At 45.9% G+C, this 461,373-nt stretch carries 412 protein-coding genes, 14 tRNA genes, 1 rRNA gene, 14 pseudogenes, 2 riboswitches and 1 other annotated feature (1 of these 444 cut by a window edge); of the genes and pseudogenes, 285 read left to right on the forward strand and 156 right to left on the reverse strand.

Annotated elements, in window-relative coordinates; all coding sequences use genetic code 11:
• From rrf to MHB72_RS00980, 3 genes are all read left to right on the forward strand, one after another.
• Window positions 1-5 (forward strand): 5S ribosomal RNA (rrf, locus tag MHB72_RS00970); it begins 111 nt to the left of the window's first position.
• A 43-nt stretch (window positions 6-48) separates the two neighbouring features.
• A tRNA-Asn gene (locus MHB72_RS00975) sits at window positions 49-123 on the forward strand.
• A 2-nt stretch (window positions 124-125) separates the two neighbouring features.
• Window positions 126-198: transfer RNA gene (locus MHB72_RS00980), tRNA-Thr, on the forward strand.
• Window positions 199-632: 434 nt separating this feature from the next.
• Here the strand turns inward: MHB72_RS00980 and MHB72_RS00985 are convergent.
• On the reverse strand, window positions 633-1,802 hold the full coding sequence (locus tag MHB72_RS00985; protein ID WP_023857673.1) for a serine hydrolase domain-containing protein: 1,170 nt from the start codon (window positions 1,800-1,802) through the stop codon (window positions 633-635).
• Window positions 1,803-1,977: 175 nt separating this feature from the next.
• On the opposite strand from MHB72_RS00985, the gene MHB72_RS00990 reads away from it, so the two are divergent.
• The 3 genes from MHB72_RS00990 (at window position 1,978) to MHB72_RS01000 (ending at window position 3,740) form a co-directional block, all read left to right on the forward strand.
• On the forward strand, window positions 1,978-2,199 hold the full coding sequence (locus tag MHB72_RS00990; RefSeq protein WP_020449908.1) for a hypothetical protein: 222 nt from the start codon (window positions 1,978-1,980) through the stop codon (window positions 2,197-2,199).
• A gap of 151 nt (window positions 2,200-2,350) precedes the next feature.
• Entirely contained in the window at window positions 2,351-3,292 is a 942-nt protein-coding gene (locus MHB72_RS00995) for a bile acid:sodium symporter family protein (protein ID WP_095292699.1), read from the forward strand.
• A gap of 34 nt (window positions 3,293-3,326) precedes the next feature.
• The gene (locus MHB72_RS01000) at window positions 3,327-3,740 is read left to right on the forward strand and encodes a DUF5391 family protein (protein ID WP_026580420.1); all 414 of its coding nucleotides are present in this window, start codon (window positions 3,327-3,329) and stop codon (window positions 3,738-3,740) included.
• A 29-nt stretch (window positions 3,741-3,769) separates the two neighbouring features.
• Here the strand turns inward: MHB72_RS01000 and MHB72_RS01005 are convergent, their stop codons facing one another.
• From MHB72_RS01005 to MHB72_RS01040, 8 genes are all read right to left on the reverse strand, one after another.
• Window positions 3,770-4,639, reverse strand: coding sequence for a PhzF family phenazine biosynthesis protein (locus MHB72_RS01005; RefSeq protein WP_216922159.1), 870 nt, complete (start codon window positions 4,637-4,639; stop codon window positions 3,770-3,772).
• A 118-nt stretch (window positions 4,640-4,757) separates the two neighbouring features.
• The gene (locus MHB72_RS01010) at window positions 4,758-5,987 is read right to left on the reverse strand and encodes an exo-beta-N-acetylmuramidase NamZ family protein (protein WP_035337463.1); all 1,230 of its coding nucleotides are present in this window, start codon (window positions 5,985-5,987) and stop codon (window positions 4,758-4,760) included.
• Entirely contained in the window at window positions 5,984-7,918 is a 1,935-nt protein-coding gene (locus MHB72_RS01015) for a glycoside hydrolase family 3 protein (protein ID WP_216922162.1), read from the reverse strand. The genes MHB72_RS01010 and MHB72_RS01015 overlap by 4 nt, the downstream gene beginning before the upstream one ends.
• A gap of 14 nt (window positions 7,919-7,932) precedes the next feature.
• A complete protein-coding gene (pbp4b, locus tag MHB72_RS01020; RefSeq protein ID WP_101561684.1) occupies window positions 7,933-9,282 on the reverse strand; it encodes a penicillin binding protein PBP4B in 1,350 nt (449 codons plus the stop codon).
• Between the two features lie 66 nt (window positions 9,283-9,348).
• Entirely contained in the window at window positions 9,349-10,716 is a 1,368-nt protein-coding gene (locus tag MHB72_RS01025) for a PTS transporter subunit EIIC (protein WP_216922164.1), read from the reverse strand.
• Between the two features lies 1 nt (window position 10,717).
• On the reverse strand, window positions 10,718-11,590 hold the full coding sequence (locus tag MHB72_RS01030; protein ID WP_149169585.1) for a MurR/RpiR family transcriptional regulator: 873 nt from the start codon (window positions 11,588-11,590) through the stop codon (window positions 10,718-10,720).
• Window positions 11,591-11,608: 18 nt separating this feature from the next.
• Entirely contained in the window at window positions 11,609-12,526 is a 918-nt protein-coding gene (murQ, locus tag MHB72_RS01035; RefSeq protein WP_216922166.1) for an N-acetylmuramic acid 6-phosphate etherase, read from the reverse strand.
• A gap of 174 nt (window positions 12,527-12,700) precedes the next feature.
• The gene (locus MHB72_RS01040) at window positions 12,701-13,153 is read right to left on the reverse strand and encodes a DUF523 domain-containing protein (RefSeq protein ID WP_023857681.1); all 453 of its coding nucleotides are present in this window, start codon (window positions 13,151-13,153) and stop codon (window positions 12,701-12,703) included.
• Between the two features lie 184 nt (window positions 13,154-13,337).
• On the opposite strand from MHB72_RS01040, the gene MHB72_RS01045 reads away from it, so the two are divergent.
• The 13 genes from MHB72_RS01045 to MHB72_RS01105 all read left to right on the forward strand — a co-directional run bounded on the left by MHB72_RS01045 (window position 13,338) and on the right by MHB72_RS01105 (window position 22,757).
• Window positions 13,338-13,412: transfer RNA gene (locus MHB72_RS01045), tRNA-Glu, on the forward strand.
• A 103-nt stretch (window positions 13,413-13,515) separates the two neighbouring features.
• Window positions 13,516-13,591: transfer RNA gene (locus MHB72_RS01050), tRNA-Val, on the forward strand.
• A gap of 59 nt (window positions 13,592-13,650) precedes the next feature.
• Window positions 13,651-13,723 (forward strand) — tRNA-Thr (locus MHB72_RS01055).
• An 8-nt stretch (window positions 13,724-13,731) separates the two neighbouring features.
• A tRNA-Tyr gene (locus MHB72_RS01060) sits at window positions 13,732-13,816 on the forward strand.
• 4 nt (window positions 13,817-13,820) lie between these two features.
• Window positions 13,821-13,892 (forward strand) — tRNA-Gln (locus MHB72_RS01065).
• 125 nt (window positions 13,893-14,017) lie between these two features.
• A complete protein-coding gene (gene rocF, locus MHB72_RS01070; RefSeq protein ID WP_025810878.1) occupies window positions 14,018-14,932 on the forward strand; it encodes an arginase in 915 nt (304 codons plus the stop codon).
• A 224-nt stretch (window positions 14,933-15,156) separates the two neighbouring features.
• Window positions 15,157-15,720, forward strand: a complete 564-nt coding sequence (sigW, locus tag MHB72_RS01075; RefSeq protein WP_003178438.1) for an RNA polymerase sigma factor SigW — start codon at window positions 15,157-15,159, stop codon at window positions 15,718-15,720.
• A 13-nt stretch (window positions 15,721-15,733) separates the two neighbouring features.
• Entirely contained in the window at window positions 15,734-16,354 is a 621-nt protein-coding gene (rsiW, locus tag MHB72_RS01080; protein WP_216921767.1) for an anti-sigma-W factor RsiW, read from the forward strand.
• A gap of 165 nt (window positions 16,355-16,519) precedes the next feature.
• Window positions 16,520-17,341 (forward strand): diadenylate cyclase CdaA, encoded by an 822-nt coding sequence (gene cdaA / locus MHB72_RS01085; protein ID WP_003178443.1) that lies wholly within the window; start codon window positions 16,520-16,522, stop codon window positions 17,339-17,341.
• Window positions 17,334-18,650, forward strand: coding sequence for a CdaR family protein (locus tag MHB72_RS01090; protein ID WP_216921761.1), 1,317 nt, complete (start codon window positions 17,334-17,336; stop codon window positions 18,648-18,650). The genes cdaA and MHB72_RS01090 overlap by 8 nt, the downstream gene beginning before the upstream one ends.
• Before the next feature lie 20 nt (window positions 18,651-18,670).
• Window positions 18,671-20,017, forward strand: a complete 1,347-nt coding sequence (glmM, locus tag MHB72_RS01095) for a phosphoglucosamine mutase (RefSeq protein ID WP_023857685.1) — start codon at window positions 18,671-18,673, stop codon at window positions 20,015-20,017.
• A gap of 441 nt (window positions 20,018-20,458) precedes the next feature.
• Window positions 20,459-22,261, forward strand: a complete 1,803-nt coding sequence (gene glmS, locus MHB72_RS01100) for a glutamine--fructose-6-phosphate transaminase (isomerizing) (protein WP_023857686.1) — start codon at window positions 20,459-20,461, stop codon at window positions 22,259-22,261.
• A gap of 175 nt (window positions 22,262-22,436) precedes the next feature.
• Window positions 22,437-22,757: a hypothetical protein gene (locus tag MHB72_RS01105; protein WP_216921758.1), complete on the forward strand. Its 321-nt coding sequence runs from the start codon at window positions 22,437-22,439 to the stop codon at window positions 22,755-22,757.
• 130 nt (window positions 22,758-22,887) lie between these two features.
• Here MHB72_RS01105 and MHB72_RS01110 read toward each other — a convergent pair whose 3' ends face one another.
• Genes MHB72_RS01110 through MHB72_RS01120 form a run of 3 tightly spaced genes read right to left on the reverse strand, consistent with a single transcriptional unit; the run spans window position 22,888 to window position 24,735 of the window.
• Window positions 22,888-23,496, reverse strand: a complete 609-nt coding sequence (locus MHB72_RS01110) for an ABC-2 transporter permease (protein ID WP_216921754.1) — start codon at window positions 23,494-23,496, stop codon at window positions 22,888-22,890.
• Window positions 23,477-24,358: an ABC transporter ATP-binding protein gene (locus tag MHB72_RS01115; RefSeq protein ID WP_216921751.1), complete on the reverse strand. Its 882-nt coding sequence runs from the start codon at window positions 24,356-24,358 to the stop codon at window positions 23,477-23,479. Before MHB72_RS01115 ends, MHB72_RS01110 begins: the two co-directional genes overlap by 20 nt.
• Window positions 24,358-24,735 carry a GntR family transcriptional regulator gene (locus MHB72_RS01120; protein ID WP_216921748.1) on the reverse strand — a complete coding sequence of 126 codons (378 nt, stop codon included), beginning with the start codon at window positions 24,733-24,735 and terminating at the stop codon, window positions 24,358-24,360. The genes MHB72_RS01115 and MHB72_RS01120 overlap by 1 nt, the downstream gene beginning before the upstream one ends.
• A gap of 159 nt (window positions 24,736-24,894) precedes the next feature.
• Between MHB72_RS01120 and MHB72_RS01125 the strand changes: the two genes are divergently transcribed.
• From MHB72_RS01125 to MHB72_RS01145, 5 genes are all read left to right on the forward strand, one after another.
• Window positions 24,895-25,251 carry a DUF4870 domain-containing protein gene (locus MHB72_RS01125; protein WP_216921745.1) on the forward strand — a complete coding sequence of 119 codons (357 nt, stop codon included), beginning with the start codon at window positions 24,895-24,897 and terminating at the stop codon, window positions 25,249-25,251.
• The gene (locus tag MHB72_RS01130; RefSeq protein WP_023857692.1) at window positions 25,241-25,975 is read left to right on the forward strand and encodes a MerR family transcriptional regulator; all 735 of its coding nucleotides are present in this window, start codon (window positions 25,241-25,243) and stop codon (window positions 25,973-25,975) included. The genes MHB72_RS01125 and MHB72_RS01130 overlap by 11 nt, the downstream gene beginning before the upstream one ends.
• Before the next feature lie 90 nt (window positions 25,976-26,065).
• Window positions 26,066-26,560, forward strand: coding sequence for a small multi-drug export protein (locus MHB72_RS01135; RefSeq protein ID WP_023857693.1), 495 nt, complete (start codon window positions 26,066-26,068; stop codon window positions 26,558-26,560).
• 411 nt (window positions 26,561-26,971) lie between these two features.
• Window positions 26,972-27,274: an ArsR/SmtB family transcription factor gene (locus tag MHB72_RS01140; RefSeq protein ID WP_041817139.1), complete on the forward strand. Its 303-nt coding sequence runs from the start codon at window positions 26,972-26,974 to the stop codon at window positions 27,272-27,274.
• 141 nt (window positions 27,275-27,415) lie between these two features.
• Window positions 27,416-28,597 (forward strand): MFS transporter, encoded by a 1,182-nt coding sequence (locus tag MHB72_RS01145; RefSeq protein ID WP_216921742.1) that lies wholly within the window; start codon window positions 27,416-27,418, stop codon window positions 28,595-28,597.
• A 138-nt stretch (window positions 28,598-28,735) separates the two neighbouring features.
• Here MHB72_RS01145 and MHB72_RS01150 read toward each other — a convergent pair whose 3' ends face one another.
• Window positions 28,736-29,260 carry a DinB family protein gene (locus MHB72_RS01150; protein WP_216921739.1) on the reverse strand — a complete coding sequence of 175 codons (525 nt, stop codon included), beginning with the start codon at window positions 29,258-29,260 and terminating at the stop codon, window positions 28,736-28,738.
• Between the two features lie 25 nt (window positions 29,261-29,285).
• Entirely contained in the window at window positions 29,286-31,022 is a 1,737-nt protein-coding gene (locus MHB72_RS01155; protein WP_216921736.1) for an ABC transporter ATP-binding protein, read from the reverse strand.
• 195 nt (window positions 31,023-31,217) lie between these two features.
• Between MHB72_RS01155 and MHB72_RS01160 the strand changes: the two genes are divergently transcribed.
• The 10 genes from MHB72_RS01160 to MHB72_RS01205 all read left to right on the forward strand — a co-directional run bounded on the left by MHB72_RS01160 (window position 31,218) and on the right by MHB72_RS01205 (window position 43,657).
• Window positions 31,218-31,862 carry a DsbA family oxidoreductase gene (locus MHB72_RS01160; protein ID WP_216921733.1) on the forward strand — a complete coding sequence of 215 codons (645 nt, stop codon included), beginning with the start codon at window positions 31,218-31,220 and terminating at the stop codon, window positions 31,860-31,862.
• Between the two features lie 297 nt (window positions 31,863-32,159).
• The gene (locus MHB72_RS01165) at window positions 32,160-32,333 is read left to right on the forward strand and encodes a class II lanthipeptide, LchA2/BrtA2 family (RefSeq protein WP_154495770.1); all 174 of its coding nucleotides are present in this window, start codon (window positions 32,160-32,162) and stop codon (window positions 32,331-32,333) included.
• Window positions 32,334-32,427: 94 nt separating this feature from the next.
• Window positions 32,428-35,505, forward strand: coding sequence for a type 2 lanthipeptide synthetase LanM family protein (locus MHB72_RS01170; protein ID WP_216921729.1), 3,078 nt, complete (start codon window positions 32,428-32,430; stop codon window positions 35,503-35,505).
• Window positions 35,502-37,658: a peptidase domain-containing ABC transporter gene (locus MHB72_RS01175; RefSeq protein ID WP_254122280.1), complete on the forward strand. Its 2,157-nt coding sequence runs from the start codon at window positions 35,502-35,504 to the stop codon at window positions 37,656-37,658. Before MHB72_RS01170 ends, MHB72_RS01175 begins: the two co-directional genes overlap by 4 nt.
• Before the next feature lie 4 nt (window positions 37,659-37,662).
• Window positions 37,663-38,802 carry an erythromycin esterase family protein gene (locus tag MHB72_RS01180; RefSeq protein ID WP_216921727.1) on the forward strand — a complete coding sequence of 380 codons (1,140 nt, stop codon included), beginning with the start codon at window positions 37,663-37,665 and terminating at the stop codon, window positions 38,800-38,802.
• A gap of 196 nt (window positions 38,803-38,998) precedes the next feature.
• The gene (locus MHB72_RS01185) at window positions 38,999-39,136 is read left to right on the forward strand and encodes a hypothetical protein (RefSeq protein ID WP_179289535.1); all 138 of its coding nucleotides are present in this window, start codon (window positions 38,999-39,001) and stop codon (window positions 39,134-39,136) included.
• Between the two features lie 234 nt (window positions 39,137-39,370).
• On the forward strand, window positions 39,371-40,240 hold the full coding sequence (locus MHB72_RS01190) for an aminoglycoside 6-adenylyltransferase (RefSeq protein ID WP_216921724.1): 870 nt from the start codon (window positions 39,371-39,373) through the stop codon (window positions 40,238-40,240).
• Window positions 40,241-40,303: 63 nt separating this feature from the next.
• Window positions 40,304-41,251, forward strand: a complete 948-nt coding sequence (locus MHB72_RS01195; protein WP_216921721.1) for a phosphotransferase family protein — start codon at window positions 40,304-40,306, stop codon at window positions 41,249-41,251.
• Window positions 41,252-41,273: 22 nt separating this feature from the next.
• Window positions 41,274-41,984, forward strand: a complete 711-nt coding sequence (locus MHB72_RS01200) for a YjjG family noncanonical pyrimidine nucleotidase (protein ID WP_216921718.1) — start codon at window positions 41,274-41,276, stop codon at window positions 41,982-41,984.
• 302 nt (window positions 41,985-42,286) lie between these two features.
• Window positions 42,287-43,657: an amino acid permease gene (locus MHB72_RS01205; protein WP_216921715.1), complete on the forward strand. Its 1,371-nt coding sequence runs from the start codon at window positions 42,287-42,289 to the stop codon at window positions 43,655-43,657.
• Window positions 43,658-44,054: 397 nt separating this feature from the next.
• On the opposite strand, the gene MHB72_RS01210 is transcribed toward MHB72_RS01205, so the two are convergent.
• The 5 genes and pseudogenes from MHB72_RS01210 to MHB72_RS01230 form a co-directional block, all read right to left on the reverse strand.
• Window positions 44,055-45,353: a citrate:proton symporter gene (locus MHB72_RS01210; RefSeq protein WP_216921712.1), complete on the reverse strand. Its 1,299-nt coding sequence runs from the start codon at window positions 45,351-45,353 to the stop codon at window positions 44,055-44,057.
• 205 nt (window positions 45,354-45,558) lie between these two features.
• On the reverse strand, window positions 45,559-46,518 hold the full coding sequence (locus MHB72_RS01215; protein WP_216921709.1) for a tripartite tricarboxylate transporter substrate binding protein: 960 nt from the start codon (window positions 46,516-46,518) through the stop codon (window positions 45,559-45,561).
• A gap of 2 nt (window positions 46,519-46,520) precedes the next feature.
• Window positions 46,521-47,201, reverse strand: coding sequence for a response regulator (locus tag MHB72_RS01220; RefSeq protein ID WP_216921706.1), 681 nt, complete (start codon window positions 47,199-47,201; stop codon window positions 46,521-46,523).
• Window positions 47,194-48,808, reverse strand: a pseudogene (locus tag MHB72_RS01225) (ATP-binding protein). Before MHB72_RS01225 ends, MHB72_RS01220 begins: the two are co-directional and overlap by 8 nt.
• Before the next feature lie 482 nt (window positions 48,809-49,290).
• A complete protein-coding gene (locus MHB72_RS01230; protein WP_216921701.1) occupies window positions 49,291-50,181 on the reverse strand; it encodes a LysR family transcriptional regulator in 891 nt (296 codons plus the stop codon).
• 122 nt (window positions 50,182-50,303) lie between these two features.
• On the opposite strand from MHB72_RS01230, the gene MHB72_RS01235 reads away from it, so the two are divergent.
• From MHB72_RS01235 to MHB72_RS01250, 4 genes are all read left to right on the forward strand, one after another.
• Complete coding sequence (locus MHB72_RS01235; protein WP_216921700.1) at window positions 50,304-51,521, forward strand: ATP-grasp domain-containing protein; 1,218 nt, start codon at window positions 50,304-50,306, stop codon at window positions 51,519-51,521.
• Window positions 51,505-52,731: an MDR family MFS transporter gene (locus MHB72_RS01240; RefSeq protein WP_216921698.1), complete on the forward strand. Its 1,227-nt coding sequence runs from the start codon at window positions 51,505-51,507 to the stop codon at window positions 52,729-52,731. Before MHB72_RS01235 ends, MHB72_RS01240 begins: the two co-directional genes overlap by 17 nt.
• 71 nt (window positions 52,732-52,802) lie before the next feature.
• On the forward strand, window positions 52,803-53,051 hold the full coding sequence (locus tag MHB72_RS01245) for a sigma-G-dependent sporulation-specific acid-soluble spore protein CsgA (protein WP_003178498.1): 249 nt from the start codon (window positions 52,803-52,805) through the stop codon (window positions 53,049-53,051).
• Window positions 53,052-53,067: 16 nt separating this feature from the next.
• Window positions 53,068-53,259: a YbxH family protein gene (locus MHB72_RS01250; protein WP_003178500.1), complete on the forward strand. Its 192-nt coding sequence runs from the start codon at window positions 53,068-53,070 to the stop codon at window positions 53,257-53,259.
• A gap of 117 nt (window positions 53,260-53,376) precedes the next feature.
• Here MHB72_RS01250 and MHB72_RS01255 read toward each other — a convergent pair whose 3' ends face one another.
• The 3 genes and pseudogenes from MHB72_RS01255 to MHB72_RS01265 all read right to left on the reverse strand — a co-directional run.
• Window positions 53,377-53,643, reverse strand: coding sequence for a hypothetical protein (locus MHB72_RS01255; protein ID WP_020449946.1), 267 nt, complete (start codon window positions 53,641-53,643; stop codon window positions 53,377-53,379).
• 58 nt (window positions 53,644-53,701) lie between these two features.
• On the reverse strand, window positions 53,702-55,759 hold the full coding sequence (locus tag MHB72_RS01260) for a thioredoxin domain-containing protein (protein ID WP_216921695.1): 2,058 nt from the start codon (window positions 55,757-55,759) through the stop codon (window positions 53,702-53,704).
• Window positions 55,760-55,796: 37 nt separating this feature from the next.
• Window positions 55,797-56,025 (reverse strand): annotated as a pseudogene (locus MHB72_RS01265) (EamA family transporter); the annotation flags it as partial.
• A gap of 2 nt (window positions 56,026-56,027) precedes the next feature.
• On the opposite strand from MHB72_RS01265, the pseudogene MHB72_RS01270 reads away from it, so the two are divergent.
• From MHB72_RS01270 to MHB72_RS01305, 8 genes and pseudogenes are all read left to right on the forward strand, one after another.
• Window positions 56,028-56,242 (forward strand): annotated as a pseudogene (locus tag MHB72_RS01270) (ATP-binding protein); the annotation flags it as partial.
• A 1,071-nt stretch (window positions 56,243-57,313) separates the two neighbouring features.
• Window positions 57,314-61,600: an isopeptide-forming domain-containing fimbrial protein gene (locus MHB72_RS01275; protein ID WP_216921694.1), complete on the forward strand. Its 4,287-nt coding sequence runs from the start codon at window positions 57,314-57,316 to the stop codon at window positions 61,598-61,600.
• 8 nt (window positions 61,601-61,608) lie between these two features.
• The gene (locus MHB72_RS01280) at window positions 61,609-62,169 is read left to right on the forward strand and encodes a class D sortase (protein WP_216921691.1); all 561 of its coding nucleotides are present in this window, start codon (window positions 61,609-61,611) and stop codon (window positions 62,167-62,169) included.
• Window positions 62,170-62,367: 198 nt separating this feature from the next.
• Entirely contained in the window at window positions 62,368-62,613 is a 246-nt protein-coding gene (locus MHB72_RS01285) for a hypothetical protein (protein WP_216921687.1), read from the forward strand.
• A gap of 59 nt (window positions 62,614-62,672) precedes the next feature.
• Window positions 62,673-62,957: an AbrB/MazE/SpoVT family DNA-binding domain-containing protein gene (locus MHB72_RS01290; protein WP_280640106.1), complete on the forward strand. Its 285-nt coding sequence runs from the start codon at window positions 62,673-62,675 to the stop codon at window positions 62,955-62,957.
• A 52-nt stretch (window positions 62,958-63,009) separates the two neighbouring features.
• Entirely contained in the window at window positions 63,010-63,390 is a 381-nt protein-coding gene (locus MHB72_RS01295; RefSeq protein ID WP_216921683.1) for a hypothetical protein, read from the forward strand.
• A 683-nt stretch (window positions 63,391-64,073) separates the two neighbouring features.
• Complete coding sequence (locus MHB72_RS01300) at window positions 64,074-64,604, forward strand: Pathogenicity island protein (protein WP_216921680.1); 531 nt, start codon at window positions 64,074-64,076, stop codon at window positions 64,602-64,604.
• A 72-nt stretch (window positions 64,605-64,676) separates the two neighbouring features.
• Window positions 64,677-64,832 carry a hypothetical protein gene (locus tag MHB72_RS01305; RefSeq protein ID WP_254122274.1) on the forward strand — a complete coding sequence of 52 codons (156 nt, stop codon included), beginning with the start codon at window positions 64,677-64,679 and terminating at the stop codon, window positions 64,830-64,832.
• A gap of 42 nt (window positions 64,833-64,874) precedes the next feature.
• Here the strand turns inward: MHB72_RS01305 and MHB72_RS01310 are convergent, their stop codons facing one another.
• Both MHB72_RS01310 and MHB72_RS01315 read right to left on the reverse strand, forming a co-directional pair.
• Complete coding sequence (locus MHB72_RS01310) at window positions 64,875-65,633, reverse strand: class I SAM-dependent methyltransferase (RefSeq protein WP_216921677.1); 759 nt, start codon at window positions 65,631-65,633, stop codon at window positions 64,875-64,877.
• Window positions 65,634-65,666: 33 nt separating this feature from the next.
• Entirely contained in the window at window positions 65,667-67,106 is a 1,440-nt protein-coding gene (locus MHB72_RS01315; RefSeq protein WP_216921675.1) for a pyridoxal phosphate-dependent decarboxylase family protein, read from the reverse strand.
• Between the two features lie 320 nt (window positions 67,107-67,426).
• Here MHB72_RS01315 and MHB72_RS01320 point away from each other — a divergent pair, with 320 nt between their 5' ends.
• The gene (locus MHB72_RS01320; RefSeq protein ID WP_216921672.1) at window positions 67,427-68,044 is read left to right on the forward strand and encodes a nitroreductase family protein; all 618 of its coding nucleotides are present in this window, start codon (window positions 67,427-67,429) and stop codon (window positions 68,042-68,044) included.
• Window positions 68,045-68,083: 39 nt separating this feature from the next.
• Here the strand turns inward: MHB72_RS01320 and MHB72_RS01325 are convergent, their stop codons facing one another.
• Together MHB72_RS01325 and MHB72_RS01330 are read right to left on the reverse strand one after the other, a co-directional pair.
• Entirely contained in the window at window positions 68,084-68,749 is a 666-nt protein-coding gene (locus MHB72_RS01325; RefSeq protein ID WP_026580439.1) for a GntR family transcriptional regulator, read from the reverse strand.
• Between the two features lie 74 nt (window positions 68,750-68,823).
• Entirely contained in the window at window positions 68,824-69,561 is a 738-nt protein-coding gene (locus tag MHB72_RS01330; RefSeq protein ID WP_020449955.1) for a sulfite exporter TauE/SafE family protein, read from the reverse strand.
• A gap of 266 nt (window positions 69,562-69,827) precedes the next feature.
• Between MHB72_RS01330 and MHB72_RS01335 the strand changes: the two genes are divergently transcribed.
• Complete coding sequence (locus tag MHB72_RS01335; protein WP_216921670.1) at window positions 69,828-70,700, forward strand: SDR family oxidoreductase; 873 nt, start codon at window positions 69,828-69,830, stop codon at window positions 70,698-70,700.
• Window positions 70,701-71,061: 361 nt separating this feature from the next.
• Here MHB72_RS01335 and MHB72_RS01340 read toward each other — a convergent pair whose 3' ends face one another.
• On the reverse strand, window positions 71,062-71,568 hold the full coding sequence (locus MHB72_RS01340) for a DUF1648 domain-containing protein (protein WP_216921667.1): 507 nt from the start codon (window positions 71,566-71,568) through the stop codon (window positions 71,062-71,064).
• Window positions 71,569-71,806: 238 nt separating this feature from the next.
• On the opposite strand from MHB72_RS01340, the gene MHB72_RS01345 reads away from it, so the two are divergent.
• Together MHB72_RS01345 and MHB72_RS01350 are read left to right on the forward strand one after the other, a co-directional pair.
• Complete coding sequence (locus MHB72_RS01345) at window positions 71,807-73,441, forward strand: Na/Pi cotransporter family protein (RefSeq protein WP_216921664.1); 1,635 nt, start codon at window positions 71,807-71,809, stop codon at window positions 73,439-73,441.
• A 149-nt stretch (window positions 73,442-73,590) separates the two neighbouring features.
• Window positions 73,591-73,851, forward strand: a complete 261-nt coding sequence (locus tag MHB72_RS01350; protein WP_020449960.1) for a YiaA/YiaB family inner membrane protein — start codon at window positions 73,591-73,593, stop codon at window positions 73,849-73,851.
• Between the two features lie 38 nt (window positions 73,852-73,889).
• Here MHB72_RS01350 and MHB72_RS01355 read toward each other — a convergent pair whose 3' ends face one another.
• The 5 genes from MHB72_RS01355 to MHB72_RS01375 form a co-directional block, all read right to left on the reverse strand.
• Window positions 73,890-74,363: a hypothetical protein gene (locus MHB72_RS01355; protein WP_216921661.1), complete on the reverse strand. Its 474-nt coding sequence runs from the start codon at window positions 74,361-74,363 to the stop codon at window positions 73,890-73,892.
• A 37-nt stretch (window positions 74,364-74,400) separates the two neighbouring features.
• Entirely contained in the window at window positions 74,401-74,850 is a 450-nt protein-coding gene (locus tag MHB72_RS01360) for a hypothetical protein (RefSeq protein WP_216921658.1), read from the reverse strand.
• 200 nt (window positions 74,851-75,050) lie between these two features.
• Window positions 75,051-75,470: a DUF2000 domain-containing protein gene (locus tag MHB72_RS01365; RefSeq protein ID WP_035337395.1), complete on the reverse strand. Its 420-nt coding sequence runs from the start codon at window positions 75,468-75,470 to the stop codon at window positions 75,051-75,053.
• The gene (locus MHB72_RS01370; RefSeq protein WP_216921655.1) at window positions 75,467-76,375 is read right to left on the reverse strand and encodes a DMT family transporter; all 909 of its coding nucleotides are present in this window, start codon (window positions 76,373-76,375) and stop codon (window positions 75,467-75,469) included. Before MHB72_RS01370 ends, MHB72_RS01365 begins: the two co-directional genes overlap by 4 nt.
• Window positions 76,372-77,208: an AraC family ligand binding domain-containing protein gene (locus tag MHB72_RS01375; protein WP_023857734.1), complete on the reverse strand. Its 837-nt coding sequence runs from the start codon at window positions 77,206-77,208 to the stop codon at window positions 76,372-76,374. The genes MHB72_RS01370 and MHB72_RS01375 overlap by 4 nt, the downstream gene beginning before the upstream one ends.
• Before the next feature lie 250 nt (window positions 77,209-77,458).
• Between MHB72_RS01375 and MHB72_RS01380 the strand changes: the two genes are divergently transcribed.
• On the forward strand, window positions 77,459-77,926 hold the full coding sequence (locus MHB72_RS01380; RefSeq protein ID WP_025810853.1) for a helix-turn-helix domain-containing protein: 468 nt from the start codon (window positions 77,459-77,461) through the stop codon (window positions 77,924-77,926).
• A 122-nt stretch (window positions 77,927-78,048) separates the two neighbouring features.
• Here the strand turns inward: MHB72_RS01380 and MHB72_RS01385 are convergent, their stop codons facing one another.
• Window positions 78,049-79,095 carry a helix-turn-helix transcriptional regulator gene (locus MHB72_RS01385; RefSeq protein WP_224066835.1) on the reverse strand — a complete coding sequence of 349 codons (1,047 nt, stop codon included), beginning with the start codon at window positions 79,093-79,095 and terminating at the stop codon, window positions 78,049-78,051.
• Between the two features lie 111 nt (window positions 79,096-79,206).
• On the opposite strand from MHB72_RS01385, the gene MHB72_RS01390 reads away from it, so the two are divergent.
• Genes MHB72_RS01390 through MHB72_RS01400 form a run of 3 tightly spaced genes read left to right on the forward strand, consistent with a single transcriptional unit; the run spans window position 79,207 to window position 82,084 of the window.
• Complete coding sequence (locus MHB72_RS01390) at window positions 79,207-79,899, forward strand: class I SAM-dependent methyltransferase (RefSeq protein ID WP_212110275.1); 693 nt, start codon at window positions 79,207-79,209, stop codon at window positions 79,897-79,899.
• A complete protein-coding gene (locus MHB72_RS01395) occupies window positions 79,896-81,011 on the forward strand; it encodes a saccharopine dehydrogenase family protein (protein WP_216921652.1) in 1,116 nt (371 codons plus the stop codon). The genes MHB72_RS01390 and MHB72_RS01395 overlap by 4 nt, the downstream gene beginning before the upstream one ends.
• A gap of 17 nt (window positions 81,012-81,028) precedes the next feature.
• On the forward strand, window positions 81,029-82,084 hold the full coding sequence (locus tag MHB72_RS01400; protein WP_216921649.1) for an iron-containing alcohol dehydrogenase family protein: 1,056 nt from the start codon (window positions 81,029-81,031) through the stop codon (window positions 82,082-82,084).
• 50 nt (window positions 82,085-82,134) lie between these two features.
• Here MHB72_RS01400 and MHB72_RS01405 read toward each other — a convergent pair whose 3' ends face one another.
• Both MHB72_RS01405 and MHB72_RS01410 read right to left on the reverse strand, forming a co-directional pair.
• Window positions 82,135-82,902 (reverse strand): SurA N-terminal domain-containing protein, encoded by a 768-nt coding sequence (locus MHB72_RS01405; RefSeq protein WP_023857740.1) that lies wholly within the window; start codon window positions 82,900-82,902, stop codon window positions 82,135-82,137.
• 154 nt (window positions 82,903-83,056) lie between these two features.
• Window positions 83,057-83,821 carry a sulfotransferase family 2 domain-containing protein gene (locus MHB72_RS01410; protein WP_023857741.1) on the reverse strand — a complete coding sequence of 255 codons (765 nt, stop codon included), beginning with the start codon at window positions 83,819-83,821 and terminating at the stop codon, window positions 83,057-83,059.
• 342 nt (window positions 83,822-84,163) lie between these two features.
• On the opposite strand from MHB72_RS01410, the gene MHB72_RS01415 reads away from it, so the two are divergent.
• Window positions 84,164-85,051 (forward strand): Vgb family protein, encoded by an 888-nt coding sequence (locus MHB72_RS01415; protein WP_216921646.1) that lies wholly within the window; start codon window positions 84,164-84,166, stop codon window positions 85,049-85,051.
• Between the two features lie 34 nt (window positions 85,052-85,085).
• Here MHB72_RS01415 and MHB72_RS01420 read toward each other — a convergent pair whose 3' ends face one another.
• From MHB72_RS01420 to mmuM, 3 genes are read right to left on the reverse strand one after another with little or no spacing between them, the layout of a single operon-like run.
• Entirely contained in the window at window positions 85,086-85,466 is a 381-nt protein-coding gene (locus tag MHB72_RS01420; RefSeq protein ID WP_003178548.1) for a DUF2512 family protein, read from the reverse strand.
• A 26-nt stretch (window positions 85,467-85,492) separates the two neighbouring features.
• Window positions 85,493-86,947, reverse strand: a complete 1,455-nt coding sequence (gene mmuP / locus MHB72_RS01425; protein ID WP_020449975.1) for an S-methylmethionine permease — start codon at window positions 86,945-86,947, stop codon at window positions 85,493-85,495.
• Window positions 86,947-87,894 carry a homocysteine S-methyltransferase gene (mmuM, locus tag MHB72_RS01430; RefSeq protein WP_023857745.1) on the reverse strand — a complete coding sequence of 316 codons (948 nt, stop codon included), beginning with the start codon at window positions 87,892-87,894 and terminating at the stop codon, window positions 86,947-86,949. The genes mmuP and mmuM overlap by 1 nt, the downstream gene beginning before the upstream one ends.
• Window positions 87,895-88,105: 211 nt before the next feature.
• Between mmuM and chbG (MHB72_RS01435) the strand changes: the two genes are divergently transcribed.
• The 3 genes from chbG (MHB72_RS01435) (at window position 88,106) to MHB72_RS01445 (ending at window position 91,131) form a co-directional block, all read left to right on the forward strand.
• Window positions 88,106-88,846, forward strand: coding sequence for a chitin disaccharide deacetylase (chbG, locus tag MHB72_RS01435; protein WP_023857746.1), 741 nt, complete (start codon window positions 88,106-88,108; stop codon window positions 88,844-88,846).
• 13 nt (window positions 88,847-88,859) lie between these two features.
• Window positions 88,860-90,233: a PTS transporter subunit EIIC gene (locus tag MHB72_RS01440; RefSeq protein ID WP_101561664.1), complete on the forward strand. Its 1,374-nt coding sequence runs from the start codon at window positions 88,860-88,862 to the stop codon at window positions 90,231-90,233.
• A 121-nt stretch (window positions 90,234-90,354) separates the two neighbouring features.
• Window positions 90,355-91,131, forward strand: a complete 777-nt coding sequence (locus tag MHB72_RS01445) for a MerR family transcriptional regulator (protein ID WP_101561663.1) — start codon at window positions 90,355-90,357, stop codon at window positions 91,129-91,131.
• Between the two features lie 18 nt (window positions 91,132-91,149).
• On the opposite strand, the gene MHB72_RS01450 is transcribed toward MHB72_RS01445, so the two are convergent.
• Window positions 91,150-91,872: a DUF421 domain-containing protein gene (locus tag MHB72_RS01450; protein ID WP_026580456.1), complete on the reverse strand. Its 723-nt coding sequence runs from the start codon at window positions 91,870-91,872 to the stop codon at window positions 91,150-91,152.
• Window positions 91,860-92,570, reverse strand: coding sequence for a gamma carbonic anhydrase family protein (locus MHB72_RS01455; RefSeq protein WP_095292777.1), 711 nt, complete (start codon window positions 92,568-92,570; stop codon window positions 91,860-91,862). Before MHB72_RS01455 ends, MHB72_RS01450 begins: the two co-directional genes overlap by 13 nt.
• 259 nt (window positions 92,571-92,829) lie before the next feature.
• On the opposite strand from MHB72_RS01455, the gene MHB72_RS01460 reads away from it, so the two are divergent.
• The gene (locus MHB72_RS01460; RefSeq protein ID WP_216921643.1) at window positions 92,830-93,048 is read left to right on the forward strand and encodes a hypothetical protein; all 219 of its coding nucleotides are present in this window, start codon (window positions 92,830-92,832) and stop codon (window positions 93,046-93,048) included.
• 442 nt (window positions 93,049-93,490) lie between these two features.
• Here MHB72_RS01460 and MHB72_RS01465 read toward each other — a convergent pair whose 3' ends face one another.
• The 3 genes from MHB72_RS01465 to MHB72_RS01475 all read right to left on the reverse strand — a co-directional run bounded on the left by MHB72_RS01465 (window position 93,491) and on the right by MHB72_RS01475 (window position 96,459).
• The gene (locus MHB72_RS01465) at window positions 93,491-93,889 is read right to left on the reverse strand and encodes a ribosomal maturation YjgA family protein (RefSeq protein WP_216921640.1); all 399 of its coding nucleotides are present in this window, start codon (window positions 93,887-93,889) and stop codon (window positions 93,491-93,493) included.
• Window positions 93,890-94,021: 132 nt separating this feature from the next.
• A complete protein-coding gene (locus MHB72_RS01470; RefSeq protein WP_020449985.1) occupies window positions 94,022-95,452 on the reverse strand; it encodes an alanine/glycine:cation symporter family protein in 1,431 nt (476 codons plus the stop codon).
• A 23-nt stretch (window positions 95,453-95,475) separates the two neighbouring features.
• Complete coding sequence (locus MHB72_RS01475; RefSeq protein WP_216921637.1) at window positions 95,476-96,459, reverse strand: glutaminase; 984 nt, start codon at window positions 96,457-96,459, stop codon at window positions 95,476-95,478.
• A gap of 388 nt (window positions 96,460-96,847) precedes the next feature.
• Here MHB72_RS01475 and MHB72_RS01480 point away from each other — a divergent pair, with 388 nt between their 5' ends.
• The gene (locus MHB72_RS01480) at window positions 96,848-98,176 is read left to right on the forward strand and encodes a sensor histidine kinase (RefSeq protein ID WP_302052730.1); all 1,329 of its coding nucleotides are present in this window, start codon (window positions 96,848-96,850) and stop codon (window positions 98,174-98,176) included.
• Window positions 98,177-98,182: 6 nt separating this feature from the next.
• Window positions 98,183-99,115: a response regulator gene (locus MHB72_RS01485; protein ID WP_216921634.1), complete on the forward strand. Its 933-nt coding sequence runs from the start codon at window positions 98,183-98,185 to the stop codon at window positions 99,113-99,115.
• A gap of 42 nt (window positions 99,116-99,157) precedes the next feature.
• Here the strand turns inward: MHB72_RS01485 and MHB72_RS01490 are convergent, their stop codons facing one another.
• The 3 genes from MHB72_RS01490 to MHB72_RS01500 all read right to left on the reverse strand — a co-directional run bounded on the left by MHB72_RS01490 (window position 99,158) and on the right by MHB72_RS01500 (window position 101,981).
• Window positions 99,158-99,694 carry a GNAT family N-acetyltransferase gene (locus MHB72_RS01490; protein ID WP_020449989.1) on the reverse strand — a complete coding sequence of 179 codons (537 nt, stop codon included), beginning with the start codon at window positions 99,692-99,694 and terminating at the stop codon, window positions 99,158-99,160.
• A gap of 93 nt (window positions 99,695-99,787) precedes the next feature.
• On the reverse strand, window positions 99,788-101,593 hold the full coding sequence (locus MHB72_RS01495; protein WP_075212974.1) for a BlaR1 family beta-lactam sensor/signal transducer: 1,806 nt from the start codon (window positions 101,591-101,593) through the stop codon (window positions 99,788-99,790).
• A gap of 1 nt (window position 101,594) precedes the next feature.
• Window positions 101,595-101,981, reverse strand: coding sequence for a BlaI/MecI/CopY family transcriptional regulator (locus tag MHB72_RS01500; RefSeq protein ID WP_020449991.1), 387 nt, complete (start codon window positions 101,979-101,981; stop codon window positions 101,595-101,597).
• A gap of 364 nt (window positions 101,982-102,345) precedes the next feature.
• Here MHB72_RS01500 and blaP point away from each other — a divergent pair, with 364 nt between their 5' ends.
• The 21 genes from blaP (at window position 102,346) to MHB72_RS01605 (ending at window position 125,687) form a co-directional block, all read left to right on the forward strand.
• Window positions 102,346-103,269, forward strand: a complete 924-nt coding sequence (blaP, locus tag MHB72_RS01505) for a class A beta-lactamase BlaP (RefSeq protein WP_216921774.1) — start codon at window positions 102,346-102,348, stop codon at window positions 103,267-103,269.
• Window positions 103,270-103,596: 327 nt separating this feature from the next.
• Window positions 103,597-105,348: an alkaline phosphatase D family protein gene (locus tag MHB72_RS01510; RefSeq protein WP_216921629.1), complete on the forward strand. Its 1,752-nt coding sequence runs from the start codon at window positions 103,597-103,599 to the stop codon at window positions 105,346-105,348.
• Window positions 105,349-105,370: 22 nt separating this feature from the next.
• Window positions 105,371-105,583, forward strand: a complete 213-nt coding sequence (locus MHB72_RS01515) for a twin-arginine translocase TatA/TatE family subunit (RefSeq protein ID WP_020449994.1) — start codon at window positions 105,371-105,373, stop codon at window positions 105,581-105,583.
• Window positions 105,584-105,658: 75 nt separating this feature from the next.
• On the forward strand, window positions 105,659-106,393 hold the full coding sequence (gene tatC, locus MHB72_RS01520; RefSeq protein WP_059230742.1) for a twin-arginine translocase subunit TatC: 735 nt from the start codon (window positions 105,659-105,661) through the stop codon (window positions 106,391-106,393).
• 194 nt (window positions 106,394-106,587) lie between these two features.
• Window positions 106,588-107,514, forward strand: coding sequence for a 5-dehydro-4-deoxyglucarate dehydratase (gene kdgD, locus MHB72_RS01525; protein ID WP_123032484.1), 927 nt, complete (start codon window positions 106,588-106,590; stop codon window positions 107,512-107,514).
• 20 nt (window positions 107,515-107,534) lie between these two features.
• Window positions 107,535-109,001, forward strand: coding sequence for an alpha-ketoglutaric semialdehyde dehydrogenase GucD (gene gucD, locus MHB72_RS01530; protein ID WP_216921627.1), 1,467 nt, complete (start codon window positions 107,535-107,537; stop codon window positions 108,999-109,001).
• A gap of 40 nt (window positions 109,002-109,041) precedes the next feature.
• Complete coding sequence (locus MHB72_RS01535) at window positions 109,042-110,418, forward strand: MFS transporter (RefSeq protein ID WP_020449998.1); 1,377 nt, start codon at window positions 109,042-109,044, stop codon at window positions 110,416-110,418.
• Between the two features lie 37 nt (window positions 110,419-110,455).
• Complete coding sequence (gene gudD / locus MHB72_RS01540) at window positions 110,456-111,823, forward strand: glucarate dehydratase (protein WP_216921624.1); 1,368 nt, start codon at window positions 110,456-110,458, stop codon at window positions 111,821-111,823.
• Window positions 111,824-111,929: 106 nt separating this feature from the next.
• Window positions 111,930-112,631 carry a FadR/GntR family transcriptional regulator gene (locus MHB72_RS01545; protein WP_154495802.1) on the forward strand — a complete coding sequence of 234 codons (702 nt, stop codon included), beginning with the start codon at window positions 111,930-111,932 and terminating at the stop codon, window positions 112,629-112,631.
• An 88-nt stretch (window positions 112,632-112,719) separates the two neighbouring features.
• Entirely contained in the window at window positions 112,720-114,246 is a 1,527-nt protein-coding gene (gene garD / locus MHB72_RS01550) for a galactarate dehydratase (RefSeq protein WP_254122271.1), read from the forward strand.
• A 311-nt stretch (window positions 114,247-114,557) separates the two neighbouring features.
• Window positions 114,558-115,280 (forward strand): hypothetical protein, encoded by a 723-nt coding sequence (locus tag MHB72_RS01555; RefSeq protein WP_026580465.1) that lies wholly within the window; start codon window positions 114,558-114,560, stop codon window positions 115,278-115,280.
• Entirely contained in the window at window positions 115,277-117,196 is a 1,920-nt protein-coding gene (locus tag MHB72_RS01560) for a DUF6792 domain-containing protein (RefSeq protein ID WP_216921621.1), read from the forward strand. Before MHB72_RS01555 ends, MHB72_RS01560 begins: the two co-directional genes overlap by 4 nt.
• Window positions 117,197-117,211: 15 nt before the next feature.
• Window positions 117,212-117,565 (forward strand): hypothetical protein, encoded by a 354-nt coding sequence (locus MHB72_RS01565; RefSeq protein WP_020450003.1) that lies wholly within the window; start codon window positions 117,212-117,214, stop codon window positions 117,563-117,565.
• Window positions 117,566-117,817: 252 nt separating this feature from the next.
• Entirely contained in the window at window positions 117,818-118,495 is a 678-nt protein-coding gene (locus MHB72_RS01570) for a response regulator transcription factor (RefSeq protein WP_126430477.1), read from the forward strand.
• Window position 118,496: 1 nt separating this feature from the next.
• Window positions 118,497-119,432, forward strand: a complete 936-nt coding sequence (locus MHB72_RS01575) for a HAMP domain-containing histidine kinase (RefSeq protein WP_023857761.1) — start codon at window positions 118,497-118,499, stop codon at window positions 119,430-119,432.
• A gap of 94 nt (window positions 119,433-119,526) precedes the next feature.
• Window positions 119,527-120,471, forward strand: coding sequence for an ABC transporter ATP-binding protein (locus tag MHB72_RS01580; protein WP_025810825.1), 945 nt, complete (start codon window positions 119,527-119,529; stop codon window positions 120,469-120,471).
• Window positions 120,465-121,148 (forward strand): ABC transporter permease, encoded by a 684-nt coding sequence (locus tag MHB72_RS01585; protein ID WP_216921618.1) that lies wholly within the window; start codon window positions 120,465-120,467, stop codon window positions 121,146-121,148. The genes MHB72_RS01580 and MHB72_RS01585 overlap by 7 nt, the downstream gene beginning before the upstream one ends.
• Before the next feature lie 15 nt (window positions 121,149-121,163).
• Window positions 121,164-121,862, forward strand: a complete 699-nt coding sequence (locus MHB72_RS01590; RefSeq protein ID WP_023857763.1) for an ABC transporter permease — start codon at window positions 121,164-121,166, stop codon at window positions 121,860-121,862.
• 96 nt (window positions 121,863-121,958) lie between these two features.
• Window positions 121,959-123,032: a DUF3900 domain-containing protein gene (locus MHB72_RS01595; protein ID WP_020450009.1), complete on the forward strand. Its 1,074-nt coding sequence runs from the start codon at window positions 121,959-121,961 to the stop codon at window positions 123,030-123,032.
• 150 nt (window positions 123,033-123,182) lie between these two features.
• Entirely contained in the window at window positions 123,183-124,355 is a 1,173-nt protein-coding gene (locus MHB72_RS01600) for a DUF4885 domain-containing protein (RefSeq protein ID WP_026580472.1), read from the forward strand.
• Between the two features lie 420 nt (window positions 124,356-124,775).
• Window positions 124,776-125,687: a macrolide 2'-phosphotransferase gene (locus tag MHB72_RS01605; RefSeq protein WP_023857765.1), complete on the forward strand. Its 912-nt coding sequence runs from the start codon at window positions 124,776-124,778 to the stop codon at window positions 125,685-125,687.
• Between the two features lie 34 nt (window positions 125,688-125,721).
• Here MHB72_RS01605 and MHB72_RS01610 read toward each other — a convergent pair whose 3' ends face one another.
• On the reverse strand, window positions 125,722-126,141 hold the full coding sequence (locus MHB72_RS01610) for a MarR family winged helix-turn-helix transcriptional regulator (protein WP_020450012.1): 420 nt from the start codon (window positions 126,139-126,141) through the stop codon (window positions 125,722-125,724).
• A 277-nt stretch (window positions 126,142-126,418) separates the two neighbouring features.
• Here MHB72_RS01610 and MHB72_RS01615 point away from each other — a divergent pair, with 277 nt between their 5' ends.
• The 16 genes from MHB72_RS01615 to MHB72_RS01690 all read left to right on the forward strand — a co-directional run bounded on the left by MHB72_RS01615 (window position 126,419) and on the right by MHB72_RS01690 (window position 140,781).
• Window positions 126,419-127,930, forward strand: a complete 1,512-nt coding sequence (locus tag MHB72_RS01615; protein WP_020450013.1) for a class I adenylate-forming enzyme family protein — start codon at window positions 126,419-126,421, stop codon at window positions 127,928-127,930.
• A gap of 107 nt (window positions 127,931-128,037) precedes the next feature.
• A complete protein-coding gene (locus MHB72_RS01620; RefSeq protein WP_023857768.1) occupies window positions 128,038-129,252 on the forward strand; it encodes a serpin family protein in 1,215 nt (404 codons plus the stop codon).
• Between the two features lie 110 nt (window positions 129,253-129,362).
• Window positions 129,363-130,190 (forward strand): PPC domain-containing protein, encoded by an 828-nt coding sequence (locus MHB72_RS01625; RefSeq protein ID WP_216921612.1) that lies wholly within the window; start codon window positions 129,363-129,365, stop codon window positions 130,188-130,190.
• A 63-nt stretch (window positions 130,191-130,253) separates the two neighbouring features.
• Window positions 130,254-131,081 carry a DUF4885 family protein gene (locus tag MHB72_RS01630; protein WP_216921609.1) on the forward strand — a complete coding sequence of 276 codons (828 nt, stop codon included), beginning with the start codon at window positions 130,254-130,256 and terminating at the stop codon, window positions 131,079-131,081.
• Window positions 131,082-131,199: 118 nt separating this feature from the next.
• A complete protein-coding gene (locus MHB72_RS01635) occupies window positions 131,200-131,952 on the forward strand; it encodes a MerR family transcriptional regulator (RefSeq protein ID WP_020450017.1) in 753 nt (250 codons plus the stop codon).
• Window positions 131,953-132,163: 211 nt separating this feature from the next.
• On the forward strand, window positions 132,164-132,343 hold the full coding sequence (locus MHB72_RS01640) for a hypothetical protein (protein WP_023857771.1): 180 nt from the start codon (window positions 132,164-132,166) through the stop codon (window positions 132,341-132,343).
• A 15-nt stretch (window positions 132,344-132,358) separates the two neighbouring features.
• Complete coding sequence (locus MHB72_RS01645; protein WP_023857772.1) at window positions 132,359-132,706, forward strand: PadR family transcriptional regulator; 348 nt, start codon at window positions 132,359-132,361, stop codon at window positions 132,704-132,706.
• Window positions 132,699-133,214 carry a DUF2812 domain-containing protein gene (locus MHB72_RS01650; RefSeq protein ID WP_216921607.1) on the forward strand — a complete coding sequence of 172 codons (516 nt, stop codon included), beginning with the start codon at window positions 132,699-132,701 and terminating at the stop codon, window positions 133,212-133,214. Before MHB72_RS01645 ends, MHB72_RS01650 begins: the two co-directional genes overlap by 8 nt.
• 58 nt (window positions 133,215-133,272) lie before the next feature.
• Window positions 133,273-133,531: a binding site (T-box leader), on the forward strand.
• 100 nt (window positions 133,532-133,631) lie between these two features.
• Complete coding sequence (locus tag MHB72_RS01655; RefSeq protein WP_020450020.1) at window positions 133,632-133,793, forward strand: anti-TRAP regulator RtpA; 162 nt, start codon at window positions 133,632-133,634, stop codon at window positions 133,791-133,793.
• A 19-nt stretch (window positions 133,794-133,812) separates the two neighbouring features.
• Complete coding sequence (locus MHB72_RS01660) at window positions 133,813-134,757, forward strand: DMT family transporter (protein ID WP_216921603.1); 945 nt, start codon at window positions 133,813-133,815, stop codon at window positions 134,755-134,757.
• A 548-nt stretch (window positions 134,758-135,305) separates the two neighbouring features.
• A complete protein-coding gene (locus MHB72_RS01665; RefSeq protein WP_128823239.1) occupies window positions 135,306-136,373 on the forward strand; it encodes a YecA family protein in 1,068 nt (355 codons plus the stop codon).
• A 120-nt stretch (window positions 136,374-136,493) separates the two neighbouring features.
• Complete coding sequence (locus MHB72_RS01670; protein ID WP_216921600.1) at window positions 136,494-137,210, forward strand: lantibiotic protection ABC transporter ATP-binding protein; 717 nt, start codon at window positions 136,494-136,496, stop codon at window positions 137,208-137,210.
• Window positions 137,207-137,965 (forward strand): lantibiotic immunity ABC transporter MutE/EpiE family permease subunit, encoded by a 759-nt coding sequence (locus MHB72_RS01675; RefSeq protein WP_216921597.1) that lies wholly within the window; start codon window positions 137,207-137,209, stop codon window positions 137,963-137,965. Before MHB72_RS01670 ends, MHB72_RS01675 begins: the two co-directional genes overlap by 4 nt.
• A gap of 1 nt (window position 137,966) precedes the next feature.
• Entirely contained in the window at window positions 137,967-138,737 is a 771-nt protein-coding gene (locus MHB72_RS01680) for a lantibiotic immunity ABC transporter MutG family permease subunit (RefSeq protein WP_025810815.1), read from the forward strand.
• Between the two features lie 20 nt (window positions 138,738-138,757).
• Complete coding sequence (locus MHB72_RS01685; RefSeq protein ID WP_020450027.1) at window positions 138,758-139,420, forward strand: response regulator transcription factor; 663 nt, start codon at window positions 138,758-138,760, stop codon at window positions 139,418-139,420.
• Window positions 139,411-140,781, forward strand: coding sequence for a sensor histidine kinase (locus MHB72_RS01690; protein ID WP_020450028.1), 1,371 nt, complete (start codon window positions 139,411-139,413; stop codon window positions 140,779-140,781). The genes MHB72_RS01685 and MHB72_RS01690 overlap by 10 nt, the downstream gene beginning before the upstream one ends.
• Before the next feature lie 56 nt (window positions 140,782-140,837).
• Here the strand turns inward: MHB72_RS01690 and MHB72_RS01695 are convergent, their stop codons facing one another.
• Entirely contained in the window at window positions 140,838-141,737 is a 900-nt protein-coding gene (locus MHB72_RS01695) for a LysR family transcriptional regulator (RefSeq protein ID WP_020450029.1), read from the reverse strand.
• Window positions 141,738-141,846: 109 nt separating this feature from the next.
• Between MHB72_RS01695 and MHB72_RS01700 the strand changes: the two genes are divergently transcribed.
• The 3 genes from MHB72_RS01700 to MHB72_RS01710 all read left to right on the forward strand — a co-directional run bounded on the left by MHB72_RS01700 (window position 141,847) and on the right by MHB72_RS01710 (window position 145,159).
• Window positions 141,847-142,263 carry a tautomerase family protein gene (locus MHB72_RS01700; RefSeq protein WP_216921594.1) on the forward strand — a complete coding sequence of 139 codons (417 nt, stop codon included), beginning with the start codon at window positions 141,847-141,849 and terminating at the stop codon, window positions 142,261-142,263.
• Entirely contained in the window at window positions 142,247-142,987 is a 741-nt protein-coding gene (locus MHB72_RS01705; RefSeq protein ID WP_065643674.1) for an SDR family NAD(P)-dependent oxidoreductase, read from the forward strand. Before MHB72_RS01700 ends, MHB72_RS01705 begins: the two co-directional genes overlap by 17 nt.
• Window positions 142,988-143,074: 87 nt before the next feature.
• On the forward strand, window positions 143,075-145,159 hold the full coding sequence (locus tag MHB72_RS01710; protein WP_216921591.1) for a class I SAM-dependent methyltransferase: 2,085 nt from the start codon (window positions 143,075-143,077) through the stop codon (window positions 145,157-145,159).
• A 10-nt stretch (window positions 145,160-145,169) separates the two neighbouring features.
• Here MHB72_RS01710 and MHB72_RS01715 read toward each other — a convergent pair whose 3' ends face one another.
• The gene (locus MHB72_RS01715) at window positions 145,170-146,246 is read right to left on the reverse strand and encodes a DUF4352 domain-containing protein (RefSeq protein ID WP_020450033.1); all 1,077 of its coding nucleotides are present in this window, start codon (window positions 146,244-146,246) and stop codon (window positions 145,170-145,172) included.
• 617 nt (window positions 146,247-146,863) lie between these two features.
• Window positions 146,864-148,264, reverse strand: coding sequence for a YfcC family protein (locus tag MHB72_RS01720; protein WP_216921588.1), 1,401 nt, complete (start codon window positions 148,262-148,264; stop codon window positions 146,864-146,866).
• Window positions 148,265-148,389: 125 nt separating this feature from the next.
• Here MHB72_RS01720 and MHB72_RS01725 point away from each other — a divergent pair, with 125 nt between their 5' ends.
• Together MHB72_RS01725 and MHB72_RS01730 are read left to right on the forward strand one after the other, a co-directional pair.
• Window positions 148,390-149,559, forward strand: a complete 1,170-nt coding sequence (locus MHB72_RS01725) for a M20 family metallopeptidase (RefSeq protein ID WP_216921585.1) — start codon at window positions 148,390-148,392, stop codon at window positions 149,557-149,559.
• A gap of 173 nt (window positions 149,560-149,732) precedes the next feature.
• A complete protein-coding gene (locus MHB72_RS01730) occupies window positions 149,733-150,863 on the forward strand; it encodes a type II asparaginase (protein ID WP_216921582.1) in 1,131 nt (376 codons plus the stop codon).
• Between the two features lie 31 nt (window positions 150,864-150,894).
• On the opposite strand, the gene MHB72_RS01735 is transcribed toward MHB72_RS01730, so the two are convergent.
• Entirely contained in the window at window positions 150,895-151,347 is a 453-nt protein-coding gene (locus MHB72_RS01735) for a GNAT family N-acetyltransferase (protein WP_216921577.1), read from the reverse strand.
• Window positions 151,348-151,447: 100 nt separating this feature from the next.
• Between MHB72_RS01735 and MHB72_RS01740 the strand changes: the two genes are divergently transcribed.
• Window positions 151,448-152,947 (forward strand): amidase, encoded by a 1,500-nt coding sequence (locus MHB72_RS01740; protein WP_216921574.1) that lies wholly within the window; start codon window positions 151,448-151,450, stop codon window positions 152,945-152,947.
• Window positions 152,948-152,969: 22 nt separating this feature from the next.
• Here MHB72_RS01740 and pepF read toward each other — a convergent pair whose 3' ends face one another.
• Together pepF and MHB72_RS01750 are read right to left on the reverse strand one after the other, a co-directional pair.
• The gene (gene pepF, locus MHB72_RS01745; RefSeq protein WP_216921571.1) at window positions 152,970-154,805 is read right to left on the reverse strand and encodes an oligoendopeptidase F; all 1,836 of its coding nucleotides are present in this window, start codon (window positions 154,803-154,805) and stop codon (window positions 152,970-152,972) included.
• Between the two features lie 111 nt (window positions 154,806-154,916).
• Window positions 154,917-155,186: a GlsB/YeaQ/YmgE family stress response membrane protein gene (locus MHB72_RS01750; protein ID WP_017474015.1), complete on the reverse strand. Its 270-nt coding sequence runs from the start codon at window positions 155,184-155,186 to the stop codon at window positions 154,917-154,919.
• Between the two features lie 170 nt (window positions 155,187-155,356).
• Between MHB72_RS01750 and MHB72_RS01755 the strand changes: the two genes are divergently transcribed.
• Window positions 155,357-157,072, forward strand: coding sequence for a serine hydrolase (locus MHB72_RS01755; RefSeq protein WP_216921568.1), 1,716 nt, complete (start codon window positions 155,357-155,359; stop codon window positions 157,070-157,072).
• A 59-nt stretch (window positions 157,073-157,131) separates the two neighbouring features.
• Here the strand turns inward: MHB72_RS01755 and MHB72_RS01760 are convergent, their stop codons facing one another.
• The 6 genes from MHB72_RS01760 to MHB72_RS01785 form a co-directional block, all read right to left on the reverse strand.
• The gene (locus tag MHB72_RS01760; RefSeq protein WP_023857784.1) at window positions 157,132-158,454 is read right to left on the reverse strand and encodes a (Fe-S)-binding protein; all 1,323 of its coding nucleotides are present in this window, start codon (window positions 158,452-158,454) and stop codon (window positions 157,132-157,134) included.
• A complete protein-coding gene (glcD, locus tag MHB72_RS01765; RefSeq protein WP_023857785.1) occupies window positions 158,451-159,863 on the reverse strand; it encodes a glycolate oxidase subunit GlcD in 1,413 nt (470 codons plus the stop codon). The genes MHB72_RS01760 and glcD overlap by 4 nt, the downstream gene beginning before the upstream one ends.
• A 120-nt stretch (window positions 159,864-159,983) precedes the next feature.
• Window positions 159,984-160,286 carry a PTS sugar transporter subunit IIB gene (locus MHB72_RS01770; protein ID WP_023857786.1) on the reverse strand — a complete coding sequence of 101 codons (303 nt, stop codon included), beginning with the start codon at window positions 160,284-160,286 and terminating at the stop codon, window positions 159,984-159,986.
• Window positions 160,283-160,615 (reverse strand): PTS lactose/cellobiose transporter subunit IIA, encoded by a 333-nt coding sequence (locus MHB72_RS01775; RefSeq protein WP_020450044.1) that lies wholly within the window; start codon window positions 160,613-160,615, stop codon window positions 160,283-160,285. Before MHB72_RS01775 ends, MHB72_RS01770 begins: the two co-directional genes overlap by 4 nt.
• 16 nt (window positions 160,616-160,631) lie before the next feature.
• A complete protein-coding gene (celB, locus tag MHB72_RS01780; RefSeq protein WP_216921565.1) occupies window positions 160,632-161,918 on the reverse strand; it encodes a PTS cellobiose transporter subunit IIC in 1,287 nt (428 codons plus the stop codon).
• Window positions 161,905-163,239 carry a 6-phospho-beta-glucosidase gene (locus MHB72_RS01785; protein ID WP_216921562.1) on the reverse strand — a complete coding sequence of 445 codons (1,335 nt, stop codon included), beginning with the start codon at window positions 163,237-163,239 and terminating at the stop codon, window positions 161,905-161,907. Before MHB72_RS01785 ends, celB begins: the two co-directional genes overlap by 14 nt.
• Before the next feature lie 162 nt (window positions 163,240-163,401).
• Between MHB72_RS01785 and MHB72_RS01790 the strand changes: the two genes are divergently transcribed.
• The 4 genes from MHB72_RS01790 to MHB72_RS01805 all read left to right on the forward strand — a co-directional run bounded on the left by MHB72_RS01790 (window position 163,402) and on the right by MHB72_RS01805 (window position 169,236).
• Window positions 163,402-164,136: a GntR family transcriptional regulator gene (locus MHB72_RS01790; protein WP_020450047.1), complete on the forward strand. Its 735-nt coding sequence runs from the start codon at window positions 163,402-163,404 to the stop codon at window positions 164,134-164,136.
• The gene (gene chbG / locus MHB72_RS01795; protein ID WP_026580485.1) at window positions 164,133-164,867 is read left to right on the forward strand and encodes a chitin disaccharide deacetylase; all 735 of its coding nucleotides are present in this window, start codon (window positions 164,133-164,135) and stop codon (window positions 164,865-164,867) included. The genes MHB72_RS01790 and chbG (MHB72_RS01795) overlap by 4 nt, the downstream gene beginning before the upstream one ends.
• A 400-nt stretch (window positions 164,868-165,267) precedes the next feature.
• Window positions 165,268-167,064 carry a glycosyl hydrolase family 18 protein gene (locus MHB72_RS01800; protein ID WP_023857789.1) on the forward strand — a complete coding sequence of 599 codons (1,797 nt, stop codon included), beginning with the start codon at window positions 165,268-165,270 and terminating at the stop codon, window positions 167,062-167,064.
• 90 nt (window positions 167,065-167,154) lie between these two features.
• The gene (locus MHB72_RS01805; protein ID WP_035337317.1) at window positions 167,155-169,236 is read left to right on the forward strand and encodes a glycosyl hydrolase family 18 protein; all 2,082 of its coding nucleotides are present in this window, start codon (window positions 167,155-167,157) and stop codon (window positions 169,234-169,236) included.
• 58 nt (window positions 169,237-169,294) lie between these two features.
• Here MHB72_RS01805 and MHB72_RS01810 read toward each other — a convergent pair whose 3' ends face one another.
• Entirely contained in the window at window positions 169,295-170,245 is a 951-nt protein-coding gene (locus tag MHB72_RS01810) for a trypsin-like serine peptidase (protein ID WP_195258638.1), read from the reverse strand.
• Between the two features lie 171 nt (window positions 170,246-170,416).
• On the opposite strand from MHB72_RS01810, the gene MHB72_RS01815 reads away from it, so the two are divergent.
• The 3 genes from MHB72_RS01815 to MHB72_RS01825 all read left to right on the forward strand — a co-directional run bounded on the left by MHB72_RS01815 (window position 170,417) and on the right by MHB72_RS01825 (window position 173,662).
• The gene (locus tag MHB72_RS01815; protein WP_020450052.1) at window positions 170,417-171,190 is read left to right on the forward strand and encodes a glucose 1-dehydrogenase; all 774 of its coding nucleotides are present in this window, start codon (window positions 170,417-170,419) and stop codon (window positions 171,188-171,190) included.
• A gap of 157 nt (window positions 171,191-171,347) precedes the next feature.
• Window positions 171,348-172,178 carry a DUF1835 domain-containing protein gene (locus tag MHB72_RS01820; protein WP_216921559.1) on the forward strand — a complete coding sequence of 277 codons (831 nt, stop codon included), beginning with the start codon at window positions 171,348-171,350 and terminating at the stop codon, window positions 172,176-172,178.
• An 86-nt stretch (window positions 172,179-172,264) separates the two neighbouring features.
• Complete coding sequence (locus tag MHB72_RS01825; protein WP_216921557.1) at window positions 172,265-173,662, forward strand: YcdB/YcdC domain-containing protein; 1,398 nt, start codon at window positions 172,265-172,267, stop codon at window positions 173,660-173,662.
• Between the two features lie 53 nt (window positions 173,663-173,715).
• Here MHB72_RS01825 and MHB72_RS01830 read toward each other — a convergent pair whose 3' ends face one another.
• Window positions 173,716-174,567, reverse strand: coding sequence for a sulfurtransferase (locus MHB72_RS01830; RefSeq protein ID WP_033155084.1), 852 nt, complete (start codon window positions 174,565-174,567; stop codon window positions 173,716-173,718).
• Window positions 174,568-174,721: 154 nt separating this feature from the next.
• Between MHB72_RS01830 and MHB72_RS01835 the strand changes: the two genes are divergently transcribed.
• A complete protein-coding gene (locus MHB72_RS01835; RefSeq protein ID WP_023857795.1) occupies window positions 174,722-175,150 on the forward strand; it encodes a cell wall hydrolase in 429 nt (142 codons plus the stop codon).
• 46 nt (window positions 175,151-175,196) lie between these two features.
• On the opposite strand, the gene MHB72_RS01840 is transcribed toward MHB72_RS01835, so the two are convergent.
• A complete protein-coding gene (locus MHB72_RS01840) occupies window positions 175,197-176,189 on the reverse strand; it encodes an LLM class flavin-dependent oxidoreductase (protein ID WP_254122269.1) in 993 nt (330 codons plus the stop codon).
• Window positions 176,190-176,486: 297 nt separating this feature from the next.
• Between MHB72_RS01840 and MHB72_RS01845 the strand changes: the two genes are divergently transcribed.
• On the forward strand, window positions 176,487-177,833 hold the full coding sequence (locus tag MHB72_RS01845) for a C40 family peptidase (protein ID WP_026580490.1): 1,347 nt from the start codon (window positions 176,487-176,489) through the stop codon (window positions 177,831-177,833).
• A gap of 51 nt (window positions 177,834-177,884) precedes the next feature.
• On the opposite strand, the gene MHB72_RS01850 is transcribed toward MHB72_RS01845, so the two are convergent.
• Both MHB72_RS01850 and MHB72_RS01855 read right to left on the reverse strand, forming a co-directional pair.
• The gene (locus MHB72_RS01850) at window positions 177,885-178,697 is read right to left on the reverse strand and encodes an ABC transporter permease subunit (RefSeq protein ID WP_023857798.1); all 813 of its coding nucleotides are present in this window, start codon (window positions 178,695-178,697) and stop codon (window positions 177,885-177,887) included.
• Window positions 178,694-179,581: an ABC transporter ATP-binding protein gene (locus MHB72_RS01855; RefSeq protein ID WP_023857799.1), complete on the reverse strand. Its 888-nt coding sequence runs from the start codon at window positions 179,579-179,581 to the stop codon at window positions 178,694-178,696. The genes MHB72_RS01850 and MHB72_RS01855 overlap by 4 nt, the downstream gene beginning before the upstream one ends.
• Window positions 179,582-179,729: 148 nt before the next feature.
• On the opposite strand from MHB72_RS01855, the gene MHB72_RS01860 reads away from it, so the two are divergent.
• Window positions 179,730-180,317 carry a TetR/AcrR family transcriptional regulator gene (locus MHB72_RS01860; RefSeq protein ID WP_023857800.1) on the forward strand — a complete coding sequence of 196 codons (588 nt, stop codon included), beginning with the start codon at window positions 179,730-179,732 and terminating at the stop codon, window positions 180,315-180,317.
• Between the two features lie 113 nt (window positions 180,318-180,430).
• Complete coding sequence (locus MHB72_RS01865; RefSeq protein ID WP_195536993.1) at window positions 180,431-182,326, forward strand: DUF2207 domain-containing protein; 1,896 nt, start codon at window positions 180,431-180,433, stop codon at window positions 182,324-182,326.
• Between the two features lie 44 nt (window positions 182,327-182,370).
• On the opposite strand, the gene MHB72_RS01870 is transcribed toward MHB72_RS01865, so the two are convergent.
• Window positions 182,371-182,859 (reverse strand): DUF4188 domain-containing protein, encoded by a 489-nt coding sequence (locus MHB72_RS01870; protein ID WP_023857802.1) that lies wholly within the window; start codon window positions 182,857-182,859, stop codon window positions 182,371-182,373.
• Entirely contained in the window at window positions 182,852-183,415 is a 564-nt protein-coding gene (locus tag MHB72_RS01875; protein WP_025810795.1) for a PadR family transcriptional regulator, read from the reverse strand. The genes MHB72_RS01870 and MHB72_RS01875 overlap by 8 nt, the downstream gene beginning before the upstream one ends.
• 315 nt (window positions 183,416-183,730) lie before the next feature.
• On the opposite strand from MHB72_RS01875, the gene MHB72_RS01880 reads away from it, so the two are divergent.
• From MHB72_RS01880 to MHB72_RS01925, 10 genes are all read left to right on the forward strand, one after another.
• Window positions 183,731-184,333, forward strand: coding sequence for a TerD family protein (locus MHB72_RS01880; RefSeq protein WP_216921554.1), 603 nt, complete (start codon window positions 183,731-183,733; stop codon window positions 184,331-184,333).
• Window positions 184,334-184,360: 27 nt separating this feature from the next.
• Window positions 184,361-184,942 carry a TerD family protein gene (locus tag MHB72_RS01885; protein ID WP_020450064.1) on the forward strand — a complete coding sequence of 194 codons (582 nt, stop codon included), beginning with the start codon at window positions 184,361-184,363 and terminating at the stop codon, window positions 184,940-184,942.
• Window positions 184,943-185,021: 79 nt separating this feature from the next.
• The gene (locus MHB72_RS01890) at window positions 185,022-185,600 is read left to right on the forward strand and encodes a TerD family protein (protein ID WP_020450065.1); all 579 of its coding nucleotides are present in this window, start codon (window positions 185,022-185,024) and stop codon (window positions 185,598-185,600) included.
• A 65-nt stretch (window positions 185,601-185,665) separates the two neighbouring features.
• On the forward strand, window positions 185,666-186,439 hold the full coding sequence (locus MHB72_RS01895) for a TerC family protein (RefSeq protein ID WP_020450066.1): 774 nt from the start codon (window positions 185,666-185,668) through the stop codon (window positions 186,437-186,439).
• A gap of 92 nt (window positions 186,440-186,531) precedes the next feature.
• Window positions 186,532-187,713: an HpcH/HpaI aldolase/citrate lyase family protein gene (locus MHB72_RS01900; protein WP_195536994.1), complete on the forward strand. Its 1,182-nt coding sequence runs from the start codon at window positions 186,532-186,534 to the stop codon at window positions 187,711-187,713.
• A gap of 150 nt (window positions 187,714-187,863) precedes the next feature.
• Entirely contained in the window at window positions 187,864-188,085 is a 222-nt protein-coding gene (locus MHB72_RS01905; protein ID WP_003178729.1) for a helix-turn-helix domain-containing protein, read from the forward strand.
• A 5-nt stretch (window positions 188,086-188,090) separates the two neighbouring features.
• Window positions 188,091-189,695, forward strand: coding sequence for a YceG family protein (locus tag MHB72_RS01910; RefSeq protein WP_216921551.1), 1,605 nt, complete (start codon window positions 188,091-188,093; stop codon window positions 189,693-189,695).
• 16 nt (window positions 189,696-189,711) lie between these two features.
• Window positions 189,712-190,806, forward strand: coding sequence for a toxic anion resistance protein (locus MHB72_RS01915; RefSeq protein ID WP_020450069.1), 1,095 nt, complete (start codon window positions 189,712-189,714; stop codon window positions 190,804-190,806).
• Between the two features lie 151 nt (window positions 190,807-190,957).
• Window positions 190,958-191,659: a cytochrome c biogenesis CcdA family protein gene (locus tag MHB72_RS01920; protein ID WP_026580495.1), complete on the forward strand. Its 702-nt coding sequence runs from the start codon at window positions 190,958-190,960 to the stop codon at window positions 191,657-191,659.
• 64 nt (window positions 191,660-191,723) lie between these two features.
• A complete protein-coding gene (locus MHB72_RS01925; protein ID WP_020450071.1) occupies window positions 191,724-191,894 on the forward strand; it encodes a hypothetical protein in 171 nt (56 codons plus the stop codon).
• Window positions 191,895-191,982: 88 nt separating this feature from the next.
• Here MHB72_RS01925 and MHB72_RS01930 read toward each other — a convergent pair whose 3' ends face one another.
• Window positions 191,983-193,188, reverse strand: a complete 1,206-nt coding sequence (locus tag MHB72_RS01930; protein WP_023857806.1) for a nitrate/nitrite transporter — start codon at window positions 193,186-193,188, stop codon at window positions 191,983-191,985.
• A gap of 450 nt (window positions 193,189-193,638) precedes the next feature.
• Between MHB72_RS01930 and MHB72_RS01935 the strand changes: the two genes are divergently transcribed.
• The 3 genes from MHB72_RS01935 (at window position 193,639) to MHB72_RS01945 (ending at window position 197,018) form a co-directional block, all read left to right on the forward strand.
• Window positions 193,639-194,598, forward strand: coding sequence for an L-lactate dehydrogenase (locus tag MHB72_RS01935; protein WP_020450073.1), 960 nt, complete (start codon window positions 193,639-193,641; stop codon window positions 194,596-194,598).
• A gap of 49 nt (window positions 194,599-194,647) precedes the next feature.
• Window positions 194,648-196,270, forward strand: coding sequence for an L-lactate permease (locus MHB72_RS01940; protein ID WP_023857807.1), 1,623 nt, complete (start codon window positions 194,648-194,650; stop codon window positions 196,268-196,270).
• Window positions 196,271-196,379: 109 nt separating this feature from the next.
• A complete protein-coding gene (locus tag MHB72_RS01945; RefSeq protein ID WP_023855684.1) occupies window positions 196,380-197,018 on the forward strand; it encodes a LysE family translocator in 639 nt (212 codons plus the stop codon).
• Here MHB72_RS01945 and MHB72_RS01950 read toward each other — a convergent pair whose 3' ends face one another.
• Window positions 197,019-198,353 carry an amino acid permease gene (locus tag MHB72_RS01950; protein WP_216921546.1) on the reverse strand — a complete coding sequence of 445 codons (1,335 nt, stop codon included), beginning with the start codon at window positions 198,351-198,353 and terminating at the stop codon, window positions 197,019-197,021. It abuts the gene before it with no gap.
• Window positions 198,354-198,529: 176 nt separating this feature from the next.
• Between MHB72_RS01950 and nadE the strand changes: the two genes are divergently transcribed.
• From nadE to MHB72_RS01985, 7 genes are all read left to right on the forward strand, one after another.
• Window positions 198,530-199,348: an ammonia-dependent NAD(+) synthetase gene (nadE, locus tag MHB72_RS01955; RefSeq protein WP_020450077.1), complete on the forward strand. Its 819-nt coding sequence runs from the start codon at window positions 198,530-198,532 to the stop codon at window positions 199,346-199,348.
• 121 nt (window positions 199,349-199,469) lie between these two features.
• Window positions 199,470-199,997, forward strand: coding sequence for a shikimate kinase (locus MHB72_RS01960; protein WP_079289466.1), 528 nt, complete (start codon window positions 199,470-199,472; stop codon window positions 199,995-199,997).
• Between the two features lie 261 nt (window positions 199,998-200,258).
• Window positions 200,259-201,029: a nucleotidyltransferase domain-containing protein gene (locus MHB72_RS01965; RefSeq protein ID WP_026580500.1), complete on the forward strand. Its 771-nt coding sequence runs from the start codon at window positions 200,259-200,261 to the stop codon at window positions 201,027-201,029.
• A 369-nt stretch (window positions 201,030-201,398) separates the two neighbouring features.
• A complete protein-coding gene (locus MHB72_RS01970) occupies window positions 201,399-202,310 on the forward strand; it encodes a proline dehydrogenase family protein (RefSeq protein WP_216921768.1) in 912 nt (303 codons plus the stop codon).
• Window positions 202,311-202,333: 23 nt separating this feature from the next.
• Window positions 202,334-203,884 carry an L-glutamate gamma-semialdehyde dehydrogenase gene (gene pruA / locus MHB72_RS01975; protein WP_216921543.1) on the forward strand — a complete coding sequence of 517 codons (1,551 nt, stop codon included), beginning with the start codon at window positions 202,334-202,336 and terminating at the stop codon, window positions 203,882-203,884.
• A 130-nt stretch (window positions 203,885-204,014) separates the two neighbouring features.
• On the forward strand, window positions 204,015-205,463 hold the full coding sequence (gene putP / locus MHB72_RS01980; RefSeq protein WP_105980692.1) for a sodium/proline symporter PutP: 1,449 nt from the start codon (window positions 204,015-204,017) through the stop codon (window positions 205,461-205,463).
• A 162-nt stretch (window positions 205,464-205,625) separates the two neighbouring features.
• Entirely contained in the window at window positions 205,626-206,870 is a 1,245-nt protein-coding gene (locus MHB72_RS01985; RefSeq protein ID WP_023855679.1) for a PucR family transcriptional regulator, read from the forward strand.
• Window positions 206,871-206,907: 37 nt separating this feature from the next.
• On the opposite strand, the gene MHB72_RS01990 is transcribed toward MHB72_RS01985, so the two are convergent.
• On the reverse strand, window positions 206,908-207,753 hold the full coding sequence (locus tag MHB72_RS01990; protein ID WP_035337281.1) for a TIGR03943 family putative permease subunit: 846 nt from the start codon (window positions 207,751-207,753) through the stop codon (window positions 206,908-206,910).
• 4 nt (window positions 207,754-207,757) lie between these two features.
• Window positions 207,758-208,669, reverse strand: coding sequence for a permease (locus MHB72_RS01995; RefSeq protein ID WP_216921539.1), 912 nt, complete (start codon window positions 208,667-208,669; stop codon window positions 207,758-207,760).
• Between the two features lie 179 nt (window positions 208,670-208,848).
• Between MHB72_RS01995 and MHB72_RS02000 the strand changes: the two genes are divergently transcribed.
• From MHB72_RS02000 to MHB72_RS02010, 3 genes are all read left to right on the forward strand, one after another.
• Entirely contained in the window at window positions 208,849-209,805 is a 957-nt protein-coding gene (locus MHB72_RS02000) for an acetylxylan esterase (protein ID WP_216921536.1), read from the forward strand.
• Window positions 209,806-209,891: 86 nt separating this feature from the next.
• Complete coding sequence (locus tag MHB72_RS02005; RefSeq protein ID WP_043054046.1) at window positions 209,892-210,320, forward strand: MarR family winged helix-turn-helix transcriptional regulator; 429 nt, start codon at window positions 209,892-209,894, stop codon at window positions 210,318-210,320.
• The gene (locus MHB72_RS02010; protein ID WP_020450088.1) at window positions 210,311-210,652 is read left to right on the forward strand and encodes a DUF3147 family protein; all 342 of its coding nucleotides are present in this window, start codon (window positions 210,311-210,313) and stop codon (window positions 210,650-210,652) included. Before MHB72_RS02005 ends, MHB72_RS02010 begins: the two co-directional genes overlap by 10 nt.
• A gap of 85 nt (window positions 210,653-210,737) precedes the next feature.
• Here the strand turns inward: MHB72_RS02010 and MHB72_RS02015 are convergent, their stop codons facing one another.
• On the reverse strand, window positions 210,738-211,064 hold the full coding sequence (locus MHB72_RS02015; RefSeq protein WP_254122265.1) for a hypothetical protein: 327 nt from the start codon (window positions 211,062-211,064) through the stop codon (window positions 210,738-210,740).
• Between the two features lie 213 nt (window positions 211,065-211,277).
• Between MHB72_RS02015 and MHB72_RS02020 the strand changes: the two genes are divergently transcribed.
• Window positions 211,278-211,439 carry a hypothetical protein gene (locus MHB72_RS02020; protein WP_023855674.1) on the forward strand — a complete coding sequence of 54 codons (162 nt, stop codon included), beginning with the start codon at window positions 211,278-211,280 and terminating at the stop codon, window positions 211,437-211,439.
• A gap of 158 nt (window positions 211,440-211,597) precedes the next feature.
• Here MHB72_RS02020 and MHB72_RS02025 read toward each other — a convergent pair whose 3' ends face one another.
• Window positions 211,598-212,281 carry an amino acid ABC transporter permease gene (locus tag MHB72_RS02025; RefSeq protein WP_026580507.1) on the reverse strand — a complete coding sequence of 228 codons (684 nt, stop codon included), beginning with the start codon at window positions 212,279-212,281 and terminating at the stop codon, window positions 211,598-211,600.
• 11 nt (window positions 212,282-212,292) lie between these two features.
• On the reverse strand, window positions 212,293-213,168 hold the full coding sequence (locus MHB72_RS02030; protein ID WP_216921529.1) for a transporter substrate-binding domain-containing protein: 876 nt from the start codon (window positions 213,166-213,168) through the stop codon (window positions 212,293-212,295).
• 183 nt (window positions 213,169-213,351) lie between these two features.
• Here MHB72_RS02030 and MHB72_RS02035 point away from each other — a divergent pair, with 183 nt between their 5' ends.
• The 3 genes from MHB72_RS02035 to MHB72_RS02045 all read left to right on the forward strand — a co-directional run bounded on the left by MHB72_RS02035 (window position 213,352) and on the right by MHB72_RS02045 (window position 216,230).
• Window positions 213,352-213,903, forward strand: a complete 552-nt coding sequence (locus tag MHB72_RS02035; protein WP_216921527.1) for an NAD(P)H-dependent oxidoreductase — start codon at window positions 213,352-213,354, stop codon at window positions 213,901-213,903.
• Between the two features lie 95 nt (window positions 213,904-213,998).
• Window positions 213,999-214,724, forward strand: a complete 726-nt coding sequence (locus MHB72_RS02040) for an AAA family ATPase (RefSeq protein WP_216921525.1) — start codon at window positions 213,999-214,001, stop codon at window positions 214,722-214,724.
• A gap of 69 nt (window positions 214,725-214,793) precedes the next feature.
• Window positions 214,794-216,230, forward strand: coding sequence for a glycoside hydrolase family 1 protein (locus tag MHB72_RS02045; RefSeq protein ID WP_216921523.1), 1,437 nt, complete (start codon window positions 214,794-214,796; stop codon window positions 216,228-216,230).
• A gap of 39 nt (window positions 216,231-216,269) precedes the next feature.
• On the opposite strand, the gene MHB72_RS02050 is transcribed toward MHB72_RS02045, so the two are convergent.
• The gene (locus tag MHB72_RS02050; protein ID WP_023855672.1) at window positions 216,270-216,668 is read right to left on the reverse strand and encodes a competence protein ComJ; all 399 of its coding nucleotides are present in this window, start codon (window positions 216,666-216,668) and stop codon (window positions 216,270-216,272) included.
• 17 nt (window positions 216,669-216,685) lie between these two features.
• Window positions 216,686-217,132, reverse strand: coding sequence for a NucA/NucB deoxyribonuclease domain-containing protein (locus tag MHB72_RS02055; protein WP_020450096.1), 447 nt, complete (start codon window positions 217,130-217,132; stop codon window positions 216,686-216,688).
• 333 nt (window positions 217,133-217,465) lie between these two features.
• Between MHB72_RS02055 and MHB72_RS02060 the strand changes: the two genes are divergently transcribed.
• Entirely contained in the window at window positions 217,466-217,639 is a 174-nt protein-coding gene (locus tag MHB72_RS02060; RefSeq protein ID WP_216921778.1) for a hypothetical protein, read from the forward strand.
• Complete coding sequence (locus MHB72_RS02065; RefSeq protein WP_216921521.1) at window positions 217,611-218,414, forward strand: serine/threonine protein kinase; 804 nt, start codon at window positions 217,611-217,613, stop codon at window positions 218,412-218,414. The genes MHB72_RS02060 and MHB72_RS02065 overlap by 29 nt, the downstream gene beginning before the upstream one ends.
• 362 nt (window positions 218,415-218,776) lie before the next feature.
• Here MHB72_RS02065 and MHB72_RS02070 read toward each other — a convergent pair whose 3' ends face one another.
• Window positions 218,777-219,517, reverse strand: coding sequence for a ribonuclease YeeF family protein (locus tag MHB72_RS02070; protein ID WP_075212964.1), 741 nt, complete (start codon window positions 219,515-219,517; stop codon window positions 218,777-218,779).
• A gap of 404 nt (window positions 219,518-219,921) precedes the next feature.
• Here MHB72_RS02070 and MHB72_RS02075 point away from each other — a divergent pair, with 404 nt between their 5' ends.
• The 10 genes from MHB72_RS02075 to licTE all read left to right on the forward strand — a co-directional run bounded on the left by MHB72_RS02075 (window position 219,922) and on the right by licTE (window position 254,769).
• Entirely contained in the window at window positions 219,922-221,976 is a 2,055-nt protein-coding gene (locus MHB72_RS02075; protein ID WP_216921518.1) for a hydantoinase/oxoprolinase family protein, read from the forward strand.
• A gap of 2 nt (window positions 221,977-221,978) precedes the next feature.
• Window positions 221,979-223,973, forward strand: a complete 1,995-nt coding sequence (locus tag MHB72_RS02080; protein WP_340901591.1) for a hydantoinase B/oxoprolinase family protein — start codon at window positions 221,979-221,981, stop codon at window positions 223,971-223,973.
• Window positions 223,970-225,058, forward strand: coding sequence for an ABC transporter substrate-binding protein (locus MHB72_RS02085; protein ID WP_436967737.1), 1,089 nt, complete (start codon window positions 223,970-223,972; stop codon window positions 225,056-225,058). Before MHB72_RS02080 ends, MHB72_RS02085 begins: the two co-directional genes overlap by 4 nt.
• 9 nt (window positions 225,059-225,067) lie before the next feature.
• On the forward strand, window positions 225,068-226,186 hold the full coding sequence (locus tag MHB72_RS02090) for an ABC transporter ATP-binding protein (RefSeq protein WP_216921510.1): 1,119 nt from the start codon (window positions 225,068-225,070) through the stop codon (window positions 226,184-226,186).
• A complete protein-coding gene (locus tag MHB72_RS02095; RefSeq protein ID WP_216921508.1) occupies window positions 226,173-227,039 on the forward strand; it encodes an ABC transporter permease in 867 nt (288 codons plus the stop codon). The genes MHB72_RS02090 and MHB72_RS02095 overlap by 14 nt, the downstream gene beginning before the upstream one ends.
• Window positions 227,032-227,844: an ABC transporter permease gene (locus MHB72_RS02100; RefSeq protein WP_216921505.1), complete on the forward strand. Its 813-nt coding sequence runs from the start codon at window positions 227,032-227,034 to the stop codon at window positions 227,842-227,844. The genes MHB72_RS02095 and MHB72_RS02100 overlap by 8 nt, the downstream gene beginning before the upstream one ends.
• Window positions 227,845-228,308: 464 nt before the next feature.
• Window positions 228,309-228,395, forward strand: a riboswitch (cyclic di-GMP riboswitch).
• A gap of 184 nt (window positions 228,396-228,579) precedes the next feature.
• Window positions 228,580-239,331, forward strand: coding sequence for a lichenysin non-ribosomal peptide synthetase LicA (licA, locus tag MHB72_RS02105; protein WP_340901594.1), 10,752 nt, complete (start codon window positions 228,580-228,582; stop codon window positions 239,329-239,331).
• A gap of 19 nt (window positions 239,332-239,350) precedes the next feature.
• Window positions 239,351-250,120, forward strand: a complete 10,770-nt coding sequence (gene licB, locus MHB72_RS02110; RefSeq protein WP_340901596.1) for a lichenysin non-ribosomal peptide synthetase LicB — start codon at window positions 239,351-239,353, stop codon at window positions 250,118-250,120.
• 57 nt (window positions 250,121-250,177) lie between these two features.
• On the forward strand, window positions 250,178-254,032 hold the full coding sequence (gene licC / locus MHB72_RS02115) for a lichenysin non-ribosomal peptide synthetase LicC (RefSeq protein ID WP_216921970.1): 3,855 nt from the start codon (window positions 250,178-250,180) through the stop codon (window positions 254,030-254,032).
• A complete protein-coding gene (gene licTE, locus MHB72_RS02120; protein ID WP_026580516.1) occupies window positions 254,029-254,769 on the forward strand; it encodes a lichenysin biosynthesis thioesterase LicTE in 741 nt (246 codons plus the stop codon). The genes licC and licTE overlap by 4 nt, the downstream gene beginning before the upstream one ends.
• Before the next feature lie 46 nt (window positions 254,770-254,815).
• Here licTE and MHB72_RS02125 read toward each other — a convergent pair whose 3' ends face one another.
• Window positions 254,816-255,727, reverse strand: coding sequence for a DMT family transporter (locus MHB72_RS02125; protein WP_340901599.1), 912 nt, complete (start codon window positions 255,725-255,727; stop codon window positions 254,816-254,818).
• Window positions 255,728-255,862: 135 nt separating this feature from the next.
• On the opposite strand from MHB72_RS02125, the gene MHB72_RS02130 reads away from it, so the two are divergent.
• A complete protein-coding gene (locus MHB72_RS02130; protein ID WP_020450110.1) occupies window positions 255,863-257,212 on the forward strand; it encodes an aminotransferase-like domain-containing protein in 1,350 nt (449 codons plus the stop codon).
• 11 nt (window positions 257,213-257,223) lie between these two features.
• Here the strand turns inward: MHB72_RS02130 and MHB72_RS02135 are convergent, their stop codons facing one another.
• Window positions 257,224-257,904, reverse strand: a complete 681-nt coding sequence (locus MHB72_RS02135; protein WP_039073184.1) for a 4'-phosphopantetheinyl transferase family protein — start codon at window positions 257,902-257,904, stop codon at window positions 257,224-257,226.
• A gap of 70 nt (window positions 257,905-257,974) precedes the next feature.
• Here MHB72_RS02135 and MHB72_RS02140 point away from each other — a divergent pair, with 70 nt between their 5' ends.
• The 3 genes from MHB72_RS02140 (at window position 257,975) to MHB72_RS02150 (ending at window position 259,698) form a co-directional block, all read left to right on the forward strand.
• On the forward strand, window positions 257,975-258,790 hold the full coding sequence (locus MHB72_RS02140) for an alpha/beta hydrolase (RefSeq protein ID WP_445684622.1): 816 nt from the start codon (window positions 257,975-257,977) through the stop codon (window positions 258,788-258,790).
• A gap of 40 nt (window positions 258,791-258,830) precedes the next feature.
• Window positions 258,831-259,145: a helix-turn-helix domain-containing protein gene (locus MHB72_RS02145; protein ID WP_309436701.1), complete on the forward strand. Its 315-nt coding sequence runs from the start codon at window positions 258,831-258,833 to the stop codon at window positions 259,143-259,145.
• Between the two features lie 67 nt (window positions 259,146-259,212).
• Complete coding sequence (locus MHB72_RS02150) at window positions 259,213-259,698, forward strand: GyrI-like domain-containing protein (protein ID WP_340901603.1); 486 nt, start codon at window positions 259,213-259,215, stop codon at window positions 259,696-259,698.
• 27 nt (window positions 259,699-259,725) lie between these two features.
• Here MHB72_RS02150 and MHB72_RS02155 read toward each other — a convergent pair whose 3' ends face one another.
• Window positions 259,726-260,388, reverse strand: a complete 663-nt coding sequence (locus MHB72_RS02155) for a YczE/YyaS/YitT family protein (RefSeq protein WP_020450114.1) — start codon at window positions 260,386-260,388, stop codon at window positions 259,726-259,728.
• Window positions 260,389-260,753: 365 nt separating this feature from the next.
• Here MHB72_RS02155 and MHB72_RS02160 point away from each other — a divergent pair, with 365 nt between their 5' ends.
• Entirely contained in the window at window positions 260,754-260,942 is a 189-nt protein-coding gene (locus MHB72_RS02160; RefSeq protein ID WP_020450116.1) for a hypothetical protein, read from the forward strand.
• A gap of 8 nt (window positions 260,943-260,950) precedes the next feature.
• Here MHB72_RS02160 and MHB72_RS02165 read toward each other — a convergent pair whose 3' ends face one another.
• Window positions 260,951-261,199 (reverse strand): hypothetical protein, encoded by a 249-nt coding sequence (locus MHB72_RS02165; protein ID WP_020450117.1) that lies wholly within the window; start codon window positions 261,197-261,199, stop codon window positions 260,951-260,953.
• Between the two features lie 237 nt (window positions 261,200-261,436).
• On the opposite strand from MHB72_RS02165, the gene MHB72_RS02170 reads away from it, so the two are divergent.
• Window positions 261,437-263,098, forward strand: a complete 1,662-nt coding sequence (locus tag MHB72_RS02170; RefSeq protein WP_020450118.1) for a pyridoxal phosphate-dependent decarboxylase family protein — start codon at window positions 261,437-261,439, stop codon at window positions 263,096-263,098.
• Between the two features lie 14 nt (window positions 263,099-263,112).
• Entirely contained in the window at window positions 263,113-264,837 is a 1,725-nt protein-coding gene (locus MHB72_RS02175; RefSeq protein ID WP_020450119.1) for a methyl-accepting chemotaxis protein, read from the forward strand.
• A 39-nt stretch (window positions 264,838-264,876) separates the two neighbouring features.
• Here MHB72_RS02175 and MHB72_RS02180 read toward each other — a convergent pair whose 3' ends face one another.
• From MHB72_RS02180 to MHB72_RS02195, 4 genes are all read right to left on the reverse strand, one after another.
• Window positions 264,877-265,620 carry an amino acid ABC transporter ATP-binding protein gene (locus tag MHB72_RS02180; RefSeq protein WP_003178866.1) on the reverse strand — a complete coding sequence of 248 codons (744 nt, stop codon included), beginning with the start codon at window positions 265,618-265,620 and terminating at the stop codon, window positions 264,877-264,879.
• Between the two features lie 15 nt (window positions 265,621-265,635).
• Window positions 265,636-266,340 carry an amino acid ABC transporter permease gene (locus tag MHB72_RS02185; protein ID WP_020450121.1) on the reverse strand — a complete coding sequence of 235 codons (705 nt, stop codon included), beginning with the start codon at window positions 266,338-266,340 and terminating at the stop codon, window positions 265,636-265,638.
• Window positions 266,327-267,133, reverse strand: a complete 807-nt coding sequence (tcyA, locus tag MHB72_RS02190; RefSeq protein ID WP_020450122.1) for a cystine ABC transporter substrate-binding lipoprotein TcyA — start codon at window positions 267,131-267,133, stop codon at window positions 266,327-266,329. Before tcyA ends, MHB72_RS02185 begins: the two co-directional genes overlap by 14 nt.
• 115 nt (window positions 267,134-267,248) lie before the next feature.
• Entirely contained in the window at window positions 267,249-268,661 is a 1,413-nt protein-coding gene (locus MHB72_RS02195; protein WP_216921962.1) for a sigma-54 interaction domain-containing protein, read from the reverse strand.
• 243 nt (window positions 268,662-268,904) lie between these two features.
• Here MHB72_RS02195 and MHB72_RS02200 point away from each other — a divergent pair, with 243 nt between their 5' ends.
• The 3 genes from MHB72_RS02200 (at window position 268,905) to rocF (MHB72_RS02210) (ending at window position 272,610) form a co-directional block, all read left to right on the forward strand.
• A complete protein-coding gene (locus tag MHB72_RS02200; protein WP_216921959.1) occupies window positions 268,905-270,107 on the forward strand; it encodes an ornithine--oxo-acid transaminase in 1,203 nt (400 codons plus the stop codon).
• A gap of 213 nt (window positions 270,108-270,320) precedes the next feature.
• Complete coding sequence (locus tag MHB72_RS02205; protein WP_254122343.1) at window positions 270,321-271,724, forward strand: amino acid permease; 1,404 nt, start codon at window positions 270,321-270,323, stop codon at window positions 271,722-271,724.
• Window positions 271,717-272,610, forward strand: coding sequence for an arginase (gene rocF / locus MHB72_RS02210; protein WP_020450126.1), 894 nt, complete (start codon window positions 271,717-271,719; stop codon window positions 272,608-272,610). The genes MHB72_RS02205 and rocF (MHB72_RS02210) overlap by 8 nt, the downstream gene beginning before the upstream one ends.
• A 48-nt stretch (window positions 272,611-272,658) precedes the next feature.
• Here rocF (MHB72_RS02210) and MHB72_RS02215 read toward each other — a convergent pair whose 3' ends face one another.
• Window positions 272,659-273,531, reverse strand: coding sequence for a LysR family transcriptional regulator (locus MHB72_RS02215; protein WP_216921952.1), 873 nt, complete (start codon window positions 273,529-273,531; stop codon window positions 272,659-272,661).
• A 121-nt stretch (window positions 273,532-273,652) separates the two neighbouring features.
• Between MHB72_RS02215 and MHB72_RS02220 the strand changes: the two genes are divergently transcribed.
• The 4 genes from MHB72_RS02220 to MHB72_RS02235 are packed head-to-tail and all read left to right on the forward strand — an operon-like array spanning window position 273,653 to window position 276,375.
• A complete protein-coding gene (locus MHB72_RS02220) occupies window positions 273,653-274,222 on the forward strand; it encodes a non-oxidative hydroxyarylic acid decarboxylases subunit B (RefSeq protein WP_216921949.1) in 570 nt (189 codons plus the stop codon).
• Between the two features lie 13 nt (window positions 274,223-274,235).
• Window positions 274,236-275,657, forward strand: coding sequence for a non-oxidative hydroxyarylic acid decarboxylases subunit C (locus tag MHB72_RS02225; RefSeq protein ID WP_216921946.1), 1,422 nt, complete (start codon window positions 274,236-274,238; stop codon window positions 275,655-275,657).
• Window positions 275,658-275,676: 19 nt separating this feature from the next.
• Window positions 275,677-275,904, forward strand: coding sequence for a non-oxidative hydroxyarylic acid decarboxylases subunit D (locus MHB72_RS02230; protein WP_020450130.1), 228 nt, complete (start codon window positions 275,677-275,679; stop codon window positions 275,902-275,904).
• Window positions 275,905-275,919: 15 nt separating this feature from the next.
• Window positions 275,920-276,375, forward strand: a complete 456-nt coding sequence (locus MHB72_RS02235) for a pyridoxamine 5'-phosphate oxidase family protein (protein WP_020450131.1) — start codon at window positions 275,920-275,922, stop codon at window positions 276,373-276,375.
• A gap of 34 nt (window positions 276,376-276,409) precedes the next feature.
• Here the strand turns inward: MHB72_RS02235 and MHB72_RS02240 are convergent, their stop codons facing one another.
• From MHB72_RS02240 to MHB72_RS02280, 9 genes are all read right to left on the reverse strand, one after another.
• Complete coding sequence (locus MHB72_RS02240) at window positions 276,410-276,856, reverse strand: hypothetical protein (protein WP_216921943.1); 447 nt, start codon at window positions 276,854-276,856, stop codon at window positions 276,410-276,412.
• Between the two features lie 25 nt (window positions 276,857-276,881).
• A complete protein-coding gene (locus tag MHB72_RS02245; protein ID WP_023855653.1) occupies window positions 276,882-277,223 on the reverse strand; it encodes a hypothetical protein in 342 nt (113 codons plus the stop codon).
• Between the two features lie 70 nt (window positions 277,224-277,293).
• Complete coding sequence (locus MHB72_RS02250) at window positions 277,294-277,740, reverse strand: hypothetical protein (protein WP_216921940.1); 447 nt, start codon at window positions 277,738-277,740, stop codon at window positions 277,294-277,296.
• A 20-nt stretch (window positions 277,741-277,760) separates the two neighbouring features.
• On the reverse strand, window positions 277,761-278,441 hold the full coding sequence (locus MHB72_RS02255) for a hypothetical protein (protein WP_216921937.1): 681 nt from the start codon (window positions 278,439-278,441) through the stop codon (window positions 277,761-277,763).
• A 17-nt stretch (window positions 278,442-278,458) separates the two neighbouring features.
• Window positions 278,459-278,716: a hypothetical protein gene (locus MHB72_RS02260; protein ID WP_075213072.1), complete on the reverse strand. Its 258-nt coding sequence runs from the start codon at window positions 278,714-278,716 to the stop codon at window positions 278,459-278,461.
• Window positions 278,717-278,893: 177 nt separating this feature from the next.
• Entirely contained in the window at window positions 278,894-279,697 is an 804-nt protein-coding gene (locus tag MHB72_RS02265; protein ID WP_216921931.1) for a hypothetical protein, read from the reverse strand.
• A 379-nt stretch (window positions 279,698-280,076) separates the two neighbouring features.
• Entirely contained in the window at window positions 280,077-281,702 is a 1,626-nt protein-coding gene (locus MHB72_RS02270; protein ID WP_216921928.1) for a ribonuclease YeeF family protein, read from the reverse strand.
• 17 nt (window positions 281,703-281,719) lie between these two features.
• A complete protein-coding gene (locus MHB72_RS02275) occupies window positions 281,720-281,998 on the reverse strand; it encodes a YwqI/YxiC family protein (RefSeq protein ID WP_020450144.1) in 279 nt (92 codons plus the stop codon).
• A 13-nt stretch (window positions 281,999-282,011) separates the two neighbouring features.
• Window positions 282,012-282,395: a YwqH-like family protein gene (locus MHB72_RS02280; protein ID WP_003178893.1), complete on the reverse strand. Its 384-nt coding sequence runs from the start codon at window positions 282,393-282,395 to the stop codon at window positions 282,012-282,014.
• Window positions 282,396-282,903: 508 nt separating this feature from the next.
• Between MHB72_RS02280 and MHB72_RS02285 the strand changes: the two genes are divergently transcribed.
• The 6 genes from MHB72_RS02285 (at window position 282,904) to mmsB (ending at window position 290,809) form a co-directional block, all read left to right on the forward strand.
• Window positions 282,904-283,893 carry a substrate-binding domain-containing protein gene (locus MHB72_RS02285; RefSeq protein ID WP_216921925.1) on the forward strand — a complete coding sequence of 330 codons (990 nt, stop codon included), beginning with the start codon at window positions 282,904-282,906 and terminating at the stop codon, window positions 283,891-283,893.
• Window positions 283,886-285,649, forward strand: a complete 1,764-nt coding sequence (locus MHB72_RS02290) for a cache domain-containing sensor histidine kinase (RefSeq protein WP_302052734.1) — start codon at window positions 283,886-283,888, stop codon at window positions 285,647-285,649. Before MHB72_RS02285 ends, MHB72_RS02290 begins: the two co-directional genes overlap by 8 nt.
• Window positions 285,642-286,844 (forward strand): response regulator transcription factor, encoded by a 1,203-nt coding sequence (locus MHB72_RS02295; RefSeq protein ID WP_025809532.1) that lies wholly within the window; start codon window positions 285,642-285,644, stop codon window positions 286,842-286,844. Before MHB72_RS02290 ends, MHB72_RS02295 begins: the two co-directional genes overlap by 8 nt.
• Window positions 286,845-286,970: 126 nt before the next feature.
• The gene (gene chvE / locus MHB72_RS02300) at window positions 286,971-288,050 is read left to right on the forward strand and encodes a multiple monosaccharide ABC transporter substrate-binding protein (RefSeq protein WP_025809534.1); all 1,080 of its coding nucleotides are present in this window, start codon (window positions 286,971-286,973) and stop codon (window positions 288,048-288,050) included.
• A 4-nt stretch (window positions 288,051-288,054) separates the two neighbouring features.
• A complete protein-coding gene (mmsA, locus tag MHB72_RS02305) occupies window positions 288,055-289,623 on the forward strand; it encodes a multiple monosaccharide ABC transporter ATP-binding protein (RefSeq protein WP_079289541.1) in 1,569 nt (522 codons plus the stop codon).
• Window positions 289,598-290,809 (forward strand): multiple monosaccharide ABC transporter permease, encoded by a 1,212-nt coding sequence (mmsB, locus tag MHB72_RS02310; protein WP_020450150.1) that lies wholly within the window; start codon window positions 289,598-289,600, stop codon window positions 290,807-290,809. Before mmsA ends, mmsB begins: the two co-directional genes overlap by 26 nt.
• 47 nt (window positions 290,810-290,856) lie before the next feature.
• Here mmsB and MHB72_RS02315 read toward each other — a convergent pair whose 3' ends face one another.
• Both MHB72_RS02315 and MHB72_RS02320 read right to left on the reverse strand, forming a co-directional pair.
• Window positions 290,857-292,125 (reverse strand): MFS transporter, encoded by a 1,269-nt coding sequence (locus tag MHB72_RS02315; RefSeq protein ID WP_212110042.1) that lies wholly within the window; start codon window positions 292,123-292,125, stop codon window positions 290,857-290,859.
• A gap of 15 nt (window positions 292,126-292,140) precedes the next feature.
• Window positions 292,141-293,058 (reverse strand): bifunctional helix-turn-helix transcriptional regulator/GNAT family N-acetyltransferase, encoded by a 918-nt coding sequence (locus MHB72_RS02320; protein WP_020450152.1) that lies wholly within the window; start codon window positions 293,056-293,058, stop codon window positions 292,141-292,143.
• Window positions 293,059-293,330: 272 nt separating this feature from the next.
• On the opposite strand from MHB72_RS02320, the gene MHB72_RS02325 reads away from it, so the two are divergent.
• Window positions 293,331-295,403, forward strand: a complete 2,073-nt coding sequence (locus MHB72_RS02325; protein WP_216921919.1) for a beta-galactosidase — start codon at window positions 293,331-293,333, stop codon at window positions 295,401-295,403.
• A 240-nt stretch (window positions 295,404-295,643) separates the two neighbouring features.
• Here MHB72_RS02325 and MHB72_RS02330 read toward each other — a convergent pair whose 3' ends face one another.
• The 3 genes from MHB72_RS02330 to MHB72_RS02340 all read right to left on the reverse strand — a co-directional run bounded on the left by MHB72_RS02330 (window position 295,644) and on the right by MHB72_RS02340 (window position 299,008).
• A complete protein-coding gene (locus MHB72_RS02330) occupies window positions 295,644-296,789 on the reverse strand; it encodes a phytase (protein WP_216921915.1) in 1,146 nt (381 codons plus the stop codon).
• Window positions 296,790-296,966: 177 nt separating this feature from the next.
• Window positions 296,967-297,425 (reverse strand): GyrI-like domain-containing protein, encoded by a 459-nt coding sequence (locus MHB72_RS02335; RefSeq protein WP_216921912.1) that lies wholly within the window; start codon window positions 297,423-297,425, stop codon window positions 296,967-296,969.
• Between the two features lie 92 nt (window positions 297,426-297,517).
• Entirely contained in the window at window positions 297,518-299,008 is a 1,491-nt protein-coding gene (locus tag MHB72_RS02340) for a peptide MFS transporter (RefSeq protein ID WP_020450157.1), read from the reverse strand.
• A 290-nt stretch (window positions 299,009-299,298) separates the two neighbouring features.
• On the opposite strand from MHB72_RS02340, the gene MHB72_RS02345 reads away from it, so the two are divergent.
• The gene (locus MHB72_RS02345; protein WP_254122341.1) at window positions 299,299-301,035 is read left to right on the forward strand and encodes a right-handed parallel beta-helix repeat-containing protein; all 1,737 of its coding nucleotides are present in this window, start codon (window positions 299,299-299,301) and stop codon (window positions 301,033-301,035) included.
• Between the two features lie 23 nt (window positions 301,036-301,058).
• On the opposite strand, the gene MHB72_RS02350 is transcribed toward MHB72_RS02345, so the two are convergent.
• The gene (locus MHB72_RS02350) at window positions 301,059-301,277 is read right to left on the reverse strand and encodes a hypothetical protein (protein ID WP_026580535.1); all 219 of its coding nucleotides are present in this window, start codon (window positions 301,275-301,277) and stop codon (window positions 301,059-301,061) included.
• A 124-nt stretch (window positions 301,278-301,401) separates the two neighbouring features.
• Here MHB72_RS02350 and MHB72_RS02355 point away from each other — a divergent pair, with 124 nt between their 5' ends.
• The 4 genes from MHB72_RS02355 to MHB72_RS02370 are packed head-to-tail and all read left to right on the forward strand — an operon-like array spanning window position 301,402 to window position 306,170.
• On the forward strand, window positions 301,402-303,045 hold the full coding sequence (locus MHB72_RS02355; protein ID WP_026580536.1) for a spore germination protein: 1,644 nt from the start codon (window positions 301,402-301,404) through the stop codon (window positions 303,043-303,045).
• Window positions 303,029-304,252 carry a Ger(x)C family spore germination protein gene (locus MHB72_RS02360; protein ID WP_026580537.1) on the forward strand — a complete coding sequence of 408 codons (1,224 nt, stop codon included), beginning with the start codon at window positions 303,029-303,031 and terminating at the stop codon, window positions 304,250-304,252. The genes MHB72_RS02355 and MHB72_RS02360 overlap by 17 nt, the downstream gene beginning before the upstream one ends.
• A 24-nt stretch (window positions 304,253-304,276) precedes the next feature.
• On the forward strand, window positions 304,277-305,383 hold the full coding sequence (locus MHB72_RS02365; protein ID WP_216921903.1) for a GerAB/ArcD/ProY family transporter: 1,107 nt from the start codon (window positions 304,277-304,279) through the stop codon (window positions 305,381-305,383).
• 55 nt (window positions 305,384-305,438) lie between these two features.
• Complete coding sequence (locus MHB72_RS02370) at window positions 305,439-306,170, forward strand: MerR family transcriptional regulator (RefSeq protein WP_216921900.1); 732 nt, start codon at window positions 305,439-305,441, stop codon at window positions 306,168-306,170.
• A gap of 289 nt (window positions 306,171-306,459) precedes the next feature.
• Here MHB72_RS02370 and MHB72_RS02375 read toward each other — a convergent pair whose 3' ends face one another.
• Together MHB72_RS02375 and MHB72_RS02380 are read right to left on the reverse strand one after the other, a co-directional pair.
• On the reverse strand, window positions 306,460-307,143 hold the full coding sequence (locus MHB72_RS02375) for an ABC transporter ATP-binding protein (RefSeq protein ID WP_101561623.1): 684 nt from the start codon (window positions 307,141-307,143) through the stop codon (window positions 306,460-306,462).
• 15 nt (window positions 307,144-307,158) lie between these two features.
• On the reverse strand, window positions 307,159-308,598 hold the full coding sequence (locus MHB72_RS02380; protein WP_105980707.1) for an ABC transporter permease: 1,440 nt from the start codon (window positions 308,596-308,598) through the stop codon (window positions 307,159-307,161).
• Between the two features lie 217 nt (window positions 308,599-308,815).
• Between MHB72_RS02380 and MHB72_RS02385 the strand changes: the two genes are divergently transcribed.
• Window positions 308,816-309,502 carry a response regulator transcription factor gene (locus tag MHB72_RS02385; RefSeq protein ID WP_145624604.1) on the forward strand — a complete coding sequence of 229 codons (687 nt, stop codon included), beginning with the start codon at window positions 308,816-308,818 and terminating at the stop codon, window positions 309,500-309,502.
• Window positions 309,492-310,919, forward strand: a complete 1,428-nt coding sequence (locus MHB72_RS02390) for a sensor histidine kinase (RefSeq protein ID WP_039073204.1) — start codon at window positions 309,492-309,494, stop codon at window positions 310,917-310,919. The genes MHB72_RS02385 and MHB72_RS02390 overlap by 11 nt, the downstream gene beginning before the upstream one ends.
• A 31-nt stretch (window positions 310,920-310,950) precedes the next feature.
• Here the strand turns inward: MHB72_RS02390 and MHB72_RS22785 are convergent, their stop codons facing one another.
• The 3 genes and pseudogenes from MHB72_RS22785 to MHB72_RS02400 all read right to left on the reverse strand — a co-directional run bounded on the left by MHB72_RS22785 (window position 310,951) and on the right by MHB72_RS02400 (window position 314,166).
• Window positions 310,951-311,904 (reverse strand): methyl-accepting chemotaxis protein, encoded by a 954-nt coding sequence (locus MHB72_RS22785; protein ID WP_371268753.1) that lies wholly within the window; start codon window positions 311,902-311,904, stop codon window positions 310,951-310,953.
• A pseudogene (locus tag MHB72_RS22790) lies at window positions 311,902-312,669 on the reverse strand (MCP four helix bundle domain-containing protein); the annotation flags it as partial. The pseudogene MHB72_RS22790 and the gene MHB72_RS22785, both read right to left, overlap by 3 nt.
• Window positions 312,670-312,804: 135 nt before the next feature.
• Window positions 312,805-314,166 carry an aspartate kinase gene (locus MHB72_RS02400; RefSeq protein ID WP_026580545.1) on the reverse strand — a complete coding sequence of 454 codons (1,362 nt, stop codon included), beginning with the start codon at window positions 314,164-314,166 and terminating at the stop codon, window positions 312,805-312,807.
• Between the two features lie 277 nt (window positions 314,167-314,443).
• On the opposite strand from MHB72_RS02400, the gene MHB72_RS02405 reads away from it, so the two are divergent.
• The 4 genes from MHB72_RS02405 to MHB72_RS02420 are packed head-to-tail and all read left to right on the forward strand — an operon-like array spanning window position 314,444 to window position 318,051.
• Window positions 314,444-315,397 carry an ABC transporter permease gene (locus tag MHB72_RS02405; RefSeq protein ID WP_026580546.1) on the forward strand — a complete coding sequence of 318 codons (954 nt, stop codon included), beginning with the start codon at window positions 314,444-314,446 and terminating at the stop codon, window positions 315,395-315,397.
• The gene (locus MHB72_RS02410; RefSeq protein WP_020450171.1) at window positions 315,387-316,331 is read left to right on the forward strand and encodes an iron chelate uptake ABC transporter family permease subunit; all 945 of its coding nucleotides are present in this window, start codon (window positions 315,387-315,389) and stop codon (window positions 316,329-316,331) included. The genes MHB72_RS02405 and MHB72_RS02410 overlap by 11 nt, the downstream gene beginning before the upstream one ends.
• On the forward strand, window positions 316,331-317,089 hold the full coding sequence (locus MHB72_RS02415) for an iron ABC transporter ATP-binding protein (RefSeq protein ID WP_025810135.1): 759 nt from the start codon (window positions 316,331-316,333) through the stop codon (window positions 317,087-317,089). The genes MHB72_RS02410 and MHB72_RS02415 overlap by 1 nt, the downstream gene beginning before the upstream one ends.
• A gap of 14 nt (window positions 317,090-317,103) precedes the next feature.
• Complete coding sequence (locus MHB72_RS02420) at window positions 317,104-318,051, forward strand: siderophore ABC transporter substrate-binding protein (RefSeq protein ID WP_035337207.1); 948 nt, start codon at window positions 317,104-317,106, stop codon at window positions 318,049-318,051.
• Window positions 318,052-318,232: 181 nt separating this feature from the next.
• Here MHB72_RS02420 and MHB72_RS02425 read toward each other — a convergent pair whose 3' ends face one another.
• The 5 genes from MHB72_RS02425 to MHB72_RS02445 form a co-directional block, all read right to left on the reverse strand.
• Window positions 318,233-319,654: an MDR family MFS transporter gene (locus MHB72_RS02425; RefSeq protein ID WP_026580547.1), complete on the reverse strand. Its 1,422-nt coding sequence runs from the start codon at window positions 319,652-319,654 to the stop codon at window positions 318,233-318,235.
• Window positions 319,655-319,665: 11 nt separating this feature from the next.
• Window positions 319,666-320,553, reverse strand: coding sequence for a TetR/AcrR family transcriptional regulator (locus MHB72_RS02430; RefSeq protein ID WP_020450175.1), 888 nt, complete (start codon window positions 320,551-320,553; stop codon window positions 319,666-319,668).
• Window positions 320,554-320,647: 94 nt separating this feature from the next.
• Window positions 320,648-321,490 (reverse strand): isocitrate lyase/PEP mutase family protein, encoded by an 843-nt coding sequence (locus MHB72_RS02435; RefSeq protein ID WP_026580549.1) that lies wholly within the window; start codon window positions 321,488-321,490, stop codon window positions 320,648-320,650.
• 110 nt (window positions 321,491-321,600) lie between these two features.
• Window positions 321,601-322,338: an oxygen-insensitive NADPH nitroreductase gene (nfsA, locus tag MHB72_RS02440; protein WP_216921895.1), complete on the reverse strand. Its 738-nt coding sequence runs from the start codon at window positions 322,336-322,338 to the stop codon at window positions 321,601-321,603.
• Window positions 322,339-322,356: 18 nt separating this feature from the next.
• The gene (locus MHB72_RS02445) at window positions 322,357-322,644 is read right to left on the reverse strand and encodes a putative quinol monooxygenase (protein ID WP_216921893.1); all 288 of its coding nucleotides are present in this window, start codon (window positions 322,642-322,644) and stop codon (window positions 322,357-322,359) included.
• Between the two features lie 177 nt (window positions 322,645-322,821).
• On the opposite strand from MHB72_RS02445, the gene MHB72_RS02450 reads away from it, so the two are divergent.
• Window positions 322,822-323,118 (forward strand): ArsR/SmtB family transcription factor, encoded by a 297-nt coding sequence (locus tag MHB72_RS02450; RefSeq protein WP_026580551.1) that lies wholly within the window; start codon window positions 322,822-322,824, stop codon window positions 323,116-323,118.
• A 64-nt stretch (window positions 323,119-323,182) separates the two neighbouring features.
• Here the strand turns inward: MHB72_RS02450 and gabR are convergent, their stop codons facing one another.
• Window positions 323,183-324,613, reverse strand: coding sequence for a MocR-like transcriptional regulator GabR (gene gabR, locus MHB72_RS02455; protein WP_195259025.1), 1,431 nt, complete (start codon window positions 324,611-324,613; stop codon window positions 323,183-323,185).
• A gap of 103 nt (window positions 324,614-324,716) precedes the next feature.
• Between gabR and gabT the strand changes: the two genes are divergently transcribed.
• The 3 genes from gabT to gabD are packed head-to-tail and all read left to right on the forward strand — an operon-like array spanning window position 324,717 to window position 328,824.
• On the forward strand, window positions 324,717-326,030 hold the full coding sequence (gabT, locus tag MHB72_RS02460; RefSeq protein ID WP_216921890.1) for a 4-aminobutyrate--2-oxoglutarate transaminase: 1,314 nt from the start codon (window positions 324,717-324,719) through the stop codon (window positions 326,028-326,030).
• Between the two features lie 33 nt (window positions 326,031-326,063).
• Window positions 326,064-327,455 carry an APC family permease gene (locus MHB72_RS02465; RefSeq protein WP_216921888.1) on the forward strand — a complete coding sequence of 464 codons (1,392 nt, stop codon included), beginning with the start codon at window positions 326,064-326,066 and terminating at the stop codon, window positions 327,453-327,455.
• The gene (gabD, locus tag MHB72_RS02470; RefSeq protein ID WP_145930085.1) at window positions 327,430-328,824 is read left to right on the forward strand and encodes a succinate-semialdehyde dehydrogenase; all 1,395 of its coding nucleotides are present in this window, start codon (window positions 327,430-327,432) and stop codon (window positions 328,822-328,824) included. The genes MHB72_RS02465 and gabD overlap by 26 nt, the downstream gene beginning before the upstream one ends.
• 44 nt (window positions 328,825-328,868) lie before the next feature.
• Here the strand turns inward: gabD and MHB72_RS02475 are convergent, their stop codons facing one another.
• Window positions 328,869-329,753, reverse strand: a complete 885-nt coding sequence (locus tag MHB72_RS02475) for a DMT family transporter (protein WP_216921886.1) — start codon at window positions 329,751-329,753, stop codon at window positions 328,869-328,871.
• Between the two features lie 162 nt (window positions 329,754-329,915).
• Between MHB72_RS02475 and MHB72_RS02480 the strand changes: the two genes are divergently transcribed.
• Window positions 329,916-330,407, forward strand: coding sequence for a hypothetical protein (locus tag MHB72_RS02480; protein WP_026580557.1), 492 nt, complete (start codon window positions 329,916-329,918; stop codon window positions 330,405-330,407).
• Between the two features lie 47 nt (window positions 330,408-330,454).
• On the opposite strand, the gene MHB72_RS02485 is transcribed toward MHB72_RS02480, so the two are convergent.
• The 3 genes from MHB72_RS02485 to MHB72_RS02495 are packed head-to-tail and all read right to left on the reverse strand — an operon-like array spanning window position 330,455 to window position 333,340.
• Window positions 330,455-331,099: a YcnI family copper-binding membrane protein gene (locus MHB72_RS02485; protein WP_026580558.1), complete on the reverse strand. Its 645-nt coding sequence runs from the start codon at window positions 331,097-331,099 to the stop codon at window positions 330,455-330,457.
• A 2-nt stretch (window positions 331,100-331,101) separates the two neighbouring features.
• A complete protein-coding gene (locus tag MHB72_RS02490; protein ID WP_302052733.1) occupies window positions 331,102-332,748 on the reverse strand; it encodes a copper resistance protein CopC in 1,647 nt (548 codons plus the stop codon).
• 19 nt (window positions 332,749-332,767) lie between these two features.
• Window positions 332,768-333,340 carry a DeoR family transcriptional regulator gene (locus tag MHB72_RS02495; protein ID WP_039073212.1) on the reverse strand — a complete coding sequence of 191 codons (573 nt, stop codon included), beginning with the start codon at window positions 333,338-333,340 and terminating at the stop codon, window positions 332,768-332,770.
• A 261-nt stretch (window positions 333,341-333,601) separates the two neighbouring features.
• On the opposite strand from MHB72_RS02495, the gene nirB (MHB72_RS02500) reads away from it, so the two are divergent.
• The 5 genes from nirB (MHB72_RS02500) (at window position 333,602) to cobA (ending at window position 342,523) form a co-directional block, all read left to right on the forward strand.
• Window positions 333,602-335,905, forward strand: coding sequence for a nitrite reductase large subunit NirB (gene nirB, locus MHB72_RS02500; RefSeq protein ID WP_216921882.1), 2,304 nt, complete (start codon window positions 333,602-333,604; stop codon window positions 335,903-335,905).
• A 1-nt stretch (window position 335,906) separates the two neighbouring features.
• Window positions 335,907-338,066, forward strand: coding sequence for an assimilatory nitrate reductase catalytic subunit NasC (gene nasC, locus MHB72_RS02505; RefSeq protein WP_101561613.1), 2,160 nt, complete (start codon window positions 335,907-335,909; stop codon window positions 338,064-338,066).
• 113 nt (window positions 338,067-338,179) lie between these two features.
• Window positions 338,180-340,600 carry a nitrite reductase large subunit NirB gene (nirB, locus tag MHB72_RS02510; RefSeq protein ID WP_023857922.1) on the forward strand — a complete coding sequence of 807 codons (2,421 nt, stop codon included), beginning with the start codon at window positions 338,180-338,182 and terminating at the stop codon, window positions 340,598-340,600.
• 30 nt (window positions 340,601-340,630) lie between these two features.
• Window positions 340,631-340,951: a nitrite reductase small subunit NirD gene (gene nirD, locus MHB72_RS02515; protein WP_020450192.1), complete on the forward strand. Its 321-nt coding sequence runs from the start codon at window positions 340,631-340,633 to the stop codon at window positions 340,949-340,951.
• A 111-nt stretch (window positions 340,952-341,062) separates the two neighbouring features.
• On the forward strand, window positions 341,063-342,523 hold the full coding sequence (gene cobA, locus MHB72_RS02520) for a uroporphyrinogen-III C-methyltransferase (RefSeq protein ID WP_216921866.1): 1,461 nt from the start codon (window positions 341,063-341,065) through the stop codon (window positions 342,521-342,523).
• Between the two features lie 25 nt (window positions 342,524-342,548).
• Here cobA and MHB72_RS02525 read toward each other — a convergent pair whose 3' ends face one another.
• Complete coding sequence (locus MHB72_RS02525; protein WP_216921863.1) at window positions 342,549-343,229, reverse strand: GntR family transcriptional regulator; 681 nt, start codon at window positions 343,227-343,229, stop codon at window positions 342,549-342,551.
• A 227-nt stretch (window positions 343,230-343,456) separates the two neighbouring features.
• Between MHB72_RS02525 and MHB72_RS02530 the strand changes: the two genes are divergently transcribed.
• From MHB72_RS02530 to MHB72_RS02635, 22 genes are all read left to right on the forward strand, one after another.
• Window positions 343,457-345,097, forward strand: a complete 1,641-nt coding sequence (locus MHB72_RS02530; RefSeq protein ID WP_023857919.1) for an SLC13 family permease — start codon at window positions 343,457-343,459, stop codon at window positions 345,095-345,097.
• A gap of 144 nt (window positions 345,098-345,241) precedes the next feature.
• Entirely contained in the window at window positions 345,242-345,637 is a 396-nt protein-coding gene (locus MHB72_RS02535) for a 3-hydroxyacyl-ACP dehydratase FabZ family protein (protein WP_216921860.1), read from the forward strand.
• A 15-nt stretch (window positions 345,638-345,652) separates the two neighbouring features.
• A complete protein-coding gene (gene tsaA / locus MHB72_RS02540) occupies window positions 345,653-346,117 on the forward strand; it encodes a tRNA (N6-threonylcarbamoyladenosine(37)-N6)-methyltransferase TrmO (RefSeq protein ID WP_023857917.1) in 465 nt (154 codons plus the stop codon).
• A gap of 170 nt (window positions 346,118-346,287) precedes the next feature.
• Window positions 346,288-348,339, forward strand: a complete 2,052-nt coding sequence (locus MHB72_RS02545; RefSeq protein ID WP_340901628.1) for a BglG family transcription antiterminator — start codon at window positions 346,288-346,290, stop codon at window positions 348,337-348,339.
• A 16-nt stretch (window positions 348,340-348,355) separates the two neighbouring features.
• Window positions 348,356-348,637 (forward strand): PTS sugar transporter subunit IIB, encoded by a 282-nt coding sequence (locus MHB72_RS02550; RefSeq protein WP_003179002.1) that lies wholly within the window; start codon window positions 348,356-348,358, stop codon window positions 348,635-348,637.
• A 23-nt stretch (window positions 348,638-348,660) separates the two neighbouring features.
• Complete coding sequence (locus tag MHB72_RS02555) at window positions 348,661-350,034, forward strand: PTS ascorbate transporter subunit IIC (RefSeq protein WP_023857915.1); 1,374 nt, start codon at window positions 348,661-348,663, stop codon at window positions 350,032-350,034.
• Between the two features lie 14 nt (window positions 350,035-350,048).
• Entirely contained in the window at window positions 350,049-350,891 is an 843-nt protein-coding gene (locus tag MHB72_RS02560; RefSeq protein ID WP_216921854.1) for a transketolase, read from the forward strand.
• Complete coding sequence (locus MHB72_RS02565) at window positions 350,888-351,841, forward strand: transketolase family protein (RefSeq protein WP_025810109.1); 954 nt, start codon at window positions 350,888-350,890, stop codon at window positions 351,839-351,841. The genes MHB72_RS02560 and MHB72_RS02565 overlap by 4 nt, the downstream gene beginning before the upstream one ends.
• A 73-nt stretch (window positions 351,842-351,914) precedes the next feature.
• Window positions 351,915-352,670, forward strand: a complete 756-nt coding sequence (locus MHB72_RS02570) for a Cof-type HAD-IIB family hydrolase (RefSeq protein ID WP_020450202.1) — start codon at window positions 351,915-351,917, stop codon at window positions 352,668-352,670.
• 288 nt (window positions 352,671-352,958) lie between these two features.
• Complete coding sequence (gene pxpA, locus MHB72_RS02575) at window positions 352,959-353,720, forward strand: 5-oxoprolinase subunit PxpA (RefSeq protein ID WP_216921851.1); 762 nt, start codon at window positions 352,959-352,961, stop codon at window positions 353,718-353,720.
• A 24-nt stretch (window positions 353,721-353,744) separates the two neighbouring features.
• Window positions 353,745-354,956, forward strand: a complete 1,212-nt coding sequence (locus tag MHB72_RS02580; protein ID WP_101561607.1) for an NRAMP family divalent metal transporter — start codon at window positions 353,745-353,747, stop codon at window positions 354,954-354,956.
• A complete protein-coding gene (locus MHB72_RS02585; RefSeq protein ID WP_302052732.1) occupies window positions 354,953-355,753 on the forward strand; it encodes a putative hydro-lyase in 801 nt (266 codons plus the stop codon). Before MHB72_RS02580 ends, MHB72_RS02585 begins: the two co-directional genes overlap by 4 nt.
• A 76-nt stretch (window positions 355,754-355,829) precedes the next feature.
• Window positions 355,830-356,564 carry a 5-oxoprolinase subunit PxpB gene (pxpB, locus tag MHB72_RS02590; RefSeq protein WP_020450206.1) on the forward strand — a complete coding sequence of 245 codons (735 nt, stop codon included), beginning with the start codon at window positions 355,830-355,832 and terminating at the stop codon, window positions 356,562-356,564.
• Window positions 356,561-357,574, forward strand: a complete 1,014-nt coding sequence (locus MHB72_RS02595; RefSeq protein ID WP_025810102.1) for a 5-oxoprolinase subunit C family protein — start codon at window positions 356,561-356,563, stop codon at window positions 357,572-357,574. Before pxpB ends, MHB72_RS02595 begins: the two co-directional genes overlap by 4 nt.
• A gap of 31 nt (window positions 357,575-357,605) precedes the next feature.
• The gene (locus MHB72_RS02600) at window positions 357,606-358,355 is read left to right on the forward strand and encodes an IclR family transcriptional regulator (RefSeq protein ID WP_095292531.1); all 750 of its coding nucleotides are present in this window, start codon (window positions 357,606-357,608) and stop codon (window positions 358,353-358,355) included.
• Window positions 358,356-358,443: 88 nt separating this feature from the next.
• Window positions 358,444-359,082 (forward strand): GDSL-type esterase/lipase family protein, encoded by a 639-nt coding sequence (locus MHB72_RS02605; RefSeq protein WP_020450209.1) that lies wholly within the window; start codon window positions 358,444-358,446, stop codon window positions 359,080-359,082.
• 478 nt (window positions 359,083-359,560) lie between these two features.
• Window positions 359,561-360,985 carry a PTS mannitol transporter subunit IICB gene (locus MHB72_RS02610; RefSeq protein WP_145930079.1) on the forward strand — a complete coding sequence of 475 codons (1,425 nt, stop codon included), beginning with the start codon at window positions 359,561-359,563 and terminating at the stop codon, window positions 360,983-360,985.
• Window positions 360,986-361,051: 66 nt separating this feature from the next.
• The gene (locus tag MHB72_RS02615; RefSeq protein ID WP_023857905.1) at window positions 361,052-361,492 is read left to right on the forward strand and encodes a PTS sugar transporter subunit IIA; all 441 of its coding nucleotides are present in this window, start codon (window positions 361,052-361,054) and stop codon (window positions 361,490-361,492) included.
• Window positions 361,489-362,628 carry a mannitol-1-phosphate 5-dehydrogenase gene (locus MHB72_RS02620; RefSeq protein ID WP_216921848.1) on the forward strand — a complete coding sequence of 380 codons (1,140 nt, stop codon included), beginning with the start codon at window positions 361,489-361,491 and terminating at the stop codon, window positions 362,626-362,628. Before MHB72_RS02615 ends, MHB72_RS02620 begins: the two co-directional genes overlap by 4 nt.
• Before the next feature lie 259 nt (window positions 362,629-362,887).
• Complete coding sequence (locus MHB72_RS02625; RefSeq protein WP_025810095.1) at window positions 362,888-364,966, forward strand: BglG family transcription antiterminator; 2,079 nt, start codon at window positions 362,888-362,890, stop codon at window positions 364,964-364,966.
• Window positions 364,967-365,076: 110 nt separating this feature from the next.
• Window positions 365,077-365,946, forward strand: a complete 870-nt coding sequence (locus tag MHB72_RS02630; protein ID WP_023857901.1) for an SDR family oxidoreductase — start codon at window positions 365,077-365,079, stop codon at window positions 365,944-365,946.
• 15 nt (window positions 365,947-365,961) lie between these two features.
• Complete coding sequence (locus MHB72_RS02635; RefSeq protein ID WP_020450216.1) at window positions 365,962-366,465, forward strand: D-lyxose/D-mannose family sugar isomerase; 504 nt, start codon at window positions 365,962-365,964, stop codon at window positions 366,463-366,465.
• 16 nt (window positions 366,466-366,481) lie between these two features.
• Here the strand turns inward: MHB72_RS02635 and MHB72_RS02640 are convergent, their stop codons facing one another.
• Entirely contained in the window at window positions 366,482-366,865 is a 384-nt protein-coding gene (locus MHB72_RS02640; protein ID WP_026580573.1) for a DUF2283 domain-containing protein, read from the reverse strand.
• 84 nt (window positions 366,866-366,949) lie between these two features.
• Between MHB72_RS02640 and MHB72_RS02645 the strand changes: the two genes are divergently transcribed.
• The 3 genes from MHB72_RS02645 to MHB72_RS02655 all read left to right on the forward strand — a co-directional run bounded on the left by MHB72_RS02645 (window position 366,950) and on the right by MHB72_RS02655 (window position 369,739).
• Window positions 366,950-367,372 carry a pyridoxamine 5'-phosphate oxidase family protein gene (locus MHB72_RS02645; RefSeq protein ID WP_023857899.1) on the forward strand — a complete coding sequence of 141 codons (423 nt, stop codon included), beginning with the start codon at window positions 366,950-366,952 and terminating at the stop codon, window positions 367,370-367,372.
• A 451-nt stretch (window positions 367,373-367,823) separates the two neighbouring features.
• Window positions 367,824-368,633: a lipid II flippase Amj family protein gene (locus MHB72_RS02650; RefSeq protein WP_026580574.1), complete on the forward strand. Its 810-nt coding sequence runs from the start codon at window positions 367,824-367,826 to the stop codon at window positions 368,631-368,633.
• A gap of 164 nt (window positions 368,634-368,797) precedes the next feature.
• Window positions 368,798-369,739, forward strand: coding sequence for an LCP family protein (locus tag MHB72_RS02655; protein WP_023857897.1), 942 nt, complete (start codon window positions 368,798-368,800; stop codon window positions 369,737-369,739).
• A gap of 31 nt (window positions 369,740-369,770) precedes the next feature.
• Here the strand turns inward: MHB72_RS02655 and MHB72_RS02660 are convergent, their stop codons facing one another.
• Window positions 369,771-370,064: a DUF3817 domain-containing protein gene (locus MHB72_RS02660; RefSeq protein WP_031305229.1), complete on the reverse strand. Its 294-nt coding sequence runs from the start codon at window positions 370,062-370,064 to the stop codon at window positions 369,771-369,773.
• An 84-nt stretch (window positions 370,065-370,148) separates the two neighbouring features.
• Window positions 370,149-370,559, reverse strand: a complete 411-nt coding sequence (locus MHB72_RS02665; RefSeq protein WP_020450223.1) for a carboxymuconolactone decarboxylase family protein — start codon at window positions 370,557-370,559, stop codon at window positions 370,149-370,151.
• A 117-nt stretch (window positions 370,560-370,676) separates the two neighbouring features.
• Between MHB72_RS02665 and MHB72_RS02670 the strand changes: the two genes are divergently transcribed.
• Together MHB72_RS02670 and MHB72_RS02675 are read left to right on the forward strand one after the other, a co-directional pair.
• Complete coding sequence (locus tag MHB72_RS02670; protein ID WP_095292541.1) at window positions 370,677-371,105, forward strand: Lrp/AsnC family transcriptional regulator; 429 nt, start codon at window positions 370,677-370,679, stop codon at window positions 371,103-371,105.
• 70 nt (window positions 371,106-371,175) lie between these two features.
• A complete protein-coding gene (locus MHB72_RS02675; RefSeq protein ID WP_216921992.1) occupies window positions 371,176-373,359 on the forward strand; it encodes a DNA topoisomerase III in 2,184 nt (727 codons plus the stop codon).
• A 158-nt stretch (window positions 373,360-373,517) separates the two neighbouring features.
• Here the strand turns inward: MHB72_RS02675 and MHB72_RS02680 are convergent, their stop codons facing one another.
• The 3 genes from MHB72_RS02680 to MHB72_RS02690 are packed head-to-tail and all read right to left on the reverse strand — an operon-like array spanning window position 373,518 to window position 376,886.
• On the reverse strand, window positions 373,518-374,435 hold the full coding sequence (locus tag MHB72_RS02680; protein ID WP_216921845.1) for a prephenate dehydrogenase dimerization domain-containing protein: 918 nt from the start codon (window positions 374,433-374,435) through the stop codon (window positions 373,518-373,520).
• Window positions 374,432-376,528 carry an aminodeoxychorismate synthase component I gene (gene pabB / locus MHB72_RS02685; RefSeq protein WP_216921843.1) on the reverse strand — a complete coding sequence of 699 codons (2,097 nt, stop codon included), beginning with the start codon at window positions 376,526-376,528 and terminating at the stop codon, window positions 374,432-374,434. The genes MHB72_RS02680 and pabB overlap by 4 nt, the downstream gene beginning before the upstream one ends.
• Complete coding sequence (locus MHB72_RS02690) at window positions 376,497-376,886, reverse strand: chorismate mutase family protein (protein ID WP_340901635.1); 390 nt, start codon at window positions 376,884-376,886, stop codon at window positions 376,497-376,499. Before MHB72_RS02690 ends, pabB begins: the two co-directional genes overlap by 32 nt.
• Window positions 376,887-377,882: 996 nt before the next feature.
• On the opposite strand from MHB72_RS02690, the gene MHB72_RS02695 reads away from it, so the two are divergent.
• Both MHB72_RS02695 and MHB72_RS02700 read left to right on the forward strand, forming a co-directional pair.
• Entirely contained in the window at window positions 377,883-379,604 is a 1,722-nt protein-coding gene (locus MHB72_RS02695) for a pyruvate oxidase (RefSeq protein WP_020450230.1), read from the forward strand.
• A gap of 177 nt (window positions 379,605-379,781) precedes the next feature.
• A pseudogene (locus MHB72_RS02700) lies at window positions 379,782-380,348 on the forward strand (lytic polysaccharide monooxygenase auxiliary activity family 9 protein); the annotation flags it as partial.
• 119 nt (window positions 380,349-380,467) lie between these two features.
• Here the strand turns inward: MHB72_RS02700 and MHB72_RS02705 are convergent.
• From MHB72_RS02705 to aspA, 5 genes are all read right to left on the reverse strand, one after another.
• The gene (locus MHB72_RS02705) at window positions 380,468-380,719 is read right to left on the reverse strand and encodes a hypothetical protein (protein WP_020450232.1); all 252 of its coding nucleotides are present in this window, start codon (window positions 380,717-380,719) and stop codon (window positions 380,468-380,470) included.
• A 71-nt stretch (window positions 380,720-380,790) separates the two neighbouring features.
• On the reverse strand, window positions 380,791-381,342 hold the full coding sequence (locus MHB72_RS02710; protein ID WP_020450233.1) for a GNAT family N-acetyltransferase: 552 nt from the start codon (window positions 381,340-381,342) through the stop codon (window positions 380,791-380,793).
• A 53-nt stretch (window positions 381,343-381,395) separates the two neighbouring features.
• Window positions 381,396-382,676 carry an Nramp family divalent metal transporter gene (locus MHB72_RS02715; RefSeq protein ID WP_020450234.1) on the reverse strand — a complete coding sequence of 427 codons (1,281 nt, stop codon included), beginning with the start codon at window positions 382,674-382,676 and terminating at the stop codon, window positions 381,396-381,398.
• Window positions 382,677-382,858: 182 nt separating this feature from the next.
• Window positions 382,859-383,119, reverse strand: a complete 261-nt coding sequence (locus tag MHB72_RS02720) for a GlsB/YeaQ/YmgE family stress response membrane protein (protein WP_020450235.1) — start codon at window positions 383,117-383,119, stop codon at window positions 382,859-382,861.
• Between the two features lie 94 nt (window positions 383,120-383,213).
• The gene (gene aspA / locus MHB72_RS02725; protein WP_216921840.1) at window positions 383,214-384,635 is read right to left on the reverse strand and encodes an aspartate ammonia-lyase; all 1,422 of its coding nucleotides are present in this window, start codon (window positions 384,633-384,635) and stop codon (window positions 383,214-383,216) included.
• Window positions 384,636-384,941: 306 nt separating this feature from the next.
• On the opposite strand from aspA, the gene MHB72_RS02730 reads away from it, so the two are divergent.
• A complete protein-coding gene (locus MHB72_RS02730; RefSeq protein WP_254122301.1) occupies window positions 384,942-386,156 on the forward strand; it encodes a macrolide family glycosyltransferase in 1,215 nt (404 codons plus the stop codon).
• Here MHB72_RS02730 and MHB72_RS02735 read toward each other — a convergent pair.
• A complete protein-coding gene (locus MHB72_RS02735; RefSeq protein ID WP_020450238.1) occupies window positions 386,153-386,599 on the reverse strand; it encodes a DUF2188 domain-containing protein in 447 nt (148 codons plus the stop codon). The two genes, MHB72_RS02730 and MHB72_RS02735, sit on opposite strands and share 4 nt — an antisense overlap.
• A gap of 118 nt (window positions 386,600-386,717) precedes the next feature.
• On the opposite strand from MHB72_RS02735, the gene MHB72_RS02740 reads away from it, so the two are divergent.
• Window positions 386,718-387,539, forward strand: coding sequence for an EcsC family protein (locus MHB72_RS02740; protein WP_103750286.1), 822 nt, complete (start codon window positions 386,718-386,720; stop codon window positions 387,537-387,539).
• Window positions 387,540-387,582: 43 nt separating this feature from the next.
• Here the strand turns inward: MHB72_RS02740 and MHB72_RS02745 are convergent, their stop codons facing one another.
• Window positions 387,583-388,872, reverse strand: a complete 1,290-nt coding sequence (locus tag MHB72_RS02745) for a Na+/H+ antiporter NhaC family protein (protein ID WP_023857885.1) — start codon at window positions 388,870-388,872, stop codon at window positions 387,583-387,585.
• A gap of 128 nt (window positions 388,873-389,000) precedes the next feature.
• Here MHB72_RS02745 and MHB72_RS02750 point away from each other — a divergent pair.
• The 9 genes and pseudogenes from MHB72_RS02750 to MHB72_RS02790 form a co-directional block, all read left to right on the forward strand.
• Window positions 389,001-389,330: pseudogene (locus MHB72_RS02750) on the forward strand (cupin domain-containing protein); the annotation flags it as partial.
• Between the two features lie 21 nt (window positions 389,331-389,351).
• Window positions 389,352-389,690 (forward strand): annotated as a pseudogene (locus tag MHB72_RS02755) (YdbC family protein); the annotation flags it as partial.
• Between the two features lie 101 nt (window positions 389,691-389,791).
• The gene (gsiB, locus tag MHB72_RS02760; protein ID WP_023857883.1) at window positions 389,792-390,232 is read left to right on the forward strand and encodes a glucose starvation-inducible protein GsiB; all 441 of its coding nucleotides are present in this window, start codon (window positions 389,792-389,794) and stop codon (window positions 390,230-390,232) included.
• A 423-nt stretch (window positions 390,233-390,655) separates the two neighbouring features.
• Window positions 390,656-391,696, forward strand: coding sequence for an AI-2E family transporter (locus MHB72_RS02765; protein WP_023857882.1), 1,041 nt, complete (start codon window positions 390,656-390,658; stop codon window positions 391,694-391,696).
• A 71-nt stretch (window positions 391,697-391,767) separates the two neighbouring features.
• A riboswitch (cyclic di-AMP (ydaO/yuaA leader) is annotated at window positions 391,768-391,909 on the forward strand.
• 74 nt (window positions 391,910-391,983) lie between these two features.
• Window positions 391,984-393,228: a dicarboxylate/amino acid:cation symporter gene (locus MHB72_RS02770; protein WP_216921835.1), complete on the forward strand. Its 1,245-nt coding sequence runs from the start codon at window positions 391,984-391,986 to the stop codon at window positions 393,226-393,228.
• Window positions 393,229-393,297: 69 nt separating this feature from the next.
• Entirely contained in the window at window positions 393,298-394,224 is a 927-nt protein-coding gene (locus MHB72_RS02775) for an ABC transporter ATP-binding protein (protein WP_026580582.1), read from the forward strand.
• Window positions 394,217-394,984, forward strand: a complete 768-nt coding sequence (locus tag MHB72_RS02780) for an ABC transporter permease (RefSeq protein WP_023857879.1) — start codon at window positions 394,217-394,219, stop codon at window positions 394,982-394,984. The genes MHB72_RS02775 and MHB72_RS02780 overlap by 8 nt, the downstream gene beginning before the upstream one ends.
• A 121-nt stretch (window positions 394,985-395,105) precedes the next feature.
• Window positions 395,106-395,444 carry a hypothetical protein gene (locus tag MHB72_RS02785; RefSeq protein ID WP_023857878.1) on the forward strand — a complete coding sequence of 113 codons (339 nt, stop codon included), beginning with the start codon at window positions 395,106-395,108 and terminating at the stop codon, window positions 395,442-395,444.
• A gap of 124 nt (window positions 395,445-395,568) precedes the next feature.
• Window positions 395,569-396,717 carry an acyl-CoA dehydrogenase family protein gene (locus MHB72_RS02790; RefSeq protein WP_216921833.1) on the forward strand — a complete coding sequence of 383 codons (1,149 nt, stop codon included), beginning with the start codon at window positions 395,569-395,571 and terminating at the stop codon, window positions 396,715-396,717.
• A 36-nt stretch (window positions 396,718-396,753) separates the two neighbouring features.
• On the opposite strand, the gene fbpB is transcribed toward MHB72_RS02790, so the two are convergent.
• From fbpB to MHB72_RS02805, 3 genes are all read right to left on the reverse strand, one after another.
• Window positions 396,754-396,909 (reverse strand): Fur-regulated basic protein FbpB, encoded by a 156-nt coding sequence (gene fbpB / locus MHB72_RS02795; protein ID WP_023857876.1) that lies wholly within the window; start codon window positions 396,907-396,909, stop codon window positions 396,754-396,756.
• A gap of 2 nt (window positions 396,910-396,911) precedes the next feature.
• Window positions 396,912-397,070, reverse strand: coding sequence for a Fur-regulated basic protein FbpA (fbpA, locus tag MHB72_RS02800; protein ID WP_023857875.1), 159 nt, complete (start codon window positions 397,068-397,070; stop codon window positions 396,912-396,914).
• Window positions 397,071-397,483: 413 nt separating this feature from the next.
• On the reverse strand, window positions 397,484-397,804 hold the full coding sequence (locus MHB72_RS02805) for a thioredoxin family protein (protein ID WP_003179104.1): 321 nt from the start codon (window positions 397,802-397,804) through the stop codon (window positions 397,484-397,486).
• A gap of 160 nt (window positions 397,805-397,964) precedes the next feature.
• Here MHB72_RS02805 and MHB72_RS02810 point away from each other — a divergent pair, with 160 nt between their 5' ends.
• The 6 genes from MHB72_RS02810 to MHB72_RS02835 all read left to right on the forward strand — a co-directional run bounded on the left by MHB72_RS02810 (window position 397,965) and on the right by MHB72_RS02835 (window position 405,189).
• Complete coding sequence (locus tag MHB72_RS02810; protein WP_050820810.1) at window positions 397,965-399,050, forward strand: D-alanine--D-alanine ligase; 1,086 nt, start codon at window positions 397,965-397,967, stop codon at window positions 399,048-399,050.
• Window positions 399,051-399,166: 116 nt separating this feature from the next.
• Window positions 399,167-400,537, forward strand: coding sequence for a UDP-N-acetylmuramoyl-tripeptide--D-alanyl-D-alanine ligase (locus MHB72_RS02815; RefSeq protein WP_035337161.1), 1,371 nt, complete (start codon window positions 399,167-399,169; stop codon window positions 400,535-400,537).
• Window positions 400,538-400,602: 65 nt separating this feature from the next.
• A complete protein-coding gene (locus MHB72_RS02820; protein ID WP_023857871.1) occupies window positions 400,603-401,313 on the forward strand; it encodes an alpha/beta hydrolase in 711 nt (236 codons plus the stop codon).
• Between the two features lie 346 nt (window positions 401,314-401,659).
• The gene (cshA, locus tag MHB72_RS02825; protein ID WP_023857870.1) at window positions 401,660-403,123 is read left to right on the forward strand and encodes a degradosome RNA helicase CshA; all 1,464 of its coding nucleotides are present in this window, start codon (window positions 401,660-401,662) and stop codon (window positions 403,121-403,123) included.
• A gap of 112 nt (window positions 403,124-403,235) precedes the next feature.
• Window positions 403,236-403,715, forward strand: a complete 480-nt coding sequence (locus MHB72_RS02830; protein ID WP_216921831.1) for a PH domain-containing protein — start codon at window positions 403,236-403,238, stop codon at window positions 403,713-403,715.
• Window positions 403,705-405,189 (forward strand): PH domain-containing protein, encoded by a 1,485-nt coding sequence (locus MHB72_RS02835; RefSeq protein WP_216921828.1) that lies wholly within the window; start codon window positions 403,705-403,707, stop codon window positions 405,187-405,189. The genes MHB72_RS02830 and MHB72_RS02835 overlap by 11 nt, the downstream gene beginning before the upstream one ends.
• On the opposite strand, the gene MHB72_RS02840 is transcribed toward MHB72_RS02835, so the two are convergent.
• The gene (locus MHB72_RS02840; protein ID WP_023857867.1) at window positions 405,186-405,785 is read right to left on the reverse strand and encodes a rhomboid family intramembrane serine protease; all 600 of its coding nucleotides are present in this window, start codon (window positions 405,783-405,785) and stop codon (window positions 405,186-405,188) included. The genes MHB72_RS02835 and MHB72_RS02840 overlap by 4 nt on opposite strands.
• 343 nt (window positions 405,786-406,128) lie before the next feature.
• On the opposite strand from MHB72_RS02840, the gene MHB72_RS02845 reads away from it, so the two are divergent.
• The 13 genes from MHB72_RS02845 (at window position 406,129) to MHB72_RS02905 (ending at window position 416,426) form a co-directional block, all read left to right on the forward strand.
• Window positions 406,129-407,088, forward strand: a complete 960-nt coding sequence (locus MHB72_RS02845) for a LolA family protein (protein ID WP_216921990.1) — start codon at window positions 406,129-406,131, stop codon at window positions 407,086-407,088.
• Window positions 407,089-407,312: 224 nt separating this feature from the next.
• The gene (gene alr, locus MHB72_RS02850) at window positions 407,313-408,482 is read left to right on the forward strand and encodes an alanine racemase (RefSeq protein WP_216921826.1); all 1,170 of its coding nucleotides are present in this window, start codon (window positions 407,313-407,315) and stop codon (window positions 408,480-408,482) included.
• Between the two features lie 111 nt (window positions 408,483-408,593).
• Complete coding sequence (locus MHB72_RS02855; RefSeq protein WP_006638778.1) at window positions 408,594-408,875, forward strand: CopG family ribbon-helix-helix protein; 282 nt, start codon at window positions 408,594-408,596, stop codon at window positions 408,873-408,875.
• A gap of 4 nt (window positions 408,876-408,879) precedes the next feature.
• Complete coding sequence (gene ndoA, locus MHB72_RS02860; RefSeq protein WP_003179128.1) at window positions 408,880-409,230, forward strand: type II toxin-antitoxin system endoribonuclease NdoA; 351 nt, start codon at window positions 408,880-408,882, stop codon at window positions 409,228-409,230.
• Window positions 409,231-409,347: 117 nt separating this feature from the next.
• Window positions 409,348-410,175, forward strand: coding sequence for an RsbT co-antagonist protein RsbRA (locus MHB72_RS02865; protein WP_023857863.1), 828 nt, complete (start codon window positions 409,348-409,350; stop codon window positions 410,173-410,175).
• Window positions 410,176-410,178: 3 nt separating this feature from the next.
• Window positions 410,179-410,544: an STAS domain-containing protein gene (locus MHB72_RS02870; protein WP_031305225.1), complete on the forward strand. Its 366-nt coding sequence runs from the start codon at window positions 410,179-410,181 to the stop codon at window positions 410,542-410,544.
• A 2-nt stretch (window positions 410,545-410,546) separates the two neighbouring features.
• A complete protein-coding gene (locus MHB72_RS02875; RefSeq protein WP_023857861.1) occupies window positions 410,547-410,948 on the forward strand; it encodes an anti-sigma regulatory factor in 402 nt (133 codons plus the stop codon).
• 10 nt (window positions 410,949-410,958) lie between these two features.
• Window positions 410,959-411,966 (forward strand): PP2C family protein-serine/threonine phosphatase, encoded by a 1,008-nt coding sequence (locus MHB72_RS02880; RefSeq protein ID WP_216921824.1) that lies wholly within the window; start codon window positions 410,959-410,961, stop codon window positions 411,964-411,966.
• 58 nt (window positions 411,967-412,024) lie between these two features.
• Window positions 412,025-412,351, forward strand: a complete 327-nt coding sequence (locus MHB72_RS02885) for an anti-sigma factor antagonist (RefSeq protein ID WP_101561596.1) — start codon at window positions 412,025-412,027, stop codon at window positions 412,349-412,351.
• Entirely contained in the window at window positions 412,351-412,833 is a 483-nt protein-coding gene (gene rsbW / locus MHB72_RS02890) for an anti-sigma B factor RsbW (RefSeq protein ID WP_020450263.1), read from the forward strand. The genes MHB72_RS02885 and rsbW overlap by 1 nt, the downstream gene beginning before the upstream one ends.
• Window positions 412,799-413,590 (forward strand): RNA polymerase sigma factor SigB, encoded by a 792-nt coding sequence (sigB, locus tag MHB72_RS02895; protein ID WP_023857858.1) that lies wholly within the window; start codon window positions 412,799-412,801, stop codon window positions 413,588-413,590. Before rsbW ends, sigB begins: the two co-directional genes overlap by 35 nt.
• Window positions 413,587-414,186, forward strand: coding sequence for a PP2C family serine/threonine-protein phosphatase (locus MHB72_RS02900; RefSeq protein WP_023857857.1), 600 nt, complete (start codon window positions 413,587-413,589; stop codon window positions 414,184-414,186). Before sigB ends, MHB72_RS02900 begins: the two co-directional genes overlap by 4 nt.
• A gap of 77 nt (window positions 414,187-414,263) precedes the next feature.
• Entirely contained in the window at window positions 414,264-416,426 is a 2,163-nt protein-coding gene (locus tag MHB72_RS02905; protein WP_216921820.1) for a Tex family protein, read from the forward strand.
• 41 nt (window positions 416,427-416,467) lie between these two features.
• On the opposite strand, the gene MHB72_RS02910 is transcribed toward MHB72_RS02905, so the two are convergent.
• The gene (locus MHB72_RS02910; RefSeq protein WP_020450267.1) at window positions 416,468-417,025 is read right to left on the reverse strand and encodes a TetR/AcrR family transcriptional regulator; all 558 of its coding nucleotides are present in this window, start codon (window positions 417,023-417,025) and stop codon (window positions 416,468-416,470) included.
• A 153-nt stretch (window positions 417,026-417,178) separates the two neighbouring features.
• Between MHB72_RS02910 and MHB72_RS02915 the strand changes: the two genes are divergently transcribed.
• Both MHB72_RS02915 and MHB72_RS02920 read left to right on the forward strand, forming a co-directional pair.
• A complete protein-coding gene (locus tag MHB72_RS02915) occupies window positions 417,179-417,802 on the forward strand; it encodes a GNAT family N-acetyltransferase (protein WP_249175958.1) in 624 nt (207 codons plus the stop codon).
• A 140-nt stretch (window positions 417,803-417,942) separates the two neighbouring features.
• On the forward strand, window positions 417,943-421,062 hold the full coding sequence (locus tag MHB72_RS02920) for an MMPL family transporter (protein ID WP_216921817.1): 3,120 nt from the start codon (window positions 417,943-417,945) through the stop codon (window positions 421,060-421,062).
• 166 nt (window positions 421,063-421,228) lie between these two features.
• Here the strand turns inward: MHB72_RS02920 and cmpA are convergent, their stop codons facing one another.
• Window positions 421,229-421,339 carry a cortex morphogenetic protein CmpA gene (cmpA, locus tag MHB72_RS02925; RefSeq protein ID WP_023857852.1) on the reverse strand — a complete coding sequence of 37 codons (111 nt, stop codon included), beginning with the start codon at window positions 421,337-421,339 and terminating at the stop codon, window positions 421,229-421,231.
• A gap of 111 nt (window positions 421,340-421,450) precedes the next feature.
• On the opposite strand from cmpA, the gene MHB72_RS02930 reads away from it, so the two are divergent.
• The 8 genes from MHB72_RS02930 to MHB72_RS02965 all read left to right on the forward strand — a co-directional run bounded on the left by MHB72_RS02930 (window position 421,451) and on the right by MHB72_RS02965 (window position 422,667).
• Window positions 421,451-421,933 carry a SprT family protein gene (locus MHB72_RS02930; RefSeq protein WP_216921815.1) on the forward strand — a complete coding sequence of 161 codons (483 nt, stop codon included), beginning with the start codon at window positions 421,451-421,453 and terminating at the stop codon, window positions 421,931-421,933.
• Window positions 421,934-422,029: 96 nt separating this feature from the next.
• Window positions 422,030-422,104 (forward strand) — tRNA-Asn (locus tag MHB72_RS02935).
• A gap of 2 nt (window positions 422,105-422,106) precedes the next feature.
• Window positions 422,107-422,197, forward strand: a tRNA-Ser gene (locus tag MHB72_RS02940).
• 28 nt (window positions 422,198-422,225) lie between these two features.
• Window positions 422,226-422,297 (forward strand) — tRNA-Glu (locus MHB72_RS02945).
• Between the two features lie 12 nt (window positions 422,298-422,309).
• Window positions 422,310-422,384: transfer RNA gene (locus MHB72_RS02950), tRNA-Gln, on the forward strand.
• 8 nt (window positions 422,385-422,392) lie between these two features.
• Window positions 422,393-422,468, forward strand: a tRNA-Lys gene (locus tag MHB72_RS02955).
• Window positions 422,469-422,480: 12 nt separating this feature from the next.
• A tRNA-Leu gene (locus MHB72_RS02960) sits at window positions 422,481-422,563 on the forward strand.
• 20 nt (window positions 422,564-422,583) lie between these two features.
• Window positions 422,584-422,667: transfer RNA gene (locus MHB72_RS02965), tRNA-Leu, on the forward strand.
• Window positions 422,668-422,756: 89 nt separating this feature from the next.
• On the opposite strand, the gene MHB72_RS02970 is transcribed toward MHB72_RS02965, so the two are convergent.
• The 3 genes and pseudogenes from MHB72_RS02970 to MHB72_RS02980 all read right to left on the reverse strand — a co-directional run.
• A complete protein-coding gene (locus MHB72_RS02970) occupies window positions 422,757-423,368 on the reverse strand; it encodes a site-specific integrase (RefSeq protein WP_254122299.1) in 612 nt (203 codons plus the stop codon).
• 39 nt (window positions 423,369-423,407) lie between these two features.
• Window positions 423,408-423,548: pseudogene (locus tag MHB72_RS02975) on the reverse strand (phage integrase SAM-like domain-containing protein); the annotation flags it as partial.
• A 3-nt stretch (window positions 423,549-423,551) separates the two neighbouring features.
• A pseudogene (locus tag MHB72_RS02980) lies at window positions 423,552-423,653 on the reverse strand (hypothetical protein); the annotation flags it as partial.
• Window positions 423,654-423,923: 270 nt separating this feature from the next.
• On the opposite strand from MHB72_RS02980, the gene MHB72_RS02985 reads away from it, so the two are divergent.
• Both MHB72_RS02985 and MHB72_RS02990 read left to right on the forward strand, forming a co-directional pair.
• The gene (locus tag MHB72_RS02985) at window positions 423,924-424,544 is read left to right on the forward strand and encodes a hypothetical protein (protein ID WP_216921813.1); all 621 of its coding nucleotides are present in this window, start codon (window positions 423,924-423,926) and stop codon (window positions 424,542-424,544) included.
• Window positions 424,545-424,559: 15 nt separating this feature from the next.
• Window positions 424,560-424,832 carry a DUF3986 family protein gene (locus MHB72_RS02990; RefSeq protein WP_023857848.1) on the forward strand — a complete coding sequence of 91 codons (273 nt, stop codon included), beginning with the start codon at window positions 424,560-424,562 and terminating at the stop codon, window positions 424,830-424,832.
• 98 nt (window positions 424,833-424,930) lie between these two features.
• Here MHB72_RS02990 and MHB72_RS02995 read toward each other — a convergent pair whose 3' ends face one another.
• Together MHB72_RS02995 and MHB72_RS03000 are read right to left on the reverse strand one after the other, a co-directional pair.
• Window positions 424,931-425,086 (reverse strand): hypothetical protein, encoded by a 156-nt coding sequence (locus tag MHB72_RS02995; protein ID WP_023857847.1) that lies wholly within the window; start codon window positions 425,084-425,086, stop codon window positions 424,931-424,933.
• Between the two features lie 478 nt (window positions 425,087-425,564).
• A pseudogene (locus tag MHB72_RS03000) lies at window positions 425,565-426,088 on the reverse strand (ATP-dependent DNA ligase); the annotation flags it as partial.
• Window positions 426,089-426,394: 306 nt separating this feature from the next.
• On the opposite strand from MHB72_RS03000, the gene MHB72_RS03005 reads away from it, so the two are divergent.
• Window positions 426,395-427,036 (forward strand): glycoside hydrolase family 11 protein, encoded by a 642-nt coding sequence (locus MHB72_RS03005; RefSeq protein WP_145654112.1) that lies wholly within the window; start codon window positions 426,395-426,397, stop codon window positions 427,034-427,036.
• A 1,028-nt stretch (window positions 427,037-428,064) separates the two neighbouring features.
• On the opposite strand, the gene MHB72_RS03010 is transcribed toward MHB72_RS03005, so the two are convergent.
• The gene (locus tag MHB72_RS03010; protein ID WP_216921811.1) at window positions 428,065-429,093 is read right to left on the reverse strand and encodes a fatty acid desaturase; all 1,029 of its coding nucleotides are present in this window, start codon (window positions 429,091-429,093) and stop codon (window positions 428,065-428,067) included.
• Window positions 429,094-429,703: 610 nt separating this feature from the next.
• Here MHB72_RS03010 and cspC point away from each other — a divergent pair.
• Window positions 429,704-429,907 carry a cold shock protein CspC gene (cspC, locus tag MHB72_RS03015; RefSeq protein WP_003179166.1) on the forward strand — a complete coding sequence of 68 codons (204 nt, stop codon included), beginning with the start codon at window positions 429,704-429,706 and terminating at the stop codon, window positions 429,905-429,907.
• Window positions 429,908-430,161: 254 nt separating this feature from the next.
• On the opposite strand, the gene MHB72_RS03020 is transcribed toward cspC, so the two are convergent.
• Complete coding sequence (locus MHB72_RS03020; RefSeq protein ID WP_216921810.1) at window positions 430,162-431,148, reverse strand: zinc-dependent alcohol dehydrogenase family protein; 987 nt, start codon at window positions 431,146-431,148, stop codon at window positions 430,162-430,164.
• Between the two features lie 550 nt (window positions 431,149-431,698).
• On the opposite strand from MHB72_RS03020, the gene MHB72_RS03025 reads away from it, so the two are divergent.
• Complete coding sequence (locus MHB72_RS03025) at window positions 431,699-433,084, forward strand: aminotransferase-like domain-containing protein (protein ID WP_216921809.1); 1,386 nt, start codon at window positions 431,699-431,701, stop codon at window positions 433,082-433,084.
• A gap of 97 nt (window positions 433,085-433,181) precedes the next feature.
• Window positions 433,182-434,480, forward strand: a complete 1,299-nt coding sequence (locus tag MHB72_RS03030; RefSeq protein ID WP_216921987.1) for an MFS transporter — start codon at window positions 433,182-433,184, stop codon at window positions 434,478-434,480.
• Window positions 434,481-435,047: 567 nt separating this feature from the next.
• On the opposite strand, the pseudogene MHB72_RS03035 reads toward MHB72_RS03030, so the two are convergent.
• A pseudogene (locus MHB72_RS03035) lies at window positions 435,048-435,659 on the reverse strand (YczE/YyaS/YitT family protein).
• A 103-nt stretch (window positions 435,660-435,762) separates the two neighbouring features.
• On the opposite strand from MHB72_RS03035, the gene MHB72_RS03040 reads away from it, so the two are divergent.
• From MHB72_RS03040 to MHB72_RS03050, 3 genes are read left to right on the forward strand one after another with little or no spacing between them, the layout of a single operon-like run.
• The gene (locus MHB72_RS03040; RefSeq protein WP_216921808.1) at window positions 435,763-436,215 is read left to right on the forward strand and encodes a MarR family winged helix-turn-helix transcriptional regulator; all 453 of its coding nucleotides are present in this window, start codon (window positions 435,763-435,765) and stop codon (window positions 436,213-436,215) included.
• Between the two features lie 25 nt (window positions 436,216-436,240).
• Entirely contained in the window at window positions 436,241-436,759 is a 519-nt protein-coding gene (locus tag MHB72_RS03045) for a GNAT family N-acetyltransferase (RefSeq protein ID WP_216921807.1), read from the forward strand.
• A 22-nt stretch (window positions 436,760-436,781) separates the two neighbouring features.
• Window positions 436,782-437,399 carry an FMN-binding negative transcriptional regulator gene (locus MHB72_RS03050; RefSeq protein WP_216921804.1) on the forward strand — a complete coding sequence of 206 codons (618 nt, stop codon included), beginning with the start codon at window positions 436,782-436,784 and terminating at the stop codon, window positions 437,397-437,399.
• Between the two features lie 267 nt (window positions 437,400-437,666).
• Here the strand turns inward: MHB72_RS03050 and MHB72_RS03055 are convergent, their stop codons facing one another.
• The gene (locus MHB72_RS03055) at window positions 437,667-438,581 is read right to left on the reverse strand and encodes an arginase family protein (protein WP_145654116.1); all 915 of its coding nucleotides are present in this window, start codon (window positions 438,579-438,581) and stop codon (window positions 437,667-437,669) included.
• A gap of 105 nt (window positions 438,582-438,686) precedes the next feature.
• Between MHB72_RS03055 and MHB72_RS03060 the strand changes: the two genes are divergently transcribed.
• On the forward strand, window positions 438,687-439,022 hold the full coding sequence (locus MHB72_RS03060) for a winged helix-turn-helix transcriptional regulator (RefSeq protein WP_020450289.1): 336 nt from the start codon (window positions 438,687-438,689) through the stop codon (window positions 439,020-439,022).
• 311 nt (window positions 439,023-439,333) lie between these two features.
• Window positions 439,334-440,206, forward strand: a complete 873-nt coding sequence (locus MHB72_RS03065) for a YitT family protein (protein ID WP_025810048.1) — start codon at window positions 439,334-439,336, stop codon at window positions 440,204-440,206.
• Between the two features lie 121 nt (window positions 440,207-440,327).
• Here MHB72_RS03065 and MHB72_RS03070 read toward each other — a convergent pair whose 3' ends face one another.
• Window positions 440,328-441,440 carry a Gfo/Idh/MocA family protein gene (locus tag MHB72_RS03070; protein WP_216921801.1) on the reverse strand — a complete coding sequence of 371 codons (1,113 nt, stop codon included), beginning with the start codon at window positions 441,438-441,440 and terminating at the stop codon, window positions 440,328-440,330.
• A gap of 110 nt (window positions 441,441-441,550) precedes the next feature.
• Between MHB72_RS03070 and MHB72_RS03075 the strand changes: the two genes are divergently transcribed.
• Entirely contained in the window at window positions 441,551-442,444 is an 894-nt protein-coding gene (locus MHB72_RS03075) for a LysR family transcriptional regulator (RefSeq protein ID WP_216921798.1), read from the forward strand.
• Window positions 442,445-442,779: 335 nt separating this feature from the next.
• Here the strand turns inward: MHB72_RS03075 and MHB72_RS03080 are convergent, their stop codons facing one another.
• The 5 genes and pseudogenes from MHB72_RS03080 to MHB72_RS03100 all read right to left on the reverse strand — a co-directional run bounded on the left by MHB72_RS03080 (window position 442,780) and on the right by MHB72_RS03100 (window position 446,849).
• The gene (locus tag MHB72_RS03080) at window positions 442,780-443,352 is read right to left on the reverse strand and encodes an RBBP9/YdeN family alpha/beta hydrolase (RefSeq protein WP_020450297.1); all 573 of its coding nucleotides are present in this window, start codon (window positions 443,350-443,352) and stop codon (window positions 442,780-442,782) included.
• Window positions 443,353-443,435: 83 nt separating this feature from the next.
• A complete protein-coding gene (locus tag MHB72_RS03085) occupies window positions 443,436-443,765 on the reverse strand; it encodes a winged helix-turn-helix transcriptional regulator (RefSeq protein ID WP_023857826.1) in 330 nt (109 codons plus the stop codon).
• Window positions 443,766-444,248: 483 nt separating this feature from the next.
• Complete coding sequence (locus MHB72_RS03090) at window positions 444,249-445,037, reverse strand: cyclase family protein (RefSeq protein ID WP_195258887.1); 789 nt, start codon at window positions 445,035-445,037, stop codon at window positions 444,249-444,251.
• 129 nt (window positions 445,038-445,166) lie between these two features.
• Window positions 445,167-446,537 (reverse strand): annotated as a pseudogene (locus MHB72_RS03095) (amino acid permease).
• A gap of 18 nt (window positions 446,538-446,555) precedes the next feature.
• The gene (locus MHB72_RS03100; RefSeq protein ID WP_216921795.1) at window positions 446,556-446,849 is read right to left on the reverse strand and encodes a hypothetical protein; all 294 of its coding nucleotides are present in this window, start codon (window positions 446,847-446,849) and stop codon (window positions 446,556-446,558) included.
• A gap of 287 nt (window positions 446,850-447,136) precedes the next feature.
• On the opposite strand from MHB72_RS03100, the pseudogene MHB72_RS03105 reads away from it, so the two are divergent.
• Window positions 447,137-447,769 (forward strand): annotated as a pseudogene (locus tag MHB72_RS03105) (DUF2306 domain-containing protein).
• A 229-nt stretch (window positions 447,770-447,998) separates the two neighbouring features.
• Window positions 447,999-448,358, forward strand: coding sequence for a putative zinc-binding protein (locus tag MHB72_RS03110; protein ID WP_020450306.1), 360 nt, complete (start codon window positions 447,999-448,001; stop codon window positions 448,356-448,358).
• A 76-nt stretch (window positions 448,359-448,434) separates the two neighbouring features.
• On the opposite strand, the gene MHB72_RS03115 is transcribed toward MHB72_RS03110, so the two are convergent.
• Both MHB72_RS03115 and MHB72_RS03120 read right to left on the reverse strand, forming a co-directional pair.
• Window positions 448,435-449,259: an alpha/beta fold hydrolase gene (locus tag MHB72_RS03115; protein WP_254122295.1), complete on the reverse strand. Its 825-nt coding sequence runs from the start codon at window positions 449,257-449,259 to the stop codon at window positions 448,435-448,437.
• A gap of 132 nt (window positions 449,260-449,391) precedes the next feature.
• The gene (locus tag MHB72_RS03120) at window positions 449,392-449,655 is read right to left on the reverse strand and encodes a CD3324 family protein (protein WP_216921791.1); all 264 of its coding nucleotides are present in this window, start codon (window positions 449,653-449,655) and stop codon (window positions 449,392-449,394) included.
• Window positions 449,656-449,999: 344 nt separating this feature from the next.
• Between MHB72_RS03120 and MHB72_RS03125 the strand changes: the two genes are divergently transcribed.
• The 3 genes from MHB72_RS03125 to MHB72_RS03135 all read left to right on the forward strand — a co-directional run bounded on the left by MHB72_RS03125 (window position 450,000) and on the right by MHB72_RS03135 (window position 453,481).
• Window positions 450,000-450,497, forward strand: coding sequence for an RNA polymerase sigma factor (locus MHB72_RS03125; protein WP_020450310.1), 498 nt, complete (start codon window positions 450,000-450,002; stop codon window positions 450,495-450,497).
• The gene (locus MHB72_RS03130; protein WP_216921788.1) at window positions 450,497-451,357 is read left to right on the forward strand and encodes a DUF3298 and DUF4163 domain-containing protein; all 861 of its coding nucleotides are present in this window, start codon (window positions 450,497-450,499) and stop codon (window positions 451,355-451,357) included. The genes MHB72_RS03125 and MHB72_RS03130 overlap by 1 nt, the downstream gene beginning before the upstream one ends.
• A 228-nt stretch (window positions 451,358-451,585) precedes the next feature.
• Window positions 451,586-453,481: an acyltransferase family protein gene (locus MHB72_RS03135; RefSeq protein ID WP_216921786.1), complete on the forward strand. Its 1,896-nt coding sequence runs from the start codon at window positions 451,586-451,588 to the stop codon at window positions 453,479-453,481.
• Window positions 453,482-453,504: 23 nt separating this feature from the next.
• On the opposite strand, the gene MHB72_RS03140 is transcribed toward MHB72_RS03135, so the two are convergent.
• A complete protein-coding gene (locus tag MHB72_RS03140; RefSeq protein WP_020450313.1) occupies window positions 453,505-453,954 on the reverse strand; it encodes an NUDIX hydrolase in 450 nt (149 codons plus the stop codon).
• Between the two features lie 197 nt (window positions 453,955-454,151).
• Here MHB72_RS03140 and MHB72_RS03145 point away from each other — a divergent pair, with 197 nt between their 5' ends.
• Window positions 454,152-455,357 (forward strand): Bcr/CflA family efflux MFS transporter, encoded by a 1,206-nt coding sequence (locus MHB72_RS03145; protein WP_020450314.1) that lies wholly within the window; start codon window positions 454,152-454,154, stop codon window positions 455,355-455,357.
• A 38-nt stretch (window positions 455,358-455,395) separates the two neighbouring features.
• Here the strand turns inward: MHB72_RS03145 and MHB72_RS03150 are convergent, their stop codons facing one another.
• From MHB72_RS03150 to MHB72_RS03160, 3 genes and pseudogenes are all read right to left on the reverse strand, one after another.
• Window positions 455,396-456,568, reverse strand: coding sequence for an iron-containing alcohol dehydrogenase (locus tag MHB72_RS03150; protein ID WP_123032462.1), 1,173 nt, complete (start codon window positions 456,566-456,568; stop codon window positions 455,396-455,398).
• A gap of 203 nt (window positions 456,569-456,771) precedes the next feature.
• Window positions 456,772-457,851 carry a sensor histidine kinase gene (locus MHB72_RS03155; protein ID WP_306453692.1) on the reverse strand — a complete coding sequence of 360 codons (1,080 nt, stop codon included), beginning with the start codon at window positions 457,849-457,851 and terminating at the stop codon, window positions 456,772-456,774.
• Between the two features lie 93 nt (window positions 457,852-457,944).
• A pseudogene (locus MHB72_RS03160) lies at window positions 457,945-459,519 on the reverse strand (ATP-binding protein); the annotation flags it as partial.
• Window positions 459,520-460,012: 493 nt separating this feature from the next.
• Between MHB72_RS03160 and MHB72_RS03165 the strand changes: the two are divergent.
• The gene (locus tag MHB72_RS03165; RefSeq protein WP_216921784.1) at window positions 460,013-461,095 is read left to right on the forward strand and encodes a response regulator; all 1,083 of its coding nucleotides are present in this window, start codon (window positions 460,013-460,015) and stop codon (window positions 461,093-461,095) included.
• The last annotated feature ends 278 nt before the right edge of the window (window positions 461,096-461,373 follow it).

Below are 461,373 nucleotides of genomic sequence, written 5' to 3' on the forward strand. Positions count from 1 at the left end.
CAAGCTGTTTATATATCTTTACCCTGCATGAATTGAAGCTTATCTTATTCCGCAGTAGCTCAGTGGTAGAGCTATCGGCTGTTAACCGATCGGTCGCAGGTTCGAATCCTGCCTGCGGAGCCAATGCTTCCATAGCTCAGCAGGTAGAGCACTTCCATGGTAAGGAAGAGGTCAGCGGTTCGAGCCCGCTTGGAAGCTTAAGTGAATACGTTGATATGACAAGGTTTCTCCTATGGTGGAGAAAGCTTTTTTTGTTTTATGATATTTTGCTTTCAACTTATAGAATGTATAAAAGCAGGCTTAATGCCTGCTTTTATTGCTATATCCACTCATATAAAACGTTAATTGTGACTTCTAAGACAAGAAGGAACAACATATAACTCCCGTACTTTAACGTATCAGGTTCATGCTGTTTTGAGTCTTTAAAAGTCCACATAAATAATGCTACAACGCCAATAACGGTCACGATTTTGCTAAGCGTTAATAAAGACATGACAACCTTCCTTTATATTGAAAATTATTTATTATCCATCTTCCATATTTATAATTAAAATCCCTTTTAACCGTAAAAACTTTTTCTGCTATTAAACAAGCTCTCTGACTCGGATGACAGAGAGCTTGTTTAAATATGTTTAAAATCCATTTAAAATAGAGAAGATCCGATTGTTTACACTGCCAAAAGATTTGATGTTGTTTTGGATGTTAGAAAATAGAATGACGTATCTGCTCCCTGTCAGACTGAAACTGTTTAATATGTTATAGCCGGGCATGACACCGTGACTAGAATAGCTTCCCGGCGACACATAAAAGCCCATACCGTATGTTGCTTTGTTTGGCGTAAACATTTTCATAAAACTTTCATTGGAAATGATTTTTCTTTCGTAAAGTGCTTTATCAAATAAATACATATCATAAGCGGTCATATAAATATCACCAGCCCCATAAAGCTGTGATAAATTCGGCATGTCAGGCGTATAAAGCTCTTTTTGCGGGTTTAATTTATACCCTGTCGACGGATTTGACTCTTTAGCAAATGTTTTATAAAAGCCTGCGTGTTTCATACCGGCAGGTTTAAAAACGTGCTTTTTGATGTATTGATCGACTGGTTCACCGCTTACCATGGAGACAATGTATGCCAAAACCGAGTAATTGGAGTCTCTATAATCCCATTTCCCAGTTGGGTATTTTACGCCTCGTTTTTCGATATCTTTCATTAAATCTTCCGGTGAAATATATCCGTGGCCTTCTTTGTGCCCCCTAATCCCTGATGTGTGTGTCAAGAAATGATAAAGGGTGATCTTTGAGCCGTTTGGAAAGTCAGGAAGATACTTAGAAACGGGGTCATTTACTGATAGCAATCCCTTTTCCTCAAGCTGTAAAATTGCCGTTGCAATAATGGCTTTTTGTGATGACCCAACATAAAAGACGGTGTCCGGTGTATTGGGGACCATTTCCTCGCGGTTTGCATATAAATACCCTTTGCTTGTCACAACGTTTCCGTCTTCTACAATTAATGCTGTGCCGCTGAATCCAATGCTTTTTAAATATTGATCCAATTGAGCATTATCATTTTTTGTGATGATAGGGTTCTTTTTTGTTTCATTTTGATTTGTCTTCTTCTTTGCTTCAGGCTGTTCTTTTTTTTCAGTTGCCTGTAGTTGATTTTCTTGGTGATCTCGCATACCGCTTGGAAGTGCAAGATAAATTACCCCACAAACAAGAAGAAAGGAAAGAATGATGAGCCTTCTTTTTGTTTTCTTCTTTTTTCTTTTCTTTATTCGCGTTCTGTATGTTCTTGCCATGGCGAGTACTCCTTCTTTTATATGTGACGTATTTACTGACGCAATAACCCCTTAAAAAGTTTCTTCAAAATGCTAATATTTTCATACATGGTTTGGGATAATGCCAAAATTTACATTTTATTTACACTTGAATAAGAACAAATGTTCTTATAAAATAAAGATGTGAGGTGAGACGATGAATAAGCTGTTGTATCGTTCAATGGAAGACGGTTTTCCGGTAGAAATCATCTACATGAAAGAAAGTAGTTTTTCTAAACGGGCGATTCTCGTGAAAGAAATTAAAAACGGTTATGTGAAAGCATTTTGCTTCCAAAAACAGCAGTTCAGAATGTTTAAGATAGAGGCCATTTTAACCGTGTTCCCCTATAAAAAAAGAAGCATAGCTCATTATGCCTAAAAGCTGCTCTTTCATCTAGCTGTCTTCTTTTCTGTATTCCCTTCCTGTTTTGATATTCCATCTTTTGTTATAATGAATGTAAATTCGATTTAAAGAGAGCGGGCGTTTTACATCTATGCTTCAGACGATCAATAAAACACTTGGTAAGATTATGCCTTTACTGACGCCTTTAAGTGTTGTCAGCGGGGTGTTGCTTGCGGATTACTTAAATGGGCTGGCGGGTCTTGTGCCGTGGATTTTTGCGTTTATGACATTTGCCGGCAGCCTTGGGGCAAATTTTCAGTCGCTGAAAACAGCGATGGTTCATCCCTTGCCGATGCTACTCGCTTTATTTGTTTTGCACATATTTATGCCTGTTCTGGCATGGGGCACGGGGCATCTTGTGTTTAGCGGAGATTCATTAACGATTACAGGGCTTACCCTTGGTGTTGTCATTCCGACGGGTATTACGAGTATGATTTGGGCTGCCATGTATAAAGGAAACATCGGCTTAACCCTATCGATTATTTTAGTGGACACGATTCTTTCGCCTTTCATCGTTCCGTTCAGTCTTTCCATCCTGGCCGGGGCGCATGTTGAAATGGATGTAATCGGTATGATGAAAGGTTTAGTCGGAATGATTGTGATTCCTTCTTTGTTAGGAATGCTCGTCAATCAATTTTCAATACCGGAGCGGACAGCGCGTTTAAGCGCGAATTGCGCTCCATTTTCGAAAATCGGGTTAGCCGCCGTGGTGGCGATTAACAGCTCAGTTGTCGCTCCTTACCTGAAAAACGTCGATTTAAAATTTTTAACGATAGCCGTTACGGTTTTTTTGGTGGCATTTACTGGCTACATGACAGCTTGGCTGATCGGTCGGCTGATGAAACGGCCCCAGGAGGAAATCGTGGCTTTAATTTTTACCGGAGGAATGCGGAATATTAGCGCCGGCGCTGTGTTGGCCACCGGATTTTTTCCGCCGCAAGTGGCGGTGCCCGTTGTCATCGGCATGCTGTTTCAGCAGATCCTGGCTGCGCTCTATGGGCATTTGCTTGCAAGAAGCGAGCTGAAAAAAACGTATCATTTAGACAAAAAAACGAGTCTGCCCTCATAGTTGGCAGACTCAAACCTTACAGGAGTGAAAAAAAATGAAAACCAATAGGGTAAGTGTGATGATGTGGACTTTAATTTCCGCATTTTTGTTTTGTTCTTTATTAGTCACAGCTTCACTTTCTCCGCTCGCTCATTCAGGCCCCCATGCTAATGAGTTTGGCACTTTGGGGATGTGGGCGGCAATCGGAACCGTTTTACTCTTTTATATCCTTCCCCTTGCTGTTTATATGGCCGGGTTTGATGCGATGAAGTTTGTAATGGCTGTTCTTTGCGGAATTGGATTAATCATCACGCTGACCATGATTCCAGTGGTTATGTTGATTGGCGCTTTTGGCGGATATGCTTCTGCTTTATTGGGCGTCGTATGCCTTTGCATTCTGTCAGCGATCGTGAATGTGATTTGGTTAGTCGCCGCTTTTCGCAGGCCGTCAGCGGCTGCTTCTTTCTAATATTTAAAAACCGCTTTCCCGCGTTGTGTTCAAGTTCGCCAAGTTCCTTTTGCGATCAGGTGGACGTTTCCCCCGATGTGAATTTCTATGCTGTTTGCCGTTGTATGCGCTTCAATATAAAGCAGGGAAGGCCGGTTTATTTCATACCCTTGTTCAGCCCTTATGCTGAGGTCATTTTGATTAAAATAACCGTGATGCAGTAAATATCCTGCGAGATCCCCGATTGCGCTTCCTGTTGCCGGATCTTCGGGAACGCTGAGACAGTCGCAAAAAACTCGTGTATTGATGTGATTTTGTTCATGATAGGTTTCCGTAGAAAAAACGAGCAGACTGGCTTCTGTTTCTTTCATAAAAGCTTCAAACCGATCCTTGTTGATTTTGCATTTTTTAACTGCACTTAGCGAATTTAACGGGACGATAACTGCTGGCAGACCTGTGGAAACCTCTTGTATCGGGAAATCCAAATCCATATCACATGTGTCGATACCGAGTACTTCTGCCATCATTTCTTTATCAAAAGTTCGATTAAATACAGGCGGATTTTGCTTCATCCAAATGATCTGATCTTCACCTTTGTCAAACGTCACCGGTATTGCGCCTGCTCGAACATTTAAAATGACGCTTGAAGATGGTTCAGTTTCGATTTCATTCTTTATGATAAACGCTGTGCCCAGCGTCGGATGTCCTGCAAACGGAATTTCTTTTTCCGGGGTGAAGATTCGGACATCATACCCGCTGTTTTCCTGTTTCCCTAATATAAATGTTGTTTCGGAAAAATTAATTTCCCTAGCTATTTTTTGCATTTTATCACTTGATAGGTTCTTTTCTGCTTTAAAAACGGCGAGCTGGTTTCCTGTATATTTTGTTTCTGCAAACACGTCCACAAGGTAAAATTCCATCCGATGTCTCTCTCCTTTAAAATGACCTTCCTGCCGTAAAGGCAGTTTTACATATCTTACATGAGATGAGAATCATTGAACAGTCTAAAAAAATAAAGAAGAGCGGATCCCGCTCTTCCTAATAAAGCAAATACTTCTTTCTGATATTCATAAACCGTTTTTGATCTGCTTCGTATTTATTGACGATTTCATCAATTGAAGCGCCTTGTTCAATCATAGCTTTGACCCATCCATTCCCGATCAGACGGTTGAAATTGCCTGAAGGGAGGAACTCAAAGTCGTCCGGGTAGAGGTCATGGACGGTTTTGATGATCGCGATACCGGTATTTACAGGCTTAAAAGCGGACCTGTTTGTCACGTAAAGCTCCACCCCGTGGCACAGTTTATTTTGATGCTTTGAAAATGTCGGAGTGAACGAGGCGGCTCTGAATCGGACGCCAGGAAGCTTCAGACCGTTTAATTTTTCGGCGAGTTCCGTACTTTTCATGTAGGGCGCACCAATTAATTCAAAAGGCTTTGTCGTGCCCCTTCCTTCTGACATATTGGTTCCTTCAATTAAACCTGTGCCCGGGTAGACGATGCCCGTATCCGGCGTCGGCATGTTCGGGGAAGGCAGGACGAAAGGAAGACCAGTGTCTTCAAAGAACATCTGTCGCTTCCACCCTTTCATTTTGATGATGGTTAAATCGGCGCCGATGTTAAATTCGTCATTAAACAGCTTTGCCAGTTCTCCTGCGGTCATTCCGTGCTTTAAAGGGATGGGATACATTCCGACAAATGAAGAATAATCCGGATCAAGGACAGGTCCTTCAACTTTTAAGCCGCTTTGCGGGTTTGGCCGGTCAAGAACAATGAATGGAATGCCGTTTTCTTTTGCCGCCTCCATCGCATAAGCCATTGTGTAAATGTAAGTGTAAAACCGCGTTCCGACATCTTGGATGTCAAATAGCAGGACGTCAACGTTTTTCAACATCTCCGGTGTCGGTTTTCTCGTATCTCCGTAAAGGCTGTAGACGGGGAGACCGGTTTTTTCATCAATATAAGAGTCAACCTTATCGCCGGCTTGAGCGTCTCCCCTTACACCGTGCTCTGGACCATAGAGAGCGGTCAGCTCAATACCGGGGGCTTGGTGAAGCAAATCGATGCTGCTTGTTAATGCTGAATTGACACCGGTTGGATTTGTGATGAGACCGACCCTTTTTCCTTTTAATATGCTTTTCTTGTTCATGATCACTTCAATACCCGGTGAGACCTTTGCTTTCTTTTCTTTGTCCGGAAAGGCCGCTGCTGCGGTTAATGTACTGAAAACAAACATTCCCGCAAGCAGCCAGATCGCTTTTTTTCTCATTTTGCCCCTCCTTTGTGAAGCGGCTTGCCGTTTTTAATATTCAACCCGTAGCCGAACGGGTAAAGGGTTTCTCCGGGGCGTGTGACCGAAGGAATGTCTACGGGCAATGTTCCTTTAGGCTTTGCCTTTCCGAAGATAACTTCCACTCCGGCCGGAATATTCGGCTGCCTGAAGCGCCCGTTTGCATAGCCTTTAAAGCCGTATACTGCGATCACGGCAGCGGCTTCTTCAAAATTTGCCGTGTCATAAGGGTTTCGTAAGCTCATTAAGACAAATTTTTTCCCGTTTGCCTGAGCGTATTTCATGGCGGCGCGCGGAAAAGCAGTTGCCCACTTGCTTGAGTCTTGAATGCTGTCATCAATGACACCGTCGTTCACAACAGGATCGTTTTTGACTACGTATGATCCTGTGATGACATAATCGGCCTCGTCAATTTTCTTTTGAATCTCTTCATCAAACGCTTTTTCTGCAAATCGATATTCGACCACCTTGATGTTTTTCTTTATTTTGCTGATGGTTTTGGCGATTGCTGCTGTTTGCTCTTCGTATGGGGCGAGAATGAGGACGGTATCCCCTTTTTTCGGTTTGAATGGCAAGGTGCTTTTTTCATTTTTAAGAATGGTGACGCTTTCTCTTGCCATTTTCCTTTCGGATTTCATGTGTTTGTTGCTGCCGACCGTTTTCAAGGCGTATTTGATTTTTTTCTGAAGCGGTTCGGAGCCGGTGTGATCGATGATACCGCGGTTTATTTTTAATTGAAGGATTCGCTCCACCGACTGATCGATTTGTTCGATAGGGATCTCACCTTTTTTAACGGCTGTCAGAAGAGCTTCGAATACACGCGCTAGATTTTTTTCGGTCTCAAGCGATGTGACTTGTGCGGGCATGAGGGCGATGTCGACTCCTGCTTTGACAGCCATGACGACGGCTTCCTCATGTCCGAAATTATCAGAAATGGCTTTCATATTTAAAGCGTCTGTTACGACAACGCCCTTAAAGCCGAGGTCTTTGCGGAGAAGGTCTGTCATGACTTTTTTGGAAAGTGTTGCAGGCACCATGATGTCCTCGCCGTCTTTTTTGCTTTTATAGGTTGTATTGTCAAAGGCGGGGAACTGGACATGCGCTGTCATGATCATGTCAATCCCTGCATCGATCGCTTTTTGAAATGGCGCAAGTTCAATGTTTCTCAGCCTTTTTTCATCATGCGGAACAAGCGGCAATCCGTAATGACTGTCAACCGCTGTATCGCCGTGTCCGGGAAAGTGCTTTGCTGTAGCGATCATTTGCTCGTCCTGCAGGCCCTTCATCATTTGGATGCCGAGCTTTGAAGTCAGCTCAGGCTTGGAACTGAAAGAACGAACGCCGATGACCGGGTTGCCGGGATTGTTGTTGACATCAAGTACAGGACTGAAGTTCACGTTGATGCCCAGCGATGCTAATTCTTTTCCGATGATTTTTCCTGATTTGAAGGCATTTTTGCTGCTTCGCGATGCACCGACTGCCATATTGCCGGGCAGGTTTGTGCCTGATTCGAGTCTGGTGACAATCCCGCCTTCCTGATCGATCGTGATAAAGAGCGGAATGTCAGGACTTGCTTTTTGCAGGCCGTCCGTTAACCGTACAGTCTGCTCTGTGCCTGTGACATTTTCAGCAAAAAGAATGACACCGCCGAGCCGGTATTTTTGAATGATTCCAGCGACTTCGTCATTCATTTTTGTTAATCCTTTGGTGTTCGATTCCCCTTTTTTCTTCCAGTTTCTAAAGTCAGGCATCAGCATTTGTCCGATTTTCTCTTCAAGCGACATGCTGCTGACCATTTGTTTGAGGTGTTGTTCCGGCTGCTGTTTCGCTTCTGCTTCGCGAGCGGCGGGCTGCAAAGCGAGAGACGATAACAGCAATGCAATCAACGCGCATTGAAGAAATCTTTTCATATAAGGGTCGCCTCCTATTGGTGATGTAACGCCTCGTAAATAGCTGTAATGACGCTGCCGTACTTTCCGGTTGCAAATGCGTCACCTTCGAATTGATTCGGGTTTTCTTTAGGGTTGATGACAGGAGAGTGCTTTTTATTGGTTAACAACACAATGCCGATTTGATACACGGGATCAATGATGGTGACGGTTCCCGTCCAGCCGGTATGGCCGTATGCCTTGTTGCTGGCGTGCTTGCCGAACATCCACTCCATATCGGTATTGCCGTTAAGCCGCCATCCTAGTCCATATGTGGGATTTGTTTTTGACGGCTCAGTAAATTGTGAAATGACCGAACGGCTGAATAGATGTTGTTTCCCATAACCGCCGCCGTTCAGCATGACTTGAAGGAGCACTGCTGCGTCGTCAACGGTGGAAAAAAGGCCGGCATGCCCAGAGACGCCTTCCATTGAATAGAACGCTTTTTCATCGTGGACTTCCCCTTGAAGCGTGTAAGTTCTGATATTTGGAAACAAGATGGTGCCATCTCTGGTGTTTCCCTTTCGTTCCGTAGCTGCAAAATGCGGCGGTTTAAAGCCCTTTTGGAGCGGATTAAACAAAGTATGCCGCAACCCGAGAGGCCGGTAAAATTGGTTTTCAACAAAGGTATCTAAACGCTCGTTTGTGACTTTTTCTATGATCAGCCCGAGGAGCATATAGTCGATGTCACTGTAAATTTGTTTTGTGCCGGGTTCATATGACAAGGGGGTTTTGACAAGATATTCAAGCGTTTTGCTCCGTGACTGAGAGTAGAGGTGTCCGGCTGCTTTCGGGTCGTAATAGTTCCAGCTTGCAGGGAAGCCTGCGTTATGGTGGAGCAAATCAATGACGCGGAGCCGGTTTTTTCCCTTTACATCGTCTTCCGGGTGATCTTTGAAATCAGGAAGATAATGTGAAATGTTTTTGTTCAAGTCAAGCTTTCCGGTGCTCACTAAATGCTGCAAGGCAAAATTGACGGCATACATTTTTGTATTGGAGGCGAGGTCAAACATCGTGTTTGCTTTCATTTTTTTTGGATGTTTGAGCGTCGAGAGGCCGTTGTATTTCTGCTTGTAGCCGTATGCTTCTTTTTTGACGATTTTTCCGTCTTTTATCAAAATCAAGGCAGCCCCGGGAAAGCCCGCTTTGACATCCTGTTCGATCAGACGGTCCACGGCTTTAAGCTTTTCCGAAGAAAAACCGGCTTCTTCAGGTGTTTTCGCCTTCGTTAATACCGGATATGTCAGCTGACCTGTTGTCTCGTTCGCAATGGCAGTCTGTGCTGATGACGGAAGCGGGAAAAAGCATGTCAGCAACAATAGGGACGATGTGGCAGCGCTGATCATAAACTTTTTCAGCTTGCTTCACTCCTTTCTGTCAAAAAATGTATAGTGGGAATTTTAAACAAACGTTTAATCAAATTCAACTGCCATATCGTCTTTAAAACCAAAGAGATATGTTAAGGCAAAGCCGGCAGCATAGGAAATAAACAAACCGAGAATATACAAAAGAACTTGGTGGGTATGGACTAAAAATGACAAAGGAAGACCTGATACGCCTATCGATTCGGTCGCGATTTTGAAATACGCTTGAAAGGCTCCACCTACTCCGGCGCCGAGGCACGCGGTTAAAAATGGACGTCCGAGTGGAAGAGTCACACCGAATATGAGCGGTTCACCGATTCCGAGCAGGCCTGACGGCAGTCCGCCGGCAATGGCTCTTTTGAGCTTTGCTTTTTTTGTTTTGAAATAGATCGCAAAAGCGGCGCCTACTTGACCTGCGCCCCCCATAGCCAGAATCGGCAGCAACGGGTCATCGCCGATTGAATTGATTAATTCCATATGAACGGGTGTCAATCCCTGGTGCAGTCCGGTTACGACGAGCGGAAGGAAGGTGGCCCCCAGTACAAAGCCGGCGATAATGCCGCCGAGATCTAAGATGGCGAGAAGTCCTGACGTAATGGCGTCAGATATCAAGCCGCCGACAGGCATGAAGACAACGTAAGTGACGATTCCTGTGATGAGAAGGGAGACTGTAGGTGTGATGATGATGTCGAGTGAATGAGGTACAATGCGCCTGACCCGTTTTTCGAGAAAAGCGATAAATGCAGCTGCGAATAAAATACCGATTAAACCTCCGCGTCCCGGCAAAAGCGCTTCACCGAAAAGCGAAATATCACCAACGGCCGGGTTAATGATTAAAATACCGGCTAATCCGCCGAGTGCGGGGGAGCCGCCGAATTCTTTCGCCGTATTGACCCCGACCAGGATGCCCAAATACGTAAATAAACCTGAACCTATTACCGTTAAAATAATGGCGGTTTGTGATGTTTCAGCGAGCCAGCCTGCTTGGATAACGGCTTTGGTGATTCCGGTAATCAAGCCTGAGGCGACCAAAGCGGGGATCAGCGGTATAAAAATGCTTGCGATCCGCCGAAGAAACAACTTGAAAGGCGTCGCGTTTTTCTTGGAAATCTCAGCTTTATGTTTGGCTGCGGATTGTTTTAAGTCAACGTCTTCCGCGGATTGAAGCAGCTTCCCGAACTCGTCTGATACGTGCTGTACGACGCCGGTGCCGAGGATAATCTGAAGCGTTTCCTCCTCAACGACGCCAATCACGCCTTCAAGCGCTTTGATTGAGCCGATGTCGGTTTTTTGACTGTTGACAGGCGTGATGCGCAGGCGCGTCATACAATGGGTATAATCCGCGACATTAGACGGGCCGCCGATGTGTTGTAAAATCAGTTTTGCCAGGCCGGCATATTTTTTCTCATCGCTCATTTTATATCCCCCTTATTTGCAATTCGCTCATTCCCATCATGCGGATGGCCGCTTTTGTTTGGTCAATATACTGAATGATGTCCTCGTAGCGCTCCGCGGCTATGCCTAAAAACAGAATGTCAATCATGTAAAGCTGAGTTAAACGAGAGGAGGTGGCGGCGCTGCGAAACGGCGCTTCATTTGAGTATGACGTATACAGGGCGATATCGCTTAATGAAGAGACAGCAGACTGTCCAAACCGCGTCAGTCCAATGGTTTTAATGCCATGTTTTTTGGCGAGTCTGACTGCATTGGCGATTTCATGCGTTTCTCCTGAATGGGATATGGCAAACAGAACGTCATTCTCGCCGGCATTGGCGATTAATGTCGCGACAAGATGCATATCACTAAAAGCGGTGGCTTTTTTATTGATGCGCAAAAATTTCTGCTGGGCATCTTGTGCGACGATTCCTGAAGCCCCGATCCCGCAAAAATGAACCGTTTCTGCGTTGATCAGTATTTGAATCGCTTTTTGAAGATCTTCGTGGTCAATGTTTTCAAAGGTATCGCGAATCGCCTGAATCGAATTGCTGGTTGTTTTTTGAACGATTGAATGGAGCGGCTCTTGCGGTTCGATATCCCGGTATCCCTGATCAGACGGTTTCATTAAATCGCCGGCGACCCTCATTTTTAAATCTTGAAAGCCTTTCAGCCCCAGAGATTTGCAGAGCCGTATTGCCGCCGCCCCGCTTGTCTTTGCCGAAGAGCTCACCTCTTGAATGGTGCCGTTTACGACCTCGTGTGGGTTTTTCAAAATGTATTCGGCAAGCTTTCGTTCAGATTGCGGCAATCTGTGAAGCATATTCTGAATGATTTCCAATCCTCCTGCAGCCATTGTTTCTTCCTTTCTTCTTTAAACTTGGTCTTCATAAATGGATAGAGCTTTTTCGATATCGCCTTCTGATTTCTCAAGCAGGTTTTCGGAAGCGGCCGCATCTTCGTTTGTTTTCAGCATGATGATGGCGGTTTTGACTTGGTTATGGGATTTTTCTAACGCTAGTGCCGCCGCTTCTTTTGGAACACCTGTGACCGTTTGGATGATGCGAATCGCCCGCTCCTTTAATTTGTCATTGCTTACTTTTACGTCTACCATGAGGTTTTCATAGACTTTTCCCATTTTGATCATGGCCGCCGTTGAGATCATGTTTAAAATCATTTTATGAGCGGTTGCTGCTTTCATTCTCGTCGATCCGGCAATAACTTCAGGGCCGACGACCACTTCTATGCTGTGATCTGACACCTGGCTGATCGCCGAGTTTTCGTTGCATGTCAGTGAGACGGTCTTGGCGCCACTTTCCCTGGCATACTTCAAAGCGCCGAGAACGTATGGAGTCCGACCACTGGCGGCGATTCCGATTACGGTATCATTGTTTGAGAGGTTAACGGCTGATAAATCCCGTCTGCCGAATGCCTCGTGATCTTCAGCGCCTTCGACGGCTTTGTACAGAGCTTTTTCTCCTCCTGCAACGATGCCAATGACCGACTCGGGAGATATGCTGAACGTCGGCGGGCATTCAGCTGCATCGAGTACGCCGAGTCTCCCGCTTGTACCGGCACCGATGTAGATGATCCGTCCCCCTTTCTTTAACGACCCGACGGCGAAGTCAACGGCGGTCTTAACTTCCGGTAAGACTTCTTGTACAGCTTCGGCCACAGTTTTGTCTTCATCATTGATGATTTTCAAAATATCAATCGTCTTTGCCTGGTGAATGCGCCTGGATCTTTCATTCCGGCGTTCGGTCGTTAATGAACCTAAATGGCTGTTTTCCATCGACAACTCCTCCTGATGATGAAGTGCATATATTTCTTAATTTTCAGTATATTAAGGGTGGAATATTATTTCAATAACAAAAGGTAAATATTAAAATTTTATTTCAATGAAGTTCTAAACAACGGATTGCCGACATAAAATAAAGCGCAGATGAACTGCGCTTATGTTCAGGTATTACAGCTCGTCTATTTGGTGTTCGGAAATCACGCGGAAGCCTTCTTTTTTCAGAAGCGCCGCCGTAACGCCGTTGCCGGCTATTTTTTGGCTTGAGAAACTTCCATCGTATATATGGCTGCTGCCGCAAGACGGGCTGTTTTCCTTCAACACGATCGTATCAGCCTTGATTTGCCTTGCCATCTCCAATGTTAGATAAGCTCCTTTTATATACAGGTCTGTTACGTCTTTTCCCGATTGTGTGTTGATCACCGCCCTGCCGTCTAAAACGTCTTCTCCCGACCCGCCTATAATTTCGGCCGGTTCCCTTGGCGTTTGAAATCCGCCGAGCAGCTCGGGACAAGCAATCACCGCTTTTTTTTCTTCAACAAGCTTATTGATTTTCCCCACATAGCTGTGCGATCCGTTATAGCGGCATTCCACCCCGGCCAGACATGAACTTACCAGTATCATTTTTCGCGTCCCCTCTCTTGCACATCAGATAGCCCTATTTTAAACAAAATTTCTGCGTTTTTCTCAATGTTTATGAATAAAAAATTTGAAAATAAAAATTTTAATTTACCCCTTTACAAATGGGGAGGAACCTGTATATAATAACTTTTGTCAGCTTTACGAGAGCTGCTTGAAACACGATGATGGCCCGTTGGTCAAGTGGTTAAGACACCGCCCTTTCACGGCGGTAACACGGGTTCGAATCCCGTACGGGTCACCATTCTTTTTTGGACAGCACGCTGCGAATGCCGGAATTTTTAAAAGGAAGGCATGCTAAGGTCGCAACGTCCTGTTGCAACGCGCACTTGTACGTCCTGTACTGCGGAGGATTAGCTCAGCTGGGAGAGCATCTGCCTTACAAGCAGAGGGTCGGCGGTTCGATCCCGTCATCCTCCACCATTTTTTCGGATCGGTTTTTGTCACAACCGCGCCGGTAACTGCATAAGATACCGTATCATGCCGGTCTAGCTCAATTGGTAGAGCAACTGACTTGTAATCAGTAGGTTGGGGGTTCAAGTCCTCTGGCCGGCACTGTTTTTGGAGGGGTAGCGAAGTGGCTAAACGCGGCGGACTGTAAATCCGCTCCCTCAGGGTTCGGCGGTTCGAATCCGTCCCCCTCCACCATTATTGGGCTATAGCCAAGCGGTAAGGCAACGGACTTTGACTCCGTCATGCGCTGGTTCGAATCCAGCTAGCCCAGTTTTTGGACATCCTGTTAGGATGTCCTTTTTATTTTGTCTTTTTTGTATAACTATTCAAAAAAATGTCTTGTTGAGTCAATTCCGAATTGGAAGGTACAATGAAGGTCTGAAAGGGGGATATCATATGTTAAAACAGCAGATTTCAATGATCGGCGTACCGATGGATCTCGGTCAGCTGAGGCGGGGAGTCGATATGGGACCGAGCGCGATTCGCTGTGCCGGTGTTAATGAACGGTTGGAAAGCCTTTGTCAGGATATTGAAGACCTCGGCGATATGACGATCGGGCAAAGAGAGGATGAGAAAGAAGGCGGGGAGCCGGCATCTGAAGAGCTGAGAAACTTGAAAGCGATTACAAAAGCGAGTGCAAAACTTGCTGAGACCGTTGATAAGATCGTGGCTTCAGGTGCTTTTCCGCTCGTGCTGGGAGGTGACCACAGCATAGCGATCGGAACGCTGGCCGGACTTGTGAAGCATTATCAAAACCTGGGTGTGATCTGGTATGATGCCCATGCTGATTTAAATACGAAAGAAACGTCTCCTTCAGGCAATATTCACGGCATGCCGCTCGCCATCAGCCTGGGGATCGGCCATGAAGGGCTGACAGGCATCTATGGAAAAGAAACGAAAATTAAAGCGGAGAACATCGTCATCATCGGTGCGAGGTCACTTGATGACGGGGAAAAAGAATTGATTCGCGACAAAGGGATCAAAGTGTATACAATGCATGAAATCGACCGCCTCGGTATGACGAGGGTGATGGAAGAAACGATAGACTATTTGCGCGGCAGAACGGACGGTGTCCATCTGTCACTCGATTTAGACGCGCTTGATCCGAACGATGCCCCGGGTGTCGGAACCCCGGTAGCGGGAGGCATCAGCTACAGGGAAAGCCACCTGGCGATGGAAATGCTGGAAGAATCGAAGCTGATTACGTCCGCTGAGTTTGTCGAAGTCAACCCGATATTGGATGAGAAAAACAGGACGGCTGAAGCGGCAGTCGCCTTAATGGGGTCGCTGTTTGGCGAAAAGCTGCTTTAGATGCGGTTGAAGAGCGGCCTTAGGCTGCTTTTTTTTATAAAAAAGTCTCAACTTCATAATATTTAGATTGTATAATAATTTTAAGCTAATATTAAGCGCATGATCCCTGTCAAAGCATCTACACCCTGCCAAAAATTTGATAAACTATTTTTATGAATTTAATGAAACCTAATAAAAATCAATTCGTATACATAAAGACCGGTGAAGGCAGAGGTTAGATAAATATGGAAACAATGATTAAAAAAAGAATCAAACAGGTGAAAAAAGGCGATCGTAATGCATTTGCAGACATCGTGGATATTTACAAAGACAAAATTTATCAGCTTTGCTACCGTATGCTCGGCAATGCGCATGAGGCGGAAGATATTGCGCAGGAAGCGTTTATCAGAGCATACGTGAATATCGACAGTTTTGATATCAACCGGAAATTTTCCACATGGCTTTATCGAATCGCAACCAATTTGACCATCGATCGTATCCGTAAAAAAAAGCCGGACTATTACTTGGATGCAGAGGTGGCGGGGACTGAAGGACTGACGATGTATTCCCAGGTTGCGGCGGATGTTGCGCTTCCAGAGGATGAAGTGGTTTCTTTGGAGCTGCACAGCACCATCCAGGAAAAAATCTTAAGGCTTCCCGATAAATACAGGACGGTCATCGTATTAAAGTACATTGATGAGCTCTCACTCATTGAGATCAGTGAAATCCTTAATATTCCCGTAGGTACGGTGAAAACGAGGATACACAGGGGCAGAGAGGCTCTCAGAAAACAATTAAGGGATCTTTAAGTGGGGTGATGAAATGAGCTGTCCGGAGCATATTGTTCAGCTTATGCATAAATACCTTGACGGAGACATACTACCGGAAGATGAATCGCAATTAAAAGAGCACCTCCAATCATGCGAAGACTGCAAAAAGCACCTTCATGAAATGGAAAAATCCATCGCTCTTGTCCAGAGCACGTCGCATCTTACAGCTCCGGCGAACTTTACAGCCGATGTGCTGGCGAATCTGCCGAAGGAAAAGCGAACGGCATCGATCAACAGGTGGCTTAAAGCCCATCCGTTTTTAGTGGCGGCAGCTTTGTTTATCATTTTGATGGGCGGCAGCTTTTTCTCCAGCTGGAAAAACGATCAGGATTTCAGCGTATCCAGCCAGCCCAATCTCGTAGTGAAAAACAACACGGTCATCGTACCTGAAGGCGAAGTTGTCAAAGGCGATGTGACCGTGAAAAACGGAAAGCTGATTATAGAGGGCAAAGTCGACGGCGATGTCACGATTGTTAATGGCGAAAAATATACGGCTTCAGCAGGACAAGTCACCGGTCAGATCCATGAGATCAACGAAGTGTTCGACTGGATGTGGTATAAGATTAAATCGACCGGAAAATCGGTTTTTGGCATGAAGGAGTCTAAAGAGTAGAGCAAAGCGGGCGAATGAGCTTTGCTCTTTTTTTATGAGGGGCCGCCATTTCACTTGGAAAATCAATTTGTGCTATAATAGCCTCTGTATATGTAAAAATAATAGATCATACCATTTTGAAACATATTAACCTTACTAATGACTGAATTCTTGGAGGACGAGGAAATGGCTTTTGAGGATATCCCTTTCTTGCAGTACCTCGGCGATGCCGTTGATATTCTCCTTGTTTGGTACGTAATATATAAATTAATGATGGTCATCCGCGGGACAAAGGCGGTTCAGCTTTTAAAGGGAATCGTGGTCATTGTTCTCGTCAGGCTGGCCAGTCAATATTTAGGATTAAGCACCCTGCAGTGGCTGGTTGACCAGGCGATCACATGGGGGTTCCTGGCGATCATTATCATCTTCCAGCCTGAATTGAGGAGAGCGCTGGAACAGCTGGGGCGGGGGCGCTTTTTTTCGAGGAGCGGAACACCTGAGGAAGAGCAGCAGCAGAAAACGATTGATGCGATTACAAAAGCGATTAAATATATGGCGAAACGCCGGATTGGCGCGCTTCTGACGATTGAACGGGAGACGGGAATGGGCGATTACATAGAAACGGGGATCCCTTTAAATGCAAAGGTCAGCTCTGAGCTATTGATCAACATCTTTATTCCGAATACACCGCTTCATGACGGCGCCGTAATTATGAAAAATGATGAGGTTGCTGCAGCCGCCTGCTACCTTCCGCTTTCTGAAAGCCCTTTTATTTCAAAAGAGCTTGGGACGAGGCACAGAGCAGCAGTGGGAATCAGTGAAGTGACCGACAGTCTGACGGTTGTCGTATCCGAAGAAACGGGCGGCATCAGCGTCGCCAAAAACGGAGACCTTCACCGTGATTTATCGGAAGAGGCATTGAAAAACATGCTTGAAGCGGAATTCAAGAAAAATTCGCGAGAAACTTCCTCAAATCGCTGGTATTGGAGGGCGAAGAAAAATGGATAAGTTCTTAAACAATCCCTGGGCTGTCAAAGTAGTCGCATTATTATTCGCGTTTCTTCTTTACTTTGCGGTCCACAGCGCTCAAGCGCCGACTCCGAAGAAACCAGGTGAATCGTTTTTCCCGACATCGACGACAGACGAAGCGACGCTCACCGATATACCGGTCAAATCGTTTTATGATGATGAAAACTACGTCGTAACAGGCGTGCCGCAGACGGTGAATGTCACGATTAAAGGCCCGACAGGAACCGTCAAGAAGGTCAGACAAGTGAAGGATTTTGAGATTTATGCCGATATGCAGCATCTGAAAACAGGCAGGCACAAAGTCGAGCTGAAGGCCAGAAATGTTGCCGAAGGCCTCACTCTGACCATCAATCCATCGGTGACAACCGTGACCATCGAAGAAAAAACGACGAAGGAATTCCCGGTCGAGGTTGATTTTTATAATAAAAACAAAATGAAAGACGGCTACACGCCGGAGCTGCCGATTATCAACCCGAAAAACGTCAGCGTCACCGGCTCAAAAGCCGTGATCGACAGAATCCAAAACATCAAGGCGACGATCAATTTAGAGGGCGTCGACCAGACGGTTGAAAAAGAATCCAAGCTAACAGTGTACGACAGGGACGGAAATGTTCTTCCGGTTGAAGTCAGTCCATCCGTCGTTAAAATCACCGTTCCCGTGACAAGCCCTAGCAAAAAGATTCCCGTCAAAGTTGACCGGAAAGGGAGCCTTCCGGACGGTATCAGCATTTCCAGTCTCGATATCAGTCCGGGAGAGGTAACCGTCTACGGGCCGCAAAATGTTCTTGATTCGTTAGAATTTGTCGAGGCTGATGAGGTTGATTTAAGTAAAATGAAAGATGACACTGAGTTGGAAGCCAACATTAAAGTGCCGGACGGCGCTAAAAAAGTGTCACCCGAAAAAGTGAAAATCAAGGTGAAAGTTGACAAGGAAGAAGAGAAAAAACTGAAGAACGTTTCAATTAAAACCGCGGGGCTGAATGACAGCCGGGATCTTGAATTTCTCGATCCGAAGTCAGGCAAGCTGGATATCACGGCAAAGGGCTCGACAGCCGCGATCGAAAAACTCCAGCCTTCCGACGTCGAGCTCTATGTCAATGTGGCGGATCTCGATGACGGCGAGCATAACGTGAAGCTGGAAGTAAACGGACCGCAGAACATGACATGGTCGCTGCCGCGGCAGAGCATTCGAGTGAAAATCTCATCTCAAACAACCCAAAACGAAAAAAATAATGGTCAGAATGAAGAAGAAGAGAATCATTCTGAAAAGGATTCACAACCTTCATGAATCAAAAAGGAGCGATATTAATGGGCAAGTATTTTGGTACAGACGGTGTAAGAGGCGTGGCAAACAGTGAACTTACACCCGAGCTGGCCTTTAAAGTCGGACGCTTTGGCGGATATGTCCTAACAAAAGATAAGGAGCGCCCCAAGGTGCTGATCGGCCGTGATACGCGCATTTCCGGGCATATGCTGGAAGGTGCCCTTGTTGCAGGTCTTCTTTCGATAGGAGCAGAAGTCATGCGTCTCGGTGTGATTTCGACGCCCGGCGTCGCATATTTGACGAAGGCTATGGACGCGGAAGCGGGTGTAATGATTTCAGCTTCCCACAACCCTGTCGAGGACAATGGAATTAAGTTTTTCGGCGGTGACGGATTTAAGCTTTCCGATGAGCAGGAGCTTGAAATCGAGCGTCTGATGGATCAGCCTGAAGATCACCTGCCAAGGCCTGTAGGCGCTGATCTGGGTATGGTGAACGACTACTTTGAAGGCGGACAGAAATATTTGCAGTTTCTTAAGCAGTCTGCTGATGAAGACTTCACAGGCATTCATGTCGCGCTTGACTGTGCGCACGGGGCGACATCTTCGCTGGCGACCCACCTGTTTGCCGATCTTGACGCAGATGTATCGACGATGGGAACTTCTCCGAACGGATTAAACATCAATGACGGAGTCGGCTCGACCCACCCTGAAGCCCTGGCCGAATTTGTGAAAGAAAAGGGAGCTGACGTCGGCATGGCGTTTGACGGGGATGGCGACCGCTTGATCGCTGTTGACGAAAAGGGGAATATCGTAGACGGCGATCAAATCATGTACATATGTTCGAAGTACTTGAAGAGCGAGGGGCGCCTGGCGGACAATACAGTTGTCTCTACGGTGATGAGCAACCTCGGCTTTTACAAAGCGCTTGAAGCGGAAGGCATTAAAAGCGTTCAGACAGCTGTCGGCGACCGCTATGTAGTGGAAGCGATGAAAAAGGACGGGTTTACTTTCGGCGGAGAACAGTCGGGACATCTGATTTTCCTTGATTACAATACGACAGGCGACGGCCTGCTTTCTGCGATCATGCTGATGAACACGATCAAAATGACAGGTAAGTCTTTGTCAGAGCTTGCGGCAGAGATGCAGAAGTTTCCACAGCTCCTCTTGAACGTGAAAGTAACCGATAAACATAAAGTAGCGGAGAACGAAAAGGTAAAAGCGGTCATCGAAGAGGTTGAGAAGGAAATGAACGGTGACGGCCGCATCCTTGTGCGCCCGTCCGGCACCGAGCCGCTTGTCCGTGTTATGGCTGAGGCGAAAACGAAGGAGCTTTGCGAGAAATACGTAGGCCGCATTGCAGATGTCGTGAAAGCTGAAATGGGAGCGGAGTGATTTTCCGCAGAAGACTGACGAACGAGACATGCTGATTTGACATAAGATAAAGGGAACCGTTCAATCTTGGAAAAAATGTGAACCATTTTGAAAAATGTTTGACGGTTCCTTTAGTGTATAGTAAAATCAGCTTGTCTTGTTTAATTTAAAAGGAAAGGCAGGGCAGAACCATTTTTTATAGTTATAGCGCCCGGACTAAGCGTGCGGATGAAACAGCTTAGTTGACGAGGATGGAGGTTTATCGAATTTTCGGCGGATGCCTCCCGGCTGACCACAAGATCACAGCCGCAAGGATTTCCTCAAACCAAAGAGGCGACTCTTTGAACAAAGGGAAATCGCATGATCTTCCATAAAAAACATGTAGGAGGGGACGAAGAATGTCCCCGCCTGATAAGCAGACTTTCTTCGTCTCCTGCCTGCGACTTTAGGAGGAAGAAAATTATGTGTGGTATTGTAGGTTATATTGGCCAGCTTGATGCAAAGGAAATTTTACTTAAAGGTTTGGAAAAGCTGGAGTATCGCGGCTACGATTCAGCTGGAATCGCTGTAGCGAACGAAGACGGCGTACACGTGTTTAAAGAAAAAGGACGGATTGCCGATCTTCGCGAAGTCGTTGATGCAAATGTGATATCGCAAGCGGGAATCGGACACACACGCTGGGCGACTCACGGGGAACCGAGCCGTCTAAACGCTCACCCGCATCAAAGCGCATCAGGCCGATTTACACTTGTTCATAACGGCGTCATCGAAAACTATGTTCAGCTGACGCGCGAATATTTACAAGATGTAACCCTTAAAAGTGATACGGATACAGAGGTTGTCGTTCAAGTGATCGAGCAATTCGTCAATAACGGTCTTGACACGGAAGAAGCGTTCCGCCAAACGCTTATGCTGCTCAAAGGCTCTTATGCGATTGCATTATTCGATCATGAAAACAAAGAAACAATCTATGTTGCGAAAAATAAAAGCCCGCTTCTTGTCGGCCTTGGAGACAATTTCAATGTGATCGCGTCTGACGCGATGGCGATGCTTCAAGTGACAAACGAATACGTGGAGCTTATGGATAAAGAAATGGTGATTGTCACAGACAAAAAAGTTGTGATTAAAAACCTTGACGGAGAATTGATGTCACGTGCCTCATATATTGCAGAGCTTGATGCGAGCGATATCGAAAAAGGCACATACCCTCACTACATGTTAAAAGAAATCGATGAACAGCCACTTGTCATGCGGAAAATCATTCAGACGTACCAAGATGAAAACGGCAAGCTTTCCATTCCTGGAGACATTGCAAATGCTGTTGCAGAAGCGGATCGCGTCTATATCATCGCCTGCGGAACGAGCTATCATGCCGGTCTTGTCGGCAAACAATTTATCGAAACATGGGCGAAAGTTCCGGCTGAAGTCCATGTCGCAAGCGAATTCTCTTACAATATGCCATTGCTTTCTGAGAAGCCGCTGTTTATCTTTATTTCTCAAAGCGGAGAAACGGCTGACAGCCGCGCGGTTCTCGTACAGGTGAAAAAGCTCGGACACAAAGCGCTGACATTGACCAACGTACCGGGATCCACGCTTTCCCGTGAAGCGGACTACACGCTTTTACTGAATGCCGGCCCGGAAATCGCGGTAGCGTCAACAAAAGCATATACGGCGCAAATCGCAGTTCTCGCTATTTTGGCAGCTGTGACTGCGGAAACCCGCGGCAAAGCACTCGGCTTTGATCTTGTTAAAGAGCTCGGCATCATCGGAAACGCGATGGAAGCCCTTTGCGACCAGAAAGACGAAATGGAAATGATCGCGCGCGAATATTTGACAGTAACACGCAATGCTTTCTTCATCGGCCGCGGCCTCGACTATTTCGTCTGCCTCGAAGGATCCCTGAAGCTGAAAGAGATTTCTTACATTCAAGCTGAAGGCTTCGCCGGCGGTGAATTGAAGCACGGTACAATCGCATTGATCGAAGACGGCACACCAGTCATTGCCCTTGCGACACAGGAGCACGTCAATTTAAGCATCCGTGGAAATGTCAAAGAAGTGACAGCCCGCGGCGCCAACCCTTGCGTGATCTCCTTGAAAGGCCTGGAAGAAGCAGACGACCGCTTCGTCCTGCCTGAAGTGCATCCGGAGCTCGCACCGCTCGTCTCCGTCATCCCGCTGCAGCTGATCGCATACTACGCAGCGCTGCACCGCGGCTGTGACGTTGATAAGCCACGGAACTTGGCGAAGAGTGTGACGGTGGAGTAAGGCGACGTTTGAAATAATAGTTTGTACCCCTCTTGGATTGGATGATCCGGAGGGGTAATTTTGTGTTTGAAAGAGAAATAAGTCTTATCAAAAATCGAACTCTGGTAGTCTGAAAGTGCGCTAGATTATAATTGAAGCCTCGTATACATACTTATTTTTTAAAGGAAGTGTAACCATGAACAACGAGACGTACATTGAAGTCAACAGAACATCGCAGTTGATGAATAAAATGAGAAAATTCTCAGTGCTGATTGATGGTGTCGAGGCTGGGAAAATCAAAGATGGCGGGAGGCTGCGAATTGATTTGGAGCCTGGCGAACATGAGATCCAAGTGAAAATTGATTGGTGTGTAAGCCAAGCTTTGAGGTTTACGTTAGATGAAGGAGAAGCGTTAAAGTTTAGATGCGGAAGTCCGGTTCGTGGGTGGAAGATGTTCTTCGGACTTTTTTATGTATTGGCCGATCCAGAGAAGTATTCGTTTATTGAGCAGGAATAGACGGTTGCAAGGCAGCTTTGGTCTGCATCATCGCCATCATACGCTGCACCGTAACAACCTGACGAAAAGTGTGACGGTGCAGTTTTTTATCCGCAGATGAATATGAAGCGGTGTCAATGAAAGAAAAAGCCTAAAACACCTTATTTCTATAAATCCGAATCGACAGAAGCCATGAACATCCATATAGGGTAAGTACTGATATGGCAACGATCAGATACAGAGAAGTATTTTGTAAGGTTAGAAGCATGTGAATGAACTCTCTAATTTGATCGTTCAAGTTTTGGACAACAAAATTAACCGTTAGCATATACAAGCCAAATGCAACAATAGAAGCATTCAACAGATAGTTACTTTTGAATTTATAACAGAATGGCAGCATGAATGAAGCAGCTGTCATCACAATGGCGACCATTAGCAAAATGTCTTTCCAGATCGTAAGTTCCTGGTGAATGATAAAGTTTGCGATAAATATGGCCGCAGCCACCATACATGTAAAGAGAACGACGACAATATATTTTGAACTGACAATCTCCTTCCGTGTATAAGGCAAAGAATTGAGAAGCATATGTATAGAGGACTTTTCATCTATTGAAATGGTATTCATAAAAATAGCAATACTAAATGCAATTCCAACCCAGATGGGGGAAGCATCTAATGTTAAATAAACACATAACCCCAAAAACAAAACCGCCAATGTTTTTTTCTGCAAGACAATGTCCTTACGTATTAAGTTGAACATGCTCTTTAGCTCCTTTCTTCGTATAAAACATAATATCTTCAAGAGTCGGTTTTTCAATTAACACCATATCCCCAAAAATGTTTTCTGTTCGTGATTTATTCGCAGTTAATGCTTCAAATCCATGAGTTGATTTTTGAACCGCTATAAATTCCTGTTCGGTCTCCCGATCTAATAATTCCATGCCGCCTTTTACAATTGCATATTGTTCTTCAATCTCGTACAAGTCCTTTGTAAAGATATGCTCTCCTTTATGAATGAACGTAATATAATCTGCAATCTTATCTAAATCAGTTGTAATATGAGTCGAAAAAAAGACCGTCTTATCCCCATCTTGCATGAGCTGATGCAAGATTTCCAACAGCTCCCGCCGGAAAATCGGGTCGAGTCCGGACGTCGGTTCATCCATAATAATTAGTTCCGCATGATGGGACAAAGCGACGGCTAATGATGCTTTCATCATCATCCCTTTTGAGAACGTCTTGATTTTTTTCGTGAGCGGCAAGTTAAATGTGTTCACATAATCATTGAATACTTGATCATCCCAATTGACATAGGACCTTTTCACAATATCCTTCATTTCAGCCAATGTTAAATGTTCATAGAATATGTTGGAATCAAATACAAAGCCAATTCGTTGTTTGATTTCTTTCTCATGATCCTTGTAATTCAAGCCAAACACCGTAATCGTTCCGCTGTCAGGCTGCAATAAGTTCATGATCAGTTTAATCGTTGTCGATTTTCCCACGCCATTTCCGCCGATAAATCCGGTGACAAACCCTTTTTTTACATTCATCGAAAAGTCCTTTAGTTGAAAACCATCGAACGATTTATGAACATGCCGGAGTTCAATTACATTGTCCATCATTCTTCCTCCTGATATAAAATGGTAAGCAAATCTTTTAATTCTGTAAGGGGAACGCCAATGTCTTTGCTGTTTTTTATCGCTGCTGTCAACTGCTCTTCAATTGCTTTCATTTTTCCTTCTTTCATCATTTCGTTATTTTGATCTGATACAAAAGAGCCTTTCCCGACTACGGAATAAATGAAGCCATTCTTCTCAAGTTCTTCATAGGCCCGCTTTGACGTAATAAGGCTGACATTCATGTCCTTTGCCAATTGGCGCATAGAAGGCAGCGGCTGTCCCGGTTTCAATTCATTCGCAAGAATATGATCCTTAATTTGGGTGTAAATTTGTTCATAAATGGGTTGCTTTGAACGATTCGAAATTATAATTTTCATTTCAAAACCTCTTTTATTTATACACAATATATACAATATGTACAATATACACAAAAATTGCCTGAATGGCAACGATTTTTTGTACTGAAATTTTCTTGATACTCTACTCACGTCACCTTTTACACTTATATTGAAGAATAGATAGGAAAGGTGACTAAAATGGATGAAGAGCCATCAAAAAAAGCAATCTTTTCAGTACAATTAATGCTTGGAATTTCACTTATTCTTGGTGTTATACCTCCCCTTATTATGTTTTTAATTTCAAGAAAGAAAGACTTATATTACGGTGAATCAAGTCGCAAAGCACTTAACTTTCATTTGACGATTTTCCCATTGTTTGTAATTGGTAGTTTTCTGCCTTCATGGGTTAAGTACGTTATATTGACTATAGAAACATTAATAATCATGTATGCTATTATTCGAATAGCTTTTCAAAAACCATATTATTATCCAGCCATTCCTTACATTAAAAGTAAAGATGAAAATATAGAAAAGAGGTATTCGCATGTCAAATAATATGTTGACAATCGGACAATTGGCTAAACGAACAGGAGTTTCTATAAGAACACTTAGGTATTACGATAAAATTGGTTTGCTAATACCAACCGACTACAAAGAAGGAGGACACCGACTTTATAGCCTTGATGAACTCTCACGTTTACAACAAATACAATCTCTTAAATTCATAGGCTTTTCACTTAAAGACATCGCAGATTTATTAAAATCGCAATTTATAGAAGAACAGCAACTTAGCTATTCAATTTCATTCAAAAAAAGAGAACTTATTGCAGAACAAGAAAGAATTCGTCAAACGATTGATCAGTTGGATCATATGAAAACTATTATCTCAGGGTATGAAAAGGTAGATATAAAATTATTCAGCTTTATTATTCACTCTATTCTTTTTGAAGAGGAAAATTTTAATGAATATAGTCAAGCTAAAGGTTCTATTCACAATTTTAGAAGCAGTGAAAGAGCTAATTTAGATAAAGAGTACTTTTCATTGTTTATGGATTTGAAGGAACTTATAGCAAACGAAACAAATCCTGAATCCGATGAAGCATTAAAATTTATCAAACAGTTGGTAGATATTTCTAACCGAACGTTATTAAAGATTGATACAGCAGAAATAGAATCAACGGTTCAATATAATGAACCCAATATACTCAATCCCTTCACGGAAGAAGAAAGAGCCTTTCTTAAAAATGCTTTTGCTTATATGTCAAAGTTACAAGAATGATTAATTGAAAAAGAGTACACCCAATGGCTAAAGAAAAAAATTGGCGCTCCCACTTTCTGTGTATAAAGCTTATTTACGGAGGTTTTAGTTTTGGTTCAAGAAATTTTCCAAAGGGTAGAAGAAGTCAATATTATTTATCAATTTATAGCAGTATTTATAATTGGATTTGTGCCTTTCCTTGAGGCTTTCGTAGCTGTACCAATCGGAATACTTTTAGGCCTACCATTTATTCTCGTAGTTTTAGTGGGGGCTACCGCTAACTGGCTGTCTGTTATGGCTGTAATAGTATTTTCTTCTTTTATGAGATCTTGGTTTTCCAAAAAAGAAAAGAATAACACTGATCATTACATTAACAGACGTTTTCAAAAAGCAAAGTCATACTTCAATAAGTACGGAGTTCCCGGGATCTCACTTTTGGGTCCTATAATAGGAACAAATCACATTGGAGCATTGGTATGTATAATAGCGAAAGCAAATAAAAAAAGGATCATCGTTTGGCAAACTGTCAGTATAGTTATGTGGGCTGCGGGAACTGGAGTTCTGTTAATTTTCGGAGTTGATATCTACAATAATATAAAGAACTAGAATATACTCAATACACCAAATTTTATAATTCTCGATTTGGAAGAGGGTATCGCTTTTTGTTAGAAATATTATCTTATCCTTCACTCCGTCCAAAGTGTGGTGCTATTGCAAACTTATATAAGTATGGCAACTAACAATTATTTTTCGATCTACCAACGTATGCGTGTTGGTATTCATGTCAAACGCCAACGGTAAAAAGGTAGGGAATGTGCCGTTCAAGAAGTAAAAATTACCGTTGTATCATCACATGTTATGAGTGAGTTTATAAAGAAATATATGTTGCTGTCTTTTCCAAAAAGCAATGGTGGAAGTTTTTTTAATCCTCTTTCACAATATTTCAATTACCCGAAGAAAAAATAAACGGGCATATAACATATTGACAATATGCGATATGAAGATATAATGATTGGTATGGAACCTATTGAAATTTTCAAAGCTTTATCAAATGAATCAAGGCTGCAAATTTTGCAATGGCTGAAGGAGCCTGATCGTCATTTTGAACCCCATGAAGGGATTGATATGAACACAATCGGGGTATGTGTCAGCCAAATCACAGACAAATTGAAAATGACGCAATCGACGGCTTCACAATATCTCGCCATCCTTTTAAGAGCCGGCTTGATTAAGGCGGAACGAATCGGAAAGTATACGTACTACAAAAGAGATGAAGAGGCCATTAGAAAGCTTGCTGACTTTCTTAAAACAGAGATATGAGCATTTAAAAAATAAACATCTCTAGATGATGTTTATTTTTACACCATACATATCGACATATTCCGATGTGTTTATTTTTTGATTTACATATCGTTATTTCGTGATATGTAAATATATAAAGCGAAGAAGGAGCGAACGATGATGTTTAGTGCTTGGAAAATTTATGTTTTAGCGATCATCAGTTTTTTGGTAGGGACCTCAGAGTATATTATCTCCGGGATTTTGGATCAGATCGCCCACACACTCGGGATAACTTTAGCTGCTGCGGGTCAGCTGATTACGATCTTTTCACTTGTGTATGCAGTTTTCACACCGGTTCTCATGGCGTTGACGGCAAGTATCGATAGGCGCAAGTTAATGATGTATGCTCTCGGTTTGTTTGTGATCGGAAATATTCTGGCCTTTACCCTGCCTGGCTATGGCTGGTTTGTTGCAGCGCGGGTCATTATGGCCTTGGGGGCAGGCATGGTTGTGGTCACGGCATTAACGATTGCCGCCAAAATCGCACCGGCGGGTAAGCAAGGCAGTGCAATTGCTACAGTGGTCATGGGGTTTACCGCTTCTTTGATCATAGGTGTTCCACTCGGAAGAATGACGGCAGAAGCATTAGGCTGGAAGTCTGTATTTGGAGGAATTGCTTTACTGGGATTTATCGCAATGATTGTTATATTCTTAATCTTGCCGCATACTGAAGGCGATAAGCCCGTCCCTTTGCTTCAACAGCTTTCTCTTTTAAAGAACCGGAAAGTAGCAATGGGGTTATCAATCACTTTTTTCTGGCTCGGAGGATATTCCGTAGCATATACTTATCTGTCTCCTTACCTTCTGACCGTTTCAGGGATAAGTGGCAATTTGCTTAGCGGCTTTTTGCTTATATTTGGAATCGCCAGCTTGGTTGGATCGAAGTTTGGCGGATATAGCACCGATAAATGGGGCGTTCCCTTTACACTCGTTGGCGGGATGACGCTGCATATCATCGCATTGATTTTACTGTCGCTTGTCACCCATTCCTATGTCGGAGTACTGTTGATTCTCATCTTATGGTCGTTTGCCGCATGGTCTACCGGCCCGACACAGCAATATCACTTAGCGACGCTCAAACCGGAAGTGTCAGGTGTATTGCTCGGCATTAATCAATCGATGATGCAATTCGCCATGGCCGCAGGTGCAGGCATCGGAGGAGTTTTTGTGGAAAAAATATCGCTGGCTTCTATTACATGGTTTGGGGCATTGGAGGTTACGATTGCGATTGTCGCTGTTTTGGTGACTTTCAGTTCGCATTACAAACGGAAAGCAGGACCTGTAAGAGAAATCAGCTCATAATACGTTGCCTTGATTGGTGTTGAAGATTCAATGGGTTCATTCCCCATATCTTACTTGTTTTTTTTCGAAGTCTGGCAGGTAGTGTTGAGCCGAAAAATCTAACACCCGCCCGTTGTAAAACGAGCGGGTGTTTTTTATTTAGTCCGCTAAAATCCGCAAATAAGCCCTCCAAGGGCCGACATCATCCTGATACCGTTTCGCCAGCACTCTTGCAATTTGCGAGATGTGAGTAAGGTCGTGGGCAACCCATGTCGAGATCTGTTCTTTCAGTTTGACGATTCCAAACTCAGGGTGCATCCCCGTTTGTTCGAAGTCGGTTTCAGGATCAATGATCTGCTGTAATGTTTTCAGGTTCGCCCGTCTGATGTCTGCAAACTCGTTAAGCAACTGTTCCATCGTTTTTCCGTCGTTTTGATTCAACTGGCTGAAGCGGTCGAACGGTGGAAAAGGTTCCGTTGCTCCTTTTGTCACGATCAATTTGATGCGCGGCAACCAATTGTTTTTTTCTCCTTCAATCAGATGGCCGACGACATCAAAGGCGTTCCACGTGTCTTCGCCTTCATTGCAGCTGATCCAGGGACTCGATAATCCGGTCAGCAGCTGACTCAGCGTTTGTGGTGTGCGCTCCAGGATTTCGATTGCTTCCTCGAGTTGAAAGTTCATGTGGGTGACCTCCATTCATAAAAGTTCACGTCAACTGCCGCTCAGCAAACTCACGATACAGCGCATGCGAAGCAATCAGCTCGTGGTGCCGCCCCCGCCCTGTGATCTCGCCTTTTTCGATAAATATAATTTGGTCCGCGTTCACGATTGTCGATAGCCGGTGGGCGATGACGAAGGTGGTGCGGCCTTCCATGAGGCGGGCGAGCGCCTGCTGGACGATGGCTTCTGATTGGCTGTCGAGGCTGGCTGTCGCTTCGTCCATCATTAAAATTTTCGGGTCGCGCAGGAAGGCGCGGGCGATGGCGATCCGCTGTCTCTGGCCGCCGGATAGCTTGACGCCGCGTTCGCCGACTTCCGTATCAAGCTGCTCTGGAAATTGTTTAATAAATGTGTCGGCATACGCCATTTCCGCGACTTTCCACAGTTTTTGATCGTCAATGCTGTCGGCGTGGTCCAAGCCGTAGCACAAGTTCTCACGGATGGTGCCGGACATCATCGGGCTGTCTTGAGACACGTAGCCGATCTGGCTGCGCCACGATTTCATCGACAGTTTGTTGATCGGTGTTTCCCCGATGTTAATGGCCCCTGAGTCCGGTTCGTAAAATCGTTCCAAGAGGCCGAACATCGTCGTTTTTCCGCCGCCGCTCGGACCGACAAATGCAATCATCTGCCCGGGATCGACGTCGAAAGATACCTCCCGCAAGACAGGCTCGTCATCGCCGTAAGAGAAAGATACATTCTCGACATGTATCGGAAGATTGGAGATGTCCATCTCAAGTCCTTCCTGGCCCTCTTCCTCTTCAGTATGCAAAATCTCGATGATCCGCTCTGTTGCCCCTTTTGCTTTTTGCAGCTGAGTGAAAAATATTGTGAACGATGTGATCGGGAAGATGATTTGAAACAGATAAAGCAAAAAGGCGATCAGTGAACCTGCCGACATCGTCCCCTCAGAGACGCGGATGCCGCCGTAGCCGATGATGGCGACGATCACAATCATAATGACAAGGTGCATAAACGGGGAGACAAGCGCAAATATACGGGCTTCCTTGAGTCCGTATTGAAAGAGCTTCGAAATGCCTGATAGCCCTTTCATTTTTTCTGTATGCTCGGCGTTTGATGCTTTCATTAATCTGATTTCGCTTAATGTCTGCTGGACATGTCCGGTGAAGGAAGCTGTTTCATCCTGCAGCGTTTTGGAGATGCGCTGCATTTTCATGCCGAGCGGGATCATGATGAAGGTCGTGATCGGAACGGAGATCAGCATGAGCAGTGTCATTTTCCAATCCATAATCAGCAAAATGATCACCGATCCGACAATGGTGATGATGCCGGAAACAAACTGCGGAAAATGGTCGGAAATCAAGCTTTCAACAATGCCGGTGTCATTGACAACACGGCTGACGGTTTCACCGCTCGTCTTTTCGTCAAAGTAGCGGACAGGCAGGCGCAGCAGCTTGAACCACATACGCTCGCGCAGGGAAGCGACCACTTTTTGCCCGGCATAGGAAAGAAAATAGGTCGAAAACCCGTCGCAGACCGCTTGAACAATAAAAACGAGCGCAAGGATTCCCGCTAAGGCCAGATTGATCGAATGGACGGAAAAGCCGTCAACCATTTCCCTTGTCAACAGTGGAATGGACAGGCCGACCAATGTAGTGACGAGGCTTGCGGCCAAACCGACGGTTAAAGCCAGCCTGGGGACGCCGGATGTGAGAATCATGGTGAAAAACGGTTTCATGCTATTGTTGTTTTCTGTTTTCATTTGATAAACTCCTTATCGATATAATGTCAAAGAAGTGGATGGCGTAAGCTGTAACTCATCATATTACGATATACACAGCAGAAAGTTCCCGATCATTGCCGATTTTAGCTTCATGCTAAAAAGATTGACAGGAGAGATAATTGTAACTATTATTGTTACATATAGTTGATTGCATATATGAAAGGAAGAAAAAACATGACGATAAATATTAAAGTATATTCCGATTATGTCTGTCCATTCTGTTTCCTCGGAAAAGACCAATTCGAAAAAGCGATCGAAGGCAAAGATGTGGAAGTCGAGTGGCTGCCATTCGAACTGAGGCCGCGTCCATCTGAGCAGCTTGATCCGTTAAACGACCCGTCCAAATTGGCAATGTGGGACGGCGCCATTAAGCCGCGAATCGAGGCTTGGGACGTCAACATGAAGCTGCCAAACGTCTCACCGCATCCTTATACAGATTTGGCTCATGAAGGCTATCACTTTGCAAAAGAACACGGTAAAGCGAAAGCGTACAATGACCGGGTTTATCAAGCCTTTTTCCAGGAAGATCAAAATATTGGCGACATCGACGTATTAACAGCGCTGGCTAAAGAAGCCGGACTGGATGAGCAGGCTTTTAAAGAAGCTTTAAGCTCCAGAACATATCAGGACGTGCAGCGGAAGGCGCTCCAACACGCTTACGAAGAAGTAGGCATTACGGCCGTTCCGACATTTATCATTGGCAATGAACGGATCGCCGGGGCCGCTGCGAGGGAAGTGTTTGAACAGGTGATTGAAGAGGAAAGACGAAACATTTCTGCTGATGTTTTGCAATGCGACATTGACGAGAAGTCTTGTTAACAAACACCATCATACTTGGAACCCTTTAGATAAAAACAGTCTAAAGGGTTTTTTTCGCAGGTGGACAAATCATTGATTGGTGCAAAAAGGGGGAATTTGAATCAGAATAAAGAGGGAATTCGCCCTCTAAAGTAAAGTTAAGACAAGTTTAAATAAAGGTGAAAAATCACATATGAAAATATGAAAATAGGATCAAATCATTTACATATATTAATAAATATGGTATAGATTATAGTGACATCAGTGTTATTACATATATTAGAATTTCATCATTTTTAAGGAAAGGAGGTTATAAAGATGGAAACGAAAAATAAGGACTTTGTAAGCAAAGTATCTGAAGAGGAGTTAAAGAACTTGGCTGGAGGAAATGATGAGATTACTCCGCAAAGCACTGTTGTTTGTGTTAGCTTAAGGATTTGCAAATGGAGTATAAAGTACTGTCCAAGTTTTAAGAGAAAATGCTGGATGTAAAGTTCTGAATATTCTATCTCATCGCTGCCAATATAGAGAGTTAGAGATAACTCTCTATTTGGTCAGTGAATTTTTCTAAGAAGGGATTGGTTATATGGGAAAAATATTCGACTTTGATATTAAAGAAACCGTTCAAATCAAATCATTGTATCCTTCAGAAAGAAGAAAAAAGACCGATGCCGATATACCCGTTAACGAGCTACTTTTAAATGAAAAATCAAGCGAATGGGTTCATCTGTGGCAACAGTATTGGGGTCATGAAGATTGTTTTAAGTCATATTTAGATGAAGAAAATATGTTCAGTGAATTTCAATCCTTCTACTCGGATTTTTTTAAGCTGTCTTTTGATTATTTGGAATCCAAATTAGACCAGTTAAGTAAACAATGTGATTTGTCTGTGATATGCGATATCGCAAATTTAAAAAAGAATATCATGTCGTATATACAAGAGCATGTAGGGTATTTAGGCATTAGAGCTTTAATACAAGATATAAATGAAGAAAGAGAAAAAGGAAGACTTGAAGGAGAAAATCCCAAGGAACGATATGAATATTACGTAAATCATTTGTTATCAACCAAGGAAAAAAGGCTCGAAATACTTTGCCAATATCCTGTCCTAACAAGAGTTTTGTGCGAATTTATATTAAATCATATAGACAGTATTACTGAAGCTGTTATGCGTTTTTCAAATGACAGGAACGAAATATTGGAAAAATTCAATTTTAAAGGGGAAGACAAGCTGGCATCTTTATCTTTACAATTAGGCGACTCCCATAACGATGGCAGAAGTGTCATGGTGCTTCACTTTGAATCAAATAAAAAAATCGTTTATAAACCTAGGCCCCTCTCAGTTGATTTACACTTTCAGGAGCTTTTGCATTGGATAAATGATAAGGGGGGATGCAGGAATTTAAGAACATTAAAAATTTTAAGTAAAAACGAGTATGGGTGGCAGGAGTATGTAGAGTATAAACCCTGTCAATCTAATAGTGAAATTTCCCGTTTTTATGAAAGGCAAGGTGAATATATCGCAATATTATATTTGCTTAATGCCACAGATTTTCATTTTGAAAATTTAATTGCATGCGGGGAACATCCTGTATTGATTGATCTTGAAGGATTAGTGCAAAATACGGCAAAAGACTTGCAGGACGAATCTTCAGCATATAATATTGCATTCAATAAATTAATAGACTCAGTATTATCTACAGGGATGCTACCTGTTACATATATTAAATCAAGCATATTAGGGTTTGACATTAGCGGCCTTGGCGGAGATGAAGGTCAGCCGACTGGACAACATACTTTTACTGTGGAAAATGTTCAAACAGATGAGATCAAGTTAGTTAAGGCTGAGGCTTTTTCGGAAGGCAGTAAAAATAAGCCCTTTCTTGATAGTGAGAAAGTGGCATCAGCTTCGCAGTTTTCTTCTGAAATTATTAAAGGTTTTCGAGACATCTATTCATTATTTCTTCACCATAAAAAAGAGCTATTGTCTTCAAACAGTCCGTTGAGCCGCTTTAAAAATGATCGAGTAAGGGTCATTTTAAGAAGTACACAAGTTTATTCTACCTTTTTAGACTCGAGTTATCACCCGGATTATTTAAAAGATGGATACAGCAGAGAACGGCTTATAAATATTTTATGGGTTGGCGGAAAAAGCCGCCCGGTACATCAAGATGTCATCATGTATGAATGCAGAGATATCATAAAAGGAGATATTCCTTATTTTTATTGTCAAACTGATTCAGTTGATTTGTATCATCCATTGGGTAAAGTGAAAAGTGATTTTTTTGAAAAGTCGAATTTTGAATGTCTAATGAAAAAAGCAAAATCGTTAAATAAAAGTGATATGGAAATGCAAATCGAATTTATCCAAAACTCTCTCGCCGCCCAATACCCGCACTATAATGACTCCCATAACAACACGAACAAAAAAAACCATGCTTTTCATGATCAAACAACAGGCTATTCTCCTGAACAATTTTTAGATGTTGCAGAAATAATAGGCGATGAGATGAAAAACCACGCCATTTTCGGAAAGGAAGATGATGTTACATGGCTGGGGATCAATCAAAATTATAATGATCAACTGGCTTTTAGTCCGCTTGAATTTGATTTATATGATGGTTTGCTTGGAGTAGGACTGTTCTATGCGAACTTATATCATGTTACTAAGAAAGACGACTATAAGAATATTGCTGACAAAGCATTGAATTCAGCCTTAAATTACGCGGAAAACTATCCATTAGAATTTCCGTTATCGGCCTTTTATGGTTATGGAGCATATGCATATGTACTAAGTAATTTCTCTTTTATTTTCCATTGCCGCGACTATTTAACACAAGCAAAAAAAATGCTGAATAGAGTTTTAGGCTCAATAGAAGAAGATCAATCGCTTGATTATCTAGGAGGTTCTGCCGGCCTGATCATAGTATGTATACACCTTTATAAAAGAACAGGCGAACCTTATTTATTGGATATTGCGAATAGGTGCGGGAAGCTACTTGTGAACAAAAAAGAGCAGCAAATGAATGGTGCCGGTTGGCGTTCAAATCAGCTTGACAAGCCACTTTCAGGACTTTCTCATGGTTCTTCAGGATTTACATGGGCCCTAATGGCATTATATAAGTTTACAAAAAATGCCGATTTCAAAATAGCATTCATGGATTCCATGGATTATGAAAAATCCTTATTTAATAAAAAGGAAAAGAACTGGTTGGATTTACGGGATAATACCGAGCGTAATGGAAATTCCATGTGGTGCCATGGAGCGGCTGGAATTGGAATGAGCCGAATTATGATGGGCGATTATACGAATAATGTCGAGTTGCTGGATGAAATTGATGCGGCAGTCAATCAAACATTAAAAAGTGGATTTGGCATAACACATAGCTTATGCCATGGAGATTTAGGCAATTTAGATTTACTTCTTTTGGCAGCAAATAAATTCCAAAGTGAAAATTTAAAAGAAACAGCATTAAAAATTGGTAGCGATGTCGCCTACAGCATTACCAAAGGGAATGTGAGGTATGGGACTGTTTCAGGTGTCAAAAATCTAGGTTTAATGCTTGGACAAGCAGGTATAGGCTATGGTTTATTAAGGCTTGCTTTCCCGGAAAAGGTCCCTTCAATATTAACCCTTCAAATGAACGGGGGGGACTATAATTGAAAACGAAAACCAGAATAAGAGTGCCGCTTAAAAGACAAATTGCTCAAACTGATTGTGCTTTATGTTGCCTAACCATGATAGTGTCTTATTACAAAAGCCATGTTGGTTTTCATGAACTGAAAGAAAGGCTGGGCGGCGGACGCGACGGAGTTACCCTTTTCGCTCTATCCAATACGGCCACCGGGATTGGATTTTCGGCAAATGTACTAAAAGCTGATCGTATCAGTTCGATTACTTCACCAGTTATTGTGTACTGGGATCATTTCCACTACGTTGTATTGGAGAAAATAAACAAAAAGGGCTACCATGTGCTTGATCCCGCATTAGGACGATGCACGTATTCAGAAGAGGCTTTTCTTGAACATTTTTCGGGTTATTATCTAGCTCTTGAACCTAATGAGAACTTTAAACAAGTAAAGCCTAAAAGTGTATGGCTTCCCTATTTAAAAATAACCTTGGAAAAACCAAAATTACTTTTTTCTATTTTGGTATGGTCCCTGTCTATTCAATTGTTGACTGTTTCCATGCCGATTATCACTAAAATTGCAATAGATGAAATTGCAATTCCGAATCATTACGAATTTCTAACTGTTTTTTTCATTAGTATTTTTGGTTTGGTTATATTTAAGGGGATTATTTCTTACATGCGAGGCCGCTTTTTAACTAATTTAAGGTTGCATCTGGATTGGAGGTTGATGAGCAGGTTTTTTAGACATTTAATTCATCTGCCGTTTCAATATTTTCAGTTAAGGTCATTTGGCGAAATTGTTTATCGAGCCAACTCCCATATTATGATACGAGAGCTTTTTTCTCAGCAGACCATCATGAGTGTACTAGATTCAACTCTCGTTCTTATTATACTGGGATACATGGCGATGACTTCGCCTTGGTTAGCAGGTTGGGTGATTGCCTTTGGTATAGTAAACATATTATTGTTGACTTTTACTCAAAACTCAATTAAACAACGTGCAGAGGAAGAACTCTCTGAGCAGTCCAAATTCCAAGAAGTTCAGGTGGAAACGCTCTATGGAATTTTCGGAATTAAAATGGCCGGAGTTGAAAAACAAGTTTTACATCAATGGGAGCATTTGTTTAAAAAGGTATTGTATGCATTCAAAAAAAATGAATATTTTTCTAATACCATAAATTCGTACATAGTTAGTTTAGAGCTTGCTGCGCCTTTGGTTATTTTAGGCTTGTCATTACACCAGGTTCAACTTGGAAACATAACCACCGGCTCAATGGTGGCGATCTATTCATTGACAGGAGTATTTTTTGGTTTGGTTTCTTCTTTAGTTGAAACAGCAAAAAGCATGATCACTATGGACACCTATTTGCAAAGAATTAACGATGTGTTGGAAGCGCCAGTGGAAAAAACACCAAAAAACTCAATTAAACCAAAAGAATTAACTGGAAATATTAAACTGGAAAATGTAAGCTTTTCATATACCCAGTATAGTAAGCCTGTGCTTAAACATATTAGTGTGGAAATAAAGGCGGGGCAAAAAGTCGCTATCGTTGGTCCTTCAGGTTCTGGCAAAAGTACTTTGGCACGTATGCTGCTTGGTTTATATGAACCTACTGCCGGCAAAATCTTTTATGATGGAATCAATTTATTCGACTTAGACAAGCAATGGCTGCGTAGAAATATTGGTGTCGTACCACAAGATGCGACTCTTTTTAATAAATCCATTCTTCATAACATATCTGTTTATGATAAGAATCCTTCTATGGATAAAGTTGTTAAGGTGGCTAAAATAGCACAAATTCACGACGAGATTATGGAAATGCCAATGGGTTACCACACTCCCGTATCAGAAATGTCGATGAATATTTCAGGTGGTCAAAAACAGAGAATCATGCTGGCGCGGGCTTTATTGCAAAGCCCTTCAATATTATTGCTGGATGAAGCAACCAGTTCTCTTGATAACTTAAATGAAAAGGTCATAGAACAACATTTAAATGAATTAAAGTGCACGCGCATTGTCATAGCTCACAGGCTAAGTACGATTAAGGATGCAGATCTCATATTAGTGCTAAAAGACGGAGAGATTCAAGAGATGGGCAACCATTTACAATTGATTCGCAACCAAGGGTTTTACACCAAATTGTACAATTCAAACAATGACCAAGCGATTGTGGGAGGAGGCTAAAACAGTGAATGATTTATTTGATGAAATAAGAGATGAGTCGATTAATATTGGGGGGATTGATGGTTACAAATTCGGCTCCTTAAAAGAGATATTGCGAAATAAAAGATTTGTATTTCTTGGTGAAAGCAGCCATTGCGTCAAAGAATATATTGAGGCGAAGGCAAGCTTGATCAAATATCTGCATCAGGAATTAGGATTTCGTATTCTTGCTTTCGAAAGTGAATTGGGAGATTGCAGCATAGGAAATTATCTTTCAGAAGAACTTAGTGCCAAAGAAAATATGTCCGGTTCCATCGGGAAAGTTTGGCAAAACGAATTTATGCTTGATTTGTTTGAGTATATGAAGGAAACTCAACAGCGGCAGCCTTTGCATTTAACAGGCGTTGATGTTCAGCAGAGCATGGATAAGCACTTTTCCTCCTACATGCGTTCGCATTTGACAGGGGATCTCAGGAAAACGTTTGTAACATTTGATACGCGTACAAATGAGATGCTCGATAAAGATTATATGTTAAAGCGGCGTTTTAGGAAAACAGTAGAAGAAATTGAAAGAATAGGCCAAGGACTGATAAGGGAGCTTGAAAAACAGACTTTCCCCTCTGCTATGTTTCGTGATGTCGTGTTACAGACGATGAAAAACAGACTCAATTATTTTAAGGCGAATTTTACAAAAGGTTTTTCAAAATTGTTTGAATATCGTGATGAATTAATGGCGAAGAATCTTGAATTTTTATCTCAGCATGTTTATCCTGATGAGAAATTTATCATTTGGGCTCACAACCTTCACATCAAAAAACAAAGCAGCGTCAATCGGTTTTCACCATATCGATCATTTGTAGAAAACCTTCCGGAATTTATGAAAGAGGACAGTTTTGTTATTGGTCTTTACGCGGGAGAAGGAAGAATGGGTGACAACCAAGGAGGCGATCATCCTATCAAAAAAGTTAACAAAAAGCACATGGAGTGGCTGCTCAGCAATTCACCCCATCCCAATTTTTTTATACCATGTGCTTCAAAGTGGGGGGAAAAAAAGTGGAAGGCTTTTGAGGGAGGAGGCTTGCGTATTTCTTTCAAGCCGGTTCAACAGTATGACGGAGTTTTATTCTTTAAAAAAGTAACCCCAGCAGTTGTTAATGTTGAATAGGATGTTGACGGGTTAAGCATAACCTCTAAGGTGAAGATCTCTGCTTATAGGAATTTTTTGTTGGGAAAAGAACTTTTTCGTTATATTAAATTGCTGGTGGCGGCCAAAGGGAGGAAAACTGAAAGCTGTTTTTTTGGTTTTCAATGGTAAATGGGATTATTGCATGGAGTGCACAAGTCAGACCCAGGGTAATTTCATGGACGTATTAACTTTTGGTAAAGTCGTTTATCAGGACATCCATGAAAAGATATGTTCGGCAGATGAGGAAGGGAATCCTGTTCCCGAGATGCCGGAGATGGTGGTTGAGGAGAAATATGAAGAACTCCAAAGGTAAACTGGTAACGCGTTCACAGTTTCTTGAGAGGAAGATCTTCAACAAATCATGATAAAGGGATGGCCGAAGGCTTTTTTCACAGCTGGATCGGCTTGAAGACGATCTGAAAGTCATTCGTTAAAAGAGGGAGGGTATATTGATGACGACGTTTCCTGAGCATTTCATATAACCGCGTAATCGCGGACCTCCTCATCAAGTTTTTCTATAACCATTAAAAAGAGGAGGTTGATATACATGCGTACAGAGCAGGAAATCATCGATTTGATGCTGAAGGTCGCACGGGAGGACGACCGCGTTAGAGCGGTCGGCATGAACGGTTCGCGGACGAATCCGAATGTTCCGAAAGACCCTTTTCGCGATTATGATATGGTCTATGTTGTAACAGATATGCAGTCTTTTCTTGATGAGCCGGGCTGGGTTGACGTTTTTGGGGAGCGGATCATCATGCAGACGCCGGAAGCGATGGAGCTGTTTCCGAATGAGCTTGGCAACCGCTTTTCTTATTTGATGTTATTTACTGACGGTAGCCGCATTGATTTGATTCTTGTGCCTCTTGAAGAAAAGCTGGAATACTGCCGGGAAGACGGATTAACCGTGATCCTGCTCGATAAGGATCAGAACCTGCCCGTTATCCCGCCGCCGACGGATCGGGAATATTGGGTGCAAAAACCGTCCCCGCAATGCTTCGCCGACTGCTGCAATGAATTTTGGTGGACGTCGACATATGTGGCCAAAGGGTTGTGGCGGCAGGAAATTCTTTATGCACTCGATCATTTAAACCTCGTCAGGGCCATGCTGCTGAAAATGCTCGAATGGAAGGTCGGTTTTGAAACGGGCTTTTCGCTGAGCATAGGCAAGAATGCAAAGTTTCTTGATCGCTATGTTGATCGAAATACGTGGGAAAGGCTTTTGGAGACATATCCGCCAGCTGGTTATGAGCGTGTATGGAACAGTTTGTTTAAGATGTGGGATCTGTTTGAAGAGACAGCGGCAGCAGTCGCTGAACATCTGGCTGAACAATATCTTTTCGCAGAAGCCGAGAAAGTCAAACAGTACGTGAGACGCGTTCAGCAGCTGAAGCCTGATGCAAAGGTAATTGACTAATCAGATGATGGCCGCACTCCCGGCAGGTGAGCCGGGAGTGTGTTTTTTGCGGAGGTGAACGCCATGTTCAGTCTTAAAAAAATATTGAAGGGCCATTATGGAATCGACAGTGTGAACATTTCTCCCGAGCAAGGGGGATGGACAGCACTCGCTTATCAAGTAACCGATGGAAAAGCCGCTTTCTTTCTAAAAGTGTATGATAAAAATAGGGCATCGACAGCGAAATGGACGGCTCTGATTGATGATTATATGCCTGTTCTCAGGTGGCTGAGTGACCGCACCGCTCTCAGCGGGAAGCTGCCTGTGCCGCTTTTAACAACAAATGGAGAATACAAGTGCGAAGATGATGATGCGGTTTATGTGCTTTATGAATACATCGCCGGTGAAACCATTGGAGGTCGGCCGATCGGCAAAGACTGCGCGGAGAAGCTCGCCAGCATCATAGCGGAACTGCACCGATATGACGAGACGATCCCGGTGAAGACAGAAAGAATAAAAGAAAACTATGATATTTCGTTTTTAGGCGAGATAAAACAATGGCTTGATCACCTTCCTTGTGAGCTGGCGCCACTCATTCAACCCTACATCGGATCAATCCGCGGGATGATGGAGGCAGCCTTATCCCTGGCGGATGATTTGAAATGCGGAGGAAGAAGATTGGCTTTGTGCCATACAGATATTCATGGATGGAATTTGATGAAAACGGGCGGGGAATTGATTCTGATCGATTGGGAGGGCTTGAAATTGGCCCCTGTTGAAGCGGATCTGATGTTTTTTGCCAATCAACCGTATGTACAAGAGTTTTTGCGGGTTTACCGCGAGACTCATAAAGGGTTTGAAATTGATCAGAACGCTTTGCGGTTTTATCAGATCAGGCGAAGACTGGAGGACATATGGGAGTTTACAGAGCAGCTGGCGTTTGACATTCAGACAGAAAAAGAAAAGGCAGAGACGCTGAGCTTGCTGAAAAAGGAGCTTAAGGCCATAGAGGACAGAAAGATCAACTGTTAAAAAGCTAAACGGAGGAACACCTGTGATAAATTATCGTACTTTATTTTTTGATGTGGATGACACACTATTAGACTTCGGTGCAGCGGAAAAGTCAGCACTGCGGAAGCTTTTTCAGGAACAGCAAATTCCTTTAACAGCTGAAATAGAAGCGAATTATAGACGTATCAATCAAGGTTTATGGAGGGCGTTTGAAAAAGGGGAGATAGACCGCGGCCAAGTGGTAAATACGCGTTTTTCCCTTTTATTCAAAGAATATGGTCTAGAGGCTGACGGCGTTTTGCTTGAGGAGAAGTATCGCAGCTTCCTTGTAGAAGGGCATCAACTGATAGACGGCGCTTTTGAATTAATTGAAAGCCTGCAGGATCAATATGATTTATATATCGTGACGAACGGTATTTCAAAAACGCAGTATAAGCGTCTGCAAGCTTCGGGATTATACCCGATGTTTAAAGGGATTTTTGTTTCAGAGGACACCGGTTTTCAAAAACCGATGAAAGAATACTTTGATTACGTTTTTGAACGAATTCCTCATTTTTCTGCCGATCAAGGGCTGATCATCGGGGATTCATTGACAGCGGACATAAAAGGGGGGCGGCTGGCCGGATTGGATACATGCTGGATGAATCCGGGCATGTTAGCAAATGACACTGGTATTGTACCAACCTATCAAATACAAAAACTTGATGAGTTGTATAATATTTTAAACATTAAAAAAGCTGGCCATTGTTCATAAGGGAAAACGGGCGCATTTTGATTGGTGATTCAAGATGCGTACTGCTTTTTCCATTTCGCTAATATTATAAGAATATTCTTTATATTGGAATAGTTGTTTCCTAACAAATAGATAGAGTAAAATTTGTTCTCCTGAAAAAAACAATTGTATTTTTCGAGGGAATTTATTATGATGGAATAAGTAAATTTTGAGGTAAATCGTTAATTGAAATTATCAGATTTTTATTACTACTTAACACGATGAAGATGCTTTGTCATCATATAGTTTGGGGTGACATCAGCCGTGTAAGAGGAGGAAAAGAAGTGGCGAACAAAGAATTGAAGAGAGGCCTGGGCGCGCGCCACATCCAAATGATTGCGCTTGGCGGCACTATCGGCGTCGGTTTATTTATGGGATCTTCTAGCACGATAAAGTGGACAGGACCTTCCGTCCTGCTTGCTTATGCCATTTGCGGAATTTTTATCTTTTTTATTATGCGTGCAATGGGGGAAATGTTATATGTAGAACCAAGCACCGGTTCATTTGCGACATTCGGCCATCAATATATACACCCGTTGGCCGGATATATGACCGCGTGGAGCAACTGGTTTCAGTGGGTGATTGTCGGGATGTCCGAGATCATCGCCGTTGGGGAGTACATGAAGTACTGGTTTCCGGATCTGCCCGCTTGGATACCGGGCATTATCGCAATGGCGATTCTCGGAGGAGCAAACCTTGTCTCTGTTAAATCATTTGGTGAGTTTGAATTTTGGTTTGCGATGATTAAAATCGTTACAATTGTATTAATGATTGTAGCGGGGCTCGGGATTATTTTCTTCGGATTCGGCAACGGCGGACAAGCGATCGGGTTCTCAAACCTTTGGTCGCACGGCGGTTTCTTTACAGGCGGATTCTCTGGATTCTTCTTTGCGCTGTCACTAGTCATCGCCGCTTATCAAGGGGTCGAACTGATCGGAATTACGGCGGGGGAGGCAAAAGATCCGCAAAACACGCTGAGACACGCGATCCAAAGCATTATTTGGCGTATTTTAATTTTCTATATTGGCGCTATTTTCGTGATTGTCACAGTTTATCCTTGGGATGAGCTGAATGCAATTGGAAGTCCGTTTGTATCCACTTTTGCGAAAGTCGGAATTACGGCGGCCGCCGGCATTATTAACTTCGTCGTCATTACGGCGGCAATGTCCGGCTGTAACAGCGGCATTTTCAGTGCGGGCCGCATGCTTTATACATTGGGAGTAAACGGGCAAGCGCCAAAATTCTTTACGAAGATTTCCAGAAATGGCGTGCCGTTATACGGGACGATTGCCGTCCTGATCGGTTTGGCAATCGGCGTCGTTTTAAATTATATTGCGCCGCCTAATATTTTTGTGTATGTATACAGTGCGAGCGTGCTCCCGGGGATGATTCCGTGGTTTGTCATTCTGCTCAGCCATATCGGATTCAGAAAAGCAAAAGGGGCTGAAATTGACAAACATCCGTTCAAAATGCCTTTCGCCCCTGTGACGAACTATTTGACGATTGGTTTCCTGCTTATGGTATTGGTGGGCATGTGGTTCAACAATGACACACGCGTGTCACTGATTGTCGGGGTTATTTTCCTTGCGGTTGTTGCCGCCAGCTACTATGCGTTTGGAATTGGCAAGCGTGCCTCAGCTGATCGGAATAAATAATGAAATCTTTAAGGCGCTTGGGGCTGTCAAGTTGTTATTGGCAGCCTTCTCAGGGCGCTATGCTCAAGAACCAGCTCCTGGTTCTTTTTTTATAAGCTTGGCCTTGTTTAAATGCGGGCGCCAATGATGGGAAGAAACCCGCCCCGCCCACTCCGGCGCGCCTCTGGGTGCCACTTCAAGCAACGGCATATCCAACATCGGGTCCGAAAGATGTTGTGATTCAAGTGAAGAAGCAAAACCACACCACACAGTAAAGGCTTATGAAAAGGTATAAGGGGGGTCTTTTTCCTTCCAAAAGAAAAAGCCAGCAGAAAACAGGAGCGTCTCTGCAAGCTGAAAAAAGCCGCTATGTGAAAAGGTTTGCCGCAACACGTGTATCGCCCTCATAACAACACAATCAATGAATTGATATGGATCCGATGAGAAGCGCGCATCCTGTCATAACGATAACAGCGAGCACTGCCCACTTTATCGCAAATTTTTGATGATCGTCGATGGAAACCCCGACAAGTCCAACAAGCAAATGTGTTGAAGGCACAAGCGGGCTCAGCATATGAATCGGCTGGCCGATGATGGAGGCTCTTGCAATTTCGACCTTATTAACACCGTATGCGACAGCGGTTTCTGATAAAATCGGGAGCACTCCGTAAAAATACGCGTCATTCGGCATCAGAAAAGTGAAAATGCCGCTTGTTAAGGCTACAATCATCGGAATAAAGCCGCCCATTTGTTCAGGAATCATAGACGCAAGCGAAATCGCCATTTCATCTACCATTTTTGTGCCTGTTAGTATTCCGGTAAAGACCCCTGCGGCAAATATCATTGAGCCGATAGCCAATACATTGCTCGAATGCGCCGAAATTCGCTGTCTCTGATGATCGAGGTTTGGATAATTGACAATCAATGCGATGCAGAACGCGATAATAAACAGAACGGTCAAGCTTACTTTTCCTGATATGAGAAGCCCTATCAATGAAAGCGTCAACAATAAGTTGAACCACCAAAGCTTCGGACGCTTCCACTCATCCTCCGCAGCAGCGGCCGTTTCATTGGCACCAGCCGGATGTTTGAGTTCAATCACGCCGAGGCGTTTTCGCTCCGCTTTTCCGAGCATATACGCAACTCCGATCATACAAAGCATGCCGCTTGCGATGACAGGTATCATCGGGCCGGTCAATTCAGCCGGGTCAACTCCGAGCGCACTCGCTGCCCGCGGTGTTGCGCCTCCCCATGGAATCGTATTCATAATCCCCATGCCGACTCCTGCGATTCCCGCTAATATAATCGGGCGGATGCCAAGCAGCAAATAGAGCGGGAGCATCGCGCTCGTTGTAATCATATATGTTGTTGATCCGTCTCCGTCCAATGCGACTAGCATCGTGAGCACCGCGGTGCCGACGACGATTTTTAACGGATCGCCTTTGACCATTTTTAATATTTTTGTGACCATTGGATCAAACAGGCCAGTATCAATCATAATCCCGAAATATAAAATCGCAAACATAATCATAACGGCGGTTGGCGCGACCTGCTGAATCCCCGAAATCATCATGTCACCGACATCGCTGAATCTGAATCCAGCGATCAGCGCAAACACTATCGGTGTCAAGACCAATGCCGTTAGAACAGAAAGCCGTTTTGTCATGATCAATACCATAAACACAAGCATCATGAAAAAGCCTAAAATTGCTAACACAGTTATTCCCCCCCCTTGTATGAATCCGCTTACATTTTTTCTCTCCTGATCCCCTTATGCTTTGCCTTTTTGTCATCATAAGAGAAGAACTTTCTGAAGTAAATAATTTGGTTTTTATGTATTTTTAATTTTTTAAAACCATTTTGTTCTTTTTGACCATTTTTAAGTACATAAAAAAAGTATTCCGCAGACGCGAAATACCCGGTTAATCTCCAGCTATGATGTTTTGATAAAATGCTGATTGCTCCTCAAGGAATCGTCTCGTTTCCTTGCTGTTTAAATAATAGCTTTCCCATTCCTGTTCATTTATTTTCTGCTTCCATTCCGGCGAAGATGTGATTTTTTTAAACACTTGATCCCAGTAGGAGATTTCTTCTTTGGTCATATTTTTCGGGCCTAATACACCTCTCCAATGGGAAAATACAAACGGGATGCCCTGTTCTTTCCACGTCGGTACATGCGGATAAGCGGGAAGCCTTTTGTCTGAAGTAACAGCCCCAAGTGTGATGCTGCCGCTCCGTTCATATGTTTTAGCTTCTGATAGAGTCATCGAAGCGGCGTCAATTTCATGTCCGATAAGCGCCTGAATGAGCTCTTCGCTGCTTTCATACTGTAAATATTGAATGTTAAAAGGGTCAACTCCGTACATATCGGCCGCCCTGACGAATGACAGCTGGTCATCATTTCCAAGTCCGGGGGAAAAACCGATTTTTACCTTGCCGGGGTTCTTTTTGATCTCATTCAGCAAATCCTTTCCGCTCTTTATTTCTGATCCTTTTGGAAGAGCGATCGTCTGCCATTCTTTTGCAAGAATCGCCAGCGGGGTGAAATCGTCTGTTTTCAGTTTGCTCTGTCCGAGAATGTAATTGCTCAGCATTAAGCTGGATGTCATACCGATGGTGTACGTATCGCTGTTATTTATATACTTCCAGCCTTTGTCACCGCCGCTTCCGGGTTTATAAACGATCTTCACTTCGCTTTTTATCACTTGTTTTTGTTTAAGGACGGATTGTATCGCCTGAGCCGTTAAATCCCAGCCGCCCGAAGGCTCAGCGGGTACGACGATTTCAACCGGCCCTCCCGGGGGACGCGGGGCGGACGAGTGTCTTTCATCTCCCGAAATTAAGATCAATAGACAAATCATTATGATCGCAAGGTTCTTCATGTTTATTCATCCGCCAAATAGTATTTTCTCTCCGGTCTTCCGATAATTCCGTATTCCAGCTCAGCGCGCGCTTCTTCTTTTGACACGAGATATTCGGCATAGCGGCGGGCTGTTGTACGTGAAGCCCCCATTTTTTCACCGAGTTCTTCGGCTGTCATTCCTTTGGCTGCGTCTTGCAGAACATCCCTGATTTTTTTCAGTGTAATCGAATTGATACCTGTCGGCAAATCCTCAGTTTGACGGGATCTGCTGGAGCAGCCTCCGAAGATTTGGTCAATCATTGATTGGCTGACCTGTGGCTGAGAAAGCAGTGTTTGCCTTTTTTTCTTATATTGAAGCAGCACCTGTTTGAATTTTTCGGCAGTCACAGGCTTAATCAAATAGTGTACAATTCCCGCCCGGAGCGATTCCTGTAAATGACATGTTTCGGTTGCTGCTGTGATGATCATGATATCCACTTCCGGAAACCGGTTTCGAATGACAGGAATCAATGTTGTGCCCATCTCATCCGGCATGTAAATATCCAACAGCAGCAAGTCGGCCTTTCGGGCCTCGAGAATTTCTATTGTTTCTTTGGCATTGGCCGCTTTACCGATAATGTTGAATCCATCAAGCTGTTCGATCAATCTTTCATGAATTTGCGCTACACGGAAATCATCCTCCGCGATCACGATATCAATCAAATGGATTCCCCCTCTCGTGTTTGCTTCTCCTTCGGTATAAAAACGGTAAATACCGCTCCGCCGCCTTTTTGATTGGCCACTTCTATCCAACCGTCAAGTTCACGTACAGATTCCTTTACGTTGGCCAGCCCGTAGCCTCTCTTCATCCCCTTTGAAGAATATCCTCGTTCAAAGATGGCTTTCAGCTTATCAGGCGCTATGCCGCATCCTGTGTCAGCCACTTCTATGACAATATCGCGGCCAATGTCCGTGATGAAAAATGAAACAAGCCGCACATTTTGCTCAGCTACGGCTTCGAAAGCGTTATCAATTAAATTCCCGATAATCGTAATGAGATGAGACATCCCGATATGCTCAGGAAGCGGCTCAAGCGTGCTGTTTTCATCAATGGACAACTTAACTTTTTTCTCTGAAGCCTTTCCCATTTTGCCCAACAGGATAGCCTGCACCTGCTGTGAATGAATGTTTTTGAATAAAATATCGTGCTGTTCATTTTGAATGGCGTATTCTTCTTTAATCAGGTCGATCGCTGCTTCATACTCACCTAGCTCAAGCAGACCTAGGATCACATAAAGCTTATTTGAGAATTCATGTGTTTGCGCGCGGAGATCTTCAGAGTATTTTTGCACCTCTGTCAGCGTGTCAATGAGCCTTTTTAACTCGGTCTTTTGACGGAAACTTACGACAATTCCGTAAGTTTGACCGTTTTGGAGCATCATTTTTGTATTTAAAATAAAGACTTGATCGTTGACGCAGACCTCCTGATTCAGCAACATCTGCCGGTGATGAAGGACAGGCATTAGTCCGGCTCCGGGCATGATGTCATCAATTGGCCGGTTGACCACAGGTTCGGGAAGCTTAAGCATTTCTGCCGCCGATACGTTCATCATTGTAACGACTCCTTCACGATTGGTGGCAATAATCCCTTCTTTAATCGCACGCAGCATCGCATTTCGTTCCCGGTAAAGAGATGCGATCTCTTGGGGTTCAAGGCCAAGCGTATCTTTTCTAATGCTTTTGGCAAGAGCGGCGGCACCCGCAAATCCTAAGAGCAAAACGAGAACAGCCATGAAGCTCAATTTTCTCACATTCTCTTTAATACCTTGTTCTGTCTCGTTTAACAGAAAATCAACAGACACACTGCCGATGACCTTGCTGTAACCACTTTGTTCCTGGATAATCGGCGCACTTCCTCTGATCACCATACGGTCATCGTTTTTTGTTTCAGAGATGTGAGAGCCGCCGAACAAGATTTTTCTGCTTCTTGTCAGCTTCGTTTCCCCTCTCTTTTCCGAGGCGATTTTGATCTCTCCCTTTTCGTCGAGGACATAAATAGTATAGGCGCCGGTCTGTTCTTTCATCTGTTCAATGACCTCTTGCACCTCTCCCTTATGCCCGCGCTTCGCTTGAAAGAGTTCTTTTACCGGAGGCATATAAGAAATGGTTTTTGCAGTCTGAACGGCAAGCTGTTCGAACTGTTTTCTTCCTTCTTTTGTTTGCTGAACGGCAAACGTGACTGTCAGCAAGCCGATTACTAAGATAAGCAGTGCTGCAATCAAGCCCATAATTTTTGTTTGCAGAGAAAAATTGACCCGTTTTTTGACCACAGGCACCAGCCGTCCTTTCTACCAAAAATCATACCACTTTTTATTCGGAAATTTTGGCATTTTTAAAATATCCTTTGTAAGATAACGAAAAATGCAAGTATATCTTATAAGTGATGATTTCATAATGCAGGATCAGTTTTAGGACAGTGGGCTGTTAGTTTTTTAAGCTGGGATCCGGTTTTATCCCACATATAGATCTAAATCCAGAAGGAAGTCTGCCTCCGGCCGCAGGACGGATCTTCGCATGACGATTGGAGGAAGCTGTCGCCCTCGCGAACACCGCCCTTGCATATCATGGAAAATCTATTGATTCGCATATTGTGGCGGCCCGTCTACTGCTGTTGACTACTAAAACAACTCACAAAACATGCGCTCATTAATATTCAACAATACAATCCCGGCAGTTTACGGCGTTCACCAGCCGGTCGAGCTTTAGAACCCGGTTTAACGGAGAGTGGAAGATGACGTACGTTTAAAATGATTTAACATTCATCGGTCGAATCGATCATTTGAATAAAGTTAAGGGCAGATGGAGATAGATGATCCTCCGTCCTTACGCATAGTGAAATCGGGTTCTTTATTACGGCTTTATCAACATGAACCTTTGCGATGTCTCCTCGGGCGATATATTCGTTTACTTCAAGAGCGGATACGAATGTTACACCGTATCCTTCCATAACTGTTCTGATTGTTTCGTTTAATCCGTTTATTTGTACGCCCATATTTGGTTTTCCCGCGTTATGCAGGTTGCACAGCGAAATCAATTTTTTCCGCGAAAAACTTCCTTCCTCGCGAAAGATGAAGGGTTCTTTTACAATCTCCTCTAATGCCACGTGCTGTGAGGCAAACTTATGATTTTGATTGACTACGAACAACATGTCATCTTCAAAAAGTAATTTTCCTTTAAGCAGCGGGCTGAACTCCGTAATGCCCCCAATAAAGCCGATATCTACTTCATAATTAACCAGTTGATCGATAGCCTTTTGATAATTAATGGTCGAAATCTCCACATCTGTTCCAGGATAAAGCTTTTTATAGCGGCTGAGCCATCTTGGCAGCAAATAATTGGCGGGGAGGAAGGTGGCGGCAATACGTAGTTTTCCAATTGACCCTTCCCTTAACTGTTCCACATACAATTCAATTTCTTTTTCAAGTGAAAACAGCCGCTTTGCCTGTTTTGCAAGCTCTGCGCCGGACTGTGTCAGCAGAATCCCCCTGCCTTTAGGAACGAATAAGGTGCAGTCGATCTCGCGTTCTAATTTCTTAATTTGCGAGGTGACGGCAGGCTGGCTGATGTTTAGCTGTTTGGCAGCTTGGGTGACGCTGCCTGTTTGAGCGACCGAATAGAACAATCGCAGTGCATGTAGATTCATATTTTACACCTCTATTTATAACTAAAAGTTATCAATATCAAATAAAGATATATTAGAGTTATCTAAATACTTTTACTATTATAAAGTTGAACAACATGTTTTACAAGAAAGGAGAAACGGCTATGAGTACGCTTATCCTAAATAAAACAGCTTATTGCAAGTCTCCGTATGATGTATGGCTGGAGGAATTGAACGAACCGGTGGCCATGCTGACTTCAACCGATCGTGCGGATGAATGCAGAAATTATGATGTGATCGAAGCGTTTGACGATTATCCGGTTAATGGATGCATCGAAATGCGCGCTTTGGAGCTGAATGAAACGTATCACTTTAAAACGATTATTGCATCATCAGAATTTGATATGTTGAGGGCGGGGAAGCTGAGGTCGCTTTTGGGTATAAAAGGGCAGTCTTACGAAAGCGCTCTGTTGTTCCGCAACAAAATATTAATGAAAGAGCAGGTCAGAAAAGCCGGTGTAAAGGTTCCGGACTTTAAGAAAATCGACTCGGCGGCCGACTTATATACGTTTGTTCAAACTTTCGGTTTTCCTGTGGTCGTTAAGCCTATTTGCGGATCGGGGTCTGTTGATACAACCGTTTTAAGGGATCGGCAGGACGTGTGGAATTTTCTTTCGAAAGGTCTTCCTGATCATCTGAAGGTTGAGTCGTTTATCGAAGGGGATATGTATCATATAGACGGTCTGATCCTTGATGGAGAGACTGTCCTCAGCTGGCCGTCGCGTTATATCAACGGATGTCTGGCTTTTCAGGAACAACAGTTTTTAGGCAGCCTCCAGCTTGAAGGGGAAAATCCGCTCACCCGGCGGTTGACTGATTTTGTTCAAAAAGCGCTTGCTGCCCTTCCTGTTCCGGATATTACAACATTCCATGCTGAAGTGTTTCATACACCGGATGATGAATTGGTATTTTGTGAAGTGGCCAGCAGAACCGGCGGCGCTATGGTTCGTGAAGCTACTGCGCAGACTTTCGGCTTTGATATCAATGAAGCGTGTGTTAAAGCGCAATGCGGCCTGGACTTTCATATTCCGGCGGTGAACAACAATCCGCACCGCCTAAGCGGCTGGCTGTTGATTCCACCAAAAGACGGCGTGCTGAAAGAAATCAAGCCGGCACCAGCTACAGACTGGCTAGCGCAACAAAATATTTTCGCTCAAGCCGGAGACAGGTTCCACGGCTCGTCTTCCAGTGTAGACGCAATTGCAGGCTGTTTGATTACCGGGCACACAGAAGCCGAATTAAGCGGCCGCATCAGCCGGCTTGCAACGCGGTTTCATGATCATACCGAATGGGAAAAGACTTCGGATGTTTGCGCAATTTAAAGCATTCAGCCGCCTTCACCCGTTGATCCGATTTTTGCTGATAGGCACGCTTGTCACAAAGGCGGCTAAGTCGATGACAACCCCGTTTTTGGCACTCTATCTTCATATGAAAACGGGAGCCGATTTTGGAACCATCGGGCTTGTGATCGGTTTCGGCTATTTTTCAAGCACTGTAGGAGGGGTAGTCGGAGGAGCGCTTTCAGATAAAATCGGCAGAAAAAAAGTGATGCTTTCATCCATTTTCATTTGGAGCTTTGTATTCATTCTTTTTGGACTTGTCCATGATTTCATGTGGTTTTTATTGCTAAATATTTTAAGCGGGCTTTGCCATTCGTGTTTTGAACCTGTGTCAAAGGCTTTGATGGCTGAGTTATCGGAACGGGAGATGAGATTCCGCATTTTCTCTTTGCGGTATTTGGCCATTAATATTGGAGCCGCTGTCGGACCTTTATTGGGCACTTATTTCGGTCTTGCCAAAACCGGAACGCCGTTTATCATCACAGGGCTTGTCTATTTTGGCTATGCTGCACTTTTAAGCTTGATGATGATTCGGCTGATCACGGTGAAAGAGACAAAAACCGCTTCTGAAAAAATTCAGGCAGGTTCCGTTTTGAAAACGTTAAAGCAAGACAAGGCTCTTCGATTTTATATAGCCGGCGGCATCCTTTTTTTGTTCAGCTATTCGCAAATGGAAAGTACTTTGCTGCAGTATTTAAATAACGACTTTGCAAACGGAGTTAAAATATTTTCGACTTTAATTACGTTAAACGCAGTGACGGTCATCCTTTTACAAGTGCCGCTCACCCGTTTATTTGAGAAGTATAAATCCTTAACAACAATATCAATTGGAACCGTTTTTTGCATGTTGGGGAATGTCGGTTTTTCTGTCGCAAATGGCTGGATTGTTTTTATGCTTTCGATGTTTGTTCTGACAATCGGCGAAATTTTATGTTTTCCTTCAATGAATGTCCTTTTGGACGAGCTTGCTCCGGATCATATGAAGGGCGCGTATTACGGCATGCAACACTTATACAACATCGGTGAATTTTTAGGGCCTTGGCTGGGGGGAATGATGCTTGCCTTGTACGGGGGAAAAGCCGTCTTTCTCATTGCTGCGTGTTCAGTCTTCTTCGCTCTAGGTGCCTACCATCTGGGAAGGAGAAAGTTTTTATCTGCACAGCATCATGGTGTATCGCCTTTTTCTTATTGAAAATTTAGGCCGCTCATGCATGAATCATCAAGAATTCACCCAACCTATAAGGTAAAAAAGGAGATTGAATCATGGACACAACATTGGGCTACCTCCGTGAGTCACTGTCGAATCACCTTGAACACGGCATAGGACAAAACATTTACAGAAAAATCGTTTCCGGGCGATATGCCAATGAAGAAGAGTTTGTCGAGCACTTGGAGGAGCGGGAAATGGAATTTCTGAATCAAGTGCTTGAACATGAGATGAAATATGCGCTGAATGAACAGGACCATAAACGAACAAGAGAATTAAACGAAGTGTATGAACTGTTGTTTTGAAAGGCGGGCATGAACAATGGGTGCAATAGAGCGGAACGGATACACGTTTGAACCGGAATACAGCGTGACCAGACAAAACGGCGCCATCCATGTATACCGGCGCGGCCGGTTTGTCGAGGAGATTCCCTTTGAGTTTCACGGAGAGTTTCCAGAACATGATTTAATTGAAGAGCTTGTCAATCATTATTGCTATGAAAATAAAATATAAGGTTTGAAGAGGCTGCCGACGGGCGGCTTTTATTTTTGGATTTTGATATCTATCATCCGCTTGCAGTTTTTACAAGGCAGCAGAAAAGCTGCCATAAATATGACAGCTCATGCATCGCTATTTTTTCTTTTCATCGTAGTATTGAACAGGGTACATGGATCCTTCCGATACCATTTTGTTATCTTCGATATCATGCGGAGACGGATGGCCTGCTTTTTCAACCGGGAATGAATCTACGTTGTGTTTTTCCGAAAAGTAAGGGATCTTTTCTTTGACGCTTTGCAAGTACGATTTCAGTTTTTGTCTTCTTGTTTCGTCTTTGAGCATATATGCGGTGACTCCGGCGGCAACGGCGAGACCTGAGATCAGATTCTTTTGCTTCATGGTCATAACCCCTTTCTGATTAGGTGTTTGCAGATGTTATTCCCATGATGGCATCCGTTTAAACCAACTGATCGAGCGCTTCGTCTATATTCGTCGTCGGCTGCCTGCAGGCGAAGTTTTCACAAATATAGACGGTCGTTTTATTATCGACTGTTTTGTATTCGGTCGCAAAGTCGGCGATCCCTTTGAAATCGTCAGGCGCTTCTGCGGCGAGGACGGCATAATTCGGCTGGAAGGCCTGCTGCAAAGTGCTTACGATCTTCTGCCTGTCCGGGTCATGGCGCTTTCCGAGCACAACGATTTCTTTTTGCGGCATGACATGGCTCAGCAGGCCTTGGAGAAAGTTTGTATGGCCGCTCGGATAAGCGGAGACATCTCCATGGAATGCAGAAAACATTTTTGCCGCTTGATCATGGAACGATAAATCGCCAGTCAGCCGACCCAACCGGGACAGCTGCACGGCCAGGACGCCGTTTCCGGACGGGAGGGCGCCGTCGTATACTTCTTTATCCCGCACGATCAAAGCCTCGGCATCGCTTCCCGTAAAATAAAAACCGCCGTGCTCATCATCCCAGAACAGCGCGGTCATGTCCGCTGCGAGTTTTTTGGCTTTTCGCAAATCGGTTAAATCAAGTGATGCTTCATACAATTCGATGTAGGCCCACAGCAGGAAGGCGTAGTCATCGATAAACCCTTTATGTTTCACCTCGCCGTCACGGTAGCGGACCATGACGCGTCCGTCTTGAATCAATTTATGCTCAATGAAATCGACTGCAGCCCGCGCCATCTCCAAGTATTCGGGCGCATTGTAGACTTTCGCCGCTTTGGCAAGACCCGCAATCATCAGAGCATTCCAAGATGTCAGCACTTTGTCGTCGACATGGGGATACGTTCTTTCCTGCCGTTTTTCAAAAAGTTTTGTTCTCGCTTCTTCAAGCTTGTTCTGAAGTTCTTCATCTGTCAGCGCGAATTCATCTTTAATGTCTTCCAGTCTGGTGTAGATCAAGTTTGGGATATTGTGGCCTTCAAAATTCCCTTCTTGCGTGATGTTGTAAACAGCGCAATGCAATTCGCCGAGTTCTTCCCCGAGCGTTTCGAGGACTTCGTCTTTTGACCACACATAATATTTGCCTTCCACGCCTTCCGTGTCGGCATCAAGCGCTGAATAAAAAGCGCCTTTGTCATCGGTCATTTCGCGGCGGACAAATGTGATGATCTGCTCGGAAATCTGTTTATACCGTTCGTTTTTCGTGATTTGATAGGCTTCAGTATATGCGATCAGCAATAAAGCATTATCGTAAAGCATTTTTTCAAAGTGGGGAACGAGCCATTCGTCGTCTGTCGAATAGCGGGCGAACCCGTAGCCGACATGGTCGTAAATGCCGCCGTTCGCCATGCTGTCCAACGTTTTCGTCACGCTGTACAGCGCGTTTTCCTCGCCGCTGTATTGATGATAGCGAAGCAGAAATGCCAGCATATGGGGGATCGGAAATTTCGGCGCGCTTCCGAAACCGCCGTACGCCGCATCGAAGCTGTTGATCAGCTGCTGATACGTCCGTCTCAACATATCTTCGCCGAGCGAATCGCCGGCATTGCTTTTCGCTTTGATTCTCAGATTGTTGGCCGCTTTTTCAGCAATATCCTCAACATGTTCCCGGTTTTTCGCGAAAGTATCGGAAAGCTGCTTCACTACCTCAACAAACCCCGGCCGGTTAAATCGGCTCGTCTTCGGAAAATATGTACCCGCATAAAACGGCTTCTGATCAGGCGTTAAAAACACGTTCAGCGGCCAGCCGCCCTGCCCCGTCATCATCTGGCAGATCGTCATATAAATTGAATCCACATCTGGCCGCTCCTCGCGATCCACTTTAATAGAGACGAATTTTTCATTTAGGAGCTTCGCGACTTCTTCATCTTCGAAGCTTTCATGAGCCATGACATGGCACCAATGACAAGTCGAATAGCCGATGCTGACCAGAACTGGCTTGTTTTCGCGTTTTGCTTTTTCGAATGCTTCTTCTCCCCAAGGGAACCAGTTGACGGGGTTGTGGGCGTGTTGGAGTAAATATGGAGACTTCTCAGCGATTAATCTATTGGGTTTACTTTTGTTTGGCATGGGATCACCTTCTTCCTATAATTAGTGTATACTTAACTTAACACATTTTTTCAAAAATAATCCCTGTTTCTTTATACAGCTGACTGTTCTTTAAAATTGTACGTATTATCCCCGAAGCATTTAAAACACCTAATATAACTAACAAAGACAATAACTTGAAATACCTTTATCGGTGTTCCAACAGCAAATGAAATAATCATCGTTACAACGGGAACAAGGTTGAAAAATAAAGATGTTTTACTTGCCCCAATCTCCTTAATCCTCTGGAAAAGTATCAAACAAAGTTGATCAATTCCCTGTTAACAATATAAACAAATTGTTTGAACGGCTTTTCATGGGGATAAGGCTAGAACAGATAATCAAGGAACCGGACTTGGGCTTGCTATATCAAAAAGAATTGTAGAACCTCACCATGGTCATATCCATGCGGAGTATAAAGAAGGCTGGATCAGCTTTATTGTTGAACATCCAATCCGGATGTAATGGCATATGGGATTAAAAGTTCCATATGCTTTTTTCATCTTAACCGATTTTGCAAGGTGTTTTTTCATTCTCATAGCTTATGGGGGGGTGTTTTAATCCCCATTAAAATTTGAGCCAATTTAAAGCAGAAGCAAAGTGAAGTTACCGAACGACTTTGCAGCTTTGTTGATTTTGCCATAGAGATACTAGTCGAATAGCCGATGCTGACGAGCATCGGCTTTTTTTCGCGATTAGACGTTTTGGAAGCACAACAGCACTTCCCCGCATCTTTGATTGTAAAAATAACCGCAAAATACTCAAAACCTTTTCATGGCCCCTCTTTTCATTCCCTCCTTGGACAAGATTATGCACAGTTTTCAAAAAAATTTTAAAAAACGACCCTTATCATTTTTTCATAAAACGAACCAAATATTTTCATAAAAAGACAAATGATGAACCGGAAAATTGGAAATTTACGAACCCGATTATTAGCAAATATCTTTGATGAGATGTAAAGCATCTGAATTGCGAACCCGACTTGAAGAATGAAAAAAAGCTAAGAAGAGACAAAGATAGGATTGGTAAAAAAACTATATATTGGATGCTCCTTGGCTTTGATTCGGTTTGCGAAATTTGAGTGTATCGTCACATTCAGTGTTTTCATTCTTCTTGGTACTATTGGTTTACAGAGAAGGAAGATTTTTAATTGGGAACGAGTATCGCGGAGGAAAGATACAGCTCTTTGTCAGCTCAAATGTTCATGCCTCGGATTAGTCATAAGATTTAGCTCGGATTCAAGACTCTCAAAATAATATAGTTTCATAAACTGTCATAAAAATGATCTTAAATCATCTTGATAATTTCCATTTATTAATAATCGACAGATAAAAAATATACAAATTTGTCAATTATTTGAATTTAAATATCAACATTTTGTTATATTGTGAAATATAAAACTATTTTGGTAAGTTTTTATTGAAAGGAGGGTCATATTGAGAACATATTTGAAAATATTAGGTTGAAATATGATATTTCAGCAACCGTTACAGCAAATATTGTCTGTGAAAAAATGACTATTGGAGTGAGGAATTGATGCAAAAGAATTTTCTGCCTAAAGCTTACAAACTGAAGCTCAGAAAATGTCTAATGTTTTTTGCAATCTTGCTATTAATCGCAAGCAATCTGTCGGCTGCTGTTTTGCCTAATCAGGTGCATGCGGAGGAAAGTACGGAAGCAACCCAAGCGGCAGAAAATCCTTGCCCAGCTCCGGTAGCGCTGATTAACGGCAGCTTTGAGGAAGGTGCTGCCAGAGGAACTGCATATAATAATTCAGGTTATTTTTTTTACGAATCTGAAGTTCCAGGCTGGAAGACAACTGACGAAGCCGTTGGTTATAAAGTGATTGAAATATGGAATTACGCAGAGAATCTCCCTTCAACGGTGAAAAATTGGCCTGCACCTCCTGATGGAAACCGGTGGGCTGAATTGAACGCTTTTGAAAACGGCATGCTGTATCAAGATGTGAAGACAACGCCTGGTCAAACCATCTACTGGCGCTTGTCCCATATGGGAAGGCAAGGCGTTGACACCATGCAGGTTCGCATTGGGGCAGCGACTAATAACCCGTACGATACCGTGGTCCAAAAACAACTGTCTGATGGGAGAACAGCATGGGGGACTCATACTGGCTCTTATACCGTTCCAGCTGGACAGACGACAACACGATTCGGCTTTGAGGCAGTGAGTTCCGCCGGCGGAAGCTTAGGAGCCGGGAACTTTTTGGATGATATCTTCTTGGGCACAGAACCGTGTATAACTGCCAATAAAACGGTTTCTCCGCAGGGAGAGGTGCACGCCGGCGATGAGCTGACGTACTCGGTTCAAGTCAAAAACGAAGGCGGAGACATCGCTGCAAATGCAAACTTCACCGATCTTATCCCGGAGGGAACGGAATATGTCCCTGGATCGTTAAAATTGATCAAAGGTTCGACGACAAAAAATCTAACTGATGCATCAGACAGTGACGAAGGCCATTTTGACGGCAGCAAGGTAAACGTCAAGCTGGGTAATTTGTCAAATACGACCGACTTGCCTAATGGAGTCACTGTTCAATTTAAAGTGAAAACGCTAACGGACTACGACGTTACAAAAGTCAATAACAAGGCGCAAATTAACTACGACAATTTATTAACGAAAAAAGATGAACAAACGGAATCAAATGAAGTAACGACGCCGATCATCTTTAATGAACCCAAGCTTGAATCAAAGAAAACCTCATCCATACAACAAAAAGGGGACGGCAACACAGATGCCGACCATCCGGAAGTGGGAGATACGCTTCTGTACACGATTCAGACCCGAAATACCTCTGAAGACAGTATTGTAAAAAATCTCACCATTTCAGACGCGATTCCGGAAGGTTTGGAATATGTCCCGGATACTTTAAAAGTGGACGGTAAAGCGGTAAGCGATGCCCAAGACGGTGATCAAGGCCATTACGCCGAAGGCAAAGCGACAGGCCAGTTTGGCAATGTAACGGACACCGAATGGCACACCGTGACATTCCAGGCGAAGGTAAAGTCCGGCCAATCCGGTAAGGATATTGTCAACACGGCAAACGTAGACGGAGACAATATCAATGATCCGGATAAGCCGAACAACGAAGTGAAAGTGTATCCGCGTAATCCGGAGCTCGAATCGAAGAAAACCGCGTCCATTCAGGAAAAAGCTGAAGGAAATACAGACGCAGACCATCCTGAAGTCGGGGACACGCTTCTGTATACGATTCAGACCCGAAATATTTCTGAAGACAGTCTCATAAAAAATCTTACGATCTCAGACGCGATTCCGGAAGGACTTGAATATGTTCCGGGGACATTGAAAGTGGACGGTAAAGCGGTAACTGACGCACAGGGCGATGATCAGGGCGATTATACAGATGGCACAGTAAACGGCCAATTCGGCGATATCACCGATATGGAATGGCATCATGTGACATTTGAAGTGAAGGTGCAGCCTGGCCAAGCAGGGAAAGATATTGTCAACACGGCAACCGCCGGCGGCGATAATGTTGACAAGCCTAATAAGCCGAATCATGAAGTGAAAGTCTATCCGCGTGATCCAGTTTTAGAATCTGAGAAAACGGCAAAGAACCTCGATTCGGACAAGGATATATTTGAAGTGGGCGACACGGTCGTCTACACGATTAAGACACGCAATAAGATAACTGAAAGTACGATAGAAAATCTCGTCATTTCCGACGAACTTCCAGCCGGCCTGACATATGTCGAAGGCAGCATAAAAGCGAGCAACGGCGGCGAAGCGAAAATTGAAAATGGAAAGATCACGGCAAATTTCGGTGACGTCACCGACACAGAGTGGCGGACTGTGACGTTCCAGGCGAAAATCGAGTCCGGCTATATAGGCAAAACGATTAAAAACGTGGCAACCGTTGACGGCGGAAACATCGATGATCCTGACAAGCCGGGAACAGACATCAAAGTTGATCCGAAAAAGCCAAAGCTTGACTCAAAGAAAACGGGAAGCCTTCAAGAAAAAGCTGAAGGGAACACCGATGCGGATCACCCTGAAGTCGGGGACACGCTTCTTTACACGATTCAGACCCAAAACAAGATTGAAGACAGCCTTGTCAAAAACCTCACCATTTCCGACGCCATTCCGGAAGGCCTTGAATATGTTCCAGGCACATTGAAAGTGGACGGTACTGCGGTGACAGACGCTCAAGACGATGATCAAGGGCATTATGGAGACGGAAAAGTTTCAGGGGAATTTGGCGATGTCACGGACACGAAGTTTCATACCGTAACATTTGAAGTGAAAGTCAGGTCCGGCCAAGCGGGCAAAGATATTGTCAATACGGCGACGATCGGCGGAGACAATATTGATAAGCCTGACAAGCCAAGCCATGAAGTGAAAGTATATCCGCGTGATCCAGTTTTAAAATCTGAGAAAACAGCGAAAAACCTGGATTCAAATAAAGACAAGTATGAAGCGGGCGACACGGTTGTCTACACAATTAAAACCCGCAATACGGTAACAGAGAGCCTGGTAGAAAACTTGACGATTTCGGACGAACTCCCAGCCGGCCTGACATATGTCGAAGGCAGCATAAAAGCGAGCAACGGCAGCGAAGCGACATTTGAAGACGGCAAGATCACAGCAAACTTCGGCAATGTCACCGACACGGAGTGGCGAACTGTGACGTTCCAGGCGAAAATCGAGTCCGGCTATATTGGTAAAACGATTAAAAACGTGGCAACCGTTGACGGCGGAAACATCGATGATCCTGATAAACCGGGAACGGACATCAAAGTCGATCCAAAAGATCCTAAGCTTGAATCAAAGAAAACGGCAAACCTTCAAGAAAAAGCTGAAGGGAACACCGATGCGGATCACCCTGAAGTCGGAGACACGCTTCTTTACACGATCGAGACGCGAAACACAATTGAAGACAGCCTGGTGAAAAACCTTACGATTACGGATGCGCTACCAGAAGGCCTTGAATATATCCCAGGTACATTGAAAGTAGACGGCACTGCAGTAAGCGACGACCAAGACGATGATCAAGGCCATTATGAAGACGGAACGGTTGCGGGCCAATTTGGCGATGTCGCCGACACGAAATGGCATACCGTGACCTTCGAAGTGAAAGTCAAAGCGGGTCAAACAGGCAAAGACATTGTCAATACAGCGACGATCGGCGGCGGCAATGTTGACAAACCTGACAAGCCGAGCCATGAAGTGAAAGTGTATCCGCGTGATCCAATTTTAGAATCTGAGAAAACAGCGAAAAACCTAGATTCTGATAAGGAAAAGTATGAAGCGGGCGACACGGTGGTCTACACGATTAAAACCCGCAATACGGTCACAGACAGCAAAGTTGAAAACCTGGTCATCTCAGACAAGCTTCCAGCCGGCCTGTCATATGTAAAAGGCAGCCTAAAAGTGAGCCATGGCGGTAAAGGTACATTTGCAGACGGCAAGGTTACAGCGAACTTTGGAGATGTAAGCGATACGGAATGGAGAACGGTGACATTCCAAGCGAAAATCGAGACCGGCTATGCGGGCAAAACGATTAAAAACGTTGCATCTGTGGACGGGGGAAATATCGATACACCGGATAAACCAGGAACAGACATTACGGTTGAACCGAAGGATCCCGAGCCTAATAACCAAGGAGATCCTCAAAAACCAGAAAAGCCAAGTCCATCTGAACCGAAAGATAAAGCTAAGAAGACAGGCGGAGTACATGAACTTCCGGATACTGCTACAAATACATTTAATCTGATTCTTGTCGGCTTAGGGTTGCTATTGGTTGGATCGGCCATTTGGTACTTGAGAAGAAAGAGAAGTGTCTAATCTCTGTCGTGAAAAAGAATCTTCCTATCTTCATCATTGCAGCCGGACTCGTCCTTATTGGCTATGGTGTCTGGAAGGTGATGGATACCAGCAAAAAGACGGAACAAACATTAGAAGCAGCTAAACTCGCAATCGAGCATCCTCAAAAAGCAGATCGAGACCGGTTCAAACCCAAGTTCGGCGAAGCAGCCGGTATTCTGGAGATTCCAAAAATCCACGCAGAGCTTCCGATTGTGGAGGGAACGGATGCGGATGATTTGGAAAAAGGAGTCGGGCACTATAAAGGCAGCTACTATCCAAATGATAGTGGACAAATTGTTTTGTCGGGCCATCGGGATACAGTCTTTCGGCGAACGGGTGAACTAAAAAGAGGGGATCGATTGAAGATTTTGCTGCCTTATGGAAGCTTTTCATATGAAATTGAAAAGACAAAAATCGTAGATAAAAATGATACATCCATTATTACGCTGCAGCATGACAAAGAGGAGCTCATTCTTACGACTTGCTATCCCTTTTCGTATATCGGCAATGCCCCGAAACGGTACATCATTTATGGAAAAAGAGTTTGATCATAAGTCGCAGGAATCCCTGCGACTTATTTAAATCGAAAAATTCGATTTACATACCGTTCTTTCGATGAGGTTTATGATGGGTTACAGCGAAACATGTACAACCTGTTGGCTGTAGATGAAGATTTATGATTTGATGTAGTTATGCTCGTTTTCGCTGCTCGTATTAATCAGCCTTTCAGGTTAGAGGTGAAAGATATGGAACAATTAAAAAGCAGAATAAAAAAAGCAATGATAAAGAAAGGCCTTATAAAACCCTGCACAAATTGCAATCATGATGAAGCGATCATAATAGACCCATATGTAAGGCTGGATCTGCAAGATTATTCTTGTGTTTTGAATGTTAGGCCTGAAGCGATTCCTTCCGTCGCTGTCGTATGTGCCGGCTGCGGAAAAATTGATTTATATGCAGCTAAGGTGTTAATGCCTTCGGAATTTATCTGAAAAATCATTCTGCCTGAGTTTTATACAGGAAAATTCAAAAAAGATAGGGAGGATGTTTTTTGGAAAAAGGAGCATTTATTAGGAAAATGGATGACCTGGGGAGAATTGTCTTACCTAAAAGGATAAGAAAAGTATTGAAAATTAACGAACAAGATTCAATAGAGATATTTGTTGAAGATGAAAAAGTCATATTGCGCAAATATTTAGAAGGCAAAGCGTGTTTTGTTACCGGCACGGTGTCGGATAATAATAAAATTTTATCAGGCGGGATTGTGTTAAGCCCTGAAGGAGCGAGAATTCTACTGCAAGATCTATTGTCTCTCCGATTACAAAAAGAAATCTAAAGTAACCCAATATCAAGCTTGCAAATCAATGGCGGAAAAGGCGGTGCGGGAAATGTCAGATTATCCGTTAAAGCATGACCATGTAGGGAGTGTTGTTTATAAACTGGAAAAATACAGATTTTGCTTTCGGGGAGTCCCTGCTGCTGAAATTCAAATCATGGATGTTCCGGGAGAAAATGCATCCTTTTCTTTTCAAATTGAAAGAAATGAGAGATTTTGGCCTGACCTTCCATTCGATTTTTCAAAACGATTGTCCGCGGGTGCCCGTGAATTGGAAGACCTGGGGTTCGGACAAATATGGTACGGCTCCAAAATAGAAGCTTTACAGGCGGCCACAGATGCTGTCGAACAAATTCTTAGAAAGCATAAAGCACAGGATAAATTGGAGTTTGTAAATTCCGCAAAATCATTAATTATCGAAGATCGCCCTTAATTTCTAAGGGCGATTCTTTGTTTTGTAAAAAATGATCCACTTAGGAAAGATATTTAATGAAACCGTGGCCGGCCATCCTTAATTAGCATTCCTTCTCATAAAAAAATGTTTGAGGACCGTTGCCGAAACTGGCAACAGCTCCGTTTCAGCTCTTTTGCAATTTAAAAACGATAAAATCAGGACATCTGAAATCTTCTTCAAATGACGGATTTTTTTTCAGCATTTCTTCTGATGGCTTTGGTTCTATTATTCCTTACAGCATGAAGCTTGGTTTCATCAAAGTGTTGATATAGCTCGTCATGCTTTTTAATATTCAAGTCTTCACAGTTCCCATCCTGATACTCAATCGGCAAATCATTTGGCGTTTCTTTCTATTCCCGGTAACTCATCGACAGCTGTTACAGAAGCTCCAGACTTGGTCAACGGAATTCCGTTTTTGCCTTAAATGTATGGGATATGAGGAGTTGGAGAATTTTTTTGCGATTTTTAATAGAGGGGAATTTTGGTATAACGAAGGGAGAATAGGCTCTTCTATAAAAATAGAAATAAAGACTTCATTAGAGGTATTTAAAACCAAATAGTAATAAAAAAGGTTCATTTTTGTAGTTTTCTTTTGAAATCCCATGGAAGCTATTTAATTTTTATGTTAATTTATGCTTTGGACATTGGGAAGGAGCTTCTTTATGAAAAAATTTGTAACATTTTTAGCAGCTTTCACTCTATTATTTATTTTATCTATGAATTCAGTTTCGGTGGCTAATGCTGAAGAATCTAAAAGTTTAGGAACAATTAAAAAAATGAATGACAGTGAACTTGAATTAACATTTTATCATTCTGAAGTTGTTATGAATTCAAATGGTGATGTAACAGTGATTGATAGTATCACTGGCAAAAAAGAGACATTGCCAAGTCGTACTGTAGACAAAAATGATAATCCGGTAGATTTAGAATATGAAAAAAACGATAATGGACTATTAGTAAAGGTGATAAAAAGAAATAGCAGCAATATGTTCAGAACACAATCAGTTGCAAAATGTGTACTTGGAACATCTGGGGGAGCTGTTACAGGCGCAGGTACTGGGGGATTAGCAGGAGCAGCTGTTGGTACTGTAACGATACCGATTGTTGGAACGGTTAGTGCTGGCCTTGTGGGAACTATTGTTGGCGGCGTCGGTGGAGGATTGACTGGTGCTGCAGCATCTTGCTTTGATTAACTGTTAAAAAAATAACGAGGGAAAGAGAAATCCCTCGTTATTTTAATCTGATATATAAAAAGGTGATTCCATATGAATAAGTTAATATTACCTTCTATATTCGTAATTTTTATATTGTGGATTTTATTGCAAATATCGTTAAATATGAATATTTTATTAAATCCGTTGAATTATTGTATCGTAATCGTTATATTTTTCTTGTTTTTGAAGTTTGCAAAAGAAAAATGAAAACTTTTTACTTATAATCGTTATTGTTTCAAATTCTTGCTTTTAACGTTTTTTTAATTTAAAAACGATAAAATCAGGACATCTGAAATCTTCTTCAAATGACGGATATTTTTTCAGTATTTCTTCTGATGGCTTTGGTTCTACTATGCCTTCCAGCATGAAGCCCGTTTTCCTCAAAGTGTTAATATAGCTCGTCAAGGTTCTATGGAAGAACAGCATATTCTCCCGATCGCCAAGCTTTTGTTCGTATGTACCTTCATAAAAATACCGGTCTACATTCCAATGCAGTTTTTTTCCGTCTTTTGTTTTCTCCCAGCCGCTTTCCGGCGTAATGAAGCAGGGATGCAAAATCGAAAAAATAAAACATCCACGGCCTGTCAGCAGCCGATGCATTTCCTGAAACGCTTTTTCATAATCCGCAAGGTCTTGCATGACCATATTCGATATAATCAAATCAAAGCTTTTGTCTTCTAACATATTCAGGTCTTCACAGTTCCCGTGCCGATACTCAATCGGCAAATCATCCGGCGTCCTTTCCTTGGCAATGTCGATCATTCTCGGCGAGTAATCGACAGCCGTTACATTGGCTCCGGCCTTGGCCAGCAGTCTGCTGAAATACCCTTCACCACACCCGGCATCGAGCACGCGTTGATTCTTTACCGTATCAATGAGAGAAAAAATAGCAGGATTTAAAAACACTTCTTTGTGGATGTCTCCAAGTTCGGTATGATTGGCGGCATATGCATCGGCAAATCGGTTCCATCTTTGAATGGTTTCTTCTGTGCCAACTTTCCTTGTCATATTTCTCCTCCTCTTCAAAGTCTGTTTATTCATTTAACGCGATATCCCCTGATCATAAAACTCATCAATTTTTTCAAAAACTCTTTGAATAAGGGTATTTGAGAGAAAGGGATTTAACAAAACGGCACGGAGCCAGCGGTTCCCTCTAAAAATAGGCAATGAAAAGAAGACGTTTTCTTCATTCAACAAAAACTGCTGCAATTCGAGATTCCAGTTATCCCGTTGAGCTTCATCAAGGTTATGCGGGACGCCTCTGAAGCAGACAACATTTGTATCAGGCTCGCTGGACAGTTCGAGATAATGGCGCTGTTTCACCTGCTTGATAAACTCGTCTTTTAATGCGAGGCTTTCATGCAACAGCTCCCTGTAGCCTTTTAATCCAATGTGCTGAAGCGATAAATATAACTTTAGGATATCCGCATGCCGCGTGCCCTGAACACTGATTTCGCCCAAGTTAGCAAAGGCTGTTTCATTCATATAAGGGGCGGAAATGCGAAAATCGGTTTCCAAAACGCCGTGATTTTTGAATAAAACCATTGCACAAGTCTTCGCAATGTACATCCATTTTTGCGGATTGAATGTGATGGAATCTGCCATTTCGATGCCGTTCAGCTTATCGCGGTAAGCTTCTGAAAAAATGAGTGCTCCTCCGTATGCCGCGTCGACATGCAGCCATAATCCGTTTTCCTTTGCGATGTCAGCGATCGATCGAATGGGGTCGATGCTTCCTGTTACCGTCGTTCCGGCCGTGGCTGCAATTGCAAATGGAATCTTGCCTGCATTTTTTGCCTGCCTGATTTTCTTTCTTAAATCGTCAAGATCCATTTTCGAATCGCTGCTGCTTTTCACCGGGATTATGCTGGAGGTACCCAGTCCTAACAGCATCGCTGCTTTATGCAAAGAAGTATGGCTGACGTCTGAAGCAAAGATGACCGGCTGTCCGGAAAGACCGAATAACCCCGATTCCTTTACCTTCAATTGAAAGTTTCGCGCTGCTGCAAGCGCTTGAAGATTCGCGAGGCTTCCGCCGCTTGTCATCACGCCCCCTGAGTTGTCATCATATCCAAACATACGGGCAATGGTGCCCAAAAGCTGTACTTCCATCTTCGAAAAGACAGGCGACATTTCATGGCTCAGCATATTGTTATTTATTGAAGTACTGACGAATTCGCCCAAACAAGACATTAGAGTCGGTATGGAATCCATATGCCCCATATAATTCGGGCTTAGAGGATTCATGGAGTCTTTTACAATCGCCTGCAACTTTTTTAAGAGTTCTTCTAATTCGATTCCGGTCTCGGGTATATCGCCGTAATGTGATGATTCCGGAGAAGGCAAAGTGCGGTGATTCCCGGCGTTGCTTGCGTGCTCAACGACAAATTTGACGATTTGATCAACAAGAATCGATATTTCCTTAATATTCTGACCATTTGGATCGATAAAAGTGTTACTGGGCAAAAAGGATAGTTTCATAGTTCACACGCTGCTTTCTTTCACATTTTTTCTCAATTATAGCATTTTGATTTTGGCGTATCATGGTTGATTGATGAATAATACAAGGTTCGAAGAAAAAATAATGTGATGACAGAAGCTGCTATGACGCCGGTCACAAGGCATTTGTGCATGTCTATCGACAGAAGCCCGACACCACGCCGGCGGTCTCTCCCAAACAGATGGATTGTAACGCGTTCTCTTTGATTCATGTGAGAGTCGCTAAACAATAGGTAGCTTACCGCCGATCATATAAATAAGGATATTTATGCAAAAGGATAGATGAATGGAGTTTTTTGAAAATGGAATTTAACGAGCTTATCGAAACGCGTCACTCTGCAAATAATTTTCTGGAAGATGTTCAAATTACGGTGAAAGATTTGGAGCCTATCTTTGAGGATATCAAGCTAGCGCCTTCAGCGTTCAATTTGCAGCACGCAAAGTATAAAGTGGTATTGGAGAAGGATTTAAAAGAAAAAATCAGGGAAGCTGCGAGCGGCCAATATAAAGTGCATTCAGCCTCTGCCGTGATTTTAGTGACGGGAGACCGCTATGCCTACCGGCAAACGGAAAAAATCAACGAAGGCATGAGGGATTTAGGAATTATTAAGGACTTTGAGCTGCAGGAAATGGTTGAAAACAATACCCAATTTTACGAGACGCGCGGGGAGCCATTCATGAAGGAAGAAGCGATTCGCAATGCTTCTCTTTCTGCGATGATGTTTATGCTTGCCGCCAAAAACCGGGGGTGGGACACATGCCCAATGATCGGATTTGACAGCGATCAGGTCCGCGAGTTGCTAGAGATCCCAGATACACATGAAATCGTCCTCATGATTACGATCGGCAAAGAAAAAGAAAGCAGCCGACGCTTGAGAGGATATCGCAAGCCGGTTAATGAATTTGTTTCTTTCTATTAAAAAAAGGAGAGGGCGCCTTAAGACAGGCAGCCCTCTTTATCATTTTTCCCCGCGGTGAGACAGTACTTCGACTAAGTGGTCAAGATCAAGCTTAAGGTGGCGAATCATCGCTTTTGATGCCTGCCCGTCGTCTCTTTGTTTCATATGGCGGAAAATTTCCCGATGCTGCTCCAAAATGGCTTCAGCCCGTTTTTCTCCTTCAAAATTCAAAATGCGGAAATAATAAATTAATCCTTCCAAATCGTTGAGCTGCTTCCGCAATAGACTGTTTCGTGTATATTGGATAATTAAGTCGTGAAATGTATCATTTAATTGGATAATTGTGTTTTGATCCTTGGATTGAAGGATGGCTTCCTCCGTTTTTTGCAAAACGTCTTCAATCGTTTTCAGTTCCTCTGCCGTTGCAATTCTTGCCGTCAATCCCGCAGCGAATGATTCAAGCGCCGTTCTGCAAAAGTAGATTTCTTCAACGTCCTTGATTGTCGGCTGATAGACCTTCACTCTTGAGTCGATGACGATGAGCCCCTCTTTTTCCAGAACTCTGATCGCTTCTCTCAAAGGGCTTTTGCTGACGCCGAGCTCCTTAGCTAACTTCGCTTCGGCGATTCGTTCACCGGGCTTTAATTTCCCTTCAAATATCATTCGCTTAATCGCATGGTAGGATTGTTCATAAAACGGTTTTGGTTTTTCAATCACGCTTCTCATCCTCGTATTCGTTTTCATTTCGTATTTTACCACAGGTTCCTTCGTGATCTCCCGCTATAGCCATTCCAAGTTAATTAAAATAAGAGAATGAACCCTGAAACGGCGGGAGTTAAAAATAAACCCGATTTCAAGACGACTTTCGGCAGGACATTGGTGAATTTAGCTCCGACATATGCGCCGCACATCGTACCGATCAAGATTTTGACCAACAGAACATAATCGACGAATCCTTCTGAAATATAGCCCGCCCCACCGCCTAACGAGAGCGGAATAATGACGAGCATCGTCGTTCCTACGGAATGGCGAATAGACAGGTTCAGCATCATCATCAACCCGATTTGAATAAAAGGCGCCGAGCCGATTCCGAACGTTCCGGACAGGATGCCGGCTACGATTCCCAATAAACTGGCCTTGATCCAAAAGGCAAGGTTCGTTTCCTGGTCAGCTTCTTTTTCTTGCAAAAAGAATAATCTGATTAAAATCAGAATGGCCGATAAGAATAACATTCCTGCGGTCATATAGTGCAATGAACTTGAAGGTATCAGAGAAGTCAGCTTAGCTCCTGCAAAGGATCCTATTGCAGCAAAACAGCCGACGGTTAAGCCGATTTTCAGCTTGATATTTCCTTCGCGAAAGTGGCTGTACGTTCCTGATAAGCTCGTAAAAGCCATACCGGCCAGAGATGTTCCCAATGCTGTATGAATCGGAATGTGAAACATCATCGTTAACAGTGCGATGACGAAGCCGGCTCCGCCGGCCCCGACAAAGCCAAGTACAAGACCTAATAAAAACATAACCAACACAATCAACATGTTGCTTCTTCCCCTTTATGAATAACTGATTTCGTATCCTCTGAGGGTCGACGGTATCTGGTCGACCAAAATCAATGATAACATCTTACTCTATTATTTCCATATTGACAAGAGAGCCAGGAGGGCGTATGTCGTCTACTTTTATTTTTTTAGCCAAGTGAAAGACATTCCTGTTGACAATCAGTCTATTTGTAATTATGATAGTTACATCAAGTGTAACATTTTTTGTTACAGTTCGACATTAAAACATCAGGAGGAATTTGAGTATGAAAATGTTAGTAACAGGAGCAACTGGAAAATTAGGATCGAAAGTTGTGAAAAAACTGCTGGAAACTGTACCGGCGGATCAGTTGGCGGTCAGCGTGCGCAATCCGGAAAAAGCGGAAGCGCTGCAGGCGCGAGGAGTCGATGTGCGTCAAGGGGATTTTGACCGCCCGGAAACATTGGCATCCGCATTTCAAGGCGTTGACCGTCTGCTGATCATCTCTGCCGATGGAGACAATGAGACGAGAATCCGTCAGCACGGCAATGCGGTAGCCGCCGCAGAACGCGCGGGAGTTCGGTTTATCGCTTATACGAGTATTGCGAATGCCCGCGAAAGCAAAAACTTTCTTGCGCCGACTCACAAAGCAACTGAAGAAGCGATTTTGAAAACGGGGATTCCATACTCCTTCTTGCGCAATAACTGGTACTTGGAAAATGAAATGTCGAGTATTCAAGGTGTTTTGGCGGGAGCCCCTTGGGTGACATCAGCAGAGAACGGCAAGGTGGGCTGGACGCTGCAGCAGGATTACGCGGATGCAGCGGCAGCGGTTCTGTCCGGCGAAGGCCATGAAAACACCGTCTACGAACTTTCAGGCAAACTATTAACTCAGGAAGAAATCGCTTCAGCCCTTGGCGAAGTATTGGGCAAAGAAGTACCCGTCCAGCATGTTGACGATGCTGCCTATCGCGATATCATGAAAAATGCCGGTGTACCCGATTTTCTGATTCCGATGGTTGTCGATATCCAAAAAGGCATTCGTGAAGGCACACTTGAAGTCGAAAGCGATGATTTTGAAAAAGTGCTTGGCCGTCCGGTCACTCCAATTAAAGAAGGATTGGCTCAAATCGTTGCAAGAATCTCAGAAGAGAAATAATAATCAATAATAGAAAGAGTGATGAACAGAATTACAGTATTCATCACTCTTTTTTTACAGATAGATAACAAAAAGACTCACCACAATCACCGCACATACTTTATAGCCCAAGTTCCTTTTATTAAATAAGTAAAATATCGACTGGATTCCAGAGCTAATGATGAGGGAATAAAAAGACAGGTAGGTGCGGCTGCTTGAGAAGAAAAACTGAAAGCTGATGGCAGCGCACGAATTTGCAGTGTGTATTAACTTGTAAAGAGCATTTGATAGTAGCCTCTTTTTTGGATTGCGGCTCATCCATCATCCCGCGACAGTCTCTCTTGATTTGTTATTAAAACGTTCACAAATATGCACCTGATCGTTATTTGATCTTTTTTTGCTGTATTAAACTTACGGCCACCAGCACGGCAGTGCCGAGTAAGGCAATCGGAAGAAACCATCCGCCAAATCCACTTCCCCAGTCTAAAGCGATTGACACGGATTCAATTAATATGAGAGAAAAAATGATTAAGCATGCATTTTTTAAGCGGTTGATCAACTTTCGGCTGAGCAGATAGAAATGTTCAGCATTTGTTTCATTCAGGCGCTTTGGATAGTTGTGAATCTCAGGGTGCTTTTCTAGGAATTGCATGAACAGAAAGATAAGTAATCCGATTCCCGGCAAAATGAAAAGCTCCCATTTTGACCCCCAGCGATCGACTTCACCGAGTGCGTTGTAATGTGCAGGCACTTTTTCGGGGAGCGATCCCCAGACAGCGGCCAAAAGAATGATCGATCCCAGGTAAAATAAATAGCCAAATGCGTTCCAAACCCGTTCCCCTTTTGTTTTTTTTATTTTAATGTAAGAACCGTCAGCTTTGTTTGGCATATATGATTCCTCCTTTAGTTTTAAATACGGTTTGACCCATGAAAAAGTTCGGGATTTTTGCCTGTTGGAATAGGGTATATTTGCGGTGAGTCCAGGCAATGTTAAGGGAATGTAAATCATCAGCCGGCAATGTTAAGTTATTGTAAATTTTCGATTTGAATCGTTTACATAGGCTTTAATCTCCATCATAATCATAGTGTTTGGTTTGTAGATTTATGTCGAATTGGGGGGCAAGACTTTGGAAATAGATGTGCAGAAATTGCTTTTTGAATTCATTGGAGGTCTCGGGATCTTTCTTATCGGTATTAAGTTTATGGGAGAAGGACTCCAAAAATCAGCCGGAGATAAGCTGAGAGACATATTAGATCGTTTTACAAGCAACCCTCTGATGGGTGTTTTGGCAGGTATGATTGTCACGGTTTTAATTCAAAGCAGTTCCGGCACCACCGTTATCACTGTCGGTCTTGTCAGCGCCGGCTTTATGACCCTCCGCCAGGCGATCGGCGTCATTATGGGTGCGAACATCGGAACGACGGCCACAGCCTTTATTATCGGCTTTGACGTTGGGGCATATGCGCTTCCGATCATCGCCATTGGTTCATTTTTGCTGTTTTTCTTAAAGAGCAAAAAATTTCAGAACATCGGACAAATTCTGTTTGGATTTGGTGCGCTTTTCTACGGCTTAGAATTAATGAGCAGCGGGATGAAGCCGCTCCGGACGGTTGAAGCTTTTCATGATTTAACAGTCAGCATGAGTGCGAACCCTGTTCTCGGCGTGCTTGTCGGCACCCTTTTCACAGTTCTCGTGCAAAGTTCAAGTGCAACCATCGGGATCCTGCAAGGGCTGTTTGCCGATTCATTAATAGATCTCAACGGCGCTCTGCCTGTATTATTCGGAGACAATATCGGTACGACGATTACCGCTGTACTGGCATCTCTTGGCGCCTCAGTAGCAGCCAAACGGGCCGCGGCCGTTCACGTATTGTTCAACCTGATTGGGACAGCTATCTTCTTGATCTTGCTGAAGCCATTCACAGCTTTGATTTTAATGCTTCAATCTTCTTTAGGGCTGGACCCTAAGATGGTGATTGCGTTTGCCCATGGGATCTTTAATACGTCGAATACGCTGATTCAGCTTCCGTTTGTCGGCATATTGGCTTTGATCGTTACGAAGCTGATTCCGGGCAAAGATTCGGTTGTAAACTATAAAGCAACACATCTTGATCCGCTGTTCATTCAGCAGTCGCCTTCAATTGCGCTGGGACAGGCGAAAGAAGAAGTATTGCGCATGGGTGAATTTGCGGTAAAGGGACTTGAGGAAACAAAAGAGTTTTTTAATACAAAACAGGCAAAACATGCGCAAAGCGCTTTTCAAATAGAAGATGCGATTAACAATTTGGACAGGAAGATAACCGATTACTTGATCGAACTTTCAGCCACTACGCTTTCTGAACAAGAATCTGAAGAACATCATATGTTAATGGACACAGTCAGAGACATTGAAAGAATCGGCGATCACTTTGAAAACTTGGTTGAGCTTGGTGAGTACCAGCAATCCAACAGGGTAAAAATCTCCGAAGCTGCAATGGCGGACTTAACAGAAATGCTTGACCTGACCATTTCCACCGTTAAGGAGTCCATCACAGCTCTTGGGGAAAATAACGAAGATGCCGCAAGACGTGTAGTCGAAAAAGAAAATCAAATCGATAAAATGGAACGCAAGCTTCGCAAAAAGCACATTCTTCGCTTAAACGACGGATTATGCAGCGGACAAGCCGGCGTGATCTTCGTCGATATCACCAGCAACCTGGAAAGGATCGGCGACCATGCCGTCAATATTGCAGAAGCTGTTTTAGGCGAAGAAAAGCATTAAAACCGGGAGTCATTCCCGGTTTTTTTGTTTTGTAGGCCTTTTTTATCACTGTGTGACATATTTACTAAATTGTGTTTGGAAAGGAAGAACATTCTTCTTCTGTTGTCCTAAATAAAGTATAATAGTTTTATTCTTTAGGAGGTATTAAGATGCAGAAACATAGAAGAAGAAACACAACGGCCTTTACGGTTATGTCATATTTCACATTTTTCGCGGGGGTCTTTTTGTTCGGTATCGGCCTTTACAATGCGGACAACCTGCAGCTCAATGAAAAAGGCTATTACATAGCCGTGATGATTTTAGTGGCGGTCGGCGCGATTTTGACGCAGAAAGTGACGAGAGACAACGCCGAGGACAATGAAATCATTGCGGAGCAGGAGAGAAGACAGAATTTGTCTAGTGGTGAGTGAAGAATAAAAGGCATCCTGAGGGATGCCTTTTGTTATGTTCAGAAAAAGCGATTCGAAGTGTCCAGGTTTTTCTGGACGTTTTTAAAGTTTTGTTTTAAAGCAAAATCAATCATACTTACGATTCGGGCATTTTCTGATCTTTTGGCGAAGTGTTTAATCGGTTGTACAACACCTTTTCGGGCGATGACGAACAATCTGATTAGCGTGAAGACGGATAGCAAAAACAAAACGGCCAGCAGGTAAAGCAGAATGCCGGCTGTATGGACATATGGTATCGTGCCGGAAGCGACAGTTGTTAAAAATGCAGCAATCAGACTGCTGGCAAAAGCCCATTTAGTAAAATAAATTAATGTAAAAGTTGGATTCGAAAAATAAACTCTCAGTCTGCTTAATACGGAAACATCCTGTTTGGCAAGATAAGCGAGCAGCTCTTCATCATTTTCGTTGTCGTAGGACATAACAAGATCAGCGGCTTCTTTCGTTTTGTGCAGCATTTGTTTATCTTTTTTCATATCAATTGCCTCGCTTTGCTTGAATCAATCTCTGTATTCATTCATGTTTGAGTGTGTTTTGGTATTTTTGTTCCAAAACAAAATCAATCATCCTATTTATTTTTGCGAACCCGGATTTATGCTCGAAATGTTGGGGAAGCTGAACAGGTTTTCTTCCCCATTTAACTATCTGAAAATAAAACCAAAGACTGCAGCCAATTGTAAACAGAATGAATAATAGAGGTATAATCGGCAGACTAGGAAAAAAATCTTTTGTTTTAATCAAGAACAGAACATTTAATATCATGGCGGACACGCTGCAGGATAAACTGGTTTTCATAAACAAGCTGGACGGGAATCCGGGATCAGAGCAGTAGACTTTCAATTGGTTAAGAGAAAGAGAATCCTGGTTTGAAAGAAAATGCAGAAGTTCGTCGTCACTTTTAAAAAGCTTAATTGTATCCATCATATTTTGTGCTTTTTGGAATGCTACTTTGTCTTTTTTCATATGATCCCCCCACAAGTGTTGTTACAAGCAGCAATTGTGCTTCTTTCTATAAAGCTTTCATGAACAAAAAAATCTCCTAATCGGAGATATGATATACCTGGTATTTTATTTTAAATGTTATTGCAGTAAAAAGTCCAGTTGAGTATTGGTTATTAGTGGAATATTATGACTGTGGATTAGCATCAAATCGTACCTTTATTTTATCTCAACAGCCCCAAGCTTCCTGTCAGCCGCGCGACTTTTTTCTTATCGCCGCAAACGCCGATTCCAAAATAGCTGTAATCGGAAGCTGCGGTGCTTTGAAATGTCTCAATATATGCTTCATATGTATGAATGCCTTGCGCGACATCGGTGAAATCGACCGTCAGAATATCGTTGAATTCGTCGGTCAACAGCTTTTGTCTTAATTGATGAAGCAGCTCGGCGTTGCCTTTTAAAATGGGGATTGGAAGTTTGACGATACCCAAATGGTCGATTCCCGAGCCGTCCGTTACATTTTCTCCGAGCAGGCCGGGGTTGTTTTTGCCGAGTGCAGCCCCCAGGATTGCAGCTGTATTGGCAATTAGCCCGAGCGGCAGGCTTTCATCGATGATCAGTGCGCATTTTGTCTCTTCTATCAAATTTGTTCCTCCTTCAGCTGCGGTTTTGGTTTTGTTTCAGAAATATAAAGACCGGCCAATGTGAGCGCTCCTCCGCAAAAAGCAACCCATGTCAGTTTTTCTTGCAGAATGACGACGGATGCGGCAATGGTGATGATGGGTACCATATAGATATAAGCGCTCGTTTTTACCGCCCCAAGCACACCGACCGACCAGTTCCATGTCACAAAGCAAAGCGCAGATGCGCCCGCACCTAAGAACAGGATATTCAGCCAATTGGCGGGGGAGGCGAAAGGGCTTGCGTCGAAGCGGAAATCAAACAGGAACAGAGCGGGAACCATGAATAGCAAGCCGTACAGAAAGATCCGCTGTGTGCATTGGATTGTATGATAACCGAAAGTGCTGATTTTTTTCATCAAAATCGCATATGCTGCCCAGACGAATGCAGAGGCAGCAGCAAGAATGTCGCCGAGCGGATTCAGCTTGAGCATCATTTGTCCGTTAAAGAAAATGAGCGCAAGTCCTGTAAAAGCAGCGGCGAATCCAATGAAGAAGCGGGGCTCCAACTTTTCGCCCGAAAGGAAAAAATGCGCCAATACCGCGGTGATCATCGGAATAACCGCGACGATCATGCCGGCGTTTGAGGCGTAGGTAAGGGTAAGCGCGATGTTTTCCAACAGAAAATAAAGCGTCACCCCGCATAAGCCTGCTCCCGCAAACAGCGCTTCCTGCTTCCAGCTCCGGAATGTCAGCACATGCGGATGCACCATAATCAGCACGATCAATCCGATGAGAAACCGGTAAAACAATATATCTACGGGCGCAAAATCCTCGAGCAACACCTTTGTCGAGACAAAAGTGGTACCCCAGATGATGATCGTGATGACAGCTGCGAGGTGTCCGGCGGTTTCGCGTCTTGTCTTCATCCTTTGATCTCCTGCCTGTCATATTCAAAGATTTTCATATATTGTTTCGGCGTCAGCCCGACCTGCCGCTTGAAAAATTTCGTCATATGGCTCTGATCGCTGAAGCCTGTTTGGAAAGCGGCATCGATTGGTTTTACGCCTTCTTCCAACAGCTTTTTCGCATGATTGATACGGACGGTTTCCAAGTAGCTGTAGGGGGAAATTCCTTTCTGCTTCGTAAACGACCGCAGGAGGTGATACTTGCTCCAGCCTGCCAGCTTGCTTAAATGTTCAAGCGTAATGTTTTCCTGGTAATGGGATTCCAAATAACCGCACACCGCTTTGACTTCGTCGGACGGTTCAGGCGCATTTTCGAGAAACGCAACATCAGAATACGTCCGAATCAACTCCTCGAGGAGGTTGAGAAAAAGCTCCTCTTTTTTCAAGGCTTTTTCTTTCTGCAATATTTGAATGTGAAGCTCCTTCAAGCTGGCGTTCAGCTCATGACGGAACAAGACATTTTCCGTGAAATATGGGAGGCTGTCGGTTCCGGTGATTTCCTTCACAAATTTTCTCATAACGTCAGGCATCACATTTATGCAGCGATAATCGAGCGCCTTTCCGTCAATCTGCTCGCAACTGTGCGTGTCATAAGGATTGAAAAGCACGAGATCGCCCTGATTAATGATGTATTCTTCTCCTTTGCAAAGCAAATAGCGCTGCCCCTTCTCAATAAAACCAATCACAAAGTACTCGTGAAAGTGATTCGGAAACTTCTGCATAATGCCTTTAAAGCGGTAGGCTTCAACATTTAGATCAGGGTCGAGGAAAAGCGTGCGGGTTTCATTTCGCATGTCGGGCCTCCTTGGTGTGATGATGTTTAAGTTTATCATGTTTTTGAGAAATTTCTTGTATGATGTTGCTTAATGAAAAATAGTATTTTTGTGAAAAGAATGAGCAATTTGAAGTTGTCGTGTAATGGAATAAGAATGGTGAAGATCATAAGGAGAGTGTTAAACTGACAGCAATTACAGGGTCATAAAAATTGAACCATTGTAACTTTTAGTGTAATATTACACTAAAAAGAACATCGGAGGTTCCTCCATGGATAAAGAATACATAACCGAACTCATTTCATCCAAGTTAAGATTAATCCGTGCGGAAAGCGGCTATACGCAGGAGAAAATGGCGAACGTGCTCGGGATGTCGAAGAAAACGCTCGTGCAAATTGAAAAGGGCAGGTCGGCAGCGGGGTGGGCGCATGTTGTCGCGGTATGCGCGCTTTTTCGGAACAGTGAGGTGCTGCAGGCCGTGCTCGGGGATGAGCCCCTTGAGGTGGTGGAGACTGTCGCTCACCGAAGCATCGACAGACCAAAAGGGAAGACGCTCGGCGGAAAAGTGTGGTGGCGGGACATTGAGAAAAAAGGCGAGTTTCGCCTTCAGCAAAACTTGATTTCTCACCATTACCGCATTTTGGATTCGTATGACGACCTATGGTTCAGCACCTTTGAAAAACAGGATGCTGTGGCGCGTTTGGACGAGCTGTTCAATGAACAGGACGGGGTGGAATGAAGAAAAAGTTAAGTCCTCTGAATTTGCTGGTCTTCATTCCTCCAAGACAAGACACAGTGAAAAACACTTCGTGTCTCGTCTGTGGAATCGGAGTTGAGAACAGTTTTCCACCCGCTTTATTTTCACTCCAGCACATCATCAAGCAGCTTCCACATCAGCTCCCTCCGGTTTCCTGCGCCCGTCTTCAAAAAAATCGATTTCAAGTGGTCTTGAACGGTGTAAGCCGATATATGCAATTCGTCTCCGATGGCTTTTGTTGAAAGTCCGCGGATGACCCGGTACACGATGTCTTTTTCCCGGTCGGACAGGTTGTAGGCTTCTGCTATCAGCGGTATGGTTTCTGCCGGTGAAGCAGGCTCGAATGAAACGGCGATCTGGCCTGATGGACCAAAGCCGTCTAAACGACTCGCTTTAATGGATAGGCAGGAATGACCCGGAATCGAGATGACCGTTTTTGCCGGATCGGCAGTTTCAGCCGCTGCCCGCGTGCAGACGGCCCGGACAGGTCTCGGCACGGCATCGCTGCCGATCCTTTCCCAGCCGCGCAAGATATTTAGCCAATGGAGGGCCGCTCGGTTGCATGACAAGGGCTGCAGGTCTTCCGACAAAATTAGAATGCCTCCGACATGTTTCATGTGAAACACGTCTTTTTTTGACAGGTGGTGTCTGAATTGCTGAAGGTGCCGGCCGATAAGCGGTGCGAGTGAAGCGAGCAAGCTCTTATCCTTTTCTGTAAACAGCGGCTGTCCTCTTTTCCTCAACAGGGTAAGGTATCCCCGGCACTCCCCCTTGCTGAGCAGAACGGCGCGCAATTCATCTTCATAGCCTGCAGGCCCAAGAATGTTGCTGTAGCGTTTGCTTTGCCGGAAGTCTCCTTTGACCGATTCACTTAATATAGCCGCTGTCTGCCGTGTCTGAATTAAGGCTTCGAATCGATTCACATCCTCCTGCGTGTACTCAAGCTCGAATAATTGCGGATGGATCGCTTCAATTTGATCGTCTGTGACGGCTCCGATGGACAGTAAGGTCTTGGGGTCTACAGCCGTGCAGCATGATGCATCAAACGGAATCGCCTGTTTTAATGCAGACAGCATGGCTTCGATATATTGGGGCGAAGAACGGGTTGTGCGCTGCAGTTCGTTCAGTATGTCTTTTAACGGCCGGTTCATGTCGGTCCTCCTCTTTAAAAATCCCAGGTTTAAGGGATGGTGGTTTGTTGAAACTCCTTTATAATTGAGAACAATTCTTAATTAATTTTACTAAAAGGAGAACGGCTTGTCATGAACATGGACTGGAATCATCCTGATGTCTATCAATACGAAAAGAAAATCCCTTTAAAAATCCCATGCTATGAAATGCTCTACGATATGATGGATCGCTTGTTGACGGTCCGGCTTTCTGAAGATGCGGCTAATGTGATGGTCGTCGGGGCCGGAGGTGGGCAGGAGCTCGTGACGCTTGCAAAAAGACACCCGAATTGGTCATTTACAGGAGTCGATCCGTCTGCCAGCATGCTCGGTTTGGCGAGAAAAAGGCTGGAGCTCGCCGGAATTCAGCTTCAAGCCGATCTGATTGAAGGAGAAGTACAGCAGCTTGAGTGCGGATTTCAATATGATGCTGCGACATGCATGCTTGTGCTTCACTTTGTCCGCCATAAGCTTGAATTTTTGCAGCAGATCGCCTCAAGATTGGCGGATGGCGCTCCATTTTTCATTGCGGCCATTCAAGGCGACATGACGTCAGAGACATTCAAGTGGCAGATGTGTGCCTGGAAGGAGCATATGCTGGCAGGCGGGATTTCTGAACAGGAATGGGAGAGCTTTTCCGCTTCAATCGGCAGCCGCTCTCATCCGGTGCCGGCTTCAGAGGTGGAGGATCTGCTCGGCAAAGCAGGCTTTACAAACGCAACGAGATTTTTCAGCGCTTATGTAATCGACGGCTGGTTTGCTGTGAAAGGAGGCGGCAAACAATGAAGAAACATATTGTCGTGATCGGCGGGTACGGTCATGTCGGCGCCCAAATCTGCCGGAGTCTCGGGGAAAAATATCCGGGCCGTGTGTATGCTGCCGGAAGAAACCTGGATCACGCCGAGCGTTTTAGTCAGGAAACGGGCGGCCAAGTGAAGCCGATGCGTTTCAACAGAGATGCACCGGCTGACTGGGATTGGCTCAAGACGACGAAGCTGGTGATCGTGTGCATCGATCAGGAAAACATTGAGTTGGCAGAGGCTTGTCTGGCGAGCGGCACGGATTATATCGACATTACGGCGAACGGTTCATATTTGACTCAGCTTGAACAGCTGAATGACGAAGCATGCCGCGGCACGGGATTATTAAGCGTCGGCCTGGCTCCGGGGCTTACCAATTTACTTGCGCAGAAAGCCGCCCAGGCTCTCGATGAAACGAGTCGGATTGATATTGCGATCATGCTCGGTTTAGGTGACAGCCACGGAAAAGCGGCGATCGAGTGGACAGTTGACCATCTGAATACGGTGTATGATGTGAAAGAAAATGGACGCTTGATGGAAGTCAGCAGTTTTACAGACGGCCGGCGGACAAACTTCGGCGGGCGATTGGGGCGCCGGACAGCGTACCGGTTTCCTTTTTCCGATCAGGTGACATTGCCAGGCACATTAGCCGTCCCTTCTGTTTCTACCCGGCTTTGCTTTGATTCAAGGCCTGCCACTGTGCTGATTGTGGCCATGCAAAAAATCGGCGCAGCCAAGCTCTTAAACAATAAGGGAATTCGAAATCTGGCGGTCCGTATGCTGGGGGCGCTCAACATCGGATCAGCGCAATACGCGGTAAAGGTGGATGCTGAAGGATTGAAAAACGGCCGGAGCGCCGGGACAGGCATCGCGCTGTTCGGCGAAAATGAATCATTCATTACCGCACAGACAGCCGCTGCAGCCGCGTCAGCTTTGTATACCGGAAGCTTTCCACACGGAATATTTCATTTGGAACAGCTGTTTGAGCTTGAATGGGAAGGAAGAGAGTCTTGCTTAATTCAGAAAGAAACCGGTGACCGGTTTGTGATATCGTTTGACATCTTGTTAGAAAGTGAGATGATAAATATTAGAAAATAATAGAAGGAGTGGGAAATATGCAGCCTGAAGATATTGTCAGAAGCGGTCCGAACCAGTACGTTTGCAGAGAGGGGATCGCGAAAGAACTGCCGTCATTTGCGAATGCATTCGAACGGCCCGTCATCATTACTGGAGTCAAATCGTTTAAAGCTTTTACGAGTTATACAACGCCTCCAAACGATTGGAAAGTCGTTCAGCATACGGGCTGCAGTTCCCTAAATAAGATTAAAAAAGCAGCAGAAGCAGCAGAATCGGCAGATGTCATCATCGGGATAGGCGGGGGAACCGTCTTAGATACGGCGAAGGCAGCCGCCGATTTGTTGAACATTGAAGTCATGATGATTCCGACGATCCCGGGAACATGCGCGGCAAGCACGCCGTTAAGCGTGATCTATGATGATGACGGCAACTTTTCGGGCGTCCAATACCATAAGCGCTCAAGCTATTTGACGCTGGTCGATCCGCTGCTTCTCCTTTCTTCGCCGGTCGCTTATGTGAAAAGCGGAATCGGTGATACGCTTGCGAAATGGTATGAGGCCGAAGCGATCATCAGAAATACGGCCGATTCGCTTTCCATCATGGTTCAGACAGGGCTGAGACAGTCTGTCTATATTCGGGATATTTTGTTGACAGAAAGTCTGAAAGCCATAGAAAGTCTTGAAAAAGGCGAAACCTCCTCATCTTTCGCAAATGTCCTCGAAGCGGTTATCGCGCTGGCTGGCACAGTAGGCGGATATGCGGGACGCTATGGCAGAATGGCCGGAGCCCATGCCATTCACAACGGCTTAACGTTCATCCCCGAAACCCATCGTGTGCTGCATGGCCAAAAGGTAGCCTACGGGATACTCGTGCAGCTTGCTTTAGAAGGACGGACAGATGAAATTGCCGAACTGCTTCCCTTTTATGAAGGGCTTGGTTTTCCGAGAAGACTTAGCGATTTAGGCATTTTAGAAAACGTTGAAGAGGCAAAACGGACCGTTGCCGCTCATGCCGTGCGGCCGGATGAATCTTTATGTTTGATGGGATCTTTTCATGAAGCTGATGTGATGGCGGCGATAGAGTCGCTTGAATAAACCTGATAAATAAAACGAGTCAGCCATCCTGTAACGGATGGCTGACTTTGTTAAATTTCCACTTTCACATCGGCGCTTTTTTTCAGTTTTTCAACCTGCTGTCCGAGTTTTTCCTGTCTTTTTTGCTGTTTGAGCATGTCTTGGATTTGTTTCTTGACATCGTCAAACGCAGGTGTGTTTTTCTGTCCGCTGTCTTTTTGCTGTGCGGCAAATTGATCATAGTAATCTTTGATTTCTTTGTCTGTGACCTGATCTGCCGGCAGTTCTTTGTCAATATATTTTTCTGTTTTGATATTGTCGGCAATGTCACTTTTCAGCGTGTTCATGTTTAAGCCGGCTTTCTTGACAGCTTCCTCAAAATCTTGTTCATTTTTATACTGCTTTTTGCTTTCGTCCAGCTGTTTTTCAATTTCTTTCTCAGATGCTTTGTAGCCTTTTTTGTCCGCTTCTTGGGTAATTAAAGCCTGTCCGACTAGGCTGTCGATGGCCTGCTTTTTGATTTGCTGTGCCGCATCTTTTGAAGTCGGATCCTGTCCTGTTTGCTGATACTGCATTTGTGCGGTTGATAATACGCTGTTATAGTCCTTGCCTGTGATCTTTTCATCGTTAACGACAGCCACTGTTTTTGTTTCATCGACTTTTTGCTGATCAAGCTTTTTCTGCATGGCTTTCATTTGCTTTTCTTGATCCTGCTGCCCGCTTTGGGCTGTTTTTTCTTGATTGTTTGCCTTGGATTGCTGATCATCATGATTTGAAGTGCAGGCGCCCAATACGACAGCCAATAATCCGATCATGAGAGATGATATGCCTTTTTTCATAATATATCTCCTTTCTTCAAACAGAAGTGAATCTTAAAATGACCTTTAGTGGGCATTCTAAACGATCGGCTCTAAAAAAGAAACCATTTGGAATCAATTTTCCAAAATGTAATCGAATTGAAAGGAGATCGTAATGTGATGGCCGAGTTCCGGTTTACTTGATATGTTTCGGATCAAAGCCGTAGACTTCGAAGTCCTTCGCAAATATCTCCTGCACCAGCTCTTTTGTTTCGTCATTGTAAAAGCTCTCAAAAGTCGGTAACACCCAGTCGAAGGATGACATGGTGAAAACGGTGTCCGCGAATTTTCCTTTTTTGAGCATAGTATCGGAAAGATGGTGCGGTGATTTCGACAGCTGTGATATCGGAGATTTCAATAATTTGTATTTGTTTTCAATCTCTCTGATTTGCGCGCTGAATTGCTCGAGGTAAATATAATTGGTGACAAACTCTTCTTCTCCTTCGAGATACTGAGGACCAAGGTGCCGGTCAATGGCGCTGATTTCCGGCCCCAAATCTTTTAAATGATGCAAGAATTGGGTGAAAGACAGCCCTGTATTCATGTCACTGTTGAACAGACAGATAAAATTCGGGGAGCAAATTGCCGCCAGAAAGGAACTGACTGCTCTCCGGAAAGGGTTACGCACAAGCTTGTAAGTGTCCTTTTTTCCCTCTCTTAATTCTGCCAGAAGATCCTTCACATAATCCGGCTGCTGCGTATAGATCGTATTTCTGTAGTGATGAACCTCCCCCGCGCATCTTCGGCCAACATCTTCAAGCAGTCCGTTTTGGAAAAAGAACCAGCGATTCAGCGTCGTGCAGCCGCTTTTTGGAATCCAGAACAGAATGATCGGAAAATCTTTCGCAAAAAGAGGGGTATAAAGGTAAATCAAGCGATTCAGTCTCTCATCTTCAAACATGCAGAACACATCCACTTCTTTCTTTGTTTTGGTCCGCCTGAGACAGCGGTTGCCTTTATACACAAAGTATGCCGTCACCAATGAATTGATAGGGCGATAATATGAATATATTTCAAAATGATAAGATCTGGCAGACGGTTCCTTATTGAACCATATATAGAAAAATAAGTTTATGCTTTAAAACAATTTTATGATACTAGAGCATGCCTGTACAGTTTATATTTAATGGAACTTTCTGTTTCACTGCATGCTCCGCCTGAGGTAACATGAAAATGAGAAATGCCTGGGAGCGTTCTGAAAGGTCAGATGCTCAAGGAAAATGGAATAAAGGGAGGGTCGCTCATGCAGATTCGCATGACTGAATATCACGTTCCCGACCCCGAGTCGGGTCCGTACGGGATCGCCGTATGTGCAAACGGGCGCATTTGGTTTACTGAACAAAAGGGAAACCGGATCGGTATGCTCACAGAGTCTGGAGATATTACCGAATATACGATTCCGACGAAGAGCGCAGGCGCCTCGATTATTACTCCCGGGATTAGCGGTGAGCTATGGTTTACGGAGTATAAAGCGGGGAAAATCGGAAAAATGACGCCTCAAGGGGAAATAACCGAGTATGCCCTTCCTCTAGGTACTGCCCCGTTTGGGATCACCGTAGGCTGTGACGATGCCATGTGGTATACCGATATGGCCGGACATCAAATCGGCAGGCTGTCATCTTCAGGCGAAATCACTGAATATAAACTGCCCAAACCGGGAGCCTTCCCGTCATTTATTACAAGGGGAGCAGACGATGCACTCTGGTTTACACAAAATCAAAGCGGCTCCATCGGGCGAATAACGGCAGATGGAGACATCAGCGAGTATCCGCTTCCTGGAGAACAATCCGGACCGGTCGGAATCACTGCAGGCCCGGACGGAGCTTTGTGGTTTACAGAAATAAACGGAAATCAAATTGGGAGAATTGCGGTCTCAGGGAAGATCAGCGAATACCCGCTTCCGACAGCCAATGCCCGCCCGCACGCGATTACCGCCGGCTGCGATGGTGCCCTGTGGTTTACGGAATGGGGTGCGGGTCAAATCGGCCGCATTACAGTCAACGGGGATATTACGGAATATCCAATTCCGACGGCCGAGTCTGAACCGCACGGGATAGCGGCCGGACCAGCCCAATCGATCTGGTTTGCAGAAGAGTGCGGCCGTATTGGGAAAATCTCTATTCTTGATTAAAAAACGTCCAGTTTGCTGGACGTTTTTTTATATATTATTCCGTTCTCGTTTCCATTCTGCGGTTGGGAGAGCCAAGGCCTTTATTCATCAAGTAAAAATGGAAAATGTATTCACCGATTGCCATAGCGACGGCTGCAAAAAACGCGGCCAATGCAGCGGTGTTTGCAGCCGTTCCCATCGCAAGAGCCATCAGCCAAACGACAAGAAAAGCGACGCCTAAATCGGCTAAAGTGGCTGTGATGTTATTGGTCTTCGGCAAAATAAACAAATCACCCAGCAAATAGGATACCGCGCCAAGAACAATTGTGATGAAGAGGGTGTTTTCAAAACTGAAACTAAACCCGAGCCCGAGAACAAGGTACAGTATCACAATTGTCATGATGCCTTTAATGGCAAGGGCTTTCACATGTTCCATAACAATTCGCTCCTTTATACGAGATTTTAGTTTTTCTTTTCCTCGTATTCAGAAAACGAAACATGCAAACTTGCTTTTTTAACGGGCTCAGACATTTTTCCGCCATTCTTTCTGTTTCTTGCATAGTAGATGATATAGCATAACGCCATAAATGGAACACCGCAAAAAAGGGCGATTCTTTGGTTCGGATCAAAGGCAATGCCGATGCAGGATGCCAGACATAATAGAAAAGCGGCAATCGGTACTGCCGGATAAAACGGTGTCCGGTATTTTAAGCCGTCTGCGGTGTTTCCTTCAGCCAAAAAGCGTCTGCGGAACATGAACTGCGAGGCTGCAATGCTCATCCAGACGGCAACAACGGCAAAGCCTGAAATTGATACAAGAACGATATAGACGGAATCAGGTGCAAAAACACTGGAGAGCAGCGACAGAATGCCGCCGATCATACTGAAAATCAGCGCGTTCAACGGAATTCCCCGTGAAGTCAGCTTTTGAAAAACGGGGTGTAACGTTTTTTCTTTTGACAGTGACCAGAGCATCCGGGAGCAAGCATATAAGCCTGAGTTGGCCGCGGAAAGCAGAGCCGTCAGAATCACAAAATTCATAATGTCGGCCGCGTATGGAACACCGATACGGTCAAAAACGACGACGAACGGGCTTTTGATCACACCGGCTTCTTTGACCGGAATGAGGCATGAGAGCACGAAAATCGTTCCGATGAAGAAAAGCACCAGTCTCCAGAGTGTTGTCTTGATCGCTTTTGGAATGTTCTTTTCCGGTTCGGCGCTTTCTCCGGCGGCAATCCCGATCAGCTCCGTACCCGAAAACGCAAAATTCACGGAGAGCATCGCCATAAAAATTGGAAGGAAACCGTTCGGAAAGAGCCCGCCTTCTCCTGCAAAGTTTGAAAGAAGCGGTGCGGAATCTGTATTTTGTAGCGGGATGATGCCGAATATCGCCGCTCCGCCTAAAATAATAAACAATATAATGGCAAGCACTTTAATGCTCGAAAACCAAAATTCGGACTCGGCAAAAAATCTCACTGAGACAGCATTGAACACGAAAATCAGTGCAGCGAAAACCGCGCTCCACATCCACACCGAAGTATCGGGGAACCAGCGCTGCATTAATAACCCGGCAGCGGTAAATTCCGAACCCAGCGCGACAGCCCAGGTCAGCCAGTAAAGCCAGGCGACGGTGAATCCGGTGCCCGGCCCGATGAATTTAGAGGCATACATATGAAACGATCCGGTGACAGGCATGGCGACCGATAATTCGCCGAGGCAGAGCATGACAAGGTAGACGATCAGAGCCCCGACTAAGTAGGCTAAAATCGTTCCGGCAGGACCCGCCTGTGAGATCGTATAGCCGGAACTTAAGAAAAGACCCGTGCCGATAACGCCTCCCAAGGAGAGCATGATCAGGTGTCTCGTTTGCATTTTTCTTTGAAAGTTCTGACGATTGTTGTTTGACTGTTCCATCATATCTCCAGCTTTCTCGCCCAGTCGGCGACGGCTTTTATGTCTTCAGGTGTTGTTCTGCAGCAGCCGCCGATCAGCTGTGCTCCTTGGTTGTACCAGCTGCGGGCGCTTTCTCCGAAGGAAGCTTTGCATGCCGCACCATGCCATGTTTTTGTCTCCGGATCATACTGTTCACCGGAATTCGGATAGACGATAATCGGTTTAGCTGTATGCTTTTTGATGCCGCCGATGAGCGAAGAGACATGCTCCAGCCGCGTACAGTTTACGCCAACTGCCGCAACCTGGTCATGCTGATCGAGCCATTTCGCGCATTCGCCGGCTTTCGTGCCGTCGCTGATATGACGTCCGTCTTTAGCGCTGAAACTGATCCACGCATGTGTGTCAGGGAATTCTTTCAATAAATGAACGATTGCTTTTGCTTCTGAAAGGCACGGTATTGTTTCACAGGCTAACATATCGGCGCCTGCATCGATTAAAGCGGCCATTCGCTGCCTGTGAAAATCGGCCAATTCGTCTTCTGTGACGTCATAATCCCCCCGATATTCGGAACCATCCGCTAAAAAAGCGCCGTAAGGGCCTACTGAAGCGGCTACAAACGGTTTGGGCCGGCCTTTGCGGTTTTCCGGAACCGCCCAAAATTCATCGCGTGCTTCTACAGCAAGACGTACAGACTCCCGGATAAGGTGGAGCGCTTCTTGTTCACTGAGGCCGCGTTTTGTGAAACCTTCAACCGTCGACTGATAGCTGGCTGTCATCGCGCAATCGGCGCCCGCACGGAAATAATCCAGATGCACTTGTTTGATAAGCTCGGGGTTTTCGATGAGCATTTTTGCAGACCACAGGCTGTCGTTCAAATCACAGCCGTACCGTTCAAGCTCGGTGGCCATCGCGCCGTCAAGTGTGATGATAGGAAATTGTTCTAAAATCGATTGGATCGGATTGGTCATCTCATTGTTGAGGATCTGTCGTTTGAGACCCCGGCCTCCTTTTTTAGAGTTTTTAAAAATATATGAAAAATAGTTTAAAAGACTTCAGTAGCTTTTGTCAATCTACCAAAAATCAGTTTTTACTAGTAGCTTTTGTCGTTTTCTATTTAGGGTAAAACGGTACGTCTCCGCATATTTTTTTAAAAAAAGACTGATAAGGGGTATTGGATGGATGAAAAAACTGATTATTAATGCTGATGATTTTGGATATTCAAGAGGCGTGAACTATGGAATTATTGATGCCTATAAGCTGGGGATTTTAACATCAGCGACGTTCATGACAAATATGCCGGGCGCAGGTCATGCGGCGCGGCTGGCTCGCGAATCGCCCGGGCTCGGGATCGGCGTACATTTGGTGCTGACCTGCGGAAGACCGCTTTTGTCTGATCACCGGACGATCGTCGATGCAAAGGGGAATTTTCGCAATCTCGCATTTTATCAAGGTGCTTTTACAATTGATACTGATGAAGTATACCGCGAGTGGAAAGCGCAGATTGAAACATGCATCAACATGGGCTTGGAACCCGATCATTTGGACAGCCACCATCATATCAACGCTTCCCCGGGCATCTCAGACGCATTTTTGACGCTCGCCAAAGAGTACCGTTTGCCTGTCAGGCGCAATATGGAGAGTGCTGTGATCACGGAAAAAGGAGTGAAAACAACAGACTTTTTTTCACCTGTCCTCGAAGCGGCTTTAAAGGATGAAGAAGCCGTCTCTGAACTGTTTGAAGAGCATGATACTGTGGAGGTCATGACCCACCCGGCATACCTCGATAAGGAGCTTTTGACGAACTCTTCTTATACTTATCCGAGAGTCGATGAACTTGAATTTTTAACCGATCCGGACGTTGTCATCCGTTTGAATAAGCTTACTGATGTCCAGCTCGTATCATTTAGGAATTTGACATAAGGAGAATGCCGGAATGAAACATATTTTTCAGCTGCTGGGAAAGTCTTTGCTGATTCCGATTACTGTTCTTCCGATCGCCGGCCTGCTGCTGCGTCTTTCTGCGGAAGATATGCTGAATATACCGCTTTTTCAAGCGTCAGGCGTGATATTGAACAATATGGATGTCCTGATCGCAATTGGCATCGCCATGGGCTTTGCCCGTTCAAAAGATAAAGGAATTCCTGCGCTGACAGGATATTTGGCGATAACCGTATTAAAAGAGGGGCTCGGCATCTTGAATCCTGATCTTGATATGAGCGTCTTCGGCGGGGTGCTCGCCGGCCTGATGGCGGCTTTCATTTATAACCGGTTTCAACATACGAAACTGCCAAGCATGTTTTCATTTTTTGGCGGAGAGAAGTTTCCGATTACGATGATCGTATTGGTGACGATTCCGGTGGCAGGCTTTTTTTCAATCGTCTGGCCTTATGCAGAAGCGGCGATCGACACTTTTAGCCAGTCGCTTGTAGGTCTTGGCGCTTTCGGGGTGTTTGTATTCGGATTTCTGAATCGGTTTTTGCTGCCGTTCGGCCTTCACCATGTCATGAATACGTATATTTATTTTGGGCTTGGACGCTATGAGACGGCATCCGGCGAAGCGGTGACAGGGGAAATTACGCGGTTTTTGAATGGAGACCCGACAGCCGGCTACTTTCTCGGCGGCTTTTTTATCACGATGATGTTTGGCATTCCGGCGATCGCTTTGGCAATCGCGCATGCAGCCAGAACGAGAAAAAAGGAAACGAAAGCGCTCATGTCTTCAGGAGCAGCCACATCACTGATCACCGGGATTACGGAACCAGTTGAATTCACGTTTTTATTTACTTCGCCTTTATTGTACTTTCTTCACTCGGTCTATACGGGACTTGCCGGAGCGGTGCTCTGTTTGCTTGGGATTCGTCACGGCTTCTCATGGGGAGCAGGCGCAATCGATTATTTGCTGAACCTTAATTTATCAGACGGCGGATTATGGATCATACCCGTCGGCCTTGCCTTTTTTGCTCTCTATTATGTTACGTTTTACTTTGTGATTATAAAGCGAAACATTCCGGTGATCGGAAGGGAACAGGAAACACCTGAAGGAAACCGGCTGCATCAGTCTATGGCTGCAGGCATTCTTAAGCATATCGGCGGCCGTGAGAATGTCGTGACTTGCGAAAACTGTATAACCCGTTTGCGAATGAAATTAAAAGACACGTCCTTGGCGGATGAAGCGCAATTAAAGCAATTAGGAGCGCACGGTGTGGTCAAAATTGACCAGCATCATATCCAGATTGTGATCGGAACGGATGCTGGGAATGTGAAAAAAGATTTGCAGAACTTAATCGGGGAGACTCCGCCGGATTAAAAACTGGAGTTGATTGTCCCGTACCTTTTGGAAAAATCACGAGTCTGCGAAAAATAAGCTTGCACCTCCAGCAGCGTGAGGCGTTATGATAGGAATAAATCGTCAGTTGGAGGGGATTTTTATGGAAAATGACGGATATTATTCAATCGGTGTTTTTTCAGAAATGACAGGGACATCCATTCGGACGCTCCATTATTACGATGAAATCGGCCTGTTGAAGCCTGAAAAACAGCCGGGAACAGGCCGCCGTTTCTACACAGACAGAGATGCGAGAGAGTTGCAGAAAATCACATGTTTTAAGTTTCTCGGGTACAGTCTTGAACAAATTCGCGCTTTCATGAAGGATGCATGCTTTGATGCCGGCCTGATTGAGGCGCTGCAGGAGCAGAAAAAGGTGCTGGAGGAGAAAAAGGAACATATTGAAACAGGGCTGAAAGCGATAAACAGGACAATCGGTCTTCTTGAGGAGGAAGAGGAAATCGACAGTTCTCTTTTCATGAGCCTGCTGAACAGCATCCAGACTGAGAAGGAGCAGCGCATATGGCTTGAACAGCAGGTGTCCAAACGTTTTGCCGATGATGTATTCGGCAAATCAGAAGATGAGATGGCCAAATTGGATCAAGAGTATGTTCGTTTATCTAAGGAAGCCAAGCGGCTCATGGGAAAACCGGTTGATGACCCCGAAGTGCAGGAAATGGCGGACCGATATATGAAGACGAGTTTGGAATTTGTCGGAGAGGGCGTGCTGTCGGCTTTAGGACAGATGGAGACAATCGAATCGCAGCAGCTGGCAGAGAAGTTTTCTTCACCTTTTACAAAAGAAGAGGATGAGTGGCTGCAGCAGGTGTTCGAATATTACATGATTCACAACGATTTCTGTCCCGAAAACGGCCGATGAAAAAATCCGCCGGAGCTTTTAATGCAAAAGCTCCGGCTCAATTTTCGCCGTTTCATTATCAAGTGAAACATGCAGTTGATGGTTTTGATTAACCGAAGCGAAAAAGATTTCATCCATTCGTTCAAGCCCTTTTTTTTTCAGCTGGTTTTTGAGCCAGCTTTCCGTTACATTCAATTGGTGAAGGACAGATGTGTACACTTTCCCTTCAATGATGACCGGATATGAAAATTCGCCGCTGCTTTTTTGAATCCCCATATCTTCAGCCGTGACTTCCATTTTATTTGGCTTTTTGTATACCGTTAAATTTCCATTCGCCTCTATAAACGCCATTTCTACGTCGCTGACATTGAAAACATCTTTTTCACGAAGCATTTGCAGAACATTATCCACCGAATATCTGATTCGTTTTAAATTGCCGACAATAAACGTTCCATTTTTGATGACGATGGTCGGTTCAAATGTAATCAGACGTCCGAGTGTTCTGTTTTTGATCATGATTTTTGAAGCGAGTCTTTGCAATAGGGCAATCGCAGCCACCGCAGCGGCGGTATGCAAATGTTCAATCCTCGGATCGGCTATGTCAGCTCCGACGACAGCCCCCAATGTAATAATGATTAAAAAATCAAATACAGGCATTTCGCCGATTGAGCGTTTTCCCATTAGCAATGTAACAGCCAATAAAAGCGGAAGGATGGTGATGATTCGCCCGTAGACAACCAAAATTTCTTTCATAGTTTCCATTTTCTCGCTTCCTTTTTATAGCCTTTTGCCAATTCAAGATTGACGGCCGTCATTTTCGAGTTGAGGTCATGATATGGATAAGAATCGCTTATTTCAGGAAGCCGGTTGGCATCCTCCTGGTTTGAAATCACACGACCCGCCGAAACAAACCGTTTTGGGGGAATTGTAACACCGATTACTGTTGCTCCCGGTTCAATCACCGTATTCTCTTGGATATAGGCATCAAAAACAAGGCTTTGCATCCCGACAAAAACATTGTTGTCAATTCTTACGGGGCCGTGAATTTGACATTGCGGGGCGAGTGATACTTTCTCGCCTATGTAAATGGAATACGATTCACGATCTTTAAAAACGGATTGTTCAGTAACAGGGTTGTTGTATTCATAGTTTTTCATACCGTGCAAGACAACTCCGTCTTGGATATTGCAATCATGGCCGATGTAGATTTTTAATCCCGTGTCTCCTCTGATCGAAGAGAAAGGCCCGATGAAAACGTTGCGCCCGATGACCACACTGCCGATGACCGAGGCGAAATGATGGATGTATGAGGACGCATCAATATCCGGAATATCTGCTTCTTGATTAAATGACGCGGTAATATTGGGGCTGACATTGTCTTGGATCAGCAGCTTTTCAAGAAACTTCCCGGCGAGTGACGAAACCGTTAACCCGAGGATGAGTTTGTTGCTTAATTTCATATGACCTGCCTCCTTTATTCAGGTAGTCTGTCTAAAAAACGGGATAATATTTATGGGCGGCGGTCTGAAACTAAAAAAGAGGATATGGGGAGATAACGGCTAATAAAGCAATGGAATAGGTTTTAGGAAGCGTTCAAGACGATTACCATTTTCATCTCTAAAAAAACAAAGGAAATGATTCATTTAGAAGAGGAAATTTACGGTCAGCACGCCTTGGCTAACTCCTCGACAGAGCTCTATTTTAAGGGAGGTTGAAACTTTGAATCTATCTTTGGCAGTTGCATTAGTTATATCTGTGTTTTTAAATATATTTCAGCTGGCACAACTCAAATCCAATAACCGTAAAAACGCAAACGGGGAAGAGAGTACAAAAAGGCCGCTCAACCCCTTCGCTGCCATCCTGTGGACTTATTTCGCCATTATCATTCTTTTGATGTTGGCTGCATTAGTAACCGTTATCATACAGCTTAACGAATAATATTAGCGCTTCTCTTCTGCTGCCGGCTTTTTATTATTGCCACAGTCATAACGAAAAATGCGCAGAAATTGCAAGGAGAAAAAACGATGAAAATGGGATCGCTCGCTTTGAGACACACGGAAACGATTGCCCCGAAGGGATCTATTTTAAATGAAGAGACGTTCGAATTTGAAACTCAAAAAAGATGGGCAAATCGTAAAGCATGCGGTAGAAAATCATAAGGAAGAGACAAATACCGCAGCTCCTCCTGCCAAAAAGGATAGAGACATTGGACATGTCAAAAAAAAACAGGAGGCAACCCGCTGCCGAATACAGAAAATAATCGCCTGTACCGTGCTTTACTCATTGGACCCATCCTTCTTATTATCGGACTTGCTATGTTTGTTTTAAACTGTAAAAAGACTCAAAATCAAAGTGCGTAAATATTCCCCAAAAGACAGCGTTACGGCTGTCTTTTTCGTTTGCGGAACAGCACTTCGCCCACGGCACCTGCGGAAACGCCGAGCACATAAGCCAATAAATCGCTCCACAAAAATCCATAACCGAGAATGAGTCCGCCGAGCGGAACGGCTCTGATATCATCAATCCATGGAGCGCGATACAGCTGGCTGCATTCGATTAAAAAACAAAATGCGAGCGCAATCAGCGCTACTGAAGCTGTCTTCGCGTTTTTGAACAAAAAGCCTGCGCCGAAGAAAATCATCAGCGCCCACAGCGCATCCCCTAAATAGGCATTCACGATGTCCGGCAGCATATCGGCCGCCTTTCTTGAAGCAAGCCCCGCCGCCATCGCTGCGAATATCAGCGCAAGCCGGCGGATACGGCTTCTTTTCATATTCATGGCTGGACCCCTTTTCTGCCGAAGCAGGTGAAGTAAATCTTCGGAGACATGACGGATACAAGAGGAAAAACGTTTTATTATTTTGGACGGTTTAAAATGAACGAAAAAAGCCGCCGGATACGGCGGCTTGTGTTATATCGCATTTTTGCTTTCGGTTTTTTGTTCGGTGCCGGAGCGTTCCCAGCATTCGACGCCTTCATGGTTTTCAAGAACATCTTTATAAAAGACCGGATCTTTTCCAGCTTTTCGCTGTTTCACATAGTCTTTCAAGGCGGCAAATGCCACTTTTGACAGCAGGAAAATCGCGATTAAGTTGACGATGACCATCAAGCCCATGAACAAGTCGGCGAGGTCCCACACAAGCTGGACTTTTGATACCGATCCGAAGATAACCATCGCAAGCACACAGATTCTGTAAATGAAGAGCCATGCTTTGTTCGTGTGCAGGAATTCGATATTCGTTTCTCCATAGTAGTAGTTTCCGATTAAGGTGCTGAAAGAAAACAGGAACACCATAATGGCAAGAAAGCCTGAGGCCCATGCTCCGATGTGCGTGCTGAGCGATGCTTGCGTCAACTCGATTCCGCTCAGCCCCGGTTCTTGATACGCATCGGAAAACAAAATGATAAAAGCTGTGCTTGAACAAATCACCAAAGTGCTCGTGAAAACCCCTAAAGCCTGGACAAGACCCTGTTTGACAGGATGGCTCGTTGTCGCTGCGGCTGCTGCATTCGGCGCGCTGCCCATCCCGGCTTCATTCGAGAAGAGGCCGCGTTTGATTCCGTTCATCAGCGCTGCGCCGATGGCTCCGCCTGCCGCTTGTTCAAGGCCAAACGCATGACCGACAATCAAAGAGATGACGTCCGGCAGTTTCGTAATGTTCATCAGCATGACAAAAACGGCGACGCCGATATATAAGACGGCGAGAAATACGACAATATATTCGGACAGCTTGGCGATCCGTTTGATACCGCCGAAGGTAATGATGCCGAAGGCAATCGTAATGATAATCCCCAGTGTAAGACGGTCTGTCCCGAATGAGTTTTCAAAAGCGACCGTTATCGTATTGGACTGGACCGCGTTAAACACGATTCCGAAGGATAATGTAATCAAGACGGCAAACAGCGCGCCCATCCAGCGTTTTTTCAAACCCTTTTCCATATAGTAAGCAGGGCCGCCGCGGAAGCCGTCTTTATCCTTTATTTTATAAATTTGCGCCAGCGTGCTTTCGACAAAGCTTGACGCCGAACCGATGATGGCGATGATCCACATCCAAAAGATAGCGCCGGGTCCGCCCAAGGCAATGGCGATCGCAATCCCCGTAATATTTCCTGTGCCTACTCTCGCGGCCATGCTAATGCAAAAAGCCTGAAAAGGAGAGATTCCGTTTTTGTCGGGTGCTCCTTCCTTTAAAACCCGGAACATGTCTTTCAGCAAGCGAACTTGAAAGAACTTCGATTTAAAAGTAAAAAACAGTCCCGAAGCCAGAAGCATAATAATTAATAGTTTTGACCAAAGAAAATCATTTGTGACAACAATGACTTCTTGAAGGAATTGCTGCATGCTTTCACCTCTTTTTTGTGATTTTAAAAAATACTGAGATCCCATTCACGGGCTATATGTTTTAACAGCATTCCGCCCGTCATGCTGTTGCCGTAATCGTCAATCGCCGGACCGTAGATGCCGATGCCGCATCCATGCCGAAAAGGCTGTTCTCTTTTTATGCTGGCAGGCACCGCGCACATGATTCCGCCGGAGACGCCGCTCTTTGCCGGAATGCCGACAAAGGCCGCGAATTTTCCTGAAGCATTGTACATGCCGCACGTCAGCATTAAAGCTTTTGTCAGCCTGGCGACATCCTTCGGGATCACCTGCTCTTGGCGGAGAGGGTGATATCCGTCATTTGCGAGAATCATGCCGATCAAGGCGATGTCTTCAGTGCTTCCTTCCATGGAGCATTGCTTCAAATAGACTTCAAGCGTTTCTTCGACGTCTGCTTCGAGGAAGCCGGTTTCCTTTAAATAATGGGCCAATGCTCTGTTCCGATGGGCGGTTTGCCACTCTGACCGAAATACTTCCTCATTGATTTCAAGCCGTTTTCCAATCATTTTTTCAATGACTTCATGAAGCGACTCCATTTTTTCCAGTGCCGATTCACCGGGTAGGATCGACGCAACGGTCAGCGCTCCGGCGTTGATCATCGGGTTAAACGGCTTTCCCGGCTTGTGCATTTCAAGGCGGATGATTGAATTGAACGCGTCTCCCGTCGGTTCTACATCAACACGGTCTAATACGTAAGAAATCCCTTTCGTCAAACACGCTGCGATAAAGCTGACCACCTTTGAGATGCTCTGGAGTGTGAATGATACGTCCCAAGTTCCTGCTTTGATCACCGTTTGATCAGAACCGATCACACAGATGCCGAGCTGGTTAGAGTCGATTTTTCCTAAAGCGGGAATGTATTCGGCGTTGCGTCCGCTAGCGGAAAAAGGACGGTAATGTTCAACCAAATCTTCAAGGCGGGATTGCCAGAAGCGGGCGTCATAGCGTTCTTCCAATACTTCATTCATCGAATTTCCTCCAATCTGACCTGTTAAAGCTTGCAGGTTTGCTGAAAAAATACGAGGCTCTAAAAAGCGGTGATTAGGGCATGGCGGCAGAAGGCAAAGGGGTATAAGCCTCTGCCGCACAAGTTGTTTTAAAGCCTGTTCTTTCCTGGGAAAAGGGGTTTGGGTTGCGCAAGGGAGTGAGTTGCGGGAAAATATAAGCGTTTTCAAATAGAGAAAATATACATTCAATTTATAATAGAACCTACATAAACCTACAAAAAGCGACAAAAATATTTAAAAAATAAGCCAATTGATTTAAAAATCAAATCGACTGTGGGTAAAATGGGAGTTGCGGAAAACGTGCGGTTAAAGTCAAAATAAAGCAACACGTTTGTAATGGAGGATCAGCATGATGGGTGGAAATTGGGGAAGCGTGATGAAAAAGGCTGCCCGGCTTGTAAAGAAAGACGGCTATATCTTAACAGTGATGATGTTAACGGTGCCGCTCGCAGGAGAGCTGAAGTTTTATCCGTTGAACGAGACCTTCCGGGTCAGCTTCGGCGTTCCAACTTTTTTCTTTCTTTTGTTGCTGCTGCGGAATGTCCCGGCTGTGCTGTCCGGCTTTTTAACGGGAGCGGCCGTCGTCGTGTTTCGGGTGCTGCTTGATGCATTCGGCCCGGGGCAGATCGATTGGTTGTCATCCTTTTATCACCATTATCCGACTTTTTTCTTTTATTTCACATATGCGTTTCTATTCTACTTGGCAAAAGTGAAGCGATTTCAATTTCGCCCGCTCTATATCGGGTTTCTGGGCTTCGGAATTGAACTGATTGCCGATGGAGCCGAACTGGTCGTTCAATATATGATGTTCGAGTCTACCGTCACCCCGGGAAAGATCCGCGACATGATGGCGATTGCTTTTTCCCACAGCTTTATTGTGCTGAGCTTTTTTAATGTCATGAAGCTGTATGAAACGCAATCGCGGGAAAAGCAGATCCGCGAACAAAATGAGCACATGCTGATGATCGTTTCAAATTTATACGAAGAAACCGTTCATTTGAAAAAGACGTTGAAGAATACTGAAGAGATTACGAACGAATCCTATCAGCTGTACAGGCTCTTAAATAGACAGAGCGATAACAATTCCTCTGTCCGGCAGATCAGCCAGAAAGTGCTGCGCCTCGCCGGTGAAATCCACGAGGTCAAAAAAGACAATCAGCGCATTTTCGCCGGACTTTCAAAATTAATTTCAAAAGAAAGCTTCAGAGATTACATGGCTGCAGAAGATCTGGTCCTGCTTGTGACCGGCATTAATCGAAAGTATGCCGAATCGCTCGAAAAAGACATTGACTTTCATTATTCGATAGACGGAGAACATCCGAAATACCACGTGTATACCGTATTATCCGTGATTAATAATATTATGGCGAATGCGGTGGAAGCGATTCAAAAGCAGGGCTCCATCCGCCTCAGCCTCTATAGGTGCGGCGATGACATGCTGGAATGCCGCGTGGAAGATGACGGACCGGGCATTCCCGAGAAAGTCGGGGATGTGGTATTTGAGCCGGGGTACACATCAAAATATGATGAATTCGGAACTCCTTCAACTGGAATCGGTCTGTCTTATGTGAAGGAAACTGTCGAGGAGCTCGAGGGGAGCATTCGATTTCGGAATGATGCAAGCGGTGTTGTGTTTACGATCAGACTTCCGGTCCAACAATTGATTCAGAAAGGGTGAAGGCCTGTGCGTTTTTTTATTGCAGATGATGACCGTGCTGTGCGATCGATTTTAAAACAAATCATTGAAGACGAAGATTTGGGAGAAGTGGCCGGAGAAGCGGAAGACGGCTGCGATTTGGAAGGCCACTTCCTGAATTTGCAGCAAATTGATATTTTATTTGTCGATCTTTTAATGCCCCTCCGCGACGGAATTGAGACGGTTCGTCATTTGCATGGCGCTTTCTCAGGGAAGATCATCATGATTTCCCAGGTGGAATCGAAGGAAATGATCGGTGAAGCCTATTCCCTGGGGATTGAATATTATATACATAAACCGATTAACCGCATTGAAATCTTGAACGTCATTCAAAAAGTCAAGGAGCGCATCGAGCTGGAAAGGTCGATCCATGATATACAATCTTCGCTGACCCGGCTTGTGAGTCTCGGCAGCGGACGAAAAAACGGCTTTAGGGAAAAAAGCATTCAGGAAACAGGCGAATTTCTCCTTTCTGAACTTGGAATCGTCGGGGAGAGCGGTTCCCAGGATTTACTTGCCATCCTTCAGTATTTGTTTGATGATGAACAGACCTCATTATATGAAAAGGACTTTCCGCCGCTCAAACAGATTTTTCATCAGATTGCCGAGCAAAAGCTCGGGCCGGCTGCTTCACCCGTAGAGATCAACAGGGAGGTTAAAGCGTCTGAGCAGCGGATACGGCGGGCGGTCAGCCATTCGCTAAACCATTTCGCATCACTCGGTTTAACAGACTTTTCAAATCCGCGGTTTGAAAGCTATGCGTCCCGGTTTTTTGACTTTACTGTCATCAGCAAAAAAATGAAAGAGCTGCAGAGAGACTCTGCCGCCTTGCCGTCCGCCCGCGTCAACACGAAAAAATTCATTCAGGTTTTCTTTTTGGAAGCCAAGCGGTTGAGTGAAAGCGCCGGAAAAATGGGTTAAAAAGAGCTTCCTCACCTTAGAGGAAGCTCTTCTGCATGCCGGTTACCCAGCGTATTCTCTTTTCAGCAGCGAAAACATGTATACGTCAATCAGTCTTCCTTTCGCTTTCTCGTAATCTCTTAGCAGTCCTTCCTTTTGAAAGGATAACGAGTTGAGGAGTTTGATTGAAGGCGTGTTTTCGGGCTCTACCTTCGCTTCGATCCGGTTGAGGTTCAAGCTTGTAAAGCCGTAGTCGATCAGCTTTTGAACAGCTTCGGAAGCAAAGCCTTTTCCCCAATGATTTCTCCCTAAGTCATAGCCGATTTCAGCTCTGCCGTTTTCCTGGTCGATCATATTAAAACCGCACGTCCCGATGACTTCATCCGTTTCTTTCACAATGATTGAAAAGCGGTTTGCCTGCCCTTCAAGGCTTAAATCATTGATCATTTGGATCATGTCCCGCGCCTGTGAGACGTCTGTAAAAGGCGTGATATTCATATATTTTGTGACTTCCGGATCTGACCAGTATTGACAGAGGACATCTGCATCTTCCAATTCCATTTTTCTCAAAGTCAATCTTTCTGTATAAAGGGTTTCCATGTTCTTGCCTCCAAGTTCCGTATTATTAGGAATGTGAAAGGACCATTCATCGATTTGCGCATCATTCATGTTCATAGAATAAAAAGTAAACTGTTATCGGGAAACGGAGGGATAAATCCCTTTTTTATCTAAAATGGAAAGTGCAATTTCGGCAGCGGAGCTTCCGGCAGCCCGTTTTTCACCTTGAATATGAACAGCAAAGAAAAAAGTATTATCGGCAGTTTCTACATACCCGATAAACCAACCGGCATGGAGTTCCCCGTTGATTACCGAGGTTCCGGTTTTACCGGATAAAACCCTGCCATTTGATTCTTCTAAACGTATCGAATCTTTCACAGTTTCAATATTAGACTGTTTAAAATCAAATTCGTTATCATAAAACTTTTTTAATATATTGACCTGTTCAAGTGGAGAAATTTGAAGAGAGCCATCCAGCCAATAATCGGCCGGGACTGAAAAATCCTCATTTCCATAATGTATAGATTTGAGATAATGACGTAAATGATCCTCCCCAATTTGCCGGTCCAATTTTTGAAAATACCATGTTGTGGAGCTGCTCATCGCAGAGAATAAATCCTGGTCTTGATTCCATTCTTTATACGGATATTGAGTCCCATCCCAAGTCATGTGAGAGTCGTTCTTCGTGATGATCCCGGATTCCAGTGCGAGCAATGCGCTAAACACCTTGTAGGTGGAAGCAGGTGCGAATCTGGAGGTGCTTTCTTTCCTATTGTATATTGTATACTTTTTCCTATTAGAATTAAACAGGACAAAGCCCCCTGAGGCTGAAAATTTATCAAAAAAAGTGCTGTAATCTTCGTATTCTACATTGGTGCCGGGTAAAAAGCGTGTTTCTTTTTGCATGGCCAATATAGACACAGAAGGAGTACCGGCTAATATGGCCCCAAGAACAAGAGTGAACACTAAGGCGCTTTTCGCCTTTAGCAAAGGTGATGCCGTCTGAAAGTTGACAACTGTAACAATCCGTCTTTTGATATGTTTGTATGAGCTGCTGAATTCAGAAGCGGCTAACAAAGACGATGTTCTTTGCTTAATTGAAGTGAATTTTAAAATCACCTCGCCATATTTGAGGTGCAACTTTTTATCAAGCGTTTTTAATACGGCAAAGTCGCAAGAAATCTCCATCTCCGTTTTCGCTTCCTTTGATAAATACCATACGAGAGGATTAAACCAATAGACGATTTTCAACAGGCAAAGAAAATAGTTGATAAGCATATCTTTTCGTTTGCAATGGTACAGTTCATGAAGCAAAACACATTTCATTTCGTCGGCTGAAAACATTGAAATATCTTTTGGCAAGATAATATATGGACGAATGACCCCAAATGTAATGGGGGATTTTATCAATGGAGAACGGCCCAAAATGACTTTTTGATGAAAGCGTATTTCCTCTTTACATGTGTGAAAAAGGGATAATAGCTCTTTGTTGTTAACAATTTGCAGGTTCTTTTTTATTTTGCCGATTTTTAGATTGCTATAAAGAGTAGCCAAAAGCATAACGGCAACGCCCAATATCCAAACTGCGAAAAAGGCTGAATCTATCATTTTGGAAGACGATTGTTCAATCGACATCGAAAAGTCCTGCACCCAGTTTACATGTTGGCCGATTGCTTCTGTCGTCTTGTCTGTGGAGTGGGATTGGGATAATGCCGATTGAGCTCCTCCTAAATTCAGAATCCAGTCAAAATGATGGCTTTTTAGAAAATGAAAGGGGATAAAAGGAGCGATCAATGCCAAAAGAGAAATCACGCTAATATAATAGTGGGTGCCTACAGTGATTTGAGTCCTGAGCAGTTTTTTAATGAGTATGATGATAGAAAAAAACAGAGACAATAGAATTTGACTAACCAAAAAGGGAATAAAGAAAGAACTGCTCATTTCATTCCTTCTTTCTGTTCTTATGTTCTTCTAATATTTGATACAATTCATTAATTTCTTCACCTGACAGCTGATCATTCTCCAAAAAGTTTAATACCATCGAATTAAGAGTTCCATTGTAAAACCGGTTTAAAAAACTGTGACTCTTAACCTCTATATAATCACTTTCGTCTATATTTGGTGTGTAAACGAAAACCCGTCCTTCTTTATGGTGGTTTAATGCGCCTTTTTTAATGAGGCGCAGCAGCATGGTTTGGATGGTTTTAGGGCTCCATGTACTGGTTTTGGATAACTCTTTAATTACCTCATTGGTATTGATCGAAGAATGCTTCCAGATGACTTTCATCACTTCTAATTCCGCATCAGAGATTTGAGGTATTTTTTTCATTTTAATCATCCTATACTTACAAATGTAATACTCTCATTATAGGTTTGCCATTTTAAGAAGTCAATTTAACTGGAGTGAACATACAGTTTCTGCATTTTTAATTCCATCACTTCCCTCCGTTCATTTGTCCCCGGTGGAAACGAGGTCATCATTTCCTTCCGAAAAAACGGTTGCATTTAAATCTTACATATGTAATACTTTCAAAGACTACATTTGTAAGATTTGATGTTTGAGTCGGCTGAAAGATCGTACGTACCAATTATTGTTTCGTGATCGTTCAAGCCATAACACTGTAGGGATAGTGGAAAGAGTGCTTCATCTGGTTACGATCAATCAAATATTCAAACGGGGGGAGACGATTTTGATGAAATTATGGTTCAGTACTTTAAAACTGAAAAAGGCTGCAGCAGTGTTGCTTTTCTCTTGCGTCGCGCTTGCAGGATGCGCTAACAATCAAACGAATGCCTCGCAACCTGCCGAGAAGAATGAAAAGACGGAGATGAAAGATGATTTTGCAAAACTTGAGGAACAATTTGATGCAAAACTCGGGATCTTTGCATTGGATACAGGTACAAACCGGACGGTAGCGTATCGGCCGGATGAGCGTTTTGCTTTTGCTTCGACGATTAAGGCTTTAACTGTAGGCGTGCTTTTGCAACAGAAATCAATAGAAGATCTGAACCAGAGAATAACCTATACACGTGATGATCTCGTAAACTACAACCCGATTACGGAAAAGCATGTTGATACGGGAATGACGCTTAAAGAGCTTTCGGATGCTTCGATTCGATATAGTGACAATACGGCACAGAATCTTATTCTTAAACAAATTGGCGGACCTGAAAGTTTGAAAAAGGAACTGAGGAAGCTTGGTGATGAAGTTACAAATCCCGAACGATACGAACCAGAGTTAAATGAAGTGAATCCGGGAGAAACTCAAGATACCAGTACAGCAAGAGCACTTGTCACAAGCCTTCGAGCTTTTGCTCTTGAAGATAAACTTCCAAGTGAAAAACGCAAGCTTTTAATCGATTGGATGAAACGAAATACCACTGGAGACGCCTTAATCCGTGCCGGTGTGCCGGACGGTTGGGAAGTGGCTGATAAAACTGGAGCGGCATCATATGGAACCCGGAATGACATTGCCATCATTTGGCCGCCAAAAGGAGATCCTGTCGTTCTTGCAGTATTATCCAGCAGGGATAAAAAGGACGCCAAGTATGATGATAAACTTATTGCAGAGGCAACAAAGGTGGTAATGAAAGCCTTAAACATGAACGGCAAATAAAACATTGCTTAAAACATCATCTTACATAAAGTCACTGATCAAGTTCATATCATTGCCTGGCAATGGTGTGGGCTTTTTTTGTTTTCTATCTTTAAAGATCATGTGAAGAAAAACGGGAAAATCGGTCTGCGGGAAAGGACCGGGTTTTTGTCGAAATCATAGGCGAATGGGTTGGATTGTGACAAAATTCGACACATCTACTGGCGGTGCGACTTGATGGACCATCAACCGCGTCTCTCCTCCTGTTTACAATACTTTACAGTTCGTTAATAAACTCTGCCTATAATAGAACCCGATCAATCATTTGTATAGAGAGGGGTAATACGAATGACACATGAAGGACCGCTGGAGGAATGGATGAAAAAGCTGAGCGAGGAAAGCCTCAAGGACAATACGTTTGACCGCCGCCGTTTTATTCAAGGGGCCGGCAAAATAGCCGGGCTTTCGCTCGGACTTGCAATTGCGCAATCGATGGGGGCAATGGAAGTCAATGCAGCACCGACATTCTCCGAATATCCGTTTACACTTGGCGTAGCATCGGGAGATCCGCTTTCTGACAGCGTCGTGTTGTGGACAAGGCTGGCGCCCGATCCGCTAAACGGGGGCGGGATGCCGAATGAAGCTGTATCCGTGAAATGGGAGGTCGCGGAAGACGAACGCTTCCGCCGTATCGTCAAACGGGGAACCGAAAAAGCGACACCGCACCTTGCACACTCGGTACATGCTGAGGTATCCGGACTGAAACCGAATCATGTGTACTATTACCGCTTTAAATGCGGCAGCCAGCTGAGCCCCGTCGGCAAGACAAAAACGCTTCCGGCGGCAGGGGCAGATGTTGCTACATTCACATTCGCTTTTGCTTCATGCCAGCAGTACGAACACGGCTATTATACCGCCTATCAGCATATGGCGAAGGAAAAGCTCGATCTTGTGTTTCATCTCGGCGACTATATTTATGAGTACGGTCCGAATGAATATGTTTCAAAAACAGGCAATGTCAGGACACACAGCGGTCCTGAAATCATGTCGCTGCTTGATTACCGAAACCGCCATGCCCAATACCGTTCAGATGCAAACTTGAAAGCCGCGCATGCCGCCTTCCCGTGGGTTGTCACATGGGACGACCATGAAGTGGAGAACAACTACGCGAATGTCATCCCTGAAAAAGGCCAGTCAGTAGAAGCGTTTATTAAACGGCGTGCCGCCGCATACCAAGCTTATTACGAGCATATGCCGCTCCGCCGCAAATCCCTGCCGAACGGTCCTGATATGCAATTGTACCGGAATTTTTCCTACGGAAATCTGGCGGACATTAGCGTGCTTGATACCCGTCAGTATCGCGATGACCAAGCCAATGGAGATGGCAATAAGCCTCCTTCTGATGAATCGAATGATCCGAAGCGGACGTTGCTTGGAGCCGAACAGGAGGCTTGGCTGTTTGACAACCTGAGTCGTTCCGGGGCGCACTGGAACATTATCGCACAGCAGATTTTCTTTGCGCAATGGAACTTTGGGACAAGCGCGGCGCCAATTTACAGCATGGATTCGTGGGACGGATACCCTGCTCAGCGCAAGCGGGTGATCGACTTCATCAAATCTCAAAAACTGAACAACATCGTCGTCCTCACCGGTGATGTGCATGCCAGCTGGGCAAATAACCTGCTCGTTGACTTTGACAATCCAAAATCGGACATCTTCGGTGTGGAATTCGTCGGGACGTCGATTACATCTGGAGGAAACGGCGCTGATAAAAGAGCGGATACGGATAAGATTTTATCGAACAATCCTCATATAAAGTTTTTCAATGATTACCGCGGCTATGTGCGCTGTACGGTCACACCGGAAGAATGGCGGACAGATTACCGCGTGGTCCCATATGTGACAGAACCGGGTGCCGCGATTTCGACAAGAGCTTCCTATGTTTATCATAAAGACTACACAGGGCTGAAACGTATCGCTTCCAACATTGTGCCTGGAGGCGTGAAGAAGTCAAACGAAGTCGAAGAAGACCGTTTCCTCGCACATACAAGAGCCCATCAGAAGCAATTGAAGCAAAAGGAGAAAAAAGTAACCCAGTAATCAATGAAAGGATGACAGCAAAATGCTTTCAAATATCGGTATTCCGGGTCTCATCCTGGTTCTGGTAATTGCGCTGATCATTTTCGGGCCTTCAAAGCTTCCGGAAATCGGCCGGGCTTTTGGAAAAACGCTGACCGAATTCAAAAGCGCGACAAAGTCATTAGTATCTGCCGATGACAATGAGATCGGACAAGAGACTAATGTGAAAAAGCAAAGCGATCCATCGGCAAAATAGATGATCAATAGAGCGGGCGGGTGAACCCGTCTGTTCTTTTTTTCTGTTTAGCATGTGAAGGGGAGGAAGTCGAAGGTGAAAAAAAGGGAAACACATTTGATTGCCCATCTTGAAGAGCTGCGCCAGCGAATCATTAAAACGCTTCTGACGTTTATTCTGTTCCTCATCACCGGCTTTTTGTTTGTTCAGGACATCTATGACTGGCTGATCAGAGACCTTGATGAAAAGCTTGCTGTACTGGGGCCGGGGGATATTCTTTGGGTATATATGATGATTGCGGGGGTGCTGGCGATCGCAGCCACCATACCGGTGGCCGCTTTTCAGACATGGCGGTTTGTGGCGCCTGCGCTGACCGACCGCGAACGGAGGACGGCATTATTTTATATTCCGGGGCTGTTCACTTTTTTTATTTTAGGGATTGTATTCGGTTATGTTGTGCTCTTTCCGCTCGTTCTTCAGTTTTTAATCGGATTATCCGCCGGCCATTTTCAAACGATGTTTACGGCGGAGCATTATTTTCGCTTTATGATGAACCTGACACTGCCATTCGGGTTTTTGTTTGAAATGCCCCTCATCGTGATGTTTTTAACGAGCCTCGGGATTTTAAATCCGGCCAAGCTCAGTAAAATGAGAAAAATTTCTTATTTTGCGCTGATCGTCGTATCAGTTGTGATCACGCCGCCCGATTTTATCTCGGATGTGTTGGTGATCGTCCCGCTGCTTGTATTATACGAATTAAGCATCTCTTTATCGGCATTGATTTACCGGAAAAAAACCGCTGTGCAACCAGGGGCTGAGGCCCAAGGCTGAAGACGGACCGTGTCTTCAGTCTCTTTTTTTTTGCTTGAAATAAAAAAATCAGAAAATAATGATATTGACAATTTGTTTATTTGTCTTACAATTAAACAAAAAGATGAATGGAGGGATTTTCTAAAACAGAAACATCGCATTTCAACTGAATGATAACGCTTTCTCAGGAAATGAACGACAGGGGGATGACGGAGATGAGTCAATTACGGAAGGCGCCGGAAGGCATATTAGGTTTCCCGGTGGCACCCTTCAACAAGGAAGGAAAACTGGAAGAAGAAGCACTTTACGAAAACATCCGCTTTTTATTGGATGAAGGGCTTGAGGCGGTTTTTATCGCTTGCGGCTCAGGAGAATTTCAGTCTCTCAGCGCAAAGGAATATGAGCAAATGGTCGAAATTGCCGTCTCGGCGGCGGGCGGGAAGGTGCCTGTTTACACAGGAGTGGGCGGCAACTTGAGCACCGCTTTGGAATGGGCGCGGATTTCCGAGGAAAAAGGGGCTGACGGCTATCTGATTCTCCCGCCATACTTGATACACGGAGAGCAGGAAGGCCTCTATCAGTATACGAAAACAATCATTGAAAGCACGGATTTAAACGCCATCATTTATCAGCGAGACAATGCGGTTTTGACACTTGAACAGATTCAGCGGCTGACCGATCTCGAGCAGCTTGTCGGGCTCAAAGACGGCATAGGGGATATGGCGTTGAATATCAGTTTGTCGTATACGATAGGAGACAGGCTGGGCTGGCTCAACGGAATGCCGATGGCTGAAGTCACGATGCCGGCCTATGCTCCGATTGGCTTCACGTCGTATTCTTCGGCGATATCCAATTATATTCCTCATATTTCAAGGATGTTTTATGAGGCATTATTAAACGGCAACGACCAGCTTGTCAAAGAGATTTATGAGCATGTCATCATGCCGATTAACGAGATCCGCAAACTTCGGAAGGGCTATGCCGTGTCTTTGATCAAAGCCGGTATGGAAATCATGGGCCTTCATGTGAAAAACACGGCAAGACCGCCGATCGTTCCGGTGGAAAAAGAACATTGCCGGCAGCTCGAAAACATTCTGAAAAACGCGATGGCGCGTTATCCGAAAACGACCGCTGCCCTATAAACAAAAGGAGGAATTTGAAGATGTCTGTTGCAGCTGAAAATAAAACGTATTTTAACTTTATCAACGGCCGCTGGGTGAAGGCTGAATCGGGCGGGATGGAACAGAGCTTGAACCCGGCAGATACACGGGATATCGTCGGGCTTGTGCAAAAATCTTCGATTGCGGATGTAGACCGGGCGGTTGAAGCGGCCAAGCAGGCCAAAAAGGCTTGGAGAAAGCTGTCGGGAGCGGAGCGCGGTCAATTTCTTTACAAGGCCGCTGATATCATGGAACAGCGCCTCAATGAAATTGCCGAGTGTGCGACGCGTGAAATGGGGAAAACACTGCCTGAAGCAAAAGGAGAAACAGCGCGGGGAATCGCGATTCTCAGATACTATGCCGGAGAGGGAATGCGGAAAACGGGCGATGTGATTCCCTCCACCGACACATCCGCTTTCATGTACACCGACAGGGTGCCGCTCGGTGTCGTCGGCGTCATCTCACCTTGGAATTTTCCCATTGCCATCCCAATTTGGAAAATGGCGCCTGCCCTCATCTATGGAAACACGGTCGTCATCAAGCCGGCTACAGAAACCGGAGTCACCTGCCTTAAAATTATCTCGTGCTTTGAGGAAGCAGGGATTCCGTCAGGCGTGGTCAATGCGGTGACAGGGCCAGGATCATCGGCCGGCCAAAGGCTTGCCGAACACCCGGATGTGAACGGAATTACATTTACAGGGTCGAACCAAACCGGAAAAATTATCGGCCGGACGGCGTTTGAAAGAGGGGCGAAGTATCAGCTTGAGATGGGCGGCAAAAACCCGGTGATCATAGCAGATGACGCCGACCTTGATAGTGCGGTTGAAGCGGTCATCAGCGGAGCGTTTCGGTCGACGGGTCAAAAGTGTACGGCGACAAGCCGCGTCATCGTCTTAAACGGTGTTTATAACCGGTTTAAAGAAAAGCTGCTTCAACAAACAAAAGAAATTACAATCGGCGACAGCTTAAAAGAAGAGGTCTGGATGGGACCGATTGCGAACAAACAGCAGCTTGACAACTGCCTGTCCTATATTGAAAAAGGAAAGCAAGAAGGAGCGGACCTCATTTTCGGCGGCGATAGGCTGGCAGATGGAAAATACGAAAACGGCTATTATATCAGGCCAGCCATTTTTGACAATGTCACTTCCGGCATGACGATTGCCCAAGAAGAAATTTTCGGCCCGGTCATCGCATTAATCAAGGCGGATACACTTGAGGAAGCTTTGGAGACGGCCAATGACGTCAAATTTGGCCTGAGCGCCTCCATTTTTACGCAAAACATCGGCCGGATGCTGTCATTCATAGATGAAATTGAAGCGGGGCTCATTCGCGTCAACGCCGAAAGCGCCGGTGTCGAACTGCAGGCGCCATTCGGCGGCGTTAAACAATCGAGCTCACATTCACGGGAACAGGGGGAGGCAGCAAAAGAATTTTTTACAGCTGTGAAAACCGTATTTGTCAAACCGTAAATCAATCGTTTCGGTACAAATGAATAAAGGAGAAGATGCTATGAAAAAAAATCGTGCAGCCTCCCCCCATACCGCGGGGAAAAGAAGTTCTGTCCGCTGGTTTGTCGTGTCTATGCTGTTTCTCGTCACATCCATTAATTATGCCGACCGTGCGACACTCTCGATCGTCGGCGATTCTGTGCAGCATGAGCTTGGGCTGAGTTCGGTGGCGATGGGGTATGTCTTTTCCGCATTTGGCTGGGCGTATGTTGTCGGCCAAATTCCCGGAGGCTGGCTGCTCGACCGCTTTGGGTCGAAAATCATCATCGCCGCCAGCATCTTCTTTTGGTCATTGTTTACCCTTTTGCAGGGAACGCTTGGCTTTTTCGCCGCGGGAACGGCCGTTATCCTTTTATTTGCGCTCCGGTTTCTCGTCGGTCTGTCAGAAGCGCCGTCCTTCCCGGGCAACGGCCGGGTGGTGGCTTCCTGGTTTCCAAGCTCTGAACGCGGAACAGCATCGGCGATCTTCAACTCGGCGCAGTACTTTGCACTTGTCATTTTTTCACCGCTGATGGGGTGGCTCGCCCACTCATTCAGCTGGCATACGGTTTTTGTCATTATGGGTGCTCTGGGGATTGCGATGTCGTTTATTTGGCTGAAAACGATTTACGAACCCAAAAAACACCCGAGAATCAATGCCGCCGAACTGGCGTACATCGAAGAAGGCGGCGCGCTTGTCTCGATGGATGAGGGAAAGAACGCGGAAAAGAAGGAAAAGGAGTCCCAATGGCCTTACATTAAGCAGCTTTTAAGAAGCAGGATGCTGCTCGGGGTGTATATCGCCCAATACTGCATCACAACGTTGACCTATTTCTTTCTGACCTGGTTTCCGGTCTATCTCGTTCAGGCACGCGGTATGTCGATCCTTGAAGCGGGTTTTGTCGCATCGCTTCCTGCAATCTGCGGATTTTTAGGAGGATTGCTGGGCGGGTTCGTGTCAGACTTCCTTTTGAAAAAGGGCTGCTCGATAACGGTTGCCAGAAAAACACCGATCATCCTCGGCATGCTGATGTCCTGCTCGATGATCGTATGCAACTATGCAGATTCATCTTGGCTGGTCGTTTCCATCATGTCGCTTGCCTTTTTCGGAAAAGGATTTGGCGCGCTGGGCTGGGCGGTTGTGTCAGATACCTCGCCAAAGGAGTGTGCCGGCTTGAGCGGCGGCATCTTCAACACCTTCGGAAATATTGCGTCCATCACGACACCGATTATCATCGGATATATCGTGAATGCGACAGGCTCATTTAACGGAGCGCTTGTGTTTGTCGGTGCCAACGCGATTGCCGCGGTATTAAGTTATCTGTTTCTCGTCGGGCCGATCAAGCGCATCGAACTGCAGAAAGAGGAAGACCCTGCGGACACCACTTTATCCACATGAAATGTAAGCGCTTTAACAAGAGGGAGGCTAAATCGATATGAATACAAACATCCACCAGCATGTAAAAGAGGAGAAAGCATCGCAAACACCGTCAATTGCTGATATGCAGGTCATACCCGTGGCAGGGCGCGACAGCATGCTTTTGAATTTAAGCGGAGCTCACGGCCCCTTTTTCACACGGAATATCGTGATTTTAAAAGATTCATCAGGCGCTCTCGGTGTCGGCGAAGTTCCGGGCGGCGAACGGATCCGCCAGACGCTGGAGCAGGCGAAGCCGCTTGTCATCGGTCAGCCGCTCGGCGCTGTTCAATCGATTTTGCAGTCTGTCAGGCGTCGTTTTAAAGACCGGGATGCCGGAGGCCGCGGGGTGCAGACCTTTGACCAGCGGACGACAATACACGCAGTGACCGCATTGGAAGCGGCTTTGCTCGATTTGCTCGGGAAATTTCTCGGCGTCCCTGTAGCGTCGCTCTTGGGGGAAGGCCAGCAGCGGGAAAAAGTGAAGATGCTCGGCTATTTGTTTTACATCGGCGACCGAAAGCGCACAACGCTTCCCTATATTAGTGAGCAAGAGGCAAGTGACGATTGGTTCCGCCTCCGCCGCGAAGAAGTGTTGACACCCGGGGCGATCGTCCGTCTTGCTGAAGCAGCTCAAGAACGATACGGTTTTCATGATTTTAAATTAAAAGGCGGCGTCCTTTCGGGAGAAGAAGAAATCGAGGCGGCATCCGCTTTGGCAAAACGGTTTCCCGAGGCGAGAATCACCCTTGACCCGAATGGCGCGTGGTCATTGGAAGAAGCGATTGCGCTTTGTAAGGGAAAACGGGATGTGCTCGCCTACGCGGAAGACCCTTGCGGAGCGGAAGCCGGATACTCGGGTCGGGAAATCATGGCCGAATTCCGCCGTGCGACAAGCATTCCGACAGCGACGAATATGATTGCGACAGACTGGCGGCAAATGGGGCACGCGATACAACTGCACGCTGTTGATATACCGCTGGCAGATCCGCATTTCTGGACGATGCAGGGATCTGTCCGCGTTGCCCAAATGTGCCATGAATGGGGGCTGACGTGGGGTTCTCACTCCAATAACCATTTTGACGTCTCATTGGCCATGTTCACCCACGTTGCCGCAGCAGCTCCCGGCGACATCACGGCGATTGATACGCATTGGATTTGGCAGGATGGACAGCATCTGACAAAACAGCCTTTTTCAATTGCTGACGGATATGTCCAAGTTCCTGATCAGCCGGGGCTCGGCATTGAAATCGACATGGAACAGGTGGAAAAAGCAAATGAACGGTATGAGAAAATGAAAGCAGGCGAGCGGAATGATGCCGTTGCCATGCAGTTTTTGATTGAAAATTGGCGTTTCGACCCTAAACGTCCTTGTCTTGTTCGTTAATTGCGGAAACAACGGTTTGAGAGGCCCCTAGCCGACATTGTCATACGCGATATTTTGTCTTACAATATGAACAACTGAAAGGGGGCCCACAGTCGTGGAAGAAGATATGGAAACATTGCAGGTCGAATCAGTCAATCGCAAGACATTGGCGAAACAGGTTGTAGAACGAATCGTCCATTTATTATCAAGCGGCCAATTGAAACCGGGGGACAAACTGCCGACGGAGATCGAGCTCATGGAAAAACTGAATGTGAGCAGACCCGTTCTCCGCGAAGCTTTAATATCACTCGAAACGCTCGGAATTATTAAAAGAAAAACCCGGGACGGCACGTATTTTAATGATAAAATCGGCATCCAACCGTTTTCTGTCATGCTAGCTTTGGCGGTTGATAATTTGCCGGCCATTATTGAAGCGAGGATGGCGCTGGAACTCGGGCTTGTCACGATCGCCGCAGAAAAGATCAATGACAGTCAGCTCGAAAGGCTGCAGGAAACGATCGATATCATTGCAAACAGCACGGATAATCATTATGGAGAAGCAGATAAAGAATTTCACCGGATTATCGCTTTGAGCGCGAACAACCCGGTGCTTGAGGGCATGATTCAATCACTCTTGATCACACACGCCAAAATCGACAGCCAGATTCCATACAGGGAAAGGGACCGGACTGTCGAATATCATACGAATATTTTGAAAGCCCTTCAACAAAGGGACCCATATCAAGCCTATCACCATATGTATGAGCACTTAAAATTTGTACGTGACAAAATACTGAATGGTCTTCGTGATGAAAAAAACAATCATTAAGTTGTTTGACAGCGCTTTCTAACATGTGCCGCAGCGGGAGAAGGGCTGTGGAAAGGCGCTGATCGAAAAGGGGAGTTGATCAATACTTATGCTTGTCAATCAAACTGAAACCCCGCTGTACATTAAGGTGAACGAAAAAGACAATACCGCAATCATCGTCAATGCCGGCGGACTGCCGAAAGGGACGGTGTTTCCTTGCGGGCTTAAACTGCAGGAATGGATACCTCAAGGTCATAAAGTGGCTTTAACAAACATTACACAGGGCGGAGCCGTTATTCGCTACGGTGAGGTTATCGGCTATGCCGTCAAACCAATCGAAAAAGGCGGGGGGATTTCCGAGTCGCATATCATGCTTCCGGAAGCTCCGCCGCTCGATGAACTGCCCATCGCCAACAAAGTTCCAAAACCCGCTCCCCCTCTTGAAGGGTACACATTTGAAGGATACCGGAATGAAGACGGGAGCGTCGGCACGAGAAACGTGCTTGGCATTATGACAAGCGTGCAATGCGTCGCAGGCGTTCTCGATTACGCGGTTAAACGAATTAAAGAGGAACTGCTTCCAAAATATCCGAACGTTGACGGTGTCGCTGCATTAAATCATCAGTACGGCTGCGGTGTGGCGATTAATGCACCGGAAGCCAAAATCCCGATCCGAACGATTCAAAATATCGCCAGACACCCTAATTTCGGCGGGGAAGCGATGGTGATCGGACTCGGCTGCGAGAAGCTCCTTCCGATGAGGATAGAGCCGGAAGGAGACGCTGAAAACATTCTTTCATTACAGGAACGGCGAGGGTTTGAGCAAATGATACAATCGATTATGGAAATGGCCGAAGAGCGCTTAAAAAGGCTGAATGAACGGAAGCGGACAACATGTCCCGCTTCAGACCTGGTGATTGGCCTTCAGTGCGGTGGCAGCGACGCTTTCTCAGGAGTGACCGCAAACCCCGCGGCGGGATATGCGGCCGACTTACTCGTCCGGGCAGGGGCCACGGTTTTATTTTCGGAAGTCACTGAAGTCCGCGATGCCGTTCATCTCTTAACACCGCGCGCTGTCAATGAAGAAGTCGGCCGCGCCCTGATTCGGGAAATGGCTTGGTATGACCGCTATCTGGAAAGAGGCGAATCAGACCGAAGCGCCAATCCGTCGCCAGGGAACAAAAGGGGCGGGCTGGCAAACGTGGTTGAGAAATCGCTCGGCTCGATCGCGAAATCGGGAAGCAGCCCGATCAATGCCGTACTCGCGCCAGGTGAAAGGGCTGTACAGAAGGGACTCACTTTTGCAGCGACACCTGCAAGCGATTTTGTATGCGGCACCCTGCAACTGGCTTCGGGCATGCATTTGCAAGTATTTACAACCGGAAGAGGAACGCCGTACGGCCTTGAAATGGCTCCGGTTATGAAAGTGGCAACCCGGCAGTCATTATCAGAAGATTGGCGCGATTTAATCGACGTTAACGCCGGACGGATCGCAACAGGTGAAGCTTCAATAGAAGAAGTCGGCTGGGAAATTTTCAGGACGATCCTTAACGTCGCAAGCGGAAGAAAAACATGGGCGGAACATTGGGGACTCTCCAATGACTTGTGTTTGTTTAACCCCGCGCCTGTGACTTGATCGAAAAGCACCTTGATAAGGTGCTTTTTTAATTGTGAACTCGTTTTTAACAAGAAGTATAAAGTGGTTCTTTTTTCATATTTCCTCTTTGGTAAACTAAACCGCAGTACCTTTCGGAATCTTGGCGCATCAACCATACTGCCTGTTTTTTCAGAGGGCCGGCATACGATTTGCAGGGTGGTGATTCTTATTTCCTATTTATCTAATTTATTCCATGTTGTAACATAAAAAAGTATCATTTTCAAGCATGTCATTCGCATTAAAATGAAGTGCTTGCAGCTTAACTTAAAAGCCCTTGGAGGTTTAATAAAATGAAAAAGATGATGATATTGTGTTTTTCTATAATACTAATCTTTACAGGAGGATGCAGTATGAACGACAGCCAAAACGGCAAGAACGGCAATCAAGAAGAAGCGGTCAAGCCGAAAGATATGGACCCGAAAGACCTCCCGCAGGTTCCGGCGTTCCAGGATGAGAAAACAAGAGAATACATGGCATCAACAAAGGAAGTCGAGCCGGGCTATTATTTGCTTGAGTCTAAACTGAAAGGGTTTACGATGTTGTTTCCGGAGGATGGGGAGTATGAAGCAGAGCTATCCTCAAATAATGGAAAGAACATAGAGAGCCTCGCCTTTAATAGCTATGACAAAAAAACAAATATTGTTCTTAATGCTCAAGTTAAGTATTATTCTCAGCAATCGTATGTTAATAAACCCAAAACGATGCTTGAAATTATTAGCGGACAGAATGGATACAAAGGAAAATACCAAAAAATCGATCAGTCCGGAAAAGATATATATTTTGCTCATATGAAAGAGGTATTTGATGATATAGATCGAAAATACAATTTTTCATATAGTTATTTTGGTTATGTAAAGTCTACAGAAGAGGACTATTTAGGTGTTGAATATAACTTTACATTTGCATGCCATAAAGAAGATCAACCATGTTCCCTCTCAGAAGAAAAAGCGAGAAAAACCGCAAAGAAACTTGTTAATTCAATAACCTTCAGTACAGAAGGGGAAGAAAAATGAGGAATAAAAATTTATTTGAAAATGAGAATGTGAAACTGCGTTTAATAAATTTAGAATACAGCTATAAAGAAAGATTTGCATCTGAAAATGCAAATGAAGTGAAAAAAGCTAAAGAGGATTTTGCCGCTGATGTACGCAGAATCTATAAAGAAGAAACAAATAAAGAACTTCCCAAAGATATAAAAATTTATACCTCAAAGGAGATTTTACAGAATAAAGATTCTTCTGTTAAAAGCTCAGGCTATGATGGTACTGCTATATATATTCAAGATAAAACTCATGACACCAATCAGCTTCAAATAATTTCTCAGGGAAGTGCTGATAATGAGGACTGGGTATATAACTTTTCAGGTCTTTTTCTGGGAATGGATGATAGTCAATACAAAGCAACTAAGGAATTTACCATCGAAACAAAGAAAAAAACGCAAGATGTAAAAAGTCTAAACACTTATGCAATGGGACATTCTCTTGCAAATAATAACCAAGTGCTAGTTCAGTTGGTTGATGGTGAATTTGATGAAGTTTATGGAGTGAATGGAGCGCAAATCAGTGTTGACCATATTTTAAAAGCAGACTATAAACTTACTAATTATCTTAAAAGAAAATTCAACACAATAAAAATCAGTGAAATTCCTAAAAATGATCTAAAAAAAGCCATCATCAAATACTACAACGACAAAGGCGTCACAGCCAACATCACCCAGCGCATTTCCAGTAACGATCCGCTCTACGGTGTCAGCGGGAAGGCTGATTTTATTACGTTCGGCGATGTGAAAATGACGAACACACACCCGGATATAAAAGGATTCCGAAGTGTCATTGATCATATTCCTGATGAAGATGTGAGCAAACTGAAAGGGTACTTTCAAAAATATGCTGCTGATTATCGAAAGGGCGGCATTCAGGGGTTTGCTATGGAAGCAATCGGCGTAGATATGGATTTTTTAAACGGAATAATGAATGAAGAGGGTACAGCTCAGCAAATAGCATATTGCTTGAAACATCCGGCCCGCCTCTTGAATATGGTGGGTGCACTTGATAAAAAGCTGCCAGAGTTTAAAGCATTTTTTGCGAAAGTCAAGGCCTACAGCGGCCCTGTTCTCAATCAGCTTGAAGCAAACGGTTATATTGATGAAGCGAAAAAAAAGACCATTCAAAAAGACATTGCCGAAGTAGAGCGACTGACAGGAAGGCTTGACGTTTTATATGAAAAGATCAAATTTCTTGTCGACTGGAAGACTGTCATATTTACTCTAAATAATAGACAACTCTCTCAATCACTAATGAAAAATTTAATCGAATTTTATTCAACTTATAAAGCATTGGAAGAAGCCTTAGGCAAACTGGATCAAGACACAAAAGACCTTCTCAATCTTATTGGCGAAGGCCACAGCATCACCCCGCTTCTAAACGCCCTATCCAAAAAGAAAGGCATCAGCTACAAAGGAGGAGACATCTATTTTTCTAAGAAAGGCAAGGACGGAAAAGAGATAAAGGTCAATCTGTCATCTGCCATCAGGATTTACCAGGCGGGGATGGCTGCCATTTCAAAGATTGAGGCTGAAATTGAACGCTACCAACGTGTTTTCCACCATGAAATCCACGATCATTTCGCAATTAAAAAATCTGAGTTGACAAAAGCCATTCATGACATGGAAGCCAATCCTTCCCGCTACCAATTCGACATTCAGTTCAAGCTCGCCTCAGGCTTCGCCGGATCAAACGGAAAGCTGAATAAAATCGTCGTCCACGACTCGTACCACACGGCCCCGCTTCCTCAGTGCGACGGCGTCGTCAGCGAATTAAAAAAACAAACCTCCAGCAAAAAGAAATTTGTAAAAAGCATTCGCGCCAGCATTGAAAAATTGTTCGATGAAGATGAGCAAATTTCGGCGCTGTTTGATTTTAAGGCATAGGGGAGGGGGATTAAGATGGTAAAACCGTTATTGGAGGAAACTGAAACAGTTTCAGCGACATATATGTTTTTAAGCAGTATTTCAGCAAAGGATAAAGCGGCCCGGCTGAACGCGCCGCTGAAAAGCGTTTTAAAAGAACTGAAAGAATTTGATAAAGTGCTAAAAAGCGAAATCGAAGGGCAAAAAGGTATGATGATCACGAAAATTAAAGAAGAATTAGATCACAAAAGTGAAAACCGCAAAACCGTCATCACCCGGATGAAATCAGACAACGAGCAGTTTGCAAACAGTTATCATGACATGATTGAAACTTTGCGGAAGCAAAACGTAACACTTTACTATAAAAAGAATAAGCCCCTTGATCAATAAAAGATGACCCTTGACATCAGAGGTCATTTTTTTGTTCCAATGACTTGTGTTTGTACAACCCCGCGCCTGTGACTTGATCCGTGTTAGTGGGAAAGTAGATTGGTATCAGTCAATAGATCCGGAAGCTACAAGAGGATTCAACTAGAAATATAAATAATTTTTGTAAAAAACACACGTTTTTCAATTACAATGAGTGTAATTGCACGTGTGTTTTTATGTTGAAAAGGATAGGTGAACAAGATGCAGCGCATATTGCTTATTGAAGATGATCATTCGATCAGTGAAATGGTCGATCATTATTTAACAAAAGAAGGGTTTGAGGTCGTGCTTGCTTTTGACGGAGAAGAGGGCGTTCGCTTGTTTCAGCAGGGCAATTATGATGTGATTCTGCTCGACATCATGCTTCCTAAACTGAACGGGATGGATTTTCTGAAATTGATCCGTGAACAGAGCAAGGTCCCGGTTTTAATGATTTCTGCAAAAGACGGGGATGTCGATAAAGCGCTGGGGCTGGGTTTTGGTGCGGATGATTATATTGCCAAGCCGTTTTCGATGATCGAACTGACCGCAAGAATAAAAGCCGCCATTCGGCGCGCAACGCAGTATTCCGCCAGTGAGCCGGCAAATCAAAAACTACGTATTCACGAGCTTACGATTGATATAGAAAATGTATCCGTACAAAAAAATGGTGAACCGCTTCAGCTGACATCAACGGAATGGAAGATGCTGACCTTGTTTGTGACAAACCCTAAAAAAGTATTCACAAAAGAACAAATCTATCGTTCGGTTTGGAATGAGGATTATTTTGGCGATCAAAATATTATTAACGTCCATATGAGGCGCTTGAGGGAAAAGATAGAGGATGATCCTTCCTCTCCGCAATATATTAAAACACTTTGGGGCATCGGTTATAAATTAGGAGAGTTTTAGCATGACAATGTTATGGATTGGCATGCTGATGATTTTGGCGTCTCTCAATATCGTCCAATATAAAATGAAAAAACAGCGGGACCAAAACTTGAAGTACATCACGGAAAAGCTCAGTATGATGCTAAATGAGCAGGCGGCTGATCAAATTTTATTAGGAACGGATGATAAAGTACTGCGGGATCTGCTCGTGCAAATGAACCTGTTTGTTGAGGAGCGTCAACGCATAACAGCCCGCTTTGCAAAAACGGAGCAGTCAATGAAACGAATGCTGACCAATATGTCCCATGATCTGAAAACCCCGCTGACTGTTGTGCTCGGATATATCGAGGCGATTCAAAATGACTCGGATATGGCGGAAGAAGAGCGTGAAAGGCTGCTGGAAAAACTTTATCAAAAAACAGGAGAAATCATTCAGCTGATGAATTCTTTCTTCGACTTGGCCAAACTCGAATCAGAAGATAAGCAAATACTGCTCACGAAAATACATATCAACGAAATATGCAGAAAAAACATTCTCCAACACTATGATGCCGTTCAGGCAAAAGGTTTTAAAGCTGTCATCGACATCCCGGATACCCCGGTTTATGCACATGGAAATGAAGAAGCGCTTGACCGGGTTCTGCAAAACCTTTTATCAAATGCGATTCAATATGGTGCAGATGGAAAGCTGATCGGATTGTCCCTTACATATGATGACACGCAGATTGTTATTACGGTTTGGGACCGTGGGAAAGGGATTGGCGAGTATGATCAGCAGCGGGTGTTCGAAAGGCTGTACACCCTTGAGGAATCGAGAAATAAAGCGTTCCAGGGAAGCGGGCTCGGCTTAACAATTACAAAAAGGCTCATTGAGAAAATGGGAGGGGGCATCTCTCTCCAAAGCAAGCCGTATGAACGGACAGCGTTTTCCATCACGCTAAAACGAATGACCTATTAGCAAACGTAAGAATTTCTTAAGAAACAAGAAATAAAAAAGACAGCGTCCATCGCTACAATAGACACATAGCAAAGACAGGAAAGGGGAAACAGAGTTGACTTACATCGTACAAACAAGCGGGCTTACCAAGACATTCAAAGGTCAAGAAGTTGTGTCAAATGTAAGCATGCATATACGAAAGGGAGAAATATACGGTTTTCTCGGCCCGAACGGAGCCGGGAAAACGACCGTCATGAAGATGCTGACGAGCCTCGTAAAACCGACAAGCGGGGAAATCAATATTCTCGGGCATAAGCTGACAAATCAATCATACGAGATTCTCGGCAAAATAGGCAGCATGATCGAATACCCGATTTTTTATGAAAATCTGACAGCCAATGAAAATTTAAATCTGCACTGTGAGTATATGGGATATCACAATAAAGCCAAGATTCAGGAAGTGCTGGACATGGTGAATTTAAAAAATATCGACAGCAAACCTGTCAAAACATTCTCGCTTGGTATGAAGCAGCGTCTTGGAATCGCGCGTGCCATTCTTACCAAACCCGACTTGCTCATCTTAGATGAACCGATTAATGGCCTTGATCCCATCGGGATTAAAGAAATCAGAAACTTATTTCAAGTATTGAGCAAAGAATATGGAATGACATTGCTCATCTCAAGCCATATCCTGAACGAAGTAGAGCAGATTGCAGATACAATCGGAGTGATTCGGGACGGCAGGCTTGTTGAAGAAGTATCGATGGAAAGCGTAAGAGGCCGGAACACAGAGTACATTGAACTCGTGACGCCGAATCAATTGCGGGCTTGCTTTGTGCTTGAACATGAGCTTCAGATTGCTAATTTTAAAATACTAAATGATAAAACGATCCGAATTTATGATGCCGAAGCTTCTCAAACAGCCATTTCTAAAGCTCTGATTTTGAATGATATAGAAATTGAGTCCATGAATAAAAAGCATACTTCGCTTGAGGACTACTTCCTCAGCTTAATCAACGGCAATGCGGCCAGCGCACAAGGAGGCGGAGATGCTTGCTGAATTTATTGAAAATCGAAATGAAAAAGATGAAGCTTGGCTGGTATGTACGCGGAGCCGTCTTTGCCAATTTCATCATCCTCGGTTTTCTGTGGATGGTGACCTTCACAGAAGGCAAGGATACGTTCCAAACGATTGATGAAACATTTCTTGTGATCGGCACTTTCGTCAGAGCGGTTTTTATCATTTTTGGAGCCGTGCTGATTTCAAAATTAATCATTTCAGAGTTTAAAAACAAGACAATACTTGTGATGTTTACGTACCCGATCAACCGAAAAAAACTGCTGGCTGCTAAACTGCTGATCGCAGGCGGGCTGACTTTCATTACGATATTGATATCAAATGCATGCGTTGCCGCTGCTTTTTTTCTGCTGAATTCAATCTATGGGGTCATCCCCGGCGAATTAACAGCTTCTATGGTTTCTCAGCAGGCTCTGAAAATGATCGTTTTTGCTTTTGGCGCCGCAGGAACGAGTTTAGTGCCCATCTTTTTCGGAATGCGGAAGCACTCCGCTGCGGCAACGATCATTTCGTCTGTCGTGATCAGCATGTTGATCAGTTCCACAAGCCCGGACTTTTCCATTTCTTCAATTATTTATATTCCTTTATCTCTGGCCGCTGTCGGTCTGATTTTTTCCTTTTTGGCAGTAAGGCGGATCGAAAAAATAGATGTATTTTAACGGAGTTGAAGTTCAATGCTGAATTTAATTAAATTGGAGTTTAAAAAAACGAAACTAGGGTGGTATTACAAAGGTGCAGTGATTGCAAATCTATGTATACTCGGTTTTTTGTGCCTGATCGGATCGGAGGAAAAAAATCTTACTCAAGACCAAATGGCGATGGCTGACGCGGGATCCACGCTGCTGCTTCTCGGAACTTTTGTAAGGTCTGTGTTTATTGTCTTTGCAGGCGTGCTGATTGCCAAACTGATCATCGGAGAGTATAAAAACAGAACCATCACGGTCATGTTTACATATCCGGTCAGCCGAAAAAAACTGATCGCCGCAAAACTGCTGCTCACCGGCGGATTGACCTTCTTGACAATGATCGTGTCCGAACTGATTCTTGCGTTTATTTTCTCGCAGCTCAATGATATCTATCAATTCAGCCCGGAAAAACTGACGCTGCAAGCCATTGGAAATGAGATTGGCAGTATGCTCATTTACGCTGCTTCTTCGACAGGGTTGAGTTTTATTCCACTATACTTTGGGATGCGCAAACAATCCGTTCCTGCCACTATTGTGACATCCTGCATTTTGATTGCGCTGATCGGTCAGCAAAGTCCTGGATTTTCAATTGCTTCTATTATTTATATTCCTGTTTCATTGGCTGTAATCGGGATTGTTATTGCGTTTTGGTCGATCCGAAAAATTGACCGGGAAGATGTATTATAATGGATCAATTATATAGTGAAGGTGCAAATTGACGGATTCCAGGCATTTACCTATACTTGAAGAACTGAAACAACAAGGAAAACGGGTGAACATGTCATGGAATTTGAAATTCGCTATATTTCTTTTTACGTCATTCAGGTCGACGGCAAGGATGAGCAGGCCAACAAGCAATATAAACATTTTCAGACGCTGGATACAGAGGAATTTGAAACCAGCGAACTGAAGGATTTCTTAGACGGGGAATTGAAAAAAATCGTGAAGCGGAAAGCCGAACGCCATCCGAAATCAGAGCAGGTGCCGACGAAAATCGGCCGCTTCATCACAGAGCCGGGGCATGAGCTTGATTCTAATCCGAACTACAATCTGTTTCACAAAACAAAACTGGCGGAGACAAAGGAAGAATTCAATGAGCTGAGCGAACAGTTCGTCCGCACATACCTCGACACGAGCGCCGTCAGGGGAGGCGTTTTTTTGGTGGCGACAGCCGTACCGCGCAAATACTTCGATGATACATTTGTCTTTGTCATGAAGTGCGACTTTGAACCGAAGGTCGCTTCGATCGCCGATGAATCATCGCTGATCCGCAAGGTCGAAATGGCGATCACGACGAAAAACATGAAATCGATCCAGTATCCGCACATGCCTGAAGAGGGCATGACAGAGGAAAGCGAAGTGAAAATCCACCAGGCCTCGCACGCCCGCTACTTTGAAGACTTCTTAAAATTCGTCGAGTACGGCGAGTCGATGCCGGAAATCATGAAGTCCCAAGTGATGAACATGGTGCAGGAGCATGTGTACGAAGCATTTGAAGACAAAAGCGAAGAACTCCAGCAGTTTGAACATGATCTCGAAATCTGGGAAGCGAGCGAAAAGCGGGAGATTCAGGAACGCCTCGACACCCATCAAGTCATCGAAGCCTCCGCCCAGATCGTTGAGCATATGCCTGAGGCAGAGCTGAAAATGAAGCTGGGAGCAACCGAGATTAAAGGACTGCTGGCTGAATTCGGAGATTCGATCCACCTTGCCAAGGTAAACGGGCGCTATGTCGCGCTGATAGAAGCCGAGACGATTTCCTTTGAAAAGGGCAGTTCTCCGGTGGAATTTTATAAACCTGAGGGACTGCATGAGGTGATTGAGCGGATACGGAATAAAAGTGACAGGGAAGATTAGAAATAAGGAATGGCATCCGTTTTTTCGGATGCCTTTTGATTTTTCATCTAAATTGATGAGGGTGCTATGTAAATTACTGTTTAATAAGGTTAATATAAACATAATCAAGCCGATATAGGGATTATAGAAAGAATTGAGGAGAGGTACCCAATGCGTCTCAATAGTCAATACATCCGTACACAGCTGATGATTCAGAATATGTTGAAAAGGAATGCGGCTGATCCAACTGTAAAAAATGTCTCTTCCGATATCACTGCCTTTGCGAAGAAGGCCAGCAGTCAAGCGGGAAGACCATCGAAGGAAAGTTTGAGTAAGCTGAACTACTCAAAGGACAGTATTGTGAATCATGCCGAAGCTTTCAGGCGGGCATACGAAGCAGCAAATGATCAAACTGTGGAAGAAACGAAGATCAATGCCCAAAACCCCTATGAGTCAGAAAGTGATATCAGGAAAAAAATCTTAGATGAAAAATACAGCAAAATCAATGCAATGAACAAAACGAAACCTGATCCTTTAGGCTATATTAAGGATAAATACAAAAATTCCAATTCCCCTTATTTCAGAAATGACCTGTCGGCAGCAGAAAGACAAGCTGCATATGACAATGAAACTGAGTGGCTGTTCAAAGGAAAAGCGCAAAACTATAATATGCAGGATGCCGCGTTTCGAAATGTGAATTTTAATGGGGAAGTAGAGGCGGAGAATGAGAAAATATATCAGCGCAGCCAAGTCAACAAACAGCTTCAAGCGCTGCTGGATCAATATCATATTGCCATTCCTGCGGATACGGCGCTCACCTTTACAATTTCACCGATTGATTATCAAGTAAAAGTGAGCGGAACAGATGATGAGCAGCTCATCCATCAACTTGAACATATATTGCAATCAGGAGAAAACAGCAAACAGTTATTTCTGCATATCATGAAAAGCTTGAGCAGCGATTCAGCCCAATATTCCAAAGAAGCGCAGCAAAAATATCACACGGTTCGCGAGATATATGAGGTGACAGGCTATCACCTGAAGGACTTGGAAGTGGTTGATGGCCGATATGTAACACCTGACGGCCGTGATTTGTTAGATGTGTATAAAGAAGAGCTGGAGAAGGACCCTGTCCAAAAGAAAACGGCTCATTTCGCAATCGCTCATTATGGAGCAGAGCTGAACAGACTTGCAGAAGCCGGATATGATTCTGTTCCGGATTTTATCTTATCTATTGACTACAGCAACGGATCTTTGCGGGATACAGGGCAAAAGAAAAGCTATGGAACCGGGGATACGGCTTGGCTAAGAGAATTAAAGCGCCGAACGGGTGTTAATTATTAGTTAGGCAGGAACATATGGGTTTCCTCTATCAGGTTGATTTTCTTAATAATTGAATTTTGCGTTGCGGGTCACCCTGCCACCTGTTAAAATAAGGATAACTTTAAAGAACGGAGGGATTTCCCAAATGGCATACATCAGATTCCGATTGAACTTTGTCCTCGCTAACTAAATCGTGAACAAAGTCTCTGCCTGTGTGCAGGGTAATCGGGATCAGTCTGCCTGTTTTTAGGGGACCCTTTATGCAATAACAGAGGGAGAGGCGCGGATTCCAGCGCCTCTTTTTTTGCCTTTAAAAATAGCTTATCTGAAGCTTGCCTTCAGTTTATTTGTCATATTATCTTTTTCCGTTTACTTTCCAGCGCAGGCAGACGACCTGTGCTTTTTTTTATTAAAAACCTTCAGTAAAGGGGAAAATCGTATATGACAATTGTAAATGAACAAATTGAACAAATATTAAAACTTGCGGAAAAACACGGCCTTCGGCTGAAACGAAAGCATGCGGAAATCAACGAGTCCGGCATGGATTTTCAAGTCGTCTTTGCCGAAGATGAAGCAGGCAAGAGATGGGTCTTGAGAAAACCGCGGCGCGACGATGTGATTGAAAGAGCAGTGTATGAAGGGAAAGTGCTGAAGCTGCTGCAAAACCATCTTCCCGCCGCTGTGCCGGATTGGCGCATTCATACTCCCGAACTGATTGCATATCCGGAGCTTCCGGGGGTTCCTGCCGCGGTCATTGACATGGAGGTGAAGAATTACGTATGGAACATGGATCATGAGCCTCCGGCTGAAGCCTTTGTCAAGTCATTGGCGAAAACGCTCGCGCTATTGCACAGCATTGATCATAAAGCCGCAGAAGAAGCGGGCATGCATGTGATGAATCCGGATGGCGTCAGGCGGTCAAAAGCAGAGCAGATGGAACAGATCAAAAGAGAGCTCGGGGTTAGCGGCGAGCTCTGGGAAAGATGGCAAAAGTGGCTGTCCGACGACTCGTATTGGCCTGAACATACTGCGTTTATCCACGGCGACTTGCATCCCCCGCATATTTTAATTGACCAGCATCAGAGCATAACTGGGCTGTTGGATTGGACGGAAGCGAAAATCGCCGACCCGGCAAAAGATTTTCTATTATACGAGACGATTTTAGGAGAAGCCGAAACCGCCCGGCTCATCTCTTATTATGAAAAAGAAGGGGGCCGGGTCTGGCCGCGGATGAAAGAGCATATTACGGAATTGCAGGCCGCCTACGGCATCGAAATCGGCATGTTCGCCCTGCAGACAAAACAAGAAGAGCACTTGAAGATGGCGCTGGACGCGCTTGGGGTCAGACAATAAAAAAAGGGCTGTCGATTTCGATCGACGGCCCGTTTCACATCATAATTTTTTCAATTATAGCAAAAAAAACCTTTTTTTCTTCCTCTGACAATTTGCCGAAGAGCTTGTCGATCAAGGCCTGGCGGTTTTCCACCATTTGTGCGGCGATCCTCGTGCCTTCTTGCGACAGTTCGATCCAGACGGTGCGCCGGTCATCGTTATTTCTCGATCTGATCACAAAGCCCTCTTTCTCCAAATGGTTCAGAGCTGTTGTCGTTGCTGATGGAGACAGGGCGACCTCCTGTAAAATCTCCTTTATCGTACATGTTCCGTGTCTGTAAATGATACGCAAAATAAACCCTTTGCCGCTCGTGATACTTTTCGGAATCGTTTCTTCGTCCAATTTCTTTGAAGACCGCAAATATTTCGTGAAAGCATGATCCAATAGATTCGCTTCAATCCGATGGTGATTCATGAAGGTTTCCTCATTTCCGACATCGTGTAGTAGATCAGCAATTTTATGCTGGTCAAACAAACATAGGTCTATTTTATCATAAGCGAATGCTCCGCAAAAAACGATTTTATGAATTTTAACATGAGTCATTTAATTTCTTTTGTTATCAATTCATAAAGATAATAATTCTATTATGAAATAGTTTTACAATGGATATATTTTGTTTTAGAATGAATTTGTGCGTCACATAATCTCACCAGGTTTTGTGAGAAACAATGAAAATTTGGAGATGAAAATTTTGAGTACACTTCAGCAATTAATCAATCATCATATGGAAACGTCAGATGGGTTGGAAGCATTGTCCGGAGGAGATCGAACGTTTACGTTCAAAGCGTATCATCAACGGGTGAACCAGCTGGCTCATTATCTGCTGGAGGAGGGTGTTCAAAAAGGAGACCACATCGCGGTTTTATGTAAAAATAATCATCATTTTCCCGTCATTTTGCTGGCGTCTCTTAAAATCGGGGCGACAGTCGTGCCGTTAAGCTGGCAGCTGACATCGTATGAATTAAAAGGAATCTTGAACAACTGCCGGCCGAAGGTGATGTTTTATGACTTGGAATTTGCCGATATACTAACGCCGCTCCGCGAACAGCTTCAGTTCTGCCTGATGATTGAAGCGGGTGCGGGAATGAACACGACTGAACAGTTTGAGAGCCTATTTAAAAACAGGCCGCTGGAGGTGGAGGCCGACCAGGTGACCGAGCATGATTTGGCTTTAATGCTGTTCACCTCGGGCACGACCGGAAATCCGAAAGGCTGTATGGTCAACCACGGCAGTCTGGCCGCATACTTGACAGAGGTGAACGTGAAATCGAAACAGCTGAAAGGCATGCGCTTTTTAGCGAGCCATCCGCTTTATCATATGAGCTCGCTCAACCATGTTTTTCAGGCGGCTTTTGAAGGAATTGGGCTTCATTTCTTATGGGACCCCGAACCGTTTGAAATCCTGCAGGAGATCGAGAAGAAACACATTCATATGATGATGGCGTTTCCTTCCGTCTACACTTACATGCTGGAGGAAATGAAAAGACATCCATTCGACCTGTCGTCTGTGAAAATGCTTGTCTCCGGCGGCACCAAGGTGCCGGCGCGGCTGATTAAGGAGTACAATGACATGGGAATCCTGATGGTGCAGGGGTATGGCAGCACAGAAGCATGGACGGTTAGCGTATGGCGGCCTGACATGGGCTGGGATAAAGTCAATTCAGCCGGCAAGCCGATTCCGCAAGTCAGCATAAAAATCGAAGACCCTGATACACATGAAGAGCTGCCAAGGGGCGAAGTCGGAGAAGTCGTCGTCAAAAGCCCGTATGTTTTTGAAGGGTATTACCAAAATCCTTCCGCCACGCAAAAGGTGCTGAAAGACGGCTGGTTTTATATGGGGGACTCCGGCAAACTTGATGAAGACGGATTTTTATATATTACCGGCCGGTATAAAGACGTCATTGTCTACGGAGGCGACAACATTTATCCTGACCAGGTGGAGGAGATCATCGATCAAGTGCCCGGAGTCGTCGAATCGGCCGTCATCGGCGTCCCGGATGAAATGTACGGGGAAGTTCCGAGGGCGTATGTGGTGAAAAACGAAAGCTCCGGCCTTAAGAAGGAGGACATTATCGCGTATTGCAAAGAGCGCCTGTCCGACTATAAAATTCCTGAAATCGTTTTTACCGACAGCCTTCCGAAAAACAGGCTCGGCAAAATCGTCAAAAAAGATTTGCGCGAACTGGCTGTTAAAGGACAGTGAGCGCAGTAACAGAAAGCTTATCCAGCATTGGATAAGCTTTTTTTGCTGCCGTTTTTTGTAACGTTTTCCAATGCTAAACCCACTACAACAGTAGGAGGTGTTGACAATTGAAATCGAAATGGAGTGCGATGGTGATATGGACCGGTCTTTTATTGTTGGCCGGATGCGGAGTGCACAAGGAGGCCGATCCCCCGCCCGTCAGATCCGCGCAAAAAACGGACGCCTCGTTATCTGAAGCTGAACAGCGGTTTGCGCTCGCATTGTTTCAAGACATGATAAAAGAGGAAGGAAGCCGGAAAAACATCTTCCTCTCGCCTTACAGTATTCACCAGGCACTTGTGATGACGGCAAACGGTGCCGCGGGAGATAGCAGAAAGGAACTGCTCGGCACTTTAAACCTCAACCAGACGGATATGACATCGATCAACAGGATGTCACAATCTGTGAATCGTTCGCTAGAAACGCTGCCTCACGGCGAATTTTCATCGGCCAATTCGATATGGTCCAAAAGGGAGCTGAAAGAAAGCTTTCAAGACGCGATCAAAGGCCTTGGCGACGCCTATCAGCTTCATGATGATCCAAATCGGGCAGCAGAAGAAATCAACGGCTGGGTCAAAAAGAAAACGAAAGACCGCATTGATCAGATCGTTGACAAGGTCTCGTCGAATACGATTGCCTACATCATTAATGCCGTCTATTTTAGAGAAAGCTGGAAGCATCCATTTGATCCTCACATGACAGCGGAACAGCCATTTTATTCTGCGGACGGCTCCGCAAAAAAACACCCCATGATGACGCAGACAAACCGCTTTCCTTATCTGGAAAACAAACATTTTCAAGCCGTCAAGCTTCCTTTTCAAGACGAAGGTCTGTCATTGGCTGTTTTTCTGCCGAAAAAAGCGGCAAATCTTGAACAGCTTCTAGCTGGCATGACGTATGATCAATGGCGCGCCTTGCATAAGGGCTGGACGATGAAACAGGTGGAGCTCAAGCTGCCGCGCTTCTCATTTCAAACAGACTACATGTTAAATGAACCGCTTAAACGGCTTGGAATGAAAACCGTGTTTAGCAGCGCGGATTTTTCAAATATGTTTGCCGGAGAAGGCGCCGCTCAAATTGATAAAGTCAGACATAAAACATTTATCAAAGTAGATGAAGCGGGTACCGAAGCATCCGCGGCAACGGCGGTTGAGATCATCGAATCAGCTCCCGTCCCTGAAGTGACGATGACTGCAGACCACCCGTTTTATTTTGCGATTGTTGATGAAACATCCGGAATGAACCTTTTTGTGGGCAGTGTGGCAGAGCCGTCGGATGAGTAAACTTGGGAAAATTCTATTATTTTAAAAATATTCATTAAACTTCCAATTCAATTACCGATATAAGGAAGGGAGTTCCTTTATGGTGATGAATAAACGGGAGGCAATGACAAATGAAAAAAAGTTTGTTTCTTTTCGTGTTCAGTGTGTTTTTGATGGCGATTCCAGCATTTTCGGCTTCGGCAAATGTTTACGAAGATGAGTATGAACCCAACAATTCTTTCGCTGAGGCTTACGATTTAGGATTGTGGAAATACAAGACGATTTCGGCGACGATTCACAGCGAAAGCGATAAAGATTATTACAAATTTTACGCGACAAAGGGAGAACAGCTTGCCATTCACCTAAAGAACATCCCAGCAAATACAGACTATGATCTTTACTTATTTAAAGATTCTTACGGCTATCCTGCAGTAGGATCTTCTGAAAGAACGGGAAACCAAAATGAAATCATCCGCTTGGATGTTCCGGAGACAGGCCGGTACATTGCGGTCGTCACGTCTAAAGACGGTTCATATGACGGTTGGGGATTTTACAGACTTGAATTTATCGACAGAATGAAGAGCGGTGCTTATACGGCGAATTTGTCTCCATCATCCATCTCAAGCCCGGGACAGGGAGTCGTTTCTCCGGTTGCCGCCGTCAATCTTGCCAATGTCTCGGCCATTCCCGAAGGAGCGACTGTGAAAAGCGTTTCCGCCGAGGGAACCATTTCTCCGAGCCTCGGACACACCTACAGGGAAGTTCTGAACAAGGAAAAAGGCGTTTGGCACACATCGGTTTCCGGCGGCACACTGTTTCCGGATCTAAAGCCTGAACTTGCGCTTCCGGTCAAAACGACATGGAATGTGAGATACTATTCGCTCGCTTGGAGCAGTTCAACATGGAGATCGCCGCAGCTGAAGATCAATTATCAATATGATTCAACATACGGCTGGTAAACAGATCCAAATTCCGTCCGATATAAAAAGTAATCGAATGTAATTGGCATGAAAGGAGCTCCCATGAATATTAGAGACAGGGTAAAACTTTCGCTTTATTCCGAGCAGCTGATGAAGCCTGCCGCCGCGGAGATGCCGGCTAAGACTACAGGTTCCAAGAGAATGGTCGGCAGCCAAACAGACACCCTCTCCATCAGCAAACAGGCTGAAGCGGCTCAAAAAAATGCACCGTCATTACGATCACAAATGAACGGCGTTCAATTTGAGATCTATAATCTTTATGTGGACAGGCAGCGTTTGAACAGCCAGATCGATGAGACGCTGCGCGAGAGCAGAATTTCTCTTTCCGAGAGTGAACATCTGACATTGCATGTAGACGGAAATAACCGGATTATAGTTGAAGGCATCGAAGATGAACAAAAAAGAACCCGGATCGAAGCCGTTTTAAATAACAGTGATAAACGGTTTGGCGCCCGTCTGTTGAGCCATGCGGAATTGATCGGTGAACAAAATGGAACGCCGCTGGATAAAGAAGCTTATGAAAAATGGCATGTGAATGAGTTTTTGAAAACGATTGCCGGTCTGTCTTTGGCTGATGTCAGTTTGGATGAAAAAGGAGAGCTTGAAGGCGGAAATGAGAGGCTCATCAGAGTGATTGACTCTGCCAAAGACCCGAAAAGCGACTTGGAGAAGAGCTTTCAAAACATGCTGAAGAAGCTGAAGAATGTTCTGGTGAAAGGGCCGGACACCATTGCGGACAGATCGGCTTCTTTCGGATATGCCGGCGGAACGCTCATCGATCTCAATGTATCAAAAGGATTCTCCGCGGGCCAGCTGAACGAGTGGCTGGATGATCCGTTTCTTAAAGAAGTCTTGCTGAACAATTCTTAAAAGACCTGGCGAAGCAATTTTGCCGGGTTTTTTGTTTGTATAAAAAAAATTTCAAATTTCGCATTGACCCTCACGTTGCGGGATACTTTATAGTCGATATTGAAGGGAGTTCAGATAAATGAAAATGAAAGTAAAGGAAGTGGCCGACTTAGTCGGCATCAGTGTGCGCACACTGCATCATTATGATGAAATCGGATTATTAGCTCCGTCGGAGACGACCGAAGCCGGGTATCGGCTGTATTCAGATGACGATCTGGAAAAGCTGCAGCAAATCCTGTTTTTCAGAGAGCTTGACTTCCCTTTAAAAAAGATTAAAAGCATTCTTGAGAACCCTTCATTTGACAGGAATGAGGCGCTTCAGCTCCATCGCAAAGCGCTGCTGGAGAAAAGAAGCCGGCTTGACCAAATGATTGCGACAATCGATAAAACGATCCAATTCGCGAAAGGAGAAATCAACATGACAAACGAGGAAAAATTCGCGGGATTTGATTTCAGTCAAAACCCGTATGAGGAAGAAGCGCGGGAACGCTGGGGCGATGAAGCCGTCGACAGATCGAAGGCCTATATCGAATCCATGCCCGAAGGTGAACGGAAAAAGATGGAACAGCAATATGATGCCATTTACAGAAAAATCGCCGCCCTCAGAAAAGGCGCCTCAGACTCAGAGGAAGCACAGGCGGCTATAAAGGAATGGTACGACTTTCTGAACAATAACACCGGCCACAGCTATTCGCTCGAAGCTTTCAAAGGTCTGGGACAAATGTATGTTGCTGACGAGCGCTTTACGAAAAACATTGATCAATACGGCGCCGGCTTGGCGAAGTTCATGTGCGACGCCATGACGGTGTTTGCTGACAGGAATAAGGAATAATCGCTGGAAACCGCCTGATAAGGTCGTGAAATGACCTTTTAGGCGGTTTTTTTAATTTTAATGTGAGCTATTCCTTTTGGGCAATAGCCTGTGCTCACTTATTTGATTTGCAGGGTAAATGCTGTGTTTGATTTGTGTCGAATCTTCTAATATGTTATTATATCGTCAGTCGATATATCGTAAGGCGATGTAAAATAAGGAGGCGAATGATTTGAATACACACTTTACCGGGATGTTATTTGTTTTGAGCGGAATTTTTTTATTAAATTTAGCGATTTTATCAGGAATAAACGGTGTATGGTGGGGACTAGCTCTTGGCGGCAGCATCATTTTCAATCTAATAGGTGTTGTACTGCTCATGAGATATATAAATGAAAAACGCCATACTTAAAATGAGGTGCGAAAAGTGAAGAAAAAAACGGCGGAAAGCTATTTACCGCTTACGCAGGCTACGTATTACATATTATTGTCATTAACTCAACCATTACATGGCTACGGCATTATGCAAAGGGTTGAGAGCATGAGTGAGGGTGAGGTCAAACTAGGGCCTGGCACTCTTTATGGTGCACTAAGCAAACTCGAAAAGCAGGGGCTGATTAGAAAGGAAGGCGAATCCGGCGATAATCGGCGAAAGCAGTATATTTTAACGAATGAAGGATGGCAGGTGATTGAACTCGAATTTAAACGCCTATCCAAATTAGTGACGATCAGTCAATCTATTTTTCAAAAAGAGGGAGATACAAGTCATGAGTAAAAAAAGAAAGCGTAAATTCCGTTTTTTTCTTGCTTGGCAAGACCGGAAGGAGGAGAACTGGCTGAATGAAATGGCAAAACAGGGGTGGATGTTAAAGTCCTTCTTTTTATTTATCTATATATTTGAAAAGACAAAACCAAGCAATGCAGTATATCGGCTCGACTATAAGACAACATCAAACCTGGATCAGGAAGAATATATTCATATATACGAGGATGCAGGCTGGAAGCATGTGACACAGTTTTTAAATTGGCATTACTTTGCGGCTGATCCCAGTCAAGTTCAAACAAATGCGATTTATACAGACCGCGAATCTGAAGCAGAAAAATATAATGGCTTACTAAAAGTGCTGTATGCTGCATTTGCCAGTGTATTTCTCAGCTTGGGACTACCGCTTCTCGTCATAGGCATCCCTGGATATTTTTATTGGATAGCAGCATTCAATCTCCTTGTTTTGTGTCTGTTGACCGTGTGTATATTAAAGGTTCGTAAAAAAACAAGAATTTAATGCTGATTGACACATGCTAATTTTCAGAGTAATATATTTTTTACAAATCATGTACGGTTAAACGATATTGAGGAAGAGCAAGTACGTGTCAGAGCATGGGTTTAAGAGAGTCGGTGGCTGGTGTGAACCGATGCCCTTCTGACGCCGAATGGGCTTCTGAATCGCTTCGCTGAAACGGACAGTAGGCGGAGCCGGGATAGTTCTCTCCGTTATCAAGAGAAGCGTATCGAAAGGGCTGACTGTTCCCTTTCCGTATGTTCCAAGCGAATCGTTGATGCGATTAATAAAGGTGGTACCGCGAGACCCTCGTCCTTTTGTGACGGGGGTTTTTTGTATTTTTAAGGAGGTGGTGGCCATGGAGGAAGGCTGGCCGGAGTGGCCGCATCATATTAAACGGAAACGGAGGTGTGATGGTAAATGGTGATTGCAACGGACGATTTGGAAACGACATGTCCAAATTGCAATGGAAGCGGAAGAGAAGAGCCGGAGCCTTGTCCAAAATGTTTGGGAAAAGGTGTGATTTTGACGGCCCAGGGAAGCACATTGCTCCATTTTATAAAAAAACATATCCACGAATAAAAAGGACGGGTGATACGAGTTGAGTCGAGCAGAGAAGAGTACAGCTGAGCAGAGCGGCCATATTCAAAGCGGCGTTCGAAAAGCGGCCGGGGTCGTTTTTATGGTCTTTGGGACGATGTGTTTTGCTTCAAAATCCATTTTTGTCAAATGGGCTTATGAACAAGGTGCACAGCCGGAAGCGGTGCTGTTGTACCGGCAATTATTTGCGGCGCCGCTGTTTTGGCTGATTTTTGTTGTGTATCGTTCAAAGCTTCCGGCTAAACCAGAAAAAGCGGAGATTTTTAAAGCTTATGCGGCCGGATTGCTTTGTTTTTTTCTGTCGCCATTGCTTGATTTTATCGGCCTTCATGATGTTTCGGCAATCGTTGAACGGATGATTGTGATGAGCTATCCCATGTTCGTATTGATCATCACTGCCTTTGTAAATAAAAAAATGATCTCGGGTCAAACGTTTGCTGCCATCTTGCTTGTGAATGCCGGGCTGTTCTTGGCTGTCGGCGGATGGGATGTGCAAGCATTTGAAGCGAACCTGTCAGGAGCTTTTTTGATCTTATTGTCCGCTGTCGCCTATGCGGTTTATCTTGTTGTGGCGGGAGGTCTTGTCCGTCAAATCGGCGGGATTCGGATGAATGCCTATGGAATGTCGGCGGCAAGTCTTGCGATGGCCGGTTATGCGCTGTTTCGCGCAACAGGAAAACAGCCGGGAATCCTGCTTTCTTATCCTCCCGCAATGTATGGTTTTTTTATGATCATTGCGGCGGTGACGACGGTCATTCCTTTTTTATTCATGCTGGAAGGCATGAAGCGGATAGGAGCGGAGCGGGGAGCCGTCATTTCTATGATCGGCCCCGTTCTTACCATCTTCGGAGGTGTTTTGTTTTTAAACGAACGTTTAACATCCATTCAGTGGCTGGGGTGCTTCCTTGTGCTCCTGACCATCAGTCTGCTGGAATACCGGAAATAGAAAAAGGGATTCATATCTCTTTTTCACTTCCTGTATGCACTTGAAGACATAAAAGTCGCTTACTCAGTGTCGCCTGTTTTCATGACCCATGAGACGATGTAGCGCACGAAAGCCTGCCATAGCTTCATCCGTCGGCCTGATCATCAGAAATAATGCGAATTCTAAAAAGTGCCTTTCCAATGTGCATCGGAGCGGCATCAAAAGCGGATACAAAACGTATACCAGCAGTGCTGTTGCACCGACCTCAGGAGATCCGTCTCCAAATCAATGCGGATGAAAAGTGTAATCCGACCGCCAATACGCAACCGATCAACAATGCACCCGCTCTAACCCAAAAACCAGCGTATTGCAAAATGTATAACACCCTCTATCATAAATGGATGATAAAAACGCAGAACTAACGATTTTATAGTCTTTTTTTCTATTTGTCCTCTTTTATAAAATTTTACTTTTCAGCTAAATCATACTGATTTTCATTATCGGATTTCGCCCTCCTGAAAGTTTTGATAAAATAAATAAGTTGTAGTATAAGATACGGAGGTTTAAACGTGGGAAAAGTAAAGAGAAATATGCCTTGCCCCTGCGGCAGCGGGCTAAAATATAAAAAATGCTGCGGCAAAGCGGAGGGAGCGTTTCCGGCTGTCGCGGTGCAGGAATTGAAACAAATCCAGAAAGACGTCATGGAATTCGCTTTTACGGAACATAAAGACACAATCGATCAATTTCTTAATCAGTATTCTTTTCTGTCAGACTTGGAACAGTCTGCACAAAAGATATGTGTTTTTAATCTGGGCGTGTGGGGAGTATTTTCCCGGCCGTTGGCAGACGGAGGATTGACGATTTTCGAAGACTTTTTACAGAAAAAGGGTTCTTCAATTCTCAGATCGCAGACTAAGGAAGCCGTTCAATCGTGGAAAGACCTCTCCCCTGCGCTGCTGCGTGTGAAACATATAACAGATGGCGGCATTCGCTTTGAGGATGCTGTAACAAATGAAGAGCTCACTATAAGGATGAATGTGAAGCGGGAAGGGCCTTTTGTAGGCGAGTACGTGCTCGGCTTTCCGATCAAGATCGGAAGCCATACCGAGTTCTTCTTACAATTCACCATCTATCCTGCAAAAATGGCGGATGCTCTCAAAGACAGGTTAAACGATGCTTTAAGCCGTTTCACAGAAGAAGGCGGAACAAAAGAACAGCTGATGAGAGATGATTTTCATCATGTGTTAATGCAGCTTTGCCGTCAGGAAGAGAGTGCACCGTCTGAGCAAGGGTCGGAAGACATCGAATGGGCCAATGAGATGGAAAAAGAAACAGCGCTTGTCTTTGAGAAAGGTATGCTTGACGAAGGACATTCTGAATCATTTGTCTCCTGGGCGGTCGGCCTTTGGAAATCGTATTGTGTTAAAAAAGCGCCGGTCATCAAGAAAACAGAAGCCTTTGCAGCTGCTTTGGAGTATTTTATCAATACGATCTCCAAATCGGAAAAATCGTTATCCCAGGCGAAGCTTGCAAAAAAATACGGTGTCAGTGCTTCGACCGTATCGAATCGTTTTAAAGATATTGAAGCCGTCCTGCAGGACGAACTGGATCATCATCTTGAGCTTATGCCTTCTTAAGGCAAAGGCCGCTAAACCTTTCGGGGAACCGGAAGGTTTTTTGCGTTTGATTCTGATTAAATCTTGAGAAAGGTATTTTAAGATATCGGTACCGATCAGATCAAACAAGGAGAGATTAAGATGAGTACAATTCTATTGGAAACAAGGCATCTTCAAAAAAAGTTTGGAAGGTCGCAAGCGGTCTCAGACGTCTCACTGTCAGTTAAAAAGAACAGTATTTACGGTCTGCTTGGACCGAATGGAGCAGGAAAATCAACGACTTTAAAACTTTTAACCGGAATCTTAAACCCGACTGCCGGGGACATTTTGGTTGAGGGGCAGAAATGGAAAAGGTCTGTATTAAAAGACATCGGTTCTTTAATAGAATCCCCGCCTCTGTATGATAATTTAACAGCCTACGAGAATGCCAAGGTGCATGCCACATTATTGGGTCTTCCTGATGCGAGAATAACAGAGGTGCTTAAAACTGTTGATATGCATCATGCCGGAAAGAAAAAAGCGGGGCAGTTTTCTATGGGAATGAGGCAGAGGCTGGGGATCGCCATCGCTCTTTTAAATCGCCCTAAATTACTCATACTTGATGAGCCTACGAACGGTCTCGACCCGATCGGTATACAAGAGTTAAGGGAACTCATCAGGTCATTTCCAAAGCAAGGGATGACGGTCATCTTATCAAGCCACATTCTGTCGGAAGTCGAGCAGATCGCAGACCATATCGGGATTATCAGCGGAGGATACCTCGGATATCAGGGGAAAATCAATAAGGGGGACGATCTCGAGCGGCTTTTTATGGATGTTGTCAAATCAACGCGGGGGAAAGAAGGCGGAGAACAATGATCGGATATTATGCAAAAGCGGAAAACCTGAAGTTTAAAAGAACATTTTCGAGAAAGATGATCTTCATTGTGCCTTTGATTAATATTTGCTTCGCCTTTTTAATGAATCCGGGATTCTTTGTAGCAGGTACGTATAATTGGTGGTCTGTCATCTTGATGCCGGTCATGATCGCCTTGCTTTGTGCATTATCACACCAGAAAGAAATGAAAGCGTCGAATTATAACGGCATTTTTTCTTCTCCCGTACATTTACATATGATCTGGTCTGCAAAAATAAGCGTCATTGCGCTCTATTCTTTAGCGTCTCAAGCTGTTTTTTTAGGGTTCATGGTTGTGATGCAGTTTGTCATTCCTCAATTTTCGAGCATTCATTTGACAGTCATTGCCGCGAATCTGCTGCTTTGGCTTACGACACTGTGGGAGATCCCCATCTGTTTATGGATAGCGCGAAAATTTGGGTTTATATCTGCCGTTTTGTTCAATATGCTGGGCAGTATCGTGTTGGGCATCATGTCGGCATCAAGTCCTTTTTGGTGGCTGAATCCGTGGAGCTGGCCGATCAGGGTCATGTGTCCGACAATTGGCATCCATCCCAACGGTGTGCCTCTTGAAAATGGCGATCCTTTAACAAGCTGGGCAGTCGTTCCTCCGGCTGTTGTTCTATCTATTGTTTTATTTGCTATTTTGGTTCGTCTGACCAGGCGGTCTTTTTCCCCTGCCGTTGATCGCAAATCGATAAAACGGGAGGCGGTTTGATTTGTTGCTATTTTTCAGATGCCTTGCGGCTGATTTTCAAAAAACAAAGCGCACATCTTTTATTTGGCTTCACTTGACCGTTCCGGTTATCTGTGCGAGTGTTTTTCTGCTTTATTTCTATAATAGAGATCATGATCCATATCAATTATACCGCACGTATTTTGAGGCAATTGCGATTGCCCTGCCGCTTCTGATTGGAATAGTGTGCGGAATGACGGCTTCATTAGAGGAGCGGGCAGGCCGTTTTCAAGTGCTGTTGGGCGGCACGGCGCCCAAATTAACGGCTTATTTAAGCAAAGTCACACTGCTTCTGTTCATGAACTTGTGTGCGGTATTCTTGGCTATTGGACTCTATGTATTGGGGCTCAAAGTTCTATTTCATGTGCCGAACCTGACAATCGCCCTTTTTTTAGAGGCTGGGGCATGGCTGGCAGCCGGAAGTGTCACACTTTATTTCATTTATTTTCTGATCAGCTGCATATTTGGAATGGGGGCTTCGATTTTAATAGGCGGGGCAGGTCTTTTGATGACAGCACTGATGAATACGGGATTGGGCGATGTCATTTGGAAATATAATCCCTGGGCATGGGGAATCAGGCTGACAGGGTATAAGGGGATTGACCGATTTGTCCAAATTGATCCGTCTCTGCGTTCTGTTCTAGACGGGGAAATCAAGCAGGGGGCTTTCATCATGGTGTTTGCTATAATAGCTGTATTCGCTCTAAGCATCGTTTGGTTTATCCGCTGGGAAGGAAGAAAAGCTTATGAATAATGAAAAAGGGTGGTCAGCAAGTGGCGAACATTTTGGCAGTAGATGATGAGAAAGATATTCTTGTACTCATACAAAATATTTTGCGCCGCGATCAGCATCAAGTTCATACATTGAGTCAAGTTAACGCCGAATCTCTCGACGTGTTTTCAGGGTATGATTTAATTTTGCTTGATGTGATGATGCCGGGGATGGACGGATTTGAATTATGCGAGAAAATCCGGCCGCTGGTAGATTGTCCGATCCTGTTTCTCACCGCTAAGACGGAGGAAGAGGCCATCGTTAAGGGCCTCCTGACTGGAGGAGACGACTATATTTCAAAACCCTTCGGCGTTCTTGAGCTCAGTGCGAGAGTAAATGCACACTTGAGAAGGGAAAAAAGAGAGAAACACGAAACTAAACGTGTGATTTCCGGTTTTTTATTTCACTTTGACAGCAAAGAAGTATTTATTCATGATCAAAAGCTGAATTTAACAAAAAATGAATTTAAAATATGTGAGCTGTTGGCTCAGCATAAAGGACGAACTTTTACACGAGAAGAAATTTATGATTATGTATACGGGCTGGAAGGCAATGCATTATACTCCACGATAACCGAATTTATCCGCACGATCCGAAAAAAATGCAAAGAACACGAAAGAGATCCGATCAAAACGGTATGGGGCGTAGGGTACAGATGGGAATAATCCGTAAAAAAAAGACGCTGCGCAGAGAACTGATCAAATATATGCTCACTTTGAGTTTCAGCCTGATCGCGATCACGGCTGTATATGTTTTGATCAATATGATCGGAATGAATGCAGGGCTGTTTTATCCTGCCAATTACAATGAAATCGAAGCTGAAAAGCTTAAGCCCAAGCTTCAATCGGCTGAACGGATAACGGAAGACATGATACCTGATACGATGCTGTATGCCATATTGGATAAAAAGTCGAAACAAAAGACAGCGGGAAACATGAAAGAAACGAATCTTTCCATTGTACGGAAAAAAATTGAGAGCAGGCCGTATGTCACCTTAAGTCAAAAAGGCTATATGATCATCGAACGCAAAGACGAGTATTGTGTGTTGGAGTATCCTTTGCGCGCTGAGTTTCGGTCTCCCCTGCTGAGACGGTTTCTCCCGAACTATGAGCTGACAAGCTTATGCATCATCATTCTGCTTCTAATTACGGTCGTTTTTGCGGTAACAACCCGATTTGCAAACAGGTTAAAAGATCATTTTCAAACATTAAACACCATCGCTGAGCAAATTAAAAAACAAAATTTAAATTTCACTCCGGAATTTTCGAATATTAAGGAATTTGATCATGTGATCAGTTCCCTGATAGACATGAGGAATGCCCTTCAAGCCTCCCTCCGCGCGCAGTGGCACTTAGAGAAAACGAAAAAAGAACAGATCGGCGCATTGGCTCATGACATTAAAATTCCAATGACCATTATTAAAGGTAATGCGGAATTGCTGAGCTTATCACCGCAAAATCAAGAGCAGTCGGAATATATCAGATACATACTTGATGCGGGGCAAAAAATCGATCAGTACATTGACCAATTAATCCATTTGTCAAAAACGGAGGAAGCATTAAATATCGATTATAGAGAAAGTGCTGTGAAACCGTTAGTCGAAAGTGTTCTCAATGACACTGAAGCATACATAGGGAACAAATCGGTTGACATTGTGCTGAAGGAACAGAACCTTGAAGATAAAAAAGCACTGTTGGACAAACAGCTGCTTCATCGAGCGTTGATGAACATCATGACGAACGCTGCAGATCACACACCAGAAGGCGGGAGAATCGATTTTGAAGCTGTGTGTACGGATGATCAATTGATTTTCACAATCACTGACAGCGGAAAAGGATTTTCTCAAGAAGGCCTGCAGAAAGCTGCCGAGCTTTTCTATATGGAAGATAAAAGCCGGACATCGAATGGGCATTACGGTATGGGACTTACCTTTGCGCTTCGTGTTGTCAAGCTTCATCAAGGCGATTTATCGATTAAAAACGGTGAAGCGGGGGGCGGACAGGTGCAAGTAACCATCCCCCTCTGAGACCAGATCATCATCATTCAATGTCCCATTATGTCATCATCCCAAACCTTCCGACATCAGCCGGAAGGTTTTTTCGGTTCTCCCAGTTCCTGTTTCAAATATTGGTAAAGCTTTGCGTCCGCTTGTTTCAGCGGGAAAGACGCGGTTTTGCAAAGGATGCCGAAGGTTACGCTGATCGGGTCATCGCCGATAAACCGGACAATCGTTCCGGGAGGAGGAGGGGAGACGATGCTTTTCGGAATCAGGGCAACGCCGAGTCCAGCGGCAACATAATTTTTCAAAGCGGTCATGCTTCCAATCTCCATCGTGTTCATTTGGCTTCCCGGCAGCTCTTGAAACGCGATTTCGACTTTCTTCCGGTAGGTGCAATTGTTGGCTGTGATCAGTAGACGGTGCTCCCTAAGATCTTTCAGATGGATGTGTTCATTGTTTCCGGCGGGGTGTCCTTCAGGAAGCAGCACTACGAGCTCTTCAGCATATAGCGGTTCAAAATAAAGATCAGTTCCCATTGCCGGAGTCGAACAGACGGCAAGGTCCAGGCTGCCTTGAACCAGCCGTTCCCCCAATGTCGATGAGTTGGCGATATCTACGGAAACCCGGATCTTCGGATAATCCGCTAAAAACCTCCCCAACATCCGCGGCAAATCACAGCTCGCGATTGGTTCGACCGCTCCCAGACGGATATTTCCCGCTTCGCCAAGCAATAAGTCGGCCATATGATGTTGAAGGTGATCCATATTTTTGACAATATGGCTGCTTTCTTCAAAAAAAAGCCTGCCGGCTTCAGTCAGTCGGAATGTTTTCCCCCGCTCGAGCAATCGGATGCCGAGGTCTTCTTCGAGTTTTTTGATTTGCATTGTGACTGTGGACTGCGCATAATTCAGTTCTTCAGCCGCGCGGTTAAAGCTTCCGCAAGCCACGATTTTATGAAACGTCTTTAACGTTTTGAAATCCATCCCATCACCTCAAGTTCATTAAAATTGAATGAATCCTTCAAATGATTCAATTATACAAAATGATATAACCGTTATACACTATTAAACAATACAAAGGAGGAATAAATATATGCCATTTGTCAGGATGGATCTTTTAAAAGGGAGATCAAAAGAAGAGCTTCGCCGGATCAGCAGAACGGTTCACAAGGCGATGACGGAGACGATCGATGTTCCGGAAGATGATTATTTTCAGGTCATCACCCAGCACGATGAGGAAGAATTCTTTTTCGATCCCGGCTATATGAATATCGAACGGACGAAGGATTTGATCTATATTCACATCACAATGAAAGAGAGACCGGTCGAAAAAAAGCTGGGGCTGTATCAACGCATTGCAGAATGTTTACAAAAAAACGCCGGCATCCGCCAAGAGGACGTCATGATCATTGCGGCCGAAAACGTGAAAGAGAACTGGTCGTTTGGGAATGGAACAGCACAGCTTGCATCAGTTGAAAAGGGAGTGATGAAAAATGAAAATGAAAAATAAAACAGCCCTTGTCACAGGAGGTGGCACTGGGATCGGCAGAGCGGCATCGCTCGCTTTGGCAAACCGCGGCGCAGCGGTTATTGTCAACTATTCGCGTTCCGAAGCGGAGGCTGAAGAGACGGTTGGGATGATTGAAAATCAAGGCGGCCGCGCGCTCGCGATTAAAGCCGATGTTTCTAAGGTCAATGAAGTTCAAGGCATGTTTGATCGGGCGGCCCGTGAGTTCGGCACCGTCGATCTGCTCGTCAACAATGCAAGCATCACCAGGCATATCGAGCTTGATGACTTGGATGGAGCTTCTGAAGAAGTCTGGGATGAACTGTATGCGGTAAATGTCAAAGGGATGTTTTATTGCGCGAGAGCGGCGGCATCTTTAATGAAGCAAAATAAGCAAGGCGCCATCGTAAATGTCGGTAGCATCGCCGGACTGACGGGCTCAGGTTCTTCGCTCCCCTATGCCGTATCAAAAGCGGCGGTCCACGGACTGACGAAATCATTGGCGCATGCGCTCGCTCCGGATATCAGGGTCAGCTGTGTGGCACCTGGCGCTGTATCGACGAGATGGTGGGAGGGGAATGAAGAGAAAATGAAGCGGCTCAGCCAAAAGCTCCCGCTTGAACGGATCGCAAAGCCGGAAGATATCGCCTTGCTCATTTGCGCGCTGCTCGAACAAGAAACGGTTACTGGTCAAATCTTAACGGCGGACTGCGGCCAAACATTATAGCGGTTATAAGTCTATTATCCTATTTCTATATGAAACCATTTACCTTATGATTAGTCATATCGAAATAGAAAAAAGAGGGAAGAACGTATGAGGCGTTTACAATCGTTAGAAGCCATTGAAAAAGTGAAAAGCGGGGATTATCATGTTTTGCGTGATGCCGAATGGCTCAAGTATCTTGTTTTAACTGAAGAACAAAATGTCAATCTGGAGCGGATATCTTCGCTGGAGAACATGCCTCAGAATCCCGTGTTTCTTTATGTGGAACAGACGCTCTCCATCTTGGAGAAAGCGAACATTCCTGAGCGGGAAAAAGAAATCATTGAAGAGGTTCTTATATGGAGTGAAACGGCTAAGTGCGGCCAGCCTCATAAAAGAAAGGAATGGCGTGAGAAAGGCTTTCAGCTTGCGATCCATAATATCGGGTCGGCGCAGATTTATGCTGATCGAAGACAGGCGTATATGCCGGAGCGGCAGGATATTGAGGAACTCATCTATATTTTGATTTTGACGCATGGACTCGTCGGGCAGTATATCCGCGGGGAATCAAGGTATCGCCAATTCACTCCTCTTATCGATTGGATTGAAGCATCCGAACTTCAGCACATCGACATCAGGCGGGTTCTGTACGTTCTGAACAAATGTATCATTGAAGGGGTTTCGCCGGCGCTTTGGGAATCGATTGAACAAGACGTGAACCGGATAATCGGCCAAATCTGCACAGGAGAAAGAAACAAAGATTGGCCGTTTGCGGAAAGGATCAGAAAACTGCGGGGACAGGCGCTCGATTCCGGCGAAGACAGCAGCCGGTACGAGCGGTTTTTGAGGGAACATGCGGCGGAAGATGCGCTGAGACGCTTCTTTCAGCGGATCGATTTATGGTATGTGGAATCCGCCTTGTCATCGTTCAGTTTTGAAGAGTTTGTCAAAATCTGTTTACTAGTGCTTCGTTCTGTCAATCCTCTATCAGTCAAGCATATCAGCTTTGAGCCGCTGATGAAGGACATGTACCGTGATTACCAGGGTGTGCGTCATACGAATGTTTATAAAAAACGGATTATCGAAGCGTGCTTAAAAGAGATGTCGATCAGCGATTTGCTTTTCGGCGGGGTGCCTGTAAATGAACACGTTTCGCTTGCTGTTCAGCCGTTTGATCAGGCTTCCGAGATTGTCGGCGTCACGTTTTCGTTTTCGCAGGCCGGACTGAAGCTGATTGAATTTTGCCAGGAAGCGGAGAAATCGCCTTTATATGAACGGGCGATCGTGCTGCTTTATGATTTTTTTGAGTTTCGCAAGGATTCGTTTGACCGGCTGCAAAATGAAGCGGCTTATCTGTCTGACATGAACGGTGCGGAAGATTATAAAAAGAAGATTGCCGATTATGCTGTTGGAGAAAGAATGCTCGACATCGGAGCCGGAGGCGGCGTGATGCTTGATTTGCTGACGGACCAGCATCCTGAAGCAGAGGTCATCGGCATCGACCTTTCCGTTAATGTCATTGAGGAGCTCCAAAAAAGAAAAGTGCGCGAACATAAGCCGTGGCATGTGAAACAGGCTGATGCGTTGGATCTTCCTGAGTACTTCGAACAGGAAAGCGTCGACACGATTGTATTTTCATCGATATTGCACGAATTGTTTTCATACATTCCGTATGAAGGAAAACGATTTAATCATCTCGTCATTGCCCAAGCGTTAAAAAGTGCCTTTGATATTCTGAAGCGGGGAGGCAGAATCATCATCAGGGACGGAATCATGACCGAAAACAAAGAGGAAACGCGGCGGATTCGCTTTAAAGACCCGGATGGAATGGATTTCTTGAAACGGTATGTCCATGATTTTAAAGGGAGAAAGGTGCAAATTCTTGAGGCTGAAAAGGATGCGGCCGTACTGTTTGTGAATGACGCGATGGAATTCCTCTATACATATACTTGGGGAGAAGAAGCCTATCCGCATGAAGTGAAGGAGCAGTTCGGCTATTTTACGCCGTCTGAATTCCGGCGCTGTATTGAGAAAGAGTCGGGGGAACGCGCGAACATTCTTGTGTTCGAACACTATGTACAGGAAGGGTATGAAGAACACCTTAACCCTAAAATCGAGCTGACAGATCGGCTCGGCCGACGCGTGCCGCTGCCGGACAGCACTTGTTTTATTGTAATTGAAAAAAAGCACCACTAGGGTGCTTTTTTTAGTTGTTGCTTTTAAGGAAGCTTGAGAAGTATTGTTCGGTCTTGTAATTATCAGCATCCATTTTCCATTTGTCGTTTTTTGATTTTTCAAGCTTAACTTCAACGGTTTTCTCACTTGAAGTCGCCTGTGCTTTTTTGATTTCTTCACTCATGATGTCAATCGCAGGATTGATCAATTCATCTCTGGACATGAAGTTTTTGCCGCTGTCTTTCACATAGTCTTCCAGTCTTTTCTTCACTTTCTTTTGGACATCCGTATTATCGATTGGTGTAACGGTTGCTTCAACAGTTGCTTCATCGCCTGAAATTGATTTTGTAACTGCTTTGACTTGAGATTTTTCTTGATAAGCGTTTTGGATGGCGCTGATCAGTTTATTCAATTTCTTTTTATCGACATCTTCTTCATCATAATATCCTAAAGAGCGAACGATTGATTTTTGAGCGCCTTCAAGGTAATCGGTAACGACTTCACGTTTATTTTCGTCGACCAGTTTATCAAAGTTATCATTATCTTTGCCGAAAATCGTTACATCTGTGTAAGCCAGCAAAGCTTTTGCCGGATCTTCAAGTTTTTTGGCTGTTTTCAGCAAATCGTCGCTGCCGCCGTCGATCTCGAATTTGACAGGATCGGCTTTGTTTTCACCGTACATGTCAGGTGTGTATTCAAGCTGAAACTTTTTGCCCTTTTCAACGATGTAATAGATATTTCCGTCGACTTCCTTGTCAGAATTCAGCGTGGAAGAACGAAGTCTCTTGTTTCTTTCATCATATACGCTGACGTCCGACATTTTTGAGTCGCCTTCGTAAAGGCTGAATTGGCTTTTATCAACCATCAATGGTTCTTTTCCTGTATTTTTAACGGAAACATTGATCTTTAGTATAAGTTCATTTTCGTGCAGGTTTGTTGATGAATCATCCGGAAGCGTATATTCGGAGCTTAGTATTTTAACTTCTGCATTATCTGCTTTTTTCGTATCTTCTTTCTCTCCGCTCGCACTTTTGCTGCCTCCGCAGGCTGTTGACACGACTGCTACAATCATCAAAAGCATCATTAGAAAAAACTTTTTACTTCGCATGGTCTGTCTCCTTTTTTATTATTATTTTTTCAATGTTATGTAAATGAAAAGAATGAGGTGGTTAGGGTAAAAAGGCCCTTCATCGGGACAAATCTTACTCAAGTCCCGGTCATTTCATTTATCTAACAGTGAAAATTTGATTATAATTCTTCCTTTTTCCTTAGTTTCTTTAAAAAAACAGAAACAACATCACTCATTTTAAGGTTTGAAGAATCAATAATAAATAGGTGTTAAATACTAATTTTGGTCAATGTTTTGCAAGATTAGGCATGTTTTCAAACTTTAGATAGTATGAATAGACTAAAACTAATGACTTACAAAACGGTGCATTTAATTGAGATTGATCCATTTTCCACCTTAGCCATGACAAGGCAGAACAGGTGAAAAATATAAGTGTTTTGTTTAGAATCCGCCACTTTGTTGATGAATTTTGAAATTGGACTATGGTGGATAAAAAGTCCTGTTTTCGGGTTTTCTTAACCTGAGCTTAAAATTTAGTAGATCAATCGTCTCAGAAACGCCGGTTTTGATGGTTTAGCTTCTCTATGGTCAGGGAGACGGAGACATGTATGAGGAATGCAGCCGGGGGCTCCGGCTGCATGTTGTGGACCGGATGTTTACTTAATACCGATGATCATGGCGATAACAATTGCGGCGGCGCCGATGAAAATCCAGCCTGCGACCAGCTTCCAGACAAACTTGACCCAGCGTTCGTAAGTGACGCCTGCGATTGACAGCGAAGCCATCAGTACACCGGAGGTCGGAATGATGGAGTTGGTGATTCCGTCTCCGTATTGATACGCGAATACGGCAATCTGGCGTTCGAATCCCAATAAATCAGCCAGCGGCGCCATAAGCGGCATCGTTGTGGCTGCCTGTCCGCTTCCGGATGGAATAAATGTGTTGATCACGATTTGCACGGCGAACATGCCAATGGCGCTGATTTCTTTCGGAAGTGAGCTGATGGCTGAAGCAAGGCTGTTGATGATCGTATCGATAATATGTCCGTTTTCCAATACGATGACAATGGCACGGGCGAAGCCGACAATCAGCGCTCCGTATACAACCTGTTTCATACCGTCAACAAATGAATGGAAGGTGTTGTTGATGCCGAGTCCTCCCGCAAGGCCGGCGGCAAAGCCGATGATGAGAAAGCCGGCCGACAACTCGCTTAAAAACCACCCCCATTGAAATACACCGAACATATTGATGCCGAAGCCCAATACTGTAATCAGCAGGACGAGGCCGTGTCTTCCGGTGAAGGAAAGATCAGCTTGTCCTGCGGCTGTCTCTTCATTCATCTCTGTTTCGCTTCCATACATCAAACCGGTATTTGGGTGCGCTTTGACTTTTTCAGCGTACCGCATGACATAAAAAATGGAGAAACCGAGCATGGCGGCATAAACGGCCAATCTATAACCGAGGGCGCTAAACACCGGGACTTCCGCAATTGTCTGTGCGATTCCGACTGTGAACGGGTTCAACATGCCGCCGGTGAACCCTGCAGCCGCGCCAAGGGAAATCATCGCCAGCCCGGTCATTGAATCATAGCCAAGCGCTCTTGCAACAGCGATGCCGATCGGAATAAAAATAATCGTCTCTTCAGATAAACCGATCGTTGCGCCTCCGATGGAAAAGACGAACATGGTGACGGGAATCAGGAGGAAACCGCGTTTCTTCAAGCGCTGCACGAGCACATGAACACCTGCACGAATCATCCCGGTCTGATGGATGATGCCGAAAGCTCCGCCTATTAAAAAGATGTAAAAAATAATATCCGCCGATTGAATCATGCCTTCCGGTATGGCTTTAAACATCTCGAAAAAACCGACCGGACCGGCGTCAGTCTGTGTGTAGCTCCCTTGTACGATAACCGTTCGGCCGTCTTCTTCAACCCGCTCAAATTCTCCTGATGGAATGAAGTATGAAGCCAGTGCAGCTAAAATGATAATGAAAAAAATCAAAGCATAAGTATGAGGGAAGTGCAGTTTTATTTTCTGGGAGGTGCCATTGCTCATTCCGTTCGTCTCCTTTATAATGTATTAATATTCATAGAATTATATATTTAATCATTTTGAGGATATGAGATTTACTTTGTCAACCCTGGAAAAGAACTTCCGGTAATGGAGAAGGGAGAACCGTTATGAAAAAACAAATTGAGAAAGAGATCGAACATATTCGTGAAGAGCTGCTGCATATCAGCCAGTATATAGGCAATCACCCTGAACTGGGGCATGAAGAATTCAAAGCTTCAAAGATTCTGTCCGAGGAGCTGAAAAAACACGGTTTTCAGGTGGAGTTAGGAACATGCGGCCTTGCGACGGCGTTTACGGCCGAATTTGACAGCGGCCGTCCCGGCCCTGCCATCGGGTTTATGGCTGAATATGATGCATTACCTGACCTTGGCCATGCCTGCGGGCACAATTTGATCGGCACGATGGCGGTCGGCGCCGCAATCGGCGTCAGCAAAGTCATCGCATCATGCGGAGGGAAAGTGTATGTTTACGGAACGCCTGCGGAAGAAACGAAAGGCGGAAAAGTAACCATGGCTGAACAAGGGGTTTTTGATCACTTGGACGCCGCTATGATGGTTCATCCGTATTGCAGGCATGAAAAAAGCGGAACATCGCTGGCGATGGATGCGATTCAATTCGAATTCTTCGGAAAGGCCTCGCATGCGGCGGGAGCGCCTCACGAAGGAATCAATGCGCTCGATGCTGTCATTCAGACATTCAACGGCATTAATGCGCTCAGACAGCATATTCTCCCTGATGCCCGGATTCACGGGATTATTCCGGAGGGAGGGAAAGCGGCAAATGTTGTGCCGGATTATGCGGTTGCCCAGTTTTATGTCAGAGGAACAGAACGTGCTTATGTCAATGAATTGCTTGATAAAGTAAAAAATTGTGCAAAAGCAGCCGCACTTGCGACTGGAGCCCGACTTGAGAGCTCTTTTTACGAGCTGTCTTATGATGATTTGAAAACAAATGAAACGCTGTCAGACGCCTTTACACAAAACATGATCGAGTTGGGCGTCGATCCCGATTCGATTCATGAAAAAGCGGACGGAGGAGGTTCAGTTGATATGGGGAATGTCAGCCAGATCGCACCTTCCATTCATCCTTATGTACAAATTTGCGATGAACCGTACGCGTGCCACACACCCGAGTTTCGGGAGGCAGCCATGAGCAGCCAAGGGTTCGAAGGCTTAATGCTCGGCGCAAAATCTATGGGATTCACGGCCTATGATGTGCTCACCAATGAAGAGCTGTTGAGAAAAATAAAGGAAGAATTCAGCTTTTTAAAACAATAGAAGGTCTGAAGAGGGAAACGAGGTTTCCCTTTTTTTAATGCAAAAAAACGCAGAAGAAAATCTAACATATAAATAGACAGCGTATAAATGCATTTTAAACTGGTATGAAAGAGAGGAGGAAAGAGAAAATACATATATAATTAGCGGACTTCGCAGCAGGGAGAGATCAAAACATGACGAAAAAACGAATGTTATTTATTGTGTTAGGCTTATTGCTTTTGATCAATGCCGGGTGCTCCGGTTCAAACGAATCTCGAAATGAAACAAAGGCCCGGGCGAAGACGGAAACTGCGTCAGCTAAGACTGCTCAAGGAAATGAGGGCCTGCCCAACATAAGAATTTTAGCCACAGGGGGGACGATTGCCGGAGCGAATCAGTCCAAAACGTCGACGACCAATTATAAAGCGGGCGCAGTTGGGATTGATACGCTCATTGAAGCCGTTCCGGAAATGAAGGATATCGCGAATATCAGCGGAGAACAAGTGGCAAACATCGGCAGCCAGAATATGACCAATAAAACGCTCCTGAAATTGAGCAAGCGCACTGCGAAGCTTTTAGCTTCAGATGATGTCGATGGAATTGTCGTCACTCACGGAACGGACACCTTGGAAGAAACGGCTTATTTTTTAAATCTCGTCCTCAAAAGCGATAAACCCGTCGTTGTGGTCGGATCTATGCGGCCTTCCACAGCGATTGGAGCCGACGGGCCTGCCAACTTGTACAATGCTGTAAAGGTCGCTGCGAGCAAGGAAGCTTACGGGAAAGGAACCATGGTGGTGCTGAATGACCGGATTGCTGCGGCAAGATATGTGACGAAAACCCATACGACAGCTCCTGACACTTTCAAGTCGGAAGAAATGGGTTACCTCGGCAATATTGCCGACGGCATCTATTTTCATAATGACATCACAAAAAAGCATACGAAAGATACCGATTTTAATATTTCCAAGATCAATCAGCTTCCTCAAGTCGACATCATATACGGGTATCAAAACGACGGGCGCTATCTGTTTGACGCTGCAATCAAGGCGGGAGCGAAAGGCATTATCTATGCGGGAAGCGGAAACGGTTCAGTCTCTGACGAGGCGAAAAAAGGGGCAGTCGCAGCGGTGAAAAAAGGGGCGGCAGTCGTGCGTTCTACACGCACCGGCAGCGGGGTCGTCACGCCCAATCCTGATCTTGAAAAGGAAAACATATTGGCTTCCAACTCTTTGAACCCGCAGAAAGCCCGGATTTTGCTGATGCTGGCGCTGACCAAAACAGATGATCCGAAAAAGATCCAGTCCTATTTTGATGAATATTGACGAGAATCCGCCGGGGAGCCCGGCGGTTTATTTAAAGATCGAGCGCTAAGCGAACCATATCGATGCAGCGCATGCCGTTTTCGTATATCGGTTTCTCGTAATGCCTCAAGAAAAAGTCGCGGTCGATGCCGGTGATTCTAAATCCGCATTTTTGATAGAGCGCAAGCTGGCCGATGCTTGAATTCCCGGTTCCGATTTCAATTGTCTTAAATCCTTGTGATTTTGCCGTTTCAATCGCATGCATAACCAATTGTCTGCCGATTCCTTTTCCCTGCAGTTCTTCTTTGACGGCGATATTGACGAGCTCTGCTGTTTCTGGTCTCGTCGGCAGCAGCACATAGACACCGACAATCCGGCGGTCGATTTCTGCTGTATAGCATTGTCCCCGTTTGAGATAATCGATAACCAGTTTTTCGGAAGGGTCTGCCGTCAACAGTAAATCAAGCGGCGGCTCATGTTCTGGGTGTAACCTTCGAATATTCATTTCACTCATCTCCTTTTTGATCTAAACTGAAAACATTGAAATCCTCAAAAGGCTCATGCACAATAGTAAACACAAGCGAACAGTAAAGTGAGGTACTGATATGAATATATCTGACTATATGAAGCATGATGCAGTTGCTTTATCTAAGCTTATCAAACATGGGGAAGTAACGGTGAACGAATTAATCGATGCTGCTTTTTCCCGCCTTGAAGAAGTCAATCCAGAACTGAATGCGGTCGTTCGGACGAGAAAAGAACAAGTCAAACATGAATGCAGACAGCTCGATATCAGACAGCAGCCGTTTGCCGGGGTGCCGATCCTTTTAAAGGACATCTCCCAAGCGTTGAAAGGGGAGTCTCTTACAGCCGGCGCCAAGCTGCTTTCATCTTATCAACCAAAGCGCGATTCGAATTTCGTTGCTAAATTGCGCGGCGCCGGCTTTTTATTTCTCGGCCAAACGAATACGCCCGAATACGGATTGAAAAATATTTCTGAGCCTGAATTATACGGGCCGTCGCGAAATCCCTGGAACACCGATTATTCACCCGGCGGTTCAAGCGGCGGTTCCGCTGCAGCGGTGGCGGCCGGAATCGTTCCCCTTGCAGGAGCTAGTGACGGGGGAGGCTCCATTAGGATCCCCGCTTCATTTACCGGGCTATTCGGTTTGAAGCCGACCCGGGGCAGAACGCCTGTAGGACCGGGCGTCGGGCGGCAATGGCAGGGAGCATCGATCGATTTTGCGCTGTCCCGTACGGTCAGGGACAGCGCTGCGCTCCTTGATATCCTGCAAACCGTTCAGCCTGAAGCCGCTTTTCAAACGCCTTTATTTCCGGGCCATTATGAAGAGGATATGAAAAAAGGGCTGGAGCGCCCGTTGAATATCGCATTTTCTGTAGAATCACCCGTCGGAACGCCTGTCAGTGATGAAGCCAAACAAGCCGTCCACCGCACCGTTAAATGGCTGGAAGCGCAGGGACACCGCGTCGAAGAGCAGGCGAACGGCGTTGATGGACTCCGGTTAATGGAGAACTACTACTTAATGAACAGCGGCGAAATTTCCGCGATGATTCTGGGAATGGAAAAAACGCTTGGAAGAGCGATCACTGTTCAGGATGTTGAAATTGTCACATGGGTGCTTAATGAAGCAGGCAAAAAAGTGTCGGCAGCCGAATTTACGGCAAGCCTTGCTTCCTGGGATCAAGCAGCTGCACAAATGGCGGCGTTTCATGAGACCTATGATCTGTATGTGACCCCTGCAACGGCTTACCCCGCTCCAAAGGTCGGCGAGCTTACTCATACCGAAAAAGAAGCCGAAGCGCTCCTGAAAGTGAGTGAGCTGGAAAAAAATGAGCAGCAGTCGTTGATTTATCAAATGTTTTTGAAAAGCTTGACATATACACCATTCACACAGCTTGCCAACTTAACCGGACAGCCTGCGATGAGCGTCCCGGTCCACCTCACAAATGAAGGTTTACCGCTCGGTGTTCAAGTGACGGCACCGAAAGGAAAGGAACATTGGCTGCTTCGCACCGCACATTTATTAGAGCAATCAGACTTATGGATCGGAATGAAAGGCAATCCGATGTTCGGCAGTCTGTAACCGAATAAAAGAAGACCGGCTGTTAATCAGGCCGGTCTTCTTTTGGATCATACAGTTTTTCGAGCTCGTCAACCAATGTTCCGACATACGCAACTGCCTGGCGTATCGGTTGATCCGTCGACATGTCAACACCCGCGTGTTTCAACAGGTCCAGCGGTTTCATTGTACCGCCTGTTTTTAAAACGTTCAGCCATCTCTCGACGGCAGGGCGGCCTTCTTCTTTAATTTGCTGCGAGACGATCGTCGATGCTGTCAGCCCGGCTGAATAGGTGTAAGGGTATAACCCCATGTAGTAGTGCGGCTGACGCATCCATGTTAAACCTGCCCCTTCATCAAGCTTCACTCCGCTGCCCCAGAATTCGGACAGCACGGCGGTGGTTTGTTCAGACAGTACGGAAGCGGTAAGTGCGCACCCTTGTTCGGCGAGTTCGTAGACTCTCCGCTGATATTCCCCTTCAAGCAGATGGGTGACGAAATTGTGGTAATACGTGCCCATCAGTTGGTTGATGACCCAGCGCTTCATTTTCGGGTCATTTGTTTTGGAAAACAAATGCTGGGCGAGAAGCATTTCGTTCATTGTAGAAGGCGCTTCGATGAAATATAGAGACGGTCTGACATTCATGATGCGCTGCTTGCGGTTTGCCAAGTAGAAATGACCGGCATGACCGAGTTCATGGGCAAGGGTAAAGGCGTCCCGCATCGTATCCGTCCATGTCATCAAAATGAAGGGATGCACTCCGTACGGACTTGAACAAAACGCACCCGTGGATTTGCCGATGTTGTCAGCGAGATCAACCCACCGCTCAGTCAATGCGGTTTCCATGACTTCCGCGTACTCGGGTCCCATCACTTGTAAAGCGTCCAAGATCATCCGGCCGGCCTGTTCGTAAGTCGTCTTTGGACTGAAGTCGTGGTCAAGCGGAGCCTGCAAATCGCAGAAGCGCATGTCGTCGAGGTCTAATACGCGTTTTTTCAAGGCGGCATACTTGCGCATATGAGGTGCAAGTTCGTTTTTAATCACATCAAGCTGGTTGTGGTACATTTCGAGCGTGACGCTTTGCGGCTGAAGAAGCATATCGGTGGCGGATTGATATCCGCGAAGCCTTGACATGCCGACCTGTTTTTTGACTTCTGTTTCATAGACGGCGGCGATGGTATTTTTGTATATTTGCAGGGTATTTGTAAAGGAGTCAAAGGCGGTTCTGCGAATATGCGTATCAGGAGAGAACATGTATTTTCCTTCATATAACGCGAACGAATTGGCCAACTCATTGCCGTTCCGGTCCTGAATTGGTGAAAATTGCATATCTGCAAGCTTCGCCATCCCGAAAATTTTGTACGGTGCATCATGCACTTCGCCTAAAACGGCTAACGCTTCCTCTGTTTCGGGAGCAAGCTTATACGGCTTGCGCTCCATTATCTCGGACAGCATTTTGCTGAAAGGCTCCAGTCCTTTCTCTTTTTTTATGTACGTCTCCACTTGATTTTCGGGGAATTCGAGAATTTCCGATTGGATAAATGAAAGCCCGGCGTTTAGTTTTGCTTGAAGTGCGGCCATCCTTGAAGCGTCGGCTTGGTTGAGGGGGTTTGTCAAATCTTCGGACTTTCTGAGGTGAGTATAGGCGGCGGCCCGGACTAGGCGCTCTAGCAGTTTTTCCTGCAGCATTAAACAATCGAGCAACACGTCAGCTCCTTCGTGAAGCCTTCCTTTAAATGAGCCGATGGATACGAGATCTTCCTCAATTTTCACAAGTGCGTCTTCCCAAGCTTCATAAGAAGAAAATAAATCAGTAAGATTCCAAGTCAGTTCCTGCGGCACCTCAGAGCGCTTCGGTCTTTTTTCTGCCACTTTTTCCAATGTACAGCCTCCCCTTGAAAATATTTCGTGTTTCTAATTAATTATATAAAAGACGGCAGCAGAATGAAATAAAAAACGACGGTTTCTAATGAAACCGTCGTAAATCATCCATTATTGAGCATTGCGGTTTCGTCCGCCCATACTTCTCATGACAAGACTGACGATGAAAATCAAAATGATCGCACCGATCAGAGCCGGAATGATATTAAATCCGCCGATCATCGGACCCCAGCGTCCCAAAATCATGGAGCCGAGCCATGAACCGATAAATCCCGCGATAATATTTCCAATGATTCCTCCGGGTACATCACGTCTGATAATGAGGCCGGCCAGCCAGCCTAAAATTCCGCCGATGATCAATGACCAAATAAATCCAAACATTGAACAAAACCTCCTTGTTTTTTAGACATTTTCAGCCTTATACCTATCTTTTGGAATTCGTGAATAAATATACAAATTTTCTCTAAATGAAACCATTCGGGCGAACAAACGTATGGAATACGGACACCTGGAACAGGCATAAGACGCTTAGATCAAGAGAGGAGAGTAAAATGAGACAGCCTATAAAGGAATTAAAAGGCTTTCGGGCATTTGCCCTGGAAAAAATGAAGGAGTGGAACGTTCCCGGAGCCGCTGTTGCAGTCATTAAGGAAGACGAGATCATCATGGCGGAAGGGTTTGGATTCAGGGATAAAGAACGAAAATTAAAAGTGAACCCGGAAACGGTATTTGCGATCGGTTCCGCTTCCAAGGCATTTACAACGGCGGCGATGGCGGTTTTGGCTGATGAAGGGAAAATGGAATGGGACAAGCCGGTAAGGGAATACCTCCCGGAGTTTAAGATGTATGATCCGGTGGCAACCGAACGGATGACTCCCCGTGATCTGGCGTGCCATCGTTCGGGCCTCCCAAGACACGAAATGATGTGGTATAATTCCTCCTTTTCAAGGGAAGAGCTTTTCAGACGGCTCCGCTACCTTGAGCCGAATCTGGATTTTCGATCAAAATGGCAGTATCAGAACCTGATGTACATGACGGCCGGTTATCTTGCAGGAAGAATAGCGGGAACGACATGGGAGGAGTTTGTTCATGAGCGGATTTTCAAACCCTTGCATATGACATCCAGCAGCTTCTCGGTCGAAGTTATGCAAAAGCTTTCCGATTTTGCCTTTCCATATCAAGAGAAAAACGGAACAGTTGAAAAAATTCCTTTTCGCAATATCGATGTGATCGGGCCGGCTGGATCGATCAATTCCAATGCCTTGGATATGGCAAATTGGGTGCTGCTTCAGCTTGGCAGCGACAAATTCAGCGGTGTTCTATCAGAGGGAAGCCTTCATGAGCTGCATACGCCTTGCATTTCCTGCGACTCCATTCTTAAAGCGAAGGAACTCCCTGTCTGCAGCTATGGGCTCGGCTGGTTTGTTGAACCGTACCGTGGCCGTCATATGATTCATCATGGCGGAAATATTGACGGTTTTTCATCGCTTGTTGCTTTCATGCCTTATGAAAAGATCGGGATTGCCATTTTGACAAATATGAACGGCAGCTTTCTCCCAAATGTTCTGGCGTACAATATTTTTGACCGCTTGCTTGGATTGGAAGAGATCGATTGGAACGGCCGGCTGAAAGGCGAAGCGGAAAAAATAATGAAAGCGGCTTTAGGGGTGGATCGAACCGCGGATCTTACCAAAATTGAAGGAACGAAGCCTTCTCATGACCTGAAGGACTACACAGGTGTATACGAGCACCCCGGCTACGGTGAAATCAAAATAGAGTGTAAAGACGGTATGTTACAGGCGCTCTTCAATTCGTTTGTGATGCCTTTGAAGCATTATCATTACAATATATTCGAGATGAAAATGCCGCTCACGGAGATGGCGATGCTCTCATCTTTCAGCGCTGATATACACGGACATATCAGCCGCCTTTCCGTACCGTTTGAAATGGCGGAAGGCGCTGGAGAAATCGAATTTGTCAGGAAGCCGGATCAGCGGTTGTACGATCCTGAATTTCTTGCTTCTTTAACGGGCGAATATGCATTGGAAGACGGAACAGATGTCGTTGTGTCTTTCAGAAACAACCGGACGCTCTGGGTTTCATTGCCCGGTCAGCCTGATTACGAACTTGAGCCTTACCGTGAGTTGACATTTCAAATCAAAAACCTGCCGGGTTTCAGCGTCCGGTTCGAAGCCGGCGATTCCGGACAGGTAACAGGTTTGCGCTTCATCCAGCCGAATGGAGAATTTCCTGCTGTCCGGAAATAGCAGCAGAAGACATATTTCGATTTATTTCCCGAGAAATATACCAAGTGTGAGCCGCCTAGTCACTCCTGGACGGCTTCCAGCAGTAAATCCGCCAGATGAACAGCTCTCACTTGGTTTGTAAGCCCCGCTCGTTCAATGCCGAGCTTCATTTGCAGCAGACATCCGGGATTAGCTGTAACGATCGTAGCGGCCCGGGTCGCTGCTGCTGCTTCCATTTTTGTATCGAGAATTTTCATCGACATTTCGGATTCGACAATGTTATAAATACCGGCTGATCCACAGCAGCTTTCGGCATTTTTCATTTCCTTGAATTCAATGCCGTTGATGCTGCGAATAAGGTATCTCGGCTCAGCGGAGGTGTTCATGACATTTCGCAAATGGCACGAATCTTGGTAGGTGACGATTTGCTGCGGCAGTTCAAGGGATCGCTGATCAAAGTTCAGCTCCAACAGGACGGAAGAAAAGTCTTTCAGTTTCCCTGTAAAAACCGCTGCCCGTTTCCGCCATTCAGAGTCATCTTTCAGGAGATGATCATATTCCTTTAAAAATGCTCCGCATCCCCCTGCATTTGTCACGATAAAGTCCGCGTTTGAATCCTCGAATGCCTGAATATTTCGTTTTGCGAGCAGGATGGCCTCAGACTTTTCGCCGCTGTGTCCGTGGAGGGCACCACAGCAGGTCTGCTGTTCGGGAATGATGATCTCGCAGCCGGCCAGCCGCAGCAGCTCGATGGTTGCCATATTCGTATCTAAAAACAACGTATCCATGAGGCAGCCCGAGAAAAAGGCGGCCCGTTTTTTTCTCTCTCCGATCGCAGGGAGCAGGTGCGGCCGTTTTTTCAGCTGTTTCATATCGGGAACCTTCGGCAAAACAGCCTCCATTTTCGCGAGATGGTCCGGCAAAAGACGAAGTAAGCCCGATTTGCGAATCACATTTTGCATGCCGGAACGCTGATACACGCCGAGTATTCCAGTCAGCGCCCTGATTCTGTTTTGGTGGGGGAAAAGCCCTTTGAATACCGCGCGGCGAAGCACTTTAACCGGAAGGGTGTGTTTTTTGTTCTGCTGAATAATATCCCTCGCTTCTTCAAGCAAGCGCCCGTAGTTTACGCCTGAAGGACATACAGGTTCACACGCCCGGCAGCCGAGGCAAAGCTCCAGTGACCGTTCGACATCCTCATCAGGCTCAATCGCCCCATCGACGACCGCTTTCATGAGCGCGATGCGTCCACGCGGTGAATGGCTTTCCTGAAAACCGGATTCGATATAGGTGGGGCATGACGGCAGACAAAAGCCGCAGCGCATGCAATTCAGCAGCTCTTCCTCGTCCATTCTTTGTTTAAACTGCTGTTCAATGACCTTTCTTTCGTTAGCTGTCGTCATTTTGTCACCACCACCCGCTTGCGGGAGTCTTTCGCAAATATCTTCCCGGGATTCATGATGCTGTTAGGATCCAGCGCCTGTTTTACCGCCTTCATGGCGGCGATTCCCGCTTTGCCCAGCTTCAGTTCCAGATAAGGAGCTTTCATTTCGCCGACCCCATGTTCTCCGGTGATTGTTCCTCCCAGCTCAACCGCTTTTTTAAAGATGTCTTCAAAAGCCTGTTCGACCCGTTTCATTTCTTCACTGTTTCTGACATCTGTCGTACAGGTCGGATGAAGGTTGCCGTCGCCTGCGTGCCCGAATGTACAAATCGATATTTTGTGCTTTTCGGCGATCGTATTAATTGCTTTTACCATTTCGGCAATTTCAGAGCGCGGTACCGTGGCATCCTCCAGAATGGTCGTCGGCTTTAAACGGGCTAAAGCGGAAAGTGCGGTGCGGCGGGCCTCCCGAAGATTTTCCGCTTCAGCTTCTGTTTGCGCGGTTTGAACGGACACAGCATTTCCTTTTGTGCAAATCTCTTCAATCAGGGCAATGTCACGGCGGACTGCTTCCTCGGTGCCGTCCTGTTCGATCAGGAGAACCGCTTTGGCATGGACGGGAAGGCCGATTTTCGCGAAGTCTTCAATCACCTGAATCGTGGGCTGATCGAGAAATTCGAGCGTCGTCGGAATGATTTTGTGTGCGATGATATTTGAAACCGTTTGGGCTGCAGAGTCGATATCTTGATAGAGGGCGAGGACGGTTTTTTTTGTTTCGGGTGCCGGGATGAGTTTCAATGTTGCTTCAGTAATGATGCCGAGCGTTCCTTCAGAACCGACGAAAAGACGCGTCAAATCATAGCCGGCAACGTCTTTGGCGAGTTTGCCGCCAGTGCGGATGATATCCCCGTTTGCGAGAACGACTTCAAGCGCCATGACATAATCGCGTGTCACTCCGTATTTCAGCCCGCGGAGGCCGCCCGAGTTTTCATTGATGTTGCCGCCGATTGTCGAGATCTTCATCGAGCTCGGATCGGGCGGATAAAATAATCCCTTTTCTTCAGCGGCGTGAATTAAATCAAGCGTGATCACGCCGGGCTGAACGGTTATCGTTAAGTTTTCTTCATCGATTTCTAAAATTCGATTCATATGCTTAAACAGGAGGACAATTCCTCCTTCAGTCGGGCATGTGCCGGCGCAAAGGTTTGTACCTGAACCTCTCGGCACAATCGGAATGCGGTGCGTGTTGCAGATTTTCACGATTTGCGATACTTCTTCTGTGCTGCGCGGGGCTATGACCGCGTCAGGCATCGATTGAAACTGGGGTGTCGCATCATAAGAATAGACGAGCCGTCCGGCGTTCGAATCGTCATAATTGACAGAGCCGACAATTTCAATCAACTGGGATTTCACTTGTGAGGAAATCATGTATGATCACATCCTTTACCAATTATTATACAAAAACAAACGCTTTCAAAAAATCATTCTTTTAAACTTCAAAAAAAAAGAACCCGTTTTCAAAGAAAACGCGGTTCTTTGCAGGAGGCATCAGGTTGCAAGGCTGATTGCCTGATTCAGCACTTTTGCTCCGTCCATCATTCCATAAGCCATTTGATCAATGACGGCCACGGGCGTATGATAAGGCTCGGCACGCTCTGTCATTTGCCCTTTTAAATACCGGACCTGCGGACCAATCAGTATCACATCAATTTCATCCAGATGACTTGGCAAATCTGCCTCCGCATATGCATTAATTTCGGCCTTCAATGAACGGTTTTTCGCTTCTTCCCTCATTTTTTTGACCAGTATACTCGTAGACATTCCGGCTGAACATACAAGTGCGATCTTCATTTTTCTCTTCCTTTCTGAAGCTCTTGATATAAATGAATCAATTCTTTCGCCAAATCTTTTACAGTCATGGCTGTCATTAAATGGTCCTGCGCATGGATTAATAATAGATTGGGTGAAAGGCCTTCGCCTTGTGCTTCTTTTTGCAGAAGGCGGGTTTGCGCCTGATGAGCTTGGCTCAGCTCCGATTCTGCTTCTTGTATTTTTTGATATCCGGTTTCCCATTCGTGTTGTTTCACAAGCTGCAATGCTTCCATTGCAGAAGAACGCGCATTTCCGGCGTGAAGAATGATTTCAAATGAGACCTGTTCCAATTGTAGTGTATCTGCCATAACATTCACTCCTTACTTATTCGTTTTCTGTCTGGTGCAAGGCGGAACGTTCTGCTGCTTTTATAAACGGGAGGTAGAGCAGGGTGGCTAGCACCAGGTTGAAGATTTGCAATAAGACTCCCCGGACTGATCCTCCGGTGACGAGATACCCGCTGACAATCGGCGGCGTTGTCCACGGAAGGATCGCGACAGTTTTCGGGACGAGACCGGAAGCCAAAGCGACATATGACGTAATCGTTAAAATTAATGGAATCAAGATAAACGGAATGAACATGATCGGGTTTAATACAATAGGAAGTCCGAACAGAACGGGCTCATTGATGTTAAAAAGGCCGGGTGCGAGAGACACCTTCCCGATCGTTTTGTAGTGCTTCGATTTCACGGCAATTAAAATGCCGGCAAGCAGAGCCAATGTCGTTCCCGATCCCCCCATAAATACGTAAGAATCGAAGAAAGGCTTTGTCACAATATACGGCACTTCAAAAGCGCTCATTCCTTGCGAGAATAAGTGTTGATTTTCCTGAATGAGCGGGAGGTAGACGGATTCCATGATCGGCCCGAGGATATTTGTTCCATGCAATCCAAAGAACCAGAGCAAATGATTCAAGAAAGTGAAAATCAAGGCTGACCCAACCGTGTTGGAAAGACCTTGAAGCGGCTCTTGAATCGTGCTGAAAACAAGCTCATGGATGCTTTGTCCCGAATAATGAACAATCAGAGCATTACATAGCCCGGCAGTTGATAAGATGACGGCAGCCGGCAATAGAGCATTCAAGGATTTTGTGACGCCGTCAGGCACTCCTTCAGGCATTTTGATTTTCCATTTCTCATTTTGTGAAAACAGCCGGAAGACTTCCGTCGACAGCAAAGCCACGATCAAGCCGACGAACAGGCCTTGTGCTCCCAGCCAAGTCATTGAAAAGCCAAAGTCTTCAGTGGTCGGCGTAAGCACGGCGAATGCGCCAATCCCGATTAATGCGGCAGACAGGCCATCTGTGTGATAGGACTCGGCCAGCTTAAAGCTGACAGCCGCAACGGCTAAAAGGCTCAACAGAGCAAAAGAGCCATTCCATATCGCCCCGCCGACAGCAGTCCATCCCTCTCCGAACAGGCCGGTCATAAAGTTTTGAAACGCCGGTATTGGAAAATTATTAACCAGGATGGCGAGGGAACCGATGATAATAAGAGGCATAATGGCGATGAATCCGTCGCGTATTGCAATCAGGTGTCTTTGGGAACCGATTCTTCCGGCGATCGGCATGATGTTTGCTTCGATGAATGCCATCATTTTATTTTGTTTCATGTTCACAGACCTCCTCAAAAAATTGCGGGAGGTAACGTTTATGCGCCTCGAGCATTTCATCCAGTACCTTTTGAGCTTTGTGATCAGAGGAGACCAACGGATTGGTGATCATGGCTGAATATGCCGTATTGTAGTCGCCGGTGACCGCAGCTTCAATCACTAATTGTTCAAATTTTTTCATCAGGCAGATCGGCCCGCAAATGGCAGCAGGCAGTTTTCCGACGGTCAGAGGAATCGGTCCGCTTTTTGTAATGACACTGTTGACTTCGATCACCGCATCATCGGGAAGGTCTGGTATGCTTCCTTTATTCAGTGTGTTCACGGTCTGAATATCCATTGAATGATGATAAAGCGAGTTCATTAATGAGCAGGCTGATTCACTATAGTAAGCCCCGCCGCGGCCTTCCAGTTCTTTAGGCTTCTCATGGATCTCGGCGTCTTTGTATTTCTCAAACAGCTGCCGCTCCACTTCCATGACGGTTTCCGCTCGTGTTCCGTTGTTATTGTACGCTTCGATATCTTTTGCGAGCGCATCTTCATGTTGATAATAGTACTGATGGTACGGGCTCGGAAGCATACGTAAAGACCGCAGAAATTGGCGATTCCACGGCAACGCCGCAATATTGGAGGGCGAGTAGCCGAGGTGATCATTCAACAGATGCTCAATCGTCTCTTCTGTCCGGTCGATGCCGTCGATCCATACCCTTTTTCCGAAAACAAAATGGTTGAGGCCTGCGAATTCAATCATGACGCGGTTCACATCCACGCCGAATATTTCTGCAATGCTATTTTTCATGTTGTAAGGAATATTGCATACCCCGACGACCTTTTGATGAGGTCCGTGCTTCAGCAAAGCTTCCGTCACGATGCCGGCCGGATTGGTAAAGTTGATCAGCCATGCTTCGGGACAAATCTTTTGGATATCGCGAGCGATATCCAGCATGACAGGAATTGTGCGGAAAGCTTTAAACATACCGCCGGCTCCGTTTGTTTCCTGCCCGATTAGGCCGTGGCTGAGCGGAATTTTTTCGTCTAAAGCTCTCGCCTTCAGTCCGCCGACTCTGATTTGAACCGTGACGAAATCGGCACCTTGCAACGCTTCTGCCCGATCTATTGTATGGCTCAGTTCGATGGGAACCCCCGCATGCCTGATCATTCGCTTCGCGAGTTCTGAGACGATGCGAAGTTTTTCTTTGCCCTCCTCGATATCAACAAGTGCAATCTCATTCACCGGAAATTGATGATGCCGTTTGATGATGCCTTCAATAATTTCCGGTGTGTAGCTGGACCCTCCGCCTATAACAACTACTTTCAGCGCCATAATCCCCCTCCTTCATTCTCTTTATATGAAAGCGCTTCACACAATTGAAACTTAACATGTCATAACAAATTTGTCCATACATATTTGTTATGACAAATTGTTTTTTTTGGGAACCTTTTGTGTTATTCTATAATTACGAACACACCCCAAAGGAGAACATGTATGGCGAAACAACCACAGCTCCACAGTCAAATTAAACAAGATATTGTAGATAAGATTGAAAGCGGTTATTATCCGCCTGGTAGCCTGCTGCCGACGGAGTCCGAGTTTTGCAAACTGTATGATGTCAGCCGGACGACGCTGCGGACCGCGCTGAATCATTTGCTTATGGAAGGGGCCATTTACCGAAAGCAGGGAAAAGGGACATTTGTCGCCAAAGGAAAAGTAAAGCAGATCTTGAGCTCCAGCAGCCTCCGTTATGCAGAGCAATTGAAGGCTCAAGGCTTTAAACCGAAAATCAAAGTTGTTGATTTGCAAAAAATAAAGCCGTCTGAAAAAATCCAAACCCTCCTCGGAATCGACGCTGAACAAATGGTCTATCAAATCAAAAGAATCCGCTATGCGGACGATGAAGAAATCCAGTTTGAAACAGCCTATATCAGAACGGATCTCGTCCCCGAAGTAACGGAAGAAATGGCGAATATTTCACTTTACCAGTGCATCAGCAGGCAAGGAAACAACATAAAAAGAACAGAGGAACAAATCAAAATTGTGATTTCTGATGAGGAGATTGCACAACATTTAAATATTACACAAGGCACACCTTGCTTCCAGATATCGACGCAAACATTTTTGGCGTCGGAAGAAGTCGTCGAGTATTCTATGGCCTATTTTCGCGGTGACCGTGTTGAGTTCTTCATTGAACGTGATTATGAACAAAGGGGGAATGAAAGGTGAAATCTCTAATCATAAATGCGGATGATTTTGGATTTTCAAGGGGAGTCAACCTTGGAATCATTGAAGCTTTCCAGCACGGGGTGCTCACATCGACTACGCTCATGGTCAATATGCAAGAAGCGGAGCATGCCGTCGAACTCGCACGGCAAAATCGTGAACTCGGAGTCGGCGTCCACTTGACATTGACGGCCGGGCGCCCGATTCTCGGCGGACTGCATACGATAACGGATGAAGAAGGGAATTTTCGCAAGCTTTTGTACTACCAGGGTTTCTTCGACATTGACCTTGATGAAGTATACCGAGAGTGGAAAGCGCAAATAGAGAAAGCTTTGTCTTTCGGTTTAAATCCGACACATATCGACAGCCATCATCATATTCATACATACGGAAATCTCCCTGAGGTGTTTGTAAAGCTTGCGAAAGAGTATGACCTGCCATGCAGAAAGGTCAATCATGATCATCCTTCACTGTGGAAGGGTGTAAGGTCGAACGATGCTTTTGAGCTGAAAGTCGATCGATTGAAGGATCTTTCGAGCATCCTTCGTGATTATCAAGACGCAGCAGTGATTGAAGTGATGTGCCATCCGGCTTACGTCGATAAATGTCTGCTTGAAAAATCGTCTTTCCATTATCCTCGGGTATATGAACTTTCACTGCTGACGGAACCTTCTCTTAAATCGGCTTTGCAACAATGTCCGGATATTCGTCTTACGTCTTACGCTAGTCTATGAAGAGGCTAGAGGCGCTGCTTCTATTCCTTAAATGGAGTAGAAAGCGGCGGTTGTGTAGTCAATGTCTTCAAGTTGACAGTTCAGAAAATTCTGATTAATATAGATTTGTCATAACAAATTCAGCAACCCTTCGCCATTAAAAAGTCTTCTTTTATACGCAAATGTATAGACATCTATACGTGTTTCACCCTCAGCACAACCAGCTTTTCCAAACGAACACACCCGAAATTTTAATGAAATCATGATGTCAATCTCATTTATGTAAGCGTTTTCCCTTGTTGGCTTCTGTGCAGCTGCAGCTATTAGATGACAAGGAAAAATATAAAACAAACAAAAAAGGCGGTGAGGAATAGGAGATTTCTAGTTTCATGGTTTGTCAAAAAAATTGGATGAAAAGGAGATGAACATCGTGTTGGTCAACAAAAGCAAAAAGTTTTTCGTTTTTTCTTTCATTTTTGTCATGTTGCTGAGCTTGTCATTTGTAAATGGGGAAGTTGCAAAGGCCGATTCCGGAAAAAACTATAAAATCATCGGCTACTATCCATCATGGGGTGCTTACGGAAGGAATTTTCAAGTTTGGGATATGGACGTTTCAAAAGTCAGCCACATTAATTATGCTTTTGCTGATATTTGCTGGGAAGGAAGGCACGGGAACCCCGATCCGACAGGCCCCAATCCCCAAACATGGTCATGTCAGGATGAAAAAGGAGTGATCGACGCGCCAAATGGAACAATCGTAATGGGCGATCCCTGGATTGACGCACAAAAGTCAAATCCCGGGGATGTCTGGGATGAACCGATCCGCGGCAACTTTAAACAATTGCTGAAGCTGAAAAAGAGCCACCCTCATTTGAAAACGTTCATATCGGTCGGCGGATGGACTTGGTCTAACCGCTTTTCAGATGTCGCGGCAGATCCTGTGGCAAGGGGGAATTTCGCCGCTTCGGCCGTTGAATTTTTAAGGAAATACGGGTTTGACGGGGTCGATCTTGACTGGGAATACCCGGTCAGCGGAGGATTGCCGGGGAATAGTACACGGCCGGAAGATAAAAGAAATTACACGCTGCTCCTGCAAGAGGTGCGTAAAAAACTTGATGCTGCAGAAGCAAAGGACGGCAAGGAATACTTGCTGACGATCGCATCCGGCGCAAGTCCGGAGTATGTGAGCAACACTGAGCTTGATAAAATTGCTCAAACCGTGGATTGGATTAACATCATGACCTATGACTTTAATGGCGGATGGCAAAGCATAAGCGCCCATAATGCGCCGCTGTTCTATGATCCAAAAGCAAAAGAAGCAGGCGTTCCAAATGCTGAGACCTACAACATTGAAAACACTGTGAAGCGCTACAAGGAAGCCGGTGTTAAGGGGGACAAATTAGTGCTTGGAACACCGTTCTACGGAAGGGGCTGGAGCGGTTGTGAGTCCGGCGGCCACGGAGAATATCAGAAGTGCGGACCGGCGAAAGAAGGGACATGGGAAAATGGAGTATTCGACTTTTCAGATCTTGAAAAGAATTATGTAAATCAAAACGGCTATAAAAGGTATTGGAACGATCAAGCGAAAGTGCCGTTTTTGTATAACGCGGAAAATGGCAATTTCATCACTTATGATGATGAACAATCATTCGGCCACAAAACGGATTTTATTAAAGCAAACGGATTAAGCGGAGCGATGTTCTGGGATTTCAGCGGCGATTCCAATCGGACGCTTCTCAATAAATTGGCAGCCGATTTAGATTTTGCACCGGACGGAGGCAATCCGGAGCCGCCTTCATCGGCACCTGTGAATGTGCGTGTAACCGGAAAAACTGCTACAAGTGTCAGCCTGGCGTGGGATGCGCCGAGCAGCGGAGCAAACATTACGGAATATGTCGTGTCATTTGAAAGCCGGTCGATATCTGTAAAAGAAACATCAGCGGAAATCGGCAACTTGAAGCCGGGTACGGCCTACTCATTTACAGTTTCAGCAAAGGATGCCGATGGAGAGCTCCATACCGGACCAACAGTAAAAGTCACGACGAATTCTGACCAGGCATGTTCATATGACGAATGGAAAGAGACGAACGCATACACGGGCGGAGAGCGGGTTGCATTTAACGGAAAAGTGTATGAAGCGAAATGGTGGACGAAAGGCGACCGGCCGGATCAATCCGGTGAATGGGGCGTATGGCGGCTGGTCGGAGGCTGCGAATAACAGAAAGTCAAATGGATAGAAAACGATAAAGAGAGATTTGGGAAAAAGCTTCTCACGTCTCTCTTTATGGACAAAGGAGTCTGAATAAACATGAAGATAGCCGCTTCATCTATTTTATCCTGTGTGCTGCTCCTTGCGCTTTTTATCCCGAACCGGCACATTTCTGCAGAGACTTCAAATGAACAACCGGACTGCCGTCCGGAAGGGCTTTGGGACTCAGGCGTTGAACATGTGCCGTACTGCGATGTATACGACCGGGACGGCCGTGAAAAGCTTGCCAATCAGTTAGACCGGAGAATCATCGGGTACTTTACAAGCTGGCGTACTGGAAAAGGCAATCAAGATCGTTATTTAGTAAATGATATCCCCTGGAAGTACTTGAGCCACATTAATTATGCGTTTGCCCACATCGGGGAAGATCATCGGATTTCAGTCGGAGATGAGACAGATGAGAACAACCCGTCCATCGGGATGACCTGGCCGGAGCATTCCGATGTAAAAATGGATCAAACCTTGCCGTATAAGGGGCATTTTAACCTTATCCATCAATATAAAGAGAAATACCCGAATGTAAAAGTTTTGGCGGCTGTCGGCGGTTGGGCCGAAACCGGCGGTTATGTTGACAGGGACGGGAAGCGGATTCCAAGCGGCGGCTTTTATTCGATGACAACGAATGGAGACGGATCTGTAAACCACAAGGGTATTCACACCTTTGCGGAGTCGGTCGTTGCGTTTCTCAGAAAATACGAGATCGATGGAATCGATATTGACTATGAGTACCCTACATCAATGCAGGATGCAGGGAATCCTGCAGATTGGAACATCGCCAATCCGCGGCGCAACGGGTTAAATAAAAGCTTTGAGGCATTGATGAAAATATTAAGAGAAAAGCTTGATCAAGCGTCCGCTGAAGATGGAAAGTACTACATGCTGACCATTGCAGCGCCATCATCGGCATATTTACTGAGAGGGATGGAAACGTTTAAGCCGCTTCGATATGTCGATTATGTCAATATCATGTCCTATGATCTTCATGGAGCCTGGAATGAGTTTGTCGGACCGAACGCTTCTTTATTCGATAACGGCGAAGATGCCGAACTCAAGCATTCCAACATATATACTACGCCGGAATACGAAGGGATCGGATATTTAAATACGGACTGGGCTTACCATTATTTTAGAGGAGCTATGGAATCGGGGCGAATCAATATCGGTGTTCCTTATTATACGAGAGGCTGGAAGAATGTGAACGGCGGAGTAAACGGGCTGTGGGGAACATCCAAAAGCGCAGATTGTCCTCAGGGACTCAGGCAATGCGGTGACGGAGCAACCGGAATCGATAATATTTGGCACGATAAAGATGAGCAGGGGAATGAAATTGGAGCAGGGGCAAACCCGATGTGGCACGCCAAAAACCTTGAAAAGGGCATTGCCGGTTCTTATCTGGAAAGGTATGGATTGAGCAAGGCTGATTTGACAGGCGCTTATCAAAGGCATTATGACGCGGGGCTGGCAGCGCCTTGGCTTTGGAATCCAGAAAAGAAAGTGTTTCTATCGACAGAGGATGAGGAATCGATCAAAACGAAGGCGGATTATGTCGTTGATAAAGGAATCGGGGGTGTCATGTTTTGGGATTTGAGCGGTGATTATGACTGGTATCCCGAACGAAACGGCAATAAAGGAGAATACGATATTGGCAATACTTTAACGAGCACGCTGTATCACAAATTCTCGGATACAACACCATACGATAACCGGCTCAGCACATCGCCTTTTCCTGATGAATCATTGGATGTAGACATAGAGCTGACGAACTTTCCATTAGGAGATCAAAATTACCCGATCCACCCGGTAATGAAGCTGATCAATAACAGCGATGTCACGATTACGGGAGGTTCTGTTATCGAATTTGATGTGCCGACATCCACTTCCCCTCGGTTTGGAAGCTGGAGCGGCGATCAAGTTGAAGTGATTGCTAAAGGGCATACGGGACCGAACATTGGCGGACTGACGGGAGATTTCCACCGCATCGGAGTGACTCTATCAAGCTGGAAAACGATTAAACCTGGTGAGGCGGCGGAGTTTCAGCTTGTTTATTATTTGCCGATCAGCGGCCCTTCAAATTTCACGATATCAATAGATGGAAAAAAGTACAGGCTTAATGTGAAGTAAGTGTGCAGCCGTTAGATATAACAGCCCGTTCCAAAAGGAAGCGGGCTGTCTTCGTGTGTTATTGGGCGCTGTTTTTCCAGTTGCTCAAATTGTCAAACACTTCTTTTGTAATCCGGGTGCCTCTGTTGTACGAAGAGCCGCCGTATACTCCATTTGTGTGGACGGCAAGCGAGCATGGACCGCTGCAGTTCGTTCTTGAACTGCTTTGTTCGAATACCGGTGAACCGCTCTGGCCTCCGTACGTGTCCATTGCATACTGCAATTTATACGTTTCGGAGATGGCAATCGGTCCTGAATGCTGCCATTGTGTGCCTGTTGTTTTATCGCCTGGATAACCGCTGATAGTAACAGTTGTCCCGACAAGTGATGAAGTGGTGTACGAGTATCCGAAGTATCCGACAGTATTGCCGATTGGTTCGCTTAGTTCGATTGCACCGTAATCGTAATTGGTGTTACCGCTTCTCCATCCTGACGGAATAAAGTAGCGCGTCGATTTAACAGAGCCGTAAGGGTAGCTTGTCCCGTTCCGTCCCGGCGAAACAGTAGCTGTCCCGGCAAATGAACCGCTTGATGTGTCATAGATGCAATGTCCGGCTGTTGCGACGGTTTTCGGACCGATCATCCATCCGGTGCACGAACCGATGCTGCTTGAAATATGAACGATCGCTCTGTACGGATATGCGCTTGTGTTGGTCACCCTTGTCCGATCATCAGAACCAATCACCGATTTAATGCTGTAAGGAGCTTTGGCGGAGGACTCTTTTGCCGTTTTTTCCTTTGTTTCATTCACTTTGCCGGTGCCTGTAAATGCCTTTGAATACGAGCCGTATTGATCGTTTTTCATGTTTGGATCATAGGTAACCGATGTTTCCGCTTTGTATGAAGGATCGCTTGAAACAGGAGAATGAGGCGATGGTGCGGCTTGGGCCGGGTGGATACCTAAAGAATAAATAGAAATACCAATGAGACCTGTGATCAAACCTCGTTTAACACTCTTTTTACTAACCAAATCGTATCACTTCCTTATTTTGTTGTAAGTTCAAGTTAGATATTAACAAAATAATTCTGAATTTTCCATATGTTTAAAAAAGATCATACTAGAGGCATGTATTAACATTTTGTTTGATCATATTGATACCGGGTAATGTACATGAAGAAAAGAAATTGAGGGGGGTTTAAGTTGTACAGTGATTTAAAAGGAAAAACAGCAATTGTGACCGGTTCTTCAAAAGGTATAGGCAAGGCGGTTGCAGAACGGTTTGGAAAAGAAAAGATGAATGTGGTTGTCAATTATCACAGCGATCCCGGAGGCGCACGGGAAGCCGTCGACAATATTCAAGCAGCGGGCGGAAACGCCCTTGCGGTAGAAGCTGACGTGTCTTCTGAAGAGGATATAAAAAAGCTGATTAAATCAGCAGTTGAACATTTCGGCTCACTTGATGTCATGGTCAATAATTCAGGATTTAACGGCGCAGAAGCCCTCCCGCACGAACTTGAACTTGGTGAATGGCAGAAAGTGATCGACGTTAATTTAACCGGTACGTTTCTCGGCGCACGGGAAGCCTTAAGATATATGGCGGACCGCCACATGAAAGGGAGCATACTCAATATATCAAGCGTTCATCAGCAAATTCCGAGGCCGAAAAATGTTCATTACTCCGCTTCAAAAGGCGGAATGAAGCTTTTGACAGAAACGCTTGCCCTTGATTATGCGGACAAAGGAATCCGCGTCAATTCGATCGCGCCGGGAACGATCGCAACCGAAAGCAATGAAGACTTGGAGGGAAGCCACAAGTCGGCACAGCTGAAAAAGATACCGATGAACGAATTTGGCGAGCCTGAACAAGTGGCTTCCGCAGCGGCATGGCTTGTGTCGAAAGAAGCCGCCTATGTAACGGGCGCGACTTTGTTCGTTGACGGCGGTATGACGCTTTACCCGTCACAGCTGGAATAGCAAGTGCATTTTTCAGCTCCCGTTCTGCCTTTTTCGAATGGCGGAATGGGGGTTTTTTATTGCGTCACCTTTTATATCCTGTTTTTGTATATAATAGTTAAAAAGATGAGTTTAATAGCTTTAATGCTATTACAACTTAACTAACAAGGAGATTATAATGCAAAACAATGTCGTTCACATTGCCTTCGGCGAATCTGCCGGCGGCAGTATCAACATGATGCTCAAACATTCGGGAGGAACCCAGGAAAAGAGTCTGATCGTCCTTCCTGAATTATTTTCCATCGGGCCGCTTCAAAAGCTGGAAGTCAAAGAAGGCAGGGTCAATCGTTATGAATGGTTGAAAACATATCTCAATGACCGATTTCACGAGCTTGGAGAGATATACAGCCGTTTTGAAGATGCGGTTTCTGCATTAAGCCGTATTCAGGAGCAAGCCTCCGTCTTTATGTGGACGGGCGATCATGCACACGAACAAACGGGCCTGAGATTTGTACATCATATCCTTCGGCAAATGAACCTGGCTGTTTTCCATCTGAATACGTCGAAGTACTTTCCCTATACCCGAAGTTCTGGTGAGTTGAATGATGAAAAACTGAGATTCATTTATGAACAAGGGGATCAGTCGGCTTTGACAGCCGCTGAAAGACGGGGCCTTGCGGAGGAATGGACAGCGCTGTCTCAGCAGACAAGCGTGTTGCGAGTATGGGAAGACGGCAGAATTAAAAGCGTGAAAGAAGACTTTTATGATTCGTTCATCATCGGCAAGCTCGCACAGCTTCAAAAAAACCGTTCAACCAATACCTTTATCAACTGTCCCCGCCTGATCGGCGAAGTCATTGGCCATCTGAAGGAGAACATCGGAGATGAATTCATCGAGTACCGCATTTTAGAGCTGATCCGCAAAGGCATTTTTGAGATGGAAGGCGTACCAAAAGGAATGAGATATTTTAGCATAAGGTTAAAATCGCCATTTAAGTTCACCATTTAAATCCAATTATCTCAATTTTCATGAAACGATTAATGGTATATTTCGTATACATAAGGAGACGAAAATGAAAGAGAGGTAGACAGGATTTGGTTCGTGAACAGTTAAAACAAAAAGCGCAGTCCATCAGTAAGGTTCCCTCACATTATCAGCTCATGATCGAAGATTACGGAGAAAAGGACGAAAAAGAGAGGCCGGTTTTTTTCGTCTGGCAGGATATTGAAGAGCCGGATCAGGACATATCGGTAGAGTTAGATCATCACGGCCGCTTAATCAGTTTGACAAAAGAGTATGAACCGGCGGTCGAGGAATCTCTTCCAGAGGAAAGGCTGCTGAAAATCGCCCTTCAGTTTACAGAACAGCATTACCCGAGTGCGTTTCATGAATTTGTTTACCATGAAAAGAAGGAAACAGAACAATTCGTCCGTTTTACTTATGTTCAGACTGTCCTTGATCTTCCGCTGCCGCAAACAGGCTTTTACGTCAAGGTCGCCAAGAACGGAGAGGTGATGGAGTTTCGCTATAACGGTGGAACAAGCTCTTTCTCCATTCCAAAGCAGATCGCTGATAAGGAATCGGTGACAGCCGATTATCTTAAACATATTCAATTCGAATTGGCGGTCGAAAAAGTCCGCAGTGAGCTTTATGAAGGGGGAGATGATCGCCCGCATCTCATTTACGAAGCAGACTTACCGTTTTTCAGCTATCCTGCCGATATCACGGAAAAATGCCATATGAAGCCTGCGGCGGATGAAGAGGAAGAGGAGAAAACATTGCCGCTCCCTTTGCTGCCTGAGGCTGACCGTCATGCTGATATCGATGACATGATCGGCTATACTCCTTCGATGCGGAAAATCCGTGAAACCGATATGGGAGAGTCAATTGGAACGGTATGGCGCCTAGGAAACGATCCTGAGCCAAGAGACCGGAGTATAGCCGGCTACTTCGAAACATGGAACAAAAATACGTTGAAAATCATGAAAGATAAAAAGTCAGGGAAGCTCAAAGGGGTAGCTTCTTTCATCAAATCAGAAGGACACCTTTCCTTGAGCGTGGAAGACTGCTTGAAACGGGCGCTGCAATTTTTGTACAAGCTTTATCCCGGCGCAGATCAGCTTTTTCGAATGCATCCGGCGGAAAATGACGGGGACAGGCAAAACGCTTTTTTTCAATTTGATCTTCAATACAAAGAGGTGCCGTTAAGGCTTGGCTCTGCCAATATCAGTATCAGTCGGACAACCGGCAGGGTCGTCGGTTATAACGGTCCGGAAATCGAGCCGGAAGCGCTGGCCGATCTGAGTCCTTCGCCATCTATTTCAGAGGAAGAAGCGAAAGCGGTTTTTGCAGCGGCATTTGATGTGAAGCTGCAATGGGAAAGGGATTACAGTCGGGAAAAGGATGACTTCTACAGGCTTATTTACCGGCCGGTCTACCCGTACTTTATCGATGCCCATGACGGAAAGGCGTTTATGAGCAAAAACATGTAATAAACGGCGGCTGGCTAAGGCACAAAGGCCCCCGGCCGCCGTCTCTTGTAAGATCAGGTGTCGTCCTCTGTCCCAGTGGAGATCGGATGGTCGGGGTAGCTGATCCAATCGCTCCAGCTGCCGGCATACAGCTTCACATTTTCAAATCCGGCTTCTTTCAGGCCGAGCACATTTGGGCAGGCTGATACGCCCGATCCGCAATAGACGACAATTTCACTGTCCGGGTCTAAAACAGCATAGTGCTGTCTGAGTTGTTCTTTGCTTTTCCATAATCCGCTTTCGGTCAGATTGCCTTTCCAAAAAAAGTTTTTGGCTCCGGGAATATGGCCGGCCCGGTGATCGAGTGGCTCGTTTTCCCCTGTGTATCGGGAAGGATCACGCGCATCAATCAGGATGGAGCTTTTTCTGCCGATTCGCTTCAGCACGTCTCCGGCATCAAGGAGTTCGTTTTCTCTGAGCGCCGGCTTAAACTCGCGCTGGATAGGACGGGGAACCTCGGCGGTCATCGCATAGCCCGATTTGATCCAGTTGGACAGCCCCCCATCCATAATATAGACGCTGTCATGCCCGAGGTAGTGAAGCTGCCACCAAAAGCGCGCTGCAAACATGCCGCCGCTGTCATCATAAACAATGACATCTGTTTCCCGGTCAATGCCGATTTTCCCAAGCTTTGCGGCCAGACGGTCAGGGTCTTGAAGCGGATGTCTGCCGCCGTGCACTTCCGCATTACGCGACAGATCCTCTTTTAAATCAATGTAAACGGCTCTCGGCACATGGCTTTTCGTATACGTTTTCCGGCCTTCGTCCGGTTTTGTCAAATGAAACCTCACATCGACAATAACCGTTTGGTCCGGATTTTCCCTTAATCGTTTGTATACCCATTCAGGGCTTTTCAATACTGACAATCCGATCCCTCCGCTCCCCTTTGTTTTTTCTCGGGTTCTGATAATAGAAGAATAGCTTTCTTTCAAGGGGAATGTCAAAGATAAATCCCGAAATCGTCATCACCTAAATGAAACAGAATATGATAAAGGTGACGACATCATGGGGGTGACTAATATGGCAGTAGTTAAGGCTTCTTCTAAAGATATCAATCTTTTGGCCAGACTTTTGAGAGCGGAGGCTGAAGGCGAAGGCGTGCAAGGAATGCTGATGGTCGGAAATGTCGGAATCAACCGCATCAGGGCAAACTGTTCCGACTTTGTGGGACTTCGCACCATTCCGCAGATGATCCATCAGCCGCATGCGTTTGAAGCCGTGACGCACGGTTATTTCTATCAAAGGGCACGGGAAAGCGAAAGGCGCTTGGCGCGCAGGGCGATCAACGGAGAGCGGCTCTGGCCGGCAAAGTTCAGTTTGTGGTATTTCAGACCGGCAGGGGCGTGTCCCGCACAGTGGTATAATCAGCCGCATGTCGGCCGCTTTAAAGCGCATTGTTTTTATGAGCCGACAGCGGAAGAGTGTGAGAATGTCTATAATACGTTTTAATAAAAACATCCCTTTTCAACGGATTTTGAAAAGGGATGTTTTTTGGTCAAAATAACTCTGCAAGTCTTTCGTAAGACTGCTTCTTATCTTCAAACCGGTAAACGTTCGTCAAAACCATAAACTCATCTGTTTGATACCGGTCAGTGAGCTCGAGCAGTTTTCTTTTGACCGTTCGAGGAGACCCGATCACCATACGGCTGCGGTTGTGGGCAAGCTTTTTTTTATCGGCAGCGGTGTAAGCGGAAGATTTTGCCTCCTCAATGCTTGGGACAAGACTGTCCAATCCTTTTTCAACTCTTAGAAGCCATAAATCCTGGCTCAAGCAAAGCTCTTCAGCTTTTTCATCGGATTCCGCACAAACGACGAAAACGGCGCCCAAAGATTGGGGGCGCTTAAAGAAAGGAGAAGGCCGAAAGCTTTCCCGATATAATTGAAAGGCGTTCCTCCCTCTTGCGGAATTGATGAAATGTCCGAATACGTATCCCCCTCCCATGTCACCGGCCAATTTCGCGCTGTTTTCTCCAAGCCCTAAAAGCCACACCTCCGGCGGCGAATCCGTCAAAGGGGCCGCTTTGATTCCGAAATAATCGTGTCCGGAAGGGACGGAATCAGTCAAAAAGCCCAACAAGTCTTGAAGCTGTCTCGGGAATTCGTCCAGGCTTTTATGAACCCCGTCTGTCAGCGCCAGCCTCGTTTTGGCTGTGCCTCCCGGAGAGCGGCCGATCCCCAGGTCAATCCTCCCGGGATAAAGGGCTTCAAGCTGCCGAAAGCTTTCAGCCACTTTAAAGGGACTGTATTGAGGAAGCAGAACACCGCCCGAACCGACGCGAATGTTTGCAGTTTTTGCCGCAATGTGTGCGATCATGATTTCGGGAGCGGTACTGGCAAGTCCGCGTGTGCTGTGATGCTCGGCAAACCAATACCTTTTGTACCCCCATTGATCCGCGAGCTCCGCCAGCTCTGCAGAATGCTTCAAGGCTGAATACGCATCTGAGCCTTTTGATATTGGAACCTGGTCAAGAACACTGAGCTGCATCATTTGTCACCGGCCTTCCTTTTCAGTAAGACAAGCATATGAAAAACAGCAGGAAGGGTCAAATCGAAGAGAATACGAGAGTTAAAACAAGATGAGTCAAAACATGACACTGCTGAAACAAAAACGAAATATAAATGTAATATAAATTGACGCCTATTGTCGAAAATAGATGGTATAATAACGTCTGTACATCGGTAACGGATATATTAATCATAGGTCATAAGATTCATTTTTTAATAATGTTCAAGCGAATTTACATAATGAAAAAACAAGAATACATAAAGGAAAGAGGAGTAGAAAGTGAAAAAAAAGGTTTATACTTTTGGTTTAGCGTCGATTCTCGGAACAGCTAGTCTATTTACCCCCTTTATGAACAACACGGCATCGGCAGAAACCTCTCAGCAAAAACAAGAAATTCAGCAAAAGCGTTCTGAAGTGAATTCAGGCATCGAGGGCAAGCGGAAAGAAATCGCCAAGCTGCAAGACGAGCAGAAAAAGCTTGAAGCCAAAATCCAAGAGCTTGATAAAAAAGCACTTGAAACAAGCAACAAAATCGAAGACAAAGAAAAAGAAAACAAAAAAACCAAAAAAGAAGTGGAAGCTCTGAAAAAAGAAATCAAAGAAACTGAAAAGCGGATTGAAGAGCGTTCAAAAGTGATTAAAAATCGCGTGCGCAGCCTGCAGGAAAACGGCGGATCCCAAAACTATCTGAATGTCCTTCTGGGCGCACAAAGCTTCGGAGATTTTATCACTCGTGCAACGGCTGTTTCAACAATTGTTGACGCGGATAAAGACCTGCTTGACGAGCAGGAAAAAGATAAAAACAAGCTTGAAAAAGCAATGTCTGACTTAAATACAAAACTGGATGAAATCCAAAAAACTTTAGCCGATTTAAAAACGCTTAAATCGGATCTTGATAAACAGCTGAAAGAACAGGCGAACCTTTCTAAGCAGCTGCAAACGAAACAGGCGGCAGCAGAATCAGAGCTGAGCGATCTGAAAAAAGAAGCGGGCTCACTGACAAAAGAAGAAGCCGCTCTTGAACAAAAACTTAAAGAAGAAAGAGCTGCAGCGGCTGCAGCAGCAAAAGCGAAAGAAGAATCTGCTACGGCTGAAAAATCAGACTCAGGATCAAATTCAGGTTCAGTCAGCAAATCCAACGGATCGTCCAACAGCGGTTCTTCAAGCAGCAAGAAAAGCAGCAGCCCGTCAAGAAACTACTCTTCCGGTTCTGTTGTCAGCAGCAATGGAAACGCGATTGAAGCTGCCATCAGCACAGGTTCAAGCATCGTCGGCAGATCTCCGTACGTATGGGGAGGCGGACGTTCTCAAGCTGATATCGACAACCGTCGTTTCGACTGCTCATCATTCGTGCGCTGGGCTTATGCATCAGCAGGCGTAGAGCTTGGCTTCGGTGCGACAACAAGCACGCTTGTCGGCAAAGGACGAGCTGTGAGCGCGTCTGAAATGAAGCGTGGAGACTTGGTCTTCTTTGACACATACAAAACGAACGGCCACGTGGGTATTTATCTTGGCAATGGCACATTCTTGAACGATAACAGCTCACGCGGGGTATCCGTCGATTCTATGAGCAACCCGTATTGGAAAGCGCATTTCAGCGGAGTTGTCAGACGGGTCGTTGAATAAAATATCATACAGAAACAAACGCCGTTCCTGATCGGGAGCGGCGTTTTTATATTACAGCGGCAAGTCGCGCTTTTTAAAGATGAGAATGCTGAGTGCGAAGGCGGCAAAACCGACCGCGGCAAGAACAAGAGACACTTGAGCGATATCGGCGCTCCCGTTTACAATATCGCCAGGTCTGAATAAAGAGAAAACCGACAGGCTCCTCATCCATTCCGTCTTTTCGCTTAGTTTGCCGAGCAAGTCGAAGCTGAAGAATAAAAACGTGATGCCTCCGGAAAGTCCGAGGGCTCTTTTTTCGTCATTTGAAATGGCCGAAAAGAGGAACGAGATGCCGCCGACGGCAAAGAAGAGCAGAAAGCCGAGCAAGTTCAGAACGAGAAACCTTGACACATTAAAATCGTAATCACCGCCCAGCATCAAATGGTAGCCAGCCAGCCCGGCCGCTGTCGTCACGGCCATAATGATCAAAAGACCTGTCGTTAAAACGGCTGCTTGGGTGAAAGCCACTTTGCCGCGCGTTGTCGGCGCAGACAGAATATAGGCCATTGACCCTTGATCCACGAGCTTTGCCAAAAGCTTAGTCGACAGCATGACAGAGAAGATCGACAAAATCACGATAAAGATTAAACCGTAATACTCTCCAGACATAAAATCTTCAAGATTCCCCAGTCCGTTTTCAAACCCAAAAGCATTGAGAAAGCCTTCCGGCATCGATTTGATCATTTTCTCAATATCCTCCGCATTGCCCGCGATGCTTGGATAAATGCCCAGTATCAAAAGAATATAGAAAGCGGAGCCTGCCCCGTAGCTTATGATTCCTTTCATGTTTGTTCTCATCATTTGTTTGTACAGGGAGAAGTTCATTTCACTGTCCCCTTTCTGTCATAGTAGTTCATGAAAATCTCTTCCAGGCTTTGTGAAGAAGAATCAATGTGCCGAATGTGATATTTGGCGGTTTCTTTAATAAATTGATCATGGTTCCCTAAAACGGCCACTTTGACACGATTGTCCGTCCGGGATTCGATTTGCAGACCCGAATTCATGAAGGCGGGAATGTCGCCCTTGTTTTCAAATGTAACTTCGAATACCTTTCGCTGCATCGACTGCAGTTCATGGATATCTTTGACGGCAATGATGATGCCGTCTTTTATAATGGCGGCTCTGTCACAGGTTCGTTCGATTTCAGGAAAGCTGTGGGAAGACATTAAAAACGTCGTTCCTCTCGCTTTTTCTTCGAGCACGATTTCAATAAACACTTTTTGCATCAGCGGATCGAGGCCTGAGGTCGGTTCATCAAGAATGATGACTTCAGGGCTGTGCATAAAGGCAGCGACAATCCCGACTTTTTGCTTCATTCCTTTCGACATTTTTCTGATCGGCGTATGAACATCGAATTGGAGCCGTTCGATGAGTTCATTGCGCTTAGCTGTATCTTTTAAACCGTGCATGTTTGCCATGAAATCGAGAAATTGTTTTCCCGTCATTCCTTCGATAAATGCAATCTCTCCGGGAAGATAGCCGATATGCCGCTGAATGTCGCCTTGATGATTCCGGACGTTCATTCCGTTTACTTTGATATCGCCTTGATCAGGCTTCATAAACCCCATGATATGTCGAATGGTTGTTGATTTTCCGGCTCCGTTTGGACCTAAAAATCCAAACACTTCACCTTTTTGAACATGAAATGAAACATCAAATATACCTTTGCCATTGGAAAACTTTTTCGTAAGACGTTCAACTGTCAGCATGTGACACCTCCAAAATGAAAATTATGAAATAATAGTGATAAATAATTACAAAACTAATTTTACGTTCTTATGAACTTTTTTGTCAACGGAATTAGTGAAATATTTTTATGTTATAATTTCATTAAGAAAGATATGTAAGGATGGTTATATGAACGGATTTGAAAAAAGGGCTTTGCTGATTAAAGAGAAAATCAAAAAGACGGCTTTGGATATGCTCAAAACATGGGAGCCAAAGCGCATCCGGATAACCGATATCGCAAAAGCGGCAAATGTTTCGCAGGTGACGATCTATAATTACTTTGGAAGCAAAGAAGCGCTCCTGAAAGAGGTTTTCAAAGACTATATCGATCAGTCCATCAGCGATTTTGAAGAATATATGAACAAAGATATTTCCGTTAAAGAAAAGATCGAATTGATGATTTTGCAGAAAAGGGAAGCCAATAATCAAAAATTTGCTCTAACGGTCGTCAAAGAGGTGATGATCGAAGACAGTGAAATAATGGATTATGTAAAGCGGCAATACGATGAAAAAATCATTCCCCTTATGCTCCAAATGATTGAAAAAGGTCATCGGTCAGGCGAAATCTCTCCCAAGATCACCGCGGAAAGCTTTCTCATCTTTATGAATATGATCATTGAACATTCAAAAACTCTGGGTGAAGCCTTTGAAAAAAACAGACAGTTTACAGAGGAAATGATGCATATTTTCTTTTATGGCTTGTGCGGCAGACCGTAGATGTGCTTTTATAATAAAATTGTCATCTCTGTCATTTCTGTGAACCGCTGAAACAATTTCCTTGCTTTTCCGTATATAAGGCAGATACAAAAAACGAAAGGATTTACTAAACGATGAAGCACTCCTTTTTCTTTTTTATGTTCATTGCCTTTTTTCTCGTCACAGGCTTTTCTGAAGCAGGCAAATCCTTTTCGATCGAGCGGGCTGATATACGCGCGACAGTAAAAGAAAACGGTAATTTAAGCGTAGAGGAAGTTTACACATACGATTTTAAAGGCTCTTTCGAAGGGGCGACAAGATCGTTCAGCGAAGAAACCGCGAGCCGCTTGAAGAATTTTAAAGCCTATCTGCTTCCCAATCATCAAAAAAAAGGCGATCAAGCCATCCCGTTGAAGACAAAGAAAGAAGACGGGACTTATTATGCTTATTCGGCATCAAAGGATGAAACAAAAAAAGTGATGTTTCGCTATGTGATCGAAGATGCCGCCCAAAAGTTTGAAGACACGTCGATTTTGATTCATTCATTTTACCAAAAGGCAAATACGGATTTCGGCCGGGTAAAGATTGAAGTGCATCTGCCTAATTCGGTAAAGGCACGTGATATTCATGCGTTTTTGCGTGAAAAAGGAAACGGAAAGATTACGAAGGTGAACGATTCATCAGTCATCTACGAGACAGGACTCTATCGCGCAGGCACGGGCTCGGAACTGAGGATATATTTTCCGCAGAGCGCCTTGAAAGAGGCGGTCCGGCACCCTTCTTATCAGACAAAGGATGAGCTGCTGAAGGAGGAGAAAGACGAGGCGAAACGCTACGCCGATCGGGATGAACGGATTGCCGGCGCAGACAGGATGATTTGGATATTTTCGGGGATTGTCGGGTTCATGGTCATCATGGCTGTCATGCTTTCGTTTTTGAAGAAGAGACGCCGTGCCATGCTTTCGTTTGCAGAACTCGAGTCCTTAGATCCTGTACTTGTCGCTTTTCTTTACAAAAAAGGCCGTTTCACAGACCGTGATCTCCTGGCCGGCATGCTTTCGCTTTATCAACGGGGATTGGTCACTATGCGGAAGGTACAGGCGGAAGAAAGGTTTCTTGACGATCCTGAGGCGCCTGATGACACATACCAATTCGAATTTTCCGGGAGCAAGGCGGATTTGCCAAAGCCTGATCAGCTCTTAATTGAAAAACTTTTTGAGCAAACGGGCAGCGATACCTATATGTTCAGGCTGGATTCCCTCAGCGGGCCGACTGAGGAAGAATGCAAGCATAAGGAACAGCTGGGCAAATATGAACGAAAGAGGATCATTCTTCAAAACGTGGTTCAAAAATGGACGGAAAGTGTCAGACAAGCGCCTGAATTCAAGGAGCTGTTTCAAGAAAACCGCTGGCTGAGAATGCTGTCGCTTTCACTGCTTTCGGTCCATACCGGACTCCTGCTCTTTATCCTGTATGCAGACGTGGTGCATCAGGCCGGATTCATGGCGGCTTGCGTCATATTTGGCTTTGCACTGTCGGCGGGCATTGTTCTTGCAAAATCAAAGCTGTATACGATTTTGTTTTTGGCCGGCTTGTTTTTAGCATCTGTGTTTATCGACAGCATCCATACCATTTTGTATTACGGCATATGCGTCGGGCTGTCTATCTTATTGATTGCCTTCATTCCGGCCGTAAAAGAGAGCAGGTACGCTTCCATCTGCCGAAGATCGATTCTTTCTTGGAGAAACCATCTGAGAAAAGAAGATTTGTTTTCAGGGAGAAGCCTGTCTCAAAACGAAAAGACGATGATCTATGCAATTGTGCTTGAAGTTGAGGATGAATCTGCAGGATGGTTTAATCAATCAGCAAGCAGGCTTGATTACGCTTCCCCTGTCCTGGGTATGGCCGCAGCAGGCTGTTTGCATTATCCGTTTTACAGCTGGCAGCTGCCGTCTTCGCAGGAGCACGCCGGGGCATATGATGCGGGCGGTCCCGGAGCGGGCGGAGGCGACGGGGCAGGAGCTTTTTAAGCAGAAAAGGGGCCTATCGGGTAACCGATAAGGCTCCTTTCTGCTTATTTCCCCGCTATATCTGATCCCCGCATTCGCTGCTCAGCGGTTTTGATTCTGCTGGTGACAGGTTGATGTCCGTACGCTTTTGCCAAGCCGAACAACGGCATGTTATGGTAAAAAGCCTCATAGCGCCCTTTTGGAACTGTATACGTTTCATGATAGATGCCAACGGCTCCTGATGCGGCAGTTTTCTGATAAAAACGGCGCCAAGCCGCCATATGTTTATCAGCCTTTGCATATGCTGTCAAATCTTCGAAAGAACGCCAATATTGAATGAGAAAAATCGTCCTGAAATTGATGGATGATTCCGTTGCCAGAAAGCCGAGGTCTTTGTTTTGATGAAGCTCTTTTATCATAGGGGCCATGGCGGTAAAAACCGGCCACCATTTATGAACAGCATGCCACTTGTTTATTCTCATCCCGATCACAAATACAACGACTTCATCTTCAGGGGCGGCAGTAAAAGGCTTGTTGATGATCGTTTTACCCATTGGTCCCTTCCTTTCCATTCAGCCGGTTGATTGTGGCTTCACACCATTCAATTCCGGCCGAGGTGGTGCGTTTTCCATAATCCAAAGTGAAAAGCCAGTACTCTCTGTCCTTTGAATGGGAGCTGCATGAAAGAATTGACTGCTCGATTGCTTGATATGCCTCAAGCCGTTCTTCAAGCTTTCGTTGGTACTCCTTGACTTTCAAAGCGGTTTTCTCCCGCTCTTCTTCCTTGCTGAAAAACAGCTTCAGCAAAAATTCGTTTTTTTCTGAGGCGATGCCATTGATCGGTTCTTCAAGCCAGCTATGCAGCGCTTTTTGACCTTCATCGGTAATCAGGTACTCTTTTCTGTCCGGCTTTTTGTCCGAGAGCGTCGGAGATGCAGCGACCCAGCCTGCTTCTGTTAATTGGCGCAGCGCGGGATAAATTTGGCCGTAGCTGATTTTCCAAAAATGATTCAAACTTTGGTCGATCATTCGTTTCATTTCGTAACCCGTCTGGTAGCCGGCCGTAATCAATCCAAGGAGAGCGTAAGTCGTGTGATTTCTTTTTGTCATACATACCGCCTTCTGTATCTTTTTGATATATATCTTTTAGATATACTATACCAAACACGATGACTTCGTGCAATCGCTACTATTGTCGTCTCTCTTTTGGCCAGGATGAAAAGATGATAAAAAAATATTGAAAAACCGCGAAACTTTCCCCTGAATCTTTCCGTATATATAGTTAAGCAGGTTAAATAATGATTCATTGGTCTTGTAGTTGTGAAGATATGAATCACGCTGGCGTGATAATTGGATCTATCAAACTCTTATTCTCATCCAGCACTGTGATCTTGAAAGTCATGATTCAACGGAGGAGTGAACAGTTTGGCTATTTCTTTAGAGAAAGGTCAGCGGATTGATTTAACAAAAGGGAAAGCGGGGCTTTCGAAGATTTTGGTCGGTCTCGGCTGGGACCCGGTAGCATCCGGAAGCGGCGGTTTTTTTGGAAAGCTGTTTGGAGGAGGAGCCCCGAATATTGACTGTGACGCATCCGTGCTGATGCTGGAAAACGGAAGAGTCACAGAGAACAAGAACGTCATTTATTTCGGAAACTTGAAGAGCAGATGCGGCAGCATCGAACATACCGGAGATAATCTGACAGGGGAAGGCAGCGGAGATGATGAACAAATCATCGTAGATTTGCAAAAAGTTCCTTCGCATATTCATAAGCTTGTCTTTGTCGTGAATATATACGATTGCGTGAAACGAAGCCAGCATTTCGGAATGATTGAAAATGCCTTCATACGCATCGTCAATATGAACGATCGCGTGGAGATGGTCAAATACAATCTGCGGGACGATTATTCTGGACGGACAAGCCTGATCGCGGGCGAGATTTACCGTGACGGCGACGAGTGGAAATTCACCGCTGTCGGAGAAGGCACAAACGATACGAGCATTACGGAAATCGTCAAACGCTACGCCTGAAATTCATAAAAGAAATGGGGAGATAACATGGCAATTTCATTAGCGAAAGGACAAAAGATCGATTTAACAAAAACAAATCCCGGATTGTCGAAAGTCGTCGTGGGCCTTGGCTGGGACGTCAATCAATATGACGGCGGCGCTGATTTTGACCTGGATGCGAGCGTGTTTCTGCTCAATGCAGAAGGCAAATGCGCTTCTGAAAAGGACTTTATTTTCTATAATCAGACCGAAGGCGCAGGCGGAGCTGTCATACATACAGGCGATAATCGAACAGGTGAAGGCGAAGGAGACGATGAGCAGGTAAAAATCAATTTGAATGCAGTGCCTGCCGACATTCAAAAGATTTCTTTTGTGATTACGATTCATGAAGCGGAAGCGCGCCGCCAAAACTTTGGACAGGTGTCAAATGCTTATGTTCGCGTGATCAATGAAGACTCGAATGAAGAGTTAATCCGCTATGATCTGGGTGAAGATTTCTCGATTGAAACAGCGCTGATCACGGGAGAGCTGTACCGTCACGGAGAAGAATGGAAATTCTCAGCGATCGGCTCAGGCTATCAAGGCGGGCTGGCGAGGATCGCCACCGATTTCGGCCTGCAGGTCGGCTGATTTTGACGATCCGGACAGCAGTCGCCGCCCTGGCGTCCGTTTGTCCGGTGCCTGACATTTCTTAAAGGAGGTCCTATCGATGGCGATTCAATTATCTAAAGGGCAAAGGATCGATTTAACGAAAACGAACCCCGGTTTGACGAAAGCGCTGATCGGTTTAGGCTGGGATACAAACAAATATACTGGCGGCGCCGATTTTGATTTGGATGCGTCGGCTTTTCTTGTCGATCAGAACGATCGTTGCATCAATGAACGCGACTTCGTCTTTTACAACAACCTCGAGCATCCGAGCGGCGCCGTGATTCATACGGGTGACAACCGGACAGGAGAAGGTGAAGGCGATGACGAGCAAATCATCGTCGATTTCTCAAAAATACCCGACCATGTTGAAAAGATCGGCATCACGGTGACGATTCACGAGGCGGAAAGCCGCAGCCAAAACTTTGGACAAGTCTCAAATGCGTTTGTCCGGCTCGTTGATGAATCAACAAATGAGGAGCTGCTTCGCTTTGACTTGGGAGAGGATTTTTCGATTGAGACAGCGGTTGTTGTTTGCGAATTGTACCGTCACGGAGCCGATTGGAAATTCAATGCGATCGGCAGCGGATTTTCCGGCGGATTGGCATCGCTTTGCCGCAACTACGGCCTGCAAGTCTAGTTTTGCCGGCTGAATCACGTTTGCGTGGTTCAGTCTTGCTTTTTCATCATTAGGAGGTAACCAAAGTGGATTTATTTCATCATATTATGTCAGTTTACGCCTCATTTTTCGATTGGGAAATGTGGGTGGAAGTATTAACGGACCCCGTTTCCTGGGGGCTGATCGGCTCGCTGGTCGTGCTGGAAGGGCTTTTATCGGCGGATAACGCTCTCGTTCTCGCCGTCATGGTAAAGCACCTACCGGAAAAACAGCGCAAAAAAGCGTTGACGTACGGTTTAATCGGAGCCTACTTCTTTAGGTTTCTATTCATTGGACTTGGTATGATCCTGATTAAATTCTGGTGGATCAAACTGCTCGGAGCCGCATATCTGGCATGGCTCGTCATCAAGCACTTCTTCATCGGTGAGGGCGATGATGAATCAAACGCCATCAAAAAAGACAGCTGGATGGTACGCGTTTTCGGGGTCTTCTGGGCGACTGTCATTTCGGTAGAACTCATGGACCTCGCATTTTCGGTGGACAGCATCCTGGCGGCATTTGCCGTATCTGAAAAGGTATGGGTGCTTCTGATCGGCGGCATGCTCGGCATCTTAATGATGAGAACCGTTGCGAAATTCTTCCTGACGCTGATTGACAAAGTGCCTGAACTTGAAGCAACGGCCTTTGTTTTAATCGGGATCATCGCACTGAAAATGGCTGCGAGTGTATGGCATATTGAAATGCCGCACAGCGTCTTCTTTATCATTCTGATTATCGCTTTTGCCGTGACATTCATCATTCACTATATGAACAAGCAAAAAGCTGTGAAAGAGCAAACGGCGGCGTCAAAGGAAGAATAACAAACTGCAAAACATAAAGGGGGGAGTATATCTGCTCCGCCCTTTTTTACATCAAAGGGGTGTATGATTCTTATTCAAAGAAGGTGACCCATATGCAATACTTTGATTTTTTATCCGCCTCTCAAAAAGAAGATGTCTTTTTCAAACTGCCGGGTTCGGTTACTAAAGACTCTCCGAAGCACATTCTGGAGCATGCGCTTGGAGCTGCGCTTTATGTTCCGGGGAACCGAAAAGATATAGCAGATGTCATGATCAATAACAAGTATCCTGAGCTGTGCTCGGTCGTTTTTTGCCTTGAAGATTCGATCGGCGATTGTGAGGTTCTCCAGGCTGAAAACAATCTTGTCAGTCAGGCCGACATGATTTACCAGGCGCAAAAACTGCAGAACATCAGCGGCGATGTGCTGCCGCTGATGTTTATCCGGGTGCGGGAACCTGAGCAAATGCTCGAATTGGGCAACAAGCTCGGCCGCGCGCTTCACTTGTTTACCGGATTCGTATTTCCGAAGTTTTCGATGCTGAATGCGGAGCACTATCTTGATACTTTAACGAAATTGTCGCAAGAATCCGGCATTGTGCTGTACGGAATGCCGATCTTTGAGACACCCGACCTGCTGGCAATGGAAACGAGGGCAAAGGCGCTTCAAGAATTAAAATCAACGCTGGGCTTTTATCAAGATATCGTTCTGAATATTAGGATTGGCGCGACTGATTTGTGCGGTCTGTATGGGATAAGAAGAAAACCGGAAACGCCGATTTATGACGTTTTGGTCATCTCTGATTTCATCAAAGATATCGTCAATTATTTCGGCTTGCAATTTGTGATTTCGGGGCCTGTCTGGGAGTACTTTGAAGATGCTTCGCGAACAGTTCAGACTTTTGGGCCGAATTGGGCTGATGCGGGGGAATCTTCGCTTGTGGTCAATCGGTATATAGACGGATTGATCAATGAAACGCTTCTTGATCTGGCCAACGGCATTCACGGCAAGAGCGTGATTCATCCGTCACAAATAAAAGCGGTCCAAAGCCTGCACGTTATATCAATGGAAGATTATCTGGATGCCCTGAGCATCGTCGAAAGTGCCGACGGCACCCGAGGCGTTGTGAAAAGCTCTTTTTCAAATAAAATGATCGAAATCAAGCCGTACCTCAGCTGGGCCAAAAAAATATTATTAAAGGCTGAAATCTACGGTGTATATCATGAAAACCGCAGCTATACAGACATACTTAGAGCGTCCAAACCGCTTTCAAATCTTGGATCGTTCGGAAGTTAGGCCGGGCCGGGTGTTGAGAAATGGGCAAAGCGCCTTTGCTGTATAAATGCCGCACCATCTCTCCGGTCTCAAAAATAAGAGCCGTAGACGGCAATCATATATTGTGAATATTCTCAGGAGAAAACAAATGAATGTTTAGGATGAACAGCCATGATGAAAATAGTCGATCTCACGAGCAGCGAGATTCTCAGTTCCCAGCAGGCTTGTGAAGAGTGGGGGATTGATTCGTCTACGCTCCGAAAGAGAGCGCATGATTTTCCTGCAGGAACAATCCGAAAGTTCGGGACAACCTATGCCGTAACAAGAGCGGGCATGTGTGCCGTATTTGGACGGAAAAGTGACACTGACTCAGAAGAAAGGGGAGACGGCTGAGCGCTATGAATCAAGAGATTAATATTCAAAACGCCCTGGTCAATGATGATGAATGGAAGCAGATCATCAAGAAGCCGCTGCCGGAGAGAACCCCGTATGAAAAAAACGGACATCTGATGATAAGCCGTCTGGCGGGACGGATTCTCGGAACGCCGCACGATGAAACGGATTACTACATATATCTCCATGAGCTGTATGAGTCCGGTGATGTGCATGTGTTAAGCGAGACGCTTGATAAGACCATTTCTCCGGAAAGGTTTCAGGCCATACAGCGCATCCATATGGTCAATCAGAGAGAAAAAGGGCTTTCCGTCAATCGGTTTGCCGCTTTTCTCGACGGGGAGCAGCTCATTCCTAAGCACCCTGACGCCGCGATACACCGCCATTTAAGGAAGGCGCTTATCGAAGTGCTGCAGATGTTTCAGTCCTTTCATGAAAAAGGATTGAACGATCCGGAGTTTCGCCGGGTCCTCCTCGACCTTGTCAAATGGATGGGCAATCATTTGGAGAAGTGGCTGAAAGAAGCCGACTGCGAAAATGCGATGCCGAAAGTGGTTTGGTATGGGGACACCACAAAGAGCCAACGGTATTTTTTATACTATTTGATGCTTGTCGGATGTGATGTGCTGCTGTTTCATCCGGAGGGAAAAGACGAATTTCGCCAGCTTGATCCTGAGCAAAAGCTTTCTTTTGTTTTCACATACCCGGGCACGTCTGCATTAGAGCCGTTCCCGACTGAAAAGCCTCAGCGAAAATCAACGGTGGCGTACCGTTCCGCGAAGGAGCTGGATACTGTTCTGCACAATGAGGATTCGCTCATGTACAAACCTTGGCAGTTCAGGGAGCATACCCCGGTCTCCGTGACTTTGAAGACCACGTATGATGAACTGTTTTTAATTGCGAAGGAACGCGCCTTTATCAGACCCGATTTTCAAGCGTCTCAATCAACGGTCAACATTCCGAACTTATTCGCGATGGTCATGGGCGTCTCCAGCAATGAAAAAGAGTATTGGGACCGTCTGCAGACGCTGACGGAGTATAAGGAGTCGCATACGATCCGGCGCTTCCCGTTTACAAAGGAAGAGACGTCCAATTATCAATTCCATTACAGCCATGCGCTTGATCAAACGGGGGCGATCGATCCGGGCCGATTAATGGAGAGCAATATATGGCGCTACAAGCATTTGCCTGAGGGAGTGCAGCGCGGCATTGCCCAAGCGGTTTCCAGGCTGTGCAAAAGCCCGAAGATGCTGGCCTTGAACAATGAAAAATCAGCCGATGTGCAGCTGTATTTGTTTACCCAGGCGGTACAGCTTCCGGCAGCGCTTTTGAATATGATTCAGACATTTGACTATTCACAGACAGTGCCGAAGCTGATCTTGTACCACACTGAACAGACGGGAACACTCACCCGTTCAGACGCGGCCGCCTTGCTTTTGTTAAATGAAATCGGCATCGATATCATCATCTATAATCCGCCGGGCTATAAGTGTATTGACCGCTATATCGATGGACAGCATTTCGATACCCATTGGCTTGATGACATGTCCTTCAACCAGGAATTTAAAGAGCCGTCAATCGTCCGGAAGTTCATCAATAAAATCTTTTAAGGAGGGAGCCACTCTGATGGCAAATCCAAATGAAACAAGCATCGTCAATATCAGCAAAGAGGAAGAGATCACGATTGAAAAAGCGGAAGACATCCGTGCCAAACTCCGCCGGGAGCCCGATGTGCAAGCTCTGACACGGCAAATTGACGTAAAAAACCAAGTGGAGCTTTTAGAATTCGGAAAAGAGCCCGCTCTTGAAATATCCAAGTTCTCAGACCGTATTCTCTCTATGATGAGAACAAACAGTGTGACAGATTCAGGTGCGATGTTGACGCAGCTCGGTAAAATCATGGACCGCTTTGACAAGAATGACTTTGAAGAACAGAAAGGCCTGCTTTCCAAGTTATTTAAGCGCGGCAACAGCATGATCGAGAAAATATTTAAAAAATATCAAACGCTCGGCGGTGAAATCGAAAAAATCAACGTCGAAATTTCGAAATATAAAGATGAAATGACAAAATCGACCGTGACGCTTGATGAAATGTATGAAAGCAACCTCAATTACTATGTGGAGCTGGAGAAATACGTCGTAGCCGGCCAGATGAAAATAGAAGAATTGCAGCAGCTCATCCCTGAATATGAAGCGAAAGCGGCCAGCGGTAACCAAATGGCACAGATGGAGCTTGATACGCTTCGAAATGGTATTCAAGCGCTGGAAGAACGGGTGTATGATCTCGATATGGCGCGGATGGTTGCGATTCAAACCGCGCCGCAAATCCGTCTGCTCCAGCGCGGAAACACAAAGCTGATCGGAAAAATCAACTCGGCATTCATCATTACGATTCCGATTTTCAAAAACGGCATCATCCAGGCGGTGACCGCCAAGCGCCAAAAGCTTGTCGCCGATTCAATGAGCGAACTCGACCGCCGCACCAACGAAATGCTGAAGCGAAACGCGGAAAATATTTCGAGCCAGTCCGTTGAAATCGCGAGAATGTCCGGAAGGCCGAGCATCGATATTGAAACGATCGAACAGTCTTGGAATACGATTGTCAAAGGCATGCAGGAGACGAAGCAGATTGAAGATGAGAACAAACGCCTGCGCGAAGAAGGGGCCAAACGCATATTGGAACTTCAGGACAATATGAAAAAAGCCGCTTTAAACGGTTAAAAAGGATAGTGAAGAAGCCGTCCGCCGGATGATCTGGCGACGGCTTCAAATATACAAAAAATCACCGCCATGATAGGCGGTTTTTTATGTTATGCTAGAGAAAGAGAATCGCATGGTAAAAAATATATAAACATGAAGGGGATGGAAGTATATGGCCGCTTTATGGCTGGCATTCGGCGGCGGTTTCCTGTCGTTTATTTCTCCGTGCTGCCTGCCTTTGTATCCATCATTTATTTCCTACATCACCGGGATTTCGGTCAGCGATTTGAAAGACCGAGATGCAAAGCGCATCAAACAATCGGTGATGATTCACGCGGCTGCTTTTTTGGTCGGCTTTTCTGTAATTTTTTACATATTGGGTTTCTCCGCCAGCTCGTTTGGCCTGCTGTTTTTGCAATACCATAACTTGATCCGCATGCTGGGTGGAATATTTGTCGTCGTCATGGGCCTGTTCCTCCTCGGCGTTTTCCGGCCGGCTTTCATGATGAAGGAGCGGCGCCTTTCGTTTAGAAGAGGGAAAATAGGCTTGTTGAATTCAATGCTTGTCGGAATGGTTTTTGCGGCGGGCTGGACGCCGTGCATCGGGCCTATATTCGGAACGATCGCATATGCAAATTTTCAGAACCCTGATTTTGGGAGCGCATTCATGATGATCACCGCATATTCTCTAGGTTTTGCCATTCCTTTTTTGCTCATGGCGTTTTTTATCGGAAACATCAGGCCGCTTATGAAATATTCGAATATGCTCATGAAAATCGGCGGTGCGCTGATGATCGTCATCGGCATCCTGCTTTATACGGACAACATGATATGGATGAATATCTGGTATTCGAATTTGACGAATCTCTTTTGAAAAGCTTCCCGCGCCGCATTATGCGAGTAAGATTGTGAAAAACAGCAAAATCGCGGAGGATATCATGTGCTTGTTTGATCACTCATTTAAGGGACATGAGGATTTAGCCAATCGATTTTGGAAGGTTCGCAAATCTGAAGAGCCAAACGGGCTTTACCCGCTCGATAGCGGGATGCTGGAATTCGCGAAAAAAGTGCTTGAATCTTCATTTCAACAATCGGGAGGATCAGGGTGATATACGCTGCTTCTATTCACACGAGCATCCAATCGTCACGGTCCTGGCAGGAATAGAAAACCGCCCGAAAAGAATCGAGCGGCTCCCTTTATATTCGAATTGATTTCTCCTCGGTTTTCCACTGTTTTTTCCATCCGGCCTGAGCAAGCAAAAGCAGTCCGAGTGCCAAAAATGCGATAACGGTAAAGGTGAGGAATCCGCTTGAATACGTACCCGTGATTTGCTTCAGCGTTCCGAGAATATTCGGGAGGAAGAATCCGCCGATTCCCCCCGCAGCGCCCACGACTCCCGTCACCATCCCGATCTCTTGCTGAAATCGCTGCGGTACAAGCTGGAATATCGCGCCGTTCCCCATCCCGAGGCAGCCCATGCCGATAAATAATGCGGCTGTGACAACGCCAAGAGATGGGAGCATACTGACTGAGAACATGCACAGAGCCACCCCGATAAAGAGGAATTGCAGCAGACGCACGCCGCCGATTTTATCGGCAATCAACCCGCCGACAGGGCGGAGGCAGCTTCCTGATGCAACGACGAGCGTGACAAATTCGCCGGCCCTTACCGCCGGAACGGCATACTGGGATGCAAAAAAGTAGCTTAAAAAGTTGGACAAGCCGACAAAACCTCCGAATGTTACGCTGTAGAGAAGGCAAAAATACCAAGTGTCCCTTTCTTTGAAAACAGCAAAATAGTCTTTGAGCGGTTTAGGCGCCGGCTGATTCGGAGGTTCTTTTGCCATAAGGAAATAGCTGAATAACACGAGTATCAGAGGAATCAGCGCCAATCCCATGACGCCGTTCCAGCCCACTTGCTCCGCCAGGCGAGGGCCGAATAGTGTAGCGAGCAGTGTTCCGCTGTTTCCCGCTCCGGCGATCCCCATGGCAAGGCCTTGCAAGTGCGGCGGATACCAGCGGCTCGCCATTGGCAGGGATGCGGAAAAGCTTGCGCCTGCCACACCGAGTAAAATTCCGATGATATACAGCTCGGCGACCGATGAACCGAACTGCCACCCCCATATCAGCGGAATCATCGTCACCAGCATTCCGCCAATAGCCGTTTTTTTCGGTCCGAAACGGTCGGTTAAAATGCCGAGCACAATCCGGAAAAACGATCCGGCCAAAGTAGGTATGGCGACAATCAATCCGACCTGTGATGGAGATAAATCAAAATCAGCCGTAATATAAACACCAAGCGCCCCCAGCAACACCCAAATCATAAAGCTGACATCGAAATATAAAAAAGATGACAACAAGGAAGGCGCGTGTCCGCTCTTCCTCAAATCCGCCAATTTCAATTGCAACACTCCCCATCCGATAGATTCTAGAATTTATCATGACAAAATAGAATAGGGTTGGCAGTATTTTTGTCAGCTTTACTAACAAACTAAAAGATTGAATATTTAAAATGTTAATTTGGACGGCATTATACCCGGCGATGATTGAATGTTGCTGAAGATTTGAGGTGTTATGACTGTTGAAAAGGGGAAACTTAGATTGGAATGGGCCTGATGCACTTGCAGATAAAGCAGTCTTTTGCAGCACGTTTACCAATTTTTCTTTAGCTGTAAGGCATATTTTTACCAAAAAATGTACAAATTTAAGGAAGAAGTATGTAGAGACACAAAATAGACATAAATAAAAATGTATATCACTTGAAAAAGTATGTGAAGTATTGCACAATATGAATGTGAAGAGTTTCACAAACAGCTTAGATTTTAAAACAAACGGCAAAGGAATGATGAGTCATGAGAAACCAAAAAGTAAACCGTACAGTTTTGATCGGTGCGGGTTTTGTTGGAAGCAGTTATGCATTTACGTTAATTAACCAAGGTATCACAGACGAACTTGTGATCATTGATTTAAATAAAGACAAAGCAATGGGCGATGTCATGGATTTAAACCACGGTAAAGCATTTGCCCCACATCCTGTGAAAACATGGTACGGCACATATGAGGACTGCAAAGACGCCGACATTGTCTGCGTATGCGCCGGAGCAAACCAAAAGCCGGGGGAAACCCGTCTGGATCTTGTCGAAAAAAACCTGAGAATTTTCAAAGGAATTATCGGAGAAGTCATGGCCAGCGGTTTTGACGGCATCTTCCTTGTCGCTACAAACCCGGTCGACATCTTGACTTACGCGACTTGGAAATTCAGCGGACTTCCGAAAGAACGCGTGATCGGAAGCGGTACAACACTTGATACAGCCCGTTTCCGTTACTTGCTCAGCGAGTATTTCGGTGTCGCTGCCCACAATGCGCACGGCTACATCATTGGTGAACATGGAGATACGGAGCTGCCTGTCTGGAGCCACGCGAATATTGGCGGAGTTCCCGTCAGCGACTTGCTGAAAAGAAATGAGAAATACAAAGCAGAAGATCTTGATGAACTGTTTGACAATGTCAAAAACGCCGCTTACCACATTATCGAGAAAAAAGGTGCGACATACTACGGAGTTGCCATGAGCCTCGCGCGTATCACGAAAGCGATTTACCGCAATGAAGAAGCGATTTTAACCGTGAGCGCACATCTTGAAGGCGAATTTGGGGAAAATGATGTTTATATCGGAGTTCCGGCGGTTGTCGGCCGATGCGGAGCGAGGGAAATTGTTGAGCTCGACCTGAATGAAAAGGAAAAACAGCAATTCAAGCATAGCGCAGGTGTGTTAAAAGCAATTTTAAAACCGCATTTTGAACTGCAGGCATAACTGAACATCATGAAGATACTAACATCATGAAGATTGCGAGATGATGAAAATGTGGCAGCAGATATACGATCCGTTTGGGAATCTGTTTATCAGCGCTTTTGCCGCCATTCTGCCGATTCTTTTCTTTCTCCTTGCATTGACCGTGCTGAAGATGAAAGGAATCATCGCGTCATTTTTGACGCTGGCGGTCAGCTTTATTGTAGCGGTTTTCTTTTTTCACATGCCGGCTGCGAAAGCTGTCTCAGCCGTTTTACTTGGAATTGCAAACGGTCTTTGGCCGATCGGATATATTGTCCTGATGGCTGTATGGCTTTACAAAATTTCTGTCAAAACCGGAAAGTTTAAAGTGATCAGAGCGAGCATTGCCGGGATTTCGTCTGACCAGCGGCTTCAGTTATTGCTGATCGGGTTCAGTTTTAATGCCTTTTTGGAAGGCGCGGCAGGCTTCGGCGTGCCGATTGCGATCAGTGCCGTTCTTCTTGTCGAGCTTGGTTTTAAACCTTTAAAAGCGGCATCTCTATGTTTAATTGCGAATGCGGCATCCGGGGCCTTTGGAGCGATCGGAATTCCGGTAATCACAGGAGCACAGATGGGAGGCTTGACACCGGTTGAGCTTTCCAGAACGCTCGCTTTGATGCTGCCGTTCATCACTTTCTTTGTCCCGTTCCTGCTCGTTTTCATACTGGACGGGTTTAAAGGAATAAGGGAAACGCTGCCGGCTCTCCTTGTATTAAGCGGAAGCTATACGGCGGTGCAGACTATAACGATGATTGGATTGGGGCCGGAACTTGCGGACATTTTGGCCGCTTTAATCAGTATGGGAGCGCTGGCGCTGTTTTTGAAAAAGTGGCAGCCGCGCCACATATACAGAGAAACCGGGAATGAACATGAACCCGCTGAAAAATATCATGCAGCAGACATTATGAAAGCCTGGTCTCCGTTTTATATCTTGACCGCCGTCATTGCGGTGTGGAGCCTGCCCGGTTTTAAAGGACTTTTTCAGGAAGGCGGATGGCTGAAACAATCGACGATTTTATTCAACATGCCTTTTCTTCACCGGGAAGTGCTGAAAACGCCGCCAATCGCTCCGGAACCGGCACCGCTTGATGCCGTGATGAAGCTTGACTTCATTTCAGCGACGGGTACGGCGATACTGATCGCCGTGATCTTCACGATTGTGCTGAGCCGAAACATCAGTTTCCGCGGAGGACTTTCCAGCCTGAAAGAGACGGTCAAGGAACTGTGGCTTCCCGTTCTGACCATTTGCTTTGTGATGGGTTTTGCAAACCTGGCCAATTATGCCGGATTGAGTTCAACCATCGGACTGGCGCTTGCCAAAGCGGGGGATATTTTTCCGTTCGTCAGTCCCGTATTGGGCTGGATCGGCGTGTTTATCACTGGTTCAGTCGTCAGCAACAATGCATTATTCGGCCACCTGCAAGCTGTCACCGGAGCGCAAATCGGGACAAGCTCAGCGTTGCTGCTTGCCGCCAATACCGCGGGAGGCGTGATGGCCAAGCTGATCTCACCGCAGTCGATTGCGATTGCAACAGCCGCGGTCCAAGAGACAGGGCAGGAATCAAAGCTTTTCAGCCAAACCGTTAAATATAGCTTGATCCTGCTTTTCATCATATGCATTTGGACATTTGCACTTTCAAAGCTTGGCATATAAAGAAGAGCCTTTTCCCGCAATGGGAAAAGGCTTTTTAAGCTGTTTGTTCTATCATGTCCTCTTTTTGAATACATTGTACAAGTTATCCGCGGAAGGGGGACGAGATATGATAAACATCTTCCTGAGTTATGTGTTTTTGGGCTTGTCATTGGCCGCACCTGTCGGCCCTGTAAATGCGGCGCAGATCGACAGGGGCATGAAAGGCGGATTCTTTCATGCCTGGCTGTTTGGACTTGGCGCTGTGACGGCGGATGTCTTATATATGGCTTTAATCTACTTTGGAGTCGCTCAATTTTTGACAGCGCCATTCTTAAAAACGTTTTTATGGCTGTTTGGTTTTTTTGTTTTGACCTATACGGGGATCGAGAGCCTGGTCAAGGCGAAGGAAGTATCGCTGATGAGAGGTGCGGGAGAGAAAGGTTCATACCGCAAATCTTTCTTGTCTGGGCTGGTGATCTCCCTTTCAAACCCGCTGAGCATCATGTTCTGGCTCGGCATTTACGGAAGCATTTTGGCGAAAACGGTAGAAACGTACGAATCATACCAGCTGCTAATATGCAGTTCAGGCATTTTAATCGGACTTTTTTTGTGGGACTTGGCCATGTCTTTTCTTGCGGGGACATTCAGAACATTTTTAAGCCCGCGGATGATCCAAGCAACGACTTGGCTCGCGGGCATCAGTCTAATTGTTTTCGGATGTTACTTCGGCTATCAGGGGATGCTCGAACTGCTGAAGGCGGGAGGCTGATTATGTCTGCCCGTTTTTCTGTTCCTGATGGGCCCACCTTTTTTTCATCAGCATTGTCACAACAGCAATAACGGCAAGAAACAGAAGGCTCACAAAAAAGCCGGGTCTGCTGTTTTTTTCAAATAACGTACCTGAAACGGCAAATAAAATCAGGACGAGCGCTGTGATAATCTGGACATTCCCTTTCATTTTTGGCTTTGTGAGCTTTTTGCTGGAAAGCAGGATAAACATCCAGTTATAGAGCAGCATTAAGCTGGCGGCTGTTGTCATATGTTCATAAAGCTGCTTCGGCAAAAGCAGCGACAGAACGATGGAAGCAGCGAGAACGAGCACCGTCAGGCCGAGTGCCGGCCACGATACTTTCGCCTTTTCTTTTTTCGCAAAGCAGACCGGTGCATCTCCATTTTTCGCCATTGTTCCCATCAGTGTGGTGACAGCGAACAGGGAAGCAGTTAGCGTTGAAAAACCGGCGATAATGAAAATGCCGTTGAAAATATCCATGATCAAATCGAGATGAAAGTCTTTTAATGACGTAATAAACGGGCTGTTCTGTTCGGTAAATGCCCCGTGGGGGACTAGGAGCATGGCCAGCCCGATCGATGCGACGTAAATCACAGCAAGGGTTATGAGCATCAGGCTCCCTGATTTTGATGAATCTTTCGGGTCTTTTAAGTGAATCGCCATCAGACCCATGACTTCTATTCCTCCATAGGCGTAAAATGTGTAAATCAACCCCGTCCATAATCCCATAAAGCCGAAAGGGAACAATTCGTGAACCCGGTCAGGGAACTGCGCGTCAGGCGTTTTTCCTGGCAACAGCCCGCACAATGCCAAGACAGCGATGATGATAAACATTAAAATGGCCGCCGTTTTCAACACGGCCAGTATGTTTTCCGTTTTTTCAAAACTGCTGCGCCCTGTGAAAATGACGATCAGCCCGAGAATCGCATAAATGGAGGCGAACACCCACAGCGGAACCTGGTTAAACCAATGGCGTGTAAACAGGGAGATCGCTGTCAACTGACTCCCGATAATCAGCATTTCCGATGACCAGTAGACCCAGCCATTGCTAAACCCCGCCCAATTGCCGAAGGCTTCCCTGGCATAAGAACAAAAAGACCCTTCAACAGGATGATCCGCCGTTAATTTCGCCAGCTGCTGAAAGACGAGAAAAGTGCCAAGGGCAGCAAGAAGAAAGGCGGCTAATACGGAAAAGCCGCTTTTCTTAATCGCGATGCTTGAACCGAGAAAAAACCCCGTTCCAATTGTGCAGCCGACTCCGATCATGGAGAGCTGCCACCATTTTAAATCTCCTTTTTTCGCTTGTCGTTTCATCGTTTCAACCCCTCTAAATCTTCTTGTTATTTTGCCATGGGGAGCCTTTTTTATTCACGAAGAAAAGAGGGAGGAAAGGCTCTCTGCGCACCTCAATATTCACTTTGAAATAAAACATATGCTATAGTTAAAGACATAATCATTACGGTTCATTCAGTCAAAAGGAGGAATGACGGATGACTTTACAAGAAAAAATCATGCAGGAACTGAATGTAAAGCCTTCTATCGAACCGAAACAGGAAATTGAAAAAAGGGTCGGTTTTTTAAAAAGCTATTTGAAAAAAACGGGTGCCAAAGGTTTTGTTTTAGGCATCAGCGGAGGACAGGACTCCACATTGGCGGGCAGGCTTGCCCAGCTGGCTGTTGAAGAATTGAGAGAAGAAGGCGTTCAGGCGGAATTTATTGCGGTCCGCTTGCCTTACGGCGTTCAGCAGGATGAAGATGACGCCCAGCTGGCGCTCAAATTTATCCAGCCGGACAAGTCTTTTGCTTTTGACATTGCTTCAACTGTAGGCTCATTTGCTGATCAATATCAGTCAGTCACGGGAGAGGCGCTTGCCGATTTTCACAAAGGCAATGTAAAAGCAAGAGTCCGGATGATTGCCCAATATGCGATCGGGGGTCAAAATCAGCTGCTGGTGATCGGAACAGACCATGCTGCAGAAGCTGTTACCGGATTCTTCACAAAATACGGAGACGGAGGCGCAGACCTTTTGCCGCTAACAGGATTGACAAAGCGCCAGGGCAGAAGCCTGCTGGAAGAACTGGGAGCGCCGGAGCGGCTTTATACGAAGTCTCCGACCGCCGATTTGCTTGATGAAAAACCTCAGCAATCCGATGAAACAGAGCTCGGCCTGACGTATGATAACATCGACGACTACCTTGAAGGAAAAGCCGTCTCCAGCGAGGTGGCCGAGGCGATCGAAAAACGCTATAAGGCATCCGAGCACAAACGCCAAGTCCCTGCTTCAATGTTTGACGACTGGTGGAAATAGCAAAAAAGAGGCTGACTTCAGCCTCTTTTTTTATTAACAGGCACCCTATATCATTCAAGCTGGATTTGCCCTATAATTAAGATATTTGATTCCTTTATGCAAGGAGGAGTAGAAGCTGGAAATGAATGCCGCAATGAGAGATAAGAATATCGTGCTGATCGGGTTTATGGGCGTCGGGAAAACAACCATCGGTCAGCTTCTGTCAAAGAAATTAGACCGCGACTTTATCGATATCGACCAGCAGATTGAAAATGACTTTCAAATGACTATTCCGGAGATGTTTAAACAAAAAGGGGAAGCGTTTTTCAGACAGACTGAAAAAGAATATATTTTTCAGATGTGCGAACATACAATGGGCAGCATCGTATCTTTAGGGGGAGGCGCTTTCCAACAGGAGGACATCAGAAAGAAGTGTCTCGAACACTGCTTTGTCATCTTTCTTGATTTAACATGGGAGAGTTGGAAGCAGCGGATGGATCTCTTGATTGAGAACAGGCCGGTTCTTCATAACCGCTCAATCGAAGAAATGAAACAGCTGTTTAATGAGAGAAAGAGCATGTATGCATTCCACAACTTGAAAGTCGAAACAGATCACCGGTCTGCCGAGGAAACGGCCGACTACATTGTGGAGATGCTGGGGCTTGCCTGATCTTAAACAAACGTTTAATTAAGCTGTTTCTATCGCTGTGTCAATATATTGAGCCAATGATTTGTCTGATCATTGGCTCTTTCGGTCTTGTTTGACCGTTTGGCGTCCCGCCGCCATAAAAACGGGCAGGCCAAAGATACACGGCAGCCACTTCTCTGGATAAGATCTTTTCTGGCTCTGCGACCGCAAAAAAGTCGCTTAATGCCTGAGCAGACACTATAATGTAAATAATAGAAACGATAAACTGGCGGTGCACTTATTATGAAACAGCGAATTCAAGAAGAACTGAAAAACATTGAAGCGACATACGGTGTTAAAATCCTCTATGCGGTTGAATCGGGCAGCAGAGCCTGGGGCTTTCCCTCACAGGACAGTGATTACGATGTCAGATTTATTTATGTCCATCAAAAAGATTGGTATCTGTCAATTGATGCAAAGCGCGATGTGATTGAACTGCCGATTGACGATTCTCTCGATATCAGCGGTTGGGAGCTGACAAAAGCGTTAAGACTGTTTAGGAAATCAAACCCTCCGCTTCTCGAATGGCTTTCCTCGGGAACGGTTTATTATGAAGCCTATTCGCTGGCGGAAAACATGAGGCGGCTGAAAAGCCGCGCCTTTTCTCCAGTCTCCTGCATGTACCATTATCTCAATATGGCATCAGGGAATTTCCGCCACTATCTGCAGCGGGAAGAAGTGAAAATCAAAAAATATTTTTATGTGCTCCGCCCAATTCTGGCTTGTCAGTGGATTGAAAGCCGCCGGACGGTTCCTCCGATTGAATTTCAGGTTTTGCTTGACGAACTTACGGAAGATGGACCGCTGAAAACGGAAATCCAACAGCTGCTTGAGAGGAAAAAGAAAGGGGAGGAGTTCAATCTTGAACCTCAAAACCCTATCCTCCACGCATTTATTGATCGTGAATTGGAGCGGCTTCAGACGGTTGCCAAAGCATATAAAACAGATCATGAAGATCTGACGCAGGAGCTTGACCGGCTGTTTAGAGAAACGCTAGACGAGGTGTGGGCATAATATGATATTCCCTTTAAGTATTCTTAAAGGGTTTTTTCTTTGCATTCATAGGGAAATGGTTGAGTATAACAGAAAGCGTTTTCAAATAAAGCGGCGCGGAACGGCAGAAAGGGCATTCTTAAAAACGGGTTCGCCGAAAACGCATCCTGTTCTTTACCGAAGTTTCTTCCTGATTCTATTGTCGTATACCATCCAAGTTTTAGGAAGAAAGTTTCTGAAAAAATCCCAGCAGATGTAAAACATTGTGGAAAAACCACAAAAATCGTCAGCTTTTTTGTATTTTCGAAATATTGTGAATCGGCCCTTGGCTCTTATAAAATTAAGAATATAAAGAAATATTTCATGAGATGGCGGGGTGTGATAATGGAAGTGATAACAAGAGACTTTTTCCTATTCTTATCTAAAAGCAGCATCCTGAATCGCCTGGCGAGAAATTGGGGGAGTTCCGTCGCGACCGGAAAAATTATCGGAGGAAAAGATTTTGAAGCTTCAATTCCGATTATTAAGGGGCTGAACGAACAAGGATTGACTGTCACAGTTGATCACTTGGGCGAATTTGTAGACAGCAGGGAAGTCGCAAGGGAACGCACGCAGGAATGCATTCGGGCCATTCAGCTGATTGCTCAGGAACAGCTTAATTCACATGTTTCATTAAAGATGACGTCACTGGGGCTCGATATTGACCTTGACCTTGTCAGGGATAATATGACCAGCATCCTGGAATGTGCCGAACAGCACAAAGTGATGGTCACAATCGATATGGAAGATGAAGTGCGCTGCCAAAAGACGCTTGACCTCTTTAAGGAGTTCAGGCAGAAATACGAGTATGTCAGCACTGTCCTGCAAGCTTATTTGTACCGGACCGAACAGGATTTGGAGGAGCTTAATCCGTATAATCCGTTTTTCCGTCTTGTGAAGGGAGCTTATAAAGAATCCCCGCAAGTGGCGTTTCCTGACAAAAAAGATGTAGATGAGAATTACAAAAAGCTCATTAAAAAGCAGCTGCTGAGCGGCCATTACACAGCCATCGCAACTCATGACGACAAGATGATTGATTACACCAAGGAAATTGCGAATGAGCATCAAATCGGCAAAGACCGGTTCGAATTTCAAATGCTGTACGGGATGCGCAGCAAAACTCAGCTGGAACTGGTGAAGGAAGGCTACAATATGCGTGTGTATCTTCCTTACGGAGACGACTGGTACGGATACTTTATGAGACGGCTTGCCGAACGGCCTGCCAACATCGCTTTTGCGTTTAAAGGCATGACGAAGAAATAAAACGATAAAAAGGGGAGATTAGCATGACAACACCTTACAAACACGAACCATTTACAAATTTCGGGATCGAAGAAAACCGGAAGGCATTCGAAAAAGCTCTGGAAACGGTAAATAACGAATGGCTGGGTCAGTCCTATCCTCTTGTTATCGATGGAGAAAGGTATGAAACGGAAGACAAGATCGTATCGATCAATCCTGCAAACAAAGAAGAAGTTGTAGGCACGGTATCCAAGGCTACTCAGGATCATGCGGAAAAGGCCATTCAGGCGGCTGCGAAAGCGTTTGAAACTTGGAGATACACAGATCCTGAAGAAAGAGCGGCTGTTTTATTCCGCGCGGCTGCCAATGTGCGCCGCAAAAAGCATGAGTTTTCTGCGCTTCTAGTCAAAGAAGCAGGTAAACCTTGGAATGAAGCGGATGCGGATACGGCAGAAGCGATCGATTTTATGGAATACTATGCGCGGCAAATGATTGAGCTTGCGAAAGGAAAGCCGGTTAACAGCCGTGAAGGCGAACGAAATCAATATGTGTACACACCGACTGGTGTAACGGTTGTTATTCCGCCTTGGAACTTCCTCTTCGCGATCATGGCCGGAACGACGGTTGCGCCGATCGTGACAGGAAACACGGTTGTTCTGAAGCCCGCAAGCGCAGCGCCTGTCATTGCTGCCAAGTTCGTTGAAGTGCTTGAAGAAAGCGGACTTCCAAAAGGAGTAGTCAACTTCGTCCCTGGAAGCGGAGCTGAAGTCGGGGATTACCTGGTGGATCATCCGAAAACAAGCATCATTACGTTTACAGGTTCAAGGGAAGTCGGAACGCGCATTTTTGAGCGTGCAGCGAAGGTTCAGCCTGGTCAGACACACTTAAAACAAGTGATTGCTGAAATGGGCGGAAAAGATACGGTCGTCGTTGATGAGGATTGTGACATTGAATTGGCTGCACAATCAATTTTCACATCTGCCTTCGGCTTTGCAGGCCAAAAATGTTCAGCAGGTTCACGGGCTGTCGTGCATGAAAAGGTATATGACGAAGTATTGAAGCGCGTAATCGAAATTACGGAGTCCAAGAAAGTCGGAGAGCCTGACAGCGCGGACGTTTATATGGGACCTGTCATCGACCAGGCATCGTATAATAAAATCATGGACTATATCGAAATCGGAAAAGAAGAAGGCCGCTTAGTCAGCGGAGGAAAAGGCGATGATTCAAAAGGCTACTTCATCGATCCGACGATCTTTGCCGATCTGGATCCGAAAGCCCGGTTAATGCAGGAAGAAATTTTCGGACCTGTTGTTGCTTTCTCAAAAGTCTGCAGCTTTGATGAGGCGCTGGAAGTTGCCAACAACACCGAATACGGCCTGACAGGCGCGGTCATTACTAAAAACCGCGACCATATCAACAGAGCAAAACAAGAATTCCATGTCGGAAATCTGTATTTCAACCGCAACTGTACAGGGGCGATCGTCGGCTACCATCCGTTTGGCGGTTTCAAAATGTCGGGAACTGATTCTAAAGCGGGCGGCCCTGATTATCTTGCGCTTCACATGCAGGCGAAAACGATCAGTGAAACGTTTTAAGGTGTAAGAAAAGGGGTTAAACAGGGGGACGAAGGCAGCCTTTCATAGGCTGCCTTCAAAAAAAGAGAAATTAGTCTAAAAATTTAGATAAACGGCATCTTGGGGGGAGATTCTTATTCAGAACGTACAATTGATCATTTCCATCGTGATTTACATGGTAGGGATGCTTTATATTGGGTATTACGCTTACAAACGGACAGCAAACCTCTCAGACTATATGCTTGGCGGACGGACGCTCGGGCCTGCTGTCACGGCGCTCAGCGCCGGCGCATCAGACATGAGCGGCTGGCTTTTGATGGGGCTGCCGGGCGCCATGTTTGCAACAGGCCTGAGCGGTTCATGGATTGTCATCGGCCTTGTACTCGGTGCATGGGCGAACTGGATTTTTGTGGCGCCGCGCTTGAGGTCATACACCGAGGTAGCAGGCAATTCGATCACCATCCCTGCATTTTTAGAAAACCGCTTTCATGACAAATCAAAGATCCTGCGAATATTTTCCGGAGTCGTCATTATTACCTTTTTTACGTTTTATGTATCATCAGGAATGGTTTCCGGGGGCGTTTTATTTAACAGCATGTTTAATTTGGATTACCATACAGGGCTGTGGCTCATTTCGGGCGTCGTCGTGGCTTACACGCTTTTCGGCGGGTTTTTGGCAGTCAGCTGGACGGACTTTGTCCAAGGTATCATTATGTTTGTCGCGTTAGTTCTTGTTCCGATTGTGACGGTCATTCAGACGGGAGGACCTGGAGAAGCCTTCAGCGAAATCCAGTCGATCGATCCTAACCTCCTCAATATTTTTAAAGGAACGAGTGTCCTTGGCATCATCTCCTTGTTCGCATGGGGCCTCGGCTACTTTGGACAGCCTCACATTATCGTGCGCTTTATGGCGATATCCTCTGTCAAGGAAACGAAGAAAGCTCGCCGGATCGGCATGGGTTGGATGATCTTTTCAAGTGCGGGCGCACTGCTGACCGGATTGCTCGGTATTGCGTATTACTCGAAGAACGGGCTTCACTTGGATGATCCGGAAACGATCTTCATTCAATTGGGGAACATCCTGTTTCACCCTCTGATCACAGGCTTTTTAATCTCGGCGATTTTAGCAGCGGTTATGAGTACAATTTCCTCCCAGCTGCTAGTTACATCAAGTTCTCTAACTGAAGATTTATACAAAACGCTATTTAAACGCTCTGCATCTGACAAAGAACTCGTCTTTTTCGGACGGCTTTCGGTTTTGGCGGTTTCCATTGTCGGACTCTGTCTCGCCTGGACAAAAAACAATACGATTCTCGGTCTTGTCAGCTATGCTTGGGCGGGTTTCGGCGCGTCGTTCGGCCCAGTGATCATCTTAAGTTTGTTTTGGAAGAGGATGACAAAATGGGGGGCGCTTGCCGGAATGGTTGCCGGAGCAGTTACCGTCATCATTTGGGCGGAAGCCGGACTTTCCGATGTTCTTTATGAAATGATTCCGGGCTTTGCCGCCAGCTTGCTGTTTGTGTTTGTCGTCAGTCTATTGACATCAAAACCGGAGCAGCAGGTGCTTGATGAATTCGAGCAATACAAACAAACACTGTAACGATGATGGAGATGGGGAACCATTCTCCGTCTCTCTTTTTATAGGCCTTCTCCCCCCCTTCTAACAGGGGATTGATCCCATTTTTTTAAAAGTCGCATATAAGTCTATACAAGAGTGTAAAGGAGAAGTATGATTAAGTTAAAAACGAGTAGGAGAAAGGATATGGAAGAGCTATTAGAACAAGTTGTTTCTCTTTCAAACATTAATGAGATCATTGACTTTATCAGCGGCGAGCTGAAAAAGCCGGTCATACTGGAAAGCGCAGATTTTTTCTTATTAGCTTATAACTCCTATTATATTAACCATTTTGATGCAGCAAACCAGCAAACGATTTTCTCCAAAAAATGTCCGCTGCCGATCTTTGAAAAGTTCGTCGAAGAAGGCATTATTGATCAATTGAAAACGATTCCGACTCCTTTTAGGGTAAAACAGATTGAAGAAATCGGGTTAAACCAGCGGGTTGTCGTCAGCGCCAAGTATAAAGACGAAATTATGGGCTATATCTGGGTGCAGGAGATTGAAGACGACTTGTCTGATGAAGAGCTTGATTTCTTATACAAAGCATCCTTTCATGTCGGGAAGATCATTTATAAGAAAAAACGCCTCAAACAAGAAAAAGAAGAACAGGCGGAAGAGCTTTACAAAAAGGCAATTAACGATCAGTTTCAAACGGAAAAAGAGCTGAAAGCAGCCGCCGATAAGGCGAGCGTTGTCCTGCCGGCCGTGTTTACCGTCATGGTGCTTCAAGTCGTTGACGGGGAGGATGAACTGCTCGAGGATCTGAAGGAAACGATCCGGTCTTATTTAAACCTGAAAGATAATATCAGTCACGTATTGGAGGATCATTCGAATATCGCCATCATTGTCGGCAGTGTGTCGCGCAAGCGTTCCGCGCTGGCTGCGGCCTCAGAACTGATCAACCGTCTGTTGACCCATTTGCGCTCGCAAATGCTGCCTCTTATTTTAATCGGGGTCGGCAATGAGTACAGCAGCCCGCTGTCCCTTGGCAGAAGCTACAGAGAGGCGCTCCAAGTGACGAAAGCAGCTGAAATCACGGGAAGCCAGGAACACATTCCCTATGAATACCAAAAGCTCGGGCTTTTCAGGTATCTTGACCAAATCGCCGCAAAAAACGATCATCTGCAATATGTAAACCCGGACCTTCAGCTGCTGAAAGAAAAAGATAAAGAAAGCCACACCGAATTTTTGAGAACGCTTGAAATTTATCTCGTCAACAACTGCAAGGTCAAGCCATCCGCAGAACAGCTGTTTATCCACCAAAACACGCTCAACTACCGTATCAAACAAATATTGGAAATGACATCGATCGATCTCAATGATTTTAATACTAGATGTCAATTGTTTATCGATTTAATGCTGATGAAGAAAGCAGGCTACAAATCGTAAACAGAAAAAGAAAAGCCGGTGCATGAAGTGCCGGCTTTTAATATGTCCGATAAACGTAAGGATCTTTCGGCTCTTTTATAGGAGACCAATCCTTCACCTTCATCACGGGAATCGTAGATTTAAAAGGCTGATAGTATTCGTTAGACAGCGTTCCTTTTACATGGAGCCACTGATCGTCTTTAATATTCGTATGTTCAGGGAATTCGACCAGCATACCGTAGACTCCCGAGTCGGCGATGCAATGAATGATTCCGAAGCGGAGAACAAACAGCTGTTTATCATTGATCGCTTCCCCTTTAAAGGCAAAACCGTCGAATTCGATCGTTCGGTCAAGGAATTCTCCCGGATATTGATAGATCGTTTCCATGCCCTTCAAAAAATCATCGTCTTTTAATGAAATATGCTGTTTTCCTTTATAATTTTTCAGCGCTTTATTCATCAATTCATCGTACCCTTCCTCGCCGTAGTAGATGCTTGTATCAGGGCGCAGGTACTGGGTTTGGGCATAATGCTCCGGCTGTTCGATCGCTTTGAACGAGAAGCCCTTCGACTTGACGATATTGGAATCAAGCGTCGCTGCCGGCAGAAAAAGTCCGGTGCATAAAGGGAAGATGAACACGAAATAAATGAACATCCTTTTCAGAAAAGGCTTATCTTTTTCATGATCGTGATCATGGCCGCATCCGCAGTCGCGGTCACATCCTTTTTCGTCTGAGCCTTTCATATAAATGTAGAATTGCACCGCTGTCAAAATGGCCAGAAGAAAAATAGCGATGTATGAAAGGTAAGCATATTTCATATTAATATATTTTGTCAGATTGCCGGATGCATGAAGATGAAAAAAGAAAAACGTAAACAACATTAAAATGAATGTGCGAAACATGTTCTCACCCCTTTACCAACAGTGATCCGGCTAAGACAATAACGGCGATGTAGGCGATTAAGACAAACACAAAGCGTTTTTTAAAGATGCCGAGCATCATCAGCAGATTTTTGATGTCCACCATCGCTCCGAATACAAGAAAGGCGATAAGTGAGCCGAGTGAAAACGTGCTGCTGAAAGAAGAAGCAATAAAAGCGTCGACCTCTGAACAAAGGGACAGCACAAATGACAGCCCCATCATAACAAGGGAGGAAGATACATCATTCTGCCCGATCGCCAAAAGGGTAGATGTTTTAATATACGTCTGCATTGCCGCTGCGACAAATGCGCCGATGATCAAATATTTTCCGACTGAGAAAAACTCGTCAACTGCATGGCGGAGCGTCCCGCCGAGCTTTTGCAGGAAAGACTGGTTCACATGGGCATGGTGGTGTTGGCCGCGTGTCCCGTTCTCGATCAGCTGATTCCCTTTAAATTGATAAGAGATGATCAGCCCGGCAATGAGAGACACCGCAATCGCCAACCCGCCGCGATAGAACACAACATCCCATTTGTTCCCGAAAGCGATGAATGTCGAGAATAACACAATCGGATTGATGATCGGGGCCGTCAGCATGAAGGCGACCGCTGCGTGAAGCGGTACGCCCTTTAAAAGCAGCCTGCGGGCAATCGGAACGATGCCGCACTCGCAAGCCGGAAACAATACCCCGGCAAATGTCCCTGACAAAACGGCGAGAAATCGGTTTTGCGGGATGATTTTCGCCATCATCTCCTCCGTCACAAACATTTGAATCAAACCTGATATAAAAACCCCGATCAAAACGAACGGAATCGCTTCTATTAATATACTGATAAATATTGAGTTCAGCTGCAGAAAGGATTGTGAAGCCACAAAAAAACCTCCGCGCAAATGCATATTTTTAGTTTCAATCTAGCATTATAACATAAATTGAAAAAGCGGTTTTGTGCGGCGGGGTCAGATAATGGGAGGAGCAGAAGTGACAGAATCAATACATATAAAATCAATACACAGCCTTGAAGGGGAATGTTATGATAAGAATATTCAAAAAATGAAAAGAAGAGGGGAAAGACAAGATGCAGCAGCCTTATGATATGCCGCTAGAACAGCTTTACCAGTATAAACCGGAACGGACGGCACCGGCTGATTTTGAAGAGTTCTGGAAGGGTTCATTGGAGGAATTGTCAAATATAAAAGCGGAGCCTGAGCTTGAACCGCATGAATATCCGGCTGACGGGGTAAAAGTCTACTGGCTTACATACAGAAGCACCGGGGGAGCGCGAATCAAAGGCTGGTATGCAGTACCCGACCGCCAAGGGCCGCATCCTGCGATCGTCAAATATCACGGCTATAACGCCAGCTATGACGGAGACATTCATGATATTGTCAATTGGGCTCTTCACGGTTATGCGGCATTCGGTATGCTGGTCCGCGGGCAGAGCAGCAGTGAAGATACAGAGACCTCTCAACACGGACATGTACCCGGCTGGATGACAAAAGGAATCCTCGATCCGAAAACATATTACTACAGAGGGGTCTATTTAGATGCCGTACGAGCAGTCGAAGTGGTCAGCGGTTTTGCTGAAGTCGATGAAAAGCGGATCGGAGTGATCGGGGCAAGCCAAGGAGGCGGGCTGGCTGTCGCGGTTTCGGCGCTGTCCGATATTCCAAAAGCAGCCGTGTCCGAATACCCTTATTTAAGCAATTTTCAACGAGCGATCGATATAGCGATCGACCAGCCTTATCTCGAAATCAACTCCTTTTTCAGAAGAAACACCAGCCCGGATATTGAACAGGCGGCTATGCGGACCCTGTCTTATTTTGATATCATGAACCTTGCTCAAGCGGTCAAAGCGCCCGTTCTCATGTCGATCGGACTGGTTGACACCATCACACCGCCATCCACCGTCTTTGCGGCTTACAATCACTTGAAAACGGATAAAGAAATAAAAGTGTACCGCTATTTTGGACACGAATACATCCCGCCGTTCCAAACCGAAAAGCTGGCGTTTTTGAGAAAGCACCTGAAATGAATAAAAGTGAACACCCGGTGAAGCCGGGTTTTTTTATGTCTTGATTTAAGAATATATCGTATTATAAGATATAATTAGAGAGGGTGATGAAAGTGAATACAGAGAAAATCATAGAAATGATGAATCAGGACTGGACGGATATTTACTACCATCTGCACACAAAGCATGATGATCATTTGTCTCACCACGCGGTTCGAATGCTTCAGCATATCGAAAAAAACCGCTTGGTGACCATTGGCCATTTAGCAAAATTATTGGATGTCTCTCATAATACGGCATCAGAACATGTGAAAAGACTGATACAAAAAGGACTTGTACAGAAAAACCGGGACAGCAGCGATGAACGCAAAGTCTACGTCACGTTAACGCCTGAAGGTGAAGAAGCAGTGAAACGGCATACGAGACTTCATCCGAAAAAACTGCAAAAGGTGCTGGAGCAATTAAATGAGGAAGAAGTCGAAATGATTAAAACAGCATTTTCCTTGTTGAGCCGGGAGGCAAAATCATGTTTTTAATAGTGAAAATCGGGGTTTCTGCAATATTGATCGCCATTATAACCGAAATTGCACGAAAATCGCCTGAAATGGGCGGAATGATTGCGGCTTTGCCTCTTGTCAGTCTGCTGAGTTTATTTTGGCTTAGTGTACAAGGGGAATCTTTAAAGCATTTAAGCCAATTCGCGAAAGGCGTGCTATGGGGCTTTCCCGCCACGGCGGTTCTCCTTTTGATCGTGGTTTTGAGTTTAAAAGCATCATTTCCGGTTGTCATTTCTGTTGTGTTTGGAGTATGCGGATGGGGCGGGTGTTTAATGCTGCAAAAGGCTCTCATCCATGCGATATTCGGGTGAAGGGGAATGGAATAAGAAGCCGTTTGTGCTGCCGCACAAGCGGCTGAAACGATCAGGGAGCGGCATACCCCCCTGTATGAGACTGTCACGTATAAAGCTTGGAGTAATAAATCATCCTCGCCGGAAAAGGAACGTCTCTGTATGGCCCCTCGGGCGGGATGGATGTCGACAGAAATCTGAAATAATGGTTCCCGAGTATTTTTAAGTTTATCGGATAAGTCTGGACGGTTTCAGGAGCGAGTTCATAGGAGAATGCTTGAGCTTTAGATTGACTGACCATGAACTTTTGATATTCCCCGTTTTCAAAGCAATATAAATAGCCCTTTAAACGATGCGCTTCCTGGTTGACCAAAGAGATATACAGATCTTCTCGGCCGTTTTTTTCAACCGGGTTTCCTGCTTTGTCAGACAAGTAAATCAATCTTGTTTGAGATGGGCTGCCGCTGTTCATTTGACAGTTAACAGGTTCAATGCAAGCAGGATGAGTCGAGAGCCGGTCAGAATGCGGGGCATGTGAAATCAATTCAAAATAGTAGGGTGCTACATCGTCGGCATCCCGATTCCATTTGCAATCGTGCTCAGCCTTTGGGTCGAACATGAAGGACTGGGTGATGATATAAACGATGTGTCTGCCCGCAGGAACATGCTGGAGCCTGATTTTGATTTCCTTGGACGAATGAGCGGGAACGATGGATGGAAAGGTTTGCGAGGGCCGGTCATTTCCTTCAAAGAAAACGGATATATGGATGCGGTCTTCGGCATTCGTATGGTTGCAGCAGACGTATGATGCTTGGAAATGGCCTGATGGATCGGTTTGATAGCTTAATTTGTTTCTGTCGATCGTATAAAGGTGATCTGCGTGAAAATAAGTCGATCTGAGGATATGGATAATACCGCCTCCGTTTCACAGTATGGAAAGCCGCCGGAGCACCCGGCAGCTTCTTGCTATTTTTTGATATAAACCTCTGTCCGCTTTTCCAGGAAATCCTGGAGCAAAGCGATCGCCGAGCAAACGGCCCAGTAAATCAAGGCAACTAAAATATACATCGTCATATAGTCGAACTCCCGTCCGCCTACGATTTTTGCCTGTTGAAACAATTCAGGCACGGTGATCATGGCGGCGAGGGAAGACGCTTTAACGAGATCAAGCATTACGTTTGCAAGAGGCGGGAGTGCAATTCTAATCGATTGAGGGACAATCACGTGGCACATCGTCTGCCAGTAGGAAAAGCCGATCGATTTTGCAGCGTCCCACTGCCCTCTGTCAACGGACGACAGGGCCGAGCGGATAATCTCGGCAATGTATGCGGCGCTGTTCATGCTGAAGCCGATTAAGGCAGCAGTCAAAGCCGTAAATTGGATTCCGATATAAGGAAAACCAAAATAAAGAATAAATAGAATGACAAGGATCGGAACGCCTCTCATAAACGAAATATAGATTCTTGCCGGCCAACGAAGCAAAGAGATCTCCGACATGCGCCCAAGCGCGATGAAAAAACCGAGAATTAAACCGGCAAACATGCTCGCAAATGAAATAAAAAGCGTATTCCATATGCCTTGCATCACATAAGGAAACGATTTCGCAGCCAATTCTGCATTAAAAATATACTCCCATTGAATAGAGCCCAATTGACATCCCTCTATTTATTCATATCGACATCGACAAAGTCGATATCCTGCTTTTTCGAAACGTCGGCACCGCCGAAAAACTTTTTCGAAATCTTTTTAATTGTGCCGTCCTTCAGCATTTCGTCAATCGTTTTGTCGAATTGTTTTTTTAGTTCTGCGTTTCCTTTTTTCATGATCATGCCTTGCTGATGCGGATAGTATTTAAGATCGGGATGAATAGTCAGATCCAGATCAGGCATTGCGGCGAGCGCGAGTTTTTGAAGGTAGTAGTCGTTTAAGATGACATCGGTTCTTCCATTCGCTACATCCTTTAAAAATTGGTCATTTGTTGCGTTGTCGTAAATGACTTCCTCAGCTCCGTATTGGCGCGCGATATCCATGTAAACTGTCGTAGCTGCGCCAGCGGCTTTCTTTCCCTTTAAGTCCTCAAGCGTGTGGATGCCTGATAGATCTTTTTTGCGGACGATAGCCGTTCCGAATGAATATTTATAAGGCGTAGAGAACAAAAACTTTTCTTTGCGGTCGTCGGTCATTGTAATATCGTTGGCAGCAGCGTCCACTTGTCCGCTCCCCACCGCCGTCAGCATGCCGTCAAAGCTCATTTCTTTAAATTCGACATCCAGGTCGAGCCGTTTAGCCGCTTCACGGATGACTTCCACTTCGTAGCCGGTCAGCTTGTCTTTGCCGGAATCAGTGTCATGATATGAAGTAGGATAAAGGGTTCCCGAAGTCGCCACAACGATCTTCCCTTTTTCCTTTATCTCATCCCAGGCTGTTTTTTGATTTTCAGCCGTATTTTGAGTAGTGCTGCATGCAGCTGTTATAAGAGCGAGCGCTAACACCGTTATCAACAATGTAATGCGCTTATACGTATGCAATTTATTCACTTAAAAAATCCTCCTATTCCTTTAGTCAAGTAAACCATAGCACTGAAGTAGGGATTAGGCAATAAGATAATTAGTATTGGGAAAAAATAAAATAATTGATTGTGCAACCTGCTTTACTTTTTAAGGTGAAAGATGGAATCATAAAGATATTGGTAAATTGAAACACAAGGAGGATAAGAAAAGATGAAAAATATTTTAATCATCAACGGACATGAAGCCTATCCCCATGCAAGAGGACAGCTAAATCACACTATTTTTACAGCGATGGCGGACAAGCTGGGTGAAAAATATGAAGTGAAAAAAACAGTGGTGGCAGACGGCTATCAAATCTCGGAGGAGCACGAGAAATTCAAGTGGGCTGATGCTGTTATTTATCAGACGCCTGTTTACTGGTTCAGTGTTCCTGCTTTATTTAAAAAATATATTGATGAAATTTATGAGTACGGGCTTTTTTATCAAGGGTCTGAAGACTACGGCAGAGGCGGGCTGTTTACAGACAAAAAGTATATGTTTTCAACCACATGGAACGCGCCCAAGGATGTATTCTCCAAAGAGGGGACATTCTTCGAAGGTAAAAGCCTTGATGAAGCGCTCTTTCATTTGCACAAAATGCAGGAATTCGTCGGCATGAAGCCTTTAAAAACATTCTCTGTCCATGATGTCATCAGCAATCCGCAAGTAGATCAATATTTAGCTGATTTGGACGCCCATTTAAAAGAAGTATTTTCGATTTAAGTCAAGAGGTTTGTGCTCAGGCGCAAACCTCTTTTTTCGTTATCCTCTAAGAAAACGTGATACAGTTGAGTAAAAGCAAAGCAGGGGGTGTTCGCATGTTTTTAAAAAAGCTGACTTTACTTCGGGAAGAAGTTCCTTCTTATGCAAAATATCCATTTTCAATTCCTGCTATTCAACATTTAAAAGAACTGACGTTTCAAAAAAACGTAACATTTTTTGTGGGGGAAAACGGATCAGGCAAATCGACGCTGCTTGAAGCAATCGCAGATAAATGCGAATTTAACACGGCTGGCGGGGGAAGAAATAATACATATGAAGTGTACGGTTCCGGTTCGGATTTGGGAGACTATATCAGATTGTCATGGCTTCCTAAAGTAACAAACGGCTTTTTTCTGCGCGCCGAATCTTTTTATCATTTTGCCACTCATATTGATGAAGTAGACATCACCGGTTTTCGAGGCTACGGAGGCAGATCTCTTCACGAGCAATCACACGGTGAATCTTTTTTATCGCTTTTCAAACATCGTTTTAAAGAGAAGGGAATCTATCTTCTCGATGAGCCTGAAGCTGCTTTATCCCCGGCAAGACAGCTGGCATTTTTGAAAATTCTTCATGATTTGACGAAATCAAACCAAGCTCAGTTTATTATCGCCTCTCACTCCCCCATTTTATTAGGGTATCCGGAAGCCGACATCTTCAGTTTTGATGGTGAACGAATCACTGAAGTGAACTATGAGGATACGGATCATTACACCTTAACCAAGTATTTTCTTCAGCACCGGGAAAAGCTTCTGGCGGAGCTGTTTTTAGATGATGTTTGATCTGAAACGCGTTTCATAGGATATGATAAAGTGCATCCGGATCAAAATACGAAACAGGAGTTGAGCCATATGATTCATCAGCAATTACGCCCATTTCCAAACCATTTCCTATGGGGATCAGCTTCAGCAGCCTATCAGATCGAAGGAGCCTGGAAGGAAGACGGCAAAGGCCTCTCGGTTTGGGATGTGTTCACAAAGATTCCCGGCAAAACGTTTAAAGGAAGCAATGGAGACATTGCGGTCGACCATTACCACCGTTTTAAAGAAGATGTTGCTTTAATGGCCGAGATGGGGTTAAAAGCATACCGTTTTTCAGTCAGCTGGCCGAGGATTTTTCCCCAAGGCAGGGGAGAAGTCAATGAAGCGGGCTTGAGATTTTACGATGACTTGATTAATGAGCTCCTTGCTCATGATATTGAACCCGTTTTGACGCTTTATCATTGGGATCTTCCCCAGGCTTTAATGGATGAATACGGCGGCTTTGAATCCAGAAGGATTATAGAGGATTTCAATACGTATTGCGTTACGCTCTATAAGCGGTATGGGGACAGGGTCAAATATTGGGTGTCCCTTAACGAGCAAAATTACAATTTTAATCATGCCTTTATCACAGCGATGCATCCTCCGGGTGTGAAGGACAGGAAACGCTTCTATGAGGCTAACCATATTGCATTTCTGGCGAATGCAAAGGCAATCGATTCTTTTCGCCGGTATGTTCCCGATGGAAAAATCGGACCGAGTTTTGCTTATTCGCCTGCATATCCGCTCTCCAGCCGTCCGGATGATATCCTCGCTTTCGAAAATGCTGAGGAATTTACAAATTATTGGTGGCTTGATGTGTATTGCCGGGGAACATATCCGGGCATTCCTTTGAAATATCTGAAGAAAAAAGGCTGGGCGCCGACAATTGAGGAGGGGGATATGGAGCTTTTAGCAAAAGGAAAACCTGATTTCGTCGGTGTGAATTATTATCAAACCATCACATATGAAATGAATCCTCTAGACGGAGTAGCGGAAGGAAAGATGAATACGACCGGCCAAAAGGGCAGCAACCAGGAAACAGGTATGCCCGGTTTATACAAAACAAAGAGGAATCCTCATCTTGAGACATCGAATTGGGATTGGGCCATTGACCCGATCGGTCTAAGAATCGGGCTTCGCAGGATTTCCAGCCGCTACGGGCTTCCGCTTTTCATAACGGAAAACGGGCTTGGGGAATTCGATAAGGTTGAAAATGACGGCACAATTCATGATGATTACAGAATTGCCTACTTGCGTGCGCATCTTGAACAGTGCAGACAGGCTTTAAACGACGGAGTCGATTTAATCGGCTACTGCAGCTGGTCTTTTACAGATTTATTGAGCTGGCTGAACGGCTACCAGAAAAGATACGGTTTCGTTTATATTAATCGTGATGAAGAGAATGTAAAGGACTTGAAGAGGATTAAAAAAGACAGCTTTTACTGGTACCAAAATGTCATTCAGACAAACGGGGAAGAGCTTTAGGAGAAGGGCGCCGGTGACACCGGCGCCTTTATTCTTTGATCAGGCCTGTTTAAAATCGAGAATATAGGTGATCTTCGCAGTGCTGCTTTGATCAGGCATAATCGTATAGCATGTCAGCTGATAGACGCCTTGCGGGATGTCGCATGACAATTTCTTGGATAGGACGCTTGCAATTTCGACCCCGCCATGAAGCACGTCGAAAGAAACGGTGACGCGCCTGTTAAAGGAGGGAACCTGTTCCTGGACATTCAAACGAACTTCTACTAATGATGCCGTATTATCGAGAGCTTCAAACGAGACCGCGTGTTCTCCCGCTGTGTAGCCTCTTTTAATATCCTCGTCTGTCCAATCCATAACGGGCGGCTTTCCGCCTTTTTGATAAACGGTAAACTGATGGTATGACATCGTCATTTCTTCTGCTTCCCACTTTTTGATCAAAGAACGTACCTCCAGTGTTATTTAATCTTGAAAAGTATTTTCGTGCCGTCCGGATAATCGCTTACCTGATTGCCCACCCAAGATCCTGCTCCACGGTTATCAGAAGGACTGATATACTCGACGGAAGCACCTGTTCCGCCTTCTTCGCACATGGCCATCGGCCACTCGTCGCGGTCATAGCCCGATTTGGAAGGAACATCTTTTAACGATTCCTTTCGGCGTTCGTCGGCTCCGTCCCTGTCGATCGTACAGATTTTAGAATGCCCTTTCTTGATGGCCTTTCGAATGTGCGCGCCTGTTTCAGGATAGCGGTCCGACGGGAAAATCAGCACTTCATCATAGTCTGAGCCGTTTTGCCGGCCTGAAGGCTGGTGTTCTGAAGTGAAAAAATCGCCGGATATAATGCCGATGATCACGACGGCGACGGCGAGCAAGGTGATCAGCAAAGATTTAATTTTGTCCATTCGTGTTGTCCTGCTTTCTTATAAGTTGAATCACTCAGCCGCAGCGGGCCGGAAGTAAATACAACTTTATTATCGTAAAAATGATTTGAGAAATAAAGGGGAGATTAATAGGTTTTTCCTCCTGAAAAGCTGAATTTTAGTCTATCATATCGCCTTTTTTAAAAATTTTGCCGGTTCGTTTAGAAGGTTTTAGAGGTTCAAAATTTAAATTTCTCATATGGAAGAAAAACTTTCGAGCCCCCTTTATCAAGCTTTCCTGCGCGAATGATATGAAATACAAGACAGAAAAGGAGCTGACTGAGTTGCTTCGTAAGCTATTGAAGGCACTTCAAAATGGTAAAAACCGACGATACAGCAGCAGTGACTACGGACGGAAATCATACAAAAAATACAGCAGCAGCGATTATAAAAGAAAAGGGTACGGTCATCACCATTACAAAAGAAAGCATAAGAAATTTTTCGGCAGCAGCTAAATCGCGTGAAAACATTGATGAGATGGCTGTTTGACCGCCCGCTCAAAAAAGGAACCGTCTTGGAGGGGAGATATCGAATCAACCGTGTGCTCGGGATGGGCAGCTACGGTATCACATATCTTGCCGAAGAACTTGGGAGAGCCGGTTTCCGCGTCATCAAGCAGCAGAGAAAGACAAAAGCATGGACATCAGCCGGCCGGAGGTCTTTCAACCGCGAGGCTGAAATTTTGCGGGAATTGGATCTGCCTGCCGCGCCCCGTATATATGAGGTGCTTCAAGCGGCCGGCGAGCGGTTTATCGTAATGGAATATATCGAAGGAAAAACCTTTGAAGATTTGCTCTTTTATGATGGACATGTCTTTGATGAACAGCAAACGATCCGCATATTGAAGGAAGTGCTTCACAGCGTTTCATTTCTTCACAGGAGAGGGATTATTCACCGCGATTTGAGGATTCCCAATTTGATTGTGAGCGGAGGAACGATCCGCATTATAGATTTCGGACTGGCATGCCATCTGACTGAAAGAGAACGTGTTGATGACCGGCACCCGGAAAAAAGGCTGATGCGTGCTGTTTCAGTCAAAAGTGACTTTTATGCGCTGGGACATTTCGCATTGTTTCTCCTGTACTCCGGGTTTACTCCGTCCGGCGAGGAAGAAAAATGCTGGGAAGAAGAACTCAGCCTATCGTCCGGGTTTACATCCGTTCTGAGGAAGATGTTGCAAATTGATCAGCCGTATGAGCGTGCAGAAGATATTATCGGCGACTTGACTTCCTGTACGGCGAAAAAGATGAAGCTGCCGTTTTAACGACAGCCCAGCGTGTCGACAAACCCTCGCAGTCGTTGTCAGGCCTGCTAAGTCGGTCTGACGAATAGAAGGAGGATCGGGAGGCTGACGTTCTGAGGCGTCCTGCCTGAATACCGCGTCATTATATCCTGTGAAAGTCTTCTCCGATGCACGGCCTTCCTAGACTGTAAGGGATGCGGGTCACGCTGAAAGGATGACAAAATCCCAAAACTAAAAGTCGTTTTGGGATTTTGTCAACGCGAGAAGATTAATTTTTGTCCCCAATTTCAACTTAAATCGTTTGCTCTTCACTGCATTCCCCCTTTTGCTCACCAGTAAATACATATCGGTTAAGACGGAGACGTTTTAAACAATTTGAAAGCCTAAAGTTCCTCTGCTTTTTCGGCTTTTTTTGTTTCATACTGTTTTTGTTTATTTGCGATGTAGCTTCTGGCCTCTTGATGCATACGCTGTTTCAGTTTGTAGACTTCGCTGTTTTGATAGATATGTGAATTGTAGTTTAGCGGAGATGCATTTTTCCCTTTTCCTGTTGCGTCGATCAAGGCGGAGTAGTCGGACTGGATCATTTGCTGAATTTGCTCAGAGGCCGAGTATTCTCTTTTGAGCAGCCCGTCAAGATCCTCGACAGCTTTAATCGTGTCTTTTCTGTTTTGGTTTGCAGCATCGAGCTGCTGTTTGATTTCATCGGAAGAGAATGGTTGTAGCGATATTAAATCATCAATCTGTCCTAAAATATTCGACAGTTCTTGTTGCTGTGCAGAGACCATGTTTTGAGAGTGAATGTGGACATTTGCAAGCTCCTGTTCAAGAAATTGAACATCAACGAATGTGTCCTCTGAAAGTCCGGCATTTTCGGCGGCAGCAGATACACCATTCAGAAACTGAATCTGCATATCAGCTAAATCCAGCCAGCCGTCTACGATCCCTGATTGGTCTCTGTAAAACGCTTTAATGGCATCGGCGCCTTTTCCTTGGAACTCATCAAGTTCTGCGACGCTGTTTAACGATTGTTTTAAGCTGACGAGCTGTTCTCTCAAGTTTTTATATTCATCAGATCTTTGCTTCATAGCTGATAATAGGGTTTCCGCTTCGTAGACTTTCATTGGAAATCTGCCCTTCCTGCGACTTATTTAGTACAGAGTGTACCACTTTGTCACATGGGATTGGGCAATAAATCCTGAATATCCATGAAAATGAATCTTTGTGATCAAATTTGTAAGCTATTTAGGCTTTTTGTCGTGATAGGAGACTTTTGATTTAATAGTTAATTAGTCCCTTTTATGGCGGAGTTGTGTCGTCGGACTGAAGAAAAGCAGACAACTAAAAATGTGAAATACTGTGAACAACACAATTGAAAATGTGATGATATGGTATCTTAAAATTAAATATTAAATAAAAAAGACTCGGAATATTGTAATTAAACATAATTGACTACTTTCTCATGCTTGATTAGTATAATAGTAAAATATTTTTAAAAAAGGATATTTTTAAAAGGGGGGGATCGGGATTGAATGAAGAAGGTTATCGGCTTGGAATTGATATTGGAGGAACTTTTACCGATCTTATATTGTTAAACCAGGCGGACGGGAGCATGACCGCAGTTAAAACGCCGACCGTTCCCGAAGATCCGGCCCAAGGGATCATCAACGGTTTGGCTCTCTTGAAGACCCAGGGTGTTCACCCTTCAGAAATTCATCACTTCGTACACGGCATGACAATCGGTTTGAACACATTATTACAACGCAAAGGGGCTGATATTGCTTTATTCGTAACCGAAGGTTTCCGTGATATTCTTTCGCTTCAACGCCTCCGGCTTCCGATACCGTACGATTTTAGATCGAGAATGCCGGAGCCCCTTATTCCCCGGAAAAACGTGTTTCCCATTCAAGAAAGAATGCTTTATGACGGCTCTGAAAAGCTGCCGCTCCATAAGGAAGAGATCGATGAGGCGGTTGGACAAGTTTTAAGAAAAGGATTAAAAGGAATCGTTGTTTCTTTTTTGCACAGCTATCGGAATCCGCTTCATGAACGCCAGGCTGCAGAACGGATCAGACAAATAGCACCTGAGCTTGAGGTTGCAACGTCTGCGGAGCTTTGGCCGCAAATGAGGGAATACGAACGGACGGTTATGGCCGTCGCAAACCTATACATCAAACCGAATGTCCATCACTACTTTCGAACGTTGAAAGAGAGGCTCGCCCTGGAAGGAATTTCAGCGCAGCCGTTTATCACCCAGTCTAACGGAGGACTGATGGACATTGAATCGGCTGCCGAGGCACCTGTCAAAACGCTTTTTTCCGGACCGGCAGCAGGGGTCATCGGTGCCATCAGAACGGCGGAAACCGCCGGAGAGGCGAATATCATCACATTTGATGTCGGAGGAACTAGCGCGGATATTTCGATTGTTGAAGAAGGGGAGCCGACTTTTACACAGTCAAATCAAATCTCTGGATTTCCGATTACGATTCCGTCTGTAGCGATGTATTCGATCGGTGCTGGCGGAGGGTCGGTGGCATGGATTGACAGCGGCGGTCTCTTGAAAGTAGGACCGGAGTCAGTTGGATCTGATCCGGGGCCGGCTTGTTACGGAAAAGGAACAAAGGCCGCACTTACAGATGCGTTTCTTATATGTCATTATTTAAATCCAAACCGGTTTGCATCAGGAAATATGAAACTGTACCGGGAAAGATCCGAAAAAGCGCTCCTCCCGGTTGCCGAATATTTAGGCACAGATGTGGAGCAGGCCGCGGATCAGATGATTCAGGTTGCGCTTGCCAATATGTACACGGAACTAAGCAATGTTATGGAGCAAAACGGGTTTGACCCGCGTGAATTCAGCCTCATGGCCTTTGGAGGCGCAGGACCGGTCACTGCTAATTTTTTGGCTGAGGAAATTCAGGCCAAAAATGTGCTGATCCCGCCGCATCCGGGAACCTTGTCCGCTTTGGGCGCACTGACGGCGGATTTTATTTATGATGCTGTATGTTCAAGACAGGTGCTGCTTGAACAAATAAAAACGGCCGAGTTAAAAGCGGAGTTTGTGAGGCTGCAAGAGCAAGCGGAAGCATGGCTGCGGAAACAGCAGGCGGAGATGCTGCCGGAAACCTCTCTTCTTTACTTGCTTGATGCCCGTTATAAAGGTCAGGCATACGAAATTGAGCTCCTTGTTTCACCGGAATGCCTGGAAGGCAAAAGCACGAGTGAAATCGCGGACTCCTTTCACCTCTTACATGAAAAGCAATATGGACACAGCGATGAGAAAGCAAGCATTGAGTTGATGAATATACGCGTCCGCATCATAGGCAAGACACCGAAGCCGCCAGGCGGTAAAGGAGGCCGAAGTGATCTGCCCGAGGCTGAACCGGTCAGCCAAAGAAAGATCATCATAAAAGGCGGTACATATCAAACCGCTGTATACCAACGTTCAGATTTAAGGTGCGGTCAGAGAATAAATGGGCCGGCCATTGTTGAGCAAGATGATACAACGACGCTGATTTTGCCAAATTGGAGCGGAAAAACTGATCATGCTGGAAATTTGATCATTGAACGGAAGGAGAGCTGACCATGCGCACAGATCCTGCCCGGCTGGAAATGATGAGAAGCTACTTTAACGCGATAGCCGCGGGAATGGGACACGTTATTGAACGGACGTCCTTTACCACATTTGTAAAAGAGTCAGCTGATTTCGCTACTGCGCTTGCGACGCCGGAAGGGGAATTTTTCGTTTATCCGAAAACGGTCGGCGTCACGATTTTTTTAGGCCTTTCATTAAAACGGATCATCGAAGAAAGCGGCCCATTTGAACCGGGAGACATTATCCTCACAAATGATCCCTATACAACGGACGGATTGGCGACCCACTTGCCTGATATACATGTAGTGAAGCCGATTTTCATGGAGGGCGAGGTCATCAGTTACGCGTGGTGTTTTGTCCATTGCAGCGATGTCGGCGGCCTTGTTCCGGCAAGCATTTCGCCGACAGCGACAGACATCCATCAGGAAGGCCTGAGGATACCGCCGGTGAGAATTTACAAAGCGGGAAGAGAAAATCGCGATATATTGAATGTGCTGCGGGCAAACAGCAGGGTTCCCGACTTAAATGAAGGGGATATTCATGCGATGGTGGCCGCGGTCAATACGGCGGAGAACCGATTGACAGAGATGGTCGGCAAGTTTGGAAAAGAAGCGGTCCAACAAGGAATGGATGATTTGCTCGAACAAGCAGCGATGAGAGCCGGCCGGGTTATCAGCGGGATTCCGGAAGGCACATACAGTTTTTCAGATTATCTTGATGACGATATGATTTCTGACGTTCCGATCCGCTTGGCTGTTACGGCAAACGTCTCGGGAGGGGAAATCACATTGGACTTTTCAGACTGTGATCCCCAGGTGAAAACCGCATTTAACCTTGTCACTAATGGAAGCAAACATTCATTTCTATTTCAGGGCCTGATCAACTTTATCATAAGTGAAGACCCGTATATTCCGGTTAACGGGGGACTGACAAGGCCGATCAAAGTTATTGCTCCGAAAGGTACACTGGTTCATCCGGAATATCCAGCGGCCGTCGGAATTCGTCATTCGATTACGATGAGACTTTATTATGCCGTACTGGGCGCTTTGGCCAAGGCGCTTCCGAAAGCTGTGCCTGCAGCAGGCGCCGGTCAGTCAGCGATTGTCGTACTGTCGGTTCCCGACGAATCAACGGGCGGCCGGAAGATGTCCGTGGTCGAACCGATGGGAGGCGGAGGAGGCGGCCAGCATGACATGGACGGAGCAGACGGTATTGACCATGCATCCGGATTTTTGAAAAATACGCCGATTGAAAGCCTTGAACAGCACATTGACATCCATGTCCGCCGCTATGAGCTGATTAAAGATACCGCCGGAGCCGGTTTTCACAGGGGCGGCCATGCAATCGGGCTGGAGTTTGAAGCGACGGCGCCAGAATCAATTGTGACCGCAAGAGGGATGGAGAGAATGCGATTTCATCCGTGGGGGCTCGCCGGGGGAACGGCAGGAGCGCTCGGACGGGTGCGTCTTTATCCGGAGCAGCCTCAGGAGAAAACGATTTCGAAGATCGACGTTTTAAAGCTCAACAAAGGGGATGTTATCAGCATTCATTCGCCTGGCGGCGGAGGCTGGGGAGATCCATACAGCCGGGAAGCTGAATCGATTTTGAGGGAAGTTGAATCGGGCTTGCTGAGCCCGGAAGCGGCATACCATCAATACGGCGCGGCTGTAAAAGAAAACGATGCAGGCTCATTCATTATTGATCTGGAAGAAACAGCTGAAATCAGAAAAAAGAAAGCAGGCGAACCTCGGAAACATTGGGATTTCGGGCTTGCCAGAGAAGAATACGAACGGTGCTGGACAGAGGAAGCCAGCAGCACATTGGCCCGGATTCTGCGACAGCTTCCGGCTCATCAAAGATCACATGTTAAACATCTAGTCCACCGTTATTTTTCAAAAGAACATAACGGTCCGATCAGCAAAGGCGATGTTGCGGCCGCTGTGGAAAAACTGGCTGGCAAAAATAACACGGGAATGGTGAGATGACAATGAAAAGTAAAATTTCTGTTTTATTTATTCTGTCTCTTGTAGCAGTGCTCCTTCTTTCGGGCTGCGGCGGAAACGGTAGTCAGGAAAGCAAACAATCAGATACAGTCGTTATCGGTGTCTATGGAGGCGATTGGGAAAAACATATTAAGCCTAGCCTTGAATCTTTTGAAAAAGAAACAGGGCTGAAGGTCAAAGTCGTTGCAGGGACAGACTCTGAATGGTTTACAAAGCTCAAAGCTGCAAATGGCAGAAATGCTCCGTATGATCTCTTAATCCTGCAGCCGGATACGATTCACAGGGCACAGTCGGCGGGATTACTGGCGCCGATCGATCAGGAAAAGGTTCCAAATGTCCGCGATCTGTATCATTCCGTTCAGAAACGCTTCACTGATGATGGAAAGCAGTATGCGGCCGGTTTCAGTATGGGGCAGCTTGGAATTGTCTACCGAAAGGACCTTGTACCGCAGGAGCCTAAACGCTGGACGGATCTTTGGAACAGCAGCTATAAAGGTCATGTGGCCATATCATCGCCGGCTTATTCGGCGGGACTTCAGTTTTTTGTAGGATTAATCAATGCCCAGGGCGGCCTGGAGTCAAATGGGAAAGACGTGGATAAAGCGTTCAACAGTTTGGCGGATTTAAAGAACAACATAACAGCCTATCCCGATAATCCGGGCTCAATACAAACGCTTTTGGAACGCGGGGATGCATGGGTTGTCCCGTTTTGGGACGGACGCGCTTTTTCTTTGCAGGACGCCGGTCTTGACCTGGGATTTGCATATCCCGAGGAAGGTGCCGTCGCAGCAGTTGCAAGCTGGGCTTTGATGAAAGGAAGCCCTAATCAGGATAACGCATACAAGCTGTTAAATCACCTGCTCAGTCCAAAAGTGCAAGGAGATTTTGCCGATAGAACATTTTACGGCATGGCCAATAAAAAAGTGAAATACAGCGATAAATTAAAAGGAAAGATTAAAGTAGGGGAGGACTATTACAGGAATTTAAAATGGGTTGACTATGAAGTCGCGGCAAAAGATCTAGGCGATTGGACAAATCGCTGGAATCAAGTACTTGGCGGAAAATAGGTGACAAACATGAGCGCAATTCAGATTCAGCATGTCAGCCGGCATTTCGGAAACACCCTCGCATTGGAAGACGTACAGCTTGAAGTCAAAGAAGGGGAATTTTTCTCTCTCCTCGGTCCGAGCGGCTGCGGAAAGTCAACGCTCCTTCATATCATTGCCGGGTTCCTTGAACCGACGTCAGGGTTTGTATATATAGGAGGAAGAGATGTAACTGATTTGCCGCCATACGACCGACATATTGGAATGGTTTTTCAGGATTATGCTTTATTCCCGCATCTCAGCGTATTTGACAATGTTGCATACGGATTGAAAGTTCGAAAATGGCCCCGCCGCAAGATTGAAGAACGGGTGATGGAAAGCCTCGCTCTTGTCAGGCTTGAAGCGTTTGCTAATCGCATGCCCCGTCAGCTGAGCGGGGGCCAGCAGCAGCGGGTGGCGATTGCCCGGGCATTGGCGATTCAGCCGTCTGTGCTATTGCTAGACGAGCCGCTGAGCAACTTGGATGCGAAACTTCGAAAAGAAATGCAGACGGAGCTGCGCAGCATCCAAAAGCGCGTCGGTATTACAACGATTTTAGTGACGCACGATCAGGAGGAGGCTTTAAGCTTATCAGACAGAATTGGAATCCTCGGCTGCGGCAGGCTTCAGCAGCTCGGCACTCCGTTGGACGTGTACCGCACGCCTGCTAATCAATTTGTCGCCGAATTTATCGGACAGGTCAATTTGCTGAAAGCGCGTGCGTCGAAGATACAGCCTTCATCAGGCGTTTATGGCTATGAAGCGGTCGATTTTGAAATATATGAAGGTGTTCCGCTGACTTTTGAAATCAGCCGGAATCTCTTAAAAAAATCTTCTGTATTGTTCATGGTGCGGCCCGAGAGAATCTCAGTCTCTTTCGAGAAGCAGAAGAACAGGCTGATTGAAATGCCTGCAACGATAACGGAAGTCAGTTATGCCGGGCATGCTCTCAGGCTGAAAGCCGCTGTTTTCAAAGGAGAATGGATCATTCAGGCGCCCGATCCTCAATTTCCAAGATTGCCGAAGGCGGGGGATCAAGTGTATCTTTCTTTGGATCCGGACGATTTTGTTCCGCTCGATGTAAAGGAGGATGCAGATGGGTGCTCTTGAACAAAAACGGTTTTATTGGGTTTTGCTTGTTCCCGTCCTTTTATTTCTCGGCGTTTTTCTCGTGTTGCCGCTTGTTCTGCTGCTGTTATTAAGTTTCAGAGACGTGGACGCTATGATGAATACGCTCGATACGTACAGTTTTTCTCAATATGTCGAAGTGTTCTCTTCGGACATTTATTTGAAAACAATCGGTATAACGCTTTGGACGGCGTTGAAGACCACTGTATTATGCCTTGTGATGGCGTATCCGGTGGCATATTTACTCGTTAAGGCGCCGACCGGCAGGCTGCGGGCTTTGTTTTATATATTGCTTGTTTCTCCTTTACTGACCAGTGTTGTCATTCGGACGTTTTCCTGGATTGTGCTGCTTTCGCAAAACGGGATCGTCAATGAGGCGCTTATCAGCTTGAAGCTGATTGAAAAGCCCCTGCCGCTTTTATGGAATATGAACGCCGTCATCATCGCATATGTCCAGGTTATGCTGCCGTTTGCTGTGCTGCCGCTTGCCGGTTCTTTAAGCGAAATGAAACTGGATCTTAAATTTGCTTCGATGAGCCTTGGAGCGGGGAGGCTTCGGACATTTTTTTTCGTGACCTTGCCAATGACGGTTCCAGGATTGCTGACAGGAGCAATGATCGTGTTTTCGCTTTCGGCCGGAAGCTATATTACGCCTCTTCTCGTCGGCGGAAGGATGCAGCCGCTGCTGCCGTTATCAATCTATCAGCAGGTCATGCAAGTCTTTCATCTTCCTCTTGCAGCAGCTATGTCGATTACTTTATTAGCCGTTGTCAGCGTGGTTATTGGAATCCTTGGCTTTTTCCAAAAGCGTTGGGAGGCGAGAATAAATGGGTAGACGATTGCGCCGTCTGTCTGGGGGAAAGTGGATTGATATGTGCGTTTGGGCGGCGGGTTTATTGGTATACCTTTTTTTGGCGCTGCCTGTATTTGTGATTATACTGTCGGCTTTCAGCCCGGACGAATATCCGAAGTTCCCGCCATCCGGCGTCTCGCTGCGCTGGTTTGCCGGAGTTTTCAGCAGCAGCGGCTGGATGGAATCGATTTGGGTGAGCGGTATGCTGCTTCTCGTTGTAACGCCTCTTGCGGTGATCCTCGGAACAGTTGCAGCTTATGCATTGGCGCGGCTGAACTTTCCTGGAAAACAGGGCATTCAGGCTTTTATTTTATCGCCGTTGATGATTCCTCAAATCGCATTAGGCGTGTCATTTCTCTATTTATTGACAATGCTTGGGGTAAACGGCACATTTGCCGGCCTGGCTGCCGGGCATATGCTGATCAGCCTTCCGTATGTCTTACGGACGGTCGGGGTCAGCATGGCGAACGTGGATCCGAAGCTTGAACTGGCATCCATGAATCTCGGCGCAGGTCCATGGTATACCTTTTTTCATGTTACCTTGCCGCTCATTAAACCGGGAATCATTGCGGGAGCCGTTTTTGCCGCTGTGACGTCATTCGGGGAAGTATCAATCAGTCTGTTTGTTTCTTCACCTGCTGTCACGCCTGTACCGGTGCGCACGTTTAGCTATATTGACCAGACGTTTGATCCGAGTGTTAATGCGATTTCGGTTATTTTTATCACAGTTTCAGTGATCGCGCTGATCATCATCGAGCGGACGATCGGGCTTTCAAAAACCGTGTAGCAGGCGAAACTCAGCCTGCTTTTTTGTATGAACACCGAAAGTATTTCAAGATACCGTTTAGGAGGAGACAGTTCAGTGATTTTCCGTTCTGCTTCAATGTTTTCGCAAGCTGTTTGTCTTTTCTCGTCAGTTTAAACGGCTGGGTAAAAGAAACGTTTTATTTGAATGAACATTGTAAAAGAAAACGCCTAAGCCTTAACGGATTTTCATGATTTATTCATGAAGTTAAGGCTGTTTTTTTAATATTTTAATATACTCTTTATCTAGGATTTGGAATTTTTTGCGGAATTAAGCGGTTTTTTTCGTTTTCCCGCATATTTTTTTGTCGATTTCGGTATCACGCATTAACATTCATGGATAACATTCGGCATCCCGCATGAAACTTTTCACCTATTTTTCGGTGAAAAAAACAAAATTTTCATTTAAAGTGAACTGTGAGCAGAAAATGAATTTATATCAATAAAAGCAGATAAAGGCAAACCTGCGGAAACGCAGGGACGCAAAGCCATGGCCTAAGGTACTGACGGTGCTACGGTTGACAGGTTGCCGAATAAACAGGGAGTTCGCCCGTTTTTATTCGGGTGGACTCTTTTCTTTTTTATTTCCAAAATAATGTTTTATTGGAAATGACAAATCTGTGACAGCGTTTTTCGCTTATCGCAATACCGCAACATTGCATTGCGGCTTGGCTGTTCGCATCGTCATACATAGCAAAAGATAAAGGAGGAATAAAAAATGGGAAACACATGTTACCCGCTGACACATGCTCAAAGGAGAATTTGGTACACTGAAAAGTTCTATCCCGGCACAAGTGTTTCAAATTTGAGCGGCTTTGGAAAATTAAAATCTGCCTCCGGAATCGATTCCGGGTTATTGACTGAAGCCATTCGCCAGTTTGTCCGTACAAATGAAACCATGCGATTCAGACTGTTGTTTGAAGGAGGGGATGAGCCGAAGCAATATATAGCGGAAGACGAACCTTTCCGGATTGAATATTTCGACGCTTCAGAAATCGGAGGAGCGGACGGCGTTCTTAAATGGGGACAAGCTGAGGCGCGCCGACCCCTGCCTTTGTATGAAAGTCCGCTGTTTAAATTTGCCGTCGTTCGCATCAGTGAGGAAGAAAGCTGGTTTTTTGCAAAAGTTCATCATATGATTTCCGACGGTATTTCGATGACGATCTTGGGCAACCGCATTACAGACATTTATTTGAAGCTTGCTAAAGGGGAAACCGGCCTCGAACCTGTTCAGTCATCATTTACGGAACATATTCAGAGTGAGTTGGAGTATGAAAATTCGAAGCGGTTCCAGAAGGATAAAGCATATTGGAACGCACAATATGAAGTGATTCCGGAGCCCGTATCGTTAAAGGCGAGCGATACGTATCAGATCCAATTGAATGCAGCCCGCTTTTCAAAAGAGATTTCCCCTGTCCTGTATAAAAAAATTCAAACGTATTGTAAGGAACACAACATAAGTGTGCTCTCCCTGTTCTTATCCATTTTGCACATTTATATGCACCGGATAACCGGACAAAAAGACGTCGTTCTCGGAACATTTATGGGTAACCGGACAAATGCAAAAGAAAAACAGATACTCGGGATGTTCGTATCGACGATTCCAATGAAAGCCTCCATTGATGTACACCAGGACTTTAGTGCATTTGTGCAGGAAAGAATGAAAGATCAGCTGAAGATCATTCGGCATCAAAAGTATCCGTACAATCTGCTGATTAATGATTTGCGGGAAAGACAGCCGCATGTCAGCAAATTGTTCGCCGTCTCACTGGAATATCAAGTTATGCAATGGCAGAGGAAAGAAACGTTGTCATTTCTTACCGAGCCGATTTTCAGCGGCAGTGAAGTAAACGATATTTCCATTCACGTGAAAGAGAGATGGGATACCGGGACGCTTGCGATTGATTTTGATTACAGGGAGGAGCTTTTCACCTGTGAAGAAATGGCCGTTTTATATGAACGGCTGATGACGCTGCTTGAAGATGCCTTGTTGTTTCCGCAAAAAACAATCGCTGAACTGGAGATTGTTCCCGCATTTGAAAAAGAGCGGCTGTTAAAGCGTGCATCAAGCCAAACCATCGCATATGACAAGAACATGACCCTGCACGGTTTATTCGAACAAAAAGCAGCCGATCATCCCGAAAAAACCGCCGTTGTATATGAAGGACAAAAACTTTCGTACCGTGAGCTGAATGAACAATCGAATCGTCTGGCAAGGGCGCTTCGAAGAAGAGGCATCGGGCCTGACACTCCGGCTGCGATAGTGATGGAGCGGTCAGAGCGGGTTATTACGGCGATGCTGGGCGTTTTGAAAGCCGGCGGAGCTTATGTACCGATCGATCCCGGATTTCCGGAAGAAAGAATTCGCTTTATGCTGGAGGATTCAAAGGTCAAAGTGGTTATCACAGACAGCGGGCTGACTTTTGAAACGGCCGAAACTGTGCGGTTCAGCGAAGCGCTTTCTGAATCGCTGGAAAACGGTCATCCGTCTTCAGAGGCAGGCGCCGGGCACCTTGCATATATCATTTATACTTCCGGGACAACGGGCCGTCCAAAAGGCGTCATGATTGAACACAGGCAGGTCCACCACCTTGTAAGAGGGCTTCAGCAGGCCGTTGGTGCATATGATCAGGATGATTTGAAGCTGGCACTTCTGGCTTCGTTTCATTTTGACGCTTCCGTTCAGCAGATTTTTACGTCTCTATTGCTTGGCCAAACGTTGTACATCGTACCGAAAAAGACGGTTTCCGACGGACGCGCTTTATCGGATTATTACCGCCGCCATCAAATCGATGTGTCAGACGGTACGCCGGCTCATTTGCAGCTTTTGTCTGCTGCCGATGATCTTTCAGGTGTCAAACTGAGGCATATGCTTGTTGGAGGAGAGGCATTATCAAGGGTCGCAACGGAAAGGCTGCTTCAATTATTTGCAGAAACAGCTGAATCCGTGCCTGCTGTTACGAATGTTTACGGCCCGACTGAAACTTGTGTGGATGCTTCTTCTTTTACGATGACAAACCACGCAGATCTTCAAGGCGATACGGCCTATGTCCCGATCGGCAGACCGATTGGAAACAACCGTTTTTATATTTTGGATGAAAACGGTGCACTCCTTCCTGATGGTGTCGAAGGGGAATTGTATATTGCAGGAGACGGAGTCGGCCGAGGCTATTTGAACTTACCTGACATGACCGCAGACAAGTTCTTGGAAGACCCGTTTGTCCCCGGAGGTTTCATGTATCGAACAGGGGATGCAGTACGTTGGCTTCCTGACGGTACGGTTGATTTCATCGGCCGAAAAGACGATCAAGTGAAAATCCGCGGCTACCGGATCGAGCTTGGCGAGATAGAGTCGGTGATGCAAGGAGCCCCTGCTGTCGGAAAAGCAGTTGTCCTCGCGCGGCCCGAAACCAAGGGCAGCCTTGAGGTTTGCGCTTATGTCGTGCCAAAACAAAGCGGGGAAATTCACCTTCAGGGGCTGAGGGAGCATTTATCCAAGCATCTGCCTGACTATATGATACCTTCCCACTTTGTCGAGCTTGATGAAATACCGCTGACGGGAAGCGGCAAAGTCGACCGGAAAGCGCTGCTTCGCCATGAAGTCTCTGTCAGCGGGACTGCAGAGTATGCGGCACCGAGAAATGAATATGAAGAAAAAATGGTGGGTATATGGCAGGAAGTGCTCGGAACTGAACAAGTCGGAATCCACGACCAGTTTTTTGAACTGGGCGGCCATTCTCTCAAAGCGATGGCCATGCTGGCAAAAATTCATAAAGCTTTCGGTGTCGAGGTTCCGTTGCAAGTCCTGTTCGAAAAACCGACAGTGGCGGCGTTAAGCGGCTTTGTTTCTGAAGCGGAGAAAGACGGATACACGGTAATTGAACCGGCGCCGGAAAGTGACGATTATCCTCTCTCATTGGCGCAGCAGCGAATTTATATCGTCAGCCAGCTGGAGGATGCCGGAGTCGGCTACAATATGCCGGCCGCGGCGATGCTTGAGGGCACCCTCGATGTTCAGCGCTTTGAAGCTGCTTTTCAAAAACTGATTGACAGGCATGAGGCGCTGCGGACTTCGTTTACAGTTGTCGATGGCGAGCCGAGACAGAATATTCATCAAAGGGTTCAGTTCAAGATTGAGAAGGTTGAAGCAGATGGGAAGCCGATCGAACAAATGGCAAAATCTTTTGTCCGCCGCTTTGATCTCGCCAAAGCTCCGCTGATGAGAGCCGGTCTCGTCCGTCTCGCAGACGGCAGACATGTGCTGTTGTTCGATATGCATCATCTTGTGTCTGACGGCGTGTCGATTTCGATCATATTGAATGAGCTGGCCGCACTGTATAAAGGGGAAGAACTGCCGGAGCCGAATTTGCATTACAAAGATTATGCTTTCTGGCAAAGGACGCAGGCACAAAAAGGTTTTCAAAAAGAAGAGGCTTATTGGCAAAGCGTGTTCGCCCGAGAGCTTCCCGTACTGCAGCTGATAACGGATGAGCCGAGGCCGTCTGTTCAAAGCTTTGAAGGAGACAGGGTATCCGCAGTCCTGCCAAAAGACATGAAAGAAAAATTAGCCGTGCTGGCAGAGCAAAACGGCGCGACATTGTATATGGTCATGCTGGCCGCATACAACATGCTGCTAGCAAAGTACTCCGGGCAGGAAGATGTGATCGTCGGAACGCCGGCGGCCGGCCGCAGACATTCCGATCTGGAAGGAATCATCGGCATCTTTGTCAATACGCTGGCGATCCGTTCAAAAGTGGAGTCGGGCAGAACGTTCAGAGACTTCCTACATGATGTAAAGAAAACGGTAATCGACGCTTTTGAGCATCAGGATTATCCGTTTGAGCGGCTTGCGGAAAAGGTTGGTGCATCGCGCGATTTAAGCCGTCATCCCGTCTTTGACACGATGTTTATTTTGCAAAATGCATGGGAAGACATTCCGATGCTCGGCGATTTGCACCTCTCGATTTATGAAACGAACTTCAATATTGCAAAGTTCGACCTGACGCTGCAGGCGAAAGAAGAGCAGGGAGAATTGATTCTCGATTTGGATTACAGTACGAAGCTGTTTAAAAAAGATACGGCAGAAAGGATGCTGAAAGCATATTTGCACCTTCTGGAGGGCATGACGGCTGATCCGCTGCACAGAATCGGCGAGTACAGCCTTTTGACAGAAGAGGAAACGAATCGTCAGCTCGTCGCGTTCAACCCCGCGGCAAGCGATTATCCGCGGGAGAAAACGATCGTTCAGCTATTTGAGGAACAGGCGGCGGAAAGAGGCGGACATCCCGCCCTGCAATTTGAAGACAAAGTATGGTCATACGGTGAGCTCAATCGGAAAGCGAACCAATTGGCGAGGCGCCTCCGCGAAAGAGGTGTGCAGCCCGGCACGACGGCAGCCATTCTCACCGCCAGGTCGGCTGAAATGGTCATCGGCATTCTCGCTGTGCTGAAAGCCGGCGCTGCTTATGTGCCGATCGATCCGGATCATCCTGAAAAACGTGTGCAACATTTCTTCGAGGACAGCGGAGCGGCGGTTCTTTTAACGCAAAAGGCGATGAAGCCGCTCGCTGAGGCGGCTGAATTTGGCGGCGACATTCTATTTCTTGAGGATGAACACCTTTATCTGGGAGATGCGTCTGATTTGCGCCTTCCGATTTCACCGGAAGCAATGGCCAATCTAACGTATACATCCGGAACGACTGGGACGCCTAAGGGCAATATGGTTTCTCACCGGAATATATTGCGTACGGTAAAAAACACAAATTACTTGGATGTGATGACATCCGATATCGTTCTTTCAATTTCAAATTACGTGTTTGATGCCTTTATGTTTGATGTGTTCGGTTCATTGCTGAACGGCGCCAAGCTGGTGATAGCTCCAAAAGACACGATTCTTGATATGAGCCGGCTCGCACATGTACTTGAAAAAGAAAAGGTTACCGTCTTAATGATCACGACCGCATTATTCAATCTGCTGACAGACATGCGGCCGGACAGTTTGAAGGGACTCCGCAGGGTTCTGTTCGGCGGCGAACGTGCATCTGTCGATCATGTCAGAAGAGCTCTGAACACAGTTGGCAAAGGACGGCTGCTTCATATGTACGGCCCGTCTGAGAGCACTGTCTTTACAACCTATTATCCAGTCAACGAAGTGCCGGACGATGCGCAGGCTATACCGATCGGAAAGCCTGTCAGCAATACGGAGGTTCTGATTCTTGATTCATTCGGCAATGTACAGCCGGCAGGGGTTGCGGGAGAATTGTGCGTCGGCGGAGACGGCCTTGTCCGCGGCTATTTTAACCGCCCGGAACTGACGGCTGAAAAGTTTACGGAACATCCGTTCAAAACCGGTGAGAAGATTTACCGGACGGGCGATATGGCGAGATGGCTTGCCGACGACGGATGTCTCGAATTTATCGGACGGATTGATCATCAGGTCAAAATTCGCGGACAGAGGATCGAGCTGGGCGAAATCGAGCACCATCTCCTCACACATGAAATGGTACAGGAAGCCGCTGTTCTTGCTGTTGACACCGGGAAGAGAGATCAAATGATCTGTGCTTACTTTACGGCCGATCAGGAGCTTTCTAGTGAAGAGCTTCGCCGATATGCGGCAGAAGGTCTGCCGGGCTACATGATCCCGTCCGTGTTTATGCAGCTTCAGGAGCTTCCGCTCACAGGCAATGGAAAGGTCGACAGAAGGGCGCTGCCTGAGCCGGATGTCACGCAGGCCGCGCAAAAGGAATATACGGCGCCAAGGAGCCGAACAGAAGCACAGCTTGCCGATCTTTGGCAGGAAGTGCTCAATGTACCGAAAATCGGTGTGCATGACAATTTCTTTGAACTTGGCGGACACTCTTTAATCGGAATGACGCTCATTGCCCGTATCCAGCAAGAGATGAATGTTGATCTGCAGCTGAAAGATTTGTTCCAGGCGCCGACAATCGAAACCCTGGCGCAGGCTGCGGAAAAAACTGAGAAAAAATCAGCCGTTTATATTGAAGCGGTGCCGGACCGGGAAACGTACCCGGTATCTTCGGCGCAAAAACGGCTGTACGTCCTACAGCAGATTGAAGGCGCTGAGAAAAGCTATCACATGCCGGCCGTTCTCCAGCTTGAAGGGAAGCTTGATTTGAAGCGCCTCGAGTCTGCCGCGCAAATGCTGATCAAGCGCCATGAAGCATTCCGCACGACATTTGAAATCAAGGACGGCGAACCTGTTCAGCGGATTTGGGAAGCTGCGGAATTGACCATTGATGTCATCGATGCAGATGAACAAGAAGCGGAAAAGCTGATTAAAGAATTCATCAGGCCGTTTGATTTAACAAAAGCCCCGTTATTTAGAATGAGCATCATACGTTTCACGGGAGAAAAACATCTTTTGCTTGTGGATATGCATCATATCATTTCAGACGGCGCTTCTGTCAGCGTCCTGATCGATGAAATGACAAAGCTTTATGCGGGAGAGGCGCTTGAACCGCTGAGGATTCAGTATAAAGACTTTTCTGTATGGCAGCAGCATCTGCTGACAGAACGGCACAAAGTGCAGGAGGAATACTGGCTCAAGGAGCTGGCCGGCGAGCTGCCTGTTTTGACGCTTCCGGCAGACTATCCGCGTCCTTCTATTCAAACGTTTGAAGGAAGCCGTCTCAGCTTTGCGCTGAAACCGGAGCTTGTCCAGCAGCTGAGAAAACTGGCCAAGGAAACGGACAGCACTTTATACATGGTGCTCGCTGCCTCATACAGCGCGCTTTTATCCAAACTGAGCGGACAGAGCGAGGTCATTGTCGGCTCTCCGGCTGCCGGGCGGCCGCATACTGATTTGAGCCGGATCATCGGCATGTTTGTCAATACGCTTGCAATAAGAACGCGTCCTGAAGGAGACAAGCCGTTTTCTGCATTCCTTGAGGAAGTGAAAGAAACGACGCTCGGCGCGTTTGAGCATCAAGATTACCCGTTTGAAGAACTCATCGAGAAGCTGAACATCCAGCGCGACATGAGCCGAAACCCATTGTTTGATGCCGTCTTTTCAATGCGAAATGCCGATTTGAAGGACTTGTCAATGGAAGGGATCACACTCAAGCCGTATGATTTTGCCCATCAGACCGCGAAGTTTGACCTGACGCTGACAGCGGCGGAAGAGGACGGACTTCTCGTTTTTGAAATGGAATACAATACAGCTCTCTTTAAGCATGAATCGATCGAGCGCTGGCGCGGGTACTGGGTCAATCTGCTCGAAGCGGTTGCCGAAAATCCTGATGCCCGCCTTTCAGAGCTTTCGCTTCTGGATGAAGCGGAAAAACGGCGAATCGTCCAAAATTGGAATGAGACGAGACTGGCTGTGCCGGAGGACAAAACGGTCCATGAGCTGTTCGAAGCGCAAGCCCTCCGCACGCCTGACCATGGGGCAGCGGTGTACAACGGCGTGAAGTGGACGTACAAAGAGCTGAACGCGCGCGCGAACCGTCTGGCCCGGCTGCTGATCGAAAAAGGGGTCCGTCCTGAACAGCGGATCGGGATCATGGTCAAGCCTTCGCTTGAAATGGCCGCCGGCGTGCTCGCGATTTTGAAAGCGGGAGCGGCCTATGTGCCGATCGATCCTAGCTATCCGGCTGAACGGATCGGATACGTGCTGAAAGACAGCGGCGCAGAGCTGCTTCTGACGCAAACAAACTTAGCCGCACCTGAAGAATTCAGCGGTGAAACACTTCTTCTCGATTCGATGCTGAGCGAAGAAATCACAAAAGACGATGAGGTGAACCCACAGGCAGGTACACAGTCAGACAACCTGGCCTACTTGATCTACACATCGGGCACGACCGGCCAGCCGAAAGGCGTCATGGTCGAACACCGGTCGCTCGTAAACTTGTGTTATTGGCATAATGACGCCTTTAAGGTCACCGAACAGGACAAAAGCGCGAAATATGCCGGCTTCGGCTTTGACGCTTCCGTTTGGGAGATGTTCCCGTACTGGATCGCCGGAGCGGAGCTTCACATCATTGATGAAGCGATCCGAATGGATATTACGCGCTTAAATCAATACTTTGAAGAGAACAAAATAACGATCACGTTCCTGCCGACACAGTTGTGCGAACAGTTCATGGAGCTGGATAACCAGTCGCTGCGCGTGCTGCTTACGGGCGGAGACAAGCTGAAACGGATCGCAAAACGCTCCTACACGCTCGTCAACAACTATGGACCGACGGAAAACACGGTCGTCGCGACGAGCGCGGCGATTGATCCTGATGAAGGAATGCTTTCAATCGGAAAGCCGATCGCCAATACGCGGGCGTATGTGCTAGGACAAAACAACGAAGTCCAGCCCGTCGGTGTCGCGGGTGAGCTGTGCATCGCCGGCCGCGGGCTTGCGCGCGGCTATCTGAACAAGCCAGAGGAAACGGCGAAGCATTTTACGGAAGACCCGTTTGTGCCGGGCGAGCGCATGTACCGGACGGGGGACGCGGTCAAATGGCTGGAAGATGGACGGCTTGAGTACATCGGCCGAATCGACCAGCAGGTGAAAATCCGCGGCTTCCGGATCGAACTTTCTGAAATCGAAGTCCAGCTCGCGCGGCTCTCTGAAGTGCAGGAAGCCGTCGTCACCGACATCGAAGACGCCTGCGGCAACAAAGCGCTGTGCGGCTATGTCGTTGCGAATGAACAGCTTGATACAGAAAGCCTCGCCCGGAAGCTGGCGCAGACGCTCCCGGACTATATGGTACCGTCATTCTGGGTGCAGCTTGATGAGCTCCCGGTTACGGCGAATGGAAAAGTCGACCGAAGGGCGCTGCCTCAGCCTGACGTCGAAGCGCAGACAGCCGAATACAAAGCGCCGCTTACAGAAACGGAACAGCTGTTGGCGGACATTTGGCAGGAGGTTCTCGGTATAGACCGAATCGGGATCACAGACAATTTTTTCGCGCTCGGCGGAGATTCGATCAAAGGAATTCAAATGGCAAGCCGGCTTCAGCAGCACGGGTGGAAGCTGGAGATGAAGGACTTGTTTCAGCACCCGACGATCGGAGAGCTGAGTGCTTATGTTCAAGCGGCTGACGATCAGCCGATCGATCAGAACCCTGTCGAAGGCGAAGTCACATTGACGCCGATTCAGCGCTGGTTCTTCGAACGCAAATTTACGAACGAGCATCACTGGAATCAGTCGGTCATGCTTCACGCTTTAACGGGATTCGACCCGGAAACGGCAGGCAAGGCTTTAAGCAAGCTGATCGAACATCATGACGCACTTCGCATGGTTTATCAACGAAATGGAGACGGGATTGTTCAGTACAACAGAGGGCTGGAAGAAACAGCGGTTCGCCCTGAAGTCATCCGCTTCAATGAATCGGGCGCTGAACTTGAAGCTGCCGTGTTGAAGGCATCAAACCGGATTCAAAGCAGTATCGATTTAACCGAAGGCCCGCTTTTGAAAGCGGCGATCTTTAAAACGGATCAAGGCGATCATCTTCTCATTGTTATTCATCATCTCGTTGTGGACGGAATCTCATGGAGAATCCTCCTTGAGGATTTCGCCGCCGGGTACGCCCAGGCTGAAAAAGGGGAGCCGATTATTCTTCAAGACAAGACGCACTCTTTTGCTGAATATGCGGCTCGCCTGGAAGAATATGCAGGGTCAAAAGCTTTCGCAAAAGAAATCGGCTATTGGCAGGAAATCGAACAGGCGGAGACGGCAGCGCTCCCGAAAGACGATGAAGCAGAGGACAAGCGGATGCGCCATACGAAAACGGCTGAGTTTTCCCTCTCAAAAGAAGAAACGGAACAGTTGATGACAAAAGTTCATGAAGCATATAACACGGAAATGAACGACATTTTGCTTACGGCGTTGGGCTTGGCGCTGAAAGAGTGGACGGGGCAGGAAGACTTTATCATCTGCTTAGAGGGACACGGCCGGGAGGACATCATAGACGGCTTGAATATTTCCCGGACGGTCGGCTGGTTTACAAGCCAGTTCCCGGCGCTGATTCAAATGCGCCATTCAGGGGATATCGGCTATCAAATCAAACAGATCAAAGAAGAATTGCGCCACATTCCGAATAAAGGAATCGGCTATGGCATTTATCGTTATTTGACCGAAGAAGGCAAAAAGGCGAAGCCGATCAAGCATGATATCAGCTTCAACTATTTGGGCCAGTTTACAGAGATGGCGGATTCGGGTCTGTTCACGAGATCCATCTTGCCGTCCGGCGACCCGCTCAGCCCGGAAACGGAAAAACCGAATGCGCTGGACATCGTCGGCTATATCGAAGACGGCATTTTGACAATGTCAATCGCTTATCATTCACTCGAATATAAAGAAAGCAACGTCGCCGCTGTCGCCGCAAGCTTTAAAACTTATTTGCTGCAATTGATCGATCATTGCTTAGAGCGGGATGGGGGCGAACTGACCCCGAGCGATCTTGGAGATGACGAACTCACGCTTGAAGAATTAGATAAATTAATGGAGATTTTCTAACAAAAAAACGAGGTGCCTTATGGGGAAACAAAAGATTCAAAAGGTGTATCCTTTGACACCGATGCAGGAAGGAATGCTGTACCACGCAATGCTTGATCCGGAATCTTCCTCTTACTTCACACAGTTGGAGCTATTCATAGACGGGGAATTTGATTTGGGGATCTTTGAAAAAAGCGTGAATCAGCTCGTGCGTTCATACGATATTCTCAGAACGGTTTTTGTTCACCAGCAATTGCAAAAACCGCGCCAGGTTGTCCTGGCTGAACGGCAGGCAATAGTGGAATTTGAGGATCTTGCGGACTTGGATGAGGAAAGGCAAACAAACCGCATTGACCGGTATAAACAAGAGGTACAGGCTGCCGGGTTTAATTTGGCGAAAGACATGCTGTTTAAAACGGCGGTCTTTCGGCTTGACCGGAATAAGTACCTTCTCGTCTGGAGCAACCATCATATCGTGATGGACGGCTGGAGCATGGGGATATTAATGAAACGCCTTTTTCAAAACTATGAAGCGTTTCGAGCAAACTGGACGGTTCCGCTTGATCAGGGAAAACCGTATGCGGACTATATTAAATGGCTCGGCCGGCAGGATAAGGGTGAAGCGGCATCCTACTGGGAACACCGCCTTTCGGGTTTAGAAAGTCCGAGCGTCATTCCCGGCGGCAAACCGCGGCCGGATTCAGAATCGTACCGGAACGAGGAGTTTACGTTTGTTTGGGACAAGAATATGGTGGATGCCCTTCAACAGGCGGCAAACCGCTATCATGTCACAGCTCCCAACCTTTTTCAGGCGATTTGGGGAGCGGTCCTTGCCAAATATAACAGAACCGATGATGTAGTGTTCGGCACGGTTGTGTCCGGGCGCTCGTCGGAAATTGACGGAATCGAGCATATGGCAGGGCTGTTCATCAACACGATCCCTGTCCGTTTAAAGGTCGATCAAAACGCATCGTTTGCCGAGCTGTTCAAACAAGCACAGCAGCATGCGATTGACGCGGAGCGGTACGACTATCTACCGCTCTATGAGATTCAAAAGCAATCGGCATTGGACGGCCGCTTGATCAGCCACCTTGTCGCGTTTGAGAACTATCCGCTTGATAAGGAGCTTGAAAACGGAACGATTCATGAGAGGCTCGGCTTTTCCATCAAGGCTGCCGGAGCTTTTGAACAAACGAATTACGACTTTAATTTGATCGTTTATCCGGGAGCTGAGTGGACGATCAAATTGAAATACAACGGTGCGGCTTTTGACGCGGCTTTCATTGAGCAGGCCGCCGGGCATTTAACGAGACTCGCAGAAGAGGCGATTACAAACCCCGAATCAAAAGCAGCCAGCGCCGCCGTGTTATCAAAACAGGAGCAACAAACGCTGCTCGCTTTTAATCAAACAAAATCCGATTATCCAAGAGAAAAGACGATCCCGGTGCTGTTTGAAGAACAGGTTGAAGCGTCTCCTGACAAAACGGCTGTTGCCGCTGACGGAAGAAGCCTGACTTACCGCAGGCTGAATGAGAAAGCCAATCAGCTCGCGAGAAGACTTAAAGCTAAAGGCTTGATGCACGGAAATGCCGCCGCCATTATGTTGGAGCGGTCGCTTGAAGCAGCCGTCAGCATGCTGGCGGTGCTGAAAGCAGGCGGCGTGTACGTGCCGATCGATCCCGGATATCCTGAAGAGCGGATTCGCTTTTTGCTCGAAGACAGCGGGTCAAAGATCGTCCTTACAAAAGACAGTACGCAGATTTCGCTGGAAGGGTATGAGGTGCTCGCCGTAAATGCGATGGATGCAGAAAAAGAAGATACCGCCAACCTTGAACATGTCAACAAGCCCGAAGATCTTGCCTATTACATTTATACATCCGGATCGACGGGCAGGCCGAAGGGCGTTATGGTCGAACACCGCAATATCGTCCGCCTTGTCAAAAATGCGGGCTACATCCCGCTGAAGAGCGGCGTGAGGATGGCGCAGACAGGGGCTGTCAGCTTTGATGCCAGTACATTTGAAGTATTCGGCGCACTGCTAAACGGAGGAACCCTTTATCCCGTCCCGAAAGAGACGCTCCTTGATGGAAAAAGGTTCAACATGTTTCTGAAGGAAACCGGAATCACAACAATGTGGCTGACTTCGCCTCTTTTCAATCAGCTTGCTCAGCAGGATCCGGGAATGTTTGCAACCTTGAACGATCTGATTATCGGCGGAGATGCCCTTGTTCCGGGAATCGTCAACAGAGTCAAACGCGAATCACCGGAACTGTCGCTTTGGAACGGATACGGGCCTACCGAAAATACGACATTTTCGACCTGTTTTTTGATCGATCAAGCACATGAGAGGACGATCCCGATTGGAAAGCCGATCGGAAATTCAACCGCCTATATCGTTGATGAACACGGCTCGCTTCAGCCGATCGGCGTGCCCGGTGAACTGTGTGTCGGCGGAGACGGGGTGGCGCGCGGCTACTTGAATCAGCCTGAGCTGACAGATGAAAAGTTTGTCGGCGATCCTTTTGCCGAAGGGAAGCGGATGTACCGTACGGGCGACTTGGCAAAATGGCTTCCCGACGGGAATATCGAATTCCTCGGCCGAATTGATCATCAAGTGAAGGTTCGCGGCTTCCGGATCGAATTAGGCGAGGTTGAAGCGGCTTTAGCCCGCCTTGAGGGGATTTCAGAAGCGGCCGCTGTCATTCGGGAAAACAACGCCGGAGAAAACGAGATTTGCGTCTATTACACTGCAGTTGGCGCGAGGCCGGCCGCACAGCTGCGGACAGAGCTGTCCCGGTCGCTTCCGGAGTATATGATTCCGGCTCATTTGATCGAACTCGACAGCATGCCGCTGACAGCCAACGGAAAGGTTGACAAACGTCAGCTTCCGGCTCCTATCGCTGAAGAGACTGCTAGATTCGAAGCGCCCAAAAATGAAACGGAAGAAATTCTGGCGGCAATCTGGGAAGAGATTCTCGGCATCAAGCAGCCGGGAATCGATGACAACTTCTTTTCCATCGGCGGACACTCGCTGAAGGCGATGATGCTGACTGCCAAAATACAAGAGCAGCTCCAAAAAGAGGTGCCGATCAAAGTATTATTTGAAAAACCGACGATCAGAGAGCTGGCCGAATTTCTTCAAGGAGAAACAAAAGAGGAAACCGCTTCGATTACGCCGGCACCATCCCGTCCGAATTACCCGGTTTCGTCCGCCCAACGGCGCATGTACATCCTCAATCAGCTCGAAGAAGCAAGCACGAGATACAATGTACCGGCGGTTCTGCTTTTGGAAGGCGAATTAGATAAGGAGCGTTTGGAAGCCGCGTTTCGGGCCTTGATCGGCCGCCATGAAACATTGCGGACATCGTTCGAATTAATCGATGGAGAAATCGTTCAAATCATCCATCAAGACGCGGTTTTTCACCTGACGGAATCAGTGGCGGAAGAAGCGGAAGCCGAAGCGGCGATCAGAGAATTTATCCGGCCGTTTGAGCTGAATAAGGCGCCGCTCGTCAGGGCGGAGCTCGTGAAGCTTGAAGAAAAACGCCATCTGCTGATGATCGATATGCACCATATTATTACGGACGGAAGCTCCACCGGCATACTGATTCGCGACCTGGCCGGCTTCTACCACGGAGAAGAGGCGCCTGCCCCTAAGCTCCACTATAAAGATTTCGCTGTGTGGCAAAACGGACCGGAGCATCAGGAGAAATTGAAAGAACAAGAACAGTATTGGCTTGACGTTTTTAAAGGCGAGCTGCCTGTTCTCGATCTGCCGTACGATTTTCCACGGCCGTCAAAACGCAGCTTTGAAGGTGACCGTGTCGTCTTCGGAATCGATCAAAAAATGACGGCAGACATTCAAAAGCTGCTTTCTGAAGCTGATGCGACACTTTATATGTTCCTGTTGGCTGCATTTAATATCCTGCTTTCCAAGTATGCGTCACAGGATGATTTGATCGTCGGATCGCCCGTGGCAGGCAGAACCCATCCGGATTTGCACAACATTCCGGGCATGTTTGTCAATACGCTGGCGCTCCGCAATCGTCTTGAAGGAGAAAAAACGTTTAAGCAGTTTTTGCAGGAAGTCAAAGAGACAAGTCTTCAAGGCTTTGCCAAGCAGGATTATCCGCTTGAAGAACTGATTGAAAAACTGCCATTGCCGCGGGATACAAGCCGAAATCCGCTGTTCAGCGTCTTTTTCAACATGCAGAACATGGAGGTCCCGACGCTGAAACTCGGAGATTTGCAGATTTCGTCTTACTCGGTGCGTCACCGCACGGCGAAGTTCGATCTGTCGCTTGAGGCTGTGGAGCATGATGGCGAAATCGGTTTGAGCTTTGACTATGCCGTATCCTTATTTAAAGAAGAAACGATTAGGCGCTGGAGCGGTCACTTCTTAAATGTGATTAAAAAAATCTGCGAAAACCCCGGCATTAAGCTCAGGGACATCGAACTGCTTTCAGTCAAAGAGCGCGCACTTCTGCTCGAAGAAGCGAGGCGCAGCCAGGCGGAGCGCCTTGAGGAGCGGCCGTTTCATGTACAGTTTGAAGAAAAGGCGGACGAAATGCCTGATCAGCCGGCCGTTGTCTGCGGGGAAACGATCCTCACATACCGCGTGCTCGACGAAAAAGCAAATCAGATCGCAAATGTGCTGCGCAGTGAAGGCGTCGGAAAAGACGATGTTGTCGGTATTATGCTGAATCGTTCTGCAGAGGTCGCCGCAGCGATTCTCGGTGTAATGAAATCAGGAGGCGCTTTTTTGCCGATTGATCCGGAAATGCCGACGAGCAGGGTGCAATATATGCTGGAAGACAGCGGAGTCCGCTGGCTCTTAACAGAACCTTCCCATCAAGCGGATCTCGCAGATTGGTATACCGGGAGACTGATAGATGTCAGAAAAGACACGCTGATGGCAAGTAATAAACGGCCGTATCCAACTACGGACGGAGCGAGTTTGGCGTACATCATCTACACATCCGGAACGACTGGCCAGCCGAAAGGTGTTCAGCTCGAACACCGGAATCTGGCAAACTATGTTTCCTGGTTTATCAGTGAGGCGCACCTGTCAGCTTCGGATAAAACGATGCTTTTGTCTTCCTATGCGTTCGATCTCGGATACACGAGCTTTTTCCCGGTGCTGCTTGCCGGAGGAGAGCTGCATATCGTCCCGAAAGAAACGTATACAGAACCGGAGGCATTTACTCATTATATCGGTGAACAAGGGATCACATATATGAAGCTGACGCCGTCGCTTTTCCATACGGTCGTTCAGCCGCAAAGCTTCGCTTTGGCAAAGGGGCTTCAGTCATTGAGACTGATTGTACTAGGGGGAGAAAAAATCAATCCGAAAGATGTGGAGCGGTTCCATTCCCGCTATCCGGACACCAGATTCATCAATCATTACGGTCCGACGGAAACGACGATCGGAGCAATCGCTAAACCGGTCGAGCCGGACATGATCGGACAATTCGCCGAGCGTCCGACGATTGGACGGCCGATTTCGGGCGCCGGAGCACTGGTATTGGACGCCTCCCACCGGCTTGTTCCCGCCGGAGCAGCAGGCGAGCTGTATATAACGGGAAGCGGGCTTGCAAGAGGATATGTGAACAACCGGGAACTCACGGCTGCGAAGTTTGTCGAAAATCCTTACACGCCGGGCACATTCATGTACCGGACAGGGGATCTCGTCCGCCGTCTTCCGAATGGAGAGATTGAATTTTTGGGGCGGACGGATGATCAGGTGAAAATCCGCGGCTACAGAATCGAATTGAAAGAAATCGAAGAAGCCTTTAACGGGCTTGATGATATAGAGCGGGCTATCGTTCTTTCCTTTACGACTGACTCGGGGTTAGACGAATTGTGCGCTTATATTCAAGCGAAACGACAGCTGCCGGTTTCCGAACTGAGAGAGCGTCTTTCCGAGCGGCTGCCGTCGTACATGATCCCGTCATACTTCGTAACGGTGGATAAAATGCCGCTTTCGGCAAACGGAAAAGTGGACCGCCGCGCGCTCCCGGAGCCGCAAGGTCTAAACGGACGAAGCGATTCGTATAGAGCGCCGTCAACCGAAATTGAAAAAGCCCTCTGCGGCATTTGGGAAGAGGTGCTTGGCGTTCAGAAGGTCGGACTTGACGACAATTTCTTCGATCTTGGCGGACATTCATTAAAAGGAATGATGCTGATAGCGGAAATCCAATCCAGGCTCGGAAAAAAAGTACCGCTAAAAACGTTGTTCGATTGTCCGACCGCCGGCTTGCTCGCCCGCAGTATTGAAGCATCCGAAGGACAGTCACAACAAAGCGCGATTCAGCCTGCCGAAAAACGCGACTGGTATCCGGTTTCATCCGCTCAGCAACGGATGTATGCCCTCCACCATTTTGAAAAGAACGGAACGGGCTACAACATGCCGTCTGTTCTCATGATGGAAGGCGTGCTTGATACGGATCGTTTAAGACGGGCGTTCGCCGACTTGGTGAACCGCCATGAATCATTGCGAACCGCATTTATTGAAATCGATGGCCGTACCGTTCAAATTGTGCATGAAAAAGCGGACATTGACTTAAAGGTTATTCATATTCGTGAAGAGGACGCAGAAGCGGAAATCAACCGCTTTATCAGACCGTTTGATCTCAGCACCGCTCCGCTGATCAGAGCCGAGTTGCTTTCCATCAGCTCTACGCGCCATCTGCTTTTGATTGATACACATCATATTATTGCGGACGGCGTTTCCAGAAGCCTTTTCGTCAAAGAAATCGCTCAGCTTTATAAAGGCGCTTCGCTCCCTGAGCCGAAGCTGCACTACAAGGATTATGCGGTGTGGCAGCAAGAACCTGACCAGCAAGAAAACATTCGGAAACAGGAAGATTTCTGGCTCCGTCAGTTTAAGGAAAGCGTTCCGGAACTCAGCCTTCCGCTCGACTTTCCGCGTCCTCCTGTCCAAAGCTTTGCCGGTGACCGGGTTCGCTTTAAAGCATCAAAAGACGCCGCCCTTAAAATGCGCCGTTTGACGGCGGAAACGAACACGACGCTAAATATTGTGATGCTCGCCGTTTTTAACCTGTTTTTAAGCCGTCTATCCGGCCAAAACGATATTGTCGTCGGTACAGCGGCAGCGGGCAGAACGAATGCTGATCTGAAAGACATGCCGGGAATGTTCGTCAATTCGTTGGCGCTGAAAAACCATGTGCCTGATCAAGCATCATTCAGCGAGTTTCTGGAAGAGGTCAAAAACAACAGCCTCGCAGCCCTCGACCATCAGGACTATCCGTTTGAAGAACTGATCGCCAAGCTTGATTTACCGCGTGACATGAGCCGGAATCCGCTGTTCAATGTCATGCTGACAACGGAAGATCCTGATAAAGAGACGCTCGATTTAGACGGTCTGACAATCGAGCCGTACGAGATTTCACATGCAGCTGCCAAGTTCGACCTGACACTTGGGGCTTATGAAAAAGATCATGAAATTGGTCTTCAGTTCGAATATGCAACAGATTTGTTTCAGAAACAAACGATTGAACGCTGGAGCGGATACTTGCTTAACCTGCTCGAAGCGGTTGCCGAAAACCCGGATGCCCGCCTTTCAGAGCTTTCGCTTCTGGATGAAGCGGAAAAACGGCGGATCGTTCAAAATTGGAATGAGACGAAGCTTGATGTGCCGGAGGACAAAACGGTCCATGAGCTGTTCGAAGCGCAAGTCCTCCGCACGCCTGACCGCGGGTCAGCGGTGTACAACGGCGTGGAGTGGACATACAAAGAGCTGAACGCGCGGGCGAACCGCCTGGCTCGGCTGCTGATCGAAAAAGGGGTCCGCCCTGAACAGCGGATCGGGATCATGGTCAAGCCTTCGCTTGAAATGGCCGCTGGCGTGCTCGGAATTTTGAAAGCGGGAGCGGCCTATGTGCCGATCGATCCTAGCTATCCGGCCGAGCGGATCGGATACGTGCTAAAAGACAGTGGCGCAGAGCTGCTTTTGACGCAAAGCGGATTAACGGTGCCGGACACATTTACCGGAGACGTGATCGATTTGAATAGAGAAGGCTCCATTCTGGACGGCGAGCTTTATCCAGAGGATGACATGAATCCAAACGCGCAAGCTCAGTCAGACAACCTGGCCTACTTGATCTACACATCGGGCACGACAGGCCAGCCGAAAGGCGTCATGGTCGAACACCGGTCGCTTGTGAATTTGTGTTATTGGCATAATGACGCCTTTAAGGTCACCGAACAGGACAAAAGCGCGAAATATGCCGGCTTCGGCTTTGATGCTTCCGTCTGGGAAATGTTCCCGTACTGGATCGCCGGAGCGGAGCTTCACATCATTGATGAAGCGATCCGAATGGATATTACGCGCTTAAATCAATACTTTGAAGAGAACAAAATAACGATCACGTTCCTGCCGACACAGTTGTGCGAACAGTTCATGGAGCTGGATAACCAGTCGCTGCGCGTGCTGCTTACGGGCGGAGACAAGCTGAAACGGATCGCAAAACGCTCCTACACGCTCGTCAACAACTATGGACCGACGGAAAACACGGTCGTCGCGACGAGCGCGGCGATTGATCCTGATGAAGGAATGCTTTCAATCGGAAAGCCGATCGCCAATACGCGGGCGTATGTGCTAGGACAAAACAACGAAGTCCAGCCCGTCGGTGTCGCGGGTGAGCTGTGCATCGCCGGCCGCGGGCTTGCGCGCGGCTATCTGAACAAGCCAGAGGAAACGGCGAAGCATTTTACGGAAGACCCGTTTGTGCCGGGCGAGCGCATGTACCGGACGGGGGACGCGGTCAAATGGCTGGAAGATGGACGGCTTGAGTACATCGGCCGAATCGACCAGCAGGTGAAAATCCGCGGCTTCCGGATCGAACTTTCTGAAATCGAAGTCCAGCTCGCGCGGCTCTCTGAAGTGCAGGAAGCCGTCGTCACCGACATCGAAGACGCCTGCGGCAACAAAGCGCTGTGCGGCTATGTCGTTGCGAATGAACAGCTTGATACAGAAAGCCTCGCCCGGAAGCTGGCGCAGACGCTCCCGGACTATATGGTACCGTCATTCTGGGTGCAGCTTGATGAGCTCCCGGTTACGGCGAATGGAAAAGTCGACCGAAGGGCGCTGCCTCAGCCTGACGTCGAAGCGCAGACAGCCGAATACAAAGCGCCGCTTACAGAAACGGAACAGCTGTTGGCGGACATTTGGCAGGAGGTTCTCGGTATAGACCGAATCGGGATCACAGACAATTTTTTCGCGCTCGGCGGAGATTCGATCAAAGGAATTCAAATGGCAAGCCGGCTTCAGCAGCACGGGTGGAAGCTGGAGATGAAGGACTTGTTTCAGCACCCGACGATCGGAGAGATCAGTTCGTATATTGAATGGGCCGATGCTAAACCGATCAATCAAGGACCTGTCGAAGGGGAAGTCACATTGACGCCGATTCAGCGCTGGTTCTTTGAACGCAAATTTACGAACGAGCATCACTGGAATCAGTCGGTTATGCTTCACGCGCCTTCAGGGTTTGACCCGGAGCTCGTTGAACAGACATTGGCGGCATTGACAGAGCATCATGATGCCTTGCGCATGGTGTATCAAAAGAAAAACGGCCGCCTCATTCAGTATAACCGCGGGCCGGGCGACCGTTCGTTCGCCTTTCGAGTGGTTGACCTTCGATATGTCACTGACATTGAAACGGAAATCGCCGCCCAGGCAAACCGTCTTCAGGCAAGCCTTGATCTCGAAAACGGGCCGCTTGTAAAGGCAGAACAGTATCAGACTGCGGAAGGCGACCACTTGCTGATCGTCATTCACCATTTGATGATCGACGGCGTGTCATGGCGAATTCTGCTGGAAGACTTTGCATCAGGCTACTCGCAAGCCGCACAGCAGCATGACATTGTCTTCCCTGATAAAACCAATTCGTTTAAAGATTGGGCAAAAGAGCTTGAGGCATATGCACAAACCGAACGCTTTCTTAAAACGGCCGATTATTGGCGCAGACTTGAACAAGAGCGCATTTGCGAGCTGCCGAAAGATCGGGCTGCCGCAGAAAGAAAAGCGGAAAACACTTCTGCTGTTACGTTTGAATTAAGCGAAGCGGAGACGCGTCTGCTGCTGACGAAAGTGCATGAGCCGTATGGAACGGATATCAACGACATCCTGCTTTCCGCCCTCAGCCTGACAATCAGAGAATGGACGAACGGCTCCAATATTTGCATCAATATGGAAGGGCACGGCAGGGAGGAAATCATTCCGGGGATGAATATTTCGAGAACGGCGGGATGGTTTACCGCGCAATATCCGGTTATTTTAAAAAGCGAAGCAGCGGCAGGATTGCCTGAGACCATTAAAAACGTCAAAGAAACCCTTCGGCGCATTCCTGACAAAGGAATCGGCTACGGCATTCTTCGCTACTTAACAGACCGGAAAAAAGCCGGTGCCGATTTCTCGATCAAGCCTGACATCAGCTTTAACTACCTGGGGCAGATCGACAGGGAGGTGCAGACCGATTTCTTCGGACCTTCTTCTTATGATATGGGCAGACAGGTTTCTGAAAGGTCTGAAGCGCTCTATGCGCTGAGCTTCAGCGGCATCATCAGCAAGGAAAAATTCATCTTGTCATGTTCATTCAATACAGAGGAATATGACAGACAGACCGTACAAGGGCTGATGGACAGATTCAAAGCTTCCCTAACGGCATTGATCGACCATTGTACAGCTAAAGAGGAGCGCGAATTTACACCGAGTGATTTTTCTGCCGGCGATCTTGAGATGGAAGAAATGGGCGACCTGTTTGACGTTCTTGAAGAAAACTTGAAATAAACACCGAGGACTTGCCCGCTTGTTAAGCGGGCGAGCCTATGAAAGGGGGATACGATTTTGAGCCAGTTCAAAAAAGAACATGTCCAGGACATATACTATTTGTCGCCGATGCAGGAAGGGATGCTTTTTCATACGCTGCTGCATCCGGGACAAGGCTTTTATATTGAACAAATCAGCATGCAGGTGAAAGGCTCTTTTCAAAAAGATATATTGGAAAAAAGCATGAATGTCATCATCGGCAGGTATGATATATTCCGAACCGTTTTCGTTCATGAAAAAATGAAACGTCCGGTTCAAGTCGTTTTAAAGGAAAGGTCGTTTCAGGCAGAAGAAATTGATCTATCAGGACTTTCTGAAGCAGAACAAAATGAGAGAATCGAAGATTATAAACGAAAAGATAAAGAAAAAGGGTTTAACCTCTCAAAAGACATTCCGATGAGAACCGCGGTTTTTAAAAAGGGACAGGACCGTTACGAATGGGTGTGGAGCTATCATCATATTCTTCTGGACGGATGGTGCTTCGGGATCGTCGTACAGGAACTGTTTGAAGTGTACAACGCGCTCCGCGAAAACAGGCTATACAGCCTCGGGCCCGTCAAACCTTATAAAGACTATATTAAATGGCTCGAAAGTCAGGACAAACAAAGATCGCTGGCTTACTGGGAACATCATTTAGCCGGATTCGAAGGGCAGACGACATTCAGCGAACAGCGGAAAAAACCGGAGCAAGCCGGCAATCAGCCGGGAGAACTGCTGTTTACACTTCCAAAAGAAGATACAGAAGCGTTCACACAGCTTGCAAAAGCGCATCATACCACGTTGAGCACGGCTCTTCAGGCGGTGTGGTCGGTGCTGCTCAGCCGCTATCAGCGATCCCGCGATCTGATCTTCGGTACAGTTGTGTCAGGCCGCCCCGCTGACATTCAAGGTGTCGAGCACATGGTCGGTTTGTTTATCAATGTCGTCCCGAAACGGGTAACCTTTGGCGCGCAAACGACCTTTACAGAGCTGGTCGCTGAATTGCAGAAGCAGGCGCTTGAAGCTGAGCCGCATCAATATATGCCGCTCTATGATATCCAAAGTCATATAGCAGCGCCGAACTTGATCGACCACATTATCGTTTTTGAAAATTATCCGCTGCAAGAAGCCAACAAACAGCACGAAGAAAAAAATCTCGGCTTCACAATGGATGATATCACCGTTTTCGAAAAATCGAATTATGATCTGAATTTGCTTGCTTCACCGGGTGAAGAAATGCTGTTGAAACTCGCATACAACAGGAATGTCTTCGAACCATCTTTCATCTTGCAGCTAAAAGAACAGCTATTGACAGGTATTCGCGAGATCATCAGAAATCCGGAGCAGCCGCTTGACGACATTTGTGTCGTATCCAAAAAGGAAAAAGAGCGCCTTCTCCATGAATTTAACGGTCAAGTCCAACGGAAGCAAACCGGGCTGACGATCCCGCAACGGTTTGAGCAATGTGCTGAAGCGCTCCCGGAACAGCCCGCGGTATCAGCGGCCGGGCGGACGCTGACATATCGGGAATTGAACGAACAGGCGAACAAGGTCGCGCATCTTTTGCGCAAAAAGAACGTCGGCCGCAGCGAACCTGTCGCTCTTTTGTTCCGCCGTTCGCCGGAAATGGTCATCGCGATACTCGCCGTCTTAAAAGCAGGGGGCGCCTATCTGCCGATTGACCCGGAATATCCTGAAGCGCGAATTCAGTATATGCTGGAGGACAGCGGGGCTGTTTGCATGTTGACACAAGAAGAGCTTGCCGGACGGGCGGCGTCGCTTTCTTTTCATCAGAATACGATCTTGATCGACGATCCGGCGGTGTCTGCAGAAAGCGGGCGAAACCTTGAAATTGCCGCCGAACCGGACGACCTTGCTTATATCATGTATACGTCAGGCACAACGGGAAAACCGAAAGGCAATCTGACGACACATGCCAATATTACAAGAGTTGTAAAAGAGACAAACTACATCAGCCTTTCCGAGAAAGACACCTTGCTGTCCCTTTCAAACTATGCGTTTGACGGCTTCACATTTGATGTGTACGGCGCGCTTTTAAACGGAGCAAAGCTGGTAGTGGCCGATCAGGCGACGATTCTCCATATCGGCAAGCTGACAGAAACGATTCAGAAGGAAAACATCACGGTCATGTTTGTGACAACGGCGCTGTTCAACCTCCTGGTCGATGCGGGAACAGAGTGGATGAAAGGGATTCGCAAAGTTCTGTTCGGCGGAGAGCGCTCATCTGTCAGCCATGTCAAGAAAGCATTTGCCGCCATGGGACCGGACAGGATCATTCATGTATACGGGCCGACGGAAACGACCGTCTTCGCGACGTTCTATCCGGTCAACCGCATTGAGGACAGCGCGGTTTCCATTCCGATCGGCAAGCCGATAAACGAAACCAATGCATACATTCTGACGGAAAATAACCGGCTTCAACCGATTGGAGCGGTAGGTGAATTGTGTCTGAGCGGTACAGGGGTATCGCGCGGCTATTTAAACAGGCCGGAACTGACTGCGGAAAAATTCGTGCCGCATCCGTTCAACAGCGGTGAAACGATGTACAGGACAGGGGATCTGGCCCGCTGGCTGCCGGACGGCAATATCGACTTCATCGGCCGGATCGATGATCAAGTGAAAATCCGCGGCCACCGAATTGAGCTCGGTGAAATCGAAGAGGAGCTGATGCGCTGTCAAGGCGTAAAGGAAGCCGTTGTAATCGCCAAGAAAAGAGGGAATGGGGATGCGGCGCTCACCGCCTATGTCGTCCCGGTGCGGGGAGCTGTGGTTTCGAACGAGGAGGTTCGCCGCCAACTGGCTCGGAATCTCCCGGCTTACATGGTGCCGGATGCATATATCATGCTTGAAGAGCTGCCGCTCACCGCAAACGGAAAAGTCAACCGCCGCCTTCTTCCTGAAGCAGATGGCCGGCCGAATCCAACAGAGCACCGTGCACCTCGCAATATGACGGAAGAAAAGCTTGCGATCATTTGGTCTGAGGTTCTCGGTAGACAGCAGATCGGAATAGACGAGAACTTTTTTGAAATCGGGGGACATTCATTGAAAGCTATGGCTGTCACCTCCCGGATGCTGAAAGATCTCGCCATCGATGTTCCGGTGAATGTGTTGTTTGAAATGCCCACAATCGAGGGCCTCGCGGCTTATATCGACCAGGGCGGACATACGGATGACGTGAAAAAAACCGTCTTCAATCAGGAAAGCACCCGCCATTTGTTCGCATTCCCGCCTGTCCTCGGCTATGGCATCGTGTACGGCAAACTGGCCGAACAAATGCCGGAATACAAGATTCATGCGTTTGACTTTATAGAAAGCGATGACCGCGCCGTGCGCTACGCAGAAGCCATCTCCGGCCTTCAGCCAGAAGAGCCGCTGACATTGATCGGCTATTCGGCCGGCTGCGGCCTCGCCTTTGAAGTGGCGCAAACACTCGAAAAGAACGGGCGGAAAGTCGAAAAGCTGCTGATGATCGATTCATATATGAAGAACGGTGTCAGCGATTTAGAAGGGCGGTCAATTGAAGCTGATACAGCTGCTCTGATGGAAGCCAACAAGGACAATGAATATATGAAAATCAAGACGGTTGCCGATGGCATCGCCAAAAAGATGGCAGCCTATTATTCTTACTTTGTTAATCTTGTCCATCAAGGAACGGTCAGCTGCGAGATTCACTTGATCAAATCAGAGCACGCGAAACCGCTCCCGGAATGGCTTTCGACGTGGAAAGAAGGAACGGAGTCTTCTTATGATGAATATCAAGGTGTTGGAAGACATGATGAAATGCTCGCGGACGTCTTTGTCAAAACCAATGCAGATTTGATCAGACAGATTTTGGGCGAACGTGCCGCTGTAATCGGGGGGCATGATAAATGAACGAGATTATTAAGCAGTTTGGAGCGCCGGCAGGCGGCACGCAGTTGATCTGTTTCCCGTTTGCCGGGGGATATTCGGCATCATTCAGACCGCTTTATGAACATTTAAAAGCAGATTTTGAAGTACTGGCCATCGAACCGCCTGGACACGGAACAAATCGAATGGCGTTTGTCGACAATTTGGAAGAACTCGTCGATCTGTATATAGCGGCGCTCAAGCCGAGGCTCTCCGCTCCATTCGTACTGTTCGGCCACAGCATGGGCGGGATGGTTGTTTACAGGTTGACGCAAAAGCTTGAACAAGAAGGCATCTTTCCGGCAGCTGCGGTGATTTCAGCGATTCAGCCGCCTCATATTCAGCGGCAAAAAGTGTCTCACAAAAATGATGACGCATTTCTCGACCATCTCAGCCAGCTTGGCGGAATACCCCAACAACTGAAAGATAACAGGGAAGTCATGAACTTTTTCCTGCCGTCATTCAGAGCGGACTACAGAGCGCTTGAGACGTTCTGCCATACGGATCATACGCCGCTCATGTCGCCTGTTCATATCCTGAACGGAGATCGCGATGAAAAATGCATGAAGGATGCGCATGGCTGGAAAAAGTGGGCGCGTACGATCGATTTCCACTATTTCAAAGGCGGCCATATGTATCTTTTAGCAAAAACGGAACAAGTAGCCGCGAAGATCAAAACGATTGCCGCGGCCAGCCGCAAGGAGGCCGGCCCGGCAATATAAAGAAAAACGGAAAATCGGTGTGTTGAAACAGCCGATTTTCCGTTTTTTAGCTTTTTTTCAGCCGGTTTTCCGGCCTGACCATCGTCGCTCCGATCAGTCCGGCAATAATCATCCCCGTTCCTGCGAAGTGAAACCATTCAAGTGATTCTCCCAGCCATATGATCCCAGCCAAAATCGTCACCAGTGTCGCCAGATGATTAAACATGCTGATTTTCGCAGCTTCTATTTTTGAGAGAGCATAATTTGATAAAAATGATGTCGCAAACGATGACAACACGCCCAAATACAAAACCGAAAGAATAAACACCGGATCAGTGAAGGGAGCAAAAAATCCGCTCAGCGTGCCGTCTGCCATGTGACTGATCCCGGCGATGCCATTGAAAAAGAGAAATCCCGCACCAGTGGTCACATATGTTAATTCAAGCGAATTGAAGGTGCGTGTCATCTTTCTCGCGAGCACACTGTAGCCCGCCGATGAAAGCGCCGAAAGCAAAATCAGCGCCGCCCCTCTCAAATCGGAGCTTCCGGTGCCTGCGCTTTTCATCATAAAGATGCAGGCCACCCCCGCCGCTGACAAGACGGTGAAAAAGAATTGCCGCTTCGTAAACCGTTCATTTAAAAAATAAGCGGCGAATATCATCGTAAAGATCGGGATCGCCGCTTGAATGATGCCGGCTTCAGACGAAGACGTGTAGACGAGCCCAAACACTTGAAAAGCAAAAAACATGACAGGATAAAATAAAGCTAAAGGCAGTACCTTCAGCGCATCTTTCATGCTGATGCCAATCTTTACCCATCCAAGCAGAAGGGGAAAAAGCGCGGCCAAAAAAGCGACCGTAAAGCGATGGGCCAGAATATCGACCGGATTCGCTGCAGTGAGAGCCAATTTGACAAAGAAAAAAGAAAACCCAATGATAAAAGCATAGAGCAAAACTGCCGCATAAGCAGATTTGTTCAAAGTCGATCATCTCCGTTAAAGTATGCATGCAATACAGATATTTTACCGGCTTCTGTCATCTTATACGGAAGCGAAATCTGATACAATACAAAAAAACGGAATCTGTACCGTTACAGATTGGCGAAGGAGACGAACATGCACAAATATGTAGCGCTGATGAACGAATTGGAGGATATGATCGAAGACAAATCCTTTCAGGAAGGGGACAGGCTGCCGTCCATCCGCGAGCTGTCCGTACGCTTCAAAGTAAGCAAAAGCACGGTCATCAGGGCGTTTAGCGAGCTGGAGAGACAGCACCTCATCTACTCAGTGCCGAAAAGCGGCTATTACGTCGTGAAAAAAACGAATCAGCGACCAAATCCCGGAAAGGCTGTGATCGATTTCTCAGCATCTGCTCCTGATCCTGATGTCTTTCCATACATCGATTTTCAGCATTGCATCAATAAAGCCATTGACACATACAAAAACGATCTGTTTATCTATGGGACGCCGAAAGGTCTTCCGTCATTAATCGAGGCCATACAAAAAGAGCTTGCCAACGGCCAGGTGTTTGCGAAAGAGGAACACATTTTTATTACATCAGGCGTGCAGCAGGCCCTCGCTCTGCTCGCTTCAATGCCTTTTCCCAACCGGAAGCGGAAAATTCTGATCGAACAGCCGAGCTATCATTTACTGATTCAATACCTTGAAGTTCACGGCATACCCGCAATCGGCATCGAGAGAACCGCTGAGGGCATCGATATGGATGAGCTGGAGCAAATTTTCCAAACCGAAGACATCAAATTCTTTTATACGATGCCGAGATTCCACAATCCGCTCGGGACTTCCTATACGGAACGGGAAAAAATGGCCATCGTCAAGCTGGCGGAAAAGTATGACGTCTATATCGCCGAGGATGATTTTTTAGGAGATTTGGAGAATCATAAAAAGGCGGACCCGTTACATTATTATGACGTTTCTTCACACGTCATTTATTTGAAAAGTTTCTCCAAGATTATTTTTCCGGGTCTGCGGGTCGGAGCCGCTGTGCTGCCCGATTCTCTGACAGATGTGTTCAACCGGTACAAACAGCTGCTCGACATTGACAGTTCCATGCTGTCTCAGGCCGCTTTGGAGATCTATTTGAAGAGCGGGATGTTTGAAAAGCATAAGCAAAAGATCCGTTCTTCCTATCAAAAAAGATCATGCCTTCTGCATGATCTGCTAAAAGAATGTGCCGCGTCACTGGGGGATGTGCTTGAATTCCATCCACACGGCCATCCGGCCATCCACACCCACATCGAATTGGACCGGACGATCCCGGCGTCCCGTCTGATCAAAAGCTTACAAAAACGGAACGTCCTGCTCGAACCGGTAAACGCTCATTATATGTCGGCCTTTCCAAAAAGAAATCTATTAAAAATCAATACGTCCAATGTAAAGGAAGACGACATCCGCCGCGGCATCGACCGCTTGCGGCAAGCGGTGGAAACCGCTTATTTTTAGAGCGGAACTTTTTAAAGCGTTGACAGTTCAGCGCAGCTTTTCATCACAATGCGGTCTGGAAATTCAGGTGCGGCGGAACACACCGCCATTTTATAGCCTGGGTCAATTTCATAGGCTTGGATATAGCAAGGCGGATAGCCTGGGGGAGTTTCCACCGAAGCGCGTCCTTGTTCGTTCAGTTTGACGGAGAAGGAATCAAGCGGCAGAGACAGGCCTTTTCCCGCCTGTTTGATAAAGCTTTCTTTCATCGTCCACAAATGATAGAAATACGACAGGCGCTCTGAGTCGTCCTTTTCCATGAGATCATGGTACTCTGAAGGAGAAAAAAACCGCTCGGCAATGTCGAAATTGATCGGCTTGATTTTTTCGACATCCACTCCGATCGGCTTGGTGCCAGCTCCGCACACGATCCAGTTTCCGGAGTGGGAAATGTTGAAATGAAAGTCGTTCAGACCTTCAGCAGCCGGTTTGCCGTACCTTCCTTCCGTAAAACGGATCTGATCGTTCGGTAAATGAAACGTTTCACTGATGATGTGCCTCGCCAGCACTTCCCCGATCAGCGTCCTGCTGGCATCTTCGGGATATCTGTATCTGCCCACTTTTTTGCGCTTTTCTTCAGACACCATGGCCATCATTCGGTTAAATTGGCCGGCTTCCGGCAGCTGATCCATATAAACGGCGTAAATCTTCATCAAATGCAACCTCTTCACATGATATTTTTTCTGCTTTCATTTTAGCAAACAGGCAGCAGGAAAGATAGGCATGATACCTGTGCAGAATGGAGTGATGAACATGATAGACGGAACATTGATAAAAGATACATACTTCGGGAGGGAGCTTTTGATCTATCTTCCTCCTTCATACGGAAGCAGTAATAACCGCTATCCCGTCCTATACGTACACGATCTGGGCGATTTGTTCGATCCGGCACACAGCGGCAGTTTGCCCTCAATCGAAAAGCTGTTTTCGAATCAGGAAGTGCCGGAATTGCTGCTGGTCGGAGTGGCTCCGAAAGACAGGGAAAGCGAATACACGCCTTTTCCCAAACCGCATTTGCTGCCGAATAAACGGGCGTACGGCGGGAAGGGCAACGAATATGCCGCTTTTTTGGCCAAGCGGCTCAAGCCCTATATCGACGGGCGCTACCGAACAAATCCAAGCCGTGAACATACAGGAATCATCGGAAAGTCGTTCGGCGGATTGATCTCGGTTTACACGGCGTATTTAGCATCTAAGACATTTGGGAAAATCGGATCTTTGTCAGGGTCTTTCTGGTTTGAAGGAATGACCGAGTTTATGAAGAATAACCGCTTTGAAAATGAGCATCTGCGCATTTATATGGATGTTGGAAGCATGGAAGGAGCAGACAGGAATAATCTGCAGAAGGAGATGATACCGAGGACGAAGAAAGCCTTCAGCCTGTTAACCGAAAGCGCCGCCTCTGAAAAAGAACTGAAATTTGTCATTGATGAAGGAGGCTCACATCGGCTTGAGAGGTTCGCAAAGCGTTTTCCGGAAGCCGTCAAATGGCTGTTCGGCTCCTGTCACAACAACGCACGGAATGACCGGAATTTCTGATTGGCATGAAGTATCGTTGTAAATGAGAGGAGCGGAAACAATGGACATTCTGAATCGTTTGGCTGAAAGCATCGATTATATTGAAAAGCATTTGGATCAGCCGCTGAAACACGAAGAAATCGCCCAAATCGCATACTGTTCGAAATTTCATTATCAGCGGATGTTCTACATGCTGACGGGTGTTACCCTTGCCGATTACATTCGGAAAAGAAGGCTGACAGTCGCCGCGCAGGAGCTGGCTGCTTCACATATAAAAGTGGTTGATGCTGCTTTTAAATACGGCTACAACACACCGGAATCATTTTCAGGAGGCATTCAGCCGCCTTCACGGTATCAGCCCTTCACAGGCCCGTGAAAAAGGCAGGACGCTCAGGGCATTTCCGCGTCTATCCTTTCATATTCAAATAAAGGGAGTGGAGGATATGAATTACAAGATTGTTGAAAAAGAACCGTTTCAGGTGATCGGCAAAGCGTTGGGGGTTACGGTGAAGGATGATCAAAACAAAAAGGACATTCCGGCTTTTTGGAACGAATTAAATCACAACGGCTTTACCGATTCTTTAAAGCCGGATATCGGCCCGCTCGGCTTCCTTGGCGTCTGCATGGATTTTAACGATCAAGCCGATACGTTCAATTATGTCATCGGGGTCGAAAAAACAACCGCCGATACGCCTGCCGGCTGTGTCGGAAAATCGATTCCCGCCGCAACTTGGGCCGTATTTGAGGCCATCGGTCCCGTCAATCCGGCTGTTCAAGCCACATGGGAAAGAATCTTCTCAGAATGGTTTCCGGCGACGGGCTATGAACTGGCGAACGCGCCGCAATTTGAAGCCTATCCTGAGGACGGGGATATTATGGCGCAAGACCATATCACCGAAATTTGGATACCGGTGGTAAAACAGAAATAATCTGAACGAGAAAAACGGATGAAACGCTCATCCGTTTTTTTTCAGCGACATATGTACAGGCTTGGCAGCTCTGATGCGCCTTCCTGTCATAGCTGTTTTTAAAAGCTGTTTGGACTGAGGCAAAGAAAACCGCAAAATCAGGCCTGTTAAAATGGCGGTTAAAACAGTGCCGATGCCGATCGGCCCGCCGAGCAGCCAGCCGATCAGTAAAATCGTCAGCTCCATTCCGTTGCGGACCCACTGAACGTTCCAGCCCGTTTTCTCGGAAATCAAAAGCATCAGGGAGTCGCGCGGACCCGCACCAAGATCTGCCGACACATAAATGCCGACTCCGTAACCGATAAAAATGACGCCGATCACGAATACGACAGTGCTTGAAATATACGTTTCCGGGTCTGGAAGAATATAAGTAAAGAAATCTATAAAAATACCGATTAACAGCATATTAAGCACGGCGCCGATTTTCGGCCATGCTTTTGTAAATAAGGACGTTAAACCTACGATAACCGCCCCGACAATAATCGCCCATTGGCCGACTGTAAGGCCCAAAAGCATATACAACCCGTAGTGAAATGCATCCCAAGGACCGATGCCGAGCACTTTCCCTTCAATCGTAAGAGAAACCCCAAAAGACAAAACAATCAATCCGACAAAATAAAAAAGCCAGCGCAAAACAAGTTCCCGCTTCAATGGATTCCCCTCTTTTCAAAAAAACAATCGATTGTCATTGTATCACATTCTTCAGAACGGATAAACGCGGATTTCGGAATGCGGCTCTTCAATTTACATAATTATGATTATATTCCAATTGATGAAAATGATGTATGATAGCTGTAGAGATACATTTTCCATTGTGGAGGGGAGAAATTCAGAGTCTGATAAGGGTCCTGGACCCTTTTGTTTCTTTCGAGGAAGCATCATCTGCCAGTTCTATTCGACAGAGCCAATGGGCGAACCGAGCGCTTGGGCCGTTCTTGTAGGCTGGCTCTTTGCTGTCATTGCGGTTCAGCAGTTTGCAGGGAAAAAACAGCAGATGTTATGAAAAAAGGAGGGGAATGGCGTTGATTTTTTTAGTAAGGCTGATCTGTCTTTCCGTTTTAGCCTGTCTCGCACTGTTGCTTATATTGAACTATGCACCTTTTCTGGCGATGCCCGTTTGGATTGCTTTGATCATTGCCTTGATCGTCTGTCTGTATCTTGCCTTTAAAGAGGAAACGAAGGAATGGAGAAGACGAAAGCACTAAGTTTTTCTTCAGCGTTTTTTCTTGAATGAAAGAACATTTGCCAAAACGAAATAGATGATGGCCGTCCCGGACACAAACAAAAAAAATTCTTTCCACTCTCTTGCCGTCATGTATACAAAGCGGCAGATCTCGAGATGTTCATCCAAGTAAAAAGCCTGGGTATATGCGCTGACTATCATGCCGGTAAAGACGAATAGGCCGACCATATTGAGCAGCATTCTCATACTGAATGTTTTTTTCTCATTTTCTTGTTTCATTTTAAAGAAATCCTTTCCAATATGAATTTATCATTCTATTGTACGGAAATAGCGCTCAAATGTTTCGGAAACTTCTTAATATATCGTTAAGAAGTTTTTTTATTAAAAAGAAAATGTAAAAGATTAAACAATTTCATGAACTTTTTGAGCGAAGGCCTAAAAATATAGGAATATTATACCGATATGGCAAGTGAAAACTTTTTCCGAAATATTAAAGACAAGGCAGGAGAGAAAATCATGCAGCAACGCAATACACCGGATGTACAGAAATGGTTTCCGAGCGAGGACGGAAATGAAGCGAAAAGACATGAATTCCTATCATTGATCGAACAGCTGATCGAGGGAGTGGACGAGCTGAAAAATCCAGATCAGGTCAACCTTGGCGGCGAGAAGAACCGTGAGGGCTTCTTTTATGAAAAGCTGGTCGCAGAGAGCCGGATTCCGCACGAAGGTGCGCCGATGAAAGAGGTCAACGAAGAGCTGTTGAAGCTGTTGCACGGCCATCCGTATCATACCAAATACTTTTTCACAAACATTCTGCCGATGGCGAGCATCCCGGGGATATTAGGCATGCTTACAGCGTTCATGGTCAATGGGAACAACCTGTGGGATGTGTACGGTCCAGCCGGAGCGGAGGCGGAAGTGAAAGTTACGGCGATGATGTCAAAGCTTGCGGGGTATGATGCCGAAACAAGCGGAGGCTACACGACGTGGGGAGGACAAGGTGCGGTATACAGCGGCCTCAGAATCGCGATTGCCAAAATGGCGCCGTCATCGCTGAAAGAAGGGGTTCCCGGCAATTTCTACGCGTTTTGTTCTGAAGCGGCTCATTACAGCTTGTATAAGTCAATGGAAGCCGCAGGACTCGGGAGCGATCATTTAATTAAAGTCAAAACAAATCTCGACCATTCCATGGATACGGAAGATTTGCGGGCGAAGCTTAGACAAGTCTGCGAAGCCGGGGGGATTCCCGTTTATATTGTAGCTACAACAGGAACGACAGATGCGATCGGCATCGATGATGTGAGCGCTGTCCGCCGTGCGGCTGAAGAAACGGCGAAAAGCTTCGGGCTGCCGGTTCCGCATATCCACGCCGATTCCGCCCTGGGAGGATTTTTTGCCTTTTTTAATGAGTACGATCTGAATGAGAACGCTTTATCCTTCAGTCCCGGTGTTCTCAGCATGATCAAGCCGATTCAGGAAAAAATGAGGCATCTGCACGCAGCCGATTCGCTTTGTTTTGATTTTCAGAAGCTCGGACAGACGCCTTATGTGACGAGCCTGTTTCTTGTGAAAGATCGCAATGACTTAAAACGGATCGATCTGGATCCTGATGAGACGCCGTATGTCGGCCACCGCGGCTATGGGGACTACCATACGGGCTACACGCTGGAATGTTCGCGCATGGCCAGTTCGATCAGTATGTACAGCGCGTTGATGGCATTTGGCTATGAAGGCTATCAAAAGCTGCTCGGACAGTTTCTTGAAGTCAACCTGCATTTTAGGGAACAGCTTTCTCAGCAGATTCCGGAGGCCGATATTGTGAACCCGGACAACTTCGGCATGTCTACGCTGTTTCGCATTTATCCTGAAGGTGCCCCTAGATTTGAAGACGAAATTTCGGGAGCATGCACCATTCAAGAGCTGGAAAGAAACAATGCACTCACTGAAAAACTATTTGAAAAGCTCGGAACAAAAAGGGACAAGATGTTTTTTGGCGATACGAAAAAGCACTTGCTTGTGAAATCCTGTGAAGGGACTGAGATACCGCTTTGCGTCAGCAAATTTTTCGTCATTTCTCCGTATACCATGCCTGAACATGTCCCGGGAATTATCGATTATTTAAAAGAAAATATTGAGGAAGTCTGCCGGGAGCATGGATCTCTCATGACAAATTAAAGGGGATATAGACGATGAAAACGTTGAAGAAAAAGCTAACAGAACACATTTCAGTCAAAATTATGATTGGCGTCGCCTTAGTGCTTTTAATCACGATCGCATCATTTTCAGCTGTGTTTACTTATATCAGCAAAGACTTGTCAGAGCAGCTGAGACAGCAGTTCCAAAACCGTCTTTATACCGATATTCATCTTGCTGAAAACCAAATCAAACGTCTGGACGGGAATCCGCTTGAAATCGATTCTGCGGACAATCCGCTTTACAAGCAGACAAAAATGGCTGTGGACAGCCTGAAAAAGAAAAACAATCTTGAAAATATCTATATCCTTTCCAATGAGGGCGGGAAGGAGCGGATTCTCGTGCTGTCGGATACGTCCGATGATTTCGGCACGGATTACAGTTTTTCTCCTGAAATGAAAGAAGCCTTAACGACAAACAAAGAGACGGTAAGCGACGTGTATGAGGATGAATACGGCATTCACCAGTCGATTTTTCAGCCGCTTGAGAACAGCTCCGGCGAAAAGGTGGGAATTTTGGGGATCGATCTTGATGCTTCCGTGATTCCGGCGACGGCTGCAAAAGCGAAGTGGTATACAATTGCGATCGCAGCATTTGTCTTGCTGCTCGGAATGGCCATGGCCTATTTTCTCGGTTCTTTTATCGCGAAGCCGATCAGGCAGCTGATGAAGGCATCAGAAAAAATTGCCGACGGCGATCTGTCGGCCGACATTTCTGTCAAGAGCCGTGATGAAGCCGGAAAGCTTGCCGAATCGTTCAAGCGGATGAGCGAAAATTTACAACAATTGATTGGACAAATTTCAGCTTCCTCTGAAGAGGTATCCAAGACGAGTCTCCAGCTGAAAAATGTATCGGCTGAATCGAGCGAAAGCGCGGCCCAGGTGGCTGAATCGATGAACAGCATGAGCGAGGGGATCAACGAAGTGGTCTCGTCCGTTTCGGATTGCCACACATCGGCTGCCGAAATCGATCATCAGCTTACACACGTCACAGAAGAAGTGAACGAGATGAAGAACGTTGCCGAAGGCGTCAGCAAGGATTCCAAGACCGGACAGGAGCTTGTCGAAGAAACATTGCGGCAGACCCAGACGATTAAAAACGTGATGGAAGAGTCCAAACAAGCGGCAGCAGAGATGCAAAACCATACCGAAGAAATTGAAAAAGTCATCGGAATGATTTCCTCTATTGCCGAACAGACGAATTTGCTGGCGCTCAATGCTTCAATTGAAGCCGCCCGGGTCGGTGAAGAAGGCCAGGGCTTTGCTGTTGTAGCGGGAGAAGTCAGAAAGCTTTCTGAACGCTCGGCAGATGCCGCTTTATCCGTTTCCCAGCTTGTGGCGGGCACGCAGGAGAGCAGCCGGCTTGTCATGGAACGCATTCAGGAAGGAAACGCAGCGGTTGACAAAGGGCAAATATTAATCAATGGCACATACGAGAACTTTTCAGGAATTTTTAAAGGGATCTCTCAATTTGCCGAACGGACCGATCAGTTGCTTCAGTCTTTGTTAAAAGTCGAAAAATCGTATCAAAACATTTCGGCTGCGATGGAACAGATTTCCGCCGTTACCGAAGAGCAGGCGGCAGGTTCTGAGGAAGTCGCGGCAGCAGCGGAGCAGCAAAGCGCCGGTATGCAGGAAATCGCTTCGGCCATTCAGCAGCTCTCCGCTTTGTCGGAAGAATTGAATCAAGCGGCATCCAAGTTTAAACTGGCCGCAGAATAAAAAAGAACAGCCTGATCCAGAGAGATCAGGCTGTTTTGTTTATACAGGATTCAAAATCCGGTTTAAAAACTGTTTTGTTCGTTCTTCCTTAGGGGCTGAGAAAATTTGTTCAGGCGGACCCTGTTCGACGATGACGCCGCCGTCGATAAAGACGACTTCGTCTGCGACATCCTGCGCGAATTTGATTTCGTGGGTGACGACAACCATCGTCCAGCCCTCATTTGCAAGGTCTTTCATGACTTTCAGCACTTCACCGACCAGCTCGGGATCAAGCGCCGATGTGGGTTCGTCAAAAAGCATCAGTTCTGGCTTGATGGCCAGAGCGCGGGCGATCCCGACGCGCTGCTGCTGTCCCCCGGAAAGCTGGAATGGATAAAGGTCCATTTTGTCTTCTAGGCCGACCTTTTGCAGAAGCTGAACGGCTTCCTTTTTGACTTCTTCTTTATTGCGCTTTTGCACTTTTACCGGCCCTTCCATCACATTTTCAAGCACGGTGCGGTGCGGGAACAGGTGATAGGCCTGAAACACCATTCCCGACTTTCTCCGCAGTCGAAGGAGGTCAGCCGGTTTATTTTTCTTGGAAAAATCGATGGTAAAATCGTCAAAAGAAAGAATGCCGCGGTTCGGAATTTCCAAAGCGTTCAGGCAGCGAAGCAGCGTCGTCTTGCCGGAACCGGAAGGCCCTAAGATGGCGATCACTTTTCCTTTTTCGATGTTCAGGTCGATTTTTTTTAAGATCTCGTTTTCGCCGAAGGATTTATTCAGCCCTTTGATCGCAAGCATTGTCTATTTCCCTCCTTACCTGGCCACATACCGGTCCAATCGCCGTTCAATCTGCTGCTGAACAAGCGCGAGAACAAAGCAGATGATCCAATAGATGAATGCGGCTTCCATATAAATGATTAAAATTTGGTCTAGATTGCTGGCCCCGATTTCCTGGGCTTTCCGGAATAATTCAGCAACAAGAATTTGTGACGCAAGCGATGTGTCTTTAACCAAGCTGATGAATGTATTGGATAATGGCGGAATCGACACGCGTACAGCCTGCGGCAGGATGACCCTGGTAAGGGCCGTTTTTTGAGTCATTCCAATCGAATAAGCCGCTTCCCACTGCCCTTTCGGAACGGAAAGGATGGAAGCCCTGATGATTTCCGAAGCATATGCGCCGACATTTAATGAAAAGGCAATGATCGCGCTCGGAAACGGGTCAATCGTGATTTGAAATGCTGGAAACAAGTAAAAAATAATGAATAGCTGAACGAGCAGCGGCGTTCCGCGGATCGCTGAGACATAAATGCCGAAAACCGCTCTTAAAATGCGGGATTTGGACATTCTCGCCAGCGCCGTGATCAATGCGATGATCATACCGAATATAAAAGAGAGAATGGCAAGGGGAATCGAGTAATAGATTCCCCTTAAAAAGATCGGCCAAAATGATTCACGCACAAGATCCCAGGGGATCGCCGCGCCGATGGCCGCCGCTTGTATATTATTTAGAAACATCTTCGCCAAACCATTTCTTCGCTATTTTCGCGAGTGTGCCATCCTCTTTCATGTCTTTCAGCGCGGAGTTGACCTTGTCAACCAGCTCGCCGCTTCCTTTGCGGAAAGCAAAATGCGTAGTTTGCGGCTCGCCTGTTTCAAAAGCGACTTTCAGGTTTTTGTTTCCTGATGTCTTCAAATAGTTCAGCACCGCCAGTTTATCGTTAAAGGTGAGGTCGACACGGCCCTGCTGAATCAACTGAAACGCTTGAGCCATTCCTTCCACGCCTTCGATTTCAGCGCCGGCGTTTTTCGCAAGGTCATTATAGTTGCTTGTCAAAGATTGTGCAGCTTTTTTCCCTTTGACGTCCCCTTCAGCTTTTATATCGTTGTTGTCCGCTTTTGTGACAACGACGGCTTGGGAAGTTGTATATGAATCGGAAAAATCATACTGATTTTCACGGTCTTTTTTCCCGACTTGGTTGGCAACGACGTCAAAACGCTTGGAGTTGAGGCCGGCAAACATGCTGTCCCACTGCGTTTCTTTAAATTCAGCTTTCAGGTTGAGGCGCTTGGCGACTTCCTGCATCACTTCGACATCATAACCTGTTAATTGATCTGTTTTTTTATCGTGGAATGTAAATGGTTCGTACGTTCCTTCAGTACCGACGGTCAAAACGCCTTTATCTTTAATTGAAGACCAGAGGCTGTCGCCTGCTGCGTTTTTATCCTTGGAATTGTCCCCTGACGCGCCGCATGCGGCCATCACGGTGATCAACAGCGTCAGTAATACAGCGAATATTGCTTTCTTCATTTTATTCCCCACTTTTCTGATTGGATTTAGTTGATATGATTGTACTTAACGGTCTTACAAAAGTAAAGCATAAACCTTTTTTAGTATGAGTCAAGAAATTCGTTTTTAGTGATAATCATTCTGATTCCTGATCAAAACGGATCTTCCATTTTTTAAGCCTGTATTGCAGGCTCTGCCTGCTGATCCCCAGAACCCGCGCCGCTTGGGACACATTGTAATTGCATTTTTTAACGGTTTTTTGAATATAATACTTTTCGGCATTCTCGATTTGTTCCTTCAAAGGAGCTGCCGAGGCGGAAGGAAGCGGGGCGAACAGATCATAGCCCTGCTGCGGCAGCTGCTTTTTTGCCGCTGGTTTTGTCCTGTATTGCAATGGAAGGTGCGTCAGCTCGAGTTTGTCTTCGTAAGACATCAAATTCATGGCCCCTTCAATTAAATGTTCAAGTTCTCTGACGTTTCCCGGCCAATCATATGAAAGCAGAAACCGCCGCACCTCTTCTTCAAAACCTTTGACCTCCATTTGGAACAATGCGTTGTATTTGTCGATAAAATGCTGGGTGAGCGGCATGATATCTTCCTTTCGATCTTTTAATGGAGGAATGAACAAGGTGACGACACTCAGCCTGTAATACAAATCTTTTCGAAGTCTTTGCCCGCTGACCGCGTCGACTGGATCTTCGTTCATCGTCGCGATGATCCTGACATCGATCGGAGTATCCTTCGAAGCGCCGATCCGCCTGATCGTTTTTTCTTGAATCGCGCGCAAAAGCTTTGCCTGCAAGCTGAAGTCCAAAGAATTGATCTCGTCAAGGAGAAGTGTGCCGCCGTCTGCTTGTTCGAAAAGACCCGGGCGATCGACGGCACCCGTGAATGCGCCTTTGGCCGTGCCGAATAAAAGGCCTTCGACGAGGCTTTCCGGGAGGGCTGCGCAGTTTTGTGAGATGAATGGGCCAGTCGACCGCTGGCTTCCGTTATGTATACTTTGGGCGAACAGTTCTTTTCCGGTTCCGGTGTCGCCGACAATGAGAATGGAGGAAGAGGTCCGGGTCGCCCGCTTTGCATGTTCAATGACTTCCTTGAACGCCGGGCTGACGCCGATCAGACTGTCAAACGTATACTTTGTGTTTTCTGTTTTGTTCATATTTTCTCTGATCAGCCGTTCAAGCTTTGTGACATCTTTGGCAATCTCAACCGCTCCTTTCGTATTCCCGTTTTCCATAATGGGAAACGTATGATTGACGGTCGTAATTTCCTGGCCCTTGTTATTGAAGTAGGTCTGCTTGACGTTTTTGTTCGTTTTCCCGTGATGCAGCGCCTGCAGGAGAGTGCTGTCATATTGGCTGGCAAAGGTAAACACGTCCAGCACGTTTTTGCCGAGCACATCGTTGACATCCATCCCTTCAATCTGGCTCATTTTTTTGTTATAGACAACAGATGTGCCGTTTTCGTCGACGACATGCAAGCCGATATCGATTTCATCTATAATTCTTTGAAAAATAAGCTTGAGTAAATCATAATTCTTCAGCAAGTGACATCCCCCTTTGTTCGTAACTGTCTCTCCATTGTAAGTGAAGATTTGATAAGGGTGCAAAAAAATATGCATTTATTTTTGCACCTTTGAATAAAAACCGCAAAATTTTTTGCGAATTATACATGCAATGTTCTGAAAATTTGCGGTTTTAAGGATTGGCACGATCCTTGCATATAAAATAGTGTGAAACAAAATACGACATCTGGCATGTATGTCCAAAAATAAGAAGGAGGAATCAGAATGACGGTTCTATCAAAGTCCGAGAAAATTATGAAGCAAACCGCACATTTTGGCGCGAATAACTATCATCCTCTGCCGATCGTGATTTCTGAAGCGGAAGGCGCGTGGGTGAAAGATCCGGAAGGCAACCGATACATGGATATGCTGAGCGCTTATTCCGCAGTGAATCAAGGGCACAGGCATCCGAAAATCATCCAGGCGTTAAAAGATCAGGCCGACAAAATCACCTTGACGTCGAGAGCTTTTCACAATGACCAGCTCGGTCCTTTCTATGAAAAGGTCGCTTCATTAACGGGGAAAGATATGGTTCTGCCGATGAACACCGGAGCGGAAGCGGTTGAGTCCGCGATTAAAGCAGCCCGGCGCTGGGCTTATGATGTAAAAGGCGTTCCGGACAATAAGGCTGAAATTATCGCATGTGTAGGCAATTTTCACGGCCGGACGATGCTGGCTGTGTCGCTTTCATCAGAAGATGAGTATAAACGTGGTTTCGGGCCGATGCTTCCTGGCATCAAGCTGATTCCATACGGGGATCTGGAGGCGCTGAAACAGGCGATCACACCGAATACAGCCGCTTTCTTAATTGAGCCGATTCAGGGTGAAGCGGGTATTGTCATTCCGCCGGAAGGCTTTTTGAAACAGGCTGCAGAAGTCTGTAAAGAACGCAATGTCTTGTTTATCGCTGACGAAATACAGTCAGGGCTTGCGCGAACAGGCAAAATGTTCGCCTCTGATTGGGAGGATGTCACACCGGACATGTACATTTTAGGAAAAGCGCTCGGAGGCGGCGTGTTCCCAATATCGTGTATTGCTGCAAACAGGGATGTGCTTGGCGTGTTTAATCCCGGCTCACACGGGTCGACTTTTGGAGGGAACCCGCTTGCATGCGCCGTATCGATCGCCGCCCTTGAAGTGTTGGAAGATGAGCGGCTCGCTGAACGGTCGCTGGAGCTCGGGGAATATTTTAAAGAGAAGCTCTCGCAAATCGATAATCCAAAAATCAAAGAAGTGCGCGGCAGAGGGCTGTTCATCGGGGTTGAGCTGACCGAGGCGGCGCGTCCGTATTGCGAGCGTTTGAAAGAAGAAGGCCTGCTCTGCAAAGAAACGCATGAATCGGTGATTCGCTTTGCCCCTCCTCTTGTTATTTCAAATGAGGATTTGGATTGGGCGATTGAAAAGATTACCCGTGTTTTGTCGAAGTAAAGCGGACGGCTGAACAATAAGGGGATTGTTCAGCCCGTTTTTTCGCCGCATGTGCGAAGTTTGTCAAAAATTGAAATATCAGGAAAATGTTCAGAAGATTTAAAAAATAGTCTATATGTCATAGGGGGAGATGACATTAGGGAGAATGGAAACGGAAGGGGTGAAGGCGGTTTGAACCATGAAAACCGTGAACAATATACACTGAAAAGAACGATGAAATCACGCCATTTGTTTATGATCTCGCTTGGCGGCGTCATCGGAACCGGCTTTTTTCTTGGAACAGGATATACGATCAATGAAGCCGGGCCGATCGGCGCGATTCTTTCTTATTTAGCGGGCGGAATGATCATGTATTTTACGATGCTTTGCCTCGGGGAGCTCGCAGTGGCAATGCCGGTTTCAGGCTCTTTTCAGACGTACGCGACAAAATTTATCGGGCCTGCCACAGGATTTGCCGTCGGCTGGATCTACTGGCTCGGCTGGTCGGTTACGGTCGCTTTGGAATTTCTGTCGGCGGGGCAGCTGATGAAAAGGTGGTTTCCCGATGTCGGCGTCTGGATATGGTGTTTGATTTTCGGTCTGCTGCTTTTTTCGCTTAACGCGCTATCGGCGAAAGCCTTCGGGGAATCGGAATTTTGGCTGTCCGGCATTAAAATTATCGTCATCCTTCTGTTTATTATCCTCGGCGGAGGCGCGATGTTCGGATTTATCGATATTAAAGACGGACAGGCTGCACCGTTCTTTTCCAATCTGATTGGAGACGGAATTTTTCCAAACGGATTCGGCGCGATCTTTATCACGATGATCACCGTCAACTTTGCCTTTCAAGGGACAGAGCTGATCGGGATCGCGGCGGGGGAAAGCGAAAATCCGGAAAAAACGGTGCCCCGCTCCATCAAACAGACGGTCTGGCGGACACTCGTGTTTTTCGGCCTGTCCGTATTTGTCTTGGCGGGGTTGATTCCATGGGAAAAAGCGGGGGTTGTTGAAAGCCCGTTCGTTGTCGTATTTGAACAAATTGGCATTCCGTATGCCGCCGATCTGATGAACTTTGTTATTTTAATTGCTTTATTATCGGTGGCGAATTCGGGTTTGTACGCATCGACGAGGATGCTTTACTCCCTTGCGAAAGAAGGAATGGCCGCTCAGGCTTTAAGCCGGGTCAATAAAAGAGGGATCCCGATGAATGCGCTGTGGATCACGCTCGGTTTTGCGGGTTTGTCCCTCGTCTCAAGCGTAGTTGCCGCGGAAACGCTCTACATCTGGCTTCTGTCTCTAGCCGGTTTAAGCGCACAAGTCGGCTGGATCACGATTACGGTATCACAGCTGCTATTTCGCAGAAGATATGTTAAAGAAGGCGGTAAGGTTAAAGACTTGAAATTTAAAACGCCTCTTTACCCTTATTTGCCGCTGACGGGATTTATTTTAAACAGCGCCGTCCTTGTGAGCCTTGCCTTTGATTCAGAGCAGAGGATGGCATTGTACTGCGGGATTTTGTTCATGTCGGCCTGCTACTTTGTTTATCACGTATTTGTGAAAAAACGCCAGGGTCTTGAGCGACAAGAAGCATTGATCTATCAAAACAAAACAAACGATGAGGTGGTTATTGATGAATAAGCAAGTTTCTCTGATTGGAATGCCGATGGACTTGGGACAGGCGCGGCGCGGGGTGGATATGGGACCGAGCGCGATTCGCTACGCTCATATCGTGGAACGTCTGACCGAGCTTGGCTATGATATCGATGATCTGGGCGATGTGCCGATCAATCGCGATCAGCCAAAAGGAGACGAAGGGCTGAAAAATTTAGTTTCCGTACTCGAAGGAAACCGCAAGCTGGCTGATATCGTCGACAATGTCATCGAGCAGCGCCGCTTCCCGCTCGTGTTGGGCGGAGACCACAGCATAGCCATCGGGACATTGGCGGGGGTAGCCAAGCATTATCAACAACTCGGCGTGATTTGGTATGACGCACACGGCGACTTAAATACGCTGGAGACATCGCCGTCAGGCAACATCCACGGTATGCCGCTGGCGGTAAGTCTCGGTGTCGGCCACGAAAAGCTGGTCAACCTTCACGGCTATACGCCGAAAGTCAAGCCGGAGCATGTCGTCATCATTGGTGCGCGCTCGCTTGATGAAGGAGAGCGCAAATATATCCGTGAAACCGGCATGAAAGTCTACACCATGCACGAAATCGACAGGCTTGGCATGACGAAGGTGATAGAGGAAACGATCGAGTATCTGTCAGCAAATTGCGACGGCATTCATCTGAGCCTCGATCTGGACGGTCTTGATCCGAGCGACGCTCCGGGAGTCGGCACCCCTGTCGTCGGAGGCATCAGCTACAGGGAAAGCCATTTGGCGATGGAAATGCTTTATGACGCAGATATCATTACTTCTGCCGAGTTTGTTGAAGTCAACCCGATACTTGATCATAAAAATAAAACCGGTGAGGCGGCCGTCGAACTGATCGAATCGCTGTTAGGGAAGAAGCTGCTATAACTAATGAAAAGGAGAAGGCATCGGCATGATGCCTTTTCTTTTTTATTATCAAAATAAAGCCAAAAACTCTCTTACGGGCTTCGGCAGAAAACTGCCGGCCCGCCAAACGACAGATGGCTGCAGAATAAACGGATTGTCTTGAATCTCCAATGTCTGAACATGACGCGCAAAATGCGCCGGCAGCATGGACAGCGGCAGAATCGTTGCTCCGAATCCCGAGGTGACAAGGCTGAGGAGCGTTGTAGAATCATGGCACTCACAGACGACCCTCGGCTCAAGGTCCAATGAGTGAAAGTGATGGACGACCTCATCATAAATCCCTTTTCCGTGCGACGGTCTGAGCAGAATCAGCGGCAGACCGGCAATTTCTTTCATTCCGGCTTCCCCTTTTAAGCCAAACGACTGATTCCCCGGAAGAACGAGCTTGCATGGGACCTCCGGCAGGCTCTTTGCTTCGATATTTTTGCTGTGGAAAGGCGTTGTCGTGACCGCCGCATCGATCTGCCGGTTTTCCAAGAGCCCGCTCAGCCGTGAAGGCTCACCTTCCCAAATGTTAAACATTAAATTCGGGTACATTTCCCTGATCTTCGAGACTTTTGAGAGCAATAGAGCCGCACAGTAAATCGTTGAACCGACGGCAAGGGTTCCGTTGACTTCTTCACGCAGCTCCCGAACCTCCAAGATGGAATCCTCAAGCTTGTGCAGGATTTCTTTTGCTCTTTTCAAAAACACTTCTCCTTCATAGGTCAGCGTCAGGTTTTTCTTTTTGTTCCGGTCAAATAAAACGACTCCGAGCTCCTCTTCCATCTGCTTCAACTGTCTGGAGAGGGGCGGCTGGGCGATATGAAGCCGTTTCGCCGCCGTTGTAATCTTTCCTTCCTGTGCGATCGTAACAAAGTACTTTAACTGGCGAATATCCATTTTCTCGGCACTCCTTTTTATACCTTTAAAGTATTATATATAGATTTAACAGATATTTTCAATATGGTAAATAGAGGCGTATCATTTTAACTGAAGCACCAAGAGGGAAAGGGGGGCGCATATGAACATCATCGTCGGAATTACGGGCGCGACCGGCGCGATATTTGGCGTGCGGATGCTGGAGTGGCTGAAGAAAACCGAGGCAGAGACACACCTAGTCATCTCTCCGTGGGCAGCGGCAACGATTCTGCACGAAACGGGATATACGATGAAAGACGTAGAAAAGCTCGCATCTTTTACGTATTCCCACAAAGACCAAGCGGCCCGCATTTCAAGCGGTTCCTTTCAAACGGACGGAATGATTGTCGCACCGTGCAGTATGAAGACGTTGGCGGGCATCCGCACCGGTATGGCGGATAACCTGTTGACCCGTTCGGCGGACGTCATGCTGAAGGAACGGAAAAAGCTTGTGCTGTTAACAAGGGAGACGCCGCTGAACCAGATTCATCTTGAAAACATGCTTGAGCTGACAAAAATGGGCGCGGTGATCCTGCCGCCGATGCCGGCTTTTTATAATCATCCCCAAAATCTGACCGAAATGGTCGACCATATCGTATTCCGGACGCTGGACCAATTTGGAATCCATCTGTCTGAAGCGAAGCGCTGGGAAGGAATGAAACAGAAGAAATAAGGAGGATAACAGAATGGCTTATCAAGATTTTAGAGATTTTTTAAACACGCTGAAAAAAGAAGGACAGCTTCTTGAAGTTCAGGAAGAGGTGAAGCCGGAACCCGATTTGGGTGCCGCTGCACGCGCCGCCAATAACCTCGGAGACAAATCACCCGCTCTTTTATTCAACAACATTTACGGCTATAACAATGCCCAAATCGCCCTGAATGTCATCGGCTCCTGGCCGAACCACGCGTTAATGCTCGGCCTTCCGAAAGACACGCCGGTCAAAGAACAGTTCTTTGAATTCGCATGCCGTTATGATCAATTTCCTGTAAAAGTGCAAAGAGAGGAGACTGCGCCGTTTCACGAAAACGACATCACAGAAGACATCAACCTGTTTGACATTCTGCCGCTCTTCCGCATCAATCAGGGCGACGGCGGCTTTTATTTAGACAAGGCATGCGTCATTTCCAGAGATGTCGAGGATCCGGAACACTTCGGCAAACAAAATGTCGGCATGTACAGACTGCAGGTCAAAGGAAAAGACCGCCTTGGCATTCAGCCCGTCCCGCAGCATGACATTGCGATCCACCTGCGTCAGGCTGAAGAGCGCGGCGAAAATCTGCCTGTCACGATTGCGCTCGGCTGCGAACCGGTCATTGCAACGGCGGCATCCACACCGCTTTTATACGATCAATCAGAATACGAAATGGCAGGGGCCTTGCAAGGTGAACCTTATAAAATCGTCAAATCAAAACTGTCTAACTTAGATATCCCATGGGGCGCGGAAGTGGTTCTTGAAGGTGAAATTCTGGCGGGCGAACGCGAATATGAAGGCCCGTTTGGTGAGTTTACCGGCCACTATTCAGGCGGAAGAAGCATGCCGATCATCAAAATTAAGCGTGTCTGCCACCGCAACAACCCGATTTTTGAACACCTGTATTTAGGCATGCCTTGGACTGAGGTTGACTACATGGTCGGCATTAATACATGTGTGCCGCTTTACCAGCAGCTAAAAGAGGCCTATCCGAATGAAATTGTCGCGGTAAACGCGATGTATACACACGGCTTGATCGCCATTGTCTCAACGAAAAGCCGCTACGGCGGATTCGCCAAAGCTGTCGGCATGCGCGCGCTGACGACGCCGCACGGCCTCGGCTACTGCAAAATGGTGATCCTCGTTGACGAAGACGTCGATCCGTTTAATCTCCCGCAAGTGATGTGGGCCATTTCAACGAAAATGCATCCAAAACACGATGCAGTCATTATCCCGGATTTATCCGTTCTGGCGCTTGACCCGGGTTCTGAACCGGCGGGAATCACCCACAAAATGATCTTGGACGCGACAACACCTGTGGCCCCGGAAACAAGAGGACACTATTCACAACCGCTCGATTCCCCTATAGGAACGAAAGAGTGGGAAGCGAAACTAATGAATCTGCTAAATCAATAAAAGAGGAGAGTGTTTCATCATGCATACATGTCCGCGCTGCGAATTAAAAAAAGCGGAAACCGTCAGCAAGTCACCCGTTGAAGGAGCCTGGGAAGTTTATCAATGTCAGCACTGCTTTTTCACTTGGAGATCATCGGAGCCGGAGACGATCACAAATCCTGAAAAATACAATCCGGCCTTTAAAATCGACCCTTCTGAAGTCGAAACAGCCGTACAAGTGCCAGCGGTTCCAGATCGGAAAATCTAAAGGGAGGCATCCGGCATGGCTCAGCTATCAAACGAATTATTTCAGCTGTTAAACGGAGAGAAACTCGCCGGAAAGCGGCGCGAAGCGATGATGCTCCAGACCGTCACAGAAGAAGGCTGGCCGCACACAGCGATGATCAGCGCCGGCGAAATCCTCGCCTTGAACAAAACCGACATCCGCCTGGCTCTCTGGCAAGGCACAACGACAACCGCGAACATCGCGAGAACAGGCCGGGCGCTCTTCGTCACTTGCTGGAAAGGCAAAGCACATTATGTGCGGCTGTCTTTAAAAAAACTGCCCGAATTAAAAGACGCCAAACACCCGAGAGCGCGCTTCGCCGGCACCGTCGAAGCGGCCCGGGAAGATATCGCAAAATACGCCGATATCATCTCCGGCGTTCAGATTGAGCTGAAGGATGAAGCGGCGGTTTTGCGGCGGTGGGAGGAGACGCTGGAGGAGCTGAGGAACTGAAGAAAAGGACCATGGCGAACCATGGTCCTTTCAATTATTTCTGCAGCATCTTATTCGTCACTTTATAAGCCAAGGTACAGCCAATTGTAATGAAAATCATCGCGATCGAAAGGATCACGAGCTTTTCAGCAACGGTATATATCGACATGGGAATAATAACAGCGCAGACGGAAAACACGCCGCCAAAATAAACAAACAGGATCAGCGGCTTTTTGTATTTTTTCCAAATCACTTGATTAATCCCGTTTCTTTCGGGGTCTGCCGGGTGCTTGCTGTCTTCATCTTTCATCAGTTTATTTAGCAACACATAAATGAGAAATGCGAATAAAGTTGCCGAGAAAATATTAAAACAGAGGATAAACAGCTTTTCTCCCAGACTCATCACCGGATTCAGAACAGAGCTGAGAACGGAGCCGCATACGAAAAACAGGTAGACGGATAAGATGGCTTTGTTTCTTGGTTTTTGTAGAAATTTAGACATTCAGATCTCTCCAATCGTAAATGATTTAAACGCTGAAAATGAGATGGATCAGAAAAGAAAAAATATAAAAGATGATGATGCTTAAAATGCCTCTGCCCAGAAGATAGAGGGCGAAATACAGTTTTCTCAGGAACCAGTTGTATTTTAATAGCCGTTTGTAAACAAAGTAACCGGTTCCGACAAGAAGAAAAACGAATGTATTCGTAATTTTATGGGACCATTTTTCAGGTTTTAAAAAGACCATTTTTTCATATTCAATGATCATGTGACTCGCAATGATTAAAAAACCCAAACTGTAAGCGAAATGAGCGGCCAACATACCGGCGATGAAATATTCGGTATATTCAACAAAAGTTTCTGGTGACATCATTACTCCTTTATGAATGGCGGACTCCAGCGTTTTTTAACAAAACTTTTTTTCTGCTAAAAAAAGCTTCTCATTCTTCGTCAGGCATTCTTTCCAAACAAGACCGGTTCAGCATTTGATTCGCTGTTTGATAAACAGTAAAAAAGCCGCCAGATATCACGGCAAACAAAATTGCAAACACGCCGGATTTCCAAGCGAGTGAGAGTTCGGGCATGAAAAACACGGATGTTCCCACAATCAGGATGCCGACGAAGTAGAAAGAGAGCGTGAACGGTTTTCTGTATTTCTTCCAAAAGATTTTCGCGACGATGTTGCATCGGGGCGCGCTTTGATCTTTCTTCGGCTTATTTATGAACACATAAGTGATGAAGGCGAATAAAGAAATTGAAACGAACATAAAGCCGATGACGGCAAGCTTTTCCTTCCAGTTCATTGAAGGTTTGACAAGGCCGGTCAAAATAATGATTGCTGCAAGTAGGGAATAAACTGAGAGAATGATTTTATTTCTGCCTTTCAAACATGACCTCTCCTTGTGCCTTAAATCCTATGCTGTCTGATGATATCTTGATTCGCTTTGATGAAGAAGTATTTGTGGATGAATTTGACCCCCATCATAGAAAATAAACAAGCCATAAGCAGATAGACGGTACTCATCAACAAATAAACGGCAGACTCGGAAACTCGCAAAACGGCATGACTTATTACAAAACCGCCTGCCGGAACAGCTGCCAGGAGCATCCTTGTCGGAGCTGCTGTCTCCCTTGTGCCTTTTTTAGAATCAGGGAAAACAACCAAATAATACCGAATGATGAGGAAAATAACGGCGGCATAAATGAATAATGACAGACTGATCAGCGGTACATGAAAACCGATAGCAGAAACCATCATTTTTTGCGCCGTGATCAACTGGCAATATGACATCCCGCTGAATGATACGCCCATAAAACGAACATATTGAAGGTGATGATGATATCCGGTCATGCTTTTGGTATTCATGATGATCATCCATATATTGATCAGGATAGCAACAGGAACAGCGGCGAATGTGAAAAAATCTACTTTGTTCACCAGCACAGGTAATATGCTTAAAATATCCAGCATCAACACGATAAAACACGCCATTCCCCATTTCGTTTCCCGGCTGATGGGAGCTGTCAAATGAGACTGAATATTGGTAGGTAAATCTTTGTATGCAACCGTTTCTTTTAATTTCAGCAAAACTTAATTTCCTCCGCTTATTCCTCTGAATTTTTATAATTCTGCATGTATTTTTTCAGCCAGACTTTTTTTCTGTAGATATGTAATAGGAGTGGAGGAACGAAAAAAAATAAGCTGATAACCGAAACAAACAAGGGAATTTCTGAAGGTGCTTTTGCTCCTACCGCCCATATCGTCATGATGACTAAAAAGATACCCCCTACAGGAAATAAAATAGAGAAGATGATCATTGCTTCGTTTATTTTTTTATATAGAAAATTTTTTTCGTTTTTCATATTGAGCCCCTTTTTCTTGATGGGTGTTTTCTGCATCGGCAACGTTTGGCTCTGTGTGGCTTTGTGTTTTTTTCATATCTCGTCTATCTTTTTGAACCAATAATTCGGGAAACTGGGATAAGAGAAAGCATCTCGTTGTGAGATGCTTTGAAATGTATTTATTCTCGCATTGCGGCATTATGTATTTTGAAAAGATACTGTATACTCAAGCCCTTTTAATAATTCGTTCCATTGCTCAAGTGTCCTTAATGAAATATGTACAGGTTTTTCATTGTGTTCATCATACTGAGCAACCCAAACGCCACGGGCAGATGGAATAAAAAAGACGATATTTTGCAAGAAAGGTCCATCGTTTAAGCCAGGGATGTAAAAATGTGAGATATTGTTTAGCGACCATTGGTTTGCTTCAAGATCGGCTATCAATTGATTAAAGCTATGTTCTTCCTCAGGTGAAAAAGAACTTTTCTTCCGAACCTTTTCTGTCATGTCTTTATTACTCAGCCAGTCAAAGCATTTATCTGAAAGACGAAATTTTAAAGGAATATGTTCCTCATCAGTTGAAAAGTGGTAATAGTCTTTCATCAGCTCGGCAATTTCCTGCTCGTCGGCATACGCAAATTCATGGATGATATCGCGGTCAATCATATGGAAAAGCCATGTTTCATTTTCAAAATGGTGAAGCATTAAAGTGTTTTTATTGTCAAGGTTGGAACAGCGGATCATTTGTTCTGAATTCACGTAGGAAACGATGAATTTCTGCATTTCTTCGCTTAAAGGATTTTCGTCTTTTGAACTTTTTTCTTCGTTCCAGTATTGTTTTAAAATGAGCTGGTTGACAGTTGCCTCTAAGATTGCATCCCATTCTTTTTTTGATTTTTTTCCTGACGATGATTCAAGAATTCCTTTTGCAACACCAGGATAGTCACATAACCCTACTAAAAGCGCTAGTTCTTCTGATGTGCATGTGATGAGGTGTTTCATTGTTTTCACATCCTTGATTATAGACTTAAACTCTGAAAATGAAGTGAAGGATAAAGGATAAAAGATAAAAAATAATGATACTTAGAATTCCGCTTCCTAAAAGATAAAGGGCAAAATATAGTTTCCTCAGGAACCACTTATATTTGTAAAGTCGTTTATATACAAAATAACTAGCACCGAAAAAGAGTCCTGTATAAAAATTAACAATTTTTTTGAACAAATTTGAAGGTGTTTCAAATGTTCCACGTTCGTAATTATTTACTATTAGATTTCCGAGAATTAACAATAGCAACCCGTAACCAAATTGAGCACCTAAAATAGCGCATAATAGGTACTCTGAATATTCGACGAAAATTTCGGGTGTCATAGTCCCTCCTGTTTAACTAAACCATTTTTTTATAGATTCAAGACCATTCTTTACTCCATTTTCAATCGATCCAGCAACTTTCTCACCGACATCTTTTAGAGCATCTCCATACTGGGAACTCGCTACAGCGCCGACTACCCCACCTATTGCTCCCCCTACTATTACTCCTACAGGGCCACCGACACTTCCGATTGTAGCCCCAACTTCAGCACCAACAGTTACAGAACCAATGTCTACCATTGTGCCTGTTACAAAACGCCCTGTTTTTTCTACAGCAGTTTTGTCGGAATTATCAGGATCTGTGAACTCTGTTAAATTAGATCCCACAGCAATCGCATTACCTACCACTGGGATTCTTTCTCCTAATTTCGCAAGTCCTTTTGCTTTAGCTGCAGATTCCATTATATCAGTTGTACCTGCTGCTGTCCGTGATGCAATTCTACTGCGAAACTCCTTTCCATCAATAAAACTGTGCTGATTTTTAGGAAACCCCACAGCATGTTTAAACATCATGGATGGACTATCATAAGAAGCGGCAAATTTTTGCGCTTTTTTAAGTAATGGGTTGCTTGGATTCGAGTCAGAGATGTTTTTAATGGTTCTCGCAACTTTGGAACTGTGATCCCCTTGAGAAGTCCAAGAACGATGTGTCATGACCTGGAATTTATATTCTCCTTTAAATCGCTGCCACTTCGTCGGCTTTCCTCCTTGATAATAAATTTTTAACTTTCGCGACCATGCGATTGATGCTGTTGCATTGGCTGCGTGATACCCTAATAAGGCTTTATCACCGACATCTAACGGTTCTCCGGCTGTTTCGAAGTAACTAAGAATTTCGTGTGCTGTATTTGTTTTTTCTTTATCCTGTGTATCAGGATTCGTTAACGATTTTGCCGCTTTTTCCTCCAACCGTCCAAGCATCTTCTCCATCGGCGTTTCGCCGGGGTTTTGCAGGTCGCTTTGCAGGCCAGCGGAAGCTTGACTGATTGTTGAGTCATTTTGCGGCTTTAAAATTGAACCGCTTTTATATTCCGAGATTTCAATCTTCGGCCCCGTATACATTTTCTCCAGCTGCTGGATGTATTGCTTCATTGTGTCGAGGTCATCCTTCGCCGCTTTTAGCGCATTTGTCTGTTCGCGGTCAAAAGTATGAAGCTTTTCAAGCGTCTCGCTGATTTGTCTTTGGGCTTTTTTGGCGTTTTCGTTGACGGCTGAATCGTCGAGGTCGGGCAGGTCGACGATGTGGCTGACAGTGGCCATCGTCTGATTGGCTTTTGACGTCAATCTGCCTGTCAGCGATTCGGCTTGACTGACGCCGTCATGGAGTTCGTTTTCAAGAAAGCTTTGCGAGATAAAGCCGTTTTGGTTCGGTTCAAGGGAATGAAGTGCGCTTTTCGTCTTTTCTAAAAGTCCTTTATAGTCGGAAATAAAAGATTCATAAAAAAGAAGAAAAGTGGTATGGCACTCTTCATAGAACGAGCGGATCGCTTCACCGCCCGCGCCTTTTAAGGCGTCGTCAAGGGAGGTGAGACCTTTGACGCTTTGTTTGACTTTTGAAATCTCGTCAGTCTGGTTTTTTAATTCGGTCAGCGTTTTGTCTAGGCCGGTTTGAAAAGCCTGAACATCTAGAGTTTTCAATGCGTAGTCCCTTCCTTCTACTTGGCTTTGATCGATGACGACAGCTTTTTGTCGGCGTCTTTTATAGCGTTGACAGCCTGTTCGGTTTGCGCAATTTGTTTGGCAAGAGCCGAAGCGTATGCTTTTGTCAGGCTTTTCAAATCTTTGTTCATGCTTTCGATTTTTTTGACGACGTCAAGGTTGTTTTTGCCGCTGATATCTGTCGGCACGTTCGGTTTTACAGCTTGGGCTGAATGCTTCAGCTTCGAGAGCGCCTGTTTGACTTCGCCTGTTTTGACTTTGATTTCTTGACCCATCGTAATCACTCCTTTAGCGGCGGGCTTCTCTTTCTTCTTTTTCCAGCTTTTCAATTTTCGTTTTTAATGAGCTGATATCCTTACCTAGTGAATCAATGTCATCATTTAAGGAAGAGATTTTCTCTTTTAATTGTTTAAACACTTCATTTAACTGTTTTCCGCAAATATCATTGTAGGCCGTTTTCATATCGCTTCTGACATTTTTAAAAGAATCAGCAAGGCTGCCCTGCCATGTTGTCGGCGACAGTTCGGGCTTTTTGATGCTGTCTTTTGAATCGTCAAATTCCTTTTTATCTGCTTCTAATTCAGTTTGGCAATTTTTCAGTTGTTCGAGCTGTTGTTTTTTGATGAGAAGTGTACCTTGCAGCCCGTATAAAACTGTTTTTTCCCAGATCATGTTACTGCCACCTCCCGGAAAATTTGATTCAAATGACCTGTTGGGATCCGTTCATTAAAGGACCTTATTAATGTTACAACATGGTATAAATGAGTTGAATAGGAAAAATGTACCGTGATTAAAGGATCGAATCAAGCGGTGGAGCAGGAGATTCCTTATTATGACTGCGATTTTGCACATTTCTCCATTTTCTTTCAAGGACAAAAGTCGTGGTTCCTAGGGCTGTGTTTTTTGTGATATTTATTTTTTGTTTCACAAACTTTAAGGTAATTTTAAGAAAGAGGCGATCTTGTCGAACACTAAACAAGGTTTTTCGGGCAAAATGTCAAATAGATTAGATATTTCATATAAACAAGGGGGGAAATTGTCTGTTTGTGATGAAAAAGGGGACGGGCGAAATTTCTGTCAGGATGCCTCAGCTGGATTCTAAGAAAAATATGCGGCCAAATATATACTTCATGATAGATTGTAAACGCTGTCTTGTCCTCTGACCAACAGGGGGATGAAGATGAAGAAGCTGTTAGTTGTTTATGCCGTGATGCTTTGTTTGTTTTTTCTGTATGTCTACGACTACTCCCGGGGCGATAAAACCGGATCTACAGAAGCAAGCAAAAGGCCGGCGGCCGGAAGTCTGTCCGAAAAATATGTGATGGTCACGTTTCAATCGGGAATCGAATATTGGAAGAGCGGCCTGAAAGGCTTTGAGGATGCCGCGCAGCTTTTCAACGTCACTGTCGAGTATCGGGGGGCGGCCCATTATGATGTCCATGAGCAGACGACCGTCCTCGAGCAGGTCATTGCAAAAAAGCCGGCGGGGATCGCACTTTCGGCAATAGATCCCAAAGCTTTAAACCCTGTCATCGACAAGGCGCATGAGCAGGGTATTCCGCTCGTTTTATTCGATTCAGACGCCCCGCTCAGCAAAGCCTCTACATATGTCGGCACAAATAATATGGAAGCGGGTGCTGAGGCCGCAAGGCGAATGGCCGAGTTTTTAGATGGAAAGGGAGAAACCGCAATCATTACCCAGCCGCGGCAGTACAATCACCAGGAAAGGACGAAGGGCTTTGAACAAACGATCAAGCAAAAATACCCGAACATGAAGGTCGCCGCGGTTTTGGACGGAAAAGGGGATGAGCTGACGTCGAAAAAAGAAGCAGCGAAGATTCTGGAAAAAAATTCATCCATCAAAGGGATTTTCACGACAGAAGCCAATGGAGCGAGCGGTGTGGCCCGGGCTGTGAAGGCGGCGGGACTTGAAAGGGAAGTATGTATTATCGGCTTTGATAAAGACAAGAAAACGCTGGACGGCATCAAAAGCGGGTCGATTTCCGCGACAATGGGTCAGGACACATGGCAAATGGGCTATTGGTCGCTGCACATGCTGTTTTTCTCAAATCACCATTTGAAGCAAGAACGCCCGCTTCCGGCAGCGATCGATACAGGCATTACGATCATAACGAAAGAAAATGTGGCAGCCTATTATGCGAATGATTAAACGTTTGATCAACAATGCGCCGATCCGTCATAAGCTGATCAGCCTTCTCTTACTAATCAGCATGCTGCCGACGATCGGCCTCGGCATTTTATCGGGATGGGCCGTTGAAAATATTATTGAAAAACAGGTGATCGACCAAACACTGCAGCTGATCGGCGAAGTGAACAAGACGGCTGAAGTATATGTCAGCCACATGCAAAACCTGACATATTTAATATCAATGAATGAAGAAATGGAAGCTTTTTTTAATCATGAAAAGGAGGATGGAGAGGCGGATTATAAGCGAAGGACGTTTTTGCAGGGCCTGACTTCTTTATATTCCGAAGCCGCGGGCATTCTCGTCGTCAATGATAAGGGTGAGATGATCAGCAATGAGATGTATGAACGGACGCCGACAGATTTGACAAAAGAACCGTGGTATCTGGCGGCTGTAGCTAATGAAGGGATTTTCAAGATGATCGGAAAGCCTGTCAATCGGAATATTAGAAGCCATGTGCACTACAGAGAAGACGAGGTCGTTTCTGCCGTCAGAGCTGTTATCGATCCTGAGACACAGCGTGTGAAAGGTGTTGTGCTCATCGATTTGAAGCTGCGCGTCCTCGCAGAAGCGACAAAAAATATCCGCTTGGGGAAAACGGGTTATTTGATGATCATGGATGAAAATGGCGGCAATATTTATGCACCGGAGACCTCAAAGCTGTTTCTGCCGAAAAAGTGGTTCAGTCAAGATCGGTCCGGATATTTTGCGAAGCGGATCAAGGGAGAGGAATATCAATTCATTTATGAGACGTCTTCCTTTACGAACTGGACAACGGTCGGCGTTTTTAAAGCGGGTGAACCCGTATTCGAAGTGAAGGAAATCCACTTGTATGTGCTTTTGTTTTTACTGACGGCGGCGTTTCTCGGAATGTCTGCTTCCTATTATTTGTCCCATTCCATGTCGCGGCCGATTTTGAAGCTGAATGCTGTCATGAAAACGGCGGAAAGCGGGAATTTTTCAACATTTTATCAGGAGGAAAGGGAAGATGAAATCGGGCTTTTGGGAAAAAGCTTCAATCGCCTGATGATGAGAATCAGGGAGCTGATGTCGGTCACAGAAAGACAAGAGCGCCAAAAAAGAGAAGCCGAATTAAGGGCGCTGCAGGCGCAGATCAACCCTCATTTTCTCTACAACACGCTGGATACAATCAATTGGATGGCGAGGAAGAAAGGAGCGGTAGAGGTCAGCGGTCTCGTGCAGGCTTTATCCAAGCTGTTCCGCATCTCCTTGAGCCAAGGGAAAGATATCATTCCGCTGTCTGATGAATTTGCACATGTTGAAAACTATTTGAAAATCCAAAAAGCGCGATACCGCGATAAATTAAACTACTCAATCGAAATGACCGGACTTTGTGACGACCGCCTGATATTAAAGCTCGTGCTTCAGCCGATTGTCGAAAATGCGATTTATCACGGAATTAAAGAAAAAAAGGGGCCGGGTCATATTACGATCAAAGGCATGGAGGAAGACGGCTCGCTGATTATCAAAATCGAGGATGACGGAGCCGGAATGGATGAAGAGACGCTAAAGCAAATAACCGATCAATTCAAACACAGGGATGATACAGCGGGCTACGGCATGATCAACGTCCATGAACGGATCGCCCTTACATTTGGCGAGCCGTACGGTTTAACGGTTCAAAGCCGAAAAGGAGCCGGAACCGCCGTCACAATACGGCTCCCAATCTTAACAAAAGGGGGAACAAGCCTTGAGTGAATGTTGGCGCGTACTGATTGCCGATGATGAACCGTGGATTCGGGAAGGAATACGGGATGCCGTCTCTTGGGAGCGCTATCAAATGTCGGTGTCGGCTGAAGCGGAGAATGGCGAGGAGGCATTTGAGCTCGCTCTCAAACACGGCATCGACTTATTGATTGTCGACTTGAATATGCCGATCGTCAACGGAATCACGCTGATGAAAAAGCTCCGCGGCGCCCTGCCGCAGTGCCGCTTTGTCATCGTGACGGGCTACGATCAGTTTGCATACGCGCAAGAAGCAATCCGGCTGAATGTCGATGATTATTTGTTAAAGCCGGTCGATCCCGCTCATCTGGAACAAGTGCTCGAAAAGATCAGCTTGTCGCTGGCAGCTGAAAAAAAGAAGCTCAGCGAGCAAAAGCTTGCCGAGCAGCATATTCAACAAAACCTCGGCCTTCTGAAAGAGCATGTTTTCAGAAGCTGGATCGAAGGCCGGGCAGTGGAAGAAGGCGTTTACCGGCAGCTCGAATGCCTCCGTCTGCCGGCCCGCGATCCTGAGACGCTCGGTGTCATCGCGGCCGGGCATGTATGGAACAAGCCGTTTGAAGCCGACAGTCTGAAAGAAAAAGTAGAACGCTTCTTTGTCGCTGAACGGGATAAGGCTGTTTTTTTCGACGGAGACCGCCTGATCGTCGCCTGCCTGTGGCGCTCTGTTACAGAAGCTGAACAGCAGGCGCTTGCAGAGATGATCGAAGCTGAAATGCAGGCAAGCGCCGCCGTCTGCTTCGCGAAGCTTGCTGAAAACGGCCGCTCAGCTGCGCAATGCTATCAGCATTGCAGACAGCAAGTCTCGAAAGCATTTAATATCTCGCCGGTTGTCACGAGGGCTAAAGAATATATGCAAAAGCATTTCACTGAAAGGGAGTTTTCTTTAAAACAGACGGCAGATGCGCTTCAAGTTTCGTCCGTCTATTTGAGCAGGATCATGAAGAAGGAGCTCGGCATGACATTTGTTCAGCTTTTGACCGAGATGCGCATAGATCAAGCGGTTCACCTGTTAGAGACAACCCCTCTTTCAATTCACGATATTGCCGAACAAACGGGGTATGATACACAGCACTATTTCAGCACGGTATTTAAAAAAACGATGGGAGTATCCCCCAATCAGTACCGACGCATGTCGGGAATTGAACGAACAGGGAGAAAATTGTAATGTAAGCGCTTTAAAAAAGTCTGATTTTTATAAAAATAGTTAATTAATTCAAAAGACGGACCTTCGAAAGACATGGTACAGTTGGCATGATTCATGATGGGAGAAATCAAAAGGGGGATACCAAGCATGAAAAAATGCTGGCTGTTGATCACTGCAATGCTTTTCTGTCTTATTGTTTCCGCCTGTTCGGGGAATCAGGCGAGCGGAGGGGGAGACAAAGGCTACGTCGGAATCTCAATGCCGACAAAGTCATCGGAACGCTGGGTGTATGACGGGAAATATATGGTGAAAGAGTTTGAAAAACTCGGGTATAAAACGGATCTGCAGTATGCGGAAGATGTCGTTGAAAACCAAGTCTCACAAATCGAGAATATGATTACAAAAGGCGTCAATGTCCTCGTCATTGCTTCGATTGACGGGGAAGCGCTGACCGACGTCCTTGAAAAAGCAAATAAGCAGGATATTAAAGTCATTTCCTATGACCGGCTGCTTATGAACAGCAAACATGTCGACTATTATGCGACATTTGACAATCATAAAGTCGGAGAACTCCAAGGGAAATATATTGAAGAAAAGCTTGGCTTAAAAGACAAAAAAGGGCCGTTCAACATCGAATTGTTCGCAGGATCGCCCGACGACAACAACGCGCATTTCTTTTTTGACGGCGCCATGTCTGTTTTGAAGCCTTATATCGATTCGGGCAAATTAAAGGTATTGAGCGGCCAGACTTCATTTGAGCAAGGTGCGACGCTCAGGTGGGACGGCGCAACCGCGCAATCCCGGATGGACAATTTGCTGAGCGCGCATTATACAAAAGCGAAGCTTGATGCGGTGCTTTCACCGTATGACGGGATCAGCATCGGAATCATTTCCTCTTTAAAAGGTGCGGGCTACGGATCGGACAAGAAGCCGCTGCCGGTTATTACGGGACAGGATGCGGAGCTTGCTTCCGTGAACTCGATCATTAAAGGGGAGCAGACCTCAACCATTTTCAAAGATACGAGAGAGCTGGCGAAAAAAGCCGTTGAGATGGCGACATCCGTCTTAAAAGGCGAAAAAGCGGAAGTCAATGACACAAAGACGTATGACAACGGAGAGAAGGTCGTTCCGTCCTACCTGCTTGAGCCGGTCGTCGTCGATAAAGAGAACTATAAAAAAGTGCTCGTTGACGGCGGTTACTATAAAGAATCGGAATTAGGGAAGTGATCCGATGTCTGATTGCATTTTGGAGATGAGAGGCATCACGAAGGAGTTTCCCGGCGTCAAAGCGCTCGACAATGTCCACCTCCGCGTTAAAGCGGGCGAAATCCATGCCCTCTGTGGTGAAAACGGGGCGGGCAAGTCGACTTTGATGAAGGTGCTGAGCGGTGTATATCCGTACGGTACGTATACGGGCGACATTTTGTATAAAGGGGAAGTATGCCAATTCAAAAATATTAAGCAAAGCGAGGAAGCGGGGATCGTCATCATCCACCAGGAGCTGGCGCTCGTCCCCCAGCTTTCCATTGCGGAAAATCTTTTTTTGGGCAATGAACAGGCGAGCCGCGGCGTCATCAATTGGCGAAAAACAAAGCTGGAAACGCTCGAGTTAATGAAAAAAGTCGGGCTTCATGAATCTCCGGATACGCTTGTTTCCCAAATCGGCGTCGGAAAGCAGCAGCTTGTTGAAATCGCCAAAGCGCTGGCAAAAAAGGTGCAGCTCTTGATTTTGGATGAACCGACTGCGGCTTTAAATGAAGCGGACAGCGAGAATCTGCTGCGGCTCTTACTCGAACTGAAAAAACAGGGGATCTCTTCAATTATGATTTCCCATAAATTAAATGAGGTTACGAACGTCGCAGATTCGATTACCGTGCTCCGAGACGGACAGACGATCGAAACGCTTGATGTGCAAAGCGGGCAATTGACCGAAAACCGGATCATCAGAGGCATGGTCGGCAGGGAGCTGCAAAACCGCTATCCTGCCAGAAGCGCCAAGATCGGGGACGTCATCTTTGAAGTGAAGGATTGGACAGTTCATCATCCTCTTCAACAGGACCGCAAAGTGGTAAACACGGCGGCCCTTTCCGTCAAAAGAGGCGAGATCGCAGGAATTGCCGGCTTGATGGGCTCCGGAAGGACGGAGCTGGCGATGAGCATCTTTGGAAGATCATACGGAAAAAACATCTCCGGCACAATCGAAAAAGACGGGCGGGAGCTTTACATCCGCCACCCTGAAGAAGCCATTAAAAACGGCATCGTCTATGTGACGGAGGACCGGAAAGGAAACGGTCTGATTCTGGATGACAGCATTAAAGAAAACATTACGCTGTCCAAACTGGAGAAGGTGTCGAGCCGATTGGTGATGGACGAGCGCCGCGAAAAACATGAAGCGGAGGATTTTCGCAGGAAATTGAACATCAAGACGCCCGACATCGGCCAGCGGACCGGAAATTTAAGCGGAGGCAACCAGCAGAAGGTCATGCTGAGCAAGTGGATTTTTGCGGAGCCTGACATTTTAATTTTGGATGAACCGACGCGCGGCATCGATGTCGGCGCCAAATACGAAATCTATGGCGTCATCAATCAGCTTGCCGAAGCAGGTAAAGCGGTTATTATGATTTCTTCGGAGCTTCCCGAGCTGCTGGGAATGTGCGACAGAATCTATACGATGTGTGAAGGGGAAATCACCGCTGAATTTTCCAAAGAAGAAGCTGATCAGGAGAAGCTGATGAAATATATGACCATCCGCATGAAGAGAGGGGGAGAGGCGTATGCAGACACCGGTGCAAACGGATAAAGACCGCGCTCAGCCCGGTTACTTTCAGCTGTTTCGCGACATGTATAAGCAGAACATCCGGAAATACAGCATGGTCATTGCGCTCGTGTTTATTATGCTACTGTTTCAAATACTGACAGACGGAATTTTGCTGAGGCCGCTGAACATTACGAACTTGATTTTGCAAAACAGCTACATTCTCATTTTAGCCATCGGGATGATGCTCGTCATCATTACGGGACACATTGATTTATCAGTCGGTTCAGTCGCCGCTTTTGTCGGCGCCGTCTCCGCGATGATGATCATCGAAAACGATATGCCGCTGTTTGCGGCGGTCGTTCTGTCGTTGCTTCTGGGAGCGGCAATCGGCGCCTGGCAGGGATTTTGGATCGCTTATGTCAAGATTCCGGCCTTCATCGTGACGCTGGCGGGAATGCTATTGTTCAGAGGACTCACGATGATCGTGCTTGAGGGGAAATCGATCGCTCCATTTCCCGTGTCCTTTCAAAAAATGGCGTCCGGCTTTATCCCGGACTGGCTGAACGGAGGCGCGCTCCATATGACGACGATTGTCGCCGGAGCGGGAGTGTCGATTCTTTATCTCGTGTATCAGCTTCAGCAGAGAAACATGCAGAAGAAATTCCAATTTGACTTGCAGGGAAAAGGTCTGTTTGCAGTTAAGGTGTTTTTTATCATCGCCATTATCAACCTTTTTACCTACATTCTCGCGACGTACGAAGGCATACCTCTCATTTTGATCACATTGTTCATCTTAATCGCCGGGTATACATTCGTTATGAAAAAAACCGTCATCGGGCGGAGAATCTACGCAATCGGCGGCAATGAAAAAGCAGCCGAGCTTTCAGGAATCAAAACAAAACGGCTTACCTTTATGGTCTTCGTCAATATGGGCGTCTTAGCTGCTCTTTCCGGATTGATTTTTGCCGCCCGTTTAAACGCGGCCACTCCGAAAGCAGGAAACCTGTTTGAACTTGACGCCATTGCGGCCTGCTTCATCGGCGGTGCTTCAGCTTACGGCGGAATCGGTACGATCGGCGGGGCCATCATCGGCGGCCTTGTCATGGGGGTCATGAACAACGGCATGTCGCTGCTCGGTCTGGGCATTGACTGGCAGCAAGCAATTAAAGGCCTCGTCCTTCTGATTGCCGTTGCATTTGATATTTACAATAAGAATAAAACTTCTTAATTGATAAAGAAAAACCTGTTTTTGAACATCAAAAACAGGTTTTTTCATTATTGCTGGACTGAACGTCCTTCCTGATTCAGTGTGGGGTTTATTTTTTTAGGTTCCGGCAGGAGGATGTTCAAAATGCTTGCTGCCGCCAAAATAACGATTGAAAGGTAGAAAGACAGGTTATAGTTGCCTGTTTGGCTGTACCAGACGCCCGGCAAATAAGCGCCGAGCGCCGAACCGAGCTGGTGGCTGAGAAACAGCCAGCCGAGAATGAACCCGACGGAGTACTGCCTGAAATACTGGGTTGCGAGCATTTGCGTCGGGGCGACGGTCGCAAAGTCGACCAAACCGAACAAAACCGCGAAGCAAAGCAGGAGGACCGAGTTGTGGCTCGACAACAAAATGACAAGCGACAGCGCCCTTACGGCATATAAAAAGCACAAAATTTTTCGGCTGCTCCAGCGGTCAGCGACGACGCCGGAAATCAAAATGCCGATGATGTTAAACCCGGCCAGCAGGCTGACAGCGGCGCTTGTTACTTCGGTCGAAAACCCGTGGTCATGCGAAAAAGGGATAAGATGGGTATCCATTAACCCTGTCGTTGTAAATCCGCAAATGAAAAACGGCAAGACGAGGAACCAAAACGTCCTTTTGAGAAAAACTGCTTTGTATGGAATCTTTTTAGGCTGGGCGTCCGGCTCTTCTTTTGTCTCGCCGCCCTGAGTGCCGCCGATCGGCTGTACATTCTTTTCCGAAGGATGATTCCGCAATAACAAGATGACGATCGGAAATACGATAACAGCTAAAAACAATCCGAGAACGATAACGGTCACTTTCCAGTTAAACCAGTGGATCAACATGAGCGATCCAGGGACAAGCAGCATCTGCCCCGCGCCGAATCCCGCTTCCATAATGCCGAATGCAAGCCCCCGCTTCTCAGTGAACCAGTTGGTCACGATTACGGTCGATGCGACATTTGACGCTCCGCCGACGCCGAGAGAAACGATAATGCCGTACAAAATAAACAGTTGCCACGGAGAAGTCACGAGATATGTAAAAAAGATGCTCAAGCCGACCAGAAGCGTGCTGAGAGATAAAATGATCCGCGGTCCGAACCGGTCGACAAGCCTGCCGATTACCGGCTGGGATACACCGTAGACAATGAAGCTCAGCATGGAAATAAGCGAAATCGTGCCCCTGTCCATTGAAAATTCCTCTTCCCAAGGCTGAATAAAGGCCCCGAAAGAAAGGCGCACTCCTTGGACGGCCAAAAGCGTCAAAAACGTCACAAAAACGATAATCCAGGCGTAGTGTATTTTCCGTTTCATAGATCCTCCATTTCGTCAGCCTAACTCGGCATCCCAGCGTTCTTCCCGGAGCCGCTGTCCCCATAATAAAGTCTCGTCTTTCACTTCCGTCAGTCTGAATCCGAATTTTTCATACAAAGGCCGCGCTTCAGCCATCGTACTTACCGTCCATAGAAAAATCCGCTCAAATTGATTGTCTTTACAATAATCGATGAGATGCTTCAAAAGGCGCGTGCCGACTCCCTGATGCCGAAAAGCGGCATCGACCAGAAACCATCTGAGCTGTACGGTTTTGCCGGGATGTTTGACGAGCCCGACGCATCCCGCAAACCTTCCGGCGCTCTCTGCGATCCAGATGTTTTCGATATCGGCATCAAATGTTTCGTGAAGGTAATCCAAAAATGAATCGTCCCAGCCGTGTGTCTCCGCATAAAACGCACGTTGTTTTTCGATCATTAGTTTGATATCGTCCGATATATAGTAATCTCTTATGGAAACGTCCGATTTTTCGGGCGGCAGGTGTTCCGACAATATGGATTCAATTGTATTCATCGCCTCCGTCAGCTTTTCCTGATGGGGGCCGTCGATATGCTTCAGCATGTATTCGATTTGCTGATTGGCTTTTGCCTCCAGCTTCTTATAAATGGATTCGCCGAAGCTTGTTAAATAGATATAGTGGTTGCGGCTGTCCTCCTCGCTTCTCTTTTTATAGACCATATTTTCCTTTTCGAACCGTTTCAGGATCCGGCTGACATAGCCCCGGTCCAGGCCGAGCGTATCTTGAATCAGCTTGGCTGTACAATCGGCCGTATTGTGAATTTCGAATAATATCCGGGTTTCCGTCAATGAAAAAGGGCTGTCATAAATATGTTCATTCAGAAAACCGAGCACATTTGTGTAGAATCGATTGAACTTTCTGAATTTTAATGTGATAGAATGATTGATTTCTGTCATCTCAAAACCTCTCTTTCTATAAATCGTTGCTTTAATCAATTATAATAAAATAGTTGATTTAGTCAAGTGTATGGAAATAAAGTTAAAAATGTTAATGATAGATTATATTTTACAAATAAAGAAAGATAAATTCAATCGTACAGGAAAATTCATCCACCAGGCAGGAAAGAGGGAAGAAAACAGAGTATATAATCTAACAACCTGTTTTTGTAAGCGTTTAATGTCTGTCTCCGCGTCATATGAAAACGAGGAAGAGAGGATGAAACTTTACGATGGTCAAACCGTATCCCCCGATCAGCCGGAAAGTTCCCCGACTATTGCATGGAGCCGATTACAACCCTGATCAATGGCTTAAATATCCGGACGTTTTAAAAGAAGATATCCGCCTGATGAAGCTGTCCCGCTGCAATGTGATGTCTGTCGGCATTTTCTCATGGGTTTCGCTCGAGCCTGAAGAAGGAAGGTTTACATTTGATTGGCTCGATCAGGTTCTTGATACTTTCAAGGAAAACGGAATTTATGCGTTCTTGGCTACACCGAGCGGTGCCAGACCGGCTTGGATGTCCAAAAAGTATCCCGAGGTGCTGAGAACGGAGCGCAACCGGATCAGAAACCTTCACGGAAAGCGGCACAATCATTGCTATACGTCGCCTGTCTACCGCAGGAAAACGGCGATTATAAACGGAAGGCTTGCGGAGCGCTATGCGCATCACCCGGCTGTCATCGGCTGGCATATCTCCAATGAATACGGCGGAGAGTGTCATTGTGAACTTTGCCAAGATAAGTTCAGAGAGTGGCTGCTCGCGAAATATAAAACGCTGGACCGCCTTAACCATGCATGGTGGACATCGTTTTGGAGCCACACCTATACAGATTGGGACGAGATCGAGTCGCCGGCTCCGCACGGCGAGGATGCTGTTCACGGTTTGAATTTGGACTGGAAGCGTTTTGTCACGGATCAGACGGTTGATTTTTGCCGGCATGAAATTGCCCATGTCCGTTCTTTTAACCCCGACCTGCCCGTGACGACGAATTTTATGGGAACATACGCCGGATTGAATTATTGGAAGTTCGCCGACTTGCTTGATGTCATCTCGTGGGATTCTTATCCGGCATGGCACAACAGCCGGCAGGAAGACAGCCGGCTTGGAGCCGATATTGCTTTTGTTCATGATATCAATCGGTCTCTTAAAGGCGGCCGGCCGTTCATGCTGATGGAAAGTACGCCAAGCATGACGAACTGGCAGGACGTCAGCAAGCTGAAGCGCCCCGGTATGCACGAATTGTCATCATTACAGGCAGTCGCTCACGGATCGGACACTGTTCAGTATTTTCAATGGCGGAAAAGCCGCGGCTCAAGCGAAAAGTTTCACGGGGCAGTCGTTGATCATGCGGGATTAGAGCATACGCGCGTTTTCCAGGAAGTAAAAAAACTTGGGGAAAAGCTCGAAAAACTTGAGGATGTCGCAGGAACGACAGTCGAACCCGAGGCCGCGATTATATTTGACTGGGAGAATCGCTGGGCCTTGGAAGACGCCCAAGGTCCGCGCAATATCGGCATGCATTATGAACGGACAGCCAAATCGTTTTATGAACCGTTTTGGCGTGAAGGTGTACCGGTTGATGTGATTCATATGGAGGCCGATTTCTCCCGCTATAAGCTTTTGGTCGCCCCGATGCTCTACATGCTGAAAGAAGGCACCGCCGAAAGGATTGAACAGTTCGTTCAAAACGGGGGTACATTTGTCGCCACTTATTGGTCGGGCATTGTCAATGAGAATGATCTTGTGTTCTTGGGAGGGTTTCCTGGAGGCTTAAGAAAAACGCTCGGCATTTGGTCTGAGGAGATCGATGCGCTTCATGACGGACAGAAAAATACGATTGTGATGGATGCAGATAACCGGCTCGGGTTAAGCGGGAGCTATGAAACCAGCGAGCTTTGCGACCTGATTCATTTAGAAGGAGCCGAAGCGCTCGCTCTGTACGGGGAAGATTTTTACGCGGGCCGGCCCGCGCTGACGGTCAATTTGTTCGGAGACGGGAAGGCCTACTATATCGCTTCAAGGAATGAGGCGGCGTTCCAAGAGGCGTTTATATCGAGGCTCATTGAAGAGTGCGGGATTGCCAAAGTGCTCGATACAGAGCTTCCGAAAGGCGTCACCGCCCAGCTCCGCACAGACGGCCGCCACGATTATATTTTCGTGATGAATTTTACAGCGGAAAACCGCACGGTCTCGCTTCCGGAAGAAACATATACGGACGTCTTAAAAGGAACCCGGAAAAAAGGCGCTCTCAAACTGGTTCCATATGGAACGAGCATTTTGCGGAGAAGCCGCAAAGCCTAGGAATCCTCATTCTTCAGGCCGACGCTTCGTGCAAAATGCAGCAGCGAGCAGGAAGATGACAGCTGAAGTATAGCCAACACACCTTGATCGAAAACGCAGAGAAGCACCACATTTGATAAAACAGCCAACATGATAAACACTACAGCATAAAGATTTAGACGTAATACCATCCCTCCATTAATTGTTATCTTAACATGAAGGGATGTGAAAAATCCGCGGGAAATACCCGCGGATCCGTCCTTATTTGGCTCGGTTTTTCAGTTTTCGAGGATCGATCTGATCATCAATATCAGGTTTGTCGTCCAGCGCGTCGGCGATTTTTTCCCGGGAGACAATTTTGAAGTTCTGATTGGCCGGTTGTCCATTTTCCGTATTTTCGCCGTCTTGGGCGACAAAGATGCCGTATGGATATGTTTTGCCGAGGCCGAAGCCGATGACGTCGATTCCATCGGTATCGCTTGTCCCGTCGGTTTCTTTGCCGTCCTCAATTGAAAAAGCGGTGACGTAGTCGTTTTTTCCGCGCCGGTCATAGATGGCATAGCGGTTATCGCCCTGACTGGACGCGATCAAATACCCTTCTCCGTCTTCTCCGTAGTAAATCGTCAGCCCTTCAATATCAGCGGTTAGATGCGGTCCGTCGGCACGATCGACGATTTTTCCTTTATCTCCGCCGTCCGGCTCGGCGCTGAAAGACCAAATCGCAACGTCTTCTTCGGCGATGTACATTTTGCCGTATTCATCATCTGCCGCAAGCCCTTCTGTTTGAGAGCTCATTTTGAATGAGCGGACCTTTTTGCCTTCGACTTGTCCTTTTCCGTTGTCAAACAGTTCATATTGCTCGAATTCTCCATTCTTTCCGGTCACCAAGGCGTAGAACTTGCCGGTTTTCTGGCTGTGATACAGGCTGAAGCCATATACCTCCTGGATATCGGTTTGAATAGGTTTTTGAGGATTGACGATATTCTTCAGCTTGCTTTTTTCGCCGTTAAAGGCGTAAATTTCAACCGTATTTTTTCCGTCTGACCGGTTTGAGGCCCCGGCAATATCAATTTTTTTGCCATCGAGCGGAAAATTGTAGCGCAGGTCGACATTGTTTAATTTGCCAAACGGATAGGCCGCAAGCTGTTTTCTCTTCAAATCATAGACGATTAAGCCTGATTTTTTGTTTGTGGTGATGAGCCTGCTTTTTTCAGGCTGCTTCGGATGAACCCAAATCGCCGGGTCATCTGCCGCGTCGTCAGGGGTATCCACCGGCTCTGTCTCTGCATCGGCAGTCACCGTGAATTCTTTGTGAGCCGCAGCTTCGTTATGGGGGAGACTGCTCCATGAGGGAGACCATAAGGATGCTGCGAGTGTTGATAAAGCGAGCGTTTTGTAAAAGTTCATATATTAACCTCTTTTTGATAACATTTATCCTAGCAAACCAATGAAAATTATCATTTGAGGGTATGTAAACTTTTGTTAAAAGTGATGGCTAAAAAGACCGCCGATACTCTAGAGTACGAAACCGCAAAGAAAACCCCCGGAATTTTTTCCGGGGGTTTTCTTTAACATCGCTATCTCTCAATGAATCGGAATGTATATTTCAAATGCAAGTTCGTTTAAATCCCCATCCATCGGGTAAAATTCCAATTGTGTAAAAGCGTCACAATTTAAACGAAGACCTTGATCTTTGATCCATTGATATACTTTTTGATAAGTCACTTCAGGCCGCTCATGCTGTGGATGCCTTGTCTGAGCATATGTCAGAGCGGGCGCCTGATAGCTGATCATTCCTTCCGGAAGGGTTTCAGGGAGGTTCTCCGTCTCCATTAATATATAAAAAGTGAATTCCCCTTCGCCGTGATGATCCGATATGGCCCACATGCCGCTGTCTTCTTGAACACCGACTATTTCTCCGCGCCGGTCTTTCAGCTGCTGAATGACGCCGTGGAGCTTTTTCGCCTGGGCTTCTTCGAATGAAACGGTTTGTGAAAAACCAACACCGACAAATCCGGGCTTTGCTGTCTTTTTGATCTCCAAATTTTATCCTCCCATCCTGCACCGATTGGTTATTCAGTTATTCACCGGACAAGAAGCAAATCCTTCAGAAAAGGAGTATCGCCTGTTGCTTTTTAATTGACACCCTTCATAAATTTCTGAATTTTCGGTGACAGCAACATCAAAATGATTCCGAGCAGGATGGATACACCGCCGATGACTCCGAAGTAGGCGATCTCTGTATCAGCGCTGTAAAATCTGACGATCTGTGCATTGATAGCCTGTGCAGAAGCGTTTGACAGGAACCACAGGCTCATCGTCTGTGCTGAGAATGCCGCAGGAGCCAGCTTTGACGTTGCGGATAGCCCGACTGGAGACAAGCACAATTCCCCTAGAACGACGATCAGGAAGCTGAGCACAAGCCACATTGGATTGGCAAGTGATTCAGTGCCGTTGATATAAGCAGGGAAAATCATGACGACAAATGAAAGTCCGGCTAAAATCAAGCCGAGTGAAAATTTCGTCGGTGTTGACGGCTGACGGTTGCCGAGCCTCATCCAAATCCATGCGAAAACCGGTGCAAGCACAACGATGAACAACGGATTCAGCGACTGGAACCAAGATGAGTGCAATTGGACACCTAAAAATTCTAAATGAGTGCGTTTATCTGCATAGGTGGCTAAAATATTGGCGCCTTGTTCCTGAATCGCCCAAAACATCATCGATGCGACAAACAGCGGAATGTAAGCTGTGAGACGGGAACGTTCATCACTCGTCGTTTTGGAGCTTTTAAACATAACGATGAAATAAATCAGCGGGATCAAAATACCGAGACAGCTGACAATCATCGTAAACAGCTCAATTGTCATCCAGCCCATAAAGACGGAATAGCCAAAGATGGCAGCGATCACCAAAACACCAATTCCAATCCGTCCGAACACCATTTTTCTTTCAGCGGGTGTCAGCGGATTCGGTACCGTTCTTCCGGCAGGTCCGAGGTTTTTCTTCCGTGTCGCCAAATAGGTCAGCAGCCCGAACAGCATGCCGATGGCAGCAAGGCTGAAGCCGAGATGGTAGTTGTATGTCTGGCCGACTGTGCCGACGATAATCGGCGCAAGAAATCCGCCAAGGTTGATCCCCATATAAAAGATGCTGAAACCTGAATCGCGGCGGGTGTCTTCAGGGCTGTATAACTCGCCGACAACGCTTGATACGTTTGGTTTTAAAAGGCCTGTCCCAATGATGATCAAGAACATGCTGATGAAAAACGCGGGGACGCTTCCCGGGAATGACAAAAGAATGTGTCCGAACATAATGAGCACGCCGCCGTAAAACACGGTGTTTGCAGTTCCGAGGAGCCTGTCCGCTATCCAGCCTCCGATGATGCCGGACATATAGACAAGGGAACCGTATACGGCCATAATCGAGTTTGCTGTGGTTTGATCAAACCCGAGGCCGCCTTTTGTCACCTCTGTATACAAATAGTAGATAAGGATGGCTCTCATACCGTAGTATGAAAAACGCTCCCAAAATTCAGTGAAGAATAAAGTGAAGAGTCCGCGGGGATGTCCAAAAAACCCCTTTTGCGGAATGTTTTGAAAAGTTTCTTTTTGATGGTTTGACATTCGCAATACTCCTTCTCTTTCTATGTCTATTATAAAAATCATATTCTTATATAATGTTCGTGTCAATACACCTTCAATCGATTTGAATTTTTGATCGCTAATGCAACATCTTGTGAAGCGCTTTACAAGCGGATAGTAAAAACTTTTGGAAAAAAAATTAGATGAAAAGATTTTTTAATAAAATTTTACCTATCTTATGTACAAGCGGATTTTACTAGATTGGCATATATATATCGGAAACCGTTTTACAAAAGGAGGCTGAAAACAGCGTGCAGCAGCAACCTGAGGAAATGAGAATGACAGTGGTTGACGCGACAAAGTTCGGTGCTGTCGGCGACGGCAAAACAGACTCCACAAATGCGATCAACGAATGTTTGGTATGGACAAAGTCGATGGGATACAACACGGTATGGATACCGAACGGCACGTACCTGATTGACGGGACGAAAAACAGCGACCCGCGTGCTCCGTTTCGCGGAGCCGGCATCAATGTTCCGGGCAATATTGAAATTTTGATGGACGCGGAGACCGTCATCAAGGTAAAACCGAACAGCTCATGGGGATACGCTGCTTTTTATATAGGCGGAACATCCAATGTGAAAATATCCGGAGGCAGCATCATTGGGGAAAGGGATGAACACACATATACACCGGCGCCGAGACCGACCCATGAATGGGGATTCGGAATTTGTATCGAAGGGGCGTCAAATGTCGTTATTGAACATGTGAGAATAGCCGATTTTACAGGAGACGGAATCATTATCAGCAACGGAGGAGACGGCTATAAGCCGTCAAAGCGTATTAAGGTAACCAATTGTGAAATCAGGCGCTCCAGAAGAAATAATTTGTCGATCACAGGGTGCGACAATGTTCTTGTTGAAGGATGCGAAATTGCAGATGCGGGGACAGGCAACGGCACGGCTCCCCGTTTTGGGATTGATATAGAAGGCTACAGTGAAGGAAACATCGTCTATGAAGAACCCGTTAATGTCATCATCCGAAACAACGTGTTAAAGGGCAATGTCAACAATGCCATTTCCAATTTCAACGGCACTTCTGTCATCATCGAAGGCAATATCGCAGACGGTACCATTTCATACGGATACGGGACGAGTACGACGATTGCAAACAATATCATCAAGAAAAACCCCGAATCCACCGGACAGAGCATCGGAATTAACGGCCTCGGTGTAGGGGCTTTGGAAGCAAGAAGCGATGCCGTTATAAAGGGGAATTTGATTTCGGGTTTTACGACAGGCATCGATATCCGCGGAAAAAGCGTTTTTGCCACGGGAAATCAAATCCGTGATTTTGTAAATGCCGGAATTCTTGCTTATCAAGCGTCGCAAATCTTCATTGAAGGGAATAATATCGAAAACGACGTGCCTGAGCAAAGGTCCGGCACCGCTCTCAGCATCACGCAATCAGACAATGTAACGTTTTCCGGCAATCAGATCGCAAATGTCGTACTTGCGGTCAGGAGCACAGGCAATGACGTCCAAATAAAGGATAACGTCATCAAGCAATTCTCCAGAGGCATCTGGATATCGCAAGGAAATGCTGTGATAGAAGGAAACTTTATTTCGCCGGCCGGCTTTCAAACGGTGCCGGAGTCATATGCCGTATCCGTCACAAATACGGCTTCTGCAGTCATTCGGAAAAACACCTTCACCCGCTTCAGAAACTTTCCAATATACTGCTCGACAAATGAGCATACAAAAATTATCGGAAACGATATCGAAGATTCACCGCTGATTGTCACGCTGTATCTCACCCGCGGAACCCACGAGATTATTGGCAATACGATCACGCTCGGCAGGCCGTCCTTGCCGGCTATCCTCATTTATCTCGACCAATCGTCGAACTCGGCGATCCTCGACAACACGCTCCGCAGCAATACCGCTGCAAGAGTGACGGCAATTCAAACCAATACGTCCAGGCAAACGCTGATCATCGGCAATACGGTTGTAAAAGGTATGATCCATTCCCACGAGACAGATACGGTTCATGGAAATATTGAAGTTTAAGCTCCCTTTTGATAGGGAGCTTTTTATGTCCTTTTTTTCTTCTTGCGGAAGTTCGCCGAGGCTTCGAGAAAAATGATAAACAAAAATAAAAGGATCATGATCCACTCGCCTACTTCTAAGATGGCAAACGTCAGGGAGTTTATTACGGCTCTTTGCAAGGTCATGCCTTGAAATACATCAAGCATGACAGCAAAAGTCTCTAAGGAAACAAATAATAAAAGCCCGATTCCGATCAGTTTCAACTTTTCACCACTCTCCGTTCCCCGTTATTTTTTCTCTTTTCATAAAGCACTATTCCCCCGGGAATAGTATAAATGTGCTTTTGCAAGGAAAAATATGAAAAACGAAAAGGGGATTCTGACAGCCATGCCATTCTTTTTTAAAGGTCGTCATCAAAAGGATAACAAACAAGAATCTCTTATGAGCGGAGATAAAAACCCGGAAACCATAAAAGTATCCGGGTTTGTGCGTCCCTTGCTTGCCGAAAACCTGAGCGTGATTAAAGAAATAACCGGAAACAGCGCAGATGTCGTCATCCGCAAATTAAAAACGGGCGCTGACGAGAAAATCGAATTGGCCGTCGTTTATGTCGGCGGCATTACAGATGAGAAAGCCATCCATGACTTTTTGCTGGAATCGATCATGAGCTCTGAAGAATTAGCGAAAAAGGAGTACGGACGGGATGTTCTTGAGACGATTGCAGGTGATGCCGTTGCGCTGGGCGGTGTCGAAAAAGAAAAGCGATTGGACAAGATGCTTGAATCGTTGATGGCAGGGGATACGATCATTTTGGCCGAGGGAACGGAAACAGCGGTTATTACGACCACGAAAGGCGGGGAAAAGCGTTCGATCAAGGAGCCTGAAAATCAGCAGGCATTCCGCGGTTCACGTGAGGGATTTATCGAATCTCTCGACACGAATATTTCTTTGGTGCGCCGAATCATTAAAAACCCGAATCTTTGGGTTGAAAAAATGACGATGGGAAGCGTCACAAAAACCGATGTGGCGATCATGTATATCAACGGGGTGTGCGACCCGAAAACGGTGAAAGAAGTCAAAAAAAGGATGGCTGGCATTGAGATCGACAGCATCCTTGAATCGGGGTATATTGAACAGTTTATTGAAGACGCTGTGTTTACGACCTTTCCAACGATATATCATACCGAAAGGCCGGACATGGTCGCAGGGAATCTGCTTGAAGGAAGAATCGCCATCTTTGTTGACGGTACACCGTTTGTCCTGCTTGTCCCTGCCGTTTTTATTCAATTCTTTCAATCTGTTGAGGATTACTATTCACGCTTTGACATTGCGACGTTCATCCGCTTTTTACGCGTGTTGATCTTTTTTATTTCGCTTATTGCGCCTGCCGTCTACGTCGGTGCGACGACGTTTCACCAGGAAATGATCCCGACAGAGCTTTTGATCGTAATTGCCGCGCAGCGTGAAATCGTGCCGTTCCCGGCTGTGGTGGAAGCGCTGATCATGGAAATTTCGTTTGAAATTTTGCGAGAGGCGGGCATCCGGCTTCCGAAAGCGATAGGTTCTGCCGTTTCGATTGTGGGAGCCATCGTCATTGGACAGGCGGCTGTTCAGGCGGGGATTGTGTCGCCGGCGATGGTCATCGTCGTAGCGATCACAGCGATTTCAAGTTTTGCCACACCTTCCTTCGCCATGGCGATATCCGCCCGGCTGGTTCGGTTTTTCTTCATATTAGCCGCGGCGACGACGGGTTTTTACGGCATTATTCTTGGACTGATCATTATGTTTGTCCATTTATGCAGCCTCCGTTCGTTCGGTGTTCCATATATGACTCCTTTTGCGCCGTTTATTCTGAAAAACTGGGGCGACTCCATCGTTCGTTTGCCTTGGTGGACACATGAGAAGCGGCCTGAACTGATCGGCAATGACAATAAGGTGCGTCAAGGAGAATACCAGAAACCCAATCCGCCGGAATCAGGCGATATGAAGACAAAACAAGAAGATGGTGATCCAAATGAAACGAAGCCTTAAGATTGTGCTCCTGCTGGCCGCCATTGTTCTTCTTCAAGGATGCTGGGATAAAAGAGAACTGACAGATTTGCTGCTGATCACTGCCATTGGTATTGATAAAGGTAAAAATACAGATTACGAATTGAGCTATCAGATCGTCAATCCGATCAATGTGACAGGAGGCCTTCAAGGCGGACAGGGAGGAGACAGGCCGCCGGTTTCAAGCTATTCTGTGACGGGCAATAATCTGACGGAAATGAGCAGGCACGCGTCGGCGAAAATGTCGAGGGAAATTTATTACTCCCACACGAACCTCGTGGTTGTTGATGAAAAACTCGCCAAGGAAGAAGGCTTGATTAAAATTCTTGATGTTCTTGACCGGGACACCGATTTTCGTTCAACGGCGACGATTATTATTTCCCGCGGCCAAAAAGCGAAAACATTCATCCGGACGCTGACGCCGATCGATAAGATCCCGTCAAATAAAGTAAACAAAACACTGCAATTTACTGAAGAGCATTTGGGAGAACATATGAAGACGAGCGTGCAGGATGTCATCAAGTGCTTGACATCGAAGGCAAAGCACCCGATTATTACTTCTTTTAAAGTATCCGGAAACAAGGAGAAGGGTGAAAAGATGGAAAACGTGCAGTCTACATCTCCTGAGGCAATAGTCGAAGCGGACGGGCTGGCAGTCATTAAAGAGGGCAAGCTCGTCAACTGGCTTGAAGGCAAAACCGCGCGGGGCGTTTTATGGCTGCGCAATAAAATCAGCAGAACGTATTTAACAACTACATTGAATCACGAAAAAGACGCCGTCACATTTGATGTCATCCGCCAAAAAACAAAAATCAGATCACATCTTAAAAACGGCAAACCGGCGATTTCGGTTGAAGTAGACATGGAAGGGGACATCGGCGAAACCACTGTGCCGATTCACCTGGATGATCCAAAAGTGCTGAGCGACATCGAAAGGAAGGTGGCAAAGGAGCTGAAAAATGAATTGCAGAATACCATTGACGTTGTTAAGCGAAACAAGACGGATGTTCTGCAATTCGGTGACGTTGTGTATCGCAACCACCCAAAAGTGTGGGAAAAGATGGAGGGCGAATGGAGCAATCGGTATTTTCCTGATACAGATGTCGACATTACGGTTAACGCATATGTACGGAGAACAGGTTTAAGGAACAACCCGAACATTTTGAATCATCACGAAGGGCGTTCTTGAATGAAAGAGAGAGGAGGGCTTTAAATGGAGAAAGCAAAAATCAGTGCTGCACAGTTGTTCGTGCTGATTGTTCTGTTTGAACTCAGCAGCTCTCTGCTGATTTTTCCAGGACAATCTGCCGAACAGGACGCCTGGATGGCGATCTTGTTCGGAACAGTCGGAGGGCTGGCTTTGTTTATGATGCACCACTTTTTCTACCAGGTGAATCCCGACGCCTCTCCCTATGAAACGCTGATGAGTATTTTTGGAAAACCGGTTGGCTGGGGCCTGTCTTTTATCTACATTGTTTATTATAGTTATATTGCGGCAAGGGTTTTGCGCGATTTTGGCGAAATGCTGCTGACGTCGGCTTATCCGAACACGCCGATTATCTTCGCGAATGGTTTGTTGATTGCAGTTTGTATTTTTACCGTGAGGAAAGGAATCGAAGTCCTGGCCCGTTCAGGCGAGCTGCTGTTTGGCATCATGTTTTGCCTCGCTGTCATAGGCCTCATCTTAATTGTTTCCTCAGGCTTGATTAAACCGAGGGAGCTTTTGCCTATTCTCGGAAACGGGCCCGGTCCGATGCTTAATGCCGTGTTCACGCAAACGCTGTATTTTCCGTTTGGCGAAATTATCGTCTTTACATTGATCCTGCCGTATTTAAAAGAAAAGAAACAGGCAAAAAAAGCGGGGCTGTTGGGAATCGCCATCAGCGGCATCATCCTGGCCTTTAATGTGGCATTGAACATCAGCGTGCTTGGCGTCGACCTTAATATGAGGTCGCGCTTCCCATTGCTGAGTACGATCCAGACGATTCAAGTAGCCGAATTTCTGGACAGGCTTGATGTATTTTTCATGCTCGTGTTGGTGATTGGCGGTTTTTTTAAGATGAGCATTTTCATGTATGCCGTAACCGAAGGCGTGACCGTCTTATTCAAGCTTAAAAAACCCTCCAAAATCGTTCATGTGATCGGCATTATCATTTTGATTTTATCTGTCTCCATTGCCAGCAATATTTCGGAGCATGTAAAAGAAGGAATCGAGTTTGTTCCTTTATATGTCCATTTGCCGATGCAGGTGATCCTTCCTGCTTTTATTTGCCTGGTCGCTTATGCGAAAATGAAAAAAAATAAAAAAAAGACCGTGTAATGGATTGACCCCGCCCTTAGGGCACCCTTTAACATGACAGACGAGGTGAAGTTTGATGCTCTATACGGTAAAAGAAGTGGCCGGGTTGGCGAATATCACGATCAAAACGCTATACCACTACCATAAGATCGGCCTTTTATGCCCCGCGGAGGTGACGGATGCCGGCTACCGCCTTTACGGGGTAAAAGAGCTGGAACGGCTGCAGCATATCTTGTTTTATCGGGAGCTCGAATTTCCGCTCAAGGAAATTAAGCAAATACTGGACGGCGAAGCTGATCGACTGACGATTTTATCTGAGCAGAAACGTCTTTTTACTGCCCGTTTGGACAGGATAAAACAGCTTATTTCTACGATCGATCTCTCGATTCAGCAGGCCGGGAAAGGAGAAGCAATGGATCAATCAAGCATGTTTAAAGGGTTTTCAAGCAGCAGGGAATGGGAGGACGCACTCGCTGAACAGAACCGCTATTTGAAGGAGGCATATGATGTCGATTTGCTGAGAGGAGAACCGGTCATCGCGGAAGAAATGAATGAAAAAGCTGAAGAGGCAGCCCGTTTTATGAATGGAATGGCCGAAGCGCTCAGAGATGGAGTCAAACACGACCATGAACAAGTAAAGACTGCCATTAAACGGCACCTTAAATTTTTGGGGATCACGCCCGGCGATTTTCAGACGCAGACACGCTTTTTTATCGAAGATGATTTTCATCGCGGGATGCTTGAAAATCAGCAAACCGGCCTATCGTATTATTTGGCGGCGGCTGCAGAAGCTTTTGTTTCATCATAAAAGAAGGGGAACGACTCATGCCGTTCCCCCAGCGTGTCGACAAACCCTCGCATTCGTTGTCAGGCCTGCGCGTCGGTGCTCACGAATAGGAGAAGGATCGGCGGCTAACCGCTCAGGCGTCCTGCCTGAACGCCGCCGTCATCACATCCTGTGAAAGTCAGCTTCCGATGCTCGGCCTTCCTAGACTGCAAGGGTTTTCAATCACGCTGAAAGGATGACAAAATCCCAAAACAAAAGGTCGTTTTGGGATTTTGTCAACAATCTGAGGGAACGGCTCATGCCGTTCCCCTTATCCTGCTGATCTGCGGTCTTTGACGGTAAAGCCGCCTCTTGAAAGCCGGATGTTGACATCGGATACCTTTGCGATTTGTTCATCGTGGGTGACCATGATGACGCATTTGTTTTCTTGGTGGGCAAGGTTTTGGAAGAGCCGGACGATGTCCTTTGATGTATTTTCATCCAAGTTGCCGGTCGGTTCATCGGCGACGATTAAGTCCGTGTCGCAGCAGAACGCTCTGATGATGGAGACACGCTGCTGCTGCCCGCCGCTTAATGTCAGTACTTTCTGTCTGGCCTGCTTTTCGCCGATGCCGACTTTTTCGAGCATCTCCAAAGCGTATTGTTCTTTGTTTTTGACCTGAGATCCGGTAATTTCCATGGCCGACGTGATATTTTGGAGAGCCGTCATATACGGGAGCAGGTTATAGGACTGAAAGACGATCGATACATATTGATTGCGGAAGCTGGTCAGCCCGATTTTTGAAATGTTTTCTCCTTTATACAGGATGTCTCCCTCTTTTGGTACATCAAGTCCGCCTGCCAGCGATAAAAAGGTGGTTTTGCCGGAGCCGGAAGTCCCGACAATCGTATACAAAAGCCCTTGGCTGAATTGAATGCTGATCTCTTCGAAAAGAGGCTGATCCTGATTTTTATACCAATAGCCGACATTCTGAAATTCTAAAATAGTGCCCATGATCTTCACTTCTTTCTATTCTTGTTTTGTTAAAATCGTTTTCGGATGGAGCCTTAGAACAGATATTGACGGAAGGAGCGTCGCGAACAGCGCGATTAAAAGGCCGATGCCGCCGAGTGCCATCAAGTCCCCGAAGGATACTTGAATGTCAAGCTGATCAATGGCCGAGACTTGGGCGGTCCTTTGTCCGAAGAAGCCTCCGCCGCCAAGGCCCATCATTCCGCCTGCAGACTGGCCAGCTGACGTTTGTTCGATTTGCTGGCTCAAGAGCTGGTTCCCGATTTGCCCGGCAATCAAGCTGCCGGTTAATGCTGAGATGCCGATGGCAAGCACTGCGATCATTAAGATTTCGGTCAAAAACTGTCCGATGAGTTTCCAGCGTTTTTCACCGATCGCCATCAGAACGCCCATTTCGTATTTTCTCTCCCTGATTGACATCATGACGATCAGTCCGAGGATCACCGCTCCAGCGATCGTGACGAGATAGACGACATTTTTCGAGAAGGACGCGACATTTTCAATCGGGCCGACCATCTGCTGGTACAACTGATCATTGGCATCCAATGTGAATGTATCCAAATCAATGCCTGTTTTCTTGGCAGCCGCAATGAAAGTGTCGATGTTGGAGGCGTCGTCCATATTGTAGACCGCTTCATCAATCGCGTTTTTATAATCGTCACCTTTTAAGGCCGATGCCGCCGTATATGGTGTGTAGATTTTGTTATAAGGGTTTAAAAAGGCGAAGTTTTGCGCTTGATTGTCTCCGGATGAAGTCGTTTGATAGATTCCGACGATTTTCAAATTGATCGTTGTAGCTTCATCGCTGCTCGTTTTGACTTTGATCGTATCGCCGACTTTCAGAGCGTTTTCTTCGGCAAGCGTTTCTTCAATCACGGCGACTTTTTTATTCACATCATCCTTTGTTAAAGCACGGCCTTCCGTGATCTTGGACGTCCCGTTGGAAAATTCGTCGACAAGGGCTGTGCTTGTCACACCTTCGATTGATACGTCAGCCTGCATCATTTGCCGGCCGCCCTGTTCATTGCCGCCCGGTCCGGCCGGCTGCTCGCTGTTTGAGGCCGAAGAATCCTCGTCACCGCTTTCGATCGGATCGAAATTGTCCGCTAAAGCAGACGTAGAGGAGATGTAGTTATAGCTTTTGACATGGTCAAGGCCCGCAAGCTTCTCGGCTGATTTAACAGAAACGGGGGTCGATTCAAACCTTTTCCGTTCTCCTGATTCCTGCTGTTCTTTCATCATTTTTTCCCTGTCAACTTTGAGCGTGACGCTGCCTCCAAGCTGCTCCCTTGCCAGTTCGCTCGATTTCACGGCCGCCGACTGGATCGTAATTCCTGTCAGCACGAGCACGCAAATCATCGTGAAAACAAACAATTGTAAAAGTGTTTTTCCTTTTTTCGCTTTCATGCTCCAAAAGGCTCGTTTGAAAAAATTCATAACGCGTGATTCCTCCGTATCTATTTCATTTATTATGGCTGCGAAGTCAAACGGCAGCAGGACTTTTGCCTTATGCTTGATTTCATCTTAGCCGCTACTTATGAATAAATTATGACCAAACTGTTGCCAGTCCTTTAAATGTTCATAATGGAATTGAGAAATGGCTGAGCCCTGTGTAAAATGAATCTAACGTTTGTCTAGCGGAGGCATATTGACGATGAAAATATTAATGATTGAGGATAATTTAAGCGTATGTACAATGACAGAAATGTTTTTTGCAAAAGAAGGATTTGAAACAGAGTTCGTCCATGACGGATTTGAAGGATATAACCGTTTTAAATCGGATGATTGGGATTTGTTGATCATCGATATCATGCTGCCGTCCATGGACGGGGTCACGATCTGCAAAAAGGTCAGGGAAGAGAGCACGGTTCCGATTATTATGCTGACGGCAAAAGATACGGAATCAGACCAGGTGCTCGGTTTTGAGCTCGGAGCTGATGATTATGTGACAAAGCCGTTCAGCCCTTTGGCGCTTGTGGCGAGAATCAAAGCGGTGAGCCGGAGGTATCAAAGCGCCGGCCGGCAGGATTCCGCTGACAGCGACTCGCTTGAAACAGAACATTTTAAAATCAATAAAAAAACGAGAGAAGTGTTTTTGGACGGCGTTCAAATTCAAAATTTGACGCCTAAGGAGTTCGATTTATTGTATTACCTGGTGCAAAGTCCAAAACAGGTTTTCTCAAGGGAGCAGCTGCTTGAGCAGGTTTGGGGATATCAATTCTACGGAGACGAGCGGACGGTTGATGTTCATATTAAAAGGCTGAGAAAAAAGCTTGGCAGCGACTCGCGGCCGTTTCTTTATACCGTATGGGGAGTAGGGTACAAGTTCGATGAAGATTAAGTATCTCTATCAGCTGCTGGCCAGTCACATCACTATATTAATCATGGCTTTTCTCATTACCGGGGCGCTGTTTTCCCACTTTGTCAAAGACTTTGCATACGAAAGCAAAGTCGATGAGCTGTCTTCATACGGCTATCGCATCATGGGCGAAATGGAGATGCGGCCAAAAGGCGCGCCGGCCATTATGAAGCCGTTTGAGGAAATTTTGCGAAGCAGGAAGATCAGCTTCTTTCTTTTTAATGAAAAGAAAGAGGTCTTGATGACGCCGGCCGATTTGCGGCCGCGAAAGCTGCTGCTCAGTGATGAAGAATGGAAAGAGCTTAAAGATGGAAAGGCCGTGGTCGTCAAAACCGATTTTAACCGTTTTAATGAGGAAGTATCGGTTGTGGCGCTGCCCAACATCGTCAACAATGAATTTCAGGGAGGCATTCTGCTGACCGCTCCGATCAGCGGGACCGAGGAAATGATCAGCGACATGAACCGCTTTATGCTCTTTACGGCGGCGGGTGTTATCTTAGTCGCTATTCTTCTAAGCTGGCTGACGTCCAAATTCCATGTCGCCCGCATTCAGAAGCTCCGCGATGCAACGAAAAAAGTCGCCGCCGGAGATTATGACATCCATATCGAAAACCGCAATAAGGATGAGATCGGTGATTTGGGCGACGATTTTAACATTATGGCCCGCAAGTTAAAAAGCTCAAGCGAAGAAATCGACCGGCTTGAAAAGCGAAGAAGGCAGTTTATCACTGACGTCTCACATGAGCTGAAGACGCCGCTGACGACGATCAGCGGTTTAGTGGAAGGGATGAACAGCCAGACGATACCCGAAGATCAGCAGGATAAATGTATGAAGCTGATTACGGAGGAGACAAAAAGGCTGATTCGCCTCGTCAACGAAAACCTTGATTATGAAAAAATCCGTTCCAATCAGATTACACTGCAAAAACTGCATTATCCGCTGATCGAAGTGTTTGAAATCATTAAAGAGCAGCTGGCGCTTCAGGCTGAGGAGAAACAGAATCAGCTGATCCTCGATGTGGAGGATCATGTGATGGTCAATGCCGATTACGACCGGCTCATCCAGATACTCGTCAATATTACGAAAAACAGTATTCAATTCACAACGAACGGAACCGTTTGGCTGAGAGGCCGGGAAGACTATAAGGAGACGGTGATCGAAATAGAGGATACCGGAATCGGCATTGATGAAAAGGATATTGAAAACATTTGGGATCGTTTTTATAAAGCAGATTTATCACGGACGAACACCCCTTACGGAGAATACGGGCTGGGGCTGTCGATCGTCAGACAGCTCGTCGCCCTGCACAACGGTACGGTAGAGATTGAAAGTGAGAAAAACAAAGGAACAAAATTTATCATCCGTCTGCCGCTGACAGCGAGAGATGATGATGAATAGAAACCCGCCAGACAGCGTCTGGCGGGTTTTGTTAATCTTTAATTTTGAATTTCTGGATCAGGTGCTGCAGCTCTTCGGCGTTTTGCGCGAGGATCTGTGATGCGGCGGCGATTTCTTCCATTGAAGCAAGCTGCTCCTGAGTTGCCGCACTAACCGTTTGCGTGCCTCCCGCTGCTGTTTCGGCTACTTCTTTGACGCCGGAAATGGCGGTTTCGATTTCGCTTGCGCCGGCTGTCAGGTTTTTCACCAAGTTTGTCACGTCATTGATCTGTGTGACGACCTCCGTAATCGAGTTTTCGATTTTTTGGAAAGCGCCTCCCGCTTCATGAACGACGACAAGTCCTTCTTTGACTTCGCCGGTTGCCGAAATGACCGAGTTCATCGTCTGCTTCGTATCGTTTTGAATGATCGTAATCAATCTTGTAATCTGTTCTGCTGAGCGGGCCGATTGCTCGGCTAATTTCCTGACTTCATCCGCGACGACGGCAAAGCCTTTTCCTTGTTCTCCCGCCCGGGCCGCTTCAATGGCCGCGTTTAAAGCAAGCAGGTTCGTTTGTTCAGCGATGCTCGTAATCACTTCGGTAATATTTCCGATCTCATTGGAACGCTCTGTTAAATGTTTAAATGCTTCTGAGAGCGAGACGACCGTTTCATTAATAGACTTCATTTGAGTGCTCACTTTATCAATGGCTTTCGTGCCTTCAAGCGACATCTTCGCCGTCTGGTCAGCGGTGGCGGCCGCTTTTTCGGCATTTGAAGAAATTCTTCCGGCAAACTCGGTCATTCCCATAATAACGGTTCTGCTGTTTTCAACGCTTTCCACCTGCTGATCGGAGCCTACTGCAAGCTCCTGGATCGTTGTTGAGATGTACTCGCTCGCCTTTGTGCTTTCATCCGCACTGGCGCTCAGCTCTTGTGATGAAGAAGCAACTTGGTGCGACGTTTCGCCGACCGTTTCAATGATCGAACGGACGCCTGCTACCATTTTGTTAAATGATGATGTCAGCAATCCCAATTCATCTTTCGATTGATATGTTCCTTTGACAGTAAAATCGCCTTGCTCAGTTTCTGCGAACAGCGCCTGAATGTCTTTGATCGGCTTTGTGATCAGCCTTGTCATTAAGAGGCCGATCGAGATGGATAAAACAAGCGCTACAGCAATGACAATGATGAGAAGCGTGATGATTGAACCGGCTTCTTTAGAATCCTGCTGATAGATTGTTTTGGCGTTATCAGCATTTAAGGTTTGAATGTCTTCAATGAGCTGGTTGACCGTTTCTCTTTGAGGCTCCATCTTTTTTAGATAGACGTCATATGCTTTATCATTTTCGTTCTTCACCGCCAAGCTGAGCATCTCGCTGCTGATATCTTGCAATTTCTTGTATTCGGTTTTGAAATTTTCGTATTTTTTAGAGACATTGTCCATTAATTTCAGCTGATCGATTTTTTCCATTAAGGTGCTGTTTTCTTCGTTTTTTTCCTTAATGTGTTTTTGCAATGTTTCATTTCGATCGTTGTCTTTCGTCACCATCAGCTCGAATTTGTACGTATCAATATCAAGGTTGTTCGCTTTTAAATTTGCAAACAACTGGTTGGGAACCAATTGATCTTGATAGATGATCTCTGAACCTTTGGAAAGCTTGTTCAGCCCGCCTATCCCCTGGATGCCGACAATCGACAAAGCCAGCGCTGAAATGATAATGATGACAAATAGTTTGCTTCTGATTTTTATATTTTTCAACAGATTCATAAGTGTTCTCCCATCAGTTTATTTACTTTACATATCGGCTTTCAAAACGGTTTTGTGAATGAATTTAAGGCAGGCAATTTTAGGGAAGGGTATATTTTCTGACAGCAAAAAAACCCCATAAAAAAAGGGGTTTTTTTAAACGAGAACTTTTGCGAAAAATTCCTGGTATAACGCGCGGACCGCTTGTTTTTCCTGAGCTTCCTTAACGCCGAACATCATGCTGACTTCCGAGGAGCCCTGGTTGATCATTTCGATGTTGACACGCGCATCGGACAATGCTTTTGACGCTCTTGCCGTCGTTCCGACGTTATGGCGCATGGCTTCGCCGACGACCATAATCAGGGCAATATTGTGTTCAATCGTCACTTCATCGGCATCCAGTTCTTCCTTGATCCGTTTGATTATCCGTTTTTCTGCTGCTTGATCCATTTGATCCTGCCTTAAAATGATCGTAATATCATCAATGCCGGATGGAATGTGTTCATACGTCAGCCCGTCATCTTCAAGGATTTGCAGAACGCGGCGTCCGAAGCCGATTTCGCGGTTCATTAAATATTTGCTGATGTAAATGCTGCAAAATCCGCTGTCGCTGGCGATCCCGACGACAGGTCCGTTCGTATTGTCGCGTGTGGTGACAACTCTTGTCCCCTCCGCGTCCGGATTGTTTGTATTTTTGATCTGAACCGGTATGCGCGCCCGGAAAGCAGGGATCAATGCTTCATCATGAAAGACGGAAAAGCCTGCATACGACAACTCCCTCATTTCCCGGTATGTCAGCTCGCGGATTTCTTTCGGGTTGGATACGATCGCCGGGTTGACAGAATAAACGGCGTCAACGTCAGTGAAGTTTTCATACAACTCGGCTTTCAATCCATTCGCTAAAATGGAACCTGTAATGTCAGAGCCGCTCCGCGAAAACGTCATGACTTCGCCTTCCCGGCTGAATCCGAAGAAGCCGGGAAAGATGATGATGCCCTTTTGCTGTCTCAGCTGAAACAGATTGTCATACGACTCGGGCAGGACTTGTGCGTTGCCTGGCTCGCTCGTCACAAACAGCCCGGCGTCTTTTGGACTGACATAGTGCGCTTCAACTCCCTGGTGCCTGAAGTAAGCCGCTACCAATTTGGCATTGTTATCTTCGCCGCTTGCTTTGACCGCATCGATAAACCGTTCCGGATTTGTTTTATCACCTTCGAGCAGCTGAAGCAGGTCGGCCCGGATCCGGTCGATCACGACATCGTCAAGTCCGAGCTCAAGCGCGATATCGGCATACCGTCCGACAATCGCCTCAACCAGATCGGGCGCTTTTTTTGATGATAAGTACTGTTCGGCGCATTCGATTAACAGGTCCGTTACTTTCGTATCCTCGGGGTGCCGTTTTCCGGGTGCTGATACAACGACGGCCTTCCTTTCCGGATCAGAAGTGACAATTTGAAATACTTTCTCTAGCTGAGCCCCTGAAGCGAGCGAGCTGCCCCCAAATTTAACGACTTTCATTTGTTACATCTCCCAAAGTTTAAATTTTCGAAATAAATTTAATCTTAATTATTGCGCTTTTTACAAGAAGAATCAAGGTTTTTCTTTCAGAAATGAACAAATGTACTTTTGAGGAGGACTAAAGATGGGGAAATCGCATGGTTTCAACCTTTGTATCTATTAATCTTATTGACTATGTCAGAAAAAATGGTAAGATATATGAAGACCCTTATTGATAATGATAATCATTAACGTCGGCGGAGGGGTTTGCTTTGTTGTGCAAGGAGGCTACTGCAGCATGAAATTACGATACTTATTGCTAATGCTCATCATTCTTTCAATCAGCTCGATATTCATCGGCGTTAAGGAGCTTTCGCCTCTTGATCTTTTCCGCTTTAACGAGGACGAAATTCAAACGCTTTACATAAGTAGAATTCCGCGCTTGATTAGCATCGTGCTTGCGGGAATGAGCTTGAGCATTTGCGGGCTGATCATGCAGCAGCTGACGCGCAATAAATTTGTTTCACCGACCACCGCTGGAACGATGGATTGGGCGAGGCTCGGTGTGATCATTGCGATCGTGCTTTTTTCGTCTGCAGGAATTGTGGTTAAAATACTGTTTGCCTTTGTTTTTGCACTGTTTGGCAGTTTTTTGTTCGTCAAAATTTTGGACAGAATCAAGTTCAAAGATGCGATCTTCATCCCTCTCGTCGGTATGATGCTCGGAAGTGTTGTCAGCGCCATCTCCACTTTCATGGCTTATCAGTACAATATCATTCAAAACGTCAATGCATGGTTTGAAGGGAATTTTTCGCTGGTCATGAAGGGGAGGTATGAGCTCTTATTTCTGAGTATACCGCTCGTTATCATTGCCTATCTGTTCGCCAATAAATTTACGTTGGCCGGGATGGGGGAGTCTTTTTCCATCAATCTTGGATTGAATTATAAGCGGGTGGTCAATATCGGATTGATCATCGTATCTATTATTTCGTCCGTCGTCATCCTGACGGTCGGCACGCTTCCCTTTTTGGGATTGATCATCCCGAACATCGTGTCCATCTACAGGGGAGATCATTTGAAAAACAGCCTGCCTCATACGGCGGTTCTCGGAGCCGTTTTCGTCTTGTTTTGCGATATAGCGGGACGTCTCGTCATTTACCCGTACGAAATTTCGGTTGGTTTGATGGTCGGCATCATCGGGAGCGGCGTTTTTCTTTACTTGCTTTTAAGGAGAAAAGCCTATGCGTCATAAACAGAAAATGCTTATACTCATCGTGATAGCGGCAGCCTGCATCGGCTTGTTTCTGTTCTACGGATTGCCGTCTGTATGGGAATATGCGCTTCCGCGGAGGTTTGCCAAAGTTTTTGCGATCATCGTTGTCGGTACAGCCATTGCGTATTCGTCGATGATTTTCCAAACGATCACAAACAACAGAATTTTGACGCCGAGCATTCTCGGACTCGATTCTCTCTATGTTCTGCTGCAAACCGGGATTATTTACTTTTTCGGTGCAGCCAAACTTGCCGATCTTGGTAAAAACGGCAATTTTTTATTGTCAACCGGTTTGATGGTCTGTTTTTCATTTGTGTTGTTTTTCCTGATGTTTCGCCGCGGGGGAAGGCACATCTTCTTGCTGCTGTTAGTTGGAATCGTATGCGGCACATTGTTCAGAAGCCTGTCATCCTTTATGCAAATGCTGATCGATCCGAACGAGTTTCAAGTTGTTCAAAACAAGATGTTTGCCAGCTTCAACAATTTGAACACGGACATTTTAATGCTTGCTTCGCTCATCATTCTGGCGATTCTCGTTTACGCTTGGCGGTATAATCCGTACTTTGATGTCATTTCGCTCGGCAGGGATCAAGCCGTCAACCTCGGAATCGATTACGACCGGACGGTGAAGAAAATGCTGATCGTCGTCGCCGTTCTCGTCTCCGTGTCTACTGCACTTGTAGGGCCGATCACATTTTTGGGGCTGCTCGTCGTCAATGTGGCGCGGGAAGTATTTAAAACGTATAAGCACAGCGTCCTGATTCCCGGAGCGGTTTTGTTCAGCATCATTGCGCTTGTCGGGGGCCAGTTCATTGTTGAAAAACTGTTTGGTTTAACGGTGACGCTTGTTGTGATCATTGATTTTATCGGCGGGATTTATTTTATTTACCTGTTGCTGAAGGAGCGTAAATGATGATAGAAGTACGAGATATCATGAAACAATTCGGAGAGCAGACCGTTGTTCATCCCACGACTTTAACGATAAAAAAAGGAATGATCACGTCCTTCATCGGACCGAACGGAGCGGGGAAAAGCACGCTTTTGTCCATCATCAGCAGGCTGATCGGCATGGACGCCGGAAAAGTGCTGATTGACGGCAAGGAAATCAGCGCATACAAAAGCAATGATTTAGCCAAAAAAATCAGCATTTTAAAGCAGTCCAACCAGATCAACATCAGGCTGACTGTCAGGGAGCTCGTCAGTTTCGGCAGATTTCCTTATTCACAGGGAAGGCTCTCGAAAGAGGACTGGGTATATGTCGACGAAGCGATTGATTATATGAAGCTGAGAGAGATTGAGCATAAACACCTCGATCAGTTGAGCGGCGGCCAGTGCCAGCGTGCTTTTATCGCAATGGTCATCGCTCAGGATACCGACTATATATTGCTTGATGAACCATTAAATAACCTCGATATGAAACATTCAGTAGAGATAATGAAGCTCTTGAAAGACCTTGTCGAAAATCGCGGTAAAACGATCGTCATTGTCATTCATGACATTAATTTTGCCTCGGTTTATTCAGACAGAATCGCAGCCCTGAAAAACGGGCGGATTGTAAAAGAGGGGCCGGCGGAAGACATTATCCAAACGCCGGTGCTGAAAGACATCTATGATATGGACATTCCGATCCAACAAATCGGAGATCAAAAAATCTGTGTATATTTTAAATGATGAGGTGACTTGAATTGAAAAAACTATCTTTATTGATTATGGCATTGATAACCGTTCTTGTCGTAGCCGCCTGCGGAAACAAAGCTGCTGATACAGATGCAAAATCTTCCTCTAAAAAAGAAACCGTCACAATTAAACATAACAGCGGTACAACAGATGTACCGAAAAACCCGAAAAAAGTCGTTGTCTTCAACTTCGGAATGCTTGACACGCTTGACGAGCTTGGCTTGAGCGATCGCGTTGTCGGCCTTCCGAAACAAACCCTCCCGTCTTACTTGAAAAAATACAAAGACAGTAAATACGAAAGCGTCGGCGGACTAAAAGAGCCTGATTTTGAAAAAATTGCAGAGCTTGACCCCGATTTGATCATCATCGAAGGCAGACAGTCTGAGCAGTATGACGAGTTTAAAAGGATCGCACCGACGATCGACATCGAGCTTGACCAGAAGAACTACATGAACAGTTTTAAAGAAAATACCGAAAATATTGGAAAAATCTTCGGTAAAGAAGATGCTGTCAAAGAAGCTCTTGCGAAAATCGATGATAAAGTAGAGAAAGCCAACAAGCTTGCGAAAGAAAAAGGCGGCAAAGGATTGGTCGTCTTAACAAGCGATAAACAAATCAGCGCGTATGGAAGCGGCTCAAGATTCGGTTTGATCCATGATGTGCTCGGCGTTGAACCTGTCGACAAAAACATCGAGGCTTCCCTTCACGGCCAAAGCGTCTCTTCCGAGTATATTTCTGAAAAGAACCCTGATTACCTGTTTGTCATCGACCGAAGCGCTGCCATCGGCGAAAAAGGAACAGCAAAAGAAGTCATTGAAAATGAAATTGTAAAATCAACAAAAGCTTATAAAAAGAGCCATATCACATATCTTGATCCAGGTTACTGGTACCTGTCAGGCGGAGGTCTTGAGTCCGTATCTGAAATGGTGACAGAAGTTGAAAATGGATTAAAATAAAAGAGCGAGGCTGCCGGTGTATCCGGCAGCCTTTTTGTCTGTTCAGGAGAAGAATTCGAATGATATTCAATTCATATGAAAGGAGACGCAGAGCAGGTCTTCATGCTTCTTACGCTGCAAGGGATCAAATATATCAAACCATAAAAAAACACGCCAGTTTGATTGAACTGGCGTGTCAGGATCAGCGCGCCGGCTGGCCTTGTTTGTCGGCCTGCGGCTTCTTTTTCAATGTGAACGAAAGGATAAATCCGATCAGCGCCAAGACAGCGGCCACGATAAAGGCGGAATTCATGCCGTGAATGAGCGCATTTAACGGGTTAGATGCGGCAGCGTTTTTGGCTGAATTGCTCATGACGGAAATCAAAACGGCCGTGCCGATTGAACCGCCGATCTGGCGCATCGTATTGTTCATCGCTGTTCCGTGCGGGATGAGATGCATCGGAAGTGCATTGATGCCAGCGGTTGTGAGAGGCATCATAATCATGGAAGTGCCCATCATCCGCAGCGTATAAATGACGATAATAAATGTCAGCGAAGTATCCATTTGCAGATCCGCAAACGGGATCGACGTCAGCAGCAAGATGGCAAAACCGATAATCGCAAGACCTTTTCCACCGATCTTGTCAAAAATCCGGCCGATGATCGGCGACATGATACCCATTGCTATCGCGCCCGGCAGAAGCATCAGACCGGAATCGAAAGCTGTCACGTCTCTGACGTTTTGCGTATACAGCGGCAAAATGGTTTCAGTACCGATCATTAATGCAAAAACGATCATACCGAGGAGCGTTGTTATCGTAAAAGTCCACGATTGGAAAACGCGAAACTCGAGTATCGGCCTTTTGATTCTTAATTGTCTAGAGATAAAGAAGAACAAAGCGACCGCACCGACTGCAAAGGAAATTAAAACGGTATTGCTTCCCCAGCCTTCTGATCCGGCGTTGCTGAAGCCGTACAATAAACCGCCGAAACCCAGGCTGGACAGGATAATAGATAAGATGTCGACTGATGTTTCTCTCAATTTCGTAACGTTTTTCATCAGTAAGATGACAAGCACAAGATCAATCAGGGCAATTGGCAGAATAATATAAAATAAGTATCTCCATGTAAAGCTGTCGACGATCCAGCCTGACAATGTCGGTCCGATGGCCGGTGCAAATGCGATGACCAAACCGACCATACCCATTGCAGCCCCGCGTTTTTCAACCGGGAAAATCGTTAAAAAGATCGTCTGCATGAGCGGCATCATAATTCCCGCACCCGCGGCCTGGATGATTCGCGCCGCAAGGAGAACCGGGAAGTTAGGCGCAACTGCGCCGACGACCGTTCCCGCCACAAAGATGCTCATCGCGGCGATGACGAGCGCGCGGCTCGAAAATTTTTCGATTAAAAAGGCGGTAATCGGAATGAGAATCCCGTTTGTCAGCATGAACGCCGTTGTCAGCCATTGAGCTTTTGTAGCGTCTATGTTTAAGTCTGCCATAATATGCGGCAGTGCCGTAACCAGAAGCGTTTGGTTCAAGATCGCGATAAACGCCCCTGCAATGAGCAAACCTACGATGATATTTCTGTTGTATGTCTGTTGTTCAGTTCCTGTGTTCATATCAATCCCTCTTATTCTTTGATACTAATTGTTTGTATTTGTGAAACATCGCATTGGAGCGCCTCGATTTTTCCAAGGTAATCAAGGAGAGCCTTAATTAAATACGTGCGGGGCTCATTGGCGAAAAGCTCCTCGCTCAGCAAATCTGCGGCAGACAGCAATTCTGTCACGGAAACGTCGTCTTGTGGCAGCGAGGAAATCTTGTTTTTCAGTTTTTGCAAAAGGTCTTCAAGCAATTCCTCTTTTTTGGGCGGTGCCCAGCATGATGAGAAATTCGTATAGGAGGCAATAATGTCTTCATTTAATGAACTTTTCTGATCTTCGTTCAGCTTTTTCTCTATGAAGAGATCCAGAACCGACATAATGAATGGCGGAATCGTTTTAACGTCGGGCTGTGCTTTTCCAGTGCCGACTAAAAACAGGAATTCTCTCATCAAACCGTGGAAAATGATGACGATATCCCATATAAACGGTTCCACCTCTTCGCCGTACGCTTGAATGATAGAGTCTTTATGCCAGCTGATGATCAGCGATTTTGTTTCTTTCAGATGCTTTTTAAATACCGCGGTATCGGGAGACGATCCCTCATTGGAGAGGAAATTGATAAATTGGCGGTTTTCCCTGAATTCCGTAATCTCCAAAGCGATTTTTTTAGCGAGTCTTTCTTTTGGCGTCAGCGAGGTTTCCGTATTGATGATGGCGCTTTTGTTCAGCATTTCATGCTTTCTGAACTTGATCAATGCCAGCAGAAGATCTTCTTTAGATTGAAACAGTTTATAAATAGATGCTTTTGACATTTTGCATTCTTCAGCGATCGCTTGCATTGCAACGTTATGATAGCCTTTTTGGGCAAACAGCTTTTTGGCGGCCCTTAAGACTGCTGCTCTTTTTTCGTTCATTCCGGCTCCTTCTTTCGCAATGATAAAACTCATGGGTTACGAAAAAACCCATGAGTTTTCATAAATGAAATATTAACAGACCGAACTGTTTAGGTCAACGATTTTGTTTTGGGTTACGATGAAGGCTGATCCAATCGGCAGCTTCGCCGTATGAAAGGACTCCGTCCGTCATATGACTGAAGGAGCCGCGGGTGATGATGTCTTCACCGATCTTTTTCACCAGCGACAGGGCGGCTCTGAACGGGGCGGATCCGCAGCTGATTCTTTCGATCCCCAGTTCGGAAAGAATTTGTAAAGAGGGAGTGTGTGAGCCGGCCAGTACGTTGAGTGGTCCGGGTATATCTTTTCTCAGCCCGGCAATGGTGCCTGTATCATTGGCTCCGGGGATAAAGATGCAGTCCGCGCCTGCTTGTCTGTACCGATTTGCCCGCCGGACGGCTGTTTGAAGCCGGGAACCGGGAGCGTCTGCATTGAGCCAGTATACATCCGTGCGGGCATTGATCAAAACAGGAAGGTTCAGTTTTTTGACAGCCGCAATTTTTTCTTCCATTAATGTTGCATCACAAAGCGGCCGGCAGGGGTCTTTCGTTCCGTCTTCAATATTCATACCGACAACGCCGGCCGCTGCGGCTTTTTTTGCGTTTTCAGCAACTGCTTCCGGTGATTGGCCGTAACCCGCTTCAAGATCTGCGCTGACGGGAATATCGACGGCATCCGTGATGGTTTTCAGGACGGAAAGCAATGTTTCAAAAGGGAGATGTTCGCCGTCGGGATAGCCGAGGGACATGGCAATTCCGGCGCTGGTTGTGCCGACTGCTTTAAAACCGCAGTTTTGAAACGCTTTAGCGCTGGCCGCATCCCAGGCATTCGGCAGAACGAACGGGCCTGACTGATGATGGAGGTCTAGAAATGCTTTATATTTTGCAAATGGTTTCATGTGTTCCACTCCTTTTTTACATAGTGTAAAGGTAAAGACCTTCGATGCTCATCGAAATGTGGAATGGAACGCATGAAAAAAGGCTATCGATCACCGATAGCCTAAAGTATCTATTTGAGTTTAAATCCTTGTTTCTCAAGCATCTCACGGATGTGAGGATAATACACTTTATTGTAATAAGCGGATATGCCCTGAGACCAGTTTCTTGTTTCCTGTCCGTTTGTCCGTTTTGTCATGTATTCGGACATTTCTTCATCGTACGCGTCGATCAGCGGTTTTAAGTCAGGTTGATAGGTTTCGCTGTGCCTTACCGCTTGTTCAGGAAGTCGCGGCTTTTTCGCGGAGCGGTCCGCCGGATGGCCGACGACAAGCCCTGCGACAGGGAAGACGTATTCGGGAATATTGAGCAGCTCGATCAGCTCTTCTGCACGGCCGCGGACAGCGCCGATCGGCACAGTGCCAAGCCCCATCGATTCAGCGGCCGCTGTGGCCGTACCGAGAGCGATGCCTGCGTCGACAGCTCCGACAAGCACGGATTCCATTCCGTCTGTGATCGCAAGCGTTTCGCCGTTTTTCTCAAGGGCGATTTTCGCACGGTTGAAGTCCGCGCAGAACAAAAGGAAAACGGGGGCCTGCTCGATCCAGACCTGTCCGCCGGCCAATTCGGCGATTTTCTTTTTCCGTTCTTCATCTTGAATCGTAATCACGGTGACCTGCTGGCCGTTGATTGAAGTCGGTGCGGCTTGAACGGCTTGAATGATCTTGTCCAGCTGTTCAGGGTTCACGGGCTCATCTGTATAGCTGCGAATCGATCTATGGTCTGTCAATGATTTCAATACTTCATTCATTTAAACGTCATCCTTTCTTTAATCCGGTGTGTGCGTTTTAACCACATTCAGCGGTTCTGATAAAAGGTCGCCCGCGGCTTGAACGAAAGCTTGAAAATGCTCTGTCTGATTATGGGCGTCAATTGCGTTTTGATCTTTCCATTGCTCAAGCATGACAAATGTATTGGCATGTTCGGTATCTTCAAACAGCTTGTATTGGGCATTGCCGGCTTCAGCTCTTGAATGTTTAAGCAGCGGTTGTACGCTTTCGAGAAAGGCGTTGCGTTTTTCTGGTTTTACTTTCATATAGGCTTGCAATACGATCATCGGTTCAAACCTCCGTCATGTCATTTAGAATTCCTTTGCGTGTACGTTGTATACACAGTGAATTGATTGTTCGAAAATCATCGAACAATTGCATCGTAACATGTCTTTGCTTTGGCGGCAACCTATTTGCCTTCTTGACGAATTGTCTTGAAGTTAGGATTATGATACATTTAACCCATGAAAACAAATGAAATGAAGTTAACATCTGTTCTCCATGCCTTGAGTGATCCATACAGGCTTGAGATTGTCAAAGCCCTGGCTGACACAGCCGAGAAAACGTGCGGTACATGCACAAATCTCAATATCGCAAAGTCTACGCTGTCCCACCATTTCAAGGTGCTGAGAGAAGCGGGACTGCTCAAAGTCCGCATTGAAGGGAAGCATCATTATTACTCCCTCTGCAAACGGGAATTGGAGGAGCAGTTTCCGGGACTGATTGAGGCGGTTCTCCAGGTAGAAAAGGAACGGTGGTAAACGGGCAGACGTTGGCTTTCTAAAGCCAAGCTGATACCGGCAGGAGCGAACCTGCCGGTATTTTTTAAAACTTCTCATCACCGCATACCGCTTCATAAAGCTTGGCAGTCCCTTTGTCGATCTGATCGGCAGCGATTTTAGCAAATCCAAGCACGAGTGATACTGTTCCTTCATGTTTTGTCTGCTCTTTCTTTAACGTAAACCGGTTCATGCCGTAAACCTCGACCCGTCTATCCTTTGCTCTTGATAAAACCTCTTCTTCACTTCTATCTGTTTCAAAATCGGCCACAAAGTGAAGGCCTGCGCTTTCGCCTTTAATTTTCACCCGGCCGTTAAAGGTTTTGACAAGGCTTCCGATCAGCCTTGTCCGCTTTTCTTCGTAAATCTGGTTCATTTTCTTGATGTGCTTTTGGTATTCCCCCGATTCGATCAATTCCTGCAAGGCGAGCTGTGTTAAAACGCTGCTCGATTGAATCGAGAAATGGTGCCTTTTTCTGTATTGCTTCAGCAGCTTTTGCGGCAGTACCATATAGCTGATTCTCAGACCCGGAAGAAGCGATTTTGAAAAAGTGCCGATATAGATGACTTTCTCAGAGCGGTCAAGGCTTTGCAGGGCGGGGATCGTATCGCTCCCGTACTTGAATTCGCTGTCATAATCGTCTTCCACAATATAGCGGTTTTCCCCGTCGGAAACCCAATTTAAAAGCTGAATCCTTCTCGATACCGGCATAATGATTCCTGTTGGAAACTGGTGTGAAGGCGTGACAAATAAAACATCCGGATTCAGACGGTGAATCTCGCTGATCCGCATTCCTTTATGATCGAGCTGAATCGTGGCCACTTCTTTCCCTTCATTTTTCAGCAGTCGATAAATGCGGCTGTATCCCGGCTCCTCCATCGCATAGACGGCTGAGGCGGGGAGAAGATCCTGAAGCGTATGAATTAAGGACTGCGTGCCTGCGCTGATCACGATTTGTTCGGGGTGACACTTGACGCCTCTCGTTAAAGCGATAAACCGTGCGATCGTTTGGCGCACTTCGTAGACACCTTGCGGATGCGTCATTTCTCCAAGTTCGTTTACATGAGAAGAAACCGCTTTCTGTTCACAGCGAAGCCATGTTTTAAATGGAAAATGCGCCGTATCGACGCTCATATGGGAAAACGATATCCAGCCGTCTTTGCTTGCCGGCTTTTCAACCAGTTCTTTTTCCAATTGAAAAGGGCCGGGATGGCGGCTGGCATGGAACGTTTCGATCTGCTCTACAAAAAAGCCTTTTCTTTCACGTGAATAAAGATAACCTTCTGCCAGAAGCTGCTGGTAGGCAGCGTTGACCGAATTAATGCTGACGTTCAATGCTTCGGCGAGCTCGCGCTTGGAAGGGAGTTTTTTTCCCGGCAAAAGATTACGGCTGAAAATTTCTTCTTTAATCCGTTGATAGATTTGGTGATAAATATAATCCGCATCCTTGGAGCGGTCAATCGGTATCGTAATCATAGCGCCTCCCCCCTGGTACCATTGAAAATTAATGATTGGTACTTTTCATCATACCAAAAAATATTCAGAATTATAAGAAATAAGAGTGGGGGAGAGATTTTTTATGAGTCTGAACACAAAAGCATTCACAACGGAAGATTGGCAGGCCAAACGGGATCAATTTGTGGCAAGGGGTGTCTCCAACGGAAACCGTCATCTAGCCGCTAAAGGGGAAGGGGCCGTTTTATACGATATTGACGGGCGCCGTTTTATCGATTTTGCCGGGGCGATCGGTACATTAAATGTCGGGCATTCACATCCGAAAGTTGTAGAAGCTGTCAAGCAACAGGCCGAACAGCTCATTCATCCGGGTTTTAACGTCATGATGTATCAGGCCTATATCGAATTGGCGGAAAAACTTTGCCGGCTTGCACCGGGCTCACACGAGAAAAAAGCGATTTTCCTGAACTCGGGGGCGGAAGCCGTAGAAAACGCCGTGAAAATATCCAGAAAATATACGAAGCGTCAAGCAGTCGTTTCTTTTACCCGCGGATTCCACGGGCGCACAAACATGACGATGAGCATGACGAGCAAGGTAAAACCATACAAATTCGGATTCGGCCCTTTTGCACCTGAAGTATATCAGGCGCCGTTTCCTTACTACTATAGAAAACCTGAAGGGATGACTGATGAAAGCTACGATGACATGGTTATTCAGGCATTTGACGATTTCTTCGTCTCGTCTGTTGCTCCGGAGACGGTCGCTTGCGTTGTCATGGAGCCGGTGCAGGGAGAAGGAGGATTTATTATTCCTTCCAAACGGTTTGTGCAGCATGTCGCAGCCTTCTGTCAAAAACACGGCATCGTTTTTGTCGCCGATGAGATCCAAACAGGCTTTTCAAGAACAGGCAAATATTTTGCGATTGAGCATTTTGATGTCGTTCCTGATCTTGTGACGGTGTCAAAATCGCTGGCTGCCGGTGTTCCGCTCAGCGGTGTCATCGGCCGGGCGGAAATGCTTGATGCGGCGGATCCGGGGGAACTCGGGGGCACATACGCCGGAAGTCCGCTTGGATGCGTAGCCGCTTTGGCAGTGCTCGATATTATCGAATCGGAACAGCTCAACAAGCGCTCTGAAGAAATCGGCAAAGCCATTGAAGCGCGGGCGCATGAATGGAAGGTGAAATATCCGCAGATTGGTGAAGTTCGCAGACTTGGCGCGATGGCGGCGCTTGAAATTGTCCGGGACGAAAAGACGCGGGAGCCGGACAAAGCCGCTGCGGCCAAGATTGCCAAGTACGCCAATGAACACGGCCTGCTCTTGTTGACGGCAGGTATCAATGGCAACATTATCCGTTTTCTGTCTCCGCTTGTTATTACTGATGAATTGCTTGAGGAAGGGTTCGGCATCATCGAAGAAGCGCTGAAACAGCTCTAGTTTGACATCTTCTAAAGGAAGGGGCGGATATAGATGGGTAAACAGCAAATGAAAAAAACGATGTCGCAGACGGATGTGCTATTTTTAGCAATCGGGGCTATGCTCGGCTGGGGCTGGGTCGTCCTTTCCGGCGACTGGATTTCGACAGCCGGTTTTTTGGGCAGCACCATCGCATTTATCATCGGCGGCATACTGGTCATCTTAATCGGGTTAACATACGCGGAGCTGTCTTCTGCCATCCCTGAAACGGGGGGCGGCTTGATTTTCGTCTACAGGGCGTTTGGCCGGAAAACGGCTTTTGTCGCCGCTTGGGGTGTGCTTTTCGGCTATGTTTCGGTGATTACATTTGAAGCTGTCGCATTGCCGACCGTCATCGATTACGTCCTGCCTGTCGAACATCAGGGGCTTCTCTGGTCGCTTAGCGGCTGGGACGTGTATGTCACTTGGGTGTTGATCGGTTCAGGGGGTGCGGTCGTCCTGACCGCGCTCAATTACTTCGGCGTCAAGCCGGCCGCGATTTTTCAGTCGGTTTTTACAATCGCGATTATCGCTACGGGCTTTCTCCTTTTGGGAGGCGCTTTGGTAAACGGTAATGTTGAACATATGCAGCCTCTTTTTAAAGACGGATTCTCCGGGATGATGTCCGTCCTCGTCATGATTCCGTTTCTGTTTGTCGGATTTGACGTCATCCCTCAGGTTGCAGCTGAAATTAATGCCCCGAAAAAAATCATCGGCAAAATTTTGATTATTTCGATCGTCAGTGCGGTCGTGTTTTATTTGCTGATTGTTTTCGGCGTGACGATGGGTCTGTCAGAAAGCGAGCTTGCAACGACTTCTTTGGCGACCGCGGATGCCATGGTCAATCTGCTCGGGAACCAGCTGTTCGGCACGGTGCTTGTCCTCGGCGGAGTCGCCGGCATCATTACAAGCTGGAACGCATTTATTATCGGCGCGAGCCGCATTCTGTTTGCTATGTCTGAAAAAGGCATGGTGCCGAAATGGTTCGGTTTCATCCATCCGAAGTATAAAACGCCGACGAACGCGATTTTGTTTCTGGGAGCGCTGGCATTTTTTGCACCGCTGCTCGGGCGCCCGGCTCTTGTTTGGATCGTCAATGCAGGGGGAACAGGTATTATAGTCGGATATTTGATCGTGTCGATTGCATTCATGAAACTGAGAAAGACAGAGCCGGATTTAAACAGGCCGTATAAAATCAATAAGTGGAAAACGACGGGTATATCTGCTATCCTCTTAAGTGTTATCTTTCTCGCTTTTTATTTGCCAGGCTTGCCGGCCGCGCTTACATGGCCGTATGAATGGCTGATCTTGGCGGGATGGACATTGATCGGTTTTCTTTTATTCAACAGCAGTTCAAAACGTAAAGGGGAGGAGATTCAACATGACCAGCATGCTAGAAGTATATAATCCTGCGACTGGAGAAAAAATCAAATCGGTTCCCCAGCAATCCGCAAAAGAAGTCGAGGAGGCAGTCGTACGCTCGCATGAAGCATTTCAAAAATGGTCGAAAACATCGGCTTCAGAACGAGCGGGCTTACTGAAAAAATGGTTCGATTTGATTGTGGAGCAGAAGGACGAGCTGGCAAAATTAATTACGCTTGAAAACGGCAAGCCGTACGCTGAAGCACAGGGAGAAGTCATATATAGCGCAGGCTATATCGAATGGTATGCGGAGGAAGCAAAACGCATCTACGGAAGAACGGTTCCCGCATCTGTGACGAACAAGCGCATCATCGTCACGCGCCAAGGGGTCGGTCCTGTTGCGGCGATTACCCCGTGGAACTTTCCGGCGGCGATGATCACGAGAAAAGCGGCGCCAGCCTTGGCGGCGGGCTGTACTTTTATCATCAAGCCGGCGCCTGACACGCCTTTAACGGCGCTTGAGCTCGTTCGCCTCGGCCACGAAGCGGGCATTCCGAAAGACGTCCTTCAGTGTGTGATCGGCGACGGAAAAGAGATCGGTTCTATTTTTACAAGCCATCCGCTGATCCGCAAAATTACGTTCACCGGATCTACGCCTGTCGGCAAACAATTAATGAAAAACAGCGCCGAGACGGTGAAACATGTGTCAATGGAGCTCGGCGGCCATGCCCCGCTGATCATTGATGAAGATGCCAACATCGACCTCGCCGTTAAACAGACGATGCTGTCGAAATACAGGAATGCAGGACAAACGTGCGTCTGTGCAAACCGTCTGATCGTTCACGAATCGATTAAGGATGAATTTGCAGAAAAACTCCGCGCGGAAGTCGCCAAGCTGAAAGTCGGGAACGGGCTTGAAGAGGGTGTATCAATCGGTCCGATCATCAATAAAAACGGCTTCCAAAAAATCGTTGATCAAATCAATGACGCGGTGGATAAAGGGGCGAAAGTTCTCATCGGCGCCGAATACGAAAGCGATGATGAGAAATCATGCTACTTTGTCCACCCGACTGTACTGACGGATGTTGATCCATCGATGACGATTATGCATGAGGAAACATTCGGTCCCGTTGCACCGATTACGTCTTTTAAAACGCTGGACGAAGCGGTCAAGCTCGCCAATGATACGCCTTACGGTTTAGCGGCATACTTCTTTACGGAAAACTACCGCCGCGGCATCTATTTGTCCGAAAACCTTGATTATGGCATTCTCGGCTGGAATGACGGCGGTCCGTCAACCGTTCAGGCGCCTTTCGGCGGCATGAAGGAAAGCGGCATCGGACGCGAAGGCGGACAGGAAGGCATCGAGCCGTATTTGGAAACAAAATATTTGTCTATCGGTTTGGATGAATAACAAGACAACATGAAAACCCGCCCGCATATCCACGGGCGGGTTTTTTACACTTTCACTTGTTCAGCGTTCATTTTATTCTTTTTGGGCTGATAGGAAATATAAAAAATGCCCAGCAGAAGCAATGCGATTCCGGCCCAGGAAACAAGAGGCAGCGATTCCTTGACAAGCACGGTTCCTAAAAGCGACGCCGTGAGCGGTTCAGCCAGCGACAGGGTCACCGCTGTTGAGGCGGGCACTTTTGCCAATCCTGTCGTAAATAACAGGTACGCGGCACCGGTTGCAATGACGCCGATATAGAGGCTGACAGCCGATCCTTGAACCGATAAGATCCAGCTCAAATCGTACAGAAACAACAACGGGGCAAGCAATACAGCGCTTAAAAAGAACACGGTGCCTGTGACAGCCTCCGGCTTCTGCTGTTGCAGGAGCTTTTTGCTTGTCAGCGTATAGACGGCAAAGGAAAGACCGGCGCCGAGTGCGAGCAATATGCCGAGAAAGCTCCCTCCCGATGAGGCGGAAGGGATGAATAACAAGGATACGCCTGCTATCGCTGCAGCCGTTGCGATCCACCATTTCGCTTGGGGCACTTTTTTGAACACGAGCCATTCGAGGCAGCCGGCGATAATCGGAGCGCTGCCGATGGCGACGACCGTTCCGACGGCGATCCCTGAGAGACTGACAGCTGAAAAAAAGAAAGGCTGATAAAATGCCATGCTCAATGCTGCGATAATCAGCGTTTTAACGGGCCAGCCGCTGCGTTTTAATTGACCGCGTAAAGCCGCGAACAAGAGCAGGGTGATGCCGCCGACCGCCATTCTGACAGCGCCGAACACAAGAGGCGCCGCTTCTTCAGGCGCGAACGCCTGGGTTGTTCCCGTCGTTCCCCATAAAATGGCCGCAAGCAAGACAAACAGAATCGATACTTTCATACTCCGATCTCTCCCTACTCAATCATTCAGAACTTTTTCTATTGTAAGATAAGTTTGTCAATTTTTGAATCACCGTATTGGAAATTTTCCTGCAAAGAGGATATTTTCAACGCTGGCCGAATTCATATAATGCCCTAAAACAATTAAAGTCGGAGGAAGCGGATGAAAAAACGAACAGTTTTATTATTTTTGGCGATCTTGGTTGCGGGTTGTGCGAGCGCCCAAGAAAATGATGAACAAACCAAATGGGTGAACAGCGAACAGGAAGCGATTGAGGACGGTATTCGTTACGAGAACATCACAAAAGACGATATTATAGACAAAATCGATTTAAACGGCGAACAAGTCGTCGTTTTTCGATTCGGCGATTCGGAGGGAGAGGGAATTTGCCTCGCTCACATCAAACGGGAAAACGGCAAATATCAATGGTACCGCGACTTAAATTACGCAATTGTAAAATCGGATCACCCGAAAACGGAGAGTGCGGAAGCTTCTTCACCGTTCACAACGCCTAAGGGAAGCAAGTACACGTTATATACAGGGGATGCCGCTCGCCTGAATGGAACATTTGAGACTGATGACGGGCTTCATTTAGAGGCGGTGGTCGATCAAAAAACAGGCATGTATTATCAGATCGTGCGGGATTCGAACTGAAATGGGCACAAAAAGGCTGTCGGGATATTCCCGACAGCTTTTCATTTTTACGATTTCTTTTTGCGCACTGTCAAGAGCAGCGCAGCACCCCCAAGAAGCACGGCGAGGATCGACAGGATGAGGGAAGCGGTTTGAATCCCTTGTCCGGCTTGACCGTCTTCGTTTTCTGCGGCTGTGTTTTGTTTCGTTGAAGCGCCGTGTGCGTCAACCGTTTCGTGCCCGAGCTTTGCAGCATCGACAATGCTTGTGATCGCATGGGGGGTATCGGCGTTTTCATCGCCGGTCCACTCGACAATCGTGCCGTCTTTATAATATTGGTAAGCGTTCCAGGCGGCCTTTTGTTCTTTGTCAGGGTTTTTGGCGGTGAAAGTAAACTGTTGGAATTCACCAGGCTGAATGCCGCCGTTTTCGGCTTCCCACGTCACCCTTGTCACTTTCTCGTTTTTACCGGTTTCAGTGCTTGTTTTCCAGCCTGGCACCGGTTCATACTGCTGAAATTCAACACCGTCCGGCATGCTGAGAACGACCTTGGTTGTGGCGTTGTCTTTTTCAACCGGTACTTTGACGGTGTATGTTTCCCATGAGCCTGCTGCTGATTCTGCCGGTTTTACCGTGACATGTGCGCTGACAGGCACGGAGAAAAGCAAAAATGATGCTAGGATTGCACCCAGCCATAATGTTTTTTTAAACATAATCAAAACTCCTTTTTATTAATTTTTGCATTGAAAACCGTTCTGATCTCCTCAAATGACGCCGTTAACCCGTGAACGCGGATTTTCCAGATGCCGTCTTCGCTTAAATTTAAATTTTTCGTTTGAAAAACGCCGTCTTTATTTTTGCTGAGGCTGAACGTGCTCTCTTTGTCATCCCCGAAAAGCCCGGTTTTCTCAACGGTTAATTCGATTTTTTGAATATCTTTGACGACGTCTCCTTTTCTGTTTCTGACTGTGACTTCAAACGCATTTGAGCCCGGCATGTTCGGGCTGATTCGGAGCGACAGCGTGTTTCCTTCCGTCAATTGCTTCGTCTCACTGAAAGGCTGCGGCAGCGGCGCGGGCGGACTTGGAATATTGGTGAAAACCGCCGTGGTCACCAGGATGAGAAGTCCGACCGCCCATTCAGCCTTCAGCGAACGGGCGCCCTGCTGTTTCGGCGCTTTTCTAAAACGGAAATAGTGTAATGCCCCGAGTCCGATCATGAGAAGAACGAGGGCCGCTTTTACAAGGAGCGCTTTTCCGTAAGCCGTCCCTAGCAGGTTATCCAGTGTGTGAACAATGAAGAAGCTGTTGAAAAGGCCCGAGAATATAAGAAGCCCTGCAGAAGCGAGCGCCCATGGCGAGAAGCGCCGAATGGTTTCCCATATTAAACTTTTGTCAGGCTTCAGCCAGTCTTTTCCGAAAAACAGCACAAACATCGCGAGTCCGCCCGTCCAAATGGAAGCGGTATTCAGATGGATGAAGTTCATCGCGATTGTCATATAGCCGGCGCTCGTCGAAGCGGCATGGCCGTCGAGCGATTTGACGAACAAAAGCCCGGCAAAAAGGAACAGGCTCAAGATCGCGCTCTTCAGACCTTTTCTGTTCGAACAAAAAACAAGCAAGGCGATGATGGCGATGTTGATCAGCCACAGCATTCCGCCCGTCGTATTCAGAAGCGTTTCTTGCAAAAGCGAAGGCTGGAAAGCCCCGATCCAGGAAACGCCCGCGTTTACTTTGGTTTGCAGGGGCAGCTGAATGATGATGGCGGCCCCTGTCAATAAGAGCGCCGCATTCTTGATCCGCTTCAGACGGCGCCGTTTGCCACCCGGCCAGCCGTTTTCAGGGCGGTACCATACGAGCTGAAAGAGAGCGGCCCCCATGAACAGGGAGAAACCGGTATACAAAAGGACGCGTTCCATGATGGTATCGGCTGCCGGCAGGCCTGATGCTTGTTTTTGCTGATCTTTCGGCAGCCCGCCTTGAATGTTTCCGATGCTGAAAGGGATCGTGCCTGATACGGGATGCCCGTCTGCGGATACAGCTCTCCATTCGGCCGAGTAGATATCATCCTTCAATTTCGGTTTAAGCATGACGGTCATGATTTTGGCGTTTTGCGGATCGATTTCCGTTTTGCCGGAATCAACGCGCTCACCCGACGAATTTCTGACCGTTATCGAATGAAACCCGTTCTGAATCGCTTCATTGAATTCGATCTTGATTTCTGCAGGCGCTTTTTTCAGCTCCTGATTTTCAGCGGGAGTTGATTTTACGATATATGCGTGAGCAAAAGCGGCTTTTGGCAGCAGAATGATACAAAGAACAGCGAGAACTGTCCAGAGTGTTGCTCTTTTCATCACATTCATCCAATCTTTTAACAAAATTTCACGTCTTCAGGCTGCAGCAGCTGTTCTTCATCGTTTTCTGGACGAGAAGCGCGGCATCGTCAAACGATAACAGCTGCCCGCCAAAGCCTTTTTTGAATTTCCGTGCATCCGCTTCAGAAGCGAAAGGGATCGCCTGCGGCTCGCAGCAGTTCAAATGAAGATTCGTATCCAGCAAAAAGACGGCGGCTTTGGCGCTGATCGTCGTATCTAGCAAAAAATCCCTGCAGATTATCTGTGAGACGTCATCTTTCACTTTCTCATAGCGGAGCATTGCGCAATGGGCACAGCAAAATTGTTCAATTTGACTGTCGTTTTTTACAATTTGCACGGAAAGCCTCGAGCCTGCCCCTTTTCCGCACACGACGCAAAGCTGTCCAAGCTGCTGCTTCGGCTTGTTTAGCGTGATTCCGCCTGCCGTCTTGATGACCTGTCCGTTTTCAACAAGCGGTTTAATGTCGCGGTAAACGGTCATTTCAGAGACGTTCAGCCTTTTCGAAATTTCTGAAATTCGCAGAGATTCTTCTTCTTTGACCCACGCCAATATCTGCTGTCTTCTTTTAATCGGTAGCATTCTCCTCCTCCATTCCTTATGTTCTTTACTTATAAGCCTAGTAGATTGCAGGAAAAGAAACAAGCAGAACGTGATAAAAAATGTGATAAAATGTTGAACTTTAACATCGGCGGCCAAAGCCGTTAAATCGTCATCAATGAGTACTGGTCAAACCGTCTTGTTTCTAAAATTTTTTGTCAGGAAATGTAACAGGTTTGAACGCTTTAGCGATGCAATGTGAAATAATAATCCAGAGCAAAGCTGCAGAGAGGAGGGGAGAAAATGGGGAAACAAAGGCTGGTTTTAATAGGAAACGGCATGGCCGGAGTTCGCACGGCCGAAGAAATTTTACAACACGGCGGGAACCAGTTTGAGATCGTCATCATCGGCAGCGAACCACACCTCAGCTATAATCGGATTCTGCTGTCTTCTGTCCTTCAGGGAGAAACGGATTGGAACGATGTGATGACAAAAAGCCGGAGCTGGTATGAAGAAAACGGGATTACCCTTTATACAGGGGAAACGGCTGTCGCAATCCATACGGTTAAACAGACGGTGGCGACAGATCAAAACCGCGAAATCTCTTATGACAAACTGATTATTGCGACGGGCTCTTCCCCGTTTATTCTCCCGGTTCATGGTGCAGACAAAGAAGGGGTATATGGTTTTAGAACAATAGACGATTGCCGGGCATTGATAAAGGCATCAAAGCGGTTTAAAAAAGCGGCCGTTATCGGCGGGGGAATTTTGGGCCTTGAGGCGGCGCGAGGGTTGGCAAACCTCGGGATGAAGGTTGATGTGATTCACCACTCTTCCTGCATCATGCAGAACCAGCTTGATCCGCCGGCATCTGCCATGCTCCAGAAAGAGCTGGAGCGCCAAGGGATTCATTTTCATTTGGATAAAGATACAGAGGCGATTTTAGGAAGATCCCGCGCCAAGGGTGTGCGGTTTAAAGACGGGACGAAGATCAGCGCCGATCTCATCGTCATGGCTGCCGGTGTCAGACCGAATATCGAACTGGCCAAGGCGAGCGGTATTGCAACAAACCGGGCGATCATCGTCAGCGACTATATGGAGACAAATGTTCCAAATGTCTACGCCGTCGGTGAATGCGCGGAGCATAACGGAACGGTCTATGGTCTAGTCAAGCCATTGTTTGAACAGGGGAAAGTGCTGGCCAGGCATATTTGCGGGCTCGAATGTGCCGGTTATCAGGGCTCCGTCCAGTCCGCAGCGCTAAAAATTTCCGGCATCGACGTCTTTTCCGCAGGGAAAATCACAGAGGACGACTCGACAACGGCTATTAAACTTTTAGATGAAGCGTCAGGAATCTATAAAAAAGCCGTCTTTCAAGGGGATAAAATGGCCGGCGTGATTTTATACGGAGACACGAGCGGCAGCCAACGGCTGTTGGAAAGCATGATCAAACAAAGAGATATTACCGTTGTCAAAAAAGAGCTGTTTCAATCTGAAGAAGACAGTGCAGTCGTTTCTATGGCGCTTAGTGAAACGATTTGTCAATGCAACGCGGTTTCAAAAGGCGCGATCATGGAAGCCATACAGACGCACGGTTTAAAGACGGCCGAGGAGGTCAAAGGCTGTACAAATGCTTCCGGATCATGCGGCGGCTGCAGGCCGTTAGTCGAAGAACTGCTGCTCCATACCGCTGAACAGGATGATTATGTATCTGCGGCGGAACAGCCGATGTGCGCCTGCACTTCATTCACGGAAGATGAAGTCGTGAACGAAATACAGATAAGAAATCTTTCTTCCGTTCACGAAGTCATCTCGGCGTTCGGCTGGAAAAACAGCAGCGGCTGCCGGATTTGCGTGCCCGCGATTCACTACTATTTAAAAATGATCCGTCCGGACATCATCTATGAGGAGCGCGATGAGGAGACGGATATAATGATTCCGCAAATGTACGGAGGCCGAACGAATGCCGAAGAGCTGAAGCGCATTGCAGAAGTGATTGAAAAGTATCAAATACAAGAGGTGTACATGACACACCATCAGAGATTAAAGCTTGCTGGTATCAAGCCGGAGTATATAGAGCGCGTGAAAGAAGAACTCGGCATGCGGCATTGCCCGTCGCCTCAGCATGGGATCGCCGCGGTTAAAACGTGCACATGCGGTTCACGAGGCGAACCACAGATACAAACATTGGCGGCAGACTTGGAAAAAGCAGCAGAATCCCTCCTCATTCCGGCCAAGGTCTCGATCGGGGTGTCGGGCTGTTTGGATGATTGCGTGTACGCTTCAGTTCATGACATCGGACTTCTCAAAGTAAACGGGGGCTGGGAGATTTATGCGGGCGGCCAAGGAGGCCAGCATGCTTCTCCGGGAGAGCTGCTTTCAGTAGCCGACTCGGCGGAGGAAGCGGGGGAATTCATGAAAGGCCTGCTTCAATATTACCGTGAAACAGCAAATTATCTTGAGAAGGTCGGGCATTGGATTGAACGCGCCGGCATCATTCATATCCGGGAAGTTTTATTTGACAACGGACTTCGCGGCCAGCTGATCGAACGGCTTGAAAAAGAGAAGCGGCTGGCTCAGCAAGAAACGATAAAAGGGCTGATGTGAATTGACAGAACGATTGCTAAAGTACTTTCGCACGAAGCAAAAAGAAGTGCAATCCGAAAAAACGTATGACACCCAATGTCCATTTTGCAGCATGCAGTGCAAAATGCAGCTCATTGAACAGACAATTGTGACAAGAAAAAAATACACGGCGGTCGGAAAAGACAATCCGACGACAAAAGGACGGCTGTGCATGAAAGGGATGAACGCCCACCAGCATGCCTTTCATTCGGAGAGGATCACCCATCCGCTGATCAAAAAAAACGGCGACTTCGTCCGTGTGACATGGGATGAAGCGCTTCAGTACATCAAAGAGCAAGTAACAGCGATCCAGCATGAAGATGGCCGCGATGCTTTGGGTGTATACGGCAGCGCGTCCATTACAAACGAAGAAGCGTATTTGCTGGGGAAGTTCGCCCGCGTCGCCTTGAAGACGAAGCATATTGACTACAACGGCAGGCTTTGCATGTCGGCGGCCGCTACAGCTGCAAATCAAACCTTTGGAATGGACCGGGGGCTGACAAATGCCCTTTCCGAGATCCCCCATGCAAGGGTCATCATCCTCGCAGGTACGAATATCGCAGAGTGCCAGCCGACGATCATGCCGTATTTTGAAGAAGCGAAGCAAAACGGGGCCTACATCATTGTCATCGATCCCCGCGAAACGGCAACGGCCAAGATCGCCGATCTGCATTTGAAAATCAAGCCGGGGACAGACGCCGCGCTCGCAAACGGTATGCTGAAAGTCATCATTGAAGGACAGCTGACAGACGGAGCTTTTCTCAGAGAGAGAGCTGAAGGTTTTGAAGAGGTCAAGCGCCATGTGGCGTCTTTATCACTTGAAGACATTTCGGCCAAAACCGGGATACAAATCGAGCAGATTAAAAAAGCTGCAGTAAAATTTGCCCGTGAGGAGACGGGAATGCTGTTCACGGCAAGAGGGGTTGAACAGCAAACGGACGGAACGGCTGCCGTCAGAAATTTACTGAATATTCTAATATTAACTGGGAAAATCGGCAAATTTGCTTGCGGCTACGGCGCCGTCACCGGACAAGGAAATGGGCAGGGGGCGCGGGAGCACGGCCAGAAAGCAGATCAGCTGCCAGGGTACCGGTCGATTGAAAACGAAGCTGACCGCGCTTATATTGCGGATGTTTGGGGCATAAAAGCTGAAGACCTTCCAGGAAAAGGTGTATCCGCCTATGAAATGATGGAGAAAGTTCATGAAGGCGAAATTACCGGGATGTTTTTAATGTGTTCAAACCCTGTTGTATCCAGTCCGAACGCAGGCTTTGTCAAATCCGCTTTGGGAAAATTAAAGTTTTTTGCCGCCGTTGATTTGTTTCTTTCTGAAACGGCTAGACTCGCGGACGTCATTCTCCCCGCATCATCCTATCTCGAGGACGAAGGAACGATGACCAATCTGGAAGGCAGAGTGACATTAAGGGAAGCCTCAAAACCGTGCCCCGGTGAAGCGAGGCATGACTGGCAAATGATTTGCGATATTGCTGCTGCGCTTGGAAAAGGCCGTTATTTCTCATATCGATCGGCAGAGGATGTTTTTAATGAATTAAGAAAAGCGAGCCGCGGCGGAATTGCCGACTATTCGGGCATCACTTATGAACGTCTGAGAAAGGAAGGCGGCATTTTATGGCCTTGTCCCGAACAGGGACACCCCGGGACACAGCGCCTGTTTGAATCATCCTTTGCCCACCCGGACAAAAAAGCGAAAATGTGCGTCGTCCCGAACGAACCAATGATCAAAAAAGATGAACCGACTGAAGAGTATCCCCTTTATCTGACGACCGGAAGGGTGATGTCTCATTATTTAACCGGAGTACAGACGAGAAGGAGCGCTGCACTCAAGGCCAGACACTTTGAATCATTTATGGAAATTCATCCGAAAACGGCGGAAAAGTACAACATTAGCGACAGGGTGCTGGTCAGGGTGGAGTCAAAAAGAGGCAGCATCATTGTCAGGAGCAAATTATCGGAAGCCATCAGGCCGGATACCATTTTTGTGCCGATGCATTGGGCAGATTCGCAAAATGTGAACGATTTGATAGCGGAAACCCTCGATCCGTCTTGCAGAATGCCGGGATTTAAGGTTTGCTCCGTAAAAATTCGTCCGTCAGTTGACAATTATGTGAATAAATTGTCATAAAAAGTCATAAAAAGTTTACAAAATTAACTATAATTTGTGATAGTTTTAAAGATGTAAACAGAATACTTGTTTAGGGCGTATAGTGAATTGTTTTGAAAAAGGGGAGGATCATAGTGAAAAAAAAGCAGCTAGTCCTGGTAGGGAACGGTATGGCCGGGGTCAGGGCCGTTGAAGAAATTCTTAAAATTTCAAGCGAAGAGTTTCAGATCACGATTTTTGGAAACGAACCGCACCCAAACTATAACCGGATTCTTCTTTCCAAAGTGCTTCAAGGAGATACGGATGTTAAGGACATTACACTGAATGATTGGGATTGGTATGAAGAAAACGGGATTCAGCTGTATACGGGGGAAGAAGTCGTTAAAGTTGATCCGGAGTCCAAAACCGTCATCACGGATGCGGGAAGAGTCCAGCCGTATGATGAACTGATTTTGGCGACAGGTTCTCTCCCTTTTATTCTGCCATTGCCCGGAGCGGATAAAGAAGGTGTAACAGCATTCCGTGATATCAAGGATACGGATATCATGCTCGAAGCTTCCAAAACGTACAAAAAAGCAGCCGTTATCGGCGGCGGATTGCTGGGACTGGAAGCAGCGCGCGGACTTCTTAACCTTGGCATGGACGTTACCGTTATCCATCTCGCGCCATATTTGATGGAGCGTCAGCTTGATGCAACCGCAGGACGGCTTTTGCAAAAAGAGCTGGAGAAGCAGGGCATGAAATTTTTGCTGGAAAAGCAGACAGAAGAAATTTACGGAGAAACGCGTGTCGAAGGCTTAAAATTCAAAGACGGCTCAATGCTTGAAGCCGATTTGGTCGTCATGGCGGTCGGAATCAAGCCGAACGTTCAGCTCGGCAAAGACTGCGGCCTTCCGGTAAACAGAGGAATCGTCGTCAATGATTACATGGAAACCGAAGTTCCCAACATTTATGCTGTCGGAGAATGTGCGGAACATAGAGGCATTGCCTACGGACTTGTCGCGCCTCTTTATGAACAGGCGAAAGTGCTTGCCAAAAAAATCTGCGGCGTTGAAACAGCTCCGTATGAAGGGTCTGTTTTATCAACCCAGCTGAAGGTTTCCGGTGTTGAGGTCTTTTCTGCCGGTGATTTTAATGAGGATGACGGAGAAGACAAAAAAGCGCTTAAAGTGTTTGACGAACAGGACGGAATCTACAAGAAAATCGTTCTGCGCGGCAATCAGGTGATCGGCGCCGTACTGTTCGGAGACAGCAGCGAAGGTAACAGGCTGTTTTCCATGATTCAAAAAGGAGCAGATATTTCAGATACTTCTAAAATTTCAATCTTACAGCCTTTGAATCAGGAAGAAGGCATGAGCTTGACCGCTGCGATGAGCGACGATGAGATCGTATGCGGCTGTAACGGCGTTTCGAAAGGAATGATCATTCAGGCGATCAAAGAGCAGGGCTGCACATCGACGGATGAAATTAAAGCCTGCACAGGCGCATCACGCTCTTGCGGAGGATGTAAGCCGCTTGTCGCTGAGATTCTTCAGCATACGCTCGGCTCAGAGTTTGATGCTTCAGCACAAAAAGAAGCGATTTGCGGATGTACGGACCTGTCAAGAGACGAAATCGTGGCCGAAATCAGAGAAAAAGGGCTGACCCATACGAAAGAAGTCATGAACGTGCTCGGCTGGAAAACGGCGGAAGGCTGTTCCAAATGCCGCCCTGCGCTTAACTACTACCTCGGCATGATCAATCCGAAGGAATATGAAGATGAAAGAGAATCCCGCTTCGTCAATGAACGGATGCACGCCAATATTCAAAAAGACGGCACATATTCAGTTGTACCACGGATGTACGGCGGGGTTACCAATTCGAATGATTTGCGGCGCATCGCTGATGTCGTCGACAAATATGAAATTCCGCTAGTGAAAATGACCGGCGGCCAGCGGATCGACCTGATCGGCGTCAAAAAAGAAGATCTTCCGAAAGTATGGGCTGATCTTGACATGCCTTCAGGATTTGCTTACGGAAAAACGCTCAGAACCGTAAAAACGTGTGTCGGCGAACAGTTCTGCCGCTTCGGCACGCAAGACTCAATGGCCCTCGGAATTGACCTTGAGAAAAAATTTGAAGGGCTCTACACGCCTCACAAAATTAAAATGGCGGTTTCCGCTTGTCCGAGAAACTGCGCTGAATCCGGCATTAAAGATATCGGCGTCGTCGGCATCGACGGTGGCTGGGAAATTTACGTCGGCGGAAACGGAGGCACGCATTTGCGCGCAGGCGATCTGTTAATGAAAGTCAAAACGGCTGAAGAAGTCATCGAAATCACAGGCGCGTATCTCCAATACTATCGTGAAACAGCCAACTATTTAGAACGGACATCTGCTTGGATCGAACGTGTCGGCTTGTCCCACGTCCAATCCGTATTGAATGATAAAGAAAAACGCAAAGAGCTGAATGACCGCATCAATCAAGCGCTGTCTGTCCATAAAGACCCGTGGAAAGACTTTTTGGAAGACGAAAAGACAACAAAACAGCTATTCGAAAATGTTGTCACTTCTTAAAATGAGAAATCAACTTGAGGAGGAATTCACATGGTGAACAAGAACTTAACAAAGGTGTTTGTTTCGAAGATCGGGGATTTGCCGAATCAGCTTGGGAAGACAGTGCTTATCGAGGACAAGGAAATCGCGGTATTCAAGCTTTCAAACGGCAATGTCCGCGCGATTGAAAACCGCTGCCCCCACAAAGGGGGCGTGCTTGCCGAAGGAATGGTAAGCGGCAAATTCGTCTTCTGTCCGATGCACGACTGGAAGATCAGCCTTGAAGACGGCAAAGTCCAAGAGCCTGATACAGGGTGTGTTCAGACATACGAAACGGTCGTTGAAGGCGAAGATTTGTATATCGTTTATTAAACGGCTCAAAGACATGTATTGTCAAAAGCCTCAAGGGTCGCTGAACGTGATCCCTCTTTATTAAAAAAACAAACGCGTTCACAGAATCGGCAGATGGAAGGATGACAGTTGATGGGGAATGGGAAAGTATATTTTGTCGGGGCCGGACCGGGCGATTCAGGATTGATCACATTAAAAGGAAGAAAGCTGATCGAGGCGGCGGATGTCATATTGTATGACAGGCTCGTCAATTCCCGGCTGCTTGAGCATGCAAAAGCATCATGTGAATTTGTCTACTGCGGCAAGCTCCCGGACCGCCATTATATGAAACAAAGTGAAATCAATGCACTGCTCATTGAAAAGGGGCTGCAAGGCCTCAAAGTGGTCCGGCTGAAAGGAGGAGACCCGAGCGTGTTCGGCAGAGTCGGAGAAGAAGCGGCAGCCGTCAGCGAACACGGCATCCCGTACGAAATGGTGCCCGGCATTACATCGGGAATCGCCGCGCCTCTTTATGCCGGACTGCCTGTGACCCACCGCGATTTCGCTTCATCCTTTGCCGTTGTCACCGCCCATGATAAATCGGGCAAACCGGAAATGAATTGGGAAGGGCTGGCCAAAGGCGTCCAAACCCTCGTCTTTTACATGGGGATCAAAAACCTTGGTTATATATGCGAGCAGCTGATGAAACACGGCAAGTCTCCCCTTGTTCCCGCGATGGTCATCCAATGGGGCACATGGGGCCGGCAGCGGAGCGTTAAAGGGACATTGCAGAATATCAGGGAAAAAATAACCGAGCATCAAATTAAAAATCCCGCGATCATCGTCATCGGCGACATCGTATCATTCAGGCAGAACAGCTGGTTTGAAGAAAAGCCTTTGATCGGGCTGAACATGATGGCGGTCAAAAGCTGTGAAGAAGAGCGAGTCCCGGTGGAGACGCTTCGTGAACAAGGCGCTGAAGTTGTTGAATGGCCGAAATGGAAATCACTCGAAACGGTGCCTGACGATACAGTTTTAGAGCGAATTGCTTCTTTTGACAGCCTGCTGTTCACCTCAAGTGCGTCACTGCGCAGATTTTTCAGCCGGCTTGCCGCTTTGAAGATCGATGTCAGGGAAATGCGCGGCCGGCTCTACGCTTCAGATCTGCATGTAAAAGCAGCTCTTGAAGAACGGGGATTTTCCGCTTTTCTGCAGGCGGAAATGCCGGTTTCGGACAGCTGTTTGCTGATCGGCAGCCGGGAAGCCGTGCAAAATCAACCGCACTCCGGGTGTGAGGTATTGATTACACATGACAGGATGATCGACAGCCGCTTTACATCGATCATTAAACGGGAGATCGAGGAGTTTCCTGTTGATATCGTGATCTTTGCGAATCGAACATGCGTCGAGCTGTTCGTAAACGAGGCTGAGACAATCGGCCTCCATCCGGAAAAAACGGCTGCCCGTCTGCAGGCGGTCTGCCTCACGGAAGAAGCGGGGAAGAAGGCTGCAGCCGCAGGGTTTCAGCGCGTTTATATTGTGAATGAACGCGACCGCCTTCCTGATATCATCAAAGGGATCAACCGCACAGCCGAATTTGTCTGCCAGAGCTGAAAAAAGCAGGGGTAACCCTGCTTTTTTAGCGTGCGGAACTGCTTCCGAACAACACCTCTTTTAAATAGCAAAGGTCTGCCTCTATATGCTTCCTCATTGATTCGGCAGCCTTGGCGTCATTTCTGTCCTGCATGTGACGCAGAATCTCCTCGTGCTGATTGATGATGTCAAGGGTGCGCGCCGGTTTTTCAAGGTTTTTGCTCCGATAGAAAAAGGTCAGCGACCGCAAATCAAGCAGCTGTTTTTGCAGGCGTTCGTTTTCGCTCGTTTCGATGATGACATCATGAAATCGCGTATTTAGGCGAAGAAGCGCATTGGCCGACTCCGGACTTTGGGTTTCCTGGTGCTTGCGCGCTTCAGAGAGCGTTTCGGAAATGAGCTCCAGTGTTGCATTTGAAGCAAGGCGGGTTGCCAATGAAACGGCCAGGGATTCGAGCGCCTGGCGGCATTGGTATATTTCTTCAAGGTCTTTGATTGTCGGTTCATAAACTGTAATTTTTGATTTATCATCTATCGATAATAATCCTTCTTGTTCAAGTGTCCGAATCGCCTCCCTGACGGGGCTGCGGCTCACTTGCAGCTCCTTGGCGATTTTGGATTCGTAGATCCGTTCGCCGGGTCGATATCCTCCTTTAATAATCATATCTTTTAAATAATGATGGACTTGATCATGATAAGAGACTGCACGTTGTATGGAAAACTTCACGCTGTTCACCTCGTTTATTTTTCACTGCGGAAATCACTAATAGTCTAGCAAAAAGAGAGAAATACCATCAACCTAAAATTACCATAATATTGAGTATTTTGTGACAAAAAAGTGTTGACTGCCATTAGCTGTCCGTTATAATTAAGTTATAACTGTCGACAGTCGGCAGCTTACTTTTTATTTACTATTGTAAGCGCTTTATCGATAGAGGGGAAGGGGGATTTTTGATGAAATCAAGCGTTGTGTCAGCATGGGATATGCTTTGGAGATCACACCGGGAAGCAAAGAGGCTGCTTTTGTTCGCCATGCCTGTCAGGGCGGGAAAAGATGCTGATTTAAAGATCAAGTCGGAGCAAACCATGAAGGAAGAAAAGCCGCCGAGCTATAAAACGCCTCAGAAAATCGGACTGCTGCTAGGTCCTGCATTGTTTTTCGCCGTCCTTTTGTTCTTTTTTCCCGAGGGTCTGAGCCATGAAGGAAGAATGGTATTGGCGACCACGTTGTGGGTTGCGGTATGGTGGATTACGGAAGCTGTTCCGATTCCGGCTGCATCATTGCTGCCGATCGTGCTGCTTCCGCTGACCGGGGCGCTGGAAGGGGCAGCTGTCACGTCAAGCTACGGCGATCCAATCGTTTTTTTATTTTTAGGAGGCTTTTTGATTGCACTTGCGATGGAGCGCTGGAATCTTCATAAACGGATCGCGCTTAATATCATTTCTGTAGTGGGAACGAGCACGTCAAGGATCGTCCTCGGGTTTATGGCGGCCACAGGGTTTTTGTCCATGTGGGTCTCAAATACGGCCGCGGTGATGATGATGCTTCCGATTGGAACCGCTATCATTCATCAGGTATCAGCCGTCATGAAATCTGAAAGAAAAGATTTAGCCGGAGAAGAAGCGAAATTTTCAAAAGCGCTGATCTTCAGCATCGGGTATGCGGGGACGATCGGCGGGCTCGGTACGCTAATCGGCACACCGCCGAACATTATTTTGGCGGCCAATATTAAGAAGCTGTACGGAGTTGAAGTGTCTTTCGGTGGTTGGATGGCTTTTGCCGTTCCGGTCGTTGTCATTTTGCTTGTAGCGGTATGGCTGTACTTGACGAAAGTGGCGCATCCGATCAAGATGAAGGAGCTTCCGGGCGGAAAAGAATTGATTCTCGAAGAAAAAAGAAAGCTCGGAAAGATGAGCTTTGAAGAAACAATGGTTCTGCTTGTCTTCGGGTTTGCCGCGTTTATGTGGGTGACAAGGACATTTTTATGGGATGACAAAATACCCGGTATTGACGATACAATGATTGCGATATTCGCAGCTTCATTGCTCTTCTTGATCCCTTCGCTCAATAAAGGGGGCAGGGTATTGGACTGGTCGGTTTCGAAGGACTTGCCGTGGGGGATTCTCCTTTTATTCGGAGGAGGCTTGGCGCTCGCGACCGGTTTTAAAGAAACGGGTCTCGCCGAGTGGATCGGCGGAAGGCTTACGGTGTTGGATGGATTTAACTTTGTGGTCATTGTTGTTATCTCAGCGGCATTGGTGCTCTTTTTGACGGAGATTACGTCGAATACGGCTACGGCGACTATGATTCTGCCTGTACTGGCCTCGCTCGCTTTAGCGCTGAATGTTCACCCGTATGCATTAATGGTGCCTGCTGCAATGGCGGCAAACTGCGCCTTCATGTTGCCGGTCGGCACGCCGCCGAATGCAATTATTTTCGCATCGGGCAAATTGAAGATCAGCGAGATGGTTCGAACCGGCTTTGTTATTAATATTTTCACACTGATTTTAATCGTCGGAGCTGTGTTTTACATTCTGCCGAATTTATGGGGAGTGGATCTGACCGTCTTCCCGGACAATCTGAAATCGAATTGATGAAGCAAAGCCGGGGGCTTAGACCCCGGCTTTTTGTCATGGTGGAATGTTTGAGTGTTCAGCAGCTTCATTCTGTGTCATCGCGTTAAATAAAAGAGAAAAAAATGAAACTGCGGTATAATCATGTAAAAAAGGATGATCAGCGTGAACAATTCTCTACTGCCGCATCGATACCCGTTTCTATTCATTGACCGTGTTGTTGAGAGCGAGCCGGGAAAATGGGTGAAAGGATATAAATTCATAACGGAAAACGACTGGTTTATCACGGAAAACCAAAAGGAAATGCCATTTTCTATTATCATTGAAGCGCTGGCTCAAACCGCTGCATTTACTGCGCTCAAAGACCCGGCTGAGATCGGCTTTCTGTCTTCGGTGAAAAAAGCTGAATACACCGGCAAGGTCTTTGTGGGAGACAAACTTGATCTTTATTTTGAAGTTTCCCGCTTTAAAAGAGGGTTTTTATTCGGCAACGGAACCGCCTCAGTAAACGGAAAACCGGCAGCGAAAGCGGAGATCGGGATTTTTATGGAACCGAAGTGAAAGTGGGGGATAAAATTGATAGAATTAAAGCCTGTCGCGTTTGTGAAAAACTTGCGGACTGTGCCGCAGGATGATCATTGGGGCGATGTGATTTCTGAAATTAATTTGGCTGAAGATATTCATCCGGACGCTTTAAAAGGGATCGAAGCATTTTCTCATTTGGACATTATCTTTTACTTTCATCAAGTAAAAGAGGATCAAATACAATATCAGGCGAGGCGCCCGAGAAACAATCAAAACTATCCTGAGACAGGCATTTTCGCCCAACGGGGAAAAAACAGACCCAACAGGCTCGGCGCAACCGTTGTGACACTCCTTGAAAAATCCGGGAGCAAGCTTGTAGTGAAAGGGTTGGATGCGATTGACGGAACACCTGTAATCGATATCAAACCGGTAATGAAAGAGTTTCTTCCGAAAGGGCAAATCATACAGCCGAAGTGGTCGGAAGATTTGATGAAAGTATATTGGCATGACAGCTGATTGATAGAAAAAAACCTCTCAACACCTTTTGAGAGGTTTTTTCATGCTTGTACGATAAAAAAGAAGGATATCAGACCAATCTTGAAGATCGGAAGTCCCATGAATTGTACCCAATCGGCAAACAAAATGAAAACGCTTTATTATATGATGGCAATAAGGGGGGCGCAAAAATGATCAACGAGAAACGTCCGGCTCAATTGCTTCAATATTTGCTGCGTGTCAGAGAAGCGACCATGCATCAGCTGATTGATCATTTTCAATTATCAAAACGGCAAATCTGCTATGACCTAGACAAAATCAATTATTGGCTGACCGGCAAGCAGCTGCCTGAAATCGAATATAAAAGAAAAAACCGGCTGGCCGTTCCGGAAAAATTGCTTGAATTGCGGTTCTCCGAAGCCTGTTCAGACATCGGCCGCTCGTTTATTTTTACACAGGAAGAGCGGATCAAAGCCTTGTACATGTTCCTGTTTGTCCGCAGGGAGCCGATTTCATCCGCTCATCTCACACAGTTATTGCAGGTCAGCAAAAATACGGTCATGAATGATGTGAAAAAAGCGAATGAGGCGCTGGCTCCGTTTTTGGTGGCGATCAGATATACAAGACAGCGCGGCTATCATTTAATAGGAAGCGAGTTTGATAAAAGAGTTCCTGTCATGCACCACCTTTCTTATTTTCTGCAAAAGCCTTACGGCAAAGAAATCCTTCATTATATTTTAAAAGTTTCCGGCTCGTGCGATCACACACAACAAGAAACGAAAAGAGCGGTTGAACTTGTCTCGAAAGAATACAGGATTCAACTCGTTGAAGAAAGGCTCAATGAATTTGTTTACTTTCTGATGATGTATTCGATCAGAGTGGCCGAAGGAAAAATTGTTCGTTTTCACCAGGAGGAGGGGGAGCTTTTAAAGCAAAGTCCGCTGAAAAACGCAGCCGTAAGGCTTGTGAATGAACTTCGGATTCCCGTCTATGAAACCGAACTGTGCTACATTTTGATCCAGCTGCTCGGGCTTTCATTTGGACAACAGCCGGCGCATGATCCGCTTTATCAGCTGTGTGAAAAGCTTGTGTTTGAATTTGAATCAAGAGCATGCATCACATTTCCGAGGAGACGCGAGGTGGCGGAATCTCTTTATCGGCACTTGAAGCCGGCATATTTCAGAATGAAATACCGCATTCCGATTCACAATCCCCTGCTCAGCAAGATTAAGAAAGAGCACAAAGAACTGTTTACCATCGTTCAAAAGCTGATGCGGCACCTTGAAGCGCTGCTGAACAAACCGGTTCCAGAAGAAGAAATCGGCTTTATCACGATTCACTTTGGTGCATTGCTTGAGCAGCCGGTACAGTCCGGATCATCGAAAAAGACAGCTGTCGTCATTTGTCCGAGCGGTGTCAGCTCATCCTTGATGGTCAGGCGCCAGCTTGAATCGCTATTTTCAGAGATTGTCGTTGAGAAGGCGATGTCTTTGCAGGCATTCACACCTGACGTCTTTGACCGTTATGATGCCGTGTTTTCCACCGTTGAGCTTAAAACCAAAAAACGATACTACATGGTCGGGCCGCTGATGACGCCCGCTGAAAAAAGCAGGCTTGTCAATGAAGTGTATCAGGAACTGTTCGGCGTGAAGCAAAAGGAGCTTTTGACAGACGAATTTCTTCACATCCTCAAGAAGCACGCCAAAATCATAGACGAAAAAGGCCTAAGAGAAGCATTGAAAAATATTATATTTATTCAAAAAGTGACGGAAACAAGGGGGAAACGACCAGTGCTGAAAGATCTGTTGACAGATGAAACCATTAAAATGGCTGACCAAATCAAAAGCTGGGAAGAAGCGATTCAAACAGCGGCAAAGCCTTTGCTTGATAAGGAGGTGATCTTGAAGGAATACACAGATGCCATGATCGACAATGTCAAAAAGATGGGACCTTATATGATCATCGGCCCCGAGATTGCCGTTCCTCATGCAAGACCTGAAAAAGGCGTCCGAAAGGTGGGAATGAGTCTCCTGAAACTGAAGGAACCGGTCTATTTTTTGGATGATGAACAGTATCCGGTAAGGCTTTTGTTTTGCATTGCGGCGGTTGACCATACGACACATCTGAAGGCGCTTTCCCAACTGACTCGGCTTCTCAGCAATAAAGAAAATCAGGACTCCTTAAAGGAAACCGAGTCGTTGGATCATATCAAACGTTTAATCGAAGCCTATTCATCCAATTAAAAACAGGAGGGGTAACATGAAGATATTGGCAGTTTGTGGATCAGGACTTGGAAGCAGTTTTATGCTGGAAATGAATATTAAAGATATTTTGCAGGAAATGGGGTTAATGGAGATCGAGGTGGATCATTCGGATTTGAGCTCAGCGTCTCCTGATCAAGCGGATTTGTTTGTCGTTGCCAAAGATATCGCGGAAGGAGCAGCCCACCTGCGGGATATCGTCGTGCTTGAAAGCATTATAGACATGGATGAACTGAAAACAAAACTGGTTAAAACATTGCAGGAAAAAGGAGTGCTTTAATCACAGAAAAGGAGGAACTGCAAATGGGTGAAAGAGCGCTAAAGCTGATGATGGATGTGTTAAGCCAGCCGGCTGTATTAATTGCAGCCATTTCTTTTATCGGTCTTCTGCTTCAAAAAAAGCCGGCCAATGAAATCGTGAAAGGGACGACGAAATCGTTTTTAGGTTTTATCGTGATTTCAGCCGGGGCGGGTATTCTTGTTGGTTCGCTTGAGCCGTTCGGAAAGATGTTTCAAGCCGCCTTTCATGTGAACGGCGTCGTTCCGAACAATGAAGCGATTGTCGCGATGGCGCTCAACGAATACGGGACGGCGACAGCGCTGATTATGTTTTTCGGGATGCTGTCCAACATCTTAATCGCCCGTTTTACCAGATTAAAATACATTTTTTTGACGGGCCATCACACATTGTATATGGCTTGTTTAATCGCCGTCATACTGGCGGTGGCGGGTTTGAAGGGTCCGTTTTTGATCGGCGTCGGAGCGGTTTCACTCGGCTTGACAATGAGTGTGTTTCCGGCAATGGTTCAGCCTTTTATGAAAAAGATAACAGGCAATGATAAGGTCGCGTTCGGCCACTTTTCTTCAATCGGTTACGCTGTGTCCGGGTTAATTGGCAAAGCAGCAGGCAAGGGCTCGCGCTCGACTGAAAAAATCGGGTTTCCGAAGGGCCTCGGATTTTTAAGGGACAGTTCTGTCAGCATTGCGCTCACCATGACCATCTTGTACGTTTTGATTGCCTTATTTGCAGGAGCGGGCTATGTGGAGCGCGAGTTGAGCGGCGGTACACATTACCTTGTCTTCTCCGTTATTCAAGCGGTCACATTTGCGGCAGGGGTGTTTATTATTCTTTCGGGAGTCAGACTCGTGCTCGCAGAGATCGTTCCGGCTTTTAAAGGCATATCTGACAAACTTGTGCCGGATTCCAAGCCGGCACTGGATTGTCCGATCATTTTTCCGTACGCACCAAACGCCGTACTAATCGGCTTTTTTTGCAGCTTCATTGGCGGCATCACCGGCATGTTGATTCTCGGAGCAGCCGGAGCCGTCATCGTTCTTCCCGGAGTGGTTCCCCACTTTTTCACAGGGGCCTCGGCCGGCGTCTTCGGAAACGCTGCAGGGGGGATACGGGGAGCGGTCTTGGGGTCTTTTGTCAACGGTCTGATCATTACATTTTTCCCTGTGTTTCTGCTGCCGGTCATGGGTGATTTAGGCTTTGCCAATACGACATTTTCCGATACCGACTTTGCCGCGACAGGAATCGTGCTTGGGCATGCGTTGAAACTGCTGGGGGCAGGAGGAGTTGTAATTGGAATTGCAGCGGTAGTGGCCGGTGCGGTCTTACTGGGCTTTAAACGCGGAAAGGCGGGGAAGTCCGATCATAAAGCTGAAGCATAAAGGAGTGGGCAATGATGTCAGTGAAGGAAATCAATATGGAACGTTTTCGTGACCAAATCAGGCTGCTGACACTGAAACAGCTTCATCACCTCGGTTTTGGGCATTATGGAGGCAGCTTGTCAATCGCCGATGTGTTGGCCGTTTTATATGGAAAGGTGATGAAAATAGATCCCGCCAATCCGTCGTGGGAAGATCGTGACTTTTTTATTCTTTCAAAAGGGCACGGCGGCCCCGCCTTGTATGCAGCGCTTCATCTTACCGGCTATTTTGAAGAAGATGGGCTCTATACGCTAAACCAAAACGGCACGGCTCTTCCGTCGCATCCTGACCGGAATTTAACACCGGGAGTCGATATGACGACCGGGTCGCTTGGCCAGGGGATCTCGGCTGCGGCAGGAGTCGCACTGTCGCACAAGCTTTCAGGACGCTCTAACCGGACCTTTGTTATTGTCGGCGACGGGGAGCTGAATGAAGGTCAATGTTGGGAAGCGATCCAATTCGCGGCACACCATAAGCTCCACAATTTTTATGTGTTTGTGGATGATAATAAACAACAGCTGGACGGTCCGACTAAAGATATTATTGATCCGCTGGATTTTGTCAGCAAATTTTCAGCCTTCGGTTTTTATTCCGAAAGGGTAAACGGACATGAACCGGATGCGATTTATCAAGCGATCAAAAGAGGAGAAGCCCAGCGGGAAAGGCCGGTTGCCGTCATCCTTGATACGGTGAAGGGAAAGGGCATCCCTTATTTTGAAAATATGGAGAACAGCCACCACATTAGAGCGAATGATGAACAAAATCGCATAATCGAAAAGATCATGATGACGCTTGAAGAAAAGGAAGTGAGGGCATGAATGAGGCGGCAGCAAATGTCAAGCTGGATGCTGTCGAAATGAGGCAGGCATACAGCTCGGCCGTTTATGAACTGGCTCAGGAAAACGCGGACATCGTGGCGTTGGAAGCGGATTTGATGAGCTCGATTTCCATGGACAAAATTAAACGGCGCATTCCCGAGCGAGTGATCAATTGCGGGGTCATGGAAGCCAATATGATAGGGATTGCGGCCGGGCTTTCGTTAACCGGAAGAATCCCGTTTGTTCACACGTTCGCCCAGTTTGCGACAAGACGCTGCTTTGATCAGCTGTTTGTTTCAGGTGCCTATGCCAAAACAAACATCAAGATTCTCGGTTCAGATTCGGGAATTACGGCTGAACATAACGGCGGAACACACATGGCCTTTGAAGATTTGGGACTCGCCCGGCTAATCCCGAATGCCTTTGTTTATGAAGCGAGCGATGCGGCAATGCTCCAATTTTTGATCAAAAAGGCTGCGGCGGAGTACGGCATTCACTATATCAGGACGATCAGAAAAAAGGCGGTCAGACTTTATGATGAACATGAAACATTTGCAGATGGAAAAGCAAAAGTTCTCAAAGACGGCAGCGATGCGGCGCTGTTTGCCAGCGGCATCATGGTCGCAGAAGCTTTGCGGGCGGCAGAACTGCTAAAAGAAAAAGGGATCGATGCAGCGGTCATCGATATGTATTGCATCAAGCCGATCGATCAAGAAACCGTGATTCGCTACGCACAAAAAACGAATGCGATTGTCACAGCAGAAAACCATAATGTCATAGGCGGATTGGGAAGCGCAGTCGCGGAAGTGCTGAGTGAACATCATCCCGCTCCGCTCAAGAGAATCGGGGTTCATGAAGCCTTCGGACAGGTCGGGACGATCGATTATTTGAAAAAATATTACCGTTTGACCGCAGAGCATATCGCACGGGCGGCGGAACAGCTCGTTTAAGATTTCTTTGTCCTGGCCGATTTTTATATTAGAATAGATAAAAGCCTAAAAAAAGTGAGGTATCTTAAATATCGTGTCAGTCAGTCAAAGAGATCGAATCGATGTGAAGCTAGTAGCTCTGGATATGGATGGAACACTATTAAATGATGAACAGACCATTTCTGATGAAAACAGAAATGCGATTAAAGAAGCAGAGGAAAAAGGGATTTATGTCGTGCTCAGCACCGGCCGGACGCTGATGACGTGCCGGGAGTTGGCGGAGTCGCTTGAACTGTCTTCTTTTTTGATCACGGCAAACGGCAGTGAAATTTGGGATTCGTCTTTCAACCTGGTCGAGCGTCAGCTGCTTCATCCCGATCATGTCCAAATGATGTGGGATTTGCGCAATCTGCACAACACCGATTTCTGGGCCGCCAGCGTCGATAAAGTGTGGAGAGGCGAGTTTCCTGAGGATATTCAGGCGTATGAATGGCTGAAATTCGGCTTTGATATTCCGGATGACGACGTCAGAAACCGGGTCTTGGAAGAGCTGAAAAAGAACAAAGAATTGGAAGTCAGCAATTCAAGCCCGACCAATATTGAAGTCAACGCCATCGGGATCAATAAAGCGGCCGCTTTGGCAAAAGTATGCGAGCGCCTCGGCTTTACGATGGAACACGTGATGGCGGTCGGAGACAGTTTAAATGATATCGCCATGATCAAAGAAGCGGGTTTAGGCGTTGCCATGGGGAACGCCCAGGAAATCGTCAAAGAAACCGCAGACTGGATCACGGATTCCAATATCGAACACGGAGTCGCAAAAGCGATCAGGCACTGGGTATTGTCCTAGCTTGAAAAAAGAGCCGATTTACGGCTCTTTTTTGGTGCAAAATAAAAAATATTCATGGGCTGAAGCAAGCTGAAAAAACCTTGTGAAATCAGGTTTTTCAGCTAAAACTTTTTAGGAAAAATGATTTATTTTATGTGAGGTTTTCTAACAATATGATGCCAAGCGGGCAAATCCTTGATATAATCTATTCAAGTTTGATTATTCGGAATTAAGGTTCCGAAAATCGGAACAAAATGAGGGATATACTAAAATTCGACCGAATGTGCATCAATATATAGGGGGGATTTGATGAATCAAGTTGATTTAAACTGCGATCTTGGAGAAAGCTTCGGCGCTTATAAAATCGGGCTCGATGAGGAGATTCTCGAATTTGTTACATCAGCCAACATCGCTTGCGGATTTCATGCCGGAGACCCTGGCGTCATGCGCAAAACCGTCAAAATGGCGGCGGAAAAAGGCGTGAAAATCGGCGCGCATCCGGGACTTCCCGATTTAGCGGGATTCGGGCGCCGCAATATGGCGATTACACCTGAAGAAGCATACGATCTTGTCGTGTATCAAATTGGTGCGCTTTTAGGATTTTTAAAGGCCGAAGGTGTGACCATGCAGCATGTGAAACCCCATGGCGCACTGTATAATATGGCGGCGCAAAGCCGGGAACTGTCGGATGCGATCGCGCGTGCAGTTTATCAAACAGACCCGGAACTGATTTTATTCGGTTTGGCGGGAAGCGAACTTGTGCTTGCCGGTGAAAGAGCCGGTTTGAAAACGGCTCACGAAGTGTTCGCCGACCGTACATATCAGGAAGACGGAACGCTGACTTCCCGCCGCCAGAATGATGCGCTGATTCATGATGATGATGAAGCCGTCGGTCAGGTGATCCGCATGGTCAAAGAAGGCAAAGTCCGCAGCCTGCAAGGAACGGATGTCAGCCTTAAAGCAGATACGGTGTGCATTCACGGAGATGGTGCACACGCGCTTCAGTTTGCGAAAAAAATCCGCCGTGAACTCAGAGCAGCAGATATTAAAATACAAGCTTTTTCTACATGATGTTGACAAAAGGAGGAATACCATTTGAAACAAAATAAAAAAACAAAAGCGTCATCAAGCAACTGGACGTTGCTTTTGGGCGCCGCTTTTTTAATGGCCACATCCTCAATCGGGCCGGGATTTTTAACGCAAACCACAGTCTTTACACAGAGCTTGGCTGCAAGCTTCGGCTTTGTCATCCTCGTTTCCATCATTTTAGATATCTTCGTTCAAACCAATGTATGGAGAATCATTGCGGTTTCTGAAAAAAGAGGGCAGGAAATCGCCAACCTCGTCTTTCCGGGACTCGGCTATGTCATCGCCTTTCTCGTCGTTCTGGGCGGGCTTGCTTTCAACATCGGCAATATCGGAGGCGCCGGTCTCGGCCTCCAGGTTTTATTCGGCATTACACCGCAGACGGGTGCGATCATCAGCGCCGCGATCGCGGTTTTGATCTTTGTCATTAAAGAAGCGGGAAAAGCGATGGACCGGTTTACGCTGATCGCGGGCTTTGTCATGATTTTATTAGTGGTGTACGTTGCGATTACGACCGGTCCTCCGGTTGGAGAAGCAGTAACAAAAACGATCATGCCTGATAATATCGACATTCTTGCGATTGTGACGCTTGTCGGCGGTACGGTCGGCGGATACATTACATTTGCCGGCGGACACCGTTTGCTTGATGCGGGTGTTAAAGGGAGGGCTGCGATTCCTGAAGTAACGAAAAGCTCTGTTTCCGGCATTTTGATCACATCTGTCATGAGAATTGCGCTTTTCCTTGCTGTACTTGGAGTCGTCTCAAAAGGCCTGCACATTAATCCGGATAACCCGCCGGCTTCTGTCTTCCAGCTTGCTGCGGGAAATATCGGCTACAAAATCTTCGGTCTCGTCATGTGGGGAGCTGCTGTTACATCTGTAATCGGCGCTGCTTATACGTCCGTATCTTTCTTTAAAACGTTTTCTCCGAAAATTGAAAAGAATTCGCGCGGCATTATTATTGTCTTTATTATCGTATCAACGATTTGCTTTGTAACAATTGGTAAGCCGGTCAACCTTCTCGTGCTTGCCGGCGCATTAAACGGTTTAATCTTACCGATCGCACTCGGATCCCTTTTGATCGGCGCGTATAAGAAGAATATCGTCGGCGACTACAGGCATCCGATCTGGCTTACAATTCCGGGTATTCTGGTCGTTATTGTCATGGCGGTCATGGGAGGCTATACGTTAATCAATGAAATTCCTAAGTTATGGGGATGATATCGTTGCGTCATGTAAATGAAATGCGCCCTGACGAAGTCAGGGCCCTGATTCGAAAAGGCGAAATAACGGGTCCGACAGCCGGGATGGCCGGGGGTTTTACCCAGGCAAACCTGGTGATTTTGAAAAAAGAGCTCGCTTTTGAGTTTTTGCTGTTTTGCCAGCGCAATCAAAAGCCGTGTCCGATTCTCGATGTCACAGATCCCGGATCTCCGGTTCCGTCCATCACGGCGCCGGATGCCGATATCCGCACCGATTTTCCGAAATACCGCGTATACAGGCGCGGCGAATTGGCGGATGAAGTGACCGATATCCATTCTTTATGGGAAAACGACATGGTCGGTTTTTTAATCGGCTGCAGCTTTACGTTTGAACAAACGTTAATCAATAACGGAATCCCTGTCAGACACATTGAAGAAAAGCGAAATGTTCCGATGTATCAAACGAATATTCCTTGTGTCCCGGCAGGCCGTTTTCAAGGGCCGATGGTTGTCAGTATGAGGCCGGTTCCGGAAGAGCAGGCGGTGCGTGCCGTTCAGGTTACATCAAGGTTTCCCGCTGTTCACGGAGGACCTGTCCATATCGGCAGTCCTGAAGCCATCGGTATAACAGACATCGCAAAACCCGATTTCGGCGATGCGGTCACGATAAAAAAAGGAGAAGTTCCGGTATTTTGGGCATGCGGCGTCACCCCTCAGGCCGTCGCCATGCACGTAAAGCCGGAGCTGATGATCACGCATTCGCCCGGCCATATGCTGGTTACCGATGTTCGGGACGAACAATTTGGCGTGTTATAGGATCTCAAAATCAATACAGAGTGGTTTATCTGTATTGATTTTTGATTTAAGGGGATGAAAGGCAAGGTGAAACAGAATGAAAAATCTATCGAATGTGACAATGTCTCCGCTCGGCGACTCCGCGGTTATCATTCAGCTCGGAGAGGGGATAAGCGAACAGACGCATCGTGTCGTCAGTGCACTGACAAAGCGGATTGAAAACGATCCGTTTCCCGGTTTTATTGAGTGTGTGCCGGCTTTCACGAGTGTGACCGTTTTCTATCAGCCGTTTGAAGTATACCGCAAGATGGAGAGCGGCAAGGCTGTTGATTCTCCGTATGAAAAGGTAAAAGCCCTCATCGAACATCATCTCCAAGAGCTCACAATGGAAGAAGAAACAAATCAGCGTACGGTGGAAATTCCGGTTTGTTACGGCGGCCGTTTCGGCCCTGATTTGGAGGAAGTGGCCGACATCAACGGACTGACTGCACAGGAAGTCATCGATATTCACACCTCGGGTGAGTACCTCGTTTATATGATCGGCTTTGCGCCGGGCTTCCCTTACTTAGGCGGAATGTCTGAAAAGATAGCCGCGCCGCGGCGGTCCTCTCCGCGGACTTCGATTCCCGCCGGCTCCGTGGGAATCGCCGGCATGCAAACAGGCGTCTATCCCCTTTCAACGCCGGGCGGCTGGCAGCTGATCGGCAATACGCCGCTTGAATTATTCAAGCCTTATGAACAGCCTCCGAGCCTTCTGAGAGCAGGGGATATCGTGAAATTTGTCAGCGTGACAGAAGAGGAGTATCACGCGCTGAAGGAGGGAAAATCTTGAGCATAGAAGTGTTAAAGCCGGGTCTGATGACGACGGTTCAAGACTTGGGCCGCGCAGGTTTTCAAAAATACGGCGTGCTTGTCAGCGGGGCCATGGATGCCGATTCTTTGCGGATTGCCAATCTCCTCGCGGGGAACAGCCAGAACGAAGCTGCACTTGAAGTGACGCTGATGGGACCGGGGCCGTCTCTCCGCTTTCAAAAACCGGCTCTTATAGCGGTGACGGGCGCTGACTTTTCACTGATGGTAAATGACGAAGAAGTCCCGCTTTGGCGTCCGGTTTTCATCAAAGAAGGCAGTGTGTTGACATTCGGCATGTGCAAGCGCGGAAGCCGTGCATACATGGCGGTGGCCGGAGGGATTGATGTGCCGCCTGTGATGGAAAGCAAAAGCACATATGTCAGAGCAGGGCTCGGCGGCTTTCAAGGAAGGGCGCTTCAAAAGGGAGACGTGTTATCGCTAGGCAGCCCGACGCCGTTGTCGGAAGCGATGTACAGAAAGCTTGCAGACCATGGCGATGGCTTAGGCTTTGGGGCTCCGAAGTGGGCTGTCGACCGCAAATATTTTCTCCCGTTAAAAAAGAATCCGGTCATTCGTGTCATCAAAGGCGATCAGTTCGCTTGCTTCACCTCATCATCGCAAGAACGCTTTTTCGCGGATACATTCCGGGTGACGGCCAAATCCGACCGGATGGGGTACCGTCTTCAAGGAGAAGCGCTCGAACTCACTCAGCCGCTGGAAATGATCTCTGAAGCGGTATCGTTCGGAACGATTCAGGTGCCGCCTGACGGCAATCCGATCGTTCTTCTCGCAGACAGACAGACAGCGGGCGGATATCCGAGAATCGCCCATATCGTATCCGCCGATTTTTCACAGGTGACGCAGATGATGCCGGGCGAGCAGGTACAGTTTCAGCTTGTCAGCCTTCAGGAAGCAGAGCGCATTTACATCGAACGGGAGACGAAAATCAGCGAACTTTCCGCCCGATTGAAGCTTGAATACATGTTATGATAGGTGTGATGTGTATCAGGAGGGGGAAGGCATGGAACATAAAAACAAAACAGTTGTCAAAGCTATGACCCTGCTCAATCTGTTCCTGACGAGAGAAAGGCTCTCACTGGGCGACATGATTGAGCTGACAGGCATGCCGAAAACATCTGTCTACCGCATGGTTTGTTCTCTCGAAGAAATGGGTTTTCTCGACCGTGACGAGAACGGGATGTATGCTTTAGGACTGCTGTTTTTGCAATACGGCCACCTTGTTTCAGAAAGGCTTGATATCCGAAAAATCGCTCTGCCTATCATGGAAGAACTCCGCGATGACGTGGATGAAGCCGTCCATTTGATCGTGAGGCAGGGAAATGAAGCGATGTATATAGAAAAAATTGAGGGCACGCAGACCGTTCGCCTCTATACAGCGATCGGGAGGCGGTCCCCTTTATATGCCGGAGCCTGCGCAAGAAGCATTCTGACATTTTTGCCTGAAGAAGAGCGGGATGCCTATATCAAGAAAACAGAGCTGGTGCCGATCGCTTCCGGTACGATCCGGGATAAGAACGAGCTGATCCATATTTTGAATGAGTCGTACCGGAGCGGCTGCACGGTCAGTCATTCGGAGCTCGAAGACTACACCTCTGCGATCGCCGCGCCGATTTTCAATCATAAGCGCGAAGTCGCGGCGGGGATCAGCATCGCCGGGTTTGAAGCCCGCTTTCAGAAAGACCGTCTTCCTTATTTGACCGAAAGAGTGAAAAAGGCGGCGCTTGACATTTCGAGAAAGTTAGGTTTTTAGGAAAAAAGAAAAGTATCCTTTCGAGCCTCTCCCGAGTACATATATGGTAGCTGCCGCGAAAAAACGGCATACCGGAGGGGGAAAGGATATGACGCTTCAATATACGGCTCTCGGCGATTCTCTAACCGTCGGGGTCGGTGCAGGTTTGTTTGAGCCGGGGTTTGTCCAGCGCTATAAAAGGAAAATGGAAGAAGATTTGAACGAATGCGTTTCTTTGCTTGTATTTGCGAAATCGGGTCTTGAAACGTCGGACATTCTGGCGATGCTGAACGAGCCGTTCATCATGGAACAGGTCAAAAAAGCGGACGTCATCACGATAACGGGCTGCGGCAATGACCTTCTGCAATCGCTGGAGATATATGAAAAAGAAAAGGATGAACACGTCTTTTTGGAAGCTTCCTCACACTGTCAGAAAAACTACTCAGGCATGCTTGAGAAAATCGGAGACATAAAGGGAGACAAAGATACGCGTTACCTCGTCCGTCTTCTCAATTTATACAACCCTTTTCCGTCGATCGAATTAGCGGACAAATGGATTTCCGGCTTTAACAGGCATTTAAAACAGCTCGAGTCCGCTCCGCAAATCAAGGTGATCGATACTTATGCTGTCTTTAAAGGACACGAACAAGAATATTTGTCAATTGACCGCGTACATCCAAACAGCAGAGGGTATGAAGCGATGGCGGAAAATTTGCGAGCGGCGGGCTACGGGCCGCTGAAAAGCTGAATATGATGAAGAAAGACCATTCCATCAGGAATGGTCTTTTCAGCGTGTCGACAAACCCTCGCATTCGTTGTCAGGCCTGCGCGTCGGTGCTCACGAATTCCAACATTCGCTGCGCTCCGATGCTCGGCCTTCCTAGACTGCAAGGGTTTTCAATCACGCTGAAAGGGTGACAAAATCCTAAAACTGAAAACCGTTTTAGGATTTTGTCAACAATCTGGAAAGACCATTCCAATCAAGAATGGTCTTTTTTTATGCAATTCTTCAGCGCGCCTTTATTTTCCTCGAGTCGGCCGCGGCAGCCGAAACCAGACTAAAAAATGAAACTATTAAATTTTGTCACACGGCTCCTGCCAAAGTGCCGTTTTCTTTCAATTGAGCAGTCATCTGTAAGCGTTTTAATATAAAGACAAGGAGCCGACATTATTCGACATCATTTTTTTATCACAGGCTTTAAAGGACAACAAAGGAGGGTTATGAAATGGAAGAAAGACAAAATCCAGATTTCAAAGTAAAGATTCAACGTTTCGGAAGCTATTTGAGCGGAATGATCATGCCGAATATCGGTGCATTTATCGCATGGGGGATCATTACCGCCCTGTTTATTCCGACGGGATGGATGCCGAATGAGGCGCTTGCTTCATTGGTTGATCCGATGATCAAATTTCTGCTGCCGCTCTTGATCGGATACACGGGCGGTAAGATGGTGTACGACCACCGCGGAGGCGTCGTCGGTGCGACTGCAGCGATGGGTGTTATTGTCGGTGCGGACATTCCGATGTTCCTCGGCGCGATGATCATGGGGCCGCTGGGCGGCTTCCTGATGAAATTGACGGACAGGCTTTTCAAAGATAAGGTCCGTTCCGGATTTGAAATGCTGATCAACAACTTTACAGCCGGAATTCTCGGTTTCATTTTGGCAGTGCTCGGCTTTCTTGCGATCGGTCCGGTGGTGCTCGGCTTGAACAAAACATTGGCGGCCGGCGTGGAAGTGATCGTCAATGCGAATCTGCTTCCATTGGCAAGTATTTTTGTAGAGCCTGCGAAAGTTCTTTTCCTTAACAATGCGATTAACCACGGTATTTTGAGCCCGATTGGTATTGAACAGGCCGCCCAGACAGGAAAATCGATTTTATTCCTTTTGGAGGCGAACCCAGGTCCGGGTCTCGGGATTCTTTTAGCTTACATGATTTTTGGAAAAGGCACATCAAAGCAGACCGCCCCGGGCGCTGCAGTGATTCACTTCCTTGGCGGGATTCACGAAATTTATTTCCCTTACATTCTGATGAAACCGCTGTTAATCCTGGCTGCAATAGCGGGCGGAGCGAGCGGTGTGCTGACATTCTCCATCTTTAATGCGGGGCTGGCGGCTGTTCCTTCACCGGGAAGCATTATTGCGGTGCTGGCGATGACGCCGAAAGGCAACCACATCGGTGTGATCCTTGGTGTTCTCGTCGCGGCAGCCGTTTCATTCATTGTAGCTTCTTTGATTTTGAAAACGTCTAAAGCCGGCGAAGAAGATTTAACAGCCGCAGCGGAAAAAATGCAGCAAATGAAAGGTAAGAAGAGCCAAGCCGTTTCTGCATTGACTTCGGCTGATGAAGCGGAAGAATCAGAGGCAACTTATGAAAATGTCGGCAAGATCATTTTCGCGTGTGATGCCGGAATGGGCTCCAGTGCGATGGGGGCATCGATTTTGAAAAACAAAGTCAAAAAAGCAGAACTCGATATCGACGTATCCAATACATCGATCAATAATCTGCCTGGAGATGCCGACATCGTCATTACGCATAAAGACTTAACGGAACGCGCAAAAGCGAAGCTTCCAAACGCTAGACACATATCAGTGGAAAATTTCCTTAACAGTCCAAAATACGATGAACTGATCAATCAGCTTAAAAAGTAAAGTTTGAGAATCCGTGAGCCTGTCAATCAGGCTCACACAACATGTATGAAAGAGAGTGATTTCCCAATGAAACCAGTACTTGCAAAAGAAAACATTCATCTCAATCAATCTGCCGCAACGCAGGAAGAAGCGATCAGGCTGGCCGGAAAGGCGCTGGTTGACGCCGGCTATGTGACCGCGGATTATATCGAGAAAATGTTGGAGAGGGAAGGCCTCACTTCCACTTACATGGGGAACGCAATCGCTATTCCGCATGGTACGGAAGACAGCAAGCGGGATGTTCTTCACTCCGGAATATCCGTGATCCAGCTTCCGGAAGGTGTCGAATACGGCGATGGCAATATCGCTAAAGTGATCTTTGGCATTGCCGGGAAAAATGATGAGCATTTGGACATTTTGTCAAAGATTGCGATCGTCTGCTCAGAAGCGGACAACGTCGAACGGATCATCAATGCGAAAAATGAAGACGAGTTAATGGCGGTTTTTGAAGAAGGTGACCAAATATGATTGCACTGCATTTCGGTGCGGGGAACATCGGCCGGGGATTTATCGGAGCCTTGCTCTGCAAATCGGGGTATGATGTCGTGTTCGCCGATGTAAACGATGCCGTGATCAAGGAACTGAACGACAAGGGCCGCTATATCGTCGAATTGGCCGATGCCGGAAGGAAGCAGGAAACGATTGGCCCGGTTCGGGCGATCAACAGTGCGACTCAGCTTGACGAATTGTATGATTTCATAGCGAAAGCCGACCTTGTCACCACTGCGGTGGGCCCTGCGGTTCTTAAGCTGATCGCAGAGCCGATTGCAGAAGGTTTGAAGCGCCGGATAAAACTAAATACACAGCCTTTAAACATCATAGCTTGCGAGAATATGATCGGAGGCAGCGCTCATCTTCGCGAGGAGATTTTTGCCCGCTTAACTGAAACAGAGCGCGCCGCAATCAGCGATTCGGTCGGTTTTCCGAACTCGGCAGTCGACAGAATTGTGCCGATCCAGCATCATGATGATCTGTTGAAAGTAACGGTGGAGCCTTTTTTCGAATGGGCCGTCGATCAAACGGAATTCGCGGGAAAAGTGCCGGATATTGAAGGTGTGACATATGTACCGGATCTCGCGCCATTCATCGAAAGAAAGCTGTTTACGGTCAATACCGGACATGCCATGGCGGCGTATGCCGGCTATAAGAAAGGTTTGAAGACGATAAAAGCCGCCATTCACCACCCGGAGGTCCGTCAAACGGTAGCAGGCGCGCTTGAAGAAACAGGCCGGTACCTTGTTCAAACTTACGATTTTACACAGGAAGAGCACCGGGCATATATGACAAAAATTATCGGGCGCTTTGAAAATGAATGCCTATCAGACGATGTCACCCGTGTGGCCAGGTCGCCGCTTCGCAAGCTTGGCAGGGATGACCGTCTTGTCGGCCCGGCCAGAAAGCTTTGCGACCTCGGCTTTGAACCTGTCCGCCTTGCAGAAGGTATTGCCTTGGCGCTGCAGTTTGATTGTGCCGATGATCCGGAAGCCGTTGAGCTTCAAAGCATGATCACTGAAAAAGGCTATGAAGGCGTGCTTCGAGATGTATGCGGACTAAAAGAGGATCATTCTTTATTCAAACTGGTGATCAGCCATTTGAAAGCATAGTTTCAGATAGAATCGGGAAAAGTTCGGCAGCCGGGCGGGGGCTGCCGAAACAGAATGTATGAACAGGGCGGCGCAGATGCAACCTAACCTGGAAACATCAGCTGTGGGCTGATGTTTCTTCACTTCTTGAAGATTTTAATAAAAAATTAATTAGTTCGAATTGAAGATTTCTTAACAGCGTTTTATGATAGGGATACCGTTTCAACCGCCGGACCCCCTTTCACTCCCGCAAAAACGACAACACCGGAGGCGGCGTTTTATGTATATGACAGCAAGGGAACAAAAATTGATGAAATACCTTTTGCATCAAAACCGCTATGTCAAAGTCAATGAAATTGCCGACTATATTGAAGTCAGCACAAGAACGGTCCACCGCGAGCTCAAAGCGGTTAAATCCGTTCTGGACAAGTACAGTCTTCAACTTGATAAGCAGCCGGGAAAAGGCTTGAAACTGGTCGGTGTCTACAGAGACAAACAGCGGCTTCTTGAAGATCTGTCCCGGGACAGCCATGTCGAATACAGTGCCGATGAACGAAAGCTTTTGATTTTATGCGCGATGCTTGAAGCGGGAGAACCGATCAAGCTTTATACAATCGCCAATGACTTGCAGGTGACGACGGCAACGATCAGCAACGATCTTGACGAGCTGGAGAAGTGGATCGCTCCGTTCGGCCTGTCGCTGATCAGAAAAAGAGGCTACGGCATAGAGCTGAGGGGGCCGGAGGATGCCAAGCGAAAAATCGTCGGAAACTTGATGGCCGACAAGCTCGATGTTCAGCAGTTTCTGGAAACAATCGAAATGAATATTAAAGGCAAGAACGAAGCGCCGGAGAAAATATTCGGTGTCGTCAGCAGGGGGAAATTGCTGAAAGCGGAAAAAGTGCTGTTTCAGATGAAAGAAAAGTATGGGCTTTCCCTTTCCGACAGTGCATACATCGCTCTCGTCGTCCACTTGACGTTTGCGATCGAGCGGATACAGCTCGGTGAAATGATTAATATGAATGAAGAAGAATTGACGGACCTGAAGCGTACGAAAGAGTTTGAACTGGCGCTTGCGCTTGCAAAGGAGCTTGAAAATGCGTTTCACGTGAAGATCCCCGAAGCTGAGGCGGGTTATATAACGATGCATTTAAGAAGTGCCAACAAAAGCTTCAAAATCGACTACAGAGCGGAAGATATCGAGCTGGATACCGCCCTCAGGACGAAAAAGCTGATCGATTTCATCTCGCAAAAAACGGGCACGAATTTAACAGGCAACCATTCGCTTTATGAAGGATTAATCGCCCACCTTGAACCGGCGATCATCCGGATCAAAGAAAAGATGTCGGTGCATAATCCGTTAACAGAACAGGTCAAAAAAGATTATTTTCTCTTATATATGGCCATAGAGGAAGGCGTCGAAACATTTTTTCCGGAAATCCGGTTTCCAGATGAAGAAATTGCTTTTATCGTCCTTCACTTTGGATCGGCGCTTGAGATGAGCAAACAAAAAGTAGACATCAGCGCGCTCGTGATTTGTTCGAGCGGAATCGGTTCATCAAAGATGCTGGCCTCGCGGCTGAAAAAAGAGCTTCCTGAAATCGCTTCCTTTGAGATATCCTCGCTGATGGAGCTGAAATCGAAAAATACCGGTGCCTATGACATCATCGTTTCAACCGTGCCGATCCCATATGAAAACATTGACTGCGTCACCGTCAGTCCGCTCCTTGACACAGAAGATGTGAAACAGATCAAACACCAGCTCACCCGGAAAATCCCGCTCATCCTTCGGAAAAAGCGGATGGCTCCCAAAAAACCGGAGCCGTTTCCTGATATGCTTCAGATTGCGCGGAAAATCGGCCATTACGCAGCCGGCATTCAACATTTACTGAGCCATTTTACAGTTGAAACGCTGGAAGCTGAATCAAGCCTGGAACATACGGTCAAACGCCTTTGCAGCACCCTTGAAGATCAAGGTCTGGTTACGGATGCAGGGCAGATGGCCGGCGGGCTGATGACAAGAGAAGCACAGGGGGGCCTCGGCATTCCCGGAACCACCTTCGCACTGTTCCATTTAAAAAGCGAAGCGGCCGCGATTCCCCTCTTTAAAGCTTATGATCTGTCCAAACCGTTCGAGATCAAAGGGATGGACGGAAGCGTCATGAAGATGACGCGGATGCTTATCATGCTGGCGCCGGTCGATCTGTCTCCGGAAGGTTCCGAGATTTTGAGCTTGATCAGCTCTTCGATGATTGAAAGTGACGAAAGTATAAAAGCGTACCAGACCGGAGACCGCGAGCAGCTGTACGGAAGGCTGAACGTGTTGTTTCACCGGTTTATACAGGATAAAGAGTGGTAAAAGCCCCGGTCACCCGGGGCTTTCTTCATTTTTCGCGCACACGGTCATGTTTAAACAAAAATTTCTCCGGTTAAAAGTCTAGTAATATCAGCTAAAGGGAGGAATCACAAATGGATTTGCGCAATCAGCAGACAAACGGACAGCCGGCACAGACGCAAGACCGTCAGCCCGGCATCGAAAGCGTCATGAACCCGCGTCCGATCTATGAAGATGAAAATTACAAAGGGACGGATAAATTGAAAGGAAAGGTCGCACTGATTACAGGGGGCGACAGCGGAATCGGCAGGGCAGTTGCCGTTGCCTATGCTAAAGAAGGCGCGGACATCTCGATCGTCTACTTAAATGAACATGAGGACGCTCAGGAGACGAAAGCGCGGGTTGAAAAAGAAGGCGTCAAATGCATGCTGCTTCCCGGAGACGTCAGAGACGAAGCATTTTGCAATGACGCGGTTGAACAGACTGTAAAGGAGCTGGGCCGTCTTGATATTCTTGTCAATAATGCGGCCGAACAGCATCCAAAAGACAGCATTAAAGAGATTTCCAGTGAACAGCTTGAGAAAACATTTAAAACAAATTTCTTCTCTTATTTCTACTTTACAAAAAAAGCGATCGATTATTTGGAGCCGGGCAGCGCGATCATCAATACAACATCGATCAACCCTTACCGGGGCAATCCGCAGCTGATTGACTACACGGCAACAAAAGGTGCGATCAATGCATTTACACGGTCGATGTCACAGGCGCTCGTCAAAGACGGCATCCGTGTCAATGCCGTTGCACCGGGACCGATTTGGACGCCGCTGATCCCGTCCACATTTTCAGGTGAGGAAGTGGCGAAGTTCGGTACAAATACACCGATGGGCCGTCCAGGTCAGCCGGTGGATCATGTGGGCTGCTATGTGCTTTTAGCATCTGACGATTCTTCGTATATGACAGGGCAGACCCTCCACGTCAACGGCGGAGACTTTATCACGACATAAAAGGGGGAAGCTCGTGTGAAGGTGACAAAGGAAGACGTAATCGAATACTACGAAAAAGCGGGCATCGCGCTGAGCGACGATGATAAAGAAAACATCCAAATCATGGACTACGGTTTAAATAAGCTAAATAAGCTGGGACTTCAGCTGTTCGTCTATGTCAACACAGACCGCTACTGTGCCAAAGAGCTTGTATTATTCCCTGAACAAACATGCCCCGAACACCGGCATCCTCCCGTAGACGGGCAGGAAGGGAAAGAAGAGACATTCAGGTGCAGATACGGAAAAGTGTATTTGTATGTAGAAGGAGAAAAAACGGAAGTCCCGGCCGTTCTGCCGCCGCACGAAGATATCGAGCATTTCACCGTTTGGCACGAAATTCAGCTCACACCCGGCGAACAGTACACGATTCCGCCGGATACGAAACATTGGTTCAAAGCGGGGAGTGAAGGTGCTGTGGTTACGGAGTTTTCTTCAACAAGCACCGATGATCACGATGTGTTCACAGACCCGAGAATTTAGCGAATGGGAGCCAATCTCATTCGCTTTTTTCCGTCCGATCAAGCACATCAAAGCCGATGAAGCGTTGTCTGTCATGATCGGCAAAATAAAATTGAACACCGTTCACACAAAGTGTTTTGACCGCTTCCTGTGACGTCGGTCGAAACCGATGAACGCGGGCGCCGTTTAGGAAAGCCGGTTCAAGTTTGTGTTTTCTGCCGGTCAGCGTTCCAAGCCGCGCTATTTCCGGAGCCGCCTTCCCCGGAAATTCGACACCGATCATCCGCTGATGGCGGTCAAAGTCTGCAGCCAAAGCCGTATTGCCGATATCATCGGTTGCTGCGGCAGACCCGGCACGGTTTTCCGTCAAAGCAATGTAGCCCATATCAGCCTCAGCATCAAACGATATGAAAATATTCACGTCAAAAACCTCCGTTCAATTGTTTAATATACAAGACATTGTGGAAAAGTAACAGTGGAGACGATACAAAGGAGGGAACTTAAAATGGATCAGCAGCAATTGAAGAACAAAGTGCTCGACATTCTCGATCATCATAAAATTGGTTCGCTTGCAACGGTCGAAAGCGGCAAGCCTCATTCCCGCTACATGACCTTTTTCCACGACGGGCTGACGCTTTATACACCGACAAGCGATGAGACGCACAAGGCAGAAGAAATTGATAACAATCCGAACGTCCACGTGCTGTTGGGTTATAACGGCGAAGGATTAGGCGATGCATACCTTGAAATCACAGGTACGGCAAAGCTCAACCATTCAAAAGATTTAAAGGACAAAATCTGGGATGAAAAGCTTGAGCGCTGGTTTGACGGAAAAGACGATCCGAACTTGACCGTGCTTGAGATTGAGCCTTCGGAAATCAGACTGATGAATGAAGGTGAAAGCACCCCGGTCACGCTTGATCTGTAGCGCGCTGTGCTTAACAGTTTGTCATCAAGGACGAACTGTAGTATAATAAAAAACAGGAACACGCAAAAGAGCAAATAAATGGAAAGTAGACTTCTTTTTTCTTTCTTAGAAGATACTGATTTCTTCCTCTGACCCGCCCCTAACAGGATAGAGGGAAAAAAGACTTTTTGTTTCACAATTCACACTGGCGCGGCTTCGGAGCCGCAAGGACGAATGAGAGGTAGGGCTTTCGTTGTCTTGTATCAGAAATTCCATGGTGTTTACTTTCAACTCGGAACGATAGATGCTGATCTTTTACGAAATTCAAATGACCGCCTTTGGCAGCGGATAAATTATTTGCTCGAATAAATATGATAATTGAGACCGCTTCGGCTTTTGCCGGGGCGGTTTTTGATTTGCCGAAACGTTTGCGTTTTGAAAACAGTCTTACCTATAGACTGGAGGAAGAGAAATGGACTTTTTAACATCTAAGGTACTATTGATTTTTTGTTTTCTGTTGCTGATCCATTCCATCGAAACGCTCGCATACGCCGCTCGTCTGTCAGGCGCGAGAGTCGGATTTATCGCATCGGCGCTGTCATTATTTAATGTGATGGTCATCGTCTCAAGAATGTCAAATATGGTTCAGCAGCCTGTGACGGGGAAGCTTGTCGATGTTGCGGGTGCGGACGCACTTTCCCTCGTCGGCAGCCAATTTCGGTTTTTAATCTTTGGTTCAACCGTTGGCACAATTTTCGGAATGCTGCTTCTGCCGACGTTTGTCGCCGTATTTTCGAGAGCGATTGTTCATTTGGCAGGGGAAAACGGCTCCGTTTTGCAAGTGTTTCGCAAGGCGTTCTCAAAAAATATCTTCAAGCATGCCAAGCATTATGCGAGAAGACCGAGTCTGGAATATATGAAAGACTTTCGGTTCCGCTACATACCGAAGCGGCTGTTTGTCTTGAACATGGCCATCACGGCGATTTATACAATCGGCGTTCTTGCCGCTCTTTATGCGGGCGTCCTCGTGCCCGAAAGGCATACGACCGCGGTGATGGCTTCCGGCCTTGTCAACGGGGTGGCGACGATGCTGCTGGCGCTGTTTGTCGATCCGAAGGTTTCTGTACTTGCAGATGACGTAGCAAAAGGGAGGCGGAGCTACACCTATTTGAAATGGGCTTCGATCACGATGGCAACATCGAGGGTGGCCGGGACGATTTTTGCCCAAGTTCTGTTTATCCCGGCTTCTTACTATATCGCATGGATGACGAAGTGGATGTAGTCAATTTTTGACGAAAAGATCAAAATTCGATCATTTTTCTTTCAAAATGAAACAAATGAAAACAAAAGATTATCTTTTTCGACACGATTAGACGGCTTGATCTTTCTTTTATTAATTGCCCGCTGTTTGATCCTGTGATAGTCTTATGTGTGGCGGTGATAAAAGTGGAGAGGGTTAGAGTAAGAGTAAGAAAACCGAAAAGAAAAAGGCGAAAAATCATAAAGCGCCTGTTTACCTTAATGTTGCTGGTTATCATAGCAGCAGCGGGTTATACCTACTTTGAATACAAAAAAGGCTTATCCGAATCTGACGGGGATTTTAAAGAAGACGGTCAGTTTGAATTTAACGGGGAAGGCTCTGATCTTGATGAAGTGAACATCCTCGTTCTAGGGATCGATTCAAGAGGGGAAGACCATTCAAGGTCTGACTCGATGATGGTGATCCATTATAATAAAAAGCAGAAACAGCCTAAATTGATTTCGATTATGAGGGACAGCTATGTCGACATACCGGGATATGACAAGCAAAAAGTCAATGCGGCTTATGCATACGGAGGCCCGGAACTCGTCAGAAAAACATTAAAAGAATCCTTTGATTTGGACATTAACTATTATGCCATCATCGATTTTAAAGGTTTTGCCAAAATCGTTGATGCGGTGGCGCCTGACGGCATCGAAGTCGACGTTCCGAAAAAAATGTCGTACGGAATCGGCATGACACTGCAGCCGGGAAAACAAATTCTTCACGGTGATAGGCTGCTGGGCTATGTCCGGTTCAGGCATGACAGAGAAAGCGATTTTGGACGGGTCAGAAGACAGCAGGAAATCTTTTCAGAGCTTCAAAAAGAAGCGATGAGCATCGGAAATATCGCCCAGCTTCCGAAGCTGTGGGGGCTCGTCGATCCGTATATTGAAACAAACATTCCGAACGGCGTCATCTTCTCCCTCGGCAAAGACTTTTTGCTCGGAAGCGTAAAAGAAACCAAAAGCTTCAGGCTCCCGGTTGACGGATCATTCACGAACAAAGACGATCCAACATACGGGGCGGTCCTCGATTTAGACCTTGAACAAAACAAGGAAGAGCTGAAACGCTTTTTAAATGAGTGATCAAAAAAACCGCCGGGTTTCCCGGCGGTTTTTACTGATCATATTTTTTTAGTCCCCGGTCATAAAGGAAATTGCCGAACGGAACAAATGCGGCCACAAGACCGGCAGCCGGCCATTTCACAGACCACCTCAGCACAAAAGTCGCATACAACAGAACAAACAAATACAAAATAAACAATCCGCCGTGAAGCGATCCGACAATCGTAACGGCCATCGGATAATCCGCCCAATATTTAAGCGGCATGGCGATAAACAGCAGGATTAAAAGCGAAATGCCTTCAATAAAACCCATCAACCGAAGGCGGCCAATCGGCGTTTGCAGCATAGTATACCTCCTGTGGAGTGATAGTCTACCTTTATACTATAAACCAAAAGGGGACAAATATGACAGGTTTTTTCTCCGTTGGATTTATGCGTCTGCCGGAAGCTTCATTAAAGCGCCGAAATATTGCTGAGCAGTCGTAAAACAAATAAATGCGGTCAATTCCGTTATTTCTTCTTCTGAAAACACTTCTTTTAAAACATCAAACTGCCTGTCTGACACGCGCTCCCTCTGCGCCAAAAAGACCTCTGCAAACCCCATTGCAAAGCTCGTTTTCTGCTGATTCGGGATCTCGGGTTTCCCCTTTGCCTTGCAATATTCGCATCCGTTTCCCTGAGCCAGCACGCGGCGCACCTGCTCCTTTAGTTCCTTTGATAAAAAGCCGTCTCCTGACAGCTCCTCAGCTAAAGCCGTCCAGTTTGACATCAGGCTTTCGGAGTGTCCGAGCAGCCGCTGAAACGGCGTCTCTCCTCTGTCTGAAAAATTGATTCTTGTCATATGATGATCACCTCTTCATAATCATATATAAGCAGAAGTGAAAAATGAATTTCGAACGAAAGAATTTTCATGATAATATTAAAATGATGAAATAGAATGAAGGGAATAAAGTTACATATGAAAATTGATGACCTCGATTTTAAAATCATAGCCGAATTAAAGAAAGACAGCCGTTTATCGATGCGGGAGCTGGGCAGGAAGATCAGCCTTTCCGCGCCGTCTGTGACCGAAAGGGTCAGGCGGCTCGAATCGTTCGGCGTCATTAAAAAATATACGCTTGACATCGATTACCAAAAGGTCGGCCTTCCCGTATCCTGCATCATTGAAGCAACGGTGAAAAACGGGGAATACGAAAGGTTTAAAGCGTATATCGAACGCCTCCCGAATATTGAATTCTGCTACCGGATCGCGGGAGCCGCCTGCTATATGCTGAAAATCAATGCAGAGAGCCTGACGCAGATCGAAGCATTTATCAATGAAACAACACCATATGCCCAAACCGTGACACACGTCATTTTTTCTGAAATTGAAATAAAGGAATCATGAACATTAGAGCTGCATCTGTATCATCTGTTATAATAAAAGGATGCATGAACAAGAAAGTGATGTGATGGACTTGTCTAAAACAGTCGTTTTAGCAGAAAAACCTTCAGTCGGCCGTGACTTGGCCCGCGTGCTGAAGTGTCATAAAAAAGGAAACGGATATCTTGAAGGCGACCGCTATATCGTGACATGGGCGCTCGGCCATCTGGTCACATTGGCGGACCCTGAAGGATACGGAAAGGAATTCCAGTCTTGGCGGCTTGAAGATCTGCCAATCATCCCCGAGCCTTTAAAGCTCGTCGTCATTAAAAAGACCGGAAAGCAGTTTCAGGCGGTTAAATCGCAGCTGATCAGAAAAGACGTCAAAGACATCGTCATAGCAACCGATGCCGGCCGGGAAGGCGAGCTTGTCGCCCGCTGGATCATCGAAAAAGCAAAGATTACGAAGCCATTGAAGCGCCTGTGGATTTCATCGGTCACAGACAAAGCGATTAAAGACGGATTTAAAAACTTAAAGAACGGCAAAGACTTTGAAAACCTTTACCATTCAGCCGTGGCTCGAGCTGAAGCCGATTGGATCGTCGGCATCAACGCGACGAGGGCGCTGACAACGAAATTCAACGCCCAGCTTTCCTGCGGACGCGTACAGACGCCGACATTGGCGATGATCGCGAAAAGAGAGGAAGATATCAAGAACTTTAAACCCGTCCCTTATTTCGGCTTGCGTGCAGCGGTTGACGGTATGACGCTGACGTGGCAGGACAAGAAAACGAAGCAGACCCGCACTTTCAACGCGTCTGTGACGTCACAGCTTGCAGGAGCGCTGCAAGGCAAACCGGCCGCTATCGTCGACTTGAAAAAAACGGCGAAAAAAAGCTTTGCCCCCGGACTTTATGATCTGACCGAGCTGCAGAGGGATGCCCATAAACGCTACGGATTTTCCGCAAAAGAAACGCTGTCCGTTTTGCAGAAGCTCTATGAGCAGCATAAGCTCGTCACCTATCCGCGGACGGACTCAAGATTTCTTTCTAATGACATCGTCCCTACCCTGAAAGACCGTTTGGAAGGCATGCAGGTGAGGCCTTATGCTCAGCATGTGACCCGGATCTTAAAGCATGGCGTTAAAGCCAATAAAAGCTTTGTTAACGATGCGAAAGTATCCGATCACCACGCGATTATTCCGACGGAAGAGCCGCTTGCGCTCGGTGCGTTAAGCGAAAAGGAAAGAAAGCTTTACGATTTGATCGCGAAGCGCTTTCTCGCCGTTTTAATGCCGCCGTTTGAATATGAAGAAACTAAAGTGTTCGCCGAAATCGGTGGAGAAACCTTTACGGCAAAAGGGAAAACCGTTCAGTCGCAAGGCTGGAAAGCGGTGTACGATTTCGCAGACGAAGATGATGACGAGGAAGAAAAGGATCAAACCCTTCCTAAACTCGCAAAAGGCGACACGCTGTCCGTCCGGTCTTTGACAGAGACGAAGGGTGAAACAAAACCGCCGGCGCGGTTTAATGAAGGAACATTACTGTCTGCGATGGAAAATCCGGCCGCATTTATGCAGGGAGAAGAAAAAAACCTTGTGAAAACTCTCGGAGAGACGGGCGGACTCGGGACGGTGGCAACACGCGCCGACATTATCGAAAAGCTGTTCAACACATTCCTGATCGAGAAAAAAGGAAAAGATATCTATATCACCTCAAAAGGAAAACAGCTCCTTGAGCTTGTTCCGTCAGATTTAAAATCTCCTGCCCTCACCGCTGAATGGGAGCAGAAGCTGTCAGGCATTGCGAAAGGAAAACTGAAATCCTCCGCCTTTATCAAAGAAATGAAGGAGTACGCAAAGCAGACGATCAGAGAAATCAAAAGCAGCAATCAAACGTTTAAGCATGACAATATCACAGGGACCCATTGCCCTGACTGCGGAAAACTGATGCTGAAAGTAAACGGCAAACGCGGCACAATGCTCGTCTGCCAGGACAGGGAGTGCGGCCACCGCAAAACAGTCGCCAAACAGACGAACGCCCGCTGCCCGAACTGCCATAAGCGCATGGAACTGCGAGGACACGGAGAAGGCCAGACATTCGCCTGCGTCTGCGGCCACAGAGAAAAACTCTCCGTTTTCGAAAAGCGCAGGGCAAAAGACAAAAATTCAAAAGCATCAAAACGCGATGTACACTCCTACATGAAAAAGCAAAACAAAGATGAGCCAATCAACAACGCGCTCGCCGAACAGCTGAAGAAGCTGAAGCTTGATCAATAATCATCAAACAGCCTGCCGGAAACGGCAGGTTGTTTTAATGTGACCAAATATCACAAAACTAGCGAACTTGTCAGTGGAAAAGTCGCGAATCTACACGACATTTTCATACTTCTATTTGTCCCGGAAAGCTGTTCAAAGGAATCAGTTGTTTATAAAATTCAATTAACCGGGGGATTGGTTTGGCTGTGCTTTCCCTCCTTTGGTGCGATTGGACCTTCAAAGATACTAGTACAGAGATCTTGGTAATGGGCTATTTCAGATTCAAATACCTCTCGGGATTTACGCATCAGTTCGGTGAATACGGACTGATCCCTCACCGATTCATTCAACGATGCAACTGCTTCAGCCAGTGCAGCACGAGCCGTCGTTGCTTGGTGGTTCACGGATTGGACGTCCCAATACACATCCGGTGTTCCAGAACTAATCCGTGCCAGTAGCGCAAGCATAGTTGCATGCGGAGGGGGTGCAAGAGAACCAAGTTTTGCAATGTCAACATCTAATTCTGCGAGCGCCAATCCAAAGGTGAGTATCGCTGCATGAGTGAGTGCTTGCAAAGCCGCGGCCAATTGATCATGCTCCTCAGCTTCTAATAGCACCGGACGACCTTTCCAATCTAAAATCATCTGAATCAAATGACTTCCTTTAGGCCCATCGTTTTGAACGATGACAGCTACCGGTCTACCCACAATACTAAGGCTGGGAGCAAACATAGGGTTAAGACCTATGCTTTCGAAAGGCAAACCCAAAGCGTGTATTTTATTAAATATGGGTGATTGTACAGAAAGAGTGTGCGTCAAGAGAGAATCAGGCTTCATTAACGCCCCGACAACTTTTACTGCTTGAAGAGCCGCGGTCTCTGGTAAAGCGAGCATCACCATGTCGGCCTTTTGGATCTTATCTTTGGCCTGTGGAGTCGGAACAGTGATGTCACATTTCATGAATTGTCGACGAACGGAAGGAGGATTCATATCGATAATACATACTTCAACACCCGATTCTTCAAGAAGGTCTGCAAACATCCCGCCAACGCCGCCGGCTCCTCCCGCAATCACACACTGTCTTATTTCCTGACTCATCTTGAACCTCCCACTGCAGAGACTTCCGCTGCTGCGATAGCTGAGACCATAGCTCGCGCTTTAACCTGAGTTTCTTTGAATTCCTCTTCTGGATCTGACAATGCTACGATCGCTCCTCCGACACCAAAAGTCGCCTTGTCATCGGTCACAACAACTGTGCGGATAACAATACTAAGATCCGCAGCTCCACTCAGTCCAAACCAGCCGAGGCTGCCCGAGTAGACACCGCGGGGGCCCTTCTCGAGTCGGTCTATGATTTCCATCGTCCGAATTTTCGGAGCACCGGTCATCGAACCGCCTGGAAAAGCAGCGCGGACGCAATCAACCGTTGATTTGTCCGGACGTATAGTGCCGCGAATCGTCGAGATCAACTGGTGAACTGGTGCATATGTTTCTACATCGAAAAGCTTAGGTACATGAACAGATCCTATTTCACAAACAGTGTTAAGGTCATTTCTGACTAAGTCAACGATCATTAAGTTCTCTGCGAGATCTTTTTCATCACTTAGCAACTCATTTCGTAATTGGTGATCTTCAGCAGAAGTCCTGCCTCTCATCCGGGTACCCTTGATCGGTTTGGACTCAACGATACGATCAGCACCGATTGAGAGGAACCGTTCCGGAGAGGCACTTAGTACTGCTGCATCCGCAAAGTTTAAAAATGCCCCATAGGGAACCGGACTGATTCTTCTCAGATGCGTATACGTAATCCAAGGATCTATAGGGGTATAAACAGTTGCGGAATTAGTCAAACATATCTCATAGGATTCACCATTACGGATTTCTTCTAAGCAATTGTTGATCAGTTGAAGATAAGAAGGCCGGTTATGCCGAAACTCGATTGGGATATTGTGGTCTGGCACGGATGTAAGGACTGAATCCTTGTCCGAATCGTTTGCTGCAGCAGGAATGTCATTCAAGATTCGCTCTGCCGTATTTAGCCAGTTGAGTGCTTGCTTATCCTCATCCCCAGTCGAAAGACACAACAGATAGGCTTCCTGTTCAAGATGATCAAAAACAAGCATGCGGTCAACGAAAAGCAGGGCTGCATCAGGAATCTCAGATTGATACCGGCTGCTCCCGCAAGTTTCAGCTTTTAGCTCATAGCCAATGTAGCCCACATAGCCGAGATTGAAGTCAAAGGGAAGGCCTTCCGGAGTAGATGTTGCCCGACGGCAGATTTGCTCATCAAGATAATCATAAAATGACTGTTGAATGAACTCCGTCTCTTGACCCGAACGTTGTACTTTTACAACACCCTCTGCTACTCTATAGGTCAAATATTCAGCATTCTCTCCCGCACCATCGCCAAGATAGGAAAATCGTGACAAGCCTTCGATGACACTGCTGCTGTCAAGCCAGAATCCATGAGGTGCATCAGCAAATAGTGTCTGGTAACTTAACTGAGCGTCAGGAAATCCCGATAATTTTCGAAAATGAATCCGGTAGAAATCGCTTTTAGAATGGGAAGGCTCCTTTAATTTGGGAGACGGTCTTGATCGTTCAGTGCGCTTCGGAGTCAGGTCTCTAAAGTTGGCAAGCAACTCGCGCCCATAATGACTGCAGATTGACTCGGGGTGGAATTGCACACCCCAAATCGGCAGATTGCGGTGTCGAAGCCCCATAATCAACTCATCTTTTGTCCACGCAATTGCTTCCACATCATCACCCAGATCAGTAACGACAAGGGAGTGATAGCGTACGACAGAGAACTCAGGAGGCAGCCCGTCAAAGATATCAACCCCTGAATGGTGAATGACTGATGTTCGTCCATGCATAGGCTCAGAAGCGTGGTTCACCTTCCCGCCAAACAAATGAGCTATGCCTTGATGTCCAAGACAGACTCCGAGGACTGGCAGCTTAGCTTCTTGAATAATAGTTGCATTAATACCAAAGTCCTCAACCCGTTCCGGTCGACCGGGGCCTGGGGAGATCACGATGTTGTCAATCTCATCAATCGGCACTTGTGACCAGTCCACATCATTACGGACAACTATTGGCGGTCGGCCATTTACTTCGCCGATCAATTGATACAGGTTGTAAGTAAATGAATCATAGTTGTCAATTAGAAGTGTTTGTATCCCTGCCCCCATTAAACAATTCCTCCCTTTTTCTTTTTTGGCCGGCCAGGCTTGAAGAAATGTCCTGTCTCCGATTTTCTGAATGGTCAATTACGATATCCTCAACCCTGCACGTTTCAGAAATAATGAGCTCATAAAGGTTACGCAAAAACTCTTGACTTAAACCATTCTCGTCAGCGTATCGAGCTGCCCGTTCCTGGACAAAGTTAATTCGGTGCGGCTGCATCATCGGAATATTATACTCGCTTTTGTATAATCCAATCTTAATGCAGCATTCTAAACGTTCTTTCAATGTATCCAACAGTTGTTCATCAATACGATCAAGTTTTACACGCAGGCCCTCAAGCCCCTTTTCTATTTCTGATAACATGTAAATGCCTCCAATTCTAAATTCTTTTGATAAAAGAGAGGGACTTTACCTTGACGATCCGCGTCTCTCCTTTTCACCCGAAACTTAGACTATGAAGTATACTGTTAATAAGATAAGAAGATTTGAGTGTTTCGACTATAGTTTCAGTGAAATTACCTTCAGATCGCAACAACCGAATCTCGAAGACAGATGGCTTCCACAGCACTTGAAACTGATAATCTGCAGCATTATGAATACCTAACGTGCCGAGGAGACTTAACAAGCGGATTGAAATTGTCGTGGTATCTGCATTAATAGAATAGACCAGCTTGTCCTTCTAAAATGGAGTAACCTTGATACAATGCCGCATGACAGGTGGATTCACATACGTACGAGCGCTGCTGACCCATCAGATCAGGATGATTGGATAAACAATCCAGTATCAAATGCTAAAAATTTTATAAAAGCAGATTATAATAGTTGCCGCCACGACCACCCCTGTGTTTGACGAAGGATTTAACAATCTTAACTTTCATCGATGCTATGCAAATTCGGTTTATTTCTGTTAAATTATAACTCTGAACCTAAATTATAACAATTTAAATATTAAAAAAAGTTTCAACACTTGTGTGAATGAACTGCGCCGCAATTGCTCTAAAGGATGATGACCAAATGAAAAGGCATGAGTGCCATACAATTCCGGACTCATGCCAGTCTAACCGCTTCATGACATTTTATTGTCTAACTTCGCTGGGGCATATCAAAATGAGCGGCAGCCTTTTAGTAGATTTGATCATGTATACATGGAGTGGTGCTTAGGATAGGTGCCGCCGGATTTACCGGGCATGGCTTCAAGTTCAGCAGTGTGGCGGAGAGATCTTTATGCGAGATGAGCACGGCTGGGAACACAAAGCATGAAACAGCCGCTGTGGTGTTTTCCTTCACTTTCGTCAGCATGCCGGATCACGTTTCCCGGCAGCGAAAAAGTGGTATGGAAGAAACAAAGGAGGACGTGATATGGCAAACAAAACCGCAGGAAAAGTAGCTGCAGAACTGCTGAAGGAATGGAATATTGATCATGTTTACGGCATGCCGGGGGACAGCGTCAACGAATTTATCGATGAATTGCGGCATGAAGAAAACAGCCTCCGCTTCATTCAAGTGCGCCATGAAGAAACCGCTGCTCTCGCTGCCGCAGCTGATGCGAAGCTGACAGGCAAAATCGGCGTCTGCCTTTCGATAGCGGGCCCGGGTGCCGTTCATCTGCTGAACGGATTGTATGACGCGAAAGCTGACGGGGCGCCTGTGCTGGCGATTACAGGGCAGGTGTCTTCGAATGAAATCGGAAGAGATTACTTTCAGGAGATCGGTCTTGAACGAATGTTTGAGGATGTGGCTGTCTTTAATCAGCAGGTTCATTCGGCCGAAGCCCTGCCTGACCTTTTAAATCAGGCGATCCGTACCGCCTACAGCCAAAAAGGGGTCGCCGTACTGAGCGTATCCGATGATCTGTTTGCGGAAAAGATTAAGCGGAAGCCGGTTTATACGTCTGCGCTTTATATTGAAGGCGATCTTCAACCGAAGCAAAGCCAGCTGATGCAGTGTGCACAATTGATTAATCATGCGAAAAAGCCGGTGATTTTAGCCGGAAAGGGAATGAAATCGGCAAGAGATGAGCTGCTCGAGTTTGCCGATAAAGCGGCCGCACCGATCATCGTTACGCTCCCCGGGAAAGGAGTCGTACCCGATCGGCACCCGCACATGCTCGGGAATCTCGGACACATCGGTACAAAACCCGCATATGAAGCGATGGAGGAAAGCGATCTGTTGATCATGCTGGGGACTTCTTTTCCGTACCGCGATTATCTTCCGGAAGATGCGCCGGCTATTCAGCTTGATAACAACCCGGCGAAAATCGGCAAACGGTATCCTGTCACCGCCGGCCTTGTCTGCGATGCGAAAAAAGGGCTTATGGAACTGACGAAAACCATTGAACGGAAATCGAACCGCGCATTTTTGGAAAGCTGTATACAACATATGAGGAAGTGGCGCTATGAAATTGAAAAAGACGAACAGGTGGCGACAGAACCGCTCAAGCCTCAGCAGGTGATTGCAAGGCTTGAGGACGCAGTCGCCGATGATGCGGTCCTGTCTGTTGACGTCGGAAATGTGACGGTTTGGACGGCACGCCATTTTAATATGACCAATCAGGATTTTCTGATTTCAAGCTGGCTTGGCACGATGGGATGCGGTCTTCCAGGCGCGATTTCCGCAAAGCTTTCCAATCCGGAGCGCCAAGCTGTAGCCGTGTGCGGAGACGGCGGCTTCAGCATGTCCATGCACGATTTTCCGACTGCTGTCAAATATGACCTGCCCATTGTTGTCGTGATTTTAAATAATCAGAACTTGGGAATGATTCAATATGAACAGCAGGAAAAAGGGCATGTTAATTATGCAACAGCGCTTGAAAACGTCGATTATGCCAAGTTTGCCGAGGCCTGCGGCGGGAAGGGCTTCAGCGTGACAAAGCACGAAGAGCTCATTCCGGCTTTGAAAAATGCCTTTCAATCACAAAAGCCGTCGATTATCGATGTGGCCATAGCAGATGAACCGCCGCTTCCGGGAAAAATATCTTATACACAAGCTGTCAACTACAGCAAATATATGATCAAAAAACTGGTTGAGAAAAAAGAGCTCGACTTGCCGCCGCTGAAAAAAAGTTTAAAAAGGATTTTTTAGTATGATGCCAAGGGAGATCGTCCCTTGGCTTTATCATGTTCAGATGTTAAAATTTGATGGATAGTATTGGAATATCCGCGTTTTTTCTTTTTGCATCAAAACCCGTCTCAACACGATAAAAAGAGAGGGGATTGAAACGTGGGTTATTTTAAGAAAAGTACCTTCAGTACAGCTTTCATACTATCAGCCGGATTGCTGTTGATGTCAATCATTCCTCAGCACGCCTTCGCTCATGGTTTTGTCGAAAAACCAGGGAGCAGAGCGGCTCTGTGCAGTGAGGCTTACGGACTTCTCAATCTGAACTGCGGAAGCGTGATGTATGAGCCGCAAAGCCTGGAAGCGAAAAAAGGGTTTCCGCATGACGGCCCGGCAGACGGACAAATAGCATCCGCGGGCGGACTGTTCGGCGGGATTCTTGATCAGCAGTCGGAAAATCGCTGGTTTAAACATATCATGACCGGCGGAGAACACACCTTTACCTGGACATATACCGCCCCCCACAACACCAGCCAATGGCACTACTATATCACCAAAAAAGGCTGGGATCCTGACAAACCGCTAAAGCGTGCAGATTTCGAACGGATTGGAACCGTTCCGCATGATGGTTCCCCTGCATCCCGCCATTTATCTCACCAAATTTACATTCCAGAAGACCGCTCCGGGTATCATGTGATATTGGCCGTTTGGGATGTGGCTGATACTGAAAACGCTTTCTATCAGGTGATCGACGTTGATCTAGTGAACAAATAAAGCCCAGTAGTCTGAAAACCGATTTGTGAATCAGCGGGTTTTGGTGCAAACAGAGAAAATAAGTAATCAAAAACCCCGGCATGTTTTGGGAAAGCCGGGGTTTTTGGTATTCGTTATTTCTTTTTCTTCATGGCGGCAGCCATGAACGGCAGCAGGGTGCCGAACAGCATTGTGCCGCCGAAGAAATTCCCGAGGTAAGGCTGTCCGATCAGGTAACAGACGGCAAATACAGCCGCAGCAAGACCGATCATGATATAGCCTGGATAAAACCTTTTTTTAAAGCTTGTCCGCTGGGTCACCCGGAAAAATATCAGCCCGATGACGAGCGGGACAATCCATAGGTAAAACAGTATAAATACTTTCATAATCAAAACTCCATATTTTTTTATCTATCATACCAGATTGCAGTGTAAAATGCGTGTGACAAATCCCGGACTCATTTGCTGCGGGCGAGGTATTCCTCCTTCAGGAGCCCGTATACGAAATGGTCGGCGAAGTGGTCGTGGAGCCACTCGCATTGCCTGAGGCAGCCTTCTTTCGTGAAGCCGAGCCTTTCCGGAATAGCCTGGCTTTTTACGTTTTGAACAGCGGCTCTAATTTCAATTCTGTTTAAATCGTATTCGCTGAAAAGCGTGTCGATCAGCGCCCGGCAGGCATCAGTCATCAGCCCTTTTCCTTGAAAAGGCTCCCCCAGCCAATAGCCGATCGAAGTCGTACGGTTGATCCAATTGATATAATGGAGTCCGATAATTCCGGCAAAATGGCCTTGATGCCATATTCCCGCTTGAAACCCGTTGTTAGCAGCGGCCTGTTTCATGCATTCTTCGATAAAAGCTTCGGTATCCTCCAGCTGCTTTGTGCCGTCCACCCAAAACAGCCATTTCCGCAACACATCTTTAGACTGCTGGATCTGCATATAAACTGCTTTGGCATCTTTTGGTTCGAGCATTTTTAAATAAAGATCATCACGCACCATTAATTTAAACATCCAGAATCCCCCTTTTCTTCAGTATAATATAAAAAAGCCGACCAAGGTCGGCTTTAACCAGAAAATGTATCGTAAATCAAGAAAATATTAAGGGCGACGATTAAGGCGGCGATCAGCCAGGAGACGGCTGTTATCCACTTCGCATTTTTCAGGCTCCCCATAATGCGTTTATTGCTCGTAAATAAGATAAGCGGGATAAGGGCAAAGGCGATCCCGAATGACAGGACGACCTGGCTCAAGACAAGAGCGGTTGTCGGATTTACCCCTGAAGCAATAATAGCGATAGGCGGCAACATCGTAATGAACCGTCTTAAATAAAGCGGAATTCTGAAATTAATGAAGCCCTGCATGATAATATCTCCTGAAAGCGTTCCGACAGACGAACTTGATAAACCGGCGATTAACAGGCCGACGCCGAACAGTACGGCGGAAAGCGGACTGACCATGCTGCTGAAGTGGCTGAAGGCCACATCAAGGTCTTCGACAAAAATGCCGTTCTTATAAAACAGTGCAGCGGCGACGATCAGCATGCTCGCATTGATTGCTCCGGCAATCAGCATGGCGATTAAAATGTCGATGAACTCAAACCGGAATATCTTCTTCTTTTCCGCTTCCGTTTTTCCGATCACTCTCCGCTGGGTGAGAGCGGAATGGAGATAGATGGCGTGCGGCATCACGGTTGCTCCCAAGATTCCCGCCGCCAGCAGGATGCTGTCTGCACCATCGAAGCGGGGAACAAACATGCCCTCCAAAACCGAACCGATATCAGGTTTTGCAAAAAAGGTTTGAAAGGCAAAAGCGATCACGACGATGAACAGCATTCCTGTTATCGCCGCTTCTAGCGGCCTGACGCCGCGCCTTTGCAGTTCTAAAATCGCGAAAGATCCGGCGGCTGCAATAATCGATGCTTCAAGCATCGGTATGCCGAACAGCAAGTAGAGACCGAGAGCAGCTCCGATAAATTCAGCCAAGTCGGTCGCGATCACGACAAGCTCTCCCTGAATCCACAAGCCGATGGAGACCGGTTTAGGGAATTCTTCCCTGGCGACTTCGGGCAGATTTTTACCCGTTGCAATTCCGAGCTTGGCAGACAGCGACTGAATCAGCAAAGCCATAATATTTGAAAAAAGAATCACCCATAAAAGCAAGTAGCCGTATTTCGAACCAGCCGCGATATTTGTGGCGAAATTGCCGGGATCAATATAAGCTATAGCCGCGATAAACGCCGGACCCAAAAAAGGGAGCAGCCTTTTGAAGCCTTTGCTTTTTCCGTCCAGTGCATCTTGAGCTTCTTTTGATATTTGCGAGTGTTTGGACAAATCGTGACTGACCATTTGATTCACCTAGATTCTCAGTTGTTTTTCCTTGTACATAAAAGTTTCCTTAGTGCAAAAATTATATCATCATCATATGCCCGCGATGATCAATTGTCAACCATAAGATGTTATAGTATATGCGCGAACGGTTTCGCCCAAACAAAAAACCAGCACCGCTTTTGGGCGATGCTGGCCGGATATTATGCCTGAGAACCCATTCTCCCGCGGAAGATTAGGTTTAAAATGAAGACGAGAATTGCGGCTCCGATTATCGCCGGAAAGATGGCGAATCCCGCAATATCAGGCCCCCACGTTCCAAGCAGCCCGTGGCCGATCCAGGCTCCGATAAAGCCGACAACCATGGAGCCGATAATACCTCCTGGTGCACCGTGGCCTCCGATTGCGCCTCCTATTAAACCGATGACAATCGCTACGATTAAAGAAACGAGAAATCCTAACATTGTCTTTCCACCTCTTTCAATTGATTTATATTACATGTTTAGCCCGTCTCGGGCGTCTATAAACGCTTGAAAGCATATTGAGAAAGACGGCTGGCTATTCCTCGAGAAGCGAAGCGCCTGCGATGCCCGGGTGTGTCATTTCATACGGGTCCAGAATGAGATCCAATTCTTCCTCTGTCAAAACATCATGAAGCAAACACAGCTCGCGCACAGATTGTCCTGTGGCGATCGCTTCTTTTGCAATTCGTGCGGCAGCTTCATAGCCGAGGTGCGGATTGACGGCCGTAATCGTTCCTACGCTTTTTTCGACGAATTCTTTCAGCCTGATCTCATTCGCTTCAATCCCGGTGATGCAGTAATCGGTAAATACGCGAAATCCGTTGTTCATGATTTTAATCGACTGCAGCAAATTAAAGACGAGTACGGGCTCCATCACGTTTAACTCAAGCTGCCCCGCCTCTGATGCAAGGCAGATGGTATGATCGTTGCCGATCACCTGAAATGCGATCTGGTTCATCAGTTCAGGCATCACCGGATTCACCTTGCCGGGCATGATGGAGGAGCCGGGTTGGCGGGGCGGCAGCCGGATCTCGGCAAGCCCTGCCCTCGGGCCTGACGCCATTAAACGCAAATCGTTGGCGATTTTGGACATGTTCATCATGCCGACTTTCAAAGCAGCCGATACTTCTGTGTAGGCATCCGTATTTTGTGTGGCATCGACAAGATGGTCTGCGCCTTTCAGCTGATAGCCGCTGATATCTGAAAGGTGTTCGACAACGCTTTGAATATATCTCGGATCAGCGTTTAAACCTGTGCCGACAGCGGTGGCCCCCATATTGACTTCATAGAGATGATGCTGCGACTGCCTGATCCGCTGAATATCGCGTTCGATGACCCGGGAATAGGCTTCGAATTCCTGACCGAGCCTGATCGGAACGGCATCCTGAAGATGAGTGCGGCCCATTTTGATAACGGAATCGAACTCCTCCGCTTTTTGGCGGAAGGCATCCAGCATATGTTCCATCGTCGATATAAGCTGTCTTAAGTGATTCAATGTGGCCAGATGAATGGCTGTCGGAAACACATCATTCGTTGATTGGGCCATATTGACATGTGTGTTCGGGCTTAAATGGAAGTAATCACCTTTTTCTTTTCCTAAAAGCTCCAAACCTCTGTTTGCGATAACTTCATTTGTATTCATATTCATTGAAGTGCCGGCGCCGCCTTGAATGGGGTCGACAATAAAATGATCGTGCCAGAGCCCTTCCGCTATTTCGCCGGCCGCTTTTACAATGACTTCGCCGAGCTCTTTATATAAACGTTTAATATCCATATTGGCGAGAGCCGCCGCTTTTTTGACCATTGCCAAAGCTTTAATCAGCTCTTCATCAATCCGGTAGCCTGTAATCGGAAAGTTCTCCACGGCCCTCATGGTTTGTACGCCGTAATAGGCGTCAGCCGGAACTTCTTTTTCGCCTAGAAAATCCTTTTCGATCCTGGTTGCTTTCGTATCCATGGCAAAACCTCCGTAGGTTGTTTCTTATGATGTATTGTGCCTCGATCGGCCGTGTTTTAATTTGCTTTTAAAAAAAGGAAAATCGTCTTCTGATTGGGGCTGTCAAGTAATAAAGAGCCTGTTTTCTCTAATAATATACGCTCATTTGCATGGCAAAAAAATTTAAAGGAAAGATATGCAGAAACAGACAAATGGTCATATAGTTATGTTTATGTATTATTAACTTAATTAAATTTCTTTACTTCATTTGTCTTTTTGTAGTAAATTTCCTTATATAAATTTTCGTATGAGAAAGGAAGAGCTGTGATGGGACATGTACTGATGATCAATTTCCCGGGAGAGGGGCACATCAATCCCTCTCTTGGCGTCACAAAGGAGCTGCAAAGACGAGGAGAAAGCATCGTCTATTATGCAGTTGAGGAATACGCTGAAAAAATTAAAAAAACAGGGGCGGAAGTCCGTTTATACCCGGATTTCAGAGAGGCTTTATCACCCGGGAAAGAAAGAGAAAAGATGGACTTTGCCGAGTTGGTATACAATATGTCAGGTAAAGTCGATGAGATCGTTCAGCTCATCTGCCATGAAGTCAGGGACGAGTCTTATGATTATGTGATATATGACCATCACTTTTTGGCGGGGAAAATCATTGCTGAAATGCTTGGGCTGCCGAGCGTTTCGTTATGTACGACATTTGCAATGGACGAGACGTTCGCAAAAACGTTTACGCTGCAAGGCGACCTTGAAAGCTCGCCGTATTTTGAAAAATTGAAGCAATCCCTTGGCGAATTAAGTGAGCGGTACCCCGTCAGTCTCGACAAGCCGTTTGACGTATTCTCCTGTCCGGGGGACATTACGATTGTCTTTACCTCCAGGGAGTTTCAGCCTCATGCCGAGCGATTTGGAAATGACTATTTGTTTGTCGGGCCGTCGATTACGAGCAGACAGGATCCAGGCAGCTTCCCGTTCGCTGAGCTGGAGGGGGAAACCGTCATCGTGATCTCGATGGGCACGATCTTTAATCAGCAAAAAGAGCTGTATCATATGTGTATCGAAGCGTTGAAAGACTTTGACGGCAAGGTGGTTATGGCTGTTGGGAAATCAACGGACCCCGCGGTTCTCGGCACCATACCGGATCATTTTATCGTGAGGCCGTATATCCCGCAATTGGAGGTTTTGAAAAAAGCCGATGTATTTGTCACCCACGGCGGCATGAACAGTACAAATGAAGGCCTGTATTTTGATACGCCGCTCATCGTCATTCCGATGGGTGCTGACCAGTTTTTTGTCGCAGCTCAGGTGGAACGGACAGGGGCCGGGATCAAGCTTGATAAAAATGAACTTTCTCCGGCTGTTTTACAAAAAACGATTAAAGATATGCTTGAAAACCGCTCCTATAAAGACGGCGCCGCCAAAATCGGCCGCTCGCTCCGCGATGCCGGCGGCTATCAAAAAGCAGCTGATGCTGTATTGGAGTTGGCGGGGAAAAAAGTAAGACGCTCCAAAAACGGAGCGCCCCGTTAATTCATCCTGATCTTCCGCTCCACACTGCCGTCTTTTTTATGGACGATGACGGCAGTGCCTTTGTTTTCAGCGATTTCTTTCGCCCGTTCGACGGCTTCTGCTTTTGTATCCTTTACTTCGCTGGCCCGCTTGGCGTCTTCGGCTTTGACTGCCCAGCCTTTTTCGTGTTTAATGACATGCTCGCACTTTTCCGCAAGCTCCGGCCTGCTGCTCGAACCGCTGTCACCGCGTACCGTTTCATCAGCTTCCTCCGCATAGGATTTGAGTTCGCTTTTGCTCCTGTTATCCGCCCATTCCTTCGCCTGACTCGTCGCGATCGGAATCGCCCGGCTTTCGTCGTATCCTTCGTCTACCATTGCATTCGCAATTTCAATGGCTTTCTTTTTTACCGGTTTGTCCAAATGTTTCAATGAAGCGGGATAGTCTTCCATTGACCATGGCATTTGATCATTCCTCCTTTTACATAAAGGTTTACCCTCCGGCTGCCGATCAAAAAACACGGATTCATAAAGTGAATCATTGTATACTATAAAAAAACACGATTGAGAGGGCGAACCTTCTGTGCGCAACGATAAAACAGATTTGGAAAACGAACTGAAAAAAATTGAAAAATGGGAAAAAGAACAGCAGAAAGCGTGGTTTTGGGAAAGGATCGGGCGGCTGCCGTTCAAGGTTCTGGACAAGCTTACACCGGCATTCATTCAAGATAAAATCGGTCTCTTGCTCGACGAAATCGGCGGCTTTATTCAAAACGGCGGCCAATATTTGACGTCCGAAAAACATCTGATCCGCCAGTTTCAAAAAAAGCTGCCGGATGAAACGATCGAAACGGTCGAAGATATTCAAAGGGCTCCTTTGGAAGTGATGGATCAAATGTGTGAAAACCTCGGAAAAAACAGGGCGAATACCGCGGCTGTCCAAGGAGCGACAACAGGTGTCGGCGGCTTATTCACGCTTGCCGTCGATATTCCCGCCATCCTCGGCCTTTCATTGAAGACATTACAGGACATCGCGGTGTCTTACGGCTACGATCCTAAAGAAAAAACGGAGCGGATGTTCATTATTAAATGCTTGCAGCTCAGCGCTGCTGATATTGTCGGGAAAAGGGCGATCATTCAGGAACTCAGCCGATACCATCTACAGTCAGGCTCCCGGGAAAATATGATTTCGCAAATTCAAGGCTGGCGGGAGGTTGTTTATACATACCGCGATTCTTTCGGATGGAAAAAGCTGTTTCAAATGGTGCCCGTCGCAGGCATCCTCTTTGGCGCAATCTCAAACCGTTCAATGGTGAACGGCGTTGCCGAAACAGGGATGATGATGTATAAAAAGCGGAGGATCATGGAAAGGCTTGCGGAGCTGGACGCCGCAGATACAGAGTGATAAAAAGGCTACCGTTTCGATAACGGCAGCCTTTTTCATAGAGTTACGCTTTTTCCGTAAAGCGAGGCAGTCTGAAGATAATCGCGCATATGCCGCAGACGCCGATCAAAATCGGATAAAAAGAATAAGGAAGAATGCTGACAGGCGATATTTTCGCGATTTGTGCAGCTGACAGCATTTGCGCGCCGTAAGGAATCAATCCTTGTACCACACAGGAAAAGATATCGAGGATGCTCGCCGATTTCCTATTGTCGATTCCGTACCGGTCGGATAAATCTTTTGCCAGCGGCCCCGCTGTAATAATGGCAATCGTATTGTTGGCCGTCGCCAGGTTTGCCGCGCTGACAAGGCCGGCAATGCCCGCTTCCGCTCCTTTTTTTGAACGGATTCTCCGCGATACAAATTGAAGGAGAAATGCGATTCCGCCGTTTCGCTTCATCATTTCCGCCATTCCGCCAATCAGAAGCGATAAAATGATTAGTTCGGACATCCCGCCGATGCCTTCGGTGATCGCGGTTAAATACGTATGAAGCGTCAGGCTGCCGTCGGAAATACCGATTACTCCGGCTAACACGATGCCGCCGAAAATAACGGCCATAACATTAAATCCGAGAAGGGCGAATATCAGAACACCGAGATACGGCAGCACCTTTACCCAGCTGTAAGTCCCGGCTTGTGCGGCAGGATGCCCTCCGGCTGAAAACACCATCAGCAGGATGACCGTGGCAACCGCGGCAGGCAGGACGATCAGGAAATTCGTTTTAAACTTGTCCGACATTTTCGTCTTTTGTGTGCGGACAGCGGCAATGGTCGTATCGGAAATAAATGATAAGTTATCACCGAACATCGCGCCCCCCACAACCGCAGCAACCGAATAGGCCGCCGGAACGCCGATTTCGGCGCTGATCCCTGCTGCGATCGGAGCGAGCGCAGCAATCGTTCCGGTTGACGTACCCATCGACACAGAGATAAACGCAGCGATGATAAATAAACCGGCAACCATAAACTGCCCCGGTACAAACGAAAGCGCAAGATTAACGGTTGATTCAACGGCCCCCATCGCCTTTGCGGCTGATGAAAACGCGCCGGCCAAAATAAAGATCATCACCATGATCATAATATCGGGGTGTCCAGCGCCTTTCGCAAACCACTCCGTCTTTTGGCTGAGCTTCTCCTTACGGTTCATCGCCAGTGAGACAACCGATGCCGCAAGCGCCGCGGCCACGATTGGCAGGCTGTAAAAATCGCCTGTGATCAAGCCTGATCCAACGAATAAACAAACAAATAAAAACAGCGGCAAAAGCCCTGAAGCTTTTCCGTTTTGATTTTGCATGATGTACACCTCTTCTATAGGTTCAAACCGTTTTTTCACCAATATCCAACACTTTAAAAGGCGAACGCTCAAAAGTCAAATGGTAAAATAAGTTCGGGAGAAAATCAAATGAAAGAGGAGTGAAGCTGATGGATCGCAAAACGAGTCTTCTTGAATTGACAAAGGAAGTCACAGAAAAGCACGCCAATTTTTCCGTTTCGGAAGTGAACGACCATTGTATGCGAATTGCTGTTTTGGAGGGCGAATACGTATGGCATTTCCATCCCGGCTCAGATGAGCTGTTTATTGTTTTGGAAGGAGAGCTGTTGATCGACTTTCAGGACCGTCCCGCAGAAGTCCTGAAAGCGAACGATTCCCTGCTGATTCCGAAAGGCGTCATTCACCGGACGCGCGCTGATGTAAGGTCGGTTAACCTTTGTATAGAAAAAACTAATGCGGAAACCGTCCCGTTCGCGGAAGGGAATGTGCTGAAGCTGATACGGTGCAAACCAGCCGGACAACAGCTTCATGCATTCAGCGAGGCGCAGGCCAAATGGGCTCCGCTGCAAAACGTCAGCGGATTCATCAGACAGTGGGGCGGATGGATGGAAACAGAAAACGGGCCGGAAGCCCTTGTCCTCGTGCTTTGGAAATCAAAGCGCGATTATTTGAACTTTATGGCCGATCATCATGATGCAATATATGAAAGAACGAATCAGAAAGGTACGTTCGAATCCATCAACATTACCCTGTTTGAAGAGCCTGCCGAGATATCTAAGACGCTGCAGAACAATACGCCGGCTCCGGTACCGGAATGGACGGTAAAAGGCAGCGGATGATTGCATGATTCCCGGACTCTTTCGTGAATGTGCTATTTGTGTTTACTCTTTTTGAAATGTGGAATGTAAAAACCATAACACTTCAAAAGGAGGAATCGAAAATGGCAAACAATAATGACAACAACAAAATGAGCAGGGAAGAAGCAGGCAGAAAAGGCGGAGAAAAAACAAGCCAAAACCATGATAAAGAATTCTACCAAGAGATCGGTCAAAAAGGCGGAGAAGCAACAAGCAAAAATCATGACAAAGAATTCTACCAGGAAATCGGCGAAAAAGGCGGGGAAGCCACAAGCCGTAATCATGACAAAGAATTCTACCAGGAAATCGGTGAAAAAGGCGGAGAAGCCACAAGCCGTAATCATGACAAAGAATTCTACCAGGAAATCGGTGAAAAGGGTGGAGAAGCAACAAGCAAAAACCATGACAAAGAATTCTACCAGGAGATCGGTCAAAAAGGCGGAGAAGCCACAAGCCGAAACCATGACAAGGAGTTCTATCAAGAAAACGGTGAAAAAGGCGGACGCCAAAGAAGAAGCGGTTAATGTACGGTGAAGAGAGGGGCTGACAAACAGTCCCTCTCAGCGTGTCGACAAACCCTCGCATTCGTTGTCAGGCCTGCGCGTCGGTGCTCACGAATTGCAACATTCGCTCCGCCCCAATGCTCGGCCTTCCTAGACTGCAAGGGTTGAGGGTCACGCTGAAAGGATGACAAAATCCTAAAACTAAAAATCGTTTTAGGATTTTGTCAATAATCTGGAGGGGCTGAACATCAGCCCCTCCTTTTTTATGGAAGATGCCTGCCGCTGCCGCACGAGCGCTCATATTAAAATATTATTAATTATTGATCTTCTGAAGAGATTTCCGGTCTGTTTTGTTATATAATTTACAGATGATGCATCAAATTGTAATTATAAAAGTTTGAATGCTAAAAGTTAAGGACTAAAGTACTGGTGGGAGTGTACCGAATGGCAGCGTTGATTAAATTTTTTCAGCATCCTGGGGTCAGGCGTTTTTCAGTTTTTGTTGTATTGGCGGGAGTTTTATATCTGTTCCGCAGCATGATGAATCTCATATTGCTCACATTTATCTTTACGTTTTTGATGAACCGTCTGGAAAATGTGATCCGCGGTTTTTTAAACCGCTTTATTAAAGTCAGCCAGAGACTGATTATTTCCTGTTTGTATGCGGCTCTTGCCATCGCGCTTTCGATCGGCGGTGTGGTCTATTACCCCGTGATCGTCACCCAGATTCAGCAGCTGATCAAACAAGGAAAGTATATTGCTTCTCACCCTGACAGCATTCCTTTTCTCGATATGATCACCGGTATGTTCGGCGATATCAATTTGACATCCTATTTGGAAAAAGGTCTTAACTTTATCTATACATATATCACAGATATTAGCGCGTTTGGCCTGCAGGTGGTTATGTCATTGGTTCTCAGCATGTTCTTATTGATCGAAAAAGACAAGGTCTTGAGCTTAATGGATAAATTTAAGACGAGCAAAATAGCCATTTTCTACGAGGAAATTGCTTACTTTGGTAAAAAATTCACGAGAACGTTCGGAAAGGTGCTTGAGGCTCAGTTTATTATCGCCTCCATCAATTGCGCATTGACGACCATTGCCCTCGCGATTATGGGTTTTCCTCAGCTATTCGGCCTTGCCGTCATGGTGTTTTTCCTCGGGCTGGTTCCGGTCGCAGGCGTTGTGCTCTCCCTTATTCCGTTAAGCATTATCGCCTACAGTATCGGCGGAATCGCTTATATCGTATCACTGGTATTGGTCATCATGATCGTCCATGCGATAGAGGCCTATTTCCTCAATCCGAAACTGATGTCCGCCAAGACGGAGCTGCCGATTTTCTTCACGTTTATCGTGCTGATTTTTTCTGAACATTTCATAGGGATTTGGGGTTTAATTATCGGTATTCCGATATTTGTTTTCCTGCTTGATATCCTTGATGTCACAAGTCAAGAGAAAAGCCGAACAGCGGGCACCCGAAAATAGCATATATTTGTAAATCAGAAAATTTGGTTTACATATTTCGAATTTTCAGGTATAACTGTTATATAACGAAATAGCGCCACACGTTTAATCCTTTAGTAGGAGTGGGGGACCCGATCATTTGGGGTGAATTTTTCTGTTCCCGTGCGAACTGAAAGACGGACATCTCTTCGTCCGAACCCGTCAGCTAACCTCATCAACGTGAAGAGAGTCATGTGGAACCAATTTTAATGGTAAAAGCCCATGGGAGATCTCTCATGGGCTTTTTTTGGAAAGGGGAGATATGTTATATGAAGTTAGCAACAAAAATTATTATCGCTCTATTACTCGGTGCAGTCGTCGGTATTATACTGAACGTCACTTCGCCGGATGTATTTAGCAAGCTTAATACATTTTTATTCGGGCCGCTCGGCACGATCTTCCTCAACTTAATTAAAATGCTCGTTGTACCGATTGTTTTCTTTTCTCTCACTTTAGGGGTAGCAGGACTTGGAGATCCAAAGAAACTGGGCAGAATCGGTGCCAAAACGATTTCTTTCTTTTTAGTTACAACGGCAATTGCCATTATTATCGGACTTGTTTTAGCGTTGGTCATCAAACCGGGAACCATCGGAACATATGATACAAGCGCAGCGGAATATTCAGCACAGAAAGCGCCAAGCATTGCCGAAACGCTTTTGAACATCATTCCGACAAACCCTGTTCAGGCAATGGCTGAAGGAAATATGCTGCAAATCATTGCTTTCTCCATTTTGGTCGGTCTCGGAATTACGATGCTCGGCAAAAAAGCGGACGCTCTTCTCAAAGTGGTTGAACAAGGTAACGATCTAATGATGTATCTCGTCAATCTCGTGATGAAGTTCGCACCGTACGGTACGTTCGGCTTGATTGCCGGGGCAATCGGAAGTCAAGGATGGGACGCCATTAAAGCAATGGGGCTTTATATGATCGTCGTCATTCTGGCGCTGTTCATACACACCATCGTCACATACGGCGCAGCGATTGCGTTTCTGGCAAAGCGGAACCCGCTCACATTCTTTAAAGATTTTTCAGAGGTTATGCTTGTTGCCTTCAGTACGTCAAGCAGCAACGCGACGCTTCCGGTTTCGATGGATGTCGCTCAAAGAAAGCTGAAAGTGCCAGAGCCGATCTCAAGCTTTGTTCAGCCGCTTGGAGCTACGATCAACATGGATGGCACGGCGATTATGCAAGGGGTAGCGACGGTCTTTATCGCTCAGGTGTACGGCAATGACCTGTCACTGACACAGCTGTTGATGGTTGTTCTCACCGCAGTGCTTGCCAGCATTGGAACAGCGGGTGTTCCGGGTGTCGGACTGATTATGCTCGCCATGGTTCTTCAAACAGTTGGCCTTCCAGTTGAAGGAATTGCGCTAATATTGGGAATTGACCGACTTCTGGACATGATTCGTACGGCTGTCAATACAACAGGTGATGCAGCATGCGCAGTCATCGTCACCGAAACGGAAAAGAAACACGGCAAAATCGAAGCCCCTCATAGTGAAGTGTCCGTGTAACTCAAAAATGATATAATCAAACAGTGCCTTTTCGGCACTGTTTATTTTTTTGGGAAAGAGGAGGGGGCTATGACAAAGCAGCCTGTTTTACATATAGAAAATGTTGATAAAATCATAGACGGCAAAACAATATTGAAGGATATCCGCTTAACGGCGGATGAAGGGGAGATCATCGGCCTGCTTGGACCGAACGGATCAGGAAAAACGACCCTCATCAAATTGATTACCGGGTTAATTAAAATGAAGAGCGGATCAATTGTCATAAACGGCTTTCCGATTGACCGCCAATTTGAAAAAGCGATCCGGTCGGTCGGAGCCATCGTTGAAAATCCTGAATTTTATCCGTATCTGACAGGCTATGAAAATCTGAAACACTATGCAAATATGCACGCTGGAATCGGTCGGGATAGACTGGCGGAAGTGATCAGCAGGGTCGGGCTAGAAGATGCCGCAGAAGACAAGGTCAAAACATACTCGCTCGGAATGAAACAGCGCCTCGGTATTGCCCAGGCGATTCTTCATCGGCCGAAGCTGCTGATTTTGGATGAGCCGACGAACGGATTGGACCCGGCGGGAATGAAAGATTTCCGCGAACACTTGCGTGAGCTTGCCGAAGAAGAAGGAACGGCGATCCTGTTTGCGACCCACTTGCTGAAGGAAGTGGAAGATTTGTGCGATCGGGTCGTCATCCTTCAACAAGGGAAAATCAAATCAACCGTCGTCCTCAATGATGCGGATGAAAAGCAGGAAAAGGCGATGCTGGAGGTACAGCCCTATGACAAAGCGCTTCAGTGGCTGAAAGACCAGGGATACGAAGCCCACGCCGAAAAAGGTCTCCTCGCCGTAAAGGTGGCGAAAGCGCAAATTCCTGCTTTAAATCAACAGCTTGTCGCCAATGAGATTGACGTCTATTCGATCGCTCCGTTTAAGCAGTCTCTTGAGGATGAATATATGGCGCGGACGAATGGAACGGAAGAGAGGAATACTGATGTTTAAACTGATTCAAAACGAGCATGTTAAATTGCTGAAGCGAAAAGTAACATTTGTATCGCTGGCGCTGATCGCGGTCTTTCAATTTCTCCTCGCGCTCATAACGAAAAGAATCCTGATGAGCGCCGGGACAGAGGATCATTTTATCGGCTATTTTTCATTCACCCCAAACCTGAATATCCTCTTGCAGGGGCTTTCGATTGTGGTGGCGGCTTCAATTATATCCTTTGAATATGATAAAAAGACGATCAAATTTTTGCTGATCCGTCCTGTCAGAAGAGAAAAAATTCTTGTTTCAAAATACGTGACGAGCGTGCTCGCAAGCATTTGGCTCTTTATCATTTACTACGGATTTTCTTTATTATTCGGTCTGCTCTTTTTCGGCGTGAAGCTCGACGAAAAAGCGGAGCCGCTCTTTATCAACACGGTGACAATGATCGGTACGCAGTGGTTTGAAGTATGGATGATGGTTTCCTTTGCGTTTTTATGCTCTGCATTGTTTAAAAGCAGCGCGCTCAGCATCATGGTGTCGATCGTCGTGTTGTACGGCGCCAAAATGCTTGTGACGATTATGTCGTATTTGGAAAAACCGCTCGGTAAATTTTTGTTGTTCGCTAATACTGATTTAACGCAATACGCCGGAGAGGCCAAGCCGCTTTTTAGCGGGATGACGCCTTTGTTTTCACTCGTCATCGTCTTTCTCCATCTCGTGTTTTTTCTCGGAACGGCGTGGTGGGCCTTTTGTAAACGCGATATGAAAGTATAAAATATTTTGTCTAAAGTGTGACAAAAGGAATGACATTTTTGTGAAATATGTCGTAATTACCGTGTGAATTTCCTATCCTAAATTATAATTTTAGGATAAGGGAATGGGGGATGAGACATCCATGAAAAAATTTATTACGGCATTGCCGATTGTATTGCTGTTGTCATTTTCATTTGTTTCTTTTGCCTTTAATTTCGATCATCTTGTCTATTTTAGACTTGCGCTCGGGCTCTTTTCGCTCGCAGGTTTGTTTCTGTTATATAAATTGAAAAACGGCGTCCGCTTCTTTATGGCGTATCTTTATGGAAGCTGGGTCGTGCTGGCCGGAATCGCCGCATATGAAGAACCGCTTTTTTCCGATTTCTTCTTCGGCGGTCTCACGATCACGATGGGCTACTTAACCTACATGCTGATTTATCTCGGTATGAAGGTTGACCGTCGCGGCGGTCAAGCCGTTTAGTCAAAAGCGCACCTCGCTGAAGGTGCGCTTTTTTATTTTGCCAAGGGTATCATTTGCACAACAAGCCGTGAACGAACTATAATACTTATTAAATCTATCGGAATTTGGTCAGGAGGATGCCGGTGTGTGTTCAATATTTGTGAAAACGGAAAGGCAGCAGGAATGGCTCGGTAAAATCGGGAAACTGGCGGATGAATTTGAGAAAACAGCAGCGTATTATGACGAACATGCCCAATTTCCCGCAGAACATATTCAAAAGCTGCGGGATTCAGGCTACACAGCGCTGACGGTCGGAAAAGAATACGGGGGAGAAGGCATTTCACTCTACGATATGCTTGTGTTTCAGGAACGGCTTGCCAAAGGAGACGGACCGACAGCTCTCAGCATCGGCTGGCACTTGAGCGTGATGGGAGAACTGGCGGAAGGAAACAGCTGGGACCGGCATGTGTTTTCATCGATTTCACATGAAGCATTAAAGGGTGCGCTGATCAACAGAGCTGCAAGTGAAGCGCAGACGGGAAGCCCGACAAGAGGAGGACGTCCCGGAACCCATGCAGTCAAAAAGAATGGCGGATGGATTGTAAACGGACGTAAAACATTTACAACGATGTCTCCGGTTCTCGACTACTTTCTTGTCACCGCTTGGATTGAAGAGAAGCAAACGATTGGCGTTTTCTTGATCCATAAAGATGCGGAAGGCTTGGCAATAGAAGAAACGTGGGATATGGCGGCGATGAGGGGTACGGGAAGCCACGATTTGGTGCTGACCGATGTCCGTCTCGACGAATCCATGCTTGTCGAGCTGTTGGCGGGTAAAAGAACGGATAAAGTCAACGGCTGGCTGCTTCATATACCGGCTGTTTATCTAGGTATCGCGCAAGCAGCGAGAGATTATGCCGTCCAATTTGCAAAAGACTATCAGCCGAACAGCTTGAAAGGTCCGATTAAAGAAGTGCCTGCTGTTCAGCGTCATATCGGCGAAATCGATTTGGAACTCATGAAAGCCCGTCACTTTATGTATCATGTCGCAGAGCTTTATGATGACCCGGAGCGCCGCGCCTTTTTAACAGGTGAGCTTGGAGCGGTTAAACATACAGTAACGAATACGGCCATTGCTGTCGTAGACAGGGCGATGAGAGTCGTCGGAGCGAAGAGTCTGGCGAGAACGAACCCGCTCCAAAGATTCTATCGCGATGTCCGGGCGGGCCTCCACAATCCGCCGATGGATGATGCGACAATCGGCAAGCTTGCTGGCATTGCATTTAGTGAATAGTAAAAAAGAAGCCGCTCATTTTGAACGGCTTCTTTTTTAAGTTTGTTTTGCTTTAGACATTGCCAAAAGGCGGTTCTCGTGTCTGCGGTCGATCTTGTCATAAATGACTTCCATTTCTTTCGGGTTCTTGGCGATTTCTTTCTTATATTCTTCGACAAGCTGATGAAAGGTTTTAATCTTCCGTTTTGACATGATTATCCGCCTTTCTTGTTGGATTGGTATTCGCTTTCAAGTTCGCTTAAAGACAATTCGTAAAGGTGGCGCTCTTCTTTTTTATATATGCCAAGCTGGATAAGCCGCTGAATGAGTTGTTTCTTTCTCATTTCCACCGCTTTCTTTAATTGAGGGGCCATGTGATCACCTCGTCAACCTTTAGTGATATTGATAATCATTATCAATTAAGGGTATTATACTAAATAGTATCACCGAATGTAAAGAGACATCCTTAAAATAATATTGAAAAAAATTGAAAAATATGAATTATTATCCAAAAACGCATATAAAAAAAGAAGCCGACAAGGGCTTCACAACTAGAAAAAATAATTGCAAAATAGGAACAAAAAACATTCTACCTGAATATAAAAAACGAATCAAGAACTTTTTGCGAAATTTCGACATTTTCGTTTCCCGGGAAATACTCGTGTCGAATTATTAATGAAAGCTCACTTTTATGAAACAAATATTGCTGCTGTCCCGTCTTGTATAAAAAGGACATGGGCGCTCCCATGTCCTGCGGTTCAGACAAAAAATCAGAACTTTAAACGAATTAGCTAATATGTTCAGCCAGGAACTCGTTCACTTCTTCAGGTGTTTTGGCATTTGCACTGTGAAGGTGACCCGTTTTTTCGCCGTTTTTGAAAATCAACAGGCTTGGAATGCCCATGACCTGATACTTATCGGCAAGTTCAGGAAGATCGTCTTTATTCAGCTCATACCAGTCATTTTCCTGATAAGCCTCAAGAATGTCTCCGATGAACATGTTCATGCGTGTGCAGTCCGGGCACCAGTCAGCATAAAATTTGACGATGATTTCTTTATCGGATTGGATCAGTTCATTAAATTGTGCTTCTGTTGTGATTTTTTTCAATTGCAACCTCTCCTTTTCAATGCCATTTTAATATAAAATGAAAAGGATTTACATACAAATGCTTTTTATATGCTGTTTTTAGACCGTATTAAAATAATTAGATCATTTTCCCGGGAAAGTGATAAGATAGTAAAGATGAATCCAGTGGGGGGAGTACGAATTGAAGACAAGATTAGGATTGGTATACGGCGGAAAATCAGCGGAGCATAACGTTTCTCTGCAAACCGCGCTGGCCGTCACGAAAGCATTAGATACTGAAAAATTTGATATACACCCGATTTATATAACAGAAAAAGGCGAGTGGGTGAGAGGGCCGCAACTGACAGAACCGGTTTCAAATGTGAAAATGCTTCAGTTTGAACAGACGGGCCAGACATTTTCTCCGGCATTGCTGAACCGCGATATGTTTCCGGGCGAAGCTGATGTAAAAGAAGACTCGATTGATGTTGTTTTCCCGCTTTTGCACGGACCGAATGGGGAAGACGGCACCATTCAAGGCATGCTTGAACTATTGAATGTGCCATATGTGGGCAACGGAGTCCTGGCTTCCTCTGCGGGAATGGATAAAGTGGTCATGAAGCATCTGTTTGCACAGGCAGGGCTTGACCAGGCGAAATACGTTTCATTTGTGAAAAAAACATGGAGTCACTCCAAAGAAGAAAGCTATGATCAAGTGGAAGCTGAGCTTGGTTATCCGTGCTTCGTAAAACCGGCTAACCTTGGATCAAGCGTCGGGATCAGCAAATGCAGAAACCGTGAAGAGCTTGACCAAGCCTTTAAGCTTGCATTTCAATATGACCGGAAAATTGTCGTTGAAGAGGGCGTCATCGGCCGCGAAATAGAACTCGGCGTTCTGGGGAATGATGAACCTGTCTGCTCAGTCGCGGGGGAAATCGCTCCGAAGAAAGATTTTTATGACTATAAAGCAAAATATGAAGACGGCGACACTGATTTGATTATTCCGGCTTCCCTGACAGAGGACGAATACGAAACAATGCGCAGCATGGCGGTCAAAGCGTTTCAGGCGATTGACGGCTCAGGCCTTGTGAGAGCGGACTTTTTCCTTACAAACGAAGGCAGGGTCCTGATCAATGAAGTCAATACGATGCCGGGATTCACACCGTTCAGCATGTTCCCGCTTCTCTGGAAGCAATCAGGGGTTGAGTATGCTGAACTGATTGAAAAACTTGTCGCTTTGGCAATCGATCGGCACGAAGAAAAACAGCAGATCAAACATACATTTTAACGGGACGGAGCGGACCGAATCCGGGGGAAAGCGGTTCGCCCTTATATACAGCTGCAGACACTATCCTTATTTGTGGTAGTGTCTCTTTTCCTTGCTGGAGAAAGAGAGGGACATACATGATAACGAGAACGGTAAAAGAAATTGCTGAAATGTCGGAAGGCGTTTTGACGAATGAAGCTTTTGAAGGGCGTCTCGTCAAAGGCGTCTCAACCGATTCGAGAAAACTGGCGAAAGACCAACTGTTTATTCCGCTTGCAGGCGAGCGGTTCAATGGTCACGTTTTTGCAGAGCAGGCTTTTCAAGAAGGCGTCGCAGCCGTGCTGTGGAACCGGAGCGAACCGAATCCTCCGGAAGGGAAGCCGGTCATTTTAGTTGACGATACGCTGGAAGCGCTGCAGAAGCTTGCGAAGGCATACAGGCATCAGCTGGACGTGAAAATCGTCGGCGTGACCGGTTCAAATGGGAAAACGACGACAAAAGACATGATTCATGCTGTGTTGGGCACCGAGTATAAAGTGCATAAGACAGAAGGAAACTATAATAACCACATCGGCCTGCCCCTGACGATTCTGGCGATGCCGGAAGATACGGAAATCGCCATTTTGGAGATGGGGATGAGCGCCAAAGGGGAAATTGATTTTCTGACACGTCTGGCGCGTCCTGATATCGCCGTCATCACAAACATCGGCGAATCGCACCTCCTTGAACTCGGATCAAGAGAAGGAATTGCAGAGGCAAAGCTCGAAATTGTCAATGGGCTTTCAAAAGAGGGCACACTCATTTATATCGGAGATGAACCGCTGCTCGCCGAAAGGCTGAACCAGCCGCTTTACGAGACAAAGACGTTTGGAGAGGATCCGGCTTTCGACTATCAGCTTGAGGATATGACGCAGACGGAAGAGGGCACGGCATTCCGCGTCAGAGGGATCGAAAACCGGTTCTTCATCCCGGTGCTCGGAAAGCATAATGTGAAAAACGCTTTAGCTGCGATTGCGGCCGGAGACCTTCTGAATGTCAGCAGGACTCATATTGCAGAAGGGCTGACGAAACTGAAAGTGACCGGTATGCGGCTTGAGCTTGTAAAGACACGGGCCGGCGTTGCGATCATTAATGACGCCTATAATGCAAGTCCGACATCGATGAAAGCTGCGATCGAGCTTGTCGACCAGATGAAGGGATACGGCAAGAAAATGCTCGTTCTCGGCGATATGCTGGAGCTCGGCGAAGGAGAGAAAGCGTTTCATGAAGACATCGGGCAGGCAGTCAATCCGGACTCAATCGACTTTTTATTTACGTACGGGGATCTCGGTGCATATATTGCAAAAGGGGCGCTTAAACATTTTCCCGAACACCGCGTCCTTCATTTCAACCCGGAAAACAAAGACGGTTTGAAAAAGACATTGAAAGAAAAAGCGAATACAGGGGATCTGATCCTTGTCAAAGCGTCCAGAGGCATGCGTCTTGAGGATGTTATAAAAGATTTGTAAGGGAACATTGAATCATAAAGTCGTTTTTTATGTGATCATCAGTAAAAGAAAACGGGTGAATGGTCATGATAGGATGTTTATGCATTCACGGATTTACCGGAGCACCGTATGAATTGGAACCGCTGGCTTCTCATTTAAAACAAACGGCCGATTGGCGAGTCGAAATGATCACGCTGCCCGGGCACGGGGAGATGCCGGTTTTAAAAGGCGTCTGTTTTCAGGAATGGATCGCTTGCGCGGAAGTGGAGCTTGTCCGTTTGTTGAAAACGTGTGATACGGTATTTTTAATCGGATTTTCAATGGGCGGGATGATTGCCGCCTATTTAGCCGGAAAATATCCGGTCAGCCGCCTTGTCCTGTTGAGCGCGGCTGCCCAGTACATCAGCCCGGGACAGCTGATCCAGGATTTGAAGAATGTGATCAAAGATTCTTTGCAAGGCAAGCTTGAGGATAATCTGCTTTACAAAAGGTACAAACAAAAGCTGACAAGCACCCCGGTGTCTTCAGCATTTCAGTTTCGCAAGCTCGTTAAGATGACAAAGCCTGCTTTGAAAAACCTCCGCATCCCTGTGCTCATTGTTCAGGGGGAATGCGATTCAATCGTGCCGCTGTCAAGCGCGTATTATCTTTATGAAACCATACCTTCCGAAGAGAAAGAGCTGTGCCTCTTGCCGGAATCCAAGCACCATGTCTGCCTTGAAGAAAACTCCGCTGTCCTCTTTCAAACCGTTGAGGCGTTTCTCAAAAAAACGCCGATTGAATCCATAAAAAAATAAATAATTGAACGGCAATCTGCAAAAAATAATCGGGGATGCGGGCAGGGAAAAATGAGTGTATGCTGTCGAAAGCCGCACAAGCCTGTGTTACAATGTGTAAAAGACGTCAACAGGCGGGCTTGACGTTTCGCGGACGGTTGTCCCAGAGGTCTATAGATGGCTGCCGAACCGGCGAGAGAGCACACTGCTCATTTTCATCTTGTTGAAAAACGTATAACGGAATGGTAATATAACATGTAAAGTAATTCGGGCTTTGCATAAGTATGGACCTGTCCTTTGCACAAAGGGCAGTTTTTATTGATAAAACACGATTACTGAAACAGTAAGCAGAAGGAGTTTGAATACATTGACAATAACGTTTCAAGATTTTCAATTAAGTTCTGATCTCACAAAAGCGATCAAGCGTATGGGATTTGAAGAGGCAACACCGATTCAGGCACAAACGATTCCGCTCGGCCTTGCAAATAAAGATGTGATCGGACAAGCGCAAACGGGAACAGGAAAAACGGCTGCATTTGGCATCCCCCTTGTTGAGAAAATCAACCCCGAGTCTCCTAACATTCAAGCCATTGTTATCGCACCTACTCGTGAATTAGCCATTCAAGTTTCTGAAGAGCTATATAAAATTGGACAGGATAAACGCGCTCGCGTGCTGCCGATTTACGGTGGACAGGATATCGGACGCCAGATTCGCGCGCTTAAGAAAAATCCTCATATTATCGTCGGAACACCTGGCCGTTTGCTTGACCATATCAACCGCCGCACAATGCGTCTTCAAACAGTGAACACCGTTGTGCTTGATGAAGCGGATGAAATGCTGAACATGGGATTCATCGAAGATATCGAATCCATCCTTTCCAATGTGCCCGCTGAGCATCAAACATTGCTGTTTTCTGCAACAATGCCTGCTCCAATTAAACGGATTGCAGAACGTTTCATGACCAACCCGGAGCACGTGAAAGTGAAAGCGAAGGAAATGACAGTATCAAACATTCAGCAGTTCTACCTTGAAGTACATGAACGCAAAAAGTTTGATACGCTGACACGTCTTCTTGACATCCAGTCTCCTGAACTGGCGATTGTATTCGGCCGGACAAAGCGCCGCGTCGATGAACTGACAGAAGCGCTTAATCTGCGCGGTTATACAGCTGAAGGAATCCACGGCGATTTGACTCAGGCGAAGCGGATGGTGGCACTCCGGAAATTTAAGCAAGGCGCAATTGAAGTGCTCGTTGCGACAGACGTTGCGGCGCGTGGCCTTGATATTTCAGGGGTAACGCACGTCTACAACTTCGATGTGCCGCAAGATCCTGAAAGCTATGTTCACCGCATCGGAAGAACGGGACGCGCAGGCAAAACAGGAATGGCGATGACCTTCATTACACCGCGCGAAAAAGACATGCTCCGCGCCATCGAGCAGACGACAAAACGCAAAATGGACCGCATGAAAGCACCGACTCTAGACGAGGCGATTGAAGGACAGCAGCAGGTGACGGTTGACCGCCTCCGGACGATCATCGAGGAAAATAACCTGAACTTCTATATGACGGCTGCAGCGGAATTATTGGAAGACCATGATTCTGTGACAGTTGTTGCGGCTGCCATTAAAATGATGACCAAAGAGCCGGACAACACGCCTGTCCGTTTGACGGAAGAGGCTCCGCTCAGAACGAAGCGAAATAAAAGTCACCACCCCCGTTCATCAAAACGCAGAGACGGCGGCGGCTACAGAGGAAAGAACAATCGTTCATCTTATGATAAAAAGCGTTCCTCAAATGACAGACGCCAAAAAAAATCATATAATTCATAATCAAAAGGCGGATCCTTTTTTACGGATTCGCCTTTTTTTAAAAACGAAAGTCTTTATCCGAAACATTTTCAGCCTAAGACCGTAAATAGAACTAGATTGGGGGAATCGAGTTTTGAGAAGCGAGCCGAAAAATCAAATTAGCCGCGATGGCGTAAAAGTCTGGAGAATCACAGCTTGTATCACATCATTCGTTTTAATGCTGGCTGCAGCAGGCCTTGTTGCCGCAGGGTTGATATTTAAATGGCCGGTATGGACCGGCATTTTGTCAGCGGCCGTTTGGCTGGTGATTTCATTTGTCATCATTATTATTATTCCGAATATCCGCCACAGAATATGGCGCTACGAAGTCCATGAGAACGAAATCGATATTCAGCACGGCATCTTTGTGGTGACCCGCGTGATCGTTCCGATGGTCAGAGTCCAGCATGTTGATACATCGCAGGGCCCCATCCTCAGAAAATATAATCTCGCCTCCGTGCAAATTTCAACAGCCGCGACGACCCATTCCATTCCCGCTCTGGATGTTGAAGAGGCGGATCAGCTCAGGGACTCCATTTCCAGGCTGGCAAGGGTGACTGAAGATGATGTCTGAACCGAGACGCATGCACCCCGCCGCCGTCATTCTCAACTTTATCAAAGGCCTTGTTGAGACCGTTAAAAACTTTATCATTCCATTTGGCGTAGTGCTTTTTTTAAATCAGTCGCACACAGTCAAAATGCTGGCGATCGCCGCGGCCGTGCTGTTTTTCATTGCTTTGGTCGTGACGAGCATCATCAAGTGGAGCAAATTTACATACCGTATCGAAGAGGATGAATTGCGAATAGAGGAAGGCCTGATCAATAAGAAAAAAAGGTATATTCCGATCGAACGGATTCAAACGATCAACACGAGCGCAGGCCTCATTCAGCAAATATTCAAGCTGGTGAAGCTTCAAGTCGAAACGGCAAGCGGAGGAACGGAAGCGGAAGTTTCCTTGGTCGCCATTACCCAGGCAGAAGCCGAACGTATTCAGCAAGCGCTTTTCGAAAGGAAAAAAGCGGTGGAAGGCACTGAAGCCGCTGTCACGGATCCGCAGGAAGAGACTGCTGCAGAGGCGGAGGAAACAGCGGAAGAACCGCAAATGATGTACAAAATGACCGGGCAGGAGCTATTAACTGCAGCGTCAACATCAAGCGGGATCGGCGTCATTATTTCAGGGGTATTCGCTTTTTTCACTCAAGTCGACGACTTCTTTGATTTGGACTGGCTGTATGACCGTTTTGCTTTTTTGAATAGCGCTGGAGCGACTGTCATCGCCTTAGCTGCTTTTGTTGCCCTTTTCATTGCATGGCTTCTCAGCATTGTCGGGATGCTTTTGAAATACGCGAATTTTACAGTCGTGCGTAAAGAGAAAGAAATCGTCATTTCCAGAGGGCTGATTGAAAAGCATCAAATCACGATTCCGCTGCAGCGGATTCAAGCGATTAAAATCAAGGAGAGTCTGATCAGGCAGCCTTTTGGACTTGCAGCCGTCACGATCGTCAGCGCAGGCGGAAACGTTTTGGAAGAAGATAAATCAGCCGTCCTATTTCCGATTATCAGCAAAAAAATGATCAAACAGCACCTCGGAGAACTCATTCCGGATTATGCGCCGGAAGACGATTTGAACCGCTTGCCGAAACGCGCACTGCGCCGTTATATCCTGCGCGCATCCTGGCCGGTTCTCGCCGTCGTTCCGCTTTCTATTCTGTTTCCGCCGTGGGGCTATTTGTCCGCTGTATTGATTCCTTTTTACTGGATCATCGGCTACTTATCATACCGCGATGCCGGCTGGAAGATCAGCGGCAGCAAAATCATCATGTCATCGCGCTTCATCGGCAGAACAACCGCTGTCATTCAGCGCAGGCGCATGCAGGTGTTCGAAGTCAGCCGCTCGTATTTCCAGCGCAGAAGACAGCTTGTTTCGATCCATACATCAACAAAATCATCTGCTTTAATGGAGAAGTTTTCGGTGGCTGATGTCGAGGAGAAAGATTCGGACGATATTTTTGCATGGTATTCTTATGATAAAAGAGTGAACGGTTAAAAGCCGTTCACTCTTTTATTTAACAACGGAGGAGCCAGAGCGAGTCCGCCCAGCAGTCCGAAGATGTGCGCCATGATATTGATATTTTGGTTGACAAACGTCATCAAAACCGAAATGGCGAGGATGGTGACGATGATTTGGGAATTGGCGCTTCCCATCAGCTCTTTTCTAAACAGCACGATGTACAGGTACACACCGAACAATCCGAATATCGCTCCTGAAGCACCGACATGCATATACTCCAGCGGTTCGATGAAATACGTGCCGATATTGCCGATCACTCCTGTCCCAATATAAACGATGAGAAACTTGAGTTTCCCGAGCATTCGTTCCAGCCCGGGGGCAAATAAAAAGATCGACATCGAATTAAAGAGCAGATGGCCGAACCCGGCGTGAATAAAGATCGGTGTCACAAACCTCCACCATTCTCCATTCGCTATCCCCCAGTTAAATCCAATCAATAAATCAGACCACATCTGTACGGCCGTCAACGGAAGTAAAAAAAGAATCCAGATGGCAAGCTGCAGGGCCAGTATGGCGGATGTGACCGGGTAGAGCCTGATAAACGTCTGAAAATTTTCTGTTCTGATAAACATGCTTATGATTTAAGCCCCTTTACAATGATCTCGTACATATATAGTAACACGTTTATGAACAGGCAGCGGCGATTAGTACGGAGGAGAAAAATGATTTTGAAAGGTTGTCATGCTAGTCTGCATATTGTCTGAGACACGCTCATATATTGGGTAGTGCAATAAGGGAGACGAGTCGTTGCAGGCTTTTATGGTACGCACGCCGATACAGCCGGCCCTGTTCTTATGGCGTACCGTTAAAGTCGAACAAGCGGTTTCTTCCTTTTTACATCAATGATTAAAAAGGGGTTGAAAAAAGGTGAGAAAAAGCTTTGTTTTGCTTTTAACGGGGCTGCTTGTAATCCTTATGCTTTCTGCCTGCGGCCAAAAATCGCAAGAAGATGTTGTGACGGGGCTCGACAAGAAGGCAAAAGAATACACGTCCTATAAGGCAAAAGCGAAAATGACGATTGAAACGGGAAATGAACCGCAGGAGTACAATGTGGAAATCTGGCATAAAAAACCTTCTCTTTACCGGGTCTATTTGGAAAACCCGAAAAAAGACCAGAGCCAGGTGATCTTGCGCAATGAAAACGGCGTGTTTGTTTTGACTCCGTCGCTGAATAAAAGCTTCCGCTTCCACAGCGACTGGCCTAATAACAGCAGCCAAGTATACTTATTCGAATCGCTCGTAAAAGATGTCAAAAATGATGGGGAAGCTTCTTTTTCCGCAAAGGATTCAAAATACATTTTTGAAACGAAGACGAATTATCAGCATAATCAGATGCTGCCGACCCAGGAAATCGTTTTCCATAAAAAAAACATGGCTCCTTCATCGGTTAAGGTGATGGACACGGACCGCAAACCGATGGTAAAGGTTGAGTTTACAAGCTTTGAATTCGATAAGCCGCTCGATAAAGACGCATTTGATGAAAAGAAAAATATGACGCTGTCTCAAATTGACGTAGCGACAAGCGCGGACGTGTCAGACTCTTTCGCCGTCAAAACGCCGCTCGATGTGCCTCAGGGCGTGAAAAAGCTTGAGGAGAAAGAAATGGCGACTGAAGACGGCAAACGAATCGTCATCACATACGGCGGTGAAAAGTCCTTTACATTGATTCAGGAAAAAGCCCACGTCGCCAAAACATCTACTTCTGTGTCCATGAACGGAGAGCCGGTTGACCTCGGCTTCACGGTCGGCGCACTGACGGATAAATCGTTGTCATGGACTTATGACGGAGTCGACTATTTCATCTCATCAGAAGACCTTTCTCAAGATGAACTTCTGATGGTTGCCAAAAGCATGCAAGGCCAGTCTTCAAAATAGACTGTGCCTATCCAGCAGCCTGTTTTCCGCCCGGAAGCGGAAAGCAGGCTGTTTTTATATTTCCGGGGCAAGCGTATGTTTTCGACAGTTTTTCCGTAAAATGTATAGCGTGCCAGCAATTTTTCTCTTGTTCTGGGCAGTTATTCCCGTACAAAATTTCCCTTTCTCCGAACTTTTTAGTATGATGGGAAGGACGATTGAAACAAGGAACAGGAAGTGTCATGATGAGCTTAAAACCATTCTATAGAAAGACATGGGCCGAAATCGATTTAACGGCTTTAAAAGAAAACGTGCGCAATATGAAGCGGCACATCGGCGAGCATGTCCACTTGATGGCCGTCGTTAAAGCGAATGCCTACGGACACGGGGATGCACAGGTAGCGAAGGCGGCTCTTGCAGAAGGGGCGTCCATTCTTGCTGTGGCTTTACTGGATGAAGCGCTTTCGCTGAGAGCGCAGGGGATTGAAGAACCGATTCTTGTCCTCGGCGCAGTGCCGCCCGAATATGCCGGCATTGCCGCGGAAAAGCGCATTACCGTGACGGGCTACTCAGCCGGCTGGCTGAAAGACGTGCTCGGTTTTCTCGGTGAGACCGAAGCTCCTCTTGAATATCATTTGAAGATCGACACGGGCATGGGCCGCCTTGGCTGCAAAACGAAAGAAGAGATCAAAGAAATGATGGAGATGACCGAATCGAGCGATAAACTCAATTGTACGGGCGTGTTCACTCATTTCGCGACGGCGGACGAAAAGGACACCGATTATTTCGACATGCAGCTTGACCGCTTTAAAGAATTGATCAGCCCTCTCCCGCTTGACCGTTTAATGGTGCATTCGTCAAACAGCGCCGCGGGTCTGCGCTTCAGGGAACAGCTCTTTAATGCCGTCCGCTTCGGCATCGGCATGTACGGTTTGGCGCCGTCAACCGAAATAAAAGACGAGCTGCCGTTTCGTCTGCGGGAAGTGTTTTCGCTTCATACCGAACTCACCCATGTGAAAAAAATTAAAAAAGGCGAGAGCGTCAGCTACGGGGCGACATATACGGCCAAACGCGACGAATGGATCGGGACAGTTCCCGTCGGGTATGCTGATGGATGGCTGAGGCGCCTGGCCGGGACGGAAGTGCTGATCGACGGAAAACGCCAAAAAATAGCAGGGAGAATCTGCATGGACCAGTTCATGATTTCCCTCGCCGAAGAATACCCTGTCGGCACAAAGGTTACCTTGATCGGGAAGCAAAAAGACGAATGGATTTCAGTCGACGAAATCGCCCAACATTTGCAGACGATCAATTATGAAATTACCTGTATGATAAGTTCAAGGGTGCCCCGTATGTTTTTGGAAAATGGGAGTATAATGGAAATAAGGAATCCGATCTTGCCTGATCAATCCTGAAAATTGATGAATTAGCGGAAAAACAACTTTGCTTGCGAAAAGAATAATGATATCATTATGGATGGAATGGATAGAGTGTTGTATCCGTAAGTTTGGTGGAGGTGTATGTTTTTGTCTGAATCCAGCGCAACAACTGAAATATTGATTCGCTTGCCAGAAGCTTTAGTATCAGAACTGGATGGTGTCGTCATGCAAGATAACGGGAGCAGAAATGAACTGATTTACCAAGCCACAAAAATGTATTTGCGCGAGCGCAAAAATCGACAAATTCGGGAATCGATGAGACGCGGTTATATGGAGATGGCCAAGATTAATTTGAACATCTCTTCTGAGGCTCAATTTGCAGAGTATGAGGCTGAAAACACAGTAGAGCGCTTAGTAAGCGGAGGATAATCATTTGATTGTTAAACGCGGCGATGTTTATTTTGCTGACCTATCTCCTGTTGTTGGCTCAGAACAAGGCGGGGTGCGCCCGGTTTTAGTGATTCAAAACAACATCGGCAATCGCTTCAGCCCAACTGCTATTGTTGCAGCCATAACAGCCCAAATACAGAAAGCAAAATTACCTACCCACGTCGAAATTGATGCGAAACGCTACGGTTTTGAAAGAGATTCCGTTATATTGCTCGAACAAATTCGGACGATTGACAAGCAAAGATTAACGGACAAAATCACCCATCTCGATGATGAAATGATGGAAAAGGTCAACGAAGCCTTACAAATCAGTTTGGCACTCATTGATTTTTAATATTGATGAAAGTTGCTCGAGGCGAAAGAGCAACTTTTTTTGTGTTCAAAAATAACAAACGATATAATGGAACTGTTAGTCCAAAAAATGTTATCAGATGTAGTTAGGGGGATGAACATGTCGAATCAAGCAGTGTTAAAATTTATCTCGGAGAACCAAAATGTACTCGCCGTGAATTTGGCGGATATTCTGAAAGACCTAAACAGCAACATGACAAACGTGAAGCTGACTGAACACATGTATGAGACGATCAGCAATGAATACATTCATATCCTTATGAATGAGTCCGGGGACGGGAATGAAAAATCGATCGACACCATCTACCAGTTTTCTTCAAAAGCCGTACAGCTCGGCGTTCCGCTGAAGCTTCTGTCGTCGGGATTATCAGCTTTTTGGAAGCACCTGTACTATGAAATGAACAAGGACGTCCCGGAAGATCAGCAATGCTATGATCTGATATGGGAAATCGATAAATTTATCGAACCGATCAACAGCGAAATCTTGAATCAGTATGCGATCTCCTGGGAGAAAACCGTCGCTCTTCAAAAGGTCGCATTACAGGAGCTCTCGGCGCCGCTGATCCCGGTTTTTGAAAATATTACGGTGATGCCTCTCGTCGGCACGATCGACACGGAGCGGGCCAAAAAGATTATGGAAAACCTGTTGAGCGGCGTCGTCAAACACCGGTCCGAAGTCGTCCTCATTGACATTACGGGCGTGCCTGTCGTCGATACGATGGTCGCACACCACATCATGCAGGCTTCCGAAGCTGTCAGACTGGTCGGCGCAAAATGCCTGCTCGTTGGAATCCGCCCGGAAATCGCGCAGACGATTGTGAATTTGGGAATCGATTTAACTCAGGTTATTACAAAAAATACCCTGCAAAAAGGAATTCAAACCGCATTAGAAATGACAGACCGAAAAATTGTTTCATTGGAGGAATAAGTTTTGAGGATACCTAACATTCCAATTTTGAAGCTATATAACTGTTTATTGGTATCCATTCAAGTGGAGCTCGATGACCAAACCGCTCTGAAATTTCAAGAGGACCTGCTGAACAAAATATATGAAACCGGTTCGAACGGAGTGGTGATCGATCTGACTTCGGTGGACATCATCGATTCATTCATCGCCAAAGTACTTGGCGATGTTATTACAATGTCAAAACTGATGGGCGCCAAAGTCGTTCTGACTGGCATCCAGCCGGCTGTTGCGGTGACATTGATTGAACTCGGCATTTCTTTGGACGAGATCGAGACGGCGCTCGATCTCGAAAAGGGGCTCGAGACATTGCAGCGGGAATTGGGGGAATAAATATGGCAGACCAATCCTGTGTGAAGATTTTGACAGAATGGGACATAGTGGCCGCCAGACAGCTCGGGCGAAATGTCGCCAAAGAACTGGGGTTCGGCACAGTGGACCAGGCCAGAATCACAACAGCCATCTCAGAGCTGGCGCGTAATATTTATTTGTATGCCGGAAAAGGCCGAATCTGCATCGAACAGGTTCAGGAAGAAGGTAAAAAGGGGTTGAAAGTCATAGCGGAGGATGAGGGGCCGGGAATCGCTGACATCAAAAAAGTGATGGAAGACGGTTTTTCAACCTCAGGCGGCCTCGGAGCGGGCCTGCCGGGGGTAAAGCGTCTGATGGACCAATTTGAATTGCATTCGGACGCGGAAAATGGAACGGATATACAAGCCATAAAGTGGCTGCGGTAGGAGGGAAGGAATGGATTTCAGGGAAGTGATTGAGCAGCGCTATCGACAGCTGCTTAGCCGTTATATATCTGAATTAACAGAGACATCCCTTTATCAGGGGCAGAAATTCAGCAGAAAAACGATTGAACATCAAGTGCCGCCGGAAGAGATTATCAGCATACACCGAAAAGTTCTGTCTGAATTATATCCGGATCTTCCGGACCATGTGTTCCATTCTCTCGATTTTTTAATTGAAGTGATGATTGGATACGGTTTGGCCTATCAAGAACATCAGACATTAAGAGGAATTCAGCAGGAAATTAAATCGGAAATCGAAATTGCCGCAAATGTCCAGCAAACGCTGCTCGAGACGAAGATCCCGAAAGTTGAAGCGCTTGAAATCGGAGCGGTCAGTGTTCCGGCTAAGCAAATGAGCGGTGATTATTATCATTTTGTACGGGACAAGGAATCGATTAACATCGCCATTGCAGATGTGATCGGAAAAGGAATACCGGCCGCGTTATGCATGTCGATGATCAAATATGCGATGGACTCTCTGCCGGATTCGGGCACGTCTCCTTCACAGGTGCTGAAAAACCTGAACAGGGTCGTCGAACAAAATGTGGACCCTAGCATGTTTATTACAATGATTTATGGCAATTATCATCTCCAAAAACACCTATTTACGTTTTCATCTGCCGGTCATGAACCTGGCTTTTATTATTCTTGCAGGGAAAATAAATTTTACGATTTAAACGCAAAAGGCCTCGTTCTTGGCATTTCATCACAATACGACTATGAGCAGTACGAGCAAAAACTGGATATTGGCGATATGATCGTTCTTTTTTCAGATGGTGTAACCGAATGCCGGACAGACAGCGGATTTTTGGAGCGGTCTGACTTGCAGAACCTAATCACTGTACATATGGAGAAACCGGCTCAGCAAATGGTTGACTGTATATACGAACATCTGCTCAAGCTTCAGGATTTTCAGCTTCATGACGATTTTACTCTCATTGTTTTCAAAAGAAAGGTTTAAAGTTTCTCTTCGCTGGGTAATAAACCAGTAGCTCATTAAGAGAACCAGAGGTGATATTGTGAATTTGGCAGTTGATACGAAAAAAAATGACTCTGTGATAGAAGTAAAAGTGGCGGGCGAAATTGATGTGCATACGGCTCCGACATTGCGGGATGAGCTGATGCCGCTCGCGGAAGAAGGAAAAGATCTTAAAGTTTCTCTGAAAGACGTTTCATATATGGACAGTACAGGGCTGGGTGTATTTGTCGGCATTTACAAAGCGGTAAACAGAACTGGGGGTTCTTTAGTGCTTGAAAATCTGTCAGAGCGTTTGATCCGTTTGTTTGATATTACAGGCTTAAAGGACATCATTGATATTTCTGGAAAGTCAGAGGGTGGATTATAATGAAGAGAGCAGCTGATTACATTGAAATGAAGTCACCTGCCAAACCTGAATACGTAGGAATCATTCGTTTAACCCTGTCGGGGATTGCAAGCAAGATGGGGTATTCTTATGATGACATCGAAGATTTGAAAATTGCGGTCAGCGAAGCGTGCACAAACGCTGTGCAGCATGCTTATAAAGCTGACAAAACTGGAGAGGTCTCCGTCAGATTCGGCGTGTTTGAAGACCGCCTCGAAATCATCGTCGCAGATCAGGGAGACAGTTTTGACATTCACGATAAACAGAAAGGGCTGGGGCCATATTCCCCTGAACATACGGTAGATCAATTGTCAGAAGGAGGGCTCGGTTTATATTTAATGGAGACGCTCATGGATGAAGTGCGTGTCCAGATTGACTCAGGCGTAACCGTCTCGATGACAAAGTTCTTAAACAGGGAGCGAGTTGATGATGGCACAACCGTCCAAAACTACGAAACTAACTAAAACCGAAGTCGACACGCTGATCAAAAAATATCAGGATAGCCAGGATGAAGACGCTCAGCTGACCCTTGTTCAGACATATAAAAATCTGGTGGAAACCCTCGCCAAAAAATACTCAAAAGGAAAAAGCTTTCATGAAGATTTATGCCAGGTTGGGATGCTCGGATTGCTTGGAGCCATCAAACGCTATGATCCCGATGTTGGAAAATCGTTTGAAGCGTTTGCGATTCCGACCATTATCGGAGAAATCAAACGGTTTCTCCGTGATAAAACCTGGAGCGTCCACGTCCCGAGAAGGATCAAGGAGCTCGGGCCGAGAATTAAAATGGCGGTGGATCATTTAACGAATGAAACGCAAAGGTCCCCAAAAGTCGATGAGATTGCCGAGTTTCTTGACGTCACAGAAGAAGAAGTGCTGGAAACAATGGAGATGGGCAAAAGCTATCAGGCGCTTTCCGTCGACCACAGCATTGAAGCGGATGCAGACGGCAGCACGGTGACGATCCTCGACATCGTCGGCTCGCAGGAGGAAGGCTATGAAAAGGTGAACCAAAAGCTGATGCTTGAAAGCGTATTGCACGTACTGTCCGACCGAGAAAAGCAAATCATTGAGCTGACTTACATTCAAAACAAAAGCCAAAAAGAAACCGGTGACATGCTGGGCATATCGCAAATGCACGTCTCACGTCTGCAGCGCAAAGCTGTCAAAAAGCTGCGGGAAGCGTTGGCTGAAGATCCGTTTATGGAGCTTAAACCATGATTTGGACTGAGTCGAATGAACATATGCAAGCGCTTGTTTATCAGCTTCCTAAAGAAGGAAAAGCCGTCTGCGGAGACAGTTTTTATTTCCATGCGACTGACGAAACTATGGTGTGCGCGCTGGCCGACGGGCTTGGCAGCGGTGCGATGGCACAAGAATCCTCCGCGGTTATCAGCGAAGTTGTCGAAGAGCACGGTCATGAAGAAGTCGCAAGCTTGATGGAACGGTGCAATCAAGAGCTGAAACATAAGCGCGGCGCAACTGTGGCGATTTTAAAAGCCGATTTTCGAACAAGAACGATTGCTTACAGCTCTGTAGGCAATATCCGCTTTATCTTGTACGCTCCTTCGGACAAATATATCCACCCTCTCCCTGTGACGGGATACATGTCGGGAAAGCCGCAAACATACAAAACATTCACCTACACGTATGAAAAAGGGTCAAGATTCATCATTTATTCAGACGGATTGGAAGTACCCGCTCTCCGGTCTTATTTAAAACAGCACCACACACCTGGAGATATATCGAATCAGCTTGAATCATACACACTAATGGGAAAAGACGATCTCACCTATATCATCGGACAGCTTTTTTAAAGAAGCTGCCCTTTGATATAGGTGTTTTTCTGTTTGTTTTGGTACACTAAGAAGACAACATTCTTTTGGAGGCTACAATGGATACTTTAGCGTTAATCGTCAAACAAATCGCAAAAGAAACAGAGCTTGCGTCAAAGCATGTCGAGAGTGTCATTCAATTGTTAGAGGACGGAAACACCGTTCCCTTTATCGCGAGATACCGCAAAGAACAAACGGGCTCCATGGATGAAGTCCAAATTCAAACAATCTCCGAACGCTGGGGATACATCCAGCATTTAAATCAGCGGAAAGACGAAGTCATCCGGCTGATCGACGAACAGGGTAAGCTGACCGGACAGCTGAAGCTCGATATCGAAAAAGCGGACAAGCTCCAGGAAGTTGAAGACTTATACAGACCATTTAAACAAAAACGAAAAACGAAGGCGACGATCGCCAAAAGCAAAGGCCTTGAACCTTTGGCTGATTTCATCATCTCGCTCCCGCGCAACGAAGACGTAATAGCCGAAGCACGCAAGTACATAAATGAAGAAAAGGAAGTCATGAGCGCCGAAGAAGCGCTTGAAGGAGCAAAAAACATACTGGCTGAACGGATCTCAGACGAACCGGAATACAGAAAGTGGATCCGGCAGGAGACTTTTAAAAGAGGAACGCTGAAATCCGCGGTGAAAGACGCCGAAGCCGATGAGAAGAAAATCTATGAAATGTATTATGAATATGAAGAGCCGATTCAAAAAATCGTTCCTCATCGCGTGCTTGCGGTTAACCGCGGCGAAAAAGAGGAGATTTTGAGAGTGTCGGTCGAGCCGCCGGCAGACCGCATTCAAGCTTACTTGGAAAAACGAATTTTACAACACAAGCAAACAAGTGCTCAAGATGTGCTGAAAAGCGCAATCGAAGACGGCTATAAGCGCCTCATTCAGCCGTCCATCGAAAGAGAAATCAGAAAAGAATTGACGGAAAAGGCGGAAGATCAAGCGATTCACATTTTTGCCGAGAATCTGCGCAAGCTGCTGCTGCAGCCGCCGATGAAAGGAAAGCTCGTTCTCGGCGTCGATCCGGCATTCCGCACGGGCTGCAAGCTTGCAGTTGTCGATGAGACGGGAAAGATGCTCAAGATCGATGTCATATATCCGCACCCTCCCGTCAATAAAAAAAGCGCGGCCATTGAAAAAGTGAAACGCATCATCGAAGATTTTCAAATTGAGGTCATCGCCATCGGGAACGGAACGGCATCAAGAGAGACGGAACAATTTATCGCCGATCTTTTGAAGGACATCGACAGAAAGGTGTACTATCTGATCGTCAATGAAGCGGGAGCCAGCGTCTACTCGGCATCAGAGCTTGCGAGGGAAGAATTCCCGGATCTGCAGGTTGAAGAACGGAGCGCCGTGTCGATCGCACGCAGACTCCAGGACCCGCTCGCCGAACTTGTCAAAATCGATCCCAAGTCGGTCGGTGTCGGCCAGTACCAGCACGATGTCAGCCAGAAAAAACTAAACGACTCGCTCGGCTTCGTTGTGGAAACCGTCGTCAACCAAGTCGGCGTCAACGTGAATACGGCGTCAGCCGCGCTCTTGCAATATGTAGCCGGACTATCGAAAACAGTCGCGGCCAACATCGTCAAAAAGCGGGATGAAATCGGAAAATTCACGAGCCGGAAAGAGCTGAAAGACATTCCGCGCCTGGGCGCGAAAACGTATGAGCAATGCATCGGCTTTTTAAGGGTGCCTGACGGCAGTGAACCGCTCGACCGCACAGGCATCCACCCTGAGAGCTATAAGGAGACGAGAGAGCTTCTGAAAAAGCTCGGCCTATCAACAGCCGACATCGGTACAAGAGAGCTTCAGGACAAAATCAACGAACTGAATATTTCCGAAGCAGCTGAACAGCTTGGAATCGGGGTAATCACCCTGAGAGACATTTGCGCCCAGCTGACAAGGCCTGAGCGCGATCCGAGGGATGAAGTCCCTAAACCGCTCTTAAAAACCGATGTGCTTCAATTGAAGGACTTAAAAGAAGGGATGGAACTGCAGGGGACAGTGCGGAACGTCGTTGACTTCGGGGCATTTGTCGACATCGGCGTGAAACAGGACGGGCTCGTCCACATTTCCAAGCTCAGCCATTCCTTCGTCAAGCATCCGCTTGACGTGGTATCGGTCGGGGACATTGTTACCGTATGGGTGGAAGATGTCGATGCTGCAAAAGGAAGGGTATCCTTATCAATGGTGAGGGATCGATAGTCCAGCTTGCCGGAGCTTTGTTTCTCCGGCGGGCTGATCTTTTACACTCCGATTTTTAACAGAATGCGGTGGATGACGCCAGCCACATGAGCCGGCGTCTGAACCATCCCTTCATTAATCCATTCCTCCAAAACGCCGACCACTCCCGAGACGACAAATGATATTTCCATTTCATCGCATGTAACCTCGTTTTCCGATTGCTCTATCATGCTCAATTCTTCGAAAATTTTCCTCTGGAAAAAGTCTTTAAATTTATTGATGGTCAAAATGTTTCCTTTCGGTTTCGTCAATAAAGTGAAAATCGCAGCGTTTTGATAAATATATTCGGTCGTTTTTTCGATGAAGGTGAGCAAATTGTGCGGATCTTCGCTCGGAAAATAATCATCGTAAAATCTCCCCAGCTGATCAAACAATTCATTTTCTATTTGTTCATACAAGTCAAAAATATCTTTATAATGAAGATAAAAGGTTCCGCGTCCTAAATCCGCGCGCCTCGATAAATCAGAAACGGTGATTTTATTGATTTCTTTCTCATGGAGCAGTTTTAAAAAAGCCTCTTTTATCGCTCTTTTCGTCTTGATTGATCTTCTGTCCTCCATCGTTTTGCCCTCCGTTTATAGACAAATTTTCATGTGTTGTTCATTATTGAACAGCTCAATCACGATTGCCGATTGAACATCGCTTTTGCTTCAAATTATAATGAACATGTGTTTATTAATCAATAGCTGTTCATATTTTCGAGGAGGTTTTCAATGATTCAATATCGTCTGGCTTCAACTGATCACTTGGACGAGGTGGCACAACTGTTTCATGAGTCTTTTGACAACTATCCGTTTATGGATTTGCTTGTAAGACCCGAAAAGAAAAACCCCGAATTCTTTTATGAACTGCATAAAGTCATCACTCAGGCATATATAAATAGGCGGGGGTGCTTTATCGGTGTTGTGAATGGTGAAATCGTCACCGCGGCCCTCTTAAAACATCGGGATGATCCAGACGTTGGAGTGATGGATTATATATCAGCCGGAGGAATAAAGTTATTTATAAAAGGGGGCCTTTCCGCGGTATGGAATATGGTGAATGTGGCGGAAGAGGCGAAAAGATCGTACAAGGGCATCAAACAGCAGAAATGGTATTTGGAGGCGTTGGGGGTCTCCTGCTTCCATCAGGGCAAAAGTTTCGGCAGCAAGATGATCAATGACTGCCTGGTCCCTTTCATCCGAAGAAACGGAGGCGGGATCCTCGCTTTAATCACCAACACGAATTTAAATCGATCGTTTTACAAAAAGAACGGATTCGATGAATTTAGTGCATTTCCCCTTAAGCGATTCGGCCGTGAAATAGGAAATTGGAGTTTCAAAAGAACAATTTACTAATGTATTAGAAAGCCGATATAAAAAGTACGACGGCTTTCATGTTGATCAGCAAAACACGAATGTTTTGTCTGACGGCAGCAACCAGCCGTCTTTTTTTAATGAAAAACCCGCACAGCTCATAGAGGAGGAATAAAACGTCAATGAGAACGATTATAAAGGCGAGATGGATCATTGCGGCGCTCTGGATTGCAATGGCCGCCGTCTTATTCATCACGGCGCCTGATATGGGGCAATTAACAAAGGAGAAGGGCCAGATAGCGGTCCCTGAAGGCTATCCGTCTTCTTACGCGAACAAGCTTCTCGAACAAATGTCAAAAGACGGGGATACGGACAAATCGGTTGTCGTCGTATTTCAGGACAAACAGCTCCTGCCGAACCGGGAGGCGGCTTTAAAAAAAGCGATCACCATTTTAGAAAAGGATTCCTCCCTTCACGTCTCAGATATTACATCATACTTTGACGCGGAGGAGGATATTCAAAAGCAGCTGTTGTCAAAGGATCGAACGACGCTACTTGTACCTGTCACATTTGATGCGAACAAAATCATTGCGGCCGATTTTAAAGCAAAGGTAAATGAAAAGCTCAAACCTTTAAAGCTTGACTACGAGATGACCGGACAGCCGCTCATTGATGATGATGTTATAACAAGCTCACAGGAAGGCCTGAAGAAGACCGAATATATCACGGTCGGTTTTATTTTAATCGTATTGATTCTCGTCTTCCGTTCTGCGGTTGCGCCTTTTGTCCCGCTCTTGGCGGTCGCGCTTTCCTACCTTGTGAGCCAGTCCGTCGTCGCCTATCTTGTCGAATACGCTGATTTTCCGCTGTCCACGTTTACGCAAATCTTCATGGTGGCGATCATGTTCGGAATCGGGACAGATTACTGCATTCTTCTTTTAAGCCGTTTTAAGGAAGAGCTTGCCCACGGGAAAGACAAGATTGAAGCTATCCTGACAACGTATAAAACGGCGGGAAAAACCGTTCTGTTCAGCGGATTCGCCGTTTTGATCGGTTTTACTTGCATCGGCTTCGCCGAATTCCAGCTTTACAAATCTGCGGTCGCAGTAGCGGTTGGTGTCGCAGTCTTGATTTTGGCGCTTTTGACGATCGTGCCGTTTTTCATGGCTGTTTTGGGAAAAGTGCTGTTTTGGCCCGTCAGAGGGAATATCGGGCATCCGCAGTCAAAACTATGGGAAACCGCCGGGCGTTTCGCATTCAGTAAGCCGCTGATCAGTCTGTTGATCGTAGCGGCCGTGGCCGTTCCGCCGATCTTAATGTATAAAGGAACGCTTTCCTACAACAGCCTTGATGAAATCGGAGATCAATACGAATCCGTCAGTGCATTCAACACCATCTCCGACAAGTTCGGGCCTGGGGAATCTTTACCGGTCACGGTCGTCCTCAAAACATCGGATGCGCTCGATACCAATGACGGGCTGATCGCAATTGAAAAAATCAGCCGCGCCATTGAACAGACAAATGGCGTCAGCAAAGTTCGCAGTGCGACCCGTCCGGTCGGAAAAGGACTGAGCGACCTGTATGTCAAAACACAGGCAAACGAACTGAATAAAGGGCTTGAGAGCGGCAATAAAGGTCTGAAAAAGATCAAAGACGGGCTTTCCGAGGCGAGCAAGTCGATCGCGGATCAGAAGCCGCAAATCGAAGCGTCCGGAAAAGGAATCAATCAGCTGATCAAAGGAACCGAATCGATTAAAGCCGGCATCAGCGACGTTGAAGCCAATATGAGAAAGCTGAAGGACGGTACAGACCAAAGCAAAGAAGGCGTCGCCCGGGCGAAAAAAGAAATTCAAGCTGCGAAAAAACAGCTGACGGCGCAGGTCGATCAATTAAATGGACAAATCGAAAACTACAAAGAAATATCGAAAGTCTTGAAAGCAGCATTGTCACAAGCAGAAAGTGCCCAAGGCATAACGGCTGACGTGCAAAAGATGATCGAGCAGACAAATCAAAATTTCAAAAATCTTGAAAGCGAAATTCCCGAAGTGAAGGAGAATCCTTCTTATTTAGCGATCAAAGGCTCTTACACAGAGCTTGCATCGGCAATCAAGCAGGGATCACAGAAAGCGGCCGTTTACACGAAGCAGGCGGCAAACGCGAAAAAGCAGCTTGAAGCAGCAGATGCATTTATCGCAAAAGCGCAGGAAGAGCAAAAAGTGTACACAAGCAAAATCGATGCTCTGATCAACGGCCTCGGCCAAATCGAAAAAGGACTTGAAGAGACATCGAAGGGGCAGGGACAGCTCGCCGATTCGCTGCCTAAGCTCGAATCAGGAGCGGGCGATGTCGCTGAAGGCCAAAAGCAGATGAAGGAAAAAGTCGGAGAATTCGCCGGCCAGCTCGATCAATTAACAAAAGGTTTGAATTCAAGCGTGGACGGCCTCGAAAAAATTTCAAGCGGTCTGATGGGGGCAGGCGACTACCTGGATCAGCTGAAAAACGCATCGGATCAAGAAATGTCCGGCTGGTTTGTCCCTAAAGAAGTCCTGAAAAACAAGCAGTTTCAGCAGGTGTTTAATTCCTATATGTCAGACGACCGCCATATCACGACGATCGATGTGATATTGGAAGGCAATCCGTACGGAAACGAAGCAATTGCTAATGTTAAAGATATTGAAGCGTCCGTAAAACGGGCTCTTCCCGATACGCATTTGAACGATGCATCATTTGGCGTCGGCGGCGTTTCCAGCATCAATGCCGATCTGAAGCAGCTGTCAGACCAGGATTTCAGCAACACGGTGATCTATATGATGATCGGAATTTTCCTGATCCTCGTCCTGCTGTTCCGTTCTATTGTCATGCCGGTGTATTTGGTCGGATCGTTGATCTTGACGTACTTTGCGTCCATCGGTATAACCGAGTTTATTTTCACGGCGTTTTTCGGCTATCCCGGCCTCAACTGGGCGGTGCCTTTCTTTGGATTCGTGATTTTAATGGCGCTTGGTGTGGACTATTCGATCTTCCTGATGGAACGCTTTAACGAATATCGGGGAACGGATATTAAAACGGCGATGATGGAATCGATGAAAAATATGGGGTCCGTTATTATTTCAGCTGCTGTCATTTTGGCGGGAACCTTCGCGGCGATGCTGCCGTCCGGCGTTTTATCGCTTCTGCAAATCGCCACCCTAATACTGACGGGTCTCTTGCTGTATGCATTCGTCATGCTGCCGCTGTTCGTCCCTGTGATGGTTCGGATCTTCGGCTCAGCCAACTGGTTTCCGTTTAAAAGAAAAGAATAAACGGCTCGTCCATCCGCAGAAGAATCATTCGCCCATGCTCCCCGAAATCGGGCGGTCAGCTCCATTTGGGGAGTAACGGGCGCCATTGTGTGAGATGATAAAAGGACCGGTGAAGATGATGAGGAAACAGAAGAAATTCCGTTCGGGCTCCGATGAACACTGTCTATCAGCAGTGTTTTTTTCTGTAAAAATACCAGCACTGATTCAGCAATTTAATCTGGTAATGATCTTTTTCATAAAAAGCTCTCTGCATCTGGCTTTTGAGCCAATTCGGCATTGCTCATCCCTCCTCAGGCTCTTATCATAAGAGTATGGGTGTTGTGTATTAGTTTATGCCGCCCGGAATTTGTCCTGTTCAATGTTTTTAAAAATGAGGTGGACCGAAGCAATGGACGAACAACAACTGCAGCAGCTGACAGAACAGCTTTCGCTCACATATTTTAAAAAACCGTTCCGGCACCGCGCTTACTTCAACAGCCGCCTGAAAACGACCGGAGGCAGGTATTTGCTGAATTCCCACAATATTGAACTGAATAAAAAATACCTGACAGAGCACGGGCAAAATGAGCTTGAAGGCATCATCAAGCATGAATTGTGCCATTACCACCTCCATCTTGAAGGAAAAGGCTACAAGCACCGCGACAAAGATTTTAGAACGCTATTAAAGGAAGTCGGTGCGCCGCGATTCTGCACGCCGCTCGCAGGAGAGAAAAAGCCGCAAAGAAAAGTACGCACATACAAGTGCGAAGCATGCGGACAAACGTTTCTCCGAAAGCGGAAAATGGATACAAGCCGTTACGTTTGCGGCAAGTGCGGAGGGAAAATAAAAGAAATCATAAAAAAAGGGTTGACTGATCAGGCTTGTCTATGATAAATTATAAAAGCCGTCGCAAGATGAGCCACAAAGACAAATTGTTCTTCTTGACACATTTTGTCGACATATTTATAATAAAATGAGTCTGATCATTCCACAGTAGCTCAGTGGTAGAGCTATCGGCTGTTAACCGATCGGTCGCAGGTTCGAATCCTGCCTGTGGAGCCAATGGAGAAGTACTCAAGTGGCTGAAGAGGCGCCCCTGCTAAGGGTGTAGGTCGCGTAAGCGGCGCGAGGGTTCAAATCCCTCCTTCTCCGCCATTAGGAAAATATGATGCTGACTTCATATGGCCCGTTGGTCAAGTGGTTAAGACACCGCCCTTTCACGGCGGTAACACGGGTTCGAATCCCGTACGGGTCATTTCTCATATGTTGGGCTATAGCCAAGCGGTAAGGCAACGGACTTTGACTCCGTCATGCGTTGGTTCGAATCCAGCTAGCCCAGCCATTATATTTGAGCCATTAGCTCAGTTGGTAGAGCATCTGACTTTTAATCAGAGGGTCGAAGGTTCGAGTCCTTCATGGCTCACCATTGTTTTTTCACGCGGGTGTGGCGGAATTGGCAGACGCGCTAGACTTAGGATCTAGTGTCTTTACGGCGTGGGGGTTCGAGTCCCTTCACCCGCACTTTAAAAACAACATATCATGCGGTCGTGGCGGAATGGCAGACGCGCTAGGTTGAGGGCCTAGTGGGTGAATAACCCGTGGAGGTTCAAGTCCTCTCGGCCGCATCATAGGAATACCAAGGGTTTAAGCGCCCTTGGTATTTTTTATATTCATCTAGTTTTTTGTCTCCTGTGCCCACACCGTGCCCACTTACTTAAAATAAGTCGTCTAACTTGTCCGTCATTTCTTTCTGTTTATTGGGATATAGGTGTCCGTATAAATCTATTGTTGTTTTTACAGAACCGTGTCCCAAACGTTCTTTAATTGTTGCATAATCTTCCCCCTGATCGATTAATAAAGCGACATGAGAGTGCCTGAAATCATGTAACCTAATTGGCTCTAGATCACTATTTTTGCAGAAGTATTTAATTTTACGACTGAAAATGTCCTTTGATGATGGAGTGTCTTTATATTGAAAAATATAGGACTCATCTGAATGAAGAATATTGAGTTTTTTAAATAAATCCTCTTGTTTCTCTCTCCAATAGTCTAGGAGAGAGAAAAGTTTTCTATTAATGCTTATGCGTCGAATAGAATTTTTTGTTTTGGGTAACTTCACTATAAACTCTTTGTTTAAATATGTTGCAGATTTGCGAACATCTATTTCCATTAATATTCGGTCTATGTCTTTCCATTGGAGGGCTAACATTTCACCGCACCTCATTCCGGTGAAAAAGGCTAGTGCATAAAATGTTTTAAAAATGACTTGATCGTTAGGAATTAAGTTGATAAATTTTTTAAATTCCTCCGGTCTCCAAAATTTCATCTTTTTTCGATCAAGAGGGAGTTGTTTGATTTTGCTGCATGGATTGTTTTGAATAAATTTTTCATTTTGGGCTGTCTCGAATATTTTATTTAAAGTGGATATGATATTATTTACGGATTTATTGCTCAGTTTCTTATCGAGTAAGTGATTTCTAAAATCGATGATATGGGTGTGCGAAATCTTTTATAGATCAGCATTTTTGAAATATTCTCGAATGTGTTTATTTATTGTGTATTGCTGAATTGAGTAATAATTTGGCTTGCTGTCGACCTTGCAGTTTTTTAAATGCTGATAAACTCTCTGTTCCTAAAGCTGTAGCATTATAATGAAATTTTGAAAATCCAAAACAAAGATTATGTTGCATTTATTGATGCTGAGGAAGGAACATGTCACTTTAAAGACAGGATTTTTTTGATTCAATAAAACCTATTTATCTTGAGCAGAATGGAAACACCATCCACGCAATACTTGATTACTTAAAGTAAAATTAGCTGTTGATTTTCATACCATATATTGATATATTTGGAATAAAAATAATTAACTAGGAGGTCAAATATGGCGAAAAAGTTTATTAAAACTATTGTCTCACTTTTGGTCTTTGTGTTGGTTATGGGTGTTCTAAGTCCATTATCTCAAGCAATTGAAGAGGGGAAAGAGGATGAAAGCATTGATTTCAACTCAACTCTCAATACATTGAATGAGATTTTTCCAAAAAACATTGATGGAATATCATCAATTTCAACAATCAATAAAAAGGACATTCAAAGTTTGGATAATGAAGAGTTTGAAAAAGAGTTTGATTTTTTAATAGAAGACCCAGTATTTCAGCAGTTAGAACAGGTGCTTGCCGAACAAGAGATTAAGGACGCTGAAATAAAGCCGATGTGGGTGCCAATTGTTGCTACAGCTTTAAGGGTCTTAATTAGCAAAGTTGGCAGGTCTGGCATGAAAAAAGGTTGGGCAATCGCGAGACCATATGTTGAAAAAGCTTTAAAGGCGCCGAGTAAATACAAGATTGATGGCCCCGGTGGTGGTGGCAGAATTATTCAAGTTCGTTTAAAATCTACCGGAAAACCAATTTTCAGATTAGATTATTATCCAGTTAAGACGGGAGGCCCCTATAAACTTCATTACCATGTGCCGCCTAACATGAAAAAACATCATATCATTTTCTAAAGGGAGGGTTTCCTAATGAATTATGATGAAACGCAACATCTACATATTAGTTACGATAAAAATGGATTAGATCTTGAAGCAGTAGGATTAAAGAGACTAGATGTTGATGTTTGGGACGTGTATTTTAACTTTCAGGATCATGCAATGGATGAGCCGTCTTTGAAGTTTTCAAAAATCGATCCATTCGGTTGTAAGATATTCTCGATAACAAGTAAAGATTTAAGTGAAGATGAAGCTACTCAATACTTCGAACTTTGGATTAAACATGAGTTAAATAAAGCTCTCTAATTTAAGCTCCCTTGCTACGAGGGAGCTTTATTGTACGCTAAGAAAGAATAAGCACAGCATAGCAATATGTATCTTGAGCAGAAGGGAAGAGGTAGCGCTTATTCTTTATTCAATGCCTCAACAAAACGCCACCCGTACAATTCTTTTCTCATTTCAAGGTCATCAGTACCATCACCACCTTGGCTTAAAAGAATCAATTCAGCAGAAAACCACTCTTCAAGAACCTCTTCAAATATTTCACAATAGTTTTTCAAGGGCTTTTCACCTATTCTTTGGTGTATTAATTCTTGTTCATGAAAAAAAAAGGGGGGATTTATTCTATGCAGGATGCGCTCTATTTGCTTGATGAAGCAGAACAGGCTTTAGAGGATACATGATAAAGCTTTAACTTCTGAAGATTTGCAACATACCTTAGCCTTTAAAATTAAAAAATCTTTAGCTGCTTTAAACATGGATAGACCTTGTTAAATAAAGAGGGAATAGAGAACCACTTTGGTAAGTTAGTACTCCATTTTTACTCCATAATTAATAAAAAACAATCAAATTTTGTGTAATCAACGATGTAATGAAAATAAGCCTTCATAAGGAGTGATAAGCTTTCACTTTATTGAGGGCCTAGTGGGTGAATAACCCGTGGAGGTTCAAGTCCTCTCGGCCGCATCATAGGAATACCAAGGGTTTTGACACCCTTGGTATTTTTTGTTTTGTTGTTGTATTTTTACTTTAATGAAAAATAGGCTCAATAAATACATATTCATCAGATTCAGACTTTACTTGTTTCCTAGAGTGGAACTTACTTCGTTCTGCATGTGGCATGAATTCCATAAACCCAGCTGCAGTTCTATCGGGATGGGGTAGAAAATTTTATATCCGTTTTGGTGTGCCGGTAATAACGACTTCGGTGTAATGATAATTGATCACTTTCAGCCAATAATGAGAACGTGTATTAATTTCATCAGGCGAGTCAGCTTTCTTGAGCACGATTCCCTCTGAAATTTTTTCTTTGACCAAGGCAAAGTAAGCTAGTCCGTTTCCTTGAATTCCTTCGATAGGATGATTCAGTTCAAGTGAATTCAGAACTGTCTTACGCCACAGTGAGCGGCTTGTTGGCGATTGACCGACTGTCTTTGTAGAAACATCGAAAACAAAGTAAAAAATCTGATGAGCTGACTTTTTGGACATGAACGTTCCATTACAGCTTCAAAGTCAGGAGCACCACTTGGGGCAGCTACAATGACTTCACAATCTCTAAATGTATATCTCCTTTATACGAAATGGTATAAATGGTTATGAATTACAAATATTACTCCGTCAGATTTAGAATCAAGAATTGTGATTCTGCGAAAAGAGGATAAGGCTATGGTTTTACAAGAACACTTATAATGTGATTTTTTAGGTCTTTGTAATTAAATTACATTTATTTATGATGTTCACTCATGAATTCATGGTATTATATTGAAGGGAACGATCAAAAACTTTGGCTTTAGTAATTATTAATGTTTTAAATCTATACGAGTGCCACCTCATGTCAAAGTCAGAATAATTATTATAGGAGGTAACATATGTTTAAGTTTAAAAGGAATTTCTTAGTTGGATTAACGGCAGCTTTAATGAGTATTAGCTTGTTTTCGGCAACCGCCTCTGCAGCTAGTCCAGACTACTGGCAAAATTGGACTGATGGCGGCGGAACAGTAAACGCTGTTAATGGGCCTGGCGGGAATTACAGTGTTAATTGGTCTAATACCGGAAATTTCGTTGTTGGTAAAGGTTGGACTACAGGTTCGCCATCTAGGACAATAAACTATAATGCCGGAGTTTGGGCGCCGAATGGCAATGGATATTTGGCTTTATATGGTTGGACGAGATCACCTCTCATAGAATATTATGTAGTGGATTCATGGGGTACTTATAGACCTACTGGAACGTATAAAGGTACTGTAAAAAGTGATGGGGGCACATATGACATATATACAACTACACGTTATAATGCACCTTCCATTGATGGCGAAAAAACTACTTTCACGCAGTACTGGAGTGTTCGCCAGACGAAGAGACCAACTGGAAGCAACGCTAAAATCACTTTCAGCAATCATGTTAGAGCATGGAAGAGTCATGGAATGAATCTGGGTAGTATTTGGTCTTATCAAGTCTTAGCGACAGAGGGATATCAAAGTAGTGGAAGTTCTAACGTAACAGTGTGGTAACAGATCATCTTTAATCAGGGGTAGCGGCTGTTGATCGTTCCTTGAGACATTTTATAATCATTGTTAATGTGAGTGACTAAGAGGCGACGGTCTTTTAGTTGGGATTCCAATGTATTCCTCGGAGTGGGGAAAACGATTGTTTAGGCCTTGATAGGAAAACACTGGATTAAAGGGAAAGCAAGGTTATAGAATTTGAACCAGTATAAATTTTAAAGCAGGCATATGCCTGCTTTATTTTAATGCGCTATTAATGATTTTTGCATGTATTCCATCTGATTTGTACCCTGCAAGTATTTCCTCAGTTGCTTCATTCGTAAAGTGAGGAATTCCTTTTATTTCGGCTAATTTTTCTCTGAAATTTTCAACCGAAGAGCAAATTGAAAAATACAAAGAACGAGCAAGAAGAACAGAATATGATCATTGGAAGGATTGAATTATATTTAGACTTTTCTGTTGTGAAGGCACGAGCTTTTACAACAAATATAAAAGGGTAAATCGAGGATTCCGTCAAATAAAAATAACTCCAGGATAGCGGTCGAGGGTTCGAATTAACGAAAAAAAAAGACAATAGTGAAACCTCTTTTTTGTCATCAATCTCATGGATAGACCATGTTAAAAAAACAAAAAAATCTTAAGAATCACTTTGGTAAGCTTTACGGAATTCGTTTGAAAAGCTTACTCCATTTTTACTCCATAATTCTTAAAAAACAATGAAATTTTATGTAATTGGTGTAAAGAAATACAATGAAAGCAAGCTTTCTTAAATCGTGATAAGCTTCCACTTTATCGAGGGCCTAGTGGGGGCAACCCCGTGAGGGTCAAGTCCTCTCGGCCGCATACCAATAATACCGAGGGTTTAATTACCTTTAGTATTATTTTTTTGCAGAAAATACGGCAATAAATGTACCGTGTGGTGGAATCTGCAAGTATATTTGGCACTAAAAAAGTGCTGACCTCTGCACAAAACCGTTGTGCGAGTCTGCACTTTTATTCGCAAGATACACTGCCGGTTATCATCGATTAGTTGTTTAATCCGTTCTTAGGTGTGCTGATATTTGGTTTTTAGAAGCTTTTTTTAAGTGGCTAAAACCAACAAATTTTTTGCTTTCTTCATCCCACAGGCGGAACTTTAATGACTTAAGACTTGTTGCCAGTGTAATGGTCGGAACGTTTTGCAATGGTTTAATGTTGTTATGCACTTCTTCAAGCTTATAGTTTGGGACTCTCGGGCTTAAATGATGAACATGATGGAAACCGATATTGCCTGTTAGCCATTGCATGACTTTTGGAAGCTTATAAAAAGAGCTTCCTTCAACTGCTGCTTTTACATATTCCCAATGCTCATCTTCTTCAAAATAAGAATCCTCAAACGTATGCTGAATATAAAACATCCAAATTCCGAGAGATCCCGATATCATAAAAATTGGCGCCTGAACCAGCAGGAAGTTTTGCCAGCCAATAGCCCAGCATAAAAGTGCTGTCAAAGCGACGATTCCCAGGTTCGTTACATACGTATTCATCCGTTCTTTGCGTTTTGCCCCTTTACGATTAAAACGATTGGTAATCCCGAAGACGTAAATCGGCCCAATCATAAACATAACAAACGGATTTCTGTACAAACGGTACATTATTTTTGTCTTAGTTGAGGCTTCCTTATATTCTTCAACGGTCAGTACCCAAATATCGCCTGTACCGCGTTTGTCCAAGTTGCTGCTTGTCGCATGGTGGACAGAATGGTCGCGTCCCCAGTGATCAAAAGGATGCAAAGTCAGAATTCCTGTAATTGTTCCAAGGATTCGATTCGCCATTTTGTTTTTAAAAAAGGAATAGTGGCAGCAATCATGAAAGATGATGAAGGTTCTCACTAAAAAACCTGCCGCAACGATAGAAATCGCTAATGTTAGGAAATAAGAAATCGACAAACTCTTATATGCCAAACACCATAACAGGAAAAATGGTACCAATGTGTTAATGATTTGAGAAATACTTTTTTGTAAATCGGAGTTTTCATAAGGTGTAACCAGTTTTCTCAAAGTCTTTAGGTTTTGGTCATTCATTTTTTTAAGTTTCCCCTTCCCTGATGAGTATCTAAGTGTACGTTTTATTGCCTTTGAAGTCCCAGTGTCATACATCATATAAGTATCGTTCTTAGCCCTCTTTATTGGAAACTCGAAACTGATTTGCAGAGTTGGCCGGGATACAAAAGGCGTATGAAAATTATACCCAGCTCTTTATCGGGCAAAACTCTCTCCCTGCTTCCCTATGGGAATTGTTCTTTTTAGACCGTGAACATTGATTGTTTGAGGAACAGACATCATGAACAAGAAACAGCAGAGCTTTTTAAAGAAAATCAATTTTAGCAAAGAAAAAGGTTTGAAGACACTCGCGATTCATTTTCACGGTGTTTTCAAACCTCTTAGACATGTATACATTTGATGCAGAATAATTGACGCCTACCGCTTCCGCACTGCTATCCACACGTTTAAGAAAAAATGCCATGAACAAAACGATAATATGATTTGCAATTATTTCCGTTTCCTGTTATGATAAAGAAGAATTATTTTTGTTCGGTGTAAAGGATAGTATGAATATTGACTTTTCGTCTTGATGATACTTTGGGCAAGGATAGTAATACAATGTGCGGTAACGCACTAGGAGGCAACAAAAATGGAACAAGGTACAGTTAAATGGTTTAATGCAGAAAAAGGTTTTGGATTTATCGAACGTGAAAATGGAGACGATGTATTCGTACACTTTTCTGCAATCCAAAGTGACGGATTCAAATCATTAGACGAAGGTCAAAAAGTAACATTTGACGTTGAGCAAGGTCCTCGCGGAGCTCAAGCTGCTAACGTTCAAAAAACTGCTTAATCTTCAATCGTTTATACAAACAGGCTCTTTATATAGGGCCTGTTTTTTTTATGTTCTCTGTATAATGCTTAATAAAAAACCCTACTCAACGTTCGAGTAGGGAGGTGGTAAAAGGTAATAGAAAAAGATTTAACGCTTCAAAGGTTGTTTACAGTATAACATAATCGATTGACAAAATGCGGAATTTATATAAATTTTTTATTTTTCTTTTCAATTACAACTACTACTTTTTCTTTCTTTTGGTTACATCTCCTTCATGCAAAGTTCAACAGTATTTTTCCATTCAAACCCGGCTGTTCATAATGCTTCAACGCATCATAAAAATCTTCAAAATTATATACTTTTTCTGGAGCATTGATGACCATTCTTCCGCTCTCAACGAGCTTAATCACCTGCGAGAAGCGATTTCGGTATTCAGAAACGGAATGTCTCTCGTTCCAAAGTCTTAAGGCGAATAATTGTGGTGACACATGGTATACATTGTGTAACTTTCGCCAATCGTTTGGTATACCTGACAACAGACCATAACTGACAAACGTTCCTTCAGGTTTTAACGTCCTCGCCAGCAGTTCGCCGCTTTCTCCTCCAACAGAGTCAATTGCATGGTCAACACCGATGTCGCAAGCATCAGAAATCTGTTCATATATAGAACCGTTGGAAGCGTCGATGACTCGCCATGCCCCAAGTTTTTGAAGTTTTTCTATCTTGCGGCTGTTTCTTGTAATGACAATTAAACGGAATCCCAGTATAGTAGAAATTTGCGCAAACAAACCTGCAATAGATGTACCTCCGCCATTCATTAACACAATTTCATTCGGCTGAACACGCAATGATTCCGTACAAATTAGCCAGGCTGTTAATGGATTAATATACAGTTGACTGGCGTCGTTATCACTTATTGATGGAGGCAGCTCTATTGCATAATCAGCTTTGGTGGTTACATATTGTTGCCAAGTTCCCTCTCCTCTTACAGGGAGGACCCTTTTTCCAATCAATGATGGTGATACATCTTTGCCCTGATCTATGACAATTCCCACACCATCATATCCTGCAACAGCCGGCAGCTTAATTCTATGAGAATAGGCCCCTCTAATTGGAAGCAAATCTGATGGATTAATTGGACTGGCAATCATTTTGACAAGAATTTCATTTGGCTGAAGAGGAAGCTTTTCTCCGGTATATAGCTGTAATTTTTGAAGCGGATCACCAAATTCCTTATATATTAATGAAACATTATTCATGATTTGTTATTGGCTCCTTAGTTTAATACTTCTATAAATAAACTTGCACTCTTTTGAGATTATGTCAATATTGTCTTTGTTTTTAGCTCCTAGTGTAAGTGCAGCTTCTACTACAGCGCAGACACAACAAAGAAATATCACCCAGACTGTTAGCTATCCATCTGTAGGACAACTGTCTCAAAAAGAAATTCATATCATGGCGCTCATGATAATCCTAAACATCAAAGAGTTTCCATACTCAGCACTGGGCTTCGGCGTTAGCCAAAAAATTAGCTTAACAAGCACTCCGGTACATACTTGAAAGAACCGTGATTGCTAAAAAATTATGCCAAAAAGGCGAAAAACGGTTTTTATAAAGTAGCAAACTACATTGAAAAAGTTCAACATTCAAGAAAAATGAATTGCTGCATTTATAAAAGCCGGACTTCCACCTGATGTTGTCGATTTAGTACCTATTACTTAAAGTCGCCGTCTAACTTGTCCGTCATTTCTTATAATTGTTTTATAAACAGCACAACCATATAATAGAACGAAAAAAGGATGGCGTATCATGCCGATCAATTCTTTTGAAAACTATCCGATGAGCTGGAAGCCATCGATTGATAAAACTGAAAAGCCCATTTATAAAGCACTTGCAAGGCAATTGGAGCAGGATATAGTGAACGGAGTTTTATTGCCTGGAACAAAACTTCCTCCTCAGCGGGAACTGGCTGATTATTTGGATTTAAATTTGAGTACCATTTCAAAGGTGTTTAAAATGTGTGAGTTAAAGGGCCTGTTAAGTGCAACTGTTGGGAGCGGCACATTTGTATCGTATGATGCGTTATCGAATGCGTATTTACTTGAGGATACAAAGCCAAAGCTCATTGAAATGGGCGCAACACTGCCGGATCATGCTTCTTACGAGCCGCTCATGCTCCATTTGAGCAGCATGCTGCAAGAGACAGATTATGAAAAATGGTTTGGTTATGGCCGGGCGGGCGAAAGCCTTTGGCAAAAGGATGCAGCTGTAAAGCTAATTCGAAGAGGCGGTTTTGAAACAACCGTTGAGCACATTTTATTTGCAAATGGGGGACAAAATGCGATCGCTGCCGCATTGGCGGGTCTTTGTAAGCCTGGAGACCGCATTGGTGTTGATCATCATACATATCCCGGATTAAAAACTGTTGCATCAATGCTAAGTGTGCAAATCGTACCGATAAAATCCGAGAACGGTGAAATGAAGCCGGAGTCACTTGAATATGCTTATAAAAATGAAAACATTACAGGCATTTATTTGATCCCGGATTACCATAACCCGACAGCGTCCTTTATGTCTGTAGAGAATCGAAAGGTCATTGCAGAAATTGCAAAAAAGTATAATTTGTTTATTATTGAAGATGCATCGTACCATCTTCTTGGCAAAAATCCACTTCCAGCCCTTGCATCATTCGCGCCGGAACAGGTGATCCATATCGCAAGTTTATCTAAATCATTGGCACCGGGGCTGCGACTGGCGTATGTTGCAGTGCCGTATCAATTTAAGGAGCCGGTTTCGAGGGCGCTTTATAATTTAAATATAACGGTTTCCCCGCTATTAGCAGAACTTGCTGCGCGCACGATTGTATCAAATCAATTTGAAGTCTTAATTGAGGGGCATCGTGAACAAACGATTTGCAGAAACCAAATCGCAAATCGATATTTTGCTGACTATACGTGTTTAGGTGGTGAAACAGGCATCTTTCGGTGGTTGTTGTTACCGGGTGGGATTACAGGTGCTGAATTTGAAAAATTAGCTGCTGAACATGGAGTGCAAGTGTATGCGGCTGAACGCTTCGTAGTTGGGAATAGTTGTCCGGAAAGGGCGGTAAGGGTTTCTGTATGTGCACCAGAAACGCTCGAAGAGCTTGAAAAAGGATTAATAATCCTTAGGCGCTTGCTAAACGATCTTGCCTAATTATTGTCCGCCATACAATTTCAATATTGTATGGTTTTTTTGCACGTGTTATGATGATTCAAATCTAGTTGGAGGTTGATCAAGGAAGGCAGGTTAGATCATGCTGCACAAAGAAAGTGTAAAATCGTTAGACGTTCAATCAGCTTCATTAAAAAGCTACATTGGTTCCCCAGAAAAACAAAAAACGTTATACAAGCGTACATTATTTGTTGTAAGTGTTTCACAAATTTTTGGCGGTGCAGGGCTGGCGGCAGGAATTACTGTCGGTGCCCTTATTGCTCAGCAAATGCTCGGAACGGATGCTTACGCAGGGGTCCCGACAGCTTTATTTACTTTAGGATCAGCGGGGGCAGCCTTATTTGTAGGCAGACTTTCTCAATTCTATGGTCGTCGTACAGGTCTTTCAGCCGGTTTTATGATTGGCGGACTTGGAGCAATAGGAGTCATCATTGCAGCAATCATCAATAGTATTTTCTTATTATTTGCTTCATTGCTTATTTACGGCGCTGGGACAGCGACAAATTTACAAGCTCGTTATGCAGGTACGGACTTGGCAAATCGTAAGCAGCGGGCGACTGCTGTCAGTGTGACGATGGTTATGACGACATTTGGCGCGGTTGCGGGCCCGAATTTAGTGAATGTGATGGGGGATTTCGCCCATTCTATCGGTGTTCCGTCATTAGCGGGCCCTTTCATTTTAGCCGCGGCGGCATATATCTTAGCAGGTGTTGTTCTTTTCATCATGCTTCGTCCAGATCCATTAGTTATCGCAAGAACAATCGAATCGATCAAGCAAGAACCAAGTGATAAAGGACATTTGACAACAACTGAACACACAGAAAACAAAAGAGGCATAATTGTTGGTGCAGCCGTTATGGTTCTTACCCAAATTGTAATGGTCGCTATTATGACAATGACACCGGTTCATATGAGACATCATGGGCATGACTTGGGTGCAGTTGGTCTTGTTATTGGCTTTCATATAGGTGCCATGTATCTCCCTTCACTTGTTACAGGGGTTCTTGTTGATAAGTTGGGACGTACTGCAATGGCAATTGCATCTGGAACTACGCTGCTTCTGGCAGGCTTAATAGCAGCATTTGCACCGGGAGATTCTATGGTTCTTATCGTAATTGCTCTTTCTTTGCTGGGATTAGGGTGGAATTTTGGTTTGATAAGCGGGACTGCACTGATAGTTGATTCAACTGAAACGGCCACACGGGCGAAAACACAAGGTACGGTGGATGTTCTGATTGCGTTGTCAGGAGCTGCCGGCGGAGCATTGTCCGGAATGGTTGTGGCAGGCTCAAGTTATCTAACATTATCACTTACTGGAGGAATTTTATCCTTATTACTCATTCCTGTGGTGGCATGGTCTCGTGAAGGTAAAAGATAAGCCGGATGCATTCAATTCGGGAGTCCAAGACAAAAACTTAGTATAAATCCCTCATTCGTTTCGATAAGAACACATTCATGTTGCTTGAACAGTAACATTTTATGCCCAAAATACAAATTTCAAATGCTTGAAATAACTTTTGTAACGGACAAAATACTTTCACTTTTATTGAAGTCCTTATGGGAGCACCCCCCGTGAAGGTTCAAGTTTTCTCGGCAGTATCACCGGAATACCAAGGGTTATGAGTCCTTGGTATTTTTTTCTTTTTTGTTTTTAACTATGTTAGGCTTTGGTAAAAGGTCGAATAGATAACAAGGAGGCGCAAAATGGGGAAACTCTCAACTTATCTATTGAAAGTTTGGCTCGCAATACCTAGATGGCTCAGAATGTTTACTTTAAGTGCAATCTCCATATATGTTTTATGGTCATTGTTCATTAATGGAGTGAAAAATATATTTAGATTATCTCTCTCTTCCTTGATTGTAAGTCTAATAGCTTCCGGAATCATATTGATGATTTTCAATAAAAGTTCTGTGAAAAAGTAGGGAGTGGCATTAAAAACATTTCTTATCGTAATATACGAGCGTCTGTAAAGCGGCCTAATACTTTTCCAGCAAACGGCATAAAAAAATGAAGAACAAGCCCTCCTAAACAAACGGTTAATAAAGTTCCGATGCCAATCGGTCCTTTTAAGATGACGGCCGCTGTCAAGAAGACGAGGTAAATGATGGTTCTCGAAACAAATATGTTGGTTCTCGTTAATTCTTTTATGATGAATGTGAATCGGTCAATTGGCATTGGAGCAAAATTTGTGTATAAGTATGTCGCGGTTCCTAAACCTGTAACAACCAAGCCGATTCCAAAACAAATCACTTTGCTCCACCATTGTTCTGGTGTGTCAAAAAAGTGCAGGAAAAAAAGCCACATATCAATGCCGATCCCCGTTATAAACGCCGTTAGCATCCCTGAAACTTTCGGTCTTTAGCTTTTTAAAAAAGAATTGCAGCCTATGAATAGCAAAGCAATGATGACTTCCCAACTTCCCACAGTAAGCCCCACATGTATGGACAGTCCCACCAAAAGTGCGTCAAAAGGCGAAGCGCCAAGATCTGATTGAATCGTAAAAGCAATCCCAAGGGTTAAGATTAAAATTCCTAATACATAAAAAACATATTTCACTTTACTCGCCCTTTTTATTGCAAATACAACAAAATTCCGGTATATTTAATGTACGTCATTTATGTTGTATTTGCAACAAAAACATGTTCGAAAGGAGTTTATGATGAAGGATATTCTTCGTGAAATTGGAATGATTGCCCGGTCTTTGGATTCTATAAGCAATATCGAATTTAAAGAACATGACCTGACAAAAGGGCAATATTTGTACCTTGTCCGAATATGCGAAAACCCGGGAATCATTCAGGAGAAGTTAGCTGAAATGATTAAAGTGGACCGGACCACCGCAGCCCGCGCTATAAAAAAACTTGAAATGAAGGGCTTTATTGAACGGAGAGATGATGAATATAACAAAAAAATAAAAAAACTCTTTCCGACGGAAAAGGGGAATGAGGTATTTCCTTTTATAAAAAGAGAAAATGATCATTCGAATCGTGTGGCATTAAAGGGGTTTTCCGAGGGGGAAGCGGAGACCATCTTCAATCTTCTTCAAAGAGTAAGAAAAAATGTAGAAAAAGACTGGGAGGTCGTGAAAAAGGGGAACAAGAGAAATTATTGACGGCATAAAGGAGCGGCAGATTGAAATGACAGTAAATATAAAAAGGTGCACCCTTGAAGACTTACAAAATCTTCAAGAAATTGGTTGTGAAACATTTAATGAGACATTTAAGCATCAGAACTCGCCGGAAAATATGAAGGCCTATTTGGAAAAGGCGTTTCACTTAACACAATTAGAAAAAGAACTATCCAACAGCGCTTCGCAATTCTTTTTTGTCTATTGTAACAATGAAATCGCTGGTTATTTAAAGGTCAATACTGATGAGGCCCAAACTGAAAAAATGGGTGATGAATCACTTGAAATTGAGAGAATTTATATCAAGAACGAGTTTCAAAAACATGGGCTTGGCAAATATCTGTTCAATAAAGCTATGGAAATTGCGAAGGAACTGAATAAAAAGAAAATCTGGCTGGGCGTATGGGAAAAAAACGAAAACGCAATTGTTTTTTATAAGAAAATGGGGTTTGTTCAAACCGGTGCTCACTCTTTTTATATGGGAGATGAAGAACAAACGGACTTGATCATGACCAAAACACTCCTATAACTTTTTTGAAAGGAGGATGACGATGTATATTCCAAAATATTTTAAAGTCGAAAATGTTGATGAAATTTTGGATTTTGTCCAAAAAAACTCTTTTGGCACGATTGTTACGACAGAACAAGGGAAGCCAATCGCTACTCATTTGCCTTTGGGGTTCAATAAAAAAGGTGATGATTACTATATCACCGGCCATGTCTCTTTTGGAAATCCGCATTGGAGAACTTTTGAAACCTGTCAAGATGTGCTTGTTATGTTTCAGGGGCCGCACGCATACATTTCTTCTTCCTGGTATGGGCATGAGGATGTTCCAACATGGAATTATCAAGCCGTCCATATATACGGTCAAGCAAGCATTCTAGAGAGAGATGAATTAATAGAAGAATTAACAATTATGATGGGAAAATACGAAAAACACCGAGAAAATCCAATTTTATGGGATAACCTTTCTCCTCAACTTTTAGAAAGACAACTGAAAGCGATTGTCGGGTTTAAGATTAAGGTGGAAGACATTCAGGCTGCATATAAATTAAGTCAAAACCGAAATGATACAGACTACATGAACATCATTGATCAATTGCAAAATGAAGGAGATCCCCATGCGGAGCAATTGGCGGCAGTGATGAAAAAGAGGCTGGAAAATTAAATATAAATCCACCTTCAACCTCATGCAGGAGTTAAAGGTCGGAATCAGAGCCGTCATTTATGCAGCATCTTAAAGATCGAGCGGGAAATGAAAAGGCAGGCCGAATGGTTAGGTCGAATCATCTTTGTCGAAGACTTAATGGGGTCGCAGCCCGCGAAAGTTCAAGTCTCTCGGCCGCATCATAGGAATACCAAGGGTTATGACCCCTTGGTATTTATTTATGGAGGGTTTCGACTCCATTATTTTGTTGTTGTCCCGTTTATGAAATTATTGATTTAAAATAGGGATTTCACTAAGCAATTTCTTCAAATGAATAGAGTCCCACGGCAAATGTTCGGTTATACCTAATCCAACTACATCCGTTTCGGAAGAGAGTTCTTTCAGAAGATGAAGCAGGTGCGGCATTTGCATTGTTCCCTCAGGAGAAAAATTTAGATGTGCTTCAGGATTGGCGAATAATAAAGAACGAAACGCCTTCGGATCAAGCACGTCTAAATCAAGGTGTATGGCCAGATACTTGATGTTGCTTTCTTTTATCCATTCTTTTATAGACTCGGTACTGGTCATTAACTTTTTAGTTCCGGCAGTTCTAATTCCAAGTCTTTGAATCACTTCAGTGTCGGGTTCTGTGGGAGTTATACCGAGTCTTTGAAGTACTTTTGATATCACTTTTGTTTCTTCTTCTGTAGGAGCTGCTAATCCAGCAATAAAGACATTTTCAGGTTTAAGGGGAATGTTCACATGTTTTGCGAACTCTTCATCTCCTTCTCCCAAAAGATTTCCGAGCGGTAATGTATGACCGTTATCATATCCGGCATATCTAACTAAATCGCTGTGAGCATCAATCCAAATTAAACCTAAGTCCCCGCCGTATCTTTCGTTTAAATAAGCAAATGGTGCTTGTTCGACTAAGCAGTCACCGCCAAACATGACAATGCGATCCGGCTTATGGGCATGAATGATATGCTGAGCAGCCTCCAATTGTTCCAGCAGTTGTTTTCTCCCGTTTATTCCGTTTTCGTTTTCAAGCGGAGTTCCATCATAAGTTTGAACCGGAACATGAATAAGGGGCTGATCATTTTCAGGAGCCAGCCAAGCAAGCAGTTCCGCTCCAAAAGAGTAGTTGGGATTGTTTCCCCCTTGCCATTGCGGCATCAACAGACGTATCGTTTTTTTAGCCATGTTATCGTCTCCTTTACTTCAAATTACGGTTAGTATAAAATGAACGCAAACAAAAAAACAGTACGCACTTTATTGATAGGTACTATCCGAAAGGGGAGTGTTAATATGAGTATGGCTGAATATAAAGGCAAAGTTAAAAATATTCAAGATACACCTTTTGGCTACACATTGTCCGTGATCGGCGGCAAATGGAAAATGGTTATTATTTATCTCCTCGCGGAAAATCAACCGGTTCGCTTTAATGAGCTGAAAAGACAAATAGGGGCTATTACTTATAAAACATTGAGTTCACAACTTAAAGAATTGGAAGCGGATGGTCTGGTGAAGCGGAAAGAGTACCCTCAAGTTCCCCCAAAGGTCGAGTACAGTCTCACTGGTAAAGCGGAATCACTATTGCCGGTTTTAGAAGGGTTATGTGAATGGGGGGTGAAAAACCAATAAAGTTAAGGATTCATTCATCTTGGAGAGAGAAGAATCAAATGCTTCGTTCTATTGCCGACAATCCTTTTGTCTGGCCGGAAATGTCCATAAACATTAGGGCCTTTATTTGTTATTCACCAGTTGTGAAAACGGGGTGCTTGCAATATAGCTCTGCCGGCACATGAATGTTCCAAGTCTAAAAGGGTTACCTTAATCCAATGTAATGATCGGTATTTGCAGCAGCCGCTCAAAAAACGTGATTGAACTTTTGAACCTAGAAAAACTGTTATGGTATATTTAAATATAACGTAAAATTTGAAATGAGGAATGGCATGAATAAAATCGAAAAACATAAGAAATTTAAAGCGAAAATGATTTTCAAAGTTATAATGGTCATGATCGGAGGAATCATAGCGGCCTATGGATTGGAAACAGTGCTGATTCCTAACAATGTATCTGATGGCGGAGTGACAGGACTCAGCATTGTTGGTTCACAACTATTTGACTTGCCGCTTGGTATACTTATCGCAGCTTTAAACATCCCGTTTGTCTGGCTGGGATATAAGCAAATCGGGAAAAGCTTTGCGTTATTATCGATTATCGGAATCGCATCACTTGCAGCAGGTACAAGTTTTATGCACCACACTCCGGCTATAATCGAAGGGGACACCTTGTTAGTCACTGTTGTCGGAGGGATCATCCTTGGTTTTGGAATGGGGCTGGCGCTGCGTAATGGCGGAGCATTGGACGGAATTGATATGCTTGCTGTGCTGTTATCGCGCAAATTGCCATTTGGAACGAGCGATCTCATTCTATTCTTTAACCTTTTTGTGTTTATTTTTGTTTCCGCTGTATTTGGCTTGCAAGGGGCATTGCTATCAGTCATCGCCTACTATATTGCGTCCAAAGTCATTCATGTTGTCGAGGAAGGATTAAGCGGTTCTAAAACTTTTCAAATTATTACAACAGAACCTGAGTTGATGGTGGAGACAATTCGCGATCAATTGGGCCGAAGTGCTACATATAAAGAAGCTTACGGTGGTTTTTCCCACGAAAAGTTTAAAGAAATTACATGTGTCATCAATCGCTTAGAAGACACCAAATTAAAGGAAATCATTAATGAAGTTGATAAAAATGCTTTTGTCACTGTATATGACGTAGCTGAAGTCAAAGGCAGTAATTTTAGAAAACCTAATATTCATTAATTAGGGATTTCCTAAGAAAAAACATACCAAAGCTTGTTGGTATGTTTTTTTATATCAAGTCGGTTTCCGAACAATTTGCTAATGCTGGACAGGCATGTGCCAAGGCAAAGTTATAATGTTCCTACTCATTTTTTAAGAGTACTTTTTTACCGGTCTTTGCAGACTTCCGAATGGCGTCTAACAACCGGTGCAGTTTGACAGCGTCATGAAAGTTTGGGATTTGATTTTTATGTTCAAATATATCTTCCGCTAAAATAGTATAAGCAGTTTCAACATAGCCTCTTGCACCATGATCCTTTACTGGGGAAATTTTTACTTCTTCAGAATAAATATCTTCAGCATTTAACAAATTATGAGGATGTGTAATCTTTTTGACTTTGAGATTGCCAAATTGTACGTGTCCTGAGGAATTATGCTGTGTTAAACGCAAAACACCTTTTTCCCCTCTAATCTCTAATTGAAAAGCTGGATAAACTCCGCCCTGAATATGGACAGAGGCTGAAGCGCCATTAACGAGCGTCCCCTGGATTAAAATTTGGTCAGCTGTGTTTTTCGGTATTTTCATCCCTGTTTCTTGTATAACGGCTTCTGTATAATGACTGTTCATTGAAGCTGATAATTCTTTAAAATCACCCAGGATATAACAAAGAACATCAAGCGAGTGACCACCGTTGATTGTAAGAAGGTTCGCCCCATTTTCTCTTTTTAAAAGGTAACTGCTTTTTTCATCTGTTATTCCTCCCTTTCCTTGTGTTGCTACCTGCATCGTGCACGAGATGACTCTGCCGATCTCCCCCTGTTTGATTGCCCGCTTTAAATAATTGACTTCTGGAGATTGCCTTCCTTGTAACCCAATCGCATGATGAATGTTCGCGTCATCTGCCAATTTTGCCAGTTTTTCAGCCTGCACAGTATCTATGCCTAAAGGCCATTCACAATATATATGTTTATTTTCTTCTATGGCTGCAAGCGAAGCTTCATAATGGAAAGGAACCTTTATACTGACGACTACCAAATCAACATCTTTTGATTGTGCTAATTCCTTATAATCTGTAAAAGCAGAGGAAGCCTTAAGCATCATAGCGCTTTTTTGTGCGGTTTCCATTTTTGATGTTCCAATCGCCGTTATTTCATAAAAAGGATTTTCCTTCAATACCGGAATATGTGTTTGACTAGCCCATTGATTATTCAAAGATCCGCCTATAATCCCTGCTTTTATCACGTTGTTCTTCATTAGCTATCCCTCCAAAACTCTTTAAACCGAGTATAATTAAAATTAGAGATCATTTTAAATGTTAAGTTATGATGGTTATATCACTTTTTTTGATGGGAGTTGAAATATGAATGGATATTGAAAACATGAAAGCTTTTGTTTCAGTGGCGGAATTAAAAAGCATATCTGCTGCTGCAATTAAATTGAATCACCTTCAATCCAATATGACTGCGAAAATAAAAAAAATCGAAACTCATTATCATCAACAACTGTTTATCAGAAATTCAAAAGGAGTCAAACTAACGAAAGAGGGAGAAAAATTATATCATCAATACAAGAAAATCTTGTTCGTTTGGGAAGAAACCGAAAACATCATGAAAAAACACGATGAAAAACTCCGTATTGGCACGATGATATCTGTCGGTGGAACTCAATTCTCAAGTGCTTTAAATAAGCTTTATCATACATATCCTGATTTATCGGTAACATTAAAAACAGGTTCAACAGAATATATTGAAAATCAAGTTCTCCTTGGAAAAATCGATGTTGCTTATACGATTGGATCGCTAAACAATAAAAAGATAAGTTATCAAAAAGTGGGATATGAAGAATTGGTTATCATAGGCCAAGGTATAGATCAATATACGAGATTTGATGATTATATAAACGGAAAAAACGTACTTGTATTATCAGATAAGTGCTTGTATCTAACATTATTATGTCATATTTTTGAAAATTTGAACATCCAACAGGGGGAAATCATTGAAGTGGGCGATCCAGAATCCTTAGTGCAATTTGCATTGATGGGTATGGGAATTTCCTTAGTATCAAAGCGCATAGCAGATCGCTACAATATCCATCATTATTTAGAAGTTCCATCACCTTATAGATACGTCGATTTATATTTCATTACACGACTAAATCATAAATTTACACCTATAGAGAAACAGTTTATTGAATTAAATAACTCCCTGACGACATCATTGAAGGAATGTAAGGTTGATAAAAAAGTTATGCTCTCTTAAAACCAATACAAAAAGGTGTACCCTTATGCGTGAAAGATATATCAATGAACGGGATTCATTTCTTTTGGGAACTTGATTAGGTAATATCCCTGATCTAAATTAGAGATGACTCATTTTGAAGCTTTAAGTGCTAAGCCTTCACAAGAAACATAACGCGCTTTCATTCAAGTGCCTTCAACAAAGCTATATTATACACATTTTCATTGGCATGACGTAATAGACCACCTCAAAACAGGGAACTTTGGCGTCGATTCTTTCCACACTTATTAAGAAATTGGAGAAGGGCGGCTTCTAAGCCCTTTGCCGCCCTAAAATCCGAATATCCTTTATTGTTTTTAGCAAGTTTCTTTTGAGAAATAGGAGTTTAAAACATCATAAACAATCGGCAAAGAAGTAAATCCGTCAGTTTCTAAAAAGTGCCCCCCGTGTTGAACTTCGTAAAGCTTAGCGTCAATTTGTTGCGCCAGATCTTTGCTCCATGCAAATGGCACAATTTGATCGTCTCTAGAGGCAATGACAGCACGATGCTTAGCTGACTCAATGATGTTTTGAAAATCAAACGATTCCTCGGTAAATTCATCTAACATCTTTAAATCGGGCAGTGACTTGGCAAAGCCGGAAACGAGCAAGATTCCGCCAAGTGGTTGACGCAATTGCGTTTGTTCCAAAAACCTCAAAACGGCGGCGCACCCCAGGCTGTGTGCAACCAGATAAGTATGTTTATTTAATGTGTGCTTATTTAAAGAGAGCGTATCAAGCCAATCTTTAAGCCTTGGCTGGTGAGGATTAGGCATGTCTAAAATTTCTGCGTGTATTCCGTCTGCAAGCAGACGTTTTTTCAGCCAAGGAAACCAGTGGTTGGTTGAGGAGGCTCTGTAGCCATGAATGATATAAATTTGTTTTGTCATCCTGTTCTCCTTACAAATAATTTTTATTCAGTATAAAATCCCTCCCGTCGGGAAACAAGTACGCACTTTTTAGTAAGTATTTTTTACTCATAAGGCAAACCTTCTCTTTGTCCCCATCTGCACATTTCATCTATGAGAGGGTATAAAGACAGTCCTCTGTCTGATAACGAATACTCCACTCTGAGGGGATTTTGAGAAATCTCCACCCGGTGAATCAGACCGTCAGTTTGCAACTCCTTCAGCTGGGAACTTAACATTTTATGGGTGATTAACGGCATAGCCCGTTTGAGCTCCCCGTATCTCATCGTTTTTTCACACGCCAGCTCATAGAGGATTCTCATTTTCCATTTACCACCTATAAGAGATAAGGTGTATTCAAATGGAGCTTGTTTGCTGCGGCATAAGGTATTCATGGTAATCAAACCTCCTTTTTTAAGATCATAACAAAAATCAATATTGAGCCTGGCTTCAACATGAAATAGCAAAAGATTCACTTGTTTTCCTTATTTTGTTGAGGAGATGTGATATGATACAAAAAAAGGGAGCGGATTTCTTCTGAAAAAGGGCGGGAATACTTTTGCGCGAATTTGCACCTCAAGTTTTTCAAACGATAGGGATTATTGGTTTTATTTTAGCTTTTGTCCAGATTCCAATCGGCTGGTTTATCGGATTTTTCTTTTCCGGTTTGTTCTTCATGATGTTGAAATCAAACAATGAAAAATCGGGAACCTTCAATGTGATGGCTGGAGCCGCGTGTTTCTTGTATTCATTTCATTGTTTGTTTACGCAAGTGTTGTGACTGAATATAAAACAAAAATAAAAGCAGGCTGATGTCTGCTTTTATTTTTGTTATCTGTCTAGCCGGCATCCCCACAAACGAAAAGCTGCTGACGTTCTTATGCGTTTTCACCGCTAAGAATCGCAACCGGGCGCGCCCAGCCGGCAGACGCTTTTTCAACTTTTACCGGAAAAGCCATGACGTAAAATCCAGTGGAAGGCAATTGATCAAGGTTGGCGAGCTTTTCAATTTGGCAGTAAGGAATGGTGCTGCCTGAATAATGACCTTCCCAAATAATTGATGGGTCTTTTTCCTGTTCAAAGCGCTTGGCGGTCATGCTGAATGGAGCGTCCCAGCTCCAGGCGTCAGTTCCGACAAGGCGCACGCCGCGTTCCGTTAAAAATAGAGTTGCTTCACGCCCCATCCCGCAGCCGCTGTGCAGGTAATCGTTTTGTCCGTATTTGGCGCCAGCCGACGTATTCACAAGAACAATGTCGCCGGGCGCGAGTTTATGATTGATGCGGTGAAGCTCCTGTTCGATTTCTTCAGGGGTAATGATATGCCCGTCTTTCAAATGTCTGAAATCCAGTTTAACGCCAGGGCCATGAAACCAGTCAAGCGGCACTTCATCAATCGTCATCATCCGCTTGCCGTCGTCTGTAACAGAACGGTAATGATATGGAGCGTCGATATGCGTTCCGGCATGCGTGGACATCTTCACTTTTTCCAGCGACCAGCCTTCTCCCCCGGGAAGATCTTGCGAGGAAAGGCCGGGAAAGCTCTGGACCATCTGTTTAGCTCCTTGCTTATGATCCGCATATTCGATTTCAGGGACAAACCCCGGCGGATCAGACGGTATATCACCTCTTAACGATACCGACAAATCTACAATTTGATTGATTTTCATCTGTTTTCCCCTTTCTGCCTAAGCGGCTGATCATTGAAATTGTAGGCGATCAAGCTGTTATCTTTTTTATTTTACATGATGAGCCATACAAAAAGCCTGCAGAACATTCTGCAGGCGATTCGCATTTTTCTACACTTGCTGTGACTTAGGTTTCCTCAGCTTGTAAATCGCGATCAGCATGATAAACCAAACCGGCGTGACAAATAAGGCAACGCGGGTGTCCTGCGCCAGTGCAAGGACGATGAGGATAAACGTAAGAAAACCGAGAACCACATAATTTGAAAACGGGTAAAGCGGCATCTTGAATTTGTTTGTTTTCGCTAAATCCGGTCTTGTTTTGCGGTATTTCAAATGGCAAATGACGGTGATTCCCCAAATAAAGATGAAGCATATCGTCGAGATGCTTGTAATCAGCGTAAACACTTGTTCAGGCATGATATAGTTCAGCATGATGCCAATCAGAATTACGACCGCTGAGAAAAACAACGCATTGCTCGGCACTTTGCGGGAGGTCAGTTTGGTCATAGCGCCGGGCGCATTATGTTCTTTCGCAAGCGAGTATATCATCCGGCTCGTGCTGAAGACTGCGCTGTTGCTTGCCGAAGCCGCCGATGTCAGCACCACAAAATTGATGATGCTTGCAGCCGCAATGATGCCGACCGCTGCAAAGACTTGGACGAACGGACTCTCATTTGGGTTGATGACATTCCACGGATAGATGCTCATGATCACAAGGAGAGCACCGATATAAAACAGCAAAACACGGACGGGGATATTGTTGATCGCTTTAGGAATGACCTTTTCCGGATCTTTCGTTTCTCCCGCTGTCAGTCCCACAAGTTCGATGCCAACAAACGCAAAGACAACCATCTGGAATGAAAGGAGAAAACCGTGCAGTCCATTTGGAAACATGCCGCCGTAGTTCCAAAGGTTGTGAAAGGCGGCAGCGCCCGAATGGGTGGAAAATCCTTTGAAGATCATGAAAAGGCCGATCACGATCAGCGCCAATATCGCAATGACTTTGATTAATGCGAACCAGAACTCCAATTCTCCAAAAAGCTTGACGGTCGCCAGGTTCATGATCAGCAAAATGAGCAGGGCGATCAATCCGGGCAGCCATTGCGGTACATCAGGCAGCCAGTATTGGGTATAAAGCCCGACCGCGGTTAAATCGGCCATCGCGAGCGAAATCCAGCAAAACCAGTATGTCCAACCCGTTATAAATGCCGCCATGTCGCCTAAGTAGTCCCTGACAAAGTCGACAAACGAATGGTATTCCAAATTGGATAAAAGCAGTTCTCCAAGAGAACGCATAATGAAAAAACAAATGATTCCCGTAATCAGATAAGCAAATAAAATCGACGGTCCTGCAAAATGGATTGATTTCCCCGAACCAAGAAACAGCCCCGTTCAGATGGCGATGAGCTGAATATGCCTGTTTTTCAGGCCTCTCGATAATTTTTGTTCGCGTATATCGTTGTCAGTTACATCTTCTGTCACTTTATGTATGCCTCCATTTTATTTTTTAGGCCCGATCCCCGCATGTTTTAAAATCATAATAACATTAAAATTTGAAGTAACAGATAAGATTCGCCTGATGCGTTTGTAAAGAGGTGGTTTGCGTGGAAGTAGACTGATCCTTCTTTTTGTAACCAGATCTTTATACAATGGTCGTTGTTCATTAATCATATTTGGTTCGGAATAAGAAGCGGGAATGAATCCGTCCGTAAGTATTGTCATACCTGCTGCAAAATACATATCCGTCTGTTTGGACAGCGTGCTGAGGCAAATCCTTGAAATTGTTGAAGCCATTGTCATCGACTCGCGATTTCAGCAGAGACATCATTCAAAAGTATGCCGCAAAAGATGACAGAATTATTCCGGCTTTCCAGAAAAACGGGAGGCTCGAGCCAAGCAACAAATCGTACTCGGCCTGTTTTTAATGGGGAAGGTTTTGTCATTGAGGGCTTGATATGCCAAGCTGCTGCGCACGTCCGCTTTCGTGATACAATATAGGTATTTCAGAGAGCATGATGTATTAGGAGGAACGAAAGCTGAACAAAAGGAAATCTCAACGCAGTCAATCGGTTTTTTCGGCAATGCTGATCGTAATCGCGGTGTATGTTCTGTATACCTTGTTTGAAAATTTAATTCTTGATCCGCAATCAACATCTTTTCTCAGCCATAAATCTCACCTGAGGGACTCCTTTCATCTCCCGGTCTGGCTGAAGGTGATGTATGTTCACGTTGTTGCCGCTTGTTTGGCGATGGCTTCGGGCGCTGTCAACTTCTCCAGCGCCTTGTTGACCAAAAGCCGCAAGATTCACCGTTTTAACGGCTGGCTCTACGTCGTTTGCGTGCTGATTGTGACGCTGTCGTCAGGCTATATGGCACCGCATTCTACCGGAGGGAAGGCCGTCAGCATAGCCTTTAACATGGTGAATATGTATTGGCCTGCCGCCACGGTTATTTCCGTCATCAAAGCTCGGCGAAATCAGTTTATCAAGCACCGGAATTGGATGATTCGCAGCTAGCTATTCTGTTTTACCAATATGTTCATTCACTTGATCACTTTCGTGTGCCATAAAGGACTCGGCCTGATATATGACATCAGCTACACGATAGGCGTTTTCGGAGCGATTGTGCTTTGCATCGCGTTGGCCGAATGGATCATTCGGTTCGCCTTTAAAAAGCCGGCGCAAATTTTTTATACAAATCACAGGGGCTTTTAAGCCCCTGCTCTTTTTCCTGAGGATTCCATATAGATCAAGGAGGCGAGTATTCTCATTGAATACGGGAAAGGAGTGTGAAGCAGTTTTGCTTTTGCTTGGGCTGTTTGATTCAGCTCATAGAGTAATAGAAAAAGTGATCTGGCTCACAGTTTTCATCACGCACCTCCTGTAAAGTAAATGATAGTTTTTTGCCGGCGAAAATAAAGAAAAACAGGGGATGTGTCAACCGATGAAAAGAACTGATCTGCCTCTAGTGTATTCGTGCTCCGGATGTTCCTCGGCCGCGCAAACGGCCAATATGATTGCCATTAAAATGGATCGGGAGAAAACGGCCGAAATGTCGTGCATTGCCGGAGTCGGCGGCGATGTGAAACCGCTTGTCAAAACAGCAAAATCCGGGCGGGATATCATTGCGATTGACGGCTGTCCTTTATGCTGTGTCAAGAGCTGTTTAGCTAAGCATGATGTTCAGCCGAAGCATCATTTTGTATTATCGGATTTTAACGTGCCGAAGAAAAAAGGAGCAGATCCCGACCCTGTCCTTTATATGAATGCGTATGAACAAATTTTGCAGCTCTTAAAATGCTAAGCCTTTTGGGAATGTTTATTTAGGGTGCTGTTTAGAGCATCAGTGAACGGCGGATTGATTTAAAATACCGAGGGTTTCATCCCTTGGTATTTTTGTTGTTACATCTTCTAAAAACCATGTCCAGCCTTTCGGCAAATTCCTCCGGATATAAAACGCATCCCACATGATTGCCTGGAAAATCGACCACTTTCGTTTTCAAATGACCAGCCAATGCTTCTGCATACCTGTACGGGAGACAGCCTTGCGAATCAATGCCGCCGGCAGGTACGACTGTAACCGGTGAAGCTTTAAGCCTGCCGATGTCGGGTGAATATTCTCTTAAACCAGGCACCTCGGACAGGATAAAATAGTCAATGTTGGCCATGAGCTGCTCCGTCCGGGATTTTGGACGGTCCGGCTGAGCTGTGGACGTAATGCCCATCGCTTTCGCGAATGCTTCTAAAGCCTGTAATCCGCTTCGTTTGTATTGTTTTTCAAGGTTCTCCAAGCTCTCGAACCCTTTGGTGCGGTCACTGCCGGCCAACAATTGCGGAATCGGAGGCTCGTGTGCGACCAACATGCGGATTTGTTCAGGATGGCGGATGGCAAGATCAAGGCCAATGGCCGCGCCGGAGCTGCAGCCGAATACATAGGCCGGTTCATCCGTCAGAGCGGCCAGCAGCCGGCTCGCATCATCGCTGTGTGCGGAAACCTGGTAATTTTCATTCGGATCTTCCAGCCTGCTGCGGGAATGCCCGCGGCGGTCGTATGTGATAACCGTGTAACGGTCGGATAGGCGGTCTGTAATCGGGTATGATTCTGCATCGCCGTTGCCCCCGTGAATCATAAGCAAGATAGGCCCAGAGCCGCGCACTTCGTAGTAGAGCTTTGCTCCGGGTACTTCCAATACACCGTGTTTCATGACAATATTCTCCTCTCGTTGCATGATCACTTTTACATTACATGACGGAGAAAGCATAGAAAATGCAGAAATCAGCTAATAAACAAACTCGCCATATTAAAAAGCACCGATCACAAGGATCCGTGCTCCAGTTTATTTTGTGTAAACGATTTTTTTAACCGTTTCGATGGAAAGATGATGTTCCGCTGCTAAGTGCTCAATCGTTTCGCCATTTTTAAAGGCCCTTTTTATCGCGGTGTTGCGATCATCGATCAGCTTTCTTGCTCCTGAACGTGCACCCCATTTTTTGTGGGCGGATTCAGTCTTGGGAATGTAGATCGTTTCCCCTTGAACATACTTTTGAATTTCCGATAGCAGCTTTTCAGGTAGAACAGCGGCAGCCTTTACGTATGCCATGTTTGCCAGCTCCTTATTCCTTTGATTGTAAAATAAGGGGCAAAGCCAATTACCAGAAAAGCTTACTTCAGGCGATTTTATTTGTCCACCCCATGCAAAGTATCGCCTTTTCCGATAACAGGCTTTGCATGAGACGCTGCATGATCCGGCATTCTGATGCTTGCCATGTGATCACCTCCTTCGAATTTGCTATTCATTATAAATGAAATCGAGATTGGCGGCACTTGATGATAAAATATTTTTAAAAAGAATGACCAGTCCGCAAACTATTTTTCACGCTCCCGCGTCTATCCTAATGTAACAGCCGTATATACGTATATTCAAAAAAGGAGTTCTTTATTGCAATGAAGAAACAAGCAGCCAGAGCGTCTCTTGTCGCTTGCATAACAGACCGGAAAGAAGACTTTTACCGGCTGGCGTACAGCTATGTGAAAAATCAAGAAGACGCCTTAGATATTGTCCAGGAATCAATCAAAAAAGCGCTCGATTCCGTCGATTCTGTTCGCAATCCGGATACGATCAAAAGCTGGTTTTATAAAATTTTGGTGCGGACGGCAATCGATTTTTTGCGCAAACGGAAAAAACTAAAGGTTATGGATGATCAAACGATCGAATTTTTAAGCAAGGGCAAGGAAGATATCTACCGGGATACAGACCTTCATGAGGCGCTTGACGAGTTGCCGCATCCCTACCACACCATTATTGTTCTGCGATTTTTTGAGGACCTCAAACTGGAAGAGATTGCGGAAATCACAGGCGAAAATTTGAATACGGTCAAAACGCGCCTTTACAGAGGATTGAAGCTTATGCGCATCCAATTGACGAAGGAGGATCTTTCTTAATGGAAAAGAAATTGGAACAGCTGAGAAAAGCATATCAAAACGTCCCCATTCCGAAGGAACTGGATCAGGTTGTCGAAACTGCGCTTCAGCATAAATCGAAGAAGAAGAGAAGGCTGGTGGTATGGCCTGCATCAACGCTTGTCGCGGCGGCTGTACTATTTGCTGCCGTCGTGAATATCAATCCCGGAGCAGCCCAGGCCATGTCGCGTTTACCCGTCATCGGCAAGGTCGTTAAGGCGATCACATTCACCGAGATCAAACAGAAAGATGGAGAATCGAGTATTGACGTGAAAACACCGGCTCTGTCCGGCTTGAATAACCGGGAGCTTGAAAATGGCATTAACGAGAAATATGTAAAGGAAAGCCGTCAGCTTTACCGGGAATTCATGAAGGAGACGTCCCGGAATAAAAAAGGGCATCTCAGCATCTACAGCGATTATGAGACAGTCACGGATACGAAGGATTTGATTTCGATTCGGCGAAGCGTCGAAAGAACGGAAGCGTCCAGCTATACCGAACGGCGCTATATCACCATTGACAAAAAGAATGAAATTCTGCTTACCTTGAAGAGTTTGTTTAAAGACGACCGGTATATTACGGCCATCAGCGAAAACATTAAAGAACAAATGAAACAGCAAATGAAAGATGATCCTGATAAAATATATTGGATCAATGACGAGGAAGTCGAGCCATTCAAACGAATCAAGGCCGACCAAAATTTTTATATTACAGAGAATCATAAACTCGTGATTTCGTTTGACGATTATGAAGTCGCACCCGGATATATGGGCGCGGTAGAGTTTGAAATTCCGACTAAGGCGATTTCGAGCCTGCTGATCGGCGACCGCTACATCCGCTAGTCAAAAAATCCATGATTCGCTGAAATCATGGATTTCTTACTTTTTACAACTTTGTAACACCATATTCAGCTTGAAACTTTTATACTAGAGAGACGGCATCATTCAGGGTAGATAAAAATGACGAATTTTTGAAACAAAAAACGGTCCTGACTTCGTCTATAATATCGGAGCCGTAAAAGGCGCGAAACATAAAGAAGAACCGTACGTACATATCATTGGAGGAATACCATGCGAGATCAGACACAACAACACCGTTACATACCGGGGTTAGACGGGCTTCGGGCTTTTGCCGTTTTGGCGGTTATCGCTTACCACCTCAACATGAGCTGGGCCGACGGAGGCTTTATTGGCGTTGATATCTTTTTTGTTTTATCAGGATATTTGATTACATCGATTATCCTGCCGGCGTATGGAAATGACATTTCCCTCACATTCAGAGATTTTTGGGTACGCCGGATACGGCGGCTGCTTCCAGCGGCGACGCTCATGATTTTCGCAACCGTCATATGGGTCGCTTTGTTTAACAGAGAGCTGATGCATACCGTGCGGGGAGATGCGATCTCCTCTCTTTTATATGTCAGCAATTGGTGGTTTATCTTTCACGACCTCTCATATTTTGATAGTTTCGGATCGCCGTCTCCTTTAAAAAACTTGTGGTCACTGGCGATTGAAGAACAGTTTTATTTCATCTGGCCGATCATTTTGCTGTTGGGCATCTACATATTTAAAAAGCGGGAGAGGCTGGCTGCGGCGGTTGTGCTGTGTGCGCTTTGTTCAGCCGTATGGATGAGCATCTTGTACGTCCCTGGCGGCGATCCGAGCCGCGTATATTACGGGACTGATACACGCGCCTTCGAGCTGTTGATCGGATGCGCATTAGCCCTTGTGTGGCCGATGAAAAGACTATCTGGGAACAGGCTCCCAAGCAGCCTGAAGCACGCGTTGCACGGAACTGAGCTTGCCGCTTTCGCGCTGCTTATGATGAGCATTTATTTTGTCGATGAATTCAGCCCGTTTCTCTATCACGGCGGAATGCTTCTGATCAGCATAATCGCAGCGATTTTGATTGCATGCGTCAGTCATCCGAGCAGCTTCTTGGGCTTTGTCCTTTCCGTGAAGCCGCTGCGCTGGATCGGGAAAAGGTCGTACGGCATTTATCTTTGGCACTATCCCGTCATCGTGCTGAGCACACCTGTTCAAGAGATTGGAAATCCGGTGTTCTGGCATGTTGCGATTAAGGTCGCTGTTACGTTTATTCTGGCGGAACTTTCGTATCGCTTTATCGAGAAGCCAATCCGACAAGACGGTTTTAAACCGTTTGTCAGCCGGGTTTTTCTGGATAAGATCACGGAATGGAAAACCGCTTCCGTTCCCAGCAAAATATCAATCGGACTGATGTTTGCCGCACTCCTCATTTTTGCAGGAGGCCTGTCGGGATTGGCCGACGAAAAGAAACAGCCGCAACAGGCCTATTCCAAATCTTATGAGGAAACAAGCGCCTCAGCGGATCAGCCGGCTGACAAAAGTGAAGAACGGAAGGATAATAAGAAAGCACAAGCTGAAAGCGGGAAAGATGATGAAACTAAAAGCCGGCAGAAAGCCGGCGGGGATGAATCGTCAAATACAAAAGATGAGCAGTCTGCGGAAAAAGAGCCTGATCATATCGAGAAAGAGGTATTGGCTGTCGGGGATTCGGTCATGCTTGACATTGCTTCCAGCCTGCGTAAGAAAATTCCGGGAATCACAATCGACGGTCAGGTTGGAAGGCAAGTGAGGGAAGCGCTTCAATTGACATCAACCTACGCTTCCTTTAATCATTCGGACAAAGCCGTCGTGATTGAACTGGGAACAAACGGCTATTTTACGGACAGTCAGATGGACGCTTTGCTTGATGCGTTCTCAAACGCTGATGTCTATCTCGTGAACACGCGCGTCCCCCGTCAGTGGGAGAGCAAGGTGAATGAATCGCTTCGGAAGCAAGCGGACAGCCGTCAAAACGTGACATTGGTCGATTGGCATACTGAAGCCCTGAAACATCCCGAATATTTCACCGCTGACGGCGTACACCTGATGCCGAAAGGGACCGAAGCTTTGGCATCGCTTATCGTCAAAGCGATGAAATAATGCTTAAACATAAAAAGAGGCTGTTATTTCTTGAATTTCGTGATAAATCTAATCAAATAAGGTGTTTTTAAAGTTTCTTTTACTAGTTTGTTATGATGTTTTGTAAAATTTTTTATTTGTTTTCTTCTATGGGGAACCATTAACAAAGGTAATCTATCTTTGCGAAACCATCCGATTTTTGCTGTTTCTGGCCCTTGTTTAATGGGTTCCCCACCTAGTAATTTTCCTGAATAGATGTACTGTATGTCATGATATTGCGGTTGATCGTACTCTCCTATTTTGCACATAATAGAAATACGGTAGCCTGTTTCTTCTTCCATTTCCCTCATGGCGCATGTTTCCGGTTGCTCGTGCTTTTCCATTCTGCCTCCTGGCAAGTCCCAGACAGGATAATCTTTTCTTTTAACCAGAAGTATTTTTCCTTTGCTATTTTCCACAATTGTAAAGCAACCTACAGTGTTTACTGCATTCAAGTTAAGATAACTCCTTCCTGTGTTTCACTTCAATTATAAATCATCTGACCGATTCGATCTCCGATCTTAACCGGTCATGAGCAATCCTCTTTCACAGCCAAAAAAATATGTTACAATATACAAATGTTTTGCGATCCTCCAGTTTATTTCATGATGAAACAATATATTTTACTAGCTTGAAAGAAAGGTTTGATACTATGCTCCATAATCCAACAGGAAAGGAACGCCTTGCATTGGCTTTTCTGCTCGGCATGCTTGCGATACTGGGCCCGCTGAATATCGATATGTATTTGCCAAGCTTTCCCGAAATTGCCGATGATTTATCAGCTGGAGCCTCGCTCGTACAGCTAAGCTTAACAGCGTGTTTGATCGGGCTTACGTTTGGTCAGCTCGTTATTGGGCCGGTCAGTGATGCACAAGGAAGACGGAAGCCCTTATTAATATCCATCTTTTTATTTGCGTTGTCTTCTTTGTTTTGCGCGCTTTCCCCGAACATTATTATGCTGGTCATTGGTCGTTTTTTACAGGGTTTTACCGCTTCGGCGGGAATTGTGCTGTCGCGCGCCATTGTACGGGACGTGTTTACAGGCAGAGAGCTTTCTAAATTTTTCTCGCTTTTAATGGTGATCACCGCGGTTGCGCCAATGGTCGCACCAATGACGGGGGGAGCCATCCTGCTTTTGCCGTTCGCTACTTGGCATACGATTTTTTATACTCTGTCATTGATCGGATTGTTTCTAGTGCTCGTTATCTCAATGAAATTGACTGAAACATTGCCGCCTGAAAAACGGATTCCAAGCTCAATCGGTTCGTCTCTCAAAACGATGGGGAGCTTGTTGAAGGACCGGTCTTTCATCGGCTATGCGCTGACTGTCGGTTTCATTCACGGAGGCAGCTTTGCATACGTGTCCGGAACCCCTTTTGTATATCAGGACATCTATGGGGTTTCTCCTCAAGTGTTCAGCGTGCTGTTCGGCATTAACGGCCTTGCTATTATTTCGGGAAGCTTTATCATCGGGCGTTTCGGGGGAATCATTCATGAGAGGAAGCTCTTGCGGATCGCGGTTATTACCGCTGTCATCGCGACATCCGTTCTCCTGACGATGACGATTTTGAAAGGACCGCTTGCAGCGATTGTCATTTCCATCTTTATCTACATGATAACCATCGGAATGACGTTGACAAGCACATTTACGCTGGCGATGGAAAACCAGGGACACCGTGCGGGCAGTGCAAGCGCGATGCTCGGCATGCTTCCGCTTCTGCTCGGTTCGATCGTTTCGCCTCTCGTTGGAATGAATGAAACAACGGCCGTTCCAATGGGTGCGATCATGTTTATTACAGCTGTGATCGGATCTTTCACCTTTTTTGCCTTAACACGGGAAAGACAGGGGGAGCGGTAAAGATAAGGACGGAATCACTTGATTCCGTCCTTTTGTTGTTATAGAGAAGCCCGGAGAATGGCGAGTACGTCATCTTTGTTTAGTTTTTGGAAATTGGCGAAGCCGCCGTGCTCGATTTCTTTAGCGGCGATGTCTGCGATCAGATCGAGCTTTTCTTCGCCGATGCCGTAGTCGGCAAGGCGGGAAGGAGCGCCAAGGCTTGTCCAGAACGCGGACAGCTTATCGATTCCTTCAAGCGCGATGTCTTTATCGGTTTTGCCTTCTGTGTCAATGTCAAACATGTTCAGCATAAGGGCTTTGAAGCGGCTGACATTCGTATCAAGCGTATATCTCATCCAGTTCGGGAACAAGATCGCAAGGCCGCCCGCATGCGGAATGTCGTAAACGGCCGAAACGGCGTGCTCCATTGTATGGGAAGCCCAATCGCCGAAATAGCCCATTTGCAGCGTGCCATTCAAAGCGATTGTGCCTGCGTATAAAATGGTTTCCCGGTGCTCATAGTTTTGCAGGTCTTCCAACAGCTTCGGTGCCGTTTCGATGACCGTCTGCAAAACGGAAAAGCACAGTCTGTCCTGAAGCGGCGTGTTTTTGACATTATGAAAATATTGTTCAAACACATGGCTCATCATATCAACAATGCCGTAAACCGTTTGGTTTTCCGGGACGCTGAACGTATTTTCAGGGTCTAAAATGGAGAACTTCGGATGCGTGACATCGCTTCCCCATACATATTTTTCATTCGTTTCCCAGTTTGTAATGACGGAATCGGGGTTCATTTCAGATCCGGTTGCAGCTAAGGTTAAAATCGTACCGAACGGCAGGGCGTCTTTTGCTGTCGTTTTTTTGCTGAAGATATCCCAAGGGTCGCCGTCGTATTTTGCTCCTGCAGCAATCGCTTTCGTGCAGTCGATGACGCTTCCTCCGCCGACAGCGAGGAGAAAATCGATTTCATGCCGGGCACACAATTCGATCCCTTTTTTAACCGTAGCAAGACGCGGATTTGGTTCTACTCCGGAAAGCTCGTGCATGTCAGCGCCTTCTTCTTTCAACACGCGCGTAACTTCGTCATAAAGACCGTTCTTTTTAATACTGCCGCCTCCATAAACAAGCAATACATTTTTTCCGTATTCCTTTAATTCTTTTCTTAACTGTTCAAGCTGGCCTTTTCCGAAGATCAATTTCGTTGGATTGTAATAGCTGAAATTTTCCATTGATGAACAAACCTCCTATGGTATATGTAAAAACAGTTTTCTACTATAACATATTGAATCGTATAGAAAAAGAGGCCGTGTTCTTACAAAGGACAGGGTCAAATTGTACAGAGGGGAGGAAGCACACACCTGATTTACTGCATAAAAAAGCTTGCCGACTTTGCCGGCAAGCTGAGGAGGCCGTTCTGTCTTCAGGTTAAAACCTATACTGAGACGTCCGCCGATTCGTTGATAGAGATGACCATTGAGACAGCGGTTCCGTCATCCGGCGCACTCTCGATATTCAGTTCGCTCCCGCAGAAGTGCTTCAGTCTTCGGTTGATATTTTTCATACCGACGCTATGAGTGAAATGAGAGGAAAAGATATCGTGTTGTTTTTCCGGCGGCATGCCGATTCCATTGTCCTCTATCTTGATATAATAGCGGTTTTCGCTTTCTTTTTTTGCCGTCAGCTTGATCCAGCCTCCGCCTCTTTTTTTGCTGATGCCGTGGTGGACGGCATTTTCGACAAGAGGCTGAATCATTAATGGCGGAAGGGCAAAGTCAATGTCTTCGTCAATATCGTAAATGACGTCCAGCCGATCGCCGAAGCGCGTTTTTTCAATAGAAAGATACGAATTCACAATCGACAGTTCATGTTTGAAAGAACTCATCCCTGATGTATTTTGAAAATCAAAACTCATTCTTAAGTAGTTTGTAAAATCAGCCGTTACTTCGCGCGCTTTTTCAATATCCAAATGACTGAGCGCGATAATTGTATTTAATACGTTGAAAAGAAAGTGCGGCTTGATCTGCGACTGGAGGAATGCCATCTCCATATTGGTCGCTTGGGCTGCCGTATCTTTCATCATGATCAGGTTTTTAACGCGGGCTGCAAATTCAGTGTAGTTGTACGGTTTTTGCAAAATGTCATTTGCCCCGGCGTGAAAAGCCTTGTATTTATCATGATCGATGATGGCTGCCGTAATAATGAGAACCGGAAGTTCCACCATTGTGAATCTTTCACGGATTTTCATAGAGACTTCAAACCCTGTCATATCGGGCATCATCAGATCCAAAATCACCAAGTCAAGCTTTGAACGGGAGGCGACTTCGAGAGCCTCTTTGCCGCTTTTTGCTGCGATGACTTGATAAGGAACGCCTTCAAGCATATCGGCCAAAATTTTTAAGCTTTCAATGTTATCATCGACGATCAGAACAGTTGGAGCATCCATTTTCTTTGAATAATACGGCGTGCTTATTGAAACATCGGGCAAACTCCTGACGGCTTGCTGTTGAGGCATGTTCACTTTATCGTCAAGAAGCGAGTCATCCTTTGCGACAGGCAGTGTGAAATGAAATGCCGATCCTTTCCCTTCTTCCGATTCTACCCAGATCTCCCCATTTTGAAGCTGAACGAGCTGTCTGACGATGCTTAAACCGAGCCCGGCTCCGTCATCTTTATGGTTTTTTGCTTGTTGAAAAGATTCGAATATCGATTGACGGACGGCCTTTGGTATGCCGACTCCTGTATCCGCTACAGTGATTTTGACCTTCTCTTGGTTGATCCTCTCGGCAGAGAGCGTAATTTGTCCCTCCGGCGTATACTTGATTGCGTTATCTACCAGGTTGGTCATGATTTGCCGGAAGCGGTTTTCGTCAGCCAAGACGAGCGGCAGTCCGGATGGAACCAGGTTTACAATCCGGACCTGTTTATTTTTTGACAACAGCCGATAGAAGCCCATTTCCGTACTGATCGCTGAATGGGTATCGACAGGAACGGCTTGAATCTGCAGCATGCCCTGCTTCATTTTTTCCAAATCGAGAATGTCATTCACCAGGCTGGAGAGCCTGTATCCCATGCGGATGACCAGCTGCAGATTTTCTTTTTCTTCCTCTACCGTCCTTTTGCTTTTCCTTGCCAAAAGGGTCTGGCATATATTAATCATGCTGTTCAGCGGCGTTTTAAATTCATGCGATGTTTTGGCGATAAATTCGTCTTTTAATCGATTCATTCTGAGCAATTTCAAGGATAGGACTTCATTCTCGCGGAATGCGCCTGCGAATTGCTGTGCCATCATCAGAACAGCCGCCAGCAAAGCGATGATTGACGGCACGGCATAGAGCGAATTGAACGAAAAGCCTCTTTTGCCGCTGTAAGCAGAAACGGTCGTTAAAATGACGAATGCGCTCATTGAGATCGCTGCAATCGTAAGATAAAGACTGCCTTTCATTTTCCGAAGGGCAGCAATCGCAAACACATACGTAATATAAATCAAAGTCGTGACGGCAAGAACGGAATGCAATACATATGCGAGACGGTCTGTAAAACCCCATGATATAAAATCAATCAACAAAACCAGTGCAGAAAATGCAGTCGCGCCGATTATCCATTTTTTCGAAACGATTTCTCTGTAAGCGAAATAGAGATAGAGAAAAACCGCTATACTGACAAGCACCATTGTGGTTGCCCTCATTACGCTTAAAGCCGAGAATGAAACAGACGGAAAGAAAAGAAAGATCATTCGTTCTCGTCCGATTAAAAGCACAATGACCGAAAAAAGAAGACACATCGTGGAAAAAAAGAATAAGTGCTTATCCTTTTTTCGATGCAGGAAAAAGCCGAAAAAGTATAAACCGGTAATGAAGAATGCCGTGATCATGCTGGTTTCATTAAAGAAAGAAATTTTGCTTTGGTGTAAAATGTGCTGCTGCGTTCCGAAGGTAATCGGTTTTTCTATTCCCCATGAAGGTGTTTTTTTGAAGTTCGAAAATTGTACAATCAGCTCGTTGTCCCCGCGGTGAATGTCGAAAAAACTCGTATAAGGCCTGTTTTGAGCCCTGAAATTCGCTTTGCTTGAAGGAGTTCCGCTCTGCCCGATCAATTTGCCGTTGAAATAAATTCGGTTTGCGCTGTTAATAAAAGAGGTGCTGATTCCGAACATCTCATTGTCCTGCTTTGACCGGATCATCAGTCTGTATGTACCGTAATCCACGTTTTCCCCTGAATCGGTAAGTTTGACATTGTTAGGCACAGCGGAATAAATGGGGGCTTTTCCAATGCCTGAATGGATCGCCTTTGGCGAGAGAAGCTGGTTTCGATAGAGTGTCCATTCCCCGGTGAGCGCGATGTTCCCATCTTTCTGAAAATCCCATGTTTCCAGATTGATGATTCCTTGCTTTGCTTCAGGGTAATTCTGATCGGACAGTTGATTGTTAATGAATAAGAAAATAAAAAAGAAGCCGGCATAGCCGAGAATAATCGAAAGGAAAACAAATAGCTTTTTCAATATCAGCACTCCTCATTCAGCCTGCTGCAGTCTTGTCGAATCCATATGAATATTGTACTCTTAAATGTTAATAAACGACAAGAATAAGAAAATGAATCCAACTAAGTGGGGCCATTGACATGATATAATCATTATAATAATTTCCAGATGACTCGATGAAATTGGGGTGGGTGTCGTGAAAGCGTTAATTGTGGATGATGAGGAATTGGCATTGCTTCATTTTAAAAATATGCTTGAACGAACAAATTGTTTTCGATCCATTGAAATGTTTCAAGATCCGGCTGATGTTATGGAGTATCCGGATATTCAGGATATAGACACGGTGTTTCTTGACATTGAAATGCCGGGGATCAACGGGATTGAGCTCGCTGAAGCGATTCAATCGATGAATGAAAACATTCAGGTTGTTTTTATCACGGCCTATAACGATTTTGCCATAAAAGCATTTGAATTAAATGCGATGGATTATTTGCTTAAACCCGTCGATTACGTCCGGCTCGTGAAGACGGTTAAACGGATCAGAGAAAACAGCTTGCTGAAGGCTTCCGCGGAAAACGGCGGAGGAGACTATTTCATTCAATGTTTTGGGAGTTTGCAATTTTACAAAACGGAGAAGGATGTCAAAACATATATACCCGTAAAGTGGAGAACGTCCAAAGCACGCGAAATTTACGCGTATTTGCTTCATCATCACGGCCATGTGATCAGCAAAGACGTGTTGATCGACCTGTTCTGGCCTGACCATGATGTCTCTAAAGCGAGCACCCAGCTGTATACGGCGATTTATCAAATCAGAAAATTAATCGAAAGGCTTCCGTTCAGCCAATCCATCGAGAAGACTGACACCGGATATGTCCTCCGGATTTCCGGTGTGAAAGTGGATGCTGACGAATGGGAAAAGTCGCTGAAAGAGGCTCCTCCAATTCATATGGCGACGATCAACCGGCACATGGAATTGCTGCTTGCATACGAAAACCATTACTTTATGGAACACGGTTATTTGTGGGCCGAACCCGAAAAGACACGGCTTGCCCGGATATGGCTTGGAAAAGCTTATGAACTGGTCGATTGCCTTATTCGTGAAAAAGACTACCGCCGGGCGCTTGATATATGTCTGCAGGTCGAGAAATTCGAACCGTACGATCATAAAATCATCCAATACAAGATGCAGCTGTTTAATAAAACCGGGAATGTAGAAGAAGCGATCAAGGAGTATGAGCGCTACAAACTCATCAAGGACAAAATGAATGAAATATAAACACGAGGACCGGATCAGCCGGTCTTTTTTTTATGCCATTTTCAGCTTACATGCCGATGTTCAGAAATTGTATAGTTCCATCTCATACAATGTAGTTTGGTTCGGATGATCTCAGCTGACATAAAGCAAAATTCATAGCCGCGATATCTTGATTACCGCCGCTAAACATACAGCAGCGAATTTAAAAGCCTGTCATTCTTCAAATAGAAAAGTATTTTCAGGGATTCATTTTCCAGGCTCAATCGATCCGTACACAAAAACATGATAAAAGGGGAGGA

Source organism: Bacillus sp. FSL K6-1284, from assembly GCF_038002625.1.
GTDB lineage: Bacteria > Bacillota > Bacilli > Bacillales > Bacillaceae > Bacillus > Bacillus paralicheniformis.

Excerpts from the sequence above, each read along its gene's own strand:
- MHB72_RS03125 (WP_020450310.1), top strand. The coding sequence starts at position 450,000 with ATGAAGAAACAAGCAGCCAGAGCGTCTCTTGTCGCTTGCATAACAGAC.
- MHB72_RS03005 (WP_145654112.1), top strand. The coding sequence starts at position 426,395 with ATGTTTAAGTTTAAAAGGAATTTCTTAGTTGGATTAACGGCAGCTTTA.
- MHB72_RS02485 (WP_026580558.1), bottom strand. The coding sequence starts at position 331,099 with ATGTTTAAAAAAACATTATGGCTGGGTGCAATCCTAGCATCATTTTTG.
- MHB72_RS02550 (WP_003179002.1), top strand. The coding sequence starts at position 348,356 with ATGAAGATATTGGCAGTTTGTGGATCAGGACTTGGAAGCAGTTTTATG.
- MHB72_RS01160 (WP_216921733.1), top strand. The coding sequence starts at position 31,218 with ATGACGATAAATATTAAAGTATATTCCGATTATGTCTGTCCATTCTGT.
- MHB72_RS01470 (WP_020449985.1), bottom strand. The coding sequence starts at position 95,452 with ATGCAGCAATTCCTTCAAGAAGTCATTGTTGTCACAAATGATTTTCTT.
- MHB72_RS02150 (WP_340901603.1), top strand. The coding sequence starts at position 259,213 with ATGAATTACAAGATTGTTGAAAAAGAACCGTTTCAGGTGATCGGCAAA.
- MHB72_RS01715 (WP_020450033.1), bottom strand. The coding sequence starts at position 146,246 with ATGCGAAGTAAAAAGTTTTTTCTAATGATGCTTTTGATGATTGTAGCA.
- MHB72_RS02910 (WP_020450267.1), bottom strand. The coding sequence starts at position 417,025 with ATGGAGGACAGAAGATCAATCAAGACGAAAAGAGCGATAAAAGAGGCT.
- MHB72_RS01790 (WP_020450047.1), top strand. The coding sequence starts at position 163,402 with ATGGCGAAACAACCACAGCTCCACAGTCAAATTAAACAAGATATTGTA.
- MHB72_RS02035 (WP_216921527.1), top strand. The coding sequence starts at position 213,352 with ATGAAAAATATTTTAATCATCAACGGACATGAAGCCTATCCCCATGCA.
- glcD (WP_023857785.1), bottom strand. The coding sequence starts at position 159,863 with ATGATTTCCTCACAAGTGAAATCCCAGTTGATTGAAATTGTCGGCTCT.
- MHB72_RS02430 (WP_020450175.1), bottom strand. The coding sequence starts at position 320,553 with ATGAACGAAAAAAGAGCAGCAGTCTTAAGGGCCGCCAAAAAGCTGTTT.
- rocF (WP_020450126.1), top strand. The coding sequence starts at position 271,717 with ATGAATAAGCAAGTTTCTCTGATTGGAATGCCGATGGACTTGGGACAG.
- MHB72_RS01445 (WP_101561663.1), top strand. The coding sequence starts at position 90,355 with ATGGAAAATGACGGATATTATTCAATCGGTGTTTTTTCAGAAATGACA.
- MHB72_RS22785 (WP_371268753.1), bottom strand. The coding sequence starts at position 311,904 with ATGGTAGCAGGCGTCCGTTCGATCATTGAAACGGTCGGCGAAACGTCG.
- MHB72_RS01965 (WP_026580500.1), top strand. The coding sequence starts at position 200,259 with ATGAAACAGCGAATTCAAGAAGAACTGAAAAACATTGAAGCGACATAC.
- MHB72_RS02720 (WP_020450235.1), bottom strand. The coding sequence starts at position 383,119 with ATGTTAGGATTTCTCGTTTCTTTAATCGTAGCGATTGTCATCGGTTTA.
- pbp4b (WP_101561684.1), bottom strand. The coding sequence starts at position 9,282 with ATGATCAGCGCTGCCACATCGTCCCTATTGTTGCTGACATGCTTTTTC.
- MHB72_RS02095 (WP_216921508.1), top strand. The coding sequence starts at position 226,173 with ATGGGTGCTCTTGAACAAAAACGGTTTTATTGGGTTTTGCTTGTTCCC.
- MHB72_RS02415 (WP_025810135.1), top strand. The coding sequence starts at position 316,331 with ATGATAGAAGTACGAGATATCATGAAACAATTCGGAGAGCAGACCGTT.
- MHB72_RS03155 (WP_306453692.1), bottom strand. The coding sequence starts at position 457,851 with ATGCCTCAACAGCAAGCCGTCAGGAGTTTGCCCGATGTTTCAATAAGC.
- MHB72_RS01915 (WP_020450069.1), top strand. The coding sequence starts at position 189,712 with ATGGCAAATCCAAATGAAACAAGCATCGTCAATATCAGCAAAGAGGAA.
- MHB72_RS01115 (WP_216921751.1), bottom strand. The coding sequence starts at position 24,358 with ATGGACAATGTAATTGAACTCCGGCATGTTCATAAATCGTTCGATGGT.
- MHB72_RS01595 (WP_020450009.1), top strand. The coding sequence starts at position 121,959 with ATGGAATTTGAAATTCGCTATATTTCTTTTTACGTCATTCAGGTCGAC.
- MHB72_RS01730 (WP_216921582.1), top strand. The coding sequence starts at position 149,733 with ATGACGAAAAAACGAATGTTATTTATTGTGTTAGGCTTATTGCTTTTG.
- MHB72_RS01305 (WP_254122274.1), top strand. The coding sequence starts at position 64,677 with ATGAATAAGTTAATATTACCTTCTATATTCGTAATTTTTATATTGTGG.
- MHB72_RS02435 (WP_026580549.1), bottom strand. The coding sequence starts at position 321,490 with ATGAAACCATTTGCAAAATATAAAGCATTTCTAGACCTCCATCATCAG.
- MHB72_RS01165 (WP_154495770.1), top strand. The coding sequence starts at position 32,160 with ATGGAAACGAAAAATAAGGACTTTGTAAGCAAAGTATCTGAAGAGGAG.
- kdgD (WP_123032484.1), top strand. The coding sequence starts at position 106,588 with ATGAGTCAATTACGGAAGGCGCCGGAAGGCATATTAGGTTTCCCGGTG.
- MHB72_RS03060 (WP_020450289.1), top strand. The coding sequence starts at position 438,687 with ATGAGTATGGCTGAATATAAAGGCAAAGTTAAAAATATTCAAGATACA.
- MHB72_RS01990 (WP_035337281.1), bottom strand. The coding sequence starts at position 207,753 with ATGTTTCGCACATTCATTTTAATGTTGTTTACGTTTTTCTTTTTTCAT.
- MHB72_RS01935 (WP_020450073.1), top strand. The coding sequence starts at position 193,639 with ATGAGAAACCAAAAAGTAAACCGTACAGTTTTGATCGGTGCGGGTTTT.
- blaP (WP_216921774.1), top strand. The coding sequence starts at position 102,346 with ATGAAATTATGGTTCAGTACTTTAAAACTGAAAAAGGCTGCAGCAGTG.
- MHB72_RS02205 (WP_254122343.1), top strand. The coding sequence starts at position 270,321 with ATGAAATCACGCCATTTGTTTATGATCTCGCTTGGCGGCGTCATCGGA.
- MHB72_RS02320 (WP_020450152.1), bottom strand. The coding sequence starts at position 293,058 with ATGACAGAAATCAATCATTCTATCACATTAAAATTCAGAAAGTTCAAT.
- MHB72_RS01690 (WP_020450028.1), top strand. The coding sequence starts at position 139,411 with ATGGGAATAATCCGTAAAAAAAAGACGCTGCGCAGAGAACTGATCAAA.
- MHB72_RS02835 (WP_216921828.1), top strand. The coding sequence starts at position 403,705 with ATGATGTCTGAACCGAGACGCATGCACCCCGCCGCCGTCATTCTCAAC.
- sigW (WP_003178438.1), top strand. The coding sequence starts at position 15,157 with ATGGAAACAATGATTAAAAAAAGAATCAAACAGGTGAAAAAAGGCGAT.
- MHB72_RS02670 (WP_095292541.1), top strand. The coding sequence starts at position 370,677 with ATGAAAATTGATGACCTCGATTTTAAAATCATAGCCGAATTAAAGAAA.
- MHB72_RS01600 (WP_026580472.1), top strand. The coding sequence starts at position 123,183 with ATGCGTCTCAATAGTCAATACATCCGTACACAGCTGATGATTCAGAAT.
- MHB72_RS01195 (WP_216921721.1), top strand. The coding sequence starts at position 40,304 with ATGTTCAGTCTTAAAAAAATATTGAAGGGCCATTATGGAATCGACAGT.
- MHB72_RS01555 (WP_026580465.1), top strand. The coding sequence starts at position 114,558 with ATGAAAAAGATGATGATATTGTGTTTTTCTATAATACTAATCTTTACA.
- MHB72_RS01490 (WP_020449989.1), bottom strand. The coding sequence starts at position 99,694 with ATGGAAACCCTTTATACAGAAAGATTGACTTTGAGAAAAATGGAATTG.
- MHB72_RS02695 (WP_020450230.1), top strand. The coding sequence starts at position 377,883 with ATGGCAAACAAAACCGCAGGAAAAGTAGCTGCAGAACTGCTGAAGGAA.
- MHB72_RS03080 (WP_020450297.1), bottom strand. The coding sequence starts at position 443,352 with ATGACAAAACAAATTTATATCATTCATGGCTACAGAGCCTCCTCAACC.
- MHB72_RS02780 (WP_023857879.1), top strand. The coding sequence starts at position 394,217 with ATGTTTAAACTGATTCAAAACGAGCATGTTAAATTGCTGAAGCGAAAA.
- MHB72_RS02880 (WP_216921824.1), top strand. The coding sequence starts at position 410,959 with ATGGATTTCAGGGAAGTGATTGAGCAGCGCTATCGACAGCTGCTTAGC.
- MHB72_RS01940 (WP_023857807.1), top strand. The coding sequence starts at position 194,648 with ATGTGGCAGCAGATATACGATCCGTTTGGGAATCTGTTTATCAGCGCT.
- MHB72_RS01010 (WP_035337463.1), bottom strand. The coding sequence starts at position 5,987 with ATGAGAAAAAAAGCGATCTGGCTGCTTGCGGGAATGTTTGTTTTCAGT.
- celB (WP_216921565.1), bottom strand. The coding sequence starts at position 161,918 with ATGAAACAAAATAAAATGATGGCATTCATCGAAGCAAACATCATGCCG.
- MHB72_RS02100 (WP_216921505.1), top strand. The coding sequence starts at position 227,032 with ATGGGTAGACGATTGCGCCGTCTGTCTGGGGGAAAGTGGATTGATATG.
- MHB72_RS02135 (WP_039073184.1), bottom strand. The coding sequence starts at position 257,904 with ATGAAGATTTACGCCGTTTATATGGATCAGCTGCCGGAAGCCGGCCAA.
- MHB72_RS01415 (WP_216921646.1), top strand. The coding sequence starts at position 84,164 with ATGCAGATTCGCATGACTGAATATCACGTTCCCGACCCCGAGTCGGGT.
- gudD (WP_216921624.1), top strand. The coding sequence starts at position 110,456 with ATGAATACAAACATCCACCAGCATGTAAAAGAGGAGAAAGCATCGCAA.
- aspA (WP_216921840.1), bottom strand. The coding sequence starts at position 384,635 with ATGGATACGAAAGCAACCAGGATCGAAAAGGATTTTCTAGGCGAAAAA.
- MHB72_RS02645 (WP_023857899.1), top strand. The coding sequence starts at position 366,950 with ATGGATCAGCAGCAATTGAAGAACAAAGTGCTCGACATTCTCGATCAT.
- MHB72_RS02545 (WP_340901628.1), top strand. The coding sequence starts at position 346,288 with ATGATCAACGAGAAACGTCCGGCTCAATTGCTTCAATATTTGCTGCGT.
- MHB72_RS01450 (WP_026580456.1), bottom strand. The coding sequence starts at position 91,872 with ATGGAAACTATGAAAGAAATTTTGGTTGTCTACGGGCGAATCATCACC.
- MHB72_RS02710 (WP_020450233.1), bottom strand. The coding sequence starts at position 381,342 with ATGTTTAAATTAATGGTGCGTGATGATCTTTATTTAAAAATGCTCGAA.
- pabB (WP_216921843.1), bottom strand. The coding sequence starts at position 376,528 with ATGGGGGCAGGGATACAAACACTTCTAATTGACAACTATGATTCATTT.
- mmsB (WP_020450150.1), top strand. The coding sequence starts at position 289,598 with ATGCAGACACCGGTGCAAACGGATAAAGACCGCGCTCAGCCCGGTTAC.
- MHB72_RS02000 (WP_216921536.1), top strand. The coding sequence starts at position 208,849 with ATGCAGCAGCCTTATGATATGCCGCTAGAACAGCTTTACCAGTATAAA.
- MHB72_RS01185 (WP_179289535.1), top strand. The coding sequence starts at position 38,999 with ATGGACGTATTAACTTTTGGTAAAGTCGTTTATCAGGACATCCATGAA.
- MHB72_RS02490 (WP_302052733.1), bottom strand. The coding sequence starts at position 332,748 with ATGAATGTGATGAAAAGAGCAACACTCTGGACAGTTCTCGCTGTTCTT.
- MHB72_RS02225 (WP_216921946.1), top strand. The coding sequence starts at position 274,236 with ATGGCTTATCAAGATTTTAGAGATTTTTTAAACACGCTGAAAAAAGAA.
- MHB72_RS01835 (WP_023857795.1), top strand. The coding sequence starts at position 174,722 with ATGGCAGTAGTTAAGGCTTCTTCTAAAGATATCAATCTTTTGGCCAGA.
- MHB72_RS01900 (WP_195536994.1), top strand. The coding sequence starts at position 186,532 with ATGCAATACTTTGATTTTTTATCCGCCTCTCAAAAAGAAGATGTCTTT.
- MHB72_RS03070 (WP_216921801.1), bottom strand. The coding sequence starts at position 441,440 with ATGAAGAACAACGTGATAAAAGCAGGGATTATAGGCGGATCTTTGAAT.
- MHB72_RS02615 (WP_023857905.1), top strand. The coding sequence starts at position 361,052 with ATGAAACCAGTACTTGCAAAAGAAAACATTCATCTCAATCAATCTGCC.
- MHB72_RS01910 (WP_216921551.1), top strand. The coding sequence starts at position 188,091 with ATGAATCAAGAGATTAATATTCAAAACGCCCTGGTCAATGATGATGAA.
- MHB72_RS01625 (WP_216921612.1), top strand. The coding sequence starts at position 129,363 with ATGAAAAAAAGTTTGTTTCTTTTCGTGTTCAGTGTGTTTTTGATGGCG.
- cspC (WP_003179166.1), top strand. The coding sequence starts at position 429,704 with ATGGAACAAGGTACAGTTAAATGGTTTAATGCAGAAAAAGGTTTTGGA.
- MHB72_RS02920 (WP_216921817.1), top strand. The coding sequence starts at position 417,943 with ATGAGAACGATTATAAAGGCGAGATGGATCATTGCGGCGCTCTGGATT.
- MHB72_RS01105 (WP_216921758.1), top strand. The coding sequence starts at position 22,437 with ATGAACAACGAGACGTACATTGAAGTCAACAGAACATCGCAGTTGATG.
- MHB72_RS02180 (WP_003178866.1), bottom strand. The coding sequence starts at position 265,620 with ATGCTTGCGATCAAAGGGCTGAATAAATCCTTCGGCGAAAACGAGATC.
- MHB72_RS01245 (WP_003178498.1), top strand. The coding sequence starts at position 52,803 with ATGGACACAACATTGGGCTACCTCCGTGAGTCACTGTCGAATCACCTT.
- MHB72_RS03145 (WP_020450314.1), top strand. The coding sequence starts at position 454,152 with ATGCTCCATAATCCAACAGGAAAGGAACGCCTTGCATTGGCTTTTCTG.
- MHB72_RS01510 (WP_216921629.1), top strand. The coding sequence starts at position 103,597 with ATGACACATGAAGGACCGCTGGAGGAATGGATGAAAAAGCTGAGCGAG.
- MHB72_RS01125 (WP_216921745.1), top strand. The coding sequence starts at position 24,895 with ATGGATGAAGAGCCATCAAAAAAAGCAATCTTTTCAGTACAATTAATG.
- MHB72_RS02735 (WP_020450238.1), bottom strand. The coding sequence starts at position 386,599 with ATGCCATGGTCAATGGAAGACTATCCCGCTTCATTGAAACATTTGGAC.
- MHB72_RS02650 (WP_026580574.1), top strand. The coding sequence starts at position 367,824 with ATGGACTTTTTAACATCTAAGGTACTATTGATTTTTTGTTTTCTGTTG.
- MHB72_RS02875 (WP_023857861.1), top strand. The coding sequence starts at position 410,547 with ATGGCAGACCAATCCTGTGTGAAGATTTTGACAGAATGGGACATAGTG.
- MHB72_RS02775 (WP_026580582.1), top strand. The coding sequence starts at position 393,298 with ATGACAAAGCAGCCTGTTTTACATATAGAAAATGTTGATAAAATCATA.
- rsiW (WP_216921767.1), top strand. The coding sequence starts at position 15,734 with ATGAGCTGTCCGGAGCATATTGTTCAGCTTATGCATAAATACCTTGAC.
- MHB72_RS02605 (WP_020450209.1), top strand. The coding sequence starts at position 358,444 with ATGACGCTTCAATATACGGCTCTCGGCGATTCTCTAACCGTCGGGGTC.
- MHB72_RS02400 (WP_026580545.1), bottom strand. The coding sequence starts at position 314,166 with ATGAAAGTCGTTAAATTTGGGGGCAGCTCGCTCGCTTCAGGGGCTCAG.
- MHB72_RS02410 (WP_020450171.1), top strand. The coding sequence starts at position 315,387 with ATGCGTCATAAACAGAAAATGCTTATACTCATCGTGATAGCGGCAGCC.
- MHB72_RS01405 (WP_023857740.1), bottom strand. The coding sequence starts at position 82,902 with ATGAAAAAAGGCATATCATCTCTCATGATCGGATTATTGGCTGTCGTA.
- MHB72_RS02290 (WP_302052734.1), top strand. The coding sequence starts at position 283,886 with ATGATTAAACGTTTGATCAACAATGCGCCGATCCGTCATAAGCTGATC.
- MHB72_RS02090 (WP_216921510.1), top strand. The coding sequence starts at position 225,068 with ATGAGCGCAATTCAGATTCAGCATGTCAGCCGGCATTTCGGAAACACC.
- MHB72_RS03090 (WP_195258887.1), bottom strand. The coding sequence starts at position 445,037 with ATGAAAATCAATCAAATTGTAGATTTGTCGGTATCGTTAAGAGGTGAT.
- MHB72_RS01575 (WP_023857761.1), top strand. The coding sequence starts at position 118,497 with ATGACAATGTTATGGATTGGCATGCTGATGATTTTGGCGTCTCTCAAT.
- MHB72_RS02450 (WP_026580551.1), top strand. The coding sequence starts at position 322,822 with ATGAAAACAAATGAAATGAAGTTAACATCTGTTCTCCATGCCTTGAGT.
- MHB72_RS01170 (WP_216921729.1), top strand. The coding sequence starts at position 32,428 with ATGGGAAAAATATTCGACTTTGATATTAAAGAAACCGTTCAAATCAAA.
- cdaA (WP_003178443.1), top strand. The coding sequence starts at position 16,520 with ATGGCTTTTGAGGATATCCCTTTCTTGCAGTACCTCGGCGATGCCGTT.
- MHB72_RS01155 (WP_216921736.1), bottom strand. The coding sequence starts at position 31,022 with ATGAAAACAGAAAACAACAATAGCATGAAACCGTTTTTCACCATGATT.
- MHB72_RS01885 (WP_020450064.1), top strand. The coding sequence starts at position 184,361 with ATGGCAATTTCATTAGCGAAAGGACAAAAGATCGATTTAACAAAAACA.
- MHB72_RS02660 (WP_031305229.1), bottom strand. The coding sequence starts at position 370,064 with ATGCTGCAAACGCCGATTGGCCGCCTTCGGTTGATGGGTTTTATTGAA.
- mmuP (WP_020449975.1), bottom strand. The coding sequence starts at position 86,947 with ATGGAACAGTCAAACAACAATCGTCAGAACTTTCAAAGAAAAATGCAA.
- MHB72_RS01515 (WP_020449994.1), top strand. The coding sequence starts at position 105,371 with ATGCTTTCAAATATCGGTATTCCGGGTCTCATCCTGGTTCTGGTAATT.
- garD (WP_254122271.1), top strand. The coding sequence starts at position 112,720 with ATGCTTGTCAATCAAACTGAAACCCCGCTGTACATTAAGGTGAACGAA.
- MHB72_RS01920 (WP_026580495.1), top strand. The coding sequence starts at position 190,958 with ATGGCCGCTTTATGGCTGGCATTCGGCGGCGGTTTCCTGTCGTTTATT.
- MHB72_RS01670 (WP_216921600.1), top strand. The coding sequence starts at position 136,494 with ATGAGTACAATTCTATTGGAAACAAGGCATCTTCAAAAAAAGTTTGGA.
- MHB72_RS03100 (WP_216921795.1), bottom strand. The coding sequence starts at position 446,849 with ATGGCTTCAACAATTTCAAGGATTTGCCTCAGCACGCTGTCCAAACAG.
- MHB72_RS01350 (WP_020449960.1), top strand. The coding sequence starts at position 73,591 with ATGCAGAAACATAGAAGAAGAAACACAACGGCCTTTACGGTTATGTCA.
- MHB72_RS01255 (WP_020449946.1), bottom strand. The coding sequence starts at position 53,643 with ATGAAGCAAAAGAATCTGATCTCAGGTCTCGCCGTTGCCGCCGGAGTC.
- MHB72_RS01190 (WP_216921724.1), top strand. The coding sequence starts at position 39,371 with ATGCGTACAGAGCAGGAAATCATCGATTTGATGCTGAAGGTCGCACGG.
- MHB72_RS02405 (WP_026580546.1), top strand. The coding sequence starts at position 314,444 with ATGAAATTACGATACTTATTGCTAATGCTCATCATTCTTTCAATCAGC.
- MHB72_RS02360 (WP_026580537.1), top strand. The coding sequence starts at position 303,029 with ATGAAACGAAGCCTTAAGATTGTGCTCCTGCTGGCCGCCATTGTTCTT.
- MHB72_RS02480 (WP_026580557.1), top strand. The coding sequence starts at position 329,916 with ATGAAAAAACGAACAGTTTTATTATTTTTGGCGATCTTGGTTGCGGGT.
- MHB72_RS01400 (WP_216921649.1), top strand. The coding sequence starts at position 81,029 with ATGCAGCCTGAAGATATTGTCAGAAGCGGTCCGAACCAGTACGTTTGC.
- cobA (WP_216921866.1), top strand. The coding sequence starts at position 341,063 with ATGGGGAATGGGAAAGTATATTTTGTCGGGGCCGGACCGGGCGATTCA.
- MHB72_RS01455 (WP_095292777.1), bottom strand. The coding sequence starts at position 92,570 with ATGAAATTAAGCAACAAACTCATCCTCGGGTTAACGGTTTCGTCACTC.
- MHB72_RS02365 (WP_216921903.1), top strand. The coding sequence starts at position 304,277 with ATGGAGAAAGCAAAAATCAGTGCTGCACAGTTGTTCGTGCTGATTGTT.
- MHB72_RS01860 (WP_023857800.1), top strand. The coding sequence starts at position 179,730 with ATGAACGGATTTGAAAAAAGGGCTTTGCTGATTAAAGAGAAAATCAAA.
- MHB72_RS01995 (WP_216921539.1), bottom strand. The coding sequence starts at position 208,669 with ATGCATTTGCGCGGAGGTTTTTTTGTGGCTTCACAATCCTTTCTGCAG.
- MHB72_RS02215 (WP_216921952.1), bottom strand. The coding sequence starts at position 273,531 with ATGGATATTCGCCAGTTAAAGTACTTTGTTACGATCGCACAGGAAGGA.
- sigB (WP_023857858.1), top strand. The coding sequence starts at position 412,799 with ATGGCACAACCGTCCAAAACTACGAAACTAACTAAAACCGAAGTCGAC.
- MHB72_RS03075 (WP_216921798.1), top strand. The coding sequence starts at position 441,551 with ATGGATATTGAAAACATGAAAGCTTTTGTTTCAGTGGCGGAATTAAAA.
- fbpA (WP_023857875.1), bottom strand. The coding sequence starts at position 397,070 with ATGGCCCCTCAATTAAAGAAAGCGGTGGAAATGAGAAAGAAACAACTC.
- MHB72_RS01260 (WP_216921695.1), bottom strand. The coding sequence starts at position 55,759 with ATGCCAAACAAAAGTAAACCCAATAGATTAATCGCTGAGAAGTCTCCA.
- MHB72_RS03150 (WP_123032462.1), bottom strand. The coding sequence starts at position 456,568 with ATGGAAAATTTCAGCTATTACAATCCAACGAAATTGATCTTCGGAAAA.
- MHB72_RS01890 (WP_020450065.1), top strand. The coding sequence starts at position 185,022 with ATGGCGATTCAATTATCTAAAGGGCAAAGGATCGATTTAACGAAAACG.
- MHB72_RS01230 (WP_216921701.1), bottom strand. The coding sequence starts at position 50,181 with ATGAATCTACATGCACTGCGATTGTTCTATTCGGTCGCTCAAACAGGC.
- chvE (WP_025809534.1), top strand. The coding sequence starts at position 286,971 with ATGAAAAAATGCTGGCTGTTGATCACTGCAATGCTTTTCTGTCTTATT.
- MHB72_RS02375 (WP_101561623.1), bottom strand. The coding sequence starts at position 307,143 with ATGGGCACTATTTTAGAATTTCAGAATGTCGGCTATTGGTATAAAAAT.
- MHB72_RS01000 (WP_026580420.1), top strand. The coding sequence starts at position 3,327 with ATGAAAACCAATAGGGTAAGTGTGATGATGTGGACTTTAATTTCCGCA.
- MHB72_RS02840 (WP_023857867.1), bottom strand. The coding sequence starts at position 405,785 with ATGTTTATCAGAACAGAAAATTTTCAGACGTTTATCAGGCTCTACCCG.
- MHB72_RS02585 (WP_302052732.1), top strand. The coding sequence starts at position 354,953 with ATGATATCGTTGCGTCATGTAAATGAAATGCGCCCTGACGAAGTCAGG.
- MHB72_RS01605 (WP_023857765.1), top strand. The coding sequence starts at position 124,776 with ATGACAATTGTAAATGAACAAATTGAACAAATATTAAAACTTGCGGAA.
- MHB72_RS01875 (WP_025810795.1), bottom strand. The coding sequence starts at position 183,415 with ATGACAAAAAGAAATCACACGACTTACGCTCTCCTTGGATTGATTACG.
- gabD (WP_145930085.1), top strand. The coding sequence starts at position 327,430 with ATGACCAGCATGCTAGAAGTATATAATCCTGCGACTGGAGAAAAAATC.
- MHB72_RS00985 (WP_023857673.1), bottom strand. The coding sequence starts at position 1,802 with ATGGCAAGAACATACAGAACGCGAATAAAGAAAAGAAAAAAGAAGAAA.
- MHB72_RS03130 (WP_216921788.1), top strand. The coding sequence starts at position 450,497 with ATGGAAAAGAAATTGGAACAGCTGAGAAAAGCATATCAAAACGTCCCC.
- MHB72_RS01590 (WP_023857763.1), top strand. The coding sequence starts at position 121,164 with ATGCTGAATTTAATTAAATTGGAGTTTAAAAAAACGAAACTAGGGTGG.
- MHB72_RS02495 (WP_039073212.1), bottom strand. The coding sequence starts at position 333,340 with ATGCTACCGATTAAAAGAAGACAGCAGATATTGGCGTGGGTCAAAGAA.
- MHB72_RS02815 (WP_035337161.1), top strand. The coding sequence starts at position 399,167 with ATGATAACGAGAACGGTAAAAGAAATTGCTGAAATGTCGGAAGGCGTT.
- MHB72_RS01240 (WP_216921698.1), top strand. The coding sequence starts at position 51,505 with ATGTTTGCGCAATTTAAAGCATTCAGCCGCCTTCACCCGTTGATCCGA.
- MHB72_RS01820 (WP_216921559.1), top strand. The coding sequence starts at position 171,348 with ATGCAAAACAATGTCGTTCACATTGCCTTCGGCGAATCTGCCGGCGGC.
- MHB72_RS02785 (WP_023857878.1), top strand. The coding sequence starts at position 395,106 with ATGAAAAAATTTATTACGGCATTGCCGATTGTATTGCTGTTGTCATTT.
- MHB72_RS01285 (WP_216921687.1), top strand. The coding sequence starts at position 62,368 with ATGGAACAATTAAAAAGCAGAATAAAAAAAGCAATGATAAAGAAAGGC.
- MHB72_RS01800 (WP_023857789.1), top strand. The coding sequence starts at position 165,268 with ATGAACATCGTGTTGGTCAACAAAAGCAAAAAGTTTTTCGTTTTTTCT.
- MHB72_RS01655 (WP_020450020.1), top strand. The coding sequence starts at position 133,632 with ATGGTGATTGCAACGGACGATTTGGAAACGACATGTCCAAATTGCAAT.
- MHB72_RS02355 (WP_026580536.1), top strand. The coding sequence starts at position 301,402 with ATGCCATTCTTTTTTAAAGGTCGTCATCAAAAGGATAACAAACAAGAA.
- MHB72_RS01275 (WP_216921694.1), top strand. The coding sequence starts at position 57,314 with ATGCAAAAGAATTTTCTGCCTAAAGCTTACAAACTGAAGCTCAGAAAA.
- MHB72_RS02770 (WP_216921835.1), top strand. The coding sequence starts at position 391,984 with ATGAAGTTAGCAACAAAAATTATTATCGCTCTATTACTCGGTGCAGTC.
- MHB72_RS02915 (WP_249175958.1), top strand. The coding sequence starts at position 417,179 with ATGATTCAATATCGTCTGGCTTCAACTGATCACTTGGACGAGGTGGCA.
- MHB72_RS02285 (WP_216921925.1), top strand. The coding sequence starts at position 282,904 with ATGAAGAAGCTGTTAGTTGTTTATGCCGTGATGCTTTGTTTGTTTTTT.
- MHB72_RS02565 (WP_025810109.1), top strand. The coding sequence starts at position 350,888 with ATGAATGAGGCGGCAGCAAATGTCAAGCTGGATGCTGTCGAAATGAGG.
- glmS (WP_023857686.1), top strand. The coding sequence starts at position 20,459 with ATGTGTGGTATTGTAGGTTATATTGGCCAGCTTGATGCAAAGGAAATT.
- MHB72_RS02370 (WP_216921900.1), top strand. The coding sequence starts at position 305,439 with ATGCTCTATACGGTAAAAGAAGTGGCCGGGTTGGCGAATATCACGATC.
- licA (WP_340901594.1), top strand. The coding sequence starts at position 228,580 with ATGGGAAACACATGTTACCCGCTGACACATGCTCAAAGGAGAATTTGG.
- MHB72_RS02220 (WP_216921949.1), top strand. The coding sequence starts at position 273,653 with ATGAACATCATCGTCGGAATTACGGGCGCGACCGGCGCGATATTTGGC.
- MHB72_RS02160 (WP_020450116.1), top strand. The coding sequence starts at position 260,754 with ATGGCGTTGATTTTTTTAGTAAGGCTGATCTGTCTTTCCGTTTTAGCC.
- MHB72_RS01300 (WP_216921680.1), top strand. The coding sequence starts at position 64,074 with ATGAAAAAATTTGTAACATTTTTAGCAGCTTTCACTCTATTATTTATT.
- MHB72_RS02185 (WP_020450121.1), bottom strand. The coding sequence starts at position 266,340 with ATGTTTCTAAATAATATACAAGCGGCGGCCATCGGCGCGGCGATCCCC.
- MHB72_RS02560 (WP_216921854.1), top strand. The coding sequence starts at position 350,049 with ATGTCAGTGAAGGAAATCAATATGGAACGTTTTCGTGACCAAATCAGG.
- fbpB (WP_023857876.1), bottom strand. The coding sequence starts at position 396,909 with ATGTCAAAACGGAAGATTAAAACCTTTCATCAGCTTGTCGAAGAATAT.
- MHB72_RS03045 (WP_216921807.1), top strand. The coding sequence starts at position 436,241 with ATGACAGTAAATATAAAAAGGTGCACCCTTGAAGACTTACAAAATCTT.
- MHB72_RS02330 (WP_216921915.1), bottom strand. The coding sequence starts at position 296,789 with ATGAACTTTTACAAAACGCTCGCTTTATCAACACTCGCAGCATCCTTA.
- MHB72_RS02235 (WP_020450131.1), top strand. The coding sequence starts at position 275,920 with ATGGCTCAGCTATCAAACGAATTATTTCAGCTGTTAAACGGAGAGAAA.
- MHB72_RS02610 (WP_145930079.1), top strand. The coding sequence starts at position 359,561 with ATGGAAGAAAGACAAAATCCAGATTTCAAAGTAAAGATTCAACGTTTC.
- gabT (WP_216921890.1), top strand. The coding sequence starts at position 324,717 with ATGAGTCTGAACACAAAAGCATTCACAACGGAAGATTGGCAGGCCAAA.
- alr (WP_216921826.1), top strand. The coding sequence starts at position 407,313 with ATGAGCTTAAAACCATTCTATAGAAAGACATGGGCCGAAATCGATTTA.
- MHB72_RS03065 (WP_025810048.1), top strand. The coding sequence starts at position 439,334 with ATGAATAAAATCGAAAAACATAAGAAATTTAAAGCGAAAATGATTTTC.
- MHB72_RS02985 (WP_216921813.1), top strand. The coding sequence starts at position 423,924 with ATGGCGAAAAAGTTTATTAAAACTATTGTCTCACTTTTGGTCTTTGTG.
- MHB72_RS02275 (WP_020450144.1), bottom strand. The coding sequence starts at position 281,998 with ATGGGTCAAGAAATCAAAGTCAAAACAGGCGAAGTCAAACAGGCGCTC.
- MHB72_RS01250 (WP_003178500.1), top strand. The coding sequence starts at position 53,068 with ATGGGTGCAATAGAGCGGAACGGATACACGTTTGAACCGGAATACAGC.
- MHB72_RS02630 (WP_023857901.1), top strand. The coding sequence starts at position 365,077 with ATGGATTTGCGCAATCAGCAGACAAACGGACAGCCGGCACAGACGCAA.
- MHB72_RS01725 (WP_216921585.1), top strand. The coding sequence starts at position 148,390 with ATGAAAAAACAAATTGAGAAAGAGATCGAACATATTCGTGAAGAGCTG.
- MHB72_RS03135 (WP_216921786.1), top strand. The coding sequence starts at position 451,586 with ATGCGAGATCAGACACAACAACACCGTTACATACCGGGGTTAGACGGG.
- MHB72_RS02445 (WP_216921893.1), bottom strand. The coding sequence starts at position 322,644 with ATGATCGTATTGCAAGCCTATATGAAAGTAAAACCAGAAAAACGCAAC.
- MHB72_RS02340 (WP_020450157.1), bottom strand. The coding sequence starts at position 299,008 with ATGTCAAACCATCAAAAAGAAACTTTTCAAAACATTCCGCAAAAGGGG.
- MHB72_RS02600 (WP_095292531.1), top strand. The coding sequence starts at position 357,606 with ATGGAACATAAAAACAAAACAGTTGTCAAAGCTATGACCCTGCTCAAT.
- licTE (WP_026580516.1), top strand. The coding sequence starts at position 254,029 with ATGAACGAGATTATTAAGCAGTTTGGAGCGCCGGCAGGCGGCACGCAG.
- MHB72_RS02230 (WP_020450130.1), top strand. The coding sequence starts at position 275,677 with ATGCATACATGTCCGCGCTGCGAATTAAAAAAAGCGGAAACCGTCAGC.
- MHB72_RS01905 (WP_003178729.1), top strand. The coding sequence starts at position 187,864 with ATGATGAAAATAGTCGATCTCACGAGCAGCGAGATTCTCAGTTCCCAG.
- MHB72_RS01675 (WP_216921597.1), top strand. The coding sequence starts at position 137,207 with ATGATCGGATATTATGCAAAAGCGGAAAACCTGAAGTTTAAAAGAACA.
- pruA (WP_216921543.1), top strand. The coding sequence starts at position 202,334 with ATGACAACACCTTACAAACACGAACCATTTACAAATTTCGGGATCGAA.
- MHB72_RS02325 (WP_216921919.1), top strand. The coding sequence starts at position 293,331 with ATGGTCAAACCGTATCCCCCGATCAGCCGGAAAGTTCCCCGACTATTG.
- MHB72_RS02425 (WP_026580547.1), bottom strand. The coding sequence starts at position 319,654 with ATGAACACAGGAACTGAACAACAGACATACAACAGAAATATCATCGTA.
- MHB72_RS03115 (WP_254122295.1), bottom strand. The coding sequence starts at position 449,259 with ATGAAACACGGTGTATTGGAAGTACCCGGAGCAAAGCTCTACTACGAA.
- MHB72_RS01985 (WP_023855679.1), top strand. The coding sequence starts at position 205,626 with ATGGAAGAGCTATTAGAACAAGTTGTTTCTCTTTCAAACATTAATGAG.
- MHB72_RS01340 (WP_216921667.1), bottom strand. The coding sequence starts at position 71,568 with ATGCCAAACAAAGCTGACGGTTCTTACATTAAAATAAAAAAAACAAAA.
- MHB72_RS01840 (WP_254122269.1), bottom strand. The coding sequence starts at position 176,189 with ATGATGCAGCTCAGTGTTCTTGACCAGGTTCCAATATCAAAAGGCTCA.
- MHB72_RS02380 (WP_105980707.1), bottom strand. The coding sequence starts at position 308,598 with ATGAATTTTTTCAAACGAGCCTTTTGGAGCATGAAAGCGAAAAAAGGA.
- MHB72_RS01925 (WP_020450071.1), top strand. The coding sequence starts at position 191,724 with ATGTGCTTGTTTGATCACTCATTTAAGGGACATGAGGATTTAGCCAAT.
- MHB72_RS01015 (WP_216922162.1), bottom strand. The coding sequence starts at position 7,918 with ATGAAAAGATTTCTTCAATGCGCGTTGATTGCATTGCTGTTATCGTCT.
- rocF (WP_025810878.1), top strand. The coding sequence starts at position 14,018 with ATGTTAAAACAGCAGATTTCAATGATCGGCGTACCGATGGATCTCGGT.
- MHB72_RS01850 (WP_023857798.1), bottom strand. The coding sequence starts at position 178,697 with ATGAACTTCTCCCTGTACAAACAAATGATGAGAACAAACATGAAAGGA.
- MHB72_RS02175 (WP_020450119.1), top strand. The coding sequence starts at position 263,113 with ATGAAAACGTTGAAGAAAAAGCTAACAGAACACATTTCAGTCAAAATT.
- MHB72_RS01315 (WP_216921675.1), bottom strand. The coding sequence starts at position 67,106 with ATGAAACTATCCTTTTTGCCCAGTAACACTTTTATCGATCCAAATGGT.
- MHB72_RS03050 (WP_216921804.1), top strand. The coding sequence starts at position 436,782 with ATGTATATTCCAAAATATTTTAAAGTCGAAAATGTTGATGAAATTTTG.
- MHB72_RS01740 (WP_216921574.1), top strand. The coding sequence starts at position 151,448 with ATGAATATATCTGACTATATGAAGCATGATGCAGTTGCTTTATCTAAG.
- cmpA (WP_023857852.1), bottom strand. The coding sequence starts at position 421,339 with ATGCCGAATTGGCTCAAAAGCCAGATGCAGAGAGCTTTTTATGAAAAA.
- MHB72_RS01495 (WP_075212974.1), bottom strand. The coding sequence starts at position 101,593 with ATGAGCAGTTCTTTCTTTATTCCCTTTTTGGTTAGTCAAATTCTATTG.
- MHB72_RS02680 (WP_216921845.1), bottom strand. The coding sequence starts at position 374,435 with ATGAGTCAGGAAATAAGACAGTGTGTGATTGCGGGAGGAGCCGGCGGC.
- MHB72_RS02555 (WP_023857915.1), top strand. The coding sequence starts at position 348,661 with ATGGGTGAAAGAGCGCTAAAGCTGATGATGGATGTGTTAAGCCAGCCG.
- MHB72_RS01545 (WP_154495802.1), top strand. The coding sequence starts at position 111,930 with ATGGAAACATTGCAGGTCGAATCAGTCAATCGCAAGACATTGGCGAAA.
- MHB72_RS01410 (WP_023857741.1), bottom strand. The coding sequence starts at position 83,821 with ATGTTTGAAGATGAGAGACTGAATCGCTTGATTTACCTTTATACCCCT.
- gsiB (WP_023857883.1), top strand. The coding sequence starts at position 389,792 with ATGGCAAACAATAATGACAACAACAAAATGAGCAGGGAAGAAGCAGGC.
- pxpA (WP_216921851.1), top strand. The coding sequence starts at position 352,959 with ATGAATCAAGTTGATTTAAACTGCGATCTTGGAGAAAGCTTCGGCGCT.
- MHB72_RS01465 (WP_216921640.1), bottom strand. The coding sequence starts at position 93,889 with ATGAATATGAAAAGAAGCCGTATCCGCCGGCTTGCGCTGATATTCGCA.
- MHB72_RS02390 (WP_039073204.1), top strand. The coding sequence starts at position 309,492 with ATGAAGATTAAGTATCTCTATCAGCTGCTGGCCAGTCACATCACTATA.
- MHB72_RS01385 (WP_224066835.1), bottom strand. The coding sequence starts at position 79,095 with ATGAACCGGCCGTTAAAAGACATACTGAACGAACTGCAGCGCACAACC.
- MHB72_RS01130 (WP_023857692.1), top strand. The coding sequence starts at position 25,241 with ATGTCAAATAATATGTTGACAATCGGACAATTGGCTAAACGAACAGGA.
- MHB72_RS02530 (WP_023857919.1), top strand. The coding sequence starts at position 343,457 with ATGAAATCAAGCGTTGTGTCAGCATGGGATATGCTTTGGAGATCACAC.
- MHB72_RS01720 (WP_216921588.1), bottom strand. The coding sequence starts at position 148,264 with ATGAGCAATGGCACCTCCCAGAAAATAAAACTGCACTTCCCTCATACT.
- MHB72_RS03120 (WP_216921791.1), bottom strand. The coding sequence starts at position 449,655 with ATGGCATACGTAAAGGCTGCCGCTGTTCTACCTGAAAAGCTGCTATCG.
- gucD (WP_216921627.1), top strand. The coding sequence starts at position 107,535 with ATGTCTGTTGCAGCTGAAAATAAAACGTATTTTAACTTTATCAACGGC.
- MHB72_RS02665 (WP_020450223.1), bottom strand. The coding sequence starts at position 370,559 with ATGACAAGAATCAATTTTTCAGACAGAGGAGAGACGCCGTTTCAGCGG.
- nadE (WP_020450077.1), top strand. The coding sequence starts at position 198,530 with ATGACTTTACAAGAAAAAATCATGCAGGAACTGAATGTAAAGCCTTCT.
- MHB72_RS03025 (WP_216921809.1), top strand. The coding sequence starts at position 431,699 with ATGCCGATCAATTCTTTTGAAAACTATCCGATGAGCTGGAAGCCATCG.
- MHB72_RS01310 (WP_216921677.1), bottom strand. The coding sequence starts at position 65,633 with ATGACAAGGAAAGTTGGCACAGAAGAAACCATTCAAAGATGGAACCGA.
- MHB72_RS01215 (WP_216921709.1), bottom strand. The coding sequence starts at position 46,518 with ATGAAGAACCTTGCGATCATAATGATTTGTCTATTGATCTTAATTTCG.
- MHB72_RS02900 (WP_023857857.1), top strand. The coding sequence starts at position 413,587 with ATGATTTGGACTGAGTCGAATGAACATATGCAAGCGCTTGTTTATCAG.
- MHB72_RS01750 (WP_017474015.1), bottom strand. The coding sequence starts at position 155,186 with ATGTTTGGATTTATTTGGTCATTGATCATCGGCGGAATTTTAGGCTGG.
- MHB72_RS01755 (WP_216921568.1), top strand. The coding sequence starts at position 155,357 with ATGAGACAGCCTATAAAGGAATTAAAAGGCTTTCGGGCATTTGCCCTG.
- MHB72_RS02245 (WP_023855653.1), bottom strand. The coding sequence starts at position 277,223 with ATGTCACCAGAAACTTTTGTTGAATATACCGAATATTTCATCGCCGGT.
- MHB72_RS02385 (WP_145624604.1), top strand. The coding sequence starts at position 308,816 with ATGAAAATATTAATGATTGAGGATAATTTAAGCGTATGTACAATGACA.
- MHB72_RS03020 (WP_216921810.1), bottom strand. The coding sequence starts at position 431,148 with ATGAATAATGTTTCATTAATATATAAGGAATTTGGTGATCCGCTTCAA.
- MHB72_RS00995 (WP_095292699.1), top strand. The coding sequence starts at position 2,351 with ATGCCTTTACTGACGCCTTTAAGTGTTGTCAGCGGGGTGTTGCTTGCG.
- MHB72_RS01420 (WP_003178548.1), bottom strand. The coding sequence starts at position 85,466 with ATGGAACATGTGAAAGCCCTTGCCATTAAAGGCATCATGACAATTGTG.
- MHB72_RS03010 (WP_216921811.1), bottom strand. The coding sequence starts at position 429,093 with ATGAATGACCAAAACCTAAAGACTTTGAGAAAACTGGTTACACCTTAT.
- MHB72_RS02165 (WP_020450117.1), bottom strand. The coding sequence starts at position 261,199 with ATGAAACAAGAAAATGAGAAAAAAACATTCAGTATGAGAATGCTGCTC.
- MHB72_RS01770 (WP_023857786.1), bottom strand. The coding sequence starts at position 160,286 with ATGAAGATCGCACTTGTATGTTCAGCCGGAATGTCTACGAGTATACTG.
- MHB72_RS02315 (WP_212110042.1), bottom strand. The coding sequence starts at position 292,125 with ATGAAACGGAAAATACACTACGCCTGGATTATCGTTTTTGTGACGTTT.
- mmsA (WP_079289541.1), top strand. The coding sequence starts at position 288,055 with ATGTCTGATTGCATTTTGGAGATGAGAGGCATCACGAAGGAGTTTCCC.
- pxpB (WP_020450206.1), top strand. The coding sequence starts at position 355,830 with ATGAAAAATCTATCGAATGTGACAATGTCTCCGCTCGGCGACTCCGCG.
- MHB72_RS02070 (WP_075212964.1), bottom strand. The coding sequence starts at position 219,517 with ATGAAAGTCTACGAAGCGGAAACCCTATTATCAGCTATGAAGCAAAGA.
- MHB72_RS01500 (WP_020449991.1), bottom strand. The coding sequence starts at position 101,981 with ATGAAAAAAATACCTCAAATCTCTGATGCGGAATTAGAAGTGATGAAA.
- MHB72_RS02130 (WP_020450110.1), top strand. The coding sequence starts at position 255,863 with ATGCACAAATATGTAGCGCTGATGAACGAATTGGAGGATATGATCGAA.
- MHB72_RS02280 (WP_003178893.1), bottom strand. The coding sequence starts at position 282,395 with ATGATCTGGGAAAAAACAGTTTTATACGGGCTGCAAGGTACACTTCTC.
- MHB72_RS02990 (WP_023857848.1), top strand. The coding sequence starts at position 424,560 with ATGAATTATGATGAAACGCAACATCTACATATTAGTTACGATAAAAAT.
- MHB72_RS01375 (WP_023857734.1), bottom strand. The coding sequence starts at position 77,208 with ATGCGAAATGAAACCCGCACGCTTTTCCTCGACCCTGATCTAAATGTT.
- MHB72_RS02005 (WP_043054046.1), top strand. The coding sequence starts at position 209,892 with ATGAAAGTGAATACAGAGAAAATCATAGAAATGATGAATCAGGACTGG.
- MHB72_RS02845 (WP_216921990.1), top strand. The coding sequence starts at position 406,129 with ATGCTTTCTGCCTGCGGCCAAAAATCGCAAGAAGATGTTGTGACGGGG.
- nirB (WP_216921882.1), top strand. The coding sequence starts at position 333,602 with ATGGGGAAACAAAGGCTGGTTTTAATAGGAAACGGCATGGCCGGAGTT.
- MHB72_RS01480 (WP_302052730.1), top strand. The coding sequence starts at position 96,848 with ATGATGGGTGGAAATTGGGGAAGCGTGATGAAAAAGGCTGCCCGGCTT.
- MHB72_RS01760 (WP_023857784.1), bottom strand. The coding sequence starts at position 158,454 with ATGACGACAGCTAACGAAAGAAAGGTCATTGAACAGCAGTTTAAACAA.
- MHB72_RS01150 (WP_216921739.1), bottom strand. The coding sequence starts at position 29,260 with ATGAACTTTCAACTCGAGGAAGCAATCGAAATCCTGGAGCGCACACCA.
- glmM (WP_023857685.1), top strand. The coding sequence starts at position 18,671 with ATGGGCAAGTATTTTGGTACAGACGGTGTAAGAGGCGTGGCAAACAGT.
- mmuM (WP_023857745.1), bottom strand. The coding sequence starts at position 87,894 with ATGACCAATCCGATCCAATCGATTTTAGAACAATTTCCTATCATCACA.
- MHB72_RS03040 (WP_216921808.1), top strand. The coding sequence starts at position 435,763 with ATGAAGGATATTCTTCGTGAAATTGGAATGATTGCCCGGTCTTTGGAT.
- MHB72_RS01440 (WP_101561664.1), top strand. The coding sequence starts at position 88,860 with ATGAAACATATTTTTCAGCTGCTGGGAAAGTCTTTGCTGATTCCGATT.
- MHB72_RS01380 (WP_025810853.1), top strand. The coding sequence starts at position 77,459 with ATGGATAAAGAATACATAACCGAACTCATTTCATCCAAGTTAAGATTA.
- MHB72_RS01295 (WP_216921683.1), top strand. The coding sequence starts at position 63,010 with ATGTCAGATTATCCGTTAAAGCATGACCATGTAGGGAGTGTTGTTTAT.
- MHB72_RS02080 (WP_340901591.1), top strand. The coding sequence starts at position 221,979 with ATGCGCACAGATCCTGCCCGGCTGGAAATGATGAGAAGCTACTTTAAC.
- MHB72_RS02240 (WP_216921943.1), bottom strand. The coding sequence starts at position 276,856 with ATGTCTAAATTTCTACAAAAACCAAGAAACAAAGCCATCTTATCCGTC.
- MHB72_RS02465 (WP_216921888.1), top strand. The coding sequence starts at position 326,064 with ATGGGTAAACAGCAAATGAAAAAAACGATGTCGCAGACGGATGTGCTA.
- gabR (WP_195259025.1), bottom strand. The coding sequence starts at position 324,613 with ATGATTACGATACCGATTGACCGCTCCAAGGATGCGGATTATATTTAT.
- MHB72_RS02040 (WP_216921525.1), top strand. The coding sequence starts at position 213,999 with ATGTTTTTAAAAAAGCTGACTTTACTTCGGGAAGAAGTTCCTTCTTAT.
- MHB72_RS01145 (WP_216921742.1), top strand. The coding sequence starts at position 27,416 with ATGTTTAGTGCTTGGAAAATTTATGTTTTAGCGATCATCAGTTTTTTG.
- MHB72_RS01395 (WP_216921652.1), top strand. The coding sequence starts at position 79,896 with ATGAAGAAACATATTGTCGTGATCGGCGGGTACGGTCATGTCGGCGCC.
- murQ (WP_216922166.1), bottom strand. The coding sequence starts at position 12,526 with ATGGAAAACAGCCATTTAGGTTCATTAACGACCGAACGCCGGAATGAA.
- licB (WP_340901596.1), top strand. The coding sequence starts at position 239,351 with ATGGGGAAACAAAAGATTCAAAAGGTGTATCCTTTGACACCGATGCAG.
- MHB72_RS02170 (WP_020450118.1), top strand. The coding sequence starts at position 261,437 with ATGCAGCAACGCAATACACCGGATGTACAGAAATGGTTTCCGAGCGAG.
- tcyA (WP_020450122.1), bottom strand. The coding sequence starts at position 267,133 with ATGAAGAAAGCAATATTCGCTGTATTACTGACGCTGTTGATCACCGTG.
- MHB72_RS02085 (WP_436967737.1), top strand. The coding sequence starts at position 223,970 with ATGACAATGAAAAGTAAAATTTCTGTTTTATTTATTCTGTCTCTTGTA.
- MHB72_RS01735 (WP_216921577.1), bottom strand. The coding sequence starts at position 151,347 with ATGAATATTCGAAGGTTACACCCAGAACATGAGCCGCCGCTTGATTTA.
- MHB72_RS00990 (WP_020449908.1), top strand. The coding sequence starts at position 1,978 with ATGAATAAGCTGTTGTATCGTTCAATGGAAGACGGTTTTCCGGTAGAA.
- MHB72_RS02145 (WP_309436701.1), top strand. The coding sequence starts at position 258,831 with ATGGACATTCTGAATCGTTTGGCTGAAAGCATCGATTATATTGAAAAG.
- MHB72_RS01090 (WP_216921761.1), top strand. The coding sequence starts at position 17,334 with ATGGATAAGTTCTTAAACAATCCCTGGGCTGTCAAAGTAGTCGCATTA.
- MHB72_RS01025 (WP_216922164.1), bottom strand. The coding sequence starts at position 10,716 with ATGAGCGATGAGAAAAAATATGCCGGCCTGGCAAAACTGATTTTACAA.
- MHB72_RS02055 (WP_020450096.1), bottom strand. The coding sequence starts at position 217,132 with ATGGACAAAATTAAATCTTTGCTGATCACCTTGCTCGCCGTCGCCGTC.
- MHB72_RS02820 (WP_023857871.1), top strand. The coding sequence starts at position 400,603 with ATGATAGGATGTTTATGCATTCACGGATTTACCGGAGCACCGTATGAA.
- MHB72_RS01335 (WP_216921670.1), top strand. The coding sequence starts at position 69,828 with ATGAAAATGTTAGTAACAGGAGCAACTGGAAAATTAGGATCGAAAGTT.
- MHB72_RS01475 (WP_216921637.1), bottom strand. The coding sequence starts at position 96,459 with ATGAATGAAGTATTGGAAGAACGCTATGACGCCCGCTTCTGGCAATCC.
- MHB72_RS02140 (WP_445684622.1), top strand. The coding sequence starts at position 257,975 with ATGATACCTGTGCAGAATGGAGTGATGAACATGATAGACGGAACATTG.
- MHB72_RS01005 (WP_216922159.1), bottom strand. The coding sequence starts at position 4,639 with ATGGAATTTTACCTTGTGGACGTGTTTGCAGAAACAAAATATACAGGA.
- MHB72_RS02620 (WP_216921848.1), top strand. The coding sequence starts at position 361,489 with ATGATTGCACTGCATTTCGGTGCGGGGAACATCGGCCGGGGATTTATC.
- MHB72_RS01630 (WP_216921609.1), top strand. The coding sequence starts at position 130,254 with ATGAATATTAGAGACAGGGTAAAACTTTCGCTTTATTCCGAGCAGCTG.
- MHB72_RS01355 (WP_216921661.1), bottom strand. The coding sequence starts at position 74,363 with ATGAAAAAAGATAAACAAATGCTGCACAAAACGAAAGAAGCCGCTGAT.
- MHB72_RS02200 (WP_216921959.1), top strand. The coding sequence starts at position 268,905 with ATGACGGTTCTATCAAAGTCCGAGAAAATTATGAAGCAAACCGCACAT.
- MHB72_RS01560 (WP_216921621.1), top strand. The coding sequence starts at position 115,277 with ATGAGGAATAAAAATTTATTTGAAAATGAGAATGTGAAACTGCGTTTA.
- MHB72_RS02905 (WP_216921820.1), top strand. The coding sequence starts at position 414,264 with ATGGATACTTTAGCGTTAATCGTCAAACAAATCGCAAAAGAAACAGAG.
- MHB72_RS01320 (WP_216921672.1), top strand. The coding sequence starts at position 67,427 with ATGGAATTTAACGAGCTTATCGAAACGCGTCACTCTGCAAATAATTTT.
- MHB72_RS02745 (WP_023857885.1), bottom strand. The coding sequence starts at position 388,872 with ATGCAAAATCAAAACGGAAAAGCTTCAGGGCTTTTGCCGCTGTTTTTA.
- MHB72_RS02625 (WP_025810095.1), top strand. The coding sequence starts at position 362,888 with ATGTATATGACAGCAAGGGAACAAAAATTGATGAAATACCTTTTGCAT.
- MHB72_RS01140 (WP_041817139.1), top strand. The coding sequence starts at position 26,972 with ATGGAACCTATTGAAATTTTCAAAGCTTTATCAAATGAATCAAGGCTG.
- MHB72_RS02930 (WP_216921815.1), top strand. The coding sequence starts at position 421,451 with ATGGACGAACAACAACTGCAGCAGCTGACAGAACAGCTTTCGCTCACA.
- MHB72_RS01040 (WP_023857681.1), bottom strand. The coding sequence starts at position 13,153 with ATGATACTGGTAAGTTCATGTCTGGCCGGGGTGGAATGCCGCTATAAC.
- MHB72_RS01390 (WP_212110275.1), top strand. The coding sequence starts at position 79,207 with ATGAACATGGACTGGAATCATCCTGATGTCTATCAATACGAAAAGAAA.
- MHB72_RS01865 (WP_195536993.1), top strand. The coding sequence starts at position 180,431 with ATGAAGCACTCCTTTTTCTTTTTTATGTTCATTGCCTTTTTTCTCGTC.
- MHB72_RS03110 (WP_020450306.1), top strand. The coding sequence starts at position 447,999 with ATGAAAAGAACTGATCTGCCTCTAGTGTATTCGTGCTCCGGATGTTCC.
- MHB72_RS02765 (WP_023857882.1), top strand. The coding sequence starts at position 390,656 with ATGGCAGCGTTGATTAAATTTTTTCAGCATCCTGGGGTCAGGCGTTTT.
- MHB72_RS02715 (WP_020450234.1), bottom strand. The coding sequence starts at position 382,676 with ATGGTCAGTCACGATTTGTCCAAACACTCGCAAATATCAAAAGAAGCT.
- MHB72_RS03085 (WP_023857826.1), bottom strand. The coding sequence starts at position 443,765 with ATGAATACCTTATGCCGCAGCAAACAAGCTCCATTTGAATACACCTTA.
- MHB72_RS01120 (WP_216921748.1), bottom strand. The coding sequence starts at position 24,735 with ATGAAAATTATAATTTCGAATCGTTCAAAGCAACCCATTTATGAACAA.
- MHB72_RS01650 (WP_216921607.1), top strand. The coding sequence starts at position 132,699 with ATGAGTAAAAAAAGAAAGCGTAAATTCCGTTTTTTTCTTGCTTGGCAA.
- MHB72_RS02970 (WP_254122299.1), bottom strand. The coding sequence starts at position 423,368 with ATGAAATTTTGGAGACCGGAGGAATTTAAAAAATTTATCAACTTAATT.
- MHB72_RS01705 (WP_065643674.1), top strand. The coding sequence starts at position 142,247 with ATGAAAATGAAAAATAAAACAGCCCTTGTCACAGGAGGTGGCACTGGG.
- MHB72_RS01325 (WP_026580439.1), bottom strand. The coding sequence starts at position 68,749 with ATGAGAAGCGTGATTGAAAAACCAAAACCGTTTTATGAACAATCCTAC.
- MHB72_RS02060 (WP_216921778.1), top strand. The coding sequence starts at position 217,466 with ATGGTAAAAACCGACGATACAGCAGCAGTGACTACGGACGGAAATCAT.
- MHB72_RS02045 (WP_216921523.1), top strand. The coding sequence starts at position 214,794 with ATGATTCATCAGCAATTACGCCCATTTCCAAACCATTTCCTATGGGGA.
- MHB72_RS01535 (WP_020449998.1), top strand. The coding sequence starts at position 109,042 with ATGAAAAAAAATCGTGCAGCCTCCCCCCATACCGCGGGGAAAAGAAGT.
- MHB72_RS01870 (WP_023857802.1), bottom strand. The coding sequence starts at position 182,859 with ATGGGTAAAACGATCATCAACAAGCCTTTTACTGCCGCCCCTGAAGAT.
- MHB72_RS02690 (WP_340901635.1), bottom strand. The coding sequence starts at position 376,886 with ATGTTATCAGAAATAGAAAAGGGGCTTGAGGGCCTGCGTGTAAAACTT.
- MHB72_RS01695 (WP_020450029.1), bottom strand. The coding sequence starts at position 141,737 with ATGGATTTCAAAACGTTAAAGACGTTTCATAAAATCGTGGCTTGCGGA.
- nirD (WP_020450192.1), top strand. The coding sequence starts at position 340,631 with ATGGTGAACAAGAACTTAACAAAGGTGTTTGTTTCGAAGATCGGGGAT.
- MHB72_RS01610 (WP_020450012.1), bottom strand. The coding sequence starts at position 126,141 with ATGAATCACCATCGGATTGAAGCGAATCTATTGGATCATGCTTTCACG.
- MHB72_RS01370 (WP_216921655.1), bottom strand. The coding sequence starts at position 76,375 with ATGAAGACAAGACGCGAAACCGCCGGACACCTCGCAGCTGTCATCACG.
- MHB72_RS01330 (WP_020449955.1), bottom strand. The coding sequence starts at position 69,561 with ATGTTGATTGTGTTGGTTATGTTTTTATTAGGTCTTGTACTTGGCTTT.
- MHB72_RS03055 (WP_145654116.1), bottom strand. The coding sequence starts at position 438,581 with ATGGCTAAAAAAACGATACGTCTGTTGATGCCGCAATGGCAAGGGGGA.
- nfsA (WP_216921895.1), bottom strand. The coding sequence starts at position 322,338 with ATGAATGAAGTATTGAAATCATTGACAGACCATAGATCGATTCGCAGC.
- MHB72_RS01960 (WP_079289466.1), top strand. The coding sequence starts at position 199,470 with ATGAATGCCGCAATGAGAGATAAGAATATCGTGCTGATCGGGTTTATG.
- MHB72_RS01950 (WP_216921546.1), bottom strand. The coding sequence starts at position 198,353 with ATGAAACGACAAGCGAAAAAAGGAGATTTAAAATGGTGGCAGCTCTCC.
- MHB72_RS01785 (WP_216921562.1), bottom strand. The coding sequence starts at position 163,239 with ATGGCGCTGAAAGTAGTTGTTATAGGCGGAGGGTCCAGCTACACACCG.
- MHB72_RS02265 (WP_216921931.1), bottom strand. The coding sequence starts at position 279,697 with ATGAAACACCTCATCACATGCACATCAGAAGAACTAGCGCTTTTAGTA.
- rsbW (WP_020450263.1), top strand. The coding sequence starts at position 412,351 with ATGAAGAGAGCAGCTGATTACATTGAAATGAAGTCACCTGCCAAACCT.
- MHB72_RS01110 (WP_216921754.1), bottom strand. The coding sequence starts at position 23,496 with ATGTTCAACTTAATACGTAAGGACATTGTCTTGCAGAAAAAAACATTG.
- MHB72_RS01805 (WP_035337317.1), top strand. The coding sequence starts at position 167,155 with ATGAAGATAGCCGCTTCATCTATTTTATCCTGTGTGCTGCTCCTTGCG.
- MHB72_RS02730 (WP_254122301.1), top strand. The coding sequence starts at position 384,942 with ATGGGACATGTACTGATGATCAATTTCCCGGGAGAGGGGCACATCAAT.
- MHB72_RS01710 (WP_216921591.1), top strand. The coding sequence starts at position 143,075 with ATGAGGCGTTTACAATCGTTAGAAGCCATTGAAAAAGTGAAAAGCGGG.
- MHB72_RS01360 (WP_216921658.1), bottom strand. The coding sequence starts at position 74,850 with ATGAAAAAAGACAAAGTAGCATTCCAAAAAGCACAAAATATGATGGAT.
- MHB72_RS01565 (WP_020450003.1), top strand. The coding sequence starts at position 117,212 with ATGGTAAAACCGTTATTGGAGGAAACTGAAACAGTTTCAGCGACATAT.
- MHB72_RS02705 (WP_020450232.1), bottom strand. The coding sequence starts at position 380,719 with ATGAAAGTATTTATACTGTTTTACCTATGGATTGTCCCGCTCGTCATC.
- MHB72_RS02010 (WP_020450088.1), top strand. The coding sequence starts at position 210,311 with ATGTTTTTAATAGTGAAAATCGGGGTTTCTGCAATATTGATCGCCATT.
- chbG (WP_023857746.1), top strand. The coding sequence starts at position 88,106 with ATGAAAAAACTGATTATTAATGCTGATGATTTTGGATATTCAAGAGGC.
- MHB72_RS02260 (WP_075213072.1), bottom strand. The coding sequence starts at position 278,716 with ATGAAAAACGAAAAAAATTTTCTATATAAAAAAATAAACGAAGCAATG.
- MHB72_RS01855 (WP_023857799.1), bottom strand. The coding sequence starts at position 179,581 with ATGCTGACAGTTGAACGTCTTACGAAAAAGTTTTCCAATGGCAAAGGT.
- MHB72_RS02475 (WP_216921886.1), bottom strand. The coding sequence starts at position 329,753 with ATGAAAGTATCGATTCTGTTTGTCTTGCTTGCGGCCATTTTATGGGGA.
- MHB72_RS01235 (WP_216921700.1), top strand. The coding sequence starts at position 50,304 with ATGAGTACGCTTATCCTAAATAAAACAGCTTATTGCAAGTCTCCGTAT.
- MHB72_RS02345 (WP_254122341.1), top strand. The coding sequence starts at position 299,299 with ATGAGAATGACAGTGGTTGACGCGACAAAGTTCGGTGCTGTCGGCGAC.
- MHB72_RS01775 (WP_020450044.1), bottom strand. The coding sequence starts at position 160,615 with ATGGCAGATACACTACAATTGGAACAGGTCTCATTTGAAATCATTCTT.
- MHB72_RS01700 (WP_216921594.1), top strand. The coding sequence starts at position 141,847 with ATGCCATTTGTCAGGATGGATCTTTTAAAAGGGAGATCAAAAGAAGAG.
- MHB72_RS02865 (WP_023857863.1), top strand. The coding sequence starts at position 409,348 with ATGTCGAATCAAGCAGTGTTAAAATTTATCTCGGAGAACCAAAATGTA.
- MHB72_RS01635 (WP_020450017.1), top strand. The coding sequence starts at position 131,200 with ATGAAAATGAAAGTAAAGGAAGTGGCCGACTTAGTCGGCATCAGTGTG.
- MHB72_RS01030 (WP_149169585.1), bottom strand. The coding sequence starts at position 11,590 with ATGGCTGCAGGAGGATTGGAAATCATTCAGAATATGCTTCACAGATTG.